General features: G+C 71.6%; 380 protein-coding genes, 10 tRNA genes, 14 pseudogenes and 2 riboswitches (1 of these 406 only partly in view). Of the genes and pseudogenes, 168 read left to right on the top strand and 236 right to left on the bottom strand.

The annotated features are described in order from the left end of the window. Positions 1-3 precede the first annotated feature (3 nt). A complete protein-coding gene (locus AMK21_RS02440; protein ID WP_073873652.1) occupies positions 4-207 on the bottom strand; it encodes a hypothetical protein in 204 nt (67 codons plus the stop codon). 103 nt (positions 208-310) lie between these two features. Then, the gene (locus AMK21_RS02435) at positions 311-1,693 is read right to left on the bottom strand and encodes a glycine--tRNA ligase (RefSeq protein ID WP_073873650.1); all 1,383 of its coding nucleotides are present in this window, start codon (positions 1,691-1,693) and stop codon (positions 311-313) included. Positions 1,694-1,927: 234 nt separating this feature from the next. Here AMK21_RS02435 and AMK21_RS02430 point away from each other — a divergent pair, with 234 nt between their 5' ends. The 4 genes from AMK21_RS02430 to AMK21_RS02415 all read left to right on the top strand — a co-directional run bounded on the left by AMK21_RS02430 (position 1,928) and on the right by AMK21_RS02415 (position 5,195). Then, positions 1,928-2,956, top strand: coding sequence for a metal ABC transporter substrate-binding protein (locus AMK21_RS02430; RefSeq protein WP_073873648.1), 1,029 nt, complete (start codon positions 1,928-1,930; stop codon positions 2,954-2,956). 36 nt (positions 2,957-2,992) lie between these two features. After that, positions 2,993-3,796, top strand: a complete 804-nt coding sequence (locus AMK21_RS02425; RefSeq protein WP_073874237.1) for a metal ABC transporter ATP-binding protein — start codon at positions 2,993-2,995, stop codon at positions 3,794-3,796. Further along, positions 3,796-4,695 (top strand): metal ABC transporter permease, encoded by a 900-nt coding sequence (locus AMK21_RS02420; RefSeq protein ID WP_073873646.1) that lies wholly within the window; start codon positions 3,796-3,798, stop codon positions 4,693-4,695. Before AMK21_RS02425 ends, AMK21_RS02420 begins: the two co-directional genes overlap by 1 nt. Positions 4,696-4,760: 65 nt before the next feature. Then, entirely contained in the window at positions 4,761-5,195 is a 435-nt protein-coding gene (locus AMK21_RS02415) for a Fur family transcriptional regulator (RefSeq protein WP_073873644.1), read from the top strand. A 66-nt stretch (positions 5,196-5,261) separates the two neighbouring features. Here AMK21_RS02415 and AMK21_RS02410 read toward each other — a convergent pair whose 3' ends face one another. The 4 genes from AMK21_RS02410 to leuA all read right to left on the bottom strand — a co-directional run bounded on the left by AMK21_RS02410 (position 5,262) and on the right by leuA (position 9,670). Continuing rightward, positions 5,262-6,089 (bottom strand): isoprenyl transferase, encoded by an 828-nt coding sequence (locus AMK21_RS02410; RefSeq protein ID WP_073873642.1) that lies wholly within the window; start codon positions 6,087-6,089, stop codon positions 5,262-5,264. Positions 6,090-6,170: 81 nt separating this feature from the next. Then, positions 6,171-6,917, bottom strand: a complete 747-nt coding sequence (recO, locus tag AMK21_RS02405) for a DNA repair protein RecO (RefSeq protein ID WP_073873640.1) — start codon at positions 6,915-6,917, stop codon at positions 6,171-6,173. Positions 6,918-6,975: 58 nt separating this feature from the next. Continuing rightward, entirely contained in the window at positions 6,976-7,680 is a 705-nt protein-coding gene (locus AMK21_RS02400; RefSeq protein ID WP_073873638.1) for a TerB family tellurite resistance protein, read from the bottom strand. Positions 7,681-7,885: 205 nt separating this feature from the next. After that, positions 7,886-9,670 (bottom strand): 2-isopropylmalate synthase, encoded by a 1,785-nt coding sequence (leuA, locus tag AMK21_RS02395; RefSeq protein WP_073874235.1) that lies wholly within the window; start codon positions 9,668-9,670, stop codon positions 7,886-7,888. Between the two features lie 293 nt (positions 9,671-9,963). On the opposite strand from leuA, the gene AMK21_RS02390 reads away from it, so the two are divergent. Together AMK21_RS02390 and AMK21_RS02385 are read left to right on the top strand one after the other, a co-directional pair. After that, the gene (locus AMK21_RS02390; RefSeq protein WP_073873636.1) at positions 9,964-11,043 is read left to right on the top strand and encodes a M4 family metallopeptidase; all 1,080 of its coding nucleotides are present in this window, start codon (positions 9,964-9,966) and stop codon (positions 11,041-11,043) included. 94 nt (positions 11,044-11,137) lie between these two features. Next, positions 11,138-11,404, top strand: a complete 267-nt coding sequence (locus AMK21_RS02385) for a protealysin inhibitor emfourin (RefSeq protein WP_073873634.1) — start codon at positions 11,138-11,140, stop codon at positions 11,402-11,404. Between the two features lie 25 nt (positions 11,405-11,429). Here the strand turns inward: AMK21_RS02385 and era are convergent, their stop codons facing one another. From era to AMK21_RS02345, 8 genes and pseudogenes are all read right to left on the bottom strand, one after another. Beyond that, complete coding sequence (gene era / locus AMK21_RS02380; RefSeq protein WP_374196151.1) at positions 11,430-12,404, bottom strand: GTPase Era; 975 nt, start codon at positions 12,402-12,404, stop codon at positions 11,430-11,432. A gap of 85 nt (positions 12,405-12,489) precedes the next feature. Next, on the bottom strand, positions 12,490-12,852 hold the full coding sequence (locus AMK21_RS02375) for a cytidine deaminase (protein ID WP_199863088.1): 363 nt from the start codon (positions 12,850-12,852) through the stop codon (positions 12,490-12,492). Between the two features lie 38 nt (positions 12,853-12,890). Next, positions 12,891-13,058 (bottom strand): annotated as a pseudogene (locus AMK21_RS02370) (XRE family transcriptional regulator); the annotation flags it as partial. 32 nt (positions 13,059-13,090) lie between these two features. Beyond that, on the bottom strand, positions 13,091-13,447 hold the full coding sequence (locus AMK21_RS02365; RefSeq protein WP_073873632.1) for an MmcQ/YjbR family DNA-binding protein: 357 nt from the start codon (positions 13,445-13,447) through the stop codon (positions 13,091-13,093). Beyond that, positions 13,444-14,739 carry a hemolysin family protein gene (locus AMK21_RS02360; protein WP_073873630.1) on the bottom strand — a complete coding sequence of 432 codons (1,296 nt, stop codon included), beginning with the start codon at positions 14,737-14,739 and terminating at the stop codon, positions 13,444-13,446. Before AMK21_RS02360 ends, AMK21_RS02365 begins: the two co-directional genes overlap by 4 nt. Beyond that, positions 14,736-15,233, bottom strand: a complete 498-nt coding sequence (gene ybeY / locus AMK21_RS02355) for an rRNA maturation RNase YbeY (RefSeq protein WP_073873628.1) — start codon at positions 15,231-15,233, stop codon at positions 14,736-14,738. The genes AMK21_RS02360 and ybeY overlap by 4 nt, the downstream gene beginning before the upstream one ends. Before the next feature lie 12 nt (positions 15,234-15,245). Next, the gene (locus tag AMK21_RS02350) at positions 15,246-16,310 is read right to left on the bottom strand and encodes a PhoH family protein (RefSeq protein WP_073873626.1); all 1,065 of its coding nucleotides are present in this window, start codon (positions 16,308-16,310) and stop codon (positions 15,246-15,248) included. Between the two features lie 141 nt (positions 16,311-16,451). After that, positions 16,452-17,585 carry a carbohydrate kinase family protein gene (locus AMK21_RS02345; protein WP_073873624.1) on the bottom strand — a complete coding sequence of 378 codons (1,134 nt, stop codon included), beginning with the start codon at positions 17,583-17,585 and terminating at the stop codon, positions 16,452-16,454. Positions 17,586-18,015: 430 nt separating this feature from the next. Between AMK21_RS02345 and AMK21_RS02340 the strand changes: the two genes are divergently transcribed. After that, the gene (locus AMK21_RS02340; RefSeq protein ID WP_073873623.1) at positions 18,016-19,365 is read left to right on the top strand and encodes an MFS transporter; all 1,350 of its coding nucleotides are present in this window, start codon (positions 18,016-18,018) and stop codon (positions 19,363-19,365) included. On the opposite strand, the gene AMK21_RS02335 is transcribed toward AMK21_RS02340, so the two are convergent. From AMK21_RS02335 to hrcA, 7 genes are all read right to left on the bottom strand, one after another. After that, a complete protein-coding gene (locus tag AMK21_RS02335; protein ID WP_073874229.1) occupies positions 19,329-20,321 on the bottom strand; it encodes an adenosine deaminase in 993 nt (330 codons plus the stop codon). The genes AMK21_RS02340 and AMK21_RS02335 overlap by 37 nt on opposite strands. Before the next feature lie 44 nt (positions 20,322-20,365). Continuing rightward, positions 20,366-21,283 (bottom strand): ribonuclease Z, encoded by a 918-nt coding sequence (locus AMK21_RS02330; RefSeq protein ID WP_073873621.1) that lies wholly within the window; start codon positions 21,281-21,283, stop codon positions 20,366-20,368. 26 nt (positions 21,284-21,309) lie between these two features. After that, entirely contained in the window at positions 21,310-21,669 is a 360-nt protein-coding gene (locus tag AMK21_RS02325) for a histidine triad nucleotide-binding protein (RefSeq protein WP_073873619.1), read from the bottom strand. A gap of 81 nt (positions 21,670-21,750) precedes the next feature. Next, positions 21,751-22,497, bottom strand: coding sequence for a 16S rRNA (uracil(1498)-N(3))-methyltransferase (locus tag AMK21_RS02320; protein WP_073873617.1), 747 nt, complete (start codon positions 22,495-22,497; stop codon positions 21,751-21,753). Further along, complete coding sequence (locus AMK21_RS02315) at positions 22,494-23,567, bottom strand: nitronate monooxygenase (protein ID WP_073873615.1); 1,074 nt, start codon at positions 23,565-23,567, stop codon at positions 22,494-22,496. The genes AMK21_RS02320 and AMK21_RS02315 overlap by 4 nt, the downstream gene beginning before the upstream one ends. Positions 23,568-23,699: 132 nt before the next feature. Continuing rightward, the gene (gene dnaJ / locus AMK21_RS02310) at positions 23,700-24,839 is read right to left on the bottom strand and encodes a molecular chaperone DnaJ (protein WP_073873613.1); all 1,140 of its coding nucleotides are present in this window, start codon (positions 24,837-24,839) and stop codon (positions 23,700-23,702) included. Beyond that, the gene (gene hrcA / locus AMK21_RS02305) at positions 24,840-25,856 is read right to left on the bottom strand and encodes a heat-inducible transcriptional repressor HrcA (protein ID WP_073873611.1); all 1,017 of its coding nucleotides are present in this window, start codon (positions 25,854-25,856) and stop codon (positions 24,840-24,842) included. 177 nt (positions 25,857-26,033) lie between these two features. On the opposite strand from hrcA, the gene AMK21_RS02300 reads away from it, so the two are divergent. Further along, complete coding sequence (locus tag AMK21_RS02300) at positions 26,034-26,765, top strand: MBL fold metallo-hydrolase (RefSeq protein ID WP_073873609.1); 732 nt, start codon at positions 26,034-26,036, stop codon at positions 26,763-26,765. 89 nt (positions 26,766-26,854) lie between these two features. Then, complete coding sequence (locus AMK21_RS02295) at positions 26,855-27,676, top strand: DUF3097 domain-containing protein (RefSeq protein ID WP_073873607.1); 822 nt, start codon at positions 26,855-26,857, stop codon at positions 27,674-27,676. An 18-nt stretch (positions 27,677-27,694) separates the two neighbouring features. Here AMK21_RS02295 and hemW read toward each other — a convergent pair whose 3' ends face one another. From hemW to lepA, 4 genes are all read right to left on the bottom strand, one after another. Next, on the bottom strand, positions 27,695-28,936 hold the full coding sequence (gene hemW / locus AMK21_RS02290) for a radical SAM family heme chaperone HemW (protein WP_073873605.1): 1,242 nt from the start codon (positions 28,934-28,936) through the stop codon (positions 27,695-27,697). A gap of 22 nt (positions 28,937-28,958) precedes the next feature. Then, positions 28,959-30,923 carry an ATP-binding SpoIIE family protein phosphatase gene (locus AMK21_RS02285; RefSeq protein ID WP_073873603.1) on the bottom strand — a complete coding sequence of 655 codons (1,965 nt, stop codon included), beginning with the start codon at positions 30,921-30,923 and terminating at the stop codon, positions 28,959-28,961. 270 nt (positions 30,924-31,193) lie between these two features. Beyond that, the gene (locus AMK21_RS02280) at positions 31,194-33,083 is read right to left on the bottom strand and encodes an AMP-dependent synthetase/ligase (RefSeq protein WP_073873601.1); all 1,890 of its coding nucleotides are present in this window, start codon (positions 33,081-33,083) and stop codon (positions 31,194-31,196) included. A 293-nt stretch (positions 33,084-33,376) separates the two neighbouring features. Then, positions 33,377-35,251 (bottom strand): translation elongation factor 4, encoded by a 1,875-nt coding sequence (gene lepA / locus AMK21_RS02275; protein ID WP_073873599.1) that lies wholly within the window; start codon positions 35,249-35,251, stop codon positions 33,377-33,379. A gap of 228 nt (positions 35,252-35,479) precedes the next feature. On the opposite strand from lepA, the gene rpsT reads away from it, so the two are divergent. Beyond that, positions 35,480-35,746: a 30S ribosomal protein S20 gene (rpsT, locus tag AMK21_RS02270; RefSeq protein WP_018961227.1), complete on the top strand. Its 267-nt coding sequence runs from the start codon at positions 35,480-35,482 to the stop codon at positions 35,744-35,746. Between the two features lie 275 nt (positions 35,747-36,021). Here rpsT and holA read toward each other — a convergent pair whose 3' ends face one another. Further along, positions 36,022-37,008, bottom strand: coding sequence for a DNA polymerase III subunit delta (gene holA, locus AMK21_RS02265; RefSeq protein WP_073873597.1), 987 nt, complete (start codon positions 37,006-37,008; stop codon positions 36,022-36,024). 83 nt (positions 37,009-37,091) lie between these two features. Here holA and AMK21_RS02260 point away from each other — a divergent pair, with 83 nt between their 5' ends. Then, a complete protein-coding gene (locus AMK21_RS02260; protein WP_234421803.1) occupies positions 37,092-37,337 on the top strand; it encodes a hypothetical protein in 246 nt (81 codons plus the stop codon). 220 nt (positions 37,338-37,557) lie between these two features. Here AMK21_RS02260 and AMK21_RS02255 read toward each other — a convergent pair whose 3' ends face one another. The 5 genes from AMK21_RS02255 to leuS all read right to left on the bottom strand — a co-directional run bounded on the left by AMK21_RS02255 (position 37,558) and on the right by leuS (position 46,267). Continuing rightward, positions 37,558-40,068 carry a ComEC/Rec2 family competence protein gene (locus tag AMK21_RS02255; protein ID WP_073874227.1) on the bottom strand — a complete coding sequence of 837 codons (2,511 nt, stop codon included), beginning with the start codon at positions 40,066-40,068 and terminating at the stop codon, positions 37,558-37,560. Positions 40,069-40,085: 17 nt separating this feature from the next. Then, positions 40,086-40,994: a helix-hairpin-helix domain-containing protein gene (locus tag AMK21_RS02250; RefSeq protein WP_234421802.1), complete on the bottom strand. Its 909-nt coding sequence runs from the start codon at positions 40,992-40,994 to the stop codon at positions 40,086-40,088. A 467-nt stretch (positions 40,995-41,461) separates the two neighbouring features. Further along, positions 41,462-42,307 (bottom strand): DegV family protein, encoded by an 846-nt coding sequence (locus AMK21_RS02245; RefSeq protein ID WP_073873593.1) that lies wholly within the window; start codon positions 42,305-42,307, stop codon positions 41,462-41,464. Between the two features lie 144 nt (positions 42,308-42,451). Next, complete coding sequence (locus AMK21_RS02240) at positions 42,452-43,243, bottom strand: hypothetical protein (RefSeq protein WP_073873591.1); 792 nt, start codon at positions 43,241-43,243, stop codon at positions 42,452-42,454. Positions 43,244-43,393: 150 nt separating this feature from the next. Further along, a complete protein-coding gene (gene leuS, locus AMK21_RS02235; RefSeq protein ID WP_073873589.1) occupies positions 43,394-46,267 on the bottom strand; it encodes a leucine--tRNA ligase in 2,874 nt (957 codons plus the stop codon). A 577-nt stretch (positions 46,268-46,844) separates the two neighbouring features. Here leuS and AMK21_RS02230 point away from each other — a divergent pair. Further along, a complete protein-coding gene (locus AMK21_RS02230) occupies positions 46,845-48,341 on the top strand; it encodes a hypothetical protein (protein WP_073873587.1) in 1,497 nt (498 codons plus the stop codon). After that, positions 48,338-49,915: an NADH-quinone oxidoreductase subunit NuoF family protein gene (locus tag AMK21_RS02225; RefSeq protein ID WP_073873585.1), complete on the top strand. Its 1,578-nt coding sequence runs from the start codon at positions 48,338-48,340 to the stop codon at positions 49,913-49,915. Before AMK21_RS02230 ends, AMK21_RS02225 begins: the two co-directional genes overlap by 4 nt. A 67-nt stretch (positions 49,916-49,982) precedes the next feature. On the opposite strand, the gene AMK21_RS02220 is transcribed toward AMK21_RS02225, so the two are convergent. The 10 genes from AMK21_RS02220 to AMK21_RS35270 all read right to left on the bottom strand — a co-directional run bounded on the left by AMK21_RS02220 (position 49,983) and on the right by AMK21_RS35270 (position 55,282). After that, positions 49,983-50,055, bottom strand: a tRNA-Ala gene (locus AMK21_RS02220). A 148-nt stretch (positions 50,056-50,203) separates the two neighbouring features. Beyond that, complete coding sequence (locus AMK21_RS02215) at positions 50,204-50,437, bottom strand: hypothetical protein (RefSeq protein WP_015608461.1); 234 nt, start codon at positions 50,435-50,437, stop codon at positions 50,204-50,206. Positions 50,438-50,440: 3 nt separating this feature from the next. Further along, entirely contained in the window at positions 50,441-50,629 is a 189-nt protein-coding gene (locus AMK21_RS35670; protein WP_107429860.1) for a hypothetical protein, read from the bottom strand. 428 nt (positions 50,630-51,057) lie between these two features. Beyond that, positions 51,058-51,130, bottom strand: a tRNA-Ala gene (locus tag AMK21_RS02205). 137 nt (positions 51,131-51,267) lie between these two features. After that, entirely contained in the window at positions 51,268-51,921 is a 654-nt protein-coding gene (locus tag AMK21_RS02200; protein ID WP_073873581.1) for a histidine phosphatase family protein, read from the bottom strand. Next, a complete protein-coding gene (rsfS, locus tag AMK21_RS02195; RefSeq protein WP_073873579.1) occupies positions 51,918-52,349 on the bottom strand; it encodes a ribosome silencing factor in 432 nt (143 codons plus the stop codon). Before rsfS ends, AMK21_RS02200 begins: the two co-directional genes overlap by 4 nt. A gap of 74 nt (positions 52,350-52,423) precedes the next feature. Continuing rightward, positions 52,424-54,208 carry an LCP family protein gene (locus tag AMK21_RS02190; protein ID WP_073873577.1) on the bottom strand — a complete coding sequence of 595 codons (1,785 nt, stop codon included), beginning with the start codon at positions 54,206-54,208 and terminating at the stop codon, positions 52,424-52,426. A gap of 19 nt (positions 54,209-54,227) precedes the next feature. Then, complete coding sequence (gene nadD / locus AMK21_RS02185) at positions 54,228-54,845, bottom strand: nicotinate-nucleotide adenylyltransferase (protein WP_063738414.1); 618 nt, start codon at positions 54,843-54,845, stop codon at positions 54,228-54,230. A gap of 38 nt (positions 54,846-54,883) precedes the next feature. Further along, a complete protein-coding gene (locus AMK21_RS35275) occupies positions 54,884-55,045 on the bottom strand; it encodes a hypothetical protein (protein WP_199863087.1) in 162 nt (53 codons plus the stop codon). An 84-nt stretch (positions 55,046-55,129) separates the two neighbouring features. Beyond that, a complete protein-coding gene (locus AMK21_RS35270) occupies positions 55,130-55,282 on the bottom strand; it encodes a hypothetical protein (RefSeq protein ID WP_199863086.1) in 153 nt (50 codons plus the stop codon). Between the two features lie 111 nt (positions 55,283-55,393). On the opposite strand from AMK21_RS35270, the gene AMK21_RS02180 reads away from it, so the two are divergent. Further along, positions 55,394-56,521 carry a M48 family metallopeptidase gene (locus AMK21_RS02180; protein ID WP_073873575.1) on the top strand — a complete coding sequence of 376 codons (1,128 nt, stop codon included), beginning with the start codon at positions 55,394-55,396 and terminating at the stop codon, positions 56,519-56,521. Here AMK21_RS02180 and AMK21_RS02175 read toward each other — a convergent pair. From AMK21_RS02175 to rplU, 12 genes are all read right to left on the bottom strand, one after another. Next, positions 56,448-57,599: a hypothetical protein gene (locus AMK21_RS02175; RefSeq protein ID WP_073873573.1), complete on the bottom strand. Its 1,152-nt coding sequence runs from the start codon at positions 57,597-57,599 to the stop codon at positions 56,448-56,450. The genes AMK21_RS02180 and AMK21_RS02175 overlap by 74 nt on opposite strands. 239 nt (positions 57,600-57,838) lie before the next feature. Next, positions 57,839-58,402, bottom strand: coding sequence for a hypothetical protein (locus tag AMK21_RS02170; RefSeq protein ID WP_073873571.1), 564 nt, complete (start codon positions 58,400-58,402; stop codon positions 57,839-57,841). Between the two features lie 179 nt (positions 58,403-58,581). Next, positions 58,582-59,865, bottom strand: coding sequence for a glutamate-5-semialdehyde dehydrogenase (locus AMK21_RS02165; RefSeq protein WP_073873569.1), 1,284 nt, complete (start codon positions 59,863-59,865; stop codon positions 58,582-58,584). A 95-nt stretch (positions 59,866-59,960) separates the two neighbouring features. Then, positions 59,961-60,452, bottom strand: coding sequence for a hypothetical protein (locus tag AMK21_RS02160; RefSeq protein ID WP_073873567.1), 492 nt, complete (start codon positions 60,450-60,452; stop codon positions 59,961-59,963). A 127-nt stretch (positions 60,453-60,579) separates the two neighbouring features. Next, a complete protein-coding gene (gene proB / locus AMK21_RS02155) occupies positions 60,580-61,698 on the bottom strand; it encodes a glutamate 5-kinase (RefSeq protein WP_234421817.1) in 1,119 nt (372 codons plus the stop codon). Positions 61,699-61,902: 204 nt separating this feature from the next. Then, positions 61,903-64,671 carry a CDP-glycerol glycerophosphotransferase family protein gene (locus tag AMK21_RS02150; protein ID WP_073873563.1) on the bottom strand — a complete coding sequence of 923 codons (2,769 nt, stop codon included), beginning with the start codon at positions 64,669-64,671 and terminating at the stop codon, positions 61,903-61,905. Between the two features lie 175 nt (positions 64,672-64,846). Further along, complete coding sequence (locus AMK21_RS02145) at positions 64,847-66,088, bottom strand: glycosyltransferase family 2 protein (RefSeq protein ID WP_073873561.1); 1,242 nt, start codon at positions 66,086-66,088, stop codon at positions 64,847-64,849. Positions 66,089-66,245: 157 nt separating this feature from the next. Further along, positions 66,246-68,375 (bottom strand): hypothetical protein, encoded by a 2,130-nt coding sequence (locus AMK21_RS02140; RefSeq protein WP_107429850.1) that lies wholly within the window; start codon positions 68,373-68,375, stop codon positions 66,246-66,248. A 227-nt stretch (positions 68,376-68,602) separates the two neighbouring features. Beyond that, entirely contained in the window at positions 68,603-70,102 is a 1,500-nt protein-coding gene (locus AMK21_RS02135; RefSeq protein ID WP_073873558.1) for a bifunctional cytidylyltransferase/SDR family oxidoreductase, read from the bottom strand. A 338-nt stretch (positions 70,103-70,440) separates the two neighbouring features. Continuing rightward, on the bottom strand, positions 70,441-71,877 hold the full coding sequence (gene obgE, locus AMK21_RS02130; protein ID WP_073873557.1) for a GTPase ObgE: 1,437 nt from the start codon (positions 71,875-71,877) through the stop codon (positions 70,441-70,443). Positions 71,878-72,021: 144 nt separating this feature from the next. Next, positions 72,022-72,279: a 50S ribosomal protein L27 gene (gene rpmA / locus AMK21_RS02125; RefSeq protein ID WP_015608479.1), complete on the bottom strand. Its 258-nt coding sequence runs from the start codon at positions 72,277-72,279 to the stop codon at positions 72,022-72,024. Positions 72,280-72,293: 14 nt separating this feature from the next. Beyond that, complete coding sequence (rplU, locus tag AMK21_RS02120; RefSeq protein ID WP_003969204.1) at positions 72,294-72,614, bottom strand: 50S ribosomal protein L21; 321 nt, start codon at positions 72,612-72,614, stop codon at positions 72,294-72,296. Between the two features lie 302 nt (positions 72,615-72,916). Here rplU and AMK21_RS02115 point away from each other — a divergent pair, with 302 nt between their 5' ends. Continuing rightward, on the top strand, positions 72,917-73,531 hold the full coding sequence (locus AMK21_RS02115) for an acyltransferase (RefSeq protein ID WP_073874223.1): 615 nt from the start codon (positions 72,917-72,919) through the stop codon (positions 73,529-73,531). A 10-nt stretch (positions 73,532-73,541) separates the two neighbouring features. Here AMK21_RS02115 and AMK21_RS02110 read toward each other — a convergent pair whose 3' ends face one another. From AMK21_RS02110 to AMK21_RS02010, 21 genes are all read right to left on the bottom strand, one after another. Continuing rightward, positions 73,542-75,677 carry a glycosyltransferase gene (locus tag AMK21_RS02110; RefSeq protein ID WP_073873556.1) on the bottom strand — a complete coding sequence of 712 codons (2,136 nt, stop codon included), beginning with the start codon at positions 75,675-75,677 and terminating at the stop codon, positions 73,542-73,544. Then, complete coding sequence (locus AMK21_RS02105; protein ID WP_107429849.1) at positions 75,674-76,999, bottom strand: glycosyl transferase; 1,326 nt, start codon at positions 76,997-76,999, stop codon at positions 75,674-75,676. The genes AMK21_RS02110 and AMK21_RS02105 overlap by 4 nt, the downstream gene beginning before the upstream one ends. 136 nt (positions 77,000-77,135) lie before the next feature. Next, positions 77,136-78,422, bottom strand: a complete 1,287-nt coding sequence (locus AMK21_RS02100) for a nucleotide sugar dehydrogenase (protein WP_073873552.1) — start codon at positions 78,420-78,422, stop codon at positions 77,136-77,138. After that, a complete protein-coding gene (locus AMK21_RS02095; RefSeq protein ID WP_073873550.1) occupies positions 78,419-80,068 on the bottom strand; it encodes a glycosyltransferase family 2 protein in 1,650 nt (549 codons plus the stop codon). The genes AMK21_RS02100 and AMK21_RS02095 overlap by 4 nt, the downstream gene beginning before the upstream one ends. Continuing rightward, a complete protein-coding gene (locus AMK21_RS02090) occupies positions 80,065-81,645 on the bottom strand; it encodes a glycosyltransferase (RefSeq protein WP_073873548.1) in 1,581 nt (526 codons plus the stop codon). Before AMK21_RS02090 ends, AMK21_RS02095 begins: the two co-directional genes overlap by 4 nt. After that, a complete protein-coding gene (locus AMK21_RS02085; RefSeq protein WP_107429848.1) occupies positions 81,635-82,654 on the bottom strand; it encodes a Gfo/Idh/MocA family protein in 1,020 nt (339 codons plus the stop codon). The genes AMK21_RS02090 and AMK21_RS02085 overlap by 11 nt, the downstream gene beginning before the upstream one ends. After that, positions 82,651-83,769, bottom strand: a complete 1,119-nt coding sequence (locus AMK21_RS02080) for a DegT/DnrJ/EryC1/StrS family aminotransferase (protein ID WP_073873546.1) — start codon at positions 83,767-83,769, stop codon at positions 82,651-82,653. The genes AMK21_RS02085 and AMK21_RS02080 overlap by 4 nt, the downstream gene beginning before the upstream one ends. A 332-nt stretch (positions 83,770-84,101) precedes the next feature. After that, positions 84,102-88,280, bottom strand: a complete 4,179-nt coding sequence (locus tag AMK21_RS02075; RefSeq protein ID WP_073873544.1) for a ribonuclease E/G — start codon at positions 88,278-88,280, stop codon at positions 84,102-84,104. 230 nt (positions 88,281-88,510) lie between these two features. Beyond that, positions 88,511-89,290 (bottom strand): TIGR03936 family radical SAM-associated protein, encoded by a 780-nt coding sequence (locus AMK21_RS02070; RefSeq protein ID WP_073873542.1) that lies wholly within the window; start codon positions 89,288-89,290, stop codon positions 88,511-88,513. A gap of 125 nt (positions 89,291-89,415) precedes the next feature. Then, positions 89,416-90,540, bottom strand: a complete 1,125-nt coding sequence (locus AMK21_RS02065; protein ID WP_073873540.1) for a hypothetical protein — start codon at positions 90,538-90,540, stop codon at positions 89,416-89,418. 66 nt (positions 90,541-90,606) lie between these two features. After that, the gene (locus AMK21_RS02060; protein WP_073873538.1) at positions 90,607-92,535 is read right to left on the bottom strand and encodes a TIGR03960 family B12-binding radical SAM protein; all 1,929 of its coding nucleotides are present in this window, start codon (positions 92,533-92,535) and stop codon (positions 90,607-90,609) included. Positions 92,536-92,587: 52 nt separating this feature from the next. Beyond that, positions 92,588-94,117, bottom strand: coding sequence for a CYTH and CHAD domain-containing protein (locus AMK21_RS02055; RefSeq protein ID WP_073873536.1), 1,530 nt, complete (start codon positions 94,115-94,117; stop codon positions 92,588-92,590). A gap of 29 nt (positions 94,118-94,146) precedes the next feature. Next, positions 94,147-95,340 carry a rod shape-determining protein RodA gene (gene rodA / locus AMK21_RS02050; RefSeq protein WP_073873534.1) on the bottom strand — a complete coding sequence of 398 codons (1,194 nt, stop codon included), beginning with the start codon at positions 95,338-95,340 and terminating at the stop codon, positions 94,147-94,149. Further along, positions 95,340-97,559, bottom strand: a complete 2,220-nt coding sequence (mrdA, locus tag AMK21_RS02045; protein WP_073873532.1) for a penicillin-binding protein 2 — start codon at positions 97,557-97,559, stop codon at positions 95,340-95,342. The genes rodA and mrdA overlap by 1 nt, the downstream gene beginning before the upstream one ends. 99 nt (positions 97,560-97,658) lie before the next feature. Then, positions 97,659-98,324: a rod shape-determining protein MreD gene (gene mreD, locus AMK21_RS02040; protein ID WP_073873530.1), complete on the bottom strand. Its 666-nt coding sequence runs from the start codon at positions 98,322-98,324 to the stop codon at positions 97,659-97,661. 11 nt (positions 98,325-98,335) lie between these two features. Next, positions 98,336-99,364 (bottom strand): rod shape-determining protein MreC, encoded by a 1,029-nt coding sequence (mreC, locus tag AMK21_RS02035; protein ID WP_073873528.1) that lies wholly within the window; start codon positions 99,362-99,364, stop codon positions 98,336-98,338. 176 nt (positions 99,365-99,540) lie between these two features. Further along, positions 99,541-100,560, bottom strand: a complete 1,020-nt coding sequence (locus AMK21_RS02030; RefSeq protein WP_015608503.1) for a rod shape-determining protein — start codon at positions 100,558-100,560, stop codon at positions 99,541-99,543. A gap of 288 nt (positions 100,561-100,848) precedes the next feature. Further along, entirely contained in the window at positions 100,849-101,262 is a 414-nt protein-coding gene (ndk, locus tag AMK21_RS02025; RefSeq protein WP_018487161.1) for a nucleoside-diphosphate kinase, read from the bottom strand. Between the two features lie 117 nt (positions 101,263-101,379). After that, positions 101,380-101,742, bottom strand: coding sequence for a DUF4233 domain-containing protein (locus tag AMK21_RS02020; RefSeq protein ID WP_073873526.1), 363 nt, complete (start codon positions 101,740-101,742; stop codon positions 101,380-101,382). 7 nt (positions 101,743-101,749) lie between these two features. Then, positions 101,750-103,273 (bottom strand): bifunctional tetrahydrofolate synthase/dihydrofolate synthase, encoded by a 1,524-nt coding sequence (gene folC, locus AMK21_RS02015; RefSeq protein WP_030563661.1) that lies wholly within the window; start codon positions 103,271-103,273, stop codon positions 101,750-101,752. A 124-nt stretch (positions 103,274-103,397) separates the two neighbouring features. Beyond that, on the bottom strand, positions 103,398-106,019 hold the full coding sequence (locus tag AMK21_RS02010) for a valine--tRNA ligase (RefSeq protein ID WP_073873524.1): 2,622 nt from the start codon (positions 106,017-106,019) through the stop codon (positions 103,398-103,400). A gap of 137 nt (positions 106,020-106,156) precedes the next feature. On the opposite strand from AMK21_RS02010, the gene AMK21_RS02005 reads away from it, so the two are divergent. Further along, a complete protein-coding gene (locus AMK21_RS02005) occupies positions 106,157-107,206 on the top strand; it encodes a hypothetical protein (protein ID WP_073873522.1) in 1,050 nt (349 codons plus the stop codon). Between the two features lie 73 nt (positions 107,207-107,279). On the opposite strand, the gene clpX is transcribed toward AMK21_RS02005, so the two are convergent. The 5 genes from clpX to AMK21_RS01980 form a co-directional block, all read right to left on the bottom strand. Further along, on the bottom strand, positions 107,280-108,578 hold the full coding sequence (gene clpX / locus AMK21_RS02000; RefSeq protein WP_030563667.1) for an ATP-dependent Clp protease ATP-binding subunit ClpX: 1,299 nt from the start codon (positions 108,576-108,578) through the stop codon (positions 107,280-107,282). 158 nt (positions 108,579-108,736) lie between these two features. Beyond that, entirely contained in the window at positions 108,737-109,420 is a 684-nt protein-coding gene (locus tag AMK21_RS01995; RefSeq protein ID WP_073873520.1) for an ATP-dependent Clp protease proteolytic subunit, read from the bottom strand. A gap of 78 nt (positions 109,421-109,498) precedes the next feature. Beyond that, positions 109,499-110,104 carry an ATP-dependent Clp protease proteolytic subunit gene (locus tag AMK21_RS01990; RefSeq protein ID WP_073873518.1) on the bottom strand — a complete coding sequence of 202 codons (606 nt, stop codon included), beginning with the start codon at positions 110,102-110,104 and terminating at the stop codon, positions 109,499-109,501. A gap of 297 nt (positions 110,105-110,401) precedes the next feature. Continuing rightward, positions 110,402-111,784, bottom strand: a complete 1,383-nt coding sequence (gene tig, locus AMK21_RS01985; protein WP_073873516.1) for a trigger factor — start codon at positions 111,782-111,784, stop codon at positions 110,402-110,404. A 151-nt stretch (positions 111,785-111,935) separates the two neighbouring features. Further along, positions 111,936-112,012, bottom strand: a tRNA-Pro gene (locus AMK21_RS01980). Between the two features lie 166 nt (positions 112,013-112,178). On the opposite strand from AMK21_RS01980, the gene AMK21_RS01975 reads away from it, so the two are divergent. Then, positions 112,179-112,252, top strand: a tRNA-Gly gene (locus AMK21_RS01975). 92 nt (positions 112,253-112,344) lie between these two features. Here the strand turns inward: AMK21_RS01975 and AMK21_RS01970 are convergent. After that, entirely contained in the window at positions 112,345-112,539 is a 195-nt protein-coding gene (locus AMK21_RS01970) for a hypothetical protein (protein ID WP_026241379.1), read from the bottom strand. A gap of 445 nt (positions 112,540-112,984) precedes the next feature. On the opposite strand from AMK21_RS01970, the gene AMK21_RS01965 reads away from it, so the two are divergent. After that, positions 112,985-114,130, top strand: a complete 1,146-nt coding sequence (locus AMK21_RS01965) for an acyltransferase family protein (protein ID WP_073873514.1) — start codon at positions 112,985-112,987, stop codon at positions 114,128-114,130. Between the two features lie 61 nt (positions 114,131-114,191). Here AMK21_RS01965 and AMK21_RS01960 read toward each other — a convergent pair whose 3' ends face one another. After that, positions 114,192-114,692 carry an HD domain-containing protein gene (locus AMK21_RS01960; RefSeq protein WP_073873512.1) on the bottom strand — a complete coding sequence of 167 codons (501 nt, stop codon included), beginning with the start codon at positions 114,690-114,692 and terminating at the stop codon, positions 114,192-114,194. Positions 114,693-114,907: 215 nt separating this feature from the next. Here AMK21_RS01960 and AMK21_RS01955 point away from each other — a divergent pair, with 215 nt between their 5' ends. Then, complete coding sequence (locus tag AMK21_RS01955) at positions 114,908-116,098, top strand: cation:proton antiporter (RefSeq protein ID WP_073873510.1); 1,191 nt, start codon at positions 114,908-114,910, stop codon at positions 116,096-116,098. A gap of 98 nt (positions 116,099-116,196) precedes the next feature. Here AMK21_RS01955 and AMK21_RS01950 read toward each other — a convergent pair whose 3' ends face one another. Next, complete coding sequence (locus AMK21_RS01950) at positions 116,197-117,342, bottom strand: PP2C family protein-serine/threonine phosphatase (protein ID WP_073873508.1); 1,146 nt, start codon at positions 117,340-117,342, stop codon at positions 116,197-116,199. 105 nt (positions 117,343-117,447) lie between these two features. Here AMK21_RS01950 and AMK21_RS01945 point away from each other — a divergent pair, with 105 nt between their 5' ends. After that, entirely contained in the window at positions 117,448-118,683 is a 1,236-nt protein-coding gene (locus AMK21_RS01945; protein ID WP_073873506.1) for a GNAT family N-acetyltransferase, read from the top strand. A gap of 35 nt (positions 118,684-118,718) precedes the next feature. On the opposite strand, the pseudogene AMK21_RS01940 reads toward AMK21_RS01945, so the two are convergent. Next, a pseudogene (locus AMK21_RS01940) lies at positions 118,719-119,534 on the bottom strand (Fpg/Nei family DNA glycosylase); the annotation flags it as partial. Between the two features lie 96 nt (positions 119,535-119,630). Further along, positions 119,631-120,119, bottom strand: a complete 489-nt coding sequence (locus AMK21_RS01935; RefSeq protein ID WP_073873504.1) for a ribose-5-phosphate isomerase — start codon at positions 120,117-120,119, stop codon at positions 119,631-119,633. Between the two features lie 45 nt (positions 120,120-120,164). Here AMK21_RS01935 and AMK21_RS01930 point away from each other — a divergent pair. Beyond that, positions 120,165-120,479: pseudogene (locus AMK21_RS01930) on the top strand (amino acid transporter); the annotation flags it as partial. A gap of 207 nt (positions 120,480-120,686) precedes the next feature. On the opposite strand, the gene AMK21_RS01925 reads toward AMK21_RS01930, so the two are convergent. Continuing rightward, complete coding sequence (locus AMK21_RS01925) at positions 120,687-121,280, bottom strand: biotin transporter BioY (RefSeq protein WP_073873502.1); 594 nt, start codon at positions 121,278-121,280, stop codon at positions 120,687-120,689. A 286-nt stretch (positions 121,281-121,566) separates the two neighbouring features. Here AMK21_RS01925 and AMK21_RS01920 point away from each other — a divergent pair, with 286 nt between their 5' ends. Both AMK21_RS01920 and AMK21_RS01915 read left to right on the top strand, forming a co-directional pair. Then, positions 121,567-122,997, top strand: coding sequence for an amino acid permease (locus AMK21_RS01920; protein ID WP_073873500.1), 1,431 nt, complete (start codon positions 121,567-121,569; stop codon positions 122,995-122,997). 120 nt (positions 122,998-123,117) lie between these two features. After that, positions 123,118-124,560: an amino acid permease gene (locus tag AMK21_RS01915; RefSeq protein ID WP_073873498.1), complete on the top strand. Its 1,443-nt coding sequence runs from the start codon at positions 123,118-123,120 to the stop codon at positions 124,558-124,560. 37 nt (positions 124,561-124,597) lie between these two features. On the opposite strand, the gene AMK21_RS36805 is transcribed toward AMK21_RS01915, so the two are convergent. The 4 genes from AMK21_RS36805 to tkt all read right to left on the bottom strand — a co-directional run bounded on the left by AMK21_RS36805 (position 124,598) and on the right by tkt (position 128,574). After that, complete coding sequence (locus AMK21_RS36805) at positions 124,598-124,969, bottom strand: hypothetical protein (protein WP_073873496.1); 372 nt, start codon at positions 124,967-124,969, stop codon at positions 124,598-124,600. Between the two features lie 286 nt (positions 124,970-125,255). Continuing rightward, positions 125,256-125,474 carry a hypothetical protein gene (locus AMK21_RS36800; RefSeq protein WP_073873494.1) on the bottom strand — a complete coding sequence of 73 codons (219 nt, stop codon included), beginning with the start codon at positions 125,472-125,474 and terminating at the stop codon, positions 125,256-125,258. A gap of 139 nt (positions 125,475-125,613) precedes the next feature. Then, entirely contained in the window at positions 125,614-126,285 is a 672-nt protein-coding gene (locus tag AMK21_RS01900; protein WP_073873492.1) for a Dps family protein, read from the bottom strand. Positions 126,286-126,339: 54 nt separating this feature from the next. Then, positions 126,340-128,574, bottom strand: a complete 2,235-nt coding sequence (tkt, locus tag AMK21_RS01895) for a transketolase (RefSeq protein ID WP_073873490.1) — start codon at positions 128,572-128,574, stop codon at positions 126,340-126,342. 225 nt (positions 128,575-128,799) lie between these two features. Here tkt and AMK21_RS01890 point away from each other — a divergent pair, with 225 nt between their 5' ends. Both AMK21_RS01890 and AMK21_RS01885 read left to right on the top strand, forming a co-directional pair. Continuing rightward, positions 128,800-129,174, top strand: a complete 375-nt coding sequence (locus AMK21_RS01890) for a hypothetical protein (RefSeq protein ID WP_073873488.1) — start codon at positions 128,800-128,802, stop codon at positions 129,172-129,174. Between the two features lie 194 nt (positions 129,175-129,368). After that, a complete protein-coding gene (locus tag AMK21_RS01885) occupies positions 129,369-130,010 on the top strand; it encodes a superoxide dismutase (protein ID WP_073873486.1) in 642 nt (213 codons plus the stop codon). A gap of 280 nt (positions 130,011-130,290) precedes the next feature. On the opposite strand, the gene AMK21_RS01880 is transcribed toward AMK21_RS01885, so the two are convergent. Beyond that, positions 130,291-131,187 (bottom strand): helix-turn-helix transcriptional regulator, encoded by an 897-nt coding sequence (locus AMK21_RS01880; RefSeq protein ID WP_073873484.1) that lies wholly within the window; start codon positions 131,185-131,187, stop codon positions 130,291-130,293. Positions 131,188-131,291: 104 nt separating this feature from the next. On the opposite strand from AMK21_RS01880, the gene AMK21_RS01875 reads away from it, so the two are divergent. Together AMK21_RS01875 and AMK21_RS01870 are read left to right on the top strand one after the other, a co-directional pair. Further along, complete coding sequence (locus tag AMK21_RS01875) at positions 131,292-132,932, top strand: MFS transporter (protein ID WP_234421801.1); 1,641 nt, start codon at positions 131,292-131,294, stop codon at positions 132,930-132,932. Beyond that, positions 132,929-133,579, top strand: a complete 651-nt coding sequence (locus AMK21_RS01870) for a CatB-related O-acetyltransferase (protein WP_073873482.1) — start codon at positions 132,929-132,931, stop codon at positions 133,577-133,579. Before AMK21_RS01875 ends, AMK21_RS01870 begins: the two co-directional genes overlap by 4 nt. 204 nt (positions 133,580-133,783) lie before the next feature. On the opposite strand, the pseudogene AMK21_RS01865 reads toward AMK21_RS01870, so the two are convergent. The 3 genes and pseudogenes from AMK21_RS01865 to AMK21_RS01855 form a co-directional block, all read right to left on the bottom strand. Continuing rightward, a pseudogene (locus AMK21_RS01865) lies at positions 133,784-134,104 on the bottom strand (aspartate aminotransferase family protein); the annotation flags it as partial. A 78-nt stretch (positions 134,105-134,182) separates the two neighbouring features. Then, a complete protein-coding gene (locus AMK21_RS01860; RefSeq protein ID WP_073873480.1) occupies positions 134,183-134,530 on the bottom strand; it encodes a VOC family protein in 348 nt (115 codons plus the stop codon). 172 nt (positions 134,531-134,702) lie between these two features. Continuing rightward, on the bottom strand, positions 134,703-135,353 hold the full coding sequence (locus AMK21_RS01855) for a DsbA family protein (RefSeq protein WP_073873478.1): 651 nt from the start codon (positions 135,351-135,353) through the stop codon (positions 134,703-134,705). Positions 135,354-135,522: 169 nt separating this feature from the next. On the opposite strand from AMK21_RS01855, the gene pepN (AMK21_RS01850) reads away from it, so the two are divergent. The 4 genes from pepN (AMK21_RS01850) to AMK21_RS01835 all read left to right on the top strand — a co-directional run bounded on the left by pepN (AMK21_RS01850) (position 135,523) and on the right by AMK21_RS01835 (position 144,588). Further along, positions 135,523-138,135, top strand: coding sequence for an aminopeptidase N (gene pepN, locus AMK21_RS01850; protein ID WP_073873476.1), 2,613 nt, complete (start codon positions 135,523-135,525; stop codon positions 138,133-138,135). A 222-nt stretch (positions 138,136-138,357) separates the two neighbouring features. Continuing rightward, positions 138,358-139,464, top strand: coding sequence for a hypothetical protein (locus AMK21_RS01845; RefSeq protein ID WP_073873474.1), 1,107 nt, complete (start codon positions 138,358-138,360; stop codon positions 139,462-139,464). A gap of 231 nt (positions 139,465-139,695) precedes the next feature. Further along, positions 139,696-143,004 carry a S8 family serine peptidase gene (locus AMK21_RS01840; protein ID WP_199863084.1) on the top strand — a complete coding sequence of 1,103 codons (3,309 nt, stop codon included), beginning with the start codon at positions 139,696-139,698 and terminating at the stop codon, positions 143,002-143,004. 555 nt (positions 143,005-143,559) lie between these two features. Beyond that, positions 143,560-144,588, top strand: a complete 1,029-nt coding sequence (locus AMK21_RS01835; RefSeq protein ID WP_073873472.1) for an aspartate-semialdehyde dehydrogenase — start codon at positions 143,560-143,562, stop codon at positions 144,586-144,588. A gap of 78 nt (positions 144,589-144,666) precedes the next feature. Here the strand turns inward: AMK21_RS01835 and AMK21_RS01830 are convergent, their stop codons facing one another. The 3 genes from AMK21_RS01830 to AMK21_RS37005 are packed head-to-tail and all read right to left on the bottom strand — an operon-like array spanning position 144,667 to position 145,620. After that, on the bottom strand, positions 144,667-145,014 hold the full coding sequence (locus AMK21_RS01830) for a type II toxin-antitoxin system PemK/MazF family toxin (protein ID WP_073873470.1): 348 nt from the start codon (positions 145,012-145,014) through the stop codon (positions 144,667-144,669). Then, the gene (locus AMK21_RS01825; RefSeq protein ID WP_073873469.1) at positions 145,001-145,231 is read right to left on the bottom strand and encodes a ribbon-helix-helix domain-containing protein; all 231 of its coding nucleotides are present in this window, start codon (positions 145,229-145,231) and stop codon (positions 145,001-145,003) included. Before AMK21_RS01825 ends, AMK21_RS01830 begins: the two co-directional genes overlap by 14 nt. Before the next feature lie 53 nt (positions 145,232-145,284). Beyond that, the gene (locus tag AMK21_RS37005) at positions 145,285-145,620 is read right to left on the bottom strand and encodes a DUF1203 domain-containing protein (protein WP_420712462.1); all 336 of its coding nucleotides are present in this window, start codon (positions 145,618-145,620) and stop codon (positions 145,285-145,287) included. On the opposite strand from AMK21_RS37005, the gene pepN (AMK21_RS01815) reads away from it, so the two are divergent. Next, positions 145,587-148,163 (top strand): aminopeptidase N, encoded by a 2,577-nt coding sequence (gene pepN, locus AMK21_RS01815; protein WP_073873465.1) that lies wholly within the window; start codon positions 145,587-145,589, stop codon positions 148,161-148,163. The genes AMK21_RS37005 and pepN (AMK21_RS01815) overlap by 34 nt on opposite strands. Before the next feature lie 211 nt (positions 148,164-148,374). Here the strand turns inward: pepN (AMK21_RS01815) and alc are convergent, their stop codons facing one another. The 5 genes from alc to AMK21_RS01790 form a co-directional block, all read right to left on the bottom strand. After that, complete coding sequence (alc, locus tag AMK21_RS01810) at positions 148,375-149,529, bottom strand: allantoicase (RefSeq protein ID WP_073873463.1); 1,155 nt, start codon at positions 149,527-149,529, stop codon at positions 148,375-148,377. An 82-nt stretch (positions 149,530-149,611) separates the two neighbouring features. Next, the gene (locus AMK21_RS01805) at positions 149,612-150,523 is read right to left on the bottom strand and encodes a LysR family transcriptional regulator (RefSeq protein ID WP_073873461.1); all 912 of its coding nucleotides are present in this window, start codon (positions 150,521-150,523) and stop codon (positions 149,612-149,614) included. Between the two features lie 94 nt (positions 150,524-150,617). After that, entirely contained in the window at positions 150,618-150,830 is a 213-nt protein-coding gene (locus AMK21_RS01800; protein ID WP_073873459.1) for a hypothetical protein, read from the bottom strand. 38 nt (positions 150,831-150,868) lie between these two features. Further along, positions 150,869-153,061, bottom strand: coding sequence for a 4-alpha-glucanotransferase (gene malQ, locus AMK21_RS01795; RefSeq protein ID WP_073873457.1), 2,193 nt, complete (start codon positions 153,059-153,061; stop codon positions 150,869-150,871). Beyond that, positions 153,062-153,373: a hypothetical protein gene (locus AMK21_RS01790; protein ID WP_073873455.1), complete on the bottom strand. Its 312-nt coding sequence runs from the start codon at positions 153,371-153,373 to the stop codon at positions 153,062-153,064. Between the two features lie 324 nt (positions 153,374-153,697). Between AMK21_RS01790 and AMK21_RS01785 the strand changes: the two genes are divergently transcribed. Continuing rightward, positions 153,698-156,682 carry a beta-N-acetylglucosaminidase domain-containing protein gene (locus AMK21_RS01785; RefSeq protein ID WP_073873453.1) on the top strand — a complete coding sequence of 995 codons (2,985 nt, stop codon included), beginning with the start codon at positions 153,698-153,700 and terminating at the stop codon, positions 156,680-156,682. Between the two features lie 31 nt (positions 156,683-156,713). Here the strand turns inward: AMK21_RS01785 and AMK21_RS01780 are convergent, their stop codons facing one another. Further along, a complete protein-coding gene (locus AMK21_RS01780; protein WP_073873451.1) occupies positions 156,714-157,250 on the bottom strand; it encodes an HNH endonuclease in 537 nt (178 codons plus the stop codon). Positions 157,251-157,564: 314 nt separating this feature from the next. On the opposite strand from AMK21_RS01780, the gene AMK21_RS01775 reads away from it, so the two are divergent. The 14 genes from AMK21_RS01775 (at position 157,565) to AMK21_RS01710 (ending at position 177,144) form a co-directional block, all read left to right on the top strand. Then, on the top strand, positions 157,565-158,635 hold the full coding sequence (locus AMK21_RS01775) for a mechanosensitive ion channel family protein (protein WP_073873449.1): 1,071 nt from the start codon (positions 157,565-157,567) through the stop codon (positions 158,633-158,635). Positions 158,636-158,823: 188 nt separating this feature from the next. Then, a complete protein-coding gene (locus tag AMK21_RS01770) occupies positions 158,824-160,029 on the top strand; it encodes an ROK family transcriptional regulator (protein WP_073873447.1) in 1,206 nt (401 codons plus the stop codon). A gap of 85 nt (positions 160,030-160,114) precedes the next feature. Beyond that, positions 160,115-161,446 (top strand): ABC transporter substrate-binding protein, encoded by a 1,332-nt coding sequence (locus AMK21_RS01765; RefSeq protein ID WP_073873445.1) that lies wholly within the window; start codon positions 160,115-160,117, stop codon positions 161,444-161,446. 6 nt (positions 161,447-161,452) lie between these two features. Beyond that, on the top strand, positions 161,453-162,394 hold the full coding sequence (locus AMK21_RS01760) for a carbohydrate ABC transporter permease (RefSeq protein ID WP_073873443.1): 942 nt from the start codon (positions 161,453-161,455) through the stop codon (positions 162,392-162,394). Between the two features lie 3 nt (positions 162,395-162,397). Continuing rightward, positions 162,398-163,300, top strand: a complete 903-nt coding sequence (locus tag AMK21_RS01755; RefSeq protein WP_073873441.1) for a carbohydrate ABC transporter permease — start codon at positions 162,398-162,400, stop codon at positions 163,298-163,300. Positions 163,301-163,302: 2 nt separating this feature from the next. Further along, on the top strand, positions 163,303-164,568 hold the full coding sequence (locus tag AMK21_RS01750; RefSeq protein ID WP_073873439.1) for a 6-phospho-beta-glucosidase: 1,266 nt from the start codon (positions 163,303-163,305) through the stop codon (positions 164,566-164,568). Beyond that, positions 164,559-165,533, top strand: coding sequence for an N-acetylglucosamine kinase (locus AMK21_RS01745; RefSeq protein WP_073873437.1), 975 nt, complete (start codon positions 164,559-164,561; stop codon positions 165,531-165,533). Before AMK21_RS01750 ends, AMK21_RS01745 begins: the two co-directional genes overlap by 10 nt. A gap of 414 nt (positions 165,534-165,947) precedes the next feature. Next, positions 165,948-167,336 (top strand): hypothetical protein, encoded by a 1,389-nt coding sequence (locus AMK21_RS01740; RefSeq protein WP_073873435.1) that lies wholly within the window; start codon positions 165,948-165,950, stop codon positions 167,334-167,336. Between the two features lie 11 nt (positions 167,337-167,347). After that, positions 167,348-168,397, top strand: coding sequence for a glutamate ABC transporter substrate-binding protein (locus tag AMK21_RS01735; RefSeq protein WP_073873433.1), 1,050 nt, complete (start codon positions 167,348-167,350; stop codon positions 168,395-168,397). A gap of 128 nt (positions 168,398-168,525) precedes the next feature. Further along, the gene (locus tag AMK21_RS01730) at positions 168,526-169,890 is read left to right on the top strand and encodes a hypothetical protein (RefSeq protein WP_073873431.1); all 1,365 of its coding nucleotides are present in this window, start codon (positions 168,526-168,528) and stop codon (positions 169,888-169,890) included. Then, positions 169,887-172,796, top strand: a complete 2,910-nt coding sequence (locus tag AMK21_RS01725) for a serine/threonine-protein kinase (protein WP_073873429.1) — start codon at positions 169,887-169,889, stop codon at positions 172,794-172,796. The genes AMK21_RS01730 and AMK21_RS01725 overlap by 4 nt, the downstream gene beginning before the upstream one ends. 2 nt (positions 172,797-172,798) lie before the next feature. Beyond that, a complete protein-coding gene (locus AMK21_RS01720) occupies positions 172,799-174,262 on the top strand; it encodes a PP2C family protein-serine/threonine phosphatase (RefSeq protein WP_073874217.1) in 1,464 nt (487 codons plus the stop codon). A 19-nt stretch (positions 174,263-174,281) separates the two neighbouring features. Continuing rightward, positions 174,282-175,655: a vWA domain-containing protein gene (locus AMK21_RS01715; RefSeq protein WP_073873427.1), complete on the top strand. Its 1,374-nt coding sequence runs from the start codon at positions 174,282-174,284 to the stop codon at positions 175,653-175,655. 82 nt (positions 175,656-175,737) lie between these two features. Further along, positions 175,738-177,144 carry an FHA domain-containing protein gene (locus AMK21_RS01710; RefSeq protein WP_073873426.1) on the top strand — a complete coding sequence of 469 codons (1,407 nt, stop codon included), beginning with the start codon at positions 175,738-175,740 and terminating at the stop codon, positions 177,142-177,144. Between the two features lie 18 nt (positions 177,145-177,162). Here the strand turns inward: AMK21_RS01710 and AMK21_RS01705 are convergent, their stop codons facing one another. Further along, positions 177,163-178,167, bottom strand: coding sequence for a methyltransferase domain-containing protein (locus AMK21_RS01705; RefSeq protein ID WP_073873424.1), 1,005 nt, complete (start codon positions 178,165-178,167; stop codon positions 177,163-177,165). A 129-nt stretch (positions 178,168-178,296) separates the two neighbouring features. Between AMK21_RS01705 and AMK21_RS01700 the strand changes: the two genes are divergently transcribed. Continuing rightward, positions 178,297-178,701 (top strand): globin, encoded by a 405-nt coding sequence (locus AMK21_RS01700; RefSeq protein ID WP_073873422.1) that lies wholly within the window; start codon positions 178,297-178,299, stop codon positions 178,699-178,701. Positions 178,702-178,731: 30 nt separating this feature from the next. Here the strand turns inward: AMK21_RS01700 and AMK21_RS01695 are convergent, their stop codons facing one another. The 7 genes from AMK21_RS01695 to AMK21_RS01665 form a co-directional block, all read right to left on the bottom strand. Beyond that, positions 178,732-179,421 (bottom strand): hypothetical protein, encoded by a 690-nt coding sequence (locus AMK21_RS01695; RefSeq protein WP_073873420.1) that lies wholly within the window; start codon positions 179,419-179,421, stop codon positions 178,732-178,734. Continuing rightward, the gene (locus AMK21_RS01690) at positions 179,418-179,840 is read right to left on the bottom strand and encodes an acyl-CoA thioesterase (RefSeq protein ID WP_015608571.1); all 423 of its coding nucleotides are present in this window, start codon (positions 179,838-179,840) and stop codon (positions 179,418-179,420) included. The genes AMK21_RS01695 and AMK21_RS01690 overlap by 4 nt, the downstream gene beginning before the upstream one ends. Before the next feature lie 5 nt (positions 179,841-179,845). Continuing rightward, a complete protein-coding gene (gene ettA / locus AMK21_RS01685) occupies positions 179,846-181,510 on the bottom strand; it encodes an energy-dependent translational throttle protein EttA (RefSeq protein ID WP_073873418.1) in 1,665 nt (554 codons plus the stop codon). A gap of 123 nt (positions 181,511-181,633) precedes the next feature. Further along, positions 181,634-183,133, bottom strand: a complete 1,500-nt coding sequence (locus AMK21_RS01680; protein WP_073874215.1) for a Cys-Gln thioester bond-forming surface protein — start codon at positions 183,131-183,133, stop codon at positions 181,634-181,636. Between the two features lie 293 nt (positions 183,134-183,426). Beyond that, the gene (locus AMK21_RS01675) at positions 183,427-183,924 is read right to left on the bottom strand and encodes a single-stranded DNA-binding protein (RefSeq protein WP_073873416.1); all 498 of its coding nucleotides are present in this window, start codon (positions 183,922-183,924) and stop codon (positions 183,427-183,429) included. A 102-nt stretch (positions 183,925-184,026) separates the two neighbouring features. Then, positions 184,027-186,009 carry a YfjP family GTPase gene (locus AMK21_RS01670; protein WP_073873414.1) on the bottom strand — a complete coding sequence of 661 codons (1,983 nt, stop codon included), beginning with the start codon at positions 186,007-186,009 and terminating at the stop codon, positions 184,027-184,029. Then, positions 186,006-187,649 carry an ATP-binding protein gene (locus AMK21_RS01665; RefSeq protein ID WP_073873412.1) on the bottom strand — a complete coding sequence of 548 codons (1,644 nt, stop codon included), beginning with the start codon at positions 187,647-187,649 and terminating at the stop codon, positions 186,006-186,008. The genes AMK21_RS01670 and AMK21_RS01665 overlap by 4 nt, the downstream gene beginning before the upstream one ends. 327 nt (positions 187,650-187,976) lie before the next feature. Here AMK21_RS01665 and AMK21_RS01660 point away from each other — a divergent pair. Continuing rightward, a tRNA-Arg gene (locus AMK21_RS01660) sits at positions 187,977-188,049 on the top strand. 82 nt (positions 188,050-188,131) lie between these two features. On the opposite strand, the gene AMK21_RS35665 is transcribed toward AMK21_RS01660, so the two are convergent. Genes AMK21_RS35665 through AMK21_RS35660 form a run of 3 tightly spaced genes read right to left on the bottom strand, consistent with a single transcriptional unit; the run spans position 188,132 to position 189,287 of the window. Then, positions 188,132-188,365 (bottom strand): hypothetical protein, encoded by a 234-nt coding sequence (locus AMK21_RS35665; RefSeq protein ID WP_234421798.1) that lies wholly within the window; start codon positions 188,363-188,365, stop codon positions 188,132-188,134. After that, positions 188,362-188,820, bottom strand: a complete 459-nt coding sequence (locus tag AMK21_RS37000) for a hypothetical protein (protein ID WP_420712461.1) — start codon at positions 188,818-188,820, stop codon at positions 188,362-188,364. The genes AMK21_RS35665 and AMK21_RS37000 overlap by 4 nt, the downstream gene beginning before the upstream one ends. After that, positions 188,811-189,287, bottom strand: coding sequence for a DUF7134 domain-containing protein (locus AMK21_RS35660; protein ID WP_234421797.1), 477 nt, complete (start codon positions 189,285-189,287; stop codon positions 188,811-188,813). The genes AMK21_RS37000 and AMK21_RS35660 overlap by 10 nt, the downstream gene beginning before the upstream one ends. 441 nt (positions 189,288-189,728) lie before the next feature. Between AMK21_RS35660 and AMK21_RS01640 the strand changes: the two genes are divergently transcribed. After that, a complete protein-coding gene (locus AMK21_RS01640) occupies positions 189,729-190,604 on the top strand; it encodes a peptidoglycan-binding protein (protein WP_073873408.1) in 876 nt (291 codons plus the stop codon). 24 nt (positions 190,605-190,628) lie between these two features. Here the strand turns inward: AMK21_RS01640 and AMK21_RS01635 are convergent, their stop codons facing one another. The 5 genes from AMK21_RS01635 to AMK21_RS01615 all read right to left on the bottom strand — a co-directional run bounded on the left by AMK21_RS01635 (position 190,629) and on the right by AMK21_RS01615 (position 197,475). Beyond that, entirely contained in the window at positions 190,629-191,096 is a 468-nt protein-coding gene (locus tag AMK21_RS01635; protein WP_073874213.1) for a DUF1772 domain-containing protein, read from the bottom strand. A gap of 77 nt (positions 191,097-191,173) precedes the next feature. Continuing rightward, positions 191,174-192,802, bottom strand: a complete 1,629-nt coding sequence (locus tag AMK21_RS01630) for a vWA domain-containing protein (protein ID WP_073873406.1) — start codon at positions 192,800-192,802, stop codon at positions 191,174-191,176. A gap of 170 nt (positions 192,803-192,972) precedes the next feature. Then, positions 192,973-193,884 carry an ABC transporter permease gene (locus AMK21_RS01625; protein ID WP_073873404.1) on the bottom strand — a complete coding sequence of 304 codons (912 nt, stop codon included), beginning with the start codon at positions 193,882-193,884 and terminating at the stop codon, positions 192,973-192,975. Then, positions 193,881-196,595 (bottom strand): alpha/beta fold hydrolase, encoded by a 2,715-nt coding sequence (locus tag AMK21_RS01620; protein WP_199863083.1) that lies wholly within the window; start codon positions 196,593-196,595, stop codon positions 193,881-193,883. The genes AMK21_RS01625 and AMK21_RS01620 overlap by 4 nt, the downstream gene beginning before the upstream one ends. Positions 196,596-196,854: 259 nt before the next feature. After that, on the bottom strand, positions 196,855-197,475 hold the full coding sequence (locus AMK21_RS01615; RefSeq protein WP_073873402.1) for a DUF4291 domain-containing protein: 621 nt from the start codon (positions 197,473-197,475) through the stop codon (positions 196,855-196,857). Between the two features lie 311 nt (positions 197,476-197,786). On the opposite strand from AMK21_RS01615, the gene AMK21_RS01610 reads away from it, so the two are divergent. After that, the gene (locus tag AMK21_RS01610) at positions 197,787-198,011 is read left to right on the top strand and encodes a DUF2283 domain-containing protein (protein WP_073873400.1); all 225 of its coding nucleotides are present in this window, start codon (positions 197,787-197,789) and stop codon (positions 198,009-198,011) included. On the opposite strand, the gene AMK21_RS36795 is transcribed toward AMK21_RS01610, so the two are convergent. The 6 genes from AMK21_RS36795 to iolC all read right to left on the bottom strand — a co-directional run bounded on the left by AMK21_RS36795 (position 197,994) and on the right by iolC (position 204,830). Beyond that, positions 197,994-198,215, bottom strand: a complete 222-nt coding sequence (locus AMK21_RS36795) for a hypothetical protein (RefSeq protein ID WP_324613873.1) — start codon at positions 198,213-198,215, stop codon at positions 197,994-197,996. The genes AMK21_RS01610 and AMK21_RS36795 overlap by 18 nt on opposite strands. 134 nt (positions 198,216-198,349) lie before the next feature. After that, positions 198,350-199,852 carry a CoA-acylating methylmalonate-semialdehyde dehydrogenase gene (gene mmsA / locus AMK21_RS01600; RefSeq protein ID WP_073873396.1) on the bottom strand — a complete coding sequence of 501 codons (1,503 nt, stop codon included), beginning with the start codon at positions 199,850-199,852 and terminating at the stop codon, positions 198,350-198,352. A 40-nt stretch (positions 199,853-199,892) separates the two neighbouring features. Beyond that, positions 199,893-201,872 (bottom strand): 3D-(3,5/4)-trihydroxycyclohexane-1,2-dione acylhydrolase (decyclizing), encoded by a 1,980-nt coding sequence (iolD, locus tag AMK21_RS01595; protein WP_073873394.1) that lies wholly within the window; start codon positions 201,870-201,872, stop codon positions 199,893-199,895. Beyond that, positions 201,869-202,834, bottom strand: a complete 966-nt coding sequence (gene iolB, locus AMK21_RS01590; protein ID WP_073873392.1) for a 5-deoxy-glucuronate isomerase — start codon at positions 202,832-202,834, stop codon at positions 201,869-201,871. The genes iolD and iolB overlap by 4 nt, the downstream gene beginning before the upstream one ends. A gap of 38 nt (positions 202,835-202,872) precedes the next feature. After that, complete coding sequence (locus AMK21_RS01585) at positions 202,873-203,814, bottom strand: Cgl0159 family (beta/alpha)8-fold protein (protein WP_073873390.1); 942 nt, start codon at positions 203,812-203,814, stop codon at positions 202,873-202,875. Further along, a complete protein-coding gene (iolC, locus tag AMK21_RS01580) occupies positions 203,811-204,830 on the bottom strand; it encodes a 5-dehydro-2-deoxygluconokinase (protein WP_073873388.1) in 1,020 nt (339 codons plus the stop codon). Before iolC ends, AMK21_RS01585 begins: the two co-directional genes overlap by 4 nt. A 132-nt stretch (positions 204,831-204,962) precedes the next feature. On the opposite strand from iolC, the gene AMK21_RS01575 reads away from it, so the two are divergent. Continuing rightward, positions 204,963-205,877, top strand: coding sequence for a sugar phosphate isomerase/epimerase family protein (locus AMK21_RS01575; protein WP_073873386.1), 915 nt, complete (start codon positions 204,963-204,965; stop codon positions 205,875-205,877). 8 nt (positions 205,878-205,885) lie between these two features. On the opposite strand, the pseudogene AMK21_RS01570 reads toward AMK21_RS01575, so the two are convergent. Further along, positions 205,886-205,963, bottom strand: a pseudogene (locus tag AMK21_RS01570) (DUF664 domain-containing protein); the annotation flags it as partial. Between the two features lie 306 nt (positions 205,964-206,269). Here AMK21_RS01570 and AMK21_RS01565 point away from each other — a divergent pair. Continuing rightward, on the top strand, positions 206,270-206,461 hold the full coding sequence (locus AMK21_RS01565; protein WP_073873384.1) for a helix-turn-helix transcriptional regulator: 192 nt from the start codon (positions 206,270-206,272) through the stop codon (positions 206,459-206,461). A 52-nt stretch (positions 206,462-206,513) separates the two neighbouring features. On the opposite strand, the gene AMK21_RS01560 is transcribed toward AMK21_RS01565, so the two are convergent. After that, the gene (locus AMK21_RS01560; RefSeq protein ID WP_073873382.1) at positions 206,514-207,287 is read right to left on the bottom strand and encodes a class I SAM-dependent methyltransferase; all 774 of its coding nucleotides are present in this window, start codon (positions 207,285-207,287) and stop codon (positions 206,514-206,516) included. Positions 207,288-207,529: 242 nt separating this feature from the next. Then, complete coding sequence (locus tag AMK21_RS01555) at positions 207,530-209,893, bottom strand: MMPL family transporter (RefSeq protein ID WP_234421796.1); 2,364 nt, start codon at positions 209,891-209,893, stop codon at positions 207,530-207,532. Positions 209,894-210,050: 157 nt separating this feature from the next. On the opposite strand from AMK21_RS01555, the gene AMK21_RS01550 reads away from it, so the two are divergent. The 3 genes from AMK21_RS01550 (at position 210,051) to AMK21_RS01540 (ending at position 213,778) form a co-directional block, all read left to right on the top strand. Further along, positions 210,051-210,809 carry a TetR/AcrR family transcriptional regulator gene (locus tag AMK21_RS01550; protein ID WP_073873378.1) on the top strand — a complete coding sequence of 253 codons (759 nt, stop codon included), beginning with the start codon at positions 210,051-210,053 and terminating at the stop codon, positions 210,807-210,809. A gap of 174 nt (positions 210,810-210,983) precedes the next feature. Further along, a complete protein-coding gene (locus AMK21_RS01545; protein WP_073873376.1) occupies positions 210,984-211,304 on the top strand; it encodes a heavy-metal-associated domain-containing protein in 321 nt (106 codons plus the stop codon). Positions 211,305-211,396: 92 nt separating this feature from the next. Then, complete coding sequence (locus AMK21_RS01540; protein ID WP_073873374.1) at positions 211,397-213,778, top strand: heavy metal translocating P-type ATPase; 2,382 nt, start codon at positions 211,397-211,399, stop codon at positions 213,776-213,778. Positions 213,779-214,326: 548 nt separating this feature from the next. Here AMK21_RS01540 and AMK21_RS01535 read toward each other — a convergent pair. Together AMK21_RS01535 and AMK21_RS01530 are read right to left on the bottom strand one after the other, a co-directional pair. Further along, complete coding sequence (locus AMK21_RS01535; protein ID WP_073873372.1) at positions 214,327-215,625, bottom strand: citrate synthase; 1,299 nt, start codon at positions 215,623-215,625, stop codon at positions 214,327-214,329. Positions 215,626-215,839: 214 nt separating this feature from the next. Next, on the bottom strand, positions 215,840-218,065 hold the full coding sequence (locus AMK21_RS01530; RefSeq protein WP_073873370.1) for an ATP-dependent RecD-like DNA helicase: 2,226 nt from the start codon (positions 218,063-218,065) through the stop codon (positions 215,840-215,842). 112 nt (positions 218,066-218,177) lie between these two features. Between AMK21_RS01530 and AMK21_RS01525 the strand changes: the two genes are divergently transcribed. Continuing rightward, a complete protein-coding gene (locus AMK21_RS01525; RefSeq protein ID WP_234421795.1) occupies positions 218,178-218,423 on the top strand; it encodes a DUF6584 family protein in 246 nt (81 codons plus the stop codon). Here AMK21_RS01525 and AMK21_RS01520 read toward each other — a convergent pair. Beyond that, positions 218,396-218,779 carry a hypothetical protein gene (locus tag AMK21_RS01520; RefSeq protein ID WP_073873368.1) on the bottom strand — a complete coding sequence of 128 codons (384 nt, stop codon included), beginning with the start codon at positions 218,777-218,779 and terminating at the stop codon, positions 218,396-218,398. The two genes, AMK21_RS01525 and AMK21_RS01520, sit on opposite strands and share 28 nt — an antisense overlap. Before the next feature lie 227 nt (positions 218,780-219,006). Between AMK21_RS01520 and AMK21_RS01515 the strand changes: the two genes are divergently transcribed. After that, positions 219,007-219,831 (top strand): helix-turn-helix domain-containing protein, encoded by an 825-nt coding sequence (locus AMK21_RS01515; RefSeq protein WP_073873366.1) that lies wholly within the window; start codon positions 219,007-219,009, stop codon positions 219,829-219,831. Next, the gene (locus AMK21_RS01510; protein ID WP_073873363.1) at positions 219,818-220,042 is read left to right on the top strand and encodes a DUF397 domain-containing protein; all 225 of its coding nucleotides are present in this window, start codon (positions 219,818-219,820) and stop codon (positions 220,040-220,042) included. Before AMK21_RS01515 ends, AMK21_RS01510 begins: the two co-directional genes overlap by 14 nt. 166 nt (positions 220,043-220,208) lie before the next feature. Here AMK21_RS01510 and AMK21_RS01505 read toward each other — a convergent pair whose 3' ends face one another. Further along, complete coding sequence (locus tag AMK21_RS01505; RefSeq protein WP_064236248.1) at positions 220,209-220,475, bottom strand: hypothetical protein; 267 nt, start codon at positions 220,473-220,475, stop codon at positions 220,209-220,211. A gap of 124 nt (positions 220,476-220,599) precedes the next feature. Then, a complete protein-coding gene (locus tag AMK21_RS01500; RefSeq protein WP_234421794.1) occupies positions 220,600-220,734 on the bottom strand; it encodes a tryptophan-rich sensory protein in 135 nt (44 codons plus the stop codon). A 408-nt stretch (positions 220,735-221,142) separates the two neighbouring features. Here AMK21_RS01500 and AMK21_RS01495 point away from each other — a divergent pair, with 408 nt between their 5' ends. Together AMK21_RS01495 and AMK21_RS01490 are read left to right on the top strand one after the other, a co-directional pair. Beyond that, positions 221,143-221,484 carry an RNHCP domain-containing protein gene (locus AMK21_RS01495; protein WP_073874207.1) on the top strand — a complete coding sequence of 114 codons (342 nt, stop codon included), beginning with the start codon at positions 221,143-221,145 and terminating at the stop codon, positions 221,482-221,484. After that, positions 221,481-221,900, top strand: a complete 420-nt coding sequence (locus tag AMK21_RS01490; RefSeq protein ID WP_073873361.1) for an RNHCP domain-containing protein — start codon at positions 221,481-221,483, stop codon at positions 221,898-221,900. Before AMK21_RS01495 ends, AMK21_RS01490 begins: the two co-directional genes overlap by 4 nt. Positions 221,901-222,208: 308 nt before the next feature. Here the strand turns inward: AMK21_RS01490 and AMK21_RS01485 are convergent, their stop codons facing one another. The 3 genes from AMK21_RS01485 to AMK21_RS01475 are packed head-to-tail and all read right to left on the bottom strand — an operon-like array spanning position 222,209 to position 225,341. Next, a complete protein-coding gene (locus AMK21_RS01485; RefSeq protein WP_073873359.1) occupies positions 222,209-223,042 on the bottom strand; it encodes a sugar phosphate isomerase/epimerase family protein in 834 nt (277 codons plus the stop codon). Beyond that, positions 223,039-224,193 (bottom strand): dihydrodipicolinate synthase family protein, encoded by a 1,155-nt coding sequence (locus tag AMK21_RS01480; RefSeq protein WP_073873357.1) that lies wholly within the window; start codon positions 224,191-224,193, stop codon positions 223,039-223,041. Before AMK21_RS01480 ends, AMK21_RS01485 begins: the two co-directional genes overlap by 4 nt. Further along, positions 224,190-225,341: a Gfo/Idh/MocA family protein gene (locus tag AMK21_RS01475; RefSeq protein ID WP_073873355.1), complete on the bottom strand. Its 1,152-nt coding sequence runs from the start codon at positions 225,339-225,341 to the stop codon at positions 224,190-224,192. The genes AMK21_RS01480 and AMK21_RS01475 overlap by 4 nt, the downstream gene beginning before the upstream one ends. Positions 225,342-225,451: 110 nt before the next feature. Between AMK21_RS01475 and AMK21_RS01470 the strand changes: the two genes are divergently transcribed. The 5 genes from AMK21_RS01470 (at position 225,452) to AMK21_RS01450 (ending at position 235,293) form a co-directional block, all read left to right on the top strand. Next, positions 225,452-226,528: a LacI family DNA-binding transcriptional regulator gene (locus tag AMK21_RS01470; RefSeq protein ID WP_073873353.1), complete on the top strand. Its 1,077-nt coding sequence runs from the start codon at positions 225,452-225,454 to the stop codon at positions 226,526-226,528. Between the two features lie 141 nt (positions 226,529-226,669). Next, on the top strand, positions 226,670-229,915 hold the full coding sequence (locus AMK21_RS01465; RefSeq protein WP_073873351.1) for a type 2 lanthipeptide synthetase LanM family protein: 3,246 nt from the start codon (positions 226,670-226,672) through the stop codon (positions 229,913-229,915). Between the two features lie 142 nt (positions 229,916-230,057). Beyond that, a complete protein-coding gene (locus tag AMK21_RS01460; protein ID WP_073873349.1) occupies positions 230,058-230,252 on the top strand; it encodes a hypothetical protein in 195 nt (64 codons plus the stop codon). A gap of 71 nt (positions 230,253-230,323) precedes the next feature. After that, positions 230,324-233,239, top strand: a complete 2,916-nt coding sequence (locus AMK21_RS01455) for a helix-turn-helix transcriptional regulator (protein WP_073873347.1) — start codon at positions 230,324-230,326, stop codon at positions 233,237-233,239. A gap of 182 nt (positions 233,240-233,421) precedes the next feature. Continuing rightward, complete coding sequence (locus AMK21_RS01450; RefSeq protein ID WP_073873345.1) at positions 233,422-235,293, top strand: AfsR/SARP family transcriptional regulator; 1,872 nt, start codon at positions 233,422-233,424, stop codon at positions 235,291-235,293. 24 nt (positions 235,294-235,317) lie between these two features. Here AMK21_RS01450 and lanKC read toward each other — a convergent pair whose 3' ends face one another. From lanKC to AMK21_RS35255, 3 genes are all read right to left on the bottom strand, one after another. Next, complete coding sequence (lanKC, locus tag AMK21_RS01445; RefSeq protein ID WP_073873343.1) at positions 235,318-237,885, bottom strand: class III lanthionine synthetase LanKC; 2,568 nt, start codon at positions 237,883-237,885, stop codon at positions 235,318-235,320. A gap of 72 nt (positions 237,886-237,957) precedes the next feature. Beyond that, the gene (locus AMK21_RS01440) at positions 237,958-239,244 is read right to left on the bottom strand and encodes an MFS transporter (protein WP_073873341.1); all 1,287 of its coding nucleotides are present in this window, start codon (positions 239,242-239,244) and stop codon (positions 237,958-237,960) included. A 242-nt stretch (positions 239,245-239,486) separates the two neighbouring features. Further along, complete coding sequence (locus tag AMK21_RS35255) at positions 239,487-239,645, bottom strand: hypothetical protein (protein ID WP_199863081.1); 159 nt, start codon at positions 239,643-239,645, stop codon at positions 239,487-239,489. Positions 239,646-239,967: 322 nt separating this feature from the next. Here AMK21_RS35255 and AMK21_RS01435 point away from each other — a divergent pair, with 322 nt between their 5' ends. From AMK21_RS01435 to AMK21_RS01405, 7 genes are all read left to right on the top strand, one after another. Further along, the gene (locus AMK21_RS01435) at positions 239,968-241,038 is read left to right on the top strand and encodes a radical SAM protein (RefSeq protein WP_073873339.1); all 1,071 of its coding nucleotides are present in this window, start codon (positions 239,968-239,970) and stop codon (positions 241,036-241,038) included. Continuing rightward, positions 241,035-241,781: an iron-containing redox enzyme family protein gene (locus AMK21_RS01430; RefSeq protein ID WP_079181045.1), complete on the top strand. Its 747-nt coding sequence runs from the start codon at positions 241,035-241,037 to the stop codon at positions 241,779-241,781. The genes AMK21_RS01435 and AMK21_RS01430 overlap by 4 nt, the downstream gene beginning before the upstream one ends. Next, a complete protein-coding gene (locus tag AMK21_RS01425; protein WP_073873337.1) occupies positions 241,778-242,005 on the top strand; it encodes an aroma-sacti cluster domain-containing protein in 228 nt (75 codons plus the stop codon). Before AMK21_RS01430 ends, AMK21_RS01425 begins: the two co-directional genes overlap by 4 nt. A gap of 127 nt (positions 242,006-242,132) precedes the next feature. Continuing rightward, positions 242,133-245,321 carry an adenylate/guanylate cyclase domain-containing protein gene (locus tag AMK21_RS01420; RefSeq protein ID WP_073873335.1) on the top strand — a complete coding sequence of 1,063 codons (3,189 nt, stop codon included), beginning with the start codon at positions 242,133-242,135 and terminating at the stop codon, positions 245,319-245,321. 3 nt (positions 245,322-245,324) lie between these two features. Continuing rightward, positions 245,325-246,248 (top strand): S8 family peptidase, encoded by a 924-nt coding sequence (locus AMK21_RS01415; RefSeq protein ID WP_073873333.1) that lies wholly within the window; start codon positions 245,325-245,327, stop codon positions 246,246-246,248. Then, entirely contained in the window at positions 246,232-246,834 is a 603-nt protein-coding gene (locus AMK21_RS01410) for a GAF domain-containing protein (protein WP_073873331.1), read from the top strand. The genes AMK21_RS01415 and AMK21_RS01410 overlap by 17 nt, the downstream gene beginning before the upstream one ends. A gap of 98 nt (positions 246,835-246,932) precedes the next feature. Further along, positions 246,933-247,721 (top strand): sugar phosphate isomerase/epimerase family protein, encoded by a 789-nt coding sequence (locus AMK21_RS01405; protein ID WP_073873329.1) that lies wholly within the window; start codon positions 246,933-246,935, stop codon positions 247,719-247,721. 71 nt (positions 247,722-247,792) lie between these two features. Here AMK21_RS01405 and AMK21_RS01400 read toward each other — a convergent pair whose 3' ends face one another. Then, entirely contained in the window at positions 247,793-249,001 is a 1,209-nt protein-coding gene (locus tag AMK21_RS01400) for a 4-hydroxy-3-methylbut-2-enyl diphosphate reductase (protein ID WP_073873327.1), read from the bottom strand. Positions 249,002-249,175: 174 nt separating this feature from the next. Beyond that, positions 249,176-250,603 carry a hypothetical protein gene (locus AMK21_RS01395; RefSeq protein ID WP_079181044.1) on the bottom strand — a complete coding sequence of 476 codons (1,428 nt, stop codon included), beginning with the start codon at positions 250,601-250,603 and terminating at the stop codon, positions 249,176-249,178. A gap of 351 nt (positions 250,604-250,954) precedes the next feature. Here AMK21_RS01395 and AMK21_RS01390 point away from each other — a divergent pair, with 351 nt between their 5' ends. The 8 genes from AMK21_RS01390 (at position 250,955) to AMK21_RS01355 (ending at position 260,353) form a co-directional block, all read left to right on the top strand. Further along, positions 250,955-251,890, top strand: coding sequence for an ACP S-malonyltransferase (locus AMK21_RS01390; protein ID WP_234421793.1), 936 nt, complete (start codon positions 250,955-250,957; stop codon positions 251,888-251,890). 50 nt (positions 251,891-251,940) lie between these two features. Further along, positions 251,941-253,869, top strand: coding sequence for an acyl-CoA oxidase (locus tag AMK21_RS01385; protein ID WP_073873323.1), 1,929 nt, complete (start codon positions 251,941-251,943; stop codon positions 253,867-253,869). Next, positions 253,866-254,963 (top strand): 3-oxoacyl-ACP synthase III family protein, encoded by a 1,098-nt coding sequence (locus tag AMK21_RS01380; RefSeq protein ID WP_073873321.1) that lies wholly within the window; start codon positions 253,866-253,868, stop codon positions 254,961-254,963. The genes AMK21_RS01385 and AMK21_RS01380 overlap by 4 nt, the downstream gene beginning before the upstream one ends. Continuing rightward, positions 254,960-255,802 (top strand): SDR family NAD(P)-dependent oxidoreductase, encoded by an 843-nt coding sequence (locus AMK21_RS01375; protein WP_073873319.1) that lies wholly within the window; start codon positions 254,960-254,962, stop codon positions 255,800-255,802. Before AMK21_RS01380 ends, AMK21_RS01375 begins: the two co-directional genes overlap by 4 nt. Positions 255,803-255,804: 2 nt before the next feature. Then, positions 255,805-256,929, top strand: a complete 1,125-nt coding sequence (locus AMK21_RS01370; protein WP_073873317.1) for a beta-ketoacyl-ACP synthase III — start codon at positions 255,805-255,807, stop codon at positions 256,927-256,929. Then, the gene (locus AMK21_RS01365) at positions 256,902-257,165 is read left to right on the top strand and encodes an acyl carrier protein (protein WP_073873315.1); all 264 of its coding nucleotides are present in this window, start codon (positions 256,902-256,904) and stop codon (positions 257,163-257,165) included. Before AMK21_RS01370 ends, AMK21_RS01365 begins: the two co-directional genes overlap by 28 nt. Continuing rightward, a complete protein-coding gene (locus AMK21_RS01360) occupies positions 257,162-258,388 on the top strand; it encodes a beta-ketoacyl-[acyl-carrier-protein] synthase family protein (protein ID WP_073873313.1) in 1,227 nt (408 codons plus the stop codon). The genes AMK21_RS01365 and AMK21_RS01360 overlap by 4 nt, the downstream gene beginning before the upstream one ends. A 132-nt stretch (positions 258,389-258,520) precedes the next feature. Beyond that, entirely contained in the window at positions 258,521-260,353 is a 1,833-nt protein-coding gene (locus tag AMK21_RS01355) for a glycoside hydrolase family 3 protein (protein ID WP_073873311.1), read from the top strand. An 84-nt stretch (positions 260,354-260,437) separates the two neighbouring features. On the opposite strand, the gene AMK21_RS01350 is transcribed toward AMK21_RS01355, so the two are convergent. The 6 genes from AMK21_RS01350 to AMK21_RS36580 form a co-directional block, all read right to left on the bottom strand. After that, the gene (locus AMK21_RS01350; RefSeq protein ID WP_073873309.1) at positions 260,438-261,925 is read right to left on the bottom strand and encodes a S28 family serine protease; all 1,488 of its coding nucleotides are present in this window, start codon (positions 261,923-261,925) and stop codon (positions 260,438-260,440) included. Between the two features lie 148 nt (positions 261,926-262,073). After that, on the bottom strand, positions 262,074-262,442 hold the full coding sequence (locus tag AMK21_RS01345) for a hypothetical protein (protein WP_073873307.1): 369 nt from the start codon (positions 262,440-262,442) through the stop codon (positions 262,074-262,076). 152 nt (positions 262,443-262,594) lie between these two features. Beyond that, the gene (locus AMK21_RS01340) at positions 262,595-266,395 is read right to left on the bottom strand and encodes an ABC transporter ATP-binding protein (RefSeq protein ID WP_073873305.1); all 3,801 of its coding nucleotides are present in this window, start codon (positions 266,393-266,395) and stop codon (positions 262,595-262,597) included. Between the two features lie 315 nt (positions 266,396-266,710). After that, positions 266,711-268,393: a thiamine pyrophosphate-binding protein gene (locus tag AMK21_RS01335; protein ID WP_073873303.1), complete on the bottom strand. Its 1,683-nt coding sequence runs from the start codon at positions 268,391-268,393 to the stop codon at positions 266,711-266,713. Next, positions 268,390-269,373 carry an agmatinase gene (speB, locus tag AMK21_RS01330; protein WP_073873301.1) on the bottom strand — a complete coding sequence of 328 codons (984 nt, stop codon included), beginning with the start codon at positions 269,371-269,373 and terminating at the stop codon, positions 268,390-268,392. Before speB ends, AMK21_RS01335 begins: the two co-directional genes overlap by 4 nt. A 65-nt stretch (positions 269,374-269,438) precedes the next feature. Further along, positions 269,439-269,573, bottom strand: a complete 135-nt coding sequence (locus AMK21_RS36580; RefSeq protein WP_267893891.1) for a hypothetical protein — start codon at positions 269,571-269,573, stop codon at positions 269,439-269,441. A gap of 131 nt (positions 269,574-269,704) precedes the next feature. Between AMK21_RS36580 and AMK21_RS01325 the strand changes: the two genes are divergently transcribed. Both AMK21_RS01325 and AMK21_RS01320 read left to right on the top strand, forming a co-directional pair. Then, the gene (locus AMK21_RS01325; protein WP_199863080.1) at positions 269,705-271,237 is read left to right on the top strand and encodes a PucR family transcriptional regulator ligand-binding domain-containing protein; all 1,533 of its coding nucleotides are present in this window, start codon (positions 269,705-269,707) and stop codon (positions 271,235-271,237) included. Positions 271,238-271,673: 436 nt separating this feature from the next. Next, positions 271,674-273,869: an acyltransferase family protein gene (locus tag AMK21_RS01320; RefSeq protein ID WP_079181043.1), complete on the top strand. Its 2,196-nt coding sequence runs from the start codon at positions 271,674-271,676 to the stop codon at positions 273,867-273,869. 45 nt (positions 273,870-273,914) lie between these two features. On the opposite strand, the gene AMK21_RS01315 is transcribed toward AMK21_RS01320, so the two are convergent. After that, positions 273,915-274,271, bottom strand: a complete 357-nt coding sequence (locus AMK21_RS01315) for a hypothetical protein (RefSeq protein WP_073873299.1) — start codon at positions 274,269-274,271, stop codon at positions 273,915-273,917. A gap of 123 nt (positions 274,272-274,394) precedes the next feature. Then, positions 274,395-274,748 (bottom strand): PRC-barrel domain-containing protein, encoded by a 354-nt coding sequence (locus AMK21_RS01310; protein ID WP_073873297.1) that lies wholly within the window; start codon positions 274,746-274,748, stop codon positions 274,395-274,397. Between the two features lie 309 nt (positions 274,749-275,057). Here AMK21_RS01310 and AMK21_RS01305 point away from each other — a divergent pair, with 309 nt between their 5' ends. Continuing rightward, positions 275,058-275,618: a MarR family winged helix-turn-helix transcriptional regulator gene (locus tag AMK21_RS01305; protein ID WP_374198619.1), complete on the top strand. Its 561-nt coding sequence runs from the start codon at positions 275,058-275,060 to the stop codon at positions 275,616-275,618. A gap of 45 nt (positions 275,619-275,663) precedes the next feature. On the opposite strand, the gene AMK21_RS01300 is transcribed toward AMK21_RS01305, so the two are convergent. Further along, positions 275,664-276,005 carry a DUF5713 family protein gene (locus AMK21_RS01300; protein ID WP_073873293.1) on the bottom strand — a complete coding sequence of 114 codons (342 nt, stop codon included), beginning with the start codon at positions 276,003-276,005 and terminating at the stop codon, positions 275,664-275,666. A gap of 198 nt (positions 276,006-276,203) precedes the next feature. Between AMK21_RS01300 and AMK21_RS01295 the strand changes: the two genes are divergently transcribed. From AMK21_RS01295 to AMK21_RS01285, 3 genes and pseudogenes are all read left to right on the top strand, one after another. Next, complete coding sequence (locus tag AMK21_RS01295) at positions 276,204-277,361, top strand: acyl-CoA dehydrogenase family protein (protein WP_073873291.1); 1,158 nt, start codon at positions 276,204-276,206, stop codon at positions 277,359-277,361. 57 nt (positions 277,362-277,418) lie between these two features. Next, positions 277,419-278,306 (top strand): acyl-CoA thioesterase, encoded by an 888-nt coding sequence (locus AMK21_RS01290; RefSeq protein WP_073873289.1) that lies wholly within the window; start codon positions 277,419-277,421, stop codon positions 278,304-278,306. Positions 278,307-278,383: 77 nt separating this feature from the next. Beyond that, a pseudogene (locus AMK21_RS01285) lies at positions 278,384-278,589 on the top strand (cation transporter); the annotation flags it as partial. 92 nt (positions 278,590-278,681) lie between these two features. On the opposite strand, the gene AMK21_RS01280 reads toward AMK21_RS01285, so the two are convergent. After that, a complete protein-coding gene (locus AMK21_RS01280) occupies positions 278,682-279,497 on the bottom strand; it encodes a phosphatase (protein WP_073874197.1) in 816 nt (271 codons plus the stop codon). Positions 279,498-279,823: 326 nt separating this feature from the next. Between AMK21_RS01280 and AMK21_RS01275 the strand changes: the two genes are divergently transcribed. Both AMK21_RS01275 and AMK21_RS01270 read left to right on the top strand, forming a co-directional pair. Then, positions 279,824-281,533: a glycosyltransferase family 2 protein gene (locus tag AMK21_RS01275; protein ID WP_073873287.1), complete on the top strand. Its 1,710-nt coding sequence runs from the start codon at positions 279,824-279,826 to the stop codon at positions 281,531-281,533. A gap of 24 nt (positions 281,534-281,557) precedes the next feature. Next, positions 281,558-284,566 carry an SGNH hydrolase domain-containing protein gene (locus AMK21_RS01270; protein ID WP_073873285.1) on the top strand — a complete coding sequence of 1,003 codons (3,009 nt, stop codon included), beginning with the start codon at positions 281,558-281,560 and terminating at the stop codon, positions 284,564-284,566. 7 nt (positions 284,567-284,573) lie between these two features. Here AMK21_RS01270 and AMK21_RS01265 read toward each other — a convergent pair. Then, positions 284,574-284,772, bottom strand: a pseudogene (locus AMK21_RS01265) (TetR/AcrR family transcriptional regulator); the annotation flags it as partial. Positions 284,773-285,322: 550 nt separating this feature from the next. Between AMK21_RS01265 and AMK21_RS01260 the strand changes: the two are divergent. Next, a complete protein-coding gene (locus AMK21_RS01260) occupies positions 285,323-285,778 on the top strand; it encodes a hypothetical protein (protein WP_073873283.1) in 456 nt (151 codons plus the stop codon). Positions 285,779-285,833: 55 nt separating this feature from the next. Here AMK21_RS01260 and AMK21_RS01255 read toward each other — a convergent pair. Further along, positions 285,834-286,304 (bottom strand): annotated as a pseudogene (locus AMK21_RS01255) (GOLPH3/VPS74 family protein); the annotation flags it as partial. A 27-nt stretch (positions 286,305-286,331) separates the two neighbouring features. Beyond that, on the bottom strand, positions 286,332-286,952 hold the full coding sequence (locus AMK21_RS01250; RefSeq protein WP_073873281.1) for a TetR/AcrR family transcriptional regulator: 621 nt from the start codon (positions 286,950-286,952) through the stop codon (positions 286,332-286,334). Between the two features lie 112 nt (positions 286,953-287,064). Here AMK21_RS01250 and AMK21_RS01245 point away from each other — a divergent pair, with 112 nt between their 5' ends. From AMK21_RS01245 to AMK21_RS01230, 4 genes are read left to right on the top strand one after another with little or no spacing between them, the layout of a single operon-like run. Continuing rightward, the gene (locus AMK21_RS01245; protein WP_073873279.1) at positions 287,065-288,687 is read left to right on the top strand and encodes a carboxyl transferase domain-containing protein; all 1,623 of its coding nucleotides are present in this window, start codon (positions 287,065-287,067) and stop codon (positions 288,685-288,687) included. Positions 288,688-288,694: 7 nt separating this feature from the next. Next, positions 288,695-290,638, top strand: coding sequence for an acetyl/propionyl/methylcrotonyl-CoA carboxylase subunit alpha (locus tag AMK21_RS01240; RefSeq protein ID WP_073873277.1), 1,944 nt, complete (start codon positions 288,695-288,697; stop codon positions 290,636-290,638). Further along, on the top strand, positions 290,635-291,606 hold the full coding sequence (locus tag AMK21_RS01235; RefSeq protein WP_073873275.1) for a hydroxymethylglutaryl-CoA lyase: 972 nt from the start codon (positions 290,635-290,637) through the stop codon (positions 291,604-291,606). Before AMK21_RS01240 ends, AMK21_RS01235 begins: the two co-directional genes overlap by 4 nt. A 7-nt stretch (positions 291,607-291,613) precedes the next feature. After that, positions 291,614-292,780, top strand: coding sequence for an acyl-CoA dehydrogenase family protein (locus AMK21_RS01230; RefSeq protein ID WP_073873273.1), 1,167 nt, complete (start codon positions 291,614-291,616; stop codon positions 292,778-292,780). Positions 292,781-292,985: 205 nt separating this feature from the next. Here the strand turns inward: AMK21_RS01230 and AMK21_RS01225 are convergent, their stop codons facing one another. Further along, on the bottom strand, positions 292,986-294,032 hold the full coding sequence (locus AMK21_RS01225) for a hypothetical protein (protein ID WP_199863079.1): 1,047 nt from the start codon (positions 294,030-294,032) through the stop codon (positions 292,986-292,988). 308 nt (positions 294,033-294,340) lie between these two features. Here AMK21_RS01225 and AMK21_RS01220 point away from each other — a divergent pair, with 308 nt between their 5' ends. The 6 genes from AMK21_RS01220 (at position 294,341) to AMK21_RS01195 (ending at position 300,705) form a co-directional block, all read left to right on the top strand. Continuing rightward, the gene (locus AMK21_RS01220) at positions 294,341-295,300 is read left to right on the top strand and encodes an ABC transporter substrate-binding protein (RefSeq protein ID WP_073873271.1); all 960 of its coding nucleotides are present in this window, start codon (positions 294,341-294,343) and stop codon (positions 295,298-295,300) included. A gap of 1 nt (position 295,301) precedes the next feature. Then, on the top strand, positions 295,302-296,252 hold the full coding sequence (locus AMK21_RS01215; RefSeq protein ID WP_073873269.1) for an amino acid ABC transporter permease: 951 nt from the start codon (positions 295,302-295,304) through the stop codon (positions 296,250-296,252). An 8-nt stretch (positions 296,253-296,260) separates the two neighbouring features. Further along, positions 296,261-297,013 (top strand): amino acid ABC transporter ATP-binding protein, encoded by a 753-nt coding sequence (locus tag AMK21_RS01210; RefSeq protein WP_073873267.1) that lies wholly within the window; start codon positions 296,261-296,263, stop codon positions 297,011-297,013. Next, positions 297,010-298,224: a M20 family metallopeptidase gene (locus tag AMK21_RS01205; RefSeq protein ID WP_073873265.1), complete on the top strand. Its 1,215-nt coding sequence runs from the start codon at positions 297,010-297,012 to the stop codon at positions 298,222-298,224. Before AMK21_RS01210 ends, AMK21_RS01205 begins: the two co-directional genes overlap by 4 nt. Before the next feature lie 136 nt (positions 298,225-298,360). Beyond that, entirely contained in the window at positions 298,361-299,677 is a 1,317-nt protein-coding gene (locus tag AMK21_RS01200) for a cyanophycinase (RefSeq protein WP_079181042.1), read from the top strand. 98 nt (positions 299,678-299,775) lie between these two features. Then, positions 299,776-300,705: a MurR/RpiR family transcriptional regulator gene (locus AMK21_RS01195; protein ID WP_073873263.1), complete on the top strand. Its 930-nt coding sequence runs from the start codon at positions 299,776-299,778 to the stop codon at positions 300,703-300,705. 177 nt (positions 300,706-300,882) lie between these two features. On the opposite strand, the gene AMK21_RS01190 is transcribed toward AMK21_RS01195, so the two are convergent. Further along, complete coding sequence (locus AMK21_RS01190; RefSeq protein WP_073873261.1) at positions 300,883-301,326, bottom strand: winged helix-turn-helix transcriptional regulator; 444 nt, start codon at positions 301,324-301,326, stop codon at positions 300,883-300,885. A gap of 221 nt (positions 301,327-301,547) precedes the next feature. On the opposite strand from AMK21_RS01190, the gene AMK21_RS01185 reads away from it, so the two are divergent. The 9 genes from AMK21_RS01185 to glmS all read left to right on the top strand — a co-directional run bounded on the left by AMK21_RS01185 (position 301,548) and on the right by glmS (position 312,339). Next, on the top strand, positions 301,548-302,990 hold the full coding sequence (locus AMK21_RS01185) for an MFS transporter (RefSeq protein ID WP_073873259.1): 1,443 nt from the start codon (positions 301,548-301,550) through the stop codon (positions 302,988-302,990). Then, the gene (locus AMK21_RS01180) at positions 302,987-303,622 is read left to right on the top strand and encodes a GNAT family N-acetyltransferase (protein ID WP_073873256.1); all 636 of its coding nucleotides are present in this window, start codon (positions 302,987-302,989) and stop codon (positions 303,620-303,622) included. Before AMK21_RS01185 ends, AMK21_RS01180 begins: the two co-directional genes overlap by 4 nt. 350 nt (positions 303,623-303,972) lie before the next feature. Then, complete coding sequence (locus AMK21_RS01175) at positions 303,973-305,421, top strand: pyridoxal phosphate-dependent decarboxylase family protein (RefSeq protein WP_073873254.1); 1,449 nt, start codon at positions 303,973-303,975, stop codon at positions 305,419-305,421. Further along, entirely contained in the window at positions 305,405-306,682 is a 1,278-nt protein-coding gene (locus AMK21_RS01170; RefSeq protein WP_073873252.1) for a lysine N(6)-hydroxylase/L-ornithine N(5)-oxygenase family protein, read from the top strand. Before AMK21_RS01175 ends, AMK21_RS01170 begins: the two co-directional genes overlap by 17 nt. Continuing rightward, on the top strand, positions 306,679-307,248 hold the full coding sequence (locus tag AMK21_RS01165) for a GNAT family N-acetyltransferase (protein ID WP_073873250.1): 570 nt from the start codon (positions 306,679-306,681) through the stop codon (positions 307,246-307,248). The genes AMK21_RS01170 and AMK21_RS01165 overlap by 4 nt, the downstream gene beginning before the upstream one ends. After that, positions 307,245-309,023 (top strand): IucA/IucC family protein, encoded by a 1,779-nt coding sequence (locus AMK21_RS01160; protein WP_073873248.1) that lies wholly within the window; start codon positions 307,245-307,247, stop codon positions 309,021-309,023. The genes AMK21_RS01165 and AMK21_RS01160 overlap by 4 nt, the downstream gene beginning before the upstream one ends. 155 nt (positions 309,024-309,178) lie before the next feature. Beyond that, on the top strand, positions 309,179-310,063 hold the full coding sequence (locus AMK21_RS01155; RefSeq protein ID WP_073873246.1) for a DUF4429 domain-containing protein: 885 nt from the start codon (positions 309,179-309,181) through the stop codon (positions 310,061-310,063). A gap of 86 nt (positions 310,064-310,149) precedes the next feature. Beyond that, entirely contained in the window at positions 310,150-310,425 is a 276-nt protein-coding gene (locus AMK21_RS01150) for a hypothetical protein (RefSeq protein WP_073873244.1), read from the top strand. A gap of 84 nt (positions 310,426-310,509) precedes the next feature. Further along, on the top strand, positions 310,510-312,339 hold the full coding sequence (gene glmS / locus AMK21_RS01145) for a glutamine--fructose-6-phosphate transaminase (isomerizing) (RefSeq protein WP_073873242.1): 1,830 nt from the start codon (positions 310,510-310,512) through the stop codon (positions 312,337-312,339). Between the two features lie 111 nt (positions 312,340-312,450). Here the strand turns inward: glmS and AMK21_RS01140 are convergent, their stop codons facing one another. Continuing rightward, on the bottom strand, positions 312,451-312,972 hold the full coding sequence (locus AMK21_RS01140; RefSeq protein ID WP_026241330.1) for a universal stress protein: 522 nt from the start codon (positions 312,970-312,972) through the stop codon (positions 312,451-312,453). A gap of 895 nt (positions 312,973-313,867) precedes the next feature. Between AMK21_RS01140 and AMK21_RS01135 the strand changes: the two genes are divergently transcribed. The 4 genes from AMK21_RS01135 (at position 313,868) to AMK21_RS01120 (ending at position 317,737) form a co-directional block, all read left to right on the top strand. Beyond that, positions 313,868-315,088, top strand: a complete 1,221-nt coding sequence (locus AMK21_RS01135; protein WP_073873240.1) for a helix-turn-helix domain-containing protein — start codon at positions 313,868-313,870, stop codon at positions 315,086-315,088. Positions 315,089-315,098: 10 nt separating this feature from the next. After that, complete coding sequence (gene orn, locus AMK21_RS01130; protein WP_073874193.1) at positions 315,099-315,704, top strand: oligoribonuclease; 606 nt, start codon at positions 315,099-315,101, stop codon at positions 315,702-315,704. Between the two features lie 120 nt (positions 315,705-315,824). Beyond that, positions 315,825-315,897 (top strand) — tRNA-His (locus AMK21_RS01125). A 637-nt stretch (positions 315,898-316,534) separates the two neighbouring features. Beyond that, positions 316,535-317,737, top strand: coding sequence for a VanZ family protein (locus tag AMK21_RS01120; protein ID WP_073873238.1), 1,203 nt, complete (start codon positions 316,535-316,537; stop codon positions 317,735-317,737). A gap of 121 nt (positions 317,738-317,858) precedes the next feature. Here the strand turns inward: AMK21_RS01120 and AMK21_RS01115 are convergent, their stop codons facing one another. The 3 genes from AMK21_RS01115 to AMK21_RS01105 form a co-directional block, all read right to left on the bottom strand. Further along, on the bottom strand, positions 317,859-318,290 hold the full coding sequence (locus AMK21_RS01115; protein WP_073873236.1) for a hypothetical protein: 432 nt from the start codon (positions 318,288-318,290) through the stop codon (positions 317,859-317,861). Between the two features lie 477 nt (positions 318,291-318,767). After that, on the bottom strand, positions 318,768-319,421 hold the full coding sequence (locus AMK21_RS01110; RefSeq protein WP_073873234.1) for a sortase domain-bontaining protein: 654 nt from the start codon (positions 319,419-319,421) through the stop codon (positions 318,768-318,770). Positions 319,422-319,432: 11 nt separating this feature from the next. Next, complete coding sequence (locus AMK21_RS01105) at positions 319,433-320,230, bottom strand: hypothetical protein (RefSeq protein WP_073873231.1); 798 nt, start codon at positions 320,228-320,230, stop codon at positions 319,433-319,435. Between the two features lie 424 nt (positions 320,231-320,654). Here AMK21_RS01105 and AMK21_RS01100 point away from each other — a divergent pair, with 424 nt between their 5' ends. Further along, a complete protein-coding gene (locus AMK21_RS01100) occupies positions 320,655-321,137 on the top strand; it encodes a hypothetical protein (protein ID WP_234421791.1) in 483 nt (160 codons plus the stop codon). 388 nt (positions 321,138-321,525) lie between these two features. Here AMK21_RS01100 and AMK21_RS01095 read toward each other — a convergent pair whose 3' ends face one another. After that, positions 321,526-322,401 carry a DUF4394 domain-containing protein gene (locus tag AMK21_RS01095; protein WP_073873229.1) on the bottom strand — a complete coding sequence of 292 codons (876 nt, stop codon included), beginning with the start codon at positions 322,399-322,401 and terminating at the stop codon, positions 321,526-321,528. A gap of 623 nt (positions 322,402-323,024) precedes the next feature. Here AMK21_RS01095 and AMK21_RS01090 point away from each other — a divergent pair. The 3 genes from AMK21_RS01090 to AMK21_RS01080 all read left to right on the top strand — a co-directional run bounded on the left by AMK21_RS01090 (position 323,025) and on the right by AMK21_RS01080 (position 327,830). Then, a complete protein-coding gene (locus AMK21_RS01090; protein WP_383850805.1) occupies positions 323,025-324,662 on the top strand; it encodes a DUF4331 domain-containing protein in 1,638 nt (545 codons plus the stop codon). Positions 324,663-324,846: 184 nt separating this feature from the next. Next, entirely contained in the window at positions 324,847-326,124 is a 1,278-nt protein-coding gene (locus AMK21_RS01085) for a tetratricopeptide repeat protein (RefSeq protein WP_234421790.1), read from the top strand. Continuing rightward, positions 326,121-327,830, top strand: coding sequence for a sulfite exporter TauE/SafE family protein (locus AMK21_RS01080; protein ID WP_079181041.1), 1,710 nt, complete (start codon positions 326,121-326,123; stop codon positions 327,828-327,830). Before AMK21_RS01085 ends, AMK21_RS01080 begins: the two co-directional genes overlap by 4 nt. Positions 327,831-327,844: 14 nt before the next feature. Here the strand turns inward: AMK21_RS01080 and AMK21_RS01075 are convergent, their stop codons facing one another. The 6 genes from AMK21_RS01075 to AMK21_RS01050 all read right to left on the bottom strand — a co-directional run bounded on the left by AMK21_RS01075 (position 327,845) and on the right by AMK21_RS01050 (position 335,256). Beyond that, positions 327,845-328,141: a hypothetical protein gene (locus AMK21_RS01075; RefSeq protein ID WP_073874189.1), complete on the bottom strand. Its 297-nt coding sequence runs from the start codon at positions 328,139-328,141 to the stop codon at positions 327,845-327,847. 919 nt (positions 328,142-329,060) lie between these two features. Beyond that, complete coding sequence (locus AMK21_RS01070; protein ID WP_073873223.1) at positions 329,061-330,095, bottom strand: LacI family DNA-binding transcriptional regulator; 1,035 nt, start codon at positions 330,093-330,095, stop codon at positions 329,061-329,063. Between the two features lie 174 nt (positions 330,096-330,269). After that, positions 330,270-331,727, bottom strand: coding sequence for a GH1 family beta-glucosidase (locus tag AMK21_RS01065; RefSeq protein ID WP_073873221.1), 1,458 nt, complete (start codon positions 331,725-331,727; stop codon positions 330,270-330,272). Positions 331,728-331,814: 87 nt separating this feature from the next. Then, positions 331,815-332,735 carry a carbohydrate ABC transporter permease gene (locus tag AMK21_RS01060; protein WP_073873218.1) on the bottom strand — a complete coding sequence of 307 codons (921 nt, stop codon included), beginning with the start codon at positions 332,733-332,735 and terminating at the stop codon, positions 331,815-331,817. 14 nt (positions 332,736-332,749) lie between these two features. Then, the gene (locus AMK21_RS01055; RefSeq protein WP_073873216.1) at positions 332,750-333,754 is read right to left on the bottom strand and encodes a carbohydrate ABC transporter permease; all 1,005 of its coding nucleotides are present in this window, start codon (positions 333,752-333,754) and stop codon (positions 332,750-332,752) included. A 176-nt stretch (positions 333,755-333,930) separates the two neighbouring features. After that, positions 333,931-335,256 carry an extracellular solute-binding protein gene (locus AMK21_RS01050; protein ID WP_073873215.1) on the bottom strand — a complete coding sequence of 442 codons (1,326 nt, stop codon included), beginning with the start codon at positions 335,254-335,256 and terminating at the stop codon, positions 333,931-333,933. A 303-nt stretch (positions 335,257-335,559) separates the two neighbouring features. On the opposite strand from AMK21_RS01050, the gene AMK21_RS01045 reads away from it, so the two are divergent. Then, entirely contained in the window at positions 335,560-335,739 is a 180-nt protein-coding gene (locus AMK21_RS01045) for a hypothetical protein (protein ID WP_073873212.1), read from the top strand. Between the two features lie 83 nt (positions 335,740-335,822). Here the strand turns inward: AMK21_RS01045 and AMK21_RS01040 are convergent, their stop codons facing one another. From AMK21_RS01040 to AMK21_RS01030, 3 genes are all read right to left on the bottom strand, one after another. Further along, positions 335,823-337,319: a cellulose binding domain-containing protein gene (locus AMK21_RS01040; RefSeq protein ID WP_073873210.1), complete on the bottom strand. Its 1,497-nt coding sequence runs from the start codon at positions 337,317-337,319 to the stop codon at positions 335,823-335,825. A gap of 152 nt (positions 337,320-337,471) precedes the next feature. Further along, positions 337,472-338,947, bottom strand: coding sequence for a sensor histidine kinase (locus tag AMK21_RS01035; RefSeq protein ID WP_073873208.1), 1,476 nt, complete (start codon positions 338,945-338,947; stop codon positions 337,472-337,474). Next, entirely contained in the window at positions 338,944-339,675 is a 732-nt protein-coding gene (locus AMK21_RS01030; RefSeq protein ID WP_073873207.1) for a response regulator transcription factor, read from the bottom strand. Before AMK21_RS01030 ends, AMK21_RS01035 begins: the two co-directional genes overlap by 4 nt. Positions 339,676-339,887: 212 nt before the next feature. Here AMK21_RS01030 and AMK21_RS01025 point away from each other — a divergent pair, with 212 nt between their 5' ends. Continuing rightward, positions 339,888-340,460, top strand: a complete 573-nt coding sequence (locus tag AMK21_RS01025) for a hypothetical protein (RefSeq protein WP_073873205.1) — start codon at positions 339,888-339,890, stop codon at positions 340,458-340,460. A gap of 5 nt (positions 340,461-340,465) precedes the next feature. On the opposite strand, the gene AMK21_RS01020 is transcribed toward AMK21_RS01025, so the two are convergent. Both AMK21_RS01020 and AMK21_RS01015 read right to left on the bottom strand, forming a co-directional pair. After that, positions 340,466-341,365 (bottom strand): spermidine synthase, encoded by a 900-nt coding sequence (locus AMK21_RS01020; protein ID WP_073873203.1) that lies wholly within the window; start codon positions 341,363-341,365, stop codon positions 340,466-340,468. Positions 341,366-341,458: 93 nt separating this feature from the next. Next, positions 341,459-341,911 (bottom strand): hypothetical protein, encoded by a 453-nt coding sequence (locus AMK21_RS01015; RefSeq protein WP_199863078.1) that lies wholly within the window; start codon positions 341,909-341,911, stop codon positions 341,459-341,461. Positions 341,912-342,154: 243 nt separating this feature from the next. On the opposite strand from AMK21_RS01015, the gene AMK21_RS01010 reads away from it, so the two are divergent. Continuing rightward, positions 342,155-343,534, top strand: coding sequence for a transcriptional regulator (locus AMK21_RS01010; RefSeq protein WP_073873201.1), 1,380 nt, complete (start codon positions 342,155-342,157; stop codon positions 343,532-343,534). A 160-nt stretch (positions 343,535-343,694) separates the two neighbouring features. Here the strand turns inward: AMK21_RS01010 and AMK21_RS01005 are convergent, their stop codons facing one another. Further along, positions 343,695-344,291 carry a histidine phosphatase family protein gene (locus tag AMK21_RS01005; protein WP_073873199.1) on the bottom strand — a complete coding sequence of 199 codons (597 nt, stop codon included), beginning with the start codon at positions 344,289-344,291 and terminating at the stop codon, positions 343,695-343,697. A 242-nt stretch (positions 344,292-344,533) separates the two neighbouring features. Between AMK21_RS01005 and AMK21_RS01000 the strand changes: the two genes are divergently transcribed. The 5 genes from AMK21_RS01000 to AMK21_RS00980 all read left to right on the top strand — a co-directional run bounded on the left by AMK21_RS01000 (position 344,534) and on the right by AMK21_RS00980 (position 349,996). Then, a complete protein-coding gene (locus tag AMK21_RS01000; RefSeq protein WP_073873197.1) occupies positions 344,534-345,478 on the top strand; it encodes a phosphatase PAP2 family protein in 945 nt (314 codons plus the stop codon). Further along, complete coding sequence (locus tag AMK21_RS00995; protein WP_073873195.1) at positions 345,375-346,583, top strand: hypothetical protein; 1,209 nt, start codon at positions 345,375-345,377, stop codon at positions 346,581-346,583. The genes AMK21_RS01000 and AMK21_RS00995 overlap by 104 nt, the downstream gene beginning before the upstream one ends. Next, positions 346,574-348,196: a hypothetical protein gene (locus tag AMK21_RS00990; RefSeq protein ID WP_073873192.1), complete on the top strand. Its 1,623-nt coding sequence runs from the start codon at positions 346,574-346,576 to the stop codon at positions 348,194-348,196. Before AMK21_RS00995 ends, AMK21_RS00990 begins: the two co-directional genes overlap by 10 nt. A 31-nt stretch (positions 348,197-348,227) precedes the next feature. Then, the gene (locus AMK21_RS00985) at positions 348,228-349,571 is read left to right on the top strand and encodes an AAA domain-containing protein (RefSeq protein WP_073873189.1); all 1,344 of its coding nucleotides are present in this window, start codon (positions 348,228-348,230) and stop codon (positions 349,569-349,571) included. 83 nt (positions 349,572-349,654) lie between these two features. Beyond that, positions 349,655-349,996: a hypothetical protein gene (locus AMK21_RS00980; RefSeq protein ID WP_073873185.1), complete on the top strand. Its 342-nt coding sequence runs from the start codon at positions 349,655-349,657 to the stop codon at positions 349,994-349,996. Between the two features lie 159 nt (positions 349,997-350,155). Here the strand turns inward: AMK21_RS00980 and AMK21_RS00975 are convergent, their stop codons facing one another. Then, positions 350,156-350,698 (bottom strand): hypothetical protein, encoded by a 543-nt coding sequence (locus tag AMK21_RS00975; protein WP_073873182.1) that lies wholly within the window; start codon positions 350,696-350,698, stop codon positions 350,156-350,158. 30 nt (positions 350,699-350,728) lie between these two features. Further along, entirely contained in the window at positions 350,729-353,416 is a 2,688-nt protein-coding gene (locus tag AMK21_RS00970) for a DNRLRE domain-containing protein (RefSeq protein ID WP_073873180.1), read from the bottom strand. Between the two features lie 1,219 nt (positions 353,417-354,635). Between AMK21_RS00970 and AMK21_RS00965 the strand changes: the two genes are divergently transcribed. The 3 genes from AMK21_RS00965 (at position 354,636) to AMK21_RS00955 (ending at position 357,089) form a co-directional block, all read left to right on the top strand. Next, positions 354,636-356,060, top strand: a complete 1,425-nt coding sequence (locus AMK21_RS00965) for an LAETG motif-containing sortase-dependent surface protein (RefSeq protein WP_308311687.1) — start codon at positions 354,636-354,638, stop codon at positions 356,058-356,060. 278 nt (positions 356,061-356,338) lie between these two features. Beyond that, a complete protein-coding gene (locus tag AMK21_RS00960; RefSeq protein WP_073873177.1) occupies positions 356,339-357,025 on the top strand; it encodes a bifunctional DNA primase/polymerase in 687 nt (228 codons plus the stop codon). Continuing rightward, positions 357,016-357,089, top strand: a tRNA-Lys gene (locus tag AMK21_RS00955). Before AMK21_RS00960 ends, AMK21_RS00955 begins: the two co-directional genes overlap by 10 nt. A gap of 61 nt (positions 357,090-357,150) precedes the next feature. On the opposite strand, the gene AMK21_RS00950 is transcribed toward AMK21_RS00955, so the two are convergent. Beyond that, positions 357,151-358,392, bottom strand: coding sequence for a M6 family metalloprotease domain-containing protein (locus AMK21_RS00950; protein WP_073873173.1), 1,242 nt, complete (start codon positions 358,390-358,392; stop codon positions 357,151-357,153). A gap of 403 nt (positions 358,393-358,795) precedes the next feature. On the opposite strand from AMK21_RS00950, the gene AMK21_RS00945 reads away from it, so the two are divergent. Next, a complete protein-coding gene (locus AMK21_RS00945) occupies positions 358,796-360,688 on the top strand; it encodes a putative bifunctional diguanylate cyclase/phosphodiesterase (RefSeq protein ID WP_073873169.1) in 1,893 nt (630 codons plus the stop codon). Here AMK21_RS00945 and AMK21_RS00940 read toward each other — a convergent pair. Both AMK21_RS00940 and AMK21_RS00935 read right to left on the bottom strand, forming a co-directional pair. Beyond that, the gene (locus tag AMK21_RS00940; RefSeq protein ID WP_073873166.1) at positions 360,685-361,812 is read right to left on the bottom strand and encodes an LLM class flavin-dependent oxidoreductase; all 1,128 of its coding nucleotides are present in this window, start codon (positions 361,810-361,812) and stop codon (positions 360,685-360,687) included. The genes AMK21_RS00945 and AMK21_RS00940 overlap by 4 nt on opposite strands. A gap of 119 nt (positions 361,813-361,931) precedes the next feature. Beyond that, on the bottom strand, positions 361,932-362,699 hold the full coding sequence (locus tag AMK21_RS00935) for a decarboxylase (RefSeq protein WP_073873163.1): 768 nt from the start codon (positions 362,697-362,699) through the stop codon (positions 361,932-361,934). Between the two features lie 212 nt (positions 362,700-362,911). Between AMK21_RS00935 and AMK21_RS00930 the strand changes: the two genes are divergently transcribed. The 7 genes from AMK21_RS00930 (at position 362,912) to AMK21_RS00900 (ending at position 368,341) form a co-directional block, all read left to right on the top strand. Then, positions 362,912-363,886: a D-2-hydroxyacid dehydrogenase gene (locus tag AMK21_RS00930; RefSeq protein ID WP_073873160.1), complete on the top strand. Its 975-nt coding sequence runs from the start codon at positions 362,912-362,914 to the stop codon at positions 363,884-363,886. Between the two features lie 185 nt (positions 363,887-364,071). Then, positions 364,072-364,974 carry an ectoine/hydroxyectoine ABC transporter substrate-binding protein EhuB gene (gene ehuB, locus AMK21_RS00925; RefSeq protein ID WP_073873157.1) on the top strand — a complete coding sequence of 301 codons (903 nt, stop codon included), beginning with the start codon at positions 364,072-364,074 and terminating at the stop codon, positions 364,972-364,974. Positions 364,975-364,992: 18 nt separating this feature from the next. After that, positions 364,993-365,724 carry an ectoine/hydroxyectoine ABC transporter permease subunit EhuC gene (gene ehuC / locus AMK21_RS00920; RefSeq protein WP_073873154.1) on the top strand — a complete coding sequence of 244 codons (732 nt, stop codon included), beginning with the start codon at positions 364,993-364,995 and terminating at the stop codon, positions 365,722-365,724. Then, positions 365,721-366,365 carry an ectoine/hydroxyectoine ABC transporter permease subunit EhuD gene (ehuD, locus tag AMK21_RS00915; protein WP_073873151.1) on the top strand — a complete coding sequence of 215 codons (645 nt, stop codon included), beginning with the start codon at positions 365,721-365,723 and terminating at the stop codon, positions 366,363-366,365. The genes ehuC and ehuD overlap by 4 nt, the downstream gene beginning before the upstream one ends. Further along, positions 366,355-367,221: an ectoine/hydroxyectoine ABC transporter ATP-binding protein EhuA gene (ehuA, locus tag AMK21_RS00910; RefSeq protein ID WP_073873148.1), complete on the top strand. Its 867-nt coding sequence runs from the start codon at positions 366,355-366,357 to the stop codon at positions 367,219-367,221. Before ehuD ends, ehuA begins: the two co-directional genes overlap by 11 nt. A gap of 166 nt (positions 367,222-367,387) precedes the next feature. Further along, positions 367,388-368,146 carry an IclR family transcriptional regulator gene (locus tag AMK21_RS00905; protein WP_073873145.1) on the top strand — a complete coding sequence of 253 codons (759 nt, stop codon included), beginning with the start codon at positions 367,388-367,390 and terminating at the stop codon, positions 368,144-368,146. Between the two features lie 121 nt (positions 368,147-368,267). Then, positions 368,268-368,341 (top strand) — tRNA-Lys (locus AMK21_RS00900). Between the two features lie 160 nt (positions 368,342-368,501). Here AMK21_RS00900 and AMK21_RS00895 read toward each other — a convergent pair. From AMK21_RS00895 to AMK21_RS00885, 3 genes are all read right to left on the bottom strand, one after another. Beyond that, positions 368,502-369,092, bottom strand: a complete 591-nt coding sequence (locus AMK21_RS00895; protein ID WP_073873142.1) for a lytic polysaccharide monooxygenase auxiliary activity family 9 protein — start codon at positions 369,090-369,092, stop codon at positions 368,502-368,504. Between the two features lie 224 nt (positions 369,093-369,316). Continuing rightward, positions 369,317-371,257, bottom strand: a complete 1,941-nt coding sequence (locus AMK21_RS00890) for an SPFH domain-containing protein (protein ID WP_073873139.1) — start codon at positions 371,255-371,257, stop codon at positions 369,317-369,319. Between the two features lie 59 nt (positions 371,258-371,316). Next, positions 371,317-372,609, bottom strand: coding sequence for a peptidoglycan-binding protein (locus tag AMK21_RS00885; RefSeq protein ID WP_073873136.1), 1,293 nt, complete (start codon positions 372,607-372,609; stop codon positions 371,317-371,319). Between the two features lie 199 nt (positions 372,610-372,808). Here AMK21_RS00885 and AMK21_RS00880 point away from each other — a divergent pair. Beyond that, positions 372,809-372,882: transfer RNA gene (locus AMK21_RS00880), tRNA-Lys, on the top strand. A gap of 375 nt (positions 372,883-373,257) precedes the next feature. Here the strand turns inward: AMK21_RS00880 and AMK21_RS00875 are convergent. From AMK21_RS00875 to AMK21_RS00835, 9 genes and pseudogenes are all read right to left on the bottom strand, one after another. Further along, entirely contained in the window at positions 373,258-373,917 is a 660-nt protein-coding gene (locus tag AMK21_RS00875; protein WP_073873133.1) for a class F sortase, read from the bottom strand. 1 nt (position 373,918) lies between these two features. Then, complete coding sequence (locus AMK21_RS00870) at positions 373,919-374,482, bottom strand: hypothetical protein (RefSeq protein ID WP_073873130.1); 564 nt, start codon at positions 374,480-374,482, stop codon at positions 373,919-373,921. A gap of 102 nt (positions 374,483-374,584) precedes the next feature. Then, positions 374,585-375,391 carry an HAD-IIA family hydrolase gene (locus AMK21_RS00865; protein WP_073873128.1) on the bottom strand — a complete coding sequence of 269 codons (807 nt, stop codon included), beginning with the start codon at positions 375,389-375,391 and terminating at the stop codon, positions 374,585-374,587. Between the two features lie 74 nt (positions 375,392-375,465). After that, the gene (locus AMK21_RS00860; RefSeq protein WP_073873125.1) at positions 375,466-377,010 is read right to left on the bottom strand and encodes an alkaline phosphatase family protein; all 1,545 of its coding nucleotides are present in this window, start codon (positions 377,008-377,010) and stop codon (positions 375,466-375,468) included. Positions 377,011-377,167: 157 nt separating this feature from the next. Beyond that, positions 377,168-377,326 (bottom strand): annotated as a pseudogene (locus AMK21_RS00855) (2-aminoethylphosphonate ABC transporter substrate-binding protein); the annotation flags it as partial. A 71-nt stretch (positions 377,327-377,397) separates the two neighbouring features. Beyond that, positions 377,398-378,123 carry a phosphonatase-like hydrolase gene (locus tag AMK21_RS00850; RefSeq protein ID WP_073874183.1) on the bottom strand — a complete coding sequence of 242 codons (726 nt, stop codon included), beginning with the start codon at positions 378,121-378,123 and terminating at the stop codon, positions 377,398-377,400. Positions 378,124-378,128: 5 nt separating this feature from the next. Then, a complete protein-coding gene (locus AMK21_RS00845) occupies positions 378,129-379,253 on the bottom strand; it encodes a TIGR03364 family FAD-dependent oxidoreductase (RefSeq protein WP_073873122.1) in 1,125 nt (374 codons plus the stop codon). A 139-nt stretch (positions 379,254-379,392) separates the two neighbouring features. Then, positions 379,393-380,166: a GntR family transcriptional regulator gene (locus AMK21_RS00840; RefSeq protein ID WP_073874181.1), complete on the bottom strand. Its 774-nt coding sequence runs from the start codon at positions 380,164-380,166 to the stop codon at positions 379,393-379,395. A gap of 47 nt (positions 380,167-380,213) precedes the next feature. Then, positions 380,214-381,347 (bottom strand): peptidase, encoded by a 1,134-nt coding sequence (locus AMK21_RS00835; protein ID WP_073873119.1) that lies wholly within the window; start codon positions 381,345-381,347, stop codon positions 380,214-380,216. A gap of 188 nt (positions 381,348-381,535) precedes the next feature. Here AMK21_RS00835 and AMK21_RS36575 point away from each other — a divergent pair, with 188 nt between their 5' ends. Beyond that, positions 381,536-386,476: a hypothetical protein gene (locus AMK21_RS36575; RefSeq protein WP_079181040.1), complete on the top strand. Its 4,941-nt coding sequence runs from the start codon at positions 381,536-381,538 to the stop codon at positions 386,474-386,476. Positions 386,477-386,508: 32 nt separating this feature from the next. On the opposite strand, the gene AMK21_RS00825 is transcribed toward AMK21_RS36575, so the two are convergent. After that, positions 386,509-387,141: a TetR/AcrR family transcriptional regulator gene (locus AMK21_RS00825; RefSeq protein ID WP_073873116.1), complete on the bottom strand. Its 633-nt coding sequence runs from the start codon at positions 387,139-387,141 to the stop codon at positions 386,509-386,511. A gap of 74 nt (positions 387,142-387,215) precedes the next feature. On the opposite strand from AMK21_RS00825, the gene AMK21_RS00820 reads away from it, so the two are divergent. After that, positions 387,216-387,605, top strand: coding sequence for a hypothetical protein (locus AMK21_RS00820; RefSeq protein ID WP_073873114.1), 390 nt, complete (start codon positions 387,216-387,218; stop codon positions 387,603-387,605). 34 nt (positions 387,606-387,639) lie between these two features. On the opposite strand, the gene AMK21_RS00815 is transcribed toward AMK21_RS00820, so the two are convergent. Beyond that, a complete protein-coding gene (locus AMK21_RS00815) occupies positions 387,640-388,749 on the bottom strand; it encodes an ROK family transcriptional regulator (protein ID WP_073873112.1) in 1,110 nt (369 codons plus the stop codon). Between the two features lie 74 nt (positions 388,750-388,823). Between AMK21_RS00815 and AMK21_RS00810 the strand changes: the two genes are divergently transcribed. After that, positions 388,824-389,945: a Gfo/Idh/MocA family oxidoreductase gene (locus tag AMK21_RS00810; protein WP_073873110.1), complete on the top strand. Its 1,122-nt coding sequence runs from the start codon at positions 388,824-388,826 to the stop codon at positions 389,943-389,945. Then, positions 389,942-390,421 carry a heme-degrading domain-containing protein gene (locus tag AMK21_RS00805; protein ID WP_073873108.1) on the top strand — a complete coding sequence of 160 codons (480 nt, stop codon included), beginning with the start codon at positions 389,942-389,944 and terminating at the stop codon, positions 390,419-390,421. Before AMK21_RS00810 ends, AMK21_RS00805 begins: the two co-directional genes overlap by 4 nt. Before the next feature lie 64 nt (positions 390,422-390,485). On the opposite strand, the gene AMK21_RS00800 is transcribed toward AMK21_RS00805, so the two are convergent. From AMK21_RS00800 to AMK21_RS00785, 4 genes are all read right to left on the bottom strand, one after another. Continuing rightward, a complete protein-coding gene (locus AMK21_RS00800; RefSeq protein ID WP_073873106.1) occupies positions 390,486-391,346 on the bottom strand; it encodes a fumarylacetoacetate hydrolase family protein in 861 nt (286 codons plus the stop codon). Positions 391,347-391,485: 139 nt separating this feature from the next. Then, positions 391,486-392,256, bottom strand: coding sequence for a YidC/Oxa1 family membrane protein insertase (locus tag AMK21_RS00795; protein ID WP_073873103.1), 771 nt, complete (start codon positions 392,254-392,256; stop codon positions 391,486-391,488). 107 nt (positions 392,257-392,363) lie between these two features. Then, a complete protein-coding gene (locus AMK21_RS00790) occupies positions 392,364-392,699 on the bottom strand; it encodes a DUF6412 domain-containing protein (protein WP_073873100.1) in 336 nt (111 codons plus the stop codon). A 112-nt stretch (positions 392,700-392,811) separates the two neighbouring features. After that, positions 392,812-393,582, bottom strand: a complete 771-nt coding sequence (locus AMK21_RS00785; RefSeq protein ID WP_073874177.1) for a class E sortase — start codon at positions 393,580-393,582, stop codon at positions 392,812-392,814. A 197-nt stretch (positions 393,583-393,779) separates the two neighbouring features. Here AMK21_RS00785 and AMK21_RS00780 point away from each other — a divergent pair, with 197 nt between their 5' ends. The 3 genes from AMK21_RS00780 (at position 393,780) to AMK21_RS35650 (ending at position 398,531) form a co-directional block, all read left to right on the top strand. Next, positions 393,780-394,787, top strand: a complete 1,008-nt coding sequence (locus tag AMK21_RS00780; protein ID WP_073873097.1) for an SEC-C domain-containing protein — start codon at positions 393,780-393,782, stop codon at positions 394,785-394,787. A gap of 145 nt (positions 394,788-394,932) precedes the next feature. Further along, positions 394,933-398,070, top strand: a complete 3,138-nt coding sequence (locus tag AMK21_RS00775) for a DUF3427 domain-containing protein (protein WP_073873094.1) — start codon at positions 394,933-394,935, stop codon at positions 398,068-398,070. Positions 398,071-398,378: 308 nt separating this feature from the next. Continuing rightward, positions 398,379-398,531, top strand: a complete 153-nt coding sequence (locus AMK21_RS35650; RefSeq protein WP_234421789.1) for a hypothetical protein — start codon at positions 398,379-398,381, stop codon at positions 398,529-398,531. A gap of 107 nt (positions 398,532-398,638) precedes the next feature. Here AMK21_RS35650 and AMK21_RS35645 read toward each other — a convergent pair. Both AMK21_RS35645 and AMK21_RS00765 read right to left on the bottom strand, forming a co-directional pair. Next, positions 398,639-398,719, bottom strand: a pseudogene (locus AMK21_RS35645) (IS5/IS1182 family transposase); the annotation flags it as partial. Positions 398,720-398,749: 30 nt separating this feature from the next. Beyond that, the gene (locus tag AMK21_RS00765) at positions 398,750-400,117 is read right to left on the bottom strand and encodes a hypothetical protein (protein ID WP_073873091.1); all 1,368 of its coding nucleotides are present in this window, start codon (positions 400,115-400,117) and stop codon (positions 398,750-398,752) included. Positions 400,118-400,949: 832 nt separating this feature from the next. Here AMK21_RS00765 and AMK21_RS00760 point away from each other — a divergent pair. From AMK21_RS00760 to AMK21_RS36565, 4 genes and pseudogenes are all read left to right on the top strand, one after another. Continuing rightward, positions 400,950-401,192, top strand: coding sequence for a DUF397 domain-containing protein (locus AMK21_RS00760; protein WP_073873088.1), 243 nt, complete (start codon positions 400,950-400,952; stop codon positions 401,190-401,192). Between the two features lie 234 nt (positions 401,193-401,426). Continuing rightward, positions 401,427-401,732 carry a hypothetical protein gene (locus AMK21_RS00755; RefSeq protein WP_234421788.1) on the top strand — a complete coding sequence of 102 codons (306 nt, stop codon included), beginning with the start codon at positions 401,427-401,429 and terminating at the stop codon, positions 401,730-401,732. Positions 401,733-401,774: 42 nt separating this feature from the next. Beyond that, positions 401,775-402,242: pseudogene (locus tag AMK21_RS36570) on the top strand (JmjC domain-containing protein); the annotation flags it as partial. 163 nt (positions 402,243-402,405) lie between these two features. Next, positions 402,406-402,684 carry a hypothetical protein gene (locus AMK21_RS36565; RefSeq protein ID WP_308311693.1) on the top strand — a complete coding sequence of 93 codons (279 nt, stop codon included), beginning with the start codon at positions 402,406-402,408 and terminating at the stop codon, positions 402,682-402,684. A 186-nt stretch (positions 402,685-402,870) separates the two neighbouring features. Here the strand turns inward: AMK21_RS36565 and AMK21_RS00745 are convergent, their stop codons facing one another. The 5 genes and pseudogenes from AMK21_RS00745 to AMK21_RS00725 form a co-directional block, all read right to left on the bottom strand. Further along, entirely contained in the window at positions 402,871-403,350 is a 480-nt protein-coding gene (locus AMK21_RS00745) for a hypothetical protein (RefSeq protein ID WP_079181039.1), read from the bottom strand. A 417-nt stretch (positions 403,351-403,767) separates the two neighbouring features. Then, positions 403,768-404,058, bottom strand: a pseudogene (locus tag AMK21_RS36790) (IS5/IS1182 family transposase); the annotation flags it as partial. Positions 404,059-404,118: 60 nt separating this feature from the next. After that, positions 404,119-404,652: a hypothetical protein gene (locus AMK21_RS00735; protein ID WP_073873079.1), complete on the bottom strand. Its 534-nt coding sequence runs from the start codon at positions 404,650-404,652 to the stop codon at positions 404,119-404,121. A gap of 113 nt (positions 404,653-404,765) precedes the next feature. Further along, complete coding sequence (locus tag AMK21_RS00730; RefSeq protein WP_073874175.1) at positions 404,766-406,577, bottom strand: alpha/beta hydrolase; 1,812 nt, start codon at positions 406,575-406,577, stop codon at positions 404,766-404,768. An 8-nt stretch (positions 406,578-406,585) separates the two neighbouring features. Further along, positions 406,586-407,041: a hypothetical protein gene (locus tag AMK21_RS00725; RefSeq protein WP_073873076.1), complete on the bottom strand. Its 456-nt coding sequence runs from the start codon at positions 407,039-407,041 to the stop codon at positions 406,586-406,588. Positions 407,042-407,249: 208 nt separating this feature from the next. On the opposite strand from AMK21_RS00725, the gene AMK21_RS00720 reads away from it, so the two are divergent. Further along, positions 407,250-408,254, top strand: coding sequence for an endonuclease/exonuclease/phosphatase family protein (locus tag AMK21_RS00720; protein ID WP_073873073.1), 1,005 nt, complete (start codon positions 407,250-407,252; stop codon positions 408,252-408,254). Here the strand turns inward: AMK21_RS00720 and AMK21_RS00715 are convergent. The 3 genes from AMK21_RS00715 to AMK21_RS00705 all read right to left on the bottom strand — a co-directional run bounded on the left by AMK21_RS00715 (position 408,234) and on the right by AMK21_RS00705 (position 411,162). Continuing rightward, positions 408,234-409,253 carry a hypothetical protein gene (locus AMK21_RS00715; RefSeq protein WP_107429843.1) on the bottom strand — a complete coding sequence of 340 codons (1,020 nt, stop codon included), beginning with the start codon at positions 409,251-409,253 and terminating at the stop codon, positions 408,234-408,236. The genes AMK21_RS00720 and AMK21_RS00715 overlap by 21 nt on opposite strands. 407 nt (positions 409,254-409,660) lie before the next feature. Then, the gene (locus AMK21_RS00710; protein WP_073873066.1) at positions 409,661-410,479 is read right to left on the bottom strand and encodes a TlpA family protein disulfide reductase; all 819 of its coding nucleotides are present in this window, start codon (positions 410,477-410,479) and stop codon (positions 409,661-409,663) included. A 134-nt stretch (positions 410,480-410,613) separates the two neighbouring features. Then, complete coding sequence (locus AMK21_RS00705) at positions 410,614-411,162, bottom strand: TetR/AcrR family transcriptional regulator (RefSeq protein ID WP_267893895.1); 549 nt, start codon at positions 411,160-411,162, stop codon at positions 410,614-410,616. Positions 411,163-411,599: 437 nt separating this feature from the next. Between AMK21_RS00705 and AMK21_RS00700 the strand changes: the two genes are divergently transcribed. Continuing rightward, entirely contained in the window at positions 411,600-411,833 is a 234-nt protein-coding gene (locus tag AMK21_RS00700) for a hypothetical protein (RefSeq protein ID WP_073873060.1), read from the top strand. Positions 411,834-411,861: 28 nt separating this feature from the next. Here AMK21_RS00700 and AMK21_RS35640 read toward each other — a convergent pair. Then, positions 411,862-412,059, bottom strand: a pseudogene (locus AMK21_RS35640) (hypothetical protein); the annotation flags it as partial. Positions 412,060-412,151: 92 nt separating this feature from the next. Here AMK21_RS35640 and AMK21_RS00695 point away from each other — a divergent pair. The 5 genes from AMK21_RS00695 to AMK21_RS00675 all read left to right on the top strand — a co-directional run bounded on the left by AMK21_RS00695 (position 412,152) and on the right by AMK21_RS00675 (position 417,435). Continuing rightward, positions 412,152-412,745: an ArsR/SmtB family transcription factor gene (locus tag AMK21_RS00695; protein WP_073873057.1), complete on the top strand. Its 594-nt coding sequence runs from the start codon at positions 412,152-412,154 to the stop codon at positions 412,743-412,745. Between the two features lie 55 nt (positions 412,746-412,800). Then, a complete protein-coding gene (locus tag AMK21_RS00690) occupies positions 412,801-414,135 on the top strand; it encodes an MFS transporter (RefSeq protein ID WP_073873054.1) in 1,335 nt (444 codons plus the stop codon). A 109-nt stretch (positions 414,136-414,244) separates the two neighbouring features. Beyond that, a complete protein-coding gene (locus AMK21_RS00685) occupies positions 414,245-414,697 on the top strand; it encodes a carboxymuconolactone decarboxylase family protein (RefSeq protein WP_234421787.1) in 453 nt (150 codons plus the stop codon). A 113-nt stretch (positions 414,698-414,810) separates the two neighbouring features. Beyond that, a complete protein-coding gene (locus AMK21_RS00680) occupies positions 414,811-416,013 on the top strand; it encodes an MFS transporter (protein ID WP_073873050.1) in 1,203 nt (400 codons plus the stop codon). A gap of 237 nt (positions 416,014-416,250) precedes the next feature. After that, on the top strand, positions 416,251-417,435 hold the full coding sequence (locus tag AMK21_RS00675; RefSeq protein ID WP_073873046.1) for an alanine--tRNA ligase-related protein: 1,185 nt from the start codon (positions 416,251-416,253) through the stop codon (positions 417,433-417,435). Between the two features lie 45 nt (positions 417,436-417,480). Here the strand turns inward: AMK21_RS00675 and AMK21_RS36995 are convergent. The 3 genes and pseudogenes from AMK21_RS36995 to AMK21_RS00660 form a co-directional block, all read right to left on the bottom strand. After that, positions 417,481-418,058: pseudogene (locus AMK21_RS36995) on the bottom strand (hypothetical protein). A 30-nt stretch (positions 418,059-418,088) separates the two neighbouring features. Further along, the gene (locus AMK21_RS00665) at positions 418,089-418,931 is read right to left on the bottom strand and encodes an alpha/beta fold hydrolase (protein ID WP_073873043.1); all 843 of its coding nucleotides are present in this window, start codon (positions 418,929-418,931) and stop codon (positions 418,089-418,091) included. Between the two features lie 191 nt (positions 418,932-419,122). Then, entirely contained in the window at positions 419,123-420,559 is a 1,437-nt protein-coding gene (locus AMK21_RS00660; RefSeq protein ID WP_234421786.1) for a DUF445 domain-containing protein, read from the bottom strand. 187 nt (positions 420,560-420,746) lie between these two features. Here AMK21_RS00660 and AMK21_RS00655 point away from each other — a divergent pair, with 187 nt between their 5' ends. Further along, entirely contained in the window at positions 420,747-421,988 is a 1,242-nt protein-coding gene (locus tag AMK21_RS00655) for an SGNH/GDSL hydrolase family protein (RefSeq protein WP_073873036.1), read from the top strand. A 66-nt stretch (positions 421,989-422,054) separates the two neighbouring features. Here AMK21_RS00655 and AMK21_RS00650 read toward each other — a convergent pair whose 3' ends face one another. The 4 genes from AMK21_RS00650 to AMK21_RS00635 all read right to left on the bottom strand — a co-directional run bounded on the left by AMK21_RS00650 (position 422,055) and on the right by AMK21_RS00635 (position 425,602). Further along, positions 422,055-422,771 (bottom strand): DUF1707 SHOCT-like domain-containing protein, encoded by a 717-nt coding sequence (locus AMK21_RS00650; protein WP_073873033.1) that lies wholly within the window; start codon positions 422,769-422,771, stop codon positions 422,055-422,057. A 104-nt stretch (positions 422,772-422,875) separates the two neighbouring features. Next, a complete protein-coding gene (locus tag AMK21_RS00645) occupies positions 422,876-423,913 on the bottom strand; it encodes an ABC transporter ATP-binding protein (protein ID WP_073873029.1) in 1,038 nt (345 codons plus the stop codon). Positions 423,914-423,930: 17 nt separating this feature from the next. Continuing rightward, positions 423,931-424,809, bottom strand: a complete 879-nt coding sequence (locus tag AMK21_RS00640; RefSeq protein WP_073873025.1) for an ABC transporter permease — start codon at positions 424,807-424,809, stop codon at positions 423,931-423,933. Further along, positions 424,802-425,602, bottom strand: a complete 801-nt coding sequence (locus AMK21_RS00635; RefSeq protein WP_073873022.1) for an ABC transporter permease — start codon at positions 425,600-425,602, stop codon at positions 424,802-424,804. Before AMK21_RS00635 ends, AMK21_RS00640 begins: the two co-directional genes overlap by 8 nt. A gap of 219 nt (positions 425,603-425,821) precedes the next feature. On the opposite strand from AMK21_RS00635, the gene AMK21_RS00630 reads away from it, so the two are divergent. Then, entirely contained in the window at positions 425,822-428,230 is a 2,409-nt protein-coding gene (locus AMK21_RS00630) for a transglycosylase domain-containing protein (protein ID WP_073873018.1), read from the top strand. A 19-nt stretch (positions 428,231-428,249) separates the two neighbouring features. On the opposite strand, the gene AMK21_RS00625 is transcribed toward AMK21_RS00630, so the two are convergent. From AMK21_RS00625 to AMK21_RS00615, 3 genes are all read right to left on the bottom strand, one after another. After that, complete coding sequence (locus AMK21_RS00625) at positions 428,250-428,570, bottom strand: DMT family transporter (RefSeq protein WP_056798402.1); 321 nt, start codon at positions 428,568-428,570, stop codon at positions 428,250-428,252. A gap of 42 nt (positions 428,571-428,612) precedes the next feature. After that, a riboswitch (guanidine-III (ykkC-III) riboswitch) is annotated at positions 428,613-428,683 on the bottom strand. Positions 428,684-428,730: 47 nt separating this feature from the next. Next, the gene (locus tag AMK21_RS00620) at positions 428,731-429,096 is read right to left on the bottom strand and encodes a GroES family chaperonin (protein WP_073873014.1); all 366 of its coding nucleotides are present in this window, start codon (positions 429,094-429,096) and stop codon (positions 428,731-428,733) included. A gap of 88 nt (positions 429,097-429,184) precedes the next feature. Continuing rightward, positions 429,185-429,502 carry a DUF3618 domain-containing protein gene (locus tag AMK21_RS00615; protein WP_073873011.1) on the bottom strand — a complete coding sequence of 106 codons (318 nt, stop codon included), beginning with the start codon at positions 429,500-429,502 and terminating at the stop codon, positions 429,185-429,187. A gap of 143 nt (positions 429,503-429,645) precedes the next feature. Between AMK21_RS00615 and bcp the strand changes: the two genes are divergently transcribed. The 3 genes from bcp to AMK21_RS00600 all read left to right on the top strand — a co-directional run bounded on the left by bcp (position 429,646) and on the right by AMK21_RS00600 (position 432,003). Continuing rightward, positions 429,646-430,113: a thioredoxin-dependent thiol peroxidase gene (gene bcp, locus AMK21_RS00610; protein WP_015608808.1), complete on the top strand. Its 468-nt coding sequence runs from the start codon at positions 429,646-429,648 to the stop codon at positions 430,111-430,113. A gap of 223 nt (positions 430,114-430,336) precedes the next feature. After that, on the top strand, positions 430,337-431,833 hold the full coding sequence (gene proP, locus AMK21_RS00605) for a glycine betaine/L-proline transporter ProP (protein ID WP_073873007.1): 1,497 nt from the start codon (positions 430,337-430,339) through the stop codon (positions 431,831-431,833). Positions 431,834-431,918: 85 nt separating this feature from the next. After that, positions 431,919-432,003: transfer RNA gene (locus AMK21_RS00600), tRNA-Leu, on the top strand. Between the two features lie 57 nt (positions 432,004-432,060). Here the strand turns inward: AMK21_RS00600 and rdgB are convergent. The 4 genes from rdgB to AMK21_RS00580 form a co-directional block, all read right to left on the bottom strand. Then, positions 432,061-432,663 carry an RdgB/HAM1 family non-canonical purine NTP pyrophosphatase gene (rdgB, locus tag AMK21_RS00595; protein WP_073873003.1) on the bottom strand — a complete coding sequence of 201 codons (603 nt, stop codon included), beginning with the start codon at positions 432,661-432,663 and terminating at the stop codon, positions 432,061-432,063. 33 nt (positions 432,664-432,696) lie between these two features. Then, positions 432,697-433,086 carry a hypothetical protein gene (locus AMK21_RS00590; RefSeq protein WP_073872999.1) on the bottom strand — a complete coding sequence of 130 codons (390 nt, stop codon included), beginning with the start codon at positions 433,084-433,086 and terminating at the stop codon, positions 432,697-432,699. A 122-nt stretch (positions 433,087-433,208) separates the two neighbouring features. Then, positions 433,209-433,946: a ribonuclease PH gene (rph, locus tag AMK21_RS00585; protein ID WP_015608813.1), complete on the bottom strand. Its 738-nt coding sequence runs from the start codon at positions 433,944-433,946 to the stop codon at positions 433,209-433,211. A 132-nt stretch (positions 433,947-434,078) separates the two neighbouring features. Beyond that, entirely contained in the window at positions 434,079-434,312 is a 234-nt protein-coding gene (locus AMK21_RS00580) for a glucose PTS transporter subunit EIIB (protein ID WP_015608814.1), read from the bottom strand. A 223-nt stretch (positions 434,313-434,535) separates the two neighbouring features. Between AMK21_RS00580 and AMK21_RS00575 the strand changes: the two genes are divergently transcribed. Both AMK21_RS00575 and AMK21_RS00570 read left to right on the top strand, forming a co-directional pair. Beyond that, entirely contained in the window at positions 434,536-435,795 is a 1,260-nt protein-coding gene (locus tag AMK21_RS00575; RefSeq protein ID WP_073872992.1) for a PTS transporter subunit EIIC, read from the top strand. 257 nt (positions 435,796-436,052) lie between these two features. Next, the gene (locus AMK21_RS00570) at positions 436,053-437,318 is read left to right on the top strand and encodes a PTS transporter subunit EIIC (RefSeq protein ID WP_073872989.1); all 1,266 of its coding nucleotides are present in this window, start codon (positions 436,053-436,055) and stop codon (positions 437,316-437,318) included. A gap of 80 nt (positions 437,319-437,398) precedes the next feature. Here the strand turns inward: AMK21_RS00570 and AMK21_RS00565 are convergent, their stop codons facing one another. Next, complete coding sequence (locus AMK21_RS00565) at positions 437,399-438,151, bottom strand: MBL fold metallo-hydrolase (RefSeq protein WP_073872985.1); 753 nt, start codon at positions 438,149-438,151, stop codon at positions 437,399-437,401. Positions 438,152-438,400: 249 nt separating this feature from the next. Between AMK21_RS00565 and AMK21_RS00560 the strand changes: the two genes are divergently transcribed. Continuing rightward, positions 438,401-438,913, top strand: a complete 513-nt coding sequence (locus AMK21_RS00560; protein ID WP_073872980.1) for a type II toxin-antitoxin system PemK/MazF family toxin — start codon at positions 438,401-438,403, stop codon at positions 438,911-438,913. A gap of 101 nt (positions 438,914-439,014) precedes the next feature. On the opposite strand, the gene AMK21_RS00555 is transcribed toward AMK21_RS00560, so the two are convergent. The 9 genes from AMK21_RS00555 to clpS form a co-directional block, all read right to left on the bottom strand. After that, positions 439,015-439,965: a PLP-dependent cysteine synthase family protein gene (locus AMK21_RS00555; protein ID WP_018512381.1), complete on the bottom strand. Its 951-nt coding sequence runs from the start codon at positions 439,963-439,965 to the stop codon at positions 439,015-439,017. Beyond that, on the bottom strand, positions 439,965-440,252 hold the full coding sequence (locus AMK21_RS00550; RefSeq protein WP_073872976.1) for a MoaD/ThiS family protein: 288 nt from the start codon (positions 440,250-440,252) through the stop codon (positions 439,965-439,967). Before AMK21_RS00550 ends, AMK21_RS00555 begins: the two co-directional genes overlap by 1 nt. Positions 440,253-440,367: 115 nt before the next feature. Further along, positions 440,368-440,484: a putative leader peptide gene (locus AMK21_RS36775; protein ID WP_309544402.1), complete on the bottom strand. Its 117-nt coding sequence runs from the start codon at positions 440,482-440,484 to the stop codon at positions 440,368-440,370. A gap of 69 nt (positions 440,485-440,553) precedes the next feature. After that, positions 440,554-441,351: an ABC transporter ATP-binding protein gene (locus tag AMK21_RS00545; RefSeq protein WP_073872972.1), complete on the bottom strand. Its 798-nt coding sequence runs from the start codon at positions 441,349-441,351 to the stop codon at positions 440,554-440,556. Positions 441,352-441,382: 31 nt separating this feature from the next. After that, positions 441,383-442,423, bottom strand: coding sequence for a FecCD family ABC transporter permease (locus AMK21_RS00540; protein WP_073872969.1), 1,041 nt, complete (start codon positions 442,421-442,423; stop codon positions 441,383-441,385). Next, positions 442,420-443,415 carry an ABC transporter substrate-binding protein gene (locus AMK21_RS00535; protein ID WP_073872965.1) on the bottom strand — a complete coding sequence of 332 codons (996 nt, stop codon included), beginning with the start codon at positions 443,413-443,415 and terminating at the stop codon, positions 442,420-442,422. The genes AMK21_RS00540 and AMK21_RS00535 overlap by 4 nt, the downstream gene beginning before the upstream one ends. Before the next feature lie 58 nt (positions 443,416-443,473). Next, positions 443,474-443,578: riboswitch (cobalamin riboswitch) on the bottom strand. A gap of 83 nt (positions 443,579-443,661) precedes the next feature. Then, positions 443,662-444,084 carry a Mov34/MPN/PAD-1 family protein gene (locus AMK21_RS00530; protein WP_073872962.1) on the bottom strand — a complete coding sequence of 141 codons (423 nt, stop codon included), beginning with the start codon at positions 444,082-444,084 and terminating at the stop codon, positions 443,662-443,664. Positions 444,085-444,244: 160 nt separating this feature from the next. Further along, positions 444,245-444,856 (bottom strand): DUF2017 domain-containing protein, encoded by a 612-nt coding sequence (locus AMK21_RS00525; protein ID WP_073872958.1) that lies wholly within the window; start codon positions 444,854-444,856, stop codon positions 444,245-444,247. 51 nt (positions 444,857-444,907) lie between these two features. Further along, positions 444,908-445,225, bottom strand: a complete 318-nt coding sequence (gene clpS / locus AMK21_RS00520) for an ATP-dependent Clp protease adapter ClpS (protein ID WP_030567742.1) — start codon at positions 445,223-445,225, stop codon at positions 444,908-444,910. Positions 445,226-445,304: 79 nt separating this feature from the next. Between clpS and AMK21_RS00515 the strand changes: the two genes are divergently transcribed. Together AMK21_RS00515 and AMK21_RS00510 are read left to right on the top strand one after the other, a co-directional pair. Then, the gene (locus AMK21_RS00515; protein ID WP_073872954.1) at positions 445,305-446,639 is read left to right on the top strand and encodes a nicotinate phosphoribosyltransferase; all 1,335 of its coding nucleotides are present in this window, start codon (positions 445,305-445,307) and stop codon (positions 446,637-446,639) included. A 193-nt stretch (positions 446,640-446,832) separates the two neighbouring features. Further along, complete coding sequence (locus tag AMK21_RS00510) at positions 446,833-447,429, top strand: isochorismatase family protein (protein WP_073872950.1); 597 nt, start codon at positions 446,833-446,835, stop codon at positions 447,427-447,429. Between the two features lie 32 nt (positions 447,430-447,461). On the opposite strand, the gene AMK21_RS00505 is transcribed toward AMK21_RS00510, so the two are convergent. Both AMK21_RS00505 and AMK21_RS00500 read right to left on the bottom strand, forming a co-directional pair. Continuing rightward, positions 447,462-447,806, bottom strand: a complete 345-nt coding sequence (locus AMK21_RS00505; protein WP_073872946.1) for a hypothetical protein — start codon at positions 447,804-447,806, stop codon at positions 447,462-447,464. A 124-nt stretch (positions 447,807-447,930) separates the two neighbouring features. Then, positions 447,931-450,342 carry an immune inhibitor A domain-containing protein gene (locus tag AMK21_RS00500; RefSeq protein ID WP_079181038.1) on the bottom strand — a complete coding sequence of 804 codons (2,412 nt, stop codon included), beginning with the start codon at positions 450,340-450,342 and terminating at the stop codon, positions 447,931-447,933. Between the two features lie 368 nt (positions 450,343-450,710). Between AMK21_RS00500 and AMK21_RS00495 the strand changes: the two genes are divergently transcribed. Then, complete coding sequence (locus AMK21_RS00495; RefSeq protein ID WP_073872938.1) at positions 450,711-451,037, top strand: hypothetical protein; 327 nt, start codon at positions 450,711-450,713, stop codon at positions 451,035-451,037. 60 nt (positions 451,038-451,097) lie between these two features. On the opposite strand, the gene AMK21_RS00490 is transcribed toward AMK21_RS00495, so the two are convergent. Both AMK21_RS00490 and AMK21_RS00485 read right to left on the bottom strand, forming a co-directional pair. Beyond that, complete coding sequence (locus tag AMK21_RS00490) at positions 451,098-451,772, bottom strand: RDD family protein (RefSeq protein WP_073872934.1); 675 nt, start codon at positions 451,770-451,772, stop codon at positions 451,098-451,100. A 129-nt stretch (positions 451,773-451,901) separates the two neighbouring features. After that, positions 451,902-453,380, bottom strand: a complete 1,479-nt coding sequence (locus AMK21_RS00485; RefSeq protein WP_073872931.1) for an RDD family protein — start codon at positions 453,378-453,380, stop codon at positions 451,902-451,904. 249 nt (positions 453,381-453,629) lie between these two features. Here AMK21_RS00485 and AMK21_RS00480 point away from each other — a divergent pair, with 249 nt between their 5' ends. Continuing rightward, complete coding sequence (locus tag AMK21_RS00480; protein WP_073872927.1) at positions 453,630-454,112, top strand: SsgA family sporulation/cell division regulator; 483 nt, start codon at positions 453,630-453,632, stop codon at positions 454,110-454,112. Positions 454,113-454,134: 22 nt separating this feature from the next. Here the strand turns inward: AMK21_RS00480 and AMK21_RS00475 are convergent, their stop codons facing one another. After that, positions 454,135-455,502 carry an FAD-binding oxidoreductase gene (locus tag AMK21_RS00475; protein WP_073872923.1) on the bottom strand — a complete coding sequence of 456 codons (1,368 nt, stop codon included), beginning with the start codon at positions 455,500-455,502 and terminating at the stop codon, positions 454,135-454,137. Between the two features lie 98 nt (positions 455,503-455,600). Between AMK21_RS00475 and AMK21_RS00470 the strand changes: the two genes are divergently transcribed. Further along, positions 455,601-457,286: a tetratricopeptide repeat protein gene (locus AMK21_RS00470; protein ID WP_073874171.1), complete on the top strand. Its 1,686-nt coding sequence runs from the start codon at positions 455,601-455,603 to the stop codon at positions 457,284-457,286. Positions 457,287-457,386: 100 nt separating this feature from the next. Here the strand turns inward: AMK21_RS00470 and hppD are convergent, their stop codons facing one another. Beyond that, positions 457,387-457,933 carry the final stretch of a 4-hydroxyphenylpyruvate dioxygenase gene (gene hppD / locus AMK21_RS00465; protein WP_073872919.1) on the bottom strand. Its footprint extends 599 nt past the window's final position, so only the last 547 of its 1,146 coding nucleotides appear in the window; its start codon lies beyond the right edge, outside the window; it ends in the stop codon at positions 457,387-457,389.

The raw sequence follows: 457,933 nt of genomic DNA, 5'->3' as shown, positions 1-457,933 counted from the left end.
TTTTCAGGCCGTCGGGTCGACCGTCGCCTGGTGGGCCTCGGTCAGGTGCTCCTGGGCCTTCAGCCAGGGCAGGAACTGCGCCGAGCGGCGCCAGCCGCAGGTGGAGCACCTCAGCTCGCGCGACATGCCCGACTTCCGTACCTGCACGACGTGTTCACGACCGTGCTGGTCCCATCTGGTGACCTTGCTGGTGGTGATCGACGGCATCGCGTACCTCCCGGGACGACGGCGGGGGGGGCTCCGGTGGACTGTATGACGAAGCCCCCGGTTCCGTACCCGGAACCGGGGGCCTCACGCGCCTACGGGGGCGTCAGCAGCCGATCAGTCGGGCGCCGAGATACGCCTGGATCTGGTCCAGGGAGACGCGCTCCTGCTTCATCGTGTCGCGCTCGCGCACGGTCACCGCGTTGTCGTCCAGGGTGTCGAAGTCGACGGTGACGCAGAACGGGGTGCCGATCTCGTCCTGGCGGCGGTAGCGGCGGCCGATGGCGCCGGCGTCGTCGAACTCGATGTTCCAGTTCTTGCGCAGGTCGGTCGCCAGGCCCTTGGCCTTCGGCGAGAGCTGCGGGTTGCGGGAGAGCGGCAGGACCGCGACCTTGACCGGCGCCAGGCGCGGGTCGAGGCGCATCACGGTGCGCTTCTCCATGACGCCCTTGGCGTTGGGCGCCTCGTCCTCGATGTAGGCGTCGAGCAGGAACGCCAGCATCGCGCGGCCGACTCCGGCCGCGGGCTCGATGACGTACGGCGTCCAGCGCTCGCCGGCCTCCTGGTCGTAGTACTGGAGGTCGGTGCCCGAGGCCTTGGAGTGCGCCTTGAGGTCGTAGTCGGTGCGATTGGCGACGCCCTCCAGCTCGCCCCACTCGCTGCCGCCGAAGCGGAAGCGGTACTCGATGTCCGCGGTGCGCTTGGAGTAGTGGGAGAGTTTCTCCTGCGGGTGCTCGAACCAGCGCATGTTCTCCTCGCGCATGCCGAGGTCCGTGTACCAGTTCCAGCGCTGGTCCATCCAGTACTGCTGCCACTCCTCGTCCTCGCCCGGCTTGACGAAGAACTCCATCTCCATCTGCTCGAACTCGCGGGTCCGGAAGATGAAGTTGCCCGGAGTGATCTCGTTCCGGAAGGACTTGCCGACCTGCGCGATGCCGAACGGCGGCTTCTTGCGGGAGGTCTGCTGCACCTGGCCGAAGTTGGTGAAGATGCCCTGGGCGGTCTCGGGGCGCAGGTAGGCGACCGAGCCGGAGTCCTGGGTGGGGCCGAGGTGGGTGGAGAGCAGGCCCGAGAACTCCTTGGGCTCGGTGAAGGTGCCCTTGTTGCCGCAGTTGGGGCAGTTGAGGTCGGCGAGACCGTTGACCGGCGGCTTGCCGTGCTTCTCCTCGTACGCCTCCTCCAGGTGGTCGGCGCGGTAGCGCTTGTGACAGGAGGTGCACTCGGTCAGCGGGTCCGAGAAGGTGGCGACGTGACCCGAGGCGACCCAGACGTCCGGGGCCAGGATGACCGACGAGTCGAGACCGACCACGTCCTCGCGCGAAGTGACCATGTAGCGCCACCACTGGCGCTTCAGGTTCTCCTTCATCTCGACGCCCAGCGGCCCGTAGTCCCAGGCGGCGCGCTGACCACCGTAGATCTCACTGGAGGGGTAGACGAAGCCACGGCGCTTGCTCAGGCTGACGATGGTGTCGATCTTGTCGGCGGCCACGGTGCTCTCTTCATTACGACGGCGAAATTGGACAGGTGCGGCGCGTAGCGCCTCGGTGGGGGGGGGGTGGTGGTCGGGAGACGGGCGGGCGAATGCTTCAGATTACCGGCGGGCGCACCCCTGGGATCAAATCGGTGGGGGGTCCGGCGATCTTCGACCCCTCCCTATGTGATCTTCCGGGCATCTCATCAGTCTTGTTGACAATCGTTTCCACTTTTGTTGAAAATGACTGTCATGAACGTACGCCGCCTCATACCCACCACCGCCGTCGCCGGAGCAGTCGTCCTCGGTCTGACCGCTCTCTCGGCCTGCTCCACCTCCGACGCAGCGGACGGGGGCAACGGCGACAAGCTGAAGGTGACCGCGTCGTTCTACCCGATGCAGTTCCTGGCCGAGAGGATCGGCGGCGAGCACGTCGCCGTCACCAGCCTCACCAAGCCGGGTGTCGAGCCGCACGACCTGGAGCTCACACCCCGCCAGATCGGCTCCATCAGCGAGTCCGACTACGTGCTCTACCTCAAGGGCATCCAGCCCGCCGTGGACGACGCGATTGCGCAGTCCGGTGTGAAGAACACCGTCGACGCCGCGACCCTCACCACGCTGGAGAACCACGGAGCAGAGGTCAGTGGCCACGATCAAGGCCACGAAGGCGAAGAAGAGCACGGGGACGAGCACGGCCACGAGGAAGAAGCCCACGAGGAGCACTCCGAGGGCGACGGCCACAACCACGGCGAGGACGGCGGCGCCGACCCGCACATCTGGCTGGACCCGGTGAAGTACGCCGAGGTCGCCAAGGGTGTCGGCAAGTCGCTGGAGAAGGCCGACCCCGACCACGCCGCCGACTACAGGAAGAACACCGAGGCCCTGGTCGGCGAGCTGAACAAGCTCAACACGGCGTTCGAGACCGGGCTGAAGAACACCGCCACCAAGACCTTCATCACCACCCACTCCGCCTTCGGCTACCTCGCCGAGCGCTACGGGCTCACCCAGCAGGGCATCGCGGGCATCGACCCCGAGGCCGAGCCGACCCCCGCACGCATTCAGGAGATCCACACCGTCGCGGAGAAGGAGAAGGCCACCACGGTCTTCTTCGAGACGCTCGCCAGCGACCGGACCGCGAAGACCCTCGCGAAGGACACCGGGCTCAAGACCGGCATCCTGGACCCGCTGGAGGGAATCACGGAGAAGTCCCAGGGCGCTGACTACATCGAGGTCATGGAGTCCAACCTCGCCGCGCTGCAGAAGGCACTCGGCGCGAAGTGACCCGCATCACTCGTGACGTTCGGATCGGAGGCGCTCATGCCGGAGCGTGAGAGCACCGCCCACGACCCCGTGGGCGCCACCCGCGAGCCCGTGGTCAGCCTGCGCGGCGCCACGGCCACCCTCGGCGCGCGCCCCGTGCTGCGCGGGGTGGACCTCACCGTGCACCGCGGCGAGGTCGTCGCCCTGCTGGGCGCCAACGGTTCCGGCAAGTCCACCGCCGTACGGTCCGCCATCGGCCAGGTCCCGCTGACCGGCGGCACCGTCGAGCTGTTCGGCACCGAGCTGCGGCGCTTCCGGCAGTGGGGCCGGATCGGTTACGTGCCCCAGCGCACCACGGCCGCCGGCGGGGTGCCCGCCACGATCCGCGAGGTCGTCGCCTCCGGCCGGCTGGCCCGTACGAAGCTGCGGTGGCCCGGGAGGGCGGACCGGGCGGCCGTCGACCGGGCCATCGAGCTGGTGGGCCTGGCCGACCGCGCCAAGGACTCCGTGAGCGCCCTGTCGGGCGGCCAGCACCAGCGGGTCCTGATCGCCCGCGCCCTGGCCGCCGAACCGGAGCTGCTGATCATGGACGAGCCGATGGCCGGGGTGGACCTGGCCAGCCAGGAGATCCTGGCGGCGACCCTGCGCGAGCAGGTGGCCCTGTCCACCTCCGTGCTTCTCGTGCTGCACGAGCTGGGCCCGCTGGAGCCGCTGATCGACCGGGCCGTGGTCCTGCGCGACGGCTGTGTGACGCACGACGGGCCGCCGCCGGAGGCGCTCGGCCAGCACGCGCTGCCCGGCCACGACCACGTACACCCCCACGCGGCCGCCGAGCCCGTACGGACGGGACTGCTGACCTGATGTTCCTCGAGATCCTGAACCCACCCTTCATGCAGCGGGCGCTCGTCGCGGCCGTCCTGGTCGGCATCACCGCGCCCGCCATCGGCGTCTACCTGGTCCAGCGCCGCCAGGCCCTCATGGGCGACGGCATCGGGCACATCGCGTTGACCGGTGTCGGCCTCGGCTTCCTGCTCTCCACCAGCCCCGTCTGGATGGCCACCGTCGTCGCCGTGGCCGGTGCGGTCGTCATGGAGCTGATCCGCTGGTACGGGCACACGCGCGGCGACCTCGCCCTGGCGATGCTCTTCTACGGGGGCATGGCGGGCGGCGTCATGCTGATCAACCTCTCCGACACCGGCTCCAACGCCAACCTGACCTCGTACCTCTTCGGCTCGCTCTCCACCGTCTCCGAGTCCGATGTCATCGCGATCTGTGTGCTGGCCGCCTTCGTGGTGCTGGTCACCGTGGGGCTGCGGCGGCAGCTGTTCGCGGTCAGCCAGGACGAGGAGTTCGCCCGGGTGACCGGGCTGCCGGTGCGGGTGCTGAACCTGCTGATCGCGGTGGTGGCCGCCGTGACGGTGACCGTCGCGATGCGGGTCGTCGGGCTGCTGCTGGTCAGCGCGCTGATGGTGGTGCCGGTGGCGGCCGCCCAGCAGATCACCAGGTCCTTCAAGGTGACGTTCGTGCTCTCCGTGGTGATCGGCACGGGGGTGACGCTGGCCGGCACCGTGACCTCGTACTACCAGGACGTTCCGCCGGGCGCGACGATCGTGCTGCTGGCCATCGCGGTGTTCGTCGCGCTGACCGCGCTCGCGGCTCCGCTGGCGAAACGGCGGGCCCGGGTGAGCGAGGCCAAGGGCGCGGAGTGCACCCTGGAGGTACCGGCGGCCCGCCGGGGAGCGGACGACCTGCGCGTTTGAGTGCGGCGCCCGGGCGGGCTGGCACAATGGCCCGACACATGTACGGGCGACACGAGGAGGCACCTGTGGCCACGGCGCCGATCAGTGGCACGAACGCAGCGCCGGTACGCGGCCGGTCCACCCGGCAGCGGGCGGCGGTGGCGGCGGCCCTCGACGAGGTCGACGAGTTCCGCAGCGCCCAGGAGCTGCACGACGTCCTCAAGCACCGCGGCGACTCCGTGGGCCTGACCACGGTCTACCGGACCCTGCAGTCCCTCGCCGACGCGGGTGAGGTCGACGTCCTGCGCACCACCGAGGGCGAGGCCGTCTACCGGCGGTGCTCGACCGGCGACCATCACCACCACCTGGTCTGCCGGCTCTGCGGCAAGGCGGTGGAGGTCGAGGGTCCCGCCGTCGAACAGTGGGCCGAGACGATCGCCGCCCAGCACGGCTACGTGAACGTCGCGCACACCGTCGAGATCTTCGGCACATGTGCGGAGTGCGCCGCCGGCAAGAAGTAGGCGCGCGAACGTGAAGGAGGGCGGTCCCGGTACGCGTACCGGGACCGCCCTCCTTCACGTCCTACGTCACTTCTTGGCGGCCTCCGCCGCCTCCACGGCCTCCGCCCCGCCGAAGCGGCGGTCGCGCTGCGCGTACTCCAGGCAGGCCCGCCACAGGTCCCGGCGGTCGAAATCCGGCCACAGGACGTCCTGGAAGACCATCTCGGCGTACGCGCTCTGCCAGATCAGGTAGTTCGAGGTGCGCTGTTCGCCGCTGGGGCGCACGAAGAGGTCCACGTCCGGCATGTCCGGGTAGTACGTGTACTTCGCGAAGGTCTTCTCGTTGACCTTGGACGGGTCCAGTTTCCCGGCCGCCACGTCCTGGGCGATGCGCTGCGCGGCGTCCGCGATCTCGGCGCGGCCGCCGTAGTTGACGCAGAAGTACAGCGTCATCTTGTCGTTGCCCTTGGTCTGCTCCTGGGCGACCTGGAGCTCCTGGACGACGGACTTCCACAGCTTGGGCATGCGGCCCACCCAGCGGATCCGGATGCCGAGCTCGTCCATCTCGTCGCGGCGGCGCCGGATCACGTCGCGGTTGAAGTTCATCAGGAACTTCACCTCGTCCGGCGAGCGCTTCCAGTTCTCCGTGGAGAAGGCGTAGAGCGAGAGGTTCTTGACGCCCATCTCGATGCACCCCTTGAGCACGTCCATGACGACGCCCTCACCGACCTTGTGGCCCTCGGTGCGGGGCAGACCCCGCTCCTTGGCCCAGCGGCCGTTGCCGTCCATCACGACGGCGACGTGCTGGGGCACCAGCTCGCCGGGGATCTTCGGAGGCGTCGCGCCCGAGGGGTGCGGCTCGGGGGTCTTGTACGTGCGCCGGTTACGGCCGCCGAGGATCCCGCGTACTGCCATGAGGTTCTCAGTCTCCCTGTGTCACTTCTTCACGCGACGCGTCGCTCTCTTGGGGCCCGCGTCACTCTCTCAGGACCCGCGTCACTTCTCCACGTACCGCAGCGAGCGCAGGCCGCGCTCCAGATGCCAGTGCAGATAGGCGGACACCAGCCCGCTCCCCTCCCTGACATGACGCGCCTCGCACGCGTCCGCCGTCGCCCAGTCGCCGCTCAGCAGCGCGCTCAGCAGTTCGAGTGCCTGTGCCGAGGGTACGACGCTCCCCGGGACCCGGCAGTCACCGCATATGACGCCCCCCGCCGCGACGGAGAAGAACCGGTTGGGGCCCGGCATCCCGCACTTGGCGCAGTCCTCGAAGCTCGGCGCGTACCCGTTCACCGCGAGCGAGCGCAGCAGGAACGCGTCCAGTATCAGGTGGGGCGCGTGCTCGCCGCGGGCGAGGGTGCGCAGGCCGCCGACGAGGAGCAGGTACTGCTGGACGGCCGGTTCGCCCTCGTGGTCGGTGAACCGCTCGGCAGTCTCCAGCATCGCGGTGCCGGCCGTGTAGCGGGCGTAGTCGGCGACGATCCCGCCGCCGTACGGGGCGATGGTCTCGCTCTGGGTGCAGAGCGGCAGGCCGCGGCCGACCAGCTCGCTGCCCCGGGCGAAGAACTGCACGTCGACGTGGGAGAAGGGTTCCAGGCGGGCACCGAACTTGGACTTGGTGCGGCGCACCCCCCGGGCGACAGCGCGGACCCGGCCGTGGCCGCGGGTCAGGATCGTGATGATCCGGTCGGCCTCGCCCAGTTTCTGCGTACGCAGCACGACGCCGTCGTCCCGGAACAAGCTCATGGGGCCATTGTCGCGCACACCCGGACGGCCGTTCGCCCTCAGGAGATCCCAGGAGGCCCTAGGAGGGCGTACGTGCTGCCGCGGTGAGCAGGCGGGCGGTGTCGTCTGCCGGGAGCTTCAGGGCGCCGCCCACCGCCGTCAGGACCTCACGCTCGGCCGGACTGTAGACCCCGTCGGCGAGCGCGATCCTGGCGCCCTGGAGGAGGACCGACTCGCGGCCGGCTGGGGCCAGGTGCGGGGCGAGCGGGGCCAGCACCTCGTGCAGCTCGATGGCGAGGGTCGCGCCGCACGCCTCGGCCGCCGGGTCGGACCGGCCGCCGTACCCGGTGTCGGCGGCGAGTACCTCCACCACGGTGTACAGCTGCTCCTGGGTGCAGTCGTCGAGCCCGGCGTCCCGTACGACTCCGACCGCGGTGTCCAGGACCGTACGGGAGGTGGTCCCGCCGGCCGCGAGGACGGCCAGGGTGACGGTGTGGACGGCCTCCCGGAGCATCGAGGAGAACTGGGTGGTGGTCGGGTGGTCCAGGGCGTCAGGGGCGAAGCGGGCGCGGCAGGCGGCGCACTCCACGACGGGCCCGGTCTCGCCCCGGCCGGCCAGCGGGATGCCGAGGACGGTGAGCCGGCGGCGGCCGGCCAGGCGGCGGTAGTTGCGGTCGCCGCCGCAGCCGGGGCAGAAGAAGGCGCCGTCACCGACGGCGTCCCAGACCGTGCGGATGCCGCAGAGGACCGGCCTCAGAGCGCGTTGTCCTTTGGCTGACCGCACGTCGCACACCTCCGTAACGCTCCGGCAACTTTGCCGTGTGTTGGACGTGATGTTAGCCACATGCGCGAGGCGGCGTCAGTAGCCCGGAGGTCACAACCCTCGGATATGGCCGAACCCCGACCGCCCGGAGCGGGCGGTCGGGGTTCTGGGACTGCTGCCGTACGGGGTCAAAGCGGACGTCCGTACGAGGGGGCGTCCGGCCGGGTCAGCGGGAGGCGCGGTTGACCGCGGAGACGACCGCCTTGAGCGAGGCGCGGGTGGTGTTGGCGTCGATGCCGATGCCCCACAGCACCTTGCCGTCGATGGCGCACTCGATGTACGAGGCGGCCTGGGCGCTGGCACCCTCGCTCATCGTGTGCTCGGTGTAGTCCAGCAGCCGGGCGTCGATGCCGATGGCCTGCAGCGCTTCGAAGAACGCGGAGATCGGTCCGTTGCCCGTACCGGTCAGGACGGTGTCCGCGCCGTCCACGTTGGCCTCGACGGTCAGGGTGTCCTGGCCGTCGGTGTCGGTGGTGGTCTGGCCGGAACGCAGCTGGATGCGTCCCCATCGAGCCGCGGTGTTCTCGGCATTCGGCAGGTACTCGTCCTGGAAGGTGGACCAGATCTGCGTCGGGGTGACCTCGCCGCCCTCGGCGTCGGTCTTGGCCTGAATGATCCGGGAGAACTCGATCTGCATCCGGCGCGGCAGGTCCAGCTTGTGGTCGTTCTTCAGGACGTACGCGATACCGCCCTTGCCGGACTGCGAGTTGACCCGGATGACCGCCTCGTAGGAGCGGCCGACGTCCTTCGGGTCGATCGGCAGGTAGGGCACGGCCCACTCGATGTCGTCGACCGTCCTGCCCTGGGCCGCCGCGTCCTTCTCCATCGCGTCGAAGCCCTTCTTGATGGCGTCCTGGTGGGAGCCGGAGAAGGCGGTGTAGACCAGGTCGCCCGCGTACGGGTGGCGCGGGTGGATCTCCATCTGGTTGCAGTACTCGCTGGTGCGGCGGATCTCGTCGATCTGCGAGAAGTCGATCTGCGGGTCCACGCCCTGCGAGAACAGGTTCATGCCCAGGGTGACCAGGTCGACGTTGCCGGTCCGCTCGCCCTGGCCGAACAGGCAGCCTTCGATGCGGTCGGCGCCGGCCATGATGGCCAGCTCGGCCGCCGCCACCGCCGTACCCCGGTCGTTGTGCGGGTGGACCGACAGGCAGACGAACTCGCGGCGGGACAGGTTGCGCGACATCCACTCGAAGCGGTCCGCGTGGGTGGAGGGCGTGGAGCGCTCCACGGTGGCGGGCAGGTTCAGGATGATCTCGCGGCCCTCCTCGGGCTGCCAGACGTCGCAGACCGCCTCGCAGACCTCCAGGGCGAAGTCCAGCTCGGTGTCGGTGAAGATCTCCGGGCTGTACTGGTAGCCGAAGACCGTCTCGGGGCCCAGGATCTTCTCCGCGTACTCCATCACCAGCCGCGTACCGTCCACCGCGATCTGCTTGACCTGCTCCTTGGAGCCCCGGAAGACCACACGGCGGAAGGTGGGGGCGGTGGCGTTGTACAGGTGGACGGTGGCCCGGCGCGCGCCGACCAGCGACTGGACGGTCCGCTCGATCAGCTCCTCGCGGGCCTGCGTCAGGACGGAGATCGTCACGTCCTCGGGGATCGCGCCCTCTTCGATGATGGAGCGGACGAAGGCGAAGTCGGTCTCGCCGGAGGACGGGAAGCCGACCTCGATCTCCTTGTAGCCCATGCGTACGAGCAGGTCGAACATCTCGCGCTTGCGGGCCGGCGACATCGGGTCGATCAGCGCCTGGTTGCCGTCGCGCAGATCGGTGGACAGCCAGCGGGGCGCCACGGTGATCCGGTTGTCGGGCCAGGTGCGGTGGGCGATGTCCACGGCCTCGTAACCGCGGTACTTGTGGACCGGCATCCCGGACGGCTTCTGCAGCTGCGTCGCGTTGGTGACGGGGGTGGGGCGGCCGACGGAATCACTGGCGGGGTTCACGGTGGTCATGGCGTAGGGCTCCTCGGGGTCCGACATGGGGTCGGCCGACGGTGTCGCTGCAGCACCAGACTCCGCGGGGAGGGGGTCGGCCTACGACTACAGGCCCTCGCCGCGGCAGCTAAGGAGAAGCAGCCCGAAACGCATGGTGCGACGAGCCTAGCCGAGGGTGGCCCGGGGTGTCGGTCCGTATCAGTATGCGGGACCGGGCATCTATGAGGGGGAAACGGTGACTCATCACTCCATTTCGTCAATCATCGTCGCAACCAGTGACAGTGCGGTCACGGAGTGCCACAGTCGTTTCCATGCAGCCTCGAACCAACGATGACGGGCTCCACCCCGTCTTCTGCACCATCGTGCCGCCCCACGTCCTCGACAAGCTGTCGCACTCCGGCGACGCCCGACTGGCCGATCCGGCCCGCCGCACCCTGGAGGCCGACGGCCTCCGCCGTGACCGCCGCCGGCTGACGGCCCTGGCCGCCGCGCCCGCCACCCCCACGGCGGGCGCGGTCCCCACCAAGCCCCACCGCACCCTGTACGACTGCGGGAACGGCACATCCCTGCCGGGCACCAAGGTCCGCGACGAGGGCGAGAAGCCCACCTCGGACGCCAGCGTCAACCGCGCGTACGCCGGACTCGGCGCCACCTTCGAACTGCTGCTCTCCGCCTACGGACGCAGTTCGATCGACGGCAAGGGCCTGCCCCTCATCGGCTCCGTCCACTACGGCCACGAGTACAACAACGCGTTCTTCGACGGCGAGCAGATGGTCTTCGGCGACGGTGACGGGGAGATCTTCCTCGACTTCACCCACGCCATCGACGTCATCGCCCACGAACTGGCCCACGGCCTCACCCAGTACACCGCCAACCTGCGCTACGAGGGCCAGTCGGGCGCGCTCAACGAGTCCGTCTCCGACGTGTTCGGCTCGCTGGTCAAGCAGTTCTCGCTGGGCCAGAGCGCCGAGCAGGCCGACTGGCTGATCGGGGCCGGACTGCTGGCGCCCCGGGTCAGCGGGGACGCCCTGCGCTCGATGAAGGCCCCCGGCACGGCGTACGACGACGATGTGCTCGGCAAGGACCCGCAGCCCGCGTCGATGGAGGAGTACGTCGAGACGGAGCAGGACAACGGCGGGGTCCACATCAACTCCGGCATCCCCAACCGCGCCTTCTACCTCCTGGCCACCGCGCTGGGCGGCAACGCCTGGGAGCGGGCCGGGCAGATCTGGTTCGACGTGCTGACCGGCGGCGAGCTGACGGCCACCGCGGACTTCGAGGAATTCGCCCGGCTGACGGCCGCGGCGGCCGGCGACCGCTTCGGCGAGCGCGGCGAGAAGGAGGCGGTCCTGAAGGCCTGGTCCGAGGTGGGGGTGCCGACGGCGGAGTGAGGCGGGCATGACCGCCTCGGAGTGAGGCGGGCTCGAGCCATCACCGAGCAGGGCGGGCTTGAGCCCGCGACCGGCCCCGGCTAGACAGGACCCCATGCGTATTCAGGTCACCCGGACCGGCGGCTTCGCCGGCATCTCCCGCCACCATGAGGTCGACACCGAGGGCCGTCAGGACGCGGCGGAGTGGGAGTCGCTCGCCGAGGAGGTCCTCGCCACCGCTCCGGACGCGCCGCCGTCCGGGGTGCCGGACGGATTCCGGTACCGGATCACGGTCGGGGACCGCACCGTGTACTGCGCTGACCCCGATCTGACCGGGGCCCAGCGCACGCTGGTCTCACGCATCCTCAAGGAGGGCGCGTGAGACCGGCCCCGGCTTCAAGAGGTCTCTAGAAGCCGAGCTTCCGCAGCTGCTTCGGGTCGCGCTGCCAGTCCTTGGCGACCTTCACATGCAGGTCGAGGAAGACGGGCGTGCCGAGCAGCGCCTCGATGTGCTTGCGCGACTTCGTGCCGACTTCCTTCAAACGCTTGCCCTTCGGGCCGATGATGATGCCCTTCTGGCTGGGGCGCTCGATGTAGACGTTGGCGTGGATGTCCAGCAGCGGCTTGTCCGCCGGACGGTCCGTGCGCGGCAGCATCTCCTCGACCACGACGGCGATGGAGTGCGGCAGCTCGTCGCGTACGCCCTCCAGCGCGGCCTCGCGGATCAGCTCCGCGACCATGACCATCTCCGGCTCGTCGGTCAGGTCGCCCTCCGGGTAGAGCGGCGGGCTCTCGGGGAGCAGCGGGGCGATGAGGTCGGCGAGCAGGCTGACCTGCTGGTCCTTGACCGCCGAGACCGGGATGATCTCGGCCCACTCGAAGCCCAGCTCATCCGCGAGCGCGGAGACGGCGAGCAGCTGCTCGGCCAGCGCCTTCGACTCGACCAGGTCGGTCTTGGTGATGATGGCGATCTTGGGGGTCTTCTTGATCCCCGCGAGCTCCTTGACGATGTACTTGTCGCCCGGACCCAGCTTCTGGTCGGCGGGCAGGCAGAAGCCGATGACGTCGACCTCGGCCCAGGTGGTGCGCACCACGTCGTTCAGCCGCTCGCCGAGGAGCGTGCGCGGCTTGTGGAGGCCGGGGGTGTCGACCAGGATCAGCTGGGCGTCGTCGCGGTGCACGATGCCGCGCACGGTGTGCCGGGTGGTCTGGGGGCGGTTGGAGGTGATCGCCACCTTCTGACCGACCAGAGCGTTCGTCAGGGTGGACTTGCCGGCGTTGGGGCGGCCCACGAAGCAGGCGAAGCCGGCCCGGTGGGGGGAGGTGGTCTCCGCTTGCGGGGCAGCGGATTCTTGGTTCGGGCGAGCGCTCATGGCGACCATTCTCCCCGATCGCGGCGGCGCTCCCGTACAGCGGTCCGCCCCGGCGGGCCGGAGGGCCCCGGACGGAGCCGCCGCCGGGGGCCCGTCAGCCCGCCGTGACCCGCAGCCGCAGGGTGCCGTCCGGACCCGCGAGCAGCACCGGCGTCCGGGGTCCGCCCAGGTCACGTACGGCGGCGCGGTCCTCGTCGGCGGGGGTCTCGGCGGCGGAGACGACGGCGGCGGCCTCCAGCGAGGTGGCGCCGCTGGCGACGGCCATGGCGACGGCGGTCCGCAGGGCGCTCAGCTTCAGCGACTCCAGCGCCACGGTGCCCGCCACATACGTGCGTCCCGTCTCGTCGCGTACGGCGGCGCCCTCGGCCACTCCGTTGCGGGCGCGGGCGCTGCGCGCCAGGGTGACGATCTTGCGGTCCTCGGCGTCGAGGTCGGCGGCGTTGGTGATGTCGGTCATGGCACGAGCATACGAAGCGGCCCCCGGCCCCGCGCAGGTCACCCCGGCACCGGGTACATCGAGCCGCGCCGCCCCTCGGGCGAGGCCAGCCACTGGAACCGGGCCTCGGTCCCGGTGTCCGGCAGCGGGGTGTGGAGCACGTTCGCGAGGTCCGGCCGGGCGGGCACCCGCAGCTGGGCGGCCTCCGGGAACAGGCGGCCGGGGAGGCGCGCGCCGGGGGTGCTGGCGACGCCAACCCCTAAGGCCGGTCCAGCTTCAGCCGCTCCGCCTTCGGGAGGCCGGCGACCACCAGGTCGTAGGAGTCCTCGATCAGCTCGCGCAGCAGCTTGTCCGGCACGCCGGAGACGGTCACCGTGTTCCAGTGGCGCTTGTTCATGTGCCAGCCGGGCACGACGGCCGACGGGTGCTCCTCGCGGAGCCGGACCGCCTCGTCCGGGTCGCACTTGAGGTTGACCGTCAGCGGCCGGGCGTACAGCGTGGTGAGCGCGAACATCTTGCCGAGCACCTTGAAGACCGAGGTCTGGGGGCCGAACGGGAACTCCTCCACGCTCGCGTTGAACTCCAGGCAGAAGGCGCGCAGCCGCTCTGGCGTCATACCGTCTCCGTCTCGGCTTCCTTCTCCTGGGGCTCCACCAGGACCGTGACGATCTTGTTCCGACGGCCGGCCGGGGACTCGGCGGTGAGCCGGAGCCGACGGCTGTCGGGCAGGTCGACGACGGCCGACGCACCGGCGATCGGGACCCGGCCGAGCGCCTTGGCGAGCAGTCCGCCGACGGTCTCCACGTCCTCGTCGTCGTACTCGTCGAGTCCGAAGAGGTCGCCGAGGTCCCCGATGTCGAGGCGTGCGGTCACCCGGTAGCAGCCGTTCTCCAGCTCCTGGACGGGCGGCAGTTCGCGGTCGTACTCGTCGGTGATCTCGCCGACGATCTCCTCCAGGATGTCCTCGATCGTGACGATGCCCGCCGTGCCGCCGTACTCGTCGATGACGACGGCGACATGGCTGCGGTCGCGCTGCATCTCGCGCAGCAGGTCCCCGGCGTTCTTGGTGTCGGGGACGAAGGCGGCGGGGCGCATCGCGGTGGAGACGGGGTCGGCCTCGGACTCGCGGTTGATGTGGGTCTTGCGGACGAGGTCCTTGAGGTAGACGATCCCCACGATGTCGTCCTCGTTCTCACCGGTGACCGGGATCCGGGAGAAGCCGGAGCGCAGGGCGAGGGTGAGGGCCTGGCGGACCGTCTTGTAGCGCTCGATGGAGACCAGGTCGGTGCGGGGCACCATCACCTCGCGCACCAGGGTGTCGCCCAGCTCGAAGACCGAGTGCACCATGCGGCGCTCGTCGTCCTCGATGAGCGACTCCGCCTCGGCGAGGTCGACCATGGCGCGCAGCTCGGCCTCGCTGGCGAACGGCCCCTTGCGGAACCCCTTGCCCGGGGTGAACGCGTTGCCGATGAGGATCAGCAGTTGCGGGATCGGGCCCATGATCCGGGCCAGCGGCAGCAGCACGTACGCCGAGGCCGTCGCCGTGTTCAGCGGGTGCTGGCGGCCGATGGTGCGCGGGGAGACCCCGATGGCGACATAGCTGACGAGGACCATCACGCCCATCGCGAAGGCGAGCGCCTCCCAGGTCTCCGGGAACTTCTGGAGACAGACATAGGTGACGAGCACCGCGGCCGACATCTCGCAGGCGACCCGCACCAGCAGGGCCACGTTGAGATAGCGCACGGGGTCGGCGGCGACCTGCGCCAGCTTCGCGCTGCCGCGCCGCCCGGCCCGGACCGCCTCGTCCGCCCGGAAACTCGACGTACGGGCGATGCCCGCCTCGGCGCAGGCGGCCAGCCAGCCGACGACGACCAGCAGGACGGCTCCGGTGATCAGGGGGGCGATCACGAGACGGTGGGGGCCGGGGACGCGCCGGTGAGCCCGCGCTCACCGCGCCAGCCGTCCACGATCGCGGCCTGGAGGCCGAACATCTCGGCCTTCTCCTCGGGCACCTCGTGGTCGTACCCCAGCAGGTGCAGCACTCCGTGGACGGTCAGGAGCTGGAGCTCCTCGTCCATGGAGTGCTGCGTCGGTGCCTCTTCGCCCTGCCTCTTCGCGACCTCCGGGCAGAGCACGATGTCACCGAGGAGTCCCTGCGGGGGCTCCTCGTCGTCCTTGGCCGGCGGACGGAGCTCGTCCATCGGGAAGGACATGACGTCGGTCGGACCGGGAAGGTCCATCCACTGGATGTGCAACTGCTCCATGGCGTCGGTGTCCACCACGATCACCGAGAGCTCGGACAGCGGGTGGATCCGCATCCGGGCCAGTGCGTAGCGGGCGATGTCGAGGATCGCCTGCTCGTCGACCTCGGTTCCGGATTCGTTGTTGACGTCGATCGACATGGTGCGCTGCGACTACTTCCCTTTACGGCGGTCGCGTCGGCCGTCTTCCCGGCCGTCCGCCTGACCGTCCTGCTGACCGTTTCGGCTGTCGTACTTCTCGTACGCGTCGACGATACGGCCGACGAGCTTGTGCCGGACGACATCCTGGGAGGTGAGGCGCGAGAAGTGCACGTCGTCCAGGCCCTCCAGGATGTCCTGGACCTGGCGCAGCCCGCTCTTGGTGCCGCTCGGCAGGTCGACCTGGGTGATGTCACCGGTGATGACGATCTTGGAGTCGAAGCCGAGGCGGGTGAGGAACATCTTCATCTGCTCGGCGCTGGTGTTCTGCGCCTCGTCGAGGATGATGAACGCGTCATTCAAAGTTCTACCCCGCATGTACGCCAGCGGCGCCACCTCGATCGTGCCCGCCGCCATCAGGCGAGGGATCGAGTCGGGGTCGAGCATGTCGTGCAGCGCGTCGTAGAGCGGGCGCAGATACGGGTCGATCTTGTCGAAGAGCGTGCCGGGGAGGAAGCCGAGCCGCTCCCCCGCCTCGACCGCGGGGCGGGTCAGGATGATGCGGCTGACCTGCTTGGCCTGGAGCGCCTGGACCGCCTTGGCCATGGCCAGGTAGGTCTTGCCGGTGCCGGCGGGGCCGATCCCGAAGACGATCGTGTGCTGGTCGATCGCGTCGACGTACCGCTTCTGGTTGAGCGTCTTGGGGCGGATGGTGCGGCCGCGGTTGGAGAGGATGTTCTGGGTGAGCACCTCGGCGGGTGTCTCGCCCTGGGGGTCTCCCTCGCCGGTGCCGGCCGCCCTGAGCATGGCGATCGACCGTTCCACTGCGTCCTCCGTCATCGGCGCTCCGGTGCGGAGCACGAGCATCATCTCGTCGAACAGGCGCTGGATGAGGGCGACGTCGGCCGCCTCGCCCGTGGCGCTGATCTCGTTGCCCCGGACATGGATGTCGGCCGCCGGGAAGGCCTCTTCGATCACGCGCAACAGCGAGTCACCCGATCCGAGGAGCATCACCATGGGGTGAGCGGCCGGGATCCGGATCTGGGCACGCGCCTGCGGCTGTGTGGGTGTCTGAGTCATGGGCCGGCCCTCGGGCCTGCGCATACCTCCCGTTGCAGGGTTCTCGCTGCTCGACAACCTCTGGATCACCAAGCCTACGACTTGGCGGTGACAACGCGGAGTCCTTTTACCGGCCGCGTGTACGAGGAGGCCGCTGCCCGCTCACTGCCGGAAGCCGATCGTGGGGACCGCGCGCCGCAGCGGCCAGGCACGGGCCGTGGCGGGGAGCAGCTCCTCCAGGAACGCGTACCGCTCCAGGGCGGTGGGGTGCTGGCTCTCGCAGGTCCGGATCCGCTGCCACCAGGCGGCGATCTCGGCCCAGCCGGGTGCGGAGAGCGAGCCGCCGAACTCCTGGACCGAGAGGGCGGCGGTCAGCCCGGCGAAGGCGAGGCGGTCGGCGAGCGGCCAGTCGGCGAGGGTGCCGGTGACGAATCCGGCCACGAAGACGTCCCCGGCGCCGGTCGGGTCGAGGGCCTCCACCTCGATGGCTGGCACCTGGGCGGCGGCGCCGGTGCGGCCGTCGACGGCGTACGCGCCCTCGGCGCCCAGGGTGACCACGGCGAGCGGGACGCGTTCCGCGAGCGCGTGGGCGGCGGCGCGCGGACAGTCGGTGCGGGTGTAGCGCATCGCCTCCTCGGCGTTGGGCAGGAACGCCTCGCAGTGCGCCAGGTCGGGCAGCGCGTCCAGGTCCCAGCGGCCGGACTCGTCCCAGCCGACGTCGGCGAAGATCAGGGCGCCGTGCCGGGCGGCCGCGGCCACCCAGGGTTCGCCGCGGCCCGGGACGAGCGAGGCGATCGCGGCGCGGGCGCGCGGGGGGCACTGGGGGAACGCCGGGTTCGGGTCGGTGGTGGCCTGGTCGGTGGTGGCCTGCCCCGGAACGGCCGAAGGGGCCGGGGCCTCGTGGCCGTGGGAGACCATCGTGCGCTCGCCCTCGTACGCCATCGAGACCGTGACCGGGGAGTGCCAGCCGGGAACGGTGCGCGACATCGACAGGTCGATGCCCTCGCCCTGTTCGAGGGCGTCCCAGCAGTACTCGCCGTAGTGGTCGTCGCCGAAGGCGGCGGCCAGCGAGGTGCGCAGGCCGAGCCGGGCGAGCGCGGTGGCCATGTTGGCGACGCCGCCGGGGCTGGAGCCCATGCCGCGGGCCCAGGACTCGGTGCCGCGCACGGGGGCGCTGTCGAGGCCGGTGAAGATGATGTCGAGGAAGACCGTGCCCGTCAGGAAGACGTCGCAGGCGGGGTCCTGCGGGGCGCGCAGCGCCAGCAGCGGGTCGATTCCTGAAGTGTCGGTGCTCACCGTGCGCTCCCCGGCCGTGCGGCAGATCTGGACAGTGTGAGATCTGGCCAGTCTGCCCGATTCGAGGTCAGGGGCGGGGCCTCCCCCGCCGATGACGGCAGGTCCGGCCTGCCACCCTGACCTGCATAAACATGCGCTGTTACCCGACTTCCGAGCGCATAAACGCATACGTGACCCAGATCACGGCGAGGCGACTTTCGGGCGGCCGGGAGCGCTTGATACAAATTGCCCCGCGAGCACCTTCGGGGACGTTGTCCGACGAGAGCCGCACTTCCGCTCATCTCGCCGTACATCCCCGTATCTCCGCGCACCTCGCCTTACCCGCCCGCATTTCCGCATTCCCCCGCTTGTTCCGCGCTGCCCTTCTCGGGCGCGCCCCGCGTTGCCTCCCCCTCCCCCTGCCTGCTCAGGCATGTCTTCAGGAACGCCCATGTCCTCGCGCCGCGCCGCGTGGCCGCTGGTCGCCGTCTTCACCGCCGGCTACCTCGCCTCCTATCTGCTCCCCACCATCGTCGGCCGCCTCAGCGTCCATCTCGGGCTGACTCCCGCGCAGTCGGGCCTGGTCGGCAGTGCTCTGCTGCTGAGCTCGGCGAGTGCCGGATTCACCCTGGCGGGCCGGGTCGAGCGGTACGGGTCCCGGACCCCGGCCCGTGTCGGCCTGGTCCTGGCCGCCGTGGGGTACGGCTGCGCGGCGCTGGCCGGGTCCGTACCGCTCGTGGTGGCCTCCGTGCTGGTCGGCGGCTTCGGCTCGGGGGCGGCGACGGCGGTCGCGGCGGCCGGGATCGCCGCGCAGCGCGACCCGCACCGAACGTCCTCGCTCGGCCTGCTCACCGTTTCGGCGACCGCGGGCGCCCTCTACCTGACGATCCCGCACCTCGGCGGCGGCCACCGGCTCCCCTTCGCCGCGATCGCCCTGGTAGCCCTGCTCGTCTGGCCCGCGACCACCCGGCTGAACGGCCCCACGGCCCCGGAGGAGTCCGCCTCCCGGATCACCGGCCGCCTGCCGCACCGGCGGTCCGGTCTCGTCCTGGCAGGCGGCATGCTCGTCTGGTCCATGGCGCAGAACGCGCTGTGGGGCGTCAGCAGCCGCATCGGCGTGGTCCAGGCGGGGCTGACCGAGGTGACCGTCGGCGCGGTGTTCGCCGCCGCCCTCGGCGCGGGTCTGCTGGGCGTCATGGGCGCCGGGGTGCTGGGCGCCCGGGTGGGCCGGGCGGTGCCGATCGGGCTGGGGACCGTGGTCATCGCGGGGAGCATCGTGGTCAGCTCCTCGGCCCGGGACCTCGGGTCGTTCGCGACCGGCGAGATCCTCTGGAACACCGTCTACCCGGTGGTCCTCTCCTACCTGATCGGCCTGGCCGCCTCCCTGGACGTACGCGGCCGCTGGGCGGTCCTGGCGGGCTCCGCCTCCTCCGTGGGCGTGGCGTGCGGCCCGCTGCTGGGCAGCGTGCTCTCCGAGAAGGCCGGCTATCCGGCGATGGGGCTGGTCCTCGGCGCGGCCACGCTCCTGGTCGCCGCACCGATGACCGCCGTCGCGCTGCACACCGGTGGGCGTCCGCTGGTGCCCGGCTCGGTCCGCCGCCGTGGTGGCGCCCCGGCCGCGCTGCTGGCCGCCACCACCGGCAGCCTGTCCGGTGCCGTGCCGAAGCTCGGCTCACCGGAGCAGGCCGTCACCGAACTCCGCGTACGGCGCAGGCGGCTGGTGCGCAGCGCGATCCGGACGGCCGGTCCGGACGGCGGGCCCGGTCAGTCGAACGCGTACGCCTCGACCTCGGACAGGTAGCGCGCCCTGCGCTCCTCGTCGTGGTCGAGGAAGGCCGCCTCGAAGGAGTTGCGGGCCAGGGTGCGCAGCTGCTCCGGGTCCAGGGCGAGCGCGTCCCGTACGGCGTCGAAGTTGTCGCCCGCGTACCCGCCGAAGTAGGCGGGGTCGTCGGAGTTGACCGTGCAGAGGAGCCCCGCGGCCATCATCTCCGGCAGCGGGTGGTCCTTGAGCGTGTCGACCGTGCGCAGCGTCACGTTGGAGAGCGGGCAGAGGGTGAGCGGCACCCGGTCCGCGACCAGCCGCGCCACCAGCTCCGGGTCCTCCATGCACCGCAGCCCGTGGTCGACGCGCTCGACTCCGAGGACGTCCAGGGCCTCGCGGATGTAGGACGGCGGCCCCTCCTCCCCCGCGTGGGCCACCTTGCGCAGCCCGAGCGCGGTGGCCGTCTCGTACACCTCCTGGAACTTGGCGGGCGGGTGGCCGACCTCGGCGGAGTCCAGGCCGACGGCGCTGATCCGGTGCAGGTAGGGGCGGGCCGCGTCCAGGGTGCCGAGGGCGGCTTCGGCGGAGAGGTCGCGGAGAAAGCACAGGATGAGCTGGGTGGAGACGCCGTGGGTCTCCTCGCTGCGCTCCAGCGCCCGGCTGAGCCCCTCGATGACCGTGCCGATGGGGACGCCGCGGGCGGTGTGGGCCTGCGGGTCGAAGAAGATCTCGGCGTGCCGGACGCCCTGGGCGGCGGCGCGGGCCAGGTAGGCGTCGGCGAGTTCGGTGAAGTCCTCCTCCGTCCGCAGCACGGCCATCAGCGCGTAGTAGAGGTCCAGGAAGGACTGGAGATCCTCGAACTGGTAGGCCCTGCGCAGCTCTTCGGTGGTGGCGTACGGCAGGGTCACCCCGTTGCGTTCCGCGAGGGCGAAGGCGAGCTCGGGTTCGAGGGTGCCTTCGATGTGGAGGTGGAGTTCTGCCTTGGGGAGGTGCACGGTGTCTCGCAAACGGTGGTGCGGTTGTCTCGGATGGCGGTGCTTCAGTGATGCTGGTGCCGGGGAGGCAGCGGTACCCGGATCAGGTCCTGTGCGACGGTGAGTTCGGCGTCGAACCCGGCGGCGCGCGCCTGGGTCTCGAAGAGTCCGGGGTCGCTGTAGCGCTGCGAGAAGTGGGTCAGCACCAGGTGGCGTACGCCGGACTCCTTCGCCACCCGGGCGGCCTGTCCTGCGGTGAGGTGGCCGTGGTCGGCGGCGAGCTTCTCGTCCTCGTCGAGGAAGGTCGACTCGATGACGAGCATGTCACACCCCTCGGCGAGCACGTACACCCCGTCGCAGAGCCGGGTGTCCATGACGAACGCGAACCGCTGCCCGCGCCGGTGCTCGGAGACCTGCTCCAGCGTCACGCCGCCGAGGGCACCCTCACGCTGGAGACGGCCGACGTCCGGGCCGCTGATGCCGTGCTCCTCGAGCAGGGCTGGCAGCATGCGGCGGGAGTCGGGCTCGGTGAGGCGGTAGCCGTACGACTCGACGGGGTGCGAGAGCTTGTGGCTGTCCAGCGTGTACGAGGCCGTGGTGGCGAGGACCCCGCCGGTTCCGGCGACCGGGGTCTCCGTCAGCCGGACGGTCTCGCGGTAGGCGGTGGCGTACCGCAGCCGGTCGAAGAAGTGCTGCCCGCTCGCCGGGTAGTGCGCGGTGACGGGGTGCGGGACCTGGTCCAGGTTGATGCGCTGGATCACCCCGGCGAGCCCGAGGGAGTGGTCGCCGTGGAAGTGGGTGACGCAGATCCGGTCGATGTCGTGCGCGGCGACCCCGGCCCGCAGCATCTGGCGCTGGGTGCCCTCGCCGGGATCGAAGAGGATGCCCTCGCCGTCCCAGCGCAGCAGATAGCCGTTGTGGTTGCGGTGCCGGGTGGGGACCTGGCTGGCGGTGCCGAGCACCACCAGCTCGCGTACGGACATGGGGAGAGGCTCCTACGAGGCGGGCGTTATCCGGGGGGCCACTGGAGGCCGCGGCCTCCCAGGACGTGGGCGTGCGCGTGGAAGACGGTCTGGCCGGCGCCGGAGCCGGTGTTGAGGATGATCCGGTAGCCGGTGCCGTCCACCTTCTCGTCGGTGGCGACCGCTCCGGCCTCGCGGAGCACGTCGGCGGCGATCTGCGGTTCGGCGGCGGCGAGCGAGGCGGCGTCCGGGTAGTGGACCTTGGGGATGACCAGGACGTGGGTCGGGGCCTGCGGGTTGATGTCACGGAAGGCGACGGTCGTGTCGCTCTCGCGGACGATGGTCGCCGGGATGTCTCCCGAGGCGATCTTGCAGAACAGGCAGTCGGTCTGCGGCTCTCCCGCCATGGCGCCGGGCCTCCTCGTTCGCTGGTGATCAATGAGGTGATCGGTACAGGGGCATGCTATCCCCGGCCCGTCGGCCCCCGTTCATCCCCAGCGGCCGGTGCGTCCGAGGAGCAGTGCGGTCGCCGCCGTCCCCGCCGTGGACGTACGCAGCACGCTGCGGCCCAGCCGGTAGGGGCGCGCGCCCGCCTCGGCGAAGGAGGCCAGTTCCTGCGGGGAGACGCCGCCCTCGGGGCCGACGACGAGCACGATCGTGCCGGTGGCGGGGAGTTCGGCGGTGGCGAGGGGGGTGCTGTCGTGGTCGCGGTCCTCGTGCAGGACCCCGGCGAAGTCGGCACCGGCCAGCAGGGCGGCGACCTGCTTGGTCGTCATGGCCTCGGACACGTCGGGGAAGCGCACCCGGCGGGACTGCTTGCCCGCCTCCCGTGCCGTACTGCGCCATTTCGTCAGGGCCTTGGCTCCTCGCTCGCCCTTCCACTGGGTGATGCAGCGGGCGGCCTGCCAGGGCACGATCGCGTCGACGCCGGTCTCGGTCATGGTCTCGACGGCCAGTTCACCCCGGTCGCCCTTGGGGAGCGCCTGGACGACGGTGATCCGGGGCGCGGGCTCCGGCTCCTCGTGCACATTCTCGATACCGGTGACAGTCAGCCGGTCCTTGCCCTCGGCCGCCCGGACAACGCCCTGCGCCCAGTGGCCGAGCCCGTCGGTGAGGACGACGCCCTCCCCCGGCTCCAGCCGCTTGACCGAGACGGCGTGCCGTCCCTCGGGGCCGTCCAGGACGAACTCCGGCCCGGTGGGCATCCGTTCGACGACGAAGACCGGTGCGGTCACCGGGGGCTCCTCATGCTCAGGGCCGCCCGGGCGGCCTCCAGTTCGGCGGCAAGCAGTTCGATCAGCTCGCCGACGGGCAGTTCGCGGGCCATCCGGTGGCCCTGCCCGGCCCACAGGGCCATGCCCTGGGCGTCCCCGGCCTTGGCGGCGGCCTGGCGCAGCCCGGTGGTCAGGTAGTGGACCTGGGGGTAGGCGGCGGGGGCGTACGGGCCGTGTTCGCGGACGAACCGGTTGACCAGGCCGCGTGCGGGCCGCCCGGAGAAGGCGCGGGTCAGCGCGGTGCGGACGAAGAGCGGGTTGGTCAGGGCCTGCTTGTGGATCAGGTGGGCGCCGGACTCGGGGCAGGCCAGGAAGGCGGTGCCGAGCTGGGCGGCGTCGGCGCCCGCGGCGAGGACGGCGGCGATCTGCGAGCCGCGCATCAGTCCGCCCGCGGCGATGAGCGGGATCCGCACGGTCTCGCGGACCTGGGTGACCAGGGTGAGCAGCCCGGTGCCGATGTGGTCGGCCTGCGGGTCGTCGCGGTGGGTGGACTGGTGGCCGCCCGCCTCGACGCCCTGGACGCAGACGGCGTCGGCGCCCGCCCACTGGGCCACCTGGGCCTCCTCGGCGGAGGTGACCGTCACGATGGTGTACGTCCCCGCCTTGGAGAAGGCGTCCAGCGTGTCGCGGGTGGGACAGCCGAAGGTGAAGGAGACCGCCGGAACGGGGTCCTCCAGCAGGATGGCGACCTTCGCCTCGTACCCGTCGTCGCCGCTGCTGTCGGGGTCGCCGAGCGGGGTCTCGTACCAGGCGGCCTCACCGGCCAGCTGGTGGCGGTAGACCTCGACGGCGCTGGGGTCGGCGAGCGCGGGCTGCGGCATGAAGAGGTTGACGCCGAACGGGCCGCCGGTGAGCCGGCGCAGCTGTTTGATCTCGTTGTACATGCCGTCCGCCGTCTTGTACCCGGCGGCGAGGAACCCGAGCCCGCCCGCGTCGGCGACGGCCGCGGCGAGCTGGGCTCCGGAAGCGCCGCCCGCCATGGGGGCCTGCACGATCGGATACCGGCAGAGATCGGTCAACGCGGAGGACATGACCGCATCGTGCCATGTCCGCCGCACAGGGCCGAATCAGCCAGCGAGTGACCTGACCGGTTCTCCCGCCGAACACCGCACCGCCCACCGGTCGGTGACCGGTGGGCGGTGCGGTGAAAGGCGGAAAGCGCTTCAGCGGCCGTTGAAGGCGTCCTTCAGCCGGGAGAAGAGCCCCTGCTGACCTGGCTGAAACTGGCCCAAGGGCCGCTCCTCGCCGCGCAGCTTGGAGAACTCCCGCAGGAGCCGCTCCTGTTCCGCGTCGAGCTTGGAGGGGGTCGTCACCTCGACGTGCACGATGAGGTCGCCCCGGCCACCGCCGCGCAGGTGGGTGATGCCCCGCCCGTGCAGCGGTACGGACTGGCCGGACTGGGTGCCGGGCCGGATGTCGATCTCCTCGACGCCGTCCAGGGTCTCCAACGGACACTTGGTGCCAAGGGCGGCCGCGGTCATCGGGATGGTGACCGTGCAGTGCAGGTCGTCGCCGCGCCGCTGGAAGACGGAGTGCGGCAGCTCGTGGATCTCGACGTACAGGTCGCCGGGCGGGCCGCCGCCGGGGCCGACCTCGCCCTCACCGGCGAGCTGGATGCGGGTGCCGTTGTCGACGCCCGCGGGGATCTTGACGGTGAGCGTGCGGCGCGAGCGGACGCGGCCGTCACCGGCGCACTCCGGGCACGGCGACGGCACCACCGTACCGAAGCCCTGGCACTGCGGGCAGGGCCGCGAGGTCATGACCTGGCCCAGGAAGGACCGGGTGACCTGCGAGACCTCGCCGCGGCCGCGGCACATGTCGCAGGTCTGGGCGGAGGTGCCGGGGGCCGCGCCCTCGCCGCTACAGGTGTTGCAGACGACCGCCGTGTCGACCTGGATGTCCTTGGTGGTGCCGAAGGCCGCCTCGGCGAGGTCGATCTCCAGCCGGATCATGGCGTCCTGGCCGCGCCGGGTGCGCGAGCGGGGCCCGCGCTGCGAGGCCGTTCCGAAGAACGCGTCCATGATGTCGGAGAAGTTGCCGAAGCCGCCGGCTCCGAAACCGCCCGCGCCGCCGCCCCCGCCGTTGGCGGAGAGCGGGTCGCCGCCGAGGTCGTAGACCTGCTTCTTCTGCGGGTCCGAGAGCACCTCGTAAGCGGCGTTGATCTCCTTGAACCGCTCCTGGGTCTTCGGATCCGGGTTGACATCCGGGTGCAGCTCGCGTGCGAGCCGACGGAATGCCTTCTTGATCTCGTCCTGAGATGCGTCGCGGCGCACGCCGAGTACGGCGTAGTAGTCCGTGGCCACTTACGACTCCGCCAGGATCTGTCCGACGTAACGTGCCACTGCGCGTACCGCTCCCATCGTTCCGGGGTAGTCCATGCGGGTCGGTCCGACCACGCCGAGTTTGGCGACTGCCTCGTCGCCCGAACCGTAGCCGACCGCGACGACGGACGTGGACGTGAGGCCCTCGTGGGCGTTCTCGTGCCCGATCCGTACGGTCATGGCTGAGTCCGTGGCCTCACCGAGCAGCTTCAGCAGGACGACCTGCTCCTCCAGTGCTTCCAGCACCGGCCGGATCATCACAGGGAAGTCGTGCCCGAAGCGGGTGAGGTTGGAGGTGCCGCCGATCATCAGCCGCTCCTCCGTCTCCTCGACCAGGGTTTCGAGGAGGGTGGAAAGGACCGTGGAAACCGTTCCGCGGTCCTCGCTGTCGAAGGATTCCGGCAGCTCCCGCACCAACCGCGGGACATCCGCGAAGCGGCGTCCGACGACCCGGCTGTTGAGCCGGGCCCGCAGATCCGCGAGCGTTGCCTCGCCGAAGGGCGCGGGGCAGTCGATCATACGCTGTTCGACCCGGCCGGTGTCCGTGATCAGGACGAGCATCAGCCGGGCGGGGGCCAGCGAGAGCAGCTCCACGTGCCGCACCGTCGAGCGGGTCAGCGAGGGGTACTGCACGACCGCGACCTGCCGGGTCAGCTGCGCGAGCAGCCGCACGGTCCGGCCGACCACGTCGTCGAGGTCGACCGCGCCGTCGAGGAAGTTCTGGATGGCCCGGCGCTCGGGCGAGGAGAGCGGCTTGACCCCGGCGAGCTTGTCGACGAAGAGGCGGTACCCCTTGTCGGTGGGGATGCGCCCCGCGCTCGTGTGCGGCTGCGCGATGAAGCCCTCGTCCTCCAGCACCGCCATGTCGTTGCGAACGGTGGCCGGGGAGACCCCCAGCTGGTGCCGCTCCGTGAGCGCCTTGGAGCCGACGGGCTCCTCGGTGCCGACATAGTCCTGGACGATGGCGCGCAGCACCTCGAGTCTGCGTTCGCTGAGCATGGCGCACACCTCCAGCTGTCGTTCTCCGGTGTCTGACTCCGGTATCCGTCTGGCACTCGGTGCATACGAGTGCCAGCTACCCACCGGTCAGTGTACGGGGGTGAGGTGGGGCGGGGGCAAGGGCGACCGGCCACGCCGCCGCCGAGCGGTGCGGGACGTTGCCGATAGCGTCGCCCCATGGACGTCTCATGGGAAGACTTCGGCTGGGAGCGGTTGGGCCACGGCATCGGGCGGCGGCGCCTGCCCGGCTGGGATGCCACGGCCGCGCTGGTGGCCGGGGCCGACGGTGTGCTGCTGTACGACACCGGCTCGACCCTGCGCGAGGGCGTGGAGCTGCGCGGGCAGGCCGAGGCGCTGCTCGGCCGGAGGGTGACGCATATCGCACTGAGCCACCCGCACTTCGATCATGTGCTGGGGACGGCGGCGTTCGCCGGGGCGCAGGTGTACGGAGCGGTGGGCATCACCGCGCTGCTGAAGCGCTCGGCGGACGAGCTGGGCGCCTCGGCCGTGCACCACGGCCTCCCGGAGGAGGAGGCGCACCGGTCGGTGGACACGCTGGTGGTGCCGCACCACGAGGTGACCGGCGAGTGGACCCTCGACCTGGGCGGCGGCCGTCAGGTGCTGCTGGCCAACGTGGGCCCGGGCCACAGCGGCCACGACCTCGCGGTGCTGGTCCCGGGCACGGAAGGCGAGCTGCCGGTGGTGCTCTGCGGGGACCTGGTGGAGGAGTCGGGCGAACCGCAGGCGGGCCGGGACGCGATCCCCTCGCGCTGGCCCGCGGCCCTGGACCGGCTCCTCGAGCTGGGCGGCGAGGGCGCGGTGTACGTACCGGGGCACGGGGCGGCGGTGGACGCGGCGTTCGTCCGGGCGCAGCGGGCGGCGCTGGCGGAGCGGTTCGGGGTGGGGTGAGGGTTCCGGGGGGGACGGTTCTCAGCGCGGGTGACGGTTCTCGGGCGGAGTGACGATCTTCGGGGCGGGGTGAGGATTATCGTCGGCGCATGCGCAGCTATCAGCCGGACCTGACCCCGCCGTGGAAGAGGTCCGCCCCCGTGCCCGAGGTCCCCGCCGAACCCGATCTGGTCGTGGAGGAGGTCGCCACCGGCTTCTGCGGGGCGGTGATCCGCTGCGAGAAGACCGCCCAGGGGCCGACGGTGACCCTGGAGGACCGTTTCGGCAAGCACCGGGTCTTCCCGATGGAGCCGCGCGCCTTCCTGCTGGAGGGCAAGGTCGTCACGCTGGTGCGCCCGGGGCCCGGCGGTCCGGTGCGCCCCTCGCGCACGGCCTCCGGTTCGGTGGCGGTGCCCGGCGCGCGGGCCCGGGTGGCACGGGCGGGGCGGATCTATGTGGAGGGCCGGCACGACGCGGAGCTGGTGGAGCGGGTCTGGGGCGACGACCTGCGCATCGAGGGCGTGGTCGTGGAGTACCTGGAGGGCATCGACGACCTCCCGGCCATCGTGGGCGAGTTCTCCCCGGGGCCGGACGCCCGGCTCGGGGTGCTGGTGGATCACCTGGTGACCGGCTCCAAGGAGTCCCGGATCGCGGCACAGGTCTCGGACCCGCATGTGCTGGTGGTGGGCCACCCGTACATCGACGTGTGGGAGGCGGTGAAGCCGTCGTCGGTGGGGATCGAGGCGTGGCCGGTGGTGCCGCGCGGCCAGGACTGGAAGACGGGGGTGTGCCGGGCGCTTGGGTGGCCGGAGAACACCGGTGCGGCCTGGCAGCACATCCTGTCCAAGGTCCGCAGCTACAGGGACCTTGAGCCGCAACTGCTGGGGAGGGTCGAGGAGCTGATCGACTTCGTGACCGCCGTCCCGGACTGATCGCCAGAGGCCCGGCCCTCAGTCCACCAGGTCCCGCACCACCGCGTCGGCCAGGAGCCGCCCGCGCAGGGTGAGGACCGCACGGCCCTCCTCGTACGGAACCGGCTCGAGCAGCCCGTCGGCGAGGGCGCGGCGGGAGGCGGCCAGGCCGTCGGGTTTCAGCAGGGAGAGCGGGCAGCCCTCGCGGAGCCGGAGCTCCAGCAGGATGCGCTCCACCCGGCGGTCCTCCTCGGCGAGGACCTCCCGGCCGGCGCCCGGTGAGCGGCCCTCAAAGAGCGCCTGGGCGTACGCGCCCGGGTGCTTCACGTTCCACCAGCGGACGCCACCGACGTGGCTGTGGGCGCCGGGGCCCGCGCCCCACCAGTCGGCGCCGCGCCAGTACAGCTCGTTGTGGAGGCAGCGGCCGGCCTCGGTGGTGGCCCAGTTGGAGACCTCGTACCAGTCGAATCCGGCGGCGGCGAAGGCCTCGTCCGCGATCAGGTAGCGGTCGGCGTGCGCGTCGTCGTCGGTCATGGGGATCTCGCCGCGCCGGATGCGGCGGGCGAGCTGGGTGCCCTCCTCGACGATCAGGGCGTACGCGGAGATGTGGTCGGGGCCCGCGCCGATCGCCGCGTCGAGGGTGGCCCGCCAGTCGTCGTCGGACTCGCCGGGGGTGCCGTAGATCAGGTCGAGGTTGACGTGGTCGAAGCCCGCCGCCCGGGCCTCGGCGACACAGGCCTCGGGGCGGCCGGGGGTGTGCGTGCGGTCCAGGATCTTCAGGACGTGCTGCTTGGCGCTCTGCATGCCGAAGGAGACCCGGTTGAAGCCGCCGTCGCGCAGGGCGGAGAGGTAGGCCGGGTCGATGGACTCGGGGTTCGCCTCGGTGGTGATCTCCGCGTCCTCCGCGAGCCCGAACTCCTCCCTGATCGACGCCAGCATCCGTACGAGGTCGGCTGCGGGAAGGAGCGTGGGGGTGCCGCCGCCGACGAAGACCGTACGGACCGGGCGCGGGTCGTCGCCGAGGACCTTGCGGGCCTGGCGAACCTCCTCGATCAGGTGAGCGGCGTAGTTGTCGCGGGAGGCCAGGGCGCCGCCGGAGCCGCGCAGCTCGGTGGCGGTGTAGGTGTTGAAGTCGCAGTAACCGCAGCGGGTGGCGCAGTACGGGACGTGCAGGTAGAAGCCGAGCGGGCGGTCGGCTGCGCCTTCCAGGGCATGGCGGGGCAGCGCCCCGTCGTCGGGCACGGGCTCACCATCGGGCAGTACGGAAGGCATACCGACCATTGTCCCTCGCCCTTGAGGTACTTCAGTCCGCGTGCAGCACCAGCAGGGCCACGTCGTCGTCCGGCGGCTGCTCGGCGAACTCGTGGACCGCTCGTCTGATCCGCTCGGCCGTCGCCTCGGCGGGCAGCCCGGCACACCCGGCGAGGACCCGGGCCAGCCCGTCCCCGTCGTCGAACATCAGCGGCCCCGAGCGCCGCTCGGTCACCCCGTCCGTGACGCAGAGCAGGGTGTCCCCGGGCGCGAGATCGAAGACCTGGCTCTCGTACGCCACGTCCTCCACCACCCCCAGCAGGACCTGCGGCTCGGCCGCCGGGCGCACGGAGGCGTCGGGGCGCAGCAGCAGCGGCAGCGGGTGGCCCGCGCTGGCCACCGTGCAGCGGACGCCGCCGCCGGGGAGCGGCACGACCTCGCCGTACAGCAGGGAGAGGAAGCGGGACTGCGAGCCGTCGTGGAGCTGCCGGCCCCCGGCGGCGGCGACCATCAGGGCGGCGGCCTCGGCGGCCTCCATAGCGTCGTCCAGGAGCAGCCGGTTGAGCCGGTCCAGGACCTCGCCGACGCCGAAGCCCTCGCGGGAGAGCAGGCGGAGCCAGGGGCGGGCGAGGCCGGTGACGACGGCGGCCTCGGGGCCGCTGCCCTGGACGTCGCCGAGGACGAAGCACCAGCGGTCGCCGGGGCACGGGAAGATGTCGTAGAAGTCACCTCCCACGACGCCGTCGTCGCTCGGTTCGTATACGAGCGCGCTGGTGACGCCGGGGATCTCCGCGACCTTGCTGGGGAGCAGGCCGCGCTGGAGGATCCGGCTGATGGTGGCCTGCCGGGTGTAGGCGCGGGCGGCGCCGACGGCGAGGCCGAGACGGCGTACGAAGTCCTCGACGAGCGACGCGACGGCCTCGGGCACCTGGGCGACGCCCTCCCTGCCGACGAGCACGGTGCCGAGCGCCCGGCCGCCGGCAGTGATCCGGAAGGCGAGGGCGGCGCCGTCGCGGGCGCCGGGCGGCGGAGCCTCGTCCGCGGGTGGGGCCGGCCAGGGCACGGGGACGGGCACGGGCACGGGCACGGGGCCGGAGCCGACGTCGGGCGGGAGGCGGAGGGGCTCCCGCTCCAGGGCGGTGCGCAGGGGTTCCGTACCGGTCTCGTCGCTGTGCCAGACCCGGGCGAGCCGGGGCGCGGCCCCCGGTCCCCCGCCCTCGGCCTCCAGCCAGATCGCGCACCAGTCGGCCAGGCGGGGCACCAGCAACTGGCCCGCTATGGCGGCCACCAGGTCCTCGTCGAGCTGCCCGGCGAGCAGGTCGGACGCCTCGGCGAGGAAGGCGGGGGCGCCCCGGCTGTCCCAGACCGCGTCGTCGCGTTCGGTGCGCCGGGCGGCGGGGGCGAGGATCTCGGCGGCGCGCAGGCCGCGCCGGACGGAGTCCTGGTCGGGCGGGGCCGGCGGGCCGCTCCAGTCGTCGACGGGGAGGCGGGCCCAGACGGTCTTGAGACCGGTGCGATAGGTGATGCCCCAGGACTCGGCGAGGGTGGCGACGAGCTGGAGGCCCCGGCCGTACTCGGCGGGGTCGGGGAGGTCGCCCGCGACCGTACCGCCGGGTTCGAGGTCCGCCCCCTCAGGGCCGTCGCCGCTCACCGGGCGGGCCGGGTGGTGGTCGGTGACCTCCAGGACGAGGGCGGCCGAGGGCTCGTCGCCGCCCTCCTCCTCCAGCCGGAGGACCAGGTCGACCGTGGTCCCGGCGTGCACGACGGCGTTGGTGACCAGCTCGTTGGTGACGGTCACGGCGTCGTCGGCGAGCCGGTCGCTGAAGCCCACGGCGGCGGGCACCCCGAGCCCGGTCCACTCCGCGAGGGCCGCCCGCACGAACCGGCGGGCGGCGGACGGGGCGAGCGGTATGCCGGGCAGGCTGGTGCGGCCGGCCAGGCGCGGGCCGTGCGCGTACCCGGCACGGGCGGTGCCGGGGCGCTGCACAATGTCCCGCTGCAAGGGGATGGGTGCCACGGTGCGGCTCCTACGGGTCCGACGACTCCGACAGAGTGACAGACCGGACGCGCCCATAAGCACCGAGTTACCGAAGTGGGCAGGAAATCGAGCAGGTTCGAACTCAAGGCTTCGGGGAACGCAACGGGACGTGCCCAGCGGTCGGGGCACGACTGAGCGCTCGCAGGATGCGCGCGTGGAGGACGCTGAGTCACAGCGGGGCGGCCGGACACCCCCCGTGTCCGGCCGCCCCGCCCGCGTACGCCGGCTCCTCGGGAGCGGCGGCTCGCGTTACGCCTCGCGCGATCCCGCGTACATCTCGTCGATCAGACCCTGGTACTCCCGCTCGACGACCGGCCGCTTCAGCTTGAGGCTCGGGGTGAGCTCGCCGTGCTCCACGTCCAGGTCGCGCGGCAGGAGGCGGAACTTCTTGATGGTCTGCCAGCGCTGGAGGCCCTCGTTGAGGCGCTGTACGTACCCGTCGATGAGCTCGACGGTCTGCGGGGCGGCGACCACGTCCGCGTACTCCTTGCCCTCCAGGCCGTTCTCGGCGGCCCAGCTCAGGATGGTGGGGCCGTCGAGGGCGATGAGCGCGGTGCAGAAGTTACGGTCCGCGCCGTGCACCAGGATGTTGGAGACGAACGGGCAGACCGCCTTGAACTGGCCCTCGACCTCGGCCGGGGCGACGTACTTGCCGCCCGACGTCTTGATCAGGTCCTTCTTGCGGTCGGTGATGCGCAGGTAGCCGTCGGCCGACAGCTCGCCGATGTCACCGGTGTGGAACCAGCCGTCCGACTCCAGGACCTCGTCGGTCTTCTCGGGCAGCTTGTGGTAGCCCTCCATGACGCCGGGGCCGCGCATCAGGATCTCGCCGTCGTCCGCGATGCGCACCTCGGTGCCGGGGAGCGGCTTGCCGACGGTGCCGGTGCGGTAGGCCTCGCCCGGGTTGACGAAGGAGGCGGCGCTGGTCTCGGTGAGTCCGTAGCCCTCCAGGATGTGCACCCCGGCCCCCGCGAAGAAGAAGCCGATGTCGGGGGCGAGGGCGGCGGAGCCGGAGACGCAGGCGCGCAGCCGGCCGCCGAAAGCGTCGCGGATCTTGGAGAAGACGAGCGCGTCGGCGACCTTGTGCTTGGCGCCGAGCACGAAGGGCACGGAGGCCTTGCCGGTCCGGCGGAAGTTGTCCTGGGAGACCTTGGCGTACTCGCGGGCCACCCCGGCCGCCCACTGGAAGATCTTGTACTTGGCGCCGCCGCCGGCACGGGCCTTGGAGGCGACCCCGTTGTAGACCTTCTCGAAGATCCGGGGGACGGCGGCCATGTAGGTCGGCTGGACCACCGGCAGGTTCTCGATGATCTTGTCGATGCGGCCGTCGATCGCGGTGACGTGGCCGACCTCGATCTGGCCCGAGGTGAGGACCTTGCCGAAGACGTGGGCGAGCGGCAGCCAGAGGTACTGCACGTCCTCGGCGGTGATCAGGCCGGTCGCCACGGTGGCCTTGGCCATGTACGACCAGTTGTCGTGCGGCAGCCGTACGCCCTTGGGGCGGCCGGTGGTGCCGGAGGTGTAGATGAGGGTGGCGAGCTGGTCGGCCGTGATGGCGGAGACCCGGTCGGTGACCGCGTCCGGGGTCTTGGCGAGTAGCTCGTTGCCCCGGGCCTCCAGGTCGTCGAGGGTGATGATCCAGCCCTCGGGGTCGCCCTCGGCGGGATCGACGCCGGCCGGGTCGATGACGACGACATGGGCGAGGTCGGGCAGCTCGGTGCGGCGCTCACGGGCCTTGGCCAGCTGCTCGGCGTCCTCCGCGATGAGGATGCGGCTCTCGGAGTCGGCCAGGATGAAGGCGGACTCCTCGGCGTTCGTCGAGGGGTAGACCGTGGTGGTCGCGGCGCCCGCGCACATCACGCCGAGGTCGATGAGGACCCACTCGACCCGGGTGGCGGAGGAGAGGGCGACCCGCTCCTCGGGCTGCACGCCGAGCGCGATCAGCCCGGCGGCGATCGCGTAGACCCGCTTCGCGGCCTGTCCCCAGCTCAGCGACTTCCAGTCGTCGGGACCCTCGCCCGAGGCTGACGGCACCGGATAGCGGTACGCCTCCCCGTCCGGGGTCGCCGCCACGCGGTCGATGAAGAGGGCCGCCACGGAGGGCGGCCGGTTATCGATCAAGGTCTGTGTGTCGCTCACGGCGTCCTCCGGGCCTGCGGCATTGCTACGACCGGCTTCTTTGATACTGCGACTACTGCTGCTGTCCTGCCGCGCAACCTGCTTGTTCGGCTTGTTTAACTGGCGAGTAACCAACGATGCGTGATCAGAGTAGAGCGCACTCGTCCGCCACGTAAGAGGCAACGGGCCGCCGCTTTCATAACGAAAGGGCCCTCACATCGCACGTTACTGCGGTATGAGGGCCCTTCTGACCGTTCGTCGCCCAGGGGGCGGCGCGGGTTGGGACCGAGGCGCCCCAGGAGGCCGGGGCGGGGCTACTTCTTGCCCTTGCTCTCCCCGGCGGACTCGTCGGTCGACAGCACCGAGATGAAGGCGTCCTGCGGAACCTCCACGTTGCCGACCATCTTCATCCGCTTCTTGCCCTCCTTCTGCTTCTCCAGCAGCTTCCGCTTACGGGAGATGTCACCGCCGTAGCACTTGGCGAGGACGTCCTTGCGGATGGCGCGGACCGTCTCACGGGCGATGACCCGGGCGCCGATGGCCGCCTGGATCGGCACCTCGAAGTTCTGCCGCGGGATGAGCTTCTGCAGCTTGGCGACGAGCCGGACGCCGTACGCGTACGCCTTGTCCTTGTGGGTGACCGCGGAGAACGCGTCCACCTTGTCGCCGTGGAGCAGGATGTCGACCTTGACGAGCTGGGCCGACTGCTCGCCGGTGGGCTCGTAGTCGAGGGAGGCGTAACCCCGGGTCTTGGACTTCAGCTGGTCGAAGAAGTCGAAGACGATCTCGGCGAGGGGCAGCGTGTAGCGGATCTCGACGCGGTCCTCGGAGAGGTAGTCCATGCCGAGCAGGGTGCCGCGGCGGTTCTGGCAGAGCTCCATGATCGCGCCGATGAACTCGCTGGGGGCCAGCACCGTGGCGCGGACGACCGGCTCGTGCACCTTGTCGATCTTGCCCTCGGGGAACTCGCTCGGGTTGGTGACGACGTGCTCGCTGCCGTCCTCCATCTCGACCCGGTAGACCACGTTCGGGGCGGTCGCGATCAGGTCGAGGCCGAACTCGCGCTCCAGCCGCTCGCGGACCACGTCCAGGTGGAGCAGGCCGAGGAAGCCGACACGGAAGCCGAAGCCGAGCGCGGCGGAGGTCTCCGGCTCGTAGACCAGGGCGGCGTCGTTGAGCTGGAGCTTGTCCAGCGCCTCGCGCAGGTCCGGGTAGTCCGAGCCGTCCAGCGGGTACAGCCCCGAGAAGACCATCGGCTTCGGGTCCTTGTAACCGCCCAGCGCCTCGGTCGCCCCGTTGTGCAGGGAGGTGATCGTGTCACCGACCTTGGACTGCCGAACGTCCTTCACACCGGTGATGATGTAGCCGACCTCACCCACGCCGATGCCGTCGGCCGGGGTCATCTCCGGGGAGGACACCCCGATCTCCAGCAGCTCGTGGGTGGCGCCGGTCGACATCATGCGGATGCGCTCGCGCTTGTTGAGCTGTCCGTCGATCACACGGACGTACGTCACGACACCGCGGTACGCGTCGTAGACCGAGTCGAAGATCATCGCGCGGGCGGGGGCGTCGGCGACACCGACCGGGGGCGGTACGTCACGGACGACCCGGTCGAGCAGCGCGTCCACGCCGACACCGGTCTTGGCGGAGACCTTGAGCACGTCCTCGGGCTGGCAGCCGATGAGGTTGGCCAGCTCCTCGGAGAACTTCTCCGGCTGCGCGGCGGGCAGGTCGATCTTGTTGAGCACCGGGACGATGGTGAGCTCGTTCTCCATCGCGAGATAGAGGTTGGCGAGCGTCTGGGCCTCGATCCCCTGCGCGGCGTCGACCAGCAGGACCGTGCCCTCGCAGGCCGCGAGCGAACGCGAGACCTCGTAGGTGAAGTCCACGTGGCCCGGGGTGTCGATCATGTTGAGGATGTGGGTGGTACCCGTGTCCTCGCCTGTGTCGGGCGCCCACGGCAGTCGGACCGCCTGGGACTTGATGGTGATGCCGCGCTCGCGCTCGATGTCCATCCGGTCGAGGTACTGAGCACGCATCTGCCGCTGGTCGACCACTCCGGTCAGCTGAAGCATCCGGTCGGCAAGGGTCGACTTGCCGTGGTCGATATGCGCGATGATGCAGAAATTGCGGATCAGCGCCGGGTCGGTACGGCTCGGCTCGGGCACGTTGGAAGGAGTCGCGGGCACGCAGGGTCCTGATTCTTGAGACGCCGAACGCCGTGTCTCGGGTCGATGTCGGGTCGGTCGGATCGTCGGTCGGATCGATACGTAGGCTCCATCGTCCCACGCCTGCGGGACAGCGACCGGTTTGGGCCGGTCGGAGGGTGACTGCTACCGTGGACAGCTGTGCCTCGTGGCTCTCACGAGCGGCGCGGCTCACCTGGAAGATCCAACGAACCTGAAAAGGCTCTATTCGTGGCGAACATCAAGTCCCAGATCAAGCGGAACAAGACCAACGAGAAGGCGCGCCTGCGCAACAAGGCCGTCAAGTCGTCGCTCAAGACCGCGATCCGCAAGGCCCGCGAGGCCGCCGTTGCCGGTGACGTCGAGAAGGCCACCACGGCCGTCCGCGACGCCTCCCGTCAGCTCGACAAGGCTGTCTCGAAGGGTGTCATCCACAAGAACGCCGCCGCCAACAAGAAGTCGGCGCTGGCGTCCAAGGTTGCCGCCCTGCAGGCCTGAGCTTCTTCCCGAAGCTCACTGATGTGACCGCCGGAACGGACTCGACGGGCCCTCTCTCCCGCCCCTGACCGGCACCCCGCGCCGCACACCGAACCTGCGTTCGCCACGCGGGTGCGGCGCACCAAGAGTGTGACCCGGAAGCCCCGGGCGCCGATCTCCCCAGATCAGCGCTTCGGGGCCTCCGTGCGTACAGGGCTTCCCGGCCCGTCCGGCGCTCGAGGACGGAACCGGTCACGACAGGGCCCCGCACCCAGCGCTTGACCGGGAAGGAACGGCTACCGCCCCGACCTCGCGGCCCGCGCCACCGCGACGACGGCCTTCTCCAGGGCGTACTCAGGGTCGTCCCCCCCGCCCTTCACCCCCGCGTCCGCAGCCGCCACGGCCCGCAGGGCCACCGCGACCCCGTCCGGCGTCCACCCCCGCATCTGCTGCCGCACCCGGTCGATCTTCCACGGCGGCATCCCCAGCTCCCGCGCCAGATCAGCCGGCCGCCCGCCCCGCGCGGAGGACAGCTTCCCGATCGCCCGCACCCCCTGGGCCAGCGCACTGGTGATCAGCACGGGCGCGACCCCGGTCGACAGCGACCACCGCAGCGCCTCCAGCGCCTCCGCCGCCCGCCCCTCGACCGCCCGGTCGGCGACGGTGAACGACGACGCCTCCGCCCGCCCCGTGTAGTAGCGCCCGACGACGGCCTCGTCGATCGTCCCCTCGACATCCGCGATCAGCTGCGACACCGCACTGGCTAGCTCCCGCAGATCGCTGCCGATGGAGTCGACCAGCGCCTGGCACGCCTCCGGCGTCGCGGACCGCCCGTGGGTCCGGAACTCCGACCGTACGAAGGAGAGCCGCTCGGCCGGCTTGGTGGTCTTCGGGCACGCGACCTCCCGGGCCCCGGCCTTGCGCGCCGCGTCCAGGAGCCCCTTGCCCTTGGCCCCGCCCGCGTGCAGAAGGACGAGCGTGATCTCCTCGGCCGGCGTCCCGAGATACGCCTTGACGTCCTTGACCGTGTCGGCCGCGAGATCCTGCGCGTTGCGCACGATCACGACCTTGCGCTCGGCGAAGAGCGATGGGCTGGTGAGCTCGGCGAGCGTGCCGGGCTGCAACTGGTCGGACGCCAGATCACGGACATCCGTATCGGCGTCGGCAGCGCGGGCCGCCGCCACCACCTGCTGCACCGCACGGTCCAGGAGGAGGTCCTCCTGGCCCACGGCGAGGGTGAGGGGGGCGAGCGGATCGTCGGTGGAGTTCTTCCTGGTGGCCATCGCGGTCCAGCATCCCATGCCCCACTGACAGCCCGACCGCCCCAGGGCGTGGGCCACGGATGCCCGTACCGGAGAATGACCGGGTGAGCGATGTGAGACATGTGCTGGTGCTGCCCGACCGCGACGCCGCGGAGGAGGTGGCCGGGGAGCTGGCGGACCGTTTCGGGGTCGTCGAGGAGCCCCAGCTCGTACGGGACGCCCTGGCCGGCGAGGACGACGCCGAGGACGCCCAGTGGCTGGTGGTCGTGGAGGACCCGGCCGGTCGCCTGGACCCGGCCGCGCTGGACGAGTTCGCCGCGGAGTACGAGGGGTGGCTGGAGAAGCCGTAGCGCCTGGGGCCCGAACGGGGCGGAAAAACCTAGGTCCGGTGGCCGACGCGCACAGCCCAGGACGGCGGTCGGCGTGACGGCCATGACCTCCCCGGAACCTCCGCACAGCCCCGGACAGCGTCATGGAGGGGAGGCCGAGATCGTCGACGGGGCGGACCTCCTCACCGCCACCGGTGACGCTGGCCGATCCGTCCCTCCTCCCCCCGCCACCGCCGACCGGTCAGCCCTCCCCTCCTGAACGGCCCACCGCCCGCAGCTCCCCGCCCGCCCCCGTCACCGCGATGGCGCCGTCGGTGTCGGTCCGCAGGACCCGCGCCCCGGCGGCCCTGAGCGCGTCGACAGTACGGGGTGCCGGGTGGCCGTACGGGTTGTCCGCGCCGCAGGAGATGAGCGCCAGCCTCGGCCGCGCGCTCTCCAGCAGCCCCGCGTCCTGGAAGCCCGAGCCGTGGTGGGCCACCTTCAGGACGTCCACCCGGGGCAGCCCCGCCGGGCTGTGCAGCAACCCCCGCTGGGCCGGTGGCTCGAGGTCGCCGAGGAGCAGCAGCGTCAGTCCGCCCGCGGCCCGTACGTGCAGGGTCACGCTGGAGTCGTTCGGCCCGCCCGCCCCCTTCACCGCCCCGGCTCCCCCGGGCCCGTCGCGCGGCCAGAGGACCCGCCAGTCCAACGGCCCCGCCCGGCGCCGCTCGCCGGGAACCGCCCGCACCGTCGCGATCCGGGCCGCGGCCGCCGTACGCCGGACGAACGCGGCCTGCTCGGGCGGTTCGTCCAGGCTCGTCGTCTGGACCGCGCCCACGGCCCTGCCCCGCAGCACGCCGGGCAGCCCCCTCACATGGTCGGCATGGAAGTGGGTGAGGATCACGAGCGGTACGCGGGTGACCCCGAGATCGCGCAGGCAACGGTCGACCGAGCGAGGGTCGGGTCCGGCGTCGACGACCACGCCCGTCCCCTCCCCGGCCGCGAGCACCATCGCATCGCCCTGCCCGACGTCGCACAGCGCGAACGCCCAGTCGGGCGGCGGCCACCCGGTCATGACCCGGGTCAGCGGGACCGGCCGCAGCACCACCAGGACCAGGAGCAGCGCGACCGCAAGGCAGAGCCAGGGACGACGGATCAACCGAGGGGCGAGCAGCACGGCCAGGACCGTGAGGAGCGCGAGGAGGGCGGCGCCGGCCCACCCCCCGGGCCACGGCGCCTCCGCCCCGGGAAAGCCCGCCCCCGTGCGTGCCACCGAGGCGATCCAGCCGGCCGGCCAGCCCGCGACCCGGGCCAGCAGCTCGGCCACCGGCGGGGCGACCGGGGCGACGGCCAGCGCCGCGAACCCGAACACCGTCGCGGGTGCCACCGCGAACTCCGCCAGCAGGTTGCACGGAATCGCCACCAGGCTCACCCGCGACGCCAGGACCACGACCACGGGCGCGCATACCGCCTGCGCCGCTGCTGCCGCCGCCAGCACCTCGGCGAACCGGACCGGCATCCCCCGCCGCTGGAGCGCCGCGCTCCACCGCGGCGCGAGCGTCAGCAGGGCACCCGTGGCCAGGACCGACAGCAGGAAGCCGTAACTCCGGGCCAGCCAGGGGTCGTACAGCACCAGGAGCACCACGGCCGCCGCCAGGGCGGGGATCAGGGACCTGCGGCGGCCGGTCCCGATGGCGAGCAGGGTGATCAGACCGCAGGCCGCCGCGCGCAGGACACTGGGCTCGGGACGGCACACGACGATGAAGATGAGCGTCAGCGCGCCGCCGATCAGCGCGGTCCCCCGCAGGGAGATACCCAACTTCGGCGCCAGGCCTCGCCTTTCACTGTTCAGCGCCGATCCGGGCGGGCCGATGAGGAGAAAGAGAAGGATCGACAGATTGGCTCCGGACACCGCCAACAGGTGCGTCAGGTCGGTGGCCTTGAAGGCATCGTGGAGCTCCGGCGGGACCCTGGAGGTGTCTCCGACCACCAGCCCCGGCAGCAGCGCCCGCGCGTCCGCGTCGAGACCGTCCGTCGCCTCCCGCAGTCCGGAGCGCAGCTCCCCGGCCGCGCGCTGGAAGGCCGTCGGGGTTCCGGTGATCCGGGGTGGCCCTTCGGTCTCCACCCGCAGGACGGCGGCCAGGCGTTCACCCCCGTGGGCGGGGGGTGAGAGGCGGCCGCCGATGCGCAGCCGCGTGGATGGCAGGAGCTCCTGCCATCTCGCCCGGTCCTCCCCGGGCGAGACCATGAGGAGCACAGGCGTACGGACCCGGGTGCGGCGGCCGTCGGGGGCGGCCACCTCGGTGATGTCCGCGTTGAGCAGGAGCATGGCGGGGGTGCTGTGGCTGCCCCGCACGCCGGGGCGGGTCGGCCGGGGGTCCGAGGTGACCCGCACCTCGGCGTCGATCCGCGCATGCTCCTGCACCAGCTCGGGGACGGGCCCACGCCGCACGTCGGCGCCGTGGAGCCCGGCCGTGGCCCCGCCCGCCGCTGCGCAGAGCAGCACGGCTCCCACCGCGACGGCCCGCTTGCGTCCAGCAGGTGCGGCGGCCCGTCCGCCCCCGGCGGACGCGGCCGTCAGGAGGGCGAGCGCCACGACGGTGCAGACCGCCGTCCCCACGGCCACCCAGCGTCCCGGCAGACCCAGCGCGAGCGCCGCGGCCGCCCAGACCGCCAGCGCCGGCGGGACGAGCCGCAGATCCGTCGGCCCCTCCTCCCGGGCGCGGGCCGTCGCCTGTACGCCGCCCGTGGCGGTGGTCGCACACCGGTCGGCCACGCCCGCCACGGGGCGGCTCACGGCTGCACGAGCGGTCGGAGGTTGGCGAACCGGCGGTCACCGATGCCGTTGACCTGCCGGAGCTCGTCGACGGACCGGAATCCGCCGTTCTCCGTGCGGTGGTCGATGATGTGCTGCGCCAGCACGGGCCCGACCCCCGGCAGAGTTTCGAGCTGCTCCTTGGTCGCCGCGCTCAGGCTCAGCGGTGCCGCCGGACCGGGCGTCCCCGGTGCGCCCGTCGTCCCGCCGGTCGCGCCGAGGGCAGCCGGGGCCTGGGGCAAGCCCACCGCGACCTGCTCGCCGTCCATGAGCACGCGCGCCCGGTTGAGCCCCGTCACATCGGTCCCGGCGCGCACCCCGCCCGCCGCCCGGAGCGCGTCCGCCACTCTGGAACCGGCCGGAAGGCGCTGGACGCCCGGGCGGTGCACCTTGCCGCTGACATCCACGACGATCTCCCCGACCGGTTCGGGAGGAGGGGATGGCGGTGCGCCCGCGACCGGCCGGGGCACCGGGTCCGCGCCTCCGGCCCGTAACGGATCCTCGGCCACCGCCGCGGCCCCCGCCTCCACCGTCTCGGGCGCGCGCACCCCCTGCGGACGCACAGACCAGAAGTGGAAGGCGGCGAGGCCGACGGCCGCCACCAGCACCAGGGCCAGCGCCGCGACCGTCCGCGGCGCCAGCCCCCACCTGATCCGCACCCACAGGGGCACCCGGTCCCGGAGCCCCGACATCACACGCCCAACCGGTGACCCACCGGGCTGGGGGTGGCCGCTCTCCTCCGCGCGGTCGTCCGCCAGCGGGTACGTGTTCGGGCCGGGCTCGGGAACCACACCCGGGCCAAGGCCGGGAGCCACACCCGGCCCGGGCTCAGCAACCGAACCCGGGACCGGCTCAGCACCCCCACCCGGGCCCGGCCCACCCGCCATCAGCGCGTCTGCCCGGCGCCTCGCCGCCGCGGCGGTCAGGGCGGCACGGCCGCGCGCTGACCCGTGCCTGCCCGGGCGGGCCCCGGGACGGACGCCCGCCCGGCCGCTCGGGCGGCTGCCGGGACCGCGCCGCACCCGGCGCCCGCCCGCCGGGGCACGTTCGGCGGCGGCCGCCACTCCAGCGGCCGGACCACCGGAAGCCGAAGCCGAAGACGGGAGGGGAGACAGCGCCGGAGGCGCAGAAGCCGAGGGCGGAGCAGCGGCGGACGAGTGGTCAGCGGCAGCGGACGGGGCGTCGGGGATCGACACCCGAGAAGTTCGAAGGGCCATGCCTCACAACGTTAGGCACACCCGCCCGAACCCGCTGAGCAGCCCCGATTCCTGTGGACAACCGGCCAGTTGTGGATATCCCAGTCACCCGTCCGAGGGCCGGGCACCGTCACCGCCAGGACATCACCGTCCCCCCGTCACCGCGGCGAGATCACCGCGCCGAGCAGCCCCGGCCCCGTGTGCGCCCCGATCACCGCGCCCACCTCGCTGACATGGAGGTCGGCCAGCCCCGGCACCCGTTCCCGCAACCGCTCGGCCAGGCGCTCCGCGCGCTCGGGCGCGGCGAGGTGGTGGACGGCGATGTCCACCGTCGCCTGACCGGCCCGCTCGGCGACGATCTCCTCCAGGCGGGCGATGGCCTTGGACGCCGTCCGTACCTTCTCCAGCATCTCGATCCGGCCGCCGTCGAGCTGGAGGATCGGCTTCACCGCGAGCGCGGATCCGAGCAGTGCCTGGGCCGTGCCGATACGGCCGCCCCTGCGGAGGTAGTCCAGGGTGTCGACATAGAAATACGCGGATGTTCCGGCGGCCCGCTTCTCCGCCGCCGCCACGATGTCGTCCGGGCTGCCGCCCGCCTCCGCGCTCTCCGCGGCCGCGAGGGCGCAGAAGCCCAGGGCCATGGCGACCATGCCTGTGTCCACCACGCGTACCGGGATCGGGGCATCCTTCGCCGCGAGCAGCGCGGCGTCGTATGTGCCCGAGAACTCCGCCGACAGGTGCAGGGAGACCACCGCGTCGGCTCCGCCCTCGGCCGCCGCCCGGTAGGTCGCGGCGAAGACCTCGGGGCTGGGGCGCGAGGTGGTCACGGAGTGGCGTTTCTGCAGGGCCAGGGCGAGCGAGCGGGCCGAGATCTCCGTGCCCTCCTCCAGCGCCTGATCGCCCAGGACGACGGTCAGCGGCACCGCGGTGATGCCGTGCCGTTCCATCGTCCGGCGCGGCAGGTAGGCCGTTGAATCAGTGACGATAGCGACATGGCGGGACATGAGCGGGAGGTTACCTGCCGAGGTGGGAGTGCGGGAGCCCGGCCCCGGCCCCGGCGATCATTCGTGGTCACTTCGGGACGCGTCCTGTCACCATCAGCCATCCACCCATCGGCTGCCGAACGAAAAAGGCCGGACGGCCCGCCGTCAGTTGGTCGTCTCCGGCCTGGTCGACTTCTGCCACGGGTACTTCGTCCGCAGGTGCGGGTCCGGCGCGGTGATCGCCTGCGGGGCCTCCTCGCGGGCCGGCCCGCCCCAGGACTCGTCCGCCGTGCTGCTGTTGCCGGCCCTGGCGGCCGGCTCGGGCCAGTCCACCCCGGCGTCACGCCCCCGCGCACCCCCGGCGCCCGATCCCTGGTAGGCGGCCCCCGGAGCCTGCCCGGGCTGCTGCTCCTCCACGGTCCAGTGCCGCAGGGCCCCCGCCTCGATGTCGATCTGCGCGTTCAGCGCGTCCAGGTCGTCGTCGGCGAACTGCCGCGCACGGTCCCGGGCCGCCCAGCGCAGCGAGTCCGCCGAGTGCGTGATCCGCTGCGTGCGCTCCCTCAGCTGCGGCAGCAGGCCGGCGACCGTCGCCCGGTCCGGCTCGCGCTCCAGCCGCTTCAGCTCCTCGTCCAGCTCCAGGCCGTGGGCGCTCAGCCGCCGGAAGAGGCCGAGCGACTCCGCGAGCGAGGAGTCCTCCGCCACCCCGGCGTGCAGGGCGTCCTGGGTGGCGCGCATCGAGGTGCGCAGGTCGAGCCGGAGCTGGGCCAGCTCCCCCGCGACGCCGGTCTGGCCGAAGCTCTTGGCCCGGAGCGTGGTGTCCTCCACCGTGCGACGGGCCTGGGTGATCGTGCGGTCCACACCTCGCTTGGCCGCGCCGACGGCCTTCACGGTCGCATAGACGCCCAGCGCGATGAAGGCGACGAAGAGCAGCGCCAGGATCGTGATCGCGGCTTCCATGAATGCCTCTCGGTTCTCGATGCGGCTGCCGGTAGCGGTCGCTCCCCTCCACCGTAAACGGAACGGGCAGGCCGAGGGTTCCTTCGGAACCCCCAACCTGCCCGTAGGGGATGGCCCTGACCAGCCACCGCGGCCTTCGGCGGACGGCCGTCACGCGGGGACGATGTTCACCAGCTTCGGCGCACGCACGATCACCTTGCGGATCCCGGCCCCGCCCAGCGCCGCGACGACCGCCTCGTCCGCCAGGGCCAGCGCCTCCAGCTCCTCGTCCGTGATGGAGGGCGAGATCTCCAGGCGGGCGCGGACCTTGCCCTTGATCTGGACGACACAGGTGACGGTCTCGTCCACGACGTACGCCGGATCGGCCACCGGGAAGTCCTGGTGGACGACGGACTCGGTGTGGCCCAGCCGGCGCCACAGCTCCTCCGCGATGTGCGGGGCCAGCGGGGCGATCAGCAGGACCAGCCGCTCGGCCACGGACCGCGACAACGGGCCGCCCGCCTTGGTCAGGTGGTTGTTCAGCTCGGTGATCTTGGCGATGGCGGTGTTGAACCGCATCCCCTCCAGGTCCTGGCCGACCCCGTCGATGGCCTTGTGCAGGGCCCTCAGGGTGTCCTCAGTGGGCTCCGTGTCGACGACGGTGACCTCGCCGGTCTCCTCGTCGACCACGTTGCGCCACAGCCGCTGCAGCAGCCGGTACTGGCCGACCACGGCACGCGTGTCCCAGGGACGCGACACGTCCAGCGGGCCCATCGCCATCTCGTACAGGCGCAGGGTGTCCGCACCGTACTCGGCGCAGATCTCGTCCGGCGTGACCGCGTTCTTCAGGGACTTGCCCATCTTCCCCAGGACGCGGCTGACCTTTTCGCCCTCGTAGTAGAAGGCGCCGTCGCGCTCCTCCACCTCGGCGGCGGGGACGGCGATGCCCCGGGCGTCGCGGTAGACGAAGGCCTGGATCATGCCCTGGTTGTACAGCTTGTGGAACGGCTCGGCCGAGGAGATGTGGCCCAGGTCGTGCAGCACCTTCGACCAGAAGCGCGCGTACAGCAGGTGCAGCACGGCGTGCTCGGCGCCGCCGACGTACAGGTCGACACCGCCGGTGGGCTGCCCCTCGCGCGGGCCCATCCAGTACTGCTCGATCGCCGGGTCGACCAACTGCCGGTCGTTGGTCGGGTCCAGGTAGCGCAGCTCGTACCAGCAGGAACCGGCCCAGTTGGGCATGGTGTTGGTCTCGCGGCGGTAACTCCGCAGACCAGCGCCGTCGCCCAGGTCCAGCGTCACGTTGACCCAGTCGGCGTTGCGCGACAGGGGGGTCTCCGGCTGGGTGTCGGCGTCCTCCGGGTCGAAGGTGCGCGGCGAGTAGTCCTCGACCTCCGGCAGCTCCAGGGGCAGCATCGACTCGGGCAGCGGGTGGGCGATGCCCTCCTCGTCGTACACGATCGGGAAGGGCTCGCCCCAGTAGCGCTGGCGGCTGAACAGCCAGTCGCGCAGCCGGAAGTTGACGGTGCCCTCACCGACGCCGTGGTCCTGCAGCCACTCGGTGATCCTCGCCTTGGCCTCGACGACGCCCAGACCGTCCAGTGAGACCTCGTCGTTGGCGGAGTTGACCAGCTTCGCGTCGTACGAGGCGAAGGCGTCGTCCCATGTGGAGGGGTCGGTCCCGCGGTCGTCGGAGGGCTGGACGACACAGCGCATCGGCAGCTCGAAGGCGCGCGCGAAGGCGAAGTCGCGTGCGTCGTGCGCCGGTACAGCCATGATCGCGCCGGTGCCGTAGCCCATCAGGACGTAGTCCGCGATGAAGACGGGAACCTTGTCGCCGCTGACCGGGTTGGTCGCGTACGCGCCGGTGAAGACGCCGGTCTTGTCCTTGGCCTCGGCCTGCCGCTCGACGTCGGACTTTGCGGCGGCCTGCTTGCGGTACGCGGTGACGGCCTCGGCCGGGCTCGCGTGGCCGCCGGTCCACACCGGGTGCGTTCCCTCGGGCCAGGCGGCCGGGATGATCCGCTCGACCAGCTCGTGCTCGGGCGCCAGGACCATGTAGGTGGCGCCGAACAGGGTGTCCTGCCGGGTGGTGAATACGGTGATGCCACCGGCGGTGTCGACCGGGAACTCGACGCGGGCGCCCTCGGACCGCCCGATCCAGTTGCGCTGCTGCAGCTTGATGGCCTCGGGCCAGTCCAGCCCGTCCAGGTCGTCCAGCAGCCGGTCGGCGTAGGCGGTGATGCGCATGTTCCACTGGCGCAGCTTGGCCTTGAAGACGGGGAAGTTGCCGCGCTCGGAGCGACCGTCGGCGGTGACCTCCTCGTTGGCCAGCACGGTACCCAGCCCCGGCGACCAGTTGACGGGTGCGTCGGAGGCGTACGCCAGGCGGTACCGGCCCAGCAGGTCGGCGCGCTCGGCGGCGCTCAGGGCGCTCCACTCACGACCCTCGGGGGTCGCCCGCGTGCCGTTCTCGAACTGCTCGACCAGCTCGGCGATCGGGCGTGCCCGGTCGGCCTCGGTGTCGTACCAGGAGTTGAAGATCTGCAGGAAGATCCACTGCGTCCATTTGTAGTACTCGGCCTCGATCGTCGCGAACGAGCGGCGGTTGTCGTGGCCCAGGCCCAGCCGGCGCAGCTGGACCTTCATGTTCTCCATGTTGGCCTCGGTGGAGGCCCGGGGGTGGGTGCCCGTCTGGACCGCGTACTGCTCGGCGGGCAGGCCGAACGCGTCGAAGCCCAGGGTGTGCAGCACGTTGTGGCCGGTCATCCGCTGGTGGCGGGCGTAGACATCGGTGGCGATGTAGCCCAGCGGGTGTCCGACGTGCAGCCCCGCACCCGAGGGGTACGGGAACATGTCCATGATGAACTTCTTCGGCTTGGCGGCCAGCTCCGGGTCGCCCGCCAGGTCACCGGTGGGGTTCGGCGCCTCGTACGTCCCCTCCGCGTCCCAGAAGTCCTGCCAGCGTGCCTCGATGTCGGCGGCCATCGCCGCCGTGTAGCGGTGCGGCGCGGCCGTCTCGGCTGCGGAATTCGTCTCGCTCATGATCCTCAAAGCTCCATCGATCGTCATCTGCCGGGAAACGAAAAATCCCCTCGCACAGGAGGGGACGCCGCGCTGACTCCGACCAGGCGTTCTCACCGGTCGGGACTCTTCAGCGCGGCTCGCTGAGCAGAAGGCGTACGGCACGCATGGCGTCAGGGTACCGCACGGGCCCGAAGGGGAGCGGGGCGTGGCCGGTGGGCGGACATCGCGTGCGCGAGGCGGCCCCCACCTGCTCACGCGAGCCGTTTCCACATGTTCGCGCAAGCTGTTTCCATCTGCTCATTCGTCGCCCTCAGTAGTTGACGCGTGCTGTTCCCGTGGGCGCGCGGTGTGTGTCCGGCGGTCTTCCGGTGGGCTTTGTGCGGAGTCCTGGGGCGACGCGCGGGACGGCGGGAACACCTGGGAAGCGGAGGTTACTCGGCGTACCGACTTCTATCGGGGCAACCGAGCAAAGCCCGTACTGGTTGGTATGGGGCGTCCTAGCATGCGGCAGCGGGACCGCTTTGCCGAACTATTCGGAGTCGCCCCTATGAACCCTCATCGCAAGATCCGCGTATCCCCCAGCATGAGCCCCGGAATGAGTCGGCCTGTACAGGGCGGCCTGACTGTCACCGCCCTGGTTTTCGTCCCTCTGCTCGCCGTCGCAGGGAGCGACGGCTTCCGCGCCACCCTCGATTTCACCACCGGCGTCCTGTCGCTGGTGTCGCTCAGCGCGGCCGTCGCCTGGGGCCTGCTGGCCACCGACCGGCTGTTCCTCTCCACCCGCCAGCGGATCGTCTGCCAGGGCATCCACCGGGCCACGGCCATCGCCGCGCTCGGCTTCCTGCTGCTGCACGGCACCGTGAAGATCGCCCTCGGCCATGTGTCCTTGATCGGCGCCCTCATACCCTTCGGCCTCGGTGTCACGGGTACGGCAGGGCTGATCGGCTTCGGCTCGCTGGCCGGACTGCTCATGGTCGTCACGGCCGCGACCGGCGCCTTGCGCAGCGCGTTCGCCCACCCCTCCCCCACGGCCACCCGGCTGGGGCAGTCGCTGGGCTCCCCCCGGGAGGCGGGCGGGATCGCGGGCCGGTGGCGCGCCCTGCACGCCCTGGCTTATCCGGCCTGGTGCGCCGCGCTGGTCCACGGCCTGTACGCGGGCAGGGCGCCCGCCACCTGGGTCGTCGTGATGTACAGCCTCTGCCTCACCGCCGTCGCCGGCACCCTGTGCCTGCGGCTGCTGCCCCGTCCGACGAAGCGCCGGATCACCGACCGGATCACCGCGCTGATGAGCCCGGACGCGGACTTCGACATGCCGGACCCGGTGCTGCGCGGGTCCTCCCGGCCGGGCGCGGAGCGGGGGTCCCGCCGGGACCGCGAGCCGCCTGTGGCGGACCCCGAGGGGTGGAGTGCCCCGGACCGGGAGGTCCGGGGCACTCCGGTGCGCCCACGCACCCTGTCGGCGCCGCTGCCGCCTCCGATGCCCCCGCCCGCACCGTTGTCCGGCTCGCTGCACGAGGCGCCGACGGAACTGCTGTACGGGGTCCAGCCTCCGGCGTACGAACCGCCGCCCCGCAGCTCCGACCGGCTCGCCGACGGCCCTGCGGGCGGGCCGGGGACCGGGGCGACGGGCGGGCCGGGGATATCGGCCGGATACCGTGCCGTCTCCCAGGCCGGTGACGCCACCTGCCCGCCGGGCGCCAGGTGGCCCGCTCCGTCCCCCGCCCCGCCCGCGCAGGCCCACCACGGCCCGCAAGGAGCCGAGCACACCTACGCGCCCCCGCAGGAACCACCGCTGTACGCGTCGCCGCTCCACGCGACGTCCTTCTACGGCACCTCGGCGTACGGCACAGCTGACGCGACGCCTTCCTTCGACAGCGCCCCGACCGGCAGCGTCCCGATGTACAGCGCCCCCGCTCCTTCCTACGAAGCCTCCTACGAAACCCCGTACCGGGCCGCGCCGGCGCCCGAGCCCTTCTCCACAGCCGTCCCCATCACACCCACCCCCGGCACCGGCGCCGAACCGCCGACCGGACCGTTCTCCGCGCCCCCGGCCGGAGAACCGTGGCACGCACCCGCAGGAGACCGACCGTGAATGCCCCCCTCCCCGATGTTCCCGAGGTCCGCGTCGTCGGCCTGCCGCAACTGACCACCGGCTTCGACCTGGTGGAGCGGCTCGACCTCGCCATGCACCTGAAGGTGCACGGACCCCTCGAACCGATGACCGGCGAGCGGCTGGCCGAGCTGGCCGAAGCGATCTCCCTGCGCGGGCGGGGCGGCGCCGGGTTCCCCTTCGGGAAGAAGATGCGGGCGGTGGCGAAGGCGTCCATCCGGCGCGGGGTCCGCCCCGTGGTCGTGATCAACGGGAGCGAGGGCGAGCCCGCCTGCCGAAAGGACACCGTCCTGCTCAACCGCGCCCCGCACCTGATCCTGGACGGCGCTCTGCTGGCCGCTGAGGCGCTCGGCGCGCGCACGCTGGTCGTCGCCGTCACCCGTAACTCCACCGAGGTCTCCGTACGCGCGGCACTGGCCGAGCGCGGCCTCTCCGACCGGCGCGGCCAGCAGTTGCGCGCCCGCGTGGTCCGCACCCCGGAGCGCATGGTCTCCGGCGAGGCGTCCTCGGTGATCCGGGCGGCCAACGGCGGCCCCGCCATGCCCCCCGGCCGGCGCGAGCGGGCGGCCGAGACCGGGGTAGGCGGCTCGCCGACCCTGCTGTCGAACGCGGAGACGTACGCCCAGCTCGCCGTCGCCGCCCGGATCGGCCCGCGCCGCTACGGGCACACCGGGCTGCCGAACGAACCCGGCACCGTCCTGCTGACCGTCTCCGGCACGGTGACGCGGCCCATGGTCATCGAGGTGCCGACCGGGGTGCCGCTGCGGTACATCCTCCAGCTGGCCGGGGCGCCGCCGCTGCCCCAAGGGGTCCTGACCGGCGGCTACCACGGCAACTGGATCGACGCGGTCGCCTCCCACAACGCGGTGATATCCCGCGAGTCCCTGGCCACCGTCGGCGGCGCGCTCGGCGCGGGCGCACTCCTGCCGATCGGGCCGGAGACCTGCCCGCTCGGCGAGTCCCTCCGGATCGCGAACTGGCTGGCCGCCGAGACCGCCGGACAGTGCGGCCCGTGCAAGCTGGGGCTCCCGGCGGCGGCGGGCGGGCTCTCCGATGTGCTGAACGGCGGCGGGCCCGCCGCGCTGGAGGCCCTGCGCGAGGTGACCCAGGCCGTGAAGGGCCGGGGCGCGTGCAAGCACCCGGACGGTTCGGCGCGGTTCCTGATGTCGACGCTGTCGGCGTTCACCGACGACCTCGCCGCCCATGTCCTGGACGGCGGCTGCGGCCGCGAGACGCTCGGCGTGCTGCCGCTGCCCGCCTCCGGCTACCAGGACCTGGAGGAGTCGATTCCGAGCGGCGAGAAGCTGGCGGTGGACTGGACGCTCTGCCAGGGCCACGGCCTCTGCGCGGACATCGTCCCCGAGCTGATCAGGCTGGGCCCCGACGGCTATCCGGCGGTGGCGGACGCCTCGGTCCCGATGCATCTGCGCGGACGCGCCCAGCGGGCCGTACGGCGCTGCCCCGCGCTGGCGCTGCGGATCGAGCAGCCGGCCGCCGAGCAGCGCCCCGCGCTGCCCGCCGTCAACCGGCGGGCCCTGGGCAGCGGACGCAACTGACCAGGCACCACGACATGAAGAAGCGGGCCACCCGGATCGGGTGGCCCGCTTCTTCATGTGGAACTTGTGGAGCTAAGGAGAATTGAACTCCTGACCTCCTGCATGCCATGCAGGCGCTCTACCAACTGAGCTATAGCCCCTTGCTGTTTGCCGCCTGGTCTCCCTTGGCGACATCGAGAACATTACACGGTCCCCCCGGTGCTTCACCAAATCGTTTCCGATACGCACACATATGCCCGAATTGCTCCAGAGGTTGAACCGTCAGCCGCAGGTCAGAGGCCCGGAGGATCATGCCGTGGCGAAGGAGTAGAAGCGCTTGAGGGTGCAGTGCTCCTCCAGCAGCCGCCCGTAGATCGGCTCCCCCTCCAGCTCCCGGTAGGTCTCGATGGGGTCGCCTTTTATGATCAGCGCCCGGGCGCATTCCTCGCACCAGTACTGGTATTCCGGGTTGATCGGATCCATGTCCCTGACAATGGGCGTACCGCTGCCGCACCAGTCGCACTTACGCCTGTGTGCACCCATCAGTCAGCTCCAGCTGTGGCCGCAGGCCGTGCACACGTAGGAGACCCCTCCGTTGTCGCCCAGCACTTGGGCCACGTGGGACGAACCGCAGGACGGACAGCCGAGCCGGGATCGATCTTCGGACGTTACGGGGCCGGGGCACGGGTCTGCGGCAAGGGGCAGGTCGGGGACGTGTTCGCGACTCGCAGGCATCGCGCTCCCTCCCGATCGGTCCGTCGCCCCCTCCGGCGCTCCGATTCTGCCATGGCCCCGCAAGGGGGTCAGCCCGCTCGCCGCCTCCCGAGGAAGGTTCGCGCTCTCAGGGCGCGAGGGGGTCCGGTCGTCGACAGCGGCGTCGTACCGGTCCGGTGCGTCGAGAACATCCTCGACATGGGACTCCGCCCAGACCCACAACGCACTCAAGGGCCGCTCCCTGCGGCCGATCCCCGGCGGCGGGCGAGGAGACGCGAGCGCGCTACGCCTCCCCGAAGACGCCCCCGGCGCGAGTCGACGCGGAGGGCTGAATCGCAGTCGCCCGGTTCTCATGGTCGCGACATCCGGACAGGAGAACGAGGAAAGCCGGGCGGTTCGTGATCCTCATCGAGGAAGATCATGAACTGCCCGGCTTCACCTGTCTTGAGTGGAGCTAAGGAGAATTGAACTCCTGACCTCCTGCATGCCATGCAGGCGCTCTACCAACTGAGCTATAGCCCCGCTGTTCGCTGTGTTTCCCTGCGTTTCCGCGCTGCGAACAAGAAGAACTTTAGCCTGCGACCTGCCGGAAAGTGAAATCCGGCCGCGGCCGCCCGGGGACGGCCCTGCCACGGCCCGCGAACAGGGTCCGGGAGGCCCTAGTCGTCGTCGCCGAGCACCGGTTCCGGCAGCGTGCCGGCGTTGTGCTCCAGCAGGCGCCAGCCGCGCGCGCCCTCGCCCAGGACGGACCAGCAGCAGTTGGTCAGCCCGCCGAGCCCTTCCCAGTGGTGCGCCTCCAGGCCGAGGAGACGGCCGATCGTCGTCCTGATCGTGCCGCCGTGGCTGACCACGACGAGCGTGCCGTCGACGGGCAGCTTCTCGGCGTGCTCCAGGACGACCGGTGCGGCCCGGTCGGCGACCTCGGTCTCCAGCTCGCCGCCACCCCTGCGCACCGGCTCGCCGCGCTTCCACGCCGCGTACTGCTCGCCGTACCGCTCGACGATCTCTCCGTGCGTCAGGCCCTGCCAGGCACCCGCGTACGTCTCACGGAGTGCGGCGTCGTGGGCCACGGTGTGACCGGTGACGGCGGCGAGCTCGGCAGCCGTGGCCGCCGCCCGCCGGAGGTCGGAGGCGACGACGGCGTCGGGCTTCAGCGAGGCGAGCAGCCGGGCGGCCCTGCGGGCCTGCCCGACGCCCTCCTCGGTGAGCTCGATGTCCGTGGAGCCCTGGAAGCGCCGCTCCAGGTTCCACGCGGTCTGGCCATGACGCCAGAGGACGATTCTGCGGCCCCTGCCGCTGCGGCTGCCGTTCAGTTCTGGTCACCTTCCGTGCTGCCGCTGAGCTGTGCGTGCTCCTCGGCCTTGCCGCGGGTCTTGATCGCGTCCTCGGGGAGGGCGATCTCCGGGCAGTCCTTCCACAGGCGCTCCAGCGCGTAGAAGACGCGCTCCTCGCTGTGCTGGACGTGGATGACGATGTCGACGTAGTCGAGGAGGATCCAGCGGGCGTCGCGGTCGCCCTCACGGCGCACCGGCTTGACGCCGAGCTGCTTCTGGAGCTGCTCCTCGATCTCGTCGACGATCGACTTGACCTGGCGGTCGTTGGGAGCCGAGGCCAGCAGGAAGGCGTCGGTGATCGACAGCACATCGCTGACGTCGTAGGCGATGATGTCGTGCGCGAGCCGGTCGGCGGCCGCCTGAGCGGCGGCGTTGATGAGCTCGATGGAGCGGTCCGTGGCGGTCACATGCAGGCTTTCGTCGGCGGTCGGATGCAACCTCTAGGGTCTCACGGACCGCCGACAACCCTTCCCGCCGGCGATTACTCGGTCTTGTAGTCCTGCCCCAGCACGGCGGACACGTCCGCGTTCGCGGCCGGTTCGCCCTTCTTCACGGCCCCGGCGGGCAGCCCGAGGGTCTTGGCGACCTCCGTGGCCTTCTCCTTGTCCCCGGCGCTGCGGTACAGCACCACGGACTCGGCCTCGGTCTCGGCCTTGCCGCTGTCCACGAAGGCGTAACCGCCGTTGACCAGTACGATCCGGGCGGATTCCCCGGCGCGGGTGTCCCCGGTGGCGTTGCGGACGGCGACCCGCAGGGGCGCGCCCTCCTCGGGAGCCTTCACCGCGCCGCCGAGGATGTCCTTGACGACGCTGCGGGTGGCCGCGTCGGTGAGGGTACCGTCGTCCTGGACCGGCAGCATCGCCGTCTTGTAGTCGCCGACCTTGGCCCGCGAGGCCAGCTTGGCCAGCGAGGCTCCGAGGTCCTTCTCGGGCAGCGACGGATCCAGGACCTGCGCCAGTGTCTCCACGGTCACGGTCGCGGCCTTGGGGTCCTCCGAGATCTTGCGCAGCACCGCGCGCATGACCTCCCCGAACCGGGTCAGCTGCTTGGCCTCGGCCTCCCCGGGTGCGAGGTAGGTGGCGTACGCGACGGCCATCGGGCCGCTGAGCGTCTGCGCCTCCCCCTTCTTCACCAGGGGCGCGGCACCCTTCTTGGCGTCGGGCACATCGATGTCGGTGTCCATCTCGATGTTGCCGACCTGCTCGACGAGGATCTCCAGGTACGGGGTGTCCAGCCGCCAGGTGCCGCTGATCTTGGTACCCAGGAGGGTCTCGATCGACTCCCTGGTGCCGGTCCTGCCGTCGTCGTCGACGGACTTGCCCAGTGTGGTGGTGGCCCCGTCGTCACCGGCGACGGCGAGGGTGTTCGGCAGCAGGACGGTGGTGCCCTGCTTGGTGGTGGCGTTGTCGACGAGCAGTGCGGTCGACGTGCCGCCCTTCTTGGTGTTGTGCAGGTGCACCACGATCACGTCGCGCTGCTGCGCGCCTACGGCGACGGACTTCTTCTCCTCCGGGCCGGAGAGGCCGGGGAGCATGTCGGCGGACCAGAGGTACCCGACGCCGCCGACGACCACGAGCACGGCGACGACGATGAGGGCGATCATCCGGTTGCGGCCCTTGCGCCGCGCTTCCTCGCGCCGCTCGCTGCGGCTCTCGGTGAACTTCAGCCAGTCGATGACGTCTTCGGAGTCCTCGTCGGGCTCCTCGATGAACGAGAACTGTTCGGTGCGGTAGTCCGGCGCGGGGCCGCGCTGTCCGGGGACGGCGGGGTCCACCTCGGTCACCGGCTCCGGCTCGGGGGCCTGCTCACGCCCGGGCCGCGCGGCCGGCTGCGGTGCCTGCTCCGGTGCGGGGGCGGCTGCCTGCTGCGGGAGGTTCCACCGGCCGGTGTCGACGGCGGCGGGCTGCTGCCCGGTGGCGTAGCCGTAGTCGGTGTAGCCCCCGTAGCCGTAGCCCTGCCCGGGGCCCTGCCCCTGGCTCTGGCCGTATCCCTGGCCACCCTGGTCCTGCTGCTGCCCCGCGTAGGGGTCGTAGGGCTGGCCCTGGGGCTGCTGGGACTGGCCGTACGGGTCGTATCCGTACCCCGCGTCGGGGACCTGCCCCTGACTCTGCCCCTGGCCCTGCTGAGCGCCGTAGGAGTCGTACTGCTGTCCGTCCTGCTGTTGCCCCTGCTGCTGGTACACCGGCTGCCCGTACTCGTCGTAGCCGATGATCTGCGGCTGCTGGTAGTACGGGTCGTGGTCGTACGGGTTCTGTCGGTCGTTCACCGGTGCCCCTCTCCGTGGCTCAGTCGCCGCGGTACAGCTGGCGCTTGTCGATGTAGCGGACCACACCGTCCGGCACCAGGTACCAGACCGGCTCCCCCTGCGCGACCCTCTCACGGCAGTCCGTGGACGAGATCGCCAGCGCGGGCACCTCCACGAGGGAGACGCCGCCCTCGGGGAGTCCGTCGTCCGTGAGCACGTGACCCGGCCGGGTCACACCGATGAAGTGGGAGAGCGAGAACAGCTCCTCCGCGTCGCGCCAGGTGAGGATCTGGGAGAGCGCGTCGGCGCCGGTGATGAAGAAGAGGTCCGCGTCGCCGTGGACCTCGCGCAGGTCCCGCAGCGTATCGATGGTGTACGTCGGTCCGCCACGGTCGATGTCACTGCGGCTGACCGAGAACTGCGGGTTGGACGCGGTGGCGATGACCGTCATCAGGTAGCGGTCCTCGGCCGGGGAGACCGTCTTGTGGCTCTTCTGCCACGGCTGCCCGGTCGGGACGAACACGACCTCGTCGAGATGGAACTGGGCGGCCACTTCACTGGCCGCCACCAGGTGTCCATGATGGATCGGGTCGAACGTCCCGCCCATGACGCCGATCCGGCGCTTCTCAGGGCCGGTAGGCACTTCCTGCTCTCCCATGCGTGCAGAGCCTACTGGCACAGCTGTACGCCTCTGACTCAGCGGTCGCGGTTGAAGCGGGTGGTGATCCACAGCAGGAACATCAGCGCGAGGAAGGCCAGGCCTCCGACGAGGTAAGGGCTGAGGCTTTCGTGGTTGCCGCCGCCCTCGCCTCCGGAGGCGAGGGTGACCAGCTCGTGTGCGGTGCTCGTGAGGCTCATCTTCGGCAGGACCTATCGATCGTGAGTCGGAAGCAAGACGTCGGGCACATCGTATGCGGGCACCCTGGGCACGCTCACGCCGACTCAGTCGTTGTCATCGTTGTCGCGGTAACCACGCAGCAGGAACCAGGCGAGCAGCACCGCTCCGACGATCGAGGCCAGCAGCACGATCCGAAGGGTGGCCCCCGGTCCCTGCTCACTGGACGCGGCGGCGAGCAGTACGGCGGTGTGCGGCATTTCGGGCGCTCCTCACAGTTATCCACAGCCCCCCGCACACCGTAGCGCCAGCGCATACGCTGGCTTTTGTCCGGGGGACGAGCGACGTCTCGTACGAACAGGGGGCCACCCATGACCGACAGCAGTCACGAGAACGTGCCGAGCAGGGCACGCAGGCGATTCCCCGGGATCTCCTCCCGGGCCTACGAGCACCCGGCGGACCGCTCGGCCCTGGTGGCCCTGCGTCGGCTCACCGGTTTCGACACCGTGTTCAAGGCGCTCAGCGGGCTGCTCCCGGAGCGGAGCCTGCGGCTGCTCTTCCTCTCCGACTCCGTCCGGGTGAGCGAAGCGCAGTTCGCCCACCTCAACGACATGCTGCGCGACGCGTGTTACATCCTGGACCTGGAGAAGGTCCCGCCGATGTACGTCAAGCAGGACCCGCAGCCCAACGCCATGTGTATCGGGCTGGACGAGCCGATCATCGTGGTCACCACCGGCCTGGTCGAGCTGCTCGACGAGGAGGAGATGCGGGCGGTGGTGGGCCACGAGGTGGGCCACGCGCTCTCCGGTCACTCGGTGTACCGGACGATACTGCTCTTCCTGACCAACCTGGCCGTGAAGGTCGCCTGGATCCCGCTGGGCAACATGGCGATCATGGCGATAGTGACGGCGCTGCGCGAGTGGTTCCGCAAGTCGGAGCTCTCCGCCGACCGGGCCGGGCTGCTCGTGGGCCAGGACATCCAGGCCTCGATGCGCGGGCTGATGAAGATCGCCGGTGGCAACCACCTGCACGAGATGAACGTGGACGCCTTCCTCGCCCAGGCAGACGAGTACGAGAAGGGCGGGGACCTGCGGGACTCGGTCCTCAAGATCCTCAATGTGCTGCCCCGGACGCACCCCTTCACCACGGTGCGGGCCGCCGAGCTGAAGAAGTGGTCGGAGACCCGCGACTTCCAGCGGATCATGGACGGCCACTACCCCCGGCGCGACGAGGACAAGGACGCCTCCGTGTCGGACTCCTTCCGGGACTCGGCCTCGCACTACGCCGACACGGTGCGCACCAGCAAGGACCCGCTGATGAAGCTGGTCGGTGACATCGCCGGGGGCGCCGGGGACCTGGGCGGGAAGCTGCGCGACAGGTTCACCGGAGGTGCCGGGGCCGCCAGGGGTGGTGCGGGCCCGACCGCTACGGACGGGGGCGGAACTCCCGGAGGGACCGAGGGTCCACAGGGGCCTGAGGAGGGGCCCCGAAAGGCGTAGGGGCTGCTGCGGGGGCGCCCAGCGGTGCCAGGGTCCCGCAGAGTGCCGCTCCGGGCCGGCCCGGAGCGTACGGGTCGGTGGCCGCGGGACCCCGGTCGTCCGCCCGCTCACCCGCCAGGAGCGGGCGCAGCGTCCCCGTCGCGCCGGACGAGCAGGACTGCGGCCCGGCCTGTACGAGGGCGGTGCGCAGCTCCAGCCGGTGCAGCCGCAGGTCCTCCCGGTCGAAGCGGAAGGTCAGCTCGCGGCGGACGGTGAAGAGCGAGGCGCCGTCCTCCTTCCGGGGTCCTGCGGCCGGACGCAGGGCGTAGGTGAAGGTGTGGTCCGAGACGACCTCCAGGGTGCCCGCGCCGTCCTCCGCGTACGCGAGGGTGCCCTGGACCCGGGCCTGCGTGTCCGCGAGTTCCACCTGGGCCGGGTCGAAGCGCACCAGCCAGCCGGTGGCGGCGTGGAGCCCGTCGTCGGCGGGGCTGCTCATGGACCGTTCGAACTGACCCCGCTGGTCCGGGTCCAGCAGCTGCTCGACGGGCCGGCGGACCTGGCCGGTGAGGACGTCCGGGTTGAGCGAGGACTCCACCAGGTAGTCCTTGACGATGGCGAGGGCGGTGGTGATCTGGCTGTCCGAGAAGTTCTGCGTGCGCCGTACGGAGGGGAAGTTGATGCCCGCCGCGCCGACCCGGAAGCCGGAGACCGGGGCGGCCCGGTAGAGCCGCTCGGGTGATCCGGCGGGGACGGAGCCGCGCGGGGCCAGCGGCACCACGGTGGTCCGCAGCGGTTCGGCCCGCCGGGTGACGGGCTGCGGATAGGGGTTGCGGAAGCCGATGTAGACGGCCGTGACGAAGGCCAGGGCGATGAGGACGACCAGCACGATGGCGGCCCGGGAGCCATGGCCGGCCGGGGGTACCGGCTCCGGCAGCGTCCGCACGGCGCGGGCGTGCTCGCCCATCCGCTCCTGGGCCGAGAACTCCTGCATGCGGGCACTTCGGATGAACGATTCGTCGAAGACGAGAGAGCGGTACTCGTCCTCGCCGCCCTCGGGGTTCTCGGGCGCGCCGTTCGGCGGTTCTGAGCGGCCTGTCATGACGTCTCTCCCGCATCTCCGCACCACCGGTCTGCTCGGTGCGCAACGGTCTGCTTCGGCCGCCGGGCGTCCGCGTCCGGCAGCGAGAAGCCCCCCGGGAAGCGAGGGGTCACATCATCAGAGTAGGTCGATCGACGGTGACGTAAACGCGGAGAGCGGCGGAAAGTGGCGGCCGGGGCCACCGCCGAACGGGTGACGGGCGGGCCGTTCGGCGGGCGCGGGGAAGGGCGCGGGGCGGTTCAGGGAGCGGGGGCTGTGGCGGAGACCGTGGGGCGAAAGTGCTCCACGGCGGCCGGCGGAATCGCCCCGGGCTGGTCCACCCCGCTGGTCACGGGCGGCGGCGCCGGGTCCTGGCGGTTGGCCGAGGCGCCCCGGTAGACGGCGGAGAAGGCGAGGGCGACCATCCCGACGCCCATCACCAGGGCCAGCAGCCAGGCGACCGGGCGGTGCCAGCGGGCTGCGCCCCGGTAGCCGCCCGGACCGAAGGAGCCCGGTTCGGCATCGTCGTCACCGTCGGGGTCGTAGTCCAGGTCCTGCGGGTCGTGATGGGCCCTGGAGCGGCCGTAGGAGCCGTATTCGCCGTCCGTGGGGCGGCGGCTGCGGCGGGCCCGGGCGGCGTCGGCCTGCGCGCGGGCCTCGGCGGCGGCCAGGAGCCGCTCCACGGCGGTGGGTTCATGGACGACGGCGGCCCGGATGAAGTCCTCGTCGAACACCACGGAGGCGAAGTCCTTGTCCGCGCCCCCGCGGTCGTCGTCGGGCTCCCAGCCGTCCGGGAACGGCTTGCCCCCCACGTCGTCCGGCACGGATTCAGCGTAGCCGGGCCGGGACCTTTTGGGCAGGTGCTCCGGAAAGTCGCCCGGCGGAGGGGAGGGGGAACATGCGGCCGGTCCCTGACCCGTGCGCGTACGCCGGGCCGGGCGACCAGGCGTACGGCCTGGTCGCCCGGCCCGGCGTACGGAGGCGTGCGAGGCGAAAGGCGCGGCTAGCGGGTGTGGCCGTCGCCGGTGACGATGTACTTCGTCGAGGTCAGCTCCGGCAGCCCCATCGGGCCGCGGGCGTGCAGCTTCTGGGTGGAGATGCCGATCTCGGCGCCGAAGCCGAACTGCCCGCCGTCCGTGAAGCGGGTGGAGGCGTTGACGGCGACCGTGGTCGAGTCAACCAGCTGGGTGAACCGGCGGGCGGCCGCCTGCGAGGTGGTCACGATGGCCTCGGTGTGGCCGGAGGACCAGAGGCGGATGTGCGCGACCGCCGCGTCCAGGGAGTCCACGACCGCGGCGGCGATGTCGTACGACAGGTACTCGGTCTCCCAGTCCTCCGTCGTCGCCGCGACCACGGTGGCCTTGGCCCCCTCGGCGTGGGCGAGGACCTGCTCGTCGCCGTGGACGGTCACCCCGGCCTCGGCCAGGGCGTCCAGGGCGAGCGGCAGGAAGGCGTCGGCGACGTCCTTGTGGACGAGGAGGGTCTCGGCGGAGTTGCAGACGCTGGGGCGCTGGGCCTTGGAGTTGATCAGGATGTCGACGGCCATGGCCAGGTCCGTCTCCGCGTCGACGTAGACATGGCAGTTGCCGGTGCCGGTCTCGATGACGGGGACCGTGGACTCCTCGACGACCGTACGGATCAGGGAGGCGCCGCCGCGCGGGATGAGGACGTCGACCAGGCCGCGTGCCCGCATCAGCTCCCGTACGGAGTCGCGGCTCTCGCCCGGGACGAGCTGCACCGCGTCGGCGGGGAGGCCAGAGCCGCCGACCGCGTCGCGCAGGACCCGGACCAGGGCGGTGTTGGAGGCGTAGGCGGAGGAGGAGCCGCGCAGCAGGACCGCGTTGCCGGACTTCAGGCAGAGGGCGGCGGCGTCCACGGTGACGTTGGGGCGGGCCTCGTAGATGATGCCGACCACGCCGAGGGGGACGCGGACCTGGCGCAGGTCGATGCCGTTGGGCAGTGTGGAGCCGCGCACCACCTCGCCGACCGGGTCGGGCAGCGCGGCCACGTCCCGTACGTCGGCGGCGATGGCGCGGATGCGCTCCGGGGTGAGGGTGAGCCGGTCGATGATGCCCTCGCTCGTACCGGCCTCGCGGGCCCGCTCCACGTCCTGCGCGTTGGCCTCGACGATCTCGGCGGTCCGTACTTCGAGGGCGTCGGCGATGGCCAGCAGCGCGTCGTCCTTGGCAGCGCGCGGAAGTGGCGCGATATCTGCGGCGGCGGCGCGGGCCCGGTAGGCGGTCTGCGCGACCGGGGACAGGTTGTCGTAGGGCGAGAGCGTGGTCATGCCCGCAGAGTAATGCGCGCTCTGCGGGCATACGGCACGTATCCCGTGATGCGAGACGGCCGACCCGAGGGGCGGACGCCTCGTCCGGGGCTGCTTCAGTAGGGGTGCACGCCGACGGGGGCGGCGGGCGGCGGTCCGTAGCCTTCGGCGATGCGCTGGTGGTACGTCTCGCGGTCGATGACTTCGAGGCCGACGATCTTCCACGGGGGCAGCTGGGCGCTGGAGCGGTGTTCGCCCCACAGCCGCAGGGCGACCGCGGCCGCGTCGTGCAGGTCGCGGGCCTCTTCCCAGTAGCGGATCTCCGCGTGGTCGTTGGCATAACGGCTGGTCAGTAGGAAGGGGTGGTCGTGCGCGAGCTGTTCCAGGCCGCGTCTGACCTCCGCCAGCGGAATCTCGGTCCCCGAGACGCTGAGGGTGATGTGCCACAGCTTCGACTGCGGGCGGTCCTCCTGTTTCGCCGTCGCCGGCGCCTGTTCGGCGGAGCCTCCCAGGGGCGGGTTCCGGTCGAAATCAGCCCCCGCTCCGACACTCGTCAGGGCGCGGCTGCCCGTGCCTCGGGGCGACGCCCCCGGGCGCGCTCGTCTCACCGGCGGCCTCCTGTGATGTATTGCTGTGCGGACCCCTGTTTCCCCGCTACAAAGTGGACCAGTCCACGGCCTGGTGTGGGGCGGTTTTGGTAAAGGTCCCTGCCCGATGGCGGGACTTTCAGCCGTTTCAGGGGGTGAGGCGTGGCGTGAGGACGACGAGATCGTCCCTGTGTACGACCTCGCGCTCGTAGGCGGGACCCAGTTCGCGGGCCAGGTCGCGGGTGGAGCGGCCGAGCAGCTGGGGGACCTCCTTCGCGTCGAAGTTGACGAGTCCGCGGGCGACCGGGGTGCCGCGCAGGTCGCGCAGCTCCACCGGGTCGCCGGCGCTGAACTCGCCCTCGACGGCGGAGATCCCGGCGGGCAGCAGCGAGGTGCGGCGCTCCACGACGGCCCGTACGGCGCCGTCGTCCAGGGTGAGCGCGCCCTGCGGGGTGGAGGCGTGGGCGAGCCAGAGGAGCCGGTCGGCGGAGCGGCGGCCGGTGCGGTGGAAGTACGTGCCGGTGTCGCGGCCCGCCAGGGCGTCGGCGGCCCGGCTGGCGGAGGTGAGGACGACGGGAACGCCTGCGGCGGTGGCGATACGGGCGGCCTCGACCTTGGTGACCATGCCGCCGGTGCCCACGCCCGCCTTGCCGGCGCTGCCGATGGTGACGCCCGCCAGGTCGTCGGGGCCGGTGACCTCGGCGATCCGGGACGCTCCGGGGGTGCCGGGCGGGCCGTCGTAGAGGCCGTCGACGTCGGAGAGGAGGACCAGGAGGTCGGCGTGGACGAGGTGGGCGACGAGAGCTGCGAGCCGGTCGTTGTCGCCGAAGCGGATCTCGTCGGTGGCGACGGTGTCGTTCTCGTTGACGAGGGGGACGGCACCCATCTCCAGGAGCTGGTCCAGGGTGCTGTAGGCGTTGCGGTAGTGGGCACGGCGGCTGGTGTCGTCGGCGGTGAGGAGCACCTGGCCGACGCGGACGCCGTACCGCGCGAAGGAGGCGGTGTAGCGGGCCACCAGGAGGCCCTGGCCGACGCTGGCGGCGGCTTGCTGGCGGGCCAGGTCCTTGGGCCGGCGGACCAGGCCGAGCGGGGCGAGCCCGGCGGCGATGGCACCGCTGGAGACGAGGACGACCTCGCGTTCGCCGCCGTCCCTGACCTTGGCCAGGACGTCGACGAGGGCGTCGACCCGGTCGGCGTCGAGGCCGCCGGACGCGGTGGTGAGCGAGGAGGAGCCGACCTTGACGACGATCCTGCGGGCGCCGGTCACGGCCGCCCGGTGCTCCGACGGCGCGTGCTCCGACGGCGCGTGCTCCGACGGCCTCTGCTCTGCCACGTGCTTCCTCGCTCTGGATCGCCCCGGTGTCCGGTGAGGGGCGTACGTGCCGCCCCCGGCACAGCACAGTACGCGAGCGGCCGCCCCCGCCGCCTGGCGGTTTCGCCCGGTGGACAGCGGTGGGGCGGCCGGGACGGATCAGCGCAGCCGCTCGTCCCCGATGGCGAGCATCCGGTCGACGACGCGGGCGGCGGCCCGCCCGTCGGAGGGCTCGCAGAAGTCGGCCCGGAACCGCGCGTACTTCTCCTTGTACTCCTCGCTCACCGCGTCGATGTTCCGGATCGCGTCGACCAGGTCCTCGGAGGTCTTGATCAGCGGTCCGGGGGCGCGGGAGGTGAAGTCGAAGTAGAAGCCGCGCAGGGTGTCGCGGTAGTGCTCCAGGTCGTAGGTGAAGAAGAGCATCGGCCGTCCGGAGTGGGCGAAGTCGAACAGCACCGAGGAGTAGTCCGTGATCAGCACGTCGGCGATCAGGTAGAGGTCGGCGATGTCCGGGTAGTACGTGACGTCGTGGACGAAGCCCTGTCCGGCGCCGGGGACGGAGTCGAGGACCTTGTGGTGCTTGCGGTAGAGCAGCACGTGGTCCTCGCCGAGCTCGCGCCGCGCGGCCTCGACGTCGATCCGGTTGTCCAGCTTGAAGCGGCGGCCGCCGTAGCGCTGGTCGTCGCGCCAGGTGGGCGCGTACAGCACGACCTTCTTGCCCGCGGGGATGCCGAGCTTCTCCCGTACGGCCCCGGCACGCTCGACGCGGTCGGGGGCGTGGAAGACGTCGTTGCGCGGGTAGCCCGCCTCCAGCACCTCGCACCGGAGGCGGAAGGCGTTGGTCATGATCGGGGTCGTGAAGCCGTTCGGAGTGATGAACAGGCTGTACTGTCGCGAGCGCTGCGGGAGGCTCGCGATGTAGGCCAGGTTCGCCTTCGGGGTGCCGAGGAGGTCGGCGCCGATGCGCTTGAGCGGGGTGCCGTGCCAGGTCTGGACGACGACCTGGCCCTCGCGGCGGACGAACCACTCGCGGATGCCGCCGTTGGTGACGACGTACCGGCTGCGGGCCAGCGCCTCGTACCACTCCTGGCTGCCCCACTCCACGCCGCGTACGCCGGGCGGCAGGACGACCTGCTGGTCCTGGACCATCGCGATGTGCTCGACCTCGGTGCCGCGGCGCTTGATCTCCTCGTACACCGCGCGGGGCGAGTCGGAGAACTGCTTGCCGCCGAAGCTGTTGTAGAGCACGGCCTCGCGCAGCGGCAGTTCGCGCTGCTCGGGGGTGTGGACGTCGCGCATGAGGCGCTGGCGGTAGGCGCCGCGCAGCTCGGGGCCGAGGACGGGCCCTGACTCGACGAAGATCCGGTCGAAGTCGACGCGCTCCACGGTGTACGTGCGGTGCTCGCCCCGGTGGGAGAGCGGCAGCAGGGAGACGAGGTCGGGGCGGAGCGTGACCGGGAGGTCGCGGGTGTGGTCCCACTCGGTGTGCGGGCGCAGGCGCGGCATCCAGCGTCCGGCGCGCAGCGGCACGGTGCCCTCGTAGGTGGGCATGGTGTCCGGGCGCAGGCGGGCGGTGAAGCGGCCGTCCGCGAAGGCGACGGGCAGCGGGCGGTCCTCGTTGCGGCCGGTGTGGCGCAGGACCATCTTCATGCGCTCGGCCGATCCGGTGTAGGTGCCGGAGAGCACCAGTTCGCCGTCTGCGCTCCACTCGACGGTGTCGACGACCGGCTGGACGGTGCGCAGTTGGGGGGTGAAGTTCCCGGCGCCGTCGGTGAGGATCGCCAACTCGCGCCCGTCGGGGAGCGGGTGGACGCCGGTGCGCAGGTTCTCGCCGTTGGTGGCGCGGCGGGTGGTGCCGTCGGCGAGGACGATGAGCGTGCGGTACTTGCGGGAGGTGCCGGGGGCGATGCCGTCGACGGGGAGGGCGGCGAGGGGCAGTTCGGCGGTGTGGCGGAACCAGCCGTCGTCGCCGGTGCCGGCCTGACGGAGCGGCAGCTCGGTGACGAAGCCGCTCGGTTCGTGGTCGATACGCAGCGCGGTGGGGACCTTGGCGGCGGGGGCGGTCACCCGGGAGCGGAGGGTGACGGTGAGGGTGTCGCCGTCGGACTCCTGGGCGTCGATCTCGGCGGGGACGACGTCCACGGTGAGCTTGAGGCGGTTGCGGTCGAAGCCGGCGACGAACCGGACGCCGTCGTCCAGGACGCGGGTGCGGCTGTGTCCGGCGGCGCCTGCGCTGTTCCTGGTGAGGCTGCCCACGGACATGCCGCCGGGGCGGGGGATGGCGATACCCAGGCGCCAGGTGCCGGACTGCCACTGGCCGCGCACCCGCAGCCGGCCGGGGTCGATGGCGAGCTCGAAGCCCGACCAGTCGTAGTTGTGGAGCGCGCCCTTGGCCTCGGCCGTGGCGCGGGGCTCCTCGACCGTGCGCAGGCGCAGCGGGAGGGTGGAGCGGCTGCCCTGGCGGCGCAGCACGGCGACGCGCAGGGAGCGTCTGCCGGTGGCGGAGGGGACGTTGGGGATGTAGGCGTAGCCCTTGACGAGGAGCTTGCCGTCCTGCCAGCCGAGGTCCAGGAGCTTGCCGCGTACGGGGAGTTCGCTGCGGTTGAAGTTGCGCACCGAGGACGGCAGCGAGGAGCTCTCGATGCCGGGCAGTTCGATCCGGGCCCGCCGCAGGCCCTTCACGGAGAAGGCACCGGGGTTCTCACGTTCGTAGTGGAGCAGTTCCGCCAGCTCATCGCCGCGTCCACTGGCCGCCAGGTGCCACTTGACCCGGGCCATCGGCGAGAACTGCCGGACGATCTTGGGGGCCGCCCTGTCCAGGAAGTCCTTGGCCGCGCTGTGGAAAGCGGGGCGCTCCTCGGCCGGGGTCTCCGGGAAGTACTTCATGAGCCGGCTGAGCTCTTCGGGAATCGCTTCGAGGGACGCCACGGAGGAGTGCCTTTCCGGGGATGGACGTACAGATGGTGAACCCCTGGAAGACGGGGTGCGAGGGAGACGCCAACAGCGGTCTCATGGATACACCCCCGGATGACGTGACGCCAATCACACGAACGGGTCGTTCGCCCCCCGCGCGGACGGCGCGAGGGCCCCGGAACCCGTCCCGTCAGACGCGGTGCGCGCGGGGAGCGCGCAGGGCGCCCAGCACCGCACGGCGGGCTCTGCGGGCTACGCGCCGGGCGAGGAACACGCGTGGCTTCGGCTGCGGCGGCTCGATCCGTCGGCCGCCGACCCATTCGGTGACGGTCACCTCGTAGGCGCGCTTCGGGAGCACGGAACCCTTGCCCGCCCGGTCGAAGTGCGGGTAGGCGAGAAGGATCCGGTCACCCCTGCGGACCACCTCGGGTTCCTTTCCGTCCCGCAGGAAGGCCGCGATGTCGAGCAGCGGGTCGAGCCGACCCCGGGCGAGGGCGGTGAGCCTCAGCCGCTCGTGGACCTTGAGCCGGCGGCCGAGCCCAGGTGTCCAGTAGGCGTCCATCAGGGGGGCGGCGAGCGCCGCCTTCTCCCGGCGTACGGTGTCGGACTGATTCACCAGTCCGGGTCCGAACTGGGGCAGCAGCGTGATGACGAACGGACGCACCATCAGTGAATCCCGGCGGGGACCCGGGGGCACCAGGTCGGCGATGAGCCCCATGAGAGCGCGGGCCGAGTCGAAGCGCCGCCGGTGGTCGCCCTTCTTGGTCATCTGGTTGCCGTCCTCGCGGCCCACCAGGTAGTAGCAGGTGTAGTCGGCGACGACGGAGACCCCGTTGCCGCGGAGGTACGCCTCCATGGTGAACAGGGCGTCCTCGCCGGTCTTCAGCTTCTCGTCGAAGCGCATGCCGAGCCGTACGAGGAGGTCGCGCCGGAACAGCTTCTGCGCGCTCAGCGTGAATTTGATGTTGGATTCATAGAGGTCGGCGTGGTCGAGGGTCTCTTTCCACATCGACTTCGCGGCACCGCGGTTGACGCCGACGATCTTTCCGAGCACCACGTCCGTGCCCGCCCGGTCGCCCATGGCGACCATGCGCTCCAGGGCCTCCTCGCCGAAGTAGTCGTCGGCGTCGAGGAAGAAGACGTACCGGCCGCGGGCGAGCTTCAGGCCGAGGTTCCGCGGGCCGCTGGGGCCTCCGGAGTTGGCCTGCCGGACGACGCGCACGGGGATCGCCGTCCGGGCGGCGAACTCCTCCAGGCAGGCGCCCGTGGCGTCGGTGGAGCCGTCGTCGACCGCGACGATCTCCAGGCGTCCGGCGCCGATCGTCTGTGCCTCCACGGACTCCAGGCAGCGGACCAGGTAGGGCATCGCGTCATACGCTCCGATGATCACACTGACATCGGGCTCGTGGTTCGTTCTGGGCATGTCGGCCATATGCACCCATCAATTTCATCACGAAAGAACATGGAATGCCCGATATGTACCTTCTACACACCGACACGCCGAACGACCCGTACATCCCTCCCTCAGGAAGACCTACGGGTAGCTGTCGGGGTTGCATCCCTTTCGGACAGTTCGGTCCGTCCGCGCCTCAGCGTGCCGGTGAGGCCCCTTCGGTGACCGCGGTCTCCGCCGCAGCCTCCACCGCTGCCTGCGGCGCCACCGCGGAGACGCCCACCGCGTCCGGGTCCGCCACAGCGGCCTCGGCCGGCAGCTCCGGCTCGCCCGGGACGACGCCGTCGCCGGCGGCCGCCTCACGGTCCGGGACGGCGATGACCTGATCGCCGAGCCGCTGGGCGACACCGGCGTTGCGGGCCTCGGCCTTGGCGGCGAGCGCCCGTACGGCGGCGTTGAACCGCTCCATGGAGGTCGGCTCGTCCGGGCCCAGGAGGTACGACTTCAGCTCGCGGCGCGCCCCGGCCAGCACATCGGCGGCCGGGTCCGCGACGGCGGCCAGCAGCTCGTCGAGCTCCTCGGCGCTGTTGGACAGGATGACCGCGGCCCGTACGGCGGTGTTCTGCCGCCGGAACTCCTCGGCTCCGAGCGCCGCGGAGTCCGTGACCGCGTACGGCTTGCCGCTCGCGATGAAGTCGGAGACCACGCTGGAGATGTCCGAGACCAGGGCGTCGGACTCGTTGAAACAGTCGTACAGCTTGGGCTCCGCGCCCACCGCCGTACGGTGCTCCCACCAGCCGAAGGAACGCCAGTAGGCCTCGCTCCACGCGGCCAGCAGCTGTGCCGCCTCCGCCTCGCGGGCGGGGTCGGCGAGCGAGACCCGCGACTCCTCCGCCTCGTCCCCGCCGGCGCGGCCGACGACCGCGAGCTCCGCGAGGCGGGCGTTGATCCGTACCAGCTCGGCCTGGGCGGCGCTCCGCTCGGCGGCCGTCCGCTCGGCCTCCTCCACCCAGCGGGGCTCGGTGGCGCGCTCGGCGGCCGCCTTCCCCAGCATCGCCCGGATCTTGGCGTCGACGGCCTTGGCCTGGCGGCTGCGGATGCCGGTGAAGGGGTGCGGCTTGTAGATGATCCGGACCGGGTCGTCGGCGGCGAGCAGCCGACGCACGATGTTCTCGCCCGCCAGGAGCAGGGAGGTGTTGCCGGGGTTGTCGTCCCAGCCCTCCCAGGTGGGGGCGTACAGCACGGTCGGAATGGGGTTCCGAGGCGCACCCGTCCAGGTCGTGATGGACTCCAGCTGCGGGCGGCCCACCTCGACGATGTCCTCGTCCCGGACGCCCACGTCGGCCAGCGCGTAGCGGTCGCGGCCGGCCCGGCCGGCCGTCCAGACCTCGTCGTAGACCTTGGAGTACGGGTTGACACTGGCGAGTTTGTCGCTGTCGCCGTGGCCGATGAAGACGTGCTTCATGGTCGGCACGCGCAGGATGTGGATGTTCTTGCCGACGTTGGCGGGATACAGGCAGACCCGGGCCGAGGAGAGGTCCAGGTTCATCAGGTGCGTGCCCGCCGGGACACAGAGCACCGGGACGGAGGTCTCGGCCAGTTGCGGGACCAGGTTGCGCTCGCGCATGACGATCAGCGGCCGGCCTTCGACGCGGGCCATCGTCTCCAGCCACATGTTGCCCTGGTAGGCGGACTCGTTGGAGCCGGAGAAGTAGAGCACCACGGTCGGCTGGTACTCGCGCAGCCAGGTGTCGACGGCCTTGAGCACGGCGGCGACCGGGGGCACCAGACGGCTGCGCCGCATGTACGGGATGAGCGCCACGATGTAGACCAGGGCGAGCAGCAGGGTGAGCGCGGCGCCGACGTAGCCGACCCTGTCCTCGCCGGTCCCGGCGGCGATCAGGATGCCGGCCATCGCCGCGATGTCGAGGTGCAGCATCTTCTCGCCTGAGCGGCGCAGCAGCGCACCTGGCGGGGCGTCGGGGATGCGCACGGAGTGCAGGTCCACGTTGCGGGTGACGACCGGCATGGTGCGGCGCAGCCAGATCAGGGTCGTTACCGCGCCCTGCGGGGCCTGCAGACCGTAGAAGATCAGGAAGCAGGCGACCGCCGTGTAGAAGAGCGGCTCCTCGGCGAGGCCCATCCGGGCCAGCAGCAGGACGAGCATGAGCTGGCGCAGCAGGAAGCGGATGGACGGTCCGGCCCGCACCTTGCCGAGCTGGTTGATCAGATGGCTCCCCCGCTGGTGCAGATACCAGTCCGCGGCATACGTGACAGCCGCGGCCGCCGCGAAGAACCAGATGTTCGGAAGGAGCGCGGCGAGCATGACGCAGGGATATCCCAGCCCCATCAACAACGCTGCCGCGAGTTCTGACCTGCTGCCCACACGGGCCAGGCGAATAGCTGTCGAAATCACGAAGAACCTGCTCCAGGGGGATGCCGGTCGGATTCACGCATGGAGGAAAGTGTGATGCCAAGACTTCACGAACACGGGCCTCTGCCGTCGCGCTAAGCGATGACAGAGGCCCTTATACACACAATGGTCAGGAATTATTACACATCCCCTTGCCGGTCCAGCGCGTAGGCCAGGGCCTGCTCGAACCCGGAGGACGCCGAGGCTTCGGCCGTGGGGTCCTGCTGCCGTACGTCGACGACGTGACCGGTCATGTCGGAGAGCAGCACGTCCAGCGAGGTGTGCGCCACGGCCTCCGAGGAGAGCAGTGAGCCCTCCGGCTCCTGGCCGAACGCCTTGGTGCGCATCGGCGTCGCGGTCCGCTCCGGGTTGACGCAGTTGACGCGGATCCCCTCGCCCGCCCACTCGTCGGCGAGCGCCTGGGTCAGGTTGACCATCGCGGCCTTGGTGGAGGAGTAGAGGCTGTACTCGGCGCGGCCGCGGGTGTAGCTGCTGGAGGTGTAGAGCAGCAGCTGGCCCCGGGTCTCGACGAGGTACTTGTAGGAGGCGCGCGCGATCTGGACGGGGGCCAGGTAGTTGACGTTCAGGGCTTCCTGGATCGTCGCGTTGTCCGTCTCGGCCAGCTTGCCGATGCGCAGGACGCCCGCGGTGTTGATGACGTAGTCGATGCGGCCGGTCTCGGCGCGCGCCTTGGCGAGCGCTTCTTCGATGTGGTCCGGGTTCTCCACGTGCGTGCCGGTGGTGGACCGGCCCAGCGCGTAGACGCTCGCGCCGTGGCTCTCGGCCAGCGCCGCGATGTCGGCGCCGATCCCGTACGAACCGCCGAAGACGACGAGGGTCTTACCGGAGAGCAGCTCACGGTAGGCGGCCTCGTCGGCCTGGCGCGGGGCGGCGGTGGAGGCGAGCTGGAAGAGTTTGTCGGTGATGAAGACATCGACCGGCTGGGTGACCTTCATGTTGTACTCGTCGCCCGCGACCACGTAGATCGGCACGTCGGGGAGGTACTTGAGGACCACCGAACAGTCGTCGGTCGCCTGAAAGTTGGGGTCTCCCGCCGCGATCCGGTACGCCTTGCGGATCGTGGAGAGCTTGAACGCCTGCGGGGTCTGGCCGCGGCGCAGTCGGGAGCGGTCGGGAACCTCGGTGATGAACTCCCCGTCCCCGCCGTGGGTGCGGGTCACGATGATCGTGTCCGCGGAGGGGATGGCGACGTCGACGGCCTGGTAGCGGTCGAGGGCGTCGATGCAGTCCCTGATCACACGCTGTGACAGCAGCGGGCGCACCGCGTCGTGGAAGAGGACGTTGCGGTCCTCGCCCTCGGCCAGGCCCTCGCCGAGGGCCGCGATGGCACGCTCCGTCGTCTCGTTGCGGGTGTTGCCGCCCTCGATGACGCGCGTGACCTTGGTCAGCTGGGCCCTGGCGACGATCTTCTCGACGTCGGGTAGGAAGCCGGGTGCCATGAGCACGATGACGTCGTCGATGTCCTCGGCGTTCTCGAAGATGGCCAGCGTGTGCTCGATGACCGCCTTGCCGGCGATCTTCAGCAGCTGCTTGGGGATCGACAGTCCCACGCGCTGCCCGGTGCCACCGGCGAGTACGACCGCGGTAGTCCGGGGCTTGGCTTCGTGCGGCTCAGACACAGACGACCTACCTTGCTATGACGGGGGAACAGCGCGATGCTCGCACTCTCCGTGACCGTCTCGCAAGGTGGACGCCGTCCGTCGCTCCCCCGTGAGAACCGGTAGTTCACCCTCTGGCCAGGGAGGTTGGACGGCCCGGGTCCGGTACGCGAGTGATCCGATCCGCAGAGATGTTGCATAATCTGCACATCTGTCGCCCTTGCGCCGCCCTTGAGCGACCCGCCGGGACGGCCGGACCACCGCATATCCGCCCGGACGCTACCGGACGGCCGGACTCCATACGGAGTCGAGCCGTCCGGTCATGGAGCCGGTGCGCCCTTGGAGGGGTCGGACCGGTCCTAGAAGGGGTCGAACTCGTCGTACTCCTTCTCCGCGTCGTCGCGCTCGGAGTCACGGTCCCGGCGGCGCTGCGCCGCGGGGCGCGGCTCCTCCAGGCGGTGGTCCTCGCCGCGGCGGCCGAGCATCTCGGCGCCGGCCGTCACGGTCGGCTCCCAGTCGAAGACGACCGCGTTCTCCTCGGGTCCGATCGCCACACCGTCGCCGGCCCGGGCGCCCGCCTTCATCAGGGCGTCCTCGACGCCGAGGCGGTTGAGCCGGTCCGCGAGGTAGCCGACGGCCTCGTCGTTGTTGAAGTCGGTCTGGCGCACCCAGCGCTCGGGCTTCTCGCCGCGCACCCGGTAGATGCCCTGGTCGTCCAGGGTGACGGTGAAGCCCGCGTCGTCGACGGCCTTGGGACGGATGACGATGCGGGTCGCCTCCTCCTTCGGCTTGGCGGCACGCGCCTCGGCGATGATCCCGCCGAGCGCGTAGGAGAGCTCGTTGAGGCCCTTGTGCGCGATCGCGGAGACCTCGAAGACGCGGTAGCCGCGGGCCTCCAGGTCGGGGCGGATCATGTCGGCGAGGTCCTGGCCGTCCGGGATGTCGATCTTGTTGAGGGCGACGATGCGGGGCCGGTCGTCCAGGCCGCCGTAGAGCCGCAGCTCCTCCTCGATCATGTCGAGGTCGGAGACGGGGTCACGGTCGGACTCCAGCGTCGCGGTGTCCAGGACGTGCACGAGCACCGAGCAGCGCTCGACGTGGCGGAGGAACTCCAGGCCGAGGCCCTTGCCCTGGCTGGCGCCGGGGATGAGGCCCGGGACGTCGGCGACGGTGTAGACGGTCGAACCGGCGGTGACGACACCGAGGTTCGGGACGAGCGTGGTGAAGGGGTAGTCCGCGATCTTCGGCTTGGCCGCGGAGAGCACCGAGATCAGCGAGGACTTGCCCGCGCTCGGGTACCCCACGAGGGCAACGTCGGCGACGGTCTTGAGCTCCAGGACGATGTCCCGGCTCTCCCCCGGCTCACCGAGCAGCGCGAAGCCGGGCGCCTTGCGGCGGGCGGAGGCGAGTGCCGCGTTGCCGAGACCGCCGCGGCCGCCCTGGCCGGCGACGAAGGTGGTGCCCTGGCCGACGAGGTCGGCGAGCACGTTCCCGGCCTTGTCGAGGACGACGGTGCCGTCGGGCACGGGCAGGACCATGTCCTGGCCGTCCTTGCCGGAACGGTTGTCACCGGCGCCGGGCTGGCCGTTGGTGGCCTTGCGGTGAGGGCTGTGGTGGTAGTCCAGCAGCGTGGTCACGGACTGCTCGACGACGAGGATCACATCGCCGCCCCGTCCGCCGTTGCCCCCGTCGGGGCCGCCCAGCGGCTTGAACTTCTCACGGTGTACGGAGGCGCAGCCGTGGCCTCCGTTACCCGCGGCGGCATGCAGCTCGACGCGGTCCACGAAGGTGGTCATGGTTGGTGCCTCCAGGTACAGCAGGAAAATACGGAATTGTCTCTGTCGTAACACGCCGAGGGCGGACCCGCTTCCCCGTTCGCCGGGAAAGCTGAGATCCGCCCTCGGAAGGTGCTGTGTGCCGTTCTGCGCGCGTCGGGAAACTCAGACGGCGAGCGGAACGATGTTCACGACCTTGCGGCCACGGTGCGTACCGAACTCCACCGCACCGGCGGTCAGCGCGAACAGCGTGTCGTCGCCGCCACGGCCGACGCCCGTGCCCGGGTGGAAGTGGGTGCCACGCTGGCGGACCAGGATCTCACCGGCGTTGACGGCCTGACCGCCGAAGCGCTTCACGCCGAGCCGCTGAGCATTGGAATCGCGCCCGTTCCGAGTGGACGATGCGCCCTTCTTGTGTGCCATGTGTTCTCAGTCCCTTACTTCGCAGCCGCGGGGATACCGGTGACCTTGATCGCCGTGTACTGCTGGCGGTGACCCTGGCGACGGCGGTAGCCGGTCTTGTTCTTGTAGCGAAGGATGTCGATCTTCGCGCCCTTGTGGTGGTCCACGATCTCAGCCGTGACCTTGATGCCGTCGAGCACCCACGGGTCGCTGGTGACCGCGTCACCGTCGACAACGAGCAGGGTCGAGAGCTCGACCGTGTCGCCAACCTTGGCAGTGGAAATCTTGTCAACCTCAACGATGTCGCCGACAGCTACCTTGTGCTGGCGACCACCGCTGCGCACGATGGCGTACACGCGGATCTCTCTCTCGCTCGGAACGGATCCCCTGATGCCAGCCGCTCGCGCGGGCCGGGGCCCGGGGCGATCCGGAAGGATGAGCGGCCTCTCCTGGCGGACGGCGCGAACACCGACCGTTACCGGGAGGGATGTGCTCAGGGGTAGGTGCGTTAAGGAAACACACCGAGGCTCAAGGTTACGGGGCGGGGGTGTGGGGGTCAAACCGGGGTGGAGGCGCCTCCACCCCGCGAACGGCGGGGCCCGGCGGGAAAAACCGTATGCTCGCCGGACGAGCAGGTACCTCCCGGAAGGCGCAGCACGTGAACTACAGGGTCCAGCCCACCGCCCAGGTCGACGAGAGTGCCGAGATCGGTGCGGGCAGCAGCATCTGGGAACTGGCGCAGATCCGTGAGGGCGCGAAGCTCGGCGAGGGCTGTGTCGTCGGACGCGGTGCCTACGTCGGCAGCGGCGTACGCATCGGCGACAACGTCAAGCTGCAGAACTTCGCCCTCGTCTACGAGCCCGCCGAGCTCGGCGACGGTGTCTTCGTCGGCCCGGCGGTGGTCCTCACCAACGACCAGTACCCGCGCTCCGTGGACCCCGACGGCAGGCAGAAGCGCGGCGGCGACTGGGAGGCCGTGGGCGTCAAGGTCGCCGAGGGCGCGTCGCTCGGTGCGCGGTCCGTCTGTGTCGCGCCCGTGCGGATCGGCCGGTGGGCCATGGTCGCGGCGGGCGCCGTGGTGACCAAGGACGTCCCGGACTTCGCCCTGGTCGTCGGCGTACCGGCCCGGCGGATCGGCTGGGTGGGCCGCAGCGGTGTGCGCCTGGTGGCCCGCGAGCGTGAGCCGGGGGTGTGGGAGTGCCCGCAGAGCGGGGCGGTGTACGAGGAGGAGGACGGGGCCCTCAGGGAGCAGCGGGTCGCGCCGGCCCCCTGAGGTCCGCCGCTCAGCCCTCCAGCAGCAACCGGTCGAACCCGGGGCTGATCACCGGCCAGTTCCAGGTCGTCAGCGCGTGCTCCGCCGCGTCGGCCGTCGCCTTGCGCCACGCCTCGTCCGTCGCAGTCAGCGCGAGGATGCGGTCCGCGGCCTCCCTCGGGGAGCCGACCACCCAGTCGGCGGGGAAGAGCGTCCGGGCGCCGTGCTCCTTGCCCGCGAAGAACGGCCAGTCGCGGACCACCGGAAGCGCGCCGCTGGCGGCGCCCTCGACCAGGCCGCAGTGGAAGCTCTCCCGCACCGAACTGCTGAGGATCACCCCGACTCCGGTGAGCGCGCCCGGCACGTCCTCGGTGCGCCCCAGCAGTTGGACCGCTCCGGCGGGCTCCAGCTCGGCCAGGTCCCGCTGGAGCAGGTCGTCGTAGGCGCGGGCCGCGGCGCTGGCCTTGCGGTCCAGACCGTCGCCGATGACTACCAGGCGGTAGCGCTCGTCGTGTTCCCGCAGCAAGCGCAGGACCTCGACGGCCCACCGCGGGTCCTTGGCGACGACGCCCGCCCCGATCAGGCCGATGGTGAAGCGGGTGTCGCTGCCGCTCTTCGCACGCCGGAACCGCTCCAGGTCCATGGCGTTGGCGATGACGTGCAGCGCCGGTGCGCCCGGCTCCCGCAGCCGCGGCAGGCAGTCGGCGACCAGGTCGCGCAGGTGGTCCCCGACGAAGACCAGGTCGTCGACACGGTCCAGGTCCATCAGGTGCGGCCAGAGGGTGAACGCCTCGTAGCTGTGCAGCCGTACGACGATCCGGGTGGTGCCCGGGTCCACCAGCGTGAACAGCGCCGCGGCGTTGGTACACCAGTCGACGAACACCGTGTCCGCCCAGTCCAGATGGGGCCGGAGCGCCTCCTCGGCCTGGTCGCCGAAGCCGGGCCGGCCGCCGAGGGCGTACTCCATCATCCGCTGGGCGCCGCGCGCCAGCGGCCGCAGCGTCTCGTCCTCCTTCACCTCCAGGAAGCGGATCTCGACGCCCGGGTGGTCGCCGTACCGGTCGCGGATCGCCTGCAGGAAGTTGGCGTTGGAGTATGTCGTGACCAGCAGCCGCAGCGGCCGGCCGACCGGTGGGGCGGCGGCGGGCGCCGCACGGCCGCGCGGCGCGGTCATGGCCTGGAAGGCGGTGCTCGCGCGGAACGGTGCCAGGTAGCCCGCGGGGTCCTCGGCCAGCGGCGAGGTCAGCGAGTCGAAGTGCACGGCCCGGGGGAAGGCGAGGGTGAGCGCCGAGGAGAGCGAGGCCGCGGCCCTCTTCGTGTCGCCCTTCGCGTACCACCGGTCGGCGGTCGCGAGCGCCGCCTCGTACGCGGAGCGGCGCAGCGCCGCGTCGTCGTGGCCGCGCTCCAGGTCCGCCCGGGCGGCCTCGGCGAGCAGGTCCGCGCGCAGGGCCCGGTCAGCGGTGAGCCGGGCGGCGTCCTTCAGCACCAGGGCGGCGCCGGCCCGGCGGCCGCCTTCGGTCATGCTCATGCTGATGCGTCGGGCCAGCTTGGCCCGCAGCCGGTCCGGCACCTTCGGCGCGGCCACCACCCCGCGCCACGACTTGGCGCCGAGCGAGGTGCGCACGACGGACGGGGAGGAGGCGCGGCGCAGCGCCCCGCCGACCACGCGCCGGGCGGCCCGCTTGGTGGTCCGGGCGGCTGTGGCCGGGGTCGGAACGCTCCGGGTGACGGCCCGCAGGGCGTAGTGCAGCGGCCGTTCGCGGCGGTCCTCGACCGCCTTGAGGGCGGGCGCGATACCGAAGACGGCGTGGGCCCTCCGGTTCATCTGGGCCAGCTTCCACACCGTGTACACGGCGGTGGCGTCCAGGGCTACCAGGACGTGGGCCCGGCGGCCGGAGCCGCGCACCTGCCGGTCGCGTTCGGCCGAGGCCCAGACGCGGCGCGGGGCGGAGAGCTTGGCCACGCGCTTCTCGAACATCCGGCCGCGTTCGGCGGCCGCCTCCGTCAGGGAGCGCAGTCGGGTCAGTTCGAGGCCGGGGTCGATGTCGTCGGGAGCGAAGAGCCCAGCCAGTTCGACGGTGGCGCCCGCCGCGCGGAACTTCTCCAGCGACGCCTTGAGGACCGCGGCCTGCGGCCGTGTTCCGGCGATCAGAAGTACGTGCGTCATACGGAGAGGTCCTCCACCTCGTGGGTGCCCGGGGCCGCGGACGGCGTCCCGGAGCTCCCGTCTCCCTCGGGGGCCGGGACGGCCTGGCGGATGAGACGGCGGACGGCGGGGCCCAGTTGGGCCGCTCGCGCGTACTGCGCCGCGTGGGCCCTGGCGGCCGCCCGGTCCTCGTCGCTCGCCTCGACGGCGAGCTTCGCGGCACTGGAGTAGGCCGCGGCCAGCGCTTCCTCGTCGAAGCCGACGGCTCCCGTCCACAGCGGGTGGCCGGTCATCACGGTGGTCGCGTCGTGCTCCACCGCGTGCGCGGACATGACCGGCAGGCCGGTCGCGGCGTACTCGTAGACCTTGCCGGACGTCATGTACTTCCCGCCCATGATCATGAGGAGCAGAACGTCCCAGCTCGCGAAGATGTCCGCCAGCTCGGCCTTGGGGGCGGGTCCCCCGAAGCTCACCGCTTCACCGCGGGCCTGCGCCTGCCGGATCAGCTCCATGTGGGCGTTGGCCTCGCGGGTCGCCCCGGAGCCGATCTGGCCGCGGATCTCCAGCCGTGAGCGGGCGACGAGCGGGTCCCGCTCACGGGCGATGCGCCATCCGTCGAGAACGGCCTTGAGGATGCGGGGCGGCGAGGTCACCACGCCGAGGTGCCCGAAGGTCAGCCCCGCGTCGGCGTCGGGGACGCGGGTACGGGCCGGGACGCTGTCCTCGTCGTACCCGTTGCGCACGACGTGGACGCGGTCGGCCAGATCGGGGTGACGCTCCCGGTACCACTCGGCGATCGGGTCGTTCACCAGCCACAGGGACAGCGCCTGGCTGAGCACCTTGCGTTCCCACACGCCGGAGGGCGAGTCGGCGGCGAAGGCCTCGCCGCCGTCGATGACGTCGACGGACCAGCCGTCACGGAAGTCGATCGCGTACGGAACCTTGTGCGTCTCCCACAGGTGCAGGGCCGCGGCCATGTTCACGTACGGCACGCAGGTCGCCACGACCAGGTCGGCGGGCCGGTCCCGGTGGATCCGCTCGACGGCCTTCTCCAGGTCGGCTTTCCAGCCGCCGTAGATCGGCTCGGGGAAATCCTTCATCCCCTTTTTGCGGTAAGCGGCCGCCCACTGCGCCGGCCGTAGTGCGCGGTCCTCGGAGAACTTACGAATGTCGGTTTCCAGGTCCTCGCGCACCAGCGGCAGCTTCACGACGCGAACGCGCGGATCGACCCGCTCGGAGAGCGTGTGGTCGAGGCCGAAGTCCCGCTCCCAGGACTCGTCGGCAATGGTCACCACCGTGACGTCCCAGCCTTCCGAGACGAATTGGTTGGCTGTTTCACGCATTCGGTAGGCGCAGCTCTTCGCAGCGGGGGGAAACCCGATCGCCAGGTAAATCACATGGTGGGGAGCAGGGGTGTTAGACACGTCAAAACGCTAGCACGACAGGCCTTCACTCCTGCCCCCCGTCGTCTACGGAGGGTCAGCCACCGATCACCACGCGTCGTACGCCGGCCCACTTCGCCGGGTCCGTCGTGCGGCGGCCGTCGACCAGGACGCGGACGTCCGGCAGGTCCGCGGCGGCGAGCTCGCGGTACTCGGCGTGGTCGGCCTGGAGGATCGCCGCGGTGACGGCCTGGTGGCTGTCGTGCGGGACGAGACCGAGCGCGGTCAGCTCCTGAGGGGTGTACAGCGGGTCGGAGACGAACGGCACCGCGCCGCGCGCCTTGAGGGCCTCGACGACACCGAAGACGCCGGAGAACGCGGTCTCCTTGACACCTCCGCGGTAGGCGGCGCCCAGCACCAGGACCCCGACGCCGTCCAGGTCGCCGTAGGCGGCGGCCAGCAGGTCGACGGCGTACTCGGGCATCGCGGCGTTCGCCTCGCGGGCCGCGCGGACGACGGTGGCGTCGGGGTCTTTCCACAGGTACATCCGGGGGTAGATCGGGATGCAGTGGCCGCCGACGGCGATGCCGGGCTGGTGGATGTGGCTGTAGGGCTGGCTGTTGCAGGCCTCGATGACCTTCTTGACGTCGATGTCGTTCCGGTCGGCGAAGCGCGCGAACTGGTTGGCCAGGCCGATGTTGACGTCCCGGTAGGTGGTCTCGGCGAGCTTCGCCAGCTCGGAGGCCTCCGCCGTGCCGAGGTCCCAGACACCGTTGGGGCGGGGCAGGTCCTCGCGCTCGTCGAAGTCGAGCACGGCCTCGTAGAAGGCCACGCCCGCCACCGCGGACCTCTCGTCGATGCCGCCGACGAGCTTGGGATAGCGGCGCAGGTCGGCGAAGACCCGCCCGGTCAGCACCCGCTCCGGGGAGAAGACCAGGTGGAAGTCCTCGCCCGGGGTGAGGCCGGAGCCCTCGGCCAGCATCGGCGCCCAGCGCGTACGGGTGGTGCCGACGGGCAGGGTGGTCTCGTAGCTGACCAGGGTGCCGGGCTTCAGGCCCGCCGCGATGGCCTTGGTGGCGGCGTCCATCCAGCCGAAGTCCGGGGTGCCCTCGGCGTCCACGAAGAGCGGGACGACGACCACGACGGCGTCGGACGCGGCGACCGCGGCCGTGGTGTCCGTCGTCGCGGAGAGCAGGCCGGCGCCCACCGTCTCCTTGAGCTTGACGCCGAGGTCGTGCTCGCCGGGGAACGGCTCGGTGGCCGCGTTGACCAGCTCGACGACCTTCTCGTTGACGTCCGCGCCGATGACCCGGTGGCCCTTGGCGGCGAACTGCACGGCCAGCGGAAGCCCGATCTTGCCGAGCGCGACTACACAGATGTTCATCGGGACACTTTCCTCTTCAGCCGGGACAGCTTCCTCTTCACCCCGGACAGCGTTCGGCGCAGCCGTGTGCCCAGGTCCAGCTTCGGTTCCCACAGCAGGGCCGTCGTGATCACGAGCCGCCCCTTCGCGTTCGGATTCGCCGAGACCCGGTAGGGGGTGGTCCTCCCCCACCGGCGCGCCAGCGGCATCGGCAGGCCGTCGGTGCGGACCGGGATCTCGTACGTGGTGCCCGCGACGTCGACGTAGACCCGTACGCCCCGCTTGGCACGGATCCGATCGACCGGGATGCGGGCGCCCAGCAGGGTGCCGGTGCCGTCATCGGCGGGCTCCCGTGTGAACTCGCCGACCGCCTTCGGGCGCTCGGCGTCCTTGGGCAGCTTACGGGCGCCGGGCTTGTCGGCGCTCTTCGGCAGGGCGCCCTGAGCGAGGGCGACGACGGCCGAGGACGTGTCACCGGTGACGCCGATGCGCAGCTTCAGGGCGAGGACGAGATCCTCCCCGTCCTGCTCCCAGGCGGCCGACTCCAGCTTCGTACCGGAGGCGAGTCTGCCGGAGACCGTCTCGCGTACCTCGTACCACCGGTCGTCGAGACCGATCCCGGCGTCCCGGAAACCCGGGTAGGGCGCGAAGGCGCGGTCCCCTTCCAGCAGGAAGGGCGGAGCTCCGTGCTCCGCCTCGTCCGCGATGGCGCGGGTGAGCTCCGCCACGGCGCCGCGCCGGGCGAGGCCGAGGCGGACCCGTCTCTTCACGCCGGTCGCGTCGTGCAGGGCGTCGGTGAAGTAGGTGTCCTGCAGGGCGGCCAGCCCCGCGCAGATCTCCTGCCGCGTTTCGAGGGGAAGCGCGGGGAAGTCGTCGAGCATGAGCTTGGACAGCTCCCACTCGAAGTGCCGCTTGAGAACGGCGTCGCGACGCGGCCCGGCCGGGATGAGTCCGGCGGTGTGGTCCATGATGCGCGCCGTGCACCGGAGCCGGGCCAGGTGGTCCGCCCGGTAGGTGATGTTGCTCGCGTCGCCGCGCTTGACCGCGTAGTAGTACGTGTAGTCGGCGAGGACGGAGATCCTGCGGGCCCGGACACACGCCTCGATGGTGAACGGCTGGTCGCTGCCGACGGGCAGGTCCTCGGGGAAGCGCAGTCCGTGCTTCTCCACCAGCTCGCGGCGGAAGAGCTTGGTGTTGGCGAGGGTGAAGGGCAGCGCCGAGTCGTAGAGGCTGACGTCGGGCTGGTTGCCCGAGTACAGCTTCTGGTGGACATAGCGCCCGTTGGTGCCGACCATCTTGCCGACGACCACGTCGGACCCGTTGGCGTCGGCACAGGCGACCATGCGCTCCAGCGCCTCTTCACCGAGGTGGTCGTCCGACCCCATGAAGTAGACGAACCGGCCGGTGGCCAGCTCCAGGGCGCGGTTGCTCGGGGCCGCGGGCCCGCCCGAATTGGGCTGGTGGACCACGGTGAAGACGTCCGGGTACTTCTCCGCGAAACGGTCCAGTTCACGGCCGCTGTCGTCGGTCGATCCGTCGTCCACCGCGATGATTTCCAGGCGCTCCTCGCCGATGCTCTGCCCCACGAGGGAGTTCAGGCATTCGGTGAGGTACGGCATGGTGTTGTAGACGGCGACGACGACGCTGACGTCAGGAACTCCGGTCATCTGCCCGCACCTCGCATCAGCCGGGTGTAGACCCCGTCGAGCACCTCGGCCTGGGCCTCCCAGGTCCATCCGTCCAGCCTGCCCTCGACCTCGTAGGCGGCGGTGTAGCGCTTGGGCGCGTCGAGCACGGCCCGGACGGCCCGGACGTAGTCGGTGACGTTCTCGGCCTCGAAGACCTCGCCCTGACCGGTCTGGCGGGTCATCTCGGCCATGGTCTTCACATCGCTGACCACCAGCGGCAGCCTGGCGTGCGAGTACTCGAAGAACTTGGTGATCAGGGCGATCTCGTGGTTCGGCCAGTGGTGGATCGGGATGACTCCGACATCGGCGGTGGACAGGAACGAGACCACCTGCCAGTGCGGCACGTAGGGCATGGCGTGCACCCGGTCCTGGACGCCGAGCCCCTCGGCCCGGTTCATCAGGGCACGGATGTACGGCAGCTCTGGGTGGCTCGCCACGAACGCGACATGGACCCCGGGCAGCTCGGGGAGCCCGTCCACCATGATGTCCAGGCCGCGCTGGCGGGCGGCGAGACCGCTGTAGACGAGCAGGGGGACATCCGGGCCGATGCCGCACAGGGCGCGCAGATCCGGTACCGGCAGGTCGGTGAAGCGTGAGGCCTCGGCCGCCTCCGGCGCGTTGAGCACCACGTCCGGGCGCTCGGACAGGCCGTGGGTCTCCCGCAGGAGATCGGCCAGGCCGCCGGAGACGGTCACCACCGCGTCGGCGTACTTGGCGTGCTCCCGCTCGTACGCCACCATCGCCGGCAGCTTCCGCTGGTTCACCCAGGAGCGCACTCCGGGCAGGTACTCGTGGGCGTCCCAGACCAGGGAGGCCTGCCGGCCGGCCGCGCGGGCACGGAGCTTCGCACGGGAGCCGACGCCCAGCATCCGGAAGTCGTTGGCGTGGATGATGTCCGGTTCCAACGCGTCGATGACGGGCCCGTAACTCAGTTCGAAGTCCCAGACGCTGGGGTCGAGCCGCCGCCACGCGCGGTCCCCCATGGTCTTCAGCCAGAAGGCGGTGGTCGCCTTGTCGAGGGCCGCGGAACGGGTCCTGCGGATGCTGCGCAGCTTCCTGGTGTGCCGCGAGCGCAGCTTCACCCAGCGGCTGGTGGCCTTGGCCGCGCCCCTGCGGGCCGCCAGCCACACCTGGCCGCCCGCGGACCCGAGCGCCGACCGGTCCTCGCCCGTTCGCAGCGCGGCGCCGCGGACCCGGAGGTCCGCCCGCCAGGCCTTGACCTGCTGCGTACGGAACTCGGCCACGCGATCGGAGGGGTAGGCCAGGGGCCGGCGGATCGGAGCACCGCGCAGGTCCTGGGGACGGGTCGACATCTTGGCCTTGACCCCGAGGAGGCGGACCTCGGCGTCACCGAGCTGCCAGGCCGTCTCCTCCTCCTTGCCGGAGAACTTGCCCAGCAGGATGACGTCCCAGCCGGCCTCTGCCGCCGAGCTCGCCTGCTTCTGTACGCGGGAGTCGCCGTGCACGCTGTTGTCGACGAGCATGACGATACGACCGCGTGAACCCCTGCGGGGGATCGCGGTGATGTCTGTGGGATCAGGAATGTCAGGTGCCATGTTCCGTCCGGTCCGGAGCCGTGAGAGTGACGGTGGTGCGGGTGGAGGCGGACTCCAGTACGGCTTCGGCCACCTCGACGGTGAGGAGCCCCTGCCTCAGGGTGCAGACGTCGGCAGGCTTTCCCTGCACAGCGTCGCGGAAGAGCTCGTGCTCGACTAGGAGCGGCTCGCGCTTGGGGATGGCGTAGCGGATCATGTCGCCCTCGGATACCCCGCGGAAGGCGCGCAACGCCTCCCACTCCGTGGCGACCGCCGCGTTGGAGTGGAAGGTGAGGTCGGCGGTGAGGGTGTCGGCGATGAAGCAGCCGCGCTCCCCGGTGACCGAGGTGAACCGCTCCTTGAGCGGGCTCAGCCAGTTGACCAGGTGGTTGGCCATCGTTCCGTCGGAGAGCTGGCCGACGGCGGAGACCATGTCCTCGTGCGGGCGGCCCGACTTGGAGACGGTGTGCGCGGCGATCGAGGTGTACGCCTGGCCGGTGACCCAGCCCGTCAGGTCGATGTCGTGCGTGGCGAGGTCCTTGACCACGCCGACGTCGGCGATCCGGTGCGGGAAGGGGCCCTGGCGGCGGGTGACGACCTGGTAGACGTCGCCCAGCTCACCGGCCTCCAGTCGGGCGCGGAGCGAGAGCAGGGCCGGGTTGCAGCGCTCGATGTGGCCGACGGCCGCGACCAGGTCGCGGGACTCGAACGCCTCGACGAGCCGGCGGGCGCCCTCGACGGTGTCCGCCAGCGGCTTCTCGATCAGGGCGCAGACACCGGCGTCGGCGAGCTGGAGGCCGACCTTCTCGTGCAGGCCGGTGGGGCAGGCCACGACGGCGTAGTCGACACCGCGGGCGAGGAGCTCGTCGACGGTGGACAGGACGGGGGCGCCCTGCGCCCAGCCGTTCCTGTCGCCCGCCGGCTCGACGACACCGGCCAGCTCGACACCCTCCAGACCGGCGAGGATCCGGGCGTGGTTGCGGCCCATGGAGCCGAGGCCGATGAGCCCGGCCTTCAGTACGGCGGTCACAGATTCTCCCCCAGGGAGTTCACGGCGGTCACGATGCGCTCCAGGTCGTTCCGGGTGAGCGAGGGGTGCACGGGCAGCGAGACGACCTCGGCCGCGGCCTTCTCGGTCTCCGGCAGCTCCCAGGTGCGGCCCGCCTTCTGGTCCGGCTCCCAGTAGGGCTTGAGGCGGTGGATCGGCGTCGGGTAGTAGACCGCGTTGCCGACGCCCGCCTCGGTGAGCCTGGCCATCGCGGCGTCCCGGTCGCCCCGGATCCGCACGGTGTACTGGTGGTAGACGTGCCGGGCGCCCTCGGCCACCGGCGGCGTGGTGACGGCCGGGGCGGTGATGCCGGCGTCGAAGTACGCGGCGTTGGCGCGGCGCTGCTCGGTCCAGCCCTCGACCTTGGCGAGCTGGACACGGCCGATGGCGGCGGAGACGTCGGTCATCCGCATGTTGGCGCCGACGATCTCGTTGGCGTACCGCTGCTCCATGCCCTGGTTGCGCAGGAGGCGCAGCGTACGGGCCAGTTCGGCGTCGGCCGTGGTGACCATGCCGCCTTCGAGGGAGTGCATGTTCTTGGTCGGGTAGAAGCTGAAGGTGCCGCCCGCGCCGAACGCGCCGACCGGGGTGCCGTTCAGCGCCGCCGCGTGGGCCTGGCAGGCGTCCTCGACCACGGCGATCTGGTGCCTCTCGGCGATCGGCACGATCCGGTCCATCGCCGCCGGGTGACCGTAGAGGTGGACCGGCATGATCGCGGCGGTGCGCGGCGTGATCGCGGCTTCGACGGCCGCCGGGTCGAGACCGAAGCCGCCCGGCTCGATGTCGGCGAAGACCACGTCGGCGCCTGTCAGCCGGACCGCGTTGGCGGAGGCGGCGAAGGAGAACGAGGGGACGATCACCTCGTCGCCGGGGCCGATCCCCAGGGCCAGGATCAGCAGCTGGAGGGCCGATGTACCCGAGTTGACGGCGATGCAGTGCCGCCCGTCGACCAGGCGCGAGAAGCCCTCCTCGAACGCCGCGACCTCGGGCCCCTGCACTACCCGGCCGCTGCGCAGTACGCGTACGGCGGCCTCGATCTCGTCTTCCCCGATGACCGGACGGGCAGCGGGAATCGGCTGCTCGTTGATGCTCGTCATGGACGTCCTCCTTGAACACCGCAAGAGCTCGTTACCGGGCAGAATTCTGGGGTGCGGCACGTCTTGCGAGGCCGCGCGAAACACCACCGGCACGATGCCGACGCCCTGCCGGGGAATCCGACCCGGTCCGCGAGTCTCCCGAACCGGTCACCAATTGTAGTTTCTGCGAAGAACTCTGACAGTCCAACAGCCGCCAACACATTATCAGGGATTTCACAACTGATTTCGGAAACGTTAACCGCCTCTGCATCAGTTCTGGAACAAAGCCCGTGGCCCGCCCCGAAAGTAACGGGACGGGCCACGGACAATGAACAACCGATTGCCGGGAATCGTCAGCCGGCTGACGCCTCACCGTCGGAGGACGGCGCCGAAGCGGTCACGGAAGGCGACGACTGCTCGGCGGCGACGGTCTTCTTCGTCGTCCTCTTCGCGGCCGTCTTCGCCGTCGTCTTCTTCGCGGCGGTCTTCTTAACGGCCGTCTTCTTGGCCACCGCCTTCTTCGCCGGAGCCTTCTTGGCGGCGGCCTTGCGGGCCGTCTTCTTCGCCACGGGCGCCTCATCCGGCTCACCGGACGCGGGGGCCTCGGCGGCCTCGGCCTCCGGGGCCTTCGGCTCGGGCGCCGACTCGACGACGAGGACCGCCGCCTCCTGGGCGCCCGTGGGCGAACCCGCCGGAGCGGTGACCTTACGGGTCACCCGGCGACGGGCCCGCGGCGGTGCGGCCTCCTGGGGAGCCTCGGCCACGGGGGCCTGCTCCTGGACGGGGGCCGGGGCCTCGGCGGGTGCCTCGACGACCGGGTCCTCCACGGCGACCGGGTCCGTGGCGGGCTCGGCCTGCTTCGGCGAACCCGCCGGGGCGGTGGCCTTACGGGTGGCGCGACGCCGCGTACGGCCCTGGGGCGCGGCCTCGGCCACCTCGGGAGCCTCCTGGGCGACCGGGGATTCCGGAGCCTTCGCCGGCTCGGGCGTGTCGAGGACCGGCTCGGCGACCTGCTCGGCGACCGCCTCCTCCTCGATGGCGGGAGCGGGTGCCTCGGTCCTCGGGGCACCGGCCGGGGCCGACGCCTTGCGGGACGCACGACGGCGGCCACGGCCGCGCCCTGCGGCCGCCTCGGCCTCTGCGGGGCTGCTGTAGAACTCCTCGTCGCCGGCCGGCTCCAGGTCCGCCAGGGACACCGGGGCGGCGACCTCGGCGGCCAGCTCGGCCTCGGACTCGGTCTCCAGGGGCTCGGCCGCGTGGTCGTCGTGGCCGTGGTCCTGCTCGTGACCGTGCTCGTGGTCCTGGCCCGCGCCGCCGCGGCGCTTCTTGGACTTCTTGGAACCGCCGCCGCCACCGACGGACGTCGGCTGCTCCATGTGGACGATCACACCGCGCCCGTTGCAGTGGACACAGGTCTCGGAGAAGGACTCCAGCAGACCCTGGCCCACCCGCTTGCGGGTCATCTGGACCAGGCCGAGCGAGGTGACCTCGGCGACCTGGTGCTTGGTGCGGTCGCGGCCCAGGCACTCCAGCAGGCGCCGCAGGACGAGGTCCCGGTTGGACTCCAGCACCATGTCGATGAAGTCGACGACGACGATGCCGCCGAGGTCGCGCAGCCGCAGCTGGCGCACGATCTCCTCGGCCGCCTCCAGGTTGTTCCTGGTGACGGTCTCCTCCAGGTTGCCGCCCTGGCCGGTGAACTTGCCGGTGTTGACGTCGACGACGACCATCGCCTCGGTCTTGTCGATCACCAGCGAACCGCCGCTGGGCAGGTAGACCTTGCGGTCCAGCGCCTTCATCAGCTGCTCGTCGATGCGGTACGTCGCGAAGACGTCGACCTCGGACGTCCAGCGGGAGAGCCGCTCGGTGAGGTCGGGCGCCACGTGCGAGACGTAACCGTGGATGGTCTCCCACGCGTCGTCACCACTGACGATGACCTTGGAGAAGTCCTCGTTGAAGATGTCGCGGACGACCCGGACGGTCATGTCCGGCTCGCCGTAGAGCAGCGTCGGCGCGTTGGAGCCGCTGATGCCCTTCGCCTTCTTCTGGATCTCCTCCCACTGTCCCTGGAGCCGCTCGACGTCACGGCGCAGCTCGTCCTCGCTCGCGCCCTCGGCGGCGGTGCGCACGATGACGCCCGCGTCCTCGGGGACGATCTTCTTGAGGATCGTCTTGAGACGGGAGCGCTCGGTGTCGGGCAGCTTGCGGCTGATCCCGGTCATCGAGCCCTCGGGCACGTAGACGAGGTAGCGGCCGGGCAGCGAGACCTGGCTGGTGAGGCGGGCGCCCTTGTGGCCGATCGGGTCCTTGGTCACCTGGACCAGGACCGACTGGCCGGACTTGAGCGCGGTCTCGATGCGGCGCGGCCCGTGGGCCATGCCGAGCGCCTCGAAGTTGACCTCACCGGCGTACAGGACGGCGTTGCGGCCCTTGCCGATGTCGACGAACGCGGCCTCCATGGAGGGCAGGACGTTCTGCACCTTGCCCAGGTAGACGTTGCCGACGTAGCTGGTGGCCTGCTCCTTGTTGACGTAGTGCTCGACGAGCACGTCGTCCTCGAGGACGCCGATCTGGGTGCGCTCGCCGCTCTGGCGGACGACCATCACGCGCTCGACGGCCTCGCGGCGCGCGAGGAACTCCGCCTCGGTGATGATCGGGACGCGGCGGCGGCCCTGCTCGCGGCCCTCGCGGCGGCGCTGCTTCTTCGCCTCCATGCGGGTCGAGCCCTTGATGGACTGGACCTCGTCGAACCCGGTGCCCGGCTCGCGCTCCTCCTTCTTGCGGGGCTCGCGGACCTTGACGACCGTACGCTCCGGGTCGTCCGTGCCGTTGTCGGCCTCGACCCCGCCCTCACCGCTGCGGCGACGGCGACGGCGGCGACGCCGGCTGCTGGTCGAACCGGAGGCCGCCAAGTCGTTGTCGTCTTCCTCCTCGTCCGCCTCCTGGCTCTGGGCCTGCTCGTCCTCGGCGCGGGTGTCCTCGGCGCGGGACGGGGCGGGCGCCTCGTCGGCGTACTGCTCGGCCTCGTCCGTGTCGGTGGCCTCGCCACGGCGGCGGCGACGGCCACCGCGACGACGGCGGCGCGAGGGGCGGTCGCCGTACTCGTCGGTGTCCTCGCCCTCGTGCTCGTCCGTCTCGGCCTCGGGGGCCTCCTCGGACTGCTCGGCGGGCGCCTCCACCGGGGCGGCGGGCGCGGCGGTCTGCTCGGCCTCGGCGGTCTCACCACGGCGGCGGCGACGGCGACGCGAGCCGCCCTGCGGCGCGGCCTCGGCGGGTGCGGGGGCCTGCTCGGCCTCCGGGGTCCGCTGCTCCTCCGCCTCGTCGACCTCGTCGTACGGGGAGGAGGAACCGGCCGCGGCTGCGGCGGCGGCCGTCTCGGGGGTCTGGAACATCGGCTCGGCGAAGACCGGGGCCTGGAACACGGCGACGGCGGGGCGCGTGGCGCGGCGGCCCCTGCGGGTCGGCTCCTCGGCCTTCGTGGTGAACTCGGGGCGGCCCGCGGCGGCGGTGGCCCGGCGGCGCTGGCGTCCGCGCGGGGCGGCCTCCTCGACCTCCTCCACCTCGGCGGCGAGCTCCTCGGCCACGGCGGCGGGCAGGCTCTCGGCGGCCTCGACGGCCTCCTCGGCGGAAGCGACCGGCTCGGCCGCCTCGGTGACCTGCGGGGCTCCGGCGGGAGAAGTGGCCTTGCGGGAGGCGCGACGGCGGCCGCGCGGCGCCGGGGTCTCCTCGGCGGGCTCGGCGGGTGCGGAAGGCTCGGCTGCGGGCTCCTCCACGGCGGCCGTGGTGGCGGCCTGCGGGGTGCCGGCCGGGGCGGAGGCACGGCGGCGGGTGCGGCCACGCACGGCCTCGGCGGCGGGCTCGACGGGCACGGCGGCCGGCTCGGCCACGGGGGCGGCGGGCGCGACCGGCTCGACCACGACAGCGGCCTCGGCGACCTGCGGGGCACCGGCGGGCGCGGTGGCCTTGCGGGAGGCGCGGCGGCGGCGCGGGGCGGGGGGCTCGGGGGCGGCCTCGGGCTCGACGGCCTCGGCCACCGGCTCCTCGTCCTCCTCCGTCTCCTCCGCGAGCGGCTCGGCCGGGGTCTCGACGACCTCGACGACCTCGGCGGCCTGCGGGGCACCGGCCGGAGCCGTCGCCTTGCGGACCGCGCGGCGGCGGGTACGCGGCGCCGGGGCCTCCTCGGCGGGCTCGGCGGCCTGGCTCTCGGCCTCGGCCACCGGAGCGGGGGTCTCGACGACCTCGGCGACCGCCTCGGCGGTCTCCGGAGCGCCCGCGGGTGCGGTCGCCTTGCGCACGGCGCGTCGGCGCGTACGGGCGGGGGGCGCGGTCTCGGGGGCCGTCTCCTCGGGCGCGGTGACCGGGGATTCCACGGCGGCGGCCGGTGCGGCCTCCTCGGCGGCGGGCGTCACGGCGGCGCCGGGCGGGCCTGCCGGGCGGGAAGCGGCGCGGCGCCTGCGGCGCGGCGGCAGCTTGTCCCCAGGGGTGTTCTCTTCGTTGTTCCCGTTGGTGGCGGGTTCGTTCGGCTGAGGCATGCGGGCGGTTCTCCCGTCGTGCTCCCGGGCGCCGCGTCTGATTCCGGTCCGGCCACGGTCCGCAGTGGTGCGGCAGGGCCGTCCGGGGCGCGGGCGCCGCACGGGAGCTGATGTCTGGCTCGCCGGTTCCGTCCGCGGTGTTGCGGACGGCCTGGCGAAAGTCTTATGGGTCAGTGCGCGGCCCGACCCAGGTGGCTCCCGAGTCGGAGGGCTGCGCTACAACGACCGCCTTACGCGGAACCTGCACCTTCCGGCGCCGTCGCGACGGCTGCTGTGACCGCGGGATGTGCGGTCGGGGCGGCCTCGCGGTCGGGCGCGAGCGGGTCGGTCACCGTGCCGGACTCCTCGTCGAAGAGCCCCTGCGCCAGCCTCGTCACCGCGGCGGGGACGGGCGGCGCCAGGTCGGCCACAGCGCGGAGACCGGACAGGACGTCGTCGGGTCGCACGGCAGGCGTCACGTGCCGAACAACCAGCCGCAGTATCGCACAGGGCTTGTCCCCCGGCCTATCAGCCGGGGGATCCAGGGCCTGCAGGTCGGCGACGGCGGCGCGGGCGTCGAAGGTCCGGATGCCGTTCTTCGCCTTGCGCTGGACCTCGACACTCCCGGCGGCGTTGAACGCGTCGACGGCTCTGCGGGCCTCGTCGGAGTCCACGCCGTCGAGGCGCATCTCCCAGACGGAGGCGGTCAGCCGCTCGGCGAGGCCGGAGGTGCGGGCCTCCACCGCGTCGGTGATGTCCAGACCGTCCGGCAGGGAGCTGTCGAGCAGCTCGCGCAGGAGGTCGGGGTCGCGTGCCTCGGTGAGGGCGATCTCCAGGAACTCGGCCTCGCTGCCCGTGCCGGTGGGGGCGGCATTGGCGTAGGAGACCTTGGGGTGCGGGGTGAAGCCCGCCGAGTACGCCATCGGCACCTCGGAGCGGCGCAGTGCCCGCTCGAAGGCCCGCTGGAAGTCGCGGTGACTGGTGAACCGGAGGCGGCCGCGCTTGGTGTAGCGCAAACGGATGCGCTGCACTGCCGGTGCGGGCGGCGGGCCTTCGGGCTGTCGCTTGCCCAGTGGTTCTTCTCCTCGGTGCGGGGCGGGCGCTGTGGAGCGCCGCCCACGAAATACGGGGGGGGTCCCCGGGGTGCCGCTCCGGCTCACCCCTGCTTGACGAGTTTCTCGCCCAGCAGGGAGGTCTCGGACGCCTGCGCCGCGCTGGGGACAGTCGTTGTACTACCCAGAGTACGCGCAGGCACCCCCAGCGGTTCCCCGGACCGTGTCCCGCCCGTTCCGCCGACCAGTGCGCGCCAGGCGTCGCGGCGGGCCTGCCGCACGGTTTCCCGCGCGGTGGCGAGGGCTCCGCGGGCGACGCGGCCGGCCTCGGCGGTGGCGCGTCGGGCCGGGGTCCAGAGGACGTCCCGGACGAAGTGGCCGACCGGGGTGCACACCGTGCGGTAGGCCCAGGCCGCCGGTACGCCGATCAGGTGCCCGAAGAGCCAGGCCATCCCCCGGCCCACCGCCCGGGAGAGGTACCCGGCGATCCGCCAGGCGACCTCGGCGGCCTCCGCGATCTCCCGGCCGACCGGGGCGAGGACGCGGCGGTGGAGCCAGGAGGCGGGGGCGACGAGCAGCGTCATGACCAGCCAGGCGACCGCGATCCCGAGCCCGCGCCCGGTGGCCGCGAGTCCCTGCCACACCAGTCCGAGCCACCAGGCCATCGCCTGCCACATCTTGCCCAGCACCCACGCCGTGCCCAGGCCGACCGGGGTGAGGACGGTCCCGTACAGCCACACCAGCGGTACGACCACGCCATACCGCGCGGCCGGGACGAGGACGTGGCGCCACAGGCCCATCGCGGGGACCACCAGCAGCGCGGCGAACAGCCGGGCCAGCCCGGTCCGGAGACCGAGGGCCGCCGGAACCAGCACGGCGACGCCGAGCCACCGCAGGCCACGGCCGAGCGGAGTGAGGACCGAGGTGTACGACCACCTCAGCGGAATCAGCACCAAGGTCCCGATCAGCCACCCCGCGGCCCAGCCGATGCCACCGAACATCCACTCCAGGCCCCGCCCCAGCGCATCGGCCGAGGCGCCGAGGGCCCGCCGGACCGGGGGCAGCACGGTCCGGTCGAAGGCGTGGCAGCCGGCGGCCAGGAGATCCCAGACCATGCGGACGGGCAGGACCAGAAGCAGCACCACGATGCGCACGGGGATCCTGATCAGCCTGGTCAGGGCGGTGTCGGGCTCGTACCGGTCCACGGCCTGGCGCTTGCTGTCGTCCATGCCCTCAAGGACGCGCAGGCCCGGTCCGGGGTTGCCGGACCGGGCCTGCGGAGCGTCAGGGACGCGCTACTTGTTCACCACGCTCAGCGGGAGCAGCTTCTTGCCCGTCGGGCCGATCTGGATGTCCAGGTCGAGCTGCGGGCAGACACCGCAGTCGAAGCAGGGTGTCCAGCGGCAGTCCTCGACCTCGGTCTCGTCGAGTGCGTCCTGCCAGTCCTCCCAGAGCCAGTCCTTGTCCAGGCCGGAGTCGAGGTGGTCCCAGGGCAGGACCTCCTCGTAGGTGCGCTCGCGGGTGGTGTACCAGTCGACGTCGACCCCGAACTCGGGCAGCGTCTTCCCGGCGCAGTCCATCCAGAGGTCGTAGCTGAAGTGCTCGCGCCAACCGTCGAAGCGGCCGCCCGACTCGTAGACCGCGCGGATGACGGAGCCGACGCGCCGGTCGCCGCGCGAGAGCAGGCCCTCGACGATGCCGGGCTTGCCGTCGTGGTAGCGGAACCCGATGGAGCGGCCGTACTTCTTGTCGCCGCGGATCTTGTCCCGGAGCTTCTTGAGCCGGGCGTCGGTGTCGGCGGCGCTCAGCTGCGGGGCCCACTGGAAGGGGGTGTGCGGCTTGGGTACGAAGCCGCCGATGGAGACCGTGGCGCGGATGTCGTTCTGGCCGGAGACCTCGCGGCCCTTGGCGATGACGTTGACCGCCATGTCGCCGATCTGGAGGACGTCCTCGTCGGTCTCGGTGGGCAGGCCGCACATGAAGTACAGCTTCACCTGACGCCAGCCGTTGCCGTACGCGGTGGCCACCGTCCGGATCAGGTCCTCCTCGGAGACCATCTTGTTGATGACCTTGCGCATCCGCTCGGAGCCGCCCTCGGGGGCGAAGGTGAGACCGGAGCGGCGACCGTTGCGGGTCAGCTCGTTGGCCAGGTCCACGTTGAACGCGTCGACGCGGGTGGAGGGCAGCGAGAGGCCGACCTTGTCGTCGGTGTAGCGGTCGGCGAGGCCCTTGGCGATGTCGCCGATCTCGCTGTGGTCCGCGGAGGAGAGGGAAAGCAGGCCGACCTCTTCGAAGCCGGTCGCCTTGAGGCCCTTCTCGACCATTTCGCCGATGCCGGTGATGCTTCGCTCCCGCACGGGGCGCGTGATCATGCCGGCCTGGCAGAAACGGCAGCCGCGGGTGCAGCCGCGGAAGATCTCCACGGACATCCGCTCGTGCACGGTCTCCGCGAGCGGGACGAGGGGCTGCTTGGGGTAGGGCCACTCGTCGAGGTCCATGACGGTGTGCTTGGAGACGCGCCACGGCACGCCGGACCGGTTGGGCACGACGCGGCCGATGCGGCCGTCGGGGAGGTACTCGACGTCGTAGAAGCGCGGGACGTAGACGCCACCGGTCTTCGAGAGCCGGAAGAGCACCTCGTCGCGACCGCCGGGACGGCCCTCGGCCTTCCAGGCGCGGATGATCTCGGTGATCTCCAGCACGGCCTGCTCGCCGTCGCCGATGACCGCGCAGTCGATGAACTCCGCGATCGGCTCGGGGTTGAACGCGGCGTGGCCGCCCGCGAGGACGATCGGGTGGTCCACCGTGCGGTCCTTGGACTCCAGCGGGATGCCCGCCAGGTCCAGGGCGGTGAGCATGTTGGTGTAACCGAGCTCGGTGGAGAAGCTCAGCCCGAAGACGTCGAAGGCGCCGACGGGGCGGTGGCTGTCCACGGTGAACTGCGGCACGTTGTGCTCGCGCATCAGCTCTTCCAGGTCGGGCCAGACGCTGTACGTGCGCTCGGCGAGGACGCCCTCGCGCTCGTTCAGTACCTCGTAGAGGATCATGACGCCCTGGTTGGGCAGCCCGACCTCGTAGGCGTCGGGATACATCAGGGTCCAGCGGACGTCGCAGCTGTCCCAGTCCTTGACGGTGGAGTTCAGCTCACCGCCGACGTACTGGATGGGCTTCTGCACATGCGGGAGCAGAGCTTCGAGCTGTGGGAAGACCGATGCGGCAGACATCTCGCGAACCTTCGTGAGCCGGCTGGGGTGACCATCCAGCGTACCGCGCGGCTCAGTGCTCCAGATCCGCCCTCAGTACGTGGTCGGAGGCGCGGGCCCACACCTCGGGCAGCTCGCGCTCCCGCGCCTCGGCGGTCGCCTCCTCGTGCCCGTACAGAAGTCCCCAGGTGAACGTGGTCTCGCCGGCCGCGTGAGCCTGGATCGCGAGGGTGCGCAGGGCGTCGCGGGCGACCACGCTGTCCTGGTGGTCGCCCAGGACGGACTGGACGGCCTTCACCCGCTCGGCGAACCGTTTCGCGGGCTTTCCGAGGGCGGGCCTGGCCGCGTCGCCCGCGTACCGGGCGCGTTTGGCGGCCTTGCGGGCCTCGTGCATCGCGGCGTCCCGCTCGGGACCCGGCGGGTGCTCCAGGGCGTGCTCCATGCGACGCGCGAGCTTCTTGTAGTCCTTGAGCACCGCGCGGGGCAGCTCCTTGCCGGGGGCGCGGGAGGCGGCGGGGCGCAGGGGCGGGTCAGCGCTGAGCGCGTCCAGGGTGTCCAGGAGAGCCAGATACCGCTTGCCGTCCAGTACGTCGGTGATCCTGCGGCGCGATCCGGTGCGGCGGGCGGCCGACCAGACCTTCAGCCTGCCGCGGACCGGGCCGAGGACCAGGGTTCCGGGGAGGGCCTCGGTGCGGTCGCCCAGGCGCTTGTCGAGGACCTCCTGGTCGCGGTCGACGCCCAGTTCACCGGCGAGCCACTTGAGCTCGGCACCGACCGGGTCGGTGACCTCGCGGTCCAGGACCCTGCGGTAGGTCTTGAAGGCGCTGCGCAGCCTGCGGGTCGCCACGCGCATCTTGTGCACGGAGTCGGGCAGGTCGCGGCGGACGGCGGGGTCGAGGTCGACGATCGTGCGGATCTGCTTGCGTACGTAGGCGAGGACGTGGTCGCCCGCGGTCTGCGGGTCCTGTGCCTTCCGCCTCGCCGGCTTCTTCGGTGCCGGTGCCGTCTCCGCCAGCGCCCTGGCCAGCTTCGACGGCGCCTCCGAGGGGCGCACACCGGCCTTGCGGAGCCGCTTCTCGACCGCGTCCAGGAAGGCGGGGTCGCCGTCGTCGGCGAGTTCGACCTCGATCTCGGTCCAGGTGGCGGTGGTGCCGGTCCCCTCCCCCGCGAGCCGTTCGGCGCAGACGGTGTCGACGCTGACCTCGGCGAGGAGGGCGCCCTCGGGGTCCGTGAGGTGCTGGACGTCACGGGAGGAGAGCAGGCGGACGACGGGGGCCGGTCCGGTGTGGCGGAGGCGGGAGCGGAGGAGCGCGGCGAAGGTGGGCGGCAGGGTGTCGGCGAGCGGTTCGTGGAGCTCGTCCCGGATTCCGGTGGCGACGGGGAACTTCAGGTGCCAGCCCTCGTCGGCCCCGCCGGTCCTGCGGCGCAGGGTGAGGGAGTCGGCGGCGAGGCGGAGGTCGGCGGTGTCGTAGTAGACGGCGTCCAGCTCCGTCACGCCCCGCTTCTCCACCCGGCCGACCCCGGCCACCCGGCTCAGGTCGGGCAGCCGGGTGGCGTCGGTGGCTTCGTACTTCCGCTCGATCTCGCGCTTGGTGTCCGCCATATAGGGACACCTACCCCCGTGAGCCGGATTCAGGCGGACATCGGGCGCTGCACCCTGATCGACTGGAGCAGGCCGATCGCGACCCAGACGGCGAACATCGAGGACCCTCCGTAGGAGACGAAGGGCAGCGGCAGACCGGCCACCGGCATGATGCCGAGCGTCATGCCGATGTTCTCGAAGGACTGGAAGGCGAACCAGGCGATGATGCCGGCGGCGACGATCGTGCCGTACAGCTCGGTCGTCTCGCGGGCGATCCGGCAGGCGCGCCACAGGACGACACCCAGCAGGATGATGATCAGCCCGGCGCCGAGGAAGCCCAGCTCCTCGCCGGCGACGGTGAAGACGAAGTCGGTCTGCTGCTCGGGGACGAACTGGCCGGTGGTCTGGGTGCCTTCGAAGAGACCCGTGCCGGTGAGGCCGCCGGAGCCGATCGCGATCCGGGCCTGGTTGGTGTTGTAGCCGACGCCGGCCGGGTCGAGCGCCGGGTTGGCGAAGGCGGCGAAGCGGGCGATCTGGTAGTCGTCGAGCAGCCCGAGCTGCCAGACCGACACGGCTCCGGCGGCCCCCGCGCCGAGCAGGCCGAAGACCCAGCGGTTGGAGGCGCCGGAGGCCAGCAGGACACCGAGGACGATCACGGCCATCACCATCACCGAGCCGAGGTCCGGCATCAGCATGACGACGGCCATGGGGACGACCGCGATGCCCAGCGCCTTGGCCACGGTCCGGTGGTCGGGGTGGGGCTGGTCGCCCGCGTCGACGCGGGAGGCGAGCAGCATCGCCATGCCGAGGATGATCGTGATCTTCGTGAACTCGGAGGGCTGGATCGAGAAGCCGGCCGGGAGCTTGATCCACGCGTGGGCGCCGTTGACGGTGGTGCCGAGCGGGGTGAGGACGGCGGCGACGAGCAGCACCGAGATGCCGTAGAGGACCGGGACGGCCCCGCGCAGGGTGCGGTGGCCGAGCCAGATCGTGCCGATCATCAGCGCGAGGCCGATGCCGGTGTTCAGGGCGTGCCGGAAGAGGAAGAAGTACGGGTCGCCCTGGGTGAGGTGGTCGCGGTTGCGGGTCGCCGACCAGACGAGCAGCGAGCCGAGGAAGGAGAGCGCGAGCGCGGCTCCCAGCAGCGGCCAGTCCAGCCGCCGGGTCAGGGAGTCGCGGGCGGTCAGCTTGGCCCAGGAGCCCCGCTCGGGGCCGTACCGGCCTACGGAGAAGCCACCAGCCATCAGGGACGCCTCCCGGTCGCCGCGGGTGATCCGGTGAGCCCCGGCTGGCCCGCCGGCTGCGGCACCAGGTTCTCCGGGTCCGCCTCCTGGCCTTCGGGCTGCGTCGGGACGGGGTTGTACGGCTTGATCTTCGGCGCGTGGATCGAGCCGTCGGGCTGGACCTTCGGCAGCGCCTTCTGGGGCTTGGGCAGCAGGGCCTTCTTCACATCCTGGTTGCCCTCGGCGTCGAGGCCGTAGAGCGCGTCGTAGATCTTGCGGACGGCGGGTCCGGAGGCGCCGGAGCCGGTGCCGCCCTGGGAGATCGTCATGACGATCGTGTAGTCGTCGGTGTAGGTCGCGAACCACGAGGTGGTCTGCTTGCCGTACACCTGTGCCGTACCGGTCTTGGCGCGCATCGGGATCTTGTCCTGCGGCCAGCCGCCGAACCGCCAGGCCGCCGTGCCGCCGGGCTCCACCACCGAACGCAGGCCCTTGTCGAGGTCCTTGATGGTCTGGGCGTCGACGGGCAGCTTGCCGGTGGACTTGGGCTTGATCTCCTGGACCGACTTGCCGTCGGGGCTGATCACGGCCTTGCCGACGGTGGGGGCGTAGAGGGTGCCGCCGTTGCTGATGGCGGCGTACGCGGTGGCCATCTGGATGGGGGTGACGAGGACGTCACCCTGGCCGATGGCGTAGTTGATGCTGTCGTAGGCCTTGAGCTGGTTGCCTTCGAGACAGCTCTCGTACGCGATCTGCTGCACGTAGGTGCCGCCCTTCTTGCCCTCCTTGCACCAGGCGTCCTTGTTCGCCTTCCAGAAGTCCTGCTTCCACTGGCGGTCCGGGATGCGGCCCTTGACCTCGTTCGGCAGGTCGATGCCGGTCTCGGCGCCGAGCCCGAAGTCGCGGGCGGTGCGGTAGAACCAGTTCTTGGCGTCCTTCTTGGGCTTTATGCCGCCGTCCTTGACCCACTCCTCGTGGCCCAGACGGTAGAAGACGGTGTTGCAGGAGTACTTGAGCGCGTCGCCGAGGGTGATGGGGCCGTGCCCCTGGGACTCGAAGTTCGCGAAGGTCTGGCTGCCGAGGCTGTAGGAGCTGCTGCAGTTGTAGCGGTCGTCGAAAGCGTGGCCGCCGCGGACGGCGGCGCTCGCGGAGACCACCTTGAAGATGGAGCCGGCGGGCGCCTGGCCCTGGATGCCCCGGTTGAGCAGCGGGTAGTTGGACTTCTTGCTCGTGAGCTTGGCGTACTGCTTGCCCGAGATGCCGCCGACCCAGTCGTTGGGGTCGTAGTCGGGCTGGGAGGCCATCGAGACGATGCGCCCGGTCTTGGACTCCATGACGACGACGGCGCCGGAGTCGGCCTCGTACGCGCGGCCGGTGATCTTGTCGGTCTCGCCCCGGACCTTCTTCATCGCTGCGGCGAGCTCGTACTCGGCGACCGCCTGGACGCGGGCGTCGAGGCTGGTGACGAGGTTGGAGCCGGGCACCGCCGGGTCGTTCTCCGCCTCGCCCATGACGCGGCCGAGGTTGTCGACCTCGTAGCGGGTGACGCCGGCCTTGCCGCGCAGCTCCTTGTCGTACGTCCGCTCAAGTCCCGACCGGCCGACCTGGTCCGAGCGCAGGTACGGCGACGGGCCGTCCTGCGCCTTCTGGATCTCCTCGTCGGTGACGGGCGACAGATAGCCGAGGACCTGCGCGGTCCTCGCCTTGCCGGGTGCGGCGTAGCGGCGTACGGCGGTGGGTTCGGCGGTGATGCCGGGGAAGTCCTCGGCGCGCTCGCGGATCTGGAGGGCCTGCTGGGTGGTGGCCTCGTCGGTGACCGGGATCGGCTGGTAGGGCGAGCCGTTCCAGCAGGGCTGGGGGGTCTTGGAGTCGCAGAGGCGGACCTTGTCCCGGACGTCCTGGGCCTTCATGTCCAGGACGTCGGCCAGGCGGGTGAGGACGCCGACGCCGTCGTCCTTCATCTTCAGCAGCTCGGTGCGGCTGGCGGAGACGACGAGGCGGGTCTCGTTGTCGGCGAGCGGGACGCCGCGCGCGTCGAGGATCGAGCCGCGCACTGCGGGCTGGACGACCTGCTGGACCCCGTTGCCGGCGGCTTCGGCGGTGTACTCGTCGCCGTTGCGGATCTGGAGGTACCAGAGGCGGCCGCCGAGAGTGAGCAGCAGGGAGAAGACGAGGACCTGGATGACGATGAGCCGGATCTGGACCCGCTGGGTCCGCCCGGTCTCGGGAATGTTGCTCACTGGGTGCCCCCGGTGGTGGTCCGGCTGGGGGTACGGGGGTCGTCCCCCGGGAAACGCAGCCTCACGCGGGCCCCCCGGTGTCCTTGACCATGGACGGCTTCACAGTCGCTTGACCCCCTTGATGCGTCCCGCGCGGGCGGCCCGGTTGCGGGCGGCCTTCGCGCGCAGGCCGCCGCGCTGGTTGCCGATGCGCAGCCCGGTGCCGGAGGCGAGCCAGCCCGCGGCGACGTCGTTGCTGCCGCCGGACGCCTCGGAGAGCGGGTCGTTCTCGGTGCGTCTGGCCAGGGCCATGATCAGCGGCACGGTAAAGGGTGCCAGCAGCAGGTCGTAGAGCGCGGCGGTGAACAGCAGGCTGCCCAGGCCCACATGGCGGGCGGCCGTGTCACCGACGAGGGCGCCGACGCCCGCGTAGAGCAGGGTCGAGCCGAGCGCGGCGGCGACCACCACGGCCATCGGGGCGAAGGCCGACTTGAGCTGGCCGTTCTCCGGCCGGGCGAGGCCCGCGAGGTAGCCGATGACGCAGAGCACCAGGGCGTAGCGCCCGGCGGCGTGGTCGGCGGGGGGCGCGAGGTCCGCGAGGAGGCCGGCGCCGAAGCCGATGAGCGCGCCGCTGACGGGCCCGTACACGAAGGCGAGTCCGAGGACGGTGAGGAGCAGCAGGTCGGGGACGGCGCCGGGGAGCTGGAGGCGGGCGAGGACGGATACCTGGACGACGAGGGCGACGACGACCAGGGCGATGGAGAGCAGAGTCCGGTTCAGGCGCATGGGGATCAGCTCTACTCCTGGTCGTTTGCCGCGTTGTCGGGTTGCTGGTCGCCGGCTGCCGTGCCGTCGCCCGCGTTCTCGTTGATGTTGCCGACGACCTTGCCCGAGCCGTCGACGAGGTCGCCGTTGGGCTGCACGGTGACGGTGACCGTGGGGGTCGGCTTGGGCTTCGTCTTGACGGGCTGCTTGGGCAGGACCGTGTCGCGCGGGTCCGAGCGGGGGGCCTGGACGACGACGCCGACGATGTCGAGCTTGGTGAACCCGACGTACGGCTTCACGTAGACGGTCCGGGTCAGCGCACCGCCCGATGGGTCGACACGGACGACCTCGCCGACCGGGACGCCGGGCACGAAGGGCTTGTCCTTGCTGGAGCCGAAGGTGACGAGCCGGTCGCCCGCCTTCACCTTGGCCTTGCCGTTGAGGAACTGGACCGAGAGCGGGCGCGAGCCCTGGCCGGTGGCGAAGCCGAGCTCGTCGGTCTTCTCCATCCGGGTGCCGACGGTGAAGTCCGGGTCGTTGGCGAGCAGGACCGTCGAGGTGCTCGGGCCGACGGTGGTGACCCGGCCGACCAGCCCCTCACCGTTGAGGACGGTCATGTCGCGGCGGATGCCGTCGTTCGACCCGGCGTCGATGGTGATCGTCCAGGAGAAGCCCTGGGCCGCTCCTATGGCGATGACCTCGGCGCCCTTGATGCCGTACTGTCCGGCGCCCGCGTTCTTCAGCATGGCGTCGAGCTGGCGGACGCGGCTGTTGGTGCGGTCGTCGCTGCCGAGCCTGGCCTTCAGCGCGGCGTTCTCCTGCTCCAGGGCGGAGATCCTGTCGTGTCGCTTGCCGGAGTCCCGTACCGCCCCTATGGCGTTGCCCACCGGGTCGACCGCCGTCGCGACGCCGTTCTCGATCGGCCCGAAGACGGTGGCCGCGGCCTGCCGTGCGCCGTCGACCGGTGACCCCTCGCCGCCTCGGATATCCACCGTGATCAGGGCGAATGCGATGGCGATCAGCAGCACCAGGAGCAGCCGGCTCTCTCGTGTGTCCCTCACGTGCGGCGGCCGTGCCTTCCTCGTCGGAATGTTCGTGCCTGTGTGTACGAGGCTGTCGTGACGTCAGCACCCGCGTACCTCGGTACGTGTACGTGTACAGCAACGATCTATATCAACGATCCGGCGGGCGGAGCCGCAGCGTCCGCGCGCCGGATCGGGTGACGGTTCCGGCTGTCCTACCGGCGGGGCTGGGCGTCCAGCACCTGTTGGAGCGCCTCGAACTCCTCGACGCACTTGCCGGAGCCGAGCGCCACGGAGTCCAGCGGGTCCTCGGCGATGTGGATCGGCATGCCCGTCTCGTGGCGCAGCCGCTCGTCCAGGCCGCGCAGCAGCGCGCCGCCGCCGGTGAGGACGATGCCGCGGTCCATGATGTCGCCGGAGAGCTCGGGCGGGCACTTGTCCAGCGTCGTCTTCACGGCGTCGACGATCGCGTTGACCGGCTCCTCGATCGCCTTGCGGACCTCGGCGGCCGAGATGACGACCGTCTTGGGCAGCCCGGAGACCAGGTCCCGGCCACGGATCTCGGTGTGCTCGTCCTTCTCCAGGTCGAACGCGGAACCGATCGTGATCTTGATCTGCTCTGCGGTCCGCTCACCGAGAAGGAGCGAGTACTCCTTCTTGATGTGCTGGATGATCGCGTTGTCCAGCTCGTCACCGGCGGTCCGGATCGACTGGGCAGTGACGATTCCGCCGAGCGAGATCACCGCGACCTCGGTGGTACCGCCACCGATGTCGACGACCATGTTGCCCGTGGCCTCGTGGACCGGCAGGCCCGAGCCGATTGCGGCGGCCATGGGCTCCTCGATGATGTGCACCTGGCGCGCGCCCGCCTGCGTCGACGCCTCGATGACGGCGCGGCGCTCGACCCCGGTGATACCGGAGGGCACGCAGACGACCACCCGGGGGCGGGCCAGGTAGCGACGCTTGTGGATCTTGAGGATGAAGTAGCGGAGCATCCGCTCCGTGATCTCGAAGTCGGCGATCACGCCGTCCTTCAGGGGCCGCACGGCAACGATGTTGCCGGGCGTGCGCCCGATCATCTTCTTGGCCTCGGAGCCGACCGCCAGGATCCCGCCGGTGTTGGTGTTGATGGCCACGACGGACGGCTCGTTCAGGACGATGCCGCGCCCCCTGACGTACACCAGCGTGTTGGCAGTCCCGAGGTCGATAGCCATGTCACGGCCGATGAACGACATTGAGTTCCCCTTGTTCCCCATGAGGATGCGTCGGGCCTTCCCAGGTAGCGAAGATGGCTTGTTCTGGTAGGCGAGGTTGGCGCTGCGGGCGTGGAAGCTTCCATCGTAGTGCCGTATGCACGGACACAGCGCGAGGGTCCTTCGCCGGTGTGGGCGGAACGGCTGTCCGTTCCACCCATGGTGACGTTACGTCGGAGGGATGCGTTCCCGCGAGACCGAACCCTATGCCGAAGGGCGACCGAATTACTTCGGTCGCCCCAGGCAGGCAGCGCTGTTTGGCCGATCGGGTCAGGAAAGTCCCGGAAAGAAAAGCTTCAGTTCTCGCTCTGCGGACTCCTGCGAGTCCGAGGCGTGGATGAGGTTCTCCCGGGTGATCGTGCCGAAGTCACCGCGGATGGACCCGGGCGCGGCGGCGATCGGGTCGGTGGGGCCGGCCAGGGCACGGACGCCCTCGATCACCCGCTCACCTTCGGCCACCAGGGCGACGACCGGGCCGGAGGCCATGAACTCCATGAGCGGCTCGTAGAACGGCCGGCCCTTGTGCTCCCCGTAGTGCTGCTCCAGCGTGTCGTGGTCCAGGGTGCGCAGCTCCAGCGCGGTGATCCGCCACTCCGCCTTGCGCTCGATCCGGCCGACGATCTCGCCGATCAGGCCGCGGCGGACCGCGTCGGGCTTGAGCAGGACGAGGGTGCGCTGGGTCATGTGCGGCTCCTTGCAGACACTACGGGTGCGGTGAGGCGAGATTACAGGGATACGGAGAGGGGTCTGCGCCCGGGTTCACTCAGGGTCACCTTCGGACCCCGGGCACCTGCCGTCAGGTCAGGCCGTGGCCCCGCCGGCCTCCTGCTGCTCCTGCTGGTCCGCCCAGCGGGCCTTGGCCTCGTCGATCTTGCGGCCGTAGTGGATGGAGGCCCACCACAGTCCGCTGAAGACCAGGCCGAGGATGAACATCATCGGGACCACGAAGCCGCTGAGGACCAGCGCGACCTGGAGCGCCCAGCCGAGCTGGACGCCACCGGGCCGGCCGAGCATCCCGCAGAGCAGCAGGGACAGCACCATGCCGGCGCCGCAGATCGTCCAGACCGTGGCCTGGGAGACGTCGTCCAGCTTCATCGCGACGAGTCCGGCGAAGCCGATCACGAAGAACTCACCGAGCAGCGTCGAGGCGCAGAGCGTACGCATCCCTGGCTCAGCCCCTTCCCAGAAGCAGCCGGGCCTCGCCGACCGTGATCACCGATCCGGTCACCAGGACCCCGGCGCCCGCGTACTCGTCGTCCTCCTCGGCCAGCGTGATCGCCGCCTCCAGCGCGTCGTCGAGACGCGGTTCGACCTGGACCCGGTCGTCGCCGAAGACCTCGACGGCGATGGCGGCCAGCTCGTCCGCGTCCATCGCGCGGTCGGTGGAGTTCTGGGTGACGACGACCTCGGCGAAGATCGGCTCGAAGGCTTCCAGGAGCCCGCGCACGTCCTTGTCGCCGCTGGTGCCGACCACGCCGATGAGCCGGGAGAAGCTGAACGCCTCGGAGATGCCGTCCGCCGCGGCCCGGGCTCCCGCCGGGTTGTGCGCGGCGTCCAGGACGACGGTCGGGCTGGAGCGCACGACCTCCAGCCGACCGGGCGAGATCACCGCGGCGAACGCCTTGCGGATGGCGTCGATGTCGAGGGAACGGGCCTGCTCGGCGCCGATGCCGAAGAACGCCTCGACGGCCGAGAGCGCCACCGCGGCGTTGTGCGCCTGGTGGGCCCCGTACAGCGGAAGGAAGATGTCCTCGTACTCACCGCCCAGCCCGCGCAGGGTCAGCAGCTGTCCGCCGACGGCGACCTCGCGGGAGGTGACACCGAACTCCATGCCCTCGCGGGCCACGGTGGCGTCCACCTCGACGGCCTTCTTCAGCATCACCTGCGCGGCGTCCACCGGCTGCTGCGCCAGGATGACCGTGGCGCCCTGCTTGATGACACCGGACTTCTCCCCGGCGATCTCGGCGGGCGTGGTGCCGAGGCGGTCGGTGTGGTCCAGCGAGATCGGGGTGACGACGGCGACCGTGGAGTCGATGACGTTGGTCGCGTCCCAGGTGCCGCCCATGCCGACCTCGACGACCGCCACGTCGACGGGCGCGTCGGCGAAGGCCGCGTACGCCATGCCGGTGAGCACCTCGAAGAAGGAGAGCCGGTAGGGCTGCTGGGCGTCGACCATCTCGACGTACGGCTTGATGTCCTCGTACGTCTCGATGAACCGCTCGGGCTCGATCGGGGAGCCGTCGAGGCTGATTCGCTCGGTGATCGACTGGACGTGCGGCGAGGTGTAACGGCCGGTGCGCAGCTCGAACGCGTTGAGCAGGGCCTCGATCATGCGGGCCGTGGAGGTCTTGCCATTGGTCCCCGTGATGTGGATCGAGGGGTAGGCGCGCTGCGGCTCGCCGAGCACGTCCATCAGGGCGGCGATGCGCGTGACGGAGGGCTCCAGCTTGGTCTCGCCCCAGCGTCCGGCGAGCTCCTGCTCCACCGCGCGCAGCGCCTGGTCGGTCTCGGGGTCGGTGGGTCGGGCGGGGACCGCTTCGCCCTGGGGGGAACCCGCGTAGGTGCGCAGGGTGCGGCTCCCGGCTTCGATCACCGCCAGGTCGGGGTCGCGCTGGGTCTCTTCGCCGACGATCTCCTCGAAGGTGTCGTCGGGCTGGGACGCGTCGTGCCGGTCTGAAGGGCGGGGCTCACTCACGGGGTCCAGTCTACGGATGGGCACCGACATCGCGCGCAGCGCCCGGCAGACTGCCGTGCGGCGGTACGGCGAAGCCCCCGCTACCCCGGTCGGTCGGGGGTGCGGGGGCTTCGCGCTCAGCTGATCAGCTCGCGGGGAGGGCCGCCAGCTGGGCGGAGATCCGCTCGATGTCGGCCTCGGCCTTGGAGAGCCGGCCGCGGATCTTGTCGACCACGTTGTCCGGGGCCTTGGCCAGGAACGCCTCGTTGCCGAGCTTCCCGGTGGCCTGCGCCTTCTCCTTCTGCGCCGCCTCCAGGTCCTTGGTGAGCCGCTTGCGCTCGGCCGGGACGTCGATCGTGCCGGAGAGGTCCAGGGCGACGGTGGCCCCGGCGACCGGGAGCGAGGCGGTGGCGTGGAAGCCGTCGCCCGCGGGCTGGAGCCGCAGCAGTTGGCGGATGGCCGCCTCGTGCGGGGCGAGCGCCGTGCCGGTCAGGGTGAGCTCGGCCGGGACCTTCTGGCCGGGCTGGAGGCCCTGGTCGTTACGGAAGCGGCGGACCTCGGTGACGACCTGCTGGACGAGCTCGATCTCCTTCTCGGCCGCGTCGTCGCGGAAGCCGGAGTCGCCCGGCCACTCGGCGATGACGATCGACTCGCGCCCGGTGAGCGCGGTCCACAGCGCCTCCGTGACGAACGGGACGATCGGGTGGAGCAGGCGCAGCATCACGTCCAGGACCTCGCCGAGGACCCGGCCCGAGACCTCGGCCGGACGGCCGCCCGCGAAGAACGTGGTCTTGGAGAGCTCGACGTACCAGTCGAAGACCTCGTCCCACGCGAAGTGGCGCAGCGCCTCGCTGATCTTGGCGAACTGGAAGTCGTCGTAGAACGCGTCGACGTCCGCGACCGTCTTGTTGAGACGCGACAGGATCCAGCGGTCGGTGACCGACATCTCCTCGACCGGGGGCAGGTCGCCCTCGATCGTGGCGCCGTTCATCAGGGCGAAGCGGGTGGCGTTCCAGATCTTGTTGGAGAACTTCGCCGAACCCTGGACCCAGTCCTCGCCGATCGGGACGTCGGTGCCGGGGTTGGCACCGCGCGCGAGGGTGAAGCGCAGGGCGTCGGAGCCGTACTTGTCCATCCAGTCCAGCGGGTTGACCACGTTGCCGAAGGACTTCGACATCTTCTTGCCGTGCTCGTCGCGGACCATGCCGTGCAGGACGATGGTGCCGAAAGGCGGGACGCCGTCGTTGACGTACAGGCCGAACATCATCATCCGGGCGACCCAGAAGAAGAGGATGTCGTAGCCGGTGACCAGGACGGAGTTCGGGTAGAACTTCGCGAGGCTGTCGGTCCGTTCGGGCCAGCCGAGGGTGGAGAAGGGCCACAGGCCCGAGGAGAACCAGGTGTCCAGGACGTCGCTGTCCTGGGTCCAGCCCTCGCCGGTGGGCGCCTCGTCGTCCGGTCCGACGCAGACGACCTCGCCGTTCGGGCCGTACCAGACGGGGATGCGGTGGCCCCACCAGAGCTGGCGCGAGATGCACCAGTCGTGGAGGTTGTCGACCCAGTCGAAGTACCGCTTCTCCATCTCCTGCGGGTGGATCTTGACCTTGCCGTCGCGGACCGCGTCACCGGCGGCCTCGGCGAGCGGGGCGACCTTGACCCACCACTGGAGGGAGAGGCGCGGCTCGATGGTGGTCTTGCAGCGCGAGCAGTGGCCGACGGAGTGGACGTACGGCCGCTTCTCGGCGACGATCCGGCCGTCGGCGCGCAGCGCGGCGACGATCGCGGAGCGGGCCTCCAGACGGTCCAGGCCCTCGAAGGGGCCCGGGACGGTGATGACCGCGCGCTCGTCGAGGACGGTGATGAACGGCAGGTCGTGGCGGTTGCCGATCTCGAAGTCGTTCGGGTCGTGCGCGGGGGTCACCTTGACCGCGCCGGTGCCGAACTCCGGGTCGACGTGGTGGTCGGCGACGACCGGGATCGTACGGTCGGTCAGCGGCAGCTTGATCTGCTTGCCGATCAGGTGCTGATAGCGCTTGTCGTCGGGGTGGACGGCGACGGCGGTGTCACCGAGCATCGTCTCGGCGCGGGTGGTGGCGACGACGATGGTCTCGTCACCCTCCCCGTACGTCATGGAGACGAGCTCGCCGTCGTCCTCCTGGTACTCGACCTCGATGTCGGAGATCGCGGTGAGACAGCGCGGGCACCAGTTGATGATGCGCTCGGCGCGGTAGATCAGCCCGTCGTCGTACATCTGCTTGAAGACGGTCTGGACGGCCTTGGAGAGGCCCTCGTCCATGGTGAAGCGCTCACGGGACCAGGCGACGCCTTCGCCGAGGCGGCGCATCTGGCCGGAGATCTGGCCGCCGGACTCGTTCTTCCACTGCCAGACGCGCTCGACGAAGGCCTCACGGCCCAGGTCGTGGCGGGACTTGCCCTCCTTGCCGAGCTCGCGCTCGACGACGTTCTGGGTGGCGATTCCGGCGTGGTCCATGCCCGGCTGGTAGAGCGCCTCGAACCCCTGCATCCGCTTCCGGCGGACGAGGGCGTCGATCAGGGTGTGCTCGAAGGCATGGCCCAGGTGGAGGGAGCCGGTGACGTTCGGCGGCGGGATGACGATGCTGTAGGGCGGCTTGTCGCTGTGCTCGTCGGCTTCGAAGTAACCACGCTCTACCCAGCGCTCGTACAGCTTCCCCTCTACATCGGCCGGCGCGTACTGGGTCGGCAGTTCGGGGTTGCTGGCTGGCTGCTGCGATGAGTTCTCGGTCACGGGGGACAGTTTAGGGCCGTCACAGCTCTGCACTGAAACGGATTGGTTCAGTAACGGTGTCCGGGCCGATGGCCCATGTCAGGGCGGCTTCCGTCAGGATGTTCGCAACGCATAAAAATTCTGGAGGGGACACCGCAATGAGCTACAACCAGCCGGGCCCGTACGGTGGGCAGCCGCCGCAGGGCCAGAGCGGACCGTACGGACAGCAGCCCGGGCCGTACGGCGGTCCGCCGCCGCAGGGCCCCCCGCAGGGCCAGCCCGGCTACGGCTACCCCCAGCAGGCCCCCCAGGGCGTCCCCCCGCAGCAGCCCGGCCCGTACGGGCAGCAGCCGCAGGGGCAGCCCGGTCACGGCACCCCGCCGCAGGGCCAGCCCGGCTACGGCTACCCGCAGCCCCAGCAGCCCGGCCCGTACGGGCAGCAGCCGCCCACTCCCCCGTACGGCGGTCAGCCGGCGTACGGGGGGCAGCCGCCGTACCCGCCGCAGCAGCCGAAGAAGAAGATCGGGCTGATCGTGGGGGCGTCCGTGCTGGCGCTGGCGGTCATCGGGGCCGGGGTCTGGTTCTTCGCGGCGGGCGGCGCGAGCAACAGTGACGTGGCCGACTCCACCAAGGGCTACAAGCTGACGCCGGCCGCCTCCGTGGACGACTACGCGAAGGACCCGTCCAAGCCTGACCGGTCCGGCCCGCTGACGGGGAAGTCGAAGACCGATGCCGAAGCCGCGGGCGTCAAGGACCCGCAGCAGGCCGGCGCCCAGTACCAGAGCGGTTCGAAGGACAACCCGCTCACGCAGAAGATGCTCCTGCTCCAGGGGTACTGGGGCGAGGTCGAGGACCCGGCCAAGGTCATCAACAATTCCTTCGGCGACGCCGAGAAGAAGATGAGCGAGAGCAGCAACGGCGGCAAGGTCTCGCTCATCGGCAGCCCCAAGGACGTCAAGCCGGCCGGTTTCGACGGCGCTCTGATGCGGTGCCAGGACATCAAGACGATCAACGACAAGGCCGACGGCACCCTCGCGAAGGGGCCGAAGGAGGTCATCACCCCGGTCTGCATCTGGGCCGACTACAGCACCGTCGGAATGGTCCTCGCCGTGGACATCGGCGGTGCCCTGACCGGCAAGGGCATCCCCCAGGACGACGTGGCCGCCCTCGCCGCCAAGCTCTACAACACCTCGCGCACCAAGATCTGACCCGCTCAACCCCGAAGGGGCGCCCACCGGTTGACCGGTGGGCGCCCCTTCGGCGTAGGAAACCGCGCTGTCGCTACGCGGACTTCTCGTGGCGGCCGCCGTCGTTCTTGCCGATCGTGCGCGGCTCGCGCGGGACCAGCGTCGGGTTGACGTGGTTGCGGACGACGTCCGGCGTGATGACCACGCGGGCGACGTCCTTGCGGGACGGGACCTCGTACATCACGGACTGGAGGACTTCCTCCATGATGGCGCGCAGGCCGCGCGCTCCGGTCTGGCGCAGGATCGCCTGGTCGGCGATGGCCTCCAGCGCCTCGCGCTCGAACTCCAGCTCCACGCCGTCGAGTTCGAAGAGGCGCTGGTACTGCTTGACCAGGGCGTTGCGCGGCTCGATGAGGATCTGGAGCAGCGCCTCGCGGTCCAGGTTGTGGACCGAGGTCAGCACGGGGAGGCGGCCGATGAACTCGGGGATCATCCCGAACTTCACCAGATCCTCCGGCATGACCTCCTGGAACTGGTCGCTCGCCTGGATCTCCAGCTTGGAGCGGATCGTGGCGCCGAACCCGATGCCCTTGGCGCCGGCCCGGGACTCGATGATCTTCTCCAGTCCGGAGAAGGCGCCGCCCACGATGAACAGCACGTTCGTCGTGTCGATCTGGATGAACTCCTGGTGCGGGTGCTTCCGTCCGCCCTGCGGCGGCACGGAGGCGGTGGTGCCCTCCAGGATCTTCAGCAGGGCCTGCTGGACGCCCTCGCCGGAGACATCGCGGGTGATCGACGGGTTCTCGCTCTTGCGGGCGACCTTGTCGATCTCGTCGATGTAGATGATCCCGGTCTCGGCCTTCTTGACGTCGTAGTCCGCCGCCTGGATCAGCTTCAGCAGGATGTTCTCGACGTCCTCGCCGACATAGCCGGCCTCCGTCAGCGCGGTGGCGTCCGCGATGGCGAACGGGACGTTGAGCATGCGGGCCAGGGTCTGCGCGAGGAGCGTCTTGCCGGAGCCGGTGGGGCCCAGCAGCAGGATGTTCGACTTGGCGAGCTCGATCGCGTCCTCACGATTCGCGCCGCCGCCGTTCTCCCCGGCCTGGACCCGCTTGTAGTGGTTGTACACCGCGACCGAGAGGGCCTTCTTCGCGGGCTCCTGCCCGACGACGTACCCCTCGAGGAACTCGTAGATCTCGCGGGGCTTGGGAAGCTCTTCCCAGCGGACCTCGCTCGTCTCCGCGAGCTCCTCCTCGATGATCTCGTTGCAGAGATCGATGCACTCGTCGCAGATGTACACACCGGGTCCCGCGATGAGCTTCTTCACCTGCTTCTGGCTCTTGCCACAGAACGAGCACTTGAGCAGGTCGCCGCCATCACCGATGCGTGCCACGAGGTTGCTTCCCCTTCGCCTGGGAGGCCGCCTGGTTCAGCGGCTCCTGGTGCCTCTATCCGACGGTACCTTGCCTGGGCCCCCGTTCGGGCCCCCCTTGGCACGGTTCACACGGCCGAGACCGTGCAAACGGAATGTGCCAAGGGGAAAGACCGACGTCAGACCGATGCGCCCGCGGTCGTCTTGCGGGTGGACACGATCTGGTCGACGAGCCCGTACGCCAGGGCGTCCTCGGCCGTGAGGATCTTGTCACGCTCGATGTCCTCGCTGATCTTCTCCAGCGGGGTCGTCGAGTGGCGGGCCAGCATCTGCTCCAGCTGCGTACGCATCCGGAGGATCTCGTTGGCCGCGATCTCCAGGTCGGAGAGCTGCTCGCGGCCCGTCTGCGAGGACGGCTGGTGGATCAGGACGCGGGCGTGCGGGAGCGCCATGCGCTTGCCCGGGGTGCCGGCGGCGAGCAGGACGGCGGCGGCGGAGGCGGCCTGGCCCATGCAGACCGTCTGGATGTCCGGCTTCACGAACTGCATCGTGTCGTAGATCGCGGTGAGCGCGGTGAACGAGCCGCCGGGGCTGTTGATGTAGATCGAGATGTCGCGGTCCGGGTCCATCGACTCCAGGCAGAGCAGCTGCGCCATGACGTCGTTGGCCGAGGCGTCGTCGATCTGGACGCCGAGGAAGATCACGCGCTCCTCGAAGAGCTTCGCGTACGGGTCGTACTCACGCACACCCTGCGAGGTGCGCTCCACGAAGCGCGGGACGACGTAGCGGTTGTCCACCTGCGGGCCGGTGTAGAGGCCGCTCGCGGAGACGCCGGAGAAGTTGTTCATGTGGGTGTTCACCATCCTGGTGGCGTTCTGTGGGCTGGGGGTCTCGGCGTACGAGAGGTGTGCGGGAGGTGCTGCCGGTCCGGGGGAACCGGATCAGGCACCCGTGCCGCCGCCGCCCGGGATACCCGACGCGACCGTGATGATCTCGTCGATGAGGCCGTAGTCCTTGGCCTCCTCCGCCGTGTACCAGCGGTCGCGGTCGCCGTCGCGGATGATCGTCTCGATGGTCTGGCCGGAGTGGCGGGCAGTGATCTCGGCCATGCGCGTCTTGGTGCGGAGCAGGTACTGGGCCTGGATCTTGATGTCCGATGCCGTTCCGCCGATACCGGCCGAACCCTGGTGCATGAGGATGTCGGTGTTGGGGAGCGCGAAGCGCTTGCCCGCGGCACCGCCGGTGAGCAGGAACTGGCCCATCGAGGCCGCCATGCCCATCCCGATGGTGACCACGTCGTTCGGGATGTACTGCATGGTGTCGTAGACCGCCATGCCGGCCGTCACCGAACCACCGGGGCTGTTGATGTAGAGGTAGATGTCCTTGTCCGGGTCGGCGGCAAGGAGCAGGAGCTGTGCGGTGATCTTGTTGGCGATGTCATCGTCGACCTGCTGACCGAGGAAGATGATGCGCTCGCCGAGCAGTCGGCTGTAGACCTGGTCACCGAGGCCTCCACCGAGGGACGGCTCTCCGGCGGCGTAGGGCATCAGATTCGTCACGTATCCACCTGCTCGTCTCTGACGGCTCCGGCCGTCTCAGCGTCTTCGTACCGGGCGGGTGAGGGACTCCCCCACCCTTCCTCTTCATGGACCCTAACGCGCAGGTGGGACAACGCCATCCCGGTTCCGCAACTGTTCGCTGGGAGCGCAAGCTCCGCAGGGGGCACAGGGGTTCCGGGGCCGCACAGCGATGCGAGGGATACGGCGACGGGCCCCGGACGCGTGTGGTGCGTCCGGGGCCCGTCGTGCCGGTCAGCGCGTGGCCGGCGTCGGACAGCGCGAGGCTCAGGCCTCGTTCTTCTCCTCGGCCTTGTCCTCGGTGGTGGCCTCGGCGGCCGCCTCCGTGGTCTCTTCCTCGTCGTCCTCGAGGTCGACGACCTCACCGTTGGTGTCGACGACCTTGGCGGCCTCGACGACGACGGCGAGCGCCTTGCCGCGGGCGACCTCGCCGACGAGCATCGGCACCTGGCCACCCTCGACGACGGCCTGGGCGAACTGGTCGGGGCTCATGCCGGAGGAGGCAGCACGCCGCATGAGGTGCTCGGTGAGCTCCTCCTGGTTGACGTTCAGCTTCTCCTTGTTGACGAGCTCGTCCAGGATGAACTGGGTCTTGATGCCCTTGATGGCCTGCTCGGAGGTCTCGTTCTCGAACTCCTCCAGGGTCTTGCCCTGGATCTCGAGGTACTTCTCGAGGTCGAGACCCATCTGACCGAGCTGGTGGTGCTCCAGGTTGTGCTTGCGGGTCTGGACCTCGTCCGCGAGCAGCTTCTCCGGGATCGGGACCTCGGCGAGCTTCAGCAGCTCCTCCAGGACGCGCTCCTGGGCCTGGGTGGCCTGGTCGTACTGCTTGGTGGTCTCCAGGCGCTTGCGGCTGTCGGCCTTCAGCTCCTCCAGCGTGTCGAACTCGCTGGCCATCTGGGCGAAGTCGTCGTCCAGCTCGGGGAGCTCACGGGCGGCGACGGCGGTGACCTTGACGGTGACCTCCGCGGCCTTGCCCTCGGCGGAGCCGCCCTTCAGCTCGGAGGTGAAGGTGGCCTCGCCACCGGCCTCCAGGCCGGTCACGGCCTCGTCGATGCCGTCGAGGAGCTCGCCGGAACCGATGGTGTACGAGACACCCGCGGCCACGCCGTCCTCCAGGACCTCGCCGTCGACCTTGGCCTCCAGGTCGATCGTGACGACGTCGCCGTCGGCGGCGGCGCGCTCGACCGGGTTGGTGGAGGCGAAGCGCTCGCGCAGCTGCTCCACGGCCTTCTCGACCTCTTCGTCGGTGACCTCGAGGGCGTCGACGGTGACCTCGATGCCGGAGTAGTCCGGAATCTCGATCTCGGGGCGTACGTCAACCTCGGCGGTGAAGGCCAGCAGCTCGCCGTCCTTCAGCTCGGTGATGTCGACCTCGGGCTGGCCGAGGACGTTCAGCTCACCCTCGTTGACCGCCTCGGTGTAGAACTTCGGGAGGGCGTCGTTGACGGCCTCCTCCAGCACAGCACCGCGGCCGAACCGCTGGTCGATGACCCGGGCGGGGATCTTGCCCTTGCGGAAGCCCTTCACCGTGACCTGCTGGTTGATCTTCTTGTACGCCGCGTCGAGGCTGTCCTTGAGCTCCTCGAAGGGCACCTCGATGCTGAGCCGAACCCGAGTCGGGTTCAGGGTCTCCACGGCGCTCTTCACGGTTCGGTCTCCTTGGTGGCTGACTTCTTGGGGTTCTGCTGGGCCGCCTGATTGGTGGCTTCGCGGACCGAGCCCGGTACATCAGACACACGGGCACGCAATTTGCATAGTAACGGCAAGGGGGAGGACTCCCACAATGCGATCTTGCCGGTGGTCGGGGTGGCCGGATTCGAACCGACGACCTTCCGCTCCCAAAGCGGACGCGCTACCAAGCTGCGCCACACCCCGTCGGTGCGACACGTAGGGTACATGCACCGGAGCCGCGCGTCGGCCGCTTTACGGGGTGGCCGGGGAGCGGCGGTCCGGCGGCCGTGTCAACGGGTGTGCGGAGAGCGCCCCCGACCCGCTACGATGCTTTCCGTGCCGCGGTCCCCGGACCTGCGGTGCACCGCTCGCGGGCGTAGCTCAATGGTAGAGCCCTAGTCTTCCAAACTAGCTACGCGGGTTCGATTCCCGTCGCCCGCTCCACGCCTGGGCCCGGTCCGACGTCACCGTCGGACCGGGCCTCTTGCGTACACGGGCCGCGCGGCGGTCGCGGCCGCCCCTCAGGAGTTGGTCCTTCAGAAGCTGATCTGGTTGATCGTGTCCGCTATCGAGTTCATGAACCTGTTGATCGACGGGGCCATGCCGGTCGACGCCAGGAAGAACCCGAAGAGCACGGCGACGAGGGCGGGGCCGGGCTTGATGGAGCCCCCACGGATCAGCACCACCAGGATGACCGCGAACAGCAGCACCATAGACAGTGAAATAGCCACGTCTGATCACACCCTCGGTCGGTCCGCCTTGCCGGCCCGGAAACGTGCACCACTGCGCGCCCCGTCGCACCCATCGTGCCACCAACTCCCCGGTGTCTGCTGCCGGGTGACGGATCACACTGACGGGATCCCGCCATCCTGCCCAGCTCACCGGGGCTCCACGCCGGACACCCGCACTTCCGCCGCGTAATCCGTGGGGCCACATATTCGCCGACTCCGGCCACGGCGACCGTTTCCCTATCCCCACAGGTCGTTCACAGGGAATTCGAGCCGCCAGGCGCAACGTAATTCACTCGCCCAACTCCCCGCCGATATGCCCTGTTTAAGCGGGATCAAGCGTGTCATAGCGGGCAGTGTTCGACTGATTCACCTGCGAATGAAGGGGAACACGCGATATCTCAACGCGGTTTTACGCGCGGCAATCGACGGGTCTAAGGTGCCTCAGATGTTCCAAGCTCCGAGCGTATTCACAAGGGCCCCGCTCCCCCCGGTGACCCGGGAGCCGGAGCCCGGACGCGAGCAGACACCCGCCCCCACGACCGCCGCCCCGACCCGCACCGGAGCGCCGCCGACAGCGCCGCAGCGGCGTGATCCCTACTTCGACAACGTGAAGTACCTGGCCATCGTCCTGGTCGCGGTGGCGCACGCCTGGGAACCGGTGATGGACGGCAGCCGGGCCGCCCGGGCGCTCTACATGATCGTGTACACGTTCCACATGCCGGCCTTCATCCTCATCTCCGGCTACTTCTCCCGTACGTTCGACATGTCCGCGCCCAAGGTGAAGCGCCTGATCACCGGGGTCGCCGTGCCGTACGTGCTGTTCGAGACGGCCTATTCGCTCTTCAAACGGTACGTGGACGACGCACCCGACACCTCCATCAGCCTGGTCGACCCGCTGTACCTGACGTGGTTCCTGATCGCCCTGTTCATCTGGCGGGTCACCACGCCGGTCTGGCGCACCCTGCGCCACCCGCTGCCGGTGGCGCTCGCCATCGCGATGCTGGCCTCGATCTCCCCCGACATCGGCGACGACCTGGATCTGCAGCGGGTCTTCCAGTTCCTGCCGTTCTTCGTCCTCGGTCTGCTGATGAAGCCCGAACACTTCCAGCTGGTCCGGCGCCGCGAGGTGCGACTGCTCGCCCTGCCGCTGTTCGCGGGCGCGCTGCTGTTCGCGTACTGGATCGCCCCGCGCATGCAGCTCGGCTGGCTCTACCGCGCCAACAGCGCCCAGGAGATGGACGCTCCGTGGTGGTCGGGTGCGGTGATGTCCCTGGCCCTGTTCGGCTGCGCCCTGGCGCTGACCATCGGTTTCCTGGCATGGGTACCGCGCCGGAAGATGTGGTTCACGGCGCTGGGCGCCGGGACGATCTGCGGCTATCTGCTCCACGGCTTCCTGATCAAGGGTGCCGTGTACACGGGCCTGTTCGACCGGCACACCTGGCTCTCCGGCCCCGTCGGCCTGGTGATCGTCTCGGTCGTGGCCGCGGGCGCGGTGACGCTCATGTGCTCGCCGCCGGTGGCCCGGACCCTGAAGTTCGCCACCGAACCGGACATGAAGTGGGCGTTCCGGAAGGATCCGGCGAAGCGCTGAACCCGTTCCTCTGCTCGCTCTCCTGCTTTTCGATCCACCCGTGGCGGCGGCCGCGGGTGGATCACTGCGTTTCCGGGTTGGCCGAATCCTTTCGGTCGGAGGGTGATTCTGTTCCGGTCAGCCCCAACAGCCCCCGCACCTGCGCATACTTCGCCGTCAGCCGGGTACGGGTCGGCTCCTCCAGGACCGCGAGGCGGGCCGGATCCGCGTTGTGGGCCAGATCCGCCTCCTTGACGAGCAGCGCGCCCGGGGTGGCGAGGATCCGCCGGGTGTACGCGGGCAGTTCCTCGCCCGGCCGCTTGGTGACGGCCAGGACCATGTCCTTGACCTCCTGCGGCAGCGCGGCCTCCGCCAGCCACCGTGCGGAGAGCGCACCGTCCTCGATCGCGTCGTGCAGCCAGGCCGCGGCGATCTGCCGGTCGCTGCCGCCGCGCACCCGTACGCCCTCGGCCACCGCTGCCAGGTGTTCCGTGTAGGGGCGGCCCGCCTTGTCGGTCTGCGTCGCATGGGCCTCGCGGGCCAGAGCCTCGACCTGGGCCAGGTTCAGATGGTTGCCGGACATGGCCCGACTCTACGGCGGCGCGTCAGCACCCCCTCCGGCCTGCGGTGTTGCCGGTTAGGGCCGCCGTTCCGAAACAGCCCAAAGCTGACAATATGACGGCCTCACCGTTTGCACGATTAATCGTTCGGTAAACTAATTACTGATGGTTTCTTGACGCCCTCTTGACCTACTCCCGAAGGAACTGGCTCATCGGACACGCAGACACCCTCCTCGCCATGGGCGGCGCCTTCCTGGCCGCTGCCGTCCTCGCCCGCCTCGGCGGCCGCATCGGGCTGCCCACGATCCCCCTGTTCATCCTGGCCGGCATCCTTCTCGGCCCCCACACCCCCGGTTACACGCTCCTCTCCAACCCGCACGACCTGGAGATGCTCTCCGCGCTGGGACTCGTCCTCCTGCTCTTCTACCTGGGGCTCGAGTTCCACACGGACGACCTCAAGTCGGGTGGCCGCAAGATGGCCATCGCGGGCGGGACCTATCTGGCCCTGAACGTGGGAGCCGGGCTCGGCTTCGGTCTCGCGCTCGGCTGGGGTACGTCGGAGGCCCTCGTCCTCGCCGGTGTGCTCGGCATATCCTCGTCCGCCATCGTGACCAAGATCCTGGTGGACCTGGGGCGTATCGGTAACCCGGAGACCCGGCCGATCCTCGGCATCATCGTCGTCGAGGACGTCTTCCTCGCCCTCTACCTCGCGGCTCTCCAGCCGATCCTGTCCGGCGCGGACAGCCTCTCGGCGATGCTCGTCGACGGCGGCAAGGCCTTCGGCTTCCTGCTGCTGCTCGCCCTGGCCGCCCGGTTCGGGACGAAGCTCATCGGCAAGCTGATGAACACCAAGGACGACGAGCTCCTCGTCATCTCCTTCCTCGGTGCCGCGGTGTTCGTCGCCGGAGTCTCCGAGATGTTCGGCGTCGCCGACGCGATCGGTGCCTTCATGGTCGGTCTGATGCTCGGCTCGACCACGTCCGGCGAGCGCATCCTCAAGCTGGTCCACCCGCTGCGGGACGCGTTCGGCGCGATCTTCTTCTTCGCCTTCGGTCTCTCCATCGACCCGGGCGACCTCCTGAGCGTCCTCTGGCCGGTGCTGGCGGCCGTCGTCCTGACGCTCGCGATGAACCTGGCCGCGGGTCTCGCGGCCTCCAGGATCTACAGCTTCGGCGCGCAGGCCACGGCCAACATCGCCACCACGCTGGTGGCCCGGGGCGAGTTCGCGCTCATCCTGGCCACGATGGCGGCGGGCGCTGGGCTGGACGAGCGGCTCTCGCCGTTCATCGCCGGCTATGTGCTGCTGCTCGCCGTCCTCGCACCCCTGGCGGCCGGGCGCTCGCACTGGCTGGCCAGGATCCTCCCCGGCGGACGCGACGGGCAGAACGGTGGCGACAAGGATCAGGATCAGATCCCGGTGTCGGTCTGAACGGAAGCGGAGAGGTGTCCTCGTGCCGCACCCGTGAGTGACGAGCACCACATGATCACTCGCGGGTGATGGGCACCTCTCCGTTGACGCGTGCTCCCTCAGTGCCGACGCGAGAGCAGCAGCAGCGCCCGGTCGTCGTTGACGTCCTTGGCGCAGGCCTCGATCAGATGCCAGGCCGCGCCCTCGAAGCCGGTGGAGACATAGCGGTCGGCCTCGCCGGTCAGCCGGTCGATCCCCTCGGCGATGTCCCGGTCGGACGCCTCCACCAGTCCGTCCGTGAAGAGCATCAGCACGTCGCCCGGGGCTAGCGAACCCTTCACCGCGTCGAACTCGGCCCCGTCGTAGACGCCGAGCAGCGGCCCCTCTCCCGACTTCTCCTCCCACTGCCCGCTGCCCGAGTGCAGCTGGAGCGCGGGCGGATGACCGGCCGAGAAGATCTCGTAGTCGCCGGAGTCCAGGTCCAGCACCAGGTGGATCGAGGTCGCGAACCCCTCGTCCCAGTCCTGCCGCAGCAGATAGCCGTTGGCGGCGGCGAGGAAGCCGTGCGGCGGCAGCGAGCCGAGCAAGCCACCGAAGGCGCCGGAGAGCAGCAGGGCCCGGGATCCCGCGTCCATGCCCTTGCCGGAGACGTCGGTGAGGACGACCTCCAGCGTCCGGCCGCCGTGGGTGCGGGCCGCGACGACGAAGTCCCCGGAGAAGGACTGGCCGCCGGCCGGGCGCAGGGCCATCTCGCGGTGCCAGCCCTGGGGCAGCCGGGGCAGGGCGCTCTGCACCCGGATGCGTTCTCGCAGGTCGAAGAGCATGGTGCCGCCGCGCCGCCAGGGCACGCCGACCCTGGCCCGGAACTGGGCGAGGATCAACCCGAAGAACCCGCAGGCGGCGACCACGAGCACGGTGCCCGGGGTGACCCTGGCCGGGCCGTCCAGGTACGGGCCGAGGGTGAGCGCCTCCACGATCAGGGCGCCGGCGGCCGTGGCGTACAGACCGAGCAGGCTGGCGGGGCGCAACAGGAGGCCGCCCGCGACGATGGGCAGGGCGAGGGCGGCCGGGTCGATCCAGACCGGGCTGGCCATGGTGGCGAAGGTGATGGCCGGAATCGTCAGCAGCAGACCGGCCATCGCGATCCAGTCGGAGCCGTCGCCCCGGAAGTAGTCCACCCCGGATCTGCGCAGCCCGATGCGGGCCCGGTGCGCCGATCTGCGCCACCGGGCCCAGAAGTCGTCCACTCCTCCGCGACGGGCCATTGCCGGGACCCTATCCATCCGGACGCCTCCGGTGCAGGGGGACCCCGGTGACGATGCGCGCGAAATCGGGTCGTCCGCTTCCGCTCACCCTGGTAGGGATGGCATATGACTTCAGAACTCCGTGTGCTGCGACCTGCTGAATGGGACTCCTGGTTCGCCTGTCTGGAGCGTGCCTTCGGGGGTGTGCTGAGCGCCCCGGAGTCGCGTGCGCTCTGGCAGGAGCTGACCGAGCACGACCGGTCCATCGGCCTGTGGGACGGGGAGGTGTGCGTCGGTACGGCGGGGGCCTACAGCTTCCGGCTGACCGTGCCCGGCGGGGCGGCGGTGAACGCGGCGGGGGTGACGGCGGTGAGCGTCGCGGGGACGCACCGGCGGCGCGGGCTGCTGCGGACGATGATGCGACGCCAGCTGGACGACGTACGTTCCTGGGGCGAGCCGCTCGCCGTGCTGACGGCCTCGGAACCGGCCATCTACGGGCGCTTCGGGTACGGGGCCGCGACCCGGGCCATGAGCCTGGACGTCGACACCGCCCGCGTACAGCTCGATCTGCCGCCGGGCACCGACGAGGTGCGGGTGCGGTACACGGAACCGGTGGCGGCCCTGCCCGCGTGCGAGGAAGTGTACGGGCGGCTCGCCGCGGAGCGTCCGGGCACGCCGGTGCGGCAGCCGAAGTGGGAGCAGGCCGCGGTGATCGACACGGAGAAGGACCGGGCGGGCGCCTCGCCGTTGCAGTGCGTGCTGGCCGAGCGGGACGGGGATGTGCTGGGGTACGCCACGTTCCGGGTGCGGCCCGACTGGGACCGGGCGGGGCCGAAGGGGACGGTGGCGCTCCGGGACCTGGGAGCGCTGGATCCGGCGTCGTACGCGGCACTGTGGCGGTTCCTGTTCGGCATCGACCTGACGTCGTCCGTGGAGGCGGGCTCGCGGCCGGTGGACGAGCCGTTGATGCAGCTGGTGTCGGACGTGCGGCGGTGCGAGGCGCGGGTGCAGGACGCGCTCTACGTACGGCTGGTGGAGATGGGGGCGGCGTTGGAGGCGCGCGCGTACCGGACGCCGGTGGATGTGGTGCTGGAGGTGGCGGACGACTTCTGCCCGTGGAACGCGGGGCGCTGGCACCTGGTGGCGGACGCGAAAGGCGCTGCCTCGTGCCGGCGTGCGCCGGATCGCGCGCCGGATCTGGAGCTGTCGGTACGGGAGCTGGGCGCCGCCTATCTGGGCGGGGTGTCGTTCACCTCGCTCGCGGCGGCGGGACGGGTACGGGAGGTGCGGCCGGGAGCGGTGGAGGAGGTCTCCTCGGCGTTCTCGTGGCATGTGGAGCCGTGGTTGCCGCACGGGTTCTGAGACGACCGGGTACGAGGTGCCGGTGAGGTGTCAGGTGCCGGACCCGGGTCCTGGCAGCGCGGGCACCAGAAGAGGTTGCGGGCGGCGAGGTCCGCCGTCCGGATCTCGCTCTCGCAGATGTGGCAGGGCAGGTTGGCCCGGCGATAGACGTATACCTCGCCGCCGTGGTCGTCCTTGCGGGGCGGGCGGCCCATCGCCTCGGGTAGGTGCTCCGGACGGACGGTGTCGATCCGGTTGTGCCGCACGCCCTCGTGCATCAGCTCCACCAGGTCCGCCCAGATCGCGTCCCACTCGGCGCGGGTGAGGTCCTTGCCCGCGCGGTACGGGTCGATGCCGTGGCGGAAGAGGACCTCGGCCCGGTAGACGTTGCCGACGCCCGCGATGACCTTCTGGTCCATCAGGAGCGCGGCGACCGTGGTCCGGCTGCGGGAGATCCGCTGCCAGGCGCGCTCCCCGTCCTCGTCGCCGCGGAGCGGGTCCGGGCCCAGGCGCTCGTGTATCGCGCGCTTCTCGGGCTCGGTGATCAGGGCGCAGGTGGTGGGGCCGCGCAGGTCGGCGTGGTGGGCCGCGTTGACCAGGCGGAGGCGGACGGTGTCGGTGGGCGGCGGGGGCGGGGCGGTGCCGAAGCCGAGCTTGCCGAAGAGTCCGAGGTGGATGTGGACCCAGCCGGTGGAGCCGAAGCCCAGGAAGAGGTGCTTGCCGTGGGCGTCGGTGGTGGTGAGGGTGTGCCCGTCGAGGAGGGCCGCACTGTCGCAGAACGTGCCCTGCGGGCTGCTCACCCGGACCGGTCCGCCCACGAACCGCTCGGCGTGGTCCTGGGCGAGGCGGTGGATCGTATGTCCCTCGGGCACGGCGGGCTGCTCCCTGTGGGATCCGGTAGAAGGGCGGGCGACATGGCCGTGCCGCCGGGTACGGGCCCGGCGGCACAGGTGGTGTGGGCGGCGGGGTCAGCCCTGCTGCGGGTGGTGGGCCGGGATCGGGGGGAGCTCGCCGGTGGTCTCGTAAGCCGAGAGCATCTCGATGCGGCGCGTGTGACGCTCCTCGTCCGAGTACGGCGTGGAGAGGAAGATCTCGACGAACTTCGTGGACTCCTCCACCGTGTGCATCCGGCCGCCGATCGCGACGACGTTGGCGTTGTTGTGCTCACGACCAAGGGCGGCGGTCTGCTCGCTCCAGGCCAAAGCGGCGCGGACGCCCTTGACCTTGTTGGCGGCGATCTGCTCGCCGTTGCCGGAGCCGCCGATCACGATGCCGAGGCTGTCCGGGTCCGCGGCCGTCTTCTCGGCGGCACGCAGGCAGAACGGCGGATAGTCGTCCTGGGCGTCGTAGATGTGGGGACCGCAGTCGACGGCCTCGTGCCCGTGGGCACCGAGCCACTCGACGAGGTGGTTCTTGAGTTCGTAACCGGCATGGTCGGATCCGAGGTACACGCGCATGGTGCGAAGTGTGGCACGGACTTCGCGGGGTAGCGGTCGGCGGGGCTCTACTGGTTCTTCTGGGTCGTGGTGCTCGCCGTCGAGGCCACGGCCGGCGCCAAGATCCTGGAGAGCTGGATCCCGGGCGTCCCGCAGTGGGCCCGGGCGCTGATCGTAATGGTCGTGCCGACCGCCACCAACCTGGTCTCGGTGGGCAGTTGCGGCGAGTTCGAGTTCTGGTTCGCCGGGATCAAGGTCGTGGCTATCGCCGCGTTCGTGGTCGTCGGTCTGCTCGCCGTCTTCGGGTTCCTGCCCGGTTCGGACAACCCCGGCTCGGGGCTCGCGCATCTGACGGACTCCGGCGGGTTCTTCCCCGAAGGGCTCGATCCTGGAGAAGGGCAGCTATGTGGCCGCCCTCTCCGCGAGGCGCGCAGCCGCAAGGCGGTGACTCCCGCCGAGTGACACGCACGTGCCATACGTGACGGGAGATGTCACGTTCACCGGGCCCGACCGGCTGGTGGAGGCCGCCACGCCCGAGGGCGTACGCGGCTGGTGGCGCCGCTGCGGGCGATCGGGGCGGCCGCGCGCTCAGCCTCGGCGGCCCAGGAGCTTCCAGGAGGCGGGCAGTGCGCCCATCGCCAGGGCCGCCTTGAGCGCGTCGCCGATCAGGAACGGGGTGAGTCCGGCCGCGACGGCGGCGCTCAGGGACATGCCGGTGGCGAGCGCCAGGTAGGGCACGCCGACGGCGTAGATGATCGCGGAGCCGATCACCATCGTGCCCGCCGTGCGGAGCACCGAGCGGTCGCCGCCGCGACGGGCGAGGGCACCGACGACTGTGGCGGCGAGCAGCATCCCGAGGATGTAGCCGAGGGACGGCATCGCGTAGCCCGAGGTGCCCTCGGCGAACCACGGCATGCCGGCCATGCCGACGAGCGCGTACACCGCGAGGGAGAGGAAGCCGCGGCGGGCGCCGAGCGCGGTGCCGATGAGGAGCGCCGCGAAGGTCTGACCGGTGACGGGGACCGGGGAGCCCGGGACCGGGACGGCGATCTGCGCCGCGATGCCGGTGAGGGCGGCACCGCCCAGCACGAGGGCCGCGTCGACGGCGTAGCGGTGCCGGGCTGCGGGCAGCAGGTCGGCGAGGACCGCTCCGGAACGGACGGGGGCGGCAACAGTGCTCATCGGGACTCCGCGGGTGAGGGCAGGCGGGCTGGGACGGCTCCGCCAGGCAGGTGGGGTGGGACTGCTGCCGACGTTAGCCCAGCGGTGAACGACCGATCACCATCAGCCGCCCACAAAGCGGTGGTTGACGGGTTGGTGGGATTCACACAAAGGTCCCCGCGCAATCACCGCTGGGCGTGATGCTCGTCACTGAGGTGGGGCGGCAGGTGGTCCGTTTTGGCGGGAGGGGGACCGCGGCCGCAGACTGTAGGTTCCCCATAAATGATCCGAGAGTGACCCGCACGCCATGCACGAGGCTTCCCCCACCCCGTCCGGGGCTCCCACGACCCCCGCAGAGCCCCTCGAACACGGGCTGAAACAGCGTCACCTCACGATGCTCGGGCTCGGCGGGGTGATCGGGGCCGGGCTGTTCGTCGGCTCGGGCGCGGGCATCGCGGTGGCGGGGCCCGCCATCGTCGTCTCGTACCTGATCGCGGGGGCGCTCACGATGCTGGTCATGCGGATGCTGGGCGAGATGTCCGCCGCGATGCCCGCCTCCGGCTCCTTCTCCGTGCACGCGGAACGGGCGCTCGGGCGGTGGGCCGGGTTCAGCGTCGGCTGGCTGTACTGGTTCCTGCTGGTCGTGGTCCTCGCCGTGGAGGCGACGGCCGCCGCGCAGATCGCCCACGGGTGGGTTCCGGCGGTCGAACCGTGGGTGTGGGTGCTGCTGTTCATGGTGGTGTTCACCGCAGCCAACCTGACGGCGGTGAGGAACTTCGGCGAGTTCGAGTTCTGGTTCGCCTCCTTGAAGGTCGGCGCGATCGTCGTCTTCCTGGGGCTCGGGGTGCTGGCCGTCCTCGGGTGGCTCCCCGACACCGATCCGGTGGGGATGACCAACCTGACCGGCCAGGGGGGCTTCCTGCCGAACGGCTGGGGCGGGGTCGTCTCCGGCGTCCTGACCGTGGTCTTCGCCTTCGGCGGCCTGGAGGTCGTCACCATCGCCGCCGCCGAGACGGACGACCCGGCCCGCGCGGTGGGGCGCGCGGTGCGCAGCGCGGTGGTACGCATCCTCTTCTTCTACGTCGGCTCGATGCTGGTCATCGTGACCGTGCTGCCGTGGACCGCCCAGCAGGCCGGGCTGAGCCCGTATGTGAAGGTGCTGGACTCGATCGGGGTACCGTCCGCCGGGCAGACCATGAACATCGTGGTGTTCGTGGCGCTGCTCTCGGCGCTCAACGCCAATCTGTACGGATCGTCGCGCATGGTGTTCTCGCTGGCGGAGCGCGGGGAGGCGCCGCGTGGGCTGCTGAAGGTGTCGGGTGGCTCCCGAGGGAAGCCGGGCGGGGTGCCCCGGCGGGCGGTGCTGGCCTCGGTGACCTTCGGTTTCGTCTCCGTACTGCTCAATCTGCTCTGGCCGGACACCGTGTTCCTCTACATGCTCAACTCCGTCGGCGCGGTGCTCCTGTTCGTCTGGGCGCTGATCGCCGCCTCCCAACTGCGGCTGCGCGCCCGGCTGGAGCGGGAGGCGCCGGGGGCGCTCACGCTGCGGATGTGGTGCTTCCCGTATCTGACCTGGCTCACGCTGGCCGGGCTGCTGGGGGTGCTGCTGCTGATGCTGACCGACGCCGACGCGCGGTCGCAGGTGCTGTGGTCGGCGGGGGCGACGGCGCTGGTGCTGATGGTGGCGGTGGGGCGTCAGCGGCGGGAGCGTAAGAACTCGGCTCTTCCCGGCCGGTAGGCGCGTGTGCACCTTGCGTGAGCCTCGTGCCCGTATAGCGGACACTCGTGCCGTGTGAGCGGTGCGGATGCTCAGACTGTGAATTCGTCCCCCGCCTCAGCTAGCGAACAGAGCTTGTCCATGTCTCGGACCTCCGTGTCTCCCCCCACCGCTGACTCCGCGGCCCCCACCGGAGCCTCGACGGACTCCGCGCTCACCCACGGTCTCAAACAGCGGCACCTCTCGATGATCGCCCTCGGCGGGGTCATCGGGGCCGGGCTCTTCGTGGGCTCCGGGGCCGGGATCGCCGCCGCCGGACCCTCGATCGTCGTCGCGTACGCGCTCTCCGGGCTGCTCGTCATGATGGTGATGCGCATGCTCGGCGAGATGTCGGCCGCCAACCCGGCCTCCGGCTCCTTCTCCGTGCACGCGGAACGGGCGATCGGCCCCTGGGCCGGGTTCACCGCGGGCTGGTCCTTCTGGTTCCTGCTCTGCGTCGCCGTCGGCCTGGAGGGCATCGGAGCGGCCCAGATCGTCAGCGGCTGGCTGCCCGGGACGCCCGAGTGGGCCTGGGTCGCCCTGTTCATGGTGGTCTTCCTGGGGACCAACCTGGCGGCCGTGAAGAACTTCGGCGAGTTCGAGTTCTGGTTCGCCGCCCTGAAGGTCATCGCGATCACCCTGTTCCTGGTGCTCGGTCTGCTGGCGATCCTCGGCGTGCTCCCGGACACGGACGCGCCCGGCCTGACCAACCTCACCGGCGACGGGGGCTTCCTGCCCAAGGGCATGGACGGCTTCATCATCGGGCTGCTCGCCTCCGTCTTCGCGTACGGCGGTCTGGAGACCGTCACCATCGCCGCCGCCGAGTCGGAGAACCCTGTGCAGGGCGTCGCGAAGGCGGTCCGTACGGCGATGTGGCGCATCGCGGTCTTCTACATCGGCTCGATGGCCGTCATCGTCACCCTGGTCCCCTGGGACAACCCGAAGGTCGCCGAGGTCGGCCCCTTCTACGCGATGCTCGACCACCTCGGCATCGGCGGTGCCGCGCAGATCATGAACGTGGTCATCCTCATCGCCCTGCTCTCCGCGATGAACGCCAACATCTACGGCGCCTCGCGGATGGCCCGGTCCCTGGTCGCCCGGGGCCAGGGACCGGCCGTGCTCGGCAGGATCTCCTCCGGGGTGCCGCGCAACGCGGTGCTGTTCTCCTCGCTGTTCGGCTTCCTGTGCGTGCTGCTCAGCTACTGGCGGCCGGACGACGTCTTCCCCTGGCTGCTGAACATGATCGGCGCGGTGATCCTGGTGGTCTGGATCTTCATCGCCGTCTCCCAGCTGGTCCTGCGCCGCCGCACCGAGCGCGAGTCGCCCGAGAAGCTGGTCGTCCGGATGTGGCTCTTCCCGGTCCTCACGATCGTCGCCCTGGCGGGCATGGCGGGCATCTTCCTGCTGATGCTGCGCCAGCCGGACACCCGCGACCAGCTACTGGCCACGGGGGCGCTGACGGCGGTGCTGATCGGCGTCGGTGTCGTGCGTCAGCGGCGGCGCCGGGGTGAGGACGCGGTGGAGATCCCCGCACAGCGGAAGTAGTCGCCCGCTGCTGTGACCGGACGGCGCGACCGTCCGGTCACAGCAGAAGCAGCACCGCCGCACCCCACAGCACCGACACGGCCACCAGCGGCGGCCCGACCGGCGTGCCCTGTCGTGCCGTCGGCGCCTCCTCGGCCGGCCGCAGCTCCGGGTGGAGCAGCAGCGCCCCCACCTCGTCGGCGGCGCGCACCGCGTACGGATCGCGGCCAAAGCGGCGCTCCAGCCACGCCCAGCCGGTGGGCGACAACTCGACGTCGGGGTGGTCCTTGCCCGTGCCGACGCTGATGACGTCCTCGGAGTGGCGTACGGCGGTGATCGCGCCCCACTCGACCCGCCGCACGCGCCACGCCCCGGTCACCCAGAGTCCGTCGCGGTCGGCGGTGATCCGCCAGGTGAGCGCCGTCGCCACCGCCGAGATCAGCCACGGCAGCGGGCAGGGGCCCCGCCGCCGGCCCTGCCGCCTCCAGGGCCAGCGCCCGCTGCCGGCCGGCGAGGGCCAGTCGGTGGACGATCCCGGCGGCGGTGAATGCGACGGCCACGAGATGGGCGAGGACGTACGGCTCCGCGAACGACTCCGTGACCCCGCCTTCCGCGGCGAACCCCACCACCCCGGCCGTCAGCCCCACCAGGGCGAGCCGGGGCTGCCGCCGCACCCAGCACAGGGTCACGACCAGCACCACGGCCGTCCCGAGCCCCTACCAGTCGGTGCCGCACGGCTCGGCGGAGGTACAGGCGGGGGTGGGGGACGCCTCCAGGGACCAGACCATCGAGAAGGCCAGGGCCAGTACCGCCCACAGAGGGCGCGCCCACCCGGCCGGAACGGCGGCGAGCCAGCCCTCGGCGTCGGGGGTCCGCCAGTCGGCGGTGCCGGGGGGTATGTGCTCTGCGGGCAGGGGCAGAGGAGCTTTGTTCACCCGCGCATTATGACCAAGTGTGAGGTCGGGGCCGGAGGGCCGAGTGGCGCCGGAGGGCCGGGTCACCGGCCACGACCTCATGGCCGGTGACCCGCGAGCAGTGTTCGGCGCGTTCGGTTCAGCGCGCAGCGAGCGGTGTTCAGCGCGTGGTGCGCTTGCTCGCCGTCTTCTTCGCGGTCTTCTTGGCCGCCGTCTTCTTGGCGGGGGCGGGCAGTGCGGTCTTCTTCGCCGGGGTGCGCTTGGCGGTCGCGCGCTTCGGTGACGCGGCCTCGGCCGCCGCCTCCTCGGTGTCGGCACCGGCGTTCGACAGGGAGCCGGAGCTGCTCTCCAGGTGGGCGCGGACGAACCACTGGAACTGCTCCAGGCCGCGCAGGTGCTCGATGAGCAGGTCCTCGGTGACGGGGTCGATCTCTCCGGCCTTCTCGACCACCGCACGGTGGTCCTCGATGATCCCCGTGTAGACCAGGTCCAGGGCGCCGAGGTGGGCGATGGCGTCGGCGCGGCCGACGCTGTAGTCGTCCCAGGTGCGCTCCTTGACCAGGGCGCCCGGCGTGCCCAGCGGCTCGCCGCCGAGGGCCGAGATGCGCTCGGCGGCCGCGTCGGCCATGTCCCGTACGGCGGCGGTCTGCGGGTCGAGCATCTCGTGGACGGCGATGAAGTGCGGCCCGACCACGTTCCAGTGGATGTGCTTGAGGGTCAGGGCGAGGTCGTTGAGCGCGTGCAGGCGCAGCGTCAGGAGGTCGATGACCTGGCGGCCCTCGTCGACGCCGAGGCCGGGGACGGTGTAGCGGGGGGTGCGTGCGGGGGACATGTGGCTCCTCTTCGTGGTGACGCGACAGGTGGTGGCTCTTGGGGAGGCGGTGGTCTAACCGGCGTCGGCGGTACCGCCCTCGGTCGGGGTGGCGCCGTGACGCTCCCCGCCGGGCCGGACCGGGCCCGCCGCCGCGCGCATGCTCGCCACGGCGGCGTCGGCCACCGCGCGCGGGGTGATGCCGAACTCCTCGTACAGGCGCTCGTAGGCGGCCGAGGCGCCGAAGTGCTCCAGGCTGACCATGCGGCCCGCGTCGCCGACGACGTCCCGCCAGCCCTGGGCGACGGCCGCCTCGACGCTGACCCGGGCCCGTACGCCGGGCGGCAGGACCTCGTCCTGGTACGCGTACGGCTGGTCGGCGAACCACTCGCGGCAGGGCAGGGAGACCACCCGCGCGTCGTGGCCCTCGGCGGCCAGCAACTCGCGGGCCTCCAGAGCGATGTGGACCTCGGAGCCGGTGCCGATGAGGATGACGTCGGGCGTCTCCTTGCGGCTGTCGGCGAGTACGTAGCCGCCACGGGCGGCTCCGGAGGCGGGGGCGTACGCGCCTTCGCTCTCGCCCCGCTCCAGGACGGGCAGCGGCTGCCGGGTGAGGGCGAGGCCGGCGGGGCGGTCGTGGTGCTCCAGGACGGTGCGCCAGCAGACGGAGGTCTCGTTCGCGTCGGCGGGCCGTACGACGTCGAGGCCGGGGATCGCGCGGAGGGCGGCCAGCTGCTCGACGGGCTGGTGGGTGGGGCCGTCCTCGCCGAGGCCGATGGAGTCGTGGGTCCAGACGTAGGTGACCGGAAGCTTCATCAGGGCGGCGAGGCGGACGGCCGGGCGCATGTAGTCGCTGAAGATCAGGAACGTACCGCCGTAGGGGCGGGTGAGGCTCTGGAGCGCGATGCCGTTGAGGATCGCGCCCATGGCGTGCTCGCGGATGCCGAAGTGGAGCGTGCGGCCGTAGGGGTGGCCGGGGAACTCACCGGTCTGCTTCCCCTCGGGCACGAAGGACGGCTCGCCCTCCATGGTGGTGTTGTTGCTGCCCGCGAGGTCGGCCGAGCCGCCCCACAGCTCGGGGAGCACGGGCGCCAGCGCGCTCAGCACGTCGCCGGAGGCCTTGCGGGTGGCGATTCCCTTGGGGTCGGCCTCGAAGACGGGGAGGCTGTCGGTCCAGCCGTCGGGGAACTCCTGCCCCAGCAACCGGTCCAGGAGTGCGGCTCGCTCGGGGTGGGCCGTGCGCCACTCCTGGTAGCGGGGCTCCCAGGCGCGGTGGGCCTCGGCGCCCCGTTCCCGCACCGCACGGGCGTGCTTCAGTACGTCGTCCTCGACGGTGAAGTCGGCGTCCGGGTCGAAGCCGAGCAGCTTCTTGGTGGCGGCGACCTCGTCGCCGCCGAGCGCGGAGCCGTGGGCCTTGCCGGTGTTCTGCTTGGTGGGCGCGGGCCAGCCGATGATCGTGCGCAGCAGGATCAGGGACGGGCGGCCGCTCTCGTTCTTCGCCGCTTCGACGGCGGCGAGCAGGGCGTCGACGTCCTCCACGTAGTCGCCGGTCCGGGTGAAGTCGACCGTCTGGACGTGCCAGCCGTACGCGGCGTAGCGGGCGGTCACGTCCTCGCTGAAGGCGATGTCGGTGTCGTCCTCGATGGAGATGTGGTTGGAGTCGTAGAAGACGACGAGGTTCCCGAGTTCCTGGTGCCCGGCCAGCGAACTGGCCTCGGACGTGACGCCTTCCATCAGGTCGCCGTCGGAGGCGACGACGTACACGTGGTGGTCGAAGGGACTGGTGCCGGCCGGTGCGTCGGGGTCGAGGAGGCCGCGCTCCCGGCGGGCCGCCATGGCCATGCCGACGGCGGAGGCCAGCCCCTGGCCGAGCGGCCCGGTGGTGATCTCGACGCCGCGGGTGTGGCGGTACTCCGGGTGGCCGGGGGTGCTGGAGCCCCAGGTGCGCAGCGCCTTCAGGTCGTCCAGCTCCATGCCGTAACCGCTCAGGTACAGCTGGATGTAGAGGGTGAGGCTGGAGTGCCCGCAGGAGAGTACGAAGCGGTCCCGGCCGAGCCACTGGTCGTCGGCCGGGTCGTGGCGCATGACCTGCTGGAAGAGCAGGTACGCGAGCGGCGCCAGGCTCATCGCGGTACCCGGGTGGCCGTGGCCCGCCTTCTGCACGGCGTCGGCGGCCAGCAGCCGGACGGTGTCGACGGCGCGGACGTCGAGCGGGCCCCAGCCCGCCGCGTCCGCGACCGGCAGGGCCAGCTTCGGGTCGCGGCCGCGGTCCGGGCCGTCCGGCGCCTCGGGGGCGTTGGGGGGTGCCATCAAGTCCTCCTGGTCGGTGGGGCGGGCGGCGAGCGACGCACCTGCGGTCCCCGACCCCGAGCCGCCCGGCTGCTTGGCCGGGTCCCCCCGGAAGCGGCGTCCAAACATGGATGCTCGCGACACGGGTGCTCGCGCGCGGGAAAAGAGGCAGGCAAGAAGACAGAACGCCTTTATAACAAGAAAAGGGAGGATAATAGGACACCCGACGAGAACGAGAGGCCCACCATGTCGAAGAAGCCGCCCCGGCACGGCGAGGGGCCGAGCAGATTCAAGGGCGAGGGACAGCACGGCTGGGCCCCCGACGTCGACGAGACGTCGCAGCAGCCCAACCCCAGCGCGCACCGCTCCTTCAACCCCGGCACGTACGCCCCCGACTCGGACAGACCACGCAAGAAGCCGTCCGAGGAGGAGAAGCGCGCCTCCCTGGAAGGCACCACGACGGAGAGCTCGACGAGCCGCGGGGAGGACCGCGGCGGGGACTCCGACATGCACGGGACCGGCCGCCGCGGCAAGTCCCGGCGCCCCAGCGGCGAGAAGGACGCGTCCGCCCACACGGGTGTCGACCCGGAGGAGCGGAAGGGCAGCGACCCCAGCCACTGAGCCGACGGACATACGCACGCGGGCGCGTCAGGTCAGGCCGGAGGCGCCCGCGTACGCGCTTCCCCGCCCTCTGCGCCTCAGGACCTAGGCCGAAGGGCTGATCACTTCGTGAACCTTCCTGCTGCTAGCCTGCTCCTGCATATAGGTTGCAATAACAACTGAACGGCATTCCCAGCAGTCGGAGGGCTCGCATCATGGCCACGTACACGCTCCCGGAACTCCCGTACGACTACGCGGCGCTCGAACCGGTCATCAATCCGCAGATCATCGAGCTGCACCACGACAAGCACCACGCCGCCTACGTCAAGGGCGCGAACGACACCCTGGAGCAGCTGGAAGAGGCCCGCGACAAGGAGGCCTGGGGTGCGATCAACGGCCTCCAGAAGAACCTCGCGTTCCACCTCTCCGGCCACATCCTGCACTCGATCTACTGGCACAACATGTCCGGCGACGGCGGCGGCGAGCCCCTCGCGACGGACGGTGTGGGTGACCTGGCCGAAGCGATCACCGAGTCCTTCGGCACGTTCGCCGGCTTCAAGTCCCAGCTGACGAAGGCCTCGGCCACCACTCAGGGCTCCGGCTGGGGCGTGCTCGCGTACGAGCCCCTCAGCGGCAGGCTCATCGTCGAGCAGGTCTACGACCACCAGGGCAACGTGGGCCAGGGCTCGGTCCCGATCCTGGTCTTCGACGCCTGGGAGCACGCCTTCTACCTTCAGTACAAGAACCAGAAGGTGGACTTCATCGAGGCGATGTGGCGGGTCGTCAACTGGCAGGACGTGGCGAAGCGTTACGCCGCCGCCAAGGAGCGCGCGGACGTTCTGCTGCTCGCCCCCTGATTCCGCCCCGGCGGACAACACGTCCTGCCCCGTGATCGTCTTCTCAACCTTCACTTCGGCAGGCGGATGAACGGAAAGCCCCCGCGAGGACGTGACTCACGGGGGCTTTCCCCTTCCCTGAACCGGGTTGTCAGCACGTTCCTCGTTCTTCGAGGACCCAGGCCGCGTCCCGCCGGGCAGCGCGGTGCTGGACAGCGCGCCGGTGATGCGGGGCGTGGCGGCGGACTGGTCGCAGGGGGAGCCGATGCGATTGGGATCGCGCGACGCCTCACCGCCCGGGTCACCGGGGTGCGGCTGAGGGGACGACCTCGGGGAGGTGCCGGCCTGAGCCCTGCCCGCCGGCGAGCAGACGCAGCGCGTCGGCGGAGGGCTCGTCGTTGGCGGTGTAGATCTCCAGCCGGTGGTCGGGGACGTCGGGCTGGAGCCAGACCTGGTAGTCGACGCTGACCCTGCCGACGGTCGGGTGGCGCATCCGCATGGTGCCCACGGTGCAGTCGGCGACATCGCCGGTGGCCCACAACCTGGCGAAGTCGTCGCTGCGCATGGCGAGTTCACCGATGAGCTCGGCCAGCCGGCGATCGGTGGGGTACCGCCCCGCGGTGAACCGCAGGTAGGCCACATGGATCCGGGCGAGTTCGTCCCAGTTCTCGTGCAGGTCACGGGTGTGGGAGTCGAGGAAGAACATCCGTGGGACGGACGGTCGTCGCGCGGGGTCCTGCGGCGCGTCGAAGTCGACGTGTTCGGCGGTGAGGGCGTGCCCGGTGCGGTTCCACGCCAGCACATCGCCCCGGCGGCCGAGGACGACGGCCGGGGTGTCGCGGCCCAGGGACTCCAGAAGCGCGAGCACCCGCGGATGCAGCCGTTGGCGCTGAGGGCGGACCATGCGCGGTTCCGCCCGCCGGAGCGCGAGGTTGTGCAGGTGGGCGGTCTCCGCGGGGGCGAGCATGAGGATGCGGGCGAGTGCGTCGAGGACCTGCCGGGAGGCGGCCCCGGCCTGGTCCTGCTCCAGCCTGGTGTAGTAGCCGACGCTCACCCCGGCGAGCTGGGCCAGCTCCTCCCGCCGGAGTCCGGGGACGCGGCGGGCGGTGCCGTAGGTGCGGAGTCCGATGTCCTGCGGTGTGACCCGGGCGCGGCGGGACTTGAGGAACGTCCCGAGGCTCTCCAGTTCCATGGCCATGGCTTCGAGTGTAGGAGGGCACCACGGGGTCATGGGTATCCCTGCGAGGTGTACCCATGGCGTGGGGATGGCTGCCCATCGCGGCGAATCCCAAGCTCGTGCCCATGAAGGAACCTACTGACATCCACAAGCCCGGTCTGCGGGCATGGCTCGGCCTGGCGGTGATCCTCGGCCCTGTTCTGCTGGTCGCGATGGACGGCTCGGTGCTGTTCCTGGCCATGCCGAGGGTCACCGAAGCCCTCGCGCCGACCGCCGGACAGGCGCTGTGGGCGCTGGACATCTACGGATTCGTCGTGGGCTCCCTGCTCATCACCTTCGGCGGCATCGGTGACCGGTACGGCCGGTTGAAGCTGCTGATGACCGGGGTGGCCCTGTTCGGTCTGGCCTCGCTGGGAGCGGCGTTCGCGTCGAGCCCTGACATGCTCATCGCCTTCCGGGCGCTCATGGGCCTGGCCGGGGCGACGCTGCTGCCCTCGGCGCTCGCGGTGCTCGGCGAACTGTTCGAGGACCCGGGACAGCGGGCCCAGGCGATCGGAATCTTCGCCGCCGCCTTCGCCGCCGGGTTCGCGATCGGACCGGCTGTCGGTGGGCAGCTGCTGAGCCACTTCTGGTGGGGTTCGGTCTTCCTGGTCAACCTTCCGGTCCTCGTGCTGTTCCTGGTCCTGGCCCCGTTCCTGCTCCGCGAGGTGGCGACCTCGCGGACGGGCCGCATCGACGTCCTGAGCGTCGTGCAGTCCGTGGCCGGCCTCCTGCTGACCGTCTACGCCGTCAAGCACCTGGCCGCGGAGGGCTGGTCGGCGACCGTCGCGGCCGTGGGGCCGGCCGGCCTGGCCGTCCTGGTGTGGTTCGTGCGACGGCAGCTCACCCTTGAGCATCCGCTGATCGACTTCAGCCTGTTCCGGGACCGGGTCTTCACCGTCGCGATCATCACCGGGCTTCTGCCGCTCGCCGCGTGGTCGGCGACCGCCTACCTGTCGGGGGTCTACCTCCAGTCCGTGCTGGGGATCCCCATCCTGCGAGCCGCGCTGCTGGCCCTCCCCGGGGCTCTGCTGCTCACCGTCACGTGCATCGTGACGCCGATGCTGGTCGCGCGCATCGGCAAGCGGACGGCGCTCGTCACGTGCCACCTCTTCGTGGCCGCCGGTCTGCTCCTTCTGCTGCCCGTCGCGTCCACCGGCGGGGTGGGCTGGTACATCGCGTCCACGGTGCTCGCCGGGGTCGGGTACGGCATCTCGTTCAGCCTCGTCGCCGAGACGGCCGTCGCCGCGGCTCCCGCCGAACGGGCCGGGTCGGCGGCCGCGATCGCCGAGACCAGCAACGAGCTCGGCAACGCCCTCGGCATCGCGCTGCTCGGCTCGCTGTCCGTCCTCGTCTTCCGCCTTCAGGGCCCTGACCTCGCCGGTACGTTCGGCGAGACGCTCGGCCTCCCCGACCTCGCGCCCGCGGTGATCGACCAGGCGAAGGACGCCTTCGTCACCGGCCTCCGAGTGGTCGCCGTCGCCGCCGCCCTCCTCCACGCCGTCCTCGGCCTCCTCACCCTGCGCCGGGTTCCGAAGGCCCTGGAGAACGAGGGGGACGCCGGCCCGGACGGCGAGGGCACGGAGGCCTCTGTGGCGGAGGACGTCGCCGCGTGCGGCGAGAGGGAAGCCGCCCTGCCGCGAACCGGAAAATGCCCGGCACCGGTCCGGCCGGGCTGCCACGATGGCTTTCGTCCACCCGCCCCCGAGCCTGGAGGCGCTCCATGAGCCCCGGCCCCGCCCCGGCCGACCCCACCGTCCTGCACCCGATGCCCGGCCAGCCGCGCGTGGTGCAGCTGAAGCCGCTGGTCACCTCGGAGCTGATCGAGGCAGGGGAGTTCTCGTACTACGACGACCCCGAGCACGCCACGGAGTTCGAGACCCGGAACGTGCTCTACCACTACGGTCCGGAGCGCCTGGTCATCGGCAAGTTCTGCGCGCTGGGCACGGGGGTACGGTTCATCATGAACGGCGCCAACCACCGTATGGACGGACCGTCCACCTTCCCCTTCCCGACGCTGGGCGGCTCCTGGGCCGACCACTTCGACCTGCTGACGGGGCTGCCCAACCGGGGCGACACGGTGATCGGCAACGACGTGTGGATCGGCTACGAGGCGGTCATCATGCCGGGCGTCCGCGTCGGGCACGGCGCGATCATCAGCTCGCGGTCCGTGGTGGTCTCGGACGTCCCGGCCTACGGCATCGTCGGCGGCAACCCGGCCCGGCTGATCCGCACCCGGTACGAGGATGCGGACATCGCGCGCCTGCTGGCGGTGGCCTGGTGGGACTGGCCGGCGGACCACCTGACGCGCCACATCCGTACGGTGATGTCGGGCACGGTGGCGGAGCTGGAGACGGCGGCCCCCCGGGGCTGAGACGCGAAGCGCCCTCGGCCTCCGTGAGGGAGGCCGAAGGCGCTCGGGGTCGTTCAGCCCTTGCTCTCGTTCCTGCTCTCCAGCAACTCGGCGTAGTTGTGGGAGGCGTTGCTCCCCTGCTTGCCAGGCGAGACCTCTCGCGAAGGCGTCGGCATCTCCCTCTTCTCAACAGCCTTCGGGAGGGCGGCTGCGCGGGCCACCTGATCACGGCGCGCGCAGCCGGAACACCGACCCCACGAACTCCGTCAGCAACCGTTCCTTCAGCCGGCCCGGCAGCGCGTCCAGCAGGAACAGCACCGTGGCCATCCTCTCCGGGAGCCCGTCAGGCCCGCCCGGCGGCCCCTCCCCCAGGCCCGCGAAGGCCAGGATGCCTGTCACGTCCTCCGGGGTGAGGGGTGTCGGGGTCCAGGGTCGCCGCCAGGTCCGTGAGGGCCGGGTCGGCGGTGACCGGGGGAGGGTGCGGGCCACCGTCGGAGCGGCGGTCAGGTCGGTGAGGAGGGCGTCCACGCGGTCGACCGTTGCGGGGCCAGGCAGTGGCCGTCCGCGTCAACGCGTCACCGTGTGCCCCCCCTCGGCTCGTCAGTGGCCTCCCTCGTCAACGCCTCACTGCGTGCCCTCGTCGGCCAGGCAGAACTCGTTGCCCTGCGGGTCCTGCAGGACGTTCCAGACCAGGCCGTGCATGGAGTGCTCGCCGATCACCGTCGCCCCCAGCCCCACCAGACGCTCCACGTCCGCCAGGCGGTCGGGGGACGCGAAGTCGACGTGCACCCGGTTCTTGACGGTCTTGGGCTCGGGCACCCGCTGGAAGCCGAGGACCAGCGGGGTGGCCGGGACGAGGACGAACTCGCCGTAGTCCTGCGTGCCTTCCACCCCCAGCGCCGTGGCCCACCAGGCGGCCAGCGTCTGCGGGTCGGGACAGTCGATCGTGATCATCTCCGGTGAGAATCGCATGGTCCTCACCGTACGATCCACCACTGACATTGATGCTGGTACTCAGGTCCCGATGGTCGTGGCTCGACCACTCGCTGACGTCCTGCTGGGCTGTCTTCGCGTTGTTCAGCGGGCTGGGAGCACGTCCGCGCTCCCAGCCCGTGACCACCGGAAGGCCCCTCGGACAGGCCGCTCAGTCGAAGATCGGGCCCTGCGTGCGGGTCCGCTTGATCTCGTAGAAGCCGGGGATGGAGGCGACCAGCAGCGTGCCGTCCCAGAGCTTCGCCGCGTCCTCGCCCTTGGGTGCGGGGGTGACGACGGGGCCGAAGAAGGCGACCTGCTCGCCGTCGGCGCCGGGCACGGCGATGACCGGGGTGCCGACCTCCTGGCCGACCTTGTCGATGCCCTCCTTGTGGGAGGCGCGCAGCTCGGTGTCGTACGTCTCCTTGTCGGCGTACGCCGCCAGCTCCTCGGGCAGGCCTACGTCCTTCAGGGCGCCGACGACGGCCTCGCGGGTGGGGCCCTCTCCGTTGTTGTGGAAGCGGGTGCCGAGGGCCGTGTAGAGGGGGCCGACGACCTCGTCGCCGTGGAGCTGCTGGGCTGCGATGACGACCCGGACCGGGCCCCACGCCTTGCTCTCCAGCAGGTCGCGGTACTCCTCGGGCAGCTCGTCCAGCTTGTCCTCGTTCAGGACGGCGAGGCTCATCACGTGCCAGCGGACCTCGATGTCGCGGACCTTCTCGACCTCCAGGATCCAGCGGGAGGTCATCCACGCCCACGGGCAGAGCGGGTCGAACCAGAAGTCGGCCGGGGTCTTGCCGTTCGCGGGGGTGTTCGGGGACATCTCTCTCCTCAGGAAAAGCGTGTTGCTGCTGTGGCCGAGAACGCCGCCGAGGGGCCTCCCATTCCCGGACCGGCCACCACGGTCCGAACCGGATACCGGCCGCCGGAGACGCGTGCAAGGATCAATGGGTTCGAACACGACACATGACGCGCGTCACGAAGGAGTGCCCGTGCCCGGTGAAAACCTGTCCCGCGACGAGGCCCGGAAGAGGGCCGAGCTGCTGACCGTCGACGGTTACGAGGTCGAGCTCGACCTGCGTTCCGCCGTCGGCGAGCCCGAGGGGGCCGACGGGGGCGAGGACGGGGGCGACGGGGACACCGGTCCGCGGACGTTCCGGTCGCTGACCACGATCCGGTTCCGCTCCGCCCAGGCCGGTGCCTCGACCTTCGCCGACCTGGTGGCACCGGGTGTGGACACCGTGACGCTGAACGGCGAGGCCCTCGACCCGGCTGCTGTCTTCGACGGGGCCCGGGTGGCCCTGGACGGGCTCCTGGAGGGCGAGAACGTCCTCGTGGTCGACGCCCGGTGCGCGTACAGCAGGACCGGCGAGGGCATGCACCGCTTCGTCGACCCGGAGGACGGCGAGGTCTACCTCTACACGCAGTACGAGCCGGCCGACGCCCGCCGCGTCTTCGCCAACTTCGAACAGCCGGACCTGAAGGCGCCCTACCGTTTCCAGGTGACCGCGCCCGAGGGCTGGCGGGTCTGGTCCAACGGGGCCGAGGAGTCGCACGAGGACGGGGTCTGGCGGTTCGCGGAGACCAAGCCGATCTCCACGTACATCACAGCCGTCGTCGCCGGTCCGTACCACTACGTGAGCGACCACTACACCCGTACGTTCGACGACGGCACCACCCTGGAGATCCCGCTCGGCGCGATGTGCCGCAAGGGGCTCGCCAAGCACTTCGACGCGGACGACGTCTTCCTGGTCACCAAGCAGGGCCTGGACTTCTTCCACGACAACTTCGACTACCCGTACCCCTTCGGGAAGTACGACCAGGCCTTCGTGCCGGAGTACAACCTCGGGGCGATGGAGAACCCGGGCATGGTCACCTTCCGCGAGGAGTACATCTTCCGCGGCAAGGTCACCTCGGCGGCCTACGAGCGGCGCGCCAACGTCATCCTGCACGAGATGGCGCACATGTGGTTCGGCGACCTGGTCACCATGGAGTGGTGGGACGACCTGTGGCTGAAGGAGTCCTTCGCGGACTTCATGGGCTCCTTCTCGATGGTGGAGGCGACCCGCTTCACCAACGGCTGGATCACCTTCGCCAACAATCGCAAGGCGTGGGCCTACCGCGCCGACCAGCTGCCCTCCACCCACCCCATCACGGCCGACATCCGTGACCTGGAGGACGCCAAGCTGAACTTCGACGGCATCACGTACGCCAAGGGCGCCTCCGTACTGAAGCAGCTCGTCGCGTACGTGGGACGCGACGCCTTCCTTGAGGGCGCGCGGCGCTACTTCAAGCAGCACGCGTACGGCAACACGCGCTTGGGCGACCTTCTTTCGGTGCTCGCCGAGACCTCCGGACGCGATATGACGGCCTGGTCGCGCTCCTGGCTCCAGACCGCCGGGGTCAACGTGCTCACGCCCGTCGCGACGTACGGCGCGGCCGGGACGCTGACCGAGCTCGTGGTGGTCCAGGAGGCCGCCGCCTCCCACCCGGAGCTGCGCCCGCACCGGGTCGCGGTCGGCCTCTACCGGCTCACCCCCGAGGGTGAGCTGACGCGTTACGCCCGCGCAGAGGTGGACGTGGCCGGGGAGCGCACGGTGGTGAAGGAGCTGGCCGGGGCGGAGAGGCCCGATCTGATCCTGGTCAACGACGACGACCTCACGTACTGCAAGGTCCGCTTCGACGAGGGGTCGCTCGCCACCCTCCGCGACCACCTGGGCTCGATCACCGACCCGCTGGCCCGCGCCCTGTGCTGGTCGGCCCTGTGGAACCTGACCCGGGACGCACTGCTGCCCGCCCGCGACTTCGTCGCGCTGGTGCTGGCGCACACCGGGCGCGAGAGCGACATCGGGGTCCTCCAGATGCTGCACGCCTGGGCGCGGTCGGCGCTGGTGAACTACGCCGCCCCCGCCTGGCGCGAGGAGGGCGGCCGGGCGCTGGCCGAGGGCGCGCTGCGGGAACTGCGGGCCGCCGAGCCGGGCAGCCAGCACCAGCTGACGTGGGCCCGCTTCCTCGCGGCCGTCGCGGGCTCCGAGGCGGACTTCCAGCTGCTGGGCGGGCTGCTGGAGGGCACGGCCCGGATCGACGGGCTGGAGGTCGACCAGGAGCTGCGCTGGGCCTTCCTCTCCCCGCTCGCCTCGCACGGGGTGGCGGACGAGGCGGCGATCGACGCCGAACTGGCCCGTGACGACACGGCGTCCGGCAAGCGCCACCACGTACGGTGTCTGGCCTCGCGCCCCTCGGAGGCGGTCAAGGCGCAGGCGTGGGCAGCGGTCGTGGAGTCGGACAAGCTGTCCAACGCGCTGGTCGAGGCGACGATCGCGGGCTTCGAGCAGCCCTCGCAGCGGGAGCTGCTGGCCCCGTACGCGAGCCGCTACTTCGAGGTGATCGAGCGGGTGTGGGCGGAGCGGTCCATCCAGATCGGCATGCACGTGGTGAAGGGGCTCTTCCCCGCTCTCCAGGACAGCCCGGAGACCCTCGCGGCGACCGACGCCTGGCTGACCGGCCACGCGGAGGCCGCTCCGGCGCTGCGCCGACTGGTGCTGGAGGCCCGGGACGACCTGGCGCGGGTGCTGCGCGGCCAGGAGTGCGACGCCCAGGCGTAAGCAGGCCTGAGCAGGCGACCTCAGGGGGCGCGCGGGTCAGGTGTGTGCGCGACGCGAAAGCAGCGCTCGTACACCCCCCCCCGGCGCGCCCCCTCCCCATTCCCCGCGCGATGGCTCTTTTCGGTCCTCGAACGCCCGTACTTTAGGGCGGCGTTGTCCGGAATTGTCGACGGGCGTGTAACAGGGGTTAGGGCACCCTGGGCCGACGGGAAATCATCGACCATGACCCAGAACACCCCCCTCTCCCCCCTGTCCCCGCTGTTCCCCCGCCCCCTGCACCACGTCCAGGGCGTGACGCACCGCGTCCTGTCCGCGGCCCAGCTCCGCGCGCGGGGCGTCTCCGCCGCGCAGACGTCCTCGCAGTGCCTGCCCGGCGGCCCCTGGCAGCACCTGCTGCCCGGGGTCTACCTGCTGCACCCGGGCCCGCCCAGCGGCCAGGAGCGGCTGCGCGGCGCCCTGTTGTACGCGGGCCGCCCGCCGGCCTCCTCCCTGCGTACGGCGCCGGAGCCCATGGACGCGGGGTTCGGCGAGGCGATGGTGACCGGGCAGGCGGCGCTCGCGCTGCACGGCTTCGCCGCGGCGCCGGACCTCGGGGCGCCGCACCGCATCGACGTCCTGGTGCCGCGCACCCGGCGGCTGCGCTCGACCCGGTTCGTGGAGGTGGTGCGGGCCGCCTCCGCACTGCCCGCACCGGTGTGGCTGGCCGGGGTGCCCGTCGCCCCGGTGGAGCGGGCGCTGGCCGACGCGGTGGCGGGGCTGGGCGAGGCGGAGGACGTGAGCCGGCTCCTCACCGAGGCCGTGCGGGCCGGGCACAGCGAACCGGGCGCCGTGGTGCGGGAGCTGAGCGTGGCGAAGCTGCTGGGGCGGCCGGCGGTGGTGGGGGCGGTGGAGGCACTGCTGGCGGCGGGGCGGGCGGTGGCGGAGGAGCGGCTGTACGCGATGGTGCGCGAGCACGGGCTGCCGGAGCCGCTGTGGAACGTGGACCTGCGGCTGCCGGACGGGCCGGAGCTGGGCGGGGTCGACGCGTACTGGCCGGATCTCGCCGTCGCCGTCGAGCTGGACACCCGGGCGCCCCGGTTCGGTGCGCCGAGTCAGGGGCGGCGGGACGGGAACCACGGGAACCGGGGCCCGGACCGCTTGGAGGACCCGCAGTGGTCCGCGTACGCCGCCAAGCGGGACCGGCTGGAACGGCTCGGGGTCACGGTCGTCCACCTCACCCCGAGGAAGCTGCGCGAGGCGGTGGAACAGCAGGCCACGGTGGTGCGGACGGCGCTGATGGCGGCGGACGACCGGGAGCCGGCCGCGTATGTGGTGGTGCTGCCGCGTTGAGACGGGGTCCATGGCGGCCTTGGTGCCAATGGTCCGGACCACACGCCCGGAATCAGTGCTTCCGGCAGACACTTTGGCCTCATTCATCCCTCGTGGCGCATCGCCCTCCGTGGCGGATCTATGCCATGTACCTGTCTCGTCTCCGTCAACTCTCCACAAAGCCCTGTCATTTACGACAGGCTGAGCGGTCATCCGGTACCGAATTCCGGACTCTCTCTTTCAATTACAGGGATGCTGATGACCAAGGAATCCCCCAGCTCCATATCCGGGACGAGACGCGCCGCGCGCATAGCGGCCGCTGCCGGCCTGGCTGCCGCTCTCGCGGCCGCCGGCGCCGCGCCGGTGTTCGCCGTCGACGACCCGGCACCGGCACCCGTCAAACCGGCCGCCACGAGCGACCGGGGCGACAAGCTCGGCAAGGCCGACGCCGAGGTTCTGGCCAAGGCCGAGGCCAAGGGCGAGAAGAACGTCACGATGATGATCGCCACCACCCCGGGGGCGACCGAGCAGGTCACCGAGCAGCTGGACGCCGTCAAGGGCTCCGTGCTGGGCCAGACCTACGACAAGCTCGGCTACGTACGGGCGACGGTGCCGACCAGCAGTGCCGAGGCCACCATCGCGGCGGCCTCCAAGCTGAAGTCCGTTCTCGGCATCGATCTCAAGCAGGAGATCAAGCTGGACGACCCGACGCCCGCGGGCGACCGGGCCGCGGGGGCCAAGCAGCTCAAGGCCACGGGCAGTTACCCAGCGCCGGGCAAGAACACCCCGGCCGCCAACCCGTACAACCCCTCCTTCGAGACGGGTGCGGTCGAGTTCGTCGAGAAGCACCCGCAGGCCGACGGCCGCGGGATCACCATCGGTGTCCTGGACTCCGGTGTCGACCTCGGCCACCCGGCGCTGAAGAAGACCACCACCGGCGAGCGCAAGATCGTCGACTGGGTCACCGCGACCGACCCGGTGAACGACGGCGACGGCACCTGGCTGCGGATGTCGCAGACCGTCACCGGCCCGACGTTCACGTCCGGCGGCAAGACCTACTCGGCTCCGGCGGGCAACTACAAGTTCGCCACCTTCGCCGAGTCGGCCACCACCGGCGGCGACATGGCGGGCGACCTCAACCGCGACGGTGACACCACCGACGTGTGGGGCGTGCTGTACGACGCGGTCAAGGGCACCATCCGCGTGGACCTGAACGAGAACGCGGACTTCTCCGACGACACGGCCCTCAAGCCGTACAAGGACAAGTTCCAGGTCGCGTACTTCGGTGAGGACGACCCGGCCACCAAGGTCGTCGAGCGCATCCCGTTCGTCGTCGAGACCCGTAAGAACGTGGTCTACAACGCCGCGGGCGCCAAGGCCGACTACGTCAACATCGGCGTGATCGAGGGCTCGCACGGCACGCACGTCGCGGGTATCACCGCGGCCAACGGCCTGTTCGGCGGCAAGATGAACGGCGCGGCGCCCGGCGCCAAGGTCGTCTCCTCGCGCGCCTGCACATGGTCCGGCGGCTGCACCAACATCGCGCTGACCGAGGGCATGATCGACCTCGTCGTCAACCGCGGTGTCGACATCGTCAACATGTCGATCGGCGGCCTGCCGCCGCTGAACGACGGCAACAACGCCCGCGCCGAGCTCTACAAGCGCCTCGTCGACATCTACGGCGTCCAGCTCGTCATCTCGGCCGGCAACAGCGGCCCGGGCCTCAACACCATCGGTGACCCGGCCCTGGCCGACCACGTCATCTCGGTGGGCGCGTCGATCTCCAAGGAGACGTGGGCCGCGAACTACGGCTCCAGCGTCACCAAGAAGTACGACATGCTCCCCTTCTCCTCGCGCGGTCCGCGTGAGGACGGCGGCTTCACGCCGACCATCTCGGCTCCGGGTGCGGCGATCAACACCACCCAGACCTGGTCCGAGGGCGGTCCGGTCAAGGAGGCGGGCTACCCCCTGCCGCCCGGCTACTCGATGCTCCAGGGCACCTCGATGGCCTCGCCGCAGGCCGCCGGTGCGGCGGCCCTGCTGCTCTCCGCCGCGAAGCAGAAGGACCTGGAGCTGCCCCCGGCCGACCTGCGGACCGCGCTGACCAGCTCGGCGACCCACATCAAGGACGTGGCCGCGCACGTGCAGGGTTCCGGTCTGATCGACATCGTCGGTGCCTGGAAGCTCATCGCCAAGAAGGGCAACCCGGCGCACGAGTACAAGGTGAAGGCCCCGGTCGACACCGCGATCGACTTCGCGCTCAAGGACCCGGGCTTCGGCACCGGTCTCTACGACCGTGAGGGCGGCCTCAAGGTCGGCGAGACGAAGGTCTACGAGATCACCGTCACCCGCACCACGGGCCCGGACCGCAACGTCCAGCACAAGCTGTCGTGGAAGAACAACGACGGCACCTTCAAGCTGAGCAGCCCCGAGTACGTCTCGCTGCCGCTCGGCACCCCGGTGAAGCTGAAGGTCACGGCGAAGGCCAAGACCGCGGGCGTGCACAGCGCCATCCTGAAGCTGGACGACAACAAGACCATCGGCATCGACCACCAGGTCCTGTCCACGGTCGTCGTCGCGCATGAGCTGAACCAGCCCACCTACGCGTTCAAGTCGTCGAGCTCGGTGCAGCGCAACGGCACCACCTCGTACTTCGTGAACGTTCCGGAGGGCGCGAAGACCCTCGAGGTCGCCCTCAGCGCGCTGCGCTCGGGCAGCCAGACCCGGTTCATCGCCCTGCACCCGTACGGGACGCCGGTCGACCCGACCTCCACGGTCAACTGCTACCCGAACTACGAGAACCCGGCCAACACCTGCCGTCCGGACGTGCGGTCCTACAAGGACCCGTACCCCGGCGTGTGGGAGATCGAGGTCGAGTCGCGCCGTACGTCGCCGCTGCTGGACAACCCGTTCAAGCTTGACGTCTCGCTGCTCGGCGCCACCTTCGACCCGGCGGTGCAGACCATCGCCGAGGCGAAGATCGGCGCTCCGGCCGCGGTGAACTGGAAGGTCACCAACGGCGCGGCGGCTCTCGAGGGCAAGCTCAAGGGCGGCTCGCTGGGCTCGGCCAAGGTCGACAAGCCGTCGATCTCCACGGGCCAGACCCGCCAGAGCACGGTCACCATCGGTGCGGGCGTCGAGAAGCTCGACTTGGCCATCGGCGGTACGTCGGACGCCAACGCCGACCTCGACCTCTACGTCTTCCGGGGCGCCACCCAGGTCGGCAGCGGCACCACCGCCGGCTCCGAGGAGAAGGTCAGCCTGGCCAACCCGGCCGCCGGTACGTACACGGTCATCGTCGAGGGCTACTCGGTTCCGTCCGGGTCGACCACGTACGACTACCGCGACGTGTACTACGCGGCCTCGCTCGGCACCCTGAAGGTCGACACGTCGAAGACCTACAACCTGGCGAACGGCGCCTCGGCGCAGGTCGGCGCCGAGGTCGTGGTCGCCGGTGCGGCTCCCGAGGGCCGGCAGTTCTTCGGTGAGGTCCAGCTGGTCAACGCGCGCGGCACGGCCGCGGGCACCGGCAGCGTCGTGATCGAGAAGGTCACGCCGTAACAGCCACAGCACGGTGAAGAAGAGGCGGGCGCCTTCGGGCACCCGCCTCTTCGCATGTCCTCACGGAGCCGGACCGGGCGGCCTGCGCCAGGGGACGGCTCTGCTATCCGCGACCCTCGCAGGGGGACGAGGCGTCGCCACCGAGGACAGGGCGGCGGCACGGCCACCGGGGGCGGGGCGGCGCCCGGCTCCTCCCGGGCCAGCAGGTCACCGAGCAGGCCGAGCTCCTCCCGGAGCAGCGCCGTGTCCCGCTCGGCGGCCCGGTACGCGACCGCCTCCGCACCGCCCTCGGGCGCGGGCCCGGCCATCAGTACGGCAGGCGGAGGCGGTCCAGAAGGTCCCCCTCCGGCCCCCTACGTCCCCTCTTCGGCAAGGCTTCCTCCCTCACTGCACCTGGCTCCTCGACGGACATCGCTCCTACGACGCCGGAGCCGGGCAAAGCGTTCACTTCCACGGCGGCGGTCCGCAGGTCGGACAATGGATTGGACAAGTCGGGCCCGGACATACGCATCATGGAGCGGCAATCGGGCCGCGCACATATACAGAGGAGTCCCAGTGAAGGTCGGAATCGTCGGCGCCACCGGTCAGGTCGGCACAGTCATGCTCAGGATCCTGGCCGAGCGGGACTTCCCCGTCGACGAGCTGCGGCTGTTCGCCTCCGCCCGCTCCGCGGGCTCCGCGATCGACTTCAAGGGTGCGCCCGTCACCGTCGAGGACGCCTCCACGGCCGATTACACCGGCCTGGACATCGTGCTGTTCTCCGCCGGCGGCGCGACCTCCAAGGCGCTGGCCGAGAAGGTCGCCGGCCAGGGCGCCGTGGTGATCGACAACTCCTCCGCCTGGCGCAAGGACCCCGAGGTCCCGCTGGTCGTCTCCGAGGTCAACCCGCACGCGGCCCGCGTCCGGCCCAAGGGGATCATCGCCAACCCGAACTGCACCACGATGGCCGCTATGCCCGTGCTGCGCCCGCTGCACGCCGAGGCCGGCCTCGAAGCGCTGACCGTCGCCACCTACCAGGCCGTCTCCGGCTCCGGCGTGGCCGGCGTGGCCGAGTTGCACGGCCAGGCGTCCAAGGTCGTCGCCGAGGCCGAGAAGCTGGCCCACGACGGTGAGGCCGTGGACTTCCCCGAGCCGGCCGTCTACAAGCGCCCGATCGCCTTCAACGTGCTGCCGCTGGCCGGTTCGATCGTGGACGACGGTTCGTTCGAGACGGACGAGGAGCAGAAGCTCCGCAACGAGTCCCGCAAGATCCTGGAGATCCCGGAGCTGAAGGTCTCCGGCACCTGCGTCCGGGTCCCGGTCTTCTCCGGCCACTCGCTCCAGATCAACGCCCGCTTCGCCCGCCCGATCGGCGTCGAGCGCGCCTACGAGCTGCTGAAGGACGCCGAGGGCGTCGAGCTCTCGGAGATCCCGACCCCCCTCCAGGCGGCGGGCAAGGACGCCTCCTTCGTGGGCCGCATCCGGGTCGACGAGACCGTCGACAACGGCCTCGCGCTCTTCGTCTCCAACGACAACCTCCGCAAGGGCGCCGCACTGAACGCCGTCCAGATCGCGGAGCTGGTGGCGGCCGAGTCGAAGGGCTGACGCGCGACCCTGTACGGGGACGCGTACGGGAAGGGGCGGCCACCGGGGACCGGTGGCCGCCCCTTCCGTCTGCGCGGGTCAGAGCGCCAGGTGTCGGCGGAGGGCCACGTCGATCTCGGTCATGCGCTGACGGGGCACCTTGCCGATGCGGCGCCCCAGCCGCTGGGGCGAGACGGCGCGCACCTGCTCGCACTGGGCCTTGCTGTCCACCGCGAGGTGGCACTCGGCCGCCGGCAGGAGGACCTGGAAGGGAAAGACCCGCGCCGTGTTGGAGGTGAGGGGCACGACGGTGAGGACACCGCGCTCCGTCCGCTCCACGGTGGCGTTGGCGCCGTCGTTCGACACGATCAGCGCCGGGCGGGCCTTGTTCGCCTCGCTGCCCCGGACCGGCTCGAAGTCGATCAGGTAGATGTCACCGCGCCGCATCGGTGAGCCCGTCGCCCGAGACCCGGTCCCAGAAATCGGCGTCCTCGCCCTTGTCCCACTCGGCGAAGGCCTCCTCGTACTCGGCCTCCAGGGTCGAGGCGCGCAACAGCTCGATCGCGGTGTGGAGCACCGCGGACCGGGAATCCGCGTCGGTCTTCGCGGCGTACTCGTCGACGAAGGCGACATCCTCCTGCGGCAGACTCACACTAATCTTCATACCTTCGATGCTACCCACGGTGGCACCAGGGTGCCACCCCTGCGAGGAAACGCTCAGGGTCGGCGCATCTCGAAGTGGAAGCACCCGTACTCCACCGCCCGTACGTGCACCAGCGCCACCTCCGGGTCGTAGCGGCGCACCGTGCGCAGTGCGCCGGGGCGCGAGAAGGGGTAGCCGGGGTGCGCCGGGGCCGGGCCCGCGCACTCCTCGGCGTGGATGAAGACGGGACCCTGCTCGTCGTACGCCCCCGGAGCCGCCCGCGTCCGGCGGGAAACGGACATCGCGCTGAGAGCGCGGCCCATGGAAGGATGACGGAAACGTCGCATACCAAGTCGCACACCTAGGAGATGACCGCGTGCCTGGCACGAATCTGACCCGCGAAGAGGCACAGGAGCGGGCGCGCCTGCTGACCGTGGACGCGTACGAGATCGATCTCGACCTCTCCGGAGCGCAGGAGGGCGGCACCTACCGGTCCGTGACCACCGTGCGCTTCGACTCCGCGGAGGCCGGTGCGGAGACCTTCGTCGACCTGGTCGCCCCGGCCGTCCACGAGGTCGTGCTCAACGGCGAGGCGCTGGACGTCGCCGCCGTGTTCCGCGACTCCCGGATCGCCCTGCCGCAGCTGAACGCGGGCGCCAACGAGCTGAAGGTCGTCGCCGACTGCGCGTACACCAACACCGGTGAGGGCCTGCACCGGTTCGTCGACCCGGTCGACGAGCAGGCCTATCTGTACACCCAGTTCGAGGTGCCGGACGCCCGCCGCGTCTTCGCCTCCTTCGAGCAGCCGGACCTGAAGGCGACCTTCCAGTTCACCGTGAAGGCCCCCGCCGGCTGGACGGTCATCTCGAACTCGCCGACGCCCGAGCCGAAGGACGACGTCTGGACGTTCGAGCCGACGCCGCGCATCTCCACGTACATCACGGCGCTCATCGTCGGCCCGTACCACTCGGTGCACAGCAGCTACGAGAAGGACGGCCAGTCCGTCCCGCTCGGCATCTACTGCCGCCCCTCGCTCGCCGAGTACCTGGACGCGGAGGACATCTTCGCCGTCACCCGGCAGGGCTTCGCGTGGTTCCAGGAGAAGTTCGACTACGCGTACCCGTTCGCCAAGTACGACCAGCTCTTCGTCCCGGAGTTCAACGCGGGCGCGATGGAGAACGCGGGCGCGGTCACCATCCGCGACCAGTACGTCTTCCGCTCCAAGGTGACGGACGCGGCGTACGAGGTGCGGGCCGAGACGATTCTGCACGAGCTGGCCCACATGTGGTTCGGCGACCTCGTGACGATGGAGTGGTGGAACGACCTCTGGCTGAACGAGTCGTTCGCCACCTACACCTCGATCGCCTGTCAGGCGGACGCCGAGGGCTCGAAGTGGCCGCACTCCTGGACCACGTTCGCCAACTCCATGAAGACCTGGGCGTACCGGCAGGACCAGCTGCCCTCCACGCACCCGATCATGGCGGACATCAGCGACCTGGACGATGTCCTCGTCAACTTCGACGGCATCACGTACGCCAAGGGCGCGTCCGTCCTCAAGCAGCTCGTGGCGTACGTCGGCAAGGACGCGTTCTTCCAGGGCGTGCAGGCGTACTTCAAGGCGCACGCCTTCGGCAACACCCGCCTGAGCGACCTGCTGGGCGCGCTGGAGAAGACCTCCGGCCGTGACCTGAAGACCTGGTCGAAGGCGTGGCTGGAGACGGCCGGCATCAACGTCCTGCGCCCGGAGATCGAGACCGACGGACACGGTCACGTCACCTCCTTCACCGTCCTCCAGGATGCCCCGGCGCTGCCGGTCGGCGCCAAGGGCGAGCCGACGCTGCGCCCGCACCGCATCGCGATCGGCGCGTACGACCTCGACGCGGACGGCAAGCTGGTGCGCACCGACCGGATCGAGCTGGACGTCGACGGCGAGCGCACCGACGTGCCCGCCCTGGTGGGCAAGGCCCGCCCGGCGGTCATCCTGCTCAACGACGACGACCTGTCGTACGCGAAGGTGCGCCTCGACGAGGAGTCGCTGCGGGTCGTCACCGAGCACCTGGGCGACTTCACCGAGTCGCTGCCGCGCGCCCTGTGCTGGGCCTCCGCCTGGGACATGACGCGCGACGGCGAGCTGGCGACCCGCGACTACCTCTCGCTGGTGCTCTCCGGCATCGGCAAGGAGTCGGACATCGGCGTCGTCCAGTCGCTTCACCGTCAGCTGAAGCTGGCCCTGGACCTGTACGCGGCCCCTCAGTCCCGCCAGGCCGCGCTCAACCAGTGGACGGAGGCGACGCTGGCGCACCTGCGGGCGGCGGAGCCGGGCAGCGACCACCAGCTGGCGTGGGCCCGTGCCTTCGCGGCGACGGCCCGCAACCCGCAGCAGCTGGACCTGCTCCAGTCTCTGCTGGACGGTACGGAGTCGATCGAGGGCCTGACGGTCGACACCGAGCTGCGCTGGGCGTTCGTGCAGCGGCTGGCGGCCGTCGGCCTGCTCGACGAGGAGGAGATCGCCGCCGAGTACGAGCGCGACAGGACGGCGGCGGGCGAGCGCCACGCGGCCACCGCCCGGGCCTCGCAACCCTCGGAGGAGGCCAAGGCGGAGGCGTGGGCCTCGGTCGTGGAGTCGGGTGAGCTGCCCAACTCGCTCCAGGAGGCGGTCATCACCGGCTTCGTCCAGGCGGATCAGCGCGAGCTGCTGGCCCCGTACACGGAGAAGTACTTCGCCTCGGTGAAGGAGGTCTCGGACTCGCGCAGCCACGAGATGGCCCAGCAGATCATCGTGGGCCTCTACCCGGCCCTCCAGGTCTCCCAGGAGACCCTGGACGCCACGGACGCGTGGCTGGCCTCGGCCGAGCCGAGCGCGGCCCTGCGCCGGCTGATGTCGGAGTCGCGGTCGGGCGTGGAGCGCGCCCTGAAGGCCCAGGCGGCGGACGCGGCGGCGGCCACCGCGTAACGCACCGCTCGGGGGCGTCCCATTCGCTGCGGCGGAGGAGGCGCCCCCTTGGCGTACGCCCGCCGAACGGCCGGTGCCGGCCCAGGCGCTGCCGTTCTCCGCGTACGCCGCCTGAGCCGCGGGCCGTTGGAAACCGCCCGGCGGGCGGGCGCAGGAGCGCAGCCGTCCGCCGGGCGGGAACTGGGGGGCGGTGGTTCACCGGGTTACGGGGTTACGCGCCCGACTCCTCGTAGCGGCGGGTGAGCTCGGCCGTGCCGGACTCCGTGAAGCCGCCGTGCAGCCGCATCCGGGCCACCCCGCCGTCGGGGAAGGCGTCGAGGCGGACGTGGGTGACGACGGCCTGGGCGCGCAGCACGAAGCGGTGGAGGGTGTCGGGCTGGAGGCGGGTGCGCGGGATGATCTCGAACCATTCGCCGGTGTCGCCGTTGCGGCCCTGGAGGGCGATCCAGCCGGCCGAGTTGCCCTTGAGGTAGGCGGTGTCGATCTCGACCGCGCGGACCGTGCCCTGGGCGGGGAGGCGGAAGCGGACCCAGTCGTTGGTGTCACGGACCCGGCGGCGGCGGTTCTCCCAGCCGTCGTCCATCTTGCGGGAGGTGCCCGGCAGGATGATCTGGGTGGGCGAGGAGTAGAAGCGGTCGGAGGCGTCCTCGTAGGTACCGCCGTTGAGCACCGAGATCAGGTCGACCGTGCCGAGTGCGGCGATCCAGGCCGGGTCGGGGACGACCTCGCCGTGCACACGGAGGCGGGCTATGCCGCCGTCGGGGTGCTGGCAGAGGCGCAGGTGGGTGTAGCGGCGGCCGCCGGTGATCTCGAAGGCGTTGGCCGCGTGCCCGCGTACGGGGGTGGGCGGAAGGATCTCCTCCCACTTCACGTCGTCGGCGAGCAGATCCTCGGGGCTCGGGGCGCCCTCGGCGGCGGTGGCCTGCACGGATACGCGCTGGGGGTAGTTGCCCCGGAAGTGGGCGGTGTCCACGATCAGGCCGCGCACGACGCCGGGGGCGCCGAGGCGGACGATCGCCCAGTCGTGGTCCTCGGGGGCCGGGAAGGGGTGGGAGGCGTCGGCGCCTCGGCGGCGGCGGGTCTCCCAGCCGTCCATGATCTTGCCCTTGTGGCCGAAGTGCTCGGGGTCGAAGACGGCGCGCTCGCGCAGGAGGAGGTTCTCGCGCTCGGCGAAGAACTCGTCGTTGGCGGCGATCACTCCCGCGCCGAGGCGGCGGTCGGCGAGGTCGACCAGCTCGGTGAAGGGGAGGTCGCCCGCCTCGCGGTAGTCGGCGTAGGGGTCGCCACCGCCGTAGGGCGCGGCGTCATTGGCGTGGGGGTCGGTGTCGGAGTTCTGGAATGTGGTCTCGCTCGCGTCGAAGGTCATGTCCCTACCTTCGCGCCGACAAACCTGTCAGGTCCATCGAATGTTTTCGCAGATACTGTTCAGCCCAGCTGAACGATCCAGCTCACCTGAACGATGCCGCGATGTCCGTGAGCGCTGTGAGCACCCGGGCCACCGCCGGGCCGCTCTCCGCCCCGTGGCGGACCGCCGCCACCACATGGCGGCGCGGCTGGTCCGCCTCCAGGACCCGCATCACCACACCTTCGCGTCGCTGCTCCCGGGAGGCCATCCGGGGGACGAGGGCGATGCCCATGCCCGCCTCGACCAGGGCCAGGATCGCGGTCCAGCCGGCGGCGCTGTGGGCCTGCTCGGGGACGAAGCCGGCCGCCTCGCAGGCGGCCGTGGTGATCTCGGACCAGGGGCCCGAGCCGCCGAAGATCCAGCGGTCGGCGGCCAGGTCGGCGAGGCGCGGCGCTGGGGCTTCGGCCAGCGGGTGGCCGGCCGGGAGCGCCACGTCCAGCGGGTCGGCCAGCAGCGGGAAGAGGGAGAAGCGGGGGTCGCGGGCGGTCGGGGCGTGGGCGGCCAGCGAGAGGGCCAGGTCCACCTCGCCCGCGGTGAGCAGCTCGTACGCCTGGGCCGCCTCGGCCTCCCGTACGCGTACGTCGGGTCCCGGGCGGTCCTCGGCGCGCAGGAGCCTCACGGCGGGGACCACGAGGGCGGGTACGGCGGTGGAGAAGGCGCCGACCCTGACTTCGCCGGCCTCGCCGCGCAGATAGCCGGTGAGTTCGGCGTCCGCCCGCTCCAGCTGGGCGAAGACCGCCTCGGCGTGGCGCAGGACGAGGTGGGCGGCGTCCGTGAGGCGGACGCGACGGCCCTGGGGCTCCAGGAGCTCCACGCCGAGCTGCTTGGCCAGGTTGGTGAGCTGCTGGGAGACGGCGGAGGGGGTCATCAGGAGCGCTTCGGCGGTCGCCGTCACCGTGCCCCGGTCGCGCAGGGTGCGCAGGATGCGGAGCTTCTTGACGTCCCACTCGGTCATGACCGCAACCTACCGGGGTGCCTTCCGCCGCCGGACGTGCGGATGCGCCGCGCGGTAGCTCCTACCGGCGGCGCATCCTTCGTACGGGTGCGGGTCAGACCTGCTTCTTGGACTTGTCCAGGACCATGACCAGGGCCGTGATCACCAGGAACAGGCCGATGGGCGCGATGACGTAGAGACCGATGGTCTCCATCGCGCTGAGGCCCGGACCCGGGTCGTCACCGTCGTCGGGCGTGTACGCCAGAGCCGGGGCCGACATGAGCAGCATCATCAGCGTCGTCCCGGCCGCAACGACGCCGGCGCGCATTCCGTTCTTCTTGTCCACGGTGCCAACGTAGCGAACGCCTAGGCGGGGCGCTCGCCCGGGGGTGCCGTACGGGCCTTCGCCGACCGCAGGACCTCCATCAGGCCGTGCAGACGGGGCGAGGCGGCGATCTCCTCCAGGGTGACCGGATGGCCCTCCGGGTCGGCGATGGGCAGCCGCCAGTTGGGGTACTGGTCCCAGGTGCCGGGGAGGTTCTGCGGGCGGCGGTCACCCACCGTGTCGGGGAGCCAGACGCCGGTCATCCGGGCGGGGGTGGCGCGCAGGAAGCGGTGAACGGCGCGGACGGCCGCCTCCTCGTTGCCGTCGCCCTCGGGGAGCATCCGCAGCCGGGCGAGGAGGGCCAGCCACTCCGCCGTACCGGTGAGGTCCTCGGTGAGCTCCTCCTCCAGGGGGCGGGTGAGCAGGCCGAGGCGGTGGCGGAGCGTCACATGGTCGCCGGTCAGCCGGGCGGCGGTGGAGGGCAGGTCGTGGGTGGTGGCGGTGGCGAGGCAGTCCCGCCGCCACTTCTCGGGGGCCAGCGGGCGGCCGTCGCCGTCCCAGTCACGCTCGAACCAGAGCACGGAGGTGCCGAGCACCCCGCGCCGGGCGAGCGCCTCGCGGACACCGGGCTCGACGGTGCCGAGGTCCTCGCCGACGACTGCGGAGCCGGCCCGGTGGGCCTCCAGGACGAGGACGGCGAGCATCGCCTCGGCGTCGTACGCGACGTACGTACCGTCGGTGGGCGGGCGGCCCTCCGGCACCCACCAGAGCCGGAAGAGGCCCATGACGTGGTCGATGCGCAGGGCGCCCGCGTGGGCCAGGAGGCCGCGCAGCAGGCCGCGGAAGGCGGCGTAACCGGTGGCGGCGAGGGCGTCGGGGCGCCAGGGCGGCAGGCCCCAGTCCTGGCCGCGCGCGTTGAAGGCGTCCGGGGGCGCGCCGACGGACATGCCGTGGGCGAAGGCGTCCTGCTGGGCCCAGGTGTCGGCGCCCGCCGGGTGCACGCCGACGGCCAGGTCGTGGACGATCCCGACCTCCATCCCGGCGTCCTCGGCGGCCCGCTGGGCGTCGGCGAGCTGGGTGGCGGTCAGCCAGGCGAGCCGGCAGTGGAGGTCCACCCGGTCCAGCAGCTCGGAGCGGGCGCGGGCGGTCCCCGGGGAGCGGGGGTCGCGCAGGGGCTCGGGCCAGCTGCGCCAGTCGGGCCCGTGAGCCTCGGCGAGCGCGTACCACAGGGCGTGGTCCTCCAGCGCCTGGCCCTGCTCGGCCAGGAAGTCGCAGTAGGCGGCGCGGCGGCCGGGGGTGAGGGGCACCTGGGCGATCAGCTCCAGGGCCTGCCGTTTCAGCTCCCAGACGGCATCCCGGTCGATCAGGGCGCCCTTGTTGAGGACGGCCTCGCTGAGGGCGACGGCGTCCTGGCGGAGGTCGTCCAGGGTGGCCCGGTCGTGGACGTGCCCGTACTCCGGGACCGACTCGACGCGCAGGTGCACGGGGTCGGGGAAGCGGCGCGAGGAGGGGCGGTACGGGGAGGGGTCGGTGGGCTTCCCGGGAACGGCCGCGTGCAGGGGGTTGACCTGGACGAACCCGGAGCCGAGGGTGCGCCCGGCCCAGGCGGCGAGGTCGGCCAGGTCGCCGAGGTCACCCATGCCCCAGGAGCGGGCGGAGAGCAGGGAGTAGAGCTGGACCAGGAAGCCGTGGGTGCGCTCGGGCGGCTGCGGGACCCTGGCCGGGGCGACGACCAGGGTGGCGGCGGCCTCGTGGTGGTCGGGCGCACGGACGTGGAGGCGGTGGACACCGTACGGGGGGTCGGTCCACCCTGCGGGCCGGGGCCCGGCGGTCTCCGGGACCGCCTTCGGTGCCTCCGGGCTCTGCGTGACCGCCTCCGGGGTCTCGGGGACCTTCCAGGACGAGGCGGCCTCCGGCACCTTCCAGGAGGTGGCGGGCGCGGGGGGCCCGGAGGCCGGCTCCGGCTCGACCGTGACGGTCGAGCCGGGCGGCAGCGCGGTCAGCGCGGGCGGCAGCGGCTCACCGGCCCAGACCACCACGGTCGGCGGCAGCAGGCGCGAGCGGGACTCCGCGGCGACGAGTGACCTCCGTACGTCCTCCGGGGTGCCGGCGTCCACGCCCAGCGCGGCGAGCACGGCGATGACCGTGTCGTCGGGGACGGACACCGTGACATCCGGGGACGGGGAGTAGGAGGTGGCGACACCGTGCAGTGCGGCGAGCCGGGACAAGCCCATTCAGACTCCTGGGAACTCCATGCCCCCTGCGGTGCCGGGTGCGGTCGGCTCGCTGGTCAGAGGGGCGACGGCGGCGAGCGGAGGCTCGCTCGTGAGCGGGGTGGCATCGGCGAGCGGGGGCTCGCTGGTCAGCGGTGCGGCGTCGGGGTACGGGGATTCACCGAGCAGGAGGGAGACGTCGGCGAGCGGCGGCCCGCTGATCAGGTGGGCGACGTCGGCGAGGGGAAGTCCGCTGGTAAGAGGTGCGGGATCGGCTTGGGCGGGTACCTGTTTGGAGAGGGCGGAGAGCAGAAGCTGCGCGGATGCGGGCATGGTGGCCTCCTGGCCGTGGAGAACAGGACACAGCAGGCCTACCCAGGCCTCGCGTGCGCAGACCTGGACGTGACGTACGCGTTATGTCCAGGCAGCTACCACGCACGCATCAGAACAACGAGCCAACGTGCCGTGGGTCACATTCCGTTCCCCCGTGCGGCAGGTATGGGTCGTTTTCAGCCACTCCCGTCAGCCACACCCGTCCCACCAGGCGCGAAGGTGTCACTATTCCCGGCAAATCCGACAGAACAGCCACGCGCATTGACACCCTCGCGCCCGGGTGGTGGGCTCGGACCCCACTCAGGCCTTTCGAGGGAGCGCGACGTGCGGTTCGGGCGCAGAAAGCAGGCCACGGCCGTGGCCGTCGCCGTGATCGGTGGGCTGCTGAGCCCCTTCGCACCGGCCGCGGCCGCCGCCCCCGCCGACCCCGGCAAACCCCCCGCCACCTCGCCCGACCGTGCCGACAGCGCGCAGCCGCCCGCCGTGTGGCCCCGGCCGCAGAGCATCAGGGCCACCGGTCCGGCCGTGCCGCTCGGCCGTGAGGCCACCGTCGTGGCCGCGCCGGACGCCGATCCGTACGCCGTGGAGGAGCTCCGCTCCCTGCTGCGCGCCGCCGGTGTCACGGCCCTGCACGAGGGCCTGCCCGGGCGCGGGCCCCTGATCCGGATCGGCGGCCCGGGCGCCGGGGAGGCGCTGCGGGCGCTGCGCGCACCCGACCGCGCCGACCTGCCCACCGGCGGCTACCGGATCGCCTCCGGCCAGGTCGCCGGGCGCGCCACCGTCGCCCTGGACGGGCTCGGCGAGGACGGCCTGTTCCATGCGGTCCAGACGCTGCGGCAGCTGGTGCGCGGGGGTGCGGTGGCCGGGGTCGTGGTGCGGGACTGGCCGGGCACGGCCGTACGCGGCATGGCCGAGGGGTTCTACGGACAGCCCTGGACCCAGGAGGAGCGGCTCGCGCAGCTCGCCTTCATGGGCCGCACCAAGCAGAACCGGTACCTCTACGCGGCGGGCGACGACCCCTACCGGCTGGCCCGGTGGCGTGAGCCGTACCCGGCCCTGCAGCGCGCCGACTTCCGGGCGCTGGCGCAGAAGGCCGAGGCCGAGCATGTGACGCTCGGCTGGGCGGTCTCCCCGGGGCAGGCCATGTGCATGGCCTCCGACCAGGACGTCCGGGCGCTGACGAAGAAGATCGACGCGATGTGGGCGCTGGGGGTACGGGTCTTCCAGCTCCAGTTCCAGGACGTCAGCTACAGCGAGTGGCACTGCGACCTGGACGCCGAGACGTTCGGCAGCGGCCCCAAGGCGGCGGCCCGCGCGCAGGCGAGGGTGGCCGGTGCGGTCGCCCGGCACCTGGAGGAGCGCCACCCCGACGCGGCGCCGCTGTCGGTGCTGCCGACGGAGTTCTACCAGGACGGGGCGACCGACTACCGCACGGCGCTCGCCGCCGAGCTGGACGGCCGGGTCCAGGTGGCCTGGACGGGCGTCGGGGTCGTACCGAAGAAGATCACCGGGCGTGAGCTGGCCGGGGCGCGGGCCGCGTTCCGTCACCCGCTGGTGACCATGGACAACTACCCGGTCAACGACTACGCCCAGGACCGGATCTTCCTGGGGCCGTACACCGGCCGGGACCCGGCGGTGGCGAGCGGTTCGGCGGCGCTGCTGGCCAACGCGATGGAGCAGGCGTCCGCCTCCCGCATCCCGCTCTTCACCGCCGCCGACTTCGCCTGGAACCCGAAGGGGTACCGCGCGGACGAGTCCTGGCAGGCGGCGATCGACGACCTGGCGGGCGGCGACGCGGGGGCCCGGGAGGCGCTGCGGGCGCTGGCGGGCAACAGCGCGGACTCCGTGCTCGGCTCGGCGGAGTCCGCCTATCTGCAGCCCCTGTTCGCCGCGTTCTGGCAGTCCCGGGCGGCCGCCCCGCCGGTACGCGACCGGGCGGCGCGCGAGCTGCGGGCGGCCTTCACCGTGATGCGGCAGACCCCCGACCGGCTCGCCACCCCCGCCGAGGGGCGTCTCGCCGACGAGGTGCGCCCCTGGACCGAGCAGCTGGCCCGCTACGGCCACGCCGGTGAGCTCGTCGTGGACCTGCTCCAGGCCCAGGCGGCCGGCGACGGGGCGGCCGCCTGGCGGGCGCAGCTGACGCTGGAGCCGCTGCGCCAGGAGATCGCGGCGGCCAGGACCACGGTCGGCAGGGGGGTGCTCGACCCCTTCCTGGACCGGGCCGAGAAGACCGCCGACGGCTGGAACGGCGTGGACCGGTCCAGCGGCCGGGTCACCAAGGACGCGCACAGCTACACGGTCCGCCTGGACCGGGCCCGCACGGTGGAGGCCGTGACGGCGCTCGCCGAGCCCGGACCCGACCTGACAGGCGCGGTGGTCGAGGCACATGTGCCGGGCGAGGGCTGGCGGGCGCTGGGGCAGCTGTCACCGACCGGCTGGACCCAGACCGCCGCGAAGGGGCTGCGCGCGGATGCCGTACGGGTCACGGTGCCCGAGGCGGCCCGGACCACGCCCCCGTCGTACTTGAGCCCCAGCCTGCCGCCGACCCCCGCGATCCCGGCGGGGACCCTGAAGCTGCGCGCCCTGGTGCCGTGGTTCGGGGACGAGCCCGCCGCCACGCTCGACCTGAAGCACGGCGAGACGGACGCGGAGATCGGCGGCGAACCCCAGCGAGTGGCGGCACGACTGGCCGGGCGGCGTCCGGTCGAGGTGAAGGGCAAGCTCACCGCGAAGGCGCCGAAGGGCATCGAGGTGCGGGTCCCGAAGCAGACGACGGTGCCGCGCGGCTCCCGTACCGAGGTGCCGGTGGACATCACCGTTCCGGCGGACACCCCGGCGGGTGAGTACGAGGTGCCGCTGGCCTTCGGCGGCCAGGAGTCCACGCTGACCGTGCGGGCCTTCCCGCGTACGGGCGGCCCGGATCTGGCACGTACGGCCACGGCCTCCTCCTCCGCCGACGAGACCCCGGACTTCCCCGCGTCCGCCGCCCTGGACGGCGACCCGGAGACCCGGTGGTCCTCACCGGCGGAGGACGGCGCGTGGTGGCAGGCCGAGCTCCCGCAGCCGGTGCGGCTGGGGCAGGTGGTGCTGTCCTGGCAGGACGCCTACGCCGCCGGCTACCGCATACAGGTCTCCGCCGACGGCCGCACCTGGCGCACCGCGGCGACCGTCCGGGAGGGCCGGGGCGGGCGCGAGTCGGTGCGGATGGACGCGAAGGACACCCGCTTCATCCGGGTGCAGGGCGACGCCCGGGCGACGCGGTACGGGTACTCGCTCTGGTCGGTGGAGGCGTACGCGGTCGCGGAGTGACGTTCCGGACGGGGACGACGAAGGCCCGGTCTCAGGCGGAAACGCCGTCGATCCGGGCCATCGCGTCGTCCGCGCCGAACGGTTGCAAGTACGGCAGCCAGCGCGGGTCGCGGTGTCCGGTCCCGATGATCCGCCAGGCCAGGCCGGTCGGCGGAGCGGGCTGGTGGCGCAGCCGCCAGCCGAGCTCGGGGAGGTGGCGGTCGGCCTTGACGTGGTTGCAGCGGCGGCAGGCCGCCACCACGTTGTCCCACGCGTGCTGTCCACCGCGGCTGCGCGGGATGACGTGGTCGACGCTGGTCGCGGCGGCCCCGCAGTACATGCAGCGCCCCCCGTCCCGGGCGAACAGCGCCCGGCGCGTCAGGGGTACGGGCCCCCGGTAGGGGACCCGGACGAAACGCTTGAGCCGGACCACGCTGGGCGCGGGCACGGCACGGGTGGCACTGTGCAGGAAGGCGCCGGTCTCCTCGAGGCAGATCGCCTTGTTTTCGAGGACGAGGACGAGCGCGCGGCGGAGCGGTACGACGCCGAGCGGCTCGTACGACGCGTTGAGAACCAGGACGTGCGGCACGGTGGATGCCTCCTTGTACGCCGGCGGCGCGTGGCTCGCGCCGGGACGATCCGATCTCAGTCTCTCCTCATGCCTGGTCAAAGCGCCACCACGTAGGGGTAACGGGCCGGGAGGATTTTTCTCACCTCCGGCCGGGCGGGCGCCCGCCCGGCCCCGGAGAGGTGTCTCATCAGGGCGGCCGTCCGCACTGTGCGATCGGCCACAGCACACCTGGCCCCGGTGAGACCTGTCTCTCCTCCGAAGACGGCAACGATCCACTCCCCCGGCTTCGTTAGTCTTATCGGTCAACCGTCGCCCCTCTGGAGGTCCCCGCCGTGCACCTGTCCGTCCTCTTGGCCGCAACCCCGTCACCCGGGCCGGGCGGCTCGCTGGAGGAGGCCGCCGAGCAGGCCGGGAACGCCGCGGGGTGGGTCGAGGAGAACTGGTCCACCTGGCTGAGCACCGGTCTGCGGATCCTGCTGATCGTGGCCGTCGCGGTCACGCTGCGCTACCTGATCCGGCGCGCCCTGACCAACCTGATCGACCGGATGAACCGCAGCGCTCAGGCGGTGGAGGGCACGGCGCTGGGCGGCCTGCTGGTGAACGCGGAGCGCAGACGCCAGCGCTCCGAGGCGATCGGCTCGGTACTGCGGTCGGTGGCCTCCTTCATGATCATGGGTACGGCCGCCCTGATGGTCCTGGGTGCCTTCAAGATCAACCTGGCACCCCTCCTCGCCTCCGCCGGTGTCGCCGGTGTGGCGCTCGGCTTCGGCGCCCGCAACCTGGTCACGGACTTCCTCTCCGGCGTCTTCATGATCCTGGAGGACCAGTACGGGGTCGGGGACACGGTCGACGCGGGTGTGGCCTCCGGTGAGGTCATCGAGGTGGGCCTGCGGGTCACCAAGCTGCGCGGCGACAACGGCGAGATCTGGTACGTCCGCAACGGCGAGGTGAAGCGGATCGGCAACCTCAGCCAGGGCTGGTCCACCGCCGGGGTCGACGTCACGGTGCGCCCGACGGAGAAGCTGGAGCACGTCCGTGAGGCGATCACCGCGGCCGCCGAGACCATGACGAAGGAAGAGCCCTGGTCGGAGCGGCTGTGGGGCCCGGTGGAGGTGCTCGGCCTGGACGCGGTCCTGCTGGACTCCATGACGGTCCGGGTCACCGCGAAGACGATGCCGGGCAAGTCGGTGGGCGTGGAGCGCGAACTGCGCTGGCGCATCAAGCAGGCGCTGGACGACGCGGGTATCCGCATGGTCGGCGCGGTACCGCTCCAGGCGGAGGGCGAGTCCACGGCGGACCCGACGGCGGCGATGGCGGCCCCCTCGGCGTACGCGTCGGCGACCTCCCCGCAGTCGCTGGCGGCGACGCCGATACCGCCGCCGACGACGAACCTGAACAAGTAGGCCCTCGCCTACGCGAGCCCCCGGCCGCGCCTGCACTCCAGGGAAGGCGGCCGGGGGCTTCCACGTGCGGGGTAACGCTTTCATTGACGGACCGGTGCTGCCCATTGACGCCCCGGTGACCCGCGTCTTACGGTCCTCCCAGAATAGGAAAGTTTCCTAACAGAGTCGACGAGGGTGGGGCATCCACGATGACGGGAACCACACCGGGCACCCCCCGGGTGCTGCGGGCCATGAACGACCGGGCCGCCCTCGACCTGCTGCTGGAGCACGGCCCCCTCTCCCGGACCCGGATCGGCAAGCTGACCGGCCTGTCCAAGCCCACCGCGTCCCAGCTCCTGGCCCGGCTGGAGGCCGCCGGGCTGGTCGTCGCCACCGGGACCAGTGAGGGGCGGCCGGGACCCAACGCGCAGCTCTACACCGTCAACGCGCGCGCCGCCCATGTCGCCGGGCTCGACGTGAACGAGCGGCGCATCATCGCCGCCGTCGCGGACGTGACCGGGGCGAGCGTCGGGGAGTTCGAGCTCGCGACACCGGGGCGGCGCGCCGACAGTGTGGTGCGCCAGGTCGCCGACGCGCTGGACGGGGCGGTGAAGGAGGCCGGACTCGCCCGCGCCGACATCCACCGGGTCGTCATCGGCACTCCGGGCGCCTTCGACCCGGGCACCGGGCGGTTGCGGTACGCCTCGCACCTGCCCGGCTGGCACTCCCCCACCCTCCTGGACGAGCTGGCGGCCTTTCTGCCGATGCCGGTGGAGTACGAGAACGACGTCAACCTGGTCGCCGTGGCCGAGCAGCGCCTCGGTGCGGCCCGCGGCCACGAGGACTTCGTGCTGCTCTGGAACGAGGAGGGGCTCGGCGCCGCCCTCGTCATCAACGGGCGCCTGCACCGCGGCTTCACCGGCGGCGCGGGCGAGGTCGGCTTCCTGCCGGTGCCCGGAACCCCCCTCGTGCGCCAGGTCGTCAAGGCCAACAGCGGCGGCTTCCAGGAGCTGGCGGGCGCCCAGGCGGTGCCCCGGATCGCCAAGGCGCTCGGCATCGACCCCCCGCAGCAGCCGTACGCCAAGGCCGCCGCCACCCTGCTGGAGCGGGCGGCCGCCGCGTACGAGCAGGACGAGGCGCTGACCGAGCTGCTGGACCAGTACGCGCACCGGCTCGCCACCGGCCTCGCCTCCGTCACCGCCGTCCTGGACCCGGGGCTCATCGTGCTCGCCGGCGGCGCGGTCGCCGCGGGCGGCGAGGTCCTGCGCTCCCTGATCCAGTCCGAGCTGGCCGAACTCGCCGCCTCCCGGCCCCGCCTGGTCGTCGGCGAGATCGACCGCACCCCCGTACTGCGCGGCGCCCTGGAGAGGGCGCTCGCCGACACCCGCGACGAAGTGTTCGACACCTCGCGCTGAGCCCGTCCATTCCCGCTCCTCGCCGAACCCGTCTCTTCCCCGTCCCTGCCGTCTGCTTCTCTTCCCCGTCCCTGGGAGCTTCGTCATGCGCACAAGCCGTCTTACCACCACCGCTGTCGCCGTCGCCGCGATATCGGTGCTCGCCACCGCGTGTACCGGTCAGTCCGAGGCCGGGGCCACCGACGACCCGAAGGCGCAGACCACGATCAACTTCTGGCACGGCTGGAGCTCGCCCGCCGAGGTCAAGGCCGTCCAGGACAACATCGACCGGTTCGAGAAGGCCCACCCGAACATCACGGTGAAGGTCTCCGGCAACATCAACGACGACAAGCTCAACCAGGCGCTGCGCGCGGGCGGTTCGAACGGGCCCGATGTGGTCTCCTCCTTCACCACCGCCAATGTCGGCAAGTTCTGCTCGTCGGGCGCCTTCGCCGACCTCAAGCCGTTCATCGAGAAGTCGAAGCTCGACCTGGAGAAGACGTTCCCCAAGGTCCTCCTCGACTACACCCAGTTCGAGGGCGACCGCTGCGCCCTGCCGCTGCTCACGGACGCCTACGGCCTCTACTACAACAAAAACGCCTTCAAGGAGGCCGGGATCACCGCTCCGCCGAAGACGATGTCCGAACTGGCGAGCGTCGCCAGGAAGCTGACGGTGGAGAAGGGCGACAGCTACCAGCAGCTCGGCTTCATGCCGAACTTCCACGGTTACGAGACCGTCGCGGACCACTACATGGCCTCGTGGGACCACACGTACTTCGACGAGGACGGCAGGTCCAACATCGCCAAGGACCCGGCGTTCGCGGAGATGTTCACGTATCAGAAGAAGCTCGTGGAGGACCTCGGCGGCTACGCGAAGCTGGAGAAGTACCGCGGCACCTTCGGCGACGAGTGGGGCGCCAAGCACCCCTTCCACACCGGCCAGGTGGCCATGCAGCTGGACGGCGAGTGGCGGCTCGGGATGGCCGAGGACGCCGGGACCGGCTTCGAGATCGGGGTCGCGCCGATGCCCGTCGCCGACGACGAGGCGGACAGCTACGGCAAGGGCTTCCTCTCCGGCACCATCGTGGGCATCGCTCCGGCCAGCAGGAAGCAGAACGCCGCCTGGGAGCTGGTGAAGTACATGACCAGCGACACCGAGGCGGTCGTCAACTTCGCCAACGGCATCCGTAACGTGCCCTCCACCTTCGAGGCGCTGAAGTCACCCGGTCTGAAGTTCGACCCGCGCTTCAACACCTTCCTGGACATCGCCCAGCACCCGAAGTCCAGCACCCCCGACGGTGCCGTCAACGGCTCCACGTACCAGCAGACGATCCAGGACTTCGGCTACCGGTACGAGAAGGGCGCGGTGAAGGACCTCCAGGCCGGCCTGGAGAAGACCGCCAAGCAGATCGACACCGACATCGCCAAGGCCAAGTAGCCGACGATGACGACGCACACACTCCGCTCCAAGCGCCGCAGGTCGGCACTGCGGAACGCGGCCTTCATGTCGCCGTGGCTGATCGGGTTCTCGGTCTTCTTCGCGTACCCGATGGTCTCGACGGTCTACTTCTCCTTCACGGAGTACGACGGGTTCGGGGCGCCGGTCTTCAACGGGCTGACGAACTGGACGTACGTCTTCCAGGACTACCCGATGTTCTGGCCGTCCCTGTGGAACACACTCTGGCTGGTGGTCGTCATGGTCACCTGCCGGGTCGCCTTCGGGCTCGGGATCGGGCTGCTGATCACCAGGATCAAGACGGGGACGGGCGTCTTCCGGACGCTGTTCTACCTGCCGTACCTGGCCCCGCCCGTCGCCGCGACGCTCGCCTTCGTCTTCCTGCTCAACCCCGGCACCGGGCCGGTCAACGCGATCCTCGGGGAACTGGGGCTGCCGACGCCCGGCTGGTTCAACGACGCCACCTGGTCCAAGCCGGCCCTCACCATGCTCGCGGTCTGGGGCATCGGGGACCTGATGGTCATCTTCATGGCCTCGCTGCTGGACGTGCCGACCGAGCAGTACGAGGCGGCCGAGCTGGACGGCGCCTCCGCCTGGCAGAGGTTCCGCTTCGTGACCCTGCCGAACATCGCGCCGATCGTGCTGTTCGCCGTGGTGACGGGCGTCATCCAGGCGATGCAGTACTACACCCAGCCCCTGGTCGCCGGGAAGGTCGCCTCCGGCATCATCGGCGGCTCGGGACAGTCCTTCGAACCCGGCTATCCCGACAAGTCGACACTCACACTGCCCCAGCTCGTCTACAACCTCGGCTTCCAGCGCTTCGACTACGGCGCCGCCTGTGTCGTCGCCCTCATCCTGTTCGCCCTGGCCATGGCCTTCACCGCACTGCTCATGCGGGGCCGCAACAACCTGATACAGGCCGGTGACTGAGCCATGACCCAGCTCCTCGACAAGCCCGCCCCCGCCTCTCCGGCGAAGGCCCCGCACACGCCCGCCGCGCGCACCGCCCGCCGCAAGGCGCTGCTGCACTGGATAGCCGTGCACTCCCTCGGGATCGCCGCCGCGCTCTTCTTCGTGCTGCCGTTCGTCTTCGTGGTGCTCACCTCGCTGATGAACGACCAGCAGGCGCTGACCCGCGACCTCACCCCCAACACCTGGGAGTGGGGCAACTACAAGAAGGTCTTCGAGACGCCCGGCTTCCTCGTCTGGTGGCGCAACACCCTCTTGTACGCGGGACTCGGCACCGTACTCACCGTCGTGTCGTCGATCCCCGTGGCGTACGCGCTGGCGAAGTTCCGCTTCCGGGGCCGCAAGCTGTCCCTGATGCTCGTCATCTCGATGATGATGCTGCCGCCGCAGGTCGTCATCATCCCCATGTACCTGTTCTGGGCGAAGCAGATGGACCTCTCCGGCACCCTGTGGCCACTGATCATCCCGATGGCCTTCGGTGACGCGTTCTCCATCTTCCTCCTGCGGCAGTTTCTTCTGACCATCCCGAACGAGTACCTGGACGCGGCCAAGGTGGACGGGTGCGGCGAGTTCCGTACGCTGATCAGGGTCGTCCTGCCGATGGCCAGGCCCGGCATCGCGGCCATCGCCCTCTTCCAGTTCTTCGCCGCCTGGAACGACTACTTCGGACCACAGATCTACGCCTCCGAGAACCCGGCCGCCTGGACGCTCAGTTACGGCCTGGAGTCCTTCAAGGGCGCACACCACACCGACTGGAACCTGACCATGGCCGCGACCGTTCTGGTCATGGCCCCCGTGATCGCCGTCTTCTTCTTCGCTCAGAAGGCATTCGTCGAGGGCGTCACACTCACCGGAGTGAAGGGCTGACAATGAAGCTCGCAGTAATTGGTGGCGGGTCCACCTACACCCCTGAACTGATCGACGGCTTCGCCCGGTTGCGGGACACGCTGCCGGTCGAGGAGCTGGTGCTCGTCGACCCGGCGGCCGACCGGCTGGAACTGGTCGGCGGCCTGGCGCGGCGGATCTTCACCAGGCAGGACCACGCCGGGAAGATCACCACCACCACCGACCTGGACGCGGGCGTCGCCGGCGCCGACGCGGTCCTTCTTCAGCTGCGCGTCGGCGGACAGGCCGCGCGGGACAAGGACGAGACATGGCCGCTGGAGTGCGGCTGCATCGGCCAGGAGACCACCGGCGCCGGGGGCCTCGCCAAGGCACTGCGGACCGTGCCGGTCGTCCTGGACATCGCCGAGCGGGTACGCCGCACCAACCCGGACGCCTGGATCATCGACTTCACCAACCCGGTCGGCATCGTCACCCGGGCCCTGCTCCAGGCCGGGCACAAGGCGGTCGGCCTGTGCAACGTGGCGATCGGCTTCCAGCGCAAGTTCGCCCGGCTGCTGGACGTGAACCCCTCCGAGGTCCACCTGGACCACGTGGGGCTCAACCACCTCACCTGGGAGCTGGGCGTGCGTCTGGGCGGCCCGGACGGCGGGAACGTGCTGCCGAAGCTGCTCGCCGAGCACGGTGACGCCATCGCCGACGACCTCCACATGGACCGGAAGCTCGTCGACCGGCTCGGCGTCGTCCCCTCGTACTACCTGCGCTACTTCTACGCCCACGACGAGGTCGTACGGGAGCTCGGCACCAAGCCGTCCCGGGCCGCCGAGGTCGCGGCGATGGAGAAGGAGCTGCTGGCCATGTACGGCGACCCCACGCTGGACACGAAGCCCGAGCTGCTCGCCAAGCGGGGCGGCGCGTTCTACTCGGAGGCGGCCGTGGACCTCGCGGCCTCCCTGCTGGGCGGCGGCGGTTCGCCGGTCCAGGTGGTCAACACGTACAACAACGGGACGCTGCCGTTCCTCCCGGACGACGCGGTCATCGAGGTGCAGGCCCGGGTCGGCCACGACGGGGCGACCCCGCTGGCCGTGCCCGCGCTGGACCCGCTGTACGCCGGTCTCATCGCCAACGTGACGGCCTACGAGGACCTCGCCCTGGAAGCCGCGCTGCGCGGGGGCCGGGACCGGGTCTTCAAGGCGCTGCTCGCCCATCCGCTGATCGGCCAGTACGACTACGCCGAGCAGCTCACCGACCGGCTGATCGCGCACAACCGGGAGCACCTCGCGTGGGCGTGAACGTCTCGGTCGTCGCCGTCGACGCGGGCAACAGCAAGACCGATGTGGCGTTGATCGGTGAAGACGGAACGGTTCTCTCGACGGCCCGGGGCGGGGGGTTCCAGCCGCCGCTGGTGGGAGTGGAGGCGGCGCTCGACGTGTTGGCCGGCGCACTGGACGAGGCCTTCGCGGCGCTGCCCGGACCCGTCGGCTCCGTCGGCCACATATCCGCCTGTCTCGCCAACGCCGACCTGCCGGTCGAGGAGGCCGAGCTGGCCGAGGCCCTGGAGACGCGTGGCTGGGGAGCGTCGGTCCAGGTGCGCAACGACACCTTCGCGATCCTGCGCGCGGGCGTGGACGAGCCCCGGGGCGTCGCGGTGGTCTGCGGGGCCGGGATCAACTGCGTGGGCATGGTGCCGGACGGGCGGACGGCCCGCTTCCCCGCGATCGGCCGGATATCCGGTGACTGGGGCGGCGGTGCGGGGCTCGCGGAGGAGGCGTTGTGGTTCGCCGCGCGCGCCGAGGACGGACGGGGTAAGCCGACCGAGCTGGCCCGTGCGCTGCCGGGGCACTTCGGGCTCGACTCGATGTACGCCCTGATCGAGGCGCTGCACCGGGGCACGATCCCCCTGACCCGGCGCCACGAGCTGACGCCGGTGCTGTTCGCCACCGCCGTGGCCGGGGACCCGGTGGCGGCCGCGCTGGTGGAGCGGCTGGCGCAGGAGGTGGTGGCGATGGCGTCGGTGGCGCTGACCCGCCTCGGGCTGCTGGAGGAGGAGGCTCCGGTGCTGCTGGGCGGCAGCGTGCTGGCCGCGCGCCATCCGCAGCTGAACGACCGGATCACCGAACTGCTCGCGGCCCGCGCCCCGAAGGCCGTGGTGCGGGTGGTGTCCGAGCCGCCGGTGCTGGGGGCGGCGCTGCTGGGGCTGGACGTCACGGGGGCGGCGCCGGAGGTCCACCGGCGGCTGCGGGCGCAGTACGCCTGATCTCCTGGGAGGACCGGAACGAGGGGCGTCCCGTCGCGTTCGACGCGGTGGGGCCCCCTCCCTCGTTCGGGGGAACGCGGGAGGGGCAGGGAACCGATCGGGCGCCCCGCTCGTGTACCTGATGGGGAGTCCGCAACGCACGGGGATGGCTGGGCGGTCGGGGGAGGCTCGGGGCGGATCCGGAGGCGGTGCGAAGAGGCCGGCGAGGCTGCCGGTTCGCTTATGGGGATGTTTCGGGGCACGTTGCGCCGATCTCCTTGATCGGCCGCGTCCGCCCTGATCGAATGCGTTGTCCGGTGCGGGATCCAGGCGTTCTTGATGTGCGGGTCGGTCCCCGCGGCCATACTTCTGGCCGGGCGTCGGCCTCCGATCGGCCGGGGTCCGGGCACCGTCAGTGACCGAGGGGGAGGTCGAGTGACACAGCTGCCGCAGGGCGGCCCGCAGACGCAGCGCGCGCCGGAGCAGGCGCCCGCGCCCATCGGCCTGCCCGCTCAGCGACCGAGCTCCTGGGCCGTGCAGAGCCGTCGGCTGCGTGCCGTGGCGACGACCGAGCCCGGCCGCCTCCAGATCATCGGGGCCGTGCTGGCGCTGCTGGTCGTGGCTTTCGGGGCGGTGACCGCCCTGGAGATCTCGCACCGGGCCTCGGCCGCCGACGACGTGGTGGGGCGCAGCCAGCCGCTCAGCGCGGACGCGGCGAACATCTACCGCTCGCTCGCCGACGCGGACACGATGGCGGCCAGCGGCTTCCTCGCGGGGGCACAGGAGCCGAAGGCCGTACAGGACCAGTACCGCAAGGACATCGAGGAAGCGGCCCGGCTGCTGGTGAAGGCATCGGCGAACACCGACTCCTCGACCAGCTCCTGGCAGGAGATCACCACCCTCAGCGAGCTGCTGCCCGTCTACACCGGTCTGATCGAGCGGGCCCGCGCCAACAACCGGCAGGGGCTGCCGCTGGGCGGCGCCTATCTCCGGTACGCCAACCAGAAGATGACCAACGAGCTGCTGCCGGCGGCCGAGCGGCTGTACGCGGCGGAGACGGGCCGGCTCGACCGGGACTCCTCCGACGCCCGGCAGTGGCCCTTCCTGTCGCTCGCCGTCGGCCTCGTCGTGCTGGGCGCGCTGGTGTGGATGCAGCGCCGCAACTACCGCCGCACCAACCGGGTGTTCAACCACGGGTTGCTGGTGGCCACGGCCTCCGCCTCGGTGGTGCTGCTCTGGCTGGCGGTCGGGCACACGGTGGCCCGCACGGAGCTGCGGTCCGCGATGACGCACGGTCAGGAGTCCCTGGACGTTCTCAACAACGCGCGGATCAACTCCCTGAAGGCGCGCGCCAACGAGAACCTCACGCTGGTGGCGCGCGGCGCCGTACTGACCGCCGACGGTTCGGCCGACCAGTACGAGACGGACTACACCACGGGGATGAAGGCCCTTCGGTCGCAGCTGGAGATGGCCGAGCGGCTCGCGGACGACGAGAGCGGCAGCGCCCCGGTGGCCAACGCCGCCAAGAGCGTCACCGAATGGCAGGACCGCCACCGCAAGGCGCGCGCCACGGACGACCAGGGCGACTACGACGGCGCTCTGAAGCAGATCATCGGGGCGAAGGACTCCACGGGGCAGTCCTTCCAGCAGGTGGACACCGCGCTGCGGACGGCGCTCGCCCATGAGCAGGGCGAGTTCACCGCGGCGGCCAAGGACGGGCGCGGGGCGCTGCGCGGCCTGCCGACAGGAGCTGCCGCGCTGGCGGTGCTGGGGGCGGTCGCCGCGATCCTCGGGATCAACCGCAGGCTCTCGGAGTACCGGTGAGAGGGGCAGCGATGGCCAGGGCGAGGACGTGGGCACGGCGCCGCACCCCACGGGGCAAGCTGCGCGGCTGGGGCGGCGTGACGGCGATGGCGGTCGCGTGCGTGATCACCGCCGCGCTCACCCTGCTGCCGCTCTCCCGGCACGGTGGGCGGACCGCCGGGGCGGACACCCTGGGCAGCGGGGCGACGACGACCGTCCCGGTGCGGGCCGAGGTGTGCACCGACCCCGAGGCGAGCCTGCCTCCCTCGTCGGCGGACGGGCCGGGCATCGCGAAGATCAAAGCGCGCGGCAAGCTGGTCGCGGGCGTGGACCAGAACAGCTACCGCTGGGGCTACCGCAATCCGTACAGCGGCGAGCTCGAAGGGTTCGACATCGACCTCGTGCGGGCGCTGGCCAAGGACATCCTCGGCGACCCGGACGCGGTGATCTTCCGGGCCATCCCCACCAACCAGCGCATCGCCGCCCTGGAGAGGGACCGGGTCGACGTCATCGTGCGGACGATGACCATCAACTGCAAGCGGCTGGAGCAGGTCTCCTTCTCCACCGCCTACTTCCGGACCGGGCAGCAGATCCTGGCCCCCAAGGACTCCCCCATCACGGGGTACGACGATTCGCTGAAGGGCAAGCGGGTCTGCTCCGGCGAGGGCACCACCGCGCACGAGGCGCTGGAGAAGGAGTCGTTCGGGGCGGTGTTCAGGGACGAGTTCGACGGCACCGAGCGGGACCCGGACCGGCTGACCGTCCCCAACCAGCTGGACTGCCTGGTGCGGCTCCAACTCGGCGAGGTCGACGCCGTCCTCACGGACAACGCCCTCGGCGCCGGGCAGGCGGCGCAGGACCCGGCGGTGGCCCTCAAGGGCGCGGGACCGTTCACCACCGAGTTCTACGGCGTGGCGGCGAAGAAGGGTGCCGACGATCTGGTGGCCCGGGTCAACAAGGTCCTGGTGGACTATCGCGCGGGCGGGAAGGACAGCGCCTGGATGGTGTCGTACCGCAAGTGGCTGGCCGCCGGTCTGCCCGGCATCACGGCGCCGCCGGCCCCGAAGTACCGCGGCGGGTGAACCCGGCTCGCCGGAACACGTACGTACCGAAGCGGACACGTGTTGGATCCGGAGTGGACGCGTACGTACCGGAGCAACTAACCCCGTCCGGGCCCACCGGCCCGGCGGCGAGAGCGGAGAGGTGATCGATGGGCGTCGCGGGATCCTTCCCCAGCTTCGCGGGGAGGCCCCCCGGCCCGGCCATGGACCGGGAAGAGGCGGACCGTGCGCTGGCCCGGCTCGGCGCGGAGCACGAGGCCATCGAGACCTCGCTCCTCGCGCTGCAGGACCATGCGGGCCGCCGCCTCCTGGAGGGCGCCGAGCTGACCGGCATCACCCGGGAGCGCTGGGCCACGACCGAGCAGTCGATCACGCTGCTCTGGGGGTACTTCGACGCCTACGCGGGTGCGCTGGAAGAGGCCAGGGACATACGGGCACGCCGCCGCTATCCGAACCGGGAGGATCTGGCCGCCCTGACCGAGCTGCTGCGTGGCGACGCGGTCACCGTGGCCAACTCCGGTGCGGTGCCGCCCTCCTCGGTGACGGGTCCTGCCCGGCTGTCGGAGCGGTTCTCGCTTCAGGAGCTGGTCGCCCGGATGAACGAGCTGTACGCCAGGTCGCTGGACATGGTCGTCGCCTCGGACTCCGTCTGGTCGGCCCTGCCCGCCCGGATCGACCTGCTCGCCGCCGAGCTGCACCGCACCCGTTCGCTGGCCCACTCGGTCGGGGTGCGGCCCGGTGAGCATCCGGCCGGGGACGACCTGGAGGAGATCACCGAGGAGCTCACCACGCTGCGCGTGCAGGTGATCTCCGACCCGCTGGCGTTCTGGCTGCCGGGGCCCGGCAGCGCCGCGCCGGGCGGCGGACGCCCGGACACCTCGCGCTACGACCGGGCGGCCCGCGCCCTGGAGGACGTACGGCGGGAGATCGAGGCGGTGCTCGCGGTGCGGCAGGACGCCGAGGCGCGGCTGATGCGGCTGCGGGACCTGCTCTCGCGGGCCGACCGCACACTGACCGAGGCGCGGGCGGCGCGCGGCGAGGTGCTGGCCAAGATCGCCGCGTCGGAGGTGCCCGCCGTCAGCGGACCGGCGACCGCCCTTCAGGAACGGCTGGACATCGCCGCCGAATACCGCAGGCGCGCCCAGTGGAACCGGCTCTCCCCGCTCCTGGAGTCGCTGGAGCAGGAGGCCGAGGAGGAGCTGCTGCGCGCCCGGGAGTCGCTGACCTCGGTGACGGCCCCGCTGGCGGTCCGCGCCGAGCTGCGCGGCCGGCTCGACGCGTACAAGGCGAAGGTGGCCCGCCACGGTCTGGCGGAGGACCCGCTGCTGATCGAGCGGTACGACGCGGCACGCCGGATGCTGTGGAGCGCCCCGTGCGATCTGCGGGTCGCCGAGCAGAACGTGCTGCGCTACCAGCAGGCGGTGGCCGAGCTGCTGACACCGCAACGGTCCGTAGGACCGGGCGGGTCCCAGGGGCCCGAGGACCGGCGGGGCGACCAGGGGGAGACACGATGAGCACGCAGTGCCAGCGCCCGGCGTGCGAGGGCGCCTACGAGGACGTGGGCGGCGGTGAGCTGTACTGCGACACCTGCGGTCTGGCCCCGGTCGTCTCGCCGACGGGCATGGTCTCCTCACCGCCCACCGGGATCGCCGGCGGCGGCCGGGCGAGCAACCGCGACAGCTCCTCGCAGCGCTCCGGCTCCCGGGCCTCCGCGCGCTCCTCGTCGCGTTCGTCGACCTCGCGGCGCTCGGTGTCGGGGCGGCTCTCCCGCTCGCTCTCCGGCTCCTCCGCCTCCCGTTCGGTCTCGGTGCGCTCCTCGGGCTCGTCGGCCGCCTCCTCCACCCGGGGCCGGCTCGGCGTCGGCCTGGTGCAGGTCCCGGACGTGCCCCGGCCCGACCCGCGCGCGGCGGTGATGGAGAACCCGGAGGTGCCCGAGCGCAAGCGGTTCTGCTCCCGCTCGGACTGCGGGGCCCCGGTGGGCCGTGCGCGCGGAGAGCGACCGGGCCGCACCGAGGGGTTCTGCACCAAGTGCGGCCACCCCTACTCCTTCGTGCCGAAGCTGACCGGCGGCGACATCGTGCACGGTCAGTACGAGGTCGTGGGCTGCCTGGCGCACGGCGGGCTCGGCTGGGTCTACCTCGCGGTGGACCGGGCCGTATCGGACCGCTGGGTGGTCCTCAAGGGCCTGCTGGACACCGGCGACCAGGACGCGATGGCCGCGGCCATCTCCGAGCGCCGCTTCCTGGCCGAGATCGAGCACGCCAACATCGTGCGGATCTACAACTTCGTGGAGCACCTGGACCAGCGGACCGGTTCGCTCGACGGGTACATCGTCATGGAGTACGTCGGCGGCAAGGCGCTCAAGGAGATCGCCAACCAGCGCCGCACCCCGGCCGGGAAGCGCGACCCGCTCCCGGTCGAACAGGCCTGCGCGTACGGGATCGAGGCGCTGGAGGCGCTCGGCCATCTGCACAGCCGGAACCTGCTCTACTGCGACTTCAAGGTCGACAACGCGATCCAGACCGAGGACCAGCTCAAGCTGATCGACATGGGCGCGGTGCGCCGGATGGACGACGACGAGTCCGCCATCTACGGCACCGTCGGCTACCAGGCCCCCGAGGTCGCCGAGGTCGGCCCGTCGGTCGCCTCCGACCTGTACACGGTGGCGCGGACGCTGGCGGTCCTCACGTTCGACTTCCAGGGATACACGAACGTCTTCGTGGACTCGCTGCCGGACCCGGAGAACATCGACGTCCTCCGCACCTACGAGTCCTTCTACCGGCTGCTGGTCCGGGCGACCGACCCGGACCCGGGCCGGCGGTTCGCCTCCGCCTCCGAGATGGCCGAACAGCTGACGGGGGTGCTGCGCGAGGTCGTGGCGCTCCAGACGGGGCGGCCGAGGCCGGCGCTGTCGACGCTGTTCGGTACGGAACTGCGGGTGACGGACACGGAGTTGTTCGCCGAGCAGGTGGACGCAGTGTCACGGCTGGGCGCCCGGGCGACAGCCTCGGGGCGCGGGGGCCGTTTCGGGCGCCGGAAGGGCGGTACGGGTCCGCTGCCGGGCATTCCGGCGCGGGGTGGGGACGTACCGGGCCAGGGCGGTGCGATGCCGGTGGCTCCGGGGGCCGTGACATCGGCGGTGGCGGGCGCGCTGCCGGTGGGGGCGCAGCCCGCCGGTCCGGGCGCCGGAGCCGCGTGGCCCGCCGCGGGGGCGGCTCCGCTGACGACGGCGGCGACCCATGTCCGGGGTGGCCAGCAGGGCGGTGCCGGCACCGGTTCGCACACCGGCCCGCAGGGTGGCGGCCCGGCGGCGGCGTACGCGCCCCCGGCGCCTGTCCCCGCGCCGGCGCACACCCATACGTACGGGCACGCCCCCGTTCCGGCGCCGCGGGAGGCCTCGCCCGCCGCCGCCGCGCAGCCCGGTCCGACCGGCCCGTACGGCCCCTTCGGGGTGACCGTCGGGAGTGTCCGGCTCGCCCCGTTCGACGCGCGGGCCACCTCCCTGGCACTGCCGGTCCCCCGGGTCGACGCGAACGACCCGAACGCCGGATTCCTGGCCGGCCTGATGGCTTCCGCCCCCGCCGAGCTGATCGCGGCCCTGAAGACGGTGCCCGCGGCCTCGCTGGAGACCCGGCTGCGGGAGCTGCGGGCCCAGCTGGAGATGCGCGAACCGGACTCCGCGGCCGCCGCGCTGACCGCCCTGGAGGCCCGGCACCCGGACGACTGGCGGGTCGTCTGGTACCGGGGCATCACCTCCCTGGTGACCGGTGACCACGAGGTCGCGGCGCTCTCCTTCGACGCGGTGTACGACGCGTTCCCCGGGGAGCCCGCGCCCAAGCTGGCGCTGGGGATCTGCGCGGAGGTGCTGGGCCAGCTGGACAACGCCGCCGAGTACTACCGCCTGGTGTGGGCGACCGATCCGAGCTTCGTGAGCGCCGCGTTCGGTCTGGCCCGGGTGCAGATCGCCGCCGGGGAGCGGGCGGGGGCGGCGCGCACCCTGGAGTCGGTGCCGGAGGCGTCGATCCACTACACCGCGGCCCGGGTCGCCGCCGTCCGCGCCCGGCTGCGTGAGCGGGACCCCGCCGAGCCCCTGCTGACCGACCTGACGGCCGCCGCCGTCCAGGTGGCGGCGCTGACCGGGTTCGGCCTGGACCCGGTGCGGCGCGAGCAGTTGACGACCGAGGTACTGGGCAAGGCCCTGGACTGGGTACTCTCCGGTAGTCCCGGTGCCCCGCCGGGCGGATCGGCGACCGCATCTCCGGGCACCCGGAGGCTGCTCGACGCCGAACTGGACGAGACGGGCCTGCGGTTGGGCCTGGAACGCTCGTACCGCATGCTCGCCCGGCTCGCGCAGCGGGGCGACGAAAGGATCGAACTGGTGGAGCGGGCCAACCGTTTCCGCCCCCGGACGTGGGTGTGAAGATGTCAGAGAGCCACCAGCAGCCCGCCCTGGCGAGGTGCCCGGGCTGCGAGGAACCGCCGGCGTCCGGCGACCTGTACTGCGGTGCGTGCGGTTACGACCTCTCGGCCGTGCCGGCCCGCCCCGACGACCGGCCGACGATGGCCATCACCGTGCCACCTGCGGCCCCGCCCGCCCCTGCCGTCCCGCCGGTGGCCCCGCCCGTGCCCGACGCACCCGCGCCGCCCGCGCCTGCCGTGCAGTGGCCCGCCGCCTCCGAGGCGGACAGCTCCGACGTGCCCGTACCCGTGCACCGGGCGACGGACCTGCCGGGCACGGACTCCGGAGGCAAGCCGCTCCCGGCATCGCCTCCGGCGCACCACGACGAGCAGCCGACGACACCCCCCGTGCGCCACGACGACCGGGCGGTGGAGGCGGGCCCGGCCGCCGCCGCGCCCGGAGGATCCGTCGAACCCCCTGACAGCACGGGCGACTTCGCTCTCGCCGCCCCCGATCCCCGTACGGCGGAGCCCACCCCGACGCCCTCCGTCGGGACGAAGGTCTGTGTGGCCTGCCGTTCCGGCCGGGTCGACCCCGACGGGTACTGCGAGAACTGCGGGCACGCCCAGCCGCGCGAGCGCGACCACATGGAGCAGGAGCTCGGCTCGGTGGCCGCCGTCAGCGACCGGGGCCTGCGCCATCACCGTAACGAGGACTCCTTCGCGGTCTCCTCGACCGCGCTGCCGGACGGTTCGCCCGCCGTCGTCGCGATCGTCTGCGACGGTGTCTCCTCGGCGAGCCGGCCCGACGAGGCGTCGGCCGCCGCCGCTGTCGCCGCCAACGAGGCCCTCCTGGAGTCCCTGCCGCGCGGCACCCACCCGCAGCAGGCGATGCACGAGGCGATCATCGCCGCGTCCGAGGCGGTCAACGCACTGGCCCAGGACCCGCCCGGGTCGGCCGAGCACGAGGCCCACCGTCATCAGAACGCCCCGGCCTGCACCCTGGTCGGCGCGATCATGGCGGGCGGCCTGCTCGTCGTCGGCTGGGTCGGTGACAGCCGCGTCTACTGGGTGCCGGACGACCGGACGGGCCCGCCCGCCCGGCTCACCGAGGACGACTCCTGGGCCGCCCAGATGGTGGCGGCGGGCCTGATGAACGAGGCCGAGGCGTACGCGGACGAGCGCGCCCACGCCATCACCGGCTGGCTCGGCGCCGACTCCTACGAACTGGAGCCGCACACCGCCTCGTTCAAGCCGGACCGCCCCGGCCTCGTCGTGGTCTGCACGGACGGCCTGTGGAACTACGCGGAATCCGCCGAGGAGATGGCCGCGGCCGTGCCTCCGGAGGCCCACCGGCTCCCGCTGCACGGTGCCCAGGTGCTCGTGGGACACGCGCTCGACGGCGGGGGCCACGACAACGTAACAGTGGCGCTGCTGCCGTTCGCCGTGGAGCCGCAAGGGGCAGGATCGGCCTGCACCACCGTTTGAGTCTCAAGGAGCAGACCGGATGGCCAACTTCTCGAAGTCGAACGTGCCGCAGTTCTCCGTCGAGGTGTACCAGAACGCGTTCCTGCCCGAGGGCGGCCGCGAGGTCAATGCGATCGTCACCGTCACCTCCACCGGCGGTGGCACGACCGGCGGTGTTCCGCTGCCCGGTGCGGCGGCCTCGCCCGGGGCCGTGCCCGGGTACGGCCCCGGGCAGGCGCCGAGCGCCGCCGTGGTGCTGATGGTCGACTGTTCCGGTTCGATGGACTATCCGCCCACGAAGATGCGCAACGCGCGCGACGCGACGGCCGCCGCCATCGACACGCTGCGCGAGGGCACGCGGTTCGCGGTGGTCGCCGGTACGCATGTGGCCAAGGACGTCTACCCCGGCAACGGGCGGCTCGCGGTCGCCGACGCGCAGACGAAGGCCCAGGCCAAGGAGGCGCTGCGGAGGCTGAGCGCGGGCGGCGGGACCGCGATCGGCACCTGGCTGCGGCTGGCCGACCGGCTGCTGGGAGCCGCCGACGTCGACATCCGGCACGGCATCCTGCTGACCGACGGCCGCAACGAGCATGAGGCGCCCGAGGACCTGCATGCCGCGCTGGACTCCTGCGCGGGCCGGTTCACCTGTGACGCGCGGGGCGTCGGCACCGACTGGGAGGTGAAGGAGGTCACCTCCATCGCCTCCGCGCTGCTCGGCACCGCCGACATCGTCGCCGACCCCGCGGGGCTCGCCGCCGACTTCACGCAGATGATGGAGAACGCGATGGGCAAGGAGGTCGCGGACGTGGCGCTGCGGCTCTGGACGCCCGTCGGGGTGGAGATCCGGTTCGTGAAGCAGGTGGCGCCGACGGTCGAGGACCTGACCGGCCGGCGCACCGAGGCGGGCCCGCGCGCCGGGGACTACCCGACCGGTTCCTGGGGTGACGAGTCCCGCGACTACCACGTCTGCGTCCTGGTCCCCGAGGCCGGGATCGGCCAGGAGATGCTGGCGGCCCGGGTCTCGCTGATCCTGCCCGACCCGTCGGGCGCGGGGGCTCCACAGGTCCTCTCGCAGGGGCTCGTACGGGCGGTGTGGACGGACGACATGGTGGCGTCGACCTCGATCAATCCGCAGGTCGCGCACTACACGGGCCAGGCGGAACTGGCACAAGCCATCCAACAGGGGCTGGACGCCCGGAAATCGGGCGACTTCGACGGCGCGACGGCGAAACTGGGCCGTGCGGTGCAATTGGCATCGGCGTCCGGGAACCAGGACACTGCGAAACTGCTTTCGAAGGTGGTCGACGTCGTCGATGCGGCGACAGGTACTGTGCGACTGAAAGCGAGGGTCGCGGAAGCGGACGAGATGACTCTCGAAACGCGCTCGACCAAGACCGTTCGCGTCAAGAAGTAGCAGCACCGGTGGCCGAACGGTCACGACCGATCGACAGCATGACGGCCCCCGGGGCCGGACGAGGAGAGGGGGAAGCGCCGACATGCCGACCTGCCCGAACGGACACCAGTCGGGTTCCGAGGACTGGTGCGAGGTCTGCGGACACCGCATGACCGGAACGGGCGCCCCCGCCGGCGCCGTACCCCCACCGCCCCCTCCGCCCCCCGCACCCGGTTACGGCTACCCGCCGCCCGCCGCCAACAACGGCGGTCCGCCGACGATGCAGGCCGAGCTCTGCCCGCAGTGCCGCACGCCCCGCGAGGCGAACGCGCCGTACTGCGAGGAGTGCCGCTGGAACTTCCTCACCAACACGGCGACCTCGTACACGCCGCTGGCCCCGCAGCCCGGTGCGGCCGGCGGCCCGCCGCCCGGTCTCAACCTGCCGCCCGGCTTCCTGGCCCAGCAGGGTCCCGGCGGGCAGGGCGGTCCCGGAGGCCAAGGCAGCCAGGGTGGCCCTGCCGGTCCCGGCGGTACGCCGCGGTCCCAGCAGCATGACCCGTTCGAATTCCAGGCCTCGCGACCTTCGCAGGTGAACCGTCCCGCCGAGCCGCTCGCTCCGGAGCAGACCGGTCACGGCGGCCAAGGCGGTCACGGCGGCCAGGACGAGCGCGGCGGCCGGAGCGGCCCCGGTGGCCAGGGTGGTCCTCCGCCGAACGCGTTCCAGCAGGGCCCGCCGCCTCCGCCGGTCTTCCAGCAGCAGGGCCCGCCGCCCTCGCGCCAGCAGCAGTCGGCGCCCTCACCGTTCGAGCCGCAGCAGTCCTCGCCCTTCGCGCCGCAGCAGCACCAGTCGGCGCCGCCCCAGCAGCAGTCCCCGCACGGGGGCGGTGGCGACGACTGGGTCCTGCCGCCGCCTTCCCAGGCACAGGCACAGGCACCGGCACCGCAGCTGGCACAGCAGCCGCCCCAGTCGTTCCAGCAGCAGGCGCCCTACCAGAGCCAGGGCCAGCAGCAGGGCGGGCACCCCGACCAGCAGCAGGGGAATCAGGGATACGGCCAGGACCAGGGCTACGGCCAGATCCCCGGGCAGGGGCAGCCGCCGCAGGCCACCACCTGGACCGCCGTCATCGCGCCGGACCGTGAGTACTTCCTGGCGATGATGCAGCGCAGCGGCCCCGAGGCGACCGGGCTGAACCTGCCCGCGTACTCCCCCGAGCAGCGCCTGCCGCTCACCGGGAGCCAGGTCACCATCGGCCGCCGCCGGCACAGCACCGGCGAGTCCCCGGACATCGACCTGTCCGTGCCGCCGGAGGACCCGGGCGTCTCCCATCAGCACGCGGTCCTCGTGCAGCAGCCCGACGGCGGCTGGTCCGTGGTCGACCAGAAGTCCACGAACGGCACCACCCTCAACGGCGCCGACGAGCCGATCCAGCCGTACGTCCCCGTCCCCCTCCAGGACGGCGACCAGGTGCACGTCGGGGCCTGGACGACGATCACGATCCGCCGGGACTAGAGACCGGCTACACCGTTCTCACCCCGCCAGGGGCCAGGTGTACGGCCCCTCCGGGTCGTCCAGCCAGGCCCACTGCCGGCCCTGCTCCACCGTGACGCCGTACCTCTCCCGCTGCGGGCGCTCCTCGCGCTCCCAGAGGGAGAGGGCGTCGCGCGGGTCGAGGCTGCCCGCCGTCAGGGTCAGCAGGAACCGGAAGAGCTCGTCCCCGATCGCGCGCCGCGGCACTCCGCCGGGGCGCGCGACCGGTTCGGACAGCGGTGAGGCCCCGCGCAGGCGCACGAAGTACGCCGGGGTGTGCAGGAAGTGCCCCTCGGCGCGTGGGCCGTGCGCCGTCGCGCGGACGTCCAGCGAGACGAGCCCGGTCGCGACGGGTGCCAGGATCCGCGCCCCCGGAGAGCACTGTTCCGGCCAGGCGGACGGTACGGCGGGCAGCGTGCAGGTGGCGATGATCCGGTCGTACGGGGCTCGCTGCGGGCAGCCCCGGGCCCCGTCGCCGGTGATGACCGTCGGGCGGTACCCGGCGGCGGCGAGATGGCTGCGGGCCGCGTCCGTGATCTCCGGGTCCAGATCGACGCTGGTCACCGCCGCGTCGCCGAGCCGGTGGGAGAGCAGCGCCGCATTGTAGCCGGGGCCGGTGCCGATCTCCAGGACGGTGTGGCCGTCCCGTACGTCCAGCGCCTCCAGCATCAGGGCCATCAGCGAGGGCTGGCTGGAGGACGAGATGAGCTCGCCGTCCCGCATCCGGGTGGCCAGCGCCTCGTCCCCGTACACACCGCGGACCCAGCGCCGGCGCCGTACGGGGTCGGGGTCCTCGCCCCAGAGCCGCTCGTAGCCCCGACCGCCGTGCACGTAGTAGTACGGCACGAACAGGTGGCGCTCCACCTCCTCGAAGGCCGCACGCCAGGCGGGGTCGGTGAGCCCGCCCTGCGCGACGATGTCCCGCACCAGGGCCTGGTGCGCCTCGTCGACCTCGGGATCGGTCTCGGTCCTGGCCTCGGATGGGATTTCCCGGTGTGCGCCCATGCCTCCACTGTCCTGCGGCGGGGCGGCGGAGGCGACTGCTGGCGGCCGCGGGCGGCCGGGCGGGAGGCGGTCCCGGCCATTGGTCCTAGGACCCCTGATCCCGGCCGGTGCGTCTGCGACCATGGACGGGTGACAGAGATTCCGCGCGACACGCTTCAGGAGCAGACCTTTTACGAGCAGGTCGGCGGCGAGGAGACCTTCCGGCGCCTGGTCCACCGCTTCTACGAGGGGGTCGCGGGCGACGAGCTGCTGCGGCCGATGTACCCGGAGGAGGATCTGGGCCCGGCCGAGGAGCGCTTCGCCCTGTTCCTGATGCAGTACTGGGGCGGCCCGCGCACCTACAGCGACCACCGAGGCCACCCGAGGCTGCGGATGCGGCATGCCCCGTTCCGGGTGGACCGGGCGGCCCATGACGCGTGGCTGGCCCATATGCGGGTGGCGCTGGACGAGCTGGGGCTCGCGCCGGAGCACGAGAAGCAACTGTGGGACTACCTGACGTACGCGGCGGCCTCGATGGTCAACACCGTCGACTGACAGCTCGGGCGGGCGGTCCGCCCGCCGGGCTCAGTGGCGCCCGACGGTCAGGGCCAGCGAGCCCAGCCCGCCGACCGGGCCGTGGCGCAGGGCGACCGAGCCGAACGGGGTCCGCAGCCGCAACCAGCCGCCCGCGGCGAAGAGCGAGACGGGGAAGCCGGGGTCGGCGCGGAGGAAGCCGAGGGAGTGGGCGGCGTGGACCGCGCGCAGCGGCAGTTGGGTGGCGCCGACGGGCCGGGACCAGATCTCCCGGCCGATCCGGTCGCGTTCGGCGCGGGTGCGCAGCTCTTCGGGCAGCGCCTCGTCCCGCGTGCGGAATTCGGCGACGGCCGCGTCGAGAGCGGCGCGCAGGGCGTCGGGCCGCGGCAGACCGGCCTGTTCCCGCCAGGGCCCCCGGGGCGGCAGCACACCGGTCCAGGGGGGCCCTGTCACGGGAGCGGGCAGGTCGCCGGGGCCTTCCCCGGAGACGTCGAGGGACTCCAACAGCTCGCCGGCCGACACCGTGACGTCGAGCGTCTCGGGGCGGGCCAGGCGGGCCGCACGGATCGCGAGGACTTCGAAGGAGGGCGGGCGGCCGAACACGGCCAGTGCGTCGCCGCCGCCCGCCTGCAACCGGACCGCGGCGGCCCGGTCGTAGTGGAGCAGCCGGCCGAGGAAGGCGGCGAGATCCGCCGCCTCCCTCGGGTCGGCGAACAGCAGCGACTGCACAGGCACCGTCATGCCGCGGCGGGCTCCTCTGCCAGGTACTTCTGGAGGAAGAGCTTCTCCTCGGCGGAGATCCGCCGGGGCCGCTCGGCCTCCAGGTTGTACGGGACGACGACCGTCGAGGCCCGTACGTACACCTGGTCGGGGTCCTTGATCTCATAGGCGATCGTCAGCGACGCGGCGCCAATCTTCGTGACCCACGACTCGACGGTGACCGGCTCGTGCCGGTGCACCAGCGGCCGTACGTAGTCGATCTCGTGCCGGGCCACGACGGACCCGCCCGAGAACGACGGCGAGCCGTCCCCCGGCGCCAGCCGGAACATGAAGTCGATGCGCGCCTCCTCCAGGTAGCGGAGGAAGACCACGTTGTTGACGTGGCCGAAGGCGTCCATGTCCGACCAGCGCAGAGGGCAGCTGTAGATGTGCCGAGCCAAGACGATCAGCCTCGCGTGAGCTTCTTGTACGTGGCACGGTGCGGGCGGGCCGCGTCCGCGCCGAGACGCTCGACCTTGTTCTTCTCGTACGACTCGAAGTTGCCCTCGAACCAGTACCACTTGGAGTCACCCTCGTAGGCGAGGATGTGCGTGGCGACGCGGTCCAGGAACCAGCGGTCGTGGGAGATGACCACTGCGGCGCCCGGGAACTCCAGGAGGGCGTTCTCCAGCGAGGAGAGCGTCTCGACGTCGAGGTCGTTGGTGGGCTCGTCGAGGAGCAGCAGGTTGCCGCCCTCCTTGAGCGTCAGCGCCAGGTTGAGGCGGTTGCGCTCACCGCCGGAGAGGACGCCGGCCGGCTTCTGCTGGTCGGGGCCCTTGAAGCCGAACGCGGAGACGTAGGCGCGGGACGGCATCTCGACCTGGCCGACGTTGATGTAGTCCAGCTCGTCCGAGACGACGGCCCAGAGGGTCTTCTTCGGGTCGATGTTGGCCCGGGACTGGTCGACGTAGGAGATCTTGACCGTGTCGCCGACCTTGATGGAGCCGCTGTCCGGCGTCTCCAGGCCCTGGATCATCTTGAACAGCGTGGTCTTGCCCGCGCCGTTCGGACCGATGATGCCGACGATGCCGTTACGGGGCAGCGTGAAGGACAGGTCGTCGATGAGGACCTTGTCGCCGAAGGCCTTCGAGAGGTTCTCGACCTCGACGACGATGGACCCGAGGCGCGGGCCCGGCGGGATCTGGATCTCCTCGAAGTCCAGCTTCCGCATCTTGTCGGCCTCGGCCGCCATCTCCTCGTACCGGGCGAGACGGGCCTTGGACTTGGTCTGGCGCCCCTTGGCGTTCGACCGCACCCACTCCAGCTCTTCCTTGAGCCGCTTCTGGCGCTTCTCGTCCTTGCGGCCCTCGACCTTGAGGCGGGTGGCCTTGCGCTCCAGATACGTGGAGTAGTTGCCCTCGTAGGGGATCGCGCGGCCGCGGTCGAGCTCGAGGATCCACTCGGCGACGTTGTTCAGGAAGTACCGGTCGTGGGTGACGGCGACGACCGCACCCGGGTACTTCGAGAGGTGCTGCTCCAGCCAGTTCACCGACTCGGCGTCGAGGTGGTTGGTGGGCTCGTCGAGGAGGAGCAGGTCCGGGGCCTCGATGAGGAGCTTGCAGAGCGCCACACGGCGCTTCTCGCCACCGGAGAGGTTGGTGACCGGCCAGTCGCCGGGCGGGCAGCCGAGGGCGTCCATGGCCTGCTCCAGCTGGGCGTCCAGGTCCCACGCGTTGGCGTGGTCCAGGTCCTCCTGGAGCTTGCCCATCTCCTCCATCAGCGCGTCGGAGTAGTCGGTCGCCATGAGCTCGGCGACCTCGTTGAAGCGCTTGAGCTTGCCCATGATCTCGGCGGCGCCGTCCTGGACGTTCTCCAGGACCGTCTTCTCCTCGTCCAGCTTCGGCTCCTGCATGAGGATGCCGACGCTGTACCCCGGCGACAGGAACGCGTCACCGTTGGACGGCTGCTCCAGGCCCGCCATGATCTTCAGCACCGTGGACTTACCGGCGCCGTTGGGCCCCACGACACCGATCTTCGCGCCGGGCAGGAAGTTCAAGGTGACGTCATCAAGGATCACCTTGTCGCCGTGCGCCTTGCGCGTCTTGCGCATGGTGTAGATGAACTCAGCCAAGAGAAACCGTCCGGCAGCAATAGAGGTGTGGGCAGATACACCCCATCTTGCCTGACGTCCATCCCCGGAAGGAAACCCGTCCGGGGATCGGCCACCCGTCACCGCTCACGGATGCGCGCGCAACTACTCAGCGTGCTGCTGTGTTTCCTGCCGGCGCAGGACGAACAGGGCGCCGCCGCCGATCACGAGGAAGCCGACGGCCAGGGCGGCGATCATCGGGGTGGTGCTGGAGCCGCCGGTCGCGGCGAGGTCGCCCTCCAGGCCGGAGGTGGTGGTGCCGGTCGAGGCGGGCACGGACTGGTGGGCGCTCTGCGTGCCCACCCCGGAGTCGTCGTCGCCCTGCTGGTCCTTCTCGGCCTCGATGACGCTGCCGCTGGTGGCGCAGTCCAGCACGCCGGTGAAGTTCTGCCGGAATCCGCCGGGGCCGGTGATGGTGAAGTCGTACGCCTGGTCCTCGGCGACCGGGACCGTCACCGTCTCGGTGGCTCCGGCGGCCACGGTGTGCTCGGCGCCCCCCAGCTCGAAGGTGAAGGGCTCGTCGCCCTGGTTCACCGCGGTGATGTCCACGCCGCCGGCCACGCAGTTCTTCCGGGCGGTGAGGGCCGGGGCGGCGCCCGTCTCGGCCCAGGTGGCGGTGGCCCGTGCGGAGACCGTGGACTCGCTGGATCCGGCCAGGATCTGGGTCTGGGTGCGAGTGGCCCCGGCGAAGGCGCGGCCGACCGGCACAGAGGTGGTGGCCTGAACGGACAGCGAGGCGGAGCCGTCGGCACTGCCCTTCGGCACGGCGAAGTACAGGCGGGCACCGTCGGTGGCGGAGGTGACGGGCACGCCCTTCTCGTCGGTCACCGTGATGCCGCTCGCCGCCGCGTCGACCGGGGGTGACACGGAGACCTGCTCCGCGTCCGTGCGGACGGTCACCGGGCCCAGCCGCTCCCCCGCCCGGCCGGAGACCGCCGCGGGCTCCAGCGTCAGGGATGCCCGGGGTTCGGTGACGTTGCGTGCGCGCTTGTGCAGCCAGTCGGCGAGCTTCTCGGCCTGCTTGTCCGACGCGGTGACATCGGCGTCGTCCGAGTAGCGCCAGATGGCGACCTGGGTGCCCGCCGCGGCGGTCCGCTCGGTGAGCGGCCCGGTGCCCGCCGCCTCGGCCAGCGCGGCGAGGTCGTCGACCTGGGGGTAGGAGTGCTGGAGGATCCACCGGATCTTCCCGGCGTTCCTGTTGGCGCCGAGGGAGGTCTCGGCCCACTGGGTCTCCAGGTACTTCGCCTGGGTCTGGGTGGGGTTGTGGAGGTCGACGCAGTAGGTCTTGAGCTTTCCGCCGCCGTCCACGGTCATCTCGAAGAGCCCGGCGGGCAGTTCCTGCGTACGGTCGGGGGCGCCGTTCTCACCCGGCGTGCGGAGCACGGCGCTGTCGAAGGTCTTCAGCCCGTCGAGGACCGCCGCCGCGCCGCCCTGGTGCCGGCCCGGGTCGTCGGCGGCCGCCGTGCCCGTCCCGGCGAGGGTGGCCGCCGTGACGAGTCCGGAGAGCAGCAGCGCGGTCACCGGCCGGAGGAAGGCCCGGCCGCGTCCCCTCCGCCAGGCACCGCCCGTCTCCCCCGCGCGCGCCGCGCCGCCGGCCGCCCTGATGCCCGCCGCTCTGCCGGCCTCCCCGCTGCGCGCTGCTCCGCCGCGGACGGCGTGCACCGCCTTCGCGTCGGACGGCGAGACGGACACTGAAGGCGCAGAAAACACAGAATTCCCCTCCGGGCGGGACCCTCGCGCGTGGTGCGCGTGTGGGGAATGCCCCGCCAGCAGACTCAAGTGACCCATGAGCTCTGGGAATCCTAAGGACCGGGCGAACCGCAATCCCCCGTACCGCCCCCGGCCAACCATTCCGAATCAGAATCGTTATCGCCGGGCCGCCTCTGCGACCAGCCCTTTCAGGACACCGCCGCCTTTTCCCGTACGGTCGGGGACACATCCGCACCGCCTCCCGGGCCATGGTCCGCGCTGCCACCAGGAGTGCCGCCCGACTCACCGTCAGGTCCGTTCCGTACAGGCGCCGTCAGCACCGGTTCGGTCCTGACGACGCGGCGGAAGGCGGCGGTCCCGCGACTCAGATCGTGGCCGATCGCGATCGCCTCGACGTCCACGAACGTCCGCCGCCCGCCGTCCCGTTCCTCCTCACGTACCTTCAACCGGCCGTGCACCAGCAGAGGTTCCCCGATCGCCACCGAACCGGCCAGGTTCGCGGCGAGTGTCCGCCAGGCCCACACCGTGTAGAAGCTGGTGGGGCCGTCGGTCCACAGCTGCGTCTCGCGGTCCCGACGCCTCGGGGTCACGGCGAAGCGAAATCGCGCCATTCCCCCTGTGGCCGTCTCACGGAAGTCCACCGCCGTGGCGGCGTTTCCCACCAGCGTCACCATCGTGTCGTTCATTTCCCGCCCCGTTTCCGTCGTACCGCTCGTTCCGTCGTTCCGTCCACCGGTGTGACGACTTCATGGTGGACGCCGGAAGCGAATGGCACCGGAGCCTGTGGACTACTGGCCGGTTGTGGAAAACTCCGTCACCGCCGCGTACCGCTCGCGCACCTCCCGGTACCGCACCAGCTCCGCCGAGACCGGGTCCAGGACCCTGGCCCGGCCGCAGCCGGCCGCCGCCTCGCGCAGCCGGCGTTCGGCGTCCTGCCCGTAGCGCCGGGCGGGGCCCCGGATCGCCGCCGCGCAGGCCCACTCCACCAGCGGCCCGCCGACGACTCCGGCCAGCATGATCAGCGCGGGGACGACGAGCCCCGGCTCCAGGACCCCGACGATCTGGCCGAGCAGCCACAGACCGCCGAAGACCTGAAGCAGCGTCATGGACACCTGGGCCAGTACCGCGGCGGGCCACCACTTCGGCCGGGGCGGTTTGGCCGGCCGCCCGCCGAGCGCCAGGCTCGTGGCCGGACCCCGGCCCGACGCCGTACCGAACCGCCCGGAGCCACCCGGCCCCTTGGAGGAACCGCCCCCCGCGACCGCCTTCGCCGCCAGCTCGTCCAGCGCCTCCGGCAGCCCCTTCGCCCCGTTGAAGGCCGCCTCGCGCACGGCCTGCGCCCAGGGGGCTGGGAGCCCGGCGGAGGCGTCGTCCGCGACGATCCGGACCGCCTGCTCCACCCGCTGCCGGGCGGTCGACTCCTCCTCGGGCGGGGCGAGCGCCCGGCCCATCCGGTCCAGGCTGCCCGGCAGCCCCCGGGACTCGTACCAGCGCCACAGCCGCAGCCACGGCGTCCCGCACGCCCGCCCCGCGTTCCTGCGCCACTCCCGCTCGGCGGCCTGCCCGGCGGAGGTCGCCCCGACCGCCTCGGCCAGCCGGTCCGTGAACTCCTCCCGGGCCCGCTCGCCGAGTCCGGGCCGCCCCTCCGCCACGTACACGGGGCGCAGCCGCGCCGCCGCAGCGTCCACGTCGGCGGAGAGCCGTCGGGTGGCGGCCGTGCGGTCCTGGACGAACCGGCCGACCATCTCCCGCAGTTCGGGCACCCCGTCGCCGGTCAGCGCGGACAGGGACATGACGGTGGCGCCGGGTTCGCCGTGCTCGCCGAGCGCCATGCCGTCCTCGTCCAGGAGTCGGCGGAGGTCGTCGAGGACGAGGTCGGCGGCCTCGCCGGGCAGGCGGTCGATCTGGTTGAGGACGACGAAGGTGACCTCGGCGTGCCCGGCGAGCGGGCGCAGGTAGCGCTCGTGCAGGGCTGCGTCGGCGTACTTCTCCGGGTCGACCACCCAGATCACCGCGTCGACCAGCGCCAGCACCCGGTCCACCTGGTCCCGGTGGGCCGTCGCGGCGGAGTCGTGGTCGGGCAGGTCGACCAGGACGAGCCCCTGGAGCGCCTCGTCGGAGGCTGCGGGTCCGGGGTGGGGCCTGCGGCGCAGCCGGCCGGGGATGGCGAGGCGGTCGAGCAGCCCGGCGGCCCCGTCGGTCCAACTGCACGCGATGGGCTGGGAGGTGGTGGGGCGGCGCAGCCCGGTGTCGGAGATCTGGGCGCCGGAGAGGGCGTTGAACAGGGTCGACTTGCCGCTCCCGGTGGCGCCCGCGATGGCGACGACCGTGTGCCGCGAGGAGAGCCGCTGCCGCGCGGCCGCCTCGTCCAGTACGCGCCCCGCCTCGGCGAGGGTGTCCCGGTCGAGCCGGGCCCGGGAGAGTCCGATGAGTTCGCGCAGGGCGTCGAGGCGGGTGGGGAGGGGGCCGCCGGAGGGCCCGTACGCCTCGACCTGCGGCCGTACGTCGTCGCCCTCGGGAGCGGAGCCGGCGGGCCCCGCGGAATCGGCGGAGCCATCGCCCGTTCGGAGATCGCCGGTTCCGGAGTCACCTGTTCCAGAGTCACCGGGGCGGGAATCACCGCTTCGGGCATCGACCGCCGCGGCACGCCGCGCGATGAGCCCGTCGTCCCAACGCCCGTCCTCCTTGCCCGGAGCCGCTGGGGCTTCCTCCTTCCGCTCGCCGGTGGCCGCCGTGCCGTTGCCCGGGTCCTCGTCCGTGACGGCAGTCATCGCTGCCACCTCTCCTTCTGCAGTACGGAAAGCGCGGCGATCAGTGCGGCCTGCGGCTCGGGGGCGACGTCGAGCGCGTCGAGCGGGGCGAGCCTGCGGTCGCGTTCGCCGCCGAGCACCTGGTCCAGATAGGCCGTCAGCAGTTCCCCGCCCTTGTCGCGCAGGCGCAGCGCGCCCTGCGCCCCGATGCCTTCGGCGAGCTGCTCCCCCGCCGCACGGGCCCGCCGCCCGCCGAGCAGGGCGGCCGCGAGCAGGGCGGCGACGGTCTCGGGATCGGGCGCCACGCTGCGTTCGAGCTGGCGCACCTCCTCCTCGGCGAGCTCCTCCAGGACCCGGCGCCACCGCCGTACGGCCACGGCGATCCGGCCCACGACGTCCTCGGCGGGCCCCCACCCCCCGGCTTCCCGCCCCGTGCCCTCGAACCGGAAGACCCCGGCGGCGGGCTCGCGGCTCCACTGCGTACGGATCTGGTCGTCGGCGGCGGAGACGGCGCACTGGAGGAGGGCGATCAGGCTGTCCACCAGGGCTTCGAGGAGTTCGCCGGGGGCACTGTAGAGGGGGTAGCCGCGCCACCGGGTCCGCGCGTCCCCGGAGAGGACCGCCCCGCTCTGGAGCCTGCGCCGGATGCGGTCGGCCTCCTTGCCGTACGCGTCCTGGACCACGCCGGTGAGCCGTACGGACGCCGCGTACTGCGCGGCGACGGCCGACGCGAGCTCGGGCATCCGTACGTTCAGCGATTCGATGAGCCCGGAGGCCGTACGCCCCACCGCCTGCTGCCGGGCGGCGGGGTCCTGGGCCCGGTGGGTGAGCCAGGCACGCAGCGGGGCGACCGCGGTGGTGGGGAGCAGCCCGCTGCCGCCACCCGCGGACTCGGGGAGTTCGGGGATGGTGAAGCGGGGTACGTCCCCGAGTCCGGCGCGGGTCAGGAGCGCCGCGTACTGCCGGGAGACCTCGGCGATCACCTGGTGGGGCACCCGGTCGAGGACGGTGACGAGGGCGGCGTCGTACTCCTTCGCGGTACGCAGCAGATGCCAGGGGACCGCGTCGGCGTACCGGGACGCCGTGGTGACCATCACCCAGACGTCGGCGGCGCAGATGAGCTCGGCGGCCAGGACCCGGTTGCGTACGACGAGGGAGTCGATGTCGGGGGCGTCGAGGATGGCCAGCCCGCGGGGCAGGCTGAGAGCGGTCTCCACCCGCAGCACGTTCCCCTCGTCGTCGGCGCCCGCCCCGAGGTCGTCGAGCCCGTCGGGGTCCGGGGCCTGACCCGGCGGCAGCCAGATCCGGGTGAGCTGCGGCAGCACCCGTACGCCGGCGAACCAGTGGTGGTCCTCGGGGTGACAGACCAGCACCGGCGTGCGCGTGGTGGGCCGCAGCACCCCGGCCTCGCTGACCCGGCACCCCACGAGCGAGTTGACCAGCGTGGACTTCCCGGCCCCGGTGGATCCGCCGATCACGGCGAGCAGCGGGGCCTCGGGGTCCTTGAGCCGGGGCAGGAGGTAGTCGTCGAGCTGTGCGAGGAGTTCGACCCTCGTCTGCCGGGCGCGTTCGGCCCCCGGCAGCGGGAGTGGAAGACGCACGGCGGCGACACGGTCGCGCAGGGCGGAAAGTGCGTCGATGAGCTGAGGCCGTACGTCCATGGTCACCACATGCGAAGAATGCCCAATTTTGGCGCCTTTTTGAAGCGTATAGACCTCTCTGCGCGGCGGTTCCACCCTCTGGACAGCGCGGGACGGACTCCGGGCAGACTCCGGACAGAGGGGACGAGTGGGGCGCAGGCATAACGAGTGCACAACACCCGGGCCGCATGGCGCGAAAAGCGGTGCAGGATTCGCACCTACCTGCGATTATCGGTTCGCTTCACCGAACCTCCACATCGTGCCACGCAGGTGAAGCAACCGGGTCCAGGCGATCGGAGCCCTATCCTTGTCCCGGCACGGCCACGGAACCACCGATCAGGACTCCCGGCCCCCGTAGCTCAGTGGATAGAGCAGGCGCCTTCTAAGCGCTTGGCCGCAGGTTCGAGTCCTGCCGGGGGCGCACCGACCGCACGACCGTGAGGCCCCTCCGCACCGGGGGGCCTTTTCGCTGGTCGCGGGGCGGCCGGTGCGGGGGGGGCGCCTCACGCGTCCCGTCGTCGTAGCAGGAGCAGGGCCGTGAGGGTGATCGCCGTCGTGCAGGCCGCGATCAGGAGCAGGGAGGGCCAGGGGCCCAGGCTGCCCACGGTGTCGGCGGCGGCGTCCGAGGTCTGGGTGAGCTTCTCCAGGGCCGCCGCCGGGGAGAGGCCGGCGATCCAGCGTTCGGCGTTCCCGAAGAGGGGGCCGAGGAGGGACGGCAGGAGCAGCAGGCCGATCACCGTGGTGACCGCGCCGGCGGAGTGGCCCCTCCGGCAGCATCGCGTCCCCTACCAGGTAGGCGGCCGCGCAGGAGAGCAGCGCGAGGGCGTACGTCACGGCCGCCACCAGTGTCGCCTTGGCCGCGAACACGGTGGACCGGCGGGGGACGGCCGCGAACGTCGTACGGATGGTGCCGCTGCCGTACTCCCCCGAGATCACCAGCGCGCCCACCACGCCCGCCAGCATCTGGGCCACGACGGAGAGCGTGAGGCTGCCGCCGAGGACCGTGTCGTCGGGTCGCAGGCTGCCGGTGGCCGCTACGAACACCGCGCCCAGGAGGGGAAGCAGGGCTGTGACCGCCGTCGCCCACACCGTGGAGCGCACGACGGAGCGGCACAGGGAGGTCCCGGTGAGCCTTGCCTCCCATGGTGACCCGTCCCCCGCTCGCGGAGTCCAGGCCCAGGATCAGCCGCATGGCGGTCGACTTCCCGGCGCCGTTCGGGCCGAGGAGTCGAGCACCTCGTCGACGCGGCGGCGCGGGATGCCGTAGCTCGCGGCGAGTCGACCAGGTGGTGGCGTCCGGGCCGTCGACCCGCCAGCCCCCCGTGGCGTCACCTCCGCCGCCATCAGTTCGCGGCGGTCGCCGAGGACGGCCACCGTGTACAGCGCCACGATGACCGGGAGGTTCAGCAGCTCGCCGATGTGCCCGTGGACCGCCCATCCGGCGCACGCGGCCCCGGTCACACACGCCACCGGGACGGGCCTGCGGCGGCGGAAGACCAGTGCCGCGAGCGAGACCGCGAGCAGGGGCCAGGTGAGCGCGTCGTCCTGCCGGTAGCCAGGGTCGTCCACCGCCACGTCGGACGCGGTGAAACAGACCCACCACCGCCAGATCCGCGAGCGGCGGGCGCGCACCCGGGCGGCGAGGCGGTCGAAGGTCATCACCCCCTCACCGTAGGAGCCGGGGCGCCGGGCGCATACGACGACGGGAGTACGGCACGGCGCGAGTGCGACGGGAGTACGGGGAAGGGGCGCGCGCCTCCGCCCCCTTGCCGCACCGGGCACCGGGCACCGTGCGTCGGGTGGAGGCGGCGCCGGAACTCCCTCCCCATCCACCCCTCGCGTCCCGCCAAGCGGAATCTCCGGCACAAGGGTGGCGGGCCGACGAAACGTTCGGTACGGGATGACGTTCAGGGCGGCGCGAGAACGGGCAAATCGATCCTGTACGGCCCGTAGGCGGAATCCCGTCGCTGGGCGCACCCCACTTCTCCGCAACCCCGTTCGGGCGAGCGCAACTTCGTTGTGCCGTCCGGCATCCGAGCCTGCCCTCCACCCGCCGAACACCCCTGCGAACCGACGCACCACCTGGAAAGGAGCGCCCCGATGGCGACGCCGCTGTCCGCCGACAAGCTGCTCAAAGCCCTCCGCGACGAAGGCCTCCACGTCGTCGAACACCGGAGCTGGCGTACGAACAACCGGAATCACAAGGGGCCCTGGGGCCCGACGCACGGCGTCATGATCCATCACACCGTCACATCCGGCACCGCCTCCTCGGTGGAGCTCTGCTACAACGGCCACTCCGCCCTCCCCGGCCCCCTCTGCCACGGGGTGATCGCCAAGGACGGAACCGTCCACCTCGTGGGGAACGGGCGCGCCAACCACGCCGGGCTCGGCGACGACGACGTCCTGCGGGCCGTCATCGCGGAGAAGGCCCTGCCGCCGGACAACGAGGCCAACACCGACGGCAACCGGTACTTCTACGGCTTCGAGTGCGTCAACCTCGGCGACGGCAAGGACCCGTGGCCGGCCGCCCAGCTGTTGGCGATCGAGCGGGCCGCAGCCGCCGTCTGCCGGGCGCACGGCTGGGGCGAGCGGTCGGTGATCGGGCACCTGGAGTGGCAGCCGGGCAAGGTCGATCCGCGCGGCTTCACCATGAAATCGATGCGCACCCGGATCGGCAAGCGGCTGGGCGGTTCGCCGGACGGGCCCTCCCAGCCGCCTCCGAGACCGACGTACGAGCCGTTCCCGGGCGCCTCGTTCTTCACGGTCGGCCGCAGCAGCCCGATCGTGACGGCGATGGGCAGGCGCCTGGTGGCCGAGGGGTGCGGCCGGTACACGGTGGGACCCGGCCCGTCCTGGTCGACCGCCGACCGCAACTCGTACGCGGCTTGGCAGCGCAAGCTGGGCTACACGGGCACCGACGCGGACGGCGTCCCGGGGAAGACCAGCTGGGACCGGCTCAAGGTGCCCAACGTGTGAGCCGCACCCGTACCGCCGACAGGCCTACAGCGCGATGGCCAGCAGCACCAACGCCGCCAGCACGAAGGCGGTGCGGACCCGGTGGAAGGTGTTCCAGCGGGGTTCGAAGGCCTGACGGGCGGCGCTGTCGTCGCCGCCCTCCGACTTCGCGAGCGCGTTGTTGAGCGGGATGTTCCCGGCGATCGTGACCAGGTGACCGGCGACCACGCAGACGAGCGCCCCCACCAGCGCGGGGCCTGCCACCTCGTCGTGCTCGCCGAGCCCGGTGAACAGCGCCGCGGCGGGCAGGGCGACCACGCCGAGGAAGAGGACGAGGAAGAGAGGGCCGGGGACCTTCTCGTTGAAGCGGCGCATCGCCGTCGTGAACTGTTGGTCCGTCAGTTCGGCGAGGCCGGGCATGATCGCGATCAGGAACGTCAGCATGAAGCCCGCGTAGAGGCCGGTGACGATCACGGAGAGCACCAGGAACAGGGAGGTCATGGCGGTCATCATGACCGGTGACAGCCGTTCGCACAGCCACATTTCGCTTAAATGTACGAACGTCGCGCCGCCGTCACGGGCCGAGCGGCTCAGCCGATCTCGCCCTCGCCCTCGTCGCCCCCGTCCTCCGACTCGGTCCCGTTCCTGAGCGCCTCCGCCTGTCCGATCGCCGTCGCCAGCTTCCGTACGGAACTGTCCTCGGTCTCGTCCGCCAGCTTCGTGGCCCGGGAGGCCAGTTCGCTCAGCGGGGGCGTGCCGGGCAGATCTCCGCCCCGCAGGGCGTCCGCGAAGTACGCCGCCACGGCCGCCACCTGGAGCCGCTGCGACGCACCGCCCCACAGCCCGCCGTCGATCGTGGCGGTCCGCGCGGAGCCGCTCTCCTCGTACGCCTTGCGGGTCTTGGGGTCGAGCCAGCGCACGGTCGCCTCGGCCACCTCACCGGAGGCGCCCTCGCGCAGCCGTACGGCGTAGAGCGCGGTCACCGTGTGGCCGGGTCCGACCTCCCCGCCGTCGACGCTGTCGTCGCGGAAGTCCTCGTCGGCGACCTTGCGGTTCTCGTAGCCGATCAGACGGAACTGCTTCACGTTCCCGCGGTCGAAGGCGACCTGGGCCTTGGCGTCGCGCGCCCGGAGTTCGATGTGGGCGGGCAGCTGGTCGACGAAGACCTTGCGGGCCTGCTCCTCGTCACCGACGTACGTGGTGTGGCCGTCGCCCCGGTTGGTGAGCCGCTCCATGAACGCGTCGCCGTAGTCGCTGCCCACGCCGACCCCGAAGAGGGTGATGCCGTACTCGCGGCGGGCGGAGTCGATCTTCTCCAGGATCCCGTCGGCGTCGGTGTCGCCGGTGTTGGCGAGGGCGTCGGAGAGCAGCACCACCCGGTTGTTCACACCCTTGCGGTGGCCCTTGACGGACTCCTCGTAGCCGCGCCTGATCCCCGCCTCCACGTTGGTGGACTGGGCGGCCTCCATCTCGGCCACCGCGTCCCGGATCTTGTTCCGGTTGCCCTGGAGGCGGGTCATCGGCAGCCGGGTCTCGGCCTCGTCGCTGAAGGTGACGAGGGAGACGGAGTCGTCGTCGCGCAGTTCGTCGGTCAGGATGTTCAGGGACTCCTTGACCAGGCCCAGGCGGCCGGGTCCGGCCATGGAACCGGAGATGTCGACGACGAACGTGAGCGAGGCGGGCGGGCGTTCACTGCTCGGCGGGGCGGCCCTGGTGGCCAGCCCGACCCTCAGCAGCGACCAGTCGGAGGCCCCGGAGCCCCCGCCGATGCGTGCGCCGTCGACCGTGACGGAGAAGCCGTTGCCCTTCGGACGCTCGTACCCCTGCTTGAAGCTGTTGACGAACTCCTCCGGCCGTACGTCCGCCGCGTCCGGCAGCCTGCCGTCGCCGAGCGTGCGGCGCGCGTAGCCGTAGCTGGCGGTGTCCACGTCCAGGGCGAAGGTGGAGAGGTAGTCCGGGGCGGCGAGGCCCGGCTTGGCCTTGTCGCCGCCCTCCTCGGACGGCCGGCCCTGCTCCGGTGCCACCGCGTCCGGTGCGGGCTGCGGGCCGGCCGTGCCCTGCGCCGGGCGGGCGCCGGAGCGCTTGTCCGCCGTGGCGCCGTCCGACGACCCGCCGCCACACGCGGTGAGCAGCATCCCGGCGGCGAGCAGGAGCGCCACCGCCCCGGGCCGCCCCCCTGCCCGTGCCCCCGTCGTCCGCCTGCCGTTTCGCTGGTCCATCCGTAACCCCCCACGTCATCACGGTGTCGCGTTCCTGTCTCCGACACCTGTGAATGTGACGTACGGGGCCGCCGACCGGAGTCGACGAAAGCGTTGCGGAACCATCTCGATGCGGCAACAGAGGCCGGGCAGGGCGCCTTTGCGGCCGCCGAACCCGCGGAACATCAGGTTCAGGACACGATGTCCTTACGACTGAACCCGCGGAACGCCAGAGCGAACAGGATCAGGGCGTACGTCACCGAGATCGCCGCCCCCTTGATCATGCCGCCCCACTCCAACTCGGGCTGGAGCGCGTCGGCCCACGCGAACTGCCAGTGCGCGGGCAGGAAGTCGCGCCACGAGCCGAGCGCCGTGACCGCGTCGAGCACATTGCCGACGATCGTGAGGCCGACCGCTCCCCCGACCGCGCCGAGCGGGGCGTCCGTCTTCGTGGAGAGCCAGAACGCCAGCCCCGCCGTGACGAGTTGGGAGACGAAGATGAACGCGACGACGAGCGCGAGGCGCGGGATGGTGTCCCCGGCGGCCAGCGCTCCCCCGGTGGGCAGTTTCAACGGCCCCCACCCGTAGGCCGCCGTGCCCGCCGCCAGCGCGACGACCGGCAGCAGCACCATCGCGGCGAGGCTGAAGCCGAGCGCGACGACGAGCTTGGACCAGAGCAGCCGGGTCCGGGGCACGGGCGCGGCGAGCAGGTAGCGCAGCGAGGACCAGCTCGCCTCGGAGGCGACGGTGTCCCCGCAGAACAGGGCCACCGGCACCACCAGCAGGAAGCCGGCCGAGACGAACAGCGAGGTGGCGGCGAAGTTCGCGGCGGACTCCGTCGCCACGTCCATCAGGTTGATCCGGCTGCCGCCCCGGCCTCCCCCGCCGCCGTCCTCGCCGTCCGGCGTGCCGCCGATCGCGAAGGCGACGATCAGGATGAAGGGGAGGGCCGCGAGGATCCCGCCCATGAGCAGGGTGCGGCGGCGCCGCAGCTGCCGCATGGCCTCGACGCGGAGGGGGAGCGTGCGCCCGGCGCGGTAGCCGGCGGCTTCCGGGTGCTCGGCCTCCACCCGGGCCTCGGGGGGCTGTACGGGGGCGCTCATGCTGCTCCTCCGGAGATCAGGGTGAGGAAGGCGTCCTCCAGGCGGCGGTGCGGGCCGACGCCGGTGACCGGGACGTCGAGCCGGACCAGGTCGGCGACGAGCCGCGAGGTGGTGGCGCCGTCGAGGCGGACGAGGAGCCCGCGCCCGTCGTCGGTGCGGACGGCGGAGCCGATGCCGGGCAGGGACGCGACCTTCTCGGCGAGCGGCTCGGACACCTCCTCCGCCGTGGTCACCAGGATCATGTCGCCGGATCCGGTGATCTCGGCGACCGGTCCGGCCTGCACGAGGCGGCCCCGGTCCATGACGACCAGGTGGGTGCAGGACTGCTCCACCTCGGAGAGGAGGTGGCTGGAGACGATGACGGTCCGGCCTCCGGCCGCGTAACGGATCATCACGTCCCGCATCTCGCGGATCTGCGGCGGGTCCAGCCCGTTGGTCGGCTCGTCGAGGATCAGCAGGTCCGGCATGCCGAGCATGGCCTGGGCGATGGCGAGCCGCTGCCGCATGCCCTGGGAGTACGTCCGTACGGCACGGGCGAGCGCGTCGCCGAGCCCGGCGATCTCCAGGGCCTCCTCGATGTGGGCGTCCTCGGCGGGGCGGCCGGTGGCCTGCCAGTACAGGTCCAGGTTGGCGCGGCCGGAGAGGTGCGGCAGGAAGCCCGCGCCCTCGACGAAGGCGCCCACGCGGGAGAGGACCGGGGCACCGGGGCGGATGGCCTGCCCGAAGACGCGGATCTCGCCCTCGTCGGGGGTGATGAGCCCCATGAGCATGCGCAGGGTGGTGGTCTTGCCCGCGCCGTTGGGGCCGAGGAGGCCGAGGACCTGGCCCTTCTCGACGCGGAAGGAGAGCTCGCGCACGGCGTACCGGTCGACGGACTTCGCGTACTTCTTCGAGAGCCCGGTGATCTGGAGCGGTACGTCGGTGAGTTCGAGGTCCGGCGCCGGGGTCGCGGTGCGGCGGCGCGCGGTGAGCAGGAGGGCGGCCGCGATGACGAGAGCGGCGGCCGGGAGGCCCCAGGTCCACCACGGGAGGGTGGCCGCGGCGGTGGTGACGGCGGGTGCGGTGGGGACGGTCAACGGCCCGTCGGCGGTCACGGTGTACGTGGCGGGCTCGGCGGGGGACGCGTAACCGAGGTCGGTCGCGGAGAAGACGAGCCGCATCCGGTGCCCGGCGTCGAACTCGTGGTCCACGGCGGGCAGCGCCAGCTCGATCGGCTTGCCCTGCTGGTCGGGGGTGATCCGGTAGGGGGCGACGAGCTGGGAGGGCAGCACCTGCTGCCTGCCGTCCGGCGACACGTCGTACACCTTGCCGAAGAGCACCGCGTCGCGGCCCTCGGTCGCCTTGACGGTCACGCGGACGGTGGGGGTTCCGGTGACGTGTACGGGGGTGGCCAGCGGGGCCGACTCGAAGCGGCCGAACTGCCCGGGGAAGTCGAGCGAGAGCCCGACGCCGAGCGAGGAGAGCTGGGAGAGCCCGCCGCCGACGCCCGGTACGGCGGAGATGGCGGGCGGGGCGGAGCCGGCGGGGTTGCGGAACGTTTCGGTGGAGCCGGCGGGCTTCGCTGCGGTTGCGGTTCCGGTTCCGTTTTCGGCGGACGTGGTGGTTCCCGCCCGCAGCGGAAGCTCCCGGCCGCCGCTGCGCAGCCCCGGGTAGGTGTCGCTGCTCGCGCCGCGCTTGAGGGCGGCGCCGTCCGTGGAGTCGATGCCTCCGGTACGGGTGACGCGGAAGGCGGGTCCGGTGTCGGTGCCGGTCTCCTCCTTCAGGTAGCGGTCGAACCAGGAGCCGACACGTCCTTCGACGCGCGCGGTCTCGTTGTCGCCCCCGTCGTGGCCGCCGGAGATCCAGTCGACCGAGACGGGTGCGCCGTTGGCACTGATCGCCTTCTGCATCGCGTCGGCGTGGCCGAGCGGGAAGAGGGAGTCGGACTGGCCCTGGAGGAGGAGCGAGGGCACCTTGATGCGGTCGGCGACGGCGGAGGGCGACCGCTCGGTGAGCAGCTTGACCGCGGCCGGGTCGGGCTTGCCGCTGACGGCGACCCGCTCGTACATCTCGCAGAGCCGCTTCTCGAACTTCTCGCAGCCGCCGCCGGAGGTCACGAAGATCCCGGCCCAGAGCTTCTTGAAGACCCCGTCGGGGAAGAGGGCGTCGGCCAGGTTCCAGTACGTGATCACGGGCGCGATGGCGTCCACCCGCTGGTCGTGCCCGGCGGCGAGCAGGGAGACGGCCCCGCCGTAGGAGGCGCCGGTGAGGCCGACCCGGGGGTCGCCCTTCTTGTCCAGCTCGACCTCGGGCCGCTCGGCCAGCCAGTCGATGAGCCCGGAGACGTCCTTGACCTCGCCGCCCGGGTCGTTGAGCGAGATCGCCCCGCCGGACCCGCCGAACCCGCGCGCCGACCAGGTCAGCACCGCGTACCCGTCGGCGGCCAGCTTCTCGGCCTGGGCCCGTACGTCGTTCTTGCTGCCGCCGAAGCCGTGTCCGATGAGCACGGCGGGGCGCTTACCGGAACCTTCGGCGGTGAAGTACGAGGTGTCGATCGGCACCCCGCCCGGCCGCAGCATCCGGTCCTCGCGCTGCACGGCGGGCGGGCCGTCGTCGGCGACGGCGGTCCAGGTGCCGCCGCCCACGAGCACGGCGAGCGCGGCCACCGCCGCGGCCCACCGGCCAGGTGTTTGGGGCAGCAGGCGCCGCCATCGAACAGTAGGGGTCTCCATCCCTCGACCCTAAACGGAGAATGCAACCCCCTTGCCTGCCGCCAGGGTGAGGTGAGCGGCCTCCCTGCGAGGTACGGTGCGCCCCGCCGTACTCCGGACGCGGTACCGGCCTTATCTCTACCGAACACCATTGCGGACATTGGCCGCACAACGCCTCCGAGGAGTTCCAGGTCCGGTTCACGGGAGGGAGGCCGTTCACGAGGGGAAGGCTGTTCACAGGCAGAGGCCACGAAGGCAGGCGCCCTTCCGGAACCGCCGGTCACATCCCGGACGCCGGGAGCGCCCGCCGTACCGGCCGCGGAGCGTCGAGGTCGAGCGGCGTCTCCACCGGCAGCAGGGCGGCGGCCTTCTCCCGCGCGCCCGCACGCACCGCCGCGTGCACCTCGTGGGCGAGCGGGGTGACATCGCGTACGGAGACGGTCCACTCGTCCGCGTACCGCCGGGCCGCCTCCCCGCCCAGTCCCAGCTGGAGGGACCGGTACGGGAGCGGGTTCAGGTCCAGGTCCCGTTCGGGGTCCCACTGGACCCGGGTGGGGGCGGCGCGCAGGCCGCGCTTCCAGGCGGCCTGGTCCGGGTGCACATCGCGTACGTAGTGGGAGAGTTCGGCGTGCGCGAGGGCCCACTCCAGGCCGCTCCGGTCGATCTCGACGGCGAGGACGACTTCCTGGCCCTCCTTGGTGCCCCAGCCGCAGCGGTACATCATCCACAGGAAGCTGGGCTTGATCCACGTCATGCGGTCCCGCTTCCATTCGGCGGGGAACCGTCCGTCGCGTGCGGCGGGGAGCCCGATGGCGGGCCGGTAGGCCTGGTAGACGGTGACGGTGGACGCGGTGTGCAGCGCGCGGATCTCGTAACAGGGCGGGAGGGCGGGGGTGTTCATGGGCTCAGGATGCGGTACGGGTCCGTGGCCCGGCATCCCGATTTCCGCGGCCGGCTCTCCACGTACCGCCGGTCCGTCCGACCGGTTGGCCCCCGCCGACCGGCGGGGGTCGTCCACCGCCGCCGGGCGGATTCCCCGGGCCGGGGGGAGGTGGTCGCGCGTACCGTGAAGAACGGCAGGAAGGCCGAAGGCAAGTCGGCCGGTACCTGGAAGTACGTCAGCGCAAAGATACGGGTCGTGGTCAACAAGGCCGGCAACGTCGTGTCCGTCGGCCGCAACCGACCCGAACCCTCCCGGAGCGAAGCGGAACCATGCACATCGAATACGACCACGAGAACGACCTCGCGTACGTCTCCCTCGTCGAGCACATCGCCGAGGGAGCCGCCGTCCGGCAGTTCGCCCTGGAGACCCCCAGCGGCTCGGACCTGAACCTGGACTTCGACGAGGCGGGGCGCCTGCTCGGCATCGAGGTCGCCGGAGCCCGGGCCGGGCTGCCGGAGGAGCTTCTCCGGCGGGCCTCACGCCCCGACGGGTAGGGAGTACGGAACCGGCCGCGCGGGCCGGAACGGGAACTCGGCGCGGACGAAAAATCCGCCGCCGGGCAGCGGGGCCGCGGTGGACGAGCCGCCGAGAAGCTGCACCCTCTCCCGCGGGCCGCCGCAGTCGGCCACCACGGCGATGTCCGCGGGCGAACCGAGGATCGCCCGCAGGCCCGGACGGACGAGCGGCTCGTCATCCACGACGACGACCCGAATCACCTGTGTTCGCCCCTCGCCCCGTACACCACAAGTCCACGAAGGGTAGGACAGTCACGAGTTCGCCCGCCCGTGGCGTCATCGTCGCCACGGGCGGGCGGAGACCTGCGTCAGGGCTGTCAGTGGTTGCGCGGGAAGCCGAGGTCGACGCCCGCGGGCGCGTCCGCCGGGTCCGGCCAGCGGGTGGTGACGACCTTGCCACGGGTGTAGAAGTGCACGCCGTCGTTGCCGTAGATGTGGTGGTCCCCGAAGAGGGAGTCCTTCCAGCCGCCGAAGGAGTGGTAGCCCACCGGAACCGGGATCGGCACGTTGACGCCGACCATGCCGGCCTCGACCTCCAGCTGGAAGCGGCGGGCCGCGCCGCCGTCGCGGGTGAAGATCGCGGTGCCGTTGCCGAACGGCGAGGCGTTCATGAGCGCGATGCCGTCGTCGTACGTCTCCACGCGGAGCACGCACAGGACCGGGCCGAAGATCTCGTCCTTGTACGCGTCGGAGTCGGTGGAGACCTTGTCCAGGAGGGAGAGGCCGATCCAGTGGCCGTCCTCGAAGCCCTCCACCGTGTGGCCCGTCCCGTCGAGGACGACCTCCGCGCCCTGGGCCGCCGCGCCCGTGACGTAGGAGGCGACCTTGTCGCGGTGGGCGGCGGTGATCAGGGGGCCCATCTCGGAGGCGGGGTCGTTGCCGGGGCCGATCTTGATCTTCTCGGCCCGCTCGCGGATCTTGGCGACCAGCTCGTCACCGATCGCGCCGACCGCGACGACCGCCGAGATCGCCATGCAGCGCTCACCGGCGGAGCCGTACGCCGCCGAGACCGCCGCGTCGGCCGCCGCGTCGAGGTCGGCGTCCGGGAGGACGAGCATGTGGTTCTTCGCGCCGCCGAGGGCCTGGACGCGCTTGCCGTTGGCAGAGGCGGTGGTGTGGATGTAGCGGGCGATGGGGGTGGAGCCGACGAAGGAGACGGCGGCCACGTCGGGGTGGTTGAGCAGGCCGTCGACGGCGACCTTGTCACCGTGCAGGACGTTGAGGACACCGTCCGGAAGACCGGCCTCCGCCGCCAGCTCGGCCAGCAGGTTGGCGGCCGACGGGTCCTTCTCGCTCGGCTTCAGCACGAACGTGTTGCCGCACGCGATCGCCAGCGGGAACATCCACATCGGCACCATGGCCGGGAAGTTGAACGGGGTGATGCCCGCGACCACGCCGAGGGACTGGCGGATCGAGGAGACGTCGACCCGGTTGGAGACCTGGGTGGAGAGCTCGCCCTTGAGCTGGGTGGTGATCCCGCACGCCAGCTCGACGATCTCCAGACCGCGGGCGACCTCGCCCAGCGCGTCCGAGTGCACCTTGCCGTGCTCGGCGGTGATCAGCGCGGCGATGTCGTCGCGGTGGGCGTCCAGCAGCGCGCGGTAGCGGAAGAGGATCGTGGTGCGCTGGGCAAGGGAGGATGTGCCCCAGCTCGCGTACGCGGCCTTCGCCGCGGCCACCGCGGCGTCGACCTCCTCCGTCGAGGCGAGTGCCACCCGCGTGGTGACCGCGCCGGTGGCCGGGTCCGTGACCGGACCGTACGTGCCCGACGTGCCCTCCACTGTCTTGCCGCCGATCCAGTGGTTGACGGTCTTCGTCATGACGTACTCCTTCAGGCTTCAGGCAGGCGCAGGCGTGGTTTCACAGGTGGTGGCGTCGGGCGGCGACCCGCCGGTCGTACTCTTCCCGGGCCTTGACCGCCGCCGGTCGCGTCGCGGTTTCGGCCACAGGAACATCCCACCACGCCTGTGCCGGAGGTGGGCCCGACACTGTGTCGGGCGTTTCGGTCTCGACGTAGACACAAGTGGGGCCGTCCGCGCTGCGGGCCTCCGCGAGGGCTTTGCGCAGGTCGTCGATGGTGGTGGCGCGCAGGACGCGCATGCCGAGGGAGGCCGCGTTGGCGGCGAGGTCGACGGGGAGCGGCGGGCCGGTGAAGCCGCCGTCGGCGTCGCGGTGGCGGTAGTCCGTGCCGAAGCGCTCGCCGCCGACCGTCTCGGAGAGGCCGCCGATGGAGGCATACCCGTGGTTCTGGAGGATCACCAGCTTCAGGGGCAGGTTCTCCTGGACGGCGGTGACGATCTCGGTCGGGTTCATCAGGTACGTGCCGTCGCCGACGAGCGCCCAGACGGGGCGGGGCCGGTCCGGGCTTCCCTGCGTGGCGGTGGCGAGCAGGACGCCGATCGCGGCCGGGATCTCGTAGCCCATACAGGAGTAGCCGTACTCGACGTGGTACTGGTCGCGGGAGCGGGTGCGCCAGAGCTTGTGCAGGTCGCCGGGGAGAGAACCGGCGGCGTTGATGAGGATGTCGTCCTCGGTGACCAGGGTGTCGAGGAGACCGAGAACCTGGGTCTGGGTGGGGCGCGCGGTGGGGTCGGGGGTGGTGAAGGAGGCCTCGACCTGTTCCTCCCACGCCTCCTTCGCGCCGGTGTACTCCGTCTCGTACGCCGGGTCGACCCGGTATCCCCGTCCGGCGAGTGCGCTGGTGAGCGCCTCCAGGCCGGTGCGGGCGTCGGCGACCAGCGGGAGGGCGGCGAGCTTGTGGGCGTCGAAGCCGGTGATGTTGAGGTTGAGGAAGCGGACGGCCGGGTTCTCGAAGAGGGTGCCGGACGCGGTGGTGAAGTCCGTGTACCGGGTGCCGACGCCGATCACCAGGTCGGCGGTGCGGGCCAGCTCGTCGGCGGTGGCGGTCCCGGTGTGGCCGATGCCGCCCACGTCCGCCGGGTGGTCGTGGCGCAGGGCCCCCTTGCCCGCCTGGGTGGAGGCGACCGGGATGCGGGTGGCGGCGGTGAAGGCGGCGAGGGTCTCCTCGGCTGCGCTGTGGCGGACCCCGCCGCCCGCGACGATCAGGGGACGGCGGGCTGAGCGCACCGCCCGTACCGCCGCTTCCAGTTCGGCCGTGTCGGGCGCAGGCCTGCGGACCCGCCAGACCCGCTCGGCGAAGAACGCCTCCGGCCAGTCGTACGCCTCCGCCTGCACGTCCTGCGGCAGCGCGAGCGTGACCGCGCCCGTCTCGGCGGGGTCGGCGAGGACCCGCATCGCCTGGAGGGCCGCCGGGATGAGCGCTTCGGGGCGGGTGACCCGGTCGAAGTAGCGCGAGACGGGGCGCAGGCAGTCGTTGACCGACACGTCACCGGTGTAGGGGACTTCGAGCTGCTGGAGTACGGGGTCGGCGGGCCGGGTCGCGAAGGTGTCGCCGGGGAGGAGGAGGACCGGGATGTGGTTGATGGTGGCGAGGGCGGCGCCGGTGACGAGGTTGGTGGCGCCCGGGCCGATGGAGGTGGTCACCGCGTGTGCGGAGAGCCGGCCGGACTGGCGCGCGAACCCGACGGCCGCGTGCACCATGGCCTGTTCGTTGCGGCCCTGGAGGTACGGCATGCGGGGCCCGGTCCGGTTGCCGTTGCCCGCCTCCACGAGCGCCTGGCCGATCCCGGCGACGTTGCCGTGGCCGAAGATGCCCCAGGTGGCGTTGATCAGGCGGTGGCGGCGGCCGTCGCGCTCGGTGTACTGGCGGGCGAGGAAGGCGACCAGGGCCTGAGCGGTGGTCAGGCGGCGGGTGGGGGCGGGCCGTGCGTTCACGGGACTCGCTCCGTCGGTGCTGCTCTCGGGACTCGTCGGGCTCAACCTGTTACCTCCGGGCCGGGCGACGGATGCGCCGTGTCCGGGCGGGCCGTCTGCGGATGCGCCGTGTACAGCGGCAGTCTGGCGTCGACCGGCTCGTCCCGCCAGGTGTCGCGGATCCATCCGTGGTCCGGATGGTCGCGGATCAGCCAGGCCCGCTCCTCCCCCGGCCCCGCCATGACGTTCAGGTAGTACAGCGTGCGGGCGGGCGGGGCGATGGACGGGCCGTGCCAGCCGTCGGGGATGAGGACCGCGTCGCCGCTGCCGACCTCGGCGAGGACATCCGTACCGCCCTCGCGGGACGGCGAGACCCGGTGGTAGCCGAGGCCGCCGCCCTCCACCTCGAAGTAGTAGATCTCCTCCAGTTCGCACTCCTCGCCCGGCACGTGCTCGTCGTGCTTGTGGGGCGGGTAGGAGGACCAGTTGCCGCCGGGCGTGAGGACCTCGACGGCGATCAGGCGGTCGCAGTCGAAGGTGTCGGCTGCGGCGAAGTTGTTGACCTGGCGCGAGCAGGTGCCGGTGCCGCGCAGTTCGACGGGTACCTCCGGCGCGGGGCCGTAGCGAGCGGGGAGTCGTCGCTCGCACTTCGCTCCTGCCAGGGCGAAGCGGCCTCCTGCGCCGGAGGCGATCTGCGCTCGGTCGTCGCGCGGCACGTAGGCGAAATCACTCACCCCGCTGAACACGCTTTCCCGGCCCAGCAGTTCAAAGGTGCCACCTGCCGTATGCACCGTACAGCCACCGGCCAACGGGAGGACGATCCATTCGCACTCCCCGGTGACGAGCGTATGAACTCCGCCCGGCTCCAGCTCCAGAACGCGGAGATGCGACCGGTCCCATCCGGCCATTTCGGGGTCGACGTCCAAGACATAGGCGCCGCGCCCCGCGCTGCCGGAGGGCAGATGGTGGCGCACGGCGGGAGGGGTCTCCCCGGTACCGGCGTTGTGTCGCTCGTGGTGCGTGTCCATGGCCACTCCCTACCCCGTCCTTCTCCGTGCTTCCCCGGCTACAGCAGCGACACGGCCGTGTCGACGGCACCCGCCACGTCCCCGTCGACCGGGTAGAGCAACGAACGCCCCACGACCAGCCCCCGTACCGTCGGCAGCCGCAGCGCCTCGCGCCACTTCCCGTACGCCCCGTCCAGGTCGTCGCCCACCTCGCCGCCGAGCAGCACGGCGGGGAGCGTGGAGGTCTCCATGACGCGGGCCATGTCGTCCGGGTCCTCGGTGACGGGGACCTTGAGCCAGGTGTACGCGGAGGTCCCGGCCAGGCCCGACGCGATGGCGATGGACGTGGCGACGGCAGCGGCGCCCAGGTCGTTGCGGAGGCGGCCGTCGACGCGTCGGCAGAGGAACGGCTCGACGAAGACGGGCAGCCGGTGCGCGGCCATCGCGTCGATGGTGCGGGCGGCCGCGTGCAGGGTATCCAGGGAACCGGGGTCGTCGTGGTCGATGCGGAGCAGCAGCTTCCCCGCGTCGAACCCGTGGCGGACCAGGTCCTCGGGGCGGTGCCCGGTGAACCGGTCGTCGAGCTCGAAGGCGGCACCCGCGAGCCCGCCCCGGTTCATGGAGCCCATGACCACCTTGTCCTCCAGGGCGCCGAGGAGGAGCAGGTCGTCCAGGACGTCGGCGGAGGCGAGGACGCCGTCGACGCCGGGGCGGGAGAGGGCGAGGCAGAGCCGCTCCAGCAGCTCGAACCGGTTGGCCATGGCGAGCGCCCGGTCCCCGACGGCGAGGGCGCCGCGTGCGGGGTGGTCGGCGGCGATGATCATCAGCCGACCGGGGTGGGGCGCGTTCGCACGGGCGGTGGGGGTGCCTGTCGTACGGAGCAGAGGCCTCCGCCTCCGTCGCGCGGCGGCTTCGGCCACCGCTTCGGGGCGCTCGGCGCGGAGCCGGACCAGGTCGCGGACGGAGGGGGCGGCGGGGGTGGCGGGAGTGGCGGGAGTCATGAGGCCGCTCCGGAGGGCCCGGCGGCGATGTCCTCGGTCACGGCCCCCTCCGCGAGGGCCCGCTCCACCTCGTCCGGGAAGGGCATGGCGGAGGAGCAGGCGATGCGGGAGGCGACGATGGCCCCGGCGGCGTTCGCGTACCGCATGATCCGGGCGATGTCCCAGCCGGCGAGCAGCCCGTGGCAGAGCGCACCGCCGAACGCGTCCCCGGCGCCGAGCCCGTTGACGACCTCCACCGGCAGCGGCGGCACATCGGCGGTGGAACCGTCGCGGTGGACGGCGAGGACGCCCTTCGGCCCCTGCTTGACGACGGCGAGCTCCACCCCGGCCGCGAGCAGAACGCGGGCGGCGGCGTGCGGTTCGCGCTCGCCGGTCGCGATCTCGCACTCGTCGATGTTGCCGACGGCGACGGTGGCGTGGGCGAGCGCTTCCCGGTAGCGGGCGGGCGCCACCGAGCTGTGGTCTGCGCCGTCCCAGAACATGGGCCGCCAGTCCAGGTCGAACACGGTCGCGGTACGAAACTCGCGGGCCGGGCTCTCGGTACGAGCCTGGAGCGCCGCCAGCGTCGCGGCGCGGCTCGGCTCGGCACTGAGCCCGGTACCGGTCATCCAGAAGATCCGGGCATCGCGCACCGCGTCGAGGTCGAGTTCCGGCGGGTGGATCTCCAGATCGGGCGCCTTGGGCTGCCGGTAGAAGTAGAGGGGGAAGTCGTCCGGCGGGAAGATCTCGCAGAAGGTGACCGGGGTCGGGTACTCCTCGACCTCCGTGACCCACCGGTCATCCACCCCGAAGCCCTGGAGCTCCTGGTGGAGGTACTCCCCGAAGGCGTCCCGGCCGGTCCGGGTGATCACCGCCGTCCGCCGCCCCAGCCGCGCCACCGCCACCGCGACGTTCGTCGGGGAGCCGCCGAGGAACTTGCCGAACGTCTCGACCCGGGCGAGCGGCACCCCGATGTCCAGAGGGTAGAGGTCCACCCCGATCCGCCCCATGGTGATCACGTCGTACGGCTCAGGCATACGCATCCCTTCGACCCCCGGTGGCCGGCTGATCCCAGGTCTAGTCCCCTCCCGGGAACCCTGTCAACATTTTGTCCGGACATTCGGACGAACACTTGACACTCGTCCGCACCGGCCGTGACGCTGGGCGATATGACCCCCTCCGCACCCTCTTCGGCCCGCATCCGCATCGGCTCGGCACCCGACTCGTGGGGGGTGTGGTTCCCCGACGACCCGCGGCAGGTGCCCTGGCGGCGCTTCCTCGACGAGGTGGCGGAGGCCGGGTACGCGTGGATCGAACTCGGTCCGTACGGCTATCTCCCCACCGATCCGGCCCGGCTGACGGACGAGACCCGCAGCCGTGGGCTGACCGTCTCCGCCGGCACCGTCTTCACCGGATTGCACCACGGCCCCGACGTCTGGGACCGGACCTGGGCGCATGTCGCGGACATCGCCGAACTGACCCGGGCCATGGGCGCCGAACACCTGGTCGTCATCCCCTCCTTCTGGCGCGACGACAAGACGGGCGAGGTGCTGGAGGACCGCACGCTCACGCCGGCGCAGTGGCGGGACCTGACGACCCAGACCGAGCGGCTCGGCCGGGAGGTCCGGGAGCGGTACGGGCTTCGCATCGTCGTCCACCCGCACGCGGACACCCACATCGACAGCGAGGAGAACGTCGACCGCTTCCTCGACGCCACCGACCCCTCCCTGGTCTCGCTCTGTCTGGACACCGGGCACTACGCCTACTGCGGCGGCGACAGCGTCAAGCTCATCGAGACCTACGGGGAGCGCATCGGCTACCTCCACCTCAAGCAGGTCGACCCCGAAGTCCTTGCGGCGGTGGTGGCGGACGAGGTCCCGTTCGGCCCCGCCGTGGCCCGGGGCGTGATGTGCGAACCGCCCGGCGGGGTGCCCGCCCTGGAGCCGGTCCTCGACGCGGCGCGCGCCCTGGAGGTCGACCTGTTCGCGATCGTGGAACAGGACATGTACCCGTGCGACCCGGACAAGCCGCTCCCGATCGCGCGCCGCACCCGCGAGTTCCTCCGCTCCTGCGGACGGTCCTGACCGCCGGGTCACACCCCCGTACGTCCATCGATGCGCTCGTGGATCAGGTCGGCGTGCCCGCAGTGGCGCGCGTACTCGCCGATCATGCGAGGAGCGCGCCCCTGCCCGCCCCCACAGGTCAGAGCGTCGACTGCTCCACCCTGCCGGTGAACCGGCCGCCCACACGGGCGCGGGTGACTCGGCAAGGCACTGACCCGTTCGCCCCTTCTGTCACTCCAGTCACCGTTTCGCCACACATATCTCCGTTACGCGGGTTTTCCGTCACAGGCGCACAACAGCCCCACCCCGCCTGCCGTTCGGTGTCGTTCAACCGGGCGCAGGCTGCGTGATCACCGGAGAAGAACCGGCAGACAGAACCGGTCAGAACAGAGCAGCGCAGAGAGGTGTCACGGATGACGGACAGAACACCCTGGTCCTACAAGGACATTGCCGCGCACATCCAGGTCCAGCCGGACACCGTCCGCTCCTACCGCAAACACGGCCTCCTTCCCCCGCCCGACCAGGTGAAGAACGGAAAGCCGTACTGGTACGGCGACACCGTCCGCGCGTGGGTCGCCTCCCGCCCGCGCAACCGGGGCCGCTGACCCGGGGCCGCCCGCACCCGAGCGCTACGGCCGGTCCACCGATATCCGGCCCCTACGGCCGGGGCGCCTTGCGGAACAGCGCCGTCCAGAGGAAGGACTCGCCGAAGACCGGGGACCCAGGCGCCTCGTCGCGCATGCGGCGCAGCTCGATCTCCGTCAGGCCCGAGACCGAGAAGATGTCGCGCAACTCCTCGGAGGTGTAGGCGAGTCCGCCGCCCAGGCTTCCCTGCCGGTAGAGCTCGGCGTCCGGCAGCTCGGAGCCCATGCCGCCCTCTCCCGCCGCGAAGCAGGTGAGCGCGAAATGGCCACCGGGGCGGAGGCAGCGGTCGAGGAGAGCGAGGTAGCTGATACGCCGGTGGGGCGGCAGGTGGTGGAAGCACCCGGAGTCATGGATCAGATCGTACGGCCCGGCCAACTCCGCCCCACCGGCCCCGCCGACCTCACCGGACGTCAGGACGAAGGCGTCCCCGCAGTGGAACCGGGCCTCGATCCCCGACACTTGTGCGCGCTCCTCGGCCCAGGCGATCGCCGCCGGGGATAGGTCGATCGCGTCGACGTCGAAGCCGAGCGAGGCCAGCGCGAGTGTGTTGCGCCCGGGGCCGCACCCCAGGTCGAGCGCCCGGCCCGGGGTGATCAGTTCCCGGTCGGCGTACGAGACGAGGCTCTCGTCGGGCTTGTCCACGAAGAAGGGCACCGGCTTCGAGCGGTCCCCGTAGAAGTCGTCCCACCACGAGGCGGAGTCGGCGGTCCAGCGGTGCGCTTCGGGTGCGAACAGGTCGTCCAGGAGCGTCATCACATCGTGCGTCGTGCGCATGTTCCGGTGCATCCGGTCCCTTTCCCCATGCGCCAATTTTACGGATCTGGTGGGAGAAAGCCCAGGTCACGCCCGGTTCGACGATCGCGTTGACGGTGCTCGAAGGGGCTGGGCCCGAGTGGGTGACCCATCCCCCTCCACCTCGGCGGCCAAGCCCTCCTCGTGCCCGTCACGCCCCGTCAGAGGGCCCTCCACGGCCGACCCGAGGCTCCTTTCCGAACGGATCCCGGGCCGGCCGCTGAGCCGCCGTACGCCTACGCCCCCTGCGCCCCCGCGGTGACCTTCTCCTCGTCCCGGGTCGCCTCGGGTATCTCCCTCTCGGCGGCGGGCTCCCCGGGGCCACCGGGTGCACCCGTCGTACCGGGTCCGGTCGGGGCCGGCTCCCCTTCGCTGAGGCCGAACCTCTGGTGGAAGGCGCGCAGCGGCCTGGGCGCCCACCATGTGGCGTGGCCCGTCAGCTTCATCACGGCGGGGACCAGCAGGCTGCGGACCACCATGGCGTCCATCAGGACGGCCAGGGCGATCCCGAGCCCCAGCATCTTGGTGTTGGTGACCCGGGAGGTGCCGATGGCGACCATCACGACCGCGAGGATCACGGCGGCCGCGGTGATCAGGCCGCCGGTGCGGGACAGGCCGAAGGTGACCGAGCGTTCGTGGTCGCCGGTCCGGTCGTACTCCTCCTTGATGCGGGAGAGCAGGAAGACCCCGTAGTCCATGGAAAGGCCGAAGGCCACGCAGAACATCAGGACGGGCAGCGTCGTCTCGATGTCCCCCGTACTGGTGAAGGCCAGCATCCCGGAGAGGTTCCCGTCCTGGAAGACCCAGACCACCGCACCGAACATCGCCGTCAGGCTGAGGGCGTTGAGCACGACCGCCTGGATCGGGATGAGCACGCTGCCGGTGAGCAGGAAGACCAGGAGCAGCGTCACCACGACGATGATGCCGATCGCCCACGGCAGCCGGTCCGCGATGGCGTCCTTGGAGTCGACCAGGACCGCCGCCGTGCCCGTGACCGAGGTGTCGAAGGAGTCGGCGGGCATCGCGCGCAGGTCCCGTACGAGCTGCTGGGTCTCCTCCCCGACCGCCTCGCCGTCCGGCAGCACGCTGAAGTACGCGGCCGAGACCGCCGTGACCGGGCCCTCGACGCGCAGCACACCGGGGACCTTCTCGATCCGGTCCTTGAGGGCCGCGTACGCGGCGGGCGTCCCCTCCCCTTCGACCAGCATCTCCAGGCCGCCGCCGGGACTGCCGGGGAAGCCGTCCCGTATGTGCTCCTGGACCACCCGCGACTCGGCGCCGACGGGGAGCTGGCGGTCGTCCGCCGTACCGAACCTGACGCCGAGGAAGGGCAGTCCGAGGAGGACGAGGCCCACCGTGGTGACGATGGCGAAGACCGGTGCCCGGCGCATCACCAGCTCGGCGAAGCGCGCCCATCCCCTGCCGGTCTCTTCAGCGGCGGCTTCCTTTCTCTTTCCGCGGCGCAGCAGGCGGCGCAGGTCCAGCGCGTTGACCCGGGGGCCGAGCAGCATGAGCGTGGCGGGCAGCAGGATCAGTGCGGCGGCCGCGGCCAGCAGGACCACGGCGATCCCGGCGTAGGCGAAGGACCGCAGGAAGTACTGCGGGAAGACGAGCATCGCCGACAGGGACACGGCGACGGTCAGCGCGGAGAAGAGCACCGTGCGTCCGGCCGTGCGCAGCGTGGTGCCGACCGCCGTCCGGGTGTCGGCCCCGGCGTCCAGCTCTTCACGGAAGCGGCGGACGATGAACAGCGCGTAGTCGATGGCCAGCCCGAGGCCGAGGGCCGTGGTGAGGTTCATGGCGAAGACCGAGACGTCGGTGAACTCGGTCAGTCCGCGCAGCACGGCGTTGGTGCCGAGGATCGCGACGATGCCGACGAGGAGCGGCAGCATGGCGGCGATCGCGCTGCCGAAGACCATGACGAGCAGGACGAGCGTCACCGGCAGGGCGATGAGCTCGGCCCGCAGCAGGTCCTCCTGAATGATCGTCTGCATCTCGTGCTGGACGGCGACGGGCCCGCCGACCGAGACGTTCACCGGGCCGCTCTCCCCGGCGAAGGCGGGAGCGATCCGTTCGAGCGTCTCCCCCGCCTCCGTCTCGTCGCCCCCTATCCGGGCCGCGATGAGCGCTTCCCGGCCGTCCTCGGCGCGCAGGGCGGACGCCTTGGTCTGCCAGTACGAGGTGACCCCCGATATGCCCTGCTCGGCGGCGAGCCGCTCGGTGAGCCGTGCGGCCTCGGCGGCCACCGCCGGGTCGTCGACGGAGGCGGTGCCGCTGTCCACCAGCAGGAGCAGGTTGGGCTGCGAGGCGGGGAACTCCCGCTCCAGCGCCTCGGTGGCGTAGGACGACTCGGCGTCGGGGGCCTGCCAGCCACCGCTGCCCATCCGGTCGGCCACCCCGCTCCCGGCGAACACGGCGAGAGCGGTGATCACCAGGGCGGCCAGCAGGGCGACCCGCGGCCTGGCGGTGACCAACCGGGTCCAGCCTCCGAGGGGCTCCGAACCGGACGGATCAGGCCTTCCGGACCGACCCTGCGGACCCTGTGGACGAGGTGAACCGGACGGCCCTGCCGTGCCGGGTGGACCGTTGACTTCGGACATGGTGCGGTGTCCCCTTCACCGAGACCCGGGCGGCACAGGGCAGCATGGGTCAGTCGTTGCCACTTACACTGGCAAACACGAGTAGTCGCTCGCGTTTCATAAGAATGCGAGCGAGCACTCGCGTTTGTCAAACGCATCATGAAAGCTGGGGATTGCCGTGCCGGAGGCCAGAGCCAAGAAGGGCGCCGCAGGGGACGGTGCGGCCAGGAAACCCGCAGCGGCCGAGGGGGCGGGAGTCGCCGCGGGGACGGGAGACGCCGCCGGGGCGACCCGCCCTCGCCGCCGCCAGGCCCGCGGCGAGGCGCGCATCGCCCAGCTGCTCCAGGCCGCGGCCAGCGTCTTCTGCACCAGCGGCTACACCGCGTCCAGCACCAACGCCATCGCCCGCGAGGCCGGCGTCTCACCAGGCACTCTGTACCAGTTCTTCCCGAACAAGGAGGCCATCGCCGTCGAACTCGGCGACCATCTGCTCCACCGCTGGCGCGACACGTACGGTGCCGCCTTCGACCAGAGCCACATCGAGCTGCCGCTCGACCGGATGCTGGATGCCATCCTTGACCCGCTGATCGCGTTCAACTGCGAGAACCCGGCGTTCTTCGTACTGATGCACGGCTCGGAGATCCCCGGCCGGATCACCGAGGAGCACGACACCCTGCACGCCACCATGCTGAACCGGGTCGAGGAGATCCTCGCCGACTACCTCCCGGACGTCCCCGCCGCCCAGCTCCACCGGGTCGCCGAGATGGCCTTCATGGTGTTCAAGGCCGGACTCGACCTGGTCATGGCCCACGAGGGCGAGGAGCGCGACGCCTACATCCGGGAACTGAAGGCGGCCATGTACCGCTACCTGGATCCCCTGATCGGCGACGACTCACCCCGCCTGACCCCGGACGCCAGGCGGGGCCGCACCCCCTAGAGCCGAGACCTCCTGGAGCCGGACACCTCCTGAAGCCGGAGGGCCGATCGGCGGCGCCGGGAGCACCCCACACCTCATTAATACCCCCTAGGGGTATAGTATGGAGTAAGCGAGGCGCCCCGGGCACCCCTGTGGCCCCCCGCGCCACACTCGTACGCCGAAGAGGAGAACGCCATGACCGCCGAGACCGAGCCCACCACCCAGTCCACCGGCTCCTGCTGCTCGCCCACCGGCTCCTGCCACGATGGCGCCGCCGACGCGCAGGCCGAGCCGACGGAGTCGGTCACAACGGTGTACGAGGTGAAGGGCATGACCTGCGGCCACTGCGAGGGCGCCGTGTCGGAGGAGATCTCCGCGCTCGGCGGCGTGACGGCGGTCGAGGCAGTCGCCGCCACCGGCCGCGTCACCGTCTCCTCCAAGGCCCCGCTGGCCGAGGACGCCGTCCGCGCCGCCGTCGACGAGGCCGGCTACGAGCTCGTCGGCCGGGCCGCCTGACCGCCCGCCGCACCACCTTCTCCCCGTCGGGCCGGCCCGCCAGCAGATACTGGTGAGGTACGGCCCGACCTGCGTTACCCAGGAGTTCGGACATGGCCAGCACAGCAGCGGCCGGGACCCCGGCCGCGGACGCCTCCGAGGCCGAGCTCATGATCGGCGGGATGACGTGCGCCTCGTGCGCCGCCCGCGTCGAGAAGAAGCTCAACCGGATGGACGGCGTCACCGCCACGGTGAACTACGCGACCGAGAAGGCCCGCGTCACGTTCACGGAGGGCCTGGAGCTGTCGGACCTCGTCGCGACGGTCGAGCAAACCGGCTACACGGCCCGCCCCCTCGCACCCCCGAAGCAGGAACCCCAGCGAGAACCCGAGCAGGAGCCTGAGCACGAACTCGAGCGCGGACCCGCACCGGAGCCCGAGCGCCGGCCCGCACCCGGGCGGGAGTCCGGCCCCACCCCGCCCGAAGCGTCGGCCGGAGCCGCCGAAGCGGAACAGGCCGCCTCCCTCGCCGCCCTCCGGCAGCGGGTCGTCGTCTCCGCCGTACTCAGCGTCCCCGTCGTCCTGCTCGCCATGGTCCCGGCGCTTCAGTTCGACTCCTGGCAGTGGCTCTCCCTGAGCCTCGCAGCCCCCGTCGTCATCTGGGGCGGCCTGCCCTTCCACCGCGCCACCTGGACCAACCTCCGGCACGGCGCCGCCACCATGGACACCCTCGTCTCGATGGGCGCCCTCGCCGCCTTCGGCTGGTCGCTGTGGGCCCTGTTCCTCGGCGACGCGGGGATGCCGGGCATGCGGCACGGGTTCGACCTCACCGTCTCGCGCGCCGACGCGAGCTCCACGATCTACCTGGAGGTCGCGGCCGGGGTCATCACCTTCATCCTGCTGGGCCGCTACCTGGAGGCCCGCGCGAAGCGGAAGTCCGGCGCCGCGCTGCGGGCGCTGGTGCACCTGGGCGCCAAGGACGTCGCCGTCCTGAGAGGCGGTGCGGAGGTACGCGTCCCGGCCGACCGGCTCGCCGTCGGGGACCGCTTCGTGGTCCGGCCCGGGGAGAAGATCGCCACGGACGGCAGGGTCGTCGAGGGCAGCTCGGCCGTCGACGCCTCCATGCTGACCGGCGAGTCCGTCCCCGTGGAGGTCACCACCGGAGACTCCGTCACCGGAGCCACGATCAACGCCGGCGGCCGCCTCGTCGTCGAAGCCACCCGCATCGGCACCGACACCCAGCTCGCCCGCATGGCCCGCCTCGTCGAGGACGCCCAGAACGGCAAGGCAGCAGCCCAACGCCTCGCCGACCGCGTCTCCGCCGTCTTCGTCCCCATCGTCATCGCCCTGTCACTCGGCACCCTGGGCTTCTGGCTCGGCACCGGCGCCGGACCCACCGCCGCCTTCACCGCCGCCGTCGCCGTCCTGATCATCGCCTGCCCCTGCGCCCTCGGCCTCGCCACCCCCACCGCCCTCATGGTCGGCACCGGCCGCGGCGCCCAGCTCGGCATCCTCATCAAAGGCCCCGAAGTCCTCGAAACCACCCGCCGCGTCGACACCATCGTCCTCGACAAGACCGGCACCGTCACCACCGGAAAGATGACCCTCCTCGCCCTCCACACCGCCCACGGCACCACCGAGAACGACGTCCTGCGCCTGGCAGGCGCACTGGAACACTCCTCCGAACACCCCATCGCCCAGGCCGTGGCCGCGGGCGCAACCGAACGCCTCGGCGACAAATCCCCCCTCCCCACCCCCCAGGACTTCACCAACATCCCCGGCCTCGGCGTCCAAGGCGTCATCGAAGGCCACGCCGTCCTCGTCGGCCGCCCCCGCCTCCTCGCCGACGCGGGCATCGCCCTTCCTCCGGAGCTGGCCGCCGCCTTGGCGGAGGCCGGGGAGCATGGGCGTACAGCGGTGGCCGTCGCCTGGGACGGAGTGGCCCGGGGTGTACTCGGGGTGGCCGACGCCGTCAAGGACGGCAGCGCGGCCGCCGTGGCCCAGCTACGGGCTCTGGGGCTGCGGCCCGTCCTCCTGACCGGCGACAACCGGGCGGTGGCCGAGGCCGTGGCCCGCGAGGTGGGAATCGACGAGGTCCATGCCGAGGTGCTCCCCGAGGAGAAGGTGGATGTCGTCAAGCGCCTTCAGGCGGAGGGCCGGAGCGTCGCGATGGTCGGCGACGGGGTCAACGACGCGGCGGCTCTGGCCACGGCAGATCTGGGGCTGGCGATGGGTACCGGGACGGATGCGGCGATCGAGGCGAGTGACCTCACGTTGGTTCGTGGAGATCTCAAGGTGACCGCTGACGCAATCCGCCTTTCCAGGCGTACTCTTTCCACCATCAGGGGCAACCTCTTCTGGGCCTTCGGGTACAACGTCGCGGCACTGCCCCTGGCTGCAAGTGGCCTGCTCAACCCTATGATCGCGGGAGCCGCCATGGCGTTTTCGTCCGTGTTCGTCGTCACGAACAGCCTTCGGTTGCGTGCCTTCACGTAACTTCCACAAAGAGATTTAGATCACACCGTTCTCAGGGTAACCATCCGGTGGGTTCATGAGTCTTAGAGTGCGATGCCAAGGATGTCTTGGGGGACGTCCGATGGAGTGTCTTGGGGGACGCTCCTGTGGCAAGCGTTGAGCCGGGGCACGTGCACCGGGGAGCTTTGAGCGGCCCTCCCGTGCGTACGTACCCCGGCAGACCGCAGCACAACACAACAACGGGAGCTTCGGCTCCCTGCAGACGCCCGGCCGGATCCCGTGGGGGGAATCCGCTCCGGGATATGGGAAGCGCCCTGACCGTCGACCCGTGGGGGGATCGGCGGCAGGGCGTTTCTCGCGTCCAGTGGCACCCAGGACGGCCTCCCGCTCCCGGCGTGACGCCGCGGACCCCCGGCGTGGTGCCGCAGGCCCCGGAACGCCGAATCGCCCCGGACACCGCGCTCTGTGCGAAGCGCGGTACGCGGGGCGAAGGCAGTCGGCCGAAGAGGCCGTGCACTACGGGGTGGTGCGGAACCCGGTGGTGCGGTGGTACGAGACCGGCGGGGGGGTCAGCGGCCCTCGACCGGGACGAAGTCGCGGAGGACCTCGCCGGTGTAGATCTGGCGCGGGCGGCCGATGCGCGAACCCGGCTCCTTGATCATCTCGTGCCACTGGGCGATCCAGCCCGGAAGGCGGCCGAGCGCGAAGAGCACGGTGAACATCTCGGTCGGGAAGCCCATGGCCCGGTAGATCAGACCGGTGTAGAAGTCCACGTTGGGGTAGAGGTTGCGCGAGACGAAGTAGTCGTCGGAGAGCGCGTGCTCCTCCAGCTTGAGCGCGATGTCGAGCAGCTCGTCGGACTTGCCGAGCGCGGACAGCACGTCGTGCGCGGCGGCCTTGATGATCTTGGCGCGCGGGTCGAACGACTTGTACACCCGGTGGCCGAAGCCCATCAGGCGGACGCCGTCCTCCTTGTTCTTCACCTTGCGGATGAAGGAGTCGACGTCGCCGCCGTTGGCCTGGATGCCTTCCAGCATCTCCAGCACCGACTGGTTGGCGCCACCGTGCAGCGGGCCCCACAGCGCCGAGATGCCGGCGGAGATCGAGGCGAACATGTTCGCCTGCGAGGAGCCGACCAGACGCACGGTGGAGGTCGAACAGTTCTGCTCGTGGTCCGCGTGCAGGATGAGCAGCTTGTCCAGCGCCGATACGACGACCGGGTCCAGCTCGTACTCCTGGGCGGGGACCGAGAAGGTCATGCGCAGGAAGTTCTCGACGTACCCGAGGTCGTTGCGCGGGTAGACGAAGGGGTGCCCGATCGACTTCTTGTACGCGTACGCCGCGATCGTCGGCAGCTTCGCCAGCAGGCGGATCGTCGAGAGGTGGCGCTGCTCCTCGTCGAACGGGTTGTGGCTGTCCTGGTAGAACGTGGACAGCGCGCTGACCACCGAGGACAGCATGGCCATCGGGTGGGCGTCCCGCGGGAAGCCGTCGAAGAACCGCTTGACGTCCTCGTGCAGCAGCGTGTGCTGGGTGATCTCGTTCTTGAAGGTCGCCAGCTCGTCGACCTTCGGGAGGTCGCCGTTGATCAGCGTGTACGCGACCTCAAGGAACGACGAGCGCTCGGCGAGCTGCTCGATGGGGTATCCGCGGTAGCGCAGAATGCCCTGTTCACCGTCGAGGTACGTGATGGCGGATTTATAGGCGGCGGTGTTGCCGTATCCGCTGTCCAGCGTCACCAGGCCGGTATCGGCCCGGAGCTTCCCGATGTCGAAGCCCTTGTCGCCGACGGTGCTGTCGATCACCGGGTAGGTGTACTCGTCATCGCCGTACCGCAGTACTACAGCGTTGTTGGTGTGCTCGCTCACGTCATCCCTCACCGACGTAGTGCCTCTTCTTCGAGGTGCCCTGACTGTCTCCACCCTCCCCCATTCGGCTCAGGAGAGTGCACTCGGGGTCGTCCATTGGACCTACTGGCGGCACTGAGTGCCGCCAACTTACTCATCCTGCCCCCTTGACTGCGGTTCCGGAAGACCTCCGTGATGTTTCCCACCGATTTGATCGATCATTTTCGTGCAGGGCTCACGAGAAGTCTTCTCCTGAGCCGCCCCGGAGCCGGAAATCCAGTGCCGTACACCGCCTGCCTGCGGAAACCGTGCGGACGGCCTGACCGATCGCCTTACGGGACCCGACCAGGACCACGAGCTTCTTGGCCCGCGTCACGGCCGTGTAGAGCAGGTTGCGCTGGAGCATCATCCAGGCGCTGGTGGTGACGGGGATGACGACGGCCGGATACTCGCTGCCCTGGGAGCGGTGGATCGTCATGGCGTACGCGTGGGCCAGCTCGTCCAGCTCGTCGAAGTCGTAGCCGATCTCCTCGTCCTCGTCGGTGCGGACGGTGAGCGTCTGTTCGTCCACATCCAGGCCGGTGACGACGCCGACCGTACCGTTGAAGACGCCGTTCTCGCCCTTGTCGTAGTTGTTGCGGATCTGGGTGACCTTGTCGCCGACGCGGAAGACGCGGCCGCCGAACCGCTTCTCGGGCAGGTCGGGCCGGCCGGGGGTGATGGCCTGCTGAAGCAGCCCGTTCAGCTCCCCCGCACCTGCCGGACCCCGGTGCATCGGTGCGAGAACCTGCACGTCGCGGCGCGGATCGAGACCGAACTTGGCCGGGATGCGACGGGCTGCCACATCGACGGCGAGCTTGCCCGCGTCCGCCGTCTCGTCCTCCACGAAGAGGAAGAAGTCGCTCAGTCCCTCGGTGAGCGGCGGCTGTCCCGCGTTGATCCGGTGGGCGTTGGTCACGACGCCCGACTGCTGGGCCTGGCGGAAGATCCGGGTGAGCCGGACGGCGGGAACGGGGCTGCCCTCCGCGAGCAGGTCGCTCAGCACCTCTCCCGCCCCGACCGAGGGCAGCTGGTCGACATCGCCCACGAGGAGGAGGTGGGCACCGGGTGCCACCGCCTTCACGAGCTTGTTGGCGAGCAGCAGATCGAGCATCGAGGCCTCGTCGACGACGACCAGGTCCGCGTCGAGCGGACGGTCCCGGTCGTACGCGGCGTCCCCGCCCGGCTTCAGTTCGAGCAGCCGGTGCACGGTCGACGCCTCGGCCCCCGTCAGCTCGGCCAGCCGCTTGGCGGCCCGTCCCGTGGGCGCGGCCAGCACCACCTTCGCCCGCTTGGCCCGCGCCAGCTCGACGATGGACCGTACGGTGAACGACTTCCCGCAGCCGGGCCCGCCGGTCAGGACGGCCACCTTCCGGCTGAGCGCGAGCCGTACCGCCTCCTCCTGCTCGGGCGCCAGCGAGGCCCCGGTACGGGTCGCGAGCCAGGCCAGCGCCTTGTTCCAGTCCACGTCCTGGAAGGCCGACATCCGGTCCTCCCCGGTCCGCAGCAGCCGCCGCACCTGCCCGGCGAGGGACAGCTCGGCCCGGTGGAACGGCACCAGATAGACCGCGGTGATCGGCTCACCGCCCTCGGGGGACGGCACCTTCTCCCGTACGACGCCCTCCGGATCGGCCGCGAGCTCGGCCAGGCACTCGATGACCAGTCCGGTGTCGACCTGGAGGAGCTTGACCCCGTCCGCGATGAGCCGCTCCTCGGGGAGGTAGCAGTGCCCCTGGTCGGAGGACTGGGACAGGGCGTACTGCAGGCCGGCCTTGACCCGCTCGGGGCTGTCGTGCGGAATGCCGACCGCCTGGGCGATCTTGTCGGCGGTCAGGAACCCGATGCCCCACACGTCGGCGGCCAGCCGGTAGGGCTGGTTCTTGACGACGGAGATCGAGGCGTCCTCGTACTTCTTGTAGATGCGGACGGCGATGGAGGTGGAGACGCCGACGCCCTGGAGGAAGACCATGACCTCCTTGATCGCCTTCTGTTCCTCCCACGCGGCCGCGATCATCTTCGTGCGCTTGGGTCCGAGGCCGGGGACCTCGACGAGCCGCTTCGGTGCGTTCTCGATGATGTCGAGGGTGTCGACGCCGAAGTGTGTGGTGATCCGGTCGGCCATCACCGGCCCGATGCCCTTGATCAGCCCGGAGCCGAGATAGCGGCGGATGCCCTGGATGGTCGCGGGCAGGACGGTGGTGTAGTTCTCCACGGTGAACTGCTTGCCGTACTGGGAGTGCGAGCCCCAACGGCCCTCCATCCGCAGCGACTCTCCGACCTGCGCGCCGAGCAGCGCACCGACCACCGTGAGGAGGTCGCCGGCTCCGCGTCCGGTGTCGACGCGGGCGACTGTGTATCCGTTCTCCTCGTTGGCGTAGGTGATCCGCTCCAGGACCCCTTCGAGGACGGCCATGTTGGACATGACCCGACGCTACCGGGCGTCACCGACAGCGCGGTTCGCGGCCGGGAGATCCCTAGCGAGGTGCGGAGGGGGAGTACGGCCCGGTCCGACCAGGTTAAAACCCATTCGGGCCATGGCCTGGCGGGGTACGGAGTCGGACGCGCCGACGCCGTTCGCCACCGAGCGACTGCCCGCCGCACGGGAGGCCGCCTCGGAGTCCCTGGGGCGGACGGTCACGTGGGACGGGCTGGCGGAGGTGCAGGGGGACGCGCGGGAGAGCGGACCACTGGCCGACGCCCTGACGGGCGGCGGGTGCCTGCTCCTCAGCGTCGCCTACGTAGGGATCTGGGTCTACGGGCTGGTCTCGCTGTTCGACTGAGGCTGAGCGAGCGGGGGCTGCGAAGGCGCGGGCTGAGCGAGCGCCGCCTCCAACCTGGAACCCCTGCTCTCCGCGATCCGCCTGACCTGCTCCAGCGACTCGCGCAATCTGCCGGCGAGGAAGTGGAGTTGCGGCGCGGTGGCGGGGGCTTCGGCTTCGGCTTCGGCTTCGGCCAGCAGATCGGCGGCGTGACCGAGCAGTTCGTCGGCCATGTCGAGCTGGATGTCCTCCACCTCGTCGGCCTTCCGGGATACGTAACCGGTGCCGTCCCCGACGACGTAGCAAGGCTTCCCACCCGTACCCGTCCAGGGCAGCAGCCGCATCGTGGAGGCATCACGTCCACCGACGAACCTCATGCGACGGCCTCGCTCCGGCGGTCGGAGCGGGGGCTCGGGGATGGCGGCAACAGCTTCAGGGGGCGGGCGATGGCGCACTTCATGGGGGGCCTGCTTTCTGGTCTTCGGGTTGGGCGGGCTTCGCTTCTTTCCGTAGCGAACCCATCACAGAGTGGGGTCATGAGTCGCTACGCTGCCAGGGGGTCGGGCATGACAGCACGCTGGTCAGATCGAGGAGTTGGGCGCGCATGAGGGCGAACGGACGGCCGCGCACAGCACGGCAGAAGTACGGCGAGGAGTTGCGGCTGCGGCGCCTGGCCGCCGGGCTGACGCAGGAGGCGCTGGCGGAGCAGGTGGTCTGCTCGCCGACGCTCATCAGCCACTACGAGGCGGGGCGGCGGCTGCCGAGCCCGGACGACGCCCGCCGGATCGACCGGGCGCTGGGGACGGACGGGTTCTTCGCCCGGTGGCTGGAGGACCTGGAGACGAAATACGACGAAAACTTCGCGGCCGTGGCGGAGTTGGAGCAGCAGGCGGTGCTCATCCAGCAATTCGCGCTGACGCTCGTGCCCGGCCTGTTGCAGACGGACGACTACGCACGGGCACTGTTTCAGGCGTACCGGCCCAACCACCGCCGGGAGGAAATTGACCAGGACGTTGTCATCCGAACAGAGCGCGCCCGCATTCTCGACGGCCCTCTGAATCCGGTGATGTGGACCCTGCTGGACGAGGCGGTGCTGCGGCGCCGGGTCGGCGGCCCGCGGGTGATGGCTACGCAGTTGCGAAAGATCGCGGACATGGCTGACGCGGGACGGCTGCGGCTGCATGTGTTGCCGTTCGAGGCGGGGGCTCACTCCCTCCAGCAGAGCCTGTTGACGCTGATGAGCTTCGCGGACTCCGCTCCGGTGGCATACGTCGAGGGTTTCCAGACGGGCAACTTGATGGATGATCCGCACTTGGTGGCGTTCAGTCGCACGGCCTACGATCTCGCTCTGAGCGATGCGTTGTCGCACCAGGAGTCGGTGGCCCGCGTGCGGGCCGCAGCGGAGGAGCACCAACATGGGCAGCAGTAGGCGGAGCATTGCGGACGTGTCCACCCTCACGGGCTGGTTCAAGTCCAGCTACAGCGGCGGGAACCAGGGCGAGTGCCTTGAGGTCGCCCGCGGTCACGCCACCGTCCCCGTACGCGACAGCAAGACTCCCGCCGGCCCCGCGCTCGCCTTCTCCCCCCAGGGTTGGACCCGGTTCGTCAACGCCGTCAAGGACGGCGAGCTCTCCGCCTGACGTACGGAGGCAAAGCCCGTATAGACCTGCAGGTCAGGAAGGTGGTCCACGCGCAGGCGGGGAATCTCCGCAGCAAGAGAGCCCCCGGCCGCGAAAAAGGCGGCCGGTTCCGACAGTCGGGCTTGCGGGGTGCCCGCCGACCGTCCGTCCTCGGCGGCGGTGCGGGTCAGAGGGACGGCGTCAGCCTCTTCGCCGTGCTGCAGTGGCTGGTCCTCGTGTGGCGCCACAGCTGGACGACCGTCAGCCCGAACAGGGCGGCGAACGCCACGAGCAGGACCGCCGTGATCTCCGTCTGGCGGCCGCCCCCGTCGCGGTCCAGCTGGAGGACCAGTCCCAGCAGGGAGAGCACCATCCCGCCGAGGTAGACCGATCGGACGCGCCGCAGCTGACGTACAGCGCGAGGGGCGAGGGCAACACGCTTGATGAAGGCCATGTGCGCCGGATACCCCCGGGGCGCCCACCCAGTCACCGTCGAACGGTGGAGGTGAGGCCGGTTCCGAGACCCTGGGAGTGTTGTTCGGAGCCGTGGCTCGTTCGGATGGGTCCGGTGGCCGGTCTCAGGCCGGCCCGTACTGCTCGGCGGCGAAGAACAGCGGGGTCCACAGCGCGTTGAGCGCCAACTGCACCCCCCAGGCCACGAGCGCCGGCCGGCGCGCCGCACGGCGACGGGTACCCCGCCCGGTGTCCTTCACCCGGGCGCGAGGGACCGGGGGACGGTCTTGCGGCAGGCCAGGAGCGCCGCGCGTAATTCGGTGGTCCACCTCCCGTCCCCGTTGTTACGGTGCTTCCGCCTCGACGCGGTGCCGACCGCAGGTGACCTCTGGGCCGTGTGCCCTGGAAAGCAGTTGATGTATGCCCCGGCCAGTGACTCCGAGCCTCCCTCGTCGCGCCCACAGCGCAGGGGCGACCGGACCTGACCGCGTGTGCGGCCGTACGTTCACCGTCTGCTGACGCTCCACCGCCTACGGCCCTTCTCCACGCCCTCCGACGCTCCGGCACTCCGCCGCGAGGGGTGCTCGGTACTTCCCTGCTGCTTCTGTTCCTCACCTTCGGCAAGGAGTATCCGGGTGTCACACGACAACCCCCGCCATCGCTCACCCATGTCCTCCCTGGACACCTTCACCTGCGTCCGCTGCGGCCTGACCGTCGCAGTGGTCGCGCCCGACGGCAGCCGGCGCAACCACTGCCCCAGTTGCCTGCACTCCCAGCACCTCGTCGATCACGTCGAGAGCGGCCCCTCCGACTGCGAGGGCCGGATGGCCCCGATCTCCATCGCGGTGCTCCGCACCGGTGACTGGATGGTCGTCCATCGCTGCACCCGCTGCGACGAGCTGACCTCGAATCCCGTCTGCGGGGACGACAACCAGCTGATCCTGATGCGGATGGCCGTACGTCCCCTGGCGCAGCCGCCCTTCCCGCTCGAAGCGTTCGGTGACCTGTGACGCGGCGTAGGGCCCGGCCGGCCGGGCAGCGCCGCCCCCAGCGGGCGAAGGACGTCCTCCACGGACCGGCCGGAGCACGCGGTGATGCGTTCCGGTGCGTCGGCTGCCGACTCGATGTCTCCCTCGTCGCGCCGGGCACCGCCCATCGCAACCACTGCCCGTCCTGCCTCGTCAGCCTGCACGTCGACCGGCGGGTGCCGGGCGACCGGGCTGCGGGCTGCGGCGGACGGATGACGGCGCTGAGCCTGTCGGTGCGGCAGGACGGGGAGTGGATGCTCATCCACCTCTGCCTGACGTGCGGCGAACTCAGCGCCAACCGCATCGCGGGCGACGACAACGCGCTGGCCCTGATCCGGCTGGCGCTGCGCCCGCTCGCGGACGCCGGCATCCCCGCGCGGGTCATGCTCGCGCTGTGATCCGGGGGAGCGTTCCGTGATCGAGGGCGGCGTTCCGTGATCGGAGGACGTTCTGTGCTCGGGGGCCGTCCGGTGTTCGCCGGGCGGCCCCTGGCCGTGGTTCGTCCCCGCCGACCGGAAAGCAAGGGGCCGGAAAGCAAGAATGGGGCCCGGCCTCGCGGCCGGACCCCCCTCGCTTTCCCCCCGTCGGGCCTTCCCGTTCCCCCCGGACCCCTCCCCGGAAGTCCCGACGCCATGTGTGACCCGGGAGGGTACGCAAAGGTTGCAGTCCTTTGCGATCTCTTTACCTTCGATCTCGATCAGGGCTCTCAGCAGGCATGTTGCACATAACGCTGCGCGACCTCGGCCAGGACTTCGGCCCCGTCCCGGGCCCACAGCTTCTCGTTGAAGATCTCCACCTCGATCGGGCCGTCGAAGCCCGCGGCTTCAACCTGCCCACGGAACGCGCGGAAGTCCACGCTTCCGTCCCCCAGTTGACCCCGGCCCAGCAGAACGCCCGCCGGGAGCGGGGTGATCCAGTCGGCCAGCTGGAAGGAGTGGATACGGCCGCCCGCCCCCGCACGGGCGATCTCGGCGGGCGCCCGGTCGTCCCACCAGACGTGGTACGTGTCGACGACCACCCCCACCTGCTCGGCCGGGAAGCGTTCCGCGAGGTCCAGGGCCTGGCCGAGGGTGGAGACCACGCAGCGGTCCGACGCGAACATCGGGTGCAGCGGTTCGATCGCCAGGCGTACGCCGTGTCCGGCCGCGTACGGGGCGAGTTCGGCCAGCGCGTCCGCCACCCGCTCCCGCGCCCCGTACAGGTCCCGGCTGCCGGACGGGAGGCCGCCGGAGACCAGGACCAGGGTGTCCGTGGAGAGGGCCGCCGCCTCGTCGATCGCCCGGCGGTTGTCGTCCAGGGCGGCGGCCCGGTCCGCCGGGTCCAGGGCGGTGAGGAAGCCGCCCCGGCAGAGGCTGGTGACGGTGAGCCCGGCGTCCACGAGGAGCCTCGCCGTGCGCTCGACGCCGTACGCCTGGACCGGCGCGCGCCACAGGCCGACCTGGCCGATGCCCGCCTTGACGCAGCCCTCCGTCAACTCCGGCAGCGACCACTGCTTGATGGTCTCCTGGTTGAGCGAGAGGCGGGAGAGCCGGTCGATCATCGTGTTCCTCCGTGGACCGCGAGGAGCGCTCGCATACGGTGTGCCGCCAGGCCCGGGTCAGGGAACAGGCCCAAGCCGTCCGCCAGTTCGTACGCCTTCGCCAGGTGCGGCAGCGAGCGGGCCGACTGGAGACCGCCCGCCATCGTGAAGTGGCTCTGGTGGCCGGCCAGCCAGGCCAGGAGGACCACGCCCGTCTTGTAGAAGCGGGTGGGGGGCTGGAAGAGATGGCGGGAGAGTTCGACCGTGGGGTCGAGCAGGGCGCGGAAGCCCGCCGTGTCGCCTGTGTCCAGCACCCGTACCGCGTGTGCCGCCAGCGGGCCCAGCGGGTCGAAGATGCCCAACAGCGCGTGGCTGAAGCCGCGTTCGTCGCCCGCGATCAGCTCCGGGTAGTTGAAGTCGTCACCCGTGTAGCAGCGCACCCCGCTCGGGAGGCGGCGGCGTACGTCGATCTCGCGGGCCGCGTCCAGGAGGGAGATCTTGATGCCGTCGACCTTGTCCGGGTGTTCGGCGATGACCTTCAGGAACGTGTCCGTGGCCTGGTCCAGGTCGGCGCTGCCCCAGTAGCCCTCCAGCGCCGGGTCGAACATCGGGCCCAGCCAGTGCAGGATCACCGGCTCGGAGGCCTGGCGCAGGAGGTGTGCGTAGGTGGCGAGGTAGTCCTCCGGGCCCCGTGCCGCCTTCGCCAGTGCGCGGGACGCCATCAGGATCGGCTGTACGCCGTTCGCCTCGGCCAGGGCCAGCTGCTCCTCGTACGCGGCGGACACCTCCGCCAACGTCGGCTCGGAGGCCGGCAGTAGCTGGTCCGTGCCGACGCCGCAGGCGATCCTCCCGCCCACCGCCTTCGCCTCCGCCGCCGAGCGGCGGATCAGCTCGGCCGCGCCCGCCCAGTCCAGACCCATCCCGCGCTGTGCCGTGTCCATCGCCTCCGCGACACCCAGGCCGTGCGCCCAGAGGTGGCGGCGGAAGGCGAGCGTGGACTCCCAGTCGACGGCAGCCGGGTCGTCCGGGCTGATGTCCGCGTACGGGTCCGCGACCACGTGGGCCGCCGAGAAGACCGTACGGGAGGTGGGCGGGATGGACGTGGGGGCGAGGTCGAGCGGAGTCGCGCGTGGGGTGTACGGGCCCTGGGGCAGGGGGACGGTGGCCGTCACAGCGTCAGCTCCGGGACCTCGAAGCGACGGCCCTCCGCCGACGACTTCAGTCCCAGCTCGGCGAGTTGGACGCCCCGCGCGCCGGCCAGCAGGTCCCAGGAGTACGGCTCGTCCAGGGCTACATGGCGCAGGAACAGCTCCCACTGCGCCTTGAAGCCGTTGTCGAACTCCTGGTTGTCCGGGATCTCCTGCCACTGGTCGCGGAACGACTCGGTGACCGGGAGATCCGGGTTCCAGACCGGCTTGGGCGTCGAAGACCGGTGCTGTACGCGGCAGTTGCGCAGGCCTGCCACGGCGGAGCCGTGCGTGCCGTCCACCTGGAACTCCACCAGCTCGTCGCGGTTGACCCGGACCGTCCAGGAGGAGTTGATCTGCGCGACCGCCCCGCCCGCCAGCTGGAAGATCCCGTACGCCGCGTCGTCGGCGGTCGCCTCGTACGGCTTGCCGTGCTCGTCCCAGCGCTGCGGAACGTGCGTCTGCACATGGGCCGTTACGGAGGTGACCTGCCCGAACAGCTCGTGGAGCACGTACTCCCAGTGCGGGAACATGTCCACGACGATGCCGCCGCCGTCCTCCGCGCGGTAGTTCCACGAGGGGCGCTGGGCCTCCTGCCAGTCGCCCTCGAAGACCCAGTAGCCGAACTCCCCTCGCACGGAGAGGATCTCGCCGAAGAAACCGCCGTCGATCAGGCGCTTCAGCTTCAGCAGCCCCGGCAGGAAGATCTTGTCCTGGACCACGCCGTGCTTGATGCCGGCGTCCCGGGCGAGGCGGGCCAGGTCGAGGGCGCCCTCGACGTCCGTGGCCGTGGGCTTCTCGGTGTAGACGTGCTTGCCCGCGGCGACGGCCCTCTTGATCGCCTCCACCCGGGCCGAGGTGACCTGGGCGTCGAAGTAGACGTCGATCGTGTCGTCCGCGAGCACCGCGTCCAGGTCCGTCGACCACTCGGTCAGCCCGTGCCGGGCCGCGAGCTCCTCCAGGGCGTGGGCGCGGCGGCCGACGAGGACGGGCTCCGGCCAGAGCACCTCGCCGTCGCCCAGGTCCAGGCCGCCCTGCTCCCGGATCGCGAGGATCGAACGCACCAGATGCTGCCGGTATCCCATGCGACCCGTGACGCCGTTCATGGCGATGCGCACTGTCCTGCGTGTCACGAAGTTCCCTCCATACAGCCGTAGCAAGCGCTTTCTATATGAGATGACGCTAGCCTGCGGACAGCGGCCGGACAAGAGGGGCGCCGCACGTGACCTCACGGAGGAAAGCGATGACAGTCACCCTGGCGGACGTGGCGGCCCGCGCCCGGGTGTCCCCGGCCACCGTCTCCCGTGTGCTGAACGGCAACTACCCGGTCGCCGTGTCGACCCGGGAGCGGGTCCTGCGCGCGGTGGACGATCTGGACTACGTACTCAACGGGCCCGCCAGTTCGCTGGCCGCCGCCACGTCGGACCTGGTCGGCATCCTGGTCAACGACATCGCCGACCCCTTCTTCGGGATCATGGCGGGGGCCGCGCAGACCGAGATCGGCGGGCCCGGGGACGGCTCCGGGCGGGCGGGCGGCGAGAAGCTGGCCGTCATCTGCAACACCGGCGGCTCCCCCGAGCGCGAGCTCACCTACCTCACCCTCCTCCAGCGCCAGCGGGCCGCCGCCGTCGTCCTCACCGGAGGCGCGGTCGAGTACCCGGCGCACCAGGCGGCGATGGCCGCGAAGCTGGCCAAGCTGGCCGACGCCGGAACCCGGATCGTCTTCTGCGGGCGGCCCCCGCTCCCCGAGGGGGACGCGCTCGTCGCCGCGCTCGCCTTCGACAACCGGGGCGGCGGGCGGCGCCTCACCGAGCACCTGATCTCGCTGGGACACCGCCGGATCGGTTACGTCGCCGGGCCCCCCGAGCGCACCACCACCCGGCACCGCCTCGAGGGCCACCGCGAGGCCCTGCGGGCCGCCGGGCTCGGCACGGAGCCCGGCGGCGAGGAACAGCTCACCGTGCACGGGCCCTACGACCGGCGCTCCGGGTATGAGGCCACCCTCGACATACTGCGCCGGGAACCGGGCGTGACCGCGGTCGTCGCCGCCAACGACACGGTGGCGCTGGGTGCTTGCGCCGCCGTACGGGACCAGGGGCTGCGCATCCCGCAGGACATCTCGGTGGCCGGCTTCGACGACCTGCCGTTCTCGGTGGACGCCGTACCCGCCCTGACGACCGTACGGCTGCCGCTCTTCGAGGCGGGCGCGCGGGCGGGCCGGCTCGCCATGGGCAAGGAGAACCCACCGCCCGGGGGCATCGCCACCATCGCGGCCGAACTGATGATCCGGGGGTCGACGGCTCCGCCCCGGATGGGGTGAGGCCCCTGGGGCGGAGCCGTCGGGCCCCGCTGCGGGCCAGGGTGCGAAAGATGGGGGCATCTCCCCCATGCGCCCCGGGAGCCCTCCCGCCAGGATGGTTCGGGAGCGGTCCGGTGGGCCGCTCCCGACCTGGGAGGTGCGGTGGAGAAGGAACTGATCGGCAGCGGCGGTACGGGGGCTGCTGCCCCTCTCGCCCTCCCGGGCACCCACGGGTCCGCCGGGGCGAACGGGTCCGCCCGGCCCGCCGGGTCCGCCGACGCGGACGGCGCTGCCGTATCCGCCGGAGCGGCCGTCACCGCCGCCGGGGCGGTACGCACGGACCTCACGAACACGGACCACTCGTACACGGACCACTCCGACACGGACCACGCCGACGCGAACCCCCCGCGCACGAACACCAGCCGAGGGCACACGAGCACGGCGCACGAGCCGAACGGCACCGGCAGCAGCGCCCCCGCCCCCCGCGCCAACCCCTGGTGGCTCCCCGGAGTCGTCGGGGAGCCGCCCATGGGTGAGCCCGACTGGGTCGTCTTCGTCCGGGCCGTCATCGCCGACGCGCCGGCCGAGGCCGTCGTCGACGGGCGGGACTACCCGGGGCTCTCCGGATTCGCCCTCGTCGTGGCCCCGTTCGCCGAGCGGGCGGCTGGGCGGCTGCTGACCTCGCCGTCGAACAACGCCGTGCGGGCCGGGACCGCCGTCGGGCTCGCCCCCGTACTGGAGGACTTCCGATCCCACCTGGTCCGGCGGCTGGCCCGGCTCGCGGCGCGGACGCTCGTGCTGGAGCTGCACAAGGCGCGGCGGGCGGGGCGGCTGGCCGGCGACGGGCCCGAGGAGCGGTTCCGGGACTTCGTGCGGCGCACGGCGGGGCGGGACGGGCTCGCGGCCCTCCTCACCTCGTATCCCGTGCTGGCCCGCATCCTGGCGCGCACCAGCCTGGCCGCGGCCGACGCCTTCACGGAGATGCTCGGCCGGCTCGCCGACGACCGGGAGCTGCTGGCACCCTCCGGTGTGCTGGGCGACCGGGGGCCCGGCGCCTCGCCGGGGACGCTCGCCGCCGGGCGGGGGCCGGGGGCGCTGACCGGGGTCGAGGCCGGTGCGGGTGACAGTCACCGCGGGGGCCGCTCGGTGATGCTGCTGCGGTTCACCGACGGGACCCGGCTGGTCTACAAGCCGCGCCCGCTCGCGGCGCACCGGCACTTCAACTCCCTGGTGGGATGGTTCGCTTCGCTGCCCGGGACACCGTCCCTGCGGGCGCTGCGGGTGCTGGACCGGGGCGACTACGGGTGGGTGGAGTTCGTCGAGGAGCGGCCCTGCTCGTCCACCGCGGAGACTCATCTCTTCTACCGGCGCCAGGGCGCGCTGCTGGCCCTGCTCCACCTGCTGGACGGGACCGATCTGCACCAGGAGAACCTCATCGCCTGCGGGCCGCACCCGGTCCTGGTCGATGTGGAGACCCTGTTCCATCCGCCGCTCCCCCAGGCACACTCCTCCGACCCCGCCGCCCGTGCCCTGCACGCCTCGGTCCACCGGGTCGGGCTGCTGCCCCAGCTGCTGGTCGGGGACGCCGCCGCGCTCGACGTCTCCGCCATCGGCGGCGGCCGGGCCGCTCCCTCCCCCATCGAGACGGCCGACTGGGCGGGCGCGGGCACGGACACCATGCGGCTGGTACGGCGCTCCGCGCGGTTCACCGAGTCCGCCAACCGGCCCCGGCTGGAGGGGGTGGCGGCCGATCCGTCCGCGTACACCGACGCCCTGTGCGAGGGGTTCCGCGCCGGCTACACCGCCATCAGCGACTACCGTGACGAACTGCTCGGCAAGAGTGGCCTGTTGACGGAGTTCGCGCAGGACGAGGTACGGGTCGTGCCCCGGCCGACCTGGACGTACACCACCCTGCTCGACGAGTCGACCCACCCCGACCTGATGCGGGACGCCGCCGAACGCCACCAGGTCCTCTCCCTGCTGCGCACCCCCGCCCTGGGCGTGCCCGCACTGCCCGGTCTGGAGGACGAGGAGATCGAGGAGCTGTGGGCCGGCGATGTGCCGGTCTTCCTCACCCGGCCCGGCTCTGCGGACCTGTGGAGCGGCACCGGGCGCGAGGTGCCGGCCGCGTCGGGGTCCACCGGTCTGGCCCGGGTGGAGGCCAAGGTCCGGGCCATGGACACGGTGGACCGCCAGGACCAGGAACGGATCATCCGGGCCGCCATGGTGTCCACCTCCCCCGAACCGCCGCACCGGGCGGAGGGCGGCGCGCGGCCACGGACGGCCGCGACAGCCCCCGAGCCGGAGCAACTCCTCTCCGCCGCACGGTCGGTGGGCGACCAGCTCGTCTCGCTCGCCTACCGGCACGAGGCCCGCACCAACTGGATCGGCCTGGAGCTGCTCGGCGAACGCTACTGGCGGCTCACGCCGATGGCGGCCGACCTCGCGAGCGGCTACACCGGACCCGCTCTCTTCCTCGCCCAGCTGGCCGCCCTCACCGGCGCCGACCGGTACGCCGAGGCGGCCCGCGAGGCGCTGGCCCCGGTGCCCGGCCTGCTGGACGCGCTGCACGGCCGGGTGGACGACCTCGCGGTGCTGGGCTCGGGGGCCTTCGCGGGCCTCGGCGGCATCGCGTACGCCCTGGCCGAGGTGGGTACGCTGCTCGGCGATCGTACGGTGCTCGACCTGGCGGGCCCGGCCACCCGGCTGGCCTGCGCGGCGAGTGCCGCCGAGGACGGGTACGGGGTGCGCGGCGGGGCGGCCGGCGGGCTGGTCTCCCTGCTCGCGGTGCACCGCGCCACCGGCCGGGCCGAGGCCTGGCGGGGCGCCGAGCGCTGCGCCGAGCGGATCTCCGTGGCGCCGCACCCGGCGGCCGGGGGCTTCGCGGAGGGGGTCGCGGGCATCGGCTGGGCGCTGCTGCGCTTCGCCGCGGCGGGGGGCGGTGAGCAGTACCGTACGGCGGGGCTGCGGGCTCTGCGCCGGGCGACCGTCGACGTGACGGTGGGCCGGGCCTGGTGCGAGGGGGCCGCCGGGGTAGCCCTCGCGGTCGCGGACAGCCCGGACGCGCTCGTCGACCCCGACCTGTCCGGCTGGCTGGCGGAGCGGGCCGGTGAGCTGGCGGACTGCGCCCCGCTCGCCGACGACAGCCTCTGCCACGGCGAGCTCGGCCTGCTGGAGCTGCTCGGCCACAGCGCCCTGACCGGCGACCGCACCCCGTGGGTTCGCAGGGCCGGGACGCTGCTCGCCGCCGCCGACCGGGAGGGGCCGCGCTGCGGGACCCCCGGCCACGTACCGCACCCAGGGCTGCTCACCGGCCTCTCGGGGATCGGGCACGGACTGCTGCGGGCGGGATTCCCCGACCGGATCGGCTCCGCGCTGCTTCTCAACCCGTCCGCGGGGGTTGCGTGAGAGGTCCTCCCGCGGCCGGTACCGGCCCTTCCGTCCGTGGGGCCTTCATCCGTACCGCACCTGTTGTCGATCCACCGCCAGAAGCCCTTGCTCCAGCGTTCATTCCGTTCAGGATTCAGCACCCACAGAGAATGAGGCAGAGATGACGCACATCAACGAATCCGCGATTCAGGGATCCGGCAAGCTCGCCCAGGAGGGCGCGTACGACCACCCGGCCGGGCAGATCTCCCTCGGCATCGGCGGCGGGCTGGGGATGCGCAGCAGGCTCCTCAGCGCCTCGGAGGGCGAGACCGGCAACACGATCGACCTGCCGTGGACCACCATGATCCCCCTTTAACCACATCTCGGCCCGCATTGTGGCGCATTGGGCCACTGCCGCATGAGTTTCGACTCAAGTAGCCTGCGCCCATGCGAGCCACTTCGCCGGTCATCGTCGGGCGGGACGAGGAGATCGGCCTGCTGAGCAGCGCCCTGGACGCCGTTCAACGGCGTTCAGGGCGCGCCTTGTTCTTCCTGGGCGAGGCGGGGATCGGGAAATCCCGCCTGGTGGGTGAATCCGCCTACCGGGCCTACGGACTCGGCATGCCCGTGCTGCGCGGCCGGGCCACCTCGACCGGTCTCGTCGTCCCTTTCCGGCCACTCGTGGAGGCTCTCTCCTCCCGCTTCCGGGCCGCCGGCACACCGACCGACCCCGAGCTCGCCCCCTACCATCCCGCCCTGGCCCGACTGGTCCCCGAGTGGCGCCAGGAGGCCTCCCCCGGGTATCCGGAGACCGTCGTCGAGCTGGCGGAGGCGCTGTTGCGGCTGCTGTCCGTGCTCGGCAGGGGGTCCGGCTGCGCGATCCTGCTGGAGGACCTCCACGACAGCGACACGGAGACCGTCGCGGTGGTCGAGTACGTCATCGACAACCTCGCCGACCTGCCGATCCTGCTCCTGGGCACCCTGCGCCCGGAGGCGGGGGCGGCGCTCGATCTCGTACGGTCCGCGGAGCGCCGACAGGCAGCCTTGGTGCGGGAGTTGAAGCCACTGGCCGACGACCAGACGCGGGCGCTGACGGGCGCGTGCCTGGAGGCGGCGCCCGAGGAGATACCCCCGGTGGTGCACCAGCGGCTGGCCGAACGGGCCGGCGGAAACCCGTACTTGGTCGAGGTGCTGCTCGCCGATCTCCTCGACACCGGCCAGTTGCGCCGGGCGGGAAGCGGCTGGGAGGCGGCCGAGCACCCCGGCGGGCCGGTCCCCTCGGGCATCGTGCGGACCTGGACCCGAAGACTCGACCGGCTGGACGGACCGGTCCGGGACCTCCTGATCGCGGCGGCCACCCTGGGCGGCCAGTTCTCGGTCTCCGTCCTCCAGACCGTCACCGGTTTCGAGGACCGGGCCCTCTTCACCCACCTCCGGTCCGCCGTCGAGGCGGGCGTGATCGCCCCCGACGGCGCCGCCCCCGACCGGTACGCCTTCCGCCACTCCCTCACCGCCGAGGCCCTGATCTCCTCGCTCGCCCCGGCTGAGCGCGCCTCGCTCGCCCGCCGCGCCGCCGGGGCCATCGAGCACTCCGGTCACCCGCTCCACGAGGACGGTCAGCAGCTCGTCGCCTCCCTCCATCTGGCCGCGGGCAACCGTTCGGGCGCGGCCCTGCGGTTCGCGGAGGCCGGAAGACGGATGCTCGCCTCAGGGGCCCACGGTTCGGCCGTGGTGCTGCTGGAGCGGGCCTGCCCCCTGGCCGCCGACACCGACCGGGCCGCGATCTCCGAGTCCCTGGCGGTCGCCCGGGCCGAGGGCGGCGACCTGGACGCCGCGCTGGAGCTGGCCGAGTCGCTACCGCCGGTTCCGGCGCGCACCGAGGCCGCCGAGCGGCGCGGCGAGGTCCACATCAAGATCGCCTGGGTGGCCGTGATGGCCGAGCGGGCGGCCGACGCGGCCCGTCAGATCGAGGCCGCCCGCGCCCTGCTGGGCCACGATCCGACGCCCGGCCGCCATGCCGCGCTCGCCGTCGCCGACGCCCATCTCGCCCTGCTGCCCGGGCAGGAGCACCGGCGCCCCGGGGAGACCGAGCGGGCCGCCCGCGAGGCCGCGGAGATCGCCGAGGCCGAGGGGCTGCCCGTCGTCGCCTGCCAGGCTTGGCAGTTGCTGGCGCTGCTGCTGCGCGAGAAGGGGTTCGACCGGGCGGACGCCTGCCTGGAGCGGATGCTCGCGCTCTCCACCGATCACCATCTGCCCGTCTGGCGGGTGGAGGCGCTGGTGCGGCTCGGGGCGAACGCCTTCATGCGGACCGGGGACGCCTCGCGGCTGCGCTCGGCGCGGGCCGCCGCCATCGAGCTCGGCGCGCTGCTGCTGACGCAGACGGTGGACGGGCTGCTCGCCATGAACGCGGTGCTGTGCGGCCGTTGGGACGAGGCGCAGGAGATCATCGACCGTTCGCTGGAGGCCAGCGCCCGGGTCGGCAACCTCTCCGCCCACCGCTATCTGCTCCTCTCCTCCGCCACGATGGCCGCGCACCGGGGGCGGCGCCGGGACATGGACCGTGCGCTGGCCGCGTTCCGACGGGCGGGCGGCGAGCAGTCGCTGCTCGTGCCGCACCAGTTGGGGCTGTGCAAAGCCATCGGCGCGCTCCTGGAGGAGGACCGGGAGCGGGCGCTGGAAGGGCTGGACGCGGTGCTTGCCTGGGAGCGGGACCACCCCAGTTACTTCTACCTGAGCGGGAGTTACGGCCTGCGCCCCTTCCTGCGGGTGCTCGCGGAGGCGGCGGACAGGGCGGAGTACGAGGCCGTACGCGCCTCGCCCGGAGCCGCTCTGGCGTGGAACGGGCAGTTCCTGGAGCTGGCGGAGGCGGTGCTGCTGGGCCGGGCCGGCGACCGGGCCGGGGCAGCGCGTCTGGTGGACTCCTTCGACACCCGGTCCGTGCCCTTCCCGGTCGCCCGCCACCTCGGCCTGCGCCTGGTCGCGGACGCGGCCCGCGCCGACGGGTGGGGCGAGCCGGTCTCCTGGCTGCGGCGGGCCGAGGAGTTCTTCTACGGGGTCGGGGCGCAGGCGGTCGCCTCGGCGTGCCGGGCGGCGCTGCGGCAGGCGGGGGCGAGCGTCACCCAGCATCGGGGCGGCTGGGACCGCATCCCGCTGCCGCTGCGGACCAGCGGGGTGACCCCGCGGGAGTACGAGGTGTTCGTGCTGCTCCCGGAGCGGCCGGGCAACCAGCAGATCGCCCGGCGGCTGTCGATATCGCCGCGCACGGTGGAGAAGCACATGGCCAGCCTGCTCAGCAAGACGGGCCGGGCGGACCGCTCGGCGCTCTGCGAGTTCGCGGCGGAGTGCGCGGTGGAGCCGGCCTGAGGCCGGAGCCTTCGCGTACCTCCGTCCGGTGCCCCCACAACATGGGGGCACCGGACGGTTTCGGTCGGGTGCACCGGCGGAACATGCGGGCGGTCCCCCGATGTGCCGGTGGCCGCACCGCTCCAGGATCGAGGGGTACGTACGGCAGTCTGCCGCCCGTCCCCGCTTCCGGAGGCCCGCTGATGATCCGACCTCCCGCCCGCCCGACCTCCGCCGGTGCGGTGTACTTCTCCCTGCTCGGCCCGCTCACGGCCGTACGGGACGGCCGCCCGCTCCCGCTCGGCCCGCGCAAACAGCGCCTCGTCCTGGCCACCCTGCTCGCCCGCCCCAACACCCCTGTCTCTGTGGACGTGTTGACGGACGCGGTCTGGCCGGACGACCCTCCCCGCACTGCCCGCAAGAACCTCCAGGTGTACGTGAGCGCCGCCCGCGCCCTGCTCGGCTCCACCGGCGACGACGGCCGGGACCGGGTCGTCCACGGCTGCGGCGGCTACCGGCTCACCATCGACGAGGGCGAGCTGGACACCCTGCGCTTCCGCTCCCTGGCCCGCGCCGGGCGGGCCGCCGGTGAGCGCGGCGACCTGCGGACGGCGGCCCGGCTGCTGCGCGAGGCGCTGGACCTGTGGGAGGGGCCGCCGCTGAACGACCTGCGGGACTCCACGGGGGTGGCGGAGGAGGCCGAGCGGCTGGAGGCCCGCTGTCTGACCGTGTACGAGGACTGGGCCGAGACCGAGATCGAGCTCGGCCGGGCCGCCGTCGCGGTGGACGGCCTGCGCGATCTGGTGGAACGCCACCCGCTGCGGGAGCGGTTGCGGGTGGCCTGGATGAACTCGCTGCACCAGTCCGGGCGGCAGGCCGAGGCCCTGGCGGTCTACGACGACTACCGCCAGCTGCTGGCCCGGGAGTTGGGCCTGGAGCCGAGTCCGGCGATGGCGGCCCTGTACCGGGCGATGCTGGGCCGGGGCCGCGCCGCCCGGCCCGCGGCGGCCGGCCGGGGCACCGCGCACGGTACGGCACTGCCCGCCGCACCGAGAGACTTCACCGGCCGCCGCGAGGAGCTGCGGGACCTGCTGGCGCTGCTGGGCTCCCCGGACGAACGGGTGGTGGTCGTCTCGGGCCCCGCGGGCTCCGGCAAGTCGGCACTGGCCCTCCGGGCGGCCCACCTTCTCGGCGACGGCTTCCCCGACGGGCGGTTCCACGTCCAGGTCAGGCGGGAGGACGGCTCGGCCCGCACCCCGGCCGAAGTCCTGGGCGAGCTGGGGCGGTTGTGCGGGGTGCGCATCACGGTGGACTCGACCGTACCGTCTGGTTCTGCGGTGCCTGCCGCGCCGGAGGGCGGTCCGGCGGCCGCGGTGCCGCAGGGGGCGGCGGACGCCTGGCAGAGGTGGCTGTCACTGCACCGGGCCCTGATCGTCCTCGACGACGTACCGGACGAGGCTTCCGTACGGGGGCTGCTGCCCCGGTCCGGGCCGTCCTCGGTGGTGCTCACCGCGCGCGGTCAGCTGGCGGGGCTGGCCCCCGTGCACCGGATCGCGCTGGGCGCCCTGGCGGACGGCGAGGCGCTGGAGCTGCTGGGCAAGCTGATCGGGCCCGGGCGGCTGCGGACCGATCCGGCGGCGGCCCTGCGGATCGTCCGGGCCTGCGGGGCACTGCCGTTGGCGGTGGGGGTGGGCGGGATGCGGCTGGCGGTCCTGCGTCATCTGCCGCTGGCGGAGTACGCGGACCGGCTCGGCGATCCGTCGGCGGCGCTGGACGAGCTGGTCGCCGGGGACATCTCCGTACGGCTGCGCATGGCGTCCGGGTGGCAGGACCTGTCGGCGGGCGACCGGCGGGCGCTGGGGCGGCTGGCCGGGCCCGCGAAGGAGGGCGGCTTCACCCTGGACGGGGCGATGGAGGCGCTGGGGTGCGGGGAGCGGGCCGCGATCCGTACCGTCGAGTCGCTCATCGACGCGGGGGCGGTGACCTCGCCGACCGGGGAGGTCACCGCGCACGCCGCGCTGTACGAAGTGCCGCGGCTGCTGTGTCTGTACGCGGGAGAGCGGGAGGGGGCCTGAGAGGGCCGTCACCCCGGAGGCCGCTCACCCCAGGGTGAGGAGCTCCAGCAGCCCGGGGCCGTCCGTCCCGCCCGACAGGAAGTCGAGGGACAGCAGCAGTCCGGCCGCTCCCGTGGCGAGGTCGGCGGAGCAGCGCCGCAGGGTGGCGCCCGGGACGAGCAGCCGGGACTCGTCGGCGACCAGGTGCCAGGTCAGGTTGCGTACGGAGGCCAGGACCTCGGGCCCCCTACGGCCTTCGGCTGACAGCTGGCCCGCTGTGGCGGCCAGTCCCGCGCGGCCGTTGAACAGCCCCGGTTCGCGGACGAACTCCATGACACAGCCCGTACGCACCCCGGGGATCAGGGCGCTCAGCGCGGCATCCTCGTGTCGGTCCGTGTACGCCTGGGCCACCAGCGCGACGCCCGCGCTGCCTTGGTTCAGGTAGAGGAGATGGCGTCTGCCGTCCCGCACCTGGATCGTGCCGTCGTCCATGGTGACAAGGTGTCCGGCCTCGCGCTCCAGGGTGGTGCGGGCCGCCTCGCGCAGCCAGGACTCACCGGTCAGCGCGTGCAGTTCCAGGTGGAGCAGGGCGGCCCCGCTCAGCCCACGCAACAGCCCCGCCGACTCCGGGGCGCGCGCCCCGTCGACCGGCCCGCCGCGCACCAGCCGGTCCAGGTCCCCGGCGATGCGCAGGGCGGTGTCGACCAGCCGGGTGTCCGGGTCCGTGGAGCCGGCGGCACCGGCCATGCGCAGGGCGGCGAGGGCGAGGCCCGCGCGTCCGCTGAACAGGTCGGCCGACGCTGCCGGCGGCGCGGCGGACATCGCCCGGTCCCACAGCTCCCGCCCCTGTTCGGCACGGCCCAGCAAGGTGAGCACCAGGGCCGTACCCGGCAGCCCGTCGAAGAGGCCGCCCGCCTCGGCGGGGTCCCTGCGGAGCGCGGTGGCGGCGAGCCAGTCGGTCCACTCACCGGGGACGGGTGCGCCCGTCCGGTGCAGGGCGTACAGCACACCGGCCGCGCCGTTCGCGAGGTCGGTCCCGCCGGTGGCGAAGAGGCCCGGTCCGCCCGGGAAGAGCCGGTCCGTCCGGTCGGGGGTGGCTCCGGCATGTATTCCGGCCAGCAGGCGGGTACGGATCTCCGCCCAGTCCACCTCCGGCTCGAAAAGGGCGGCCACCTCGGCCTCGCGCCGCCGTGAGGCGTCCAGGCCGTGCAGCAGGGCGGGCCTGCGCGGTCCCGCGTCGGCCGACAGCCCGTACCGCCGACGGGCCCATTTCTCCAGCGTGAGGGCCTTGGCCCGCTCCAGCCCGGCGATCTCCGTGACCGGCATCAGCATGGTGAGCCAGGTCGTCCAGAGCGCGTACGCGTCGGCCTCCGCGCCGGGGGTACCGGGGGGTGCCTGGAGCCCCTGGGCTCCGGCGAGCGGGGTGTCCTGGTCGTCCAGCGCGGTGGCGTACTCGAAGTCGACGAGGGCGACGCGCCCGTCGGGCCGGACGATGATGTTGGACGGATGCAGATCACCGAAGCGCAGTCCGCGCGCGTGGATCGCCTCCAGCGCCCGGGAGAGCTCGCTCGTCATCGCGTCGGTCCATGCGACGTAGGGGGCAAGTTCGTCCGCCGTCACCGCTCCGCGTACGAGGGCGAAACGGGTGACGATCTCCTCCAGGAGGGTGTTCCCCTCGATGTGCTCCTCGATCAGGAAGTGGTGCTCCCAGACAGTCCGTACGCCGTGCACCTCGGGGACGCAGTCGAGACCGGCCAGTGCCGTCAGCGCCCGGTGCTCGCGGTGCAGGCGGGTGACGGCGTCGTCGCCCGCGCCGTCGAGGCCGCAGTGCGGACGCGCCTCCCGCAGCACCACACGCCGCCCCGTGCCCCGGTCCGTAGCCAGGTAGATCCCGCCCGCGTTGGAGAACTGGAGGGCCTCGGTGACCGTGTAGGGGAAGGTGTCGTCACGGGCGGCGGCGCGTGCGGCGAGGTGCGGGCGCAGGAACGCGGGCACCTCCACCCAGGAGGGCGTACGGAAGACCACGCCGCGTTCGTCGGGTACCAGCTTCCCGGAGGGGTCCCGCAGAGCGAGGACCCGGCGGCCCTCGCCGTCGTCGCACCAGCGGGGCACGTAGGCGCCGTAGCGCGTGTACACCGGAGCGTCACCGATGCGCAGGTCGCTGAGGATGTACGGGCCGCTGCGCCCCGCCAGGGCTTGGGACAGTTCGTCGGCCAGTGCCAGGAAGGCGGTCTCGTCGGGCGGGTAGACGGTGACGAACTTGCCCGCGCCACTGCGGTTCATGTGCTTGTCCGCCATCAGCGACAACGCCCGTCCGCTGCGCAAGAACTTGAACGGCACTCCGTGGCCCAGGCAGATGCGGGCGGTGTCCCGCAAGGTGGCCTCGGCCTCGTCGGGGACCGTGGAGACATGGATCTTCCAACCCTGCTCGGCGAGTCCGGCGTGCACGGGCACCAGTGAGGTCCACAGGCCCACGGCCGCGCGGCGCCAGCCCGCCGGGGGCGGGTCGGTGTCGAGGCGGTAGCGGGAGTCCCCGTCGGGCAGTCGGTCCGGGGTGTCGTAGTACGTACGGTCCGCGAGGCAGTAGAGCTGGGTTTCCTGGACGGCTGGCACGCTCGACTCTCTCTTCTCGAAAGGGACTCGAAGGGGTCTCGAAGGGGGACTCGAAGGGGGACTCGAAGGGGGTCAGACCCCGGGGGCGGCGTGCTTGGCCTCGGGCTCGACCGGGTCGGCGGGTTCCGCCCGGCCTTCGGCTTCCGGCGCCTGGGGCGGGGAGGGCTCCGCCCGGGCCGAGGGGGCGAAGGTGACCACGAGGGCCGACACGGCCAGCACGCACCCGGTCAGGGCGAAGGCCCACCGGCCGCCGAAGGCCATCAGCAGGGCGCCGCCGGCCAGCGGCCCGAACGGCTGGACCATGGAGGACAGGAATCCGGCCGCGCTCTGCACCCGGCCCACCTTCTCCTCCGGAGTCACCACGAGCAGCTTCGACAGGAACCCGATACTGGCGACCGTCGACAGGAACATGCACAGCGCGCACATCAGTCCGGCCACCACCGGCCGGCTGAGCCACGCCATCACGCCGGCGGCGCCCACACAGGTCCAGCAGGTGGCGACGATCAGCACCCGGGAGTGCCGGCCGGGACTGATCCGCGGCGCGGCCAGCGCCCCGGCCAGGGCCCCGGCGGAGACACAGCTGATGACGAAGCCCCCGCCGATACCGGAGCGGCCCCCGTCGGAGAACGCGGTCAGCGCGATGAAGGTGAGGGACCCGAACGCGAAGTTCATACCCAGGCCGAAGATGAGGAGGACCGTCCGCAGATAGGGGACCTTCCACAGGAACGTGAGCCCCGCGGTGAGTTCGCGCTTGCTGAAGGCGGAGCCCGCCGTCGTCCTGGCCCGCGAGCGGGTACGTACGAGAGCCACGCAGACGGTCGACGCGAGCAGGCCGAGCGCCTCGACCGCGAACGGCAGCGCCGGATGGAGGCCGAAGAGCGCGCCCCCGACGAGCGGCCCGACCAGCCGGGCCGTCTGGGTACGTGCCTGGAGCCGCGCGGTGGCGGTACCCATCTGGTCGGCCGGGACGACCGCGCGCATCAGGCCGAAGACGGCGGGCGCGTAGACGCTGCTGATCACCGCGCCCGCCGCCGCGACGAGCAGGACGAGCGCCATGGGGGCGTGCCCGTAGAGGACGGCGATGGTGAGGGCGGTGACGACGGTCAGGCTACCGACGTCGCACAGCCTCATCAGCCTGCGGCGTTCGATGCGGTCCGCCATCACCCCGCCGGGCAGCATGGTGATCAGGACGGCTCCCACGGACACCGTCCCGACGGCTCCGGCCTGCACCGGGGAGCCGGTCTCCTTGAGGACCAGCAGGGGAAGGGCGAGGGCACTCATCTGCCCTCCGAGGACCGCGAAGAGGCCGCTCAGCCAGAGCAGCCGGAAGTCCCGGTTTTCGCGTAGCGGCTTGGTCATCGTGGTCTCCCGGTGGTGGTCGGGGGGTGGGCGCCCGTTCGGCGGGGGCGGTTGCTCATAGGGGGATTTCGGCCGGGAGCGGTCCCCGTGGAGGTCCTCGGCGGGAGCGGTTCCTCCCGCGGGGCCGGAACCGACGGCGGGGCGGCTCCGTCGTGACGGAGCCGCCCCACATCACCGGCCGGCCGGGCGCCACGGCAAGAGAGCTGACTCAGCCTCCGTGGCGCCGCCCCGGTGCGCCCCGGTCAGTTCTCCAGGACGACGCTGAGCACGCTGACGCAGCTGCCCGGCGCCACGACCTTGTCGACGGACGTCTCCTGGAGGTCCAGCACCGAGTGCGCCTCGACCTCGGCGGTCTCGGTCTCGTTGCTGTCGTCGGCCGCGGGCTTGGTGTTCTCGGACATGGTGGTCTCCGTCCACTCGTCGTGTGCCGGCCCGGTTCTCGTGGCTTGCGCCGCGGCCCGTTGCCTGCCGTTGCCGAGAAAGTTAGGAGGCACGGCCTGGGAGACGCTTCGGCTCCGGTATGGGTCCGGTATGGGGCCAGTACGGCGGGGTCGGGCGGCCGCTCCACCGAGGCCCCGGACGGGTTCCTACCTCGCTGAGCTGGGCTCATACCGATCCTGAAGCGATGGCAGACCGTCGGTGAACCGGTACGGCGGAGCCTGGGCGGGTGCGTACCGGCCCTGAAGTCCGGGCGCGCCCCAGCCCCCGAAGGAGGCGGCCCGTATGGAACTCGCCGAACTCGTCGGACTCCGGCCCTTCCCGGCCGCCGGTCTGCTGCTCGGCCTCACCCGCCGCTGCCCCCTGCGGTGCGGGCACTGCTCGACCGGATCGGACCTGACCGTGCGGGAGGAGCCGGACGCCGGTCGACTGCTGCGCTTCGTCGGCTCGTTCACCGCCGAGAACCGTCCGGATGTCGTCATGCTGACGGGCGGGGAGCCGCTGCTCCTGCCCACGCTCGCCGGCGAGCTGAGCTTCCTGGCGCGCCGCGCCGGATCGCGTACGGCGGTGTTGAGCGGCATGTTCTTCGCCCGCTCGAAGGCGATACCGCCAGCGATCCTGCGCGCGATCGCGCAGGTCGACCACTTCTCCGCGAGCCTGGACGTCCACCACGAGCGGGAGGTGGCACGCGCGGATGTGTTCCGGGCCCTGCACCGCATCCGCGATTCGGGGGTCTCCGTCAGCTTCCACCTCACCGGGACCGGCGCCACCGACCCGTATCTGGCCGACATCACCCGGGCCATCGCGAAGGAGTTCGGCGGCCGGGTGCCGTCCCTGGTCAACGAGGTGCGGCCGTTCGGCCGGGCCGCCTCCTGGGCCCGGCCCGCGCGCACCGGCCCCGACCCGTCGGTGGCGGCGCCGTGCTCGATGGCCGCCTGGCCGGTGGTCGCGTTCGACGGCACGGTGCTGGCCTGCTGCAACCAGGACACCGTGGACCGGCGGCCCGCCCCGGCCCATCTGGACCTCGGGCACATCGACTCCGACGACTGGGAGACCGTACGCCGACGGGCCCTGGAATCACCGGTGTTGCGGATGATCCGTACGGTCGGGCCCACCCATCTGGCCGCCCGCTCCGGCGCCGCGCCCCATGCGGGCTCCTACTGCGACGGCTGCCGGGCGCTAAGCGGCGACGAGGCGGTGGCGGCCGGCGCCCGTGCGGTGGCGGCGGGCCCGGCGGGTGCGCTGCTGGACCTGGCCGCCGCCGAGCGCGGGGCGCGAGGCGGGCCGGAGGGGGTCGTCCGGCGGCACGGCTGCTCGGCGTACGCGCCCCTGGTGGGCGCCCGGAGTGCGCGGTGAGCATCACCTGGACGAGCGCCGCCGCCCCCAGGAGGGCTTCGACGCGTCTGCGCACCAAACTGCTGCTTCTGGAACCGGAGTTCCGGGATTCGACCACCCATATGTGGCGCCCCGAGGACCTGTTGCCGCGCTACCGGAGCTACCTGTGCACCATGCACGCCGTGATCCGGGCCTCCGTGCCGCTGATGGAACTCGCCCTGCGGCGTACGGCGGTCAGGCCCGGCGATCCACTGTCGGAGCCCCTGGCCGCCTATCTGGCGGAGCACATCCAGGAGGAGGCCGGGCACGACACCTGGCTGCTGGAGGATCTGCTCGCGGCGGGCGCCGCCCCCGAGGACGCGCTCGGCCCACTGCCGCCACCGGACGTGGCGACCCTCGTCGGCCCCCCGTACTACTGGATCGAGCACCACCACCCGGTGGCCCTGCTCGGCTACATCGCGGTGCTGGAGGGGTACGCGCCCGCCCCCGGACTGACCGACCGCGTCGGCAGGCTGACCGGGCTGCCCGCCGCCGCCCTGCGGACCGTACGGGAGCACGCGGCGCTCGACACGCACCACCTGGACGAGCTGTACGCGCTGCTGGACCGGCTGCCGCTGACCCGGGACCAGGAAGCGGCGGTCGCGGTCAGCGCGCTGCACTCCCTCGACGCGCTCACCCGGCTGTTCGTCCGGCTCGGGCGCTCCGCACCGGCGCCGTCGCTGCGGGGAGCCGGACCCACCCCACCGACGGGAGTCACCCGATGACCGGACCACCACCGAACCCGCATGGCCCCGAACAGCGGCCGGTCGAGCAGGTGTTGCACGAAGCGGGCTTCCCCGTGGACCTGCTCACCGAGGAACAGCGCCTGGTACTGGGCGATCTGACACCGCAGGAGCTCACCCTGCTGCTCGACGTCAAGAACCGGCTGGACGCCGTGGGCCCCGAGGTCCAGGCACACGGCGAGATCGCCGGCGGCGCGCTGTTCTAGGGGCCTTCCCGGGCCCCCCGGGGGCGCCCGCGCCAGGACGGGGGTCCGGCGCGTGCGCTCCCGGGGCCGGATCAGCCACCATCCCGTCTTACGAGGCGAGTTGGACCAGGAGAGTTGAGGACCCGCCATGACCTGCCCCTCGTGCCGACAGGAGCTTCCCTCCACGGCCCGGTTCTGCTCGTCCTGCGGGACGCCGTGCGCCGGTCCGGCGGCAGCCCCCGCCACCGTCGCGCCTCCCCCCGAGGACGAACGCAAGCCGGTCACCGTGCTGTTCTGCGATCTCGTGGGCTCGACCGCCCTGTCGGGGGTGCTGGACCCGGAAACCCTGCGGACGGTGACCCTGCGGTACTTCGAGGCGATGAGCGCCCAGATCGTGGCGCGCGGCGGCACCCCGGAGAAGTTCATCGGGGACGCGGTCATGGCGGTGTTCGGCGTACCGGTGGTGCGCGAGGACGACGCCCGGCGTGCCCTGGCGGCGGCGCTCGGGATGCACCGGGCGCTGGACGCCCTCAACGAGGAGCTGCACGCCTCGCTCGGTATCCGGCTGACGACCAGGATCGGGGTCAACACCGGCCAGGTGGTAGCCGGTTCGGACACCACGGCCCGCCAGGCCCTGGTGTCCGGCGAGGTCGTCAACATCGCCGCGCGCCTTGAGCAGAACGCGGGCCCGGGCGAGATCCTCATCGGTCCGCAGACCCTCCTCGCCGCCGGCCCCACGGTGACGGCCGAGCCGACCGGCCCCCTCCAGCTCAAGGGGAAGCGCGAGGGGGTGGAGGCGTACCGGCTGCTGGCGCTGGGGGCGGACGATCCCGAGCTGCTGCGCCGCTTCGACGCCCCCTTTGTCGGCCGTACCACCGAACTGCGCTCCCTGGAAAGCGCGTTGGACAAAACCGTACGCGGCGACCGCCCCGGCCTCCTGCGGGTGACCGGCGAGGCGGGCATCGGCAAGACCCGGCTGGTACGGGAGTGGCTGACGCGCCGGAGCGGTGCGGGGGCCTTCGCGTACGGGGCGGGCCGCTGCCGCACCTACGGGGACCACGGCACGCTGGCGCCCCTCGCCGACGCCGTACGCTCGCTGCTCCCGCACGCCGACGCGAACGCCCACGCCCCCGGGGACGAGGCGACCGACGACGCGATGGCCCTGCTCTCCGGAGGCCTCCTGCGCGACGGCACGCCGAACGCCCCCTTCGAGGACATGTGCGCCGCGCTGACCGTGGTCCTGAAGCGGACGGCCCGGAACCGGCCGGTGGTCCTGGTGTTCGACGACTGGCATGCGGCGGCGCCCCTGCTGGTCCGGACGGTGGACCGGCTGACGGGCGACACGGGGCCCGCGCGCACCCTGGTGATCTGCGCGGGCCGTCCGGAAGAGGCGCGGGACACGGGTGCGGCCGGCGAAGAGCTGGGGCACCTCCAGCTCACCGGCCTCCCCCGGGAGGAGGCGGCCCGGCTGGCCGCCGGCCTGGCGCGGCTGGACGGCCGCCCCGCCCCGGCCGACGACCGGCTCCTCGCCCGCTCCGAGGGCAACCCGCTCTACCTGGAGCAGTTCCTCGTCGGCGACGGAACCACCGTAGCCTCGGGGCCGGAGGGGGAGCTGCCGCCCACCCTCCAGGCCCTGCTGGGCGCCCGGATCGGCGCGCTGGCCCGGGCCGAGCGCGGGGTGGTGGACCTGGCCGCCGTGATCGGCCGGGAGTTCGCGGCGGCGGAGCTGGTGCGGCTGGAGCTGTCCGTACGGACGGCGGAGCAGCCCGGGGCCGTCGCCGCCGCCGTCACCGGGCAGGGGCCCGAGGACCGGCACCGCGTCGACGAGGCGCTCGCCGCCCTGGCCCTGCGACGGCTGGTGGAGCCCGCGCCGTCCGGGGCCGGGGAGTCGTCGGCGTACCGGTTCAGCAGCGGGCTGGTCCACGAGGTCGCCTACGCCTCGCTCTCCAAGCGGGCCAAGGCGGAGCGCCACGCGTGGGCGGCCGAGCTGCCGAGCGTGCTGCGGACCGGCGACGGCGCGGTCGGGGGCCATCTGGAGCGCGCCTACCGCTACCGCACCGAGCTGGGCCTGCTGGACGACCGGGCCCGGCTGCTGCGGGACCGGGCCGCCGCCGCGCTGGGCCGGGCCGGGGCCCAGGCCGCCGCCCGCTCCGACCTGCACTGGGCGCACGGGCTGCTGGAGCGGGCCGTGGAGCTGCGGCCGGACGCGGCGGGCGCGCTGCTGGGGCTCGGCGAGGTACGGGTGGCGCTCGGCCGGGTCAAAGAGGGCGCCGAACTGCTCTGCCATGTCAGGGACTTGACCGACGCCCCGGTGGCGGCCGCGCACGCCCGCCTCGCGCTGGCGGTGCTGGACCCGGCGGCGAGCCCCGGGCCCGCCGCCACGGCCCGCGCGGTGCTGCCGGTCTTCGAGGCGGCCGGGGACGCGGTCGGCCGGGCCCGGGCCCACCTCCGCCTCGCCCAGCAGCTCCAGCGGTCGGGCCGCCACGAGGAGGCCGAGCGGGACCACGCGCGGGCCCTGGAGCACGCGGTGGAGGCCGGGGCGGAGCCCGAACGGGCCGGGGCCCTGGGTGCGATCGGGATCTCGCTCTGGCGCGGGCCCGTCCCGGTGCCGGACGCGGTGGAGCGGTGCCGCGCCCTGCTGACGGCTCACGGGTCCGGCCGACCGACGGTCCGGGTCACGCTCAACTGCCCGCTGGCGGTGCTGTACGGGCTCCAGGACCGGGCCGACGACGCGTACGCGTGCCTGGCGGAGGCGGAACGGCTGGCGGGGAAGCTCGGGTTCGCGGAGGCGAAGGTGTTCCTGCCGGTGTTCCGGGCGACCGTGGAGGCCCTGCTCGGCCGGGGCGAGGAGGCCCTGACCCTGCTGGCCCGGGCGGACGCGGCGGCCCGGCGCATGGGGGCGGCGGGCCTGCGGACGGCCGTGGCACTGGACGCGGCCCGGCTGGAGCTGGACGCGGGCGACGAGGACCGGGCGGCGAGGTGGCTGGCGGGCATCGGCGACGCGTCGGAGCTGAGCCGCGCGGACGCCGTCGACCTGGAGGGGCTACGGGGCCGGCTGGCGGCCCGGGCCTGCCCGGACGAGGCGTGCCGCCACGCCGAAAGGGCCGTACGCGTGTCCCTGCTCACCGACTCCCCGCTGGTGCGGGCGTCCGCCGAACTGGACCGGGCCCGCACGCTCGCCGCGCTGGACCGCACGGCTGCCGCCGAGGCGGCGGCCCGGAGCGCCGGGGCGCACTTCGCGGGCAAGGGGCACCTGCCGGGGGCCCGCCGTGTGGCGGCCTTCCTCACGGCACATACGGGAACCACAGCCATGGTCACGACGAGGGAAGGGAGCTGACCGATGGGCGCCACGGGAGAAGCGACAGCGACAGCCGGAGCGAGGCCTGCCCCGGGGCAGGGCCTGACCTGGAGCCTGCGCGGACGCGGCCCCGAGGACGTGCCCGTCCTGGGCGACCCGGGACCACCGGGCGGACACCCCGCCGGGCCCGCCACCGGGCGCGGCGTACGCGTGTGCGTGGTGGATTCGGGGGTGGAGCGCGACCATCCGCTGGTCGGCGAACCGGCCGCCTCCTGGGTGGTCGTCAAGGACGCCGAGAGCGGGGAGATCACGGTCGAGCCGACGACCACCGGCGACACCTGCGGGCACGGCACCGCGTGCGCGGGCATCATCCGCCGGACCGCGCCGGAGTGCGAGATCCACAGCGTCCGGGTGCTGGGCGAGCGGTTCTCCGGCACGGGGGACATCCTGATGGCGGGGCTGCGGTGGGCGGTCGAGCAGCGCTTCGACGTGGTGAACCTGAGCCTGTCGACCACCCGGTCCCGGTTCGCGCAGGAGCTGCACTCCCTCGCGGACAGCGCCTACTTCGCCCGTACGGTGATCGTCGCCTCGGCCCACAACACCCCGGTGGAGAGCTTCCCCTGGCGGTTCGCGTCGGTGATCTCCGTCGGCAGCCACCAGGAGGACGACCCCGGCCTCCACCTCTACAACCCGGAGCCGCCCGTGGAGTTCTTCGGGCCGGGCCAGAACGTCACCGTGCCGTGGCTGGGCGGCCGGACGATCCGCACCACCGGGAACAGCTTCGCCACGCCGTACGTCGCCGGGCTCTGCGCACGCATCCTGTCGGCGCATCCCCGGATGACGGCCTTCCAGCTCAAGAACGCCCTCTATCTGTCGGCGGCCAACGTGCGCCACGAGCCGAGCGCCGAACACCCCCCGCGTCCTTCAACAGCGGCAGGAGATACCCGCGATGACTCCGAAGACTGAATCCGCCCCGGCGTCCCCCCTCGCCCCCGCCTCCTCCGACACACCCCGCAACGAGCTGCTCCAGTCGGTCGTCGACGTGGCCCGGGCCATCTTCGGCGCGGCCGCGAGCTCGGTACTCCTGCTCGACGAGGAGACGGACGAACTGGTCTTCCGGGCGGTCTCCGGAGAGGGCCAGGAGTTCCTCGTGGGGCACCGGTTCCCGGCCGGGCGGGGCATCGCCGGCTGGGTGGCGACCTCGGGCGAGCCGATGGTGGTGGACGACCTGTCGACCGACCCGTCGTTCGACAGGTCGCTGGCCGAATCCACCGAGTACGTCCCCGACTCCCTGATGGCGGCCCCGCTGATCAGCGACTCCCGTGTGCTGGGGGTGCTCGAAGTGCTGGACGCGTCACCGCAGGCCCGCTCCAGCGTGCGGGAGCTGGACCTGCTGGCGATGTTCGCCCGGCAGGCGGCGGCGGCCCTGCGGGTGATCACCCCGGAGCCGGTGGCCGCGACCTCCGTCGGGCGGGCGCTGGATGGGGCGGAGCGCGAGGACGCGCTGCGGCTGCTCGGTAGCCTGGAGCAGGTGCTGCGGGGTACCGGCTGAGACGCTTGCCGCACGAGTACGGGCCCGGGCTGCGGGCAGGAGCCGGGGGAAGGCGCCGGACACGCTCCCGCGCGGTCACGATCGGGAAGGACACGCACGTGAAGCTCGCTTTCTCCACTCTCGGGGTGCCGGGAATGCCGGTGGCCGAGGTCGTCCGGCTCGCCGCCGAGCACGGTTACGAGGGCGTGGAACTGCGCGCCCACGCCGAGGAGCCGGTGCACCCGGGCCTCTCCTCCCTCGAACGGGCCGATGTGGTCGAGGCGTTCAAGGGGGCCGGGGTGGAGATCCTGACGGTGGCCGGGTACGTCCAGGTGGCGGCCGAGGGCGACGACGAGGCCGTCTCCGCCGGGCTGGCCGACCTGGTGAAGCTCGCCCGGGACCTGGGCGCCCGCTACGTCCGGGTCTTCCCCGGCGGCGGCGACCAGGACCCGGCGGACGCCGACGCGACGGCCGCCCGCCGCTTGGGCGCGGCCGCCCCGGCCGCCGCCGACATGGGCGTCAGCATCCTGCTGGAGACCCACGACTCGCACCGCGCCGGCGCCGACGTGGCCCGGGTCGTGGGCACCGTCGGCCACCCCAGGATCGGGGCCATCTGGGACGTCCTGCACACCTGGCTGGCCGGCGAGGACCCGGCCGCCGGCCACGCGGTGCTGGCCCCGCACCTCGGCTACGTACAGGTGAAGGACGTCGCATCGGCGGACGACCTCACTCCGCTCCCCCTGGGCGCGGGGGGGCTGCCGCTGGCCGCCTGCGTGGAGCCGCTGGACCCGGAGACGTGGGTCTGCTGGGAGTACGAGAAGCGCTGGCACCCGGGCGCGGCGGACCTCCCGGGCCTGCTCAGCGCGGGGCGGGACCACCTGCTGCGGCTGGGGGCGCCGAAGCAGTAGCGCCGTGGGCCGCGCGCTCACGGGGGCCCGGGGGAATCATGCCGTCGGCGTGTCCGTGCGGGCCCGTGTGTTCAGGCGGGCTCGTGTGCGCCCAGGCCGGAAGGCAGCGCTGTCGAGTGGACCCTACGCACGATGTGCCCGGTGGGCCCCAGGCCGTCCAGGACCCGCGCCAGGTCCCGGCCGTGCCCGTCTCTCGCCGCGGTGTGCAGGACGGTGATCGTCGCCCCGTCGACGTCCTCGGGCCGGATCCGGTCCAGGCTCGTGACCTCGCGGACCCGGACTCCCGACCGGGCCGCCACGACGAGCGCGGTGCGGACCAGCGGGCTGTCGCCGCTGCCGGTGACGAGGAGCGCGTCGGACTGGCCGAGGACGGAGCCGACCGCCGTGACCAGGTCGTCCGTCGTGTAGCACCAGTCCCAGGGGTGCTGCCCGCGCAGGCGTGGAAAGCGCCGGCGGAGCACCCGGAGGATTCCGGCCGCCTCGGACACCACGGCCCCGGGCGCGAGCACGAAGGCCAAGCGCTCCGGGTCCGCGACGGCGAGCGCCTCGGCCTGGGCGGGGGTCCGCGCCCGCTGCACCGTTCCGGCCGGCACCTTGCGCGGCCAGCCGCCGCCGGTCCCGCCCGCCGGTGCGCCGACCACGACGACCTCGTCCCCCCGGCCCACGGACCGGTGCAGCGAGCGCTCGGCGGAGTCGGCGGACGGGCAAGTGGACCCCGCGGGGCACCCGCAGGCCAGCCAGCCACCACCATCCGGCCGGTCCTGCCTGCCCGGCCCACCCGACCCTCTGGGCCCTTGCGGCGGCACGGGGGCGTAGGACGCGGAGGGGTGAGGCACATGGGGTGCCGGGGTGGCGGACCGAACCCCCGCCGCCGGTGCGCCGGAGGGAGCCGTCTCCTCGCTGACGTACAGCACCCGTCGTGTCCGTAACACCGACTGCCAGGAGGTGATCTGCCGGTGGGCGAAGGCGACCGCCGCACCGTCCTCGCTGCGTGCCGCGAGCGCGATGCCCCGGTGTCCGCCCTCCGGCCGCTCGTAGGAGACCGCGACGACGGTCGTCGCCGCCGGGCCCCGGTCGTCGCCGTTCACGGCCGCCTCCTCCCACGGCCGGGCGTCGACGGTGTACCCGGCCCGCCGGGCATGTGCGGAGAGCAACGGGTGCGCCGGGCAGTCCACATGACCGCGTACGGGATGCCACCACGCCGTGGCGACCGAGAGCCCGCCGGGCGTGACGGGGAGCGAGGTGGAGGGGAACACATCGGAGCGTTTGCTGCGGTTCATTCGTTCCTGCCGGTGGTCCACGGGAGCCCCGTGACGGAAGTTCGTCGGGGCGGGCTGTACAACCGGCCGACCTACGCGGTTCTTCCGGCGACGGACACCTCTCACTCCTCTGGCCCAGCCGGTACCCGCCACCGGTCACCGCAGGGCTCACGAGGCCGGCCCGTGCGCCGTCAGTTACCTCCCGCGCGCCTCGCGCACGCGGCCGAGCAGCGCGGCCACGAGTGGATTCCCGCTGTACGGACGGGCCTTGGCGGTCAGCAGGCGCACCCGGTCGTCCGCGCGGGCGCTGTGGACACGCGGGTGGACATCAAGGAACTCGTGCCAAGTGCGGCACGCCCGTTCCAGGTGTCCGACGGCCAGTTGGGTCTCCGCGAGTTCCGCGAGGGACAGGGCGCGGGAGCGGCGCTCGTCGGCGGGGCGGTGACGCAGGGAGAGGTCGAGCGCCCGGGCGGCGGCGTGCCGGTCCCCCCGGCTCGCCGCGGTGGCCGCACGCTGGAGGGCGAGGGAGCCGGCGTGGAAGGCGCCGACCGGGGTGTCACCACTCGGCGAGCGCTCCAGGCAGCGGTCGGCCGCCGTCAGGTGGCGGGTGTGCCGGACATCGCCCCGGCCCGCCAGGGTGACGGCCAGTTGGCCGTGGAAGAAGGCCTGCTGGTGCGGGGGCGCGTGCCGCAGGGCCACGTCCACGGCCTGTTCGGCGAGGTGGTGCGCTTCGGCGAAGTGCCCCAACGCGTGGGCCTGCACGCTCAGCCCGCGCAGCGCGATCCCGTAGCCGATCCGGTCGCCCGCCTCACGGGCGAGTTCGACGCTCGTGAGGTAGAGGCGCTGGGCTGCGGCGTGGTGGTTCATGTCGAAGTGAGTGAACGCGCAGAGGTAGGTGAGGCGGGAGGCGACCGTGAGCAGTTCGCGCCGGACGGCGGGTTTCATGTCGCCCTTCAGCCAGGGCAGCACCGTGGCCGAGAGGTACTGGCGCAGGGGCTCGTACACCGGTCCGGCCCCGAAAGCCGCGTCCCCTCGGGAGAAGAGGGCCAGCAGCTCGTGCGCGGACGCCACATGGTCCCTACCCACCCTCCCGCGCGGGCCGGGCGGGACCGCCGGGGCCGGCGGGGGTCTTGTGTGCTCGGACGATCCGTGCAGCAGGGTGAGTTGTCCGTACGGGATCGCCAGCGCGGCCAGTGAGTAGGCGCCGACGAAGGCGGCCCGGCGCCGGGCGATCTCAGGCAGCACCTCGTCGAGACGCTCCACGGCATCCCCCTCGCCGGGCGGCGCCGCGAGGTCGTGGGCCGCGCCGCCGACGGCGCCCAGCCCCGTGTCCCGCTCCCGCACCGGTCGGCCCAGCCGACGGGACAGGGCTTCCGCGACCAGGGAGGGGACGGGTCGGCGGGGGCGGCTGCCGGCCAGCCAGTGCGCCACCGCCGTGCGGTCGTAGTGCAGGGCCGTTCCCTGCACGGCCCCGAGCGCGTTGACCTCACGGGCCAGTTGCGCACCGCTCCACCCGGCCTCGGCCAGGAGGAGGCGCAGGGCCTGGTTCGGAGTGCGCCGGGCTCGCCCGCTCCTCGCTCGCCCTCTCCCCCCTTCCTCATCTGCCGCGTCCCGCTGCTTCACCCTGCCCTCCCCTTTCCCTCCTGTGAGCGCCGCTGTTCAACATGTTTGTGGGTTCAACATGTCTGGAGCCCGCCCGCGGCGGTGCCGGCCCACCCATCACACAGACTCAGAGTGAAGGCCCTCCCCCGGCCTCCCACAGTGCGCATTGCGTAGCGCGCCATCCACCTGAGCCGCGCCCCCGCGCTCCCCCCACTGCCATGGCTGCGCCGTGCGAGCTCCCCCTCCCCGTCGAACGATCCGACCGTTCCCGAGGAGCGCACCGAACGCGGCCTCACCGAAAGGAAGAACACCATGCGTGCCGGTCCAGCCCCCCACACCGCCGCCTTGGGCCGTCCCCCCCTCCGGCGGCCCGTGCATCTCTTCCCGGGCCAGGGCGACTTCTCCGTCAGCGCCCTGGTCGCTTCGGTCCACGCCGTACCCGGTCTGCGCACGGCCGTCCGCGAGGTCTTCGAGCAGGTCGACACCGTGGCCGCCGAACGCGGGCTGCCGGAACTCGGCCCACGGCTGCTGGGGCCCCACCCGCCCAGCGGGCGCGACCTCGCGCACGCGACCACGGGTACCGCCCAACTCGCCCTGTTCGGCGCGTCGGTGGCGATTCATCGAGCGCTCAGCACGGCGTACGGCGCACCATCGGCGGCCGTCGGGGTGAGCTTCGGCGAGATCGCCGCGCTCACGGCCGCCGGAGTGTTCGCCGTGGAGGACGGCGCACGTGCCGCACACGACCTCGCCGTCGCCCTCACCTTCTGCCCCGGCGGACTGACGGCGCTCGCCTGCTCGGAACGGGCGGCACACGTCCTGCTGGAGGAGGCTGGGGCCACGGAAGCCGTGGTGGCCGTGGTCAACGACGAGCGGTCGGTGGTGGTCGCCGGGCCGGTGGCCGCGCTGGCCCTGGTCGAGAAGGCGGCCGCGGACCGGCGGACGGCCGCGGTACGGCTGCGGCTGCCGTTCTCCTCCCACCACCCCGCGCTGGGCCACGCGGCCGAGGCGTTCGCCACCGCCGTACGGGCCTACCCCTGCCACGACTTCCGCTTCCCGGTCCACTCGGCCGTGGCGGGCCGCCGCTACGGGCCCGCCGACGACCTCTCCGCGCGCCTGGCCGACTGCCTGGTGCGGCCGGCAGCGGTGCCTCCCGTGCTGAACCAGGTGCTCGCCTACCGGCCCGGCGCCCTCTTCGAGGCGGGTACGGGCAGCGCACTGGCCTCCAGTGCCCGCACCGTGCTCACCGCCGCCCTCGTTCCGGCGCCCCCCGTGCACGCCCCGCTCGCGGAACCCGGCTTCCCGTGGTGAGCCTCCCCTCGTCCTTTCCGTACCCGCTCCCGTTTCCGACCGGAGAACCCATGACGCTCCCCCCCTCCGCCCTCCCCGAAACTGCCCGCGACGAGATACACCGGCTCCTCCACGGCTTCTGCGATCCGTCCTCCCTGTCCGCCCTCACCACCCTGGGCAAGGCACTCGCCGACGACCCCGGACCGGGGGCAAAATCGGCGAGGGGGCCGGCGACAGGGCTCAGCGAGCCCGTCCACGGCCCCGGCCAGGGTCCGGTCCTGCTGCGCCGGCTGCGCGCCATGGCCGAGGCGCTGCCGCCCGGCGCCGGGCTCCTCGACGACCCGGCCCGGCTCGCCGCCGTCCACGCCTGCGCCGCCGTCGCCGACCCGTCCCTCTGCCTGGCGGGGCTGGTCCACCACCTGCTCTGCCTAAGCTCCCTCACCGAACTCTCCGACGATCCGGGGGGCCTGGAGCCCCGGCTGTCGGCACTGCGGGAGGGGAGGGCCAAGGGGGTCTACCTGATCACCGAGGCCGGCCAGGCCAACAGTCACCTCGACACGGGTACCCGCGCCGATCTCGACCCGGTCGACGGCTCGTTCGTACTGCACACGCCCGACTCCTGGGCCGCCAAGTTCGGGAGCGCCGGTACGTGGGGGGTGGAGCAGACGGGCGTGGTCCTGGCCCGGCTCTTCGCCCGGGACACCGACTGCGGGGTCTTCGCGTTCATGGTGGACCTCACCGACGAGCAGGGCCCGCTCCCCGGCGTCGAGCTGTCCTCGCCGGTCGCCCTGGACGCCCTGCCGCTCGACTACGTGCACGTACGGTTCCACGGTGTGCGGGTACCGCGTGCGCACTGGCTCTCGGACGGAGCCCGGATCGACCGCGACGGCACCGTTCACGATCCCGCCGGATCACCGGAACAGCGCCTCCAGCGCACCCTGCGGGTGGGGCAGGGGCTGTGGGCCGCCATGCCGGCGGTCGCCGCCGCCACCTCCCGCCGCTCGGCCGTTCAGGCCGTCAACTACGCCCGGCAGCGCCGTACCCAGAGCCGGATCGCCCCCGGGGTGCCCCTGCTCTCGTACCGGACCCAGCAGACCGTGGTCCTCGGCGCCCTGGCCGACGCCTTCGCCCTGACCTGCGCCGCCGACGGGGCCCTGGCCGTACGGGCGCAGGCCGTACGGGCGCAGGCCGTACGGGCGCAGGCCCCGCCGCCAAAGGCGCAGGACATGGAGGCGATGGGGTTCACCCCGTGGGCCGCCGTCAGCCAACCGCTCGCCGCGTACAAGGCCGTGACCGTCCGGACCGCCGCCCGCCTCACCGCCGAATGCCAGCACCGGTGCGGCTTCTCGGGCCACTTGACGGTGAACCGCCTCGCCGCCTATCAGGGCTTCCACCACGCCTTCGACACGGCGGGCGGCGACAGCCAGCTGATCTTCTACGACATAGGCCGCTCCCTCGTGGAGCAGGCACAGGAACCGGCGCAAGAGCCGGAGCCGATACCGGATCCCGCCTCCCCGCACTGGTGGCCAGCCGTCCTGCGCCGCCACCAGCACGATCTGGTACGGGAGTTGAGGCGACGCGACACCACGGTCGCGACCCGGGACCCCTTCGGGCGGTGGGACCCGCTGCTGGAGCAGGCCGGCCTGCTGGGCGAGGCTCACGCGACACAGATGGTGGCCGACGACGTCACCCGCGTACTCGGGCGGCTCCGCGACCAGGACCTCGTACGGGCCCTGACGCCCCTGGCCGCACTGCACGGTGTCCTGGCCGCGCACCGCTGGGCCGGTTCACTGCTCACCCTCAGGACGCTTCACCCGGCGGACATGGAGGCGCTGCCCGGGGTCACCGACCGGCTGCGCGAAGCGATCATGGGGCAACTGACTTTGTTGCTGGCCGTGTTCGGCGAGACCGACGAATCGTCTCCGGCCCCGCTGGCCGCCCCAGACGTCAACGCCGCCATGGCCGCCACGCTCACCTGGACGCGCGGGTCCGCCTCATGACCGGCGAGCGAGGCCCGGAGACGGCCGCCGCACGCCGCGTCGGCGTCCTCGGCATGGGCACCCACCTCCCGCCCGGCACCCGCACCAACGAAGAGGTGGCCAGGGACGCCGGAGTGACCGCCCAGTGGATCGGCGAACGCACCGGCGTCCTCACCCGCCATGTCGCCGGACCCGACGAGGCGGCCTCCGACCTGGCCGCCCAGGCGGTCCGGTCGGCGGTCGAGGCGGCGGGGATCGACATCGCGGACGTCGGCTTCCTGGTCTGCGCGACCTCCACCCCCGACGAGCTGGGCCCCTCCACCGCCTGCCGTATCCAGGCCCTCGTGGGCGCCCACCGGGCCGTCGCCCTGGACGTCGGCGCGGCCTGCTCCGGCTGGCTGTTCGCCGCCAAGGTGGCGTACGACTGGCTGCGCGGCGCCGACCAGGACGGCTACGCGGTGGTGGTCGGGGTGGAGGCGTACTCCAAGTTCCTGGACCGCAGCGACCGGGGCACCTCGGTCCTCTTCGCCGACGGGGCCGCGGCGGCCGTGCTGGGGCCCGTGGACGAACCGTACGGGTTCGAGGACTTCCGGCTCGGCTCCGACGGGACGCAGGCCGGACTCGTCCTCATCCCGGGTGGCGGCAGCCGGCTGCCCGCCGCTCCCGCCACGCTCGCCGCCGGGAGCCACCACATCCGCATGGACGGGCGGAGCGTCAGCCGGTTCATCGTGGACGTGCTGCCCCGCCTGATCACCGAGGCCCTGGACCGCGCCGGGCTCGGCGTGAAGGACATCGCCCGCTTCGTCTGCCACCAGCCCAATCCCGTACTGCTGCGGCGCCTCGGCGGCGAGCTGGGCATCCCCGCGGACCGCCTGGTCGTCGTCGGTGACGAGGTCGGCAACATCGGGGCCGCCAGCGCCGCCTACGCGCTCGCCGCCGCCGCTGCCCGCGACGGCCTGCGCCCCGGGGACCGGGTGCTGCTGACCGTGTTCGGCGCCGGGATGACCTGGGGCAGCGCGCTCCTCACCTGGAGCGGGGCCCGCGCCCTGATGCCCGTACCCACCGCTGTAGCGAACTCCCCTGTACCGAACGCGTCAGAAAGGAACCTGCCATGAACGCTGTGGACCTCTTCCGCCTGGACGGTGCCCGCGCCCTGGTCACCGGTGCGTCACGGGGCATCGGCCGCGCCGTCGCGGAAGGCCTCGCCGACGCGGGGTGCGACCTGGCCGTGACCGCCCGGACCCTGCCCGCACTCGACGCCACCGTACGGGCGGTGGAGGAGCGGGGGCGCAAGGCGGTGGCGCTCGACGGGGACCTCGCCGAGCCGGGCGTGGCGGCCGCCCTGGTCGACCGGGCCGCCACCGCGCTCGGCGGGCTGGACGTCGTCGTGCACAACGCGGGCACCCTGCCCACCGCCGAGGACGGCAGCCCGCTGCTGATACCGCTCCAGCACGCCGAGCAGCGGGACTGGGAGACAGTCGTCTCCATCAACCTCAACGCCACGGCCGCGGTCTGCCGCGCCTGTCACCCGTACCTGCTGGAGTCCGAGCGGGCCAGTCTCGTCCTGATGTCGTCCATCGCCGGGATCGTCGGCACGCCGATGATGGAGGCGTACGCGGCCACGAAGGCCGCCCAGCTGTCGCTGGCGCGCAGTCTGGCGGTCGGCTGGGCCCGGCAGGGCATCCGGGTCAACGCGCTCTGCCCGGGATGGACGCGTACGGACATGACGGCGTTCGCCAGCGAGGCCGACGCCCTGTCGGACTGGCTCACCAGCCATGTACCGATGGGCCGTTGGGCCACGACGGACGAGGTGGTCGGCGCGACGCTCTTCCTGGCCTCGTCCGCCTCCTCGTTCGTGACCGGCCACGCGCTGGTCGTCGACGGAGGGTTGGCGGTGCCGGACGGCGGGCTGGCCGGTCACCCCAAACCTCCCTCCCCCTTCGCCGCGGCCTGAACATGTGGCCCGACGACTCCGCCTCCACCGCCGTCATCGTGGGCATCGGCTCCTGCCTCCCACCCCATGTGGTCGACAACGACGCCGTCATCGCACGCGGCGCCCTGCTGACCGACGCGGGCTGGATCCGTGACCGCACCGGCATCGAGCGCCGACGCCACGCCTCCCCGGGCACGAGCACCGGGGACCTGGCGGTCGGCGCGGGCCGGGCGGCGCTCGCCTCCGCCGGGGGCGCCCGCCCGGACCTGGTGCTGCTGGCCACCTCCACCCCCGACCACCCGTGCCCGGCGACCGCCCCGGAGGTCGCGCACCGGCTCGGCCTCGGGACGGTCGCCGCGTTCGACGTCTCTGCGGTCTGCTCGGGGTTCCTGTACGCGCTGGCCGTCGCGACAGGCCTGGTGCGCGGCGGTGCGTGCGCCGCGCCCCTGGTGATCGCGGCGGAGACCTACACCGCCATCGTCGACCCCTGCGACCGGGGAACGGCTCCGATATTCGGCGACGGGGCCGGGGCCGTACTGCTGCGGCCCGGAGTACGGGACGAGCCCGGTGCCGTCGTGGCCACGGAGCTCGGCTCGGACGGCAGCGGCCGGGCGGCCATCACCGTGCCCGGCGGCGGGGCCCGCCACCCGCTCCACCTGCCGCCGCCCGCCCCGGACGCGCACTACTTCCACATGGAGGGCCGCGCCGTCTACGCCCACGCCGTACGCCGCATGACGCAGTCCTCCGAGGCCGTGCTGCGGCGGGCCGGCTGGACGGCGGACTCCGTACGGGCGTTCGTCGGCCACCAGGCCAACCAGCGGATCCTCGACTCCGTCGGCGACCGGCTGGGCATCGCGCCCGCGCACCGGTACGGCAACATCCGCGAGCTCGGCAACACCGCCGCCGCCTCGATCCCCCTCGTCCTGGCCGAACCGTCCGTGCACCGGGCGGTGGAGCCCGGCGGGCGCACCCTGCTCACCGCGTTCGGCGGCGGCTTCACATGGGCTTCCGCCGCCCTGAACTGGCCGGACGCCAGGCCGCTGGCCGAGCCTCCGGACGCCGCCCCCACCTCTCGCACGACCACCACCCCTTCCGTCCCGCACCCTGTGAGGAGCCCCCAGTGGAACGCGTCTACACCCACCTCGTGAACCTGCTCGGCGACAAGTTCGAGGTCGCCCCCGATCAGATCCGCCCGGACGCCACCCTCGGCGACCTGGACCTGGACTCCCTCGCCGTGGTGGAGCTCCACGTCACCCTCCAGGAGGAATGGGGGGTCCCGCTCGACGACTCCGCCGCCACCGGCGAACTGACGGTGGAAGAGGTGGCCCGCTCGGTGGCGGCACTGCTGGAGGCGGAGGGGGCGGACGGGGGCATTCCCTCGTGACCGGCGACGACATCGCCGTCACCGGCATCGGCCTCGTGACACCCGGCGGCATCGGCACCGAGCCCACCTGGGACGCGGTGTGCGCCGGGCGGGCGACCGCGCACACCGACCCCGTACTGGCGGAGGCGGGTGCGCCCGTCCGCCTCGCCTGCCGGGTACCTCCGCGGGAGCGGGGGCGGGGGCGGCTCTGGCGGTTCGACCCCGCCACCCGGTTCCTCCTGACCGCCGCCCGCGAGGCCCTCGCATCGGCCCGGCTGGACCCGGCGCGGTGGGACGCGGGGCGGGTCGCGGTGGTCGTGGGCACGGCGGCGGGCGGGATCTCCACCCTGGAGGAGCAGCACCGCAAGCTGCTCGCCTCCGGCCCCGGAGCGCTCTCCCCGATGACGCTCTCCGCCTTCCTCCCGAACATGGCCGCCGGCCACCTCGCCCTCGAACTAGGCGCCACCGGACCCTCGCTGCAGACCTCCACGGCCTGCGCGTCAGGCGCGACGGCGATCATCACGGCCGCCCTGCTCCTGCGGGCAGGGGCGTGCGACATCGCCGTGGCAGGCGGCACGGATGCCATGGTCACACCCCTGTGCGCCTCGGCGTTCGCCAAGATGGGCGCACTGTCCCGGCGCGAGGGGAACCCGGGGGGCGCCTCGCGCCCGTTCGACCGGGACCGCGACGGCTTCGTGCTGGGCGAAGGCTGCGGGGTGCTCGTCCTGGAACGTGCGGCTCATGCCGCCGCGCGTACGGTCGGACCGTCGGCGCTGCTCGCCGGGTACGGCGCCACCGGAGACGCCCACCACCCCACCGCCCCGCACCCCGAGGGCGTCGGGCTGCGGGCGGCGGCCCGGGAGGCGTTGGCCCGGGCAGGCCGCTCCCCGGACGAGGTCGACCACATCAACGCCCACGGCACGAGCACCGCGCTCAACGACGCGGTGGAGGCAACGGCGATCCGGGAGCTGTACGGCACCGGTCACGCCCCCTCGGTCACCTCGGCCAAGGGCGTCCTGGGGCACACCATGGGCGCGGCCGGGGCGATCGAGGCGGCGCTGACCGTGCTGAGCATCGCCCGTGGGACCGTGCCGCCCACGGCCAACTTCACGGCTCCGGACGCCACCACGGCGGGCATCGACATCGTCCGCGCGACAACCAGGCCGCAGCGGGTCGGTCTCGCCCTCAGCCACTCCCTGGGCTTCGGGGGGCACAACACGGTCCTGGCGTTCACCGCCGCCTGACCCGTCCGAGGCCCCGATCACCCCATCGGGCGCGTGTCGCTGCCGTACCCCTCCCACCCCCTTGACCGAAAGTTACTTTCCCTATATCCGTATCATCTTGGAAGTTTCTTTCACTCCCGGGAAGGAGCTCACGTGCCCCACCGCACCTCACGACGCACCCTCCTCACCGCCGGCGCCGCTGCCACGGCCGCCGCGGCCACCGGCGTCCTCTCCGCCACCGGCACCGCATCCGCGCACCCCACGAACGCCTCCACCGACCGTCGGCTGCGGCGGATCATCGCCGGGATGAGCCTGGAGGAGAAGGTCGGCCAGCTCTTCGTGATGCGGGTGTACGGGCACTCCGCCACCGACCCCGACCAGGCCGACATCGACGCGAACCTCAAGGAGATCGGGGTCCGTACCGCCGCCGAGCTGGTCTCGACCTACCACGTCGGCGGGATCATCTACTTCGCCTGGGCGCACAACACCCGCGACCCGCATCAGATCGCCGCCCTCTCCAACGGCATCCAGCAGGCCGCCCTCGGCGAGCGCCCCCGCGTACCGCTGCTCATCTCCACCGACCAGGAACACGGCATCGTCTGCCGGGTCGGTGAGCCCGCGACCCTGCTGCCGGGCGCGATGGCCCTGGGCGCGGGCGGCTCGCGGACCGACACGCGGCGGGCGGGCTGGATCGCGGGCGCCGAACTGGCCGCGCTCGGCATCAACCAGAACTACGCGCCCGACGCCGACGTCAACGTCAACCCGGCCAACCCGGTCATCGGCGTCCGCTCCTTCGGCTCCGACCCCGAGGCGGTGGCCGAACTGGTCGCCGCGCAGGTGAAGGGGTATCAGGGCGCCGGGGTCGCGGCCACCGCCAAGCACTTCCCCGGGCACGGCGACACCAGCACCGACAGCCACACCGGGCTGCCCGTCATCGAGCACACCCGCCAGGAGTGGGAGGAGCTGGACGCGCCGCCGTTCCGGGCCGCGATCCGGGCCCGTATCGACTCGGTCATGACCGCGCACATCGTGGTCCCCGCACTCGATCCGTCCGAGGACCCGGCCACGCTCTCCCGGCCGATCCTCACCGGCATCCTCCGCGAGGAGCTGGGCTACGACGGGGTGGTGGTCACGGACTCGCTCGGCATGGAGGGCGTGCGCACGAAGTACGGCGACGACCGCGTGCCGGTCCTCGCGCTCCTGGCGGGCGTGGACCAGCTGCTGAACCCGCCGAACCTCTCGGTCGCGTGGAACGCGGTCCTGGAGGCGGTGCGGGGCGGTGAGATCAGTGAGGCGCGGGTCGATGAGTCGATCCTGCGCATCCTGCGGCTCAAGACCAGGCTGGGGCTCTTCCGCGACCCGTTCGTCACCGGCCGGGGGGTGGACCGTACGGTCGGCATCCGCAAGCACCTCCTCGACGCCGACCGGATCGCCGAGCGCACGACGACCCTGCTCGCCGACCCCGGCGCCCTGCTCCCGCTCTCCCGCCGCACGCACCGACGGCTGCTCGTGGTGGGCGCCGACCCGGCGTCCCCGTCCGGTACGACAGGCCCGCCCACCACCACCCTGGCCGGCGCCTTCACCGAACTGGGCTTCTCCGCGACGGCGTTGTCCACCGGTACGGCCCCGAACCAGGCGAAGACCGCCGAAGCCGTCGCCGCCGCGCAGGGCAGGGACGCGGTGGTCGTGGCCACGTACAACATTACGGCGAGCAGCGCCCAACTCGCCCTCGTCGAGGCCCTCGTGGCGACCGGCGTCCCGGTGGTCGCCGTCGCGGTCCGCAACCCGTACGACGCCGCCCACCTCACCGGGCGGGGGGTCGCCGCGATCCTGGCGTCCTACTCCTGGACGGACGTCGAACTCCGCGCCGCCGCCCGGGTCATCGCGGGCCGCGCGCACCCGGAGGGCAGGCTCCCGGTCCCGGTCCAGCGGGCGGACGACCCGGCGCGGGTGCTGTACCCGGTGGGCCACGGGCTGTCGTACTAGCGCGGGACCGCAGCGACACTGTGCCCGCCGGCTCCCCTCCGTACGAAGGGGAGCCGGCGGGCACGAGCGGTTACGGGCGGATACCTACGGGCGCAGGACGCCCTCGTCGCGCTCCACCTCGCCGTTGAGCTGGTCCAGCCTCGTGTCGAACTTCGCCAGCGGCTTCGCCTTCGCCGGGTCCGCCTGGACGGCCGCCGGGGCGACCCCCGCCCAGCGCTGGATCGCGGCGGTGGCCTTCGCCTTCTGGTCGTCGGTCAGACCGGAGATCCGGGCGCCGTGGTTGCCGCCCGGCACGGTGTAGACGTAGCTGTCCTCGGCACCGCGCCCGAGGTGGAAGGGCTCCGCGCGCCACGGGTCGTTCTCCCCGTAGACGTACAGCATCTGGTGGGCGTTGTTCCGGACCCAGCTGTCCACGTCCCGCATCGCGCCCCGGTCGAACGTCATGGGGATGGAGCGGGGCACGAAGTTGCGCGGGGGCTGGTAGCCGTAGCGGCTCAGGTCGCCGAGCCAGGGCTGCTTGATGTCCGGCGATCCGAGCTGGGTGCCCGCCTGGTAGTAGTAGGGGGTGTAGCGCTCCAGCTCGTGGTCGGAGTAGTAGCCGAAGCCGGAGATCGCGTCGACGGCGTCCCAGATCGTCTCGTCGGTGGCGTTCTTGGCGTCGGTCAGGATCTCGGCGCAGTCGGCGAGCGTGCTGTACTGCCAGAACGCCCAGATGTAGTCCATGACGGCGGCCTCGTAGGCGCGGTCGAAGGAGCCCAGGGTGGTGAAGGTGAGGCCGTTGGCGACGGCGTACTCCTTGAACTTCTCCAGGAGCGGGGCCCGGCGGACCAGCGCCTCGCGCTGCACCGCCTGCAGCTTGTCGCGGCACTCCTTGGTTCCGACGTTCCGGAAGAACCGGTCGTACGCGGAGTCCTCGTGGTCCACGACGTCGTTGGGCGCGACGTACGCGACGACGCCGTCCATGTCCTTCGGGTAGAACCGCTCGAAGTACGTGGCGGTCATGCCGCCCTTGGAGCCGCCGGTGGCCAGCCACTTCTTCGCGTAGATCTTCTTCAGCGCCGTGAACACCCGGTGCTGGTCGGTGGCCGCCTGCCAGATGTCGAGCTTGGACCAGTCGGCGGGCGCCGGGCGGGACGGGGTGAAGAATCGGTACTCCAGGGAGACCTGGTTCCCGTCGATGATCTGCGTCGGCTCGCTGCGGCCGGGGTTGGTGGAGACGTTGTAGCCGCTGGTGGAGAAGACCGTCGGACGGGCGGTGTCCTTGTGCAGCACGGTGATCCGCTGCTGGAACGTGCCCTCGGACGGGCGCCGGTGGTCGACCGGCTGGGTGTAGTTGAGGACGAAGTAGCGGTATCCGGCGTAGGGCTTCTCCTCGATCAGGCTCATCCCCGGGATCGCCAGGATGCGGTCCTTGATGTCCTCGTTGCTCGCTTCTCCGCCGTGTACGGCAGTGAGGCTGTTCCGCTTCGCGTCCGGTTCCGCGGCGGTGGCCGCACCGGCCGAGGCTCCCGCCGCTCCCACCGTGCCGATGAGCACCGCGAGCGAGAGAACCCCTGTGAGCGCCTTGCGCATGCACCCTCCCCTTGATTCACAACAGTGGCCGTGAACTTAGCGAGGGCAACGCACCGCGCGCCAGACCCAGTTGCGCGTGTCCTGGTTCCTCACGCGTTTCCCATACCTGTTTCCCTCACGCGCTTCCCTTACGGGTCCTACGGCGTGGTCAGCACAGGATCCAGCCGGTGGCGGCCGACTTCCCGGCGACCGCTCCGGTGGCCCGGACGCAGCGGTTGAGGGCGTTCACCGTCACCGGACCGGCCATCTGCGTGAACGAACCGCTGTCCTTGACCACGCGTCCGCCGCGCGGCTGGAGCGTGACGCTCATCGCCCGCCGCTTGCCCGGCTTCCTGGCGACGGTGACGGCACACGCGTGGGCCCGGCTCTTGTAGACGCGCAGCTCCCCCGTCGCGAACGTGATGGTCTTCGCGGGGCGGCCGGAGCAACCGGGGGCGGCCTGGGCCGCCGTCGCCGGGGCGCCGATGAGGAGCACGAGACCGGCCAGCAGCGGCACGACGAGGAGGCGCGCCGCCACCCCCTCGTGCCGGGACCGTCTCCGCGGTCCTCTGGTTCCCGCCGTCCTGTCGAACACTTTCGCCCCCACCTGACATCTGTACGCACCTGTGCGTCCCTGGCTACGACGCAGCAGACCGCCGGGAGGTTGCACGGGCGGGCCCGGAGGCCGGTTCAGACGCCCGCCGGCTCGTCCTCCCCTATGCCCTCGCCCATGCCCTCCCCTATGAACGTGCGCCACAGCCGGGCGTACCGCCCGTCCCGGGCCAGCAGCTCCTCGTGCGTGCCGTCCTCCGCGACACGCCCCTGGTCCATCACCACGACCCGGTCGGCACGGGCGGCGGTGGTCAGGCGGTGCGCCACCACCAGCGTGGTGCGGCGGCCGGTGAGCCGGTCGGTGGCCTGGTTGACCAGGGCCTCGCTGGCGAGGTCCAGGGCTGCGGTGGCCTCGTCCAGGAGCAGGATGTCCGGGTCGACGAGCTCGGCGCGGGCGAGCGCGATGAGCTGGCGCTGCCCGGCGGAGAGGTTACGGCCGCGCTCGGCGACCTCGTGGAGGTAGCCGCCCTCCAGGGTGGCGACCATGTCGTGCGCGCCGACGGCGCGGGCGGCCGCCTCCACCCGGGCGTCGGTGGCGTCGGGCAGCCCGTAGGCGATGGCGTCACGGACCGTGCCGGGGAAGAGGTACGCCTCCTGCGGGACGACGCCGAGGCGGTGGCGGTAAGCGGTCATGTCGAGGTGGCGCAGATCGGTGCCGTCGGCGGTGACGCGCCCGCTGGTGGGGTCGTAGAACCGGGCGACGAGCTTGACCAGGGTCGACTTGCCGGCGCCCGTCTCGCCCACGAAGGCGACCGTCTGTCCGGCCGGGATGCGCAGGTCGACGCCGGTGAGGGCCTCCACCGCCTCGTCCTCCTTGTCGTACGCGAAGGAGACGTTATCGAACACGATCTCGCCGCGCAGGGAGTGCACGTCCAGCGGTTCGTCCGAGTCGGCGGTGGAGGTGGGCTCGCGCAGCAGCTCCTGGATGCGGCCGAGGGAGACGGTGGCCTGCTGGTAGCCGTCGAAGACCTGGGAGAGCTGCTGGACGGGGGCGAAGAACAGCTCGATGTAGAGGAGGTAGGCGACGAGGGCGCCGGTGGTGAGCGTGCCGTTGTCGACCCGGCCCGCGCCGACGATGATCACGGCGGCGGCGGCGACGGAGGCCAGCAACTGGACGAACGGGAAGTAGATCGAGATCAGCCACTGTCCGCGCACCCGGGCCTGGCGGTAGCTGTCGCTGCGCTCGGAGAAGCGGGCGGCCCCGTCGTGCTCCCGGCCGAAGGCCTGGACGATACGGAGGCCCGAGACGGACTCCTGGAGGTCGGCGTTGACCCCGCTGATGCGCTCACGGGCCAGTTCGTACGCCTTGACGCTGCTGCGGCGGAAGAAGAAGGTCCCGATGATCAGCACGGGCAGCGTCGCGAAGACGACCAGGGCGAGCTGGACGTCCAGGACCAGCAGGGCGACCATGATGCCGAAGAAGGTGACGACGGAGACGAACGCGGTGACCAGGCCGGTCTGGAGGAACGTGGAGAGCGCGTCCACGTCCGTGGTCATCCGGGTCATGATCCGGCCGGTCAGCTCGCGCTCGTAGTAGTCGAGGCCGAGCCGCTGGAGCTGGGCGAAAATCTTGAGGCGGAGCGAGTAGAGGGCCCGCTCGCCGGTCCGGCCGGTCATCCGGATCTCGCCCGTCTGGGCCACCCACTGGACGACCACGACGGCCAGGGCGATCGCGGAGGCCGCCCACACCGCGCCGATCGACACCTGGGTGACGCCCTCGTCGATGCCGTACCGGATCAGGACCGGCAGCAGCAGGCCCATGCCGGCGTCGACGGCGACGAGCCCGAGGCTGACGAGCAGGACGCCGCCGAAGCCGCGCAGCAGCCGGCGCAGCCCGTAGGAGTCCTCGGACCGCACGGCACGCGCCTCGTCGACCTGCGGGGTGTCCGTGGCGGGCGGCAGGGCCTCGACCTGGGCGAGCAGCTCGGGGGTGGCGGGCATCCCGGCGACCGTGGCGTCCCGGTCCTCCTCCTTGCGGATCCACAGCTCGGGCGTGACACCGCGCTCGGCGTCGAACTCGGCGTCCAGCTCCTTCTGGAGGGAGCGGTCGCCGTCGGGGTCCGCCTCGGTGTGCAGCGGCCGGTGGCCCGGGGAGGTGGAGCCGAGCTCGTCGGGGTCGGTGAGCAGACGGCGGTAGAGCGGGGAGGTCCGCTCCAGCTCCTCGTGGGTGCCGAGGGCGGCGAGCCTGCCGCCGTCGAGGACGGCGATGCGGTCGGCGAGCTGGAGGGTGGAGCGGCGGTGGGCGATGAGCAGCGTCGTCCGACCCTCCATCACCTGCTTGAGGGCCTCGTGGATCTCGTGCTCGACGCGGGCGTCGACGGCGGAGGTGGCGTCGTCCAGGAGGAGGAGGCGGGGGTCGGTGAGGATGGCGCGGGCGAGGGCGACGCGCTGGCGCTGGCCGCCGGAGAGGGTGAGCCCGTGCTCGCCCACGGTGGTGTCGTACCCGTCGGGCAGCGCGGAGATGAAGCCGTGGGCCTGGGCGGCACGGGCGGCCTGCTCGATCTGCTCCTGGGTGGCGTCGGGGAGACCGTAGGCGATGTTGGCGCGGACGGTGTCGGAGAAGAGGAAGCTGTCCTCGGGGACGAGCCCGATGGCGGCGCGCAGGGACGCCTGGGTGAGCTCGCGGACGTCGTGGCCGCCGATGAGTACGGCGCCGTGGGAGACGTCGTAGAAGCGGGGCAGCAGGAGCGAGAGGGTGGACTTGCCGCTGCCGGAGGCGCCGACGATCGCGACGGTCTCGCCGGGTTCGACGGTGAGCGAGAACCCGTCGAGGACCGGGCGCTCCGAGGCTCCGCTTACGAGGTCTGTGTCTGTGGCGGAGGCGGAGCGAAGCGAAGCGTAACCGAAGCTCACATCATCGAACTCGATGCCGGCCGGGGCGTCGGCGGGCAGCTCCTTGGTGCCGTCCCGCAGGGAGGGCTCGGTGTCGATCAGCTCCAGGACGCGCTCCACGCCGGCGCGGGCCTGCTGGCCGACGGTGAGGACCATGGCGAGCATCCGGACCGGGCCGACGAGCTGGGCGAGGTAGGTGGAGAAGGCGACGAACGTGCCGAGGGTGATCTCGCCCCGGGTGGCCAGCCAGCCGCCGAGCGCGAGCATGGCGACCTGGCCGAGCGCGGGCACGGCCTGGAGGGCGGGGGTGTAGCGGGAGTTCAGCCGGATGGTGCGCAGCCGCCCGGCGAAGAGCCTCCGGCTGACCTCGCGGAGCTTGCCGATCTCCTGGTCCTCCTGGCCGAACCCCTTGACGACCCGGACTCCGGAGACGGCCCCGTCGACGACCCCGGCGACAGCGGCGGCCTGGCCCTGGGCGTACCAGGTGGCGGGGAAGAGACGCTTACGGGAGCGGCGCGCGATGGCCCAGAGGGCGGGCGCGACGGCGAGGGCGACGAGGGTGAGCGGCAGGGAGAGCCACGCCATGATCACCAGGGAGAGCAGGAAGAGCAGGATGTTCCCGATGGTCATCGGGAGCATGAACAGCAGCCCCTGGATGAGCTGGAGGTCGCTGGTGGCCCGGCCGACGACCTGCCCGGTGGAGAGCTCGTCCTGCCGCTTGCCGTCCAGCTTCGTGATCGTCGCGTACATGTCCGTACGCAGGTCGTGCTGGACGTCCAGGGCGAGCCGGCCGCCGTAGTAGCGGCGGATGTAGGTGGCGATGTAGACGAGGACGGCGGCACCGATGAGGAGGCCGGTCCAGACGGCGAGCGAGCGGGTGTGGTCGGTGACGACGTCGTCGATGATCACCTTGGTGATCAGCGGGACGAGGGCCATGACGGCCATCCCGGCGAGCGAGGAGCCGAGCGCGAGCACGACGTTGCGCCGGTACCGCCACGCGTATCCGGTCAGCCGTCGGCCCCACCCCTGTTGCTCTGCGCCCGTCACGCGTTGCCTCCCGACCTTCTCCGCTGATCCATCTGTTCCGCCTGATCTTCCGGAAGGCACCAACACGGCGGGGAGCGGATTTCATCCCTCCGCAACAAAAGGGGGGCGAAGCGGGCCGATGGCCGGGGGCGTACGGGCCCGGGGTCCTAGGACCGGTTCGCGGCCCCGGCCCGGCGGGTAGTAACCCGCGGCGAACCGGCGGAACTGTGAGCGGCGGAGGTCCGGCGGCGGGCCGGCCCGGGGCGACCTCGGACCGGATCGCCGCTACGGATGCACGCCCTACAGATGCGTCGGCGTCTTGAGATGGGTCGGCTTCTACAGATGCGTCGGCTCGAACATCCGCAGCAGGGCTGGGAGCACGACGACGGACGGTCCGGGCTCGGCCAGGGCCTTGCCCAGGTCCGCGGCGAGCGACTCCGGTGTCGTACGGACTGCGGGCACGCCGAAGGACCCGGCGAGGGCGACGAAGTCCGGGCGGGACAGCTCGGTCCCCGTGGCCTCGCCGAAGGCGCCCGTCATGTACTCGCGCAGGATGCCGTAGCCTCCGTCGTCGACGATCAGCCACGTCAGCGGCAGGTCGTACTGGCGCGCGGTGGCCAGCTCCGCGATGGAGTACATCGCGCCGCCGTCGCCGGAGACCGCGAGCACCGGGGTGGTCGGGTCGGCGGAGGCAGCGCCGATGGCCGCCGGGAAGCCGTAGCCGAGGCCGCCCGCGCCCTGGGCGGAGTGCATGGTGTTGGGGCGCCGCGCGTCGAACGCGGACCACGCCCAGTAGGCCAGGATCGTCATGTCCCAGAAGCTGGGCGATCCGTCGGGCAGCGCCTGGCGGACGGCGTCGAGGACCTGCTGCTCCAGGGTGAGCCCCTGGGCGTCGATCCGGGCCCGTACCTTCTCCAGCACCGCGACTACGCGCTCCACCGCTCCCGCGTCCTCGCGGGACTCCACGGCCTCCAGCAGCTCGGACAGCGCCTCGCGGGCGTCGGAGTGGATGCCGAGGGCGGGGTGGTTGGACTCCAGCTTCCCGGCGTCCGCCTCGATCTGGATGACCCGGCCGCGGGGGCGGAAGGTGTGGTAGTTCGAGGAGAGTTCGCCGAGCCCCGAGCCGACGACGAGCAGGACGTCCGCGTCCTCCAGGAAGTCGGTGGTGTGCCGGTCCTCCAGCCAGGAGCGCAGCGAGAGGGGGTGCTCCCAGGGGAAGGCTCCCTTGCCGCCGAAGGTGGTCACGACGGGGGCGTCGATCTTCTCGGCCAGCGCGCGCAGTTTGCCGGACGCGTCGGAGCGTACGACTCCGCCGCCCGCGATGATCACGGGCCGCTCGGCGTTCGACAGCAGGTGCGCGGCGGCGATGGTCAGCTCGGGGCGCGGGTAGAGCTCACGCGGGGTGGCGTCCATGGCGCTGACGACGGGCAGGGTCGTCTCGGCGAGGAGCACGTCCTGCGGGATCTCCACCCAGACCGGCCCGTGGGGGGCGGTCAGAGCGGACTCCCAGGCGGCGGCGATCGCCGACGGGATCTGGGATGCGGCCCGCACGGTGTGCACCGACTTCACGATGTCCCGCACGGAGGCCTGCTGGTCGCGCAGCTCGTGCAGATACCCGTGACGCCCGCCGCCGAGCCCCGCCGTGGGGATCTGGCTGGAGATCGCGAGGACGGGGGCGGAGGCGGCGGCCGCCTCCTGGAGGGCGGCGAGCGAGGTGAGGGCGCCAGGCCCGGTGGAGAGGAGCAGGGGCGCCACTTCACCCGTGATCCGGCCGTACGCGTCGGCGGCGAACCCGGCGTTGTTCTCGACGCGGAGTCCGACGTAACGGAGGGAGGAGCGGCGCAGCGCGTCGAACATGCCGAGCGCGTGCTGGCCGGGCAGGCCGAAGACGGTGGTCGCGCCGAGCCCTTGGAGGGACTCGACGACCAGGTCACCGCCGTTGCGGCCGGGCGGCGGGGTCAGGACGGCGGCGGCCTGCGCGGCGGTGAGCTGCGGCCGGTCGTCGTGGTCGTGGCTCACTGGGACGCGGCCCCCTTCGCCTTCTCCGCCGCGATCTGACGGGACATGATCGTCGTCAGCTCGTACGCGGTGTGGGAGGCGGCCACGGAGGTGATCTCGGCGTGGTCGTACGCGGGCGCCACCTCCACCAGGTCGGCGGAGACCAGATGGCAGGAGGAGAGCCCGCGCAGGATCTCCAGCAGCTCGCGGGAGGTGAGGCCGCCGGCCTCGGGGGTGCCGGTGCCGGGGGCGTGCGCCGGGTCCAGGACGTCGATGTCGATGGAGATGTAGAGCGGCCGGTCCCCGATGCGCTGGCGCAGCTGGTCGGCGATCTCGTCGACGCCGCGCCGCATGACGTCGGCGGAGGTGACGATGCCGAAGCCCATCTTCTCGTCGTCGGTCAGGTCCTGCTTGCCGTAGAGCGGGCCGCGGGTGCCGACGTGGGAGAGGGCTGAGGTGTCGAGGATGCCCTCCTCGACGGCGCGGCGGAAGGGGGTGCCGTGGGTGTACTCGGCGCCGAAGTAGGTGTCCCAGGTGTCCAGGTGCGCGTCGAAGTGGAGCAGGGCGACGGGCCCGTGCTTCTTGGCGACGGAGCGCAGGAGGGGCAGGGCGATGGTGTGGTCGCCGCCGAGGGTCATCAGGCGGGCGCCGGTGTCCAGCAGGTCGTCGGCGGCGGCCTCGACGGTCTCCACGGCCTCGTTGATGTTGAACGGGTTGGCCGCGATGTCCCCGGCGTCCGCGACCTGCGCGAGGGCGAACGGGGATGCGTCCTGGGCCGGGTTGTACGGGCGCAGCAGCCGGGACGCCTCACGGATGGCGTTGCCGCCGAAGCGGGCGCCGGGCCGGTAGGAGACCCCGCTGTCGAAGGGCACGCCGACGACGGCGACATCGGCCCGCCCGACCTCGTCGAGCCGGGGCAGCCGGGCGAACGTCGCGGGCCCGGCGTACCGCGGGACGCGGGAGGAGTCGACGGGGCCGCGCGGCGATTCGTTGCTGCTCATGGGGTGGGGTGCCTTTCGTTTCAGGATTCGTACAGGTTTCGTACGGTGTCAAGTGTGCGGGACCCTCAAGCCTGTTTGGCGATCGAGGACATCTTCGGGGCCGCTCCGGTCCAGCGCGAGGGTTCCGTCCTCAAACGCCGGACGGGCTGGATTCGCGCCCGCCGGCCCATGGCGAGCATGCCGGCGTAGTCGACAGCCATGGGCTTCCTCCGTCTCGCGCAACAGGTGGAGTGCGGGTGCGGGTGCAGGTGCTGGTGCTGGTGCGAGGAAGACGCTAGGTGGCAGAGAGGCGGCGTTGAAGTGTACGTTTCCTCCACTCTCACCGCCGCGAATGGACGAACCCTCCATGCCGACATCGCCCGCCCACTCCCCCGGCCCACCGGCCCCGCCCATCCCCCTCGCCGAACTCCTCGCCCGGGAGGAGCTGGGCCTGCGCCGGATCGCGGGACCGGCCGACGCCGACCTCCTCTGGGTGCACACCTCGGAGATGGCCGACCCCTACCCGTACCTCCTCGGCGGTGAGCTGCTGCTGAGCGCCGGGGTGCTGCTGACGGACCCGGACCACTACGTCGGCCGGCTGGTGGAGGCGGGGGCGGCAGCACTGGGTTTCGGCGTCCGGCCGGTGCACGAGACGGTCCCCGAAGCCCTGATCGAGGCGTGCGACCGGTACGGGCTGCCGCTGCTGGAGGTGCCGCCGGAGACCCCTTTCACGACGATCGCGCGGGCGGTGTGGCGGCTGATGGCGGAGGCCCGCCACCGGGAGCTGCGCCGGGTGACCCGGGCCCAACAGGCCCTGGCGACGGCGGCGGCCCGCCCCGACCCCGTACCTGCGGTCCTCCACCAGCTCGCCACGCAGCTGAGCGGCCGGGCGGTGCTGCTGACGGCGCGGGGCGAGGAGGTCCACGCGGCGGGCCGCCGCCCACCCCCGGAGGCGGCGGCAGCACTGACGCGCCTGGCCCGTGTGGTGGCCCGCGAACGCCCCGGCTCCCCCGCGTCGGCCACGGACACGCACGGCGACACGCACCTGGCGGCGTACGCGCTGGGCGGCGGCGAGGGCCTTGTCCTCTCCCTGGCTGCCCGCCGGCGGGAGCCGGGCGACCACACGGTGGCCGGGATCGCGGTGGTCCTGCTCTCCCTCCTGTCCGCCCCCCACCAGGGCGCGGACGCGGCGGACCGCTCGGCGGCGCTGGTGCGGCTGCTGCTCGGCGCGACGCCCGCCGAGGTGGCCGCACTCCTGGGCCCCGAGGGTCCCTGGACGGTGATCCACGCCCGCCGCAGCGACGGGACGACGCCGGACGCCCTGACGGCCGGGGCGCTGGGGGCGTCGCTGGGCTCGCCACTGGTGGACGCGGGCCGGGAGGACGACGCCACGGTACGGGTCCTGCTCCCGGCGGCCACCGGGGAGGCGCCCCCGCACCCGGGCTGCGACGTGGAGCCCGGGGAGCCCCCGCAAGCCCGCGCCGTGCCCCCGCAACCGGGCTGGACCCTCGGCGTCTCCACCCCCACCCCCCTCTCGGCCCTGGCCGCCGCCGACACCCGGGCGGCCCGCGCCCTGGCCCACGCGGAGGCGACCCGCACCCCACTGAAGGTGGACGCCCCGGTCACCGGCCTGGCCGCCCTCATCCCCCCTGACCAGGCGGCCTCCCACGCCCGCACCCTCCTCGCCCCGCTCACCCCGCCCCTGGCCGACACCCTGCGCTGCTGGCTCTCCCTGCACGGCAGCTGGGACCGCACGGCGGTGGCCCTGTCCGTCCACCGCAACACCGTCCGCCAACGCATCGGGAGGTGCGTGGAGTTGCTGGGCATGGATGTGAACGACATGGACGTGCGGGCGGAGTTGTGGCTCGCGCTGCGGCAGGAATAGCGTCCCGGCGCGAGGAAGGGGCCCTGAGGTGTACGGCCGCGCTCGGCCATGCCTCATGTTGCAGTGACAAAAGGGGGTCGCACGGCAAGGGATTACGACAGCCAGCTACTGGAGTCCGTGGGGTACGCCGGTGCCGGATGCGGGACGCCCTGCTGTTCGGCGTGGGTCTTCCTCCAGCGCACCCTGGACAAGGAGAAAACCGGGCAGAGTTACGCGACCGGAGCCCCGGGCTCCGTGCGCGCGAGGTAGCGGAATCGCCGCGTCACCGAAAGGCCGGAGCGCCGTGACAGCGGGCGCTTGTCAGCAAGTGCTCCACTATGGTCCACTCTGGCGATATCGCGATGTACTGACAATGTCATGGATCGCGGGCCGGGCCGAAGCCAGCTTCGATCGACCGGCTCCGGAGGCGATCATCGGCGCCATCCGGTTATGCCTCATGACCAAGGAGATCCACACGGTGCCCGTCCGCCGCCTCACGCATGCCCCGCGGCCCACGTCCGACGACGCCCCGCCCCCGACCGGCCCCCGGGACGGGACTCCCGGCGAACACGGGAAGGGGCCCGCCGGGCCGGCGGGGGGCGCGAATCTCCGGCTCGACATCCAGGGCCTGCGGGCGGTGGCCGTCACCCTCGTGGTGCTGGGGCACTCGGGGGTGACCTCCATAGCCGGCGGATACGTCGGCGTGGACGTGTTCTTCGTGATATCCGGCTTCCTGATCACCTCGCTGCTGCTCCGGGAGTGGAGCCGCGACGGCAAGATCTCCCTGGCCCGCTTCTACTCCCGCCGGGCGCTGCGCCTGCTGCCCGCCTCCACCCTGGTCGTGCTGGCGACGCTGGCGGGCTCCTGGCTCTTCCTGGGGCCGCTGCGCTTCGCGGACTACGCCAAGGACGCCATCGCGTCCGCCTGGTACGTCGTCAACTTCCGACTCGCCGAGGCTGGGACCGACTACTTCAACACGGATGTGCCGCCCTCCCCGTTCCAGCACTTCTGGTCGCTGGCGGTCGAGGAGCAGTTCTATCTGATCTGGCCGATCGTGATGATCGTCGCCCTCAAGCTGTTTAGGCGACGGGCCCTGCTCGCGATCCCGCTGATCATCCTGGTCGGCGCCTCCTTCGCGCTGAACCTCCACCTCACCGAGACCTCTCCCGCGTGGGCCTACTTCGGTTCGCAGGGCCGGATCTGGGAGCTGGCGGTAGGCGCCCTGCTGGCTCTGGCGGCGCACCGCCTGAACGACATCCCGCGCCCGGTCGCCGCGGTCCTGAGCTGGGCAGGCCTGGCCGCCATCGCCTACGCTGCCGTGTCCTTCGACGGGACCACGCCCTTCCCCGGCCATCACGCCGTGATCCCGGTCGCCGGCGCCGCGGCCGTCCTCGCCGGAGGCGCCGCGGCCGGCCGCTACGGCGCGGGCGCCGTCCTCTCGCTGCGGCCCGCCGTCTGGATCGGCGGGCTCTCCTACGCCTGGTACCTGTGGCACTGGCCGCTGATCGTCATCGTGCCGGCCGCCGCCGGCTTCGGTGCGCACGACGGTCCGCTGCGGCTGATCGCCGCGCTGGGCGGCATCCTGCTCGCCTGGGGAACGCTGCACCTGGTCGAGGACCCGATGCGCTTCCATCGCGCGTTCAAGGCCCACGCCGTCCGAGGGCTCACGCTGGGTCTGGGCCTGTCGGCCGTCGCGGCCCTGGTCGCGGTGCTCACCCTCCAGTACCCGCCGACCCTGGACCCGGGCGGCGCGCGGCAGGACACCAAGAAGACGCTCGCCACCGCCTCCGATCCCGGTGCCGCCCTCACCGATCTGCTGGCACAGCCGGTGGAGGAGCTCCCGTCCAACCTCAAACCGAGCCTGCACGAGACCGCGTACACACGGTCCACGGTCTACACCGACGACTGCGCCCTCACCATGACCGGCACGAAACAGACCAAGCCCTGTCTGTACGGTGACAAGAACGCCGACCGCAGTGTGGTCCTCTTCGGCGACTCGCATGTCGCGCAGTGGTTCCCGGCGCTCGACGCGATCGCCCGCAAGCACGACTGGCGGCTCTACTCCTTCACCAAGAACGCCTGCAAGGTCTCCCAGGTCACCATCGAGTGGCAGGACGGCCCGTACTCCACCTGCGACGCCTGGCGGGCGGAGACCATCAAGAAGATCCAGAAGCTGGAACCCGAACTCGTCATCACGTCGAGCTCCAACTCCGCCAAGCTGTACGGCGGGGGCGACCTGGGCAAGGCGTGGGGCAAGGGGCAGGCCGAGACGTACCGGATGCTCCAGCGCGGGCGCACCCAGGTGCTCACCGTGCTGGACAACCCCTGGCCGAAGAACAACACGGTGGACTGCGTGGCGGTGAACCCCGACGACCTGCCGTCCTGCGCGCGCCACCGTTCGGAGGCCGACCCCAAGCCCGAGGTCACCCAGGCGATCCGGGACGCCGCCGCCGCCGAGGACGTCGCGCTCATCGACCCGTACAAATGGGTCTGCGCCCCGTCAGGCACCTGCCCGGCCGTGGTCGGGAACACCCTGGTCTACCGGGACTACGGCCATCTGGCGGACGGCTACATCGAGGCCCTCACCCCGGTGGTGGAGGACGAACTGCTGCGCCTGTTCGGCAAGGACCTGAGCAAGCGCCCGGGGAACTGACACCCGCGCCGCACCCCCGGAGCCTCCGCCCGCCTGACACGCCCCTCACCCGGTGCGCCACCGACAACGGAACTCGGTGGCGCACCGGGCGCGCTCGTTCACCGCCCCGACCGGCGCCGCCCGCTTCTGCGGCCCTCGCAGCGAGGGCGGCTCCTCCGGCGCCGAGGGGCCGTCCCCCGGTTCGGCCTGAGCACCCGGCTGACCTCCCGCACCCACGCGTGCGACGCCCCCGCGGCGGTCCATGGCTTTCGGCGTACTCAGCGCCGGCCTGTGCCACGCCCGGGGGCCTTCGAGGTCGACCGTGGTCGCCGCCTGGCGGGTCGCTGGGACCGCGTCGATGGCCGCACCGCGCCGTACGTCGTAGCGGTGCTGGTCGTGCGGCTCCGGCGTCGGCTGCGCCAACTGCCAAACGGTTCCCGGGACCTTGTGCGGCACCTCCCGTGACCCGCCCGGAGCCGCGCACGCGGGCGGGGCGGGACGCGAACCATCGCGTCCCGCCCCGCCCGCTCTGCGTCTGCCGTCGGATCAGACGCGACGGTGGCGCCCGTAGTACTCACCGGTCGTGCGGTGGAAGTCCTCGTCGCCGACGTGCTTGTCCTTGTCGAACTCCGGGGCGTCCTTGATCTGGTCCTTCGTGAGGTCGATGTAGACCTTCTGGTCGTCGGTGTCGATCCGGCTGACCGTGCCCGCCGGAAGCAGGACGTGCTTGCCGAAGATCCATACGCCGGTGTCCACCACCAGGTACGAGGACGTGACGTCGTCGGAGTGCTTGTCGACCTTGCCGATGCTGCCGTCGGTAGCCTCGACCTTGTAACCGATCAGGTCGGTGCCGACGGTGTGGCCGACGGTCGGCTGGTAGCCCCACAGGTTCTCAGACATAAAGAAACTCCTTCGATCGCACCTGAATGAATTCTTGGTTCAGCGGACCGCGCACCCCGTTGAGGAGGTGCTCTTTCCGCCCTGCTCATTTCCTGAGCAACCGTTGACAGCCTGGTGCCCGGCACCCCCGGCACCATGTCTGCGAACTCGTACGTTTTTCGATCCATTTCGCGGGAATTCGATGCACCCGCGCGTGTTCCCGCGCGCCCCAGGAAGAATCATGGGTTTCGGAACGGCTGGGGCGTGAACGCTATGGAGGACTTGCCCGCAGGCGCGGCAGGGCCGCAGCTCGACCGAGGGTGTTCCAGCATGGGCGTAGAGCGTTCCGGCCCTGATCAGAGGCTTCGCGATGTGGCGCGGGCGATGCGTGGGGTCATCGAGCTGCTGGAGGTCTACTGGACGCGGGTTCCCGACGGGTTCTCGCCCGTCACCGTGTCCGCGCCTCAGCTTCGGGTCATGTACGTGATCGAACGCCGGGAGGGCATCAATCTGCGGCAGCTGGGTGCGGAGCTGGAGGCGGCGCCGTCGTCGGTGAGCCGGTTGTGCGACCGGCTGGAGGCCATCGGCTTCGTACGGCGGTCCTCCAGCACGGCCAGCCGGCGCGAGGTCGAGCTGCGGCTGACAGCTCAGGGGCGGGCGCACCTCGACCGGCTGCGGGCCCGGCGGGAGGAGCGGCTGACAGCCGCTCTGGCGCGGGCGTCACCGACCTCCCGGGCCCGGCTCATGGAAGCGGTGGAGACGATCCGCGTCGCGCTCACCGCCGCCGTACGGGCCGAGCCGGCCGACCCGCCAGGTCCCGGAACGCGGCAGCCGCCGGACGCCGGGACGGGGCGGCCGCCGGGTGACGGGACGGAGCGACGTACGGGGTGACCACCGCGCCGGCGCGGTGGTGTGCGGCGGGGCGGCGAAACGCCCTCACCACTCCCGGGCCGCGATCAGCTCCTCCCCGTCCGCGTCCTCGAAGCCGTACGCCTGCGCGATGAACCAGAAGGCCTCGCCTATCTCCTCGCGCGCCACCGTCTCGATCTCGCTGCCCGCCGCCTCGAACTCCGCCTCCAGGGCGTTGAAGTCCTCCGTCGCCCTCTCGGTCAGCCGGTACAGCGCCGGCAGGTCCGTCGGCCGCTCCGCCTCGATCCGCTCGCACAGGCGCAGCAGCACCGCCCGGCCCCGGTCCAGGACGTGGTCCGGGTAGTAGTCGTCCTCGTACAGCGGGAGCAGAAACGCGTGCTCCGCCACCTGCCGGTTCGTGATCGTCACGACGGCCCTCCGCCCTTGCCGGTACGCTCTCATCGATCCTGCACCACGGCACTGACAACGCCCCCGGCACAGCCGCTCTCCCGCGTGCTCAGCATCACCCTGGACAGCTCCGTGACCGACCGGTAACTTCGAGAGGAATGAGCAAGCGCTTAGCCATGCCCGGTGAGCGAACACACCAGCCGATCAAGGAGGCACCCCGTGCGCCGTACGGTATTCAACGAGGACCACGAGGCGTTCCGGGAGACCATCCGCGCCTTCATCGCCGCCGAGGTCGTGCCGGTGTACGACGAGTGGTTCGCCGCGGGCGTCGTGCCTCGTGAGTTCTACCTCAAACTCGGCGAGCTGGGCATCTTCGGCATCGAGGTCGACGAGGAGTACGGCGGCGCGGGCATCGACTCGCACAAGTACGAGGCGGTCATCTACGAGGAGACCGCGCGTGCGGGTGTCTCCTTCGGCGGCTCCGGCGTGCACACGCTGCTCGGCCTCCCGTACGTCAAGATGCTCGCCACCGACGAGCAGAAGAAGCGCTGGCTGCCGAAGTTCGCGACCGGCGAGGAGATGTGGGCCCTCGCGATGACCGAGCCGGGAACCGGCTCCGACGTCGCGGGCATGAAGACCACCGCCAAGCTCTCCGAGGACGGCACGCACTACGTCCTCAACGGCGCCAAGACCTTCATCACCGGTGGCGTCCACGCCGACCGCGTGATCGTCTGCGCCCGTACCGCCGCCCCGCGCGAGGACGACCGCCGCTTCGGCATCTCCCTCTTCGCCGTCGACACCAAGTCCGCGGGCTACTCCGTGGGCCGCAAGCTCGACAAGCTCGGCCTGAAGACCTCCGACACCGCCGAGCTGGCGTTCGTCGACGTCAAGGTTCCGGCCGAGGACCTCCTCGGCGAGGAGAACAAGGGCTTCGGCTACCTCGGCACCAACCTGGCCTCCGAGCGCTGGGGCATCGCCTTCGGCGCGTACGCGCAGGCCGCGGCGGCCGTCCGGTTCGCCAAGGAGTACGTGCAGGAGCGCACGGTCTTCGGCAAGACCGTCGCCTCGTTCCAGAACACGAAGTTCGAGCTCGCCGCCTGCCAGGCCGAGGTGGACGCGGCCCAGGCCGTCGCCGACCGCGCGCTGGAGGCCCTGGACGCCGGTGAGCTCACGGCGGCGGAGGCCGCCTCCGCCAAGCTGTTCTGCACCGAGGTCGCGCACCGCGTGATCGACCGCTGCCTCCAGCTGCACGGCGGGTACGGCTTCATGAACGAGTACCCGATCGCCCGCCTCTACGCCGACAACCGCGTCAACCGCATCTACGGCGGCACCAGCGAGGTCATGAAGTCGATCATCGCCAAGTCCATGGGCCTGTAGGCAGACTCAGGCCGTTTGGACAGACTCAGGCCGTTCTGTAAGGACTACGTTCTCTTCATGAGCGCAGCACTCGATTCCCTGCTCGATCTGCTCGACCTGGAGCAGATCGAGCGGGACATCTTCCGGGGCGCGAGCCGCAGCGCGGTCGTGCCCCGGGTGTTCGGCGGGCAGGTCGCGGCCCAGGCGCTGGTCGCCGCGGGCCGGACCGTCCCCGCCGAGCGGGCCGCCCACTCCCTGCACGCCTACTTCCTGCGCGCCGGGGACCCGGGCGCGCCCATCGTCTACAGCGTCGACCGCATCCGCGACGGGAGGTCCTTCACCACCCGCCGGGTCGTCGCCGTGCAGCACGGGCAGCCGATCTTCCACCTCTCCGCGTCCTTCCAGACGTACGAGGACGGGCTGGAGCACCAGGCCGACATGCCGGCCTCCCCCGATCCCGAGACGCTGCCCACGGCCGCCGAGATGCTGCCCCGGTACGCGGACCGCTTCAGCCACCCGGGGATGGTCGACCGGCTGATCGAGGCGCGGGCCGCGGTGGACCTGCGGTATGTGGACGCACCGCCGTTCGGCACGGTGGGCGAGGCGCGTGAGCCGCGCTCGCAGGTCTGGTTCCGGACCAACGGCAAGCTCGCGGACGATCCGCTCCTGCACGTCTGCATGGCCACGTACGTCTCCGACATGACGCTGCTGGACTCGGTGCTCCTGGCCCACGGGCGGGGCGGCTGGGCGGTCGGGGACGTGGTCGGGGCGAGCCTGGACCACGCGATGTGGTTCCACCGGCCGTTCCGGGCGGACGAGTGGCTGCTGTACGACCAGGAGTCGCCGTCGGCCTCCGGCGGGCGGGGGCTTGGCCAGGCCCGTATCCACACCGCCGACGGGCGCCTCGCGATCACCGTCATCCAGGAGGGTGTCGTACGGGTTCCGCGTGACGTGGACCCGGGATGAGCACCGCCTGAAGTAGCATTTCGGACATACTCCCCACCATGAGCGATACGAAGGCTGACGGCGGGGAGTCCACCTTCACCGTTCTCATCCAGGGGCCGGCCGAGATCCTGTCGCGGCGAAGGCCGACTTCCGTGACATGGCCACCGCGGCGGAGGTCGAGTGGGCCTGCGAGGAGGCGGAGGCGCAGCCGTGGGAGCGGCTTCCGTCGGTCCGGCGGGTGTATTCGGACCCGACGCCGGGGCGTGAGCAGCGGCTGCGGGAGCGGCAGCACCCCGGCTCCTGAAGCCGTCACGGGCTCCTGACGACGCCGTCACGCCCCGGACGCGGCCCCGCGGCCCCTTGCGTGGCCGTTCCGTGGCCCTGAAACGGCAGGCCCTACACGGCGGGCTCCTGTGCGAGCTCGGGCTCGTCCTCCAGCAGCCCCGCCGCGTGCAGCAGGTAGTCCGTCATCGGGTCGTAGAAGCGCGGGTCGGTGACGTGGTCGTCCAGGGGGACGGCGACCTGGAGGGTGCCCTCCGACTCGCCAAGGAAGAGGGCCGGGTCGTTGCAGTCCGCGTAACCGATCGCGTCCAGCCCGCGCCGGCCCGCGCAGCCCGCCCAGCCGTGGTCCGCGACGACGAGGTCGGGCAGCGGGCGGCCCAGGTGCGCCATGGCGTCCAGGACGGCCGCCATCGGGGCCGGGGAGTGGGTGTGCCAGAGGGTCGCCCCGCGTTCCAGCATCGCGACGTCGGCGAACTGGACGACCAGCCCCTCGTCCGCGATCAGCCCGGAGGGGATGCGGACGATCTCGCAGCCCGCCCGGCGCAGGGCGTCCGCCGTCTGCCGGTGCACGTCCAGCAGGCCGCCGGGGTGGCCGGTGGCGAAGAGGACCCGCTCGCGGCCGTCCGCGGCCTTGCGCAGGCGGGCCGCCATCCGCTCCAGGGCGTCCACGGTCAGCTCGGGGTCGATGGTGTCCTGGCCGAACCGGTGCGCGGGGTCGTCGTTCACTCCGCAGCGCTCGGCCATCACCGCGAGCACGTCCTGCTCGTCGGTCCAGCGGTCGCCGAGCTCCAGACCCAGCCAGTAGTGGCGGTCACCGTTGGCGAGCTTGCGGTAGTGGGAGAGGTTGTTGTCGCGAGGAGTGGCGACGTCCCCCGCGATACGCGAACGGACGAGGTGGTCGACGAGGGCGGCGCGGCTGGGTATCGGCATGCACCCATTGTGCCGCCCGGGGTGCGGGGTGTGCCGGGTGTCCCGCACGCCGGACGGATCCTCCCCGGCCCCGTCAGTCTTCCGGGACTGTTCACCCCGGCGTGACCTGCGCCTTCCCCGACCCGACGGGTGTGGCCGCTCGAATGGGCCCACCCACCGGCCTGGACCAGAGGTCTGGACCCATCGAACCACGCCAATCCGCTGTCTCAATTCCTCCGTCGGCCCGGTCTCGCGTGAGTGGTCTATACCTTTGGCGCTAGGGTGACCATCGAAGCGAGTGCTGAAACAGGCACGGAAACGGGTACATACACAGCCGTGGGGGCTTTATGACCGTGCATCACCTTCCGCAACCACCATCCGACGACGAGCTCTACTGGTACTTCGGGCCGCAGCGCCGCTGGGTCCTGGTGAGCAGTTCGCTCGCCTTCGTCTTCACCGCGGTCACCATGCTCGCCTTCGCGCTGCGGACCCCGGCCCTCTGGGCGTTCCTCGCGGTCCTCGGGCTCAACGTCGTGGCGCTGGGGCTCTCCTCCGTCAACAGCCTGCGTCAGCGCCGGCTGACCCGGCCGTCGCACGAGGTCCTCGTCCACGCCTGGCAGCCCGCCGAACTCCCCACCGTGGACCTGTACTTGCCGACCTGCGGCGAACCTCTCCCCGTCCTCGACAACGCCTACCGCGCCGTCGCCGCCGTGGACTGGCCCGACGCGCTGACCGTCTGGGTCCTGGACGACGGCGACCGGCCCGAGGTCGCGGCGCTGGCCGCCCGTTACGGCTACACGTACGTCGTCCGGCCCGACCGGGGGCACCTGAAGAAGGCGGGCAACCTCAACCACGCGCTCACGCTGAGCAGTTCGGAGTTCATCGCGATCCTGGACGCGGACTTCGCGCCCCGCCCGGACTTCCTGCGCCACCTCGTCCCGTATCTCGCCGACCCCGCCGTCGGCATCGTGCAGAGCCCTCAGTGCTTCGACACCGACGAGTCGATGGAGTGGATCCAGCGCGCCGCCGGTGCGGCCCAGGAGTGGTTCTTCCGCTGGATCCAGCCCTCCCGGGACGCCAGTGACGCCGCCATCTGCTGCGGCTCGAACGCCGTCTACCGGCGCAGCGCGATCGACCTGGCGGGCGGCTTCGCCCGGCTCGACCACAGCGAGGACCTGTACACCGGGCTCGCCCTGCACGAGCAGGGGTTCCGCACCCAGTACGTCCCCGTCCTGGTCGCCAAGGGCACCTCGCCCGACGAGGTCACCTCCTTCGTCAACCAGCAGTACCGGTGGGCGATGGGCAACCTCCACCTGCTCGCGACGCCCGTACTGAAGCGGATGCGCGCGCCCTGGCGGATGCGGCTCTGCTTCTACGAGGGCGTCGTCGGGTACCTCACGACGGCCGTGAACACCTTCGCCGCGCCGCTGCCGCCGCTGGTGATGATGTTCTGGTATCCGGACCACATCCGGCCCTGGCACGTGCTGCCGCTGCTCGCCCCGCTCTGGCTCTGGCACGTGCTGCTGCCCAGGATCAGCCGCACCCGCTGGCGGGTGGAGGTGATCCGGGCCAACGTCCTCACCAGCGTGGCCGCCGCCACCGCGTTCTGGCACACCCTGCGGGGCCGCAGCGCCGCCTGGGTGCCCACAGGGGTTCGCGGCAAGGGGAGTTCGGGCTCGATGGCCCGCCGGGTGGTGGGCGTCTCGCTGGCCTGGCTCGTCCTGTCCAACGGGGCGGCGGCCGCCGGGATCGCGCTGGCCGTCGCCCGTAACGGCTGGGAGCCCAACTGGGGGCTTCTGCTCTATCTGCTGGTGCAGCTCCAGATCAACGTGCCGTTGATACGGGACCTGTTGACCGAGCTGCGTCCCAGGGTGCGGAACGAGGAAGTCCCGACGCCGCGTGGTGCGGGGGCCAGAGCCTTCCTGGTGAGCCTCCGCTCCCCCGCCGGCGTGCTGCCCCGCCGCTGGCCCGAGGCCCTCGCCGCCTCCGCCGTCCTCCTGCTCACCGGTCTGCTCGCCTCGGGGTGGGTCAACCCGATGCTCCCCTGGTCGAGCTGAGCCGAGCCGAAAGGCCTTGCCGTCATGCCCTTCCTCCTCGCTCCCGGCCCTCGCCGGAAGCGCACCACTCCACCACCGCCCGTCCCGCCCGCCCCACGGTCGGGCGGCGAGTCCGGGCCCAGCCCGCACCGGTCCACGTTCCGGCCCGACATCGAGGGACTGCGCGCGGTCGCCGTCCTCGCGGTCCTCGCCTTCCACGCAGGAATCCCGGGCCTGGCAGGCGGGTTCATCGGGGTGGACGTCTTCTTCGTCATCTCCGGCTACCTGATCACCGGCCTCCTGGTCCGCGAGGCCATCAGCACAGGCCGGATCCGGCTCGGCGGCTTCTTCTCCCGGCGGGCCCGGCGACTGCTGCCCTCGGCCGCCGTGGTGCTCGCGGCGGTCGCGGTGGCCGGCGCCTGGCTGACCGTCCCGCTGCGCCGCACCGACCTGGAGTACGACGTCCTCGCGGCTGCGCTGTCCGTCGCCAACTGGCGGTTCGTCTCCCAGCGGACCGACTACCTCGCCGCCGGGCACGACCAGAGCCCGCTGCTGCACTTCTGGTCGCTCGCCGTCGAGGAGCAGTTCTACCTGTTCTGGGCCCCGCTCCTCGCGGTGGCCGTGCTCTGCGCCGCCCGCGCGGTCCGGCGGGGGCGTGCCGTGCGGTCCGTGGTGGCGCTGGTGACCGGGGCGCTGGTCGTCGGTTCGTTCGCGCTGTCCCTGCACTGGACGGCGCACTCGGTCTCACTCGCGTACCTCGGAACGCCTTCACGCGTCTGGCAGTTCGGCGTGGGGGCGCTGCTCGCGCTGCTGCCCTGGCACCTGCTGCGCGGGCCGCGTCCGCTGCGGCTGCTGTGCGGCTGGGGCGGGGCGGCGGCGATCGGCTGGTGCGTGGTGGCGTACGACGCCTCGACGCCGTACCCCGGATACGCGGCGCTCGTCCCGACCCTGGCCACCGCCGCCGTGATCCTCGCCGCGATACCGGGGCGGGGCGAGCGGAACGTCCAGGGCGCGTACGGGGTCGGGCGGCTGCTGGCGGGGCGGGCGCCCCGGGCCGTCGGGCGGCTCTCGTACAACCTGTACCTGTGGCACTGGCCGGTGCTCGTGCTCGCGGAGGTCCGGCTCGGCACGCTCGGCTGGCCCGCGAGGACGGCGCTCACGCTGGCCGCCGTGCTGCCCGCGCTCGCCACGATGCGCTGGGTGGAGCAGCCGCTGCGCCGCAGCCGTACGGTCTGCGAACTTCCCCGGCGGGGGCTGGCGGTCGGCGTCTCGGCCATCGTGCTGCCGGTCGCACTCGCCCTGGTGGTGGGCACGGCGACGCTGCACCTGATGGGCCCCACCACTCCGGTCGACGTCAAGGGGCTGCCGCCGGGTGCCGCCTCCGGGCCCTCGCTGCTCGGGGCCTCCGCGGGGGACGGGTCGGTGGTTCCGAACCCGGCCCAGGCCCGCAAGGACTTCCCGCCGGACCGGAACTGCCAGGTCGCGCCGGAGGTGACCCGCAGCCCGGAGTGCCTGTTCGGCGCGGTGGACAGCCAGGACCGGATCGTGCTGCTCGGCGACTCGCACGCGGGGCAGTGGTTCTCCCCGATGCTGGCGCTTGCCTCACAACGGGGCTGGGCGCTCCAGCAGTTGGTCAAGCAGGGTTGCCCGCTTCCGCGGTTGGCGGTGGACAGCCCGCAACTGGGCCGCGCGTACCGGGAGTGCGACACCTGGCGCGCGGACGCCCTGGAACGCCTCCGTACGGGTCCCAAGCCCCGGCTCATCGTGGTCGCCTCGCTCAACCGGTACACCACCGACCGCCAACTCCTGGCCGCCGCCTGGGAGAAGACCCTCAAGCCGCTGCGGGAGACCGGCGCGCCGATCGTGTACATCGAGGACACCCCCGTACCCGGTACGGACATCCCCGCGTGTGTCTCCGGCGCTCCGGACGATGCCGCCGCCTGCGCGTTCCGCCGGACGGAGGCGATCTGGGCCGATCCGCTGGCCCGGAGGATCGCGGCGGGGGCGGTGCCGGGCGTACGGGCCATCAGCGTGAACCCGGTCCTCTGCCCGGGTGACGGCCCGACCTGCCCGGCCGTACGGGACCGCATCCTGCTCTACCGGGACGACGCCCACCTCACCAACGCGGCGGCCGTCGTGCTGACCCCGAGGCTGGAGCGGCTGCTGACGGACACGGGGGCGCTGCCGACGGCCACGGCCCCCGCCGCGCCGGGTGACGACGGCTGGACCGAACTGCTGCGGGACGACTTCGAGGGCCCGGCGGGCAGCCGCCCCTCCCCCGCGAACTGGCAGTACGACCTAGGGACCTGCTACCCCGGCTGCCCGGCCCCGCAGTGGGGCACCGGCGAGATCGAGACCATGACCGACTCGACGGACAACGTCCGCCTCGACGGGAGGGGCGCGCTGGAGATCGTGCCCACCAGGAAGGGTGACGCGTGGAGTTCGGGGCGGATCGAGACCGTACGTTCCGACTTCGCGCCGCCGCCCGGCGGCGTGCTGCGGATCGAGGCGTCGATCGCGCTGCCGGACGTGACCGGGCCGAAGGCGGCGGGCTATTGGCCCGCGTTCTGGACCCTGGGCGCCAAGCTGCGCGACGGCTACACGGGCTGGCCGGGCGTCGGTGAACTCGACGTCATGGAGTCCGTCAACGGCCGGGACACCATCTTCGGGTCGATGCACTGCGGGGTGCTGGAGGGCGGGCCGTGCGAGGAGCCGGTGGGGCTGACGTCGGGTCCGCAGGCCTGCGCGACCTGCCGCACGGAGTTCCACACGTACGCCGTGGAGGTGGACCTCGGCGGGGGCGAGGTGCGCTGGTATCTCGACGGCCGGGTGTACCACCGGGTGAGCGCCGGGCGGATGGACGCCGGGACCTGGAAGCGGGCGGTGGACCACGGGGTGTTCCTGATCCTCAACGTGGCGATCGGCGGCAAGCTGCCGGCCGCGGACGGCGCGACGGTGGGGCCGGGCACCGAGCCGGGGCACCCGATGCGGGTCGATCGGGTCACGGTGAAGGTCAAGGGCGGGGGCTCGGGCACGGTCAGCGGCTCGGGCTGAGGTCTTCGACGGTGAGGGTGATCAGGTCGTGGAAGGTGACGCCCGGCCTGACCGCCCCGTCGCGCAGGGCGCGGTGGAGCAGCGTAGTGACCGCGGCTTCGAGCGCGGCGCCGCAGGAGTGCTGCGCCTCGGGGTCAGGCGGGGGCGCCGGTGGGGGGCTCGTAGGTGAGGGCATCCGCGAGCCCGTGGGCGGAGGCGGCGTACCGCGCGGGTCCCTCCCCCGTTGCCCGGGGACCCGCGCGAGCCGTCGTGCGGGCCGAACGGTCGTGCGACGCGGTCGGCCGGGGCCCGGAGCCGCACCGTGGTGCGGCCGTCTCCGGGCACGGGAAGTATCACCTTTCGCTGGGGAGCCGTGCGAACGCTTTTCCGACCGAGTCCCCACTGGAAGGCGCATGTTCAGGCGCGACCCGGTGGGCACCGCCCGGACCCCCCAGCCGTACGCGGCCGGCCACGATCACGCCGCACGAACCGCTCGCCGGCGGCAGGGGGGCCAACTGCCTCTCGTTGGAAGCGTCGTCGAGCACCACCAGGATCGATCCGCCGTTCCGCGAGCAGCCCCCGGTAGAGGTCCGTACGCCTGCGGTCAACAGCCGCCCCCGTCCTCAACGGCAACTCTGACAACCGTCCCACGTATCGGGGCTGCGGCCCCCTGAGCTGCGGCCACCAGTAGAGTGCGATGCCTGTTCGATTCGATGCGATGTGGGGGGACAGTCGGTGGGGGCACAACTGAGGTGCGTCGCGAAGGAGTTGGCGGAGATGTTGTGGCGGGAACACACCGTGTACCGGGAGCGGTCCGGCGGGATGGTCATCCGAGGAGAGCACGTACAGCGGTGGCTCAGCCTCGCTCCGGCAGGCGGCCGGGGCGAGGTCCTCGTACGTGCGGGGCGCATCCTCGACGGCGGGACCACCGCTCCGGCGCGTTCGGAGGCGGTGGTGCCCCTCTCTGCCGGTACGGGCGAGCTCGCCGCGACCTGCCGCCGCCTGCTGGCCGAAGCGGCGGCCGATACGGTGCGGGTCGCTCCGGGCCGGGCGGCGTCAGGGCGGACCGATCGGCCCCGTCGGTCCGGGCGGCCTCGTGGGCCCCGAAGCTCCGTGCGGCGAAGCGCCAGAGGGAGGCACACACGGTTCAGCTCATGGGTGATCATCGCCTGCGTGGCGGGGGCGATCGCCCTGTACGCCTACAGCGCCTACGGCGAGGCGGCGCAGGGCTGACCGGGAGCCACTCGCGGTTCAGCCGTCGTCGCTCACGTCAGGCGCTCCGGCCGCCTCAAGGCACCACGGAGAGCACCGTCACCACGGTCACCGTGGAGATCGCGGCCTGGAGGTTGCGGATCGCCTCCCGCACGCCCACCCCCGCCCAGTGGCCGTCGGCGATCTCCGCCATGCGCCGGGTCACCTGCTTCCTCGGCACGCCGGGGAAGGCTTGCGGGCGCGTCCCCGTGGCGTGCACGAGGGCGACCAGTGCGCTCGTACGGGCGTCCGGCTCGGCCCCGCACAGCACCTCCGCGGCCAACCGGTCCCGCAGCTCCCGCTCGACGGAGCCGTCGGCCTCCGGGTAGCGGCGCACCGGGAAGACGCCGAGGGCCCGGTGCCGCTCCTCGGTCACCAGGCCGCGGGCGCAGAGGCTGTCCACGACGTCCTGCGAGCCCTTCGCGTGCTCCCGGGTCAGCCACTCGACCACCTCGCGGCTGCTGGAGGCCCCGTGGACCCAGCGCGCCAGCCGGTCGAGCCGCGACCGAGGTTGCCCAGCGGGTGAAACTCCTGCTCAGGATGGGTCCGCAGCCGCCGCGAACGCCCCGCGCGCCAGCCGGTGCAGCAGCGCGGCGGTGGCCTCGCGGCCGGGGCGAGCCTCCGGGCGGGCGAGGTGCGGGGTGGAGTTCAGCAGACCGAAGACGGCGTGCACGGTGACGCGGGCCTCGTTCTCGGGCAGGCCGGGGTAGAGGGCCCGGACGACACCCACCCAGACCTCCACGTACTCGCGCTGGAGCCGCCGCACCCGCTTGCGGTCCGTGTCGCGCAGCCGGTCGAGCTCACGGTCGTGGAGGGTGATGAGGGGGCGGTCGTCGAGGGCGAAGTCGATGTGGCCCTCGATGAGCGCGTCCAGGAGCGCCTCGGGGGAGCCGTCGCCCCGCGACGCGTCCTCCGACACCCGCAGGCGGCCGCCGTCCAGCAACCGCTCGCTGATCCCGACCAGCAGTTCGGCGAGCATCGCGTCCTTGCCGGGGAAGTGGCGGTAGAGGCCGGGGCCGCTGATACCGACCGCGGCGCCTATCTCGTCGACGCCGACCCCGTGGAAGCCGCGTTCGGCGAAGAGGCGTGCGGCCTCCCGCAGGATCTGCTCGCGGCGGGTGGGGGCCGCGACGCGGGCGGCGGCATGGGTGCTCATGAGGATTCATTCTAGACAGGGTCGTTAGCGGTCGTTAACCTGAAGGAAACGCGTTAACGCTCATTAACAGCAGCGGTTGACTATCGCGGTACGGGCAAGGGGGCTCGACACGATGCAGCAGGCACCGGTCCTGGCGAGCGCGGCCGATCCCGCCTCGGAGGCCTGGCAGGCCAACGAGGCGGCGCATCACGCGCTCGCCGACGAGCTGGCGGCACGGCTCGCCACGGCAAGGCTGGGCGGGGGTGAGAAGGCGCGGGCCCGCCACGAGGCGCGCGGCAAGCTGCTCCCCCGGGACCGGGTGGACACCCTCCTCGACCCGGGTTCGCCGTTCCTGGAGCTGGCCCCCCTGGCGGCCGAGGGGCTGTACGGGGGCGCCGCCCCGGCGGCCGGGGTGATCGCCGGGATCGGGCGGGTCAGCGGCCGCGAGTGCGTGATCGTCGCCAATGACGCGACCGTCAAGGGCGGCACGTACTACCCGATGACCGTGAAGAAGCACCTGCGCGCGCAGGAGGTGGCGCTGGAGAACCGGCTCCCCTGTCTCTACCTGGTCGACTCGGGCGGTGCCTTCCTCCCGATGCAGGACGAGGTGTTCCCCGACCGGGACCACTTCGGGCGGATCTTCTACAACCAGGCCCGCATGTCGGGGGCCGGCATTCCGCAGATCGCGGCGGTGCTGGGCTCCTGCACGGCGGGTGGGGCATACGTCCCGGCGATGAGCGACGAGGCCGTCATCGTCCGCAACCAGGGCACGATCTTCCTCGGCGGCCCGCCGCTGGTGAAGGCCGCGACCGGTGAGGTCGTCACGGCGGAGGAGCTGGGCGGCGGCGAGGTCCACTCCCGTACGTCGGGGGTCACCGACCATCTCGCGGAGGACGACGCGCATGCCCTGCGGATCGTCCGCAACATCGTCGCGACCCTCCCGGACCGTGCCCCGCTCCCCTGGTCGGTGGAGCCGGCCGAGGAGCCGAAGGTCGACCCGGTGGGTCTGTACGGGGCGGTCCCGGTGGACTCCCGGACGCCGTACGACGTACGCGAGGTCATCGCCCGGGTGGTCGACGGCTCGCGGTTCCAGGAGTTCAAGGCGGAGTACGGTACGACGCTGATCACCGGCTTCGCCCGCATCCACGGCCACCCGGTCGGGATCGTCGCGAACAACGGGATCCTGTTCTCCGAGTCGGCCCAGAAGGGCGCGCACTTCATCGAGCTGTGCGACCAGCGCGGGATCCCGCTCGTCTTCCTCCAGAACATCTCCGGCTTCATGGTCGGCCGGGACTACGAGGCGGGCGGCATCGCCAAGCACGGCGCGAAGATGGTCACGGCGGTGGCCACCACCCGCGTCCCGAAACTGACGGTCGTCGTCGGCGGCTCGTACGGGGCGGGCAACTACTCGATGTGCGGCCGGGCGTACAGCCCCCGCTTCCTGTGGATGTGGCCCAACGCCAAGATCTCGGTGATGGGCGGCGAGCAGGCCGCCTCGGTGCTGGCCACCGTCAAGCGCGACCAGCTCGGCGACGACTGGAGCGCCGAGGACGAAGAAGCGTTCAAGGCCCCGATCCGTGCCCAGTACGAGACCCAGGGCAACGCGTACTACGCCACCGCCCGGCTCTGGGACGACGGCGTGATCGACCCCGTGGACACCCGCCAGGTGCTGGGCCTCGCCCTCACGGCCTGCGCCAATGCCCCGCTGCCCCAGAAGGACCCGGCCGGTCCCGGCTTCGGCGTCTTCCGGATGTGAGGAACAGATGACGATGTTCGACACCGTTCTGGTCGCCAACCGCGGCGAGATCGCCGTCCGGGTGATCCGGACCCTGCGGGAGCTGGGGGTGCGCTCGGTCGCCGTCTTCAGCGACGCGGACGCGGACGCCCGGCACGTACGGGAGGCGGATACGGCGGTACGGATCGGCCCGCCGCCGGCCGCGGCGAGCTACCTGTCGGTTCCGGCGCTCCTGGAGGCGGCCCGCCGCACGGGCGCGCAGGCCGTCCACCCCGGCTACGGCTTCCTCGCGGAGAACGCGGAGTTCGCCGCCGCCTGTACGGACGCGGGTCTGGTCTTCATCGGCCCGCCCGCCTCCGCGATCTCGCTCATGGGCGACAAGATCCGGGCCAAGGAGACGGTCGCGGCGGCCGGGGTCCCGGTGGTCCCGGGTTCGTCCGGCAGCGGCCTCACCGATGCCCAACTGGAGGAAGCGGCACGGGAGATCGGCACCCCGGTGCTCCTGAAGCCCTCCGCGGGCGGCGGCGGCAAGGGCATGCGCCTGGTCCGCGACGCGGCGGTGCTGGCGGAGGAGATCGCGGCGGCGAGGCGCGAGGCGCGGGCTTCGTTCGGCGATGACACCCTTCTCGTCGAGCGGTGGATCGACCGCCCCCGCCACATCGAGATCCAGGTGCTGGCCGACGCCCACGGCAACGTGATCCACCTCGGCGAGCGCGAGTGCTCGCTCCAGCGCCGCCACCAGAAGATCATCGAGGAGGCCCCCTCGGTCCTGCTCGACGAGGAGACCCGGGCGTCGATGGGTGAGGCGGCCGTGCAGGCGGCGCGCAGTTGCGGCTATGTCGGCGCGGGGACGGTGGAGTTCATCGTCCCGGGCAACGATCCGGCCTCGTACTACTTCATGGAGATGAACACCCGCCTCCAGGTCGAGCACCCGGTCACCGAGCTGATCACGGGCCTGGACCTGGTGGAGTGGCAGCTGCGGGTGGCGTCGGGCGAGCAACTCCCTTACGCGCAGCAGGACATCACGCTGGACGGCTGGGCGATCGAGGCCCGGATCTGCGCAGAGGACCCGTCCCGGGGCTTCCTGCCCTCCGGCGGTACGGTGCTGGCGCTGCGCGAGCCGCAGGGCGGCGGGGTACGCACGGACTCGGGGCTCAGCGAGGGCGTGCCGGTGGGCAGCCTGTACGACCCGATGCTGTCGAAGGTCATCGCGTACGGCCCCGACCGCGCGACCGCCATCCGCAAGCTGCGGGCGGCCCTCGCGGACACGGTGATCCTGGGCGTCCCGACCAACGTGGGCTTCCTGCGCCGCCTGCTGGCCCACCCGGACGTGATCTCCGGCAACCTGGACACGGGGCTGGTGGAGCGCGAGGCTGAGGGCCTGGTGCCGGACGGCGTACCGGACGAGGTGTACGCGGCGGCTGCGGCGGTCCGCCGGGAGGCGCTGGCGCCCCGGCCGGACGCGGGGGGCTGGACGGACCCGTTCTCGGTGCCGAGCGGGTGGCGGACGGGGGGTGTGCGGGCGCCGCTGCTCTTCCCGCTGCGGGTGTCGGGCGCGGACCCGGTGTCGTACGAGGCTCCGGCGGGAGCTGTGGTGACACCCGACCGCGTCACGGTCGAACTCGACGGCACGGTGGGCCACTTCCACCGGTCCGGCGACTGGCTCGGCCGGGAAGGCGACACCTGGCACGTCCAGGACCACGACCCGGTGGAGGCGTTGCTGAGCGGGGCGGGCCGGAGCGGGGCGGACACGCTGGCGGCGCCGATGCCGGGCACGGTCACGGTGGTGAAGGTGGCCGTCGGTGACGTGGTCGAGGCAGGTCAGAGCCTGCTCGTGGTGGAGGCGATGAAGATGGAACACGTGATCTCCGCGCCGCACGCGGGGACGGTGACCGAGCTGGACGTCACGGCGGGGGCCACGGTGGCGATGGACCAGATCCTCGCGGTAGTGGCGCCCCGGGAGGACTCATGACCACGCGACCGCTCCCCATGAAGGTCCCGGCTGCCGGTCTGCCGGCCCGGGTCCGGATCCACGAGGTAGGGGCCCGGGACGGCCTGCAGAACGAGAAGGAGACCGTCCCGACGCCGGTGAAGGCGGAGTTCATCCGCCGCCTGGCCGTGGCGGGTCTGACGACCATCGAGGCGACGAGCTTCGTGCACCCGAAGTGGGTGCCCCAACTGGCCGACGCGGAGGAGCTGTTCCCCCTCCTCGGGGACATCGCGGACGTGGGCGACGTCTCCCTCCCCGTCCTCGTGCCGAACGAACGCGGCCTGGACCGGGCACTGGCGCTCGGGGCCCGGTCGATCGCGGTGTTCGGCTCGGCCACGGAGACGTTCGCCGCACGCAACCTGAACCGGACCGTCGACGAGTCGCTCGCCATGTTCGAGCCGGTGGTGGCCCGGGCGAAGGCGGAGAAGGTCCACGTGCGCGGGTACCTGTCGATGTGCTTCGGCGACCCGTGGGAGGGCACGGTGCCGGTGGCGCAGGTGGTCAGGGTCGCGAAGGCGCTGATGGACCTGGGCTGTGACGAGCTGTCGCTGGGCGACACGATCGGGGTGGCGACACCGGGCCACGTAACGGCGCTGCTGAGGGCCCTGAACGATTCAGGCGTCCCCACGGAGTCGATCGGCGTCCACTTCCACGACACGTACGGCCAGGCGCTGTCCAACACCCTGGCCGCGCTCCAGCACGGGGTGAGCACGGTGGACGCGTCGGCGGGCGGCCTGGGCGGCTGCCCGTACGCGAAGAGCGCCACGGGCAATCTCGCCACCGAGGACCTGGTCTGGATGCTCGACGGCCTCGGCATCGAGACCGGCGTCGACCTCGACGCGCTGGCGGCCACCAGCGCCTGGCTGGCCGGACACCTGGGCCGACCGAGCCCATCCCGCACGGTCCGCGCCCTGACCCCTCCCTCTTCTCCCGCCTCCCACAAGGAGTGAGTTACCCATGTCCCTGGATCACCGGCTGACCGCCGAGCACGAGGAACTGCGCCGCACGGTCGAGGCGTTCGCGCACGACGTGGTCGCGCCGAAGATCGGCGACTTCTACGAGCGCCATGAATTCCCGTACGAGATCGTGCGCGAGATGGGCCGGATGGGCCTGTTCGGCCTGCCGTTCCCGGAAGAGTACGGCGGCATGGGCGGCGACTACCTCGCGCTCGGCATCGCCCTGGAGGAGCTGGCCCGGGTCGACTCGTCGGTGGCGATCACCCTGGAGGCGGGGGTCTCGCTGGGCGCGATGCCGCTGCACCTGTTCGGCACGGAGGAGCAGAAGCGGCAGTGGCTGCCGAAGCTCTGCGCGGGCGAGGCACTGGGCGCGTTCGGCCTGACCGAGCCGGACGGCGGGTCGGACGCGGGCGGTACGCGGACGACGGCGGTGCTGGACGAGGCGACGAACGAGTGGGTGATCAACGGCTCGAAGTGCTTCATCACCAACTCGGGAACGGATATCACGGAGCTGGTGACGGTAACAGCCGTGACCGGCCGCAAGGAGGACGGCCGCCCCCGGATCTCCGCGATCATCGTCCCCTCCGGCACCCCCGGCTTCACGGTCGCGGCCCCCTACTCCAAGGTCGGCTGGAACGCCTCGGACACCCGCGAGCTGTCCTTCGCCGACGTCCGTGTCCCCGCCGCCAACCTGCTGGGCGAGGAGGGCCGCGGCTACGCGCAGTTCCTGCGGATCCTGGACGAGGGCCGGGTCGCGATCTCCGCCCTGGCCACGGGCCTGGCGCAGGGCTGCGTGGACGAGTCGGTGAAGTACGCGGCCGAGCGCCACGCGTTCGGCAAGCCGATCGGCGCGAACCAGGCGATCCAGTTCAAGATCGCCGACATGGAGATGCGCGCCCACATGGCCCGCGTGGGATGGCGCGACGCGGCCTCCCGTCTGGTGGCGGGCGAACCCTTCAAGAAGGAGGCGGCGATCGCGAAGCTGTACTCCTCGACGGTCGCGGTGGACAACGCCCGCGAGGCGACGCAGATCCACGGCGGGTACGGCTTCATGAACGAGTACCCGGTGGCGCGGATGTGGCGCGACTCGAAGATCCTGGAGATCGGCGAGGGGACTTCGGAGGTCCAGCGGATGCTGATCGCCCGGGAGTTGGGACTGCCGGGCTGACCCGTTCGGCGCTTCGACGACCACCGCCCCGGCCGCCGTGGATGTGCTCATGGTGGCCGGGGCGGTCGTGTCAGCCGGGCGTCATCCCTCCCCTCCGTCGGTACGACGTCGCGGCGGCGAGAGCCTGCACCGCCAGGGCGGCCACCGGGGCGCGCCGGCCGGATGCTGACGCTGCGCCGGGCGGGGTGAGGGGGCCGCGTTGGACTCAACCGCAGTTCGTGAGCGGCGTCCCGTCGTAGAGGTTGCGGTCCGGGACGCCCCTGACGACGCTGCGCAGGTAGTAGCCACAGGTGGGGCGGTTCTTGAAATCGTAGGTCTGGCCGGGGCGCAGTCGCCAGATCTTGTAGCCGTCGTAGCTGAGGTATCGGTCGGCGTCGGCCTGCTCGGGGCGGTGGTCGCCCAGGACGACGAAGGTGTCGGCGCCGGCGGCGGTCGCTCTGCCGTTCCCGTCGATGAAGAGGGATCCGCCGTCGTCCACGCCGACGCCCCACGCGGCTCCGCCGGTGGTGAGACCGTCCTCGATCGCCCGGGCGACGAAGGCCATGGTGCGACCCATGCGATCCCGGGTGACGAAATGTGAGTCGTTGATGGTGCCCGCGTAGTTCGGCCAGACGAACATGCCGGTGGTGAAGGTGATCGCCGGATCGTAGGGATCGTAGAGCGCCTCGTCGGAGGTGACGCCGCCGCGGCAGGCGTCGTAGACGACGGCGCTGTTGATGTGGTGCCCCGCGCTGCCACCTCCGGAGCCGCCGCCCTTGGCGACGACGGACTTCACGGAGTTCTGGAGGGCGGTGCCCTTCCAGTCGGCGTAGTCGCACTGGTCGCCGCCGGCGAAGTAGACGAACTCGGCGTTGCGGACGTCGGTGTTGGCCGCGCTGTTGTCACCGTCGCTGCGGCGCGTGAGGGTCCAGGTGGTACAGGAGTTGACGCCGGCCAGGCCCATGACCGTGTCGCACTCGGGCGTCGTGCTGCCGGAGGTGGGTGCGGAGCCGGCGAGGACGACGACGTCGAGGGAGCCCGTACCACCGCGGATCGCGTCGATGGCTCTGCTCATGGTCGCGGCGACGACCCCGCCGGAACCGTTCATGGTGTACGCGGGACCGGACCAGCTGCCGCGGCTGACGTCGGCCAGGCTGCCCAGCCGGATGCGCTTGGCGGCGGCGTGGGCCGGTTCCGCGGTGATGAGGGCGGGGGCCAGCAGGGCCAGGGACGCGGCGAGGCAGGTCGCCGGCCGCAGAGGGGTACGGATCACGGAGCTCTCCTGAGGATGGAGGAGTGGGGGACCGACGCGGAGTCGGTGGTGATGGAAAGTACAGACACGCGGGGCAGTTCGCCAGATGTAACGCAGCAGCGATCACCGAGACCGGGCATCGCGCAGCAGATTTGCCGTTCCGACCGCTCCGGACAGGGTGCGTGGGACATGTTTCACGCAGCGCGATGGCGCGCCACGGAGACGTAACGCTCGTTACATCTATGCAGATTGAGTTGCGGTGTGTAACTTCTGGGGCGGGCCGGGCGAGGAAGTCGCCGCCGGCCGGAATTCCTCCAGGAGGGAACGACATGAAGTACGCCCACGTCTCCGGTCGTGCAGTGACCGCCGCCGCACTGACCAGCACCGTCCTGCTGGCGCTCGCGGGCTGCGGAGAGGGTGGCGACAGCGCCGCCGCGGCCAGGACTCCCGCGTCGCTGGAGGTCGCGGGGGTGACCGTCGAAAGGGACGCGAAGCTGCACGAGGCGCTGCCAGGCGCCGTGAAGAAGTCCGGCACCGTGCGCGTGGCCACCGACGTGCCCTACGCCCCGTTCGAGATGTTCGTGACCGAGGGCGAGAAGGAGCTGACCGGCCTGGACTACGACCTCGGTCAGGCGATCGGCGCCCGGCTCGGTGTGGAGTTCGCTTTCACCCCGCAGAAGTTCGACGGCATCGTGCCCGCCATCCAGGCCGGCAAGTTCGATGTGGCGATGTCCGCGATGACGGACAACAAGGAGCGCCAGGCGGTCGTCGACTTCGTCGACTACTCCGTCTCCGGCTCCGGGATCATGGTCGTGAAGGGCAACCCCGAGAAGATCACCACACTCGACGACCTGTGCGGCAAGAAGGTCGCCGTCCAGGCGGCCACGAACCAGTTCGACCTCCTGAGGACGCACCAGAAGGAGTGCGGGAAGGCGGGCCGTGGCGAGATCGACGTGCAGACGTTCCCCAAGGACTCCGACGCCCAGCTCGCCCTGCGCGCCGACAAGGTCGTCGCCCAGGTGCTGACCAAGCCGGCGGCCGGCTGGACCGCCAAGACGGCCGACGGAGGCCAGGCCTTCGAGGTCGTCGACGACCCCGCCGCGAGCGGTGGTTACAACGCCTCCCCCAACGGCATCGCCGTCTCCAAGAAGCTTCCCGAGCTGACGGACGCGATCCAGAAGGCGCTGCAGTCCCTGATCGACGACGGCACCGCCATCAAGATCTTCGAGAAGTACGGCGTCGCCTCGATCGCGGTCAAGGAAGCCACCCGGAACGCAGCGGTCGACTGATATGGCCACCACACTCGACACCCGCACCGCGCCGGCCGAGCAGGACCTGACCGTCGTCCCGGTGCGTCACTACGGCCGCTGGGTCGCCGCCCTGGCCTCGGTACTCGCCCTGGCGGGGCTGGTCGGTTCGCTGGCCACCAACGCCAATCTCCGCTGGGACGTCATCGGCGACTACCTCTTCGCCGGCCTGATCTTCGACGGACTGGTCACCACCCTGTGGCTGACCGTCGCGGCCATGGCCCTCGGGCTCACCCTGGGCACCGTCATCGCCGTGATGCGCCTGTCGTCCAACCCGGTCCTCTACGGCCTCTCCTCGCTGTTCGTCTGGGCCTTCCGCGGCACCCCGCTCCTGGTCCAGATCATCTTCTGGGGGTACGCCGGCGCCCTCTACAAGAACGTGCTCATCGGCATCCCCTTCACCGACGTCACCTTCTTCCAGGCCGACACCAACTCCCTGCTCACCCCGGCCGTCGCGGCTCTGCTCGCGCTGGGACTCAACGAGGCGGCGTACGCCTCGGAGATCGTCCGGGCAGGGATCCAGTCCGTCGACACCGGGCAGGCCGAGGCCGCGCACTCGCTCGGCATGCGGCCCGCTCTGACGATGCGCAGGATCGTTCTCCCCCAGGCCATGCGGGTGATCATCCCTCCGATGGGCAACGAGACGATCAACATGCTCAAGATGACCGCGCTGGTCTCGGTCATCGCCGCGCATGACCTGATGTCGAACATCCAGGAGGTGTACGCGCAGAACTACCAGGTCATCCCCATGCTCGTGGTCGCCTCGCTCTGGTATCTGGCACTGGTGAGCCTGCTGAGCGTTCCGCAGGCCTGGCTGGAGCGCCGCTACGGCAGGGGCACCGCACACGGAGGCCACACCTCCCCGCTGCGGCGGATGTTGACCGGGGTCACCCGCGCGACGGCGCCGAAGACCGGAAAGGCAGAAGGCCGTTGACCACGCCCATGGTGCGCGCCCAGGACGTGCGCAAACGCTTCGGCAAGCTCGAGGTCCTCAAGGGCATCGACCTCACCGTCGAACGCGGGCAGGTGTGCTGTCTGCTCGGCCCCTCGGGCTCGGGCAAATCCACCTTCCTGCGATGCATCAACCACCTGGAGAAGATCGACGGCGGCACACTCGCCGTCGAGGGGGAACTCGTCGGCTACCAGCGGCGCGGATCCCGGCTCCACGAGTTGCGGGAGAAGGAGATCGCCGCCCACCGCCGTGACATCGGCATGGTCTTCCAGCGATTCAACCTCTTCCCCCACCTGACCGCCGAACAGAACATCATGGAGGCGCCCGTCCGCGTCAGCGGCACGAGCACCGCCGAGGCCCGTGCGGATGCCCGGCGGCTGCTGGAGCAGGTCGGACTGGCGGACCGGGCCGGCCACTACCCGGCCCAGCTCTCCGGCGGGCAACAGCAGCGCGTGGCCATCGCACGCGCGCTGGCCATGAGACCGAAGCTGATGCTCTTCGACGAGCCGACCTCCGCGCTCGACCCCGAGCTCGTCGGCGACGTCCTGGACGTCATGCGACAGCTGGCCGCCGACGGTATGACCATGGTCGTCGTCACCCACGAGATCGGGTTCGCCCGCGAGGTCGGCGACACAGCGGTCTTCATGGACGACGGCGTGGTGGTCGAGGCCGGGGACCCCCGGCACGTGCTGGTCGACCCGGAGCAGGAGCGCACCCGTGCCTTCCTGTCCAAGGTCCTGTGACCGCGCCCACCCGACCGCGTCCGCGTGCCCAGGATCTGCTGCCGTACGCCGAGGCCCGCCTGGACGGGTTCCTGGCCGACCTGGCCGGTCTGGTCGCGATCGACTCCGGTTCCTACAGCCCCGCCGGGGTGAACCGGGTCGCCGACTGGACCGCCGCCCGGCTGGCCGCCCTCGGCTTCGCCGTCGAGCGGGTGACCCCCGACGGGGCGGACGGCGAGACCACGGGGGACGTCCTGATCGGCCGCAGGACCGGCCGGCTCGCGGCCCGGGAAGGCGGGCGGCGCGTCCTGCTCGCCGCCCACATGGACACCGTCTTCGCCGACGGCACCGCCGCCGCCCGCCCCTTCACTCTCCAGGGGCGGCTCGCGCACGGCCCCGGCGTCAGCGACGACAAGGGCGGCCTGCTCGCCGGGCTCACCGCCCTGGACATCCTCGCCGAGGCGGGCGTCGAGGAGTACGCCGAGATCGTCTTCCTCGCCACCCCCGACGAGGAGATCGGCTCACCCGTCAGCCGCCCCGTCACCGAACGGGCCGCCAGGGGAGTGCACTTCGCGCTCGCCCTCGAGTGCGCCCGGGAGAACGGCGCCCTGGTCATCGCCCGCAAGGGAGTCTCCGACCTCCTCATCACGGTCACGGGACGCGCCGCCCACTCCGGCATCGAACCCGAGCGCGGCGCCAATGCCGCCCTCACCGCCGCCCACCTGGTCGTCGCCCTCCAGGCGCTCAACGGCCGCTGGGAGGACGTGACCGTCAACGTGGGCGTGGTGCGTGCGGGCACCCGGACCAACATCGTCTGCCCGGAAGCGGAGCTGCGCGTCGAGATCCGCTCGGCCACCACGGCCGGGATGGTGCGGGCGCGTGCCGCCATCGAGGAGGCAGCGGCCCGGCCCCGCGTGCCCGGCACGTCCGCGGTGGTGGAACAGCTCGACCTGTGCCCTCCCATGGAGGACACCGACACCACGCACCGCATGATGGCCCGGGCCCGCTCCCTGGGCGAAGACCTCGGCCTCGCCCTGGGGGCGACCGCGACCGGTGGAGTGGGCGACGCCAACATCATCGCGGGCGTCGGGGTGCCCGTCCTCGACGGCCTCGGCCCCGTCGGCGGGGCCGACCACACCCCCGAGGAGTGGCTCGACACAGCGACCGTACCGGAGCGGGTCGCCCTGCTCGCCACGCTCATCGCCACGCTGGGCAGCTCCCGGCACGGGTGACGCCCCGGCGGTCCCGCTTCTCACGGCGCGGCCGCCGCGGGTGGTACGCATCGGCGCCCCCGCTACCCGCCCGCTCAGCACAACCGCTTGCCGCTCTCCGTCCTTCCTCTCGTCACCACGACCTTTCGGAGGTTCCATGCGTACCCCGTTCCGCTCCCGACGTTCCGTGCTGGCCGGCGGCGGCGCCGCCGCGCTCGTGCTCACCCTGGCCATCAGCCCGACCGCCATCGCGGACACCGACCGGCCATCGCGGAAGAGCGGTTCGCTGGTGCTCGTCGGCGGCGGCCTCAAGGAGGACAACACCCAGGTCTACGGCGAGATCATCGAGCGGGCGGGCGGCGACCGCGCCCGCATCGGCGTGATCACCGCCTCCTCCGTGCCCGCCAGCCAGGACCCGTACGCCGACGATCCCGACAGGTGCAGCAACTCCGAGTGCAACGGGGCGTACTACTCGGACGTGTTCAAGCGGCACGGCGCTGCCGACGCCCAGTGGATCCCCGTCGACCTCGACCACATCGCGAACGCCGACTCGCAGACCGTCGTCCGGCAGGTCAACGCGATGACCGGGTTCTTCTTCGGCGGCGGGGACCAGTCCCGCTACCTCACCACCCTCCTGGACGGGGCAGCGCACACCGACTCCAAGGTACTCGCGGCCATCCGGGCCAAACTGGCGGCCGGGGCCGTCGTGTCAGGCTCCAGCGCGGGGGCGCAGATCACCGCGGGCGCCGACATGGTGACGGGCGGCGAGTCGTACCAGGGGCTCCGCGACGGCAGCAGCCCGGGCTACTTCGAGGACGCGACACGCCTCGGATACGAGCCGCAGGGCGGTTTCGGCCTCCTCCGCTCCGGGCTGATCGACACCCACACCGGGGCGTACGGCCGCGAGGGCCGCGCGATGCGACTGGCGGCCGACACCGGGCACGACCGGGTGTACGCCCTGGAGGAGAACACCGCACTCCTGGTGGAACACCCCGGCGGCCCTCGCGAACGCGTACGGGTGATCGGCCCGCGGGGAGTCGCCGTGTTCGACCTGCGGCGGGCCCGCGTGCACGAGGGGCCGAAGGCGGCCGGGACGCGTGGCGGCAGCTGGTCGCTGACCGGCGTGCGTTACGACTACCTGACCGATGGGGACCGCTACGACCCCCGACTCCGGCTCACGCTCCCGGCGCCCGGGAAGCGGTCTTTCGCACCCCGCTCGACCACCCCCGTACCCGCCAACACCGACGTGTTCCACTCCGTGGCCAACCCCTCGGGCGCCCCCTACTCCTTCCTGACCACCGCCCGAGCCCTGGCGGCCACCCGTGCCCAGCGCACGGCCGAGGCCACGACCTACGAGGACGGGCCGCGCTTCACGGTCACCTTCACCAAGGCACCGGGCTTCACCGCATGGAGCGGCGACGGCGCCACGCCGCAGACCCTGACCGGGCTGAGCATTCGCGTGGCCGACCGGTAACAGCCCCGGGCCCTCCGGCGGGACCGGTCGAGAGCCGTGACCTGTTCCGCCAGTAGGCTCCCGGAGACCCAGCACGCCTCGGAAGGGAATCGGACACGATGGCCTCACCCACGCTCGCCGACGACATCCGGCAGAAGCTGGGCGAGCTCAGCCCGGCCGAGCGCAAGGTCGCCCGGGTACTCCTGGCCGGATACCCGGCGGCCGGGTTCGAGACCATCGCCGTACTCGCGGGCCGGGCCTCCGTCAGCGCACCCACGGTGATCCGCTTCGTCAACCGGCTCGGCTACCAGGGCTTCCCCGACTTCCAGGCCGCCCTCCGCGAGGAACTCGACGCGCGCAACGCCTCCCCGCTCTCCCTCTACGAGTCGGCCGGCTTCGGCCGGAGCGGAACGGACGACGCCGAGGACGCGGGCACGCCTGACGACGGCACACACCGCGGTACGCGCGGAAGCACCGGCACGGACTCCTCACTTCTACGCCACGGCAGCCAGGTCTTCACCGGCGCCGTGACCGCCACCCTCGCGGAGCTCCCCCCGCACGACTTCGAGCACGCGGTGCGATTGCTCTCGGACCGCAAGCGCCGCATCACCCTGGCCGGTGGCCGCTTCACCCACCTGCTCGCCCAGTACCTCGGCCTGCACCTGATGCAGTTGCGCGACGACGTACGGTTCCTGCCCGACCGTGACGTCGAACGCACCGCCGTCCTCGCCGCTCTCACCCGCCGTGACGTGCTGGTCGTCTTCGACTACCGCCGCTACGAGAGCGACAAGACCACCATCGCCACACTCGTCCAGGAGCGGGGCGGCAAGGTGGTCCTGTTTACCGACACCTGGCTCTCCCCCGCCGCCCCCCACGCCGAGGTCGTCCTGCCCAGCCGGGTCACGGCCCCCTCCCCCTACGACAGCCTCGTACCGACCCTCGCCGTACTGGAGACCGTCGTGGCAGGCGTCATCACGGCCCTGGGCGACGACGCCCGCAGCCGAATGCAGCACGGCGAGGACATCGCACGGCGGGCAGGGCTCTACTGACGCGTCATCGGCGATGATCCCGCAAGGTCACGCTTGCCCGACCACCCACTCCGGACTCTCCCCGGCCGCGTCGCGCAGGGGAGCCGGCGGCCTCCGGTGTCCAAGAGATCGGACCAAGCCGCTTGATGCGTCCCCGGCGGCGCCGATCGTCGACGTGGCGCCCGAAGCCCCGCGGTATCAGGAGACCGGCATCCCGTCCTCCTGTCGGCTGTCGTACTCCGCACGCGCCCTGGCGATCTCCTGCTGGTGGCCCTCGGTCCAGTCGACCAGGGACCGGATCGTCGTGTGCAGGGTGGCGCCCATCGGCGTGAGCTCGTACTCCACGCGCGGCGGGACGACCGGGTAGACCGTGCGCCGCACCAGGCCGTCGCGCTCCAACTGACGCAGGGTCACCGTCAGCATGCGCTGGCTGATGCCGTCGATCAGCCGGCGCAGCTCGGAGAAGCGCAGTGTCCGGCGCTCCAGGTGCGCTATGGCGAGCAGCGACCACTTGTCCGCGACGCGGTCGAGGATCTGCCGCACCTCGCAGCCCTCGCGGACATCCCAGTTGCTGATGTCGAAGTCCTGCTCAACCTCGGTATGGCCGCAGTTACTCGGTGACTTCAAAGTGCCTTCTTCCATGGTTCCCCAGCGTGCCGCATGCTTCGAGTGGTTACAACAGGGAACCGACCAGCACTTCGGTAACTCCGCTTTCGGTCGCGCCAATTGAGGACTTGCACCCTCGACTCCCACCCCACGAACCGCCGTTGCGGCGGTTCGCCATGCCCGCTTCCTCATCCCTCTCCCCTAGGAGAAGTTCCGTGTCCACATCACCACCCCTTTCGAGCAGCGGCACCGTCCGTATGACCGGGCGCGCGTGGGGCGTGCTGTTCGTGCTCTGCGGGGCCATCTTCCTCGAAGGCATCGACGTGGCCATGCTGAACGTGGCCATGCCCGCGATCCGCGCCGACCTGGGGCTCTCCACCGGCACCCTCCAGTGGGTGATGAGCGCGTACCTCCTCGGCTACGGCGGCTTCATGCTGCTGGGCGGCCGGGCGGCCGACCTGTTCGGGCGCCGGCGGATGTTCATCCTCTGGCTCGTGGTCTTCCTGCTCTTCTCCGGTCTCGGCGGGCTGGCCACCGAAGGGTGGATGCTGATCCTCGCCCGGTTCGTGACGGGGGTCTCCGCCGCCTTCATGACCCCGGCCGGTCTGTCGATCATCACCACCGGCTTCCCGGAGGGGCCGCAGCGCAACAAGGCCCTGCTCGTCTACTCCGGCACCGCGGCGGGCGGCTTCTCCATCGGCCTGGTCGTCGGCGGCCTGCTCTCCGCCATCGACTGGCGCTGGGTGTTCTTCGCCCCGGTCATCCTCTCCTCCGTCATCCTTCTCGCCGCGCTGCGGCTCGTCCCGAAGTCACCAAGTCCGGACCGGACCGGGCGGGGCGTCGACCTGGCCGGAGCGGTCACCGTCACCGGAGGCATCCTGCTCCTCGTCTTCGGCGTCGAGCGGGTCACGCACGCCTCCGCCGCCTGGACGACCGGCACGATCGGCACCGCGGCCCTCCTCTTCCTCGCCTTCGTCCTCATCGAGCGCCGCTCGGCCTCGCCGCTGGTGCGCCTGGGCCTCTTCCGCAGCGGGTCGCTGGTCCGCGCCAATGTGTCGGGGCTGCTCTTCGCCGCGGGCTTCTTCGGGTTCCAGTTCATCGCCGTGCTCTATCTCCAGGAGCTGCGGGGCTGGTCGTCCCTCCAGACGAGCTTCGCCCTGATCGTCATCGGCGTGGACGCGGTCCTGTCCCCGCTCCTCACCCCGAAGCTGGTGGCCCGGTTCGGCAACGCGCGCGTCATCTTCGGCGGACTGCTCCTGGCCTCCCTGGCGTACGCGCTGTTCCTGCCGCTCACCGCGGACTGGACCTACCTCGCGATGCTTCCGAGCCTGGTCCTGCTCGGTGTGGCCTTCTCCCTGGCGTACGGTCCGCTGACGATCACGGCCACCGACGGCATCGCCGAGGAGGAGCAGGGCGTCGCGGGCGGGCTGCTCTACACCTCCTTCCAGTTCGGTGCCGCGCTCGGCCTGTCCGCCGTCGCCGCCGTCAACATCGCGGCCACCGAGGGAACTTCGCCGACCGCCCTGCTCGACGGCTACCGAGCGGCGCTCGTCGTCCCGCTCGCCGCCGCCCTGATCGCCACCGCCGTCAGCGCCTTCGGTCTGCGACGCCGGTCGGGCAGCCCGTCCGGGGCGGGGACTGCCTCCTGGCCGGAATCCGCTGGACAGGCCGACCGGCCGTCCGGCAAAGTCCCCGCATGAGCCACTGGCCCCTCCGCGGCCTCCGCATCCGCACACCCCACCTCGAATCGCGCCTGCCCGACGAGGCACTCCTGGACGAGCTCGCCTCGGTCGGCGCCGGCGGGGTGCACGCCCCGGACCGGATGCCGTTCCTCGTGCCGTGGACCGACGGCGAGTCCGACGAGGTGGGCCGGGCCACCTACCAGCACGTGCTGAGCACGATCGCCGGGTGGTCGGCCCAGGAGTGGCACCTCTCCCTGGCCGTCCTCCACGAGGGCAAGGTCGTGGGGCGGCAGGACGTGATGGGCCAGGAGTTCGGCGTACGGCGGGAAGTGGTGGCCGGGTCGTGGCTCGGCCTCCCGCATCAGGGCCAGGGCATCGGCACGGAGATGCGGGCCGCCGCCCTCCACCTGGCCTTCGAGGGGCTCGGCGCCCGGAACGCCGTCTCCGAGGCCAGGATGGACAACGCCGGTTCACTCGGCGTCTCACGGCGGCTCGGGTACGAGCCCGACGGGCTCCAGGTCCAGGTGATCCGCGGGGAGGCCGTCACCTTGCAGCGGCTGCGGCTGGACCGGGCCGGGTGGGAGAAGCACCGGGGCGTGGACGTCACCGTGGAGGGACTCGACGCCTGCCGGGCCGACTTCGGGGTCTAGTCCTCAGATCGGCAACCCGTACGCGAACGACGGCCGGGGCGCGGTCACCGTCTGGTACGGCGCCCCCGCCGGAGCCTGGCCCGTCCGTCTGCCGCTCCTGGCCCGCCCCGGAGGAGCCGGGGAGTAGCCCACCGAAGAGGCTCCCCCGCACCCCGACAGCCACCCGCAGCGCACCGGCGGCACCCCCATAAGTGAATAGAAGCGGACGAATTCCACATCCACCAGGGGTGAGGGGGTGCCGGTGATCTAATTAGGTTAGGCTACCCTCACTTCAACATCGTGTCCCTCGTCCCCCTTCTTCCTGCCCGGAGGGACGCGATGAAGTTCCCCTCACCCGGGAGGACCCCTTCATGCGTTCGCACCTGCTCAACAACACGACTGCGGAGCACTACCGGCGTACCGTCACCGCAGGAGTGGAACGGGTCGCGGCCAAACTCGCCGCCACCGAGCGCCCCTTCAGCGGGGTCGGTGTCGACGAGCTCTCCCCCGTCGTCGACGCGATCGACCTCGACCGGCCGCTGGGCGACGCCACCGCCGCTCTCGACGAGCTCGGCGAGGTCTACCTCCGCGACGCCGTCTACTTCCACCACCCGCGCTACCTGGGCCACCTCAACTGCCCGGTCGTCATCCCCGCCGTCCTCGGTGAGGCGGTGCTCTCCGCGATCAACTCCTCCCTGGACACCTGGGACCAGAGCGCTGGCGGCACCCTCATCGAGCGCCGGCTGATCGACTGGACCACCGAGCGGATCGGCCTCGGACCGGCCGCCGACGGCATCTTCACCAGCGGCGGTACGCAGTCCAACCTCCAGGCCCTGCTGCTGGCCCGCGAGGAGGCGAAGGTCCGGCCCGAGCACTACACCCGGCTGCGGATCTTCACCTCCGAGTGCAGCCACTTCAGCGTGCAGAAGTCCGCCAAGCTCCTCGGCCTCGGCCCGGACGCGGTCGTCTCCGTCCCGGTCGACAGCAACAAGCGCATGCAGGCCGTGGCCCTCGCCCACGCCCTGGAGAGTTGCGTCGCCGAAGGCACCGTGCCGATGGCCGTCGTCGCGACCGCCGGCACCACGGACTTCGGCTCGATCGACCCGCTGCCCGAGATCGCCGCCCTGTGCGAGCGGTTCGCCACCTGGATGCATGTGGACGCCGCGTACGGCTGCGGGCTGCTGGCCTCCCGCGAGCGGCGCGGTCTCCTCGAAGGCATCGACCACGCCGACTCGGTGACCGTCGACTACCACAAGTCCTTCTTCCAGCCGGTGAGTTCCTCGGCCGTCCTGGTCCGCGACCGGGCGACCCTGCGCCATGCCACGTACCACGCGGAGTATCTGAACCCGCGCCGGATGGCCGAGGAGCGGATACCGAACCAGGTCGACAAGTCCCTCCAGACGACCCGCCGGTTCGACGCGCTCAAGCTGTGGATGACGCTGCGCGTCATGGGCGCCGACGGCATCGGCGAGCTGTTCGACGACGTCTGCGAGCTGGCCGCCGAGGGCTGGAAGCTGCTCGACGCCGACCCGCGCTTCGACGTCGTGGTGCAGCCGCAGCTCTCCACGCTCGTCTTCCGCCACATCCCGTCCGGCGTCACATCCCCGGACCGGATCGACCGCGCCAACCTCTACGCCCGCAAGGCCCTGTTCGCCTCCGGCGAGGCGATCGTCGCGGGCACCAAGGTCGGTGACCGCCAGTACCTGAAGTTCACCCTCCTCAACCCCGAAACGACCGTGGACGACATCGCCGCGGTCCTCGACCTGATCTCCGGCCACGCCGAGCAGTACCTGGGAGACTCCCTTGACCGCGCTTCCTGACCCCCACGACTTCATCGGGATCGGGCTCGGCCCGTTCAATCTCGGACTGGCCTGTCTGACCGAGCCGATCGACGAACTGAACGGCGTCTTCCTGGAGTCCAAGCCGGACTTCGAGTGGCACTCCGGAATGTTCCTCGAAGGGGCCCATCTCCAGACGCCGTTCATGTCGGACCTGGTCACCATGGCCGACCCGACCTCGCCGTACTCGTTCCTCAACTACCTGAAGGAGCGCGGCAGGCTCTACTCGTTCTACATCCGGGAGAACTTCTACCCGCTGCGGACCGAGTACAACGACTACTGCCGCTGGGCCGCCGCCAAACTGAGCAGCATCCGGTTCAACGAGACCGTGGAGGCGGTGACGTACGACGAGGGCAGCGGGCTCTACACCGTGACCACCGCCGCCGGGACCGTCCTGCGCTCCCGCCACCTGGTCCTCGGCACCGGGACCCCGCCGTACATCCCCGAGGCGTGCCACGGTCTCGGCGGGGACTTCCTGCACAATTCCCGCTATCTGGAGGGGAAAGCCGAGCTCCAGAAGAAGAAGTCGATCACCCTGGTCGGCAGCGGGCAGAGCGCGGCGGAGATCTACTACGACCTGCTCTCCGAGATCGACACGTACGGCTACCGGCTCAACTGGGTGACCCGCTCCCCGCGGTTCTTCCCGCTGGAGTACACGAAGCTCACGCTGGAGATGACCTCCCCGGAGTACATCGACTACTTCCACGCCCTGCCCGAGGAGACCCGCTACCGGCTGGAGACCGGGCAGAAGGGACTCTTCAAGGGCATCGACGGGGAGCTGATCGACGCGATCTTCGACCTGCTCTACCAGAAGAACCTGCCCGGCCCGGTCCCGACCCGGCTGCTCACCAACTCGGCTCTCCTCAGCGCGCGTTACGACGCGGAGGGCGGCGCGTACAGCCTGGGGCTGCGCCAGGAGGAGCAGGGCAAGGAGTACGAGCTCACCACCGAGGGGCTCATCCTCGCCACCGGCTACCGCTACGAGGCGCCCGCCTTCCTGGCGCCGGTCACCGGCCGGCTGCGCCACGACAGCCGGGGCCGCTTCGACGTGGCGCGCAACTACAGCATCGACACCACCGGGCGCGGGATCTTCCTGCAGAACGCCGGGGTGCACACCCACTCGATCACCTCGCCCGACCTGGGCATGGGTGCCTACCGCAACGCGTACATCATCGGCGAACTGCTCGGCCGTGAGTACTACCCGGTCGAGAAGTCCATCGCCTTCCAGGAGTTCGCGATATGAATCACCCGCACGGCAACCCTCCGGGCAAGCTGGGCGACTTCACCGTCCGCCCCCTCGACCCCATTTCCGACGCCGAGCTGGTGCACGGCTGGGTGACCCACCCCAAAGCCGCCTTCTGGCTGATGGGCGGGGCGAAACTCCAGGACGTCGAGCGGGAGTACATGGCGATCGCCGCCCACCCGCACCACGACGCCTTCATCGGCCTGCACGACGGCGAGCCCGCTTTCCTGATCGAGCGGTACGACCCCACCGAGGTCGAACTGAAGGGGCTGTACGAGGCGGAGCCCGGTGACATCGGGATGCACTTCCTGGTCGCACCGACCGACGCCCCGGTGCACGGCTTCACCCGGGCCGTGATCACCGCCGTGATGGATTTCCTCTTCACCGACCCGTCGGTACGCCGGGTCGTCGTCGAGCCCGATGTGACCAACAGCGCCGTGCAGGCCCTCAACAAGGCCGTCGGCTTCGAGGTCCTGCGGGAGATCGCCAAACCGGAGAAGGACGCGCTGCTCAGCGCCTGCACCCGCGAGCAGTTCGAAGCAGCAACCGGAGGAACCGACCGATGACGACCGCCCTCACCGACAGCGTCGCCCACCTCTCCCCGGGCCGCTGGGCCACCGCAAACCGACTGCTGGTCCGCAAAGCACTGGCGGAATTCAGCCATGAACGGCTGCTGACCCCCGTTCCGCTCGGCGAGGACCGCTACACCCTCCGTAGCGACGACGCGGGCACGGAGTACCGTTTCACCGCACGCCTCTTCGCCCTGGACCACTGGCAGGTCGAGGCCGGGTCGATCACCCGGCACCGGCACGGGTCCGAAGTTCCGCTCGACGCACTGGAGTTCTTCATCGAGCTGCGGGCGGCGCTCGGCCTGGCCGAGGAGATCCTGCCGGTCTACCTGGAGGAGGTCTCCTCCACTCTGGCCGGAACCGCCTACAAACTCACCAAGGAACCGGCCACCTCCGGCCAGCTCGTCGCCGCCGGTTTCCAGGCCATCGAGACCGGGATGACCGAGGGCCATCCCTGTTTCGTGGCCAACAACGGCCGGCTCGGCTTCGGGGTCGGCGAGTACCGCGCGTACGCCCCCGAGGCCGCCTCTCCGATCCGGCTGGTGTGGCTGGCCGCCCGCCGCGACCGGGCCACCTTCACGGCGGGCACCGGGTTGGACTACAACGCGCTGGTCGAGGGCGAGTTGAGCGAGGAAACCCGGGAACGGTTCGCCGCCACCCTGCGCTCGCTCGGCCTGGACCCGGAGGCGTACTTCCTGCTGCCCGTCCACCCCTGGCAGTGGTGGAACAAGCTCGCCGTCACCTTCGCGGGCGAGCTGGCCGAGCGCCACCTGGTCGTGCTCGGGGAGGGCGAGGACGCCTACCTGGCCCAGCAGTCGATCCGTACGTTCTTCAACACCGACCACCCCGAGAAGCACTACGTCAAAACGGCGCTCTCCGTCCTGAACATGGGCTTCATGCGCGGCCTGTCCGCCGCCTACATGGAGGCCACGCCCGCCATCAACGACTGGCTGGCCGGGCTCATCGAGCGCGACGGCCTGCTGACCGCCGCCCGGTTCTCGATCATCCGGGAGCGGGCCGCGATCGGCTACCACCACCGGTCGTACGAGGCGGCCACCGCCAAGGGCTCGCCGTACCTGAAGATGCTGGCCGCGCTCTGGCGCGAGAGCCCCGTCGCGGGTCTGGAGCCGGGCGAGCGGGTCGCCACGATGGCCTCCCTGCTCCACACCGACCACGAGGGCCGCTCGGTGGCCGGGGCGCTCATCGAGGAGTCCGGGCTCGACCCGCAGGTGTGGCTGCGGCACTACCTGGACGCCTACCTGGTGCCGGTGCTGCACAGCTTCTACGCCTACGACCTGGTCTACATGCCGCACGGCGAGAACGTGATCCTGGTGGTGGAGGACGGGGTCGTCACCCGCACGATCTTCAAGGACATCGCCGAGGAGATCGCGGTCATGGACCCGGACGCGGTGCTGCCGCCGAAGGTCGACCGGATCCGGGCCGAGGTCCCCGAGGACATGAAGCTGCTGTCGGTCTTCACCGATGTCTTCGACTGCTTCTTCCGTTTCCTGGGCGCCGGCCTGGCCACCGAAGGGGTCCTGGACGAGGACACCTTCTGGCGGACGGTCGCGGAGTGCGTACGCGACTACCAGAAGGCGGTGCCGCATCTCGCGGAGAGGTTCGCGCAGTACGACCTGTTCGAGCCGGAGTTCGCGCTCTCCTGCCTCAACCGCCTCCAGCTGCGCAACAACCAGCAGATGGTCGACCTCAACGACCCTGCGGGAGCACTTCAGTTGGTGGGCCGCCTGAAGAACCCGATCGCGAAGTTCTGAGCGGTCCTCACAGACCGGTGAGCGCCCGGGAACGGTCTCCCGGGCGCTCACCTCTTGTGCGGGGCGCAGGAGCTCCGCCAGGTACGTATCGCGGCGCGGTGTACGGGTCAAGGACCGGGCCCGCTCCCCTACGCCCGGCTGGCAGAATCGCGGGCATGGCAGAAATCATCCAGCGCGACGGAACGTGGACGTTCGACGGGGAGACGGTACGCATCGTGCCGGGGGGCAAAGCGCATCCGGTCCGGCTGGCGCTGGGTGAACTCGCTGTCCCCGTCGAGGCCTTGTCCGGTATCTCGTTCGAGCCGGACCGCAAGGGCGGCCGGCTGCGGCTCCGGCTGCGCGGGGGCGCCTGCCCGGTGCTGCGGGCCGCCGACGGGCGCCTCAAGGACGGCGCCGACCCGTACGTCCTGACCGTGGAGAAGGACCGCACGGGGGTGGCGGAGTACTTCGTCGACGAGGTCCGCAACGCGCTGCTGATCGAGCAGGTCCCCGAGGGGCCGGTGGACCGCTTCCTGCTGCCGGGGCCCTCGCTCCCGGTCTCCGGCGGGGGCGGTGACGGCACGGCCTCCTTCGACGGCGCGACCGTGCGGCTCACCTGGAACTGGAAGGCCGAGGAGTCCAAGACCGCGAGCGGCCCGGCGACCTTCCCTCTGGCACGGATCGCGGGGGTGCGCTGGCTGCCCGCGATAGGCCTGGAGAACGGCTACCTGCGGTTCGAGCCGGTGGACGGGCCGGTCTCGGCCCCGCCGAAGTACGACCCGTACTCCCTGGAGCTGTGGGGGATGTCCAAGAAGGAGTACACGGCGGTCGTGGTCGCGGCGGCGGTGCTGGCCCGGTTGCCGCAGGCCCGTGCGGCCGTGGACGCGCCCGCCGGGGCCCCGGTCCTCGCCAAGGCGCCCGAGCCCGCCGCCGTACCGCCCGCCGACGATCACGACGTCCTGCTGCGGCGGCTGCGGGAGCTGGGCGAGCTGCACCGGGCCGGGGTCCTCACGGATGAGGAGTTCAGCACGGCGAAGCAGGCGATCCTGAGCCGAATGTGACCGATTCGAGCACCGCCCGGGGTCGCCCCTGCCCGATATCGGGCAGATTTCTTGCATACGAGCGCCCAGTCGCGCAATATCGACGGGTGCTTGAACGCCGCTCGTCGCACGACGACCTCATCGATCACCTCGTACGCTCCACCGCGCTCCAGCGCGGTGAGGCGGCCCGGGTGATCCTCGACGTGCTGGCGTACTTCGACGAGAGCACCGACGACTTCGTCCGGCGCCGCCACCGCGAACTGCAGTCCGGTGGCCTGGTCAACACGGAGATCTTCGAGCGGATCGCGGCCGAGCTGCCGCGCCGCGCCGTGGCGCCGCCGGAGCTCTCGCTCCGCCAGCTGCGCCGCATCGTCTACGGCTGACCGGCCGCGGCAGGTCGCCGGGGCGCCCGTGCGGGCGCCGAGCGCATGCATGTACGTGTACGTCGAGGAGGGGCAGAGAATCTCATGTGCGGGATCGTCGGATACATCGGAAAGCGTGACGTGGCACCGCTGCTGCTGGAAGGCCTGCAGCGGCTCGAGTACCGGGGGTACGACTCCGCCGGCATCGTCATCACCAGCAGGACGGCGGCGGGCAAGCCCGGCACGCTGAAGATGGTCAAGGCCAAGGGCCGGGTCCGCGAGCTGGAGGCCAAGGTCCCCAAGCGGTTCGCCGGCACCACCGGCATCGCCCACACCCGCTGGGCCACCCACGGCGCCCCTAGCGACGAGAACGCCCACCCGCACCTGGACGCGGAGAACAAGGTCGCCGTCGTCCACAACGGGATCATCGACAACGCCTCCGAGCTGCGCGCCAAGCTCACCGCCGACGGCATCGTCTTCCTCTCCGAGACCGACACCGAGGTGCTGGTCCACCTGATCGCCCGTGCCCAGGCGGACACCCTGGAGGAGAAGGTCCGCGAGGCGCTGCGCCACGTCGAGGGCACGTACGGCATCGCCGTGATGCACGCCGACTTCAACGACCGCATCGTGGTCGCCCGCAACGGCTCCCCCGTCGTCCTCGGCATCGGCGAGAAGGAGATGTTCGTCGCCTCCGACGTCGCCGCCCTGGTCGCCCACACCCGCCAGGTCGTCACGCTGGACGACGGCGAGATGGCCACCCTGAAGGCCGACGACTTCCGTACGTACACGACGGAGGGCTCGACCACGACGGCCACGCCGACCACCGTGGAGTGGGAGGCCGAGTCGTACGACATGGGCGGCCACGACACGTACATGCACAAGGAGATCTTCGAGCAGGCCGACGCCGTGGACCGGGTGCTGCGCGGCCGGATCGACGACCGCTTCTCCACCGTGCACCTGGGCGGCCTCAACCTGGACGCCCGTGAGGCGCGCGGGGTGCGCCGGATCAAGATCCTCGGCTGCGGCACCTCGTACCACGCGGGCCAGATCGGCGCCCAGCTGATCGAGGAGCTCGCCCGCATCCCCGCCGACGCCGAGCCGGCCTCCGAGTTCCGCTACCGCAACCCGGTCGTGGACCCCGACACGCTGTACGTGGCGGTCTCCCAGTCGGGCGAGACGTACGACGTGCTGGCCGCCGTGCAGGAGCTGAAGCGCAAGGGCGCCCGCGTCCTCGGCGTGGTCAACGTGGTCGGTTCCGCGATCGCCCGGGAGGCCGACGGCGGTACGTACGTCCACGCGGGCCCCGAGGTCTGCGTGGTCTCCACCAAGTGCTTCACCAACACCGTGGTCGCCTTCGCCCTGCTCGCGCTGCACCTGGGCCGCATCCGGGACCTGTCGGTCGCCGACGGCAAGCGGATCATCGACGGGCTGCGCCGGCTGCCGGAGCAGATCAGCGAGATCCTGGCGGGCGAGGACGAGATCAAGCGGCTGGCGGCGGAGTACGCGGACGCCAAGTCGATGATGTTCATCGGCCGGGTGCGGGGCTACCCGGTGGCCCGTGAGGCGTCGCTGAAGCTGAAGGAGGTCTCGTACATCCACGCCGAGGCCTACCCGGCCTCCGAGCTGAAGCACGGCCCGCTCGCGCTGATCGAGCCCGCGATGCCGACCGTGGCGATCGTGCCGGACGACGACCTGCTGGAGAAGAACCGGGCCGCGATGGAGGAGATCAAGGCGCGCAGCGGCCGTATCCTCGCCGTCGCGCACCAGGTCCAGGAGAAGGCCGACCACACCATCGTCGTACCGAAGAACGAGAACGAGCTGGACCCGATCCTGATGGGCATCCCGCTCCAGCTCTTCGCGTACCACACGGCCCTGGCGATGGGCCGGGACATCGACAAGCCGCGCAACCTGGCGAAGTCGGTCACGGTCGAGTAGTCGGCAGTGCGTACGCGAGTTGGGCCCCGCACCGTCGTTCCGAGACGGCACGGGGCCCAACTCGTTTCGTGACGAGGCCTTCTGGCGGCCCCTCAGGGCTCGCGGGACGCCTCAGGGGATGACGACGACCGGGCGCTGGGCGCGGCGGGCGAGACGGCCCGCCACCGAGCCGAAGATCCGGCCGACGATGCCGTGCGTGGAGCCGACGACGATGGCGTCGGCGGAATACTCGCGCCCGACCTCCTCCAGCTCGTGGCAGATGTCGCCGCCGCGCTCCACCAGCACCCAGGGCACGTCGGAGAGGTAGTCCGCGCAGGCCAGCTCCAGGCCGAGGACCTCGGTGCGGTGATCGGGGACGTCGACGAAGACGGGGGGCTCGCAGCCCGCCCAGACCGTCGTCGGGAGCCGGTTGGCCACGTGGACGATGATCAGGCCCGAGCCCGATCTGCCGGCCATGCCGATCGCGTAGGCGAGGGCCCGCTCGCTGGAGGTGGAACCGTCGAAACCGACCACCACTCCGTGCCGGAAGGCGGGATCGCACGCATGGCGTGCTTCTTCGACCGTCCGCGGCTCCGACCGGGGGTCGGCTACCTGCTTGCGGTCTTTGGGTTCAGGGATTTCGTGACCGGCCATCGGTGTCTCGGCGAAGAGAGTCCTCGTGAGGAGGGAGCGGTTTCGAGAGGTGTGTCAGCTGACGGTGTGGCTCTGTCCGGGAATCATCTTCCCAACCCCATACCCCCAAGGGTACGGCGTCACTCCTCAGCTGCCCAGACCCCCGCAAAGCACGCGTGACGTTGGAGGGAGCATGCCCGAGGCGGTCCGGTATGGCAATGCCGGTTGTGTCGTACACGGGCCTCGGAGGCTCCGGACGAGGGTGACCGCCCTGTTTTCCGGGGCGTCCGGCGGCCACGTGGACCACGGAGGCCGCCGCCCCGGCGGGCAGTGCCGGCGGCCGGCCCGTGCCGCCGATTCTCCGCGCCCGCCGCCCCATCGGTCGGTAATCCGGTCGCCGCCGCCCCGGGAGCGGCCGCGCCCCGGCAGCCCACCGCGTCCAACCCCGGCGCCCCGAACACGCCACGCCCCACCGGGCCGAGGGAGCGCACCGGGGCGGCCGTCAGACGGAAGTTGTGCGCCCGGCGTGACTGGAACTGGCGCACACAACCATTTGTTTTCAGCCAACTTCACATCCTGGCCGAACCCTTCGCGGAATGGCCGGACAGCCCACCGCCCGCCGGACAGGAAGAGACCGCGCGGTACGCTTTCACCCGACGCGGACGGGCCACGTTCGCGAGGGGCACTTCCCTGTGCGCTTCGCGGGTGAAACGCTTCGTGATCGAACGCTTCACGCCACGTTTCCTTATCGACTTAGCGCCGGTGGGGGAAGCTGTCACGGCGGGGCCACGCGACGCAGTAGATTCGATCTTGAAAATCGGGGACTGGGGAAACGTGCGAAACCGAGGGGAAACGTGCAGGAGCGGCAGGCCCGTAAGGACCAGGGAGACGCGAACACCGAGGGGGGCTTAGCGTCATGAGCCAGGACTCCGCCACCGCGACGGAGGCCGCACGCAAGCTGACCGGGCGGCGACGCCGGGAAGTCGTTGCCGTGCTGCTCTTCAGCGGCGGCCCTATCTTCGAGAGCTCCATCCCGCTCTCGGTTTTCGGAATCGACCGGCAGGACGCGGGAGTTCCCCGCTACCGCCTGCTGGTCTGCGGCGGCGAGGACGGACCGCTGCGCACGACGGGTGGACTCGAACTGACCACGCCGTACGGCCTGGAGGCGATCAGCAGGGCCGGCACCGTGGTGGTGCCCGCCTGGCGGTCGATCACCTCGCCGCCGCCCGCCGAGGCCCTGGACGCGCTCCGGCGCGCCCATGAGGAGGGTGCCCGCATCGTCGGCCTGTGCACGGGAGCCTTCGTGCTCGCGGCGGCCGGACTGCTGGACGGCCGGCCCGCGACCACGCACTGGATGTACGCACCGACGCTGGCCAAGCGCTATCCGTCGGTGCACGTCGATCCGCGCGAACTCTTCGTGGACGACGGCGATGTGCTGACCTCCGCGGGTACGGCGGCCGGTATCGACCTCTGCCTCCATATAGTCCGCACCGACCACGGCACCGAGGCGGCGGGCGCGCTCGCCCGCAGGCTCGTCGTACCGCCCCGGCGCAGTGGCGGACAGGAGCGCTACCTGGACAGGTCTTTACCTGAGGAGATCGGCTCCGACCCGCTCGCCGAGGTCGTGGCCTGGGCGCTGGAGCATCTGCACGAGCAGTTCGACGTGGAGACGCTCGCGGCGCGCGCCTACATGAGCCGGCGGACCTTCGACCGCAGGTTCCGCTCGCTCACGGGGAGCGCACCGCTCCAGTGGCTGATCACCCAGCGGGTGCTTCAGGCACAGAGGCTACTGGAGACCTCCGACTACTCGGTCGACGAGGTCGCCGGCCGCTGCGGCTTCCGCTCACCGGTCGCGCTGCGCGGGCACTTCCGCCGCCAGCTCGGCTCCTCCCCCGCCGCGTACCGGGCCGCCTACCGGGCCCGTCGTCCGCAGGGGGTGGCGGAGAGCGCCGCGACGGCGCTGGAGACGGTCGTGCCCAGCCAGGGCTCGCCGTCGGGCCGCAGGGGCGCTCCGGTGCCGTCCGGCGCCCCGGCCTCCGCATCGGCGTCGGCGGGCTCCTCGGAGCACTCGCTGCCGGTCCCTGACGCGTACGTTCCCGGGCGCCCGGCCCTGCCGGGACAGCGGAGCGCCCCGTAGGGTGGGGCGCATGAACGACCGCATGGTGTGGATCGACTGCGAGATGACCGGGCTCTCGTTGACGGACGACGCACTCATCGAGGTGGCCGCCCTGGTCACCGACTCGGAGTTGAACGTGCTCGGCGACGGGGTGGACATCGTGATCCGCCCGCCGGACGCGGCCCTGGAGACCATGCCCGAGGTGGTGCGGCAGATGCACACCACCTCGGGCCTCCTCGACGAGCTGGCCGGGGGCACCACCCTGGCCGACGCCGAGGAGCAGGTCCTGGCGTATGTCCGCGAGCATGTGAAGGAGCCGGGCAAGGCCCCGCTCTGCGGAAACTCGGTCTCCACCGACCGCGGCTTCCTGGCGCGCGACATGCAGAAGCTGGAGGGCTACCTCCACTACCGGATCGTGGATGTGTCCTCGGTCAAGGAGCTGGCCCGCCGCTGGTACCCGCGGGCGTATTTCAACAGCCCCGACAAGAGCGGCAACCACCGGGCGCTGGCGGACATCCGTGAATCCATCGCGGAGCTGCGCTACTACCGGGAAGCGGTCTTCGTCCCGCCGCCCGGCCCGGACTCGGAGCGCGCCAAGGAGATCGCGGCGCGCCATGTGGCCCGCGCCACACCGTAGAGAACCGCTGGTCACGGGCGCGTGAGCGCCCGCGGACCGGCCCCGGGAAACGGGGGCGCGAGCACCCTCCCGGACCCTGTACACTTTTTCTCGTCCGGTCGGAAGCGACCGGACGACATGGTGGGTATAGCTCAGCTGGCAGAGCACCTGGTTGTGGTCCAGGATGTCGCGGGTTCAAGTCCCGTTACTCACCCTTGAAGGCGAAGCCCCTGACCTGCGGAAACGCAGGTCAGGGGCTTCTTCGTGTTCCGGGCTGGCCAACGTGCGCCCCATGGCAACGATCAGGAAGCGGGTCCGCAAGGACGGAACGGCGAGTTACCAGGTCCGCTGGCCCCAAGGAGGGCGCGGCGGTACCTGGGAGGCCGAAAGGTTCGAGGACGTGGAGCAGGCCGACGCGTTCAAGAAGCTCGTCGACGCCCACAAGCAGCAGTGGCCCTACGGGTGGGTCCCCGGCTGCTGCCGGCCGCCGTGGACGAACGCGTACTGGACCGCCTGCGTACAGCCCGGGCTCAGGCACGGGAAGCGGCTTGGCTGCAGGTATGTGAGACCCGCTCCGGCATACCGGCGGCCAAAGCCGGTGAACGGGAAGTGCCGGTCTGGTCCTGACTACGACGCCACACTGCTCGGGCGCGTGGCCGGGACGGGTCATCCGGTGCACGCGGACCCGTGGTCATGCGTGACGGCGGTCCGCGGGCCCTACTCTGGTAACCGGCACGCACGTCAGCTCCCGGGCGTGGCCTGCCCCTTCGGGTCGGCCGTTTCGCCGTGCCATCAGCTTCCCGCAGTCCGCGGCGGAGCCGGTCGTCCGTCAGCCGCAGAGAGCTCGTTCCGTGTTCCGCACCTACCTGTTGCCCGTCGAGGCCGCGGTGACCTTGTTCCCTCTCGTCGCCGCGGTGCTCCTGGGACCTGCCGCGGTCCGCGGGTACCGCAGGCGTGGCCGGGCAGGTGGCTGGCCGGTTCTCGTGTTCTACAGCTTCGTCTTCTACCTGCTCGCCGCGCTCCTGCAGACGGTGATGCCGCTGCCCGCCGACACCGGCGCACACTGCGCCTCCGTCCACTACGCCGCGGAACCGCAGTTGGAGCCCTTCGCCTTCCACGCCGCGATCTCCTCGGCAGGCGGCGGCAACTGGTCACCCGGAGCGCTGGCACATCTCACCCCTGCCTGGACCACGCTGCTCAACGCCGTGCTGCTCCTGCCGCTGGGCGTCTATCTCCGTTACTACCTGCGGCACCGGCTGATCCGTGCGACGTCCGCGGCTTTCGTCACCTCCCTGTTCTTCGAAACCACCCAGTACACGGGGCTGTGGTTCGTCTACGCCTGCCCCTACCGGCAGTTCAACGTGGACGACCTCATCCTCAACATTGCCGGCGCGGCCCTGGGGTGGATCGCCGCCGGCCCCCTCATCCGCCTGCTGCCCGTCAACGACCCCGACCGCGAACGCCGCCGCTACGCGGGGCGCGTCACCCTCACCCGTAGGCTCTTCGCCTTCTTCACCGACCTGGCCGGCTGGCTCATCGTCTGGACACTGGCCACCGGTCTGCTCGCCGTCGCCACCTCCTGGCCTACCGGCCGCCACTACGCGCTGCCGATCGGCGCCGCCCTCGGGCTGGTCTGGTTCTGGCTGCTGCCGGTCGCCTTCGCGACCACCCCCGGCAAACGGGCCGTGCTCCTGCACCTCACCCGGCCCGACGGCACCCGACCAGGCGTGCTGCGCCTCACCCTGCGGGCCTGGATCGTGTACGGCCCCCTCGCCCTGGCCTGGACCGCCCTGGCCCACCACACCGGGGCGCTCGACCTCCCCGCGCTCGCCGGTCGCCTGCTCCCACACCTCACGCTGCTCACAGCTGTCTTCATCTGGGGAGGCCCAGCTCTGGCAGTCCTGCTCCGCCGGGAGCGGGGAACCGGATACGAACGGTGGTCCTCCACCGTCAACACAGCCCTCCTCAGCCCCCGCCAAACCCCTGTTCCGCCCCCGCGAGAGGCCGCAGAGGCGCACTCGTCCGATCTCCGCGTTCCCGACGCCGATCACTGACTCCGGTCTCCGGCCATCGGAAGCGGGACGCGTATCCCCGGCGGACATCCGCGAGACGAGAGAGAGCACACTCTGTCCGGGCAGCGCCCGTAGGCCCGGTGCTTCGCAAACCGGTGCCGGGTCAGGACGCCGTGGCGATGATGAGAGCGTAGGAACCGATGCCGGTCAGCGCGGCACCCGGATGCTGGTCGTTGGCGCTGTGCACGGCCAGGACAGCTCCGGTGTCGGTATCGATGTCGATGCCCTGGAAGGTGCCTGCCTCGACACCCTGGTCGGTGAGGATGCGGCGACCGACCAGGTCCTTGCAGACGGCGGCGGGGGCGGCGAGATCGCCGTCGGCGTCCTGCAGGGCATGGGTACGGGCCATGACCGCGTCGTGGCCGATGGCCTGGACGTCCTCCCACGTGAGGAAGGAGCCGGAGCGGCCGGCCTTCTTCAGTCGCAGGGCGAGCAGTGGGATGTACACCGTGTGCTCCTGGCGGCCGAGCGCCTCGGTCGAGGCCACCTGATAGCCGACGACGGTGGCCGCGCTCGCGCTCACCTCGATGACCACGTCCGTGACCTACGTCAGGCCACCAAGCAACGGCACGCCCGCGCTCTTCTCCGGGTAACCATGTGACCGAGCAAGAGACGTGGTCGAGCCAGCCGACTCCCCTCCGGGCCCGTCCAGAGGCACAGCGCCTTCACCGCCGTGCGGCGGTGCTCCCGCTCCCGCTCGTGCGGTGGCGTGGGACAAGGAGAGGCAAGCCGTCCCGCGCCGTCCCGCCCCCGCGCAGCCTCCGGCTCAGCGCGCGGAAGCAGCTTCGGTGGCGGGGCGATGCGGTCTGGCTCCAGCCCCACCTGGTACGGGTGCATGCACACCGGGGTCCGGTCAGTTCGGACCTGATGCGGCGGAGCGACCTCGGCCTGGCCCTGACTGGGCCATCTCGCGCCATGCCCGCTGGGGCCTGTGGCTGGGCGACAGAGCCTCGTCCGATCCGGGCAGTGAGCGTCCCCGGTTCGTGGGACTCTCCGGTTCTCGTGGGCGCGTTCAGCGTTGGCGTACTCGGGCTGCAGGTGTGGCGGTGACGACGAGGTTGGCCGTGTAGGTGCGGGTGGTGGTGTCCCAGTCGGCGCAGGTGATCAGGGTGAGGAGGGGCTGGGTGGTGGGTGCGTAGACGGATTGGGAGGGGAAGTTGTTCTTGTCGTAGATGTTCAGGGCGGTGACGGTGAAGTGGGTGATGGATGTGTCGCGGCGGTGGACGGTGATGCGGTCGCCCTTGCGCAGGGCGCCCAGTGGGTAGAAGGCGGCTGGTCCGCGGGTGGTGTCGAGGTGTCCGACGAGGAGGGCGTTGCCGCGTTGTCCGGGGGTGACGGATCCGGAGTACCAGCCGGCGTGGTCTCCCTGGTCGGGGAGGGCGATGGTTCCGTCTTCGGCGGTGTCGACGGTGTCAATGGCTGCGTCGAGGCCGACGGCTGGCGCGGTGATCCGCACGGGCTGCGAGGGGCCGAGCACCGGCAGGCCCCTGTCTGCCGTGGGCGGTGTGGGTGTGTGGTGGGTGCGGGCGGCTGCGGGGGGCGTGGGCGGGGGCTGCGCAGGGTGCGCGAGGGCCGCCAGGGCCAGGAGGGTGATCCCGGTCGCGGCGCAGGCGGTGGCCGCCGCGGTGTAGGCACCGCGGCGGCCGCTGTTGTGGCTCAACGCCATGGCTGAACGGGTCAGTTCTGGCGGTTCGCGCGGCGGCGCAGGACGAGGGCGCCGCCGGCTGCGGCCAGGAGCGCTGCTCCGGCCGCCGCGGTGGTCACGGTGCTGACGGGTGTGTCCGAGGCGGCGAGCTGGGTTCCGCCCTGGCCGCCGTGGACGGGCCCGTCGGCGGACTTCTTCAGCGCCCCGCACAGGGCGGGGTTGGTGGCCTCGGCGGGAAGCTTGGGGTCGAGGTCGCTGGGCCCGAGGTTGTCGTCGTACTTGCCGTTGTTGTTGTAGTCGATGCCGTGGACGACGACGACACCGGTTCCCTCGCGCAGGCTCTGGGCGGCTTCGTCGCTGAGCTTGATGGTGCGCTCGTAGTGGTAGTCGGAGCCGACCGGGAACCGGTCCACGGCCAGACCCGAGGCGGGGCTGGTGTCGCCGGTCGTGGTCAGCGACGTGCCGATGCTCCCGTAGAAGGGGAGGCCGTCGGTGGTGTTGAGGGACCGCTTCCCGTTGCGGACCTTGGCCGCCGACTCCGGCGGGCAGACGCCCTTCGCCGCGATGTGGAAGTGCTGAGCGTGGGGTGCGCCGGCCAGCAGACCGCTGACCTTCATCTTCACGTGGGCCTCGTTGCCCTTGAGGCGGACCTGGGCGGTTCCGTAGCCGGTGACCTTGTTGACCTTGAACGGATCGAGCTGCGCGTGCAGCGTCATCGCGCGGTCACCGTGCTTCTTGTGCGAGTCGTCCGCCAGCGCCGGTGAGGCCAGAGCCACAGCAGGCGCCAGGACGGCCAGCGCAGTCAGGATGCGGACAGCAGACTTCGACATGCAGATCTCTTCTCTCTGTCAGTGCGGGGGCAGGCGCACGGAGGTCTCCGCCTCGTGTGCGTACCTGCCGTTACCGAGACTGACTCTCTGCCACTGTTCGCGCACCGGCCACCGCAGCCGCCTCGCTCCGCCGCCCACCATGCGGCAGCGCTCCACCACACCTGCGGGCCCAAGGGCCCGCTCAGCGGGGGCTACCGCGCCGGCGGCACAGGCAGAGCTCTCGTGGGCACGTCCACGCATACGGGTGCATCCATTGAGGCATTCGGGCACGGGCGAACGAGCAGGGGGAGAGCCCCTCCTGCGCTTTTGCGGGGAGCGGGCCGCAGGGGGCGGTCGAGCAAACAGGCTCGGAGACTCTCCCTTGCGCCGACAACGCGGTCAGCGCGCTCTTCGAGGGGTGCCAGGTCCGGCCCAGGATGAGCCTGTGGCCGACGCCCCGGGCAGGCCGACGCCTTTGAGTCAGCAGGCGGCGGGCCAGGCCGGGCAGTTCGACGGGACCTCGCTCGTCTTCCTGGCCGGGGGCAGCGACACGGGTGTCGCACCCGGCAAGATGAGCGGCACGGCCAACGACGGGAATACAGGCTTCACGCTGCCGCGGGGTGCGACGGGCTTCTTCGTGCCGAAGGACGACCCGCTTTCGCGTACCGACCTGCCCGCGTTTCGAACCGCTCTGTATGTGGCCGCCCGAGTCGTCGAAGGCCAGGTGGGCGAGGTCGAGGTCCAGGAGTACCCCCGGACCTTCCACACCGCGTCAGTCGCCGATCGCACCGGCGAGAGCGTCATCCTGTGTCACGCTCATCTCCCTTGGGTCGCCTTCGCTCAGGAGCGCCGGAATTGGAGCAGGGAGGAGTTCCTCCCCCTCCTTCATGGGCCTCCGCTTTCGCTGAAGCGGGCTTCGTGGTTCTGAGCAGCGAGCAACTCGCTACGCCTCTGCCCGACGTGGATACTTCAGTGCTTGCACCGGGTCAGTGGCGCCAGGTCGCTCGTACCGCATCACCACGCCGGGCGGAGTGCTCTTCAACGCATGGGCTTGATGATTATATGCAGCCGCTATCTGACCAGCGGAATGAGTGCCACGGTGCGGCCTGGGCTTTCTGGCGGGCGGACTCGTTCTGAGGGAGTTCCTGCACCTGCGGCGCACGCTCGGCATCGAAGCGTGCCAGAAGGCTGCTCGGTTTGCGTTCCGATCCCCCGGGACTTCGCCACCCTGTATCGCCCATTGTCCGCCGCTCGGAGGAACCGGGGGACGGCCGTCTGTCCGCGGTACGGCCGTCCCCCGCGCAGCGGGTTGTGGCTCAGTGCTGGTTGATGGGCAGGGCGAGGTCGGTGACCTGCCTCTGCCGGGGGAAGGCGCCGAGGTCGCGGGCGGCGCCGGTGAGCACGTCGATCTCATACAGGCGGGCGGTGCCGGCGGTGTTCAGGGTGGCGAAGCCGTGGTTGGTGCCGTGCCTGGGGGAGGTGTAGATGTCGAAGCCGGCGTCCGGGCCCGCGTCGACGCCGAGGTTGCCGGTCGGGGCGAGGGTGCCGGCGTTGGCGGGCGACTGGAGGGAGACGCGGTCGGCGGTGGTGTCGATATCGAAGAGGGTGGTGGCGGTGGCGGGGTTGAGGTCGTTGTTGGTGTAGGCGGCGGCGGTGGCGCCCATGGCGGTGGAGGGCGGCGTGGTGGGGTTGGTGAGGGTGCCGTCGGTGGTGGTGGTGAGGGGGGCGGCGTTGTCGTCGATGTTGTGGCGCAGGTTCTGCCCGGTGTCGCTGATGACACGGAGCCGGTTGGCGGCGGGGTTGAAGTCGACGCCGAAGTGCTTGCCGGAGAGGGCGACGGTGAGCTGGGAGACCTTCATCGCTTTGGCGTTGGCGGTGTTGAGGGTGTAGATGCCGCCCTTGTCGCCGACGCCGTAGAGCTTCTCGTTCTGGACGCGGAAGTCGATGCCGACGACTTTGGTGTCGCCGCGCAGGCTGGACACCTTGCCGATGTTCATGGTCTTGGCCGGCCGGTCGACGGTGAACTCGACCAGGCGCTGGTCGACGGTCAGCCCGATGGCGGTCAGCGCCTTGTGTCCTCGGTGGTCCATGGTGTGTCCGTGGCGGCCGTCCGCGGACGCCAGAGCCGGGGCGGACAGGGCTGCGGCCACAGCTACGGACACGGCGGCGACGACGGTCTTACGAGTACGCATGGTGCTCCCGGTGAAGAGAGGTGTCCCGACCGGAGTGGTCAGCGGGTCAGGAACTGGTTCGAGGCTGAAGCACACACGGATTGGCTGCGGGCGCAAAGGCCACTCCGTTGGAGGAACGAGGCGCGATGAGGGTTGGCCCATGGCGGGTGGCTTCGGCATGGGCCACCGAGCAATCAGGGGCAGGGGCTCGGCGGTCTGCTTCCGATTCTCAGGGGCATTGCGCTCCTGCATTTCCGTTGCGCTGGAAGAGTGACGTTACCGCCCTTCGTTATTGCGAGCACCTTGCAATAAGAGGGCTATAACTCTTTCGGCCCAGCGTGCGGCGTCTGTGTCGTCGTTAATCTTGTGGGGCGTCCGCCCCGCCGCTTTGTCGGTCCCACCGGCCCTTTCGTCCGTCGCGAGCCGCGCAGCTGACGTGAGGATGCACTGTTGTTCCGCGTGGGGCGTGGTTTCGGCGTGCTTATCTACGGCTGAGCAGTTCTTGACGGTGTAGCCGGGCTTCGGCCCTCCCCCGTTGATCCAGCCCTTTTCCTGTCGGCACGCTCCGTGCGAGATCTCTCGCCGCGGTGCCGAACGTCTTCCCCATCAGCCCACCCCCCCCCCGCTTGAGCATGCCCTCCCGCATGCGGGCAGGGGAGCCAGCAGACAGAAGGAATGCCGTGAAGGTTTCGAAGACCAGGCCCCGCTCGCGACGCGTCCTGGACCAGTCCCTGCTCGTACTAGGTGCCACCACCCTGGCCGCAGGACTCGGAGCGATGACCCTCGCCCCGGGTCTCAGTGCGGCCTCCAGCCACCGCGAGGCACCCCTGATCGCCGGGGATCCCCGGGCGGACAACACCGACGTGTACGCGTTCACCAGCCCCGACAATCCGGACACCGTGACGATGGTGGCGAACTGGATCCCCTTCGAGGAGCCCAACGGCGGGCCGAACTTCTACGCGTTCGGCGACGACCTGCGCTACAACATCAAGGTCGACAACACCGGTGACGGCGTCGCGGATGTCACCTACAGCTGGCGCTTTCGCAGCAGCTACCGCGACGACGCGAACCAGTTCCTCTACAACACCGGCCCGGTCAGCTCACTCAACGACCCGGACCTGAACTTCCGCCAGGTCTACGACCTGGTCGTCACCACCGGAGGCAAGAGCCGGACCGTCCTGAAGGGTGTGCCGGCCGCCCCGTCCCGTACCGGCAAGGCGTCGATGCCCGACTACACGGCGCTGCGCAAGCAGGCGACCTTCGGTCTGCCGGGCGGCGGCAGGACGTACGCGGGCCAGGCCGAGGACCCGTTCTTCGCCGACCTCCGCGTCTTCGACCTCCTCTACGGCGGCGACCTGAGCGAGCGGGGGCAGGACACCCTGGCCGGCTACAACGTCAACACGATCGCGATCCAGGTCCCCAAGAAGCAGCTCGCCCTCAACGGGAACACCTCCCGTAACCCGGTCATCGGTGTGTGGTCGACCACCGACCGCGGGGGCGTCACCGTCAATGACTCCCGTGACAAGAGCACCGGGCAGCAGTGGAAGCAGGTCTCACGCCTCGGGAACCCACTGGTCAACGAGGTCGTCGTCCCGCTGAAGTTCAAGGACGCCTTCAACACCCTCAACCCCGACCAGGACCGCACCGTCCAGCCGGTCGTCGACAAGGTGTACGACCCGATCCTGCCCAAGCTCATCCAGCAGGTCTACGGCATCCCGGCCCCCAAGACACCCCGCAACGACCTCGCCGAGATCTACCTGACCGGTATCTGCAAGGTCTGCGGTCCGATCAAGGCCGACCTGAACGCGCACCGTCTCAACAAGGACGCGAACTTGAAGAAGATCGTCCCGGCGGAGGAGCTGCGCCTGAACATGGCGGTGGCGCCCACCGCCAAGCCGCAGCGCCTCGGCGTCCTGGCGGGCGACCTGGCCGGCTTCCCGAACGGGCGCCGCCTGGCCGATGACGTCATCGACATCTCGCTCCAGGCCGTCATGGGCGCAGCCCAGAGTGGTGTTCTCGTGCCCGCGCTCGCGGAAGGCGACAAGGTCGACACCAACGAGGTCCCGTTCGGCACCTCGTTCCCCTACGTCGCGCTGCCGCACACCAAGCACGTGAACCGTGGCCCCGGCGCGGCCGGCCGCAACGCCGAGCAGTCCTCGATGGAGAACACCGAGGCGAGCCCTGTCATGAAGACCACGCAGGCCGCGGCGCTTGCCGGGGCCGGCGCGCTCCTCCTCGGCGTCGGTGGCTTCCGCCTCCGCCGTCGCGGCAAGGACAGCTGAACCGGGCGCAGTCGGCGACGGACTGCGGCCGCGGTGCCCGGGCCCAAGAGTTCTGGCCCGGGCGCCGCGGCACCGGCACCCTCGGACTTTGGGGAGAACCCTTCTCGTGCACCCGACCACACCGCACCCCACGGACACGCCGCCGCCATCCCCTTCACAGGGCAGCAGGCGGCTGCGGAGCACCGTGATCACCCTGGCCCTGGGCGTGGTGATGTTCGCCGTCGGCGCGGTCATGCTGGCACCCGCCCAGACCACGGTCTCCCCCACATCGGACCAGGTCCGCTCAGCAGGGTCGCCACGTGGGTCGATCGAGGCGCTCCAGGCGCGGGTAGCCCGGCTGCCGAAGGACCCGGGCGGCTGGGCCGCCCTGGGAATGGCCTACGTCCAGCAAGCCCGCACCACCGCTGACCCGGCCACTTATGACCGGGCCGAGAAGGCGCTGCGGACCTCTCTCACCGTGCAGAGCAAGGAGAACACGGACGCGGAGATCGCCATGGGCGCCCTGGCCGCGGCCCGCCACGACTTTCCCGCCGCACTGGACTGGGCCCGCAAGGCCACCGTCAGCGGACCCTACAGCTCCTCCGCCTACGGAGTCCTCGCCGACGCGTACACCCAGCTGGGCCGTTACGACGAAGCGGACGCGGCCGTGCAGAAGATGGCGGACCTGCGCCCGGACGCCTCCTCCCTCGCACGCGCCTCCTACGCCTTCGAACTGAAGGGGGACACCGACCGGGCCCGCACTCTGATGGGCAGGTCCCTGGCGGCAGCGGCGACCGCGGCCGACACCGCGTTCGCCCACAACGTCCTGGCCTCCCTGGACCTCCAGGACGCCAACCCTCGGGCAGCCTTGGCCCGGACGCAGAGCGCGCTCGAGGCCGCCCCGGACGATTCGGCGCTCCTGGAGACCCGGGCCCGCGCCCACCTGGCACTGGGCGACACCACCAAGGCCCTCGCCGACTACCAGGCGGCCATCGCGATCGCCCCCCTGCCCCACTACCTGCTGGGCCTGGGCGAACTCGAGCAATCCCTGGGCCGCCAAAGCCGGGCCGAGGAGAGTTACGCCCTCCTGCGCGCCCAGGACCGCATCCGGGAGGCCGCAGGCGACCCGGCGGACACCGACGCGATCCTCTTCGAAGCCGATCACGGAAACCCGCAGCGGGCCGTCACCATGGCCGAAGCAGCCGAACGCACACGGCCTTTCATCGCCGTCCACGACGCGTACGCCTGGGCCCTGCACCGAGCCGGCCGGGACACCGAAGCCCTCGCCCAGGCAGACAAGGCCCTGGCTCCTGGCACCCGCAGCGCGCTCTTCCACTACCACCGTGCCGCCATCCACCACGCGCTGGGCGATCCCGTGTCAGCCCGCCGCGACCTGATCGAAGCGCTGCGCGAGCCGGGCTTCCACCCCCTGCACGCCGACGCCGCCCATACCCTGCTCCAGCGAATCGACACCACACCATGAACCACACTCTGCGCCGAGCCCTCGCCACCCTGGCCGCCACCACCCTCGCCGCCCTCGCCGGCGTGGCAGCAGCCCCCGCCGCGACGGCCCACCCCCTGGGCAACTTCAGCGTCAACTACCACACAGGTCTCGTCCTTCGGCCCGACCGGATCGACGCCCAGATCGTGGTGGACCGCGCGGAGATCGCAGCTCTCCAGGAACGCCCCACCGTCGACGCCGACCGCGACGGCACGATCAGCGACAGCGAAGCGCGCGCCTACGCCGAGAAGACCTGCTCCGGTCTGAGCGGGCAGCTCCGCCTGAACGTGAGCGGTACACCAATGGACTGGGAGCAGTCCTCGGCCGCCCTGGCGTACCAGAAGGGTGAAGCGGGTCTGAAGACCAGCCGCCTCACCTGCCACCTGACCGCTCCGGCTGAGCTGAGCGTGCCCGCGGACATGAGGGCCGAGACGGACTACGACACCAGGCGCGTCGGCTGGCACGAGATGACCGCCACCGGCCAGGGCGTCAGCATCACCCAGACCGACGTGCCCGCCACGTCCGCGACCCGCGGACTGCGCCAGTACCCGCAGGATCCCCTCGCCTCCCCGCTCAACCAGCGCACAGCGGCACTGAGCACCGAGCCCGGGCAGGGAGCCGCCGTGTCGGCAGTTGCCGACTTCCCCGGCGCGGGCGTGATCAGCCAGATGCTCGCGAAGGTGACCGGGGTCTTCGACTCGCTCGTCGGGGCCCGCGAGATCACCCTGCCCGTGGGACTGCTGGCCCTGTTCCTGGCGCTCGTCCTCGGGGCATCCCACGCGGCGATGCCCGGCCACGGAAAGACCATCATGGCCGCCTATCTCGCGGGCCGCCGCGGCACCAGACGCGACGCCTTCACCGTCGGCGCCACCGTCACCCTCACCCACACCGCCGGCGTCCTCATCCTCGGCCTCGCCCTGCCCGTCTCCACCCATCTGGCCGGCGAGAGCGTCCTGATGTGGCTCGGAGCCGCCAGCGGACTCCTCGTCACCGGCATCGGCCTCTGGCTCCTCACAGGAGCCCTCCGGGGCAGGCCGCAGCACAACCACCATCACCACGGACCAGGCCACACCCACCGTCATGGCGACGCCGACCACCACCACCCCGGCCACAGCCACAGCCACAGCCACAGCCACAGCCACAGCCACAGCCACAGCCACGATCACGGGCACGATCACGACCACGGACCGGGCCGTCCTCACCGCCACGACCCGGTCACACCGGTCCGCGCGCTCGACGGCGCACCGGCCGCGGAAGCCGAGGCGAACCACACGGTCGCCACCCTCGCCCCGCCGGAGCACGAGCACCACCACTCGGCCATGTCAGCGGCCCCCGGAACCACTCGGCGTGCGCGCAGGTCCGGCCTCATCGGCATGGGTATCGCCGGCGGCCTCGTCCCCAGCCCCTCCGCCCTCGTCGTCCTCCTCGGCGCCGTCGCCCTGGGGCGCACAGCCTTCGGCGTTCTCCTCGTCATCGCCTACGGACTGGGCATGGCCGCCACCCTCACCCTCGCCGGACTGCTTCTTGTCCGCCTGCGCGAACGGATCGAAAGCCATGACCGGGCCCGGACCCTCCGCCACAACACCCTGCTCAGGAAGCTGGCACGGACCGGACCCGTCGTCACCGCGCTCCTCGTCGTCGCCGTGGGCCTCGGGCTGACCCTGCGGGCAGCCACGGGAAACGGGTAGACAGGTCTTCCGGATCAGGCCATGGGGCGGCGCCGGGCACGCAGCAGGCGCACGCCCTTCACGGCGTAGACGGCCGCAATGAGCGCGAAGCCGGCGAGCGTGAGCCAGAACCAGCGTTCCGCCACCACGAGACCCAGCAGCAGACCCCCGGTGATCAGCCCCCCGCCGACGGCATCCAGCAGGTCGAGGCGTGCCTCGGAGCGCACCGCGGAGTCGCTTTCGCGCAACCGGCGGATGACGGGGACCAAGGCGAGGGCCTGCAAGAGGGCCAGAACGACAGCGATCCACACGTACCAGTCGGGTATGTCCACGGCGCGCACTGTACGCCCGCCCGGGGCCTTCGGGATGAAGATCTTGCACAAGCGCCCGCAGGCCCGGCAAGGAGGCCGAGCCACAGGGCGATCCGGCACCGAAGAGCCAGGCGGCCTCCTGGATGCCTCCATGAGTTCGAGGAGTTCGCACGGCACACCCGCAGACATGCCATGATCCGCTCCCCTCCGCTGTATGCGGCTGTCGGCGACCGTCCGTGGACGCGCGGCGGCATGAGGCCGATGCGCTTCGGGTACGCAACGAGCCGCCAAGACTGACGGCACCTATCAGCCAAGTCCGCTTCTCCAAAGCGCGCCACTGCGTACAAGCTGCGGCGGTCGCAAGAAGGAGAACCGCCTTGGCTCAAGAAGTGCGCCCACCGATCTCACTCCGCGGATACGCGGAGGCCGCCGCCATCCTCAAAGTTGATGAGTCATGGTTGCGCCGCCACATCAAGAGGATGCCGCACAGCAAACTCGGGGGACGCGTCCGCTTCACTGACGGGGACCTGCGACGCATCGTGGATCTCTTTCACCGAGAACCATCCACGGCAAACCTGCCTGGGCCCTGCGCCACCATCGGCCCGAGCCCTCTCCGAGCCCTCAAAGCCGCAGGTCACCATCGGAACACAGCACAGGTTCAAGTCCGGTTACTCACCCTGAGGGAAGGGCCCGGTCTTCGGACCGGGGCCCTTCTTCATGCCTGAGGTCCGCCTTCACGCCCGGGGGGGCCGGACCGGTGCGACGGCTCGCCGCACTTGATCTAGACCAAGGCGAGCCAGTTCCGCCTTCTGGTCATGTCCATACCACTAGCGGACGCGACGGACCGGCCCCCGCCCGACGGCGGGGGCCGGTCCACGGGGGTCGAGGGCGCCGCAGCCGGCCGGCTCCTCGCTCCGGGAGCGGCGGGCGTCCGGGGCCGTCACGAGGAGTCCCGCACCACCAGTTCCGTAGGCAGTACCACCGTCGGCCGCTCCTCCCCCACGCGCCCCGCGATCTCCTCAAGGAGGAGCTCCGCCATCCGGCGGCCCATCTCCTCGATCGGCTGGCGGACGCTGGTGAGGGCCGGGTGCATGTGGCGGGCGACCACCGAGTCGTCGAAGCCGATCAGGGCCACGTCCTCGGGGATCCGACGGTCCGCCTCGCGGAGGACCTGGCGGGCGCCGGCCGCCATCACGTCGGAGGCCGCGAAGACCGCGTCCAGGTGGGGGCGGCGGGCCAGGAGTTCGCGCATCGCCCGGGCGCCGCCCTCCTCGGTGAAGTCGGCGGGGGCGATGAGGCGTTCGTCCGGGGGCAGGCCCGCGGCGGCGAGGGCGGCGCGGTAGCCGTCCAGGCGGCGCTGGGCTCCGTAGACCTCCAGGCGGCCGGTGATCGTGGCGACCGAGCGGCGGCCCCGGGTGATCAGGTGCTCGACGGCCGCCCGCGCCCCGTCGAAGTTGTCCGAGTCGACCGAGGCCAGCGGTTCGGCCGCGTGCCGGGCGCCGCTGATCACGCACGGCATGCCCAGCTGTTCCAGCAGCTCCGGCAGCGGGTCGTCGGCGTGCACCGCGACCAGGAGGACCCCGTCGACCCGGTGCGCGGTGAGGTACTGGGCCAGCCGACGGCGCTCGCGGTCGTTGCCCGCGAGGGTGAGGAGCAGCTGCATGTCGGTGTCGGCGAGGGCCGCGCCTACACCACGCACTATGGCGGAGAAGTACGGTTCGGCGAAGAAGCGGGTCTCCGGCTCCGGCACCACCAGCGCGATGGCGTCGGTGCGGTTGCCGGCGAGGGCACGGGCCGCGCGGTTGGGGACGTATCCCAGCTCGGCCACGGCCGCCTCGACCGCCTCGCGGGTCGCTTCGCTGACCCGGGGCGAGCCGTTGATGACCCGGGAGGCGGTGCCGCGTCCGACTCCGGCACGGGCCGCCACCTCTTCGAGCGTGGGCCGCCCACCGTTCCGTACTCGCGCTGCCGCCATGGCTGCCTCCCCGTTCCCGGTCAATTTCTCACAGCCGTACAGTCAATCCAAGTCCTGGATCGATCACCCCGGCGGGGCACGGACAGTGTATTGGGAGCGCTCCCAAGACCCGGGTGGCGGCATGCCGCGGGCCCCGGTCGGGAGCGACCGGGGCCCGCGGCTCCGCGGAGGAGGTCAGGCCTCCGGCGGCAGCCCGTGCCGCGCGATCACGTCGCTGTACCAGTGGGCGCTCGACTTGGGCGTGCGGCGCTGGGTCGCGTAGTCGATGTGGACCGCGCCGAACCGCTTCGCATAGCCGTATCCCCACTCGAAATTGTCCATCAGCGACCAGAGGAAGTAGCCGCGTACGTCGGCTCCGTCGGCCACCGCCCGCTGTACGGCGGCGAGGTGGCCGTGCAGGTAGGCGATCCGCTCCGGGTCGTGGACCTGGCCGTCGTCGTCCGGGACGTCCTCGAAGGCCGCGCCGTTCTCGGTGACCATCAGCGGCAGGCCCGGGTTCTCGCGGGCGACGTCCATGAGGAGGGCGTGGAGGCCGTTGGGGTCGACCGACCAGTTCATGGCCGTGAGCGGCTTGCCCTCGGCAAGGTGGAACGCCACGTGCTCCGAGCCCGGCCACGGGGAGTGGTCGCTGCTGCCGTGGCCGTCGTTGCGGGTGTCCCCGGCACCGGAGGCGGGCGTGGAGACGATCGTGGGCGTGTAGTAGTTGACGCCCAGGACGTCGATCGGGCCGGCGATGGCGGCGAGGTCGCCGTCGTGGACCAACTCCGCCCAGTTCACGATGCGTTCGGTGTCGGCCAGCAGGTCTTCCGGGTACGCGCCGTGCAGCATCGGGCCTGTGAAGATCCGGTTGCCCACCGCGTCGATCCGGCGCGCCGCGTCCGCGTCCGCCTCGCTGCCGGTCAGTGGGCGGACCTGGTGGAGGTTGAGGGTGACCGAGGTCTGCGCGGCAGCGGGGATGTGGGTGCGCAGCGCCTCGGTCGCCCGGCCGTGGGCCAGGTTGAGATGGTGGGCGGCCCGCAGCGCCGCGGCCGGTTCGGTGCGGCCGGGGGCGTGGACCCCGGAACCGTACCCGAGGAAGGCCGTGCACCAGGGCTCGTTGAGCGTCGTCCACATCCCGACCCGGTCGCCGAGTGCGCGGGCCATGATGGCGGCGTAGTCGGCGAACCGTTCGGCCGTCGCGCGTTCGGGCCAGCCGCCCGCGTCCTCCAGCTCCTGGGGCAGGTCCCAGTGGTAGAGCGTGGCGACGGGTGCGATGCCGGCCTCCAGCAGCTCGTCGACGAGCGAGCGGTAGAAGTCCAGGCCGCGTTCGACGGCGGGGCCCCGGCCGGTGGGCTGGACGCGGGACCAGGAGACGGAGAAGCGGTACGCCTTGAGGCCGAGCCGCTTCATCAGCGCCACGTCGTCCCGGTAGCGGTGGAAGTGGTCGGCGGCCACGTCTCCGGTGTCGCCGTTCAGCACCTTCCCCGGGGTGTGGCTGAACGTGTCCCAGATGGAGGGGGTGCGGCCGTTCTCGGCGGCCGCCCCTTCCACCTGGTACGCGGCCGTGGCCGCGCCCCAGACGAAGCCGGTCGGGAAGGGGGCGGGGGCCGCGGGGGCCTGCTGCGGGGCGGTGTCGGATCGTACGACTGTCATGTGGGAGCGCTCCCATAGGAGTAGAGGGGGGAGGAGTGAGGTGGAGGGGGTGGTGCGGTCAGGAGCCGACCGCACCACGAGGTGGCGTCAGCCCTTGACCGCGCCCGACATGATCCCGCCCACGATCTTCTTGCCGAAGATCACGAACACCGCCAGCAGCGGCAGCGTGCTGATCAGCGCCCCCGCCATGACGATGGACTGGTCGGGGGTGTACGAGGCGCTGAGCTGGCCGAGGGCCACCTGCAGGGTCGGGTTCTGCTGGTTGAGGGCGAGGTAGGGCCAGAAGAAGTCGTTCCACGCCTGGACGAAGGTGAGCATCCCGAGCACCATCATCGCGGGGCGGGCCACCGGCAGCACCACGCTCACCACGATGCGGAAGTTGTTCGCCCCGTCGATCTTGGCCGCCTCGATGAGCTCGTACGGCAGCGCCTCGATCAGGTACTGGCGCATGAAGAACACGCCGAACGCGCTCACCAGGGTCGGGAAGATCACCGATTCGAGCTGCCCGCCCCAGCCGAGGCCGGACATCATCATGAAGAGAGGGACCACGCTGAGCTGCGGCGGGATCGTGAGCGTGGCGATGACGGCGGTCATCAGCCAGCCCCGGCCCCGGAAGCGCATCTTGGCGAACGCGTATCCGGCGAGCGTGCAGAAGAAGAGCGTCGCGGCCGTGATGGACGACGAGACGATGATGCTGTTGACGATCGCCTTGCCGAGGTTGGCCTGCTCCCAGGCCGTCTGGAGGTTCTCCACCAGCCTGCCGCCCGGCAGGAACGGCGGGGTGGAGGCGAGGACTTCGTCCTGGGTGCGGGAGGCCGCCACCAGGGTCCAGTACAGCGGCAGCAGCGAGCCGAAGCCGACGACGGCGAGCGCGATGTACGCGAACGGGCCGCCCTTCATCTGCTGGCCGGCGCCCATCCTGAAGCGGCTGGGGCGCTGCGGGGCGCTGCCCTTCTGGGCCGGCGCGAGCTTCACCGGGGCGGTGGGTGTGGGGCTGGTCATGGTCATGGAATCGCTCCCGGTCAGACCGCGGAATCGGACGTGCGGACGTAGCGGCCGATGAGCCAGTTGACGCCTGCGATGAGGAGCAGGAGTGCGAGCATCGCCCAGGCCACGGCGGCGGCCGGACCGAGATGGCCGAGGTTCCAGCCGTAGTTGTATAGGTAGATGCTGAGCGTCTCGTACTGGTTCTCGTTGCCGCCGGTGGCGCCGAGCGCCCCGCCCTCCAGCAGCAGCGGCTCACCGAACAGCTGCATGGAGCCGATGGTCGAGATGACGATCGTGAACAGGATCGTCGGCCGCAGCGAGGGGATGGTCACCTTGCGGAACTGCTGCCAGCGCGACGCGCCGTCCAACGAGGCGGCTTCGTAGAGGTCGCCCGGGACCGCCTGCATCGCCGCCAGGTAGATCAGCGCGTTGTAGCCGGTCCAGCGCCAGATCACGATGATGGAGATGGCGAGTTTCGACGTCCAGTGCCCGTTCGCCCAGTTGACCGGGTCGAAGCCGACGAGGCCGAGCGTCCAGTTGAGCAGTCCGCCGTCCGCCCGGAAGACCAGCGCGAAGACGAGGGCGGCCGAGGCGACGGAGGTCGCGTACGGCGTGAGGATGATCGTCCGCCAGAACGTGCTCGCGCGCAGGCGGTAGTTGAGCAGATGCGCGAGGCCGAGCGCCACCAGGAGCTGCGGGACGGTCGAGATGACGCCGATCAGGAAGGTGTTGCTGACCGAGGTCCAGAACTCGGGGTCGTGCAGGATCTTGTCGAAGTTCTCCCAGCCCACCCACTCCATGGAGTCCAGGCCGGTCATCTCCACCCGGTGCAGGGCGATCCAGCCGGTGTAGATGAGCGGGTAGAGACCGAAGGCGCCGAAGACGAGGAAGAACGGCGCGATGTACGCGTACGGGGAGGCCTTGTCGTCGAACCGCCACAGCCGGCTGCGCCACAACTGCCGCCGCTCGGACGGTGGTTCCTTCTGCGGTTCGCGGGGCGGGGTTGCGTATGCGTCCCGGGTGGGGGTCGAGGTTGCCACGGGCGGGAGTCCTTCCCTGGGGGCGCCGGCGGACGGCTGGGTGATCGGGCGGCGGTACGGCGGACGAGCGGCCGGCCGGGGCGGGCGGGCGCGGCGCGGACCGGCCGGACCGGCCGGGGCGGGCGGGCGGGCGCGGCAGGAGTCGCCCGCCCGCCCCGGCGGGCGGCCGGGTCAGGTCAGCCGATCGCCTTGTCGATCGTGCGGACCGCGACGTCCCAGGCCGCGTCCGGCTTCGTACCGCGCTGCTCCATGTTGTTGATCTGCGTGGAGATCGAGTCCTTGATCACGCCGTCCTTCGGGCCGAGCACCGCCTCGGGGATGGACTTCGCCCCGTCCGCGTAGATCTGGCCGATGGGCGCGTCGTTGAAGTACGGCAGGGTGGCGCTCTTCACCTCGGGCAGCTCGTAGGCGCCCTGGTTGGACGGGAAGACCCCGATCGCCTTGAAGACGGCGGCCTGCTGCGCGGGGGCGGTCAGCCACTTGACGAGCTTGGTGGCCTCCTCCACGTTCTTCCCGGACTTCGGTACGGCGAGGAAGGAGCCGCCCCAGTTGGCGGAGGTCTCCCCGGGGGCGCTGGTGATGTCCCACTTGCCCTTGTTGGCGTCACCGGCGTACGTGGAGATCTGGCCGGCCATCCAGGCGGGGCAGACGACGGTGGCGACGGTGCTCTTGCGCAGGGCCGCCTGCCACTGGTCCTCGAACTGGGCCAGGCCCTGCGTCAGCTTCTTGGACGCGGCCTCGGCGGCCAGCTCCCAGCCCTTCTTGACGCTGGCGCTCTCCTTGTAGACGGGCTTGCCGCTCGCGTCGTAGTACTGCTCGGGGCTGGAGCTGACGACCGCGTTGAACATGGCGCTCGCGGAGTCCATGAAGTACGTGCCCTTGGGGGCCTTCTTCTTGTACTCCTCGCCGAGCGCCAGGAAGTCCTCCCAGCCGCCGGCGGTCCGCTTGGCGACCTCGACGCGGTCGGTGGGCAGTCCGGCCTTCTCGAACAGCTCGCGGTTGTAGCAGAGGGACATGGGGCCGATGTCGGTGCCGGCGCCGATCACCGCGCCGCTGGGGGCGGTGGCCTGCTTGGCCTTCCAGGAGACCCACTCGTTGACGTCGATCACCTTGGAGAGGTCGGCGAAGGAGTCCGCCTTGGTGTCGACGATCTCCTTGATCCGGCCGACCTCGATGCCCTGGACGTCCGCGAGGCCACTGCCCGAGTTCAGCTGCTGGAGCAGCTTGGGGTAGTAGTTCTTCTCCTCGGCGGTGGTGTCCTCCTTGACCGTGATCTTCGGGTTCAGCTCGTGGTACTTCTCGAAGAGCCCGGCCTCCTTGTACCCGAACTGGCCGAAGTCGGCCACGGTCAGCGTGATGTTGCCGTCGGCGTCGGCTCCCTTGCTGCCCGAGTCGGACGAGCCGCCGCAGCCGGTGAGCAGCAGGGCGGTGACCGTCAGGCCCGTGGTGGCCACGATCGCGGTTCTCCGGCGTCGACCGGCAACGCTGCGGGTGATGCGCATTCCACTGCTCCTTGTTGCGGGGAAGTCCTCTGGAAAGGACGGGGAAGCCTTACGGAAGGGAAGCGCGCGGGATCTCCCCCTTGGTTGTGGGAGCGCTCCCATGCGCCGATGCCGGAAGGTTCCTGCCTCAAGGGGGTGGGTGTCAAGAGTTGAAGACGATTCCGTTGCCGAAGGGTGTCCACCGCGTCACGTGAGGGCGTCGGAGCCGACCACCCGTCGAGAGGTGAACGGGGCCGGCCGGAGCCGGACGGAGTGCCGGGAGGGGCCACCCCTGTCGCTTTCGCCCTTATACCCCCTTTGGTCATGCCGGTCCCCGGCGTCAACCCGAGCAACCCGCCCTCGCTGGCGCTCTCCACCCGGGTCACCGAGCAGATCGTCTCCATCGTCGGCGAGCAGAACCCGAACGATCACCGTGACCGACGATGTGTACTGCGGGCGATCTTCGACGAGTACGCGCAGGAGTGGCGGGCCCAGGCCGGGTGAAGGGGCGCGCCCCGGCCGGTGGTGGGGTGGCCCGGCCGGGGCGCGCGCGTGGGGTGTGCGGGGGTGGTCTGTGGGAGAGCCGGCTAGCGGTAGGCCGCGAACGCCTTCGTGAAGGCCAGCGGCTCCTGGTCGATGGAACTGCACGTGGCGTCGGCGGCCGGCTTGGGACCGCCCGGACAGGCCTTGTCCCGGGTGCCGGACCACATGGCCAGGCGGCCGACGCCCTTCTCCCGGGCGAACTTCACGACCTGCGTGGCGTCCTCCACCGTGAAGATCTCGGTGACGACGTCGTTCACGCCGATCATCGGGGTGACGGCGACGGCCTTCCACGCGGCGGCCTCGGAGAGCCCGAGGACTCCCTTGATCTGGGCCTGCGTCGCGGTCGCCGCCTGGATGGCGTACTCGCCCATGTCGTCGCTGTAGGCGGGCCCGTAGTCCATCGCCATGATGTTGACCGCGTCGACCCGGACGCCGTTCTTCCTGGCGTCGGCGAGCAGGTCGATGCCGGGCTGGGTCAGCCCCTCGGGCATGACGGGGAGGGTGAAGGCGACGTCCAGGTCCGGGTACTTCTTCTGGAGCTGGGCGATGGCCTGGGCGCGGCGGGTGTTGGCGGCCGCGTCGGGCAGGGCGGCGCCCTCGATGTCGAAGTCGACCTTGGTGAGCTGATAGGCGTCGACGACCTTGCCGTACGCGGCGGCGAGTTCGGCGGGGGAGGAGCAGTTCAGGGCCAGTTCGGCACCGGCCGCGCCACCGAAGGAGACCCGGACGTCACCGCCCTGCGCCCGGAGCGCGCCGATCTGCTGGGCCACTTGGTCGTCGCCGAGGCCGGTGACGCCGCCCCAGAGCGGGGCGCAACTGCCGCCGGAGGTGATGAAGGCGAGGTGGAACTCGTTCACCCCGGTCTTCGCGGCGGTGTCGAGGAGGTCGTACGCGGGATGGAGCGAGGTGTCGATGTAGGGGGCGAACCGGGAGCCGGTTTCCCCGCCGCCACCGGGGCGACCGGTGGCGGTGGGGGCCGGCGTGGGGGTCGGTGCGGTCGCGCTGGGGGACGCGGACGCGGTGGGAGAGGCGGAGGAGGTGGGGGTGGGCGTGGGTCCGGTCGTCGGGGTGTCCGTGGGGCGGCCGCTGGGGGTGGGGGCCGGGCCGCCGGCGGAGCAGGTGGTGTCGTTGATGAGGCAGGAGGCCGGGTCGCCCGCCGTACCGGTGGCGGAGGTGACGAAGCCGACCGTCACGGACTTCCCGGGAGCCAGCTCCTTGTCCCAGCTCGCGGGCTTCACGGTGACGCGGTTGCCCTGCACCGTGTGCTCGCCGTTCCAGAGCGAGCCGATCTTCGTGCCCGCCGGAAGCTCGAACTGGAGCGTCCAGTCGGTGAGGGTCTTGTCCGTCTCGTTGGTGACGACGTACTGCCCCGTGTAGCCGCTGGTCCAGTCGCTGGTCCGGGTGTACGCCGCCCCGATCGCGGCCGCCTGCGCCGTACCGGTCAGGGCGAGGACCGTCCCGCCGATGACCGCGGCGGCGACGAGCGCGCCGACCGCCTTGGTGCGGGTGCTCGCCGTGCGGCGGTGCGTCCTGGAACCCATCAACGTGCCCTGCCTGCCTGTGTGTCTTGCTGTCCTGCGGATTTCCCTGGGGGGTGTGTGACAGACGCTAGCGGCAGCGGAACGGGCAAAGCGGGCGTTGGGGACAGGAGTTGCTGTTCTTAGGGTGGGCTTAAGGGACGCATGGGAGCGGGTTAATGATGGGCCCCGGGATGGGGCCCGGGGCCGGCCGTGGTGCGGGGCTCCTTGCGGCGCTGCCGGCCGAACCGGCGGGCCACCCGGCGGCCGTGGCCGCGCCGTCCGCGCTCCGGGCTGCTGCCGTGCAGGCCGATCCAGATGCGGACCTCCGTGCCGCCGAGCACGGACCGGCCGATGCGCAGGTCACCGCCGGTGGACTCGGCGACCCGGCGCACGATGTCCAGGCCGAGGCCGGTGGACCCGACCGCGCCCGCCCGGGTGCCGCCGCCGCTGGTCCCCCGGGCCAGGGCCGCCTTCGGGTCGGCGATCCCGGGCCCCGCGTCCGAGACGAGGACGATGACCGCGTCACCGCTGTGGTGGACGTCGACGGCGAAGGCGGTGCCCTCGGGGGTGTGGCGGAAGACGTTGCCGAGCAACGCGTCCAGGGCGGCGGCCAGTTCGGGGCGGGCGACGGGGATGCGTACCGTACGGTCCACTCCCGCGAGCCGCACCTCGCGCCCCTCGTCCTCCGCCAGCGCCGACCAGAAGTCCATGCGCTCCCGGATCACCTCGGAGGCGTCGCACCCGGCCCCGGCGCCCGTCTGGACGCCCTGGGTCTGCGGGCGCTGTTCGCGGGCGGTCCGGATGATCGTGTCGACCTCGTGCTCCAGCTGTTCCACCGCGGCCCGGGTCTGGTCGGCGGCCGGGCCCTCGCCGAGGGAGGCGGCGTTCAGCCGGAGGACGGTGAGCGGGGTGCGCAGCCGGTGCGAGAGGTCGGCGGCGAGCTCGCGCTCGTTGGCCAGGAGCTGGACGACCTGGTCGGCCATGGAGTTGAACGCGACGGCGGCGGAACGGAGTTCGGTGGGGCCCTCCTCGGGGACCCGGGTGCCGAGCCGCCCCTCCCCCAGGTCGTGGGCGGCGCCCGCGAGGCGCTGGGCGGGCTGGACCATCCGTACGCCGAGCCGGTCCGCGACCGCCACCGAGCCGACGATCAGGGCGACGCCGACGCCCGCCAGGATCAGCCAGGCGGTGGCGACCCCGTTGGAGACCTCCCCCTCGGGGACGAAGACCTCCACGACGGCGATGTCACCGGTGGACAGCGCGGTGGGCTGGAGCAGGGCGAAGCCGCCGGTGACCTCGGTGATGGAGGCGCGCCCGGCCTTCCGTACGGTCGCGACGTCCTTGGGGCTCGCCCGCCGGGTGCCGATGTCCAGCGCCTCGCCCCCGGTTCCGTCCGCCGCCTTCGCGGGGGCCGGTACGTGGACGGCGAGCCGGCCCCGGTCGCCCGGCTCGGTGGAGAGGACGGCCCGGGTCAGCTCCTCGCGGTCGGTGGTGATGGAGAGCGCCGGGGCGATCATCGCGGCCTGGCGTTCGGCGTCGGAGAAGGCCCGGTCGCTGGCCATCTCCCGGATGACCAGCCCGAGCGGCACGGCGAAGGCGATGACGACCATCGCGGTGACCGCCAGACACACCTTGACCAGGGCCCACCTCATGCGGGCGGCTCCGGGGCCGGGGCGTCGGGGTGCGGGGTGTCGGCGGGCGGCTGGAGCTTCACGCCGACGCCGCGCAGGGTGTGCAGGTAGCGCGGCCGGGCGGCGGTCTCACCGAGCTTGCGGCGGAGCCAGGAGAGGTGGACGTCGATGGTCTGGTCGTCGCCGTACGACTGCTGCCAGACCTCGGCCAGCAGCTCCTTGCGGGCGACGACGACCCCGGGGCGCCCGGCCAGGAAGGTCAGCAGGTCGAACTCGCGCCGGGTCAGGTCGAGTTCGGCGCCGTCGAGTTCGGCGCGGCGGCGCAGCGGGTCGATGGCGAGCCCGCCGACGCGGATGATCCGGGGCGGCGGCGCCTGGTCACCGGCCGCGCGGGAGCGGCGCAGCACGGCGGCCATGCGGGCGGAGAGGTGCTCCACGGAGAAGGGCTTGGTCAGGTAGTCGTCGGCGCCGTCGTTGAGCAGCCGGACGATCTCGCTCTCGTCGTCCCGGGCGGTGGCGATGATGACCGGGACGTCGGTGATGGACCGCAGCATCTTGAGCGCCTCGCCGCCGTCCAGGTCGGGCAGCCCGAGGTCGAGGATGACCACGTCGAAGCGGAAGTGCGCGACCTCGCGCAGCGCTTCGAGCGCGGTGCCCACACTCCGTACCGTGTGGGAGGCCTCACTGAGGTGCCGGATGAGGGCGGAACGTACGAACTGGTCGTCCTCGACCACGAGCACACTTGCCATGGGCGGCACCGTACGCCATACGGCCGGGCCGGGTCCCTGCCCCGTCCCACCTCGCCGGAATCCTCCGCAAAGGCCGGAACACGAGCCGGAATCAGGAGGCAGTCCGAGGCGGAACGGGAGACGATCCGAGGCGGAAGACGAGGGCGGTCCGAGGCGGAACGGACGGTACCGGAGGGGGACAGTCCAGGTCCGGGTGGTGCAGGATGTCCCGGATGCAACGAGGACTCGTACACGCGCTCGCGTGGTTGCTCGCCACCGGCGCGGCGGTCACGCTGTCGTGGTGGGGTGTGCACACGGTCATGACGGGGACGGCGTACGACCCGCCCCGGGCCGTGCCCATCTCCGTGGGCGCGGGGGCCCCTCAGCGGATCGGGCAGTCCACCGAGGAGCCGCTCGTCTCCTCGACGCACCGCCCCTCGCCGTCACCCTCCCCCTCCCTCTCGGCGGGCGGCAGCAGTGCGAGCCCGTCGCCGTCGGCCGCACGCCCCTCCCGTACGCCGTCCAGCGCCCCGGCGCCCCCTCCGGCCTCCCCCGAGCCCGCCGCGAACTCCGGTGAGGTGAAGGGGTACCGCACCGACGGCGGCCGGGTCGTGTTCGAGCTGGGGAAGAGCTCGGCGAAACTCGTCTCGGCGACCCCCGAGCCGGGCTGGTCGATGCAGGTGTGGACGAACGACGCCTGGATCCGGGTGGACTTCAGCGACGGGGGCGGGGTGGACGGCAAGACGTACTCGGTGTTCTGCACGTGGAACGGGACGCCGCCGACGGTGCAGGTCGTCGAACCGTGAGCCGTTCACGACTTCTCGAAGACGGACGGCGGGGGGGCCGGTGACGGCTTGGAGGCCGCGTCGGTGACGACCGCCGCGCCCCCGGTGAAGTCCGTGAGCGCCCGTCCGTGTTCGACCCGGCCGGGGTGCGGGTCGCTCGCCACCCGGCGGGTGAACTCGGCGACGGCGAGGGGCAGCGCGGAGGCGAGCAGGACCGCGTTGCCGAAGCGGCGGCCGCGCCAGACCACGGGATCGGCGGCGAGCGCCAGTTCGGGGAAGACGGCGGCGGCCGTGGCCACCTGGCCGCGCAGGTGGGCGAGCGGGGGCCCGTCGGCGAGGTTCGCGGCGTACTGCCCCGAGGGCTTCAGGACCCGGCGTACCTCGGTGAGGAACTCGGCGGAGGTCAGGTGGGCGGGGGTACGGGCCCCGCTGAAGACGTCCGCGATGACCAGGTCCGCCCAGCCGTCCGGGAACTTGCCGAGCCCCTCGCGCGCGTCCAGCGCCCGGACCCGTACGCGGGCCTGCGGGTCCAGCGGGAGCCGGTCGCGGACGAGCTGGACGAGGGCCGCGTCGACCTCCACGACCTGCTGGGTGGAGCGGGGGCGGGTGGCGGCGGTGTACCGGGCGAGGGTGAAGGCGCCACCGCCGAGGTGCAGGACGTTCAAGGGCTGGAGCGGGGGCGCGGCGAGGTCGATGATGTGGCCGAGCCGGCGCTGGTAGGCGAAGGAGAGGTGGGCGGGGTCGCCGAGGTCCACGTGGGACTGCGGGGCGCCGTCCAGCAGCAGCGTCCAGCCGTCCGGGCGCTCCCGGTCGGGTATGAGCTCGGCGAGACCGCTGTCGACGGGGCCGGAGAAGGGTTCGCGCTCGGCCCGGCTCGCGCCTCGGCGGTCCTTCCTGCCCCCGGTCGGCGCTCCTCGACGTGCCACGTGCGCTGGTCCTTGCTGGTCGGGGCCCGGGATACCGGCAGCGGCGGAGGTGTCCGCCCGTCAGGCCATTATGGGCGCAGCGCCGGGGGAGGCTCATCGGCAGCCGTCGGCAGCCTCCAGCAGGCGGGCCGCCTGGTCGAGGGCGGCGCGGAGTGCGGCGGGGTCGGTGACCGGGGCGTCCTCGGCGGGCGGGAGCAGCCAGCCGGAACCGGCGGCGGGCGGGGTGGTGGGGAGGCGCAGGCCGCGGCCGTCGGTCCGCGTACAGGCGCTGCCCGGTACGTCCCAGGCGTCGGCGGTGCCGGGCGGGACGAGGAAGCCGAGGGTGTCGCAGACGCCGTTGTGGAGGACCGGGCCGACGGCCTCGTTGTCCCGGCCGCGCCGGAGGATGTCGACGGCCTCCAGCCCTTGGCGGGCGGGGACGGTGACGAGGTCGCAGGGCTGGTCCGCGGCTACGGGTGCCGGTGCGGGGTCCGTGGTGGGGGTCGTGGTCGTCGTCGGGTTCGTCGCGGTCGTCCGTGAGCCGGTCTCCATGCCGATGTGCAACAAGGGAACCCCTCCTCTCATCGCCGAACGGAGCCACACTCCGTATCCACATGGACCAACGGCGGCGGAGCGTCAAGGGCTACGGGATCACACCGCCGCAAAGGGTGGCAGTTCATGGCGGATCACGGGCGAGATGCCCCTATATACCACGAATAATCACGTATGTTCCCTGTCACAGCAGGTACGTTCTTGCTCCGCCGGGACACCGGAAAGCAGAACCCGGCTTGCACCAGAGAGGGGCCGGCCATGGTGTCGACAGGGGCAGTTCCCAACCTCGTCTTCCGCCAGCTGCGCGGACAGCGCTCCGCAGGAGAGTTCGCGGCCGCGGTCCGCAGGGCGGCGCGTGAGATCGGTGAGCAGGTCGCGTGCGATGCCCGGTACATCGGACGCGTGGAGTCCGGGGAGATCCGCTGCCCCAACTACGCGTACGAACGGGTCTTCCTGCACATGTTCCCCGGGGCCTCCCTGGCCGACCTGGGGTTCTCGGCCCGCGAGAGCGTACGGGGGCGGGGGGCGCGGGTCGTCTCCGAGCCGCCGCCGCCCGGGCCCGCCGCGCCTCTGCACCGCACCACCGATGAGACCGCCCCCACCGACGAGGAGAGCGATGTGCTGCGTCGCGTGTTCATGATGAGCGGCACGGCCACCGTGGCCGCCGCTTCCCTGGGTCTGGGCGGGGCGCCCGCCTCCGCCGCCAGGGTCTCCCTGCCCGCGCAGCGCCGGGTCGGTGAGAGCGAGGTGGACGCCGTCGAGCAGGCGGTACGGCGGATCCGGGTGCTGGACGACCGGCACGGCGCGGACGGGCTCTACCGGCAGGCCTCGCGGCCGTTGCGGGCGGCGTACGAGCTGCTGGACGCCGGGACCACCACGCGGCGGGCGACCGCGGACCGGCTGCACGCGGGCGCGGGCGAGCTGGCCATCTCGGTGGGGTGGCTGGCCCATGACTCGGGGCGGTTCGACGACGCGCGCTCGCACTACGCGGAGGCGCTGGCCACGGCGCGGCTGGCGGGGGACGCGGGCCTTGAGGCGCACGCGTTCTGCAACACGTCGTTCCTGGCCCGGGACGCGGGGCGGCCCCGGGAGGCGGTACGGGCGGCCGAGGCCGGGCAGCGGGCGGCCCGCACGCTGGGCTCGCCCCGGCTGCTGGCGCTGCTCGCGCTGCGGGAGGCGGGGGGCCGAGCCGGGCTCGGGGACCGTACGGGGTGCGACCGGGCGATCGGGCGGGCCCGGGCGGCGTTCGAGCGGGGGGCCGCCGGGGGTGACCCGGAGTGGATGAGCTTCTTCCGGGAGGCGGAGCTGGAGTTGCTGGAGGCGCAGTGCTGGTCTGCGCTGGGCGACTGGTCCCGGGCGGCGCGGCACGGGCGGCGGGCGGCGGCGCTCCAGGACGCGCACTTCACCCGGAACCTGGCGCTGTACCGGGCGCAGCTGACCGGGGACCTGGCACGGGCGGGCCGGGTGGAGGAGGCGGCGGCGACGGGCCACCAGGTCCTGGACCTGCTGGACCGGGTCCAGTCCTCGCGGATCCGGGGGATGGTGGCGGGGGCGGTCCGGGTGCTGGAGGCCCGGGCGGGTGGGGTGTCGGCGGCGGCGTCTTTCCTGACCCGCCACCGGGAGTCCCTCTCCGCCTGAGGGGTCGCCGCATCCGGCCCGTCCGGGGTCCCTCCCAGCCCGTCCGGCGGCGGGCTCGCGTGCGCCCGGGGTTCCGTCCTCAAGCGCCGGACGGGCTTGAGAAGTCGCCGGAACGGGCTCACGCGGTCGCAGGACGGCTTGCAAAGGCGCCGGGCGGGCCCTACCGCTCCAGGTGACCCGTGTCGTTCCAGCGTTCCAGCGCCGGCAGCCCGTACGCCCACGCCAGCACCGACAGCGACGTCGGCTCCAGGCGCAGGCGCGCACCGAAGGAGACGTCCTCGCCCAGCCAGCGCGCGGCGAGGACGCGCAGGATGTGGCCGTGGGCGAAGACCAGCACGTCGCGGTCCGCCGAGCGCGCCCACTCCACCACCTCGTCCGCGCGAGCGGTGACCTCCGCGAGGCTCTCTCCCTCGGGGACCCCGTCGCGCCAGATCAGCCAGTCCGGCCGGTCCGCCTTGATCTGCGCCGGGGTCAGCCCCTCGTACGCCCCGTAGTCCCACTCCATCAGCGCGTCCCACGGCTCCGCCCGCTCCCCGAACCCGGCGAGCTCGCACGTCTCGGAGGCCCGGACGAGCGGGCTGGTGCGGACCTCGACGCCGGGCAGCCCGCCCCACGGCGCCCGGTGCAGCCGTTCGCCGAGCAGCTTCGCGCCCTCGCGGCCGGTGTCCAGGAGCGGGATGTCCGTCCTGCCGGTGTGGTTGCCCTGGACCGACCACTGGGTCTGGCCATGCCGAGCGAGCAGGATGCGCGGTGCCATGAAGGCTCTCCCTGGAACGGTGGTGCTGGGCCCTCAATCATCCCGCACCGCCTCGCGAGGCAACCTCCGGGGCGGTGGCGACGTCCCTCTCCGAGCGACCCTCCGCCGCGGTGCCGGAGCCACGACGGGGCAGGTTGCGTAGGGGACGTCCGGAAGGGGACCCCCGGGGGCGTCGGCGGCTTACCTCCGCCTTACGGTTGAACGCCCGCCGTCGGCCGCATGAACATGGGGAGAGCCACCGGATGCCGCACGCCACCGCCCTGCCCGCGACCGGTCACCGGCCCCGCTGGTGGACGGAACTCCCACTGATCGCGGTGGTGTACGGCTTCTACTCGGTGGGCCGCCTCCTCGTGCGCGGCGACGTGTCGACGGCGGTCGACAACGGCCTGGCGATCCTCCGGTTCGAGCAGGCGTTCCATCTCAACGCCGAGCACCCGCTGAATCGTCTCTTCACCAGCACCCCCTCCATAGGCATACCCGCCGACTTCGCGTACGCCTCCCTGCACTACCTGGTCACCCCGGCGATCCTGGTCTGGATGTTCCGGCGCAGATCGGCCGCGTACCGGGCGGCCCGGGTCTGGCTGATGAACTCGACCCTGCTCGGCCTGATCGGCTTCACCCTGGTGCCGACCTGCCCGCCCCGGCTGCTGGACGCGAGCCACGGCTTCGTCGACACGATGGCGCAGTACAGCGCGTACGGCTGGTGGGGCGCCGGCGCGAGCGCCCCACGCGGGCTGAGCGGGATGACCAACCAGTACGCGGCCATGCCCAGCCTGCACGTCGGCTGGTCCCTGTGGTGCGGCATCCTCCTGTGGCGCCACACCCGGCATCCGCTGCTGCGGGCCGCCGGCATCGCGTACCCCCTGGTGACCACGGTCACCGTCATGGGCACCGCCAACCACTATTTCCTGGACGCGGTCGCCGGCGGCGCCGTGATGGGGCTCGGAGCCCTGCTGACCAGGCCGGTCATGCGGCTGGCCGACCGGGTGAAGGGGCGTCTGGGGACCGCCTTCGCCACCGTGCGCACCACCTCCGAGCCGGTGAAGTCCCCGATTGTCAGTGCCGGATGCAAGACTTCCGCGGGTGAGCGAATCCCCGGCCAGCGGACCTCCTCCGCAGATTCCCCCGACGCGGCAGCCGACGGCGCGACAGCCTCGGCCGACGACGCTCCGGCAGCGGCTCGCTGAGCTGCGCGGCCCCTCCGTCGCCCCGCATCCGCTCGACGCCCGCGCGCTCGCCGCTCTCGCCGCCAACCCCGGCTGCAAACGCCGCGCCCTGCTCGACGGCGCCGGGGTCGACAAGGGTGTGCTCGCCACCGCGCTCGGCTCCCCCGCCCCCTTCGGGCAGTCCCAGTTCGCCTTCATGCGGGGTAACGCCTTCGAGGCCAAGGTCAAGGCCGACGGCGGCACCGAGCTGCTGCGTCTGATGTACGAGCGGCTCGGCGGCTCCCCCGCCCCGGCCGGGGACGTCTCCACGCCCGACCTGAGCGCCGCCGGTCCCGAGGGCCGGGCCGCGCGGACCGCGCTCGCGCTGCGCGAGGCGACGGCGGCGGGCGGCTGGGCGCTGCTGGACCACCCGATGCTGGCCCTGGAGGTGGCGGGTTCCCCCGCCTATCTGGAGCCGGACGCGGTGGTGGTGCACCCCGACGGCCGCTGGACCGTCGTCGAGATCAAGTCGTTCCCGATGATCGACGCCTCCGCCGACGCCGCGAAGGTCGGGGCCGCGGCCCGCCAGGCCGCGGTGTACGTGCTGGCGCTGGAGCGGGTCGCCGCGGTGACCGAGGGGGCCGAGGTCGGCCACCGGGTGCTGCTGGTCTGCCCGAAGGACTTCTCCAACCTGCCGACCGCCTCCGTCGTCGACGTACGCAAGCAGCGCGCCGTGACCCGCCGCCAGCTGACCCGCCTCACCCGCATCGAGGACATCGCGGACGCCCTCCCGGAGGGGACGACGTTCGACCCGGCGTGCTCGCCGCAGGAGCTGGAGTCCGCCGTCTCCTCCGTCACCGCCGCCTACGCCCCCGAGTGCCTGGCCGCCTGCGAGCTGGCCTTCCACTGCCGGGCGCGGTCCCGGGCCCAGGGGGCCGTGGCGACGCTCGGGCGGAGTGTGCGCGGGGAGCTGGGCGGGCTGACCACGGTCGCCGGGGTGCTGGCCGCCGCCGCGGGCAAGGAGGGCGACCCCGCCGACCCGACCGTGGCCGCCCTGCGCCGGGCCGCCGACCTGCGTGCCGACGCGCTGGAGAGTGCCGCCGCCCTGCGCGCCCAGGCTCCGGAGGGTGTCGCCGCATGTCGCTGATCACCACCCTCGCCCGGCTGGAGGCGGTCGACTCGGGCCGCGCCCAGCCGCTGGCCACCGTCCGCCACCGCCACCTCACCGACCGGCCCCTGGTGATCGTGCCGCTGACCACCGCCGGGGAGGCCGGGGCCCCGCTCGGCGCCCTGGTCGGCACGGACCGCGAGGCGCCCCGGCTGCTGGCCGTCGCCCAGCCGCGCGACCGGGACCTGCGGTTCGCGTTCCTGGCCGAGCTGGCGGAAGCGGTGCTTCCGCACATCGAGGCGTACGCGGACGTGGTCGAGCCCGCCGAGCGCAACGAGACCGACCCGGCGACCGGCAAGAGGACCAAGGTCGAGGTCGAGCTCTGCACGGACGCGCCCCAGCTGATCGTGCCGAGCCGGGCGGGCATCGAGTTCGTCCGGCTGCTGGGCCGGTCCATGCGGTTCCGCCGGACCGCCGAGGACGATCCGGAGACGCCGTACCCGGCCCCGGCCCGCGTCCCCCTGCTCGGCCGCTGGCTCACGCACTACGGGGAGCGGGCCCGGGTGCCCGGCTCCTCGCTGCTCCTCGCCGCCACGGACCTGCTGAACCGGCACTGGGCGACCGGCCAGAGCAGCCTGGAGGACCAGCACCTGGGGGCGCTGCTCGCCTGGATCGACCCGCCGCAGAACGCATCCGGCGCGGAGGCCGCCCTCACGGCCGAGCTGGGCCGCGACCAGCACGGGCAGCTCCTCTGCCCGCCCGCCGGGCCCGCCACCGACCCGGCCTTCGACAACCGGCTCCTCGCCCCGGCGATCGAGACGTACGACCGGGCCCGAGCGGCGCTCGCGGCGGCCGAGGACGGGCTCGCGGCGGACGGGCGGCTCGGCGAGCTGAGCAACGCCGAGCGCGAGATCCGCTCCCTCCTCGCGAAGGTGATGCTGCCGACCTGGGACAAGGTGTGGCAGGGGCTCGACCTGCTGCGGGAGCTGCCCGAGGGGGCCCGGGCCGAGGACCGCTGGACCCGGGACCGCTGGTCCTTCACCGCCCACCGGGACCGGGTGAGTTCCGGCGAGCCGCCGCAGCCGCGCCGCGACGACGCGGTGACCGCCGCGCAGAAGCTGGCCTCCCGCGAGACCGCGCAGGCCCAGCTGGAAGCCCAGGAGGCGCTGGACGACCCGCTGGTGCTGGCCGGGCGGCGGCTGGCGGGCGAGGCCTTCCTGGCGGACGTGACCGACGTCGAGATGGCGTACACCGAGTCCAGACGGCCGTCCCCGCGCCCGCTGGTCACCCTCCGCACGGACGAGCGGCCGCACCTGGGCGAGCGGACCAAGGTGTACCGCTCGCTGGACGGCAAGCCGCAGACGGCGGAGTTCGTGCGGTACGTCTCCGAGAACGCCGGCGACGGTGACGGTGACGTGGTCATGGTCCTGCGGATCATGGACCGGATGGGGCGGGGCAAGGAACCCGCGCCCGGTTCGCTGCCGGAGCCGGGTGAGCGGATCGCCTGGACCCTGTTCGAGCACGACCAGCGCGGCGGCCCGAAGCTGCCCGACCCGGAGGAAACCCCGTGGACCCACGGCGGCCCGCCGGGCGCGGACGCCGCCACACGCGCCGAGCACCCCGACCCCGTGACCCCGGAGGACCTGCTGTGACCTCGACCCCCGTCACCACGGAGGGCCCGCTGTGAGGACCGTCTTCGACCCCGGCGCGGAGGCGGCGCGGGCGACCGGGGCCATCCTCGACGACACCCTGCGCGGCTCCGCCCGCGGCATCGTCGTGGACTCCCCGCCCGGCGCGGGCAAGTCGACCCTGGTGGTCCGGGCGGCCCTGGAGCTGGCCGCCGCCGGGCACCCGCTGATGGTGATCGCGCAGACCAACGCCCAGGTCGACGACCTGGTGGTGCGGCTCGCGGAGAAGGACCCGGAGCTTCCGGTGGGCCGGCTGCACAGCAGCGACTCCGACCCGTACGACAAGGTGCTGGACGGCCTCGACAACGTGACGAAGTCGGCGAAGGCGGCCGATCTGGCCGGGCTGGACGTGGTGATCTCGACGGCCGCCAAGTGGGCGCACGTGAAGAACGTGGAGCCGTGGGGGCACGCCATCGTCGACGAGGCGTACCAGATGCGCTCGGACGCACTGCTGGCCGTGGCCGGGCTGTTCGAGCGGGCGCTGTTCGTCGGGGACCCGGGGCAGCTGGACCCGTTCTCGATCGTGGGCGCGGACCAGTGGGCCGGGCTGAGCTACGACCCGTCGGCGAGCGCGGTCTCCACGCTGCTCGCGCACAACCCGGAGCTGCCGCAGCACCGGCTGCCGGTCTCCTGGCGGCTCCCGGCGTCTGCGGCGCCGCTGGTGTCGGACGCGTTCTACCCGTACACGCCGTTCCGCAGCGGTACGGACCACGGGGACCGGAAGCTCTCGTTCGGGGTGCCCTCGGACGGGTCGGGCCCGGACCGGGTGCTGGACGAGGCGGCCGAGGCCGGGTGGGGGCTGCTGGAGCTGCCGGCCCGGCACACCCCGCGTACGGACCCCGAGGCGGTACGGGCGGTGGCGCTGGTGGTCCGGCGGCTGCTGGACCGGGGCGGCGTCGCCACCAGCGAGCGGGCGGAGGAGCCCGTGCCGGTGACGGCGGACCGGGTGGCGGTCGGTACGGCCCACCGCGACCAGGCGGCGGCGGTGCGGGCGGCCCTCGCCGAGCTGGGCGTCACGGGGGTGGCGGTGGACACGGCGAACCGCCTCCAGGGCCGCGAGTTCGACGTCACGGTGGTCCTGCACCCGCTGTCGGGCCGCCCCGACGCCACCGCCTTCCACCTGGAGACGGGCCGCCTGTGCGTGCTGGCCTCGCGCCACCGCCACGCCTGCATCGTGGTGTGCCGGGAAGGGGTGGCGGACCTGCTGGACGAGCACCCGTCCACGGAGCCGGTCCAGCTCGGCGTCACGGTGAAGTTCCCCGACGGCTGGGAGGCCAACCACGCGGTGCTGGCCCACCTCGCCGAGCACCGGGTGCGGTGGCGGCCGCAGGCGACCTGAGGGCCCAAAGCCCTGCGGCCCTCTTGCGCGGGGTTGGACAATGGAGGGTGGCCGTCCGGGGCCGCCAGAGGAAGGAACAGCACATGACACAGTCCGAGCGGAACGAACGGCAGCGGCTGCGCCCCGCGCCGCTGCTCTTCGAGCCGTCGGAGGCGGTGGCCGACCCGGAGCACTTCTTCGACCTGGAGTCGATGGACGATCCCCGCGAGCTGCTGGCCCGCGCGACCGAGCTGACACAGGCCTTCCGCGCGGCGACGGACCGGTCGGTGGAGTTCCAGGCGATGGCGGCGGCGCAGCTCGCCGATCCGCGCCGGTTCGACCGGCTGACGGCGGCGGACGTCGCGGAACGCGCGGAGTGGACCGAGGACTACGCGAAGAAGATGATCGAGTTCGGGCGGTCCCTGCTGGACGCGTCAACCGCCTGAGCTCCACTCCGCCGGAGATCTCGGAACCTCCCGGTGCGGCAGTGCGATCAACGGCTCAGGCCCCCGAGCCGAAGCGCGGGGGCCTGAGCCGTTGTCTGGCGGACTGGGCCTCTCGTTTGGATCACGCCGGGCTTGCGGGCCTGATCCAAACGAAAGACCCTAGCCCGCCAAACGCACGGAGAAGTCGCACCACGCGGTCCACTGCGAGATGGCCGGACCGTCCTGGACCCGTACTCTCCAGCGGTAGTCACCGCTGGAGAGCTTGGCCTCGGGGATCTGGTAAACAGCCGTGTGACTGGCCTCGGTTCTGGTGTTCTCGGTCAGGACGGGCCTGCCGTCCGCCTCGGTCACCTCGAAGACGACCTTGCGGCCGGACCGAGCCGCGTCTTCGGGCGGCTCGACGGACCCGGGGGGCGCCACCGATTCGAGAGTCGCCGCGAGACTCGGCCGGTCCGTCGTGACCTGCGGCGGGCTGTCCGGGATTCCACAGAACTGGAAGCCCGAGTAGGAGCCGTCGGAGACTCGTGGCACCTCGGGGGTCGCGAGGAGCCGATCGGGGGCGCCGCCAGCTGCCGCCTGCGAGCCCTCCGGCTTGGGGTCGGCCGTGGAGAGGGGAGCGGCGACGGCTCCGACGACCACTGCGGCGGCCAGCGCGACCGCGACCCGTGACCACGTGCCAAGTGTCTTGTCGAACAGACGCATTGCTTCTGTTCCTTCCTGGAGGTGGGGCGGCTACTTCACAGACAGCGCGTGGTCGGTGTTCGCGGTGGTGACTCGCACACACTGGTACGTGGTCCAGCGGTGCTCGGCGACCAGCTTGTCGCCCAGCGCCTCACAGCCGCCGAGGTTCTTCAGAGTCTCGTACGCGACCCATGTGGACGAGGTGTTGCTCCTCACCTCGTTCGCGGTGACGTAGGCTGCCGCGTCGGCGCCGGAGGAAACGCCCTCGGTGCCGTCCCAGTCGTAGTGGACACCCAGCCACACACGGCCGATGGCGTTCTCGTCCGCGGCGGCCGAGAAGCTGTTGAACGTCCGTGTCACACCGACTGCGTTCGGGTCCTCGGTGGAGGCGGTGAAGGTGACATCGTCGGTGGAGAACCACTGCTCCATGGCCTTCGCCCAGGCGCCGCCGAAGGTGGCGTGCCCCGAGACGTAGGCGGGGAAGGGCGGCGAGAAGTGCTGACCGTTGCGGTCCTGCGAGAGCGGCTGCCAGTTGGGGTCGATGACGGTGGCCGCGTTGCCATCGCCGTCGAGCCGGATCGCGGACTCCGGACGCCAGAGATCGAGGTCGGTCCGGTACTTGGCATCCCACGCGACGATGCCTGCATCCGCCATGGAGAAGGCGGTCAGCGCGAAGAGCTTGGCGTTCGCGGTGACCGACAGGCCCCGGTCACGCGAGACGGTCTGGGTGAACTCGAAGAGCTGGCCCGGGGGCTTGTAGGTGCCGTCCAGGTCGTTGGCCCAGAAGAGGGCCGCCCGTGTCTGATCTGCGGTGCGCTGCGTCGAGTCGGACTTGCCCAGGGACTTGACCTGGTTGACCTGCCTGGCGTACTCCGCGCTCGTGAGCACCTCGGAGCTGCCGGCGAGCGTGGGCAGGCTCTGAGGACGGAACTGAGAACTGGAAGCCATACCGAACGGCTTGAGCAGGCCCCAGCCCGGGGTGGCCGCGGTACCGCTCCCCGTGGGGCGCCACTGCCCCGGAGCGGTGCTGGGCGTGTAGGCGGTATTGCTCGTGGCGCCGTCGTTCTGCCGGTCCGCGATCATGGCCGCTGCCGCTTGCTGTCCGACCGAGGAACCCGCTGCCCGCTGCGCGCCGGTGACCCCGGCGGGGATGGTAGCGCGAGCGTCCGCGATCTCCTGGTCGAAGTTGAGCTGCGGGTACACCGATCGCAGAACGTCGAAGGCCGCGTGGTCGATGGCGCTGTTGATGTCCGGCAGCTCACCGGGCGAGGCGACCTTGATGAGATAGGCGTCCCCCAAGCACTTCGCGGAGCCCTGTGCGCACTGCGCGGAGTTCGCGGCGTCGTAGATCGCGCCGTGCATCATCGCACCGGCCCGGGCCAGTGGCCCCGGAGCTCCACCGATCTGACGGTAGGTCGCCTGCAGGACGTCGTTCCAGTAGGTGACGTGATCCTTGACGGGGTCGGCCGGAACCTCGTACGTGACGAGCAGCGACGGTCCGTTGGCCGGCGCGTCACTGGAGGCGAAGATCTTGTACGCCTTGGTGTCGGCCTCGTCGGTGGCGCGTATGCCGATGGAGTTCTCGGCGCGGTCCGCCACCGCCCATTCCTTCACGAGACCGGTGACATCCGTCTGGATCCACTGTGCTCCGCAGGCGGGTGAGTGGCCGAGGGTCCTCGTCGACGTCGCGACCTTCGAACGCCAGGCGGGCTGGTTGCTCCAGCGCGTGGCGCTCGACGTCAGTCCGGTGTCCCAGAGCTCCCACGACCTGGGCTCGCAGGAGTCGGACCAGACCGAGTAGAGGTTGAGTTCCGCGTTGAGGATCTCCTTGCCCGAGACGACGAAGTTCCTCGGGAAGTGCACGAAGGAGCGAGCCGCCTGCTTGCCGTACTCCCGGCCGACCGGCAGGTCGATGGAGGCGGAGAGGTCCTCGGTCACCCCGCCGCGTACGGCGGTGTCGAAGTTGGTGCCGAAGAACACCGCGGGGTCGATGGTCACGGGGTACTGCGTGTCCTCGTCCGCGAGGAACTCCCGGTCGGGGGTGAGGCGCAGTTCCAGCTCCTCACCCTGCCCGGCGACCTGCAGGGCCACAGCGGCGCGGTTGGTGGCCGCGAGGCCCTGCTTGTTACGGGAGGCGTCCCACATCACCGGGGCGGGGAGTCTGCCCACGGTCTTCTTGGTCTTGACGTCGGTGAACGTGACGGACCGGTCCGCGTTCTGCGTGGTGTTCAAGCCCTTCGCCGAGAGCGGAAGGGTGATACGGGCCGCCGCGTCGGCCGCGGAGCGGTCCTTGACCACCAGATACTGCTCGAATCCCGTCCTGGTCGCCTCGACCACCAGGTCGGTGGCGGGCCGGACGTCCACGTAGGTGGCCTTGTTTCCCTGGAGAACAGGGGCAGGCAGCGCGCCCTGCCAGCCGAGGCTGACCTCGTGCGCACCGGTGCCGAGTGTCACCAGGTCACCGCCGGTGGAGCCGGTACGGCCGGCCAGTGCAAGGCCCCGCGGATGGCTCTTGGCCCGCACCGAGCCGTCCTCGGCCCTCTCCAGGTCGACGTCGATGTTGACCCAGGTCTTCCCCTTGCGGAACCTGACCGGTCCGGCATGGGTTTCCTGCGACATGGTCCCGTCGGGGTTGGCCCAGAGAGTCGTGTTCTCGGTGCGCGCGCCGAGAACCTCTATCTGGCGTTCCTGAGCGGCGGCGGCTGCGCGCGCCGAGACCTCGTCCTGAGCTTCGGCCACTCCCCGTGGCGCCGCGGCATCGGAGACCTTTTGGCTTCGGGTGTCGTCAACCGCCACAGCGGCACCAGCGGCTATTCCCGCTTCGGCCAGCAGCAGAACGGAAAGCGGAATGGCCAAGGCACCCAACCGCCGCGCCCTGCCGACCTTACGTGCGGATATCGCCGCAGAGTGATGGATACGTCTTCGCATTGATGATCCCCCCAGTATTCGCCCACCTGTTCGAGGCGACAGTCACACACTGACACCCGATCAACTATTCGGTCCAGAGATGCCTTTGAGGCCGACCGGTGATCTTCATCACGATCGGACGGCAGCGCGCCTCCCCTTCGGGGAAGTGGTTCCGTCAGAGCTCCACGGCTTCGGCGGACCTCAGTCGGCCGCACTTACCGAATGCGGCAGCGCGAGGATTTCTCTCCCCTCCCGACACATACCGGACCTCAACAGAGGGCCGATTCGCCGGTGTTTCCGCGCGTCGGGAGCGGTTGGCGACGTAATTCGTCGCGACGCGTTTCCCTACCGTTAAGCCTTCGAGCTCCATATCCACCTCGGGCGAACCGACTTGCCGTGCAGAGGCGGTGTCCGCTTCCCGGATCAGCGGGCGGCTACGAGCGCCCGGTCGTCCACCACTGACTCAGGGCCCCTGGCATTTCACGGTCTCCCACCGCGACGCAGCTAACCGCGGTGCGGTCCGGGGAGCAGCCGAGAACCGACAGGCCCGACTCCGAGCTCGAGGCGGAGTTGCACTCGACGCGCGCACGAACGGCTCCCCGTGTCGCACATCTCGTCCGCAGGGTGCCCGAGGACCGTTTCTCACGCACCTCGCCCTCAACGACCTCGCCCCACCAGGAGAGCCGGACCGGGCGGCACGCCCCGCACCGTAACCGCTGGTCGGACGTACGGGCTCGTGCCCCCGGCCTCCGGAGAACGGCGCCAGACCTCACCTCTTCGGAGGTAACGATTCCGATTCAGAACGCTCAGATCGTGCTGCCGGGAGGCATACGGCATCGCTCTCTTCATATGATCCCCGCGTGCTCACTGGGCACTTGAGACTGTGTTCGCGACTCTCCCACCACGTATCTCGTGTGGCGCATCTGACGCGCCTTAAGGATGAGTCGCACCGGAGGGGACTTCTGTGTTGACAACCTTTTCAGCTTCTGTCGCGCCGCGGCGGGGACCCGTCGGCCGCCGGATAGCCACAACAGCGGCCACGGTCGGGCTGTTGGTCCTGGGCTCACTCGCCGGGGCCGGCAGCGCCTCGGCCGATGGCCAGGACGTTCACCACCAGGGTGGCGCCATCGCCACTCTGGACGGACTGAAGACGTTCGACGACGCCCGCATCCACAACAGCAACGGCGGGACCAAGAACGTCTCCGCGGGCCTGTTCGAGCTGAGCGTCGAAGGCGGCGGCCGACTGCAGACGTACTGCATCGACATCCACAACCCGACTCTGAAGAAAGCGAAGTATCTGGAGACCCCCTGGGGCCAGACCTCGCTCGGCGACAACAAGGACGCCGGGAAGATCCTCTGGATCCTTCGTAACTCCTACCCGCAGGCCGGCGACCTGAACGCGCTCGCCCAGAAGGCGGGCGCCGGAAAGCTGACTCCCGGGACGGCTGCCGCCGGTACGCAGGTCGCCATCTGGCGGTTCTCGGACGGGGCGAAGGTCGAGGCGAAGGACGCACAGGCCGAGAAGCTCGCGGACTGGCTCGAGGCGCAGGCCCAGAACCTCCAGGAGCCCAAGACCTCGCTGACCCTGGACCCGAACGCGGTGTCCGGCAAGTCGGGCGAGAAGCTCGGCCCGGTGACCGTGCACACCGACGCCGACCAGGTATCCGTCGCCGCCAACGCGGACGCCGTGGCGGCCGGGGTCAAGGTGACCGACAAGGACGGCCAGGCCGTCACGTCTGCCGTCAACGGCACCGAGCTGTACTTCGACGTGCCCGCGGGCACCGCCGACGGCAAGGCCTCGCTCACGGCCAAGACGACCACACAGGTTCCGGTCGGCCGGGCCTTCGCCAGCGCGAGCAAGAGCCAGACGCAGATCCTGGCCGGCTCCACCGAGTCCACGATCACCGCGGACGCGACCGCGAACTGGGCCACGAAGGGCGCCATCCCCTCGGTCACCGCGGAGAAGAACTGCACCGCGGGCGGCATCGACGTCACGGTCAGCAACGCCGGCGACACCGCCTTCACCTTCGAACTCGCCGGAGCGGAGCACTCCGTCGGTGCGGGCGAGAACAAGACCGTGACCGTCCCGGTCGGTGAGGACGAGGCATACGACTTCTCCGTCACCGGCCCGAACGGCTTCTCGGAGCGTTTCCAGGGAGTCCTGGACTGCGAGACGCAGGGCACCCCTGCCCCCGGCACGAGCGGTGGCGGCGAGACCCCGCCCTCCAGCCCGAGCCCCAGCCCGTCCGAGGACACCACCGGCGGCACCACGGGTGACACCACCGGCGGCACGACCGGCGGCACGACCGGCGAGACCACCGGCGACACCACCGGCGGCACCACGGGCGGCGGTGACCTCGCGAAGACCGGCAGCTCCAGCACCACGCCGCTGATCGCGGGAGTCGCAGTAGCCCTCGTCGCCGCGGGCGGCGCGGCGATGTTCCTCCTGCGCAGGAAGAAGACCGCGGGTCAGTGACCCGCACGTAGGTGACAGACTGACGGGCCCGGCACGCAGAATGCGCGCCGGGCCCGTCTCGTACGTGCCGACCGACGGGCGCTCACGGACGCGCGGGGAACGAGCAGCGCTCCAGGCGCCCGGCCCCGGCCGCACGGACGTTCCGGTGGGAGCTCCCACCGGAGGTCAGGTCCCGTGGCATATTCCGGTCGGGCAAGATACTCCTTCCCCTCATGCCCTGTCCCGGTTTCCGGCAACTCTCGGAATCAGCTCCGTCACTCCCGGTAGACCTTTTCTCCATGAGCGCTTGGCTGAAAGACGAAACGACCCTGCAGGCCGGCGGAGCCGCGCCCCACGCCGTCGACATCTTCGCCCTGCTGCGGGACCGGACCGGAGCGCAGGCCGCCCAGGTGACCGCCGCCGGTGCCGCCTGGCTGGCGGGGGCCTCCGCCTACCCGCGCTCCACGCTCGCGCAGTGGGAGGAGCGCCCGTCCTCGCCCGGGGTGCTGCCCTGCGGCTCCCAGTTCGACGTCGTCAACGTGCCCGCGCTGTTCGGGCGGCGGATGCTGGAACGGCTCTGGGCCGAGGGCCCCGGCACCGGTCCCGTCGCCGTGCACCGGGGCCGGATGCTGCTCTTCGCCGCCCCCGGAACGGCCCAGCGGCTGCCCTCTTTGCTGGCCTGGGAGGAGTGGGGGTCCGGCGGCGGGGAGACGTCCCGCCCGCAGCGCGGCGAGGTGCCCCCGCTGCTCTGTCACGGCACCGGCGACGCCGTCACCGTACCGCCCCTGACCTGCCCGTCCGGCGGTTCCGGGCCGCGCTGGCTGGTGGCGCCCGACACCCGCAATCCGTGGCTGCCCGGGCCCGATGTGCTGCTCTGGGCCTGCGTCCGGGTGAGCCGGTCGGCGGTGTCCCAGGGGTCCGGGCATTCGATTTTTCCTCGGGCGGATCAGGGTGCTAATGTCTACGACGTCAGCAGGCGCCGTTAGCTCAGTTGGTTAGAGCAGCTGACTCTTAATCAGCGGGTCCGGGGTTCGAGTCCCTGACGGCGCACCGACGGAAGAAGCCCCTCGCGGAAGCGGGGGGCTTCTTCGTGTCCGTGACGTACACGGCCTCAGACGCCGGCCGTGATCCTGACCGTCCAGGAGCCCGACGGCGTACGGTCGGCGACCTCCACGCGGGTGCGCTCGCCCGGCACGGTGTAGGTCTCGCCCTCCGTGAGCGGGGCGTCGGCGAGCGGCGGGTAGACCGAGCGGTCCCAGCAGGAACCGGTCTCCGGGTGGGTGTCGATCACCTCGACCGGGCCGCCGCCGGAGGCCGTGCCGCTGCGGACCCGGTAGATCAGGATGCCCTCGGTGCAGGTCCCCCGGTCGTTGCCGGTGGCGCCGCGGGCCTCGATGGCCAGGACGCTGTCCTCCCCGGTCCGGACGACGGCGAGCCGGGTCCCGATCGACCCGCCGGGCACGGGGGCGGCGGCGACCGGCTCCAGGGTGAGGTCGGCCGAGCCGCGGACGCAGACGACCTGGGGCCCGCCCAGCCAGCCGAGCTTCCACTTGTGCCAGCCGAAGAGGTCGGGCGCCAGGCCGAACTGGCTCCCCATGACGTCCCAGTCCCCCACGTAGGTGTCCCAGTCGCCCTTGCCGTCGGTGGGCCGGTGGTAGAGATCGGCCAGGTCGAAGACGTGCCCGGTCTCGTGGGCGAGGACGTTGCGGTCGGGCGGGTGCTGCTCGAAGACCGTGACCACGCGCCGGATGTCGGTGGAGTCGGCGCGCAGCGGCCGGTCGAAGTTGACGACCTTCGTGGCGTCGGAGTCCACGCCCGGGGCGTTCGGGTCGGCGACCAGATAGACGATGTCGTACGCCGAGAAGTCGACGTCCCCGTCGGCCGCCGCGATCGCGTCGCGCAGGTAGGCGGTGCGCTTCTCGGCGTCCCAGTCGCGCTCTATGCCGTACCAGGTGGAGGCCCGCGGCATCTGCGTCCAGCTCCGCCGCGGGTGCGGGCGCAGGGTGAATCTGCCGTAGCTGGCGCGCTCGAAGAAGCGGGTGGTCGAGGGGAAGTGGTCGGCGGCCAGCACTTCGGGGGTGAGCACGGGCCTCGAGTCCGGGAACGAGAGGAAGATCATCACCGCGTCGAGGCGCCGGTCGGGCTGGGGGTAGGCCCCGTTCCAGCTGTCCAGGCCCAGCGAGTGGTGGGCGGACGTCCTGGGGAGCGCGCACGGGGCCGCGTCCCGCACGGCGGCCGCGGCGGGGCCGGCCGCGAGCGAGGTGGCGGCGAGCGCCAGGAGGGAGGTCAGGGCGGCCGCGAGACTGCGCAGCTTCAGCCGCTCCGCTCCCCCGGGTCCGGGCTCACGCTGCACATCGACCTCCGGGTGGGAACGCGGTACGTCTCGTCCACCCTGTGCCGATTCCTGGCGACGCGCCCTGTTGTGCTGCCCCACACGGGTCACACGCGCCACACGGGCCGCAGCGCGAGTGCGCCGACGGCACCACACCCCACACCATTACGGAACGTCACCATCGGCCGGATCGACGAGCCGATGCAACAGAACCGCGCAGAAACCATCAGGAGCGGGCAAACTGGAACGGCGCAGACCGGCCGTTCGGTCGAGCCATGGCCGGATGCGAGCTGGAACGCCCGACGCGCCACCCTCTATGCTTCACCACGCTTTCCCGCGTGGATCGGGCCCCTTCACGGGTTCACCACCCGGTGCTCTGTCCGACCCCACCTGTTCACGACAACCTTCACAGCGGGAGCGAGCGGTGAGCGGAACCTCCGAAGGGCCCCGGGCCCCGGCAGGCACATCCCCGGACGCCGTGGACACGCCGGTCACCCAGCGTCATACGTCCCGCCCGGCAGCACGGGTCGCCGCCGCGCTCCGGAGCGCGGCGGACGCCGCCGCCACCGAGCTGCGCGACCACCGCGCCGCCTTCAACGCCGCCACCCTCCCCATGGCCGTCGTGGACGGCCGGGGACACGTCGTACGGGCCAACGCCGCCCTCGGCGGGCTCCTGGGCACGACGTCCGCGGCCCTGGCCGAGCGGCAGGCGTGCGAGCTGGTCGACCTGGCCTCCGACGACCGCACCTGGCACGCCTACCGCGAGGTGCTCCAGGGCCGCCGCTCCCGGTTCCGCTGCACCCGCCGGCTCAAACACCCCGACGGGCGCACCCTGTGGGCCGAGGTGACCGTCGTCCCCATGACGGGCACGTCGGCGGCGGAGCCCGCGCGGGTCCTGCTGACGGTGGCGGACATCAGCGACCGGCGCGAGCTCCAGGACCGGCTGCGCCACCTCCAGATGCACGACCCGGTGACCCGGCTGCCCAACCGGACGCTGTTCTTCGAGCGGCTCTCGGTGGCCCTGGAGACCCCGCCGTACCAGGACGACTCGATGCTCCCCCGGCACGGCCGGATCGGGCTCTGCTATCTGGACCTGGACGGCTTCAAGGCCATCAACGACACGCTCGGCCACCGGATCGGCGACCGGCTGCTGGCCGCCGTCGCCGGGCGGCTCACCGACTGCGCCGAGAACGACGCGAGCCGCAACCCGGGCGGCAGCCGGCTGGTGGCACGCCTGGGCGGCGACGAGTTCGCGATCCTGGTGGAGGACTCCGGCGGTACGGAGGCGCTGACCGAGCTGGCCCGCTCGGTCCTGACCGCCCTCCAGCACCCCTTCGACCTGGCCGGGCAGCGGCTCTCCGTCTCCGCGTCGATCGGGGTGGTGGAGCGGCCGGTGGCGGGCACCTCGCCCACCGGTCTGATGCAGGCCGCCGACACCACGCTGTACTGGGCGAAGGCCGACGGCCGGGCCCGCTGGACCCTCTTCGACCCCGAGCGCAACGCGCACCGCATGACCCGCCAGGCCCTGTCCTCCACGCTCCGGCCGGCCGTGGAGCGCGGCGAGTTCACGCTGGAGTACCAGCCGCTGGTCGGCATGGCGGACGGGGTGGTGCGCGGGGTGGAGGCGCTGGTGCGCTGGAACCACCCGCAGTTCGGGGTGCTCTCACCGAATCGGTTCGTCGGGATCGCCGAGGAGGACGGCTCGATCGTGCAGCTCGGCCAGTGGGTGCTGCGCACGGCGTGCCGGCAGGCGCGGCGCTGGCAGCTGGACCACCCGGACGAACCGGCGCTCTTCATCAGCGTCAATGTCGCCGTACGCCAGGTCTGGGACTCCGACCTGGTCGCGGACGTGGCGCAGATCCTCAACGAGACGGGCCTGGCCCCCGGGCTGCTCCAGCTGGAGCTGACCGAGTCGGCGGTGATGGGCTCGGGGGGCCGCCCGCTGCGAGCCCTCCAGGCGCTGAGCGACATGGGCGTACGGATCGCCATCGACGACTTCGGGACGGGGTACTCCAACCTCGCCTACCTCAGCCGGCTGCCCGTCTCCGTACTGAAGCTGGACGGGGCGTTCGTGAAGGGCTTCCGGTACGAGGACGGTACGCACCCCAGCCCCGCCGACGAGACGATCGTGGAGGCGATGGTGCAGCTGGCGCACCGCCTGGGCCTGACCGTCACCGCGGAGTGCGTGGAGACGGCCGGGCAGGCGGAGCGGCTGCGCCGGATCGGCTGCGACACGGGGCAGGGGTGGCTGTACTCCCGGGCCGTGGCGCCGGAGCTGATCGCGGCGCTGATCACGGCCCGGCCGACGGCGGGTTAGCCGTTGTCCGGCAGCCCGTACGCGTCGGCGATCAGCTCGTAGCTGCGCAGCCGGGCGTCGCCGCCGTGCGCGTTGGCGGTGATCATCAGCTCGTCGGCGCCGGTGCGCTTGGCCAGGTCGTCCAGGCCTGTGCGGACCTCGTCGGGGGTGCCGTGGATGACGTTGGAGAGCCAACCGTCGACGAACTCCCGTTCCGTCGGGGAGAAATCGTACGCGGCCGCCTCCTCCGGGCTCGGGATCAGCCCCGGGCGCCCGGTGCGCAGCCGGACCATGGACAGGGCGCCGGTCAGCACCTGGCGGCGGGCCTCGCGCTCGTCGGCGGCGGCCAGCGCGGAGACGCCGATCAGGGCGTACGGGGCGTCCAGCACGGCCGAGGGCCGGAAGGACTCCCGGTACAGGTCGAGCGCCGGAATCGTGTTCTGCGCCGAGAAGTGGTGGGCGAACGCGAACGGCAGGCCGAGCGTCCCCGCCAGCCGGGCGCTGAAGCCGGAGGAGCCGAGCAGCCAGACGGGCGGCCGGTGCGCGGACTGCACCCCGCCGGGAGCGGTCGCCTGGACCGGGCCCGGTACGGCGTGGATCCGGGCGTACGGGTGCCCGTCGGGGAAGTCGTCGTCCAGGAACCGGATCAGCTCGCTCAGCTGCTGCGGGAAGTCATCGGCGCCCTCGTTGAGCCGGTCGCTGCGGCGCAGGGCGGCGGCCGTCGCGCCGTCGGTGCCGGGGGCCCGGCCGAGGCCGAGGTCGACGCGGCCGGGGGCCATCGCCTCCAGGGTGCCGAACTGCTCCGCGATCACCAGCGGGGCGTGGTTGGGCAGCATGACGCCGCCGGAGCCGAGCCGGATGCGGTCGGTGTGGGCGGCGATGTGCGCGAGGATCACGGCCGGGGAGGACGAGGCGACCCCGGGCATGGAGTGGTGCTCGGCGACCCAGTAGCGGTGGAAGCCGCGGCTCTCGGTGAGCTGGGCGATCTCGACGCCGGTCCGCAGGGCCTGGGTCGCGGTGCGGCCCTGCCCCACGGTCACCAGGTCGAGTACGGAGAGCGGTACGGGGGCCGTGCCGGCGGCCGTACCCCTGATTCCGTCGCCGTCCGTCCCGTCGCCCGTGTCCCCGCCTCGGATCTCGTCCACGTGTCGGCCCTCTCCCGGTGCTGCTCGTCGTACGTACGCGTATCGGAGCCGTACAACAGGAGGATGGCTCCGCTTATTCCGGGACCTGTTCCGGGAGAGCCGTCAGGGGGCGGTCCGGGCTACTCCCGTACCTCGATGCCCTTCGGCTCCACCGCGCCCGGGGCCGGCGGGCGGGTGGCGAAGAGGGTGCCCAGCGTCGGGGCCCAGATGCGGCGGTCGGTCAGCCGCAGGCCCTCCCAGACCGTCACCTGGTTCGCCGTGAGGACCGGCTTGCCGAGCGCCTCCTCCAGTTCGGGGATGGACGCGGCCGTGTGCAGGGCCGCGTCCGGGAGCAGCAGCACCTCGGCTTCCGGGTGGTCAGCGGCGAGGGCGAGCTCCTTGACCTGGCCCGGCTCCCACGCCGCGACCTCGGCGGCTGTGGTGAGACCGGCGCTCCGGGAGGCCACCGCCTCCACGCCGCCCGCCACCAGGAACTCGGCGAAGAGCGCGGTGATGTCCTCGGGCCAGGCGGCGGCGACCGCGACCCGGCCGGCGCCCAGCTCCCGTACCGCGTGGACGAAGCCGAAGGCGGTGCTGGAGGCGGGCAGGCCCGCGCTCCGGGCCAGCGTGGCGATCTGGTTGTGGGCGCCCGCCCAGCCGTACGCGAAGCTGCCGCCGGGGCTCGCCCAGACGAGTGCCTCGGCGCCCGCGAGCCGCAGCTCCTCGACGCCCTCGGCGAGCCGGTCCGGCGCCCCGGACTCCAGCAGGGAACCCCGCCGGTAGGAGTCCTCGGCCGTCTCGGTGGAGAACAGCGGCAGCCTGATGTCCGTGTCCAGCGTGATCTCGATCCGTGGGAAGTCGTCCTCGGCGGCGTGGCCCGGGTAGAGAAGTCCTACGGTCGTGGTCATGTTCACCCTTCCTTCGCGTCGGGCGCGGAAAGCCACTGGTGCCCCTGCCCCTGTCAAGTATTCCTCCGGCGGGGCGACGAGGGCGGGTGGGCGGGGCGCGCCGGGGGCCGTGTTGACGGGGGCGGGAGCGGCTGCGAGCGTGGCCGGTGCGGAGACCATGGTCATGCCGGTACCCACGCCGACCTGCGACGTTGCGGAGTGATGAGCCACCGATGCCGGAACCCGTCGTTCTCGTCCTCGATGCCGATCCGTCCCCCCGCCTCGGCCGGCTGACCGGCCGGGCCCGCGTCCTGCGCACCGGCGCGGCGGGGCTCGCCGCCCGGCTGCCGGAGGCCGATGTGCTGCTGGTGTGGGACCTCACCTCCGACGCGGTGCGTGGGGCCTGGCCCGGCGGGGGGACGCGACCGCGCTGGGTGCATGCGGCGAGCGCGGGCGTGGACCGGCTGCTCTGCCCGGAGCTCGCCGCGTCCGACACCGTCCTGACCAACGCTCGGGGCATCTTCGAGCGGCCGATCGCCGAGTACGTGGCGGGGCTGGTGCTGGCCTTCGCCAAGGACCTGCCCACCACCCTCGCCCTTCAGCGGGAGCGGCGCTGGCACCACCGGGAGGGGCAGCAGGTCGCCGGTTCGCGGGCGGTGGTCGTCGGCGCGGGGCCGATCGGGCGGGAGATCACCCGGCTGCTGCACGGCCTGGGCGTCCAGGTGGCGCTGGTGGGCCGGACCGCCCGGCGCACGATCCACGGCATCGAGGACCTGGGCCCGCTGGCCGCCCGGGCGGACTGGGTGATCTCCGCGGTGCCGCTGACCCCGTCGACGTACGGCATGTTCGACACCCGCTTCTTCGGGCTGCTCCAGCCCTCGGCCCGGTTCATCAACGTGGGGCGCGGGGCGAGCGTGGTGGAGGCGGACCTGGTCCAGGCGCTGAACCGCCGCTGGCTGGCGGGGGCGGCGCTGGACGTGTTCGACGACGAACCACTGGGGCCGGACAGCCCGTTGTGGGACGTGCCGGGGCTGCTGATCTCACCGCATCTGAGCGGGGACACGGTCGGCTGGCGCGACCGGCTGAGTGAGCAGTTCGTGGCGATGTACGAACTATGGGCGGATGGCGACCCGTTGCCCAACGTGGTCGACAAGCAACGCGGTTACGTCCCGTCCACCGACAACTCCGAAGGCGAGCAAGGCGCATAGGGGACGGAGGCCCACCGGGGGCAGCTCACCGCAGCGACCCCGTCACCCTCCGCCCGCATCAGGCCACGGGAAGGTCACCCTCCGGCCACCGTTCGGTTACATGGACCGGCTTCCTGCATAGACGTACGGGATCGGGCAGGCGCTCACCCTGTCCGGACTGTTCGACCTCCAGGAGACCGCGAACCATGGCTGACTTCCCTCACCTTTCCCGTCGGGGCTTCCTCAATCGATCGGCGGCCGTGGGTGGCCTCCTGGTCGTTCCCGGACTCCTGACCGCCTGCAGCAAGACCGACGCGGGCTCCGCCACCGGCGAGGGCGCCCTCGACAAGCTCCGCAGGCAGGGCTTCGTGCGCGTGGCGTACGCCAACGAGGCGCCGTACGGGTACATGGAGGGCAAGGAGCTCAAGGGCGAGGCCCCGACCCTGCACCGGGAGATCTTCGAGGCGCTGGGCGTCAAGGAGCTGAAGCCGACGCTCTCCGAGTGGGACGGGCTCATCCCGGGGCTCCAGGCGGGGAAGTACGACGTGGTCAGCGCGGGCATGGCCATCACCCCGGAGCGCTGCGGCAACGCGATCTTCTCCGAGCCGGAGTTCATCTCGCCGACCGCGCTGATGGTGCGGAAGGGTAACCCGAAGAAGGTCACCGACCTGGCCTCCGCCAAGGAGGCCGGGATCACCATCGGCGTCATGTCGGGTGCGGTGGAAGGCAGTTACGCCAAGGGCGCGGGCATCCCCGAGGACAGGATCAAGACGCTGCAGAAGCCGCAGGACGGGGCCGACGCCGTCAAGGGCGGCCGGGTCGACGCGTTCCTGCTCACCGGCATCTCGCTGCGCTGGCTGGCGAAGACCAACCCGGAGACCGAGGTGACCGAGGCGTTCGTGCCGCAGATCGACGGCAACGCGCAGTTCTCGCCCGGCGGCGCGGTGTTCCGCAAGGGCAACGAGGATCTGCGGGACTCCTTCAACCGCGAGCTGAAGAAGATCGTGTCGGACCGCTCCCGCTACGTGGGGCTGCTGAAGGAGTACGGGTTCGGGGAGTCGGAGATCCCGCCCGCCGATCTGAAGACCGCGGATCTGTGCAAGGGCTGACGGGGCGGACGCGCACGCATGAGTGACTTCTTCTCCCTCCTCGCCGAGGAGTTCCCCCAGGTCCGCTCGGGCCTGTGGGTGACGCTCCAGGCCACGGTCCTGGGCGCGCTGCTGGCCGGGGTGCTGGCCTTCGCGCTCGGCCTGATGGCGGGCAGCCGGCTGCTCCTGGCCCGCGGGTTCTCCCGGGTGGTCGTGGAGTTCTTCCGGGGGACCTCCCTCTACATCCAGCTGTTCTGGCTCTACTACGCGATGCCACTGGTGACCGGCTACGAACTGGACCCGGTGGTCTGCGGGGTGGTCGCGTTCGGCCTCAACTTCGGTGCGTACGGCGCCGAAGTGGTGCGCGGCGCCATCAACTCCGTACCGCGCGCCCAGTACGAGGCGGCGATCGCGCTCAACCTGTCGCCGTTCAGGCGTCTTCGGAAGGTGATCCTGCCGCAGGCCTGGGTGCAGATGATCCCCTCCTTCACCAATCTGCTGATCCAGCTGCTGAAGGCCACACCGCTGCTGTGGCTGATCTCGGCGGCCGACCTGATGACGGTGGTGCAGACGCTGCGCGACCGTACGGGTGAGACCCTCACCGCCTATCTGACCCTGCTGGCCGCCTACTTCGTGCTGGCCTACGCGCTGACGATGCTGATGAACCTGCTGGAGCGGAGCGCCAAGCGGCGGCTCGGCCTGGCCACCGGCGCGACGAGCCTGTTCAAGAGCCGCAGCGCCTCCGCCGCCGCCGTGGGAGGTACCCGATGAACGACGGCTTCGACTGGGACGCCGTCGGCGAGTCCCTGCCGCTCCTCCTGGAGGGGTTCAGAGTCACCCTGCTGGCCACCGTGCTGGGCACCCTGGTGGCGGCCGTGCTGGGGCTGGCCGTCGCGGTGGCCGGACGCGCTCCCAGCAAGTTCGTGACCGTCCCGGTGCGGGTCGTCACGGAGTTCGTCCGCTCCACCCCGCTGCTGGTCCAACTGGTCGGCGCGGCGGCCCTGTTCAACACGGTGGAGCCGCTGTACATCGGCATCACGGTGCTGGGAATCCACTACGCGGCGTACACCTCCGAGGTCTACCGGGCCGGGATCGACGGCGTACCGAAGGGCCAGTGGGAGGCCTGCCGCGCGCTGTCGCTGCCGCCCCGGCGCACCTGGCAGGCCGTGATCCTGCCGCAGGCGGTACGCAATGTACTGCCCGCCCTCGGGAACTACGCGATCTCGATGTTCAAGGAGACCCCCTTCCTGGCCGTGATCACGGTGCAGGAGATGGTCTTCGAGGCCCGGAAGTACGGGGCGGAGCAGTTCGCGTACACCGAGGTGTTCACCCTCGCCGGCCTGATCTTCCTGGTCGCGAGCTACCCCACGTCGCTGTTGATGAGGAAGCTGGAGAAGCGCCTTGGCCACTGAACCCCTCCCCCCGCAGAAGACGGCGTCCGCAGACCGGGGAGCGCCGGTCACCGCCCCCGAGGACGCCGTCCCGGCGGCCGGGAGCACGGGCGAGCCGCTGGTCCGCTTCGACAAGGTGGTCAAGCGCTACGGCGACCATGTGGTCCTGGACCAGCTCGACTTCACGGTCGACCGCGGCGAGCACGTCACCCTGATCGGGCCCAGCGGCTCGGGCAAGACCACGATTCTGCGGCTGCTGATGACGCTGGAGAAGGTCAGCGACGGGGTGATCTGGGTCAACGGCTCCCCGCTGTCGCACGTCCGCACCCCGGGCGGGGCGCTGAAGCCCGCGGGCGAGAAGGAGCTGCGGGAGTCCCGGAAGAAGATCGGCATGGTCTTCCAGCAGTTCAACCTCTTCCCCAACATGAAGGTGCTCCAGAACATCACCGAGGCGCCGATCAGCGTCCTGGGCAAGGACCGCGAGGAGGCGGAGACCCGGGCCCGGGAGCTGCTGGACCTGGTGGGGCTCGCCGGCAAGGTCGACGCGCACCCCTCCCAGCTCTCCGGCGGCCAGCAGCAGCGCGTGGCCATCGCCCGGGCGCTGGCGATGGAGCCGGAGATCCTGCTGCTGGACGAGGTGACCTCCGCGCTCGACCCGGAGCTGGTGGCGGGGGTGCTGGAGCTGCTCGGCGACATCGCCCGGAACACCGACATCACCATGCTCTGCGTGACCCACGAGATGAACTTCGCCCGGGACGTCTCGGAAAAGGTGCTGATGTTCGACGCGGGCCGGGTCGTGGAGTCCGGAACCCCGGAGAAAATCTTCTCCGATCCGTCGCACGAACGTACGCGCGAGTTCCTCGACGCGGTGCTGTGACCTCGGAGTCACTCGCCCGCTCATGACATTGGCATATGCCAGGAGGGTGCGCCCCAGCTGACAGGGCCGGGGCGCCCCTACTGACTGGTCAACTGCCGCCCCGAGAGCGGTGCCCGGCCGCTATCGTGGGGCCGAAGCTTGCGGTCACAACCTGTAGGGGGACACCGTGGCGTTGAAGCCCGAGCCGACCGCACCGTTCCACTCGGTGCAGTACGCGCTGCGCGTGCTCGAATCGGTCTCGCAGCACGGCGGCGGTGTGACCGACGCGCAGATCTCCCGCGAGACGGGCCTGCCGGCCGGCCACCTCGCCTCCCTGCTCCTGACGCTGCGCCGCGAGGGGTACGTCGAGCAGGTGAGCGACGGGGCGTACGTCACAGGAGCCTCCCTGCTGCTCCTCGGCTCCGGGGCGGCCCGCCGCCAGGCCCTGGAGGGCCGGCTCCAGCAGGCGCTGGACCAGTTGCGCGACTCGGTGGGCGCCGCCGTCTACCTCAGCCGGTACGTGGACGGCGAGATCAGCGTCACCCAGGTCGCCGACGGCCCGCTCACCCCGGCGGTCAACGAGTGGGTGGACTTCCGCTCCTCCGCGCACGCCAGCGCGGTCGGCAAATGCCTGCTGGGCCAGCTCGACCACGAGGGGCGGCGCGACCACCTCTCCCGACACAGGATCGCCCGGCTCACCTCGCGGACGATCACCAGCGAGAAGGTCCTCCTCTCCAAGCTCGACGCGCAACCCGCCACGGTCCCGGTGCTGGATCTCCAGGAGTACGCGGTGGGCACCGTCTGCGCGGCGGTGCCGCTGACGGCCGGGGCCACCGCCGGATGCCTGGCCCTGTCGCTACCGATCGAGGACGCCCACCGGCTCCGCGAGGCGGCGGACACGCTGAACCGGCGCGCGGCTCCGGTGCTGCTGTCGCTGGCGCTGTAGGCCTGGACCGGGGGCGTCCCGCCCGGACCGGGGAGGAAGCTCCCGCCGGAGCGCGTAGGGGCCTGGACTCAGGGGTGTCATCAGCACCCCTGAGGACCAGGTATTATTTTCGAGTCAGCAGGCGCCGTTAGCTCAGTTGGTTAGAGCAGCTGACTCTTAATCAGCGGGTCCGGGGTTCGAGTCCCTGACGGCGCACGACAACGCCTGTGGGCGGTCTCCCTCGCGGAGACCGCCCACAGTGCTGTTCCCGGCCCGGTTCAGCAGCCGCCCACCGCAACGGCGACCCCGGCTCAGGGCCGCCGTGTCGAGCCACAGCGGAAGATCCACAGGCGCCCTACGGGCTACCCGCGGGACATCAGAACTTGACGTCCGAGCACGCGTAGAACGCGTTGGTGGTGTCCGCGACGTTCCAGACGGCGAGGATGACGTGCTTACCGCTCTTCTGGGTGGGGATCGTGCCCTGGTGGGTCAGCGTGGCCGGCGGCTGCTGGCTTCCGTACGGCACGGTCATGAAGGGCTGCGATTCGAGCGCGGCCCGGGTGAGCGGCTTGGTGGAGTCCCAGCCGTTCTTGGTGATGTAGTAGCGGAAGTCGCTCGTGCGGTGACGAGCGGTGAACTGCCAGCGGAAGCTGTAGCCCTGGCCGCCGGTGACCTGGGTGGCGGGCCAGTTGCCGCCGCGCGGGTCGTCGAGCTGGGCGAACTGCCCGTTGCCGCCGGAGCAGATCTTGCCGTCGGCGGGACCCGAGGCCGGGAAGCCCTTGGGGCCCTCGACGCTCTGGGGCTCCCACTGGATGTTGCCGCAGCCGGTGACGGTGCCGTTGGCACAGAGTTTCTGGCGGCTGATGGGGGAGTCCGTGTAGCCGTGGCTGCTGGCGCTGGTGGTCGCGAGCACGGAAACGCCCGCTATCGCCAGGCCGATCACGGCCGCGCTTGCCTTTTTCCGCATTGCTGTCGCTCCTCTAGAACGTGGGGGAGGTTCCATGAGCATTGCTCGACATGCTGCGCGCTTGGTGCGTGGTGGGTGGATGCTGCGGTCTAGACCAAGTCTTAGATTATTGACGTCGCGTGAACATGTCCAGACCAATCGGCATCGGATTCCGGAGCGACGAGAAGGGGCCCGGAGTGAAGTCTCCGGGCCCCTCCGTCCGTTGACGCGGCGCTGACCGCCCGTCAGGCGCTGTCGCCCCCGCCGGTCCGGCCGGTGTAGAAGGCGACCGTCAAGTCCTTGACCAGTGCTTTACGTTCGTAGTCGTCGAGGTCGACGATGCCGCGCGTGGTCAGCCGGTTGACGGTGTCGTCCACCGCGTCCACCACCGAAGTCAGCACGCTGTCCCGGTGTTTGGCGTCGATGGCGGCGATCCGCCGCCGCTGCATGGCCGCCGCGACCTCGGGGGCGTACTCGATCCCGGTCGGCTGCGCCGAGTACACCTCCACGCCGACCGGCTCGCAGTCCGCCTTCAGCATCCGGGTCAGCGCGTCGCCGACGGCCTCCGCGTCGCGGAGCGTCGGGGCGTCCTCGTGGAACGCGTCGGCGGGCAGCTGCGAGAGGACCCGGGCCATGGCGGACTCCACCTGAGCACTCAGGTACGCCTCGTGGTCCTCGATCCCGAGGGCGGCGCGGACGGTGTCCTTGATCCGCCAGACCACCAGGACGACGACGCGCAGCGCGGTGCCGTTCGCGTCGACCGCCGGGAGCGGTTCGCTGCGCCAGTGCCGCAGGCGTACGTCGACGTGGCGGCGCAGCAGCAGGGGCGAGACCCAGACCAGGCCGGTGCGGCGGACGCTCCCCCGGTAGTCGCCGAAGAGCGTGAGCACACAGGCGTATCCGACGCGGCCGCGGCCGAGGCCCCCGAGTGCGAGGACGACCACGGTGACCAGGAGGGCGAGGCCGGCCCAGACGCCGGCGCCGATGCCCTCGTACGGGCGGGGGGCGAGGCCGACGGCACTCTGCGCGGCGGCGGGGAGGGCGCCGCGCCACCAGAGGAGAGCCAGTACGCCGAGGAGTCCGGCGGCCCCGGTGAGCAGGGCGGCGTACCCGGGGAGGGCGGGGCCGGGGCGCTCGACGAGGCGCGGGTCGGCGAGGGGGGCGGGACGGGTGGGGGGATCGACGCGGGGGCGGGGTGAGCGGGGGCGGGGGGTGCGGTCGGCGGGGGTTCCGGGGCCCGCGCTTCTGCCCGGGCCGGTGGTGGGGCGGGCCAGCGTCGTGGGGAGGGCGGCGGGTTCGGGCTGCTCCGGGTCGTCCCGGAAGAGGAGGTGCACGGGGATGGAGGCGGTGGACTCACCGGCGATGACGGAGTGGCGGCGGGGGTGGGGCGGGGGGTGCGGGGCGGGTACGGAGACGGTGGCGGATGTGGCGCGGGCGCCGTTGACCAGGACGAGGTCGAGGTCGGTGGTGTCGGGGTCCTTGGCTCCGAGACCGGGGGCCGTCTCCTTGTCCTTGTCCGTCTGCGCGTCGGGGGCCTGCGCCGGGCGGGGCCCTGCCTCTTCGCCGTAAGAGGGGAGCGGGGTCCACTCCGCCGAGGGGTCCGTCCTCATACGCCGTACGGGCTGGACGTGCGGCAGGACGGGCTCGGGGCGGGCAAGGTTCTCCGGGCGCTCCGGGCGGGCGGACCGCAGGTGGGGCACGTCGGGTTCGAACTGGTCCAGGTGGAGGCTTCGGCCCGGGTGGACCAGGCGGATCGGCTTGAGTGGGGGCCTCGGGGCGCAGGCGGGGGCGGGGTCCGAATCCGGTTCCGGCGTCGAGTCCAGGTCCGGGGCCGAGTCCAGGTCCGGGGCCGAGTCCGGGGCAGCGAGGCCTTCCGGACCCTCCGGGCTCGCCTCCCCCGGTAGCGGGTCCTCTCCTGCCGGCGGGTCCTCCCACATCTGGGGGCCCTTCCCCGCCGGCGGGTCCTTCACCGCCTGCCGGTCCTCCACCGACAGGGGTCCCTCCCCCACCGGCCGGTCCTCCCCCACCGGCGGCGCCTCCTCCCGCTTCGGGCGGAACAGGGGTGGTGGGGTGGGGAGGGCCGGCTGATGCAGGGCCACCTCGTCCACCAGTGGCATCGGGGTCTCGCCGCCGGAGGTGCGGCCGTCGTGGTCAGTCAGGGGGTGGGGGGTCTGGTCTGGGCTCACCGGTTCCCGGTTCCTTTCCGTCATCCGTCATCCGTCATCCGTCAGGTCCATCAAGTCCGTCAGGCGAAGAGCCGGCGCCAGGTCTCCGGCCCCGGGTATCCGTCCGCCGCGCCGCCGCGCCAGCCCTGGGCCCGCTGGAAAGCCTCGACGTTGCGGCGGTCCGCCTCGGTCCAGCGGGGGTCGGGGCCCGACACGTAGTGCTTGCCGTATCCCTTCTTCACCAACTGTCTGCCGAGCCGGTCGACATGGCTGTTGGAGCTACCCGGCTGGAAATAGCCGCGACCGGGGAAGGCCACCGACGTGTTCGGGCTGCCGCCCGTGACGGCGGCCGGGATGTCGCGACCGGCGCCCGTCGTCAGCAGTCGCCAGGTGTCCGGGCCGGGGAGGCCGTCCGCCTCCACCCCCTTCCACCCCTGGGCCTGCTGGAACGCCTGCGTGGCCCGCCGGTCGGCCTCGCCCCACACGGGGCCGGGCCCGACCGCGTAGAACCGCTTGCCGCCGCGCGCGATCAGCATCTCGCCGAGCCGGGTGACGTGGGCGTTGTTCGCGCCGGGGCCGAACTGGCCGGCACCGGGGAAGGCGGTGGTGGAGCTCGAGCCGGGTGCGCCGCCGCTGACGCCCTTGTAGCGGTAGGCGACGTACCGGTCGGAGTTGCTCCAGTACGCCATGGGCGTCGACTGCTTCCGCGTCCGCGGACGCGCCTGCTCGTAGGCGACGTAGTGGGTGCGCGTGTAGTCGGTCCAGCCGCCGAAGAGGGTGACGTGGGAGCCCTTGGAGGGGTCGGCGGGGTTGTGGAAGAGGAGCATGTCGCCGGGCTGGAGGTCGGCGCGTGCGATCCGGGTCCCGTAGCTCGCGAGGCTGCCGGTCCATTCGTTGGTGCCGAGGTTCCAGGCCATCGACACATAGCCGGAGCAGTCCTGGCGGTACCCGTCCGACCAGTACTTCTCCATGCTGTACGGGACCTTCGCGTCGACCCACGTCTTGGCCCGGTTGATGATCTCGGCCCGGGTGGTCTTGCGCAGGACCGCGCTGTCCGACGGCGGCCCGGAGGCGCCGGACCCCTTCAGCGGGCCCTTCTCGCCCTGCGGGGTGTCCGGCACGGGCTCGGGGTCCTTGTCGGCCCGGGGGGCTCCGGGGCTCTGGCCGGCGGCGGCCGCCGCTCCGGCGGCCCCGCAGGAGAGGACCACCCCGGCGGCCGTGGCCAGGACCAGGGCGCGGCGGGCGCCGTGGGCGGCGGGGTGGCCGCCGTACCGCACCGGGACGGCGCGCGCGGCGGCCCGCCGTTGCAGGGCGCACCCCGCACAGACGCAGTCGATGGCGGGCTCGTACTCCTCGAAGACCGGCACAGTCATGCGATTCCCCTCCGTACTCGTCACTCGTCACTCGTCAAGATCTTTGGGCGCAGCTGTGACGGGCGTCCGCGCCTCAACTCTCCCGACATAACGCATTTTGACGGATCAATAAGAAAAAACGACCATCTGACAGGGCGTGGCGGCGGGTAAATGGTCCGGGGCACTCGCCGGAGTCGGGTAGAGTTCTCCAGGTCAGCAGGCGCCGTTAGCTCAGTTGGTTAGAGCAGCTGACTCTTAATCAGCGGGTCCGGGGTTCGAGTCCCTGACGGCGCACGCACCATCAAGGCCCCCTCACCGGCGTGAGGGGGCCTTGATCATTCCCCGTCCCGTGAACACCGACACCGCCACGCTCTCAACGCACAGCAACAAGAAGAGTGCGGAGCGTCATGAATTGGCAGTGGGGTGGCTACGGGGCGCTCATCGCCACCTCCTCACGCCCCCACCACAAGGGATCCCCACCGTCACACAGAGGCGCCGAGTTTTGGACATCTTGTTCGAAACCGGCTCCTGCGGGGCACCCGTCCCCCTACAGTGGCGGCAGAGATCGACCCCGTACCACACGGTCCTCCCGTACCGCGCCGGGCAACTCCCGCGGCCCGGTGCACACGGTCGAGGCCGGCCGGGCCGGGTGTCCTTCCCGTCACTCCCTCACGCGTTCCGCGCACCCGTGAGGTAGGCCGAGACGACTACATTCGCCGTGTAGGAGCGGGACTTCTGGTCGTACGTCCCGCCGCAGGTGATCAGCCGCAGCTCCGCCCGGCCGTCCACGCGGGGCCCGTACGCCTTCTCGGCGTCGAAGCGTTCCCGGGTGACGACCTGGACGTCGTCCACGGTGAACTCGGCGACGCTGCCGTCCTCCCGGGTCACCTTCACCTTCTCGCCCGGCCGGACCGCGCTGAGCCCGTAGAAGACGGCGGGCTTGGTCTCGGTGTCGACATGGCCGACGAGCAGGGCCGCCCCCTCGGCGCCGGGCTCGGTGCCCTTGCCGTACCAGCCGGCCGTCTGCGGCAGGTCGTACGGCGGCGGGTCGATGGCCCCGTCCTTGTCGAGGCCGCGCCGGACGACCGGCGCGTCGATCCCGACGGAGGGGACCTCCACACTGCGCGGGGCGGCGCCCTCGACCGGCTCGTGCGCCGGGGGCAGCGGGGCCCCGAGCGGGCGGCCGACCGCTGCGACGTCCCCGGTGGTCGGGGCCGACATCCCGCCGGACGCGTCGCGCCCCCAGAGCCAGAGGCCGAGCAGCAGAAGGGCCCAGGCCACACCGGTCAGCAGTCGCCCGGTGCCTGCCGGGCGGTCCGGGGCGGACATGTCAGTCCGCGGCCGGGTCGCGGCGGCGCGAGGTGCGCAGGGCGAAGGCCACGGAGGCGACGGCGGCGAGGGCGAGGCCGATCACCGCGTGCCGGGTGCCGGGGCCCTCGGACTCGGCTCCCCGCTCGGCGAGGGTGGCGGTTCCTCCGCCGCCCGCCTTGACGGGGGCCGCGGGCGAGGGGCGGGTGTGGTGGATGACGGTGAGGGTGCCGGTCGCCTTGCCCTTGCCGTCCTTGCACGTCACCCAGACGTCGTAGGAGCGGGGCTCGGCGTCGGAGCGGATGGTGGCCTCGGCGTAGAGGCCCTTGTTGTCGGCCGGGGCGAAGTGGGCTTCCGAGACGAAGGCGTCGGAGTTGCCCTTGGCCTGACGGCCCTTGCCGCAGACGTCGACCCAGAGTTCGACCTGCCCGCCCGGGGCGATCGTGGACGGGGTGACCGAGACGGTGCCGGCCCTCCGGTCGTCGTCACCGGCCCGGGCGGCCGGGGACGCCTGGGCGGCGGGCCCCGGCAGGGCTATGAGCGCGGCCGCCGCTGCGGCACAGAGCGTGATGGGTGTGGAACGCATCGTGAACCTCCTAGGGGAAGGTTCACACCTGGGCCCGGGACCCGCATCCGCAGTCCTCCATTCGAGCGACGCGCGAGCGACTGCGGATGCGGTCCGTGCAGGTCAGGGGCGGTCCGCCTGGTCCGGCAGGTCGATGAGATCGACCAGGTCCGCGATGGAGTCGACGACGTGGGACGGCCGGAACGGGTAGCGGTCGACGTCCGCGACGCCCGTCAGGCCGGTGAGGACCAGGAACGTCTGCATCCCCGCCTCCAGGCCGGCCAGGACGTCGGTGTCCATCCGGTCGCCGATCATGGCGCTGGTCTCGGAGTGGGCGCCGATGGCGTTCAGCCCGGTCCGCATCATCAGCGGGTTGGGCTTGCCCGCGAAGTACGGCTCCTTGCCGGTGGCCTTGGTGATCAGGGCGGCGACCGAACCGGTGGCGGGCAGCGGGCCCTCGGCGGACGGCCCGGTCTCGTCCGGGTTGGTGCAGATGAAGCGGGCGCCCGCGTTGATCAGGCGGATCGCCTTGGTGAGCGCCTCGAAGCTGTAGGTGCGGGTCTCGCCGAGCACCACGTAGTCCGGGGCGTGGTCGGTCAGCACGTACCCGATGTCGTGCAGCGCGGTGGTGAGCCCGGCCTCGCCGATGACGTACGCCGTGCCGCCGGGGCGCTGGTCGTCCAGGAACTGGGCGGTGGCGAGGGCGGAGGTCCAGATGTTCTTCACGGGCACGTCCAGGCCCATGCGGCTGAGGCGGGCGTGCAGGTCGCGCGCGGTGTAGATGGAGTTGTTGGTGAGGACGAGGAAGGGGAGCCCGGAATCCCGCAGCCGCTTGATGAAGGCGTCGGCGCCGGGGATCGGGATGCCCTCGTGGATGAGGACGCCGTCCATGTCGGTGAGCCAGGAAGTGATCGGCTTGCGGTCTGCCATGTGCGGGGACTCCTGCCGTACGTACTGCACGCTGGGGGTGCCCGGACCACGCCGTCCCGGCACCCCCAGCATAATTAGCCCGCCGTGATCTTGACCCCGTCGATCACCCAGTACCAGTTGTTGGAGCCGGTGTAGTGGAAGCGGAAGCTGACGCTGGTCGCCCCGGCCGGGACGCTCAGGCCGAGCGACTGCGGCTGGGAGATGACGTCCGAGGTGTAGGAGCGGACGACGGTCGGTGTGCCGCCGTTCCAGGAGGCGAGGACGCGGGCGCTCTGGCCGCCCTCCTGCCGGTACAGGGTGGTGAAGTCCAGCGTCACGGTGGACTTGCCGCCGACCGCGTACGCCGGGGTGACGAGCGTGGAGTCGTACGGGCCGGAGGAGGCCTTGTCGTCCCACTCGTCGGAGTCGGCGACCGCGAAGATCCCGCGCGAGCGGACGTTCAGCTCACGGGACTGGTCGCGCTGGGAGCGGCTCCAGAACTCGTCGGTGGCGAAGGACCAGCCGCGCCACTCGGCCACGCCCCCGGTGCCCATCGCCGAGTTGATGACCGACCAGCCGCTCGGCGCGGTGTGGGTCCAGCCGAGGACGCCCGCCGGGATGCCGCTCTCGTCGACCCGGCCCGCGAGCGCCGGGTAGAGGGTCTCGAAGGGGTCGGTGGAGCGCTCCTGGATCGGCTTGCCGTCCAGGCCCCAGCCGGGGTCCGGTGTGATGCCGAGCTGCTTGAAGACGGTGGCGGCGACATCGACGAGGCGGGTGTCGCCGGGCGTGGCACCGGCCGCGATACCGGGGCCCTGGGCGAGGACGAAGGTGCGGCGCTCCTCGATGGTGCTGCCGCCGTGGCCGCCGGCGTTGGTGTGGCCGTGGTCGGTGGCGACGATGACGGTCCACCGCTCGGTGCCGTACGTCGGGCGGGCCCTGATCGCGGCGAGGAGGCGGCCGAGGTAGCCGTCCACGGTGTCGATGGCCTGGCGGTACTGGGCGCTGGCCGCGCCGAGGTTGTGGCCCACGATGTCGACCTGGCCGAGGTAGGCGAAGACGACGTCCGGGTTCTGGTTGCGCAGGATCGACTCGGTGTCGGCGGCGATGGTGGCGTCGTGGCCGGTGTAGCCGTCGCGGTCGCCGTCCAGGACGAGCTTGGCGTCGGCGCCCGCGGTGACCGTGCCCTGGGCGTCCAGGGGCTTCCAGTCGACGGCGGCGTACGTGGAGAGCTGGGGCCGTACCTGGGCGAGGCGGGCGAGGAATCCGGGGTAGCGCGTGTAGTTCTTGCCGGCGAAGGAGTTGTCCTTCACGCCGTGCTTGTCGGGCCAGACGCCGGTGGAGATGGTCGACCAGCCGGGGCCGGAGGAGGTGGCGGCCATCGGGTTGGCGTACAGCAGCGAGGTGCCGTACGTGCCGTTCGCCATCATCGCCTTGAGGTGCGGGGCGTTGGCGGCGGCGATGACGTCGTGGCGGAGCCCGTCGACGCCGACGACGAGGACCTTGTCCTTGCTGGTGCCGTCCGGGAGCGTGGGCGGGGCGGCGTGGGCGGCGTGGGCGGTGGCGAGCGAGCCGACGGCCGCGGCGGAGGCAGCGGCTGCCGTGGTGGCGAGCACGGAGCGTCGGGAGACGGATCGGGACACGAGATCCTCCAGGGGGACGGTGGCACGAGGTGGCCGGCGGGGCGTGAACTACCTTCTGGACCAGACCCGTTACCTTCGCGAGACAGGCGGGCGGAGTCCAGACCTTCGCGGTGCGGGATGAGACCTTCGCAGGAGACCGTGGCCGAAAGATGGCCGGTCAGCTTCCGGTGGCCGTCTTCCAGGCGTCGATGTACGTGTCCGGGTTGGTGCCGATGTCCGACCAGTCCGGCTCGAAGATCTCCACGCCCTCCAACAGCCCGTCGAGTTCCGCGGCGTAGGCGTCGGTGGCATTGATGTCCTTACGGGCTGCGAAGCCTCATGACCCACCGCCGCCGGGTGCGGTGGGGGCCGGTGCGGTGCCAGTGGGTACGGTGGTGGGCCCGGCGCTCATGCCTCGGCCCGTGCGATGAGGTCGGGCAGCTCGGCGACCGACCCGAGGACGTGGGTGGCGCCGTTCCGTTCCAGCTGACCGGCGTCGTGGGCGCCGGTGAGGACGCCCGCGACGAGCCCGGCGCCGGAGCGTTGCCCGCTGAGCATGTCGTACGAGGTGTCCCCCGCCACCACGATCCGCCGCACGTCGTCCACGGCACCCGTGCGTAGGAAGGCGGCCAGCACCATGTCCGGGTAGGGGCGCCCCCGGCCGCCCGCGTCGGCGGGGCAGAGGGCGAGGGGGACGAGGTCCTGCCAGCCGAGGGCGGCGAGGATGGCGTCCTGGGTGGTGCGGGCGAACCCGGTGGTCAGGACGACGGTGCGGCCCTCGGCGGTGAGGCGCTCGACGGCCTCCCGGGCGCCGGGGATCGGGGCGATACGGCCGCCGTCGACGAGTTCCCCGTACGCCTCCTCGAAGGCGGCGTTGGCGTACTCGGCCTTCTCCTCGTCCCCGAAGAGGTGCCGGAAGACGGAGATCTTGGACTCGCCCATGGTGGCGCGTACGTGGGCTAGTTGGCGCTCGTGGTCTCCCGATCCGGGCTTCACACCGAGGCGTTCGGCGGCGGCGGAGAAGGCCTGCTCGACGAGGCCGCCGTCGGCGACGGTGGTCCCGGCCATGTCGAGGACGACGAGGCGGTAGGGGTTGCGCCCGGTCGCTTCGGTCGCTTGCTCTGCTGAAGTCATGTGGTTCACCAGCCCAGTTCGTCGGCGGTCGTTTCGGCGATGGCGGGCGAGCACGTCATGCCGCGCCCGCCGGGCCCGGTGACGAGCCAGACCCCGTCGCCCACCTGCTGGCGGTGGACGACGCGTGAGGTGTCGGTGCACTGGGCGTAGACGCCCGCCCAGCGGTGCCTGATGCGGGGCAGCGGGCGGCCGAGGAAGGCCTCGACGACCCGGGTGAGGTGCTCGTACGGCTCCTCGACGGTGTCGAAGGCGAAGGGGTGCTCGTACTCGTGGGTGTCCCCGACGGTCAGCCCGCCGTCGCTCCGCTGCACCATGAGGAGCTGCATGCGGTGCTCGGCGGCGATTGGGTCCTGGGGCTGGTGGGCGTTGAGGGCGTCGAGCGCCTCGCTGCGGTAGGCGGGGTAGTAGCGGAAGCTGTCGGCGTCGGCGACCGAGGTCGTGAGGGGCTCACCGAGGGGGTCGGTCTGCATCATCTGGAGGCGGACGCGGCGGACGGGCAGCTCGGGCCCGGCCAGTTCGCGGACGAGCCCACCGAGCCACGCGCCGGTCGCCAGGATCACGGCGTCACCGGTGTGGACGTCACCGTGGTCGTCGCGCACGGAGGCGGTACCGACGACGTCGCGGACCTCGCGTCCGCCGAGGAAGGTGTACCGACCGGAAGCCAGCAACTTTGCTTTCAGGGCGAGTTGGGCGGTGCGTGGCTCGACCGCCGCGTCCCGCTCGCACCACAGGGCGGCGGTGAACGTGCCGCGCAGGGCGGGGTTGAGGGCGCGGGCCTCCCCGGCGGTGAGCAGCCTGTAGCCGCGCGCCGCCGCGTCGGGCCGGGCGAGCGCCGCCTCGGCGACGGCCGCCTCGGCCCCGGTCCGCAGCGGGGTGAGCGAACCACAGCCCCGGAACCCGAGCCCCGGCACCCGCTGCCCAATCTTCTCCCACAACTCCCGTGCTCTCAGGGCGGTTTCCAGCTCCTCGCCCCCGGCCCGGCCACTGACCCAAATCTGTCCGAAATTGCGGAGCGATGCCCCGCGCGCCTCGCTCTCGCGCTCGATCTGTACGACCTCGTGGCCGCGGCTGACTGCGTGCCAGGCGTGCATGGTTCCCACCACGCCGGCTCCTACGACGATGACTCTCACGGCGGCCACGCTCCTCGGGTCGGGTGTCCCGGACGCATCCGGTCGACAACGGGATGGTGAACGACCCCCCAAGCTTGGACTAGACCCGTTATGTTTCCGTTACCGAAAAAGTGTCCAGCAGGGCGGTTCTCAGACGCGGTCAGCGCTCGCTGCCGCCGCCGCCCAGATGCGTGGTGAAGGAGAACCGGTCCCCCCGGAACAGGGTCCGCACCCGCTCCAGCGGCCGCCCCTCCGTGTCCCGCGAGAGCCGGTGGAGCAGAAGCATCGGCAGGGCGGGCGGGGTCCCGATGAGCAGGGCCTCGCGGGGGGTGGCGAGCACGGTCTCGATGCGCTCGTCGGCGTCCCCGAAGGCGATGCCGAGCCGGTCGCTGAGGTAGGCGTAGAAGGAGGAGTCGGGGTCGAACTCCACGTCCAGGCGCGGGAGTCGGGCCACACTGACGTACGTGCTCTCCAGCCCGACCCGCTCGTCGTCGGCGAGCAGCACCCGCTCCAGGTGCCAGACGGGTTCGCCCCGGCCCACCCCGATCTCGGCGGCGAGGGCCTCGGGGCAGGGGAAGCGTTCGAGCCCGATGAGGTGCCGACCTGGCCGCCTGCCCTGGCGCCGGACCCCTTCGGTGTAGCTGGCGAGCGAGAGCGGCTGCTCCAGCTTGGGCCCGGCGACGACGGTCCCGCGCCCCTGCCTCCGCAGCCGCCCCTCCAGCAGCAGCTCGCGCAGCGCCTGCCGGACGGTCTCGCGCGACACCTCGTGGCGCAGGGCGAGATCCCGCTCGGTGGGCAGGAGCCCGCCCTCCCCCAACTCGTCGAGGAGCAGCGAGATCTGGGCCTTGACGGCGTAGTACTTGGGAATGCGGCCGTGCTCCGGGATGCCGGAGCGGATGGGTGCGCCAGGTGCCTGGTCGTTCGGGTAGTCCACCACCCGATGGTGGCAGATCCAGATGAACGGCCTGGTCGGGGTCGCGGTCAGCCCGTGGGCCGGCGCATCCGGCGGCCCTTCATCACGAGGGCGCCGCCGCAGAGGGCGAGCGCCGCGGCGGTTGCTCCGGCCCAGGGCAGGAGTTCCGGTCCGGTGCGGGCGAGTTCGGGGAGCGGGCGTCCGGTCGCGTAGTGGGGCGGGCGCGCGGGCCGTTCCTTGCCGCCGGCGTCCTTTCGGGGGGCCGTCGACCCGTGCGGGCGGGTAAGGGAGCTGGGGTGCGGGGCGGGCTCCTTGCCGGGGCCGGTGTAGATGGGGGTGGGGGTGAGCAGGGGCGTGGGCGCGGCGGAGGATGTGTCCGTACGGGGGCGGGGCTCCGCGGGGACGTCCGTACGGTCGCCGCTGTCCTCCTCCGTGCGCTCCGGCCGGGGCACCTCGCCGGTGGCACCGTCGACGATCACGAACCGGTACGCCCCCGACTCCCCCACCCAGTCGCCGTCCTCACGGCCGCCGCCCTTGGCCTTGTCCTGGTGGCGGCGCTGGACGACGGCGGCGTGGGCGGTGACCCGGCCGGGTGCGGTGTCGGAGGTGAAGGCCATCCGGACCCGGACGCTGACGGTGGTACCGGCGGGGACGGTGAACCCGAGGAAGCCGTCATCGGAGTCTTCGGAGCTGTCGGAGCTGTCGGCGGGGGCCGACCCGGGGTCGCCGTCGAAGACGCCGATCTGTTCGTGGCGGTCGGTGGTCTCCCAGGTGACCCGGTGTTCGGTTCCGGGGCGGCCGGGCTCGGAGAACTTCAGCTGGATCTGTTCGGTGGTCAGCCTGCGGTCCTCGTCGTTGAGCACGAGCACCGGGTGCAGGGCGCGGCAGGCGGTGTCGGTGGTGTTGGTGAGGTCGAGGAACCAGGTGCCGTAGCCGCCGCCGGAGGCGTACGTCGTCGGGGCGTCCTGGATCCGGGCCTCGATGGGGAACTCCTTGGCGCCCGGATCACCGCAGGAGGGCTGCTCGTCGGCGGCCTCGGCCGCTTTCCCGGCCGCTTTCCCGGCTGCTAAGGAGGCGGCGGCCGGGTGGGCGGCGGCCTGCGGACCGCCGAGGAGCGCGGCGGGCACCGCGATCCCGGCGGCCAGCCCGAGGGCGGCGAGCGCACGGGCGTCACGCAGCCGCGCGCAGGAGGTGGGGGACATGGGGACACCCTTCGCTGCTCGCGAACGACCGGGGCGGAGGCCACCGGTTGTGGCCTCCGACGCAAGCACGCGCGCGCGGACGCAGAGAGTCGACATGCCGACACCGCTCATAGGATCACCCGACTGTCGGACCGTCGGACTGCCCGGCAGCAAGGGCGGCCCGCCCCGGGGCGTTGTCAGTGGGGCATGTGACGATCGAGAACATGATCGTCTCGCTCGCGGCCCTGCTGCCCTCCGCCGGTACGCACGCATCGACCACGTACGCCGACTGGGCGGCCGCCCACGACCCGGGCGCGGCCGGGGCCGCCCGTGACCTGGTCGCGGACATGGGTTCGGAGCTCGCCCGGTCCTGGACGAAGCCCGGCCGGTTCGTCGACACGATGGCCGCGCGGGCGCGCCGGCTGCCGCCCGCGCACCTGCCGTGGTTCTGGGACACCGTGGGCCACCGGCTGATCGGCTACGGGAACCGCCCGGCCGCGCGTGCCTACGGTGCGGCGCGGACGGCCGAGGCGAAGCACGGGCTGCCGGTGGATCCGGGGTACGGCCGGGCCAACGCGCTGCTGTTCGCCGCGGGCGGGGCCATGCCGGCCAAGGAGTTCGGGGCCCATCAGCGGTTTCTCGCCGACACGCTGCAGCCGGCCGCGGCGCACGCCGCGCTGGACGCGTTCCTGATGGCGTGGGCGGGCTCCTCCGGCGACCTGCCCGCCGATCTCGTGCGCCGGGTGCGGGCCTCGGCCAAGGCGGCCGGGTACGGGGACGAGGAGGTGGCCCGGCTGGTGGCCGCCGTCCTGTCGGGCACCCGGAAGAAGTCGGTGCCGGATGCGCTGCTGACCGCGGCGGGCCCGTTCCTGGCGGCCCATCCTCCGGAGGACCCGGTCGCCGCCGCACTGGTGGAGGTCTTCCCGGAGGGGGCCACCGACGGCGGGGCGTGGCTGCGGCTGCTGATCGGCTGCGGCGCGACGGCGGCCATGGAGGCGGGGCGGGTGGTCCCGGAGGGCGGGCTGCACCACTGGGTCGGCCACTTCGCGCACATGTACCAGTACGCGACCCAGTCCGGCGGCGGGGTCGGGCGGCAGCCGCTGCCGTCGGAGCTGCTCGCTCTGGTGGGCCGGCTGGGCCCGCGGCTGCGGGCGTCGGGCGCCCCGGTGACGCTGCACACGACCCGCCACCACTACCAGGGCTTCGACGCGGATGTGCTGGACACGGTGCTGGCGGCCGGGGTCGCGGTGGTCGACCCGGGCCCGGAGATCCGGATGCGTTTCTGGGGCGAGAAGTCGCGGCGGGACCTCGCCGCGCTGGCCGCCGACCCGGTGTTCGGCCCCCGCCTGGAGGGGAGGGTGCACGCGGATCTGCTGCCCGGGTCCTTCCCGGCCCGGCCCCGGCGGCCCGGATCTGCCGTGACGCTGCTGCCGGGCAACGAGGGCATCGCCCAGAAGGTGGCCGACCGGGTCGGCAAGCTCCTCGGCACGGTCGGGGGCGGCGGTATGGCCGGGGCCGAGGAGGCCATGGCCGAACTGGAGGCACTGCTGGACCGCCCGACGGTGTCGGCCCTGGGCGGGATCGCCGACGCGGTCGCCGGGGCGGGGGCGGCGGGCGCACTGCGCCGTTCCCTGGCGGCGGGCCTGCCGGAGGAGCTGGCCTGGCCCGAACTGGAGGCGGTGTACGCGCGGTTCGCGGCGGAGGAGGGCGAGGGTTCGGGGGCTGATACCGGCGAGGCGGTGCCGGGGGTGGGCGGGGTGGTACCCGGGGTGGACGGGGCGGCGCCCGGGGCGACCGGGGCTGTGCCCGGGGTGACCGGCGTCGTCGGGGTGACGTCCACCTGGCCGGTGCTGACGGTGTTCGGGCGGGACCGGGCGGTCGCCGTCGGCCCGGACGGGGAGCGCGGCTCCTGCCGGTTCACCGTGCCCGAGGACGCGACCCTGTCCGCCGTCCATTACGTGGGCGGCTCCTTCCTGGTCAGCTGGACCCTCGCGGCCGGCCCGCACAACGGTGACACCGCCGTCTGGGCCGACCGCCCCGACGCACCCTTCACTCCGGACGAGACGGGTGGCCTGGTGCCGTTCGGCGGCAGCCTGGACGGGGCGTACGGCTTCCAGTTCGAGACCGCCGACGGGGGCGGGCGGCACAGCGGCTCCCGGGTCCTGCGGCCGGGCGGCACGGAGGGGATCGACCGGGACGAGCTGCAGCTCGGTGACGGCGCCCGGATCTGGACCAACACCGTCTACGGGCGGCGGCCGTGGCAGGTGGTGGACGCGGTCACCGGCGAACCGCGGGGGGCGAGGCCGCTGCCGGACTTCCCGGGCCGCGCGCCGGACGCCGCCCCGGCCGCCGCCCCGCACACCGCCGCCGCCTCCGCCCTGGCCCCGGGCGTGTCCGAGGAGGGGATGGCCCTCGCCGTGGAGGCGCTGCAACTGGCGCCGCTGCCGACCCCGTTGACCGGCTCCCCGCTGGGCAGCAGGGACGGCCTGGTCGGGACCCGGGTGCTGTTCCGCACCGGCCATCGCGACCCCGCGCCCGGCGAGTTCCTGGTGGAGAGCGTCGACGGGCGGACGGCCCGGTTCACCGTCGACCGGCCGGGCCAGGAGCCCTGGGGCCTGTGGTCGCCGCCGGAGGGCGCGGTGGAGGACGTGGTCCTCGCCGAGGCGCAGACCCGGACCGGAGTGCGCGCGTACGCGGCCGACGGCGCCCTGCTGTGGGAGCTGGACGGGCACCGCTCGCCCCGCCACCCGTGGCTGCCGAAGGACCGCAAGGTCACCCTGTCAACAGGCGTGGCCCTGCCCCCGGCCTTCTGGTATCTGCTGCGCACCCGGGACGCCGCCGGGTCCCGGGCCCTGCGGACCGTGGAGCCGCAGGCGGCCGACGCCCTGCTGGCCGCCGCCCTCGACGGCACCGGGGCCCTGCGCGCCGCCGTGGCCCGGGAGTTGCCACAGGTCACCGATGCCGTCCTGGTGGAGGCCGTCGTGGCGGTGGCCGGGCGGGCCGCCCGGGTGGAGGAGCGGCGCCGCGCCCTGCACCGGCGCGTCACCCTGCTCGCCGAGGCACCGCCCGCCCTGCCGCGCCGGACCGCACCGGACACCGAGCTGATCCCCGCGCTGTCCGGCCTGGTCACGGACGGGGTGAGCGATCCGTGGCGGCGGGCCCCCGACGAAGCCCTGCCCGCGACACTGAGCGCGCTGGCCGCCGACGGTGCCTGCCTGGCCGGGACGATCGGGGAGGATGTGCGGCGGCTCTCCCCGCCCGCGCCGCCGCACGACTGGTCGCAGCTCGTGGGCACGGTCGACGCCGTCGCGTGGCGGGCGGCGGTGGCACCGACCCCGGCCCCGGCGCGGGCCGCTCTCCTGGCGTTCCTGGACACCTGGGCGGACGGCCCGCTCGCCCGGGCGGGCGGCCGGTGGTGGGTGGGCGTGGCCTCCGGTTCCGGCACCCTGGACGAACTGCGGGCGGGCGGACGGCCCGTGGCGTCCGCTCCCGTACGGGGCGGTGGCTCGGCGCACTGGTTCGTGACCGCCGCCGCCCAGGACCCGGACGACGACCCGGCGGAGACGGTGACCGTTCACGACCCGACCAGCGTCCCGGCGGAGGCGGCTACCGCTCACGGCCCACGCGGTGCCCCGGCGGAGAGGAGCGCCGAACGGGCCCGGCTGGTCCGGGTGGAGCGGGATGACGCCGCCCGCCTCCGGGCCCTGGTGGCGGCGGTCGACGAGCGGGGCCCCGTCCCGGTGCCGGAGTCCGCCGCGGCGCGTTTCGCCGAACTGACCGGCGTACGCAGGCCCGTGGCCCGGCTCGTGGTGGCGGGCCTGCCCGGCGGGGCGGACCGGGAAGCGGACCGGGCCCTGCTGAAGAAGGCCCCGTACAAGGCGACGCCGCTGACGGCCGAGTCGTACGGGCGGCTGCTGGAGCGGCTCGGGCCCACCGGCCGGCGCGCAGTCCTGGCCGCCGCCCTCCCCGACGACCCGGCCGATCTGTGGCAGCCGGGCGGGGTGGAGGACGCCGCGGAACGCATGGCCGGGGTCTGGAGGGAGCTGATCGGGCTGCGGCCCGCCGTGCACGACGAGGCGGCCGACGCCCTGGAGGGGGCCCTCGGCCTCTCCGAGGTGTGGGCGCGGCGGCTCGCGGGCGGTTACGGGGCCGCCGACGACGGGACCGTGGAGGCGGCGGGCTGGGAGCTGGCGGCGACCGCGTACAGCTACGGGGTGGAGGTGCGGCCCATGGTGCCGGCCGGTGCCGAACCGCCCTACGGCACCCCGGTGGGCCTCGCGCTCCGGGAGATCGCGAGCGCGCTGGTGTGGGCCTGGACGGACCGGCCGGTGGGCGATCCCGCGGTGGCCGGGGCGCCCGCCCTGTACGAGGGGCTGCGGGCCGAACTGGACCGTCCGGAACTGCTGCTGGACCTGCCCGGCAGCCGGCTCCAGGACACCACGGACCGGATAGCCGAGCGGTTCGGGCCCGCCCGGCTGCCGGTCTCCCTGGACCGCCGCGAGGAGGAGGGCGCGGTGGCGACCGCGTATGACTCGGGCCCGCTGGTGGTGTGCGCGCCCGGCGGCGTCTCCTTCCTGCGCCCCGCGGCCGTCGCCGCCCCGGAGGCGTGGCGGCGGGTCCGGGAGGTCACCGACCTGGCCGACGCCCTGGACCGGGTGGCCCCGTTGCTGGCCGGCGGCGGTCTGGAGCGGATGCTGCACCGGTCCCGTTCCGGGGCGGTGCCGGCCGGGGCGTACGAGGCCGACCCCCGGCACTCCTGCCCGGAGCTGGTCGAACGGGCGGCGAAGGAGCTCGGCGTGGGCGCGGACGCGGCGGCGCTCCACCTCCAGCTGGCGACGCTGGCCGCCCCCACCGACCGCAACGTACGGCGCTGGAACGGCTGGTCGGCCAAGCAGCACGGGCAGGCCAGGGCTGAGCTGCTCGCCACGGGCGCGGTGGTGGAGGCCAAGCGGGCGCGGGCCGGCCGGACGCTGTTCCTGCCGGGGGACTGGACCGAGATCGACGCCCCGCACCTGCCGCTGGAGACGGCGAAGCTGGCGACGCACCTGGTGTACCCGCTGTACGGCAACCGGCTCTTCGCTCCGTTCGTGAGGATCCTGCCGACGGCTCCGCTGCACGAGATGTTCGCGCAGGCCTGGGAGCGGCGATAGGGAGGAGGCCCCGGGCCCGCCCCAGGCCCCGCTCAGGAGAGCCCGGCTCCGGCTCCGGGCTCTTCCAGAAGGGTCGCGCCGGACACCAGGGCGCGGGCGGTGTCGGCGAAGTACTGCTCGTCGGCGCCCGGGGCGAGGCCGAGCAGGACGCCCTGGCTGAGGCCGATGAGCACGGCCCTCAGCGCGGTGGTCAGGCGCTGCGCCTGAACCTGCGTCACGAGGGCCCCGTCATGCGGCCGCCCGGTGAACTGGGCGATCAGGCGGCTCTCCTCCGCCCGGACCGACGCGGCCAGCCGGGGGCCCACCTCGGCGTCGTGCAGGGCCATGTCCAACAGGGTGAACTGCAGCGACTGGTCGGCCGGCGCGTCGGCGGCCTCGCAGCTCCGCCGGTAGTGGCGGGCGAAGGCGTCGACCGCTCCCAGGAGATCCGCGTCCGCCGGGATCGCCTGCTCGATCTCCTCGTAGTGCGGCTGGAGGTAGTCGGTGACCAGTGCGCCCAGCAGGCCGCTCTTGCTGCCGAACAGCGAGTAGACGGCCCCGGTGGTCAGCCCGGCCCGCTCGGCGATCTCGTCGAGCCTGGCGCGGTGCCCGTCCCGGGAGACGACGTGGAACGCGGCGTCCAGGAGGGCGCGGCGGTTACGTTCCTTGGTTTCGACTCTCGTCATTCTCATAATTAACTTATTCTAGTAACCAGATTACGGAAGCGCACACGGAGCGACGAGGAGCATTCACGTCACGCATGCTTGCGGGAGCCATCGGCGACGGCGTGTTCAAGGTGGTGCTCGGCGCCGCCTTCGCCGCCGGCAGCACCTGGCTCGGCGACGTCTTCGGGGTCCCGACCTGGCTCATGGTCATCTCGGGCACGGCCCTGCTGATCGGCGGCGGGATCGAGGTCGTCTACGTCCGCCGCCGCCCGATGCCCACCTGCCTGCGGCTGATGATCGCCTACGACATCGGCTGGGTGGTGGCGAGTGCCGTCGCCCTGGTGGTGGCGTGGCAGGGCGGCACGGCCGGGGGCGAGATATGGGTCGCGTACCTGACGGTGGCTCCCCTCGCGCTCGCCGCACTCCTGGTGGGCGCCGCCGCCACCGACGTACGACCGCCGGCTCCGGACGCCTCCGCAGCCTGACCGGACCCCCGCCCCGCCTACCTCCGCCGCCCTCCTACCCCCGCTCCCCCACCCGCCCGAACACCGGCGCGAGCACCAGTTGGGCCGCGCCCTCGGCGACGGGCCGGTCCCCGCCCCCCGCGACGGTGACGGTCACCGTGCCCCCGCCCCCGCCCCGGGCGGCCCGCTCCTCGATCACGGCCCGGACGCCCCGTACGTACGCGTCCTCGTCGGCCGCCACCGTCCGGCCGCCCAGCACGACCCTGTCGATGTCGAGGAGCCCGACCAGGTTCGCCGCGCCCGCGCCCAGGACCCGGGCCGCCTCCGCCCGGTCGCCGCGGGCCTCGGCGGCCAGGCACAACGCCTCGATGCAGCCGCGCCCCCCGCACCCGCACAGGGGCCCGTCCAGCTGGAGGGTCTGATGGCCGAACTCGCCGGCCCCCGTCCGCGCGCCCCGGTGCACCTCGCCGCCCAGGACGAGCCCGGCGCCGAGCCCCGTACCGAGGTGGAGGTAGGCGAAATCGCCGGGCGGCTCACTCAGCGAGAGGGTCAGGGCCGCGGCGTTGGTGTCCTTGTCGACGGTGACCGGAAGCCCGGTCCGCTCGGCGAGCGCGTCCCGCAACGGGAAGCCGTCCCACTGCGGGAAGCCGGTGACCCGGTGCAGTACGCCGTCCCGGTGGTCGAGCGGGCCGGGGACGGCGACGCCCAGCCCCAGCACCGGCTTGTGCGGCTCGGCCGCGCTCAGGTCGCGTACGGCGTCGGCCGCGCCGGCGAGCACCTGTTCCGCCGGGGCGCCGAAGTCGAGCGGGGCGGTGGTGACGGCGACCGGGCGACCGGCGAGGTCGACCAGGACGGCGGTGAGGCCGTCGCGGTCCAGGTGGAGACCGACGGCGAACTGGGCGTCTGGGACCAGCCGGAGCACCGTACGCGGCTTGCCGCCGGTGGAGGGGCGCAGGCCCGCGCCGACGGCCAGGCCCTCCGCCCGCAGCCGGGCGGTGATCTTGCTGACGGCCTGCGGGGTGAGGCCGGTGCGCTCGGCGAGCTCCAGCCGGCTGATGCCCTCCGCCCCGGCCGTCCGCAGCAGGTCCAGGACCAGCGCCGCGTTGTGGTGGCGCAGGGCCGGCAGGTTCACCCCGGCCTGGCTCTTCGTACGGCTCCCGTTCACGGTTCCACTCCCCTTCACCTGCCCATTGTGCCGGTCGCTTGCACTTTGGCAACAGCGTTGCTTAAGTGGAATGCATGACCCCCAAAGCCTCCGGCGCCCCTCTCCGCGTCGCCCTCGTCGGCTACGGCCTGGCCGGCTCCGTCTTCCACGCCCCGCTGATCGCCGCGACCGGGGGCCTGGTCCTCGACACGGTCGTCACGTCGAACGAGGAGCGCCGGGCCGAGGCCCGCGCCGCGTATCCGGAGCTCCGGTTCGCCGCCTCGCCGGACGAGCTGTGGGAGCGCGCGGCCGAGCTGGACCTGGTCGTGATCGCCTCTCCGAACAAGACGCACGTCGCCCTCGCCACGGCCGCCCTCAAGGCCGGTCTCCCGGTGGTCGTGGACAAGCCGATCGCCGGGACCGCCGCCGAGGCGCGCGAGCTGGCGGCGCTCGCCGAGGAGCGCGGGCTGCTGCTCTCGGTCTTCCAGAACCGCCGCTGGGACAACGACTTCCGCACGCTCGCCGCACTGATCGCCGACGGTGAGCTGGGCGAGGTGCAGCGCTTCGAGTCCCGGTTCGAGCGCTGGCGCCCGCAGCCGAAGGGCGGCTGGCGCGAGTCGGGCGACCCGGAGGAGATCGGCGGCCTGCTGTACGACCTGGGCAGCCACGTCGTCGATCAGGCGCTGGTGCTGTTCGGGCCGGCGGTGCAGGTGTACGCCGAGTCCGACGTACGGCGTCCGGGCGCGGCCGCCGACGACGACACGTTCATCGCGATCACGCACGCGAACGGGGTCCGCTCGCACCTGTACGTCAGCGCCACCACGGCCCAGCTCGGCCCCCGCTTCCGTGTGCTCGGCTCGACGGCGGGCTATGTGAAGTACGGCCTGGACCCCCAGGAAGCGGCCCTGCGCGAGGGCAAGCGCCCGGGCCCCGGCGGCGAGCCGTGGGGCGAGGAGGTCGAGGAGGTGTGGGGCCGGATCGGTTCCGGCGAGTCCCCGCTGACGGGCGGCGGCACCCCGGTCCGTACGTTCCCCGGCGACTACCCCGCTTACTACGCGGCCGTCGCCGCCGCCGTGCGCGGCACCGGCGAGAACCCGGTCACCGCGCTCCAGGCCGCCGCCGCGCTGGACGTGCTGGAGGCCGCCCGCCGCTCGGCCCGCGAAGGGGTCTCCGTCACCCTCCTCCCCCACCATGACGAAGAGGAGCACCGCGCATGACGACCACCTCCCCCACGATCTCCGAGCTGATCGCCCAGGAGCGCCGGCTCACGCTCCCGCACTTCGGCTACGACGACGCGTTCGCGCTCGGCAGCCTGCTGGTCGCTCTCGCCCGGGAGCGGCACGCGCCCGTCGCGATCGACATCCGGCGCGGGGCGCAGCAGCTGTTCCACGCGGCGCTGCCGGGTTCGAGTGCGGACAACGACGCGTGGATCGACCGCAAGCGCGCGGTGGTCGAGCGGTACGGGGAGAGCTCGTACCTGGTCGGCACCCGGTTCCGGGCGAAGGGCACGACGTTCGAGGAGTCGTCCCGCCTGGACCCGGACGCGTACGCCGCGCACGGCGGTTCGTTCCCGATCGCGGTGGAGGGCGCGGGCGTGATCGGCACGGTCACCGTCTCGGGGCTGCCGCAGGCGGAGGACCACGCGATGGTGGTCGAGGCGCTGGAGCAGTTCACGGCGACGCCGGAGGCCTGAGGGGCTTCGCGTACGGGGCCGGGGGCGCGGTCACAGCACCCCCGGCCCCGTACGTACGCCCGGCCTACGCCCCCTTCAGCTCCTGCCGCTGCCGGCCGAGCCCCTCCACCTCCAGCTCCACCACGTCCCCCGCCCTGAGGTAGGGCTTCGGCTCCGGCTGCCCCATCGCGACCCCGGCGGGCGTACCGGTGTTGATCACGTCGCCCGGGTAGAGCGTCATGAAGTGGCTGAGATAGCGGACGACCTCACCCACCGGGAAGATCTGGTCGGCGGTGGTGCCGTTCTGCTTCAGCTCACCGTTGACCCACAGCCGCAGCGGCAGGGCCTGCGGGTCGGGCACCTCGTCGGCGGTCACGAGCCAGGGGCCCAGCGGGTTGAACGTCTCGCAGTTCTTGCCCTTGTCCCAGGTGCCGCCGCGCTCGATCTGGAACTCGCGCTCCGAGACGTCGTGCGCCGTCGCGTACCCGGCGACATGGGCGAGCCCCTCCTCGGCGGAGGACAGGTAGCGGGCGGTGCGCCCGATCACGACGGCGAGCTCCACCTCCCAGTCCGTCTTCCGGCTGCCGCGCGGCACGAGCACGGTGTCCTCGGGCCCGACGACGGTGTCGGGGGCCTTGAAGAAGAGGATCGGCTCCTCCGGGACGGCAGCCCCGGTCTCGGCGGCGTGGTCGTGGTAGTTCAGCCCGATGCACACGATCTTGCCGATGCGTCCCAGCGGCGGTCCGACGCGCAGCCCCGCCGGGTCGAGGGCGGGCAGCACGGCGGGGGTGCCGGCGGCCTCCCGGACCCGGGCGAGGGCGGAGGCGTCGGCGAGCAGATCGCCGTCGATGTCGGGGATGATCCCTGACAGATCACGCAGAGTCCCGTCGCGGTCGAGAAGCGCGGGGCGCTCCGCGCCCGCCGTACCGACTCGAAGCAGCTTCAACGGTCCAACTCCTCTTGTTCGAGGTGGGGCCCCTTCGGCGGGTTGCGGCCGGCGAAAGGGCTTGGCCGATCCTCCAAGAGTCGCGATCACTCCGCAAGACCACGTTCACACACTGGACCGGCGCACTCGCCGGGCCCGACTACGCCGCTTTGGCCATGGCGCCGCCGGCCGCGGGCACGTCCCGGTAGAGCCAGGCCCGCTCGACGGCGGTCCACGTGGTCGTGGTGACGACGTACAGGGCGGCGGCGAGCGGGACGACGGCGACGGTGATCAGGGTCGCGAACGAGAGCAGCGGCATCATCTTCATCATCGCGCCCATACCGGGCACGGCCTGCCCGTCGGGACCGGTGGCGGGGACCATCGGGTTGGCCGCCATCTGCCGCTTGGTGCGTCCGTAGCTGAAGGTGGCCACGGCGGCGACGAGCGCGAAGAGCCCCAGGTAGACCCAGCCCTGCCCGCCGAACATCCCGCCGTGCGCGAGGGCGTCGTGCCAGCGCCCGCCGAGCGGGGCGCCGAGGAGGTCGTGGCTGAGCAGCGCGTTGGGCTCGCCGCCGATGGAGCCGCTGGAGAACAGGTGGTAGAGCAGGAAGAACGCGGGCATCTGGAGCAGGCTCGGCAGGCAGCCGGAGAGCGGCGAGACCTTCTCGGCGGCGTGCAGCTCCATGATCGCCTTCTGCATCCGCTCGGGGTTCTTCCCGTGCTTCTCGCGGAGCTCGGCGATCTGCGGCTGGAGCCGGGTACGGGCCTTCTGCCCGCGCGCGGCGGCCCGCGAGAGCGGGTGGACGGCGAGCCGCACGAGGGCGGTGAAAAGGATGATCGCGGCGGCGGTGGACGCGCCGTGGAACAGCGGCTGGAGCAGGTCGGCGAGGGAGCCGACCAGGTTCGCGAAAGCGGACATGAAGGCGGACATGGGTGAGCCCTCCGGGGGTCTCGTCGTGCCGGGGAAGGACGTACGGGTGCGGTACGCGGCAGGACGGCCGGTGCGGGGGCGCTACGGGTTCGACGTGCGGGAGTGCCCTACGCGACGGCGGCCGTCAGGAGGGCGTGCCCGGGTGCTCGGGGCCTGGTCCGGCCGCGGGCGTCAGGATCGCGCTGGGGCAGGAAGGCGGTGCGCCTCTCCCGGTCCCTGATCGCCGTACGGACCCGGGTGCGGGGCACCGGGGGCGCGCAGCGGGCGCTGATGACGGAGCAGGCGAGGAGCGCGGAGCCGGCCGCGGCGGTGGCGGCGAGCGCGACGGCGGCGGAGAGGCCGCCGCCCTCGGCCAGGACGACCTCGGCGAGGAGGAGGACGAGTAGGCCGACGGGCCGGAGCAGCCGGGCGAAGGCGCCGCGCAGCCGGTTGGCGTCACGCATGGGCGTCCCTCCCCCTTGGGCTCTCCTTGGCGGCGTACCTATCAGTCCCGGCACTCCTTTCGTTATACATGATGATCGGCCGGGCTCGGCTGCGTCCGAGGGGGCCTCTCGCTCACCGGGGACGCATGGCGGTGAGCTTCCCCCAGACGACGAGCCGGTAGCGGGAGCTGAACTCGGGGGTGCAGGTGGTGAGGGTCAGGTAGTACCCGGGCTCGCTGTAGCCGGCGGAGGTCGTGATGTTGGAGCGGGGCACGGGGGCGATGACCCCGCTGTCGGAGGGCGCGGTCCGGGCGAGGCCCTTGTCGACGGTGTACGTGTAGACGGCGTCCCGGGTCTCGACGGTGATCCGGTCACCACGCCGCAGCCGGTCGAGGCGTCGGAAGGGCTCGCCGTGGGTGTTGCGGTGCCCGGCGAGCGCGAAGTTCCCGGCCCGCCCGGCCTGGGCGGTGCGCGTGTAGTGCCCCACGTACCCCCGGTCCAGCACCCCGCCCTTGCCGGTTCCCTCGGCGACGGGGGCGGTGAGCCCGATGCGGGGGATGCGCAGGACGGCGTAGGCCTGTTCCCAGCGGGGGAATGCGGTGCGGGCGGGGGTGGGCGGCGCCCCGGAACCGCGAGTGCCGCCGGGACCGGTGGCGGGAGGCAGGGGCTCAGGCACCACGGGGTCGCCGCTCGGGGCGACCGGAGGAGGCGGGCCCCATTCCCGCTGAAGGGCCTGGACGGTACGCCCGGCCTCCTGGCGGGCCTCCCGGTTGGTCCACCACAGCTGATGGACGACAAGAAGAAGGAGCACCAGCCCGAGGGTGACGACGAGCTCGGCGGAGACCCAGAGCCCGCGCGCGAGAAGGTCCCGCCCCCGCGCACCACTCCACGGCCTCCGCCGCACCGCGACACGCACCGGTGCCCGCCCCCGACCGCGCTCCCGTTCCCACACGGCGGGCACGATAGGACCAACCCCCAGAACTCTCCATACCCCTCGGCCGATTCCACTCACCAGCAGATCGCCCCGCCGGCGACCCCACTCCCAAACCGGCTTGCGACCTCTCCTCCCGACGGCCGCTGTCCGGCAGTACCGTGTGATCCATGCGCCCCGACACGCCTGCCGACCACATCACCGAAGCCGAGCGCCTGCTGCGCACCGCGGCGCGGTACCCCGAGGACCAGGAACCGCTGGTCCTCCAGGCCGCGGCCCATCTGGAACTCGCCGGTGACCGTTCCCGCGCGAGCACGCTCTACGACGACCTGCTGGCCGCCCCCGAGTCCACCGTCGAGAACCCGCACCTGATCAAGGCCCTGAAGGCGTCGAACCTCTGGGAGTACGGGCACGAGGCCGAGGCCCGCGCGATCATCGAGGGCATCCGCGCCGCGGGCCCGCTGGACGCGGCACCCTGGCAGATCGCCGCCGAGACCCTGGAGGCGCACGACGAGCTGGAGTCGGCGCACGACTTCTTCTCGACCGCGCTGACGCTGCTGCTGGCCCCCGGCGAGGAGGTCCCGTACGCGACGCAGTCCCTGCTCACCGGCAGGCACCGGGTACGCAGGCTGATGGGCCTGGACCACGACACCTGGGACGAGCTGGCCGGCGCGCTGCACACGGCCCCGGTCCCCCTGGACGAACTCCACGACCCGAAGCGCGTGTGGTCGCTGGGCTCCTCGGACCCGGTGGAGCTGAAGGCGGAGATCACCCGCCTGCGCGCGGAGCTGGGCACGTACCGTACGGCGCTGTCGCGCCCGTTCCCGGTGGCGGTGCTGCACTGGCCAGAGCAGGAACTCCGCGAACTGCTCACCACATACCCCGACTTGGCCGAGGAGTACGTGGACCGCGCCACCCACCTGTCCCGCCTGGAGGCGTCCCTGCGCGACCTCCACGCCACGGGCACCCCGAACCTGGGCATCGTCACGGGCACGGTCCCCTCCTACGAGGCCTTCGCCGCCTCCGAAGCAGCCTCCCCCGCCGACCCGGGCCTCCTCCCCCAGTACGCCACCACCCTCGCCGCCCGAGGCCGCGCCACCCCTTGGCCTCCTTCCCGCACGGCTGCCTGCTGGTGCGGGTCGGGGGAGGCCTATGGGGGGTGCCACGGGGGCGGGTGACGCCTGCTGCATGTCAATGGCAGGGGCCGCTTCACGCGAGATCGCGGTGGCGGCCCTTCTGGTTTCAGGAGCCATTGCCCGGCTGTCAGCCCTTCTTGATACAAATGCACATGCCGTACGCTGCCAAATGAGGGGGGCTCGGGGCATGCCCAACGACATCTCAGACGACGCACCAGTTGCTGGGCTTTACGAATCGCTCATCACGCATCGGCTCGCCGAGCGGATGAAGCAGCTCGACTCCACGGGCTGGCACTCCATCGACGCCTCCGTCGGCAAGGAATCAGCACCACACGTGCTCTCCCGCCATATCGGCGCCACAGTGCGGCGGGTGTTCCAGGGGCTCTCTTCTGCCGAGCAGGTGATTGCGGCGAATCACATCCTGGAATCGCTTAATACGATCGAGGGTGCGACCGAGTGGGTCGATCTCGTCACCGATGGGCCGCGCCAGCTGTTGGCCGTCGCTGAGCAGGAGGCGCCGGGCGTCTACGCCATACGCCCAGCAACGCCGTTGTCCGAGACGGCGCTCATTACGAACTCCCCTGAGGACCCCAGTCTCGGCTTCGAGCTACGCGCCGAGCTGGCCACCGCCGACCGAGTCGACCTCCTCTGCGCATTCGTGAAGTGGCACGGACTCCGCGTTCTGGAGAAGTCCCTGTCGTCGGCGCGTGAGCGCGGTATTCCCATCCGTGTCCTGACGACGACGTACATCGGAGCCACCGAACGCCGCGCCCTGGACCGACTGGTGCGGGACTTCGGCGCCGAGGTCAAGGTCAACTACGAGCTCCGCTCCACGCGTCTGCACGCCAAGGCATGGCTCTTCCGCCGTGCCAGCGGCTTCGACACGGCGTATGTCGGCAGCTCGAACCTCTCCAAGGCCGCACTTCTGGACGGACTCGAATGGAACGTCCGCCTCTCCTCCGTCGCGACGCCGTCGGTGATCCGCAAGTTCGAGGCGACCTTCGACGCCTACTGGAGTGAAGCCGCTTTCGAGTCGTACGACCCTGACAAGGACGCGGCGCGACTGGACGACGCCTTGTCCCGCGCTGGTGGTAGCCGCCGCCCCGGATCGACGGGCATCACTCTCTCCGGGCTGGAGGTCCGCGCGTACCCTCACCAGCGAGACATGCTGGAGCGCCTCGAAGTCGAACGCACAGTGCACGACCGGCACCGAAATCTCCTCGTCGCAGCAACGGGCACCGGGAAGACCGTCATGGCGGCGCTGGACTACAAGCGCCTGCGCCAGACGTTCGGCCGCGACCCGCGCCTCCTCTTCGTGGCGCACCGGAAGGAGATCCTTCAGCAGTCCCTGCGCGTCTACCAGAACGTCCTCGTCGATGCGAACTTCGGTGAGTTGCTGCATAGTGGCGAGATCCCCAACCGCTGGACCCACGTGTTCGCCAGCGTCCAGTCGCTCACAGCACCGGCTCTGGACCGGATCGCCCCGGATCACTTCGACATCATCGTGATCGACGAGTTCCATCACGGCACGTCGCCTACGTACCGCAAGATCGTGGACCACTTCCGGCCCCGGGAGCTCTTGGGTCTGACAGCGACGCCGGAACGCATGGATGGCTTGAACATCCAGGACGAGTTCTTCGATGGCCGAATCGCGGCCGAGATGCGGCTCTGGGAGGCGCTGGAGAACGAGCTCCTGAGCCCCTTCCACTATTTCGGCGTCACCGACAACACGGACATGAGCGCTATCACGTGGAAGCGTGGAGCCTACGACCCGACAGCGCTGAGCAATCTCTTCACGGGCAACGAGGCACGAGCTCGGCTCGTCGTGCAAGCAGTGAAGGACAAGGTCACCGACCCTGGCTCGATGCGCGCTCTGGGGTTCTGCGTATCAGTCGCGCACGCGCACTTCATGGCTGACTACTTCCGACAGGCGGGCCTCAACGCCATCGCACTGTCCGGTGAGACTCCGTCGCTTGACCGCAAGGCCGCCCTTGAGGACCTTCGCTCAGGGGCGCTCCAAGTCATTTTCTCGGTCGACCTGTTCAACGAGGGCCTCGACATCCCCGACGTCGACACCTTGCTCCTGCTGCGCCCCACCTCCAGTGCCACGGTCTTCCTTCAGCAGTTGGGCCGCGGGTTGCGGCGCACCGAGGACAAGGCGGTCCTCACCGTCTTGGACTTCATCGGTCAGCACCGCAAGGAGTTCCGCTTCGAGGAGCAGTTCCGCGCCCTGACGAACCTGACGCGCAACCGCCTCCTCGACAACATCGAGCAGGACTTCCCTCAACTTCCCTCTGGCTGCCAGATCATTCTGGAGACGAAGGCCAAGGAACTGATCATTGACAACATTCGCGCCCAGATCGCGGTCAACGTCACGCAGTTGGCCCGTGAGGTCGCTTCCTACGCGAAGCCGCGTCTGGCCGACTTCCTCAAGGAGAGCGGCCGAGAGCTCAAGGAGCTCTATCGTGGCAACGGAAACTCGTGGACGGGCCTGTTGCGTCGAGCGAAGCTTCTGGACGCGGTCGGCCCTCAAGGCGAGTTGCCCCTCCTCAAGCGGGTTTCGGCCTTCCTGCATGTCGATGACCCGCTGCGCGTTGCGGCATACAGCAAGCTGCTAGCCGATAATGCCCCTGTCTACGACGAACTCAGCGAACAGGAGCAGGGCTACGCCCGCATGCTCTTCTTCTCGCTGTGGCCGCTGGCAGAGGGGTTCTCCAGCTACCAAGCAGGGCTGGAGTCACTCCGCCATCAGCACGCCTTCCGCGACGAGTTGAGGCAAGTGCTCGCACACGTCATCCAGAAGGCCGACCACGTTCCGGTGCCGCTCCTCGGGACGCACGCCGCCATCCCCCTGACCGTCCACGCTTCGTACAGCCGCGAGGAGATTCTCCCCGCGCTGGGCCAGGCCTCTGTGGACGGTCGGAAGCCGGGGCACTTCCGCGAGGGGGTGAGGTGGTGCGAGAGCATCCAAACCGATGCTCTGTTCGTCACCCTGGAGAAGGACGAGAAGGACTTCTCGCCCGAGACCCGCTACAAGGACTACGCCCTCAATGACTCATTGTTCCACTGGGAGTCACAGAACCAGACGTCGGAGCGCTCACCCACAGGCGTCCGCTACCAGACCCACAAGGAGAAGGGCACTCACGTCCTGCTCTTTGTGCGCCGGTACAAGCAGACGGATATCGGTGGACCCCAACCGTGGATGCTCATGGGGCCGGCGGAGTACGTCAAGCACACGGGCAGTAACCCTATGGCGATTGAGTGGAAGCTCTTCCATCAGATTCCGGCCGATGTACTGACCTACTCGGCAATCGCCGCCGCCTGACCCGCTCAAGCCGAAGGCAAGCGCTCTTACCTCTTCAACGGCATGGACGCAGTACGACGGGGTTGCCTCATGCGCGAGAGCGACGGGATCCGACGGTTTCGCGAGGATGGCGCTCAAGCTGGACGCGGTCGCCACCGGCCTCAACGGCATCGCGTACCTGGCACTCGCCACGGTCCTCGACTCCTTCTTGGGCGTCACGACGGCAGCCCAGTACCCGGTGGGGGCGTTCCCGCTCCTCTACTCGCAGGGAGTGCTCGCCATCGGGACGCGGAAGGAGATCAAACCGCACGGGACTGACGGCGGTCGTCGTGGCGAACCTGCTGTGGGTCGTGCTCAGCCTGGTGGTGGTGATCTCCGGCGTGCTGTCTCCGACCGGCTTCGGTGCGGTCTGGGTCGTGCTGCAAAGTCTGGCGGTCGGCGGCTTCGCAGCCCTCCAGTACGTCGGGCTCAAGCGGCTGTGAGATCGGCCGGATCAGGTGCGGGAGAGCCATGGGGAATGCGCCGGACCTCGACGCCGGGAACACCCGCGGATCACGTGAGCGCCACGTCATCGAGACGTCAGGAGTGCAGTCGAGTACCTGTAGTTCTTCGACTGCTCAGCGACTGAGTGATCGCGTATGGGTGCCAGGGTGCCGTCTGCCGAGACAACCACGCCCTGCCAGTGATCGCCGCGTGAGGGCTACCCCTTCATCCCCGCCACCTGCCGCGACCGCTCCTGGAGCTCACGCGCCGCCCGGAGCTTGCCGTACGGCGCGATGCGCTTGCGCATGGTCTCGAAGTGCTCGTCGCCGCGTGCCGAGGAGAGCCCTACGTAGTCGTCGAGGAACGTCCCCCACGTGGTGCAGGCCTCCTCGATATGGCCGAACTCGAACTGCCGCTGGGCCATGACCGCGTTGGCGTGGAGGCGGCCCTGCCGCTCCTGCTTCGGCTGAGCGCGGAGCGATGTCTTCAATGCCGCGATGGAGCCCGGCAGGTCGCGTGTCTCGTACAGGACGTGGGCGACGTGGAACTGGTAGGCGGACTGGTCGTACCCACCGATCGACTCCCGCCGCGAATCGGCCTTCGAGAGCGCCGCCTCCGCCTCGCGCAGCCTCCCGAACGCCTGGCGGCGGTCGCCGACCATCGAGGAGGCGTGGGCCTGTTGCCCGCGGAGGAAGGCCACCAGGCGCGGGCCGGCGTCCGGTGCTGCCTCGGCTGCCGAGTCCGCCAGTTCCAGGGCCTTTGGGCCGTAGCGGAGGTTGGATGCCTGGAGGCTCATGCCGCGTAGCGTGCGGCAGTACGTGACGTGGTCGGCCGCCTCCTGGGCGAGGCGCAACGCCTTCACGTAGTACTGCTGCCCGAGGCCGTGAGCGCGCTCGTACATCGCCATCCAGCCCGTGAGGTACGTCAGGTCCGAAGCGGCGGAGAGCATGTCGCGCCGGACCGGTCCGGCGGCGGAGGCGCGCAAGTACGGCGCCACCGTGTTCACCAGGAACGCGGCTGCCATCGGACGGGCATGTCCGGCACCGAGCTCGTCGAGGATGTCCGCGATGCGGTCGGTCATCGTACGGACGGTCGCGACCTCGGCCGCGCCGATGCGACCGGTCGGCCGGACCGAGCGTTCCCGTTCCTCGGCGTAGGCCTCACCGGCGAACAGAGGGACGGCCAGGGCCGCCGAGTACAGGCCTGCCGCGAGAACTCCGCGTCGCGAGGGGTCCATGTCAGCCCTTCCGAGGTCCAAGAGGGAGGCGGCGGTGTCTCCGGCGTCTGCTGCCGCCCGCCTCCGGCGAACGCAGCCCCGCCTCGGCGAAGTCACCGGGCGACTCAGCTTCCGTTCCAGCGCTTCGATGATCACCGGTCTGACCTGTGCTCGCGGCTGCGTCCCGCTCAGCCAGTGCGATACGGCGGACTGGTCGTACTTCAGCGCCATACCCGCCTCGCGAGCGGTGCGGTTCACGGCGTTCGCAAGCTGCGTCCTGGACCAACCCGCCTGCTCGAGGAGGTTCTCAAGGCCGGAATTGCGGTTGCTTTCGGGTGCCACGCCTACACCAACTCCCCGGAAATTCATGGCTTTCACGGTTACGCCTGTATCCAACGGTACCGGGATGAGCACACCACGCAGTTACCTCTACACAGACCGCGATCAAAAGCGGCCATGAACGGAGATGCGTGGTGACCGACCTGATGAACACAAGCAGCGCTACCGGCACGGACCGTTCCTCCGACGCGGTGGCGAGCACGGAAGCAGAGGCAGAGCAGGCAGAACATGAGGTGCGGCGTGTCCTCGCGTTCCAGCTGGGTACCACCACCCGATCGGAACTCGACGAGGCCGCGGCCTCATTGCGCGGTCGAGTCAGTGCCCTCCTCGGCGGCCCGTCCGCCGAGGAGGGGAGGACGCATGGGGGCAGCGCCGACCGTGGCTTCGTCCTGGAGGTCGTTCATCTCATCGACAATCCTCCGGGCCCGCACGCCCTATCCCATGAGGTCTACTCCCACGTCAGGGCTCTGGCCCGGGTGCTCCGCAAGCTTGTCGCCATGAATGGGGCAGCAGCTTCGACCCGCCCACCTCTTCCCGTACGGCCGATCCCGGGCCGGAACGCAGCGCGATGAGCGAACGGGCCCGGCAGATCGCCTACGTCATCTGCCTCGCCACCATCGGCTCGTCCGCTTGTCGCGGCGGTGTGGTCCGACCGGTGACGCCCTAGGGGTGAACGCGAACAGGACCTTCCGGTATGGGCCTTTACCTGCGGGCCGCCGCAGGCCGACGTCCGGCTCGGACAACTCATCCCACAGACTCCCGCCCGGCTGTCTCCATGGACGGTCGGCAGCCGGGCGGGGCCGGGAGCACGACGGTGCGGAGACCGCATCTCCGCGACATCAGCACCGAAAGGGACTCTCTCATGAACGGAAACCTCTACGCGCTGCCGATCCCGGCCGCCGACGCCTTCGCCACCTACTGCGGAGGCGACGCGGGCGGCTCCGACGAGACCTGCGTGAGCCTCGCCGCCATCCCCGGCGCGGAGGCCTCTTTCGTCGTCCGTGACAGCAAGCCCGAGGGCGCGGGCAAGGAGCTGCGCTTCACCGGAGCCGAGCTCGACGACTTCGCCACCGGGTGGGTCAGGACGAGGGGCCTGACGCTCTAACCTGGCCCCCTTCCTGAGCGCGAAGCACCACGCAGCGGGCTGGAACGGACATGCTCCGGGCCGGCCCGCCTCCCCTATCGAAGGGCGCAGATGACCTGGTCAGGGCACTGGCATGGATACGGTCCGTGGACCGGCAGCAGGGACGCGTACGGCCAGGAGGCCCTACGCCGTCCGGGTGCAGAACTGAACTCCGAACAGACCCGAGCGTTCGTCGCTTCGACGCTCCCGCCCCTCATGACCGGGCACTGGCTCATGCGGCAGAACCAGACCGCGGTGGAGCGCACCTGGACCCGCGTCGTGGGTGCCGTCACCTGGCTGAAGAGCACGTACGAGGCCAATCCCCCTGGCGAGAGAGATGACGGCGGCCGCGCCTACGTCACCCTCGAACACAAGATCGCGTACGCGATGGACGCCCTCCCCCGAGGCGTCGACGTCTGCTGGGCGCACTACACGAAGTCCCAGAGCCTGATCTCGTTCTCGGTGGTGTGCTGCCTCAACCACCACCATCCCGGCCTCCCGTGCCCCCTGCCGCCCTCCTGACCGATCGGCGAGCAAAGTGAACCGAAGCGAGGAAGTACACCCATGTCCCTCCGCCTCCTATTACCCGCCCCAGGCGTGACGGAGCTCCTGACCTCATGGCCGGACGAGCCGTACGTGTACGAACGCGAGGCCGGCGAGCTGGACCGGGTGATCAATGCGGAGAGCATCGATCACTGCCTGGGCACCGGGTGCGTGCCCGCCGACGAGATCGCCGTCGTGAGCGACGGTGCCGCGTTGCACCCGGACCGCCACCGGACGGCGGGCCGGACCGACCCGGCGAAGCTACGGAGCCTCTACGAGGACGGCCACACGATCCGGCTCGGCAACCTCCAGCGGGTGGTCCCCTTCCTGGCGGACGTCTCCCGCGGCATTCAGCGGGAGACCGGCTACAGCAACTACCTGCACGCCTTCGTGACCCCACCCGGCCGTCAGGGCCTGCTCCACCACTGGGACCAGCAGATGGCCGTCATCGTGCAGATCGCGGGCACCAAGCGGTGGCAGCTCTGGCGCCCGATGTTCCCCTCTCCGATGCGGGAGTACCCGCGTCTGGAACCCCGCCTTCATCCCCCGGTGGGAAGCCGTGGGACCAGACCTGGAGGTCGACCTTGGACCGGGTCAGTCCCTGCTCCTGCCGAGGGGGTGGGTCCACAATCCCCACGCACTCGGCTCCGAAGTGCGCAGCATCCACCTGACGTTCGCCATCCGGGAACGCACGCCGGTCTGGGTGGCGGAGAAGCTCGTCGGCTGTGTGATCGAGAAGGACGCCTTCCGACGAGTCATCCCTCCCGCCGACATCGAAGGACAGCGGCTCTCCCAGCACGTACGGGACGTCAGGCAGGCCCTCCTCGAGCACCTGGCTGGACTCGACGTCGACGACTTCGGCAATCCCTGCACCGAGCCGCCAGCTCAGAGAAGGAGTACACCACCTGATCACGTACACCAAGGTCGCTGACCGCCAGGCCGGTCCCACAGAACGTGGCCCAGGGGGCGCCCGCCCCGCCCCTGGCCTGGACCCACAGACGGTCTGCCGACTCTTTGACCTGTCAACCAACCGTCTTTTTTGGGGGGGTGGGCATTCCGGGATACGGGGGCGAAAGTCAGCGGCGCCCCCGCACTGCCCGAAACGAACGCGACGACCTCAGTATCGGTCGACCTTCTCCCCCTCCGGGACCTGATAACAGGCGGAGACCACGTTGACGAGCAAAGTGGGATCGTTGGCGTCTCCGCCACTGTTCCTCTCCCAGAACTCGACCTTGACAGCGAATTTCTTCTCGATGTGATCCGCAGTCAGCTCCAAGGACTTGGATTTCGAACTGTTCGGCCCATATGCGACCACCTTCCAGCCATGCTTCGGAAGGTCTTCCTTGAGGCGGGTCATGGCCTTCATGAGTTCAGCGTCGGAGGGTCCGGTCAAGCTCCATGGGTGCCGCATGAGGAACAGTTTGCCTCGCTCCGCACCCTCGCACGTACTCACTCCCGGGCCCGACTTGGACATCTTTCCCTTGACGGCCATGATATCGAGGATCTGACTGGAAATACGCTTCGTTTCGGCGTCGACATCATCGACACTTCGCGTTCCGACCGGGTTCGGGGTACTGGAATCTGTCTGGTCAGTCATGCTGCATCCTGTAAGTGCGGTGAGTGTTGCGGCACCCAGAAGAACCGTGCCGGATATCCTATTCCTCAAGTCTTACCTTTCCGTACTGGCCAGTGAAGGTCATAGCGAATACTGGGACCCGGACACGGACAGCCTGAGGAATCAGGCGACGATGGTCGTCGCTGGGGTTGATGGCAACTCCCCCACCGAACGTCCATTGAGCTTCTTCAGCGTTGCAACTGAACCGTTCCAGATTCGGCTTCAGCGAGGATGCCCAGCGTGACAGGCGTTTCGTCTTGGCAGGAGGGCGTTCGACGCGCTTGGGCAGGAGCACGACGTCGAGCGCCTCGCAGGTGTCGCGGGCCCTCAGCGGGCCGGTGTTGTCGTCGAAGACGACGTGGAGGCGTGGGTAGTCGGGGAAGGAGCGGGTTCAGGTGCAGCGCCGGCAGCCTGTGGATCACGCCAGGTGAGCGTGGTCGTGTCGGTGATTCGTCCGGGCATGGCCCGGGTCATGGCCCCGTAGACGCGCGAGGCGGAGGAGGCCGGACGGTGTTCGTTGTCACGGACCAGGCGCCCGTGCAGTATCAAGATCCCAAAGGTCTGTTCCAGCCGCCACCGCTTCGGCTGCGGCACGTAGCCCGTCTCCTCGGGGTTCCGCCGGACGATCTCGACGTCGATGCCGAGTCCGGCCCCGTGCGTGACGACCTGGTTGACGCCCTGGTCGAGCAGAGTGACAGCTCACACCCTCAGGCGACGCCGGAACCCCTCAAAAGATCGTGAATCGCCCACTCAGAATCGGTCGATTTTCTCCCCCTCCGGGACCTGATAGCAGCCAGACACCACCATCAGGCTCAGCTTCGGCGGATTGCGCTTGGCATAGTGCCAAATCTTGACGCTGTGCCGCTCCTTCTCGTTGTCGGCGGTAAGCCTGACGTTCTTGTTCTTGCTGGTGTCAGGCCCATACTCGACGACCTTCCAGCCGTTTTTGGGAAGATCTTCCTTGAGTCGCTCCATCACCTCACCCAGTTGTTCGGGCGACGCTGGAGTGAAGCTCCAGGGATGGAAGATCTGGAAGTACTTTTCCGGGTCCTTACCTCCGCATTCCGTGACGCCGGCTCCGCTGTTGGATGCCTTCCCCTTGATGCCGATCAGGTCGTAGAGCTCGCTGGAGACCTTCTTCACCGCTCGGGCGGCTTCCTCCGACGTGCTGGTGCCCGCCGAGGGGAGAGAGTTGGAATCTTGGGCATCAGTCATGCTGCATCCAGTAAGGGTGGTTAGGGCGATAGACACGATGAGCGCCTGAGCGCCCAGTGCGGTCTTCATGGTGGAAGAGCCTCGTTCGGTCGGGCCGGAACACAATCCGGTCAGTTCGGTCGGGGGCGGCGGGGCGACCACCCGGGAATCCCATGCACGATCCGCCTCTCCGCGACGCACCTCTATCGCCCCCTTGTATACGCGGGAGGCACCGGCTTCAGTTCGACTTCATCCCCACGCCCAGCGACGACCAGTCCCTGATTCCTCAGGCTGTCGGTGCCCTCCTTCCAGTAGTCACTGTGTCCCTCGGTGTCCGTGGGCATCTGGTTGGCACCGAAAAGCGGGTCGCTCGGGATGATCCACGCGCCGTCCCAGTCCGTCCCACCGTGCCCCCAGCGGCCGATGTCCGGCACCACGTCCCCATCTGCCTCCTGGTTCCAAACGTGCCCTTCGGGAACGTCCAACTGCTCGGCCTTGCTCACCTGGACCCCTGGGCTGCCCGCCAGGATGACATCGTCCACGTTCAGTTCGCCCTGCCGAGCAGCAGACCCGATGAGGGTCGTGCCGTAGGAGTGGCCGATCGCCGTTCGGTGCGGATCCGAGTCAGCCGCACGAGAGGCGTCGAGGCCGTCGATGAAGCGGTTGTAGGCGGGAGCGCCGTCATCCGCGTAGTGGCTGAACGGCGAGTCCATCACGATGTTCTGTGGCGCGTCGTACCCGAGCCAGGTGATCGTGGAAACCGAGCCACCATCCGCCTCGTCGTTGGCCACACGCCACACATTGGCCATCCTGTCGATGTCGCCTCCGACATTGCCAAGGTTCGATGTCGTACCAGGTACGTAGACCGCTTGATGATCAGCCGTATCCGGATTGCCATTCGCAACGATCGCCCGGCCATTCCCTTCCGCGCTGAAACCCAGCAGGTACGCCTCGGGCAGGCCTTCCTTGCCTGTCCGGTCGAATCGTCCCTGAATGCTCTCCATACCGACACGGGACTTGGTGAGCCGCTCGTAGCGGTCACCGTACTTGTTGTGCCACTCCATCCATTCGTCGGTACGCACCTTGGAGGGATGGCCGCCCGCGTTGATGAATGTCCACTCCTGAGCAGGCGGCATAGGGATCGTGTCCAATTCCATTCGAACTCGCGCATACTCCTCCATGAGGACGACACGGTTGGCCTCGTCACGAACCGAGGAGGGCAGACCGTCAAGCTCCCCCACGGTCTCAGGCTGGAGTGAGAGCCAAGCCGACTGCTCCTCCGGGCTGAGCCCCTTCCACCACGACGCGTTTTCCTTCGGAGTGCCGTCCTTCGGTGCTTCCGGCAGCGAGGCGCGATAGTCCTTGCCCGCCTCGCGGACGCCTCCCGTGTCCGACTGCACGTCCGCCCAGTCCGCATAGGAGACCGTCAGGTCGTCGTCGGCCTTCAGCGCACGCAGTTTCGGCGCCCACTTCGTATCCGCCTCCGTGGCTTCCTTCAAAGCGTCGGCGATCCGGTTGGCGTATGCCATCGCCCTGCCGTAGTTCGGGTTCGGGTGGATGTTCACCGCCTGACGCTCCAAGGCGTCGGACGTCGGGCTGCCTCCGGCGCTCCCGGTCACCGTGCCGCCATCAGCGAGCTTCTCGTCGTCGGGCTTCTTGCCGGCAGGGTACGAGACGGAACCGTTCGGGTTCACCGTGCAACCGTCGGCTCTGGCGTCCTCGATCGCCGCTTCCAGTTTTCGCTTGGCCACCGCGATGTCGAAGGCGAGGCCATGCAGCGCTGTGCTCGCCAGGGCACACTCGGTCTGCACGTAGTGGAAGTTCTGCGACAGGTCCTTGAGCGCGCCCTGAGCGCTCTCCTGCGCTTTGCCGTCCAACTGGTTGCGGACTCCGGCGCTGATCTGATTGTCGATCGTGTCCTTGGCCGTACTGGCCATGTCAGCAGTGGCCCGGTAGCCGTCTGCAGCTTCCTCGTACTCCGAGGGTTCGAAGGCTCTCAGCGTCGTCAGATCCATGACCGAAATCACTTCTCCTTCGCTTGGCCGCCGACAGCCTCGGTGTCCTTATAGGTCATCTTGAGCTTCTCCAGATCTTCCTTGACCTCCTCATCGGACCTCGCCAGATCATGACCCGCCTTCTGCATCAGCCCGCCCAGTGCACCACAACGGCCGCTCACGTCGCTGACGTACTTCTTCCAGGAGTCATAGAGCTCCTTCTGCGCCGCCGCGCTCCGGGACCCGCTGGTGCCACCCAGTCCCGCCTGCCCGTCGGCCAGTTTCGTCAACGCCTTACCAACGCCGGCCTTCAGGCCGGTGACGCCCTCACCCGCCTTCACCCATGCCTTTTTGTCTGATTTCAAGTCCCCCGAAGCTGCGCCCGTCTGGGTTCCGCCCTCTGAATGAGTCTGATTCAGCTGCATTTGTGCGGAACCATTGGCTGCCGCATCAGATTTGAGCTGCTCCCACTCATCCCACGCCATCCGCGAAGTTCTCCCCGTTTCCGTTTCCCCGTTTGCCCGCGCCCCGGTCCCCAGGTACTTCGGGCCGAGTCGACATGATCTCCGGCTTCGACGGGCCAAATCAAACGCGGGCCCTCTTCGCGCCAAGTTCGCGATGACACTCCGGAACCTGATTCCCTCGGCCACTCGTCCTCGTCCTGAGTAGCAAGGGCCAAGTGGACGGGAAGACATGGTGAAGCGGGCAGGTGGTGACGTGACAGCCCCGGCCGTCGGTGAGGGGCGGCGGGGGGTGGTCGTTGCCGGGGTCGCCGTCGGCGTGGCCGGGGTGGTGGGGCTTCATGGGGTGATCCCCAACACCCCTGGGCGGATAGGGAGTCTCGTCGAATCCTTTCTGCCGTGGGGCGGGGTCGTCGTCGTCCTGTTGTTCGTCGTCGCCCTCGTGCGGCGGTCCGGGGTCGGCCTGGTGGCTCTGCTGCTGCCCGTGGCTGTCTGGGTGCAGGGCTTCGGGGGGTTGCTCCTGCCCGGGCCCGGTGCCGACATCGGTTCGCGGGAACTGGTCGTCGTGCAGCACAACGTCAGCGATGAGAACCCCGATCCGGCCGGGACCGCCCGGGTGCTCGTCGCGGCCGGGGGTGATCTCATCGCGCTGGAGGAGGTGGTGGGGCCTGCTTCGGCCGTGTACGAGGGCGTCCTCGGGGCCGACTATCCGCATCACGCCGTCTACGGCACCGTCGGGCTGTGGTCCAAGTACCCGATCGCGGAAGAGCAGTTGTTGGATATCCGACCTCGCGCGTTCGAGGCGGGGTGGAGTCGCGGACTGCGTGCCGTCGTGCGTGCGCCGTACGGGGACGTCGCCGCGTACGTCGCCCACCTGCCCTCCGTACGGGTCGGAGCCGGCGGGCTCGCCTCCTCGCCGCGGGACGAGAGCGCCCGGAGGCTGGGGGATCTCATCCGGGGCGAGAAGGTGCGGACCGTGATCCTCATGGGGGACCTCAACAGCACCGTCGACGACCGCGGACTTGAGCCGTTGACCTCGCAGTTGAACGCCGCCGAGCGCGGGTTCGCCTTCAGCTATCCCGCCGCCCTACCGCTGGCCCGCATCGATCAGGTCCTGGCCCGTTCCGCCGCCGTCAGCCATATCCGTACGCTGCCCGCCACCGGCAGCGACCACCTGCCCGTCGCCGCCCGTGTCACCCTGGACGCGCTCCCGCCCTCAGGCCGTCCTGCCCCGTAGCGCGTCCGCCTTCGCCACCGCCACGAAGCGCTGGCGCCAGGTCATGTCGGGCGGGAAGTCGTACGTGTCCGTGTCGACCATCCAGCTCGCGTACGCCGTCGCCCGGCGGCACTCCGCGCACTCCGTCTCGTCGCCCAGCGGCCGGAAGAGGTGCTCCTCGGCGTCGGTACCCGCGCACACGATCAGGGCGCGGACCGGCGGGGGCGGCGGTTCCGGGGGCGCTGCGGGGGCGGGAGGCACCGGGCACTTGTGGGTCAGCCGGTGGCCCAGGAAGCCGAACGCCGAGTGCACGCCCTCCTTGGGGCGTTCGGCCAGGAGGGCGTGCCGTAGATCCGACTCCGTCACGCCGCGCTCCAGCCACTCGGCCGCCTTCCCCGCCAGGGCGCGCGCCTCGCCCACCCCCAGCAGCAGTTCGCGGCGGGAGTGGCGCAGGGAGAGCAACACCCGTTCCGCTCGCGCCAGTTGCCTGGGGGTGGGAGCCGTTTCCGGATCCGGAGCCGGAGCGCCCTCCGATTCCGGGTCCGGCTTCGGATGCGGCTTCGGATGCGGCTTCGGCTTCGGCTTCGGCTTCGGCTTCGGGTCGGAGGGTGGGTGGGGTGTGGTCTCTTCATAGTGTTCTTCCTCGGGTTCATAGCCACCGACCGGCCGAGGGGTCGGTCCACCGACCGTCGGGAACTGCGCACCCGGAGGCGGTGGGCAGGGCTGCTGTTCGTGCCGCGCCAACTGCCCGGCCTCCGGCGACAGCTTGGCGCGTACCGCCCCGGCCTCGTCCCGCGTCAGCGGCGTATTGCTGAAAAGTTGTTCCGTCGTCCAGCGGCCGCCGTCCCCCTGGGACCGCCACTCGTGGAAGTAGCCGTGCTCGGTCAGCTGCTTCTTGGCCTGCTGGTACGAGCGGCCCTTCATGTCGAGCTTCCGGGCCAGTTCGCCGAGCGGGCGGTCGGTGGCGGAATCCGGGAGGCCCTGGACGTACAGGAGGAGCACCTTGGCGTCGCTGTTCATCCGCCGCGAGCGTACGACGGTGTGCGGAGCCTTGGTCCAGCCCGAAGGGGGCGCGATAGCATGACGCAGCATTTCTGGTGGGTGCTTTCCACTAGGGGTGTAAGGCCCTCGGTGGGTGTTGTCGCACCTCCGGGGGCCGCCCTCTGCGCACGGTTGCGCACTTAGGGTGATGGCGTTGTCACGCTATCTCGATCTAACCCCTCGCCACCACGCGCACAAGCGTTCGCCTTGTACCCCTGTGCCGTGCCGCTCGCGCTTGAGGTTGTCGCTGCGCCAAAGCACCAGCAAGAACCGGCAACGGAGCGAACGGCCCGCGCCACCACGACTCGGCCTGCATTGTCAGCTCGCCTGCCGGTCGAACCCTTCCGGCGTGGTCGCCCTCGCCGTCCTCCCCCGTGGGCGTAGCGTCACACCAGTACGACGACCAGGCCGGCAGCCGCCGCGCAGGCGATCAGGGCGGCGGCCGCGGCGGCGGGGCCTCGCCGGTCTGCGGGAAGGCCGGGGAAGAGCCGTGAGAGCGCGCCGAGGATCGCGAGCGGGGGTGCGGCGCGCCAGACGTCGTGACCGGTCCTGCTTCCGGCCGCGGTGACGATGCCCGGAAGGTGTCCGACGGCGCGGAGCAGCGGCCTCGCCATGGCCCTGCTGCGGCCATGGACGGTGTTCCCGGATGCCGCCTGCTCCAGGGCTTGGCGCAGGGCCGTCTCGTCGTTGGCCCAGTGGGCGCGGAAGGTGATGGTCCCGGTCGCGTCGATGAGGTAGGCGGAGTTCGGTTTGGGGGTGAAGGCGCGGTGCAGGGTGCCGTCGATGTCGTCGACCGCGACCTCGAAGGGGATGCCGTGGTGGTCGCGCAACTGCTGTGCGTGCCGGTGCTTCTCGGCGGCGGTGGCCGGCTGGCGGATCGCCTGCCCGGGGTGCGCCTCGCGGGTGTGGACCAGCACGAAGCGGACCTGCTCGCCGAACCGTGTGTGGAGTCGTCCGAGTACGGGCACGGCGCTCTCGGTGACAGGGCAGGTTCGTGATCCGAAGACCATGAGCACCGGTCGTCGGCCGAGTGCGCGGGAGGTGAAGCGGCCTCCGTCGAGTGTGGGCAGGTCGAACTCCGGCAGACGGCCGCCGGGGCCGAGGGCGTCGCGGCCGAACGTCATGTCGTCGATCAGCAACCGCGTGCGGAAACGTTCGAAGCGGTAGTCCGAACCGGATTGCTGTGCGGGAAGGTTCAAGTCCATGTGTGCTCCGTGGTAGGGCCGCCCGTTGACTTGACCGTTCGGTCAAGTCGATGGGCAGGGGGAACGGGGCCCCGCGTGGGGGCGGGCGATCCTCTCCGGCCGGATCGCCTACCGGCCGGCCGGGGGAGGCGGCGTCAGGTGGCGGGGGTCTCGATCAGCGCGCGGATCGCCGTCCCGGCCTCGGCGACGAGCGCGGGCCTGTCGTACGCCTTGGCCATGAGCGTGACGCCTTGGAGGTAGGACAGTGCGCGCAGGGCTGCCGCGTCGGGGTCGGCTCCTGCGGGGACGCGCTCCTGGAGTACGGCCTCGGCGATGGCGTCGCGGAAGTACCGCTGCCATGCGGTCAGGATCTCGGCGATTCTGGCTGACGCCTCTCCGGGCCGTCCGGACAGTTCGAGAGCGAGATTGCCGATGGGACAGCCCGGCACGGCGCCCATCCGGTCCCTGGCGGCGGTCAGCATGCCGGCGAATCCGGCGACGAAGTCGTCGATCCGCTCCAGCGGTGGGGCCTCGCTGCCGAACGCCTCATCCAGGAGGGCCTTGAGGAGTTCCCAGTTCGCGTCGAGAACGGCGAGACCGACGGCCGCCTTGGAGGGGAAGAAGTGATACAGGCTGCCGCGGTGCACTCCCGCTTCGCGGCACAGGTCTCCGATGCCGACCTCGGCGAACGACGAGCCGTGGATCAGCGCGCGCTGTCCGTACGAGGCGGGTGCGGGTGTCGTCCGTCATCGGCCCCCCATTTGACTGGTCGGTCAACCGTAAGGCGCGGTTGACCGACCAGTCGAGTGGTAGCCCTCTCGCGGCGAGGTCCATCCAGCGGCCGGGGGCGCTGCCTCCCTTTTCCGCGCTTGAGAGATGCGCCCTCGCGGGCGCGAAAAGGAGGGGGCATCGGGTTTCCATGATCGTGCGACGGCCGGACGCCACGCAAGCCAACCCGCAGCCCGCGACCCTGGTTCTCCGACGACCCGTGAAGCGCCGACGGCGCTTAGCCCGAAACCAGTGCGCCGGACTCGCTACTCCGGACGCTTTCCGGAGGTAGCGAGACATCGGCCGCCCGTTTCTTCGACCCGCCAGGGCGTTCTCCGGGTACGACCGGAGAGAGCGGGCAGGAGGGTCTGTCGTGAGTACTTCAGCGATATCAACGACCACGCCGATCTACGACCTTCTCGTCCAGGAGCGCGGAGACGCCCTGGCCGAGGCCCGCACCGCCTCGCACCGGACCCAGGACGAGGCACGGCGCGCACTGGACTGGAGCAGCGTGCGCATCGCTGCCGCCCAGCGGGAGGAGCGTGCGTTCTCCGCGTTCGGCCTCTCCGGCGACGACGACGGGCGTGTACGGGCCCTGCCGATGTAGGGCCGCCGGGCGGGGACGGGCACTGTTCGCGCTTGTAGTACGACCAGGCGCCCGCCCACGCGTCGGTGGACGTCACCGGGTGGTCGGCGTCGATGGAATGGATCCACTTGGCGATCTCGGTGAGCATCGTCGGCTTGCACGCGGTGTCGGTGACGCAGTCGGCACAGTCGCCGCAGCCACCGCTGCCGGGGCCGCCGCCGGGCTGGAGCCAGAAGCCGTTCATGAGAACCTCCCGCCGCGTCCCCGAGCGTCCCCGGGAGCCTCTCAAGATAGGAAAGACTTATTGCGCAACCAATCCTTCGCATCTACGGTGGCCGTATGCGACCCCAGCGCGAGCCCGAGCAGATCACCGACCTCTCCCGGCTGAAGGCCTTCACCAACCCGCTGCGGATGCAGCTGTACCGACTGCTGTACGCCGCCGGGACCGCGACCGCCTCGCACCTCGCCGAGCAGGTCGATCAGGCCCCGTCGCTGGTCAGTTACCACCTGCGCAAGCTCGCGGAACACGGCTTCGTGGCCGAGGCGAGCGGGCACAGCACGGACGGCCGCGAGCGATGGTGGCAGGTGGCCTCCGAGAAGGGGTGGGGCTTCCGCGACGCGGACTTCACGGGGACGCCGGAAGGAGCCGCCGCCGTCGGTACGGTGCTGCGCGGCATCCTCGACAACCGCTCGGCCCAGTACCGCGCCTACCTCGACCAGGGCGCCGCCTGGGGTGAGGAGTGGACGGACGCCGCCTTCAGCTCCGAGTGGCTCATGGCCCTGACCTCCGCCGAACTAGCCGAGATGAGCGACGAGTTGGAGGCCGTCACGCGGCGGTGGCGGGAGCGCGGCAAGGCCGCGAGGAAAGCGGGCGACACCGAGGGGCGCGAGCACGTGTCCGTGCACCTGTACGGGTTCCCGTTCCGGCCCTGAGCCCGTACGGGCTCCCGTTCCCCTCCTGAGCCCGGTCCTCACCCAGGGAGACCCCGTGTCCGCAGCAGAGACCGCCTTACCCGGGATCCCCGCCGCGCCCCGGCCCGCCCACCGCGACGCCAACGTCCTGCGCTGGCTTGCCGCGTACACCGCCTCGCTCATCGGCGACAGCGTCTACTTCGTCGCCCTCGCCTGGTCGGCCCAGAAGGTCGCCGGGCCCGCCGAGGTCGGGCTCGTCATGGCCGCCGGGGCGTTTCCCCGGGCGCTGCTGATGCTGGGCGGTGGCGTGGCGGCCGACCGGTTCGGGGTGCGCCGGATCGTGCTCGGCAGCGACGCCGTACGGTGCGTCCTCATCCTCGCGGTGGCTGCCGGGGTCGCGGTCACCGCACCCGCGGTGTGGATCCTGGTGGCGCTGGCCCTCGCGTTCGGCGCGGTCGACGCGCTGTTCGTCCCCGCCGTCGGGGCGCTCCCGCCGCGCATCACCACCCCGGACCAGCTGGCGCGCGTGACCGGCATGCGTACGTTGTCGATGCGGGCCAGTCAGATCAGCGGCCCGCCGCTCGGCGGCCTGGCCATGGGGCTCGGCGGCGCGCCGGCGGCGTTCGCCGTGGCGGGGGTGCTCTTCGCCCTGTCGCTGCCGCTCCTGCTGACGGTACGGCTGCGGCCGTTGGAGGTGCCCGACGCAAGAAAGGCGGTTGATGCGGCGGACGTACGGGGTGAGGCGGCGCACGTACGGAGTGAGCCACCCGCCCCCGGCAACGCCTGGCAGGACCTCCTCGGCGGCCTGCGCTACCTCCGCCGCCACCCCCTCATCGGCCCGCTCATCGCGGTCATCGCCGTCAGCGAGCTCGGGCTAACGGGGACCCTCAACGTCGGCATGATCCTGCTCAACGGCGAGCGCGGCTGGGGGCCTTCGGGGTACGGATGGATCGTCAGCGGGTTCGGCGCGGGGGCCACCATGGGGGCCGTCCTGCTCACCGTCGCCGGGCGGCTCCCCCGGGCCGGGCTGACCCTGGCCGGGACCCTGCTCGTGGGGTGCGCGGGCGCGGCCACCATCGCCCTGGTCCCCGCGCTGCCGCTCGCCGTGGCGCTGGCCGCCGCGGTGGGCCTGGCCATGGGTATCTGCGGCACCCTGACCAACGCCCTCGTACAGACCGCCGCGGACCCCGCATACCTGGGGCGCGTCACCTCGGTCGTGATGCTCACCACGGTGGGTCTGGCACCGATGAGCTATCCGCTGGTCGGGGCGGCCATCGGGGTGTGGGGGTCCGCGCCGGTATTCGTCGGGTGCGGGGTGTTCGGGAGCCTGGGAGTGGTCGTCGCGCTGGCCTGCGGGGCGGTGCGGAGGGCCGAACTCCCGGGCTCGCACCCGCGCCCGCCGGACGCGTGACAAGGTCCCACCAGGCGGTGCCTCAGGTCCCGGGATCCGAAAATTGACCCACGATTCTGCCGTCAGAATGCACCCCGCTCCGGGTCGCTTCCGCGCCTACGGTCGTTACATGACCACGTTCCAGGTGCCTCAGCGCATGAACTTCTCCGCCGTCTCCCCCAAGGTGTTCAAGGCCGTCCTCGCCCTCGACGCCGTCGCCCGTGAAGGGCTCGACCCCGTCCTGCTGGAACTGGTGCAGATCCGCACCTCACAGGTCAACCGCTGTGCGTACTGCATCAGTTACCACATCTCCGACGCCCGCAAGGCCGGGGAGTCGGAGGAGCGGATCCACCAGCTGGCCGCGTGGGAGGAGTCAAGCCTGTTCACCGAGGAGGAGCGGGCCGCCCTGGCTCTGACCGAGTCCGTCACCCTCCTGCCCGAGGGGGTGCCGGACGCGGTGTACGAGGAGGCCGCGCGGCACTTCGAGGAGAAGGAGCTCGCTCAGCTCATCGCGCTCATCTTCACCACCAACGCGTGGAACCGGATGAACGTCACCACGCGCAAGACGCCCGGCACCGAGTAGCCGGCCGCCGGATCCTCCGTGGGCGGTGGCCGTCCTGTTCGGCCGCCGCCCGACCCATGCCCGTGGACCGGGCCCGTGGACCGACCTATTCCTGATGAAGGACTGACCAAGCCGTGACCACCGTCGAGACCGGGGTGCCCGCCGCCACCGGCCAATCTCCCCTCAAGGGCTGGCTCGCCGTCCTGGCGGTGACCCTGGGCATCTTCTCCCTGATGACCTCCGAGCTGCTCCCCGTGGGCCTGCTCACCCCCGTCGGTACCGCCCTCGACGTCTCCGAGGGCACCGCGGGGCTGATGGTGACGGTGCCCGGCCTGGTCGCCGCCGTTTCCGCGCCCCTGGTCACCGTGGCCGCCGGACGCATCGACCGCCGCATCGTCCTGGTGGTGCTGATGGGCCTGATGGGCGCGGCCAATCTGGCCTCCGCCTTCGCCACCAGCTTCAGCGTCGTCCTCGTCGCGCGGTTCCTGATCGGGGTCAGCGTCGGCGGCTTCTGGTCCATCGCCGGCGGCATCGCCCTGCGGCTGGTGCCGGCCAAGCACGTCGCCCGGGCCACCGCCGTCATCTTCGGCGGGGTGGAGACCGCGTCCGTCCTGGGCGTGCCCACCGGAACGTTCCTCGGCGACCTCAGCGGCTGGCGTACGGCGTTCGCCGCCGTGGGCGGCCTCGGGCTGGTCTCCCTGATCTGCATGCTCTTCCTCATGCCGAAGATCCCGGCCGGGCGGAGCCTCACGTTCTCGGCCCTGCCGAAGGTCTTCCAGGGCAACGCCGGCGTCCGGATCGGGATCGCCCTCACCTTCCTGGTCATCACCGGCCACTTCCTGGCCTACACGTTCGTCCGGCCCGTCCTCCAGGGCGACGGGGTCAAGGACCACTCGATCGGCGTGCTGCTGCTGACGTTCGGAGTCGCGGGCATCTGCGGCAACTTCATCGCCGGAGCCCTCGCCACCCGGCGGCTGCGGCACTGCGTCATGGGGATCTCGGCCGTCCTCACCTCGGGCATGGTCCTGCTCGCGGTCGTCGACACCGGTGTCCTTTCCGCGGGCGCCGTTCTCGTTCTGTGGGGGCTCGGTTACGGCGCCGTGCCGGTCACCTTCCAGAGCTGGATCCTCGACGCCGCGCCGGACGCTCCCGAGGCGGCCACCTCGTTGTACGTCTCCGCCTTCAACCTGTCCATCGCGCTCGGGGCCCTCTTCGGTGGGTTCGCCGTCGACGGCGTCGGCACCACGAGCGTGCTGTGGTTCGGCGCCGCCCTGACCCTCCTGGCCCTGTTCCTGGTGGGCGGTGCCCGGCGCACCGGGTCCGGGGCCCGACCGTAAATCCACCTGCTGTGGTGGGCCCGGCAGCGCTATCGTCACCCGCATGAACGTCACCGGCCTCACCACCACCGCGACCGCGCGAGCGACCAGCTCGCCGGTTGCCGCCGTCTGACCTTCCCCCTCCCCCGGCGACCGGAAACGGTCCGTCGGTGGTGCCGTGGCCCTTCGGTCCGGCCGGGTGACCGAACGGTCCCGTTCTCCGGTGCCTCCCCGCTGCGACGCGAAGGAGCCACCCCCATGCGTACGGAACAACTGGTCCGCACGTTCGTCGAGTTCTACGAGGAACACGGCCACCGCCGGATCACCGGATCGACTCTCCTGCCGCCCCCCGGCGACCCCGTCCTCTTCACCACGTCCGGCATGCACCCGCTCACGCCGTACCTGGAGGGCCGCCCCCATCCGCTGGGCCCGCGGCTCGTCAACGTACAGCGCTGTCTGCGCACCACGGATCTCGACGAGGTCGGGGACGCCACACACCTGACCGTCTTCGAGATGCTCGGCACCTGGTCGCTGGGCGACTACGAGGGCCCGGCCAGCCTGGAGTGGGGGTACGGGTTGCTCACCGAGGGGCTGGGCGTCGACCCCGGGCTGCTGCACGCCACCGTCTTCGCCGGTGACGGCCGGACCGGGCCGGACACCGCATCTCTTGAGCTGTGGCAGGGCCTCGGCGTGCCCGTCGAACGCACCGTGGAGGACAACTGGTGGTCGAACGGGCCGGTCGGACCGTGCGGACCCGATTCGGAGATCTTCCTGTGGAGCGGCGACGGCCCGCCGCGGTCGACGCCCACGCGCGACGACCGCTGGGTCGAGGTGTGGAACCACGTGACGATGACCCACCGCCGGCTCGGCGACGGCTCCCTCGCCCCTCTCCCCCAGCGCAACGTCGACACCGGACTCGGCCTGGAGCGGCTGGCCTCACTGCTCCAGCGCAAGCCGTCCGTCTTCGCCTGTGACATCTTCGACCCCTGGCGCCGCCTCGTCCCTGCCGTGTGGGATCTGGACGAGCACTCGCTGCGCCTGGTCTGCGACCACCTGCGCTCAGCCGTCGTGATCCTCGGCGACGGCGTGCGCCCGGCCAACACGGGGCGGGGCTATGTGCTGCGCCGCCTGGTACGTCGGGTCCTCACCGTGCTCCGGCGGGAGGACCCCTCGCGCAGCGTCGGCGACCTGCCGGAGGAGCTGGTCCGGCACACGCTGGACCACTTCCGGCAGGACACGCAGGAGATGCGCCCGGGCTATGTGCTCCGCATGCTGCGCGAGGAGGAGGACCGGTTCGGCCGGCTCCTGGAGCGCGGGCGGCTGGTGCTCGCCCGGCCCCGGTTCCAAGGGCCCCTGTCCGAGGAGGACTTCCACTACCTCCACGACACCCACGGGCTGCCGCGCGAACTGATCACGGGCCTGCGGGAGGGTGGAGGGAAGTGAGGGAGTGAGGGCCCGGGGTGCGTGTGCGGCACCCCGGAGGAACCCTCAGCGGTAGTCGTCCGGATGGTCCTGCATCCATGTGTTGATGCCGTCACGGGTCCCGACGATCTCGGAGAAGTACTTCTCCAGGTGCGGCGTCGACCGGTCCTCGCCCAGCTTGCCGAACAGGACCTTCATGTCCGCGAGCGGCTGCTTGAAGTGGCCCGGCCCCTTGGGGTCCGCGCGCATGGCCTCGTCCAGCGCCGTGAGTCCCCGGGTGACCCGGCCGAGGAAGTAGGCGCAGTCCCCCGCGCCCGGCGTGCAGGTCTCGTTCAGCTGGCCTGGAGCGTCGCGAAGGCGTCGCGTACGAGCTCGGGGGCCGGTTCGGCGGGCGCGGTCGGCTCCGCCGTGGCCTCACCGGCCGCCTGCTCGGCCTGATCGGCGTTCTCCACCGGGTCGGCCGACGGCGACGCCGTGACGGACGATGCGGACGGGTCGGCGCCGAGGCCGCCATCGGTACTCCCCTGGGCGCAGGAGACCAGGGCGGCCGCCGCGAGGATCGCAACTACCGTGGCGCGGGGCCCTGTTGCGGTGGTGGTCGTGGTGCTGTGCACGCCGCTGCGGGCAGTCGTACGTACAGGCATGAGGCCCCCCTCGGGTGAGGGGTCCAGACCTTATACCGCCGCCGCCGGGCCCACCTCCGCCAGGAACGCCGCCACCTCCCCGAACACCGCCCCCGGGGCGTCCAGGTGCACGTCGTGCCCGGCGTCCGGGACCACGACGATGCGCGTCCCCGGACGGCGCTCGGCCATCCGGTCCGCCTCCTGCTGCTTCAGCATCCCCTTCCCGGCCCGCACCACCAGCACCGGGCAGCGCACCTCGTCCCACGCGTCCCAGTAGTCGCGGTGGGCGTTCTCCTGGACCGAGGCGACCATGACGTCCCGGTCCACACGCGGGTGCAGGCCCCCGGGGCCCGGGACGAGACCCGCCGCCCAGGCACGGCCCGCCGCTCCCCCGCCGAAGAACGCGGCAGCCGCCTCCGCGTCGGGGAACGGGACCGGCCACGAGTCCAGCCAGGCGCCGATGGTGTCCGGCAGCGAGGGGCTGGGGCCGTCGGGACCCGCCTCGACCAGGACCAGGGCGCGCACCAGCTCCGGGTGGGCCGCCGCCGTGAGCAGCGCGGTGATCCCGCCCATGGACTGGCCCACCAGGACCAGTTGCCCGGCGGGGAGGCCGAGAGCCTGGGCGACCTGGACCACGTCCCGTACATGGGCCGCCCGGGAGACGTCCCCCGGGCGCCGCGTACTCGCGCCGCTGCCCCGGGCGTCGAACGCGACCACCCGGTGGGTGGGCGCGAACCGGGCCGCCAGCGCGTCCCATTCGCCGCTGTGGCCGGCCAAGCCGTGCAGCAGGAGCAGCGGCGGACCGTCGCCGCCGCTGTCGGTGCAGTGCAGGCGCACGGGCGGGGCGGCCTGGCCCTCGCCGGTCACCGTGATCCTCCTCGTGATCGTCCTCATCTGACGCCCCTCCCCTTCGTATTCCAGGGGAGAAGAGGGCTCCCCAAGGAAATCCGCCTCGCGGTGAACACCCGCCGCGCCACGCCCGTAATACCGGGCAACTCCCCCGCGTAAGCCGGGTGCGTACCCGTACGACAGGACGGGTACGCACCCGGAACCCACAGGCTCAGCGAAGGGCTCCGTGAAGCCGCTCAGCCTCCCAGCGCCCGCGACACCGTGTGGATCGCCAGCCCCGCCAGTGCGCCGACCACCGTGCCGTTGATGCGGATGAACTGCAGGTCGCGGCCGATGTGCGCCTCGATCTTCTTCGACGTCTGGTCCGCGTCCCAGCTCGCCACCGTCTCGCTGATCAGCGAGGTGATCTCGGCCCGGTACGTCGTGACCACGTACACCGCCGCGTCCTCCAGCCAGCCGTCCAGCTTGCCCTGGAGGCGCTCGTCGCTCGCCAGCTTGGCGCCCAGCGACATCAGGGACGCCCGGGCCCGCAGGCGGAGTTCGCTGCGCTCGTCCTCGGCCGCCGCGAGGATCATCGTACGGACGGAGGACCATGCCGAGGCGATGACGTCCTGCACCTCACCGCGGCCCAGGATCTCCGACTTCAGCCGCTCCACCCGGGCCCGGGTGTCGGCGTCGGCCTGGAGGTCGGCCGCGAAGTCGGTGAGGAACGTGTCGATGGCGCCGCGTGCCGGGTGGCCCGGCATGTCCCGCATCTCCGTGACGAACCGCAGCAGTTCCTTGTAGACCCGCTCGCCCACCCGCTTGTCCACGAAGCGCGGCGTCCAGCCCGGCGCCCCGCCCTGCACCGCGTCCATCACCGAGTCGCCGTGCTCCACCAGCCAGTCGTGCGCCCGTACGCAGACGAGGTCGACGACCTTGCGGTGGCCGCCGTCCTCCACGACCCGCTCCAGCATCTTGCCGAGGCCGGGGCCGACCTCCGCCGCGTTCGCCCGCCTCGTGATGGCCTCGCCGACGACCGCCTGGACGTCGGAATCCCGCAGCACCGTCAGCGCGCCGCGCAGCGCCGTCGCCAACTCGGCGGTCACCCGGTCGGCATGGGCGGGCTCCGAAAGCCACGCACCGACCCTCCGACCGACCCCCAGAGCGTGAATTCGGTCACGAATGACGTCTCCGGAGAGAAAGTTCTCGCCAACGAAGGAACCGAGGGACTGTCCTAGCTGATCCTTCTTGGTGGGAATGATGGCGGTGTGGGGGATGGGCAGGCCGAGCGGGTGCCGGAAGAGCGCCGTCACGGCGAACCAGTCCGCCAGAGCGCCCACCATCCCCGCCTCGGCAGCCGCCGCGACGTAGCCCGGCCAGCCCTTCACACCTGAGTGTTCCGCCCAGGTGGCCAGGACATAGACCAGTGCGACGAGCAGAAGGAGGCCGGTCGCAGTGAGCTTCATGCGCCGGACGCCGCGCTGTTTCTCCTCGTCAGCGGCGGTGTACGCGAACGAGGCAAGCGGGCCGGGCGCGGCGCCCGTCCCGGCACCGGCACCGGGGGCGCCCGCCGTCCCCGGGCCCAGCTCCTTACGGGCCCCGGTCCGCGTTCCGGACCCGCCTGCCCCGGGGTCCGGGTCCTGCCCTGGCTGCTGCACCGCGTCCTGCTCTCCGGAACCGGTCGGTCCCATGCGCTCCACCCGTCCCACCCGTCCCACCCGTTCCCGGCGTTCCAGCCGTTCCAGCCGTCCGCGGGCCCCTCGCCCCCGCGACGTACGCATTGTCCCTACTTCCCCTACTCCCGGGCCGCACGTCGAGTTCCCCGCGGCCTGTCGCATCATGGGACCAGCACGATCATCACGAGGAGAACCACCGCACATGCCCAGGCGCCAGGGGTATGCCCTGCTCATCGCCCTACTGGCGGGCACCGCCGTACTCGCCGCAGCCACCGTCTTCGGCACGACGCTCCTCTCCGGCCGCCAGCAGGCCCCGTCTCCTCCCGCCGAGACGCACGAGGCGGCCCGCAACCCCGTCGCGCCCGCCGACGTCGGCGGGAACTGGATCGCCACCTGGACCACGGCACCCGTCGGCCCGGAGCCGAACACCGACAACGGCTTCCCCGGCAGCACCATCCGTAACGTCGTGCACACCAGCGCCGGCGGGGACGCCGCACGCATCACGCTCTCCAACCTCTTCGGCGCCGTCCCGCTCCTCGTCGACCAGGCCACCGTCAACACCCGCCGGGTGACCTTCGACGGCGCCACCTCCATCGCCATCGCGGCGGGCGGACAGGTCGTCAGCGACCCGGTCGTCGTGCCGGTCGCGCCCGACTCCGACCTGGAGGTCGGCTTCCGCACCCCGCGCCCGGGCGGCCCGGTCACCTACCATCCGAACAGCCACCAGACGTCCTACCTGGCCGACAGCCGCGGCACCTGGTCCACCACCAGCTGGCGCTACCTGACCGCCGTGGACGTCCGCAACGAGTCCGCACCGGGCACCATCGCCGTCATCGGGGACTCCCTCACCGCGGGCAGCGGCTCCACCACCGACGCCAACACCCGCTGGCCCGACGTCCTCGCGGACCGGCTGGGCGGCCGGTACGGGGTCGCCAACGCGGGCATCGCGGGCAACCGGCTCCTCATCCAGGGCACGTCGGGTCAGGCCGGTCTCGTCCGGTTCGAGCGGGACGCGCTCTCGGTCGCCGGGGCGCGCACCGTGATCGTGGCCCTCGGCATCAACGACATACAGCAGGCCCCGCAGGAGACCGACGCCGGGCGCATCGTGGCGGGCCTGCGCGCCCTCACCGACCAGGCGCGGGCCCGCGGCCTGACGGTCGTCGGCGCGACCCTGACCCCGTTCGAGGGCTTCCGCACCTGGACGCCCGAGCGCAACGCCGTACGGCTCGCGGTCAACGAGCAGATCCGGACGGGCACCGTCTTCGACGCGTACGTCGACTTCGACGAGGTCGTCCGCGACCCCTCCGCCCCGAACCGGCTCCTCGCGGCCTACGACTCCGGCGACGGCGTGCACTTCAACGACGCCGGGTACCGGGCGCTGGGCGAGCGGATCGACCTGCCGTCCCTGGAGCGGGCCGGCACGCGGGAGTCCGACGAGCTGTGATGTGAGAGGGAGGGCGACGTACGGGGACGGGGGAGGCGACGTACGGGGACGGGCAGGTCAGCCGGCTCAGCCCAGCTCCTTGCGGCCGCCGCCTCCCGGTCCCTGGTCCGGGCCGTCCAGCCGCTGCCGCTCGCGGACCGCGCGCTCGGCCTCCTCCGCCTCCTTCAGGCGGCGGCGCTCCGCCTTCGTCCGCTTGCGCTCCACCCCGACGCCGCCCATCAGGGCCAGGCCCGTGATCGTGACGCGCGGGGCCTCCGGCACGGTCTCACCGTCCTCGTTCGGGCCCTCGCCGAAGCCGCCCATGATGCCGACGCCCCGGACGTCCAGGTTCAGCTCCGGCGGGGCCGTCACATGGACGCCGCCCATGATCGCGATGCAGCGGATGACGACCTCGCGGTCCTCGAAGTCCGCCTCGCGCAGGTCGATCTCGCCGCCGCCCCACAGCACGAACGCGGTGAACTTCCGGCCCACCGTCCAGCGGCCCCTGCGGTTGAAGCCGCCCCACAGCGCGAACCCGCCCTTGGAGGTGGCCGTGCCACCGATCCGCGCGGGCCAGTTCGCGGCGGAGCCCCGCAGCGGGGCGGGCGCCGAGGAGCCCACCGGGGCCACCGCCGTGCCGGGTGCCGGAAGGTCCCGGACGAGCGGCTCCAACTCCCCGTGCGTACGGGCCGTGTAGGCCGTTTCGAGGCGCTGCTCGAACTCGTCCATCTCCAGCCGGCCCTCGGCCACGGCCTCCCTCAGCACCTCGGCGATCCGCTCACGTTCCGCATCGGAGGCACGCATGTCCGGACGTTCACCTGTCATACCACGCACCCTATTGAACGCACCCGGTCCCGGCACAGACGTGCAGACCCAGGACCTGCACGCGTCGGCTCACACCGAACCCCTCAGGGCGTCGCCGCCTCGTACATCCGCGCGATCACGGCCTCGATGTCCGGCTCCCGTACCGAAAGGTCCATCAGCGGGTACTCCGCCGCGATCCGCGCCACCAGCGGGGCGGCCGACGTCGAGGCGGGGAAGGCCAGCCACTGGCGCGGGCCCTCCACCCTGACCACCCGCACGAGCGGCCCGGCCTCCGGCCCCGGTCCGCCGGACGTCAGCTCGATCGGCGGGAGTTCGCGCTCCAGGTCCACCACCAGCATCCGCTCGCTCTCCCCCACCTCGTGGAGACCGGCGAGCGAACCGTCGTACATCAGTCGGCCGTGGTCGATGACCATCACCCGGCGGCACAGCTGCTCGATGTCGGTCAGGTCGTGCGTCGTCAGCAGGACCGTGGTCCCGCGCTCCGCGTTCAACTCCTTGAGGAACCGCCGCACTTTGGCCTTGGAGATCACATCGAGCCCGATCGTCGGCTCGTCCAGGTAGAGCACCTCCGGATCGTGCAGCAGCGCCGCCGCGATGTCGCCGCGCATCCGCTGACCGAGGGACAGTTGACGTACAGGTACGTCCAACAGCTCACCGAGGTCCAGGAGTTCGACACATCGGTCCAGGTTGTCGCGGTATCGCCGGTCCGGGATGCGGTACATGCGGTGCATCAGCCGGTACGAGTCGCGCAGCGGCAGGTCCCACCAGAGGGTGGTCCGCTGGCCGAAGACCACACCGATGCGGTGCGCGAGGCGCGTACGCTCCCGGGACGGGTCGATGCCCGCCACCCGCAGCCGGCCGCCGCTCGGAGTGAGGATGCCCGTCAGCATCTTGATCGTGGTGGACTTGCCGGCCCCGTTCGGGCCGATGTAGCCGACCATCTCGCCCCGCGCGACCTGGAAGCTGATGCCGTCCACGGCCCGCACCTCATGCCGCTCCCGGCGCAGCAGACCGGCCTTCCGGCGGACCTGGAAGACCTTCTCGACGCCGTCGAGGGTGATGAAGCCGTCGTGGCCCATGCCCGTACCCTCCCCCACCGCTCCGACCGATGTTTCCAGCATGCCGAACTCCCCTTCCCTCAACTGCCCGTACTCCGGTACGTCCGCAGCGCCGCCCGCCACGCCAGCCCGGCCAGCGCCCCGCACCCCACGGCCACCACCGGCGTCAGGAACGCCACCCACCGCGGAAGGTCCAGCGGATACTCCCGGTCCAGCACGTACAGCGAGGGCAGCCAGCTGACGAAGGCCAGCGGGACCACGAACGTCACCCCGCGCACCAGGTCCTTCGCGAAGATCGTCGGCGGGTACTGGAGCAGCGTCGCCCCGCCGTACGTGAAGGCGCTCTGCACCTGCGAGGCGTCCTGCGCGACGAACTGGAACGCCGCCCCGGCCACGAAGACCGCCCCGAAGACCGCCGCACCACTGATCACCATCACCGGCAGCATCGCCACCTTCAGCGGCGTCCACGCGATGTCCAGGGTGGCCAGCGCGTAGACCAGCACGGCGAGACCCTGGGCGATCCGCCCGATCCGGCGCAGCGCGAACCGGTCCGCCGCCACCTGCGCCAGCACCGGGACCGGCCGCACCAGCAGCGTGTCCAGCGTCCCGTCCCGCACCCGCCGCCCCAGCCGCTCCATCGACCCCAGCAGCAGGTCGCACAGCCCGAACGCCGTCGCCGACACCCCGTACAGCAGGGCGATCTCCGGGAGCGTGTAGCCGCCCAGCGCGTCGACGTGCGTGAACATCAGCACGATCGTGAGGAAGTCGAACGCCGTCACCGCGAGGTTCCCGAACGTCGTCATGACGAACGAGGCCCGGTACGCCATCGTCGAGCGCACCCACATCGCCACGATCAGCCCGTACGCCCGCAGCCCCTCCAGCAGCCGCGGCCGCTCCTCGTACGCGAAGCCGGCCGGTTCCCGGCTCCCCTCGGGCCGCACAGCCACCGTCTCAGCCACCCTGCACCACCACCCTCCTCGTCGCCACGGACTGGAGCAGCCGCCCCGCCAGCAGCAGCGCCACCGCCCAGCCGCCCTGGAACGCGTACGCCTCCACCAGCCCCCACCCCGTGTGCCTGCCGAGGTACACATCGGCCGGGATCTGGAGCAGCGAGGACCACGGCAACAGCCGGGCCACCTCGCCCAGCAACCCGGGGAACAGCGGGAGCGGCAGCAGCATCCCGGAGAAGAACAGCCCCAGCAGCCAGGCCATCTGGGTCGCGCCCGCTCCGTCCAGCAGCCAGAACGCCGACAGGGCGACCAGGTAGCGCACGGCGAAGCTCACGACGACGCCCAGCAGGACGGAGAGCAGGAACGCCGGCCAGATCCACGCCGAGCCGGGGAGCGCGATGTCGAAGGCGAGCGCCCCCGCGAGCATCGGCACCACCCCTCGCCCCATCAGCTGGAACGCCGCCCGGCCAAGGTCCCCCGCCAGCCACCACAGCTGGAGGTCGGCCGGGCGGTACAGGTCCACGGCGATGTCCCCGGTGCGGATCCGCTCCATCAGCTCGTCCTCGAAGCCGCCGCCCATCATGGCGCAGGCCGCCAGCAGGCCCTGCCCGATCCAGACGTACGCCAGTGCCTGGGACATGTCGTACCCGCCGAGCTGCGGGCGGGCGTCCCACAGGGCGATGTAGGTGTACGCCAGGATGAAGCCGAAGACGGTGTTGGTGAACACCCCCGCGGCCGTCGCCGTCCGGTACGTGGCGTAGCGCCGGAACCCGCCCGCCGCCACCACTGCGTACAGCCGCACGCCGCCCCCTCTCCCCCCGCCGCCGCCGGTCGGGGAGGTCCCGCTTCCGGCTCCGGACACCAAAGCGCACGACCTTAGAGCACCGAAGAGGGCGGCCGCGACCGCTTTTCCGGGGTTCTGGGTACGGGAGAACGGGGGAGATCGAAGGATGATACGAGGGTTTCCCGGCGAAACGGGCACTATGGGAGCACCGACCGCACCCGAGGAGCCCTCACCGACATGAGCGACGAGCACCAGACGTGGGCCCCACGGGACCCCTCAGCCGCCTCCGCGAGCCCCGGGGACGACGAGGGCGCACAAGGAGCGCAGAGCAAGGCACCGGGCAGGAAGGGGCGCACGAAGCGCCCCAGGCGGACCGGCTGGCGCCGCCTCTTCCCGACCTGGCGGATGGTACTCGGGTCGGTCCTGGTCGCCGGTCTCCTGCTCGTCGGCGGGTTCTTCGCCGGGTACCAGCTCATCGGGATCCCGGCCGCCAACGCCGGCGCCGACGCGCAGTCCAACGTCTACTTCTACAAGGACGGCACCGTCCTGGCCCGCGACGGCGAGGTGAACCGGGAGAAGGTGAAGCTCTCCCAGGTGCCCTCCGACGTCCGGCGGGCCGTACTCGCCGCCGAGGACCGCGACTTCTACAACCAGCCCGCCGTCGACGTGCGGGCCATGTTCCGGGCCGGCTGGAACACCGTGACCGGCAAGGGCAAGCAGGGCGGCTCCACCATCACCCAGCAGTACGTCAAGAACTACTACCTCGGCCAGGAACGGACCGTCGTCCGCAAGGCCAAGGAGTTCTTCATCGCGATCAAGCTCAACCGCGAGCAGAGCAAGGACCAGATCCTCGAGGGCTACCTCAACACCAGCTACTTCGGGCGCAACGCCTACGGCATCCAGGCCGCCGCCCAGGCGTACTACGGCAAGAACGTCGAAGACCTCACCACCGCCGAGGCCGCCTACCTCGCCTCCCTGCTGAACGCCCCCAGCGCGTACGACGTCGTCGCCCACCCCGACAGCAAGCCCGCCGCCCTGAGCCGCTGGAACTACGTCCTGGACGGCATGGTCAAGGAGAGCTGGCTCGACTCCGGCGAACGGTCGACGACCGAATTCCCCGTACCCGGCGAGGCCAAGCCCTCCACCGGCCTCTCCGGTCAGCGCGGCTACCTGGTGCAGGCCGTCGAGCAGTACCTCACCGGAAACGGGATCATCGACGAGAAGACCCTCGCCACCGGCGGCCACCGCATCACCACCACCCTCGACAAGAAGAAGCAGGACGCCTTCGTCGCGGCGGTCAAGAACAACGTGATGAAGAAGCGCAGCGGCGACCGCGAGCCCGACAGATACGTCCGCGTCGGCGGCGCCTCCATCGTGCCGGAGACCGGCGAGGTCGTCGCGATGTACGGCGGCATCGACTACACCCAGCAGTACGTCAACAACGCCACCCGCCGCGACTACCAGGTCGGCTCCACCTTCAAGCCGTTCGTCTTCACCTCCGCCGTCGCCAACGACTCCACCACCCAGGACGGCCGGCGCATCACCCCGGAGACGTACTACGACGGCACCAACAAGCGGACCGTCCAGGGCCCCCAGGGCTCCACCGGGTACGACCCCGCCAACGAGGACGACGTCGACTACGGGCAGATCACCGTCCGCACCGCCACCGACAAGTCCGTCAACACCGTCTACGCGCAGATGGCCCAGGACGTCGGCCCCGAGAAGGTCAAGGAGACCGCGATCGCCCTCGGTATCCCGAAGACCACGCCCGACCTCACCGCCTCCCCCTCCATCGCGCTCGGCCCCGCCACCGCCAGCGTCCTGGACCTCACCGAGGCGTACGCGACGCTCGCCAACCACGGCCGGCACGGCCCGTACACCCTCGTCGACAAGGTCACCAAGGACGGCACCGAGATCGAGCTGCCCGACCGGAAGACCGAACAGGCCGTCAGCCGCGAGGCCGCCGACACCACCACCGCCCTCCTCCGCTCCGTCGTCGAGGGCGGCACCGGCTCCGCCGCCCAGGCCGCGGGCCGCCCCGCCGTCGGCAAGACGGGCACCGCCGAGGAGGACAAGGCCGCCTGGTTCGCCGGGTACACCCCCGACCTCGCGACCGTCGTCGCCGTGATGGGCCAGGACCCCGATTCCGGCACCCAGACCCCGCTGTACGGAGCCCTCGGCCTGGACCGCGTCAACGGCGGCGGCGTCCCCGCCGAGACCTGGGCCGCCTACACGGAAGCGGCCCTGCGCTCCTCCCCCGCCCAGGAGTTCGACCTCAGGACGGCCCCCGGCTCCGACGAACCCCAGGAGCCGGGCGAGGACGGGACCGACACCGTCACCGGACCGGACACCCCGGACGGCTCCCCCTCCAGCACCTCCCCCAGCCCCCCGAGCGACACCACCACCCCGTCGGCCCCCACCGCCCCCGCCTCGTCCGCCCCACCGGGCAACGACAACGGCACCGGGACCACCGGCGGCGCGACAGGAGATACGGACGGGGGCGGAACGACCGGGGACACCGGCGACGGCGGAATGGGCACCGGCACGGAGGGCGGCGCCGACGGGGACAACGGCGACGGCGATACGGGTGCCCTCGGCGGCAGCTTCATCGAAGGGGTCCGCGGCGCCCGCGACCCGGGCGAGTGAACACGCCCTGCCGGCGCTCCTAGTGCCCGGAGGTCGCCTTGAGACCCACCACCGCGACCAGCAGCAGACAGACGAAGAAGATCCGGGCGGCGGTCACCGGCTCGTTCAGCACGACCATGCCGAGGACCGCCGCACCGGCCGCGCCGATGCCGACCCAGACCCCGTACGCCGTCCCGATCGGCAGGGTCTTCGCGGCATGCGACAGCAGCACCATGCTCGCCACGATCCCGAGGCCGGTGAACACGCTCGGCCAGAGCCGGGTGAACCCCTCGGTGTACTTCATCCCGATCGACCAGCCCACTTCGAGCAGACCGGCGACGATCAACAGAACCCAGGCCACGAGAACCTCCGACGACAACACGCGAGCGCGTGAACGGACACGGATGCGTCGTCTTTGCCTGCCCGGTACGGCGCGTCTCGTCGGGGTGGTTCCACCGTAGCAAGGAACGGCAGGAGTGCCTGGTGACCATGGTCACCAGGCACTCCTGCGCTCGGGAGGCCTACAGATACAGCCCGGTCGAGTCCACCGAACCCTCGAACCGGTCCGCCGCCACCGCGTGCAGGTCGCGCTCGCGCATCAGCACGTACGCCACACCCCGCACCTCGACCTCGGCACGGTCCTCGGGGTCGTACAGCACCCGGTCCCCGGGCTCCACCGTCCGCACGTTCTGACCGACCGCGACGACCACGGCCCAGGCGAGCCGACGGCCCACCGCGGCCGTCGCCGGGATCAGGATTCCGCCGCCGGAGCGCCGCTCGCCCTCGGCGGTGTCGTTCCGCACCAGGACACGGTCGTGCAGCATGCGGATGGGCAGCTTGTCGTCGTGGGTGCTGCCGCGGGTGATGTCGTGGGTTGTGTCGCTCACGCCCGCAACCTACCGTCACCGCCCCGGCGCGCGCGCCCGAGGGGGCTGTGCGGCCCGTGCGCCCCGAGCGCCTCCCGGCGGAGACCGGTCACCCGCGGCGGCGCTTCGAGACGGTGAGCAGCCCCACCACACCCACCACCAGCAGCGCGGCGGGAATCACCCGCTCCAGCCGCGGCGAGCCGTCCACCGCGACGAACTGCGCCTTCACCTGTGACACCGAGCGATTCACCATGACGAACGCGCGGCCGGCCGTGCGGTCCACGGTCTGGGCCGCCTTGGCCTTCGCGTCGCCGATGATCGTCTTCGGGTGTACCCGCACCCCGATCTCGTCGAGCACCACAGCGAGCTGCTCGCGCCTGCTGATGATGTCCGCCTCGATCTGCGCAGGGGTCCTGGCATCCGACACTGCGCCGCCTCCGTGGTCGTGTCTCCGGTAATCCTTCATCTGAACCTTCGTCGACAGTCTGTCAGCTCGAACCCCCGCGCACCCGGCGGCACCCCTATTACGCTCGGTCCCGTCCGCCCCGTGCACCATCCGAGGAGAACCACATGAGCGAGCGACTCAAGCCCGGCGACCCCGCTCCCGCCTTCACCCTTCCCGACGCCGACGGCAACGAGGTCTCGCTCGCGGACCACAAGGGCCGCAAGGTCATCGTCTACTTCTACCCGGCTGCTCTTACCCCCGGTTGCACCAAGCAGGCCTGCGACTTCACGGACAACCTCGACCTCCTCGCGGGCGCCGGATACGACGTCATCGGCGTCTCCCCCGACAAGCCGGAGAAGCTCGCGAAGTTCCGCGAGCAGGAGAACCTGAAGGTCACCCTGGTCGGCGACCCGTCCAAGGAGACCCTGGAGGCGTACGGCGCCTTCGGCGAGAAGAAGCTCTACGGCAAAGTGGTGACGGGCGTCATCCGCTCCACCGTCGTCGTCGACGAGGACGGCAAGGTCGAGCACGCCTTCTACAACGTCAAGGCGACCGGCCACGTGGCCAAGATCATCAGGGACCTGGGCATCTGACCCGGCCGCTCCCAGCTCGGCCTCGCCCCGGATGGGCCATCCGGGGCGAGGCGGCACGGACGCCCTCCCGTACGGCGGCGGACCAGGTGCAGCCCTGCTCCCGCCCCGGAACGATGTCGAGATCATGTGAGGGACATCGCATCGGTCCGTGAAGTCGGTTTGCGACCGCCACGACCGCGCAGAAGCCTTTCCTGGAACACCCTGCTAGGAAAGGACCCGGCCAATGGCGGCCCCCGACCCCCACCAGGCGGCCGACCCCCAAGCGGTCAAACGCCACCCCACGCTCTTCCGGGCGGTCCGCAAGCGCAAGAACCCGAAGCTGCGCCGTACGGACATCACCGTCACGGACGACGCGGCGGTGAAGCGCGCGGTGAAGGCGGCCTCGCTGGGCAACGCCATGGAGTGGTTCGACTTCGGCATCTACTCCTACCTGGCCGTCACCATCGGACAGGTGTTCTTCCCGTCCGGGAACGAGACGACCCAGCTCCTCTCCTCCTTCGCGACCTTCGCCGTGGCCTTCCTCGTACGGCCGCTCGGCGGCATGTTCTTCGGCCCGATGGGTGACAAGGTCGGCCGCAAGAAGGTCCTCGCGCTGACGATGATCCTGATGGCGGTCGGCACGTTCGCCATCGGCCTGATCCCCTCGCACGAGACGATCGGCGTCTGGGCCGCGGTCCTGCTGATCTTCTTCCGGATGCTCCAGGGCTTCTCGACGGGCGGTGAGTACGGAGGCGCGTCCACGTTCATCGCCGAGTACGCCCCCGACAAGCGGCGCGGCTTCTTCGGCAGCTTCCTGGAGTTCGGCACCCTGGCCGGCTACGTCGGCGCGGCGGGCCTCGTGACGGCCCTGTACGCCCTCCTGAACGACGCGCAGATGGAGGCCTGGGGGTGGAGGATCCCCTTCCTCGTCGCGGGTCCGCTGGGCCTGGTCGGCCTCTACCTGCGACTGCGCCTGGACGAGACCCCGGCCTTCCAGAAGCTGGAGGGCGGCACGGCGCACGCGAGCGAGGCGGCGGACGGCGTGGAGTCCACGGCCAAGGGCGACCTCGCGAAGATCTTCCGGCAGTACTGGCCGACGCTGATCCTCTGCATCTGCCTGGTGGGCGCCTACAACATCACCGACTACATGCTGCTGTCGTACATGCCGACGTACCTCTCCGACGAGCTCGGCTACAGCGAGACGCACGGGCTGCTGATCCTGCTGGCGGTGATGCTGTTCCTGATGACGATCATCGCCCAGATCGGCAAGCTCTCCGACCGTTTCGGCCGCAAGCCGCTGCTGATGACCGGCATGCTGGGCTTCCTCTTCCTCTCCCTGCCCGCGTTCCTCCTGATCCGGATCGACGGCATCCTCCCCATCACGGTCGGGATGCTGCTGCTGGGCCTCTCGCTGGTCTGCATGCTCGGCACGATGTCCGCGGCCCTGCCCGCCCTGTTCCCGACGAACGTCCGCTACGGGTCCCTGTCGGTGGGCTACAACCTCTCCGCGTCGATCTTCGGCGGCACGACCCCGCTGGTGATCACGGCCCTGATCAGCTGGACGGGCTCCAACCTGATGCCCGCGTACTACGCGATGGCGGCGGCCCTGATCGGCGTGATCGCGGTCGCCTGCATGAAGGAGACGGCCCAGAAGCCCCTGATCGGCTCCCCGCCGTCGGTGGAGACGGACGAGGAGGCGGCGGAACTGGTCCACGCGCAGGCGCCGGAGCCGAAGTTCTGAGGCCTTCCCCCCTGGGTGCCCCTTCCGGATCAGGGAACTCTCACACCGGCCAGGCCGCCTCGCCCGGTACGATGACATGCGTCTGGCGGCGGTGGTGCAACTGGCGACACAGCAGACTTAGGATCTGTGGCCCGTGAAACGGCTTGAGGGTTCGAATCCCTTCCGCCGCACCGAGAACGGCCTGCGCATCGAAGCCCTGATGCGCAGGCCGTTTTTCCGTCTCCGGCCTACCCCACCAACTCCCGCACCACCGGCACCAGCGCCCGGAACGCCTTGCCGCGGTGGCTGATCGCGTTCTTCTCCGCCGGGGTCAGTTCCGCGCAGGTGCGGGTCTCGCCCTCCGGCTGGAGGATCGGGTCGTAGCCGAAGCCGTAACCGCCCGACGGGGCGTGGCGCAGGGTGCCGTTCAGGCGGCCCTCGACGACGCGTTCGGTGCCGTCGGGGAGGGCCAGGGCGGCGGCGCAGGTGAAGTACGCCCCGCGGTGGGCGTCCGCGATGTCGCCGAGCTGGGCCAGGAGCAGGTTGAGGTTGGCCGTGTCGTCGCCGTGGGTGCCGGACCAGCGGGCCGAGAAGATGCCGGGGGCGCCGCCGAGGACGTCGACGCAGAGGCCGGAGTCGTCGGCGATCGCCGGGTGGCCGGTGGCCCGGGCCAGGGCGTGGGCTTTGAGGAGCGCGTTCTCGGCGAAGGTGACGCCGGTCTCCTTGACGTCGGGGACGTCCGGGTACGCGTCCGCGCCGACGAGGTCGTGGTCGAGTCCCGCGTCGGCGAGGATGGCGTGCAGTTCGGTGATTTTCCCGGCGTTGCGGGTGGCGAGGATCAGGCGCGTCATGCACCGATTATGGCCGGGTCGCGCCGGTGGGCCCTACGGTGTGCAGACCTTGCCGATCTCCGTCGCCGCGTTCGTGACCGGGGTGATGTCCGGGGTGGCGTCGCCGCTCTCGATGGACTCGCGCACGTTGGTGACGCCGGCCTGGAGGTCGTCGACCGCCTTGGAGAGGTCGGCGTTGTCCGTGGTGTCGCCGAGGTTCTTGAGCTCGCGGTCGATGTCGTCGAGGGCTTCCGATGCCTGGGTGATGTCCTCGGAGGCGCTGGAGACGGCCCTCTGGAGGTTGCCGACGCTGGTGGCGATGGCGTCGGCGGTGCGGACGCAGTCGAGGGCCTTGTCGAGGCCGGCGCAGCCGGCGGCCGTGGCCAGCGTCAGCAAGGTGGCGGCGGTGGCGAGTGCGAGGCGTTGGTGGCGGCGCGAAGCCATGGTGCGGTCCCTCCCCGGGATCGGTACGCGGACGGGCGCACGGTTCGACCCGTGCGCCCGTGCTCGTAACGACGCTCTGTCGTACGTATTTGGTTGCTTCTTTACCCGGGGAGGGTGAGTCGTTACGCGTTCTGCGTGGTTGCGAGTGCGTCACGCTGGAGTGCGGCCAGGTCGACGCAGCCCGCGGTGGCCAGGTCCAGGAGCGAGCCGAGCTCCTTGCGGTCGAAGGGGGCGCCCTCGGCGGTTCCCTGGACCTCTACGAAGCGGCCGTCGCCGGTGCAGACGACGTTCATGTCGGTCTCGGCGCGGACGTCCTCCTCGTAGCAGAGGTCGAGGAGCGGGGTGCCGTCGACGATGCCGACGCTGATGGCGGCGACGGTGTCGGTGAGCGGCTTGCGGCCGGCCTTGACGATCTTCTTGCCCTGGGCCCAGGCGACGGCGTCGGCGAGGGCGACGTACGCGCCGGTGATGGCGGCGGTGCGGGTGCCGCCGTCGGCCTGGAGGACGTCGCAGTCCAGGACGATGGTGTTCTCGCCGAGCGCCTTGTAGTCGATGACGGCGCGGAGGGAGCGGCCGATCAGGCGGCTGATCTCGTGGGTGCGGCCGCCGATCTTGCCGCGTACGGCTTCGCGGTCGCCGCGGGTGTTGGTGGAGCGGGGCAGCATGGAGTACTCGGCGGTGACCCAGCCCTCGCCGCTGCCCTTGCGCCAGCGCGGGACGCCTTCGGTGACGGAGGCGGTGCAGAAGACTTTGGTGTCGCCGAAGGAGATGAGGACTGAGCCCTCGGCGTGCTTGCTCCAGCCGCGTTCGATGGTGACGGGGCGGAGCTGTTCGGGGGTGCGGCCGTCGATGCGAGACATGGGGCCGACTTTATCGGGTGGCGGGGGTGGGTCCGTTCGGGTGCGGTGGGGCCGGGAGCGTACGTACGACGCAGGCCCCGGCACCGGTTGAGGTGAGGGGCCTGCGGTGCGCGGCGTCGGGGTGTCAGCCGGTCACATCATGTCTTCGATGTCGGCGGCGATGGGGTCGGCGTCGGTGCCGATGACCACCTGGATCGCGGTGCCCATCTTGACGACGCCGTGGGCGCCGGCGGCCTTCAGGGCGGCTTCGTCGACCTTGCTGGCGTCGTGGACCTCGGTACGGAGGCGGGTGATGCAGCCTTCGATCTCGTCGATGTTCTCGATGCCGCCGAGCCCGGCGACGATCTTCTCAGCCTTGGTGGCCATGTGCTTCTCCCTGGTTCTCGCGTGCTGACGGGACGCCCGCTGCGGGTCCGTTTCGTCACGGTAACGCACGGTTGGCCCAACTTCGCGGGCGAGTAAACGGACTATCACCAAAGATAACGATCACCGGTGCCCTGACTTCGGGGCGGGCCCCGGACCGTGACGCAACTGGTCTACACCAGTTTCCAACGACCGCCAAACGAGGCTTGTTCCGGGAAGGACGCCGATGAGTTCGAGCGCCGCTGCGGCACCGCAGCCAAAATGGTGGAACGGGCCGGTCCAGGGCTTGCAGAAGGTCGGCCGGTCCCTCCAGCTCCCGGTGGCCGTCCTCCCGGCGGCGGGTCTTCTCGTCAGCCTCGGGAACCTCCTCGACTCCTATCTGGACGGCGCCTTCTGGGAGAAGACCTCCAAGGTCCTGCTCAACGGCGGCACCGCGATCCTCGACGGCCAGCTGGGCCTGCCGCTCCTCTTCTGCATCGGTGTGGCCATCGGCTTCGCGAAGAAGGCGGACGGCTCCACCGCGCTCGCGGCCGTGGTCGGGTTCCTGGTCTACCGGGGCGTCCTCACCGCCTTCCCCATGGACGGCACGGTCACGGACGAGCTGCCCGACGGCGAACCGCAGAACCCCGGCGTCCTCGGCGGCATCCTCATCGGCCTGCTCACCGCCGTGGTCTGGCAGCGCTACCACCGCACCAAGCTGGTGGACTGGCTCGGCTTCTTCAACGGCCGGCGCCTGGTGCCGATCCTGATGGCGTTCCTCTGCGTGATCCTGGGCGTGCTGTTCGGGCTGCTGTGGCAGCCGGTGGGTGACGGGCTGACCTGGTTCTCCAAGCAGCTCATCGACCTCGGCTCGTGGGGTGCGGCGATCTTCGGCTTCGCGAACCGGTTGCTGATCCCGATCGGCATGCACCAGTTCCTGAACACGTTCTTCTGGTTCCAGGCGGGTGAGTTCACCGGGGCGGACGGCGCGACCGTCCAGGGCGACATCTCCCGGTTCTTCGCCGAGGACCCGTCGGCCGGCCAGTTCACCTCGGGCTTCTTCCCGATCATGATGTTCGGCCTGCCCGCCGCGGCCCTGGCCATCACCCACACCGCGCGGCCCGAGCGCCGCAAGGAGGTGGGCGGCCTGATGGTGTCGGTGGCGCTGACCTCGTTCGTGACGGGGGTGACCGAGCCGATCGAGTTCTCGTTCATGTTCGTCGCGCCGCTGCTGTACGGCGTGCACGCGGTGCTCACCGGGGCCTCGATGGGCATCACCTGGCTGCTGGGGGTGCATGCCGGGTTCAGCTTCTCGGCCGGGTTGATCGACTACGTCGTCAACTGGCATCTGGATACCAAACCGTGGCTGATCATCCCGATCGGCGCGTGCTTCGCCGTGATCTACTACGTGATCTTCCGCTTCGCGATCACCAAGTTCGACCTCAAGACTCCGGGCCGCGAACCGGAGGAGATCGAGAGGGAGATCGAGAAGGATCTCACGAAGTAGCAGGTAGACCGGGTTCCGCCCCGGTCACGCAAGGCCCTCGGACCGCCCGGTCCGGGGGCCTTGCGCATGTCACCGAACGTGCCGGGTCTGCTACCGCGAATCAGCAGGGAATCGCAGGTTCCTTATCTAACCCTCACCGTGCTAAAACTGGTCTACACCACTGAGTGGTCCAGACCACGGCTGTCTGCCGCGTCTGTCGAGTCGCCGCCTCCCCGCATCAATGACCCGGGCGGCACCGTGCCCCATGGAGGATGTTGATGACCACGGCTGAGACCGCACCCGCGGCCGAGAAGAAGAAGGGCGCCGGCGCGATGGCCGTCATGCAGCGCATCGGCCGTAGCCTCATGCTGCCGGTCGCCGTGCTGCCGGCTGCCGCGCTCCTGGTCCGCCTCGGCAACGGCGACATGCTGGGACGCGAGTCGTTCCCGACCTTCATCACGAAGCTCGCCGGCTACATGGCCGCGGGCGGCGGCGCCATCCTCGACAACATGCCGCTGCTGTTCGCCGTCGGTATCGCGATCGGCTTCGCGAAGAAGTCGGACGGCTCGACGGCCCTGGCCGCCGTCACCGGATACCTCGTCTTCCAGAAGGTGCTCGCCACCTTCACGGACAGCAACCTGCCCCAGGTCGCGAGCGTGGCCGACGGCAAGATCGTGATGAGCGACGCCCCCGTCAACGCCGGTGTCCTCGGCGGTGTCGTGATGGGCATAGTCGTGGCCCTGCTGTACCAGAAGTTCTACCGGACGAAGCTGCCCGACTGGGCCGGCTTCTTCAGCGGGCGCCGTCTGGTCCCGATCCTCTCCGCCTTCGCGGGTCTGCTCATCGGTATCGTCTTCGGTCTGATCTGGCCGGTCCTCGGCGCCGGCCTGCACAACTTCGGTGAGTGGCTCGTCGGCTCGGGCGCGGTCGGCGCGGGCATCTTCGGTGTCGCCAACCGTGCGCTGATCCCGGTCGGCATGCACCACCTGCTGAACTCCTTCCCGTGGTTCCAGGCGGGCGAGTACAACGGCGCCCACGGTGACATCGCCCGCTTCCTGGCCGGTGACCCGAACGCCGGACAGTTCATGACCGGCTTCTTCCCGATCATGATGTTCGCCCTCCCGGCGGCCTGCCTCGCGATCGTCCACTGTGCCCGTCCGGAGCGCCGCAAGGTCGTCGGCGGCATGATGTTCTCCCTCGCGCTGACCTCGTTCGTCACCGGTGTGACCGAGCCGATCGAGTTCACGTTCATGTTCATCGCCCCGGTGCTGTACGCGATCCACGCGGTGCTGACCGGTGTGTCGATGGCCCTGACATGGGCGCTCGGCATGAAGGACGGCTTCGGCTTCTCCGCGGGCCTGGTCGACTTCCTGCTGAACCTCGGTATCGCGTCGAAGCCCTGGCTGCTGGTCCTGGTCGGCCTCTGCTTCGCGGTGGTCTACTACGTGGTCTTCCGCTTCGCGATCACCAAGTTCAACCTCCCGACCCCGGGCCGGGAGTCGGACGAGGAGCTGGCCGAGCTGCAGAAGGCCGAGGCGAAGTAGCCCTCAGCCGTAGCCCGTACGCGCGGAACCCCCGCCTTCCCTCCCGGAAGGCGGGGGTTCCGTCGCATCCGGACCCGTACTCAGAACTCGTACACCGCTCCCGGCGCCGCCAGTTCCACCGGGCCCGGGTAGACCGTCCGCGCGTCGGCGAGGTTGCGGGCCTCGTCCGTCCACGGCGGGATGTGGGTGAGGACGAGCCGGCGGGCGCCCGCGCGGGCGGCGGCCTCGCCGGCCTCCCGGCCGTTGAGGTGCAGGTCGGGGATGTCTTCCTTGCCGTCGACGAACGACGCCTCGCACAGGAACAGGTCCGCGTCCCGGGCCAGCTCCTCCAGGGCGTCGCAGGTCCCGGTGTCGCCGGAGTAGGCGAGGGTGGAGCCGCCGTGCTCGACCCGGATGCCGAAGGTGTCGACGGGGTGACGGAGCTTCTCCGTACGGACCGAGAAGGGGCCGATCTCGAAGGAGTCCGCCTTGAGCGTGTGGAAGTCGAAGACCTCGCTCATCGCCCGGTCGGTGGGGGTGTCGCCATGGGCGGCGGTCAGGCGCTGCTCGGTGCCCTCGGGTCCGTAGACCGGAAGAGGGATGGGGCGGGCGCCGTCGTGGCGGTAGTAGCGCACGACGAAGTACGCGCACATGTCGATGCAGTGATCGGCGTGGAGGTGGCTGAGGAAGATCGCGTCGAGGTCGTAGAGACCGACGTGGCGCTGCAGCTCGCCGAGGGCGCCGTTGCCCATGTCGAGGAGCAGCCGGAAGCCGTCGGCCTCTACGAGGTAGCTCGAGCATGCCGAACCCGGGGACGGGAACGAGCCGGAGCAGCCGACGACGGTGAGCTTCATGGAGCGTGAACCTCCGAGACGTGGGAACGGGGAGGGTTCGTGCGGAAGGGGTCGTGCAATTCCTGCCGGAACGTTTTGCGGTTTGTCGAGCGTAAGGCGCAGAACTCCGCGTCGCTCCTCTGCCGCCTGCCGTTGTGGGGGAACTCACCTGCTCTGTCACCGGTTCGATGGAAGTGCGCCCACGGTGGCGTCCGGGCGTGGCGTCCGGTCGCGGGAGGGGTGCCCGTCGGCCGCCGGTACGGTCGGGGGATGAACACGTTCTGGTGGGTGGCGCTGGTCGCCGTGGTTCTGCTGGCCCTCGTCGCCGCGGTGGTGGACGGGCGGGGGCGCTCGGACCGGGGGCCCCGGTCGCGGCGGCCGCGGCAGCCGGCGGGATCGACCCGGCCGCCGTCGCGGCCGTCCGGCCCTTCGGGTCCGACGGGGCGCGGGGACGGCCGCACGCCGCGGGCCGGCGAGGTGTGGTGGGCCGATGTGCCGTACGAGGACGGGCCCGGGTCCAAGGACCGGCCGTGCCTGGTCCTCTCCGTACGGGGGCGGGGCCGGGGCCGCACGGCGCTCGTCGCCAAGATCACCAGCAAGCATCACGAGGAGCGGCCCGGGGTGATCGCGCTGCCCGCGGGGACGGTGGGGGATCAGCGGGGGCGGCAGAGCTTCCTGGAGACGGATGAGCTGCGGGAGGTGGCGCTGGGCGGGTTCCGGCGGCGGGTGGGGGCCGTGGACGTGGAGCTGTGGGAGCGGGTGCGGGGGCTGGGGGCGGGGTGAGGGCGGGGCCGGGTTTCGGGGCGCTGCCCCGGGCCCCGCTCCTCAAGCGCCGGAAGGGCTGGAAAGACGTTTTCGAACGCCGGACGGGCTGGAACTGGGGCCTATGCCCAGAGCTGGCCCTGCAGCGTTTCGATCGCCGCTTCTGTCGTCTCGGCCGTGTAGACGCCTGTCGACAGGTACTTCCAGCCGCCGTCCGCCACCACGAAGACGATGTCCGCGCTCTCCCCCGCCTTCACCGCCTTGTTGCCCACGCCGATCGCCGCGTGGAGCGCGGCGCCGGTGGAGACGCCCGCGAAGATGCCCTCCTGCTGGAGGAGTTCGCGGGTGCGGGTGACCGCGTCGGCGGAGCCGACCGAGAAGCGGGTGGTGAGGACCGAGGCGTCGTAGAGCTCGGGGACGAAGCCCTCGTCGAGGTTGCGGAGGCCGTAGACCAGGTCGTCGTAGCGCGGTTCGGCGGCGACGATCTGGATGCCCGGGCGGTTCTCCCGGAGGTAGCGGCCGACGCCCATGAGGGTGCCGGTGGTGCCGAGGCCCGCCACGAAGTGCGTGATGGACGGGAGGTCGGTGAGGATCTCCGGTCCGGTGGTGGCGTAGTGGGCGCCCGCGTTGTCCGGGTTGCCGTACTGGTAGAGCATCACCCAGTCCGGGTGCTCCTCGCTGAGCTCCTTCGCGACGCGTACGGCGGTGTTGGAGCCGCCCGCGGCCGGGGAGGAGATGATCTCGGCGCCCCACATGGCGAGCAGGTCGCGCCGTTCCTGCGAGGTGTTCTCCGGCATGACGCAGACGATGCGGTAGCCCTTGAGCTTGGCCGCCATGGCGAGCGAGATGCCGGTGTTGCCGCTGGTGGGCTCCAGGATGGTGCAGCCGGGGGTGAGCCGGCCGTCCTTCTCGGCCTGTTCGACCATGTGGAGCGCGGGACGGTCCTTGATCGAGCCGGTGGGGTTGCGGTCCTCCAGCTTGGCCCAGATGCGGACGTCCTCGGACGGGGACAGCCGCGGGAGGCGGACGAGGGGGGTGTTCCCCACGGCCGCCAGCGGGGAGTCGTACCGCATCAGCGCATGCCGCCGGCGACGGCCGGGAGGATGGTGACGTTGTCGCCGTCGCTGAGCTTGGTGGAGATGCCGTCGAGGAAGCGGACGTCCTCGTCGTTGAGGTAGACGTTCACGAAGCGGCGGAGCTGTTCGCCGTTCGCGCCGTCGACGAGTCGCTCACGGATGCCGGTGTGGCGGCTCTCCAGGTCGGCGAAGAGGTCGGCGAGGGTGTCCCCGTTGCCTTCGACGGCCTTGGCGCCGTCGGTGTAGGTGCGGAGGATGGTCGGGATGCGGACCTCGATGGCCATGGCGTGGGCTCCTGTCGAAAGCGGGGAGGTGGTGGCGTGGGGCGCGCGTTTCTTCCCCCGCGCAGGGGGGTGGAGCAGGTGGGTGGCGCGCGGGCCGTGACTCAGGCCGTGCGGCTCACGGGCAGGCTGCGGGCGGGGGACAGATCGCGCTCTTGAGCCTGCACAGGTCGACGTGCAGCCGCGCGACGAGCAGCGTGCCCGGCGTCCTGTTGCTCACGTCATGGGGAACCATGCGGGCATCGTATCGATTCCCGGTCCGGAAACCCGAGTGTGATCCCACATGGTGGATAGTGAGCGACCGCTATGTGGACAGCACGGTGCGGCCGGGACCTTCCGGGAGGTAGACGACCGTCGGGGCGCCCGTCTGCGGGTGGGTGCTGACCTCGGCTGCGACGCCGTAGACGTCGCCGAGCAGTTCCGCCGTGAGGACCTCCTCCGGGGTGCCGGAGGCGACGACGCGGCCGTCCTTGAGGACGTACAGGCGGTCGCAGTAGTAGGCGGCGAGGTTGAGGTCGTGCAGGGCCAGCAGGTTGGTGGTGCCCAGGTCGCGGACCAGGGAGAGGATCTCCAGCTGGTAGCGGATGTCCAGGTGGTTGGTCGGCTCGTCCAGGACGACGAGCGCGGGCTGCTGGACCAGGGCGCGGGCGACCAGGGCGCGTTGGCGTTCGCCGCCGGAGAGGGAGGCGAACGTACGGGGTTCGAGTGCGGCGATCCCGACCCGGTCGAGGGCCTGGGTGACGAGGGCGGTGTCGGCGGCGGTGTCGGCCTCCCAGAACCGTTTGTGCGGGGCGCGGCCCATCGCGACGACCTGGCCGACGGTCAGCTCGAAACCGGCGTGGCCGTCCTGCGGGACGGTGGCGATGCGCTGGGCCCTGGCCTTCACGGGGAGGGTGGCGAGGTCGGAGCCGTCGAGGAGGACGCGGCCGTGGGTGGGGCGCAGGGTGCCGTAGACGCAGCGCAGGAGGGTGGTCTTGCCACTGCCGTTGGGTCCGACCAGGCCGACCGTCTCGCCGTCGGCGGCGGTGAGGTCGACGGCGTCCACGAGGTGGCGGCCTTCGCCGGTGCCGTACGAGAGTGCCTCGGTGCGCAGGGTGGTCACGGGCGGGCTCCCTCGGGAGTACGTACGGTCGTCATGCGGGCGCTCCCTCGGGGCGGCGGCGCAGCATCCACAGGAAGAACGGGCCGCCCGTCAGGGCCGTGAGCACGCCGACCGGAATGTCCTGCGGGGCCGCCAGCGTCCGGGCGGCCAGGTCGGCGAGGACCAGGAACACCGCCCCGCCGAGCGCGACCACCGGGAGCAGCGCGCGGTGCGAGGCGCCGACCGCCATCCGGGCCATGTGCGGGACCATCAGGCCGACGAAGCCGATCGCCCCGCTGTACGCGACGAGCGCCCCGGTCATCAGCGAGGCGAGGACGAAGACGGCGGCCCGGAAGCGGGCGGTGTCCAGGCCCAGCACGGTCGCGCCCTCCTCCCCCACCAGGAGCAGGTCGAGCGGGCGGGCCAGGGTGAGGAGTACGGCGGTGCCCGCGATCAGGGTGATCGTCGGGAGCGCGAGCATGTCCCAGCGGGCCGCGCCGAGGCCGCCGAGGGTCCAGTAGAGGACTTCCTGGAGGTGGTCGGCGCGGGCGGAGGTGACCAGGATCAGGCTGGTGAAGGCGGACAGGATGTAGGAGACGGCGACCCCGGCGAGGACGAGCCTGTTGGTGGTGAGACCTCCCCCGCCGCGCGCCAGGGTGTAGACGAGCAGCAGCGAGAGCAGGGCGCCGGCGAAGGCGGCGGCGGGGATCGTGACGGTGGTCGCGAGGGTGGCGCCGATGCCGAGGACGATCACCAGGACCGCGCCGGTGGAGGCGCCGGAGGAGACGCCGAGGAGGAACGGGTCGGCGAGCTGGTTGCGTACGAGGGCCTGGAGGACGGTGCCGATGACGGCGAGTCCGGCGCCGACGACGATGCCGAGCAGGACCCGGGGCAGCCGGACGTCCAGGACGATCGTGCGGAAGGGGCTCGCGTCCGCCCGGCCGGTCAGGACGTCGATCACCTGGCCGGGCGGGATGCGGACGGAGCCGAGGGCGAGGGCGGCGACCACGGCGGCTGCGAGGAGGGCGGCGAGGACGCCGACGACCAGGGTGCGGCGCAGCAGCCGCCGCGGTGCGGGGGTGCGGCAGGTCACGAGGTGGTGGCCGCCGGGTGGAGCTGGGCCGCGAGCTTCTCGACGGCGGCGGGGACGCGGACGCCGAGGACCGCGTCGGAGAGCGGCATGACCGCGAAGCGCTTGTTCTTGACGGCTGGGACGTCGGCGAGGGCCGGGTCGGTGAGGAGGCGCTTCTTCTTCTGGGCGAGCGTGGTGGCGCCGTAGTCGTAGATCACGATCACCTCGGGTTTGCGGGCGACGACGTTCTCCCAGGAGGCGTCCCCGAAGGACTTGTCCAGGTCGGCGAAGATGTTGGTGCCGCCGGCGCGCTTGATCAGTTCGTTGCCGATGCCCTTGCCGCCCGCGGTGAAGGCGGTCTTGTCGCCGCTGTCGTAGACGAAGACGCGGAGCGGCTCCAGGTCCTTCAGCTTCTCGGCGGTGGCCGCGTTGTCGGCCTTGGCCTGCTTGATCCAGGCCTCGGCGCGGTCGGTGACGCCGAAGGTGCGGCCGACCTCGCGGATCTCCTCGTAGAGGGTCTCCATCGGGGTGTCGGCCTTGGCGCAGCTCTCGGTGTTGAGCCGGGTCTCGATGCCGGACTTCTTCAGCGCCTCGCGGCCGCGGCCGTCGCCGGCGGTGAAGGCGCTGCTGTAGCCGCCGTAGACGAAGTCGGGGTCGGCGGCGAGGACCTGCTCGTAGGAGGGGTACTCCTTGGCGATGACCGGGACGGACGCGTAGTCCTTCCCGTACTTCGGCAGGACCTTGTCGTCGAGGTAGGCGGTGCCGACGAGGGACTTGGCCAGGCCCAGTTCCAGCATGATCTCGGTGACGTGCTGGTTCATGGTGACCACGCGCTTCGGCGGGGCCTGGTAAGTGGTGGTGACACCGCAGTTGGTGACGGTGTACGGGAAGCCGTCGCTCTTGGCCGCGGCCTTGTTCCCGGTGGGCTCGTCGCCCTCCGGGGTGGAGCAGGCGGTGAGGGCGAGCGGGAGCAGCACGGCGGCGGCTATGAGCGCGGGGGTGCGCCGGGACATGGCGGGGCCTCTCCGGGGGATTTCCGCGTCCCCTGGTCGATGCGAGAAGGCAGCGGGCCAGTTCCTGGCTTCCGGGCCGCCCTCCGGTACGGAGTGATCCGTACGGGAGGAGGCCCGGTCACAGTGGCGGGACCGTGCCGGATTCGCACCGGCTTCCTGGTTCCTGCTGCCCTGTGGTCGGGTCTGGGGTGCAGTGTGCCAGACCCGTGCGGCGGCTCCGCGGGCCCCCGGATGGGCCGGCGGGCCTCAGTACGCCTCGACGACCCGCACGTCCTCCTCGGTGATCTCGCCGTCCACGATGCGGTACGAGCGGAACTGGAAGGGGCCGGAGCCGTCGGCGTCCGCGGTGGAGACCAGCACGTAGTGGGCGCCCGGCTCGTTGGCGTACGTCACGTCGGTGCGGGAGGGGTAGGCCTCGGTCGCCGTGTGGGAGTGGTAGATGACCACGGGCTCCTCGTCGCGGTCGTCCATCTCGCGGTACAGCTTGAGGAGGTCGCCGGAGTCGAACTCGTAGAACGTGGGCGAGCGGGCTGCGTTGAGCATCGGGATGAAGCGCTCGGGGCGCCCCGTCCCGGCCGGGCCCGCCACCACGCCGCACGCCTCGTCGGGGTGGTCGGCGCGGGAGTGGGCGACGATCTGGTCGTGGAGCGCCTGGGTGATGGTCAGCATGGCGCCAGGATAGGCATGCGGCCCTCCGCGTACCGGTGGGTGGTACGGAGAGGGCCGCATGGTGGACGCCGGGGCCGTGGGGGGGGTGGCCGGGGCGGTCCGGGGAGGAGGGTGGTCATGGGCCCGGGGTGACCGGGCCCGGGGAGCAGGCGCGGGACGATTACGGCATCAGTGTCTCGACGAGCGTTTCCTGGAGCGCCCCGAGCCAGAGATAAGCCATCACCATCGGCTTGCGCGGGTCGCTGTCGGGGAGCCGGTAGAGCGAACCGTCCTCGCCCTCGTCCTCGTCGGAGACGTCCAGCCGGGTGCCGATGGTGAGGCGCAGGTCATTGAGCGAGCCGAGCCAGGAGCGGCACTCGTCGGCGGTGAGCGTGAGCACGGCCGCGCCGCCCCCGGCGGGCAGAAGCGCGTCCAGCGTCCGGACGACGGCGAGGGCGTCCTCGCGCTTGCGGGAGCGCAGGTCGTTCTCGGTGAAGCGGCGGAACTCGGCGGCCAGCTCCCGCAGCTCCTCCTCGGACCTCTCCTCGGGGGCGGACCCGTCGGGCCCCCCGTACGCGTCGGGGAAGAGCCGGGCCAGGGCCGGGTCCGAGGGCGGCTTGCTGGGTCCTTCGGCGAAGAGCGCGGCGAGCGGGTCCTCGCCGTCGGCTGGCGTGTCGCCCGGGCCGATCAGTTCGAGCAGCTGCACGGCGAGGGAGCGCAGGATCGAGATCTCGACCTCGTCGAGCGCGACGGCCGCGCCGCCGCCCGGGGTGGCCTCGAAATGGCCGGCCATGGATTCTCCGATGGTGGGTCGAACGGGGCAGGTGGCGGGGCGGATGAGGCCCTAGTTGCGGTCCTGGGTGAGGGTGGCCCACAGCCCGTAACCGTGCATGGCCTGGACGTCGCGCTCCATCTCCTCGCGGCTCCCGCTGGAGACGACGGCGCGGCCCTTCTGGTGCACGTCGAGCATGAGCTTGTGGGCCTTGTCCTTCGAGTAGCCGAAGTAGGCCTGGAAGACATAGGTCACATAGCTCATGAGGTTGACCGGGTCGTTGTGGACGAGCGTCACCCACGGGACGTCCGGCTCGGGGACCGCGAAGGTCTCCTCGGCCGAATCAGGACGTTCGATCTCTACGGGGGTAGCAACGCTCACCTGTCCCATGCTGCCACCCGGGCGGCCCCGGCGCACAAACGGACCCCACATCTCGTCAGTTTGACGAATAGGGGGTAGCATCCCTGCCATGAACTCAGCGGACCTCGGGCGACGGGTCGGCGTTCCGTCGACCGCGCTCTTCACCGACCAGTACGAGCTGACCATGGTGCAGGCGGCCCTCAAGGCGGGCACCGCCGGCCGGCACTCGGTCTTCGAGGCGTTCACCCGCCGACTGCCCGAGGGGCGGCGGTACGGGGTCGTCGCGGGCACCGGGCGGGTGCTGGACGCGGTGGAGAACTTCCACTTCGACGACGAGATGATCGGCTTCCTGCGCCAGCAGCAGATCGTCGACGAGCCGACCCTCGAATGGCTGGCCGGATACCGCTTCAGCGGCGACATCTGGGGCTACCCGGAGGGCGAGGTGTACTTCCCGGGCTCGCCGATCCTGCGGGTGGAGGGTTCCTTCGCCGAGTGCGTGCTGCTGGAGACGGTGATCCTCTCCATCCTCAACCACGACTCCGCGATCGCGGCCGCAGCCTCGCGCATGTCGGCCGCGGCCGGGGGGCGCCGGCTGATCGAGATGGGGGCGCGGCGGACGCACGAGCTGTCGGCGGTGGCCTCGGCTCGCGCGGCGTACGTCGGCGGGTTCGACGCCACCTCCGACCTGGCGGCCGGGTTCCGCTACGGGATCCCGACCGTGGGCACCAGCGCGCACGCCTTCACCCTGCTGCACGACACCGAGCGGGACGCGTTCCGGGCGCAGGTGGACTCGCTGGGGCGAGGGACGACGCTGCTGGTCGACACGTACGACGTGACCGAGGCGGTGCGGGCGGCGGTGGAGATCGCGGGGCCGGAGCTCGGGGCCGTACGGATCGACTCGGGCGACCTGCTGCTGGTCGCGCACCGGGTGCGGCAGCAGTTGGACGAGGTGGGGGCGACCGGCACGAAGATCGTGGTGACCTCGGACCTGGACGAGTACGCGATCGCCTCGCTGGCGGCCGCGCCGGTGGACGCGTACGGGGTCGGCACGCAGCTGGTCACCGGGAGCGGGCACCCCACGTGCTCGATGGTCTACAAGCTGGTGGCGCGGGCGGGGGCGGCGGATGCGGGTGCCGATGCTCCGCTGGTGCCGGTGGCGAAGAAGTCGATGGGGGCGAAGTCGTCGGTGGGCGGTCGCAAGTGGGCGGCGCGCCGGGTCGACGAGGACGGGGTCGCCGAGGCCGAGGTGATCGGGACCGGGGCGGTGCCGGAGGGGCTGGCGGGGCGGGAGCTGCTGGTGGAGCTGGTGCGGGGTGGGGAGGTGGTCGCGCGTGAGCCTCTGGAGGCGGCTCGGGAGCGGCACGTCGGGGCGCGGGCCGGGCTGCCCATGTCGGCGATGCAGTTGTCCCGGGGGGAGCCGGTGATCGGCACGGAGTACGTGTGAGGCCGGGGGCGCCCGACTGGGCCGCTTCGCCCGCGAGCGCCGGACGGGCCGGGCTGGACGGGGTGGCCGGCCCCTCGGGGCGGATAGGCGCCAGTGGGTAGGGGTTGATTGTCAGGCCCTAGTCTCTACGCTCGGTGGCATCCCCGTGAACGTTGGAACATCTCCGCTCTCTCCCCACCTAAGGACACCCGCCATGCACCGCGCATTGATCGTCGTGGACGTTCAGAACGACTTCTGCGAGGGCGGCAGCCTCGCGGTGGCGGGTGGTGCCGATGTCGCCGCCGCCATCACCGATCTCATCGGTGAGGCCCAGCCGGGCTACCGGCACGTGGTGGCCACCCGGGACCACCATGTGGACCCCGGTGGCCACTTCTCCGAGACGCCGGACTTCGTGGACTCCTGGCCGGTGCACTGCGTCGCCGGGACCGAGGGCGTCGGGTTCCACCCGAACTTCGCGCCCGCCGTCGCCTCCGGGGCCATCGACACCGTCTTCGACAAGGGCGCCCACTCGGCCGCGTACAGCGGTTTCGAGGGCTCCGACGAGAACGGGACCGGTCTCGCCGAGTGGCTGCGCGAGCGGTCCGTCACCGAGGTCGACGTGGTGGGCATCGCCACCGACCACTGCGTACGGGCCACCGCCCTGGACGCGGCCCGTGAGGGCTTCGTCACCCATGTGCTGCTCGACCTGACCGCCGGGGTCTCACCGGCCAGCACGGAGAAGGCCCTGGAGGAGCTCCGGACGGCGGGCGTGAAGCTCTCCGGGAAGCCGGTCGTGGCCGAGGCCCTGTAGGGCCACCACAGTCGCCCGCGGAGCCCGCCCCCCTACGCCGCCGGGCGGGCGGGTCCGGCGTGTCCCGCCGGACCCAGCAGGGCCCTGATCGGGTGCCACAGCTCCTGGCCCGCCTGGGGCGCCGCCCGCCAGAGAAGGCCGTCCGGGTGGTGCAGCACCGCCGTGATCTCGTCCGGCGTGGGCGGCCGGTCGTTGCCGCGCAGGTACACCGCCCGCAGCCCCAGGTTGCGCAGCCTGGTCAGGGCGCGCGCCCGGTTCGCCGCGTGGACCAGCACCCGCACCGGGGCGCCCGGGCCCGTACCGCCGGACGGTCCGGTGAGGGTGAGGGCCACCACCACCGTGCCGTTCGGCAACCTGCAGAAACCTCCGCCTGCCATGCTCCGCACTCCCCCGTGAGACGTCGTGTCAATAAGGATGTGAACAAGACGCACCTAAACACGATCGGCCCCCGCCCGCTAGGGGGCGACGGCCGATCATGCTCTGACCTGCGATGTTAAGGAACTATCGGCCCGAGGGGCTGACCAGCACGGTCATCGAGGAGCCGGTGAGCGGCTCCAGGAGGATGGAGATGCGGGTGTTGGTGTCGGAAACCTTGACACTGCCCGTCGGGTTCTCCTTGTACCAGTAGGTCCCCTTGCGGTCGTCGAAGACCGGGTTGCCCAGCGAGGGCTGGATCTTCAGCGGCACGTCCGCGTTGTGGAGCGTGAAGCCCTTGTTCGAATACCAGCTGAACGGGGCGTCGAACGGCTGGATCTTGTTGCGCAGGAGCGAGCCGTCCTTCCACCTGAGCGGCTTGGCGTGCGCGTCGACCGGCAGGATCAGACCCTCGCCCGGGTGGACGGAGGTGTTGTTGTCCTTCTGGGAGGTGTCCCAGAGCCAGACGAGCAGGCCCGTCTGGTACGCGTAGTGCTCGACCCAGTCGGGGCGGGTGGTGGAGAAGCCGAAGTTGTACGGGCCGACCTTGAGGGTCTCGTCGTACGACACGTACTGGCGGTTCTCCGCGATGTAGTACTGCGGGTAGTCCTGCGTGAACGACTCTCCGATCCGCGAGAAGCCCTTCACCGTCCAGCCGTTGTCGTCGCCCTCGGCGTCGTCCGAGAAGAGGGTGGCGCCGTCGGCGGTGATGGTGATCTCGTCGGCCGCGAAGCCCTTGCCGCCCGCGCCGCCGTCCGTCTGGTAGCGGAAGCGGAGGTCGACCTTCTTGCCCGCGTAGGCGTCCAGGGAGAAGGAGAGCTGCTGGTACGCGCCCGAGACGTCGGTCAGGGCCGGCTTGTCGCTGGCGTCGCGCGGGATGGCCTTGCCGTCGGCGGTGCCGTCGAGCGCGGTCCAGCTCGTGCCGCCGTTGTCGGACACCTCGGTGTAGAGGTAGTCGTAGTCGGCCTCGATGTCGTACCAGCCCGAAAGTTCCAGCTCGGCCGAGGACTTGCCGGTCAGGTCGACCGAGCGGGTCAGGGTGTTCGACAGGTTGTCGCCCCGGTCGCTCCACCACTGCTTCGTGCCCTCGGCGGGCTTGACGACGGTGGTGGTGACGGGCTTGGCCGGCAGTTCGACGACGAGCGCCTGCGGGGCCTTGGTGTTGTACGCCGAGACGCCCAGCTTGTGCAGCGAGGTCTTGCCCGCCTTGGCCGTGTCGTAGTCGAGCCAGCCCAGCTGGAGCTTGTCCCACGAGGTCATGTCGCCCGGCAGGTTGCCGATCTCGCCCTTGCCGGTGCCGAGCCAGGAGCCCGCCGACATCAGGGACCAGAAGCCGACCGAGTTCTCGCCGCCGCCGGAGGTGTCGTACAGGTCCGGGAGGCCGAGGTCGTGGGCGTACTCGTGGGCGAAGACACCCAGGCCGCCGTTCTCGGGCTGGACGGTGTAGTCGCCGACCCAGATGCCCGTGTCACCGATCTGCGCGCCGCCTGCCTTGTTGTCGGCCGGGCCGGTCGCACCCGCGTTGGTGCCGTACGCGTACCAGCGGTGCGCCCAGATGGCGTTCGGGCCCTCGGCGCCGCCGCCCGCGGACTCGTCCTCGCCGGCGTGGACCAGCTGGAAGTGGTCGATGTAACCGTCCGGCTCGTTGAAGTTGCCGTCGCCGTCGAAGTCGTAGCGGTCCCACTGGTCGTACTCGGCCAGGTTCGCCTTGATCTGCGCGTCGGTGCGGCCCTTGGCCTTCTGGTCGGCGACCCAGGCGTTGACGCCGTCGCGGACCGCGTCCCAGACGTTGGCGCAGTTGGACTGGCCGCAGTAGTTGGAGCCGTAACGGGCCTCGTTGTAGTCGACCTTCACCCAGTCGGAGACCTGGCCCTCGACCGAGTAGCGGCCCGAGGAGGTCTTCTCGTAGTAGGTCTTGAGCGAGTGGACGTTCTTGCCCTCGCCGAAGTACAGCTTCTCGAAGTGCGCCTGGTTGTAGTCGGCCTTCCAGGCGGTGCTGTTGTCCTTCTTCGGGTCCGGCTTGGCGATCTCGTTGTGCGCCGGGCCGGGGGTGCCGCCGTACTTCTTGACCGGGGGCTTGGGACCGTCGCCGTCCGGGTCGAACAGGGTGGTGTCGTCGACCTTGTCGCCGAACTCCAGCAGGATGGTGAAGATCTTGTCGGTCTTCTCCCGGCCGAGTTCGACGTACTTCTTGGCGCCGAGCCTGACGACCTTGGAACCGCTCCTGTTCGTCACCTTCTTGTCCCCGGAGAGCACCTGCTCCAGCGCGGCCTCCCGCTGCGCTGCCTGCTGCTCGCTGAAGGGGCCCTCGAGGTTGTGCTCCACGTGTCCCTTGCCGGGCGCCGGGTCGTGGCGGTCGACGTCGGGAGCGGCGGAGGCGGCGGAACCTGACGTGGTGTCATGCGCCTGGGCGGTGGCGAAGGTCGACGCCGTCGCCGCGGTCGCGGCCATGGCCACGACAACAGCAGCGGCGCGAAGCGCCCGTCTCTGATTGGTCACTTGATGCAGTCCTCCCCGGGCGTCCGCGCGGCGGCCAGGGGGGTGTGGAGAGGGCCGCGCGCGTAAACGCGTCACAAGTGACGACATTCGATCGGAGTTGCGAGAGAAAAGACAGACCTTGACTTGAACAGACCAAGTGCACTATGCGGGAGCGCTCTTCCGGTATCCGGACAGGATCACCGCCAACGGGCGCGTCGCGCCGTCCGGTTGGTGAGAGGCGTGACTCCGTGCGCCCCCTGTGCACCGGTACCGTGGGTTAGGTCACGCTTACTACCGGTCTCTGTCGGGCATCCACCGTCGTAGGGTCGGAAGGCACCCCCAACGCGCCGACCGCCCGCCCATCCGACGTCCCGAGGACGGAAACCGCCATGCCGCGTCCGACTGCCGCACAGCTCGTCTACGGTTCGGCCACCGTCATCTGTACGACCCTCGCCCTGCTGCTGCTCTCCGGTACGGAGTCGGGCATCGGCGTGGGCATCGCCGCCGTCACCGCGCTCGCGCTCGGCCTGCTGGTGGCCGTGCGCCTGCCCCAGCCCCCGCAGACCGCCCCCGGCCGCGCGGCGCACCCGCACCACACCGCCCCCGCCTCCGCCGCACGCACGCACCCCGCCCCGGACGGCCTCGACGCCCGGGAGCGTGTGCCGGCCGCCCGCTCGTCCCTGCAGGCGAACCGGCAGCACTCGCTGCGCCGCTGAGCGGCCTGCGCCTTCGGCAGCCGGGCGGGACGACGTACCCGCCCGGCTGCTTCCGCGTGCCTACCCGGCCGTGACCACCACGGTCTTGGCCGCCTTGTCCTGGAGCCCCTGCCGGTAGGGCTTGTCCGTGAACATCAGCACGATGTTGACCAGCCACCACAGGCACGGGCAGCACAGCAGCGCCGGAGCCCACAGGACGACGGCCCGCATCAAGGCGGCGCCGGTGTCGGGCACCCGGCCGTCGTTGAGCATGGCCACCCGCAGCTTCAGCAGCCGCTTGCCCAGGGTCCGGCCGTCCTTCTGCGTGAAGTACGTGTCGTACGCGACGTAGACGACCAGGCCGATGAACGACCACAGGAACTGGTGGCCGCTGTAGGCACCGTCGAACCCGTCGCCACCGTCCCCGTCGACATCGATCGCCCCGCCCCACGGCAGAGAGAGCAGGTACAGCGGGATCGAGATGACGAGGAAGTCGATCAGCCGCGCCAGGATCCGCTTGCCCGGCTCGGCCAGCGGCGGCATCCCGGCCAGCGGGTCAGGCGCCCCGAAACCCCCGCCGCTTCCGTACGGGTCGTTCGGCGGGGGCGGGGGCGGCGGAGGGGGCGGAGCGCTCCCGTAGGGCGGCTGACCGTACGGCGGCTGACCGTCCGACGGCGGCGGGGGCTCCTGCGGCTTCTTGACGAACGGATCGTCGTCCCCGGGCGGCTGGCCGGGCGTCGGCTGGTCGTTGCTCATGGGGGCAGTGCATCCCGTGCCACCGGGGCCCGCAACGGCTCAGGTGCGTTCGGGGGACGCGGGGTGGCATACGAGTCTACGGCGGGCTTTCTGGGCCCTGCCCGCCCGGCCGTGTTCCCCCGGTCTCGCTCAGCCCGCCACGAACGTGCGGGCCGCCTTGTCGTGCCAGCACTGGCGCCAGGGGCGGTCGATCAGGCACCACAGCACGTTGGCCACGCCGATGACCAGGAGTCCCAGCACCCCGTAGACGAGCCAGCGGCGCAGGGCCGCTCCCAGCGTGGGCGCGTCGTGGGACTCGATGTCCCGCACGTCGAGCCCGAAGAGCTTCTTGCCGAGCGTCCGGCCCCACTTGGCGGTGGGCAGCGCCTCCAGGAGGAAGCCGAGGACGAGGAAGGCCGCGACCAGGGCCCCGAGCAGCGTCCCGGTGGTGGAGTCCAGCAGCCAGACGGTGACGGTCTCGCCGGTCTGCTTCGCCGCGGTGATCTTCCGGTCGATGTGGTCCATCGCCTGGGTGCCCAGCGGGATGGCCACCGCGCCGACGACCGTGCCGAGCACCAGGTTGTCGACCAGCCGGGCGGCGAACCGCTTGCCGAGCCCGGCGGGCCGGGCCGCCGCCTGGGCGCGGACGAGCTGCTGGAAGGGGTCGTCGGCCGCCGGAGGCTTCCAGGGCACGACGGGCTGGTCCGCGGCCGCCCCGGACCCGGACCCGGGCTGCGCGAAGGGGGGCTGCTGTTGCTGGTGGGGCAGGGGGTGGGGCTGCTGCTGGTGGGGAGACTGGTGCGGGGGCTGGGGTGTCGGCTGCTGTTGCCGCTGTTCGGGCTGGGCCAGTTGGTGGACCTGCTGCGCCCAGGACGCCGAACCCCCGCCGGGGCCCGGCGTCAGCGGCGTGGGCACGGAGGGGGCGGCGGGGACCTGGGGCGGGCCCTGCCGCACCTCCTGGGGGACGGGAGCGGGGGCCGGCACCGGGAGGGGCTGGGCGGGGGCGGCCGGGAGCGCCTGCGGCCCCTGCGGCGTACCGGCGTTCGGCTGTACGGGGTCGGGGCGCGGGGCGGTCCCCCGTACGGCGCTCGGCTGTACGGCACCGGCCTGCGGGCCCACCGCGCGGATCGTGACCGTGCCCTCCGTCGGCGGGCGCGCCCCGGCCTCCTCCGCCGGCGCCCCGCCGTCCCGCATCCCCGGCAGCGCGCCGCGGGTCGGGTCCTGCGCGAGGGGCGTGCGCGGGTCGGCCGGGGCCGCGGGGGGCTCCGACGCCGGGCCGCCCCAGGAGATCCGGCGGTCCCGCTCCCCGCCGAAGCCGTTCTGGCGCGCGGAGTCCGCCTGCCAGACGGACCCGGCCTCGCCCTCGGCCTCGTAGCGGTCGGCGCCGGTGGATCCGCCCGAGGGGCGCGTACCGTCCGCACCGCCCGAGCCGTCCGGGAGGCCGTCCTCCTCGTCGAAGAAGATCGGTCCGGTCTCCTCCACCGGCGCGGCCTGCTGCGGCGCCGGCCGGCTCGTACCGGGCACCCAGGACGCGCCGTTCCAGTACCGGACGTAACCGGGGATGGAGGGATCGGGGTAGTAGCCCTCACGGGGGCTGTCGTCACCGGGTGCCGGAGTTGGCGCGCTCATCAGCGGGTCCCGTATCTCTTCGAGGCCTCAGGCCGTTCGGCGCCGGGAGGGCGGACGGCCTCAATACAAGGGTCCACATCTACCAGACCGCCACGTATCCCCGGGCCGGTCCGCCTGTTTGGGCCCACTTTCGCGACAGATCGAAGTTTTTTCGAGAAGTCGCGTAATAGGTGGCGGGGAGGGCGCTCTCTCCTTGTGCGGGACGGTCAGCGGGACCGGCCCATGAGCACCGGAAGGTCGTGCATTCTCATGATGAACATCGTGGAACGTGAGCTGGAGCTGAAGCTCGTCCTGTCCCCCGAGCGGTCCATCCCGGTCCCCGCCCGGCTGACGTACCGCACGGACGACCCGTACGCCGTGCACATCGCCTTCCACATCGGCTCCGAGTCGCCCGTGCACTGGACGTTCGCCCGGGAGCTGCTGGTGGAAGGGGTGTTCCGGCCGTGCGGGCACGGGGACGTACGGATCTGGCCGACGAAGATCGACAACCGCGGCGTGATCTGCGTGGCCCTCACCTCCCCCAACGGTAACGCCCTGCTCGAAGTGCCCTCGGTCGCCGTGGCCGCCTGGGTGGAGCGGACCCTGCGCGTGGTGCCGCCGGGCACGGAGGGCGACCGGCTCGGGATCGACGAGGCGCTGGCCGAGCTGCTGGCCCCCCTCCCGGCGGACGACCTGTGGCTGAGCGACCCGTGGGCGGCGGACGAGTCGCCGTCGCAGGACGGTGAGGTGTGAGGGGCCGCCGCGGAGGTACGGATCAGAAGAGCTTGCCGGGGTTGAGGAGGCCGAGCGGGTCGAAGGCGGCCTTGATGCCGCGCTGCAACTCGATACCGGTCTCGCCCAGTTCTCGGGCGAGCCACTCCTTCTTGAGGACGCCGACGCCGTGTTCGCCGGTGATGGTCCCGCCCAGCTCCAGGCCGAGCGCCATGATGGCGTCGAAGGACTCGCGGGCGCGGCGGGACTCGTCGGCGTCGGTGTGGTCGAAGCAGACGACGGGGTGGGTGTTGCCGTCGCCCGCGTGGGAGCAGACGCCGATGGTCAGGTCGTACCGCTCCGCGATGGCGGCGGTGCCCTCCAGCATGGCGCCGAGCCGCGAGCGCGGTACGCAGACGTCGTCGATCATCGTGGCGGACTTGACGTTCTCCAGCGCCGTGAGCGACATCCGGCGGGCCTGGAGCAGGAGTTCGGACTCGGCGGGGTTGTCGGCCGGGACCACTTCGGTGGCTCCGGCCGCGGTGCAGAGCGCTCCGACGGCGTCGAGGTCGGCCGCCGGGTCGGGGGTGTCGAAGGCGCAGAGGAGGAGCGCCTCGGTGGTCTCCGGCAGCCCCATGGAGGCCAGCTCGTTGACGGCACGCACGGTCGTCCGGTCCATCAGTTCGAGGAGTGACGGGGTGTGACCGCGTTCCATGATCCGGCACACAGCGTCACAGGCGGCGGCTGCCGAGGGGAACTCGGCGGCGAGGACGAGCTGCTGCGGCGGCTCCGGTCCGAGCGCGAGGGCGGCCTTGACGACGATCCCGAGACTGCCTTCGGAGCCGACGAAGAGCCGGGTCAGGTCGTACCCGGCGACCCCCTTCGCCGTCCGGCGGCCGGTGGTCAGGAGCCGCCCGTCGGCGAGGACGACGTCCAGACCGAGGACGTACTCGGCGGTGACCCCGTACTTCACGCAGCACAGGCCGCCGGAGGCCGTGCCGATGTTGCCGCCGATGGTGCAGGTCTCCCAGCTGGAGGGGTCCGGCGGGTAGTAGAGGCCGTGTTCGTTCACCGCGCGTGACAGCACCGCGTTGATGACGCCCGGCTCGACGACGGCGATCCGGTCGACCGGGCTGATCTCCAGGATCCGGTCCATCTTCACCAGGGAGAGCACGATGCAGCCGTCCGAGGCGTTGGCCGCGCCGGACAGGCCGGTACGGGCGCCCTGCGGGACGACCGGGACGCGCAGTTCGGTTGCGGTGCGCATCACGTGCTGGACCTGCTCGACCGTGCGCGGGAGCACCACGACGGCCGGGGTGCCGGCCTCGCAGAAGCTCGCCATGTCGTGGGCGTAGGACGCGGTGACGTCCGGATCGGTGATCAGGGCCTCGGCGGGGAGCCCGGTGCGCAGGCGTTCGAGAAGATCGCTCATGGTTCCAGCGTGGCACCCGGGGGCCAATGGTGTGAACCCGTCGGCGGGGGCGATCCCAAGGCGCGGTGTGCTCGTATGACTGACGCACAGTGATGGCCATGGATGTCATGCCCCAGCAGGATCCCGAGTCCCGCCGGCCGCCCGAGCCGTCCCCGCACGGCCCCTACGCGATGCCCGCCGAAGGCGCCACCGCCGTACCCCCGCCCCCTCCCACCCTGCGGACGACCCTGCGCCGGGCCGCGTTCGGGGCGGTGGCGGCGGGTGTGCTGCTGACCGGGGCGCTGGTGGCCGTACCGGACGGGAAGGACGACCACCCGAAGGAGCCGGGTCCGGTGGAACGGGCCGAGGCGGCGGCGACGGCGGGCTCCCCCGCCTCCCTCTCGGACCTGACCGCGCTGATCGGGGACCGGCAGAAGTGGGTGGAGTCCCACCCGGCCGACGCGCCCTCGTGGGCGACGCTCGGTTCGGCGTACGTGGAGTGGGGGCGGCGCTCGGCGGACGCGGCGTACTTCGGGCGCGCGGAGGAGGCGCTGAAGCGGTCGCTGGAGGCCCGGCCGGGTGAGCGGGGGAACGGGGAGGCGTGGGTGGGGATGGCTGCGCTGGCCAACGCCCGGCACGACTTCCTGGCGGCGAAGCGGTGGGGCGAGACGGTACGGAAGCAGGACCCGACGACCTGGAGCGTGTACCCGGCCCTCATCGACGCCTACACCGGTCTCGGGGACCGGAAGGCGGCGACCGAGGCGACGGAGAAGTTCGGCGAGCTGCGCAAGGGCGTCCCCGCGCTGGCCCGCACCGCCGACCTGTACCGGGGCCAGGGCTGGCGCGAGGACGCGCTCGCCACCGCCCGGGAGGCCGCGGACCGGGCGACGGCGCCCGCCGAGAAGGCCGAGGCGCTGCACCGGCTGGGCGAGCTGGCCTGGGAGCGGGGTGAGCCGGAGGAGGCGGTGGCGCAGTTCGACGCGGCGCTGCGCACGGACTTGGGCCACCACGCGTCCCTGGCGGGCAAGGCCCGGGCCCTGGTGGCGCTGGGCCGGACGGACGAGGCGCTGGCCGCGTACCAGAGCGCGATCACCAGGCTCCCGCGCCCGGCGTACGTCCTCGAACTGGGCGAGCTGTACGCGTCCCTGGCGCTCGACGGCGACGCGCGGAGCCAGTACGAGAAGCTGGGGGAGCTGCTGGAGCAGGCGAAGACGGCCGGGGTCGACGAGTCCGTGGTCCGGGCCCGCTACGAGAGCGACCACGGGGACCCGGCGGTGGCGGTGGAGCTGCTGCGCGGCCAGTGGAGGAGGCAGCACCGCAGTGCGGCGGTGGCGGACGCGCTGGGCTGGGCGCTGCACCGGGCGGGCAAGTCCGAGGAGGGCCTGGAGTACGCGCGGCAGGCGGTGGACATGGGCGTGCGGAACGCCTCGTACGCGTACCACCTGGGCATGATCGAACGGGAGCTGGCGCAGTACGGTCCGGCCCGCCGCCACCTCCAGGAGGCGCTGCGCACCAACCCGGCCTTCTCGCCGCTGGACGCGCCGAAGGCCCGGGAGGCGCTGGAGTCGCTCGGTGAGCCGCCGCCGGGCGGACCCGGGGACATGCAGCCGCCGCCTCCGCCTCCACCGCCGCCGGCCCCTGAGCCGAAGCGGGAGGCCAAGCCGGAGCCGAAGCCCGAGCCGAAGCGGGAGTCGCCCAAGCCGGAGGCCCCGGCACCGGCGCCGTCGAAGACGGCCCCCGCCCCGTCGAAGGAGGCCCCGAGCAGCCCGGCGGCGGTGGAGGCGGACGCGTCGAAGAGTCCGTGAGACCGTCGCCTTCCGCCCGTGAACGGCCTACGCCACCGCGGTCCGGGGTGCTGCCCCGGGCCGCGGTGGCGTAGGTGGGAGGCTCAGGAGCCGGGGAGGCTCAGAGGTTGCCGCGCTTCTCCTGCTCGCGCTCGATCGCCTCGAAGAGGGCCTTGAAGTTGCCCTTGCCGAAGCCCATGGAGCCGTGGCGCTCGATCATCTCGAAGAAGACGGTCGGGCGGTCCTGGACCGGCTTGGTGAAGATCTGCAGCAGGTAGCCGTCCTCGTCGCGGTCGACGAGGATCTTCAGCTCGCGCAGGGTCTCGACCGGCACCCGGGTCTCGCCGGCCCACTCGCCGAGGGTGTCGTAGTACGAGTCGGGGGTGTCCAGGAACTGCACACCGGCCGCGCGCATCGAGCGGACCGTGGAGACGATGTCGTTGGTGGCGAGCGCGACGTGCTGGACGCCGGCGCCACCGTAGAACTCCAGGTACTCGTCGATCTGCGACTTCTTCTTCGCGATCGCCGGCTCGTTGATCGGGAACTTCACCTTCAACGTGCCGTCGGCGACGACCTTCGACATCAGGGCGGAGTACTCGGTGGCGATGTCGTCGCCCACGAACTCCTTCATGTTGGTGAAGCCCATGACCTCGTTGTAGAAGCCGACC

Source organism: Streptomyces sp. CB00316 (assembly GCF_001905595.1).
GTDB lineage: Bacteria > Actinomycetota > Actinomycetes > Streptomycetales > Streptomycetaceae > Streptomyces.
The sequence above is the reverse complement of the archived record's forward strand: the minus strand, read 5'-3'. Positions and strand labels throughout refer to the sequence as shown.

Excerpts from the sequence above, each read along its gene's own strand:
- AMK21_RS02440 (WP_073873652.1), bottom strand. The coding sequence starts at position 207 with ATGCCGTCGATCACCACCAGCAAGGTCACCAGATGGGACCAGCACGGT.
- AMK21_RS02430 (WP_073873648.1), top strand. The coding sequence starts at position 1,928 with ATGAACGTACGCCGCCTCATACCCACCACCGCCGTCGCCGGAGCAGTC.
- AMK21_RS02425 (WP_073874237.1), top strand. The coding sequence starts at position 2,993 with ATGCCGGAGCGTGAGAGCACCGCCCACGACCCCGTGGGCGCCACCCGC.
- AMK21_RS02420 (WP_073873646.1), top strand. The coding sequence starts at position 3,796 with ATGTTCCTCGAGATCCTGAACCCACCCTTCATGCAGCGGGCGCTCGTC.
- AMK21_RS02410 (WP_073873642.1), bottom strand. The coding sequence starts at position 6,089 with ATGGCAGTACGCGGGATCCTCGGCGGCCGTAACCGGCGCACGTACAAG.
- recO (WP_073873640.1), bottom strand. The coding sequence starts at position 6,917 with ATGAGCTTGTTCCGGGACGACGGCGTCGTGCTGCGTACGCAGAAACTG.
- leuA (WP_073874235.1), bottom strand. The coding sequence starts at position 9,670 with ATGACCACCGTGAACCCCGCCAGTGATTCCGTCGGCCGCCCCACCCCC.
- AMK21_RS02390 (WP_073873636.1), top strand. The coding sequence starts at position 9,964 with ATGCAGCCTCGAACCAACGATGACGGGCTCCACCCCGTCTTCTGCACC.
- AMK21_RS02385 (WP_073873634.1), top strand. The coding sequence starts at position 11,138 with ATGCGTATTCAGGTCACCCGGACCGGCGGCTTCGCCGGCATCTCCCGC.
- era (WP_374196151.1), bottom strand. The coding sequence starts at position 12,404 with ATGGTCGCCATGAGCGCTCGCCCGAACCAAGAATCCGCTGCCCCGCAA.
- AMK21_RS02375 (WP_199863088.1), bottom strand. The coding sequence starts at position 12,852 with ATGACCGACATCACCAACGCCGCCGACCTCGACGCCGAGGACCGCAAG.
- AMK21_RS02365 (WP_073873632.1), bottom strand. The coding sequence starts at position 13,447 with ATGACGCCAGAGCGGCTGCGCGCCTTCTGCCTGGAGTTCAACGCGAGC.
- ybeY (WP_073873628.1), bottom strand. The coding sequence starts at position 15,233 with ATGTCGATCGACGTCAACAACGAATCCGGAACCGAGGTCGACGAGCAG.
- AMK21_RS02350 (WP_073873626.1), bottom strand. The coding sequence starts at position 16,310 with ATGACTCAGACACCCACACAGCCGCAGGCGCGTGCCCAGATCCGGATC.
- AMK21_RS02340 (WP_073873623.1), top strand. The coding sequence starts at position 18,016 with ATGTCCTCGCGCCGCGCCGCGTGGCCGCTGGTCGCCGTCTTCACCGCC.
- AMK21_RS02330 (WP_073873621.1), bottom strand. The coding sequence starts at position 21,283 with ATGTCCGTACGCGAGCTGGTGGTGCTCGGCACCGCCAGCCAGGTCCCC.
- AMK21_RS02325 (WP_073873619.1), bottom strand. The coding sequence starts at position 21,669 with ATGGCGGGAGAGCCGCAGACCGACTGCCTGTTCTGCAAGATCGCCTCG.
- AMK21_RS02315 (WP_073873615.1), bottom strand. The coding sequence starts at position 23,567 with ATGTCCTCCGCGTTGACCGATCTCTGCCGGTATCCGATCGTGCAGGCC.
- hrcA (WP_073873611.1), bottom strand. The coding sequence starts at position 25,856 with ATGCTCAGCGAACGCAGACTCGAGGTGCTGCGCGCCATCGTCCAGGAC.
- AMK21_RS02300 (WP_073873609.1), top strand. The coding sequence starts at position 26,034 with ATGGACGTCTCATGGGAAGACTTCGGCTGGGAGCGGTTGGGCCACGGC.
- AMK21_RS02295 (WP_073873607.1), top strand. The coding sequence starts at position 26,855 with ATGCGCAGCTATCAGCCGGACCTGACCCCGCCGTGGAAGAGGTCCGCC.
- hemW (WP_073873605.1), bottom strand. The coding sequence starts at position 28,936 with ATGGTCGGTATGCCTTCCGTACTGCCCGATGGTGAGCCCGTGCCCGAC.
- holA (WP_073873597.1), bottom strand. The coding sequence starts at position 37,008 with ATGGCCACCAGGAAGAACTCCACCGACGATCCGCTCGCCCCCCTCACC.
- AMK21_RS02250 (WP_234421802.1), bottom strand. The coding sequence starts at position 40,994 with ATGGCGGGTGGGCCGGGCCCGGGTGGGGGTGCTGAGCCGGTCCCGGGT.
- AMK21_RS02245 (WP_073873593.1), bottom strand. The coding sequence starts at position 42,307 with ATGTCCCGCCATGTCGCTATCGTCACTGATTCAACGGCCTACCTGCCG.
- AMK21_RS02240 (WP_073873591.1), bottom strand. The coding sequence starts at position 43,243 with ATGGAAGCCGCGATCACGATCCTGGCGCTGCTCTTCGTCGCCTTCATC.
- leuS (WP_073873589.1), bottom strand. The coding sequence starts at position 46,267 with ATGAGCGAGACGAATTCCGCAGCCGAGACGGCCGCGCCGCACCGCTAC.
- AMK21_RS02230 (WP_073873587.1), top strand. The coding sequence starts at position 46,845 with ATGAGTCGGCCTGTACAGGGCGGCCTGACTGTCACCGCCCTGGTTTTC.
- AMK21_RS02215 (WP_015608461.1), bottom strand. The coding sequence starts at position 50,437 with ATGGGTGCACACAGGCGTAAGTGCGACTGGTGCGGCAGCGGTACGCCC.
- AMK21_RS35670 (WP_107429860.1), bottom strand. The coding sequence starts at position 50,629 with ATGCCTGCGAGTCGCGAACACGTCCCCGACCTGCCCCTTGCCGCAGAC.
- nadD (WP_063738414.1), bottom strand. The coding sequence starts at position 54,845 with ATGGGAGAGCAGGAAGTGCCTACCGGCCCTGAGAAGCGCCGGATCGGC.
- AMK21_RS35275 (WP_199863087.1), bottom strand. The coding sequence starts at position 55,045 with ATGAGCCTCACGAGCACCGCACACGAGCTGGTCACCCTCGCCTCCGGA.
- AMK21_RS35270 (WP_199863086.1), bottom strand. The coding sequence starts at position 55,282 with ATGCCGCACACCGCCGTACTGCTCGCCGCCGCGTCCAGTGAGCAGGGA.
- AMK21_RS02180 (WP_073873575.1), top strand. The coding sequence starts at position 55,394 with ATGACCGACAGCAGTCACGAGAACGTGCCGAGCAGGGCACGCAGGCGA.
- AMK21_RS02175 (WP_073873573.1), bottom strand. The coding sequence starts at position 57,599 with ATGACAGGCCGCTCAGAACCGCCGAACGGCGCGCCCGAGAACCCCGAG.
- AMK21_RS02165 (WP_073873569.1), bottom strand. The coding sequence starts at position 59,865 with ATGACCACGCTCTCGCCCTACGACAACCTGTCCCCGGTCGCGCAGACC.
- AMK21_RS02145 (WP_073873561.1), bottom strand. The coding sequence starts at position 66,088 with ATGGCCGACATGCCCAGAACGAACCACGAGCCCGATGTCAGTGTGATC.
- AMK21_RS02140 (WP_107429850.1), bottom strand. The coding sequence starts at position 68,375 with ATGCTCGCCGCGCTCCTTCCGAACATCTGGTTCTTCGCGGCGGCCGCG.
- obgE (WP_073873557.1), bottom strand. The coding sequence starts at position 71,877 with ATGACCACCTTCGTGGACCGCGTCGAGCTGCATGCCGCCGCGGGTAAC.
- rpmA (WP_015608479.1), bottom strand. The coding sequence starts at position 72,279 with ATGGCACACAAGAAGGGCGCATCGTCCACTCGGAACGGGCGCGATTCC.
- AMK21_RS02110 (WP_073873556.1), bottom strand. The coding sequence starts at position 75,677 with ATGACGCACGTACTTCTGATCGCCGGAACACGGCCGCAGGCCGCGGTC.
- AMK21_RS02105 (WP_107429849.1), bottom strand. The coding sequence starts at position 76,999 with ATGCGTGAAACAGCCAACCAATTCGTCTCGGAAGGCTGGGACGTCACG.
- AMK21_RS02100 (WP_073873552.1), bottom strand. The coding sequence starts at position 78,422 with ATGAACATCTGTGTAGTCGCGCTCGGCAAGATCGGGCTTCCGCTGGCC.
- AMK21_RS02095 (WP_073873550.1), bottom strand. The coding sequence starts at position 80,068 with ATGACCGGAGTTCCTGACGTCAGCGTCGTCGTCGCCGTCTACAACACC.
- AMK21_RS02090 (WP_073873548.1), bottom strand. The coding sequence starts at position 81,645 with ATGGCACCTGACATTCCTGATCCCACAGACATCACCGCGATCCCCCGC.
- AMK21_RS02080 (WP_073873546.1), bottom strand. The coding sequence starts at position 83,769 with ATGACGAGCATCAACGAGCAGCCGATTCCCGCTGCCCGTCCGGTCATC.
- AMK21_RS02075 (WP_073873544.1), bottom strand. The coding sequence starts at position 88,280 with ATGCCTCAGCCGAACGAACCCGCCACCAACGGGAACAACGAAGAGAAC.
- AMK21_RS02065 (WP_073873540.1), bottom strand. The coding sequence starts at position 90,540 with ATGGACGACAGCAAGCGCCAGGCCGTGGACCGGTACGAGCCCGACACC.
- AMK21_RS02060 (WP_073873538.1), bottom strand. The coding sequence starts at position 92,535 with ATGTCTGCCGCATCGGTCTTCCCACAGCTCGAAGCTCTGCTCCCGCAT.
- AMK21_RS02055 (WP_073873536.1), bottom strand. The coding sequence starts at position 94,117 with ATGGCGGACACCAAGCGCGAGATCGAGCGGAAGTACGAAGCCACCGAC.
- rodA (WP_073873534.1), bottom strand. The coding sequence starts at position 95,340 with ATGGCTGGTGGCTTCTCCGTAGGCCGGTACGGCCCCGAGCGGGGCTCC.
- mreD (WP_073873530.1), bottom strand. The coding sequence starts at position 98,324 with ATGCGCCTGAACCGGACTCTGCTCTCCATCGCCCTGGTCGTCGTCGCC.
- AMK21_RS02030 (WP_015608503.1), bottom strand. The coding sequence starts at position 100,560 with ATGTCGTTCATCGGCCGTGACATGGCTATCGACCTCGGGACTGCCAAC.
- ndk (WP_018487161.1), bottom strand. The coding sequence starts at position 101,262 with ATGACCCAGCGCACCCTCGTCCTGCTCAAGCCCGACGCGGTCCGCCGC.
- AMK21_RS02020 (WP_073873526.1), bottom strand. The coding sequence starts at position 101,742 with ATGCGTACGCTCTGCGCCTCGACGCTGCTCGGTGAGTTCTTCGTGATC.
- AMK21_RS02005 (WP_073873522.1), top strand. The coding sequence starts at position 106,157 with ATGAGCTACAACCAGCCGGGCCCGTACGGTGGGCAGCCGCCGCAGGGC.
- AMK21_RS01995 (WP_073873520.1), bottom strand. The coding sequence starts at position 109,420 with ATGGTGAACACCCACATGAACAACTTCTCCGGCGTCTCCGCGAGCGGC.
- AMK21_RS01990 (WP_073873518.1), bottom strand. The coding sequence starts at position 110,104 with ATGCCCTACGCCGCCGGAGAGCCGTCCCTCGGTGGAGGCCTCGGTGAC.
- AMK21_RS01965 (WP_073873514.1), top strand. The coding sequence starts at position 112,985 with ATGTTCCAAGCTCCGAGCGTATTCACAAGGGCCCCGCTCCCCCCGGTG.
- AMK21_RS01960 (WP_073873512.1), bottom strand. The coding sequence starts at position 114,692 with ATGTCCGGCAACCATCTGAACCTGGCCCAGGTCGAGGCTCTGGCCCGC.
- AMK21_RS01955 (WP_073873510.1), top strand. The coding sequence starts at position 114,908 with ATGGGCGGCGCCTTCCTGGCCGCTGCCGTCCTCGCCCGCCTCGGCGGC.
- AMK21_RS01950 (WP_073873508.1), bottom strand. The coding sequence starts at position 117,342 with ATGGCCCGTCGCGGAGGAGTGGACGACTTCTGGGCCCGGTGGCGCAGA.
- AMK21_RS01945 (WP_073873506.1), top strand. The coding sequence starts at position 117,448 with ATGACTTCAGAACTCCGTGTGCTGCGACCTGCTGAATGGGACTCCTGG.
- AMK21_RS01935 (WP_073873504.1), bottom strand. The coding sequence starts at position 120,119 with ATGCGCGTGTACCTCGGATCCGACCATGCCGGTTACGAACTCAAGAAC.
- AMK21_RS01925 (WP_073873502.1), bottom strand. The coding sequence starts at position 121,280 with ATGAGCACTGTTGCCGCCCCCGTCCGTTCCGGAGCGGTCCTCGCCGAC.
- AMK21_RS01920 (WP_073873500.1), top strand. The coding sequence starts at position 121,567 with ATGCACGAGGCTTCCCCCACCCCGTCCGGGGCTCCCACGACCCCCGCA.
- AMK21_RS01915 (WP_073873498.1), top strand. The coding sequence starts at position 123,118 with ATGTCTCGGACCTCCGTGTCTCCCCCCACCGCTGACTCCGCGGCCCCC.
- AMK21_RS01900 (WP_073873492.1), bottom strand. The coding sequence starts at position 126,285 with ATGTCCCCCGCACGCACCCCCCGCTACACCGTCCCCGGCCTCGGCGTC.
- tkt (WP_073873490.1), bottom strand. The coding sequence starts at position 128,574 with ATGGCACCCCCCAACGCCCCCGAGGCGCCGGACGGCCCGGACCGCGGC.
- AMK21_RS01890 (WP_073873488.1), top strand. The coding sequence starts at position 128,800 with ATGTCGAAGAAGCCGCCCCGGCACGGCGAGGGGCCGAGCAGATTCAAG.
- AMK21_RS01885 (WP_073873486.1), top strand. The coding sequence starts at position 129,369 with ATGGCCACGTACACGCTCCCGGAACTCCCGTACGACTACGCGGCGCTC.
- AMK21_RS01880 (WP_073873484.1), bottom strand. The coding sequence starts at position 131,187 with ATGGCCATGGAACTGGAGAGCCTCGGGACGTTCCTCAAGTCCCGCCGC.
- AMK21_RS01875 (WP_234421801.1), top strand. The coding sequence starts at position 131,292 with ATGAAGGAACCTACTGACATCCACAAGCCCGGTCTGCGGGCATGGCTC.
- AMK21_RS01870 (WP_073873482.1), top strand. The coding sequence starts at position 132,929 with ATGAGCCCCGGCCCCGCCCCGGCCGACCCCACCGTCCTGCACCCGATG.
- AMK21_RS01860 (WP_073873480.1), bottom strand. The coding sequence starts at position 134,530 with ATGCGATTCTCACCGGAGATGATCACGATCGACTGTCCCGACCCGCAG.
- AMK21_RS01855 (WP_073873478.1), bottom strand. The coding sequence starts at position 135,353 with ATGTCCCCGAACACCCCCGCGAACGGCAAGACCCCGGCCGACTTCTGG.
- AMK21_RS01845 (WP_073873474.1), top strand. The coding sequence starts at position 138,358 with ATGACCCAGAACACCCCCCTCTCCCCCCTGTCCCCGCTGTTCCCCCGC.
- AMK21_RS01840 (WP_199863084.1), top strand. The coding sequence starts at position 139,696 with ATGCTGATGACCAAGGAATCCCCCAGCTCCATATCCGGGACGAGACGC.
- AMK21_RS01830 (WP_073873470.1), bottom strand. The coding sequence starts at position 145,014 with ATGCGGCGCGGTGACATCTACCTGATCGACTTCGAGCCGGTCCGGGGC.
- AMK21_RS01825 (WP_073873469.1), bottom strand. The coding sequence starts at position 145,231 with ATGAAGATTAGTGTGAGTCTGCCGCAGGAGGATGTCGCCTTCGTCGAC.
- alc (WP_073873463.1), bottom strand. The coding sequence starts at position 149,529 with ATGACCTTCGACGCGAGCGAGACCACATTCCAGAACTCCGACACCGAC.
- AMK21_RS01805 (WP_073873461.1), bottom strand. The coding sequence starts at position 150,523 with ATGACCGAGTGGGACGTCAAGAAGCTCCGCATCCTGCGCACCCTGCGC.
- AMK21_RS01800 (WP_073873459.1), bottom strand. The coding sequence starts at position 150,830 with ATGCGCGCCGGCGTCGTTGCGGCCGGGACGACGCTGATGATGCTGCTC.
- malQ (WP_073873457.1), bottom strand. The coding sequence starts at position 153,061 with ATGGGCTTGTCCCGGCTCGCCGCACTGCACGGTGTCGCCACCTCCTAC.
- AMK21_RS01790 (WP_073873455.1), bottom strand. The coding sequence starts at position 153,373 with ATGCCCGCATCCGCGCAGCTTCTGCTCTCCGCCCTCTCCAAACAGGTA.
- AMK21_RS01770 (WP_073873447.1), top strand. The coding sequence starts at position 158,824 with ATGACGGGAACCACACCGGGCACCCCCCGGGTGCTGCGGGCCATGAAC.
- AMK21_RS01765 (WP_073873445.1), top strand. The coding sequence starts at position 160,115 with ATGCGCACAAGCCGTCTTACCACCACCGCTGTCGCCGTCGCCGCGATA.
- AMK21_RS01760 (WP_073873443.1), top strand. The coding sequence starts at position 161,453 with ATGACGACGCACACACTCCGCTCCAAGCGCCGCAGGTCGGCACTGCGG.
- AMK21_RS01755 (WP_073873441.1), top strand. The coding sequence starts at position 162,398 with ATGACCCAGCTCCTCGACAAGCCCGCCCCCGCCTCTCCGGCGAAGGCC.
- AMK21_RS01750 (WP_073873439.1), top strand. The coding sequence starts at position 163,303 with ATGAAGCTCGCAGTAATTGGTGGCGGGTCCACCTACACCCCTGAACTG.
- AMK21_RS01735 (WP_073873433.1), top strand. The coding sequence starts at position 167,348 with ATGGCCAGGGCGAGGACGTGGGCACGGCGCCGCACCCCACGGGGCAAG.
- AMK21_RS01730 (WP_073873431.1), top strand. The coding sequence starts at position 168,526 with ATGGGCGTCGCGGGATCCTTCCCCAGCTTCGCGGGGAGGCCCCCCGGC.
- AMK21_RS01725 (WP_073873429.1), top strand. The coding sequence starts at position 169,887 with ATGAGCACGCAGTGCCAGCGCCCGGCGTGCGAGGGCGCCTACGAGGAC.
- AMK21_RS01720 (WP_073874217.1), top strand. The coding sequence starts at position 172,799 with ATGTCAGAGAGCCACCAGCAGCCCGCCCTGGCGAGGTGCCCGGGCTGC.
- AMK21_RS01715 (WP_073873427.1), top strand. The coding sequence starts at position 174,282 with ATGGCCAACTTCTCGAAGTCGAACGTGCCGCAGTTCTCCGTCGAGGTG.
- AMK21_RS01710 (WP_073873426.1), top strand. The coding sequence starts at position 175,738 with ATGCCGACCTGCCCGAACGGACACCAGTCGGGTTCCGAGGACTGGTGC.
- AMK21_RS01705 (WP_073873424.1), bottom strand. The coding sequence starts at position 178,167 with ATGGGCGCACACCGGGAAATCCCATCCGAGGCCAGGACCGAGACCGAT.
- AMK21_RS01695 (WP_073873420.1), bottom strand. The coding sequence starts at position 179,421 with ATGACGGTGCCTGTGCAGTCGCTGCTGTTCGCCGACCCGAGGGAGGCG.
- AMK21_RS01675 (WP_073873416.1), bottom strand. The coding sequence starts at position 183,924 with ATGAACGACACGATGGTGACGCTGGTGGGAAACGCCGCCACGGCGGTG.
- AMK21_RS01670 (WP_073873414.1), bottom strand. The coding sequence starts at position 186,009 with ATGACTGCCGTCACGGACGAGGACCCGGGCAACGGCACGGCGGCCACC.
- AMK21_RS01665 (WP_073873412.1), bottom strand. The coding sequence starts at position 187,649 with ATGGACGTACGGCCTCAGCTCATCGACGCACTTTCCGCCCTGCGCGAC.
- AMK21_RS37000 (WP_420712461.1), bottom strand. The coding sequence starts at position 188,820 with ATGCGGCTGATCCTGGGCCTGGACTCCGCGAGCGGGGGACGGGTCACC.
- AMK21_RS35660 (WP_234421797.1), bottom strand. The coding sequence starts at position 189,287 with ATGACCTTCGACCGCCTCGCCGCCCGGGTGCGCGCCCGCCGCTCGCGG.
- AMK21_RS01640 (WP_073873408.1), top strand. The coding sequence starts at position 189,729 with ATGGCGACGCCGCTGTCCGCCGACAAGCTGCTCAAAGCCCTCCGCGAC.
- AMK21_RS01635 (WP_073874213.1), bottom strand. The coding sequence starts at position 191,096 with ATGATGACCGCCATGACCTCCCTGTTCCTGGTGCTCTCCGTGATCGTC.
- AMK21_RS01630 (WP_073873406.1), bottom strand. The coding sequence starts at position 192,802 with ATGGACCAGCGAAACGGCAGGCGGACGACGGGGGCACGGGCAGGGGGG.
- AMK21_RS01625 (WP_073873404.1), bottom strand. The coding sequence starts at position 193,884 with ATGAGCGCCCCCGTACAGCCCCCCGAGGCCCGGGTGGAGGCCGAGCAC.
- AMK21_RS01620 (WP_199863083.1), bottom strand. The coding sequence starts at position 196,595 with ATGGAGACCCCTACTGTTCGATGGCGGCGCCTGCTGCCCCAAACACCT.
- AMK21_RS01615 (WP_073873402.1), bottom strand. The coding sequence starts at position 197,475 with ATGAACACCCCCGCCCTCCCGCCCTGTTACGAGATCCGCGCGCTGCAC.
- AMK21_RS01610 (WP_073873400.1), top strand. The coding sequence starts at position 197,787 with ATGCACATCGAATACGACCACGAGAACGACCTCGCGTACGTCTCCCTC.
- mmsA (WP_073873396.1), bottom strand. The coding sequence starts at position 199,852 with ATGACGAAGACCGTCAACCACTGGATCGGCGGCAAGACAGTGGAGGGC.
- iolB (WP_073873392.1), bottom strand. The coding sequence starts at position 202,834 with ATGGACACGCACCACGAGCGACACAACGCCGGTACCGGGGAGACCCCT.
- AMK21_RS01585 (WP_073873390.1), bottom strand. The coding sequence starts at position 203,814 with ATGACTCCCGCCACTCCCGCCACCCCCGCCGCCCCCTCCGTCCGCGAC.
- iolC (WP_073873388.1), bottom strand. The coding sequence starts at position 204,830 with ATGCCTGAGCCGTACGACGTGATCACCATGGGGCGGATCGGGGTGGAC.
- AMK21_RS01575 (WP_073873386.1), top strand. The coding sequence starts at position 204,963 with ATGACCCCCTCCGCACCCTCTTCGGCCCGCATCCGCATCGGCTCGGCA.
- AMK21_RS01565 (WP_073873384.1), top strand. The coding sequence starts at position 206,270 with ATGACGGACAGAACACCCTGGTCCTACAAGGACATTGCCGCGCACATC.
- AMK21_RS01560 (WP_073873382.1), bottom strand. The coding sequence starts at position 207,287 with ATGCACCGGAACATGCGCACGACGCACGATGTGATGACGCTCCTGGAC.
- AMK21_RS01555 (WP_234421796.1), bottom strand. The coding sequence starts at position 209,893 with ATGTCCGAAGTCAACGGTCCACCCGGCACGGCAGGGCCGTCCGGTTCA.
- AMK21_RS01545 (WP_073873376.1), top strand. The coding sequence starts at position 210,984 with ATGACCGCCGAGACCGAGCCCACCACCCAGTCCACCGGCTCCTGCTGC.
- AMK21_RS01540 (WP_073873374.1), top strand. The coding sequence starts at position 211,397 with ATGGCCAGCACAGCAGCGGCCGGGACCCCGGCCGCGGACGCCTCCGAG.
- AMK21_RS01530 (WP_073873370.1), bottom strand. The coding sequence starts at position 218,065 with ATGTCCAACATGGCCGTCCTCGAAGGGGTCCTGGAGCGGATCACCTAC.
- AMK21_RS01525 (WP_234421795.1), top strand. The coding sequence starts at position 218,178 with ATGGCCTGGCGGGGTACGGAGTCGGACGCGCCGACGCCGTTCGCCACC.
- AMK21_RS01520 (WP_073873368.1), bottom strand. The coding sequence starts at position 218,779 with ATGAGGTTCGTCGGTGGACGTGATGCCTCCACGATGCGGCTGCTGCCC.
- AMK21_RS01515 (WP_073873366.1), top strand. The coding sequence starts at position 219,007 with ATGAGGGCGAACGGACGGCCGCGCACAGCACGGCAGAAGTACGGCGAG.
- AMK21_RS01510 (WP_073873363.1), top strand. The coding sequence starts at position 219,818 with ATGGGCAGCAGTAGGCGGAGCATTGCGGACGTGTCCACCCTCACGGGC.
- AMK21_RS01505 (WP_064236248.1), bottom strand. The coding sequence starts at position 220,475 with ATGGCCTTCATCAAGCGTGTTGCCCTCGCCCCTCGCGCTGTACGTCAG.
- AMK21_RS01495 (WP_073874207.1), top strand. The coding sequence starts at position 221,143 with ATGTCCTCCCTGGACACCTTCACCTGCGTCCGCTGCGGCCTGACCGTC.
- AMK21_RS01485 (WP_073873359.1), bottom strand. The coding sequence starts at position 223,042 with ATGATCGACCGGCTCTCCCGCCTCTCGCTCAACCAGGAGACCATCAAG.
- AMK21_RS01470 (WP_073873353.1), top strand. The coding sequence starts at position 225,452 with ATGACAGTCACCCTGGCGGACGTGGCGGCCCGCGCCCGGGTGTCCCCG.
- AMK21_RS01460 (WP_073873349.1), top strand. The coding sequence starts at position 230,058 with ATGACGCACATCAACGAATCCGCGATTCAGGGATCCGGCAAGCTCGCC.
- AMK21_RS01455 (WP_073873347.1), top strand. The coding sequence starts at position 230,324 with ATGCGAGCCACTTCGCCGGTCATCGTCGGGCGGGACGAGGAGATCGGC.
- AMK21_RS01450 (WP_073873345.1), top strand. The coding sequence starts at position 233,422 with ATGATCCGACCTCCCGCCCGCCCGACCTCCGCCGGTGCGGTGTACTTC.
- AMK21_RS01440 (WP_073873341.1), bottom strand. The coding sequence starts at position 239,244 with ATGACCAAGCCGCTACGCGAAAACCGGGACTTCCGGCTGCTCTGGCTG.
- AMK21_RS35255 (WP_199863081.1), bottom strand. The coding sequence starts at position 239,645 with ATGTCCGAGAACACCAAGCCCGCGGCCGACGACAGCAACGAGACCGAG.
- AMK21_RS01435 (WP_073873339.1), top strand. The coding sequence starts at position 239,968 with ATGGAACTCGCCGAACTCGTCGGACTCCGGCCCTTCCCGGCCGCCGGT.
- AMK21_RS01425 (WP_073873337.1), top strand. The coding sequence starts at position 241,778 with ATGACCGGACCACCACCGAACCCGCATGGCCCCGAACAGCGGCCGGTC.
- AMK21_RS01420 (WP_073873335.1), top strand. The coding sequence starts at position 242,133 with ATGACCTGCCCCTCGTGCCGACAGGAGCTTCCCTCCACGGCCCGGTTC.
- AMK21_RS01415 (WP_073873333.1), top strand. The coding sequence starts at position 245,325 with ATGGGCGCCACGGGAGAAGCGACAGCGACAGCCGGAGCGAGGCCTGCC.
- AMK21_RS01410 (WP_073873331.1), top strand. The coding sequence starts at position 246,232 with ATGACTCCGAAGACTGAATCCGCCCCGGCGTCCCCCCTCGCCCCCGCC.
- AMK21_RS01400 (WP_073873327.1), bottom strand. The coding sequence starts at position 249,001 with ATGAACCGCAGCAAACGCTCCGATGTGTTCCCCTCCACCTCGCTCCCC.
- AMK21_RS01385 (WP_073873323.1), top strand. The coding sequence starts at position 251,941 with ATGACGCTCCCCCCCTCCGCCCTCCCCGAAACTGCCCGCGACGAGATA.
- AMK21_RS01380 (WP_073873321.1), top strand. The coding sequence starts at position 253,866 with ATGACCGGCGAGCGAGGCCCGGAGACGGCCGCCGCACGCCGCGTCGGC.
- AMK21_RS01375 (WP_073873319.1), top strand. The coding sequence starts at position 254,960 with ATGAACGCTGTGGACCTCTTCCGCCTGGACGGTGCCCGCGCCCTGGTC.
- AMK21_RS01370 (WP_073873317.1), top strand. The coding sequence starts at position 255,805 with ATGTGGCCCGACGACTCCGCCTCCACCGCCGTCATCGTGGGCATCGGC.
- AMK21_RS01350 (WP_073873309.1), bottom strand. The coding sequence starts at position 261,925 with ATGCGCAAGGCGCTCACAGGGGTTCTCTCGCTCGCGGTGCTCATCGGC.
- speB (WP_073873301.1), bottom strand. The coding sequence starts at position 269,373 with ATGAGCAGCAACGAATCGCCGCGCGGCCCCGTCGACTCCTCCCGCGTC.
- AMK21_RS36580 (WP_267893891.1), bottom strand. The coding sequence starts at position 269,573 with ATGGCTGTCGACTACGCCGGCATGCTCGCCATGGGCCGGCGGGCGCGA.
- AMK21_RS01325 (WP_199863080.1), top strand. The coding sequence starts at position 269,705 with ATGGACGAACCCTCCATGCCGACATCGCCCGCCCACTCCCCCGGCCCA.
- AMK21_RS01320 (WP_079181043.1), top strand. The coding sequence starts at position 271,674 with ATGACCAAGGAGATCCACACGGTGCCCGTCCGCCGCCTCACGCATGCC.
- AMK21_RS01310 (WP_073873297.1), bottom strand. The coding sequence starts at position 274,748 with ATGTCTGAGAACCTGTGGGGCTACCAGCCGACCGTCGGCCACACCGTC.
- AMK21_RS01305 (WP_374198619.1), top strand. The coding sequence starts at position 275,058 with ATGGGCGTAGAGCGTTCCGGCCCTGATCAGAGGCTTCGCGATGTGGCG.
- AMK21_RS01290 (WP_073873289.1), top strand. The coding sequence starts at position 277,419 with ATGAGCGCAGCACTCGATTCCCTGCTCGATCTGCTCGACCTGGAGCAG.
- AMK21_RS01280 (WP_073874197.1), bottom strand. The coding sequence starts at position 279,497 with ATGCCGATACCCAGCCGCGCCGCCCTCGTCGACCACCTCGTCCGTTCG.
- AMK21_RS01275 (WP_073873287.1), top strand. The coding sequence starts at position 279,824 with ATGACCGTGCATCACCTTCCGCAACCACCATCCGACGACGAGCTCTAC.
- AMK21_RS01270 (WP_073873285.1), top strand. The coding sequence starts at position 281,558 with ATGCCCTTCCTCCTCGCTCCCGGCCCTCGCCGGAAGCGCACCACTCCA.
- AMK21_RS01260 (WP_073873283.1), top strand. The coding sequence starts at position 285,323 with ATGTTGTGGCGGGAACACACCGTGTACCGGGAGCGGTCCGGCGGGATG.
- AMK21_RS01250 (WP_073873281.1), bottom strand. The coding sequence starts at position 286,952 with ATGAGCACCCATGCCGCCGCCCGCGTCGCGGCCCCCACCCGCCGCGAG.
- AMK21_RS01245 (WP_073873279.1), top strand. The coding sequence starts at position 287,065 with ATGCAGCAGGCACCGGTCCTGGCGAGCGCGGCCGATCCCGCCTCGGAG.
- AMK21_RS01240 (WP_073873277.1), top strand. The coding sequence starts at position 288,695 with ATGACGATGTTCGACACCGTTCTGGTCGCCAACCGCGGCGAGATCGCC.
- AMK21_RS01235 (WP_073873275.1), top strand. The coding sequence starts at position 290,635 with ATGACCACGCGACCGCTCCCCATGAAGGTCCCGGCTGCCGGTCTGCCG.
- AMK21_RS01230 (WP_073873273.1), top strand. The coding sequence starts at position 291,614 with ATGTCCCTGGATCACCGGCTGACCGCCGAGCACGAGGAACTGCGCCGC.
- AMK21_RS01220 (WP_073873271.1), top strand. The coding sequence starts at position 294,341 with ATGAAGTACGCCCACGTCTCCGGTCGTGCAGTGACCGCCGCCGCACTG.
- AMK21_RS01215 (WP_073873269.1), top strand. The coding sequence starts at position 295,302 with ATGGCCACCACACTCGACACCCGCACCGCGCCGGCCGAGCAGGACCTG.
- AMK21_RS01210 (WP_073873267.1), top strand. The coding sequence starts at position 296,261 with ATGGTGCGCGCCCAGGACGTGCGCAAACGCTTCGGCAAGCTCGAGGTC.
- AMK21_RS01200 (WP_079181042.1), top strand. The coding sequence starts at position 298,361 with ATGCGTACCCCGTTCCGCTCCCGACGTTCCGTGCTGGCCGGCGGCGGC.
- AMK21_RS01195 (WP_073873263.1), top strand. The coding sequence starts at position 299,776 with ATGGCCTCACCCACGCTCGCCGACGACATCCGGCAGAAGCTGGGCGAG.
- AMK21_RS01190 (WP_073873261.1), bottom strand. The coding sequence starts at position 301,326 with ATGGAAGAAGGCACTTTGAAGTCACCGAGTAACTGCGGCCATACCGAG.
- AMK21_RS01185 (WP_073873259.1), top strand. The coding sequence starts at position 301,548 with ATGACCGGGCGCGCGTGGGGCGTGCTGTTCGTGCTCTGCGGGGCCATC.
- AMK21_RS01180 (WP_073873256.1), top strand. The coding sequence starts at position 302,987 with ATGAGCCACTGGCCCCTCCGCGGCCTCCGCATCCGCACACCCCACCTC.
- AMK21_RS01175 (WP_073873254.1), top strand. The coding sequence starts at position 303,973 with ATGCGTTCGCACCTGCTCAACAACACGACTGCGGAGCACTACCGGCGT.
- AMK21_RS01165 (WP_073873250.1), top strand. The coding sequence starts at position 306,679 with ATGAATCACCCGCACGGCAACCCTCCGGGCAAGCTGGGCGACTTCACC.
- AMK21_RS01160 (WP_073873248.1), top strand. The coding sequence starts at position 307,245 with ATGACGACCGCCCTCACCGACAGCGTCGCCCACCTCTCCCCGGGCCGC.
- AMK21_RS01155 (WP_073873246.1), top strand. The coding sequence starts at position 309,179 with ATGGCAGAAATCATCCAGCGCGACGGAACGTGGACGTTCGACGGGGAG.
- glmS (WP_073873242.1), top strand. The coding sequence starts at position 310,510 with ATGTGCGGGATCGTCGGATACATCGGAAAGCGTGACGTGGCACCGCTG.
- AMK21_RS01140 (WP_026241330.1), bottom strand. The coding sequence starts at position 312,972 with ATGGCCGGTCACGAAATCCCTGAACCCAAAGACCGCAAGCAGGTAGCC.
- AMK21_RS01135 (WP_073873240.1), top strand. The coding sequence starts at position 313,868 with ATGAGCCAGGACTCCGCCACCGCGACGGAGGCCGCACGCAAGCTGACC.
- orn (WP_073874193.1), top strand. The coding sequence starts at position 315,099 with ATGAACGACCGCATGGTGTGGATCGACTGCGAGATGACCGGGCTCTCG.
- AMK21_RS01110 (WP_073873234.1), bottom strand. The coding sequence starts at position 319,421 with ATGGCGTTGAGCCACAACAGCGGCCGCCGCGGTGCCTACACCGCGGCG.
- AMK21_RS01105 (WP_073873231.1), bottom strand. The coding sequence starts at position 320,230 with ATGTCGAAGTCTGCTGTCCGCATCCTGACTGCGCTGGCCGTCCTGGCG.
- AMK21_RS01095 (WP_073873229.1), bottom strand. The coding sequence starts at position 322,401 with ATGCGTACTCGTAAGACCGTCGTCGCCGCCGTGTCCGTAGCTGTGGCC.
- AMK21_RS01090 (WP_383850805.1), top strand. The coding sequence starts at position 323,025 with ATGCGGGCAGGGGAGCCAGCAGACAGAAGGAATGCCGTGAAGGTTTCG.
- AMK21_RS01080 (WP_079181041.1), top strand. The coding sequence starts at position 326,121 with ATGAACCACACTCTGCGCCGAGCCCTCGCCACCCTGGCCGCCACCACC.
- AMK21_RS01070 (WP_073873223.1), bottom strand. The coding sequence starts at position 330,095 with ATGGCGGCAGCGCGAGTACGGAACGGTGGGCGGCCCACGCTCGAAGAG.
- AMK21_RS01065 (WP_073873221.1), bottom strand. The coding sequence starts at position 331,727 with ATGACAGTCGTACGATCCGACACCGCCCCGCAGCAGGCCCCCGCGGCC.
- AMK21_RS01060 (WP_073873218.1), bottom strand. The coding sequence starts at position 332,735 with ATGACCATGACCAGCCCCACACCCACCGCCCCGGTGAAGCTCGCGCCG.
- AMK21_RS01050 (WP_073873215.1), bottom strand. The coding sequence starts at position 335,256 with ATGCGCATCACCCGCAGCGTTGCCGGTCGACGCCGGAGAACCGCGATC.
- AMK21_RS01045 (WP_073873212.1), top strand. The coding sequence starts at position 335,560 with ATGCCGGTCCCCGGCGTCAACCCGAGCAACCCGCCCTCGCTGGCGCTC.
- AMK21_RS01040 (WP_073873210.1), bottom strand. The coding sequence starts at position 337,319 with ATGGGTTCCAGGACGCACCGCCGCACGGCGAGCACCCGCACCAAGGCG.
- AMK21_RS01035 (WP_073873208.1), bottom strand. The coding sequence starts at position 338,947 with ATGAGGTGGGCCCTGGTCAAGGTGTGTCTGGCGGTCACCGCGATGGTC.
- AMK21_RS01030 (WP_073873207.1), bottom strand. The coding sequence starts at position 339,675 with ATGGCAAGTGTGCTCGTGGTCGAGGACGACCAGTTCGTACGTTCCGCC.
- AMK21_RS01025 (WP_073873205.1), top strand. The coding sequence starts at position 339,888 with ATGCAACGAGGACTCGTACACGCGCTCGCGTGGTTGCTCGCCACCGGC.
- AMK21_RS01010 (WP_073873201.1), top strand. The coding sequence starts at position 342,155 with ATGGTGTCGACAGGGGCAGTTCCCAACCTCGTCTTCCGCCAGCTGCGC.
- AMK21_RS01005 (WP_073873199.1), bottom strand. The coding sequence starts at position 344,291 with ATGGCACCGCGCATCCTGCTCGCTCGGCATGGCCAGACCCAGTGGTCG.
- AMK21_RS01000 (WP_073873197.1), top strand. The coding sequence starts at position 344,534 with ATGCCGCACGCCACCGCCCTGCCCGCGACCGGTCACCGGCCCCGCTGG.
- AMK21_RS00990 (WP_073873192.1), top strand. The coding sequence starts at position 346,574 with ATGTCGCTGATCACCACCCTCGCCCGGCTGGAGGCGGTCGACTCGGGC.
- AMK21_RS00980 (WP_073873185.1), top strand. The coding sequence starts at position 349,655 with ATGACACAGTCCGAGCGGAACGAACGGCAGCGGCTGCGCCCCGCGCCG.
- AMK21_RS00975 (WP_073873182.1), bottom strand. The coding sequence starts at position 350,698 with ATGCGTCTGTTCGACAAGACACTTGGCACGTGGTCACGGGTCGCGGTC.
- AMK21_RS00960 (WP_073873177.1), top strand. The coding sequence starts at position 356,339 with ATGAGCGCTTGGCTGAAAGACGAAACGACCCTGCAGGCCGGCGGAGCC.
- AMK21_RS00935 (WP_073873163.1), bottom strand. The coding sequence starts at position 362,699 with ATGACCACGACCGTAGGACTTCTCTACCCGGGCCACGCCGCCGAGGAC.
- AMK21_RS00930 (WP_073873160.1), top strand. The coding sequence starts at position 362,912 with ATGCCGGAACCCGTCGTTCTCGTCCTCGATGCCGATCCGTCCCCCCGC.
- ehuB (WP_073873157.1), top strand. The coding sequence starts at position 364,072 with ATGGCTGACTTCCCTCACCTTTCCCGTCGGGGCTTCCTCAATCGATCG.
- ehuC (WP_073873154.1), top strand. The coding sequence starts at position 364,993 with ATGAGTGACTTCTTCTCCCTCCTCGCCGAGGAGTTCCCCCAGGTCCGC.
- ehuD (WP_073873151.1), top strand. The coding sequence starts at position 365,721 with ATGAACGACGGCTTCGACTGGGACGCCGTCGGCGAGTCCCTGCCGCTC.
- AMK21_RS00895 (WP_073873142.1), bottom strand. The coding sequence starts at position 369,092 with ATGCGGAAAAAGGCAAGCGCGGCCGTGATCGGCCTGGCGATAGCGGGC.
- AMK21_RS00885 (WP_073873136.1), bottom strand. The coding sequence starts at position 372,609 with ATGACTGTGCCGGTCTTCGAGGAGTACGAGCCCGCCATCGACTGCGTC.
- AMK21_RS00875 (WP_073873133.1), bottom strand. The coding sequence starts at position 373,917 with ATGTCCGCCCCGGACCGCCCGGCAGGCACCGGGCGACTGCTGACCGGT.
- AMK21_RS00870 (WP_073873130.1), bottom strand. The coding sequence starts at position 374,482 with ATGCGTTCCACACCCATCACGCTCTGTGCCGCAGCGGCGGCCGCGCTC.
- AMK21_RS00865 (WP_073873128.1), bottom strand. The coding sequence starts at position 375,391 with ATGGCAGACCGCAAGCCGATCACTTCCTGGCTCACCGACATGGACGGC.
- AMK21_RS00850 (WP_073874183.1), bottom strand. The coding sequence starts at position 378,123 with ATGACTTCAGCAGAGCAAGCGACCGAAGCGACCGGGCGCAACCCCTAC.
- AMK21_RS00835 (WP_073873119.1), bottom strand. The coding sequence starts at position 381,347 with ATGTCCCCCACCTCCTGCGCGCGGCTGCGTGACGCCCGTGCGCTCGCC.
- AMK21_RS00825 (WP_073873116.1), bottom strand. The coding sequence starts at position 387,141 with ATGACGAGAGTCGAAACCAAGGAACGTAACCGCCGCGCCCTCCTGGAC.
- AMK21_RS00820 (WP_073873114.1), top strand. The coding sequence starts at position 387,216 with ATGCTTGCGGGAGCCATCGGCGACGGCGTGTTCAAGGTGGTGCTCGGC.
- AMK21_RS00810 (WP_073873110.1), top strand. The coding sequence starts at position 388,824 with ATGACCCCCAAAGCCTCCGGCGCCCCTCTCCGCGTCGCCCTCGTCGGC.
- AMK21_RS00805 (WP_073873108.1), top strand. The coding sequence starts at position 389,942 with ATGACGACCACCTCCCCCACGATCTCCGAGCTGATCGCCCAGGAGCGC.
- AMK21_RS00795 (WP_073873103.1), bottom strand. The coding sequence starts at position 392,256 with ATGTCCGCCTTCATGTCCGCTTTCGCGAACCTGGTCGGCTCCCTCGCC.
- AMK21_RS00790 (WP_073873100.1), bottom strand. The coding sequence starts at position 392,699 with ATGCGTGACGCCAACCGGCTGCGCGGCGCCTTCGCCCGGCTGCTCCGG.
- AMK21_RS00780 (WP_073873097.1), top strand. The coding sequence starts at position 393,780 with ATGCGCCCCGACACGCCTGCCGACCACATCACCGAAGCCGAGCGCCTG.
- AMK21_RS00775 (WP_073873094.1), top strand. The coding sequence starts at position 394,933 with ATGCCCAACGACATCTCAGACGACGCACCAGTTGCTGGGCTTTACGAA.
- AMK21_RS00765 (WP_073873091.1), bottom strand. The coding sequence starts at position 400,117 with ATGAATTTCCGGGGAGTTGGTGTAGGCGTGGCACCCGAAAGCAACCGC.
- AMK21_RS00760 (WP_073873088.1), top strand. The coding sequence starts at position 400,950 with ATGAACGGAAACCTCTACGCGCTGCCGATCCCGGCCGCCGACGCCTTC.
- AMK21_RS00755 (WP_234421788.1), top strand. The coding sequence starts at position 401,427 with ATGACCGGGCACTGGCTCATGCGGCAGAACCAGACCGCGGTGGAGCGC.
- AMK21_RS00745 (WP_079181039.1), bottom strand. The coding sequence starts at position 403,350 with ATGACTGACCAGACAGATTCCAGTACCCCGAACCCGGTCGGAACGCGA.
- AMK21_RS00735 (WP_073873079.1), bottom strand. The coding sequence starts at position 404,652 with ATGAAGACCGCACTGGGCGCTCAGGCGCTCATCGTGTCTATCGCCCTA.
- AMK21_RS00730 (WP_073874175.1), bottom strand. The coding sequence starts at position 406,577 with ATGGATCTGACGACGCTGAGAGCCTTCGAACCCTCGGAGTACGAGGAA.
- AMK21_RS00725 (WP_073873076.1), bottom strand. The coding sequence starts at position 407,041 with ATGGCGTGGGATGAGTGGGAGCAGCTCAAATCTGATGCGGCAGCCAAT.
- AMK21_RS00720 (WP_073873073.1), top strand. The coding sequence starts at position 407,250 with ATGGTGAAGCGGGCAGGTGGTGACGTGACAGCCCCGGCCGTCGGTGAG.
- AMK21_RS00715 (WP_107429843.1), bottom strand. The coding sequence starts at position 409,253 with ATGAACAGCGACGCCAAGGTGCTCCTCCTGTACGTCCAGGGCCTCCCG.
- AMK21_RS00710 (WP_073873066.1), bottom strand. The coding sequence starts at position 410,479 with ATGGACTTGAACCTTCCCGCACAGCAATCCGGTTCGGACTACCGCTTC.
- AMK21_RS00695 (WP_073873057.1), top strand. The coding sequence starts at position 412,152 with ATGCGACCCCAGCGCGAGCCCGAGCAGATCACCGACCTCTCCCGGCTG.
- AMK21_RS00685 (WP_234421787.1), top strand. The coding sequence starts at position 414,245 with ATGACCACGTTCCAGGTGCCTCAGCGCATGAACTTCTCCGCCGTCTCC.
- AMK21_RS00675 (WP_073873046.1), top strand. The coding sequence starts at position 416,251 with ATGCGTACGGAACAACTGGTCCGCACGTTCGTCGAGTTCTACGAGGAA.
- AMK21_RS00665 (WP_073873043.1), bottom strand. The coding sequence starts at position 418,931 with ATGAGGACGATCACGAGGAGGATCACGGTGACCGGCGAGGGCCAGGCC.
- AMK21_RS00660 (WP_234421786.1), bottom strand. The coding sequence starts at position 420,559 with ATGGGACCGACCGGTTCCGGAGAGCAGGACGCGGTGCAGCAGCCAGGG.
- AMK21_RS00655 (WP_073873036.1), top strand. The coding sequence starts at position 420,747 with ATGCCCAGGCGCCAGGGGTATGCCCTGCTCATCGCCCTACTGGCGGGC.
- AMK21_RS00650 (WP_073873033.1), bottom strand. The coding sequence starts at position 422,771 with ATGCGTGCCTCCGATGCGGAACGTGAGCGGATCGCCGAGGTGCTGAGG.
- AMK21_RS00645 (WP_073873029.1), bottom strand. The coding sequence starts at position 423,913 with ATGCTGGAAACATCGGTCGGAGCGGTGGGGGAGGGTACGGGCATGGGC.
- AMK21_RS00630 (WP_073873018.1), top strand. The coding sequence starts at position 425,822 with ATGAGCGACGAGCACCAGACGTGGGCCCCACGGGACCCCTCAGCCGCC.
- bcp (WP_015608808.1), top strand. The coding sequence starts at position 429,646 with ATGAGCGAGCGACTCAAGCCCGGCGACCCCGCTCCCGCCTTCACCCTT.
- proP (WP_073873007.1), top strand. The coding sequence starts at position 430,337 with ATGGCGGCCCCCGACCCCCACCAGGCGGCCGACCCCCAAGCGGTCAAA.
- rdgB (WP_073873003.1), bottom strand. The coding sequence starts at position 432,663 with ATGACGCGCCTGATCCTCGCCACCCGCAACGCCGGGAAAATCACCGAA.
- AMK21_RS00590 (WP_073872999.1), bottom strand. The coding sequence starts at position 433,086 with ATGGCTTCGCGCCGCCACCAACGCCTCGCACTCGCCACCGCCGCCACC.
- rph (WP_015608813.1), bottom strand. The coding sequence starts at position 433,946 with ATGTCTCGCATCGACGGCCGCACCCCCGAACAGCTCCGCCCCGTCACC.
- AMK21_RS00580 (WP_015608814.1), bottom strand. The coding sequence starts at position 434,312 with ATGGCCACCAAGGCTGAGAAGATCGTCGCCGGGCTCGGCGGCATCGAG.
- AMK21_RS00575 (WP_073872992.1), top strand. The coding sequence starts at position 434,536 with ATGAGTTCGAGCGCCGCTGCGGCACCGCAGCCAAAATGGTGGAACGGG.
- AMK21_RS00570 (WP_073872989.1), top strand. The coding sequence starts at position 436,053 with ATGACCACGGCTGAGACCGCACCCGCGGCCGAGAAGAAGAAGGGCGCC.
- AMK21_RS00565 (WP_073872985.1), bottom strand. The coding sequence starts at position 438,151 with ATGAAGCTCACCGTCGTCGGCTGCTCCGGCTCGTTCCCGTCCCCGGGT.
- AMK21_RS00560 (WP_073872980.1), top strand. The coding sequence starts at position 438,401 with ATGAACACGTTCTGGTGGGTGGCGCTGGTCGCCGTGGTTCTGCTGGCC.
- AMK21_RS00555 (WP_018512381.1), bottom strand. The coding sequence starts at position 439,965 with ATGCGGTACGACTCCCCGCTGGCGGCCGTGGGGAACACCCCCCTCGTC.
- AMK21_RS00550 (WP_073872976.1), bottom strand. The coding sequence starts at position 440,252 with ATGGCCATCGAGGTCCGCATCCCGACCATCCTCCGCACCTACACCGAC.
- AMK21_RS36775 (WP_309544402.1), bottom strand. The coding sequence starts at position 440,484 with ATGGTTCCCCATGACGTGAGCAACAGGACGCCGGGCACGCTGCTCGTC.
- AMK21_RS00535 (WP_073872965.1), bottom strand. The coding sequence starts at position 443,415 with ATGTCCCGGCGCACCCCCGCGCTCATAGCCGCCGCCGTGCTGCTCCCG.
- AMK21_RS00530 (WP_073872962.1), bottom strand. The coding sequence starts at position 444,084 with ATGCTGACCATCACCCAGGCGCTCCACGACCAGATCGTCGCCCACTCC.
- AMK21_RS00525 (WP_073872958.1), bottom strand. The coding sequence starts at position 444,856 with ATGGCCGGCCATTTCGAGGCCACCCCGGGCGGCGGCGCGGCCGTCGCG.
- clpS (WP_030567742.1), bottom strand. The coding sequence starts at position 445,225 with ATGGGACAGGTGAGCGTTGCTACCCCCGTAGAGATCGAACGTCCTGAT.
- AMK21_RS00515 (WP_073872954.1), top strand. The coding sequence starts at position 445,305 with ATGAACTCAGCGGACCTCGGGCGACGGGTCGGCGTTCCGTCGACCGCG.
- AMK21_RS00510 (WP_073872950.1), top strand. The coding sequence starts at position 446,833 with ATGCACCGCGCATTGATCGTCGTGGACGTTCAGAACGACTTCTGCGAG.
- AMK21_RS00505 (WP_073872946.1), bottom strand. The coding sequence starts at position 447,806 with ATGGCAGGCGGAGGTTTCTGCAGGTTGCCGAACGGCACGGTGGTGGTG.
- AMK21_RS00495 (WP_073872938.1), top strand. The coding sequence starts at position 450,711 with ATGCCGCGTCCGACTGCCGCACAGCTCGTCTACGGTTCGGCCACCGTC.
- AMK21_RS00490 (WP_073872934.1), bottom strand. The coding sequence starts at position 451,772 with ATGAGCAACGACCAGCCGACGCCCGGCCAGCCGCCCGGGGACGACGAT.
- AMK21_RS00485 (WP_073872931.1), bottom strand. The coding sequence starts at position 453,380 with ATGAGCGCGCCAACTCCGGCACCCGGTGACGACAGCCCCCGTGAGGGC.
- AMK21_RS00480 (WP_073872927.1), top strand. The coding sequence starts at position 453,630 with ATGATGAACATCGTGGAACGTGAGCTGGAGCTGAAGCTCGTCCTGTCC.
- AMK21_RS00475 (WP_073872923.1), bottom strand. The coding sequence starts at position 455,502 with ATGAGCGATCTTCTCGAACGCCTGCGCACCGGGCTCCCCGCCGAGGCC.
- AMK21_RS00470 (WP_073874171.1), top strand. The coding sequence starts at position 455,601 with ATGGATGTCATGCCCCAGCAGGATCCCGAGTCCCGCCGGCCGCCCGAG.